The organism is Nocardioides cavernae, assembly GCF_013410035.1.
Classification (GTDB): Bacteria; Actinomycetota; Actinomycetes; order Propionibacteriales; family Nocardioidaceae; genus Nocardioides; species Nocardioides cavernae_A.
The window spans coordinates 226,622-683,219 of sequence record NZ_JACCBW010000002.1; the positions used below are offsets into that span (position 1 = coordinate 226,622).

Sequence of the window (456,598 nt, forward strand, 5' to 3'; positions counted from 1 at the left end):
TCAGCTCATCGACACGTCATGACCGACGGGCAGATTCGTCCTCGTCAGCCGGGAACACCCCCGGACACCACCACCGAAGGAGGCCGTCATGGCCCGCTCCGGAATCCTCTCCGCCCTCGCGCCGGCCGTCCAGGCCCGCCGCGGGGACTCCACCAGCGACGACGGGCGCCGCCGCCGTCGTCGCCGGCGCCGCAACCGCAACCGCAGCCGCTCGCGCTCGCGCACGAACTGAGCGCGCGCACCGTGCACGGACGTCTCGGGCGTGCGCTCCGGCCCACGCCCGAGGCGGACGCACTCGTGGACATCGCCGGGCCGCTGCGCCTCGTCGACATCGGACGCCGGTTCTGGCCACGGCTGCGGCCGCTGCGCGGGTGGCTCCTCCTCGGGCTGCTCCTCATGGTCGCGGCGCCCGCCATCGCGGTCGCCGAGGCGATGCTCTACCAGCGGCTGGTCGACGACGTGCTGGTCCCGGCCGCCTTCGAGCCGCTGCTCGTGCTCGCCCTGCTGTACGTCGGGCTCAACCTGGCCAGCGGCATGGTGTCCGGTGCGGACGACTACCTCGCAACCTACGTCTCGCAGCGCTTCCTCGTGGGGCTGCGCCGAGACGTCTTCGCCCACGTCCTCTCGCTGCCGTCCGCGACCCACGACCGCCGCCGCCTCGGCGACACCCTCACCCGCCTCACCTCCGACGTGGCGGCGGTGGAGCGGTTCATGGTCAGCCAGGTGGGCGAGGGCCTCGGCGCGCTCGTGCGGCTCGTCGTCCTCGTCGGTGCGCTGCTCTGGATGGACTGGGTCCTCGCGCTCGCCTCGCTCGTCGTGGCGCCCCTCTTCTGGTGGGTCTCGACCCGCTTCGCCCGCCTGACCCGCGACGTCTCCCGTGAGCGCCGGCGCCGCGGCGGCTCGCTGGGCAGCGTCACCGAGGAGGCCCTCGCCAACGCCGCACTCGTGCAGTCGTACGGCCGCGAGGACCGAGCCGTCGCCACCTACGACGGCCACAACCGGGCGATCGCCGGCGCCGAGCTCGCGGCCAGCCGGATCCGCGCCCTCTTCCTCCCGCTGGTCGACCTCGCCGAGCTGGTCGGCGTGCTCGTCGTGGTCGGCCTCGGCGTCTGGTCCCTGTCGACCGACCGACTCACGCTCGGCGGGCTGCTCGCCTTCCTCACGCTGCTCATGCAGTGCTTCGGACCGGTCCGCACGCTGGCCGACCTGGTCCCCTCCCTCTACTCGGCCAGCGCGGGGGTCGAGCGCGTCGTCGAGCTCCTGGACGAGCCCGCAGGCGGCGACCGCGAGGGCGCCACGCCCCTGCCCGCCGGGCCCGGGGCACTCTCCGTGCGGGAGGTGGCGTACGCCTATCCCGGGGCACCGCGACCGGCGCTGGCCGGGCTCTCGCTCGAGGTCGCCGCCGGGGAGGTGGTCGCCCTCGTCGGCCCGAGCGGCTCCGGGAAGTCCACCCTCGGCCGGCTGCTGTCGCGCCAGCTCGTCGCGGACGCGGGCGTCGTCGCCATCGACGGCCGCGACGTCGCCGCGCACACCGCCGCCTCGGTGCGCGACGTCGTCACCGTCGTCCACCAGGAGCAGCTGATGATGGACGCCTCCGTCCACGACAACCTGGTCCTCGGCCGGCCCGACGCGAGCCGCGCGGAGGTGCGCGCGGCGGCCCGCGACGCGGGGGCGCACGCGTTCGTCGAGGCCCTGCCGCACGGCTACGACACCCGCATCGGCCAGCGCGGTCGCAGCCTGTCCGGCGGCCAGCGCCAGCGCCTCGCCGTCGCGCGGGCGCTCCTGCGCCCCGGCCGCGTGCTGGTCCTCGACGAACCGACGACCGGTCTCGACGCCGACGCCGCGCGCCGCCTCATGGTCGCCCTGACGAGCGGCCCGCGCGAGCGCACGATCGTGGTCCTCACCCACGACCCGGTGGTGCTCGAGCACGTCGACCGGGTCGTGTCCCTCGACCGCTCCCCGATGGAGGTCGCGGGATGAGCCGGCGCCGTGGGCCCGCCGGCGACCTGCCCGCCGGCTACCGACCGCTCGCCCTGCTGGCCGACGGGCGGCGGCTCGAGACCTGGGACGCATGGGACGAGGCGCGGGGCACCCGCTGCGTCGTCAAGCTGCTGCGCGCCGACCGGCGCGACGACCCGCGCGTGCGCCAGGCGGTCCTGCTCGAGGGGCACCTGGCGACCACCCTCGCCCACCCCCACCTCGTCCGCGGCTACGACGTGCTCGACGACCCGCCGGCCGTCGTCCTCGAGACGCTGCGCGGGGCCACCCTCTCGGCGCTCGTCGACGAGGAGCCGCTCGGGCTCGCCGACGCCGCGGAGCTCGGCTGCCAGCTCGCCTCGGTGCTGGGCTTCCTCCACCGCCACGACTGGCTGCACCTCGACCTCAAGCCCGACAACGTCGTCGTGGACCACGGCAAGGCGGTGCTCCTCGACCTCAGCCTCGCCGGCCGCCCGGGTGCGGGCCGGCCGGGTGCGGGCACCCGCGGCTACCTCGCGCCCGAGCAGGCCACCGGTCGTGGGCTGTCGCCGGCCACCGACGTGTGGGGGCTCGGGATGACGCTGATCGACGCGCTGGCCCGCACCGCGCCGTACGGCGACGAGGCCACGTGGGACAGCCGCCGGCGCTGGCCGCTGGTCCACCGCCGGATGCCGCGCTCGCCCGCGGGGATGGAGGCGGTGCCCGAGCAGGTGCGTGAGGTGCTCGCCGCCTGTGTCAGCCTCGACCCGGCGTCGCGCCCGCTCCTCGCGCAGGTACGCACGGTGCTGGAGCCGCTGCGCTCACCAGCGCCCGCGGTGGACGACGTCGTCCCGACGCTCGCGCCGCGCCGGTGAGCCCTGCGCGCCGGTGTCGGCGAGCCGGTGGCCGACCGTGATCGCGCCGACCGGCGCGTGGTCCTCGGGGACCCCGAACGCCTCCCGGAAGGACGCGACGTGCTCGCCGGGGATGCCGAAGAAGCACGCGCCGAGGCCCTCGTCGACCGCCGTCTGCAGGACGAGCAGCGACGCCATCCCCGCGTCGACCCACCAGTACGGCACCGGCCAGCGGCCCTCCGCCCGGTCGGTCCAGCCCTTGTCCGGCTGGGCGTACCGGTCGAGGTAGGCGCGCTTCGACGTGAGCGGCACGATCACGACCGGCGCGGTCCGCATCCCGTCGAGCCACGCGTTGTGCGTCCCCGGGTCGGCGCCCGTCGACTCCCAGAACCGCGCGACGTCCGCGGGGGTGTCGAGCACCAGGAACGCCCAGCCCTGGGTGAACCCCGCATTGGGTGCGCGCTGCGCGTGCGCGAGCATCCGGTCGACGACGTCCGGGTCCACCGGCGCGTCGGAGTAGCGGCGCACCATCCGGCGGCGCCTGACGACCTCGCGGAACTCCATGCTGTCAGGCTCTCACTCCGCCACCGCGTCTGGGATCCGAGACGTACGACCGCCCCTCCGCGTTGACCGGTCCCGGCGCGACCGGTGGACTGGTCCCATGCCGGACGACTTCGAGCAGATGTGGCGCGACCTCGCACCGGTCGGCCGGTCGGCCTCCTCGGGGGGCTACAACCGCTCGCCGTGGGACTCCGCGGAGGTCGAGCTCCGGGACTGGTTCGTCGAGGCCTGCGCCGTCCGCGGCCTCACGGTCGAGACGGACGGCGTCGGCAACCAGGTCGCCTGGTGGGAGGGTGCGGACCCGCAGGCGCCGGGCGTCCTCACCGGATCGCACCTCGACTCCGTCCTCGAGGGCGGGGCGTACGACGGCCCGCTCGGCGTCCTGTCCGCGCTGGCGGCGCTCGACGTCCTCCGCGCCCGCGGCGTCGAGCCGGCACGCCCGATCGGCATCGGCGTCTTCGTCGAGGAGGAGGGCTCGCGCTTCGGGCGCGCCTGCCTCGGCTCGCGGCTCGCGACCGGTGCGACGACGTGGGACGCCGCGCGCGAGCTCCGCGACCGCGACGGCGTCTTCCTCCCCGACGCGATCGACTCGGCCGGCCTGGACCCCGCCCGGGGCCTGATGGACCTCGGCCGGGTCGGCACCTTCGTCGAGCTCCACGTCGAGCAGGGCCGCGACCTCGTCGACCGCGGGGTCGCCGTCGGGCTGGCGAGCGAGATCTGGCCGCACGGGCGGTGGCGCTTCGACTTCGCCGGGCAGGCCAACCACGCAGGCACGACGCGCATGGAGGACCGCCGCGACCCGATGCTCACCTACGCCATGACCGTGCTCGCGGCCAACAAGCAGGCCCGGCTCGCCACGCAGCGCGCGACGTTCGGTCGGATCGCCGTCGAGCCCAACGGCACCAACGCCGTTCCCTCCCTCGTCACGGCCTGGCTGGACGCGCGCGCGTCGTCCGACGACGCGCTGGCCACCCTCGTCGGCGAGATCGAGCGGCAGGCCGCGGACCGTGCCGGTCGCGACGGCACCACCCTGGCCGTGACGGCCGAGTCGGTGTCGGGCTCGGTGGCCTTCGACGCCGACCTGGCCGCCCGTCTCGCCGGGGTCGGCGACTGGCCGGTCATCGCGACCCAGGCCGGCCACGACGCCGGGATCCTCTCCGGCGCGGGCATCCCCACCGCCATGGTCTTCGTCCGCAACCCCACCGGCGTCTCGCACTCGCCCGAGGAGCACGCCGAGACCGCCGACTGCCTGGCCGGCGTCGAGGCCCTCGCCGACGTGCTGGCCGAGTTGACGGCGGACCCGGCATGACGGCGTACCTCCTCGAGCGCGCCTGGCTCGGCGACCGCTTCGCCGACGACGTCCTCGTCGACGTCGAGCACGGCCGCTTCACCTCGGTCACCCCCGACAGCGACCCCCCGCGCGCCATCCCGGTCCGCGGCCTCGTCGTCCCCGGCCTGGCCAACACCCACAGCCACGCGTTCCACCGCGCCCTGCGCGGTCGCACCCAGCGCGAGCGGGGGACGTTCTGGACCTGGCGCGACCAGATGTACGCCGTCGCCGCCCGCCTCGACCCCGACACCTACCTCGCCCTGGCCCGCGCGACCTACCGCGAGATGGCGGCCGCCGGGATCACGTGCGTGGGGGAGTTCCACTACGTGCACCACCGGCCCGACGGCTCGCCCTACGCCGACCCCAACGAGATGGGCGAGGTGCTCGTCGAGGCGGCCCGGCAGGCCGGTGTCCGGATCACCCTGCTCGACACGCTCTACCTCTCCTCGGGCTTCGGGGTGCCGCCCCAGGGCGCCCAGCTGCGCTACACCGACCACGGCGTCGAGGCGTGGGCAGACCGCGTCGACGCCCTGCCCGCCGCGCCGCACGCCCTCACCGGCATGGCGGTCCACTCCGTCCGCGCGGTGCCGGCGAGCGACCTCGGAGCGGTGGCCGGGCGGCTCGGCGGCCGCCCCTTCCACGTGCACCTGTCCGAGCAGGTCGCCGAGAACACCGCCTGCCTCGAGGCGTACGGCATCACGCCCGCGCGGCTGCTCGCCGACCACGGTCTCCTCGCGCCGACCACCTCGCTCGTGCACGCCACCCACCTCACCGACGACGACATCGACCTGATCGGGGCGGCCCGGGCCCACGCGAGCTTCTGCCCGACCACGGAGCGCGACCTCGGCGACGGCATCGGGCCGAGCCGTCGGCTGCACGACGCGGGCGCGCGACTGACCCTCGGCTCGGACAGCCACGCGGTGATCGACCTGTTCGAGGAGATGCGGGCCGTGGAGCTCGACGAGCGGCTCGCGACCCAGCAGCGCGGGCACTGGTCCGCCGTCGAGCTGCTGACCGCCGCCACCACGGACGGGCACGCATCGCTCGGCTGGGACGACGCGGGTGCCATCGCCGTCGGCCGCCGGGCCGACCTCGTGGTCGTCGACCCGGCGAGCCCACGCACCGCCGGCGCCGGCCGTGACGAGGGCGCGGTGGTGTTCGCCGCGACCGCCGAGGACGTGCAGCGCGTGATGGTCGACGGCCAGTGGGTCGTCGAGGAGGGGCAGCGCTACGACGTCGGGCTCGCGCTCGAGGCAGCCGTCGCCCGCATCTGGGGAGAGGATCCGCGATGACCCACCAGGTCTCGACCGTGATCACCGGCATCGGCGAGCTCGCGACCAACGACCCGGCGCGCACCGAGCAGGGCGGGCTCCTGGGCCTCGTGTCCGACGCGGCCGTCGTGCTCGAGGGCAGCCGGGTGGCCTGGGTGGGAGCGTCGGCGGACGCCCCCGCCGCCGACGTGCAGGTCGATGCGGGTGGTCGCGCCGTGGTCCCCGGCTTCGTCGACTCGCACAGCCACCTCGTCTTCGCCGGCGACCGCTCCGCGGAGTTCGAGGCGCGGATGACCGGCCAGCCCTACACGGCCGGCGGCATCCGCACCACCGTCGCGCGGACCCGCGCCGCCACCGACGAGCAGCTCACCGCGCACGTCGCCCGGCTCGTCGCCGAGATGCGCGCCCAGGGCACCACGACCGTCGAGATCAAGAGCGGCTACGGGCTGTCGGTCCACGACGAGGCGCGCAGCCTCGCGGTGGCACGGCAGTTCACCGACGAGACCACGTTCCTCGGCGCCCACGTCGTCCCCGCAGGCACCGCCCCCGAGGAGTACGTCGACCTCGTCACCGGCCCCATGCTCGCGGCCGCCGCACCGCACGCGCGGTGGATCGACGTGTTCTGCGAGGACGGCGCCTTCGACGTCGACCAGGCGCGCGCCATCCTCGCCGCGGGGTCCGACAGCGGCCTGCGCGGACGGCTCCACGCCAACCAGCTGACGTACGGCGGGGGCGTCCGGCTCGCCTGCGAGCTCGGCCTCGTCGCGGTCGACCACTGCACCTTCCTGTCCGACGACGACGTCGCCGCGCTGGCGTCCAGCGGGACCATCGCCACCCTGCTGCCCGGCGTCGAGTTCTCCACCCGCCAGCCCTACCCCGACGCGCGTCGCCTCCTCGACGCGGGCGTACGCGTGGCGCTGGCCAGCGACTGCAACCCCGGCTCGTGCTTCACCTCGTCGATGGCGCTGTGCATCGCGCTGGCCGTGCGCGAGATGCGGATGAGCCCGGCCGAGGCCCTCCACGCCGCGACCGCCGGGGGCGCGGCGGCCCTGGACCGCGACGACGTCGGGGTGCTCGCGCCCGGCACGTCGGCCGACCTCGTCCTCCTCGACGCACCCTCCTACGTCCACCTCGCCTACCGCCCCGGTGTCCCGCTCGTCGCGGGGGTCTGGCAGGCCGGCCGCCCGGCGCTCGCGGGGTAGTCCAGTGGGAAGTGGCCGTCGGGGCGCGCCCCCGGCAGCCACGTCTCACTGGACTACCCCGAGGGAGCGGGTGCCAGCTACCTCAGACGCCGCCGTACGCCCCACCTCAGGTCATCTGAGGTAGCCCGGCGCGCACAGATAGGGCACGCGCCCGATGCCCGGGCCTACCTCACGGACGGACTCTCTTCCCACGGCGCCGATCGGGGCCGACGAGAAGAGGAGAAGCACATGTTCACCACCGACAACTTCCTGGGAGCCGAGCTCGCCTACCGGCAGGAGCGCATCCGCAAGGACTACGGCCAGCGTCGCTGGACCCGCGTCCGCGCGACCGACACCCAGAAGTGACCCACACCGCGATCGACCCGCCGTTGTCGGATCGGCACGACACAATGTCGTCCGTGCCGGCCCTGCGGACCACCGATCTCATCGGACGCGATGCCGAGCTGGAGCAACTCACCGCCCAGCTCGGCATTCGCACGTCCGGGGACGGCCAGACCGCCCGGGCGATGCTCGTCGCCGGCGACGCGGGGGTCGGCAAGACGCGCGTCCTCCTCGCCCTGCGCGACGTGGCCCTCGAGGCCGGCTGGCAGGTCGTCGCCGGGCACTGCCTCGACCTCGCCGACAGCTCCCTGCCCTACCTCCCCTTCTCCGAGGTGCTCGGCCGGCTGATGAGCGACCGCGCCGACGTCGCCAACCGCGTCCTCGACCAGCACCCCACGCTCGCGCGCCTCCAGCCGGGCCGGCGCATCCGCAGCAGCGAGACCGTGTCGGGCGACCAGGCCCTCGACCGCGGCAACGTCTACGACGCGTTCGGCGACCTCCTCTCCGCCGTCGCCGCGCAGGCGCCGCTGCTCCTCATCGTCGAGGACGCCCACTGGGCCGACGAGTCCACCCGCGACATGCTCAGCTTCCTCTTCTCCCGCCCCGTTCCCGGCGTCTCGCTCGCGGTGTCCTACCGCGCCGACGACCTCCACCGCCGCCACCCGCTGCGTCGGCAGGTCGCGGAGTGGTCCCGGCTGCGCGGCGTCGACCGGCTGCAGCTCGAGCCCCTCGCCGACGAGGCCGTACGCCTCCTCGTCCGCGCGCTGCACCCCTCCACGATGTCCGAGGCGGAGTACGTCTCCATCGTCGACCGGGCCGAGGGCAACCCCTTCTTCATCGAGGAGCTCGTCGGTGCCGCCGGCTCCGGCCAGGTCCCCGGCGAGCTCGCCGACGTGCTGCTGGTGCACCTCGACCGCCTCGACGACACGACCCGTGAGGTCGTCCGGCTCGTCTCGGTCGCCGGCCGCCAGGTGAGCCACGAGCTATTGGCGGCCGTCAGCGACCTCGGCTCCTCCGAGCTCGAGGCGGCGCTGCGCACCGCGGTCGAGTCCCATGTGCTCGTCGCCTCGCGCGGTGGGACGTACGCCTTCCGCCACGCGCTGCTCGGCGAGGCGGTCTACGACGACCGGCTGCCCGGCGAGCGGATGCGGCTGCACGCCGACTTCGTCTCCGCCCTCGGCGAGGGTCGCGCCGTCGGCACCGCAGCCGAGCTCGCCCAGCACGCCCGCCGGGCCGACGACCGGCCCGTCGCCGTGCGGGCCTCCATCGAGGCAGGGGAGGAGGCGCTCGCCGTCGGCGGTCCGGCGGAGGCGGCGACCCACTTCCTCGACGCGCTCGAGCTCATCGACACCGCGCGCGTCCCCGTCGCCGAGATCGACACCGTCGCCCTCGCCCGCCGGTGCGCCGAGGCGCTGGTCGCGTCCGGTCGGGTTCTCAAGGCCGCCAAGGTGCTGCGCGCCCGCCTGGCCGCGCTGCCGGCCGACGCCGCCGCCACCGACCGCGGCCAGCTGCTCACCGCGCTCGCCTCCGCCCTGATGCTCACCGACACCACCGACTCCCCGCGCGAGATCGCCGCCGAGGCCGTGGGCCTGCTGCACAACGCCCCGCCCAAGCTGCTCGTCCGCGCGCTGCTGGTCCAGGCGCAGAGCCTGAACGGGTGGCACGAGGACGAGGCGCGCGCCATCGCCGTGCACGCCCTCGAGCTCGCCGAGCGGCACGACCTCACCGCCCTGGCCGTCGAGCTGCACGCCACGGTGGCCGGGCTCGACCCGGCCGGTGGTTCGAGTGCCAGCGCCGGGTGGCGGGCGGCCGCCGAGCGCGCGCGGCGGGCGGGCCTGATCGAGCCGGAGCTCCGTGCGCTCTACCTCCTCGGCCGGCTGCACCACGACGAGGGCGACCTCGACGGTGCGATCGCGGTCTACCGCGAGGTCCTCGAGCGGAGCGAGACCGGCGGCCTCACCTGGTCGCCCTACCCCGCGGAGGCCCGCCTCCTGATGGCCGTCGCGCTCACCCACCAGGGCCTGCTCGACGAGGCGTGGGAGCTGCTCGACGTCAGCGGCCAGAACCCGCCCATGGTCTACGAGTGGCTCTACTTCGCCCACCAGATGCTCATCACGATCGGCATCCGCGGCCAGCACAAGGAGCACGCCCTCGAGCGGCTGCGCGACTACTGGAGCACCGACGGCCTGACCGCCATCACCGCCGCGACCGCGACGCTGCTGCGCGCCGGCGCCGACCGGGACGCCCGCGCCGCGCTCACCACCTACGCCGAGCTGGTGGAGACCGTCGTCCCGCTGTGGCACGAGTGGTTCCAGGCCCGGCTCCGGCTCTCGACGCTGACGGTCGCCGCCCTCGCGGCGGCCGCGCCACAGCAGTCGGCCGAGGAGCGGGCGTCCCTCGCGGGTGACGTCGAGCGTCTGGTCGCCGACGGCGGTCGCGTCATCGACTTCTACGCCCCCTACGACGACAGCCACGGTCCGGAGTACCGCATGTGGGTCGCCCGCCGCTCAGCCGAGCACCTGCGGTGGCGGTGGTTGGCGCAGGTCGACCCTCCGTCGGCCGACGAGCTGGTGGCGGCCTGGCGGACCGCCGAGGAGACGGCCGTCGCCTACGGGTCCGTGCCGGAGATCGGCCAGGCCCGGGTCCGCCTCGCCGGCGTGCTGCGGGCCGTCGGCGACGCCGCGGGCGCCCGCGAGGTGGGCGACCTCGCCCGCGCGGCCGCCCACGAGCTCCGGTCGCAGGCGCTGCTCGACGAGCTCACCGCACAGGGCGCGGCACCGGGCCCGGCGCCTGCGACCGACACGGTGGCGCTGACGCCGCGCGAGGGCGAGATCCTCGCGCTGGTCGCCGAGGGCCGCTCCAACGGCGAGATCGGCAAGCAGCTCTTCATCAGCACCAAGACGGTGTCGGTGCACGTCTCCAACATCCTCGCCAAGCTCGATGCCGCCTCGCGCACCGAGGCCGCCGCCGTGGCGCGCAGGAGAGGACTGCTGTGACCTTGCTCCTGAGCTCGCTCGTGCCCGCCTGACGTGATGCGTCGACGCGCCCTCCGGCAGGCTGGGGCACCTCGGACACACTGCACCCATGCCTGACTTCCGGTGCTCGCTGGCGAGCCTCGACGACGACGAGCCGATGGCCGGCACCGCGCCGACCGACCCCGAGATCCTCCTGGTCGAGTGCCCGGGTCCGTGGGGTCGCGACGCGCTCGACGACAACCGGCTCCCCGACGCCGTGCGCGGTCACCTGGCCTCGCTCGACCTGAAGGTCCTCCTGCTCCGGAGGTACGACGGCAGCGCCGGTCCCGGGACGCGCGTCCTCCACGCGGGCGCCACCGCCGACGGCTTCGGGGTGCGCGGCACGGTGCTCGACCGGCCGGAGGACCTCCTCGACCTCGACGTCGCCACGCTCCCGGCGTACGACGGCCCCCTCTGGCTGGTGTGCACCAACGGCAAGCGTGACCTGTGCTGCGCCGAGCTGGGCCGCCCCGCCGCGGGGCTCCTAGCCCAGGAGTGGCCGGAGGGCACGTGGGAGACGACCCACCTCGGCGGGCACCGTTTCGCGTCCACCCTCCTCGCCCTCCCCAGCGGTCTCACCCTCGGGCGGCTCGACACCTCGACCGCGCTCGCGGCCTGCCAGGCGGTGGCGCGGGGCGAGGTGCCGCTCGAGCACGCGCGCGGACGGGCCGGCCGGTCCGGGGTCGAGCAGGCCCGCGAGCTGCACGTCCTCTCCGGCGGCGACCCGGCCGACGAGGTCGTCGCCGTGCCGGGCCCGCCGCGCCGCCAGTCGTGCGGTGACGACAAGGTCAAGGCCACGACCCGCTACGAGGTGCGAGCCGGAGGGTGACCACGCCCCCACGGGTGTGGGAGCGTCAGGGTGGACCCAGCAGACTCGATGACGAACCCGGGGCGGACCGTCCGTCGCGGCACCTCTAGGAGGAACCATGACGACGACTCCTGACAGCCCTCTCGGCGACGACGAGATGACCACCGAGGGCGTGGACCCGACCGGTGTCGCGGCCGGCCCGGGCACCGACGCCGACGGTGCTGACGCCGACGGCGCCGACGGCGACTCGACCGACGCCTCGGACGGCGACTCCACCGACGCAGACGGCGCGGACGCCGACGGCAGCGACGGCGACTCGACCGACGCCTCGGACGGCGACTCCACCGACGCCGACGGCACGGACGCGTCCTGAGCGCACTCGACCGGCTCACCGGTGACGCCCAGACCTTCGTCGAGAAGGTCTGGGCGTCGCGCGTGCACGTCCACCGCACCGACCCCGGCTACGGGGCCGAGGTCCTGTCGCTGGCCGACGTCGACCACCTGCTGACCGAGACCGCGATCCGTACGCCCGCCGTGCGCGTGGCCCGCAACGGCTCGGTGCTGCCGGAGTCGTCGTTCACCCGGGGCGGCAGCCTGGCCGGCCGGCCGCTGACCGGCCTGGTGGACCCGGTGAGGCTGATGGGGCTGCTCGACGACGGTGCCACCATCGTGCTCCAGGGGCTGCAGCGCTACTGGTCGCCGGTGGGCGACCTCGTCGCCGAGCTCGAGATGGAGCTCGGCCACCCCTGCCAGGCCAACGCCTACCTCACCCCGCCCGGCGCCCAGGGCTTCGCGGTCCACTCCGACTCCCACGACGTCTTCGTGATGCAGACCCACGGCACCAAGATGTGGGAGGTCCACGGCGAGGGCGGCCCGGGCGACCTGCTGCTCGAGCCGGGGGTGGTGGCCTACCTCCCCACCGGGACCCCCCACGCCGCGCGCGCCCAGGAGTCCGTCTCCCTGCACCTCACGATCGGCATCAACCAGCTCACCTGGCGGAGCCTCGTCAGCCGCGAGGTGGGCCGGCTCCTCGCGGAGGTCCCCGACGAGCACCTGCCGGCGGGCTACCTCGACGACCCGGCCCGGCTCGCCAAGGGTCTCGGCGAGCACCTCGCGTCCCTCGCGGGGCAGGTCGGCCGTCTCGACTCCGCCTCGCTCGCGTCGGCGCAGGCCGAGGGCTTCCTCAGCGGACGACCGCCGCGGATGGCGGGTGCGCTGCTCGACCGCGACGCCCTCACCTCCGGGATCGACGCCGGCACCCGGCTGCGGCGCCGCCGCGGCCACCCCTGCGTCCTGGTCGACGATGGTGACGTGGTGCGGGTGCTGCTCGGCGACCGGGTGCTGCGCGTCCCGGCGCGCGTACGCCCCGCGCTGGAGCACGTCGCGGCCCACCACGAGCTGACGCCGGGCGACCTGCCGTCCCTCGACGAGGGCAGCGCCCTCGTGCTGGCCCGGCGACTGGTCCGGGAGGGACTGCTCGAGGTCGCGCGGTGACCCGGACGTGACGGACTTCAGGTGCGCGGTCGCGAGCCGGGAACGCGGCGACGAGCTCGCCGGCACGGCCTCGACGGTCCGCAGCTACCTCCTCGTGGAGCACCCGGGGCCGTGGGGTGCCGAGGCGCTCCGTGACGCCCGCCTCCCTGACGGCCTCGGCGCGCGGCTCGCCGAGGACGCCCGCCGCCACCGCGTGCGGGTGCTGCTCACGCGACGGCCGGGGCGGCGTACGCCCGGGCAGGGCACGCGGGTCTTCGCCGCGCGGGCGGCGGGCGCGGACTCCTGGCTCGAGACGACGGTGCTCGACCGGATCGACGACGTCACCGGGCTCGACCTCGCTGCGCTGGGCGCCGGCAGGTCCCTCGGCCTCGAGCGCGTCGACGCACCGCTGCTCGCCGTGTGCACCCACGGGCGCCACGACGCCTGCTGCGCCGAGCTCGGCAGGCCCGTCGCGCTCGCCCTGGCGGACGGACCCCACGCCGATGCGGTGTGGGAGGTGTCCCACGTCGGGGGCGACCGCTTCGCCGGCAACCTGGTCGTGCTGCCGCGCGGCCTCTACTACGGGGCGCTCGAGCCGGGGTCCGCCCGGGCGGTCGCCGACGCGACGCACGCGGGGGAGGTCCTGCTCGACCACCTCCGCGGCAGGTCCGACCTGCCGATGGCCGCTCAGGCCGCCGACGTGGCGCTGCGCCGCGAGCACGCCTTGGTCGGCCTCGACGACGTGCAGGCGACGACGGTCCGCAGCGACGGCGAGCTCACCACCACCCGCTTTGAGGTCCGCGGACAGGGACTGCTGGACGTCGTCGTGCGCCGGGTGCCGGGCGAGGGCTCGCACCTGCTGACCTGCTCGGCGCGTCGCGAGGGCGCCGCACCGCGGCACGAGGTGGTCGAGGTGCGGGCCGGCTCCTAGCCCAGACGGTCCTTGAGGTCGGCCGGCTCGAAGTCCTTGTCGGGCGCGGGCTGCCAGGCCACCGTCTCGGCGACGAGCCGGGGGCGGCCCTGCTCGGCCGCCTCGAGGTTGCGCGCCGCGCGGTTGGCCTGGGCCTGCTCACGCTCCGCGACCGCCTCGGCGTCGCGGGCCTCGACCCGGGCGTCGACCAGCTCGCGGTGCAACGCCTGGACCTTGGCGGCCTGCGCCTGGATCTCCTCCGGCGGGGCCTCGGCGATCACGAGCCGCTCGAGGCTGTCGAGCGCCGACTGCTCGCGCCGCTTGAGCGCCTCGACCGTCGAGCGGGCGGCCTCGGCGGCGTCGTTGGCCTGGACGGCCTCCAGCGCCTCCTCGGCGGCCTCGCGGCGCAGCTCGCCGAACGTCACCTGGTTGGCGTTGGCCGCGACGAGCTTCGCCCGGTCCTTGTCGGGGTGGACCCCGGCGTACTCGCCGAGCGCCTTGATCAGCTCCCGGGTGCCGGCCCGCCGTGCGTCACGCAACTCGATCTTGGCCTCGAAGCACGCCTGGTAGGCCTTCCAGTCCGACTCCCACGCGTCGGCCTGCTTCTGCGTGGCGCCCCCGGGGAGGGTCTCGACGGGCGGCCAGATGCGGTTGTCCCGCACCTCGAGGCCCTTGCTCTCCGCGAACGCGCGCAGCTGCTCGAGGCCCTCACGGTGCCGGCGGAGCACGTCGCTGTAGGCGTTGATGGCGCGACCGAGACCGCGCAGGTTGTCGCGGACGCCGGCCGACTCCTCGTGGCGCTTGGCGGCCCGGTCGCGCAGCGTGTCGGCGGCCTCGCCCGCGAAGACGTCCTCCGACAGCGTCGACGTGCGCTCGAAGCCGTCGACGGCGAGCTCGACCTTGGCGGCGAGCCGGCGCACGGAGTCGCCGTAGGCGTCGACCTTGTCGGGCTCGGCCCAGTGGTAGTGGCACCCGATGGGGTCGCCGAACTGGAGCGCGTCCTGCTGGGTCTCGATGCGGTCGACGGCGATGCGGGTCATGGCTTCACCTGGTCGAGCTTGGCGGCGAAGGTGGCGGCCTCGCCGACCATGACGTCGAGCTCGTCGAAGTCGATGATGGAGTCGTCGATCGCGCTCGCGATGGAGCGGCAGCGCTTCGCGACCTGCTCGGCGTCCTCCACGAGGCTGCGCACCCCCTCGACCATGAGGTCGCGCCAGGGGAAGTCGTCGGCGGGGTGGTCGACGTCGCCGAGGGCGGCCTTCAGGTCCTCGCGGGCGGAGTCGAGCTCCTCCTTGGCGCCCCGCAGCGCCCGCTGGTTGATCGCGATCGGCCTCATGGCGACCTCATGCCCCGATGAACGGGGGCGAAACCACAAGTCGTGAAGTTGTGAACGACCGCGTCCCGGAGGTCTGGACCAGCACCTCCGTGGGGGTGGGCGACGGGTCTCGGGGACGGTGTCGCGGCCTCAGCCGGCCGGCGGGCGGTACGCCCGGAGCAGCCGGACCGTCCACGCCACGGTCGCCAGGACGTACGCCCCGACGAGGGCGGGGATGACAGCTCCCGGGAGGTCGGCGCGCCCGGAGGTGCCGACCCACGTCATCAGCACCACGACCGCGAGGAGGAGCGCGCCCGTGAGGGCCGAGAAGCCGTCGAGGTCGTCGTGGAAGCGCACCCGGAACTCGGCCCTGCGCTCGGGTGCGAGCCAGTAGTCCTTCGTCGCCCGCGGCATGTTGAGGAGCGTGCCGTCGCCGCGGGTCGCGGCACGACCCAGCAGCGGGATGCCCGCGAGCACGAGCAGGCCGACGAGCCCCATGCCGACCAGCAGCGAGGTGCGCGAGGACCAGTCGTCGACGCGTCCTGCGGCGTCGAGGTGCGACGGCACTCGCGCGGGCAGCACGGCGGCGGCCCACACCAGCGCCACGGCGTACGCCGTCGACACGGTGACGAGCGCGAGGCGTCCCGGACGCACGGGCTCAGACGTGTCCGCTGAGCTGCGCCAGGCGCAGCTCGAGGCGGTTGAGCAGCTCGGTCGCGGCCTTCTCCGGCATGGCCGAGCGCTTGTCGCCACCCTGTGCGCAGACCGGGAGGACGTCGATGGACAGCTTGGCGCCGCCCGCCAGGGCGCGCAGCTCGTCGAGCTTGTCGCCGAACGGCGAGCCGCTGCCCGGGGAGTAGTAGCGCACGGCCGCGTCCACGTCGTCGGCGAAGAGGTCGGCCTTCGTCACCGCGACGACCAGCCAGGTGGGTCGCTCCCGGCGTACGGCCATGCTGGCGATGCGGTGGGCGGTGATCGCCCAGTCCTCGAGCTCCGCGGCGAGCTGCTCCTCGCGGGTGGCGAGCGCGGCGCCGGTGGTGCCGCCGGTGCGGCGCGGGGTGGCGTACCCGTGGGCGACCACGTGCAGCACGCCGTCGACGGGGTCGTCGTGGAAGACCTCGTCGAGCGCCCCGAGGCGGGTCGCCGCGTTCTCGCCCGGGACCACCCGGAAGCGGTAGCCGCGCAGCCGGGCGGCACGGCGCGTACGCCTCTCCATCACCGCGGAGCCGACCTCCTGGCCGGCCTGCTCGGACGTCTGGGAGCTCGCGCGCCGCGACAGCCGGTCGGCCAGCCGGGTCTTGCCGACACCCGTCATGCCGGTCACCGCGACGGTCGGGTAGCGGTGCCGGAGCAGGCGCGAGGCGCGTTCGGGGGCCTGGGAGAGCGCGGCGAGCGCACCCCCGGCGATGGTCGTGCCGAGGGCTGCCCGGCCGTGCCGCAACGGTGACTGCATGCGCCCATCCTCCCCGACGGCGGGTCGTGTGCCGCGCCGGCCGGTGTCCGGGTTGGCCAGGCCACCACCCATCTTGGACAATGGCGAGGACCCCTGATCCCGCGCGAGAGGCCAGCTCCCACCGACATGGACACCGAGAACCGCCCCGTCCTGACCGGGCTCATCGCCCTGGTCGGCGTCGCCGTGGCCATCGGCCTGCTGGGTGGCCTCGCCGTTCTCGTGGGCGTGAAGGCCACCGGCATCGGTGAGACGACTGCCGCCCGCGACGACAGCGGTGCGTCGGCGACGTTCAACCTGCCGAAGCCCAGCGAGACCAGCAGCGAGAGCGCGACCCTCGACCCGGTCGAGACCACGCCCGGCAGCGAGACGACGAGCGAGGCCCCCGCCGACGGCATCGCGCTGACCACCGCCCAGGAGTCGGTCTCGCCGATGCAGCAGATCACCCTGACCGGCACCTACCGGGGCGGCGAGGGGGCGATCCTGCAGGTGCAGCGCATGGAGAACGAGTCCTGGACCGACTTCCCGGTCACGATGTCGGTGAGCGGCGGCACCTTCTCCACCTACGTGCTGACCGCCCGCACCGGTCCCAACAAGTTCCGCGTGGTCGACACCGACTCCGACGCCGTCTCCAACGAGGTCACGGTGACCGTGGGCTGAGCGCCGCGTCCTGCGAGCGCGTACGCGCGACGTCGACGCGGTGGGTCCAGTAGCCGACCCAGCCGGTCCCGGCCAGCGCGAGGAGCCCCACGACGAGGCACGCGGTCGCGAGCGGGGCGACCGCGGCGACGGCGCTGACCAGCACCGGGCCGCCGGTGTTGCCGATGTCGCCGCACAGCCGCCACGCGCCGAGGAACTGCGAGCGGCCCGCGGTCGGTGCGGCGTCGGCGCCGAGGGTCATCACGATGCCGGCGCCCAGACCGTTCCCGGCCGCGATCAGCGCCATCACCAGCGCGACCGACCACGCGGCGGTGGCCAGCGGCAGGAGCAGGCAGGACACGGCCATCGACGCGACGACGGGCACCGCCACGTGCATCCGGCCGCGGGTGTCCATCAGCCAGCCGCCCGGCCACATCAGGGCGACGTCGAGCGCCGCTGCTCCGGCGAAGATCAACGACGTCGTCGACGCCGACAGGCCGACGTGGTCGGCCCACAGCGGCAGCAGGCTCAGCCGCAACGAACGGCTCATCCCGAGGATCACCACGGCGCTGCCCAGCGTGGCGAGGACGCGCCGGTGGTCCCGGATGACCGTCCAGACGGAGACGTGGCCGGTCACCCGCGCCTCCGCGCGCCGTTGCTCGCCGAGGTCGGGCATCAGCCCCGCGAGCAGGGCCGCCGCGACCGACATCGCGGCACCGAGCCAGAAGACGCTGGAGATCCCGGAGAGCTGGATGATCCCGGCGCCGACCAGCGGCCCGACGAGCACGCCGATCCGGTAGGAGCCGCCGAGGAACGACATCCCTCGCGCCCGGTGGGTCACCGGGACGACGTCGATCATGAACCCCTGCCGGGCGATGAGGAAGAGGGTCCAGCAGGTGCCGCTCAGCAGGACGCCCACCGCGAGGCCGACGACCGAGTCGGTCAGTGCGGCGAAGACCATCGCGCAGGCGTCGAGGAGGCCCGCGGCCACCAGGGCACGCCGCTCCCCGATCCGCGCGATCAGGGCACCCGACGGCAGGCTCGCGACGAGCTGGCCGATGCCGAGGAGCGCGACGATCGCGGCTGCGACGCTGACGTCGGCGCCCAGCTCACGTGCCCGGATCGCGAGCACCGGGAGGATGGCGCCGTGGCCGATCGCGGAGACGATCGAGGGGCCGTACGCCACCAGCGCGATGTCGCGGAAGCGGAACGCGGCGTCCCCCGAGGTGCTCACCCGCACACGCTACGCGCGGTCTCCGGGGCCACCGGGGCCGTACCCCCGTGGTGGATCCGAACCCGGTGGAGACCGTCGCACCGCACCCGTAGGCTCGCCGCGTGGCTCCCGAACTGCGCACGACCGACGCCCCGCTCGCCCCGATCGACCTCCCCGGGGGAGGTGACTGGCTGTCCTGGGTGGCCGAGCGCTGCGAGGCCGAGCTCGCAGAGGCGCAGCGGCAGGTCGGGCTGGTCAAGGCCGGCTCCTCCGACGCCCCGGTCGTCCTCGACGCCTGGAACAGGGCGGAGACCGCGATCGCCAACGCCGAGTCCGTCGCCCTGTGGGCCGAGGTCCACCCCGACGCCGCCGTCCGCGACCGCGCCGACGAGCTGAGCCAGGACGTGCAGAAGTACGTCACCGAGCTGGGCCTCGACCGCGACCTGTTCGCCGCCCTCGACGGCCTCGACCCGGCCGGGCTCGACGACGACGCGCGTCGCGTGCTCGACCACACCCTGCGCGACTTCCGCCGCTCCGGCGTCGACCGCGACGAGGCCACCCGCGACCGGCTGCGCGAGCTCAGCGAGCAGGGGGTGAAGCTGTCGCAGGACTTCGGCCGCCACATCCGCGACGACGTGCGGTCCATCCGCATCGCGCCCGAGCGCCTGGCCGGCCTGCCCGAGGACTACCGCGCCGCCCACCCGGCCGACGACGACGGGCTGGTCACCCTCACCACCGACTACCCCGACCTGGTGCCGTTCGTGACCTTCGGCTCCGACGGCGACGCCCGCCGCGAGCTGTCGCTGGCCGCCAACAACGTCGCCTGGCCCGCCAACGACCAGGTCCTCCAGGACCTCCTGGCCGTGCGCCGCGAGACCGCGGAGCTGCTCGGCTACGACTCGTGGCCCGACTACGACACCGAGGTCAAGATGATCGGCAGCGGCCAGGCCGTCGCCGACTTCATCGACCGTGTCGGCGACGCCGCCAAGGAGCGCGCGGGCGAGGAGGTCGCGGTGCTGCTCGAGCGCAAGCGGGCCGACGTGCCCGACGCCGACGCGGTGATGACCTACGACTCGCGCTACTACGGAGAGCTGGTCCGGCGCGAGCAGTACGACGTCGACGGCCAGGTCGTACGCACCTACTTCCCGTTCGAGCAGGTCCGCCAGGGCCTCCTCGACGTCACCGGCCGGCTCTTCGGGCTGGAGTGGACCCCGGTGCCGGCCGACGAGGCCCGCACCTGGCACGACGAGGTCGCCAGCTACGACGTCGGCCTCGGCGGCACCCGGATCGGCCGGATCCACCTCGACCTCCACCCGCGCGAGGGCAAGTTCAAGCACGCCGCCCAGTTCGACATGGTCAAGGGGATCGCGGGCCGCCAGCTGCCCGAGGGCGTGCTGGTCTGCAACTTCAACCGCGGCCTGATGGAGCACGACGAGGTCGTCACCCTCTTCCACGAGTTCGGGCACCTCGTCCACCACGTCCTCGCCGGGCAGGGCGACTGGGCCCGCTTCTCCGGGGTCGCGACCGAGTGGGACTTCGTCGAGGCGCCCAGCCAGATGCTCGAGGAGTGGGCGTGGGACGCCGACGTGCTCGCCACGTTCGCCCGCAGCGCCGCCGGCGAGACGATCCCGGCCGACCTGGTGGCGGCGATGCGCCGCGCCGACCACTTCGGCAAGGGCCTCTACGCCGTCCAGCAGATGTCGTACGCCGCGCGGTCCTACTGGTTCCACGCCGGCCCGCACGACGACCTCACCGCCTACGGCGACGAGCTGCAGCGTCGCTACTCGGTGTTCCCGCCGCTCGAGGGCGCGCACATGCACTGCGCCTTCGGCCACCTCGACGGCTACTCCTCGGGCTACTACACCTACATGTGGTCGCTCGTCATCGCCAAGGACCTCTTCTCCGCCTTCGACGACGACGACCTCTTCGCCCCCGACGTGGCCCACGCCTACCGCGACAAGGTGCTGGCGATGGGCGGCCGCAAGGACGCCGCCGACCTCGTCGCCGACTTCCTGGGCCGGCCCTACTCCTTCGACAGCTGGGCTGCCTGGCTCGCCGAGTAGTCCGCCCCCTCGTAGGTGGTCGAGTGCCGAGCGAGGCTCGGTGCAGGTGGTCGAGTGCCGAGCGAGGGACGAGCGAGGTGTATCGAGACCCGGCCTCGGGTGTAGGTGGTCGAGTGCCGAGCGAGGGACGAGCGAGGTGTATCGAGACCTGTCCACAGATCGCGCGACGCGCCTGTCCCCGAGCAGGCCCGGTCTGTGACTCTCGACAGGTGACCGCTTACGTCTACATGCTGCGCTGTGCCGACGGCTCGCTCTACGTCGGCAGCCCCCGGTTGCTGGAGGCCCGCGTGCACCAGCACCAGATCGGGATGGGCGCGGACCACACGAGGAACCGCAGACCGGTCGAGCTGGTCTGGCACGAGGAGTACGAGAAGCCGTCCCAGGCGTTCGCCCGCGAGAAGCAGGTCCAGAACTGGAGCCGCGCCAAGAGGCTGGCGCTCATCGCCGGGGATTACGAGGGCCTGCCTGCGCTGGCGAAGAAGGACTTCACCGACAGGTAGGCGGTAGGAGTGGGTCTCGATATGCCGGCTCGCTGGCGCTCGCCGGCTACTCGACCACCTGGGCCAATGTTGGTGGTCGAGTGCCGAGCGAGGGACGAGCGAGGTGTATCGAGACCCACCTGGGGGTCCTCCTACGAGGTGGTGACCGAGGCGTCGTCGAGCACGAAGCTCGTCTGCAGCGACGCGTCCTCGTTCATCAGGAAGCGGACGGTCACGGTCTTCCCGCGGTAGGCCAGCAGGCTGTGGCTGAACTGCGTGTAGGTCGCGCTGGTCCCGACGTTGCTGAAGGTCTTCAGCGTGGTCGCCGTGCCACCGCTGACGACCTGCACCTTCAGGGTGTCGTACGCCGTCGACCCGGACTCGGCGGTGTCGGTGCGGATCCAGTAGCCGAGCGAGGCGGCGGTGGCGTTCGCCGGGATGGTGACCTGCTGCGAGACGTTCTCCGACGACGTGCTCCCGTTGCCGCCGAGCCACGCCTTCCACGTACCCGTGCGTGCCGGGCGGCTGCTGTTGCTGGTGATCGGGCCGGACGTGCCGCCCCAGCCCGTCGCGCCGGACTCGAAACCGGGGTTGGCGAGCAGGTTGGTGCCCGTCGGCGGCAGCGTGGTGCCGAAGTCCTTGTCGGCGTAGAGCCAGACCATGTGGCCGATCATGTCGAGGTTGCGGTCCAGCGCCGTGGTGTTGATGTTGGAGATCGTGTCGCAGGAGCGGTGGTAGCAGGGGTCGAACGCCTGCCCGGCCGTCCCGCCCCACTTCGACGCCTGGGCGGAGGTCTTCGTGGTCTCACCGCCGGAGTACATGCCGGTCGTCGCGATGCCGTAGCTGCGGAACGACGCGTGGTCCGAGCGGCCCTGCACGTCGATGTACTCCCACGGGATGCCCTTGGACGTGTAGTACGCCGTCATCGCGTCGCGCGCCCCGTTGCCCACCGGGTTGTCGTCGTAGACGAAGTAGCCCGGGTTGGGCGAGCCGACCATGTCGTAGTTCATGTAGAGGTCGATGCGGTCCTTGTCGGCCGTCGACAGGTTGCGCATGTAGTGGTTGGAGCCGAGCAGCCCCTGCTCCTCCGCACCCCACCACGCGAACCGCAGGTGGTTCTTCGCGGTGTTCCCGCTCGCCGCCCAGGCGAGCGCGGCCTCGAGGATCGCCGCGGAGCCGGTGCCGTTGTCGTTGATGCCGGGCCCGGCCGAGACGCTGTCGAGGTGGGCACCCGTCATCACCACGTGCTCCGCGTCGCCGCCGGGCCAGTCGGCGACGAGGTTGTACGACGTCCCCGAGGACGTCGAGAACTGCTGGACCTGCGTGGTGTAGCCGGCGGCGTCGAGCTTGGCCTTCACCCAGTCGAGCGAGGCCTTGTAGCCCGGCCTGCCGGTCGCGCGGTTGCCGCCGTTGGCGGTGGCGATCGACTGGAGCTGCTGCAGGTGCGCGGTGACGTTGGTGATGCTGAGGTCCGGCGAGGGCGCCGCGGCGGCGGGCGCGGTGCCGACGGCGACGAGGGCACCCGCGACGAGGGCGCCGGCCGCGACGGCGGACAGGGCGGGCGTACGGAATGAGCGCATGTCTTCTCCCGAGAGGTGGAATGGGTGAGGGGACGGGGCAGCAGAGCCGCCCCGCCCCCTCAGGAGCTGCGTGACGTCAGGAGACGTTCAGCGCGGTGTCGTCGACCACGAAGCTGGTCTGGAGCGAGGAGTCCTCGGTCGACGTGAAGCGGATGGTGACCGTCCGCCCCTTGTACGCCGTCAGGTTGTGCGAGTACTGCGTGTAGGTCGCGTTGGTCCCGACGTTGGTGAACGTGCGCAGCGTCGTGGCGGTCGAGCCGTCCACCACCTGCACCCGCATCCGGTCGTACGCCGTCGAGCCGGACTCGGCGGTGTCGGTGCGGACCCAGTACGACAGCGTCGCCGCCGTCGCGGAGGACGGGATCGTCACGGTCTGGTTGACCGTCTCGGTGCTGGACGAGCCGTTGCCGCCGAGCCAGAGCTTCCACGAACCCGAGCGGGCCGGGCGGCCGGTGTTGTTGGTGATCGGTCCCGCGGTGCCGGTCCAGGTCGTCGCGCCGGACTCGAAGCCGGGGTTGCCGAGGAGGTTGCCGCCGGTCGGCGGCTCGGTCGGCGGCGTGGTGGTGCCACCGCAGGTCGGGTCGGCCGACTGCGCCGGCACGTTGACCGCGTCCCAGGCGTTCTTCACGGCGTTGAACTGGGCGCAGGTGCTGTCCAGGTTCTTCGCCGCGGTGAGCGTCCAGGTGCGGTACTTCGGGTAGTTCGACGACGAGGTCTTCATCAGCATCGCGTTGTAGAGGACCTTGATCGCGGCCTGCTCGCCGATGCCGGTGGTCGAGGTGCCGTCGCACTTGGAGACGCCGCCGCGGGAGAGCAGGTAGAACCAGTGGTCGCCCGGGCCGGCGGCCGCGTGGACCTCGGCGTTGGGGATCGAGCTGGTGTAGCAGGACGGGTCGCCGACGTTGGCCGGGTTGGAGCCGTCACGGATCGGGCCCTGACCGACGAGGTTCACCTCCTCGCCGACGGTGTGGTCCGGGCTGTCGTACGGCGCGGACTGGCCGTCGTAGTACTCGGTCGCCGCGGCCAGCGCGTCGCCGATGAACTCCTGCGTGCCGCCACCCGAGATGCCGCCCGGGGTCTTGTCGTCGACGCCGTGACCGAACTCGTGCGCCACCACGTCCATCGCGGAGATCCAGGCGCCGGCCTGGTTCTTGCCGATCTGGACCTGCGTGCCGTCGTAGTAGGCGTTGATGTCGTTGAGACCGACGCGGATCGGCACCCAGCCGCCCGAGCCGTTCATGCCGTTGCGGCCGAGCCACGACGACATCATCGCCTTCATCTGCTGCGCGGCGTAGAGGGCGTCGACGCAGCCGGTCTCGCGGTTGGTCGCGTTGCCGTTGCCCCACACGTCGTCACTGCCCGTGAAGGTGGTGTTGTTGGCCGCGTCCTGGCAGCGCAGCGTGGTCGCCGTCGGGTCGGTCATGGAGAACGAGCTGCCCGAGCCGCTGGTGGCGATCGGGAGTGGGTTCGGGCCGGAGTAGGCCGCGGTGCCGGAGCCGTGCGCGATCTGCTCGCGGGACTCGAGGACCTGGCCGTTGGTGGCGTCGACCCAGACCTTCTGCCACGAGACCTCGCCGGCGTCGGTGCCGCGCACCTCGACCTCGTACGCCAGCCTGGTGCCGGCGTCGCGGTGCCAGATGACCAGCTCGGGCGCCGAGGCGTCGCTGACCTCGTCGACCTGGCCGCGGGCGACGCTCGCCGCCCGGTCCGCCGCGACCTTCGCGGTCGTGCTGCCGATCTCGACGGGCGCCTCCTGGGCGACCGACGAGCCGACGACCCGGCCGTCCGAGTCGGCGAGGACCACGAAGTCGCCGCCGACGACCCGCAGGCCCTCGTGGGTCCGCTCGTAGGCCATCGAGTAGATGCCGTTGTCGCCGTCGAAGGTGCCGGTGCGGACGAAGCTGTCCGCGGTGGCGCGCTCCAGCGCGTTGCCATGGCCCTTGACCCAGGCGGTGGCCGCCTGCTGGGCCTCGAGACGGGGGTTGCCCGCCGAGGGTGCGGCATCGGCCGGGGTGGCGGTCGGTGCCAGGAAGGACGCAGCGACGGCTGTCGCTGCGACACCGGCCAGTGCGGCCAGTCGAGTTGTCTTCACAAGGGTTTTCCAATCATGCGGTCGGACCCGAGGTGCCCGAGGATGGATTGGGTGACGCGGACCACTGCACAAGTTGGCAATCGCAGGTCGGGCCGTCAATGACGCCTGATCTGCACATTCGTGCAACGCGAGAAGATGAAGGACCGCACCGCAAGATTTGCGGCTCGTCCGATATCCGGCCGGTCAGCGGAATCCGTGGTCGGAAGCCGGATCAGCGACCGAGAACCGCCGGACGGGCCGCGGTGACGTCGGCGATCCGCGCCGCGACGGCCTCGCCGAAGGCTCGGTGCCCGTCCTCGGTGAGGTGCAACCGGTCGGCGAGGTAGTCCAGGGTGAGGTCGCTCGTCGCGACGTACGGCACCCCGTAGAGGCCCGAGAGCAGCTCGAGCTGGGCGTCGACGCGGGGCACCGCGCCGGACCGGGCGGGGGCGTCGGCGGGACCGACGACGACCACCCGCTGGCCGGCGAGGTCGGCCATGAGTGCGCGGAAGCCCCGGTCGATGGCCGCGCCCGGCTGGTCGTAGTCGTTGAGCCCGCCCTCGACGACGACCAGCTGCGGGCGTACGCCCAGGGCCGTCGGAGCTCGGTCGTGGAAGGACACCCGGCCGCACCCACTGGCGCGCTCGCTGAAGCCCGACCCGGAGAAGCCGCGGACGTGCACCTCGCCGGGGAGCGCGGAGGCCCACGAGCGGCTGAGGTCGTCCTGCCCGAGGCCCACCGACCAGGAGTCGCCGAGCACGAGGGTGCGTGGGCCGCTGCCGGTGACGATCGCGTTGCGCTCGCGCGCCTCGAGGCGGTGCTGCTGGCATCGGGTCGGTCCCGCGTCGGCCGTGTCGGCCACCCAGAACGCCAACATGCCCGCCACGAGGGCAGCGAGCAGCGACCACGCGACTGAGGCGCCGACGACCCGGCGCAGGTTCCCCCGATGGAGCACGAGTAGAAGTGTGCGTCCTCCCGGGCGGTCTGTGCACCGGAACGACCCTGAGATTTCCCCGACATCGGGCACTGGTGTCGCTCTGCGTTAACCGGAGGCGGGCGCGGCTGCGGCCGCCCTAGGGTGACGTGCCATGACGACGGACCCCCTCCTCGAGGCGTACGACCAGCAGCTGCGCACCGACGCCGAGATGACCGGCGCCCTCGACGTCGTGCGCCTCGGACCGCTGCACTGCGCGGTCTTCGACCACGGTGGCTTCGTGTCCTACCGCGACCTCGGCGGCGTCGCCGGTCGGGACCTCGACGAGCTGGTCGAGCGCACGATCGCGCACTACCGCGACGCCACCGGGGTCACGTCGTTCGAGTGGAAGTCGCGGGGGCACGACCTGCCGGCGGACCTCGGCGAGCACCTGGCGGCCCACGGTCTCGTCGCCGAGCCGGTGGAGACGGTCATGGTCGGGGAGGCGTCGCTGCTCGCGGCGGACGTGCCCCTCGAGGACACGCCCGCCGGTCCGGTCGTCGTACGCCGCCTCGAGCCCGGCCCCACCGCCGCGGCGGACCTCGAGCGGATGCTCGAGGCCCAGGAGTCCGTCTTCGGCACCGGCCGCGGGCCGTCGGTCGAGTCGTCGCTGCGCGACCTGGAGTCGAACGCCTCGGAGTTCTGGGTCGCCGAGGTCGGCGACCGGGTCGTCTGCGGCGGCCGGCTCACGCCCGTCGAGGGGACCGAGTTCGCCGGGATCTGGGGCGGCTCGACGCTGCCGGACTTCCGCGGCCGCGGCATCTACCGCGCCGTCCTCGCGGCTCGCGCCCGCTCGGCGATCGACCGGGGCATCCGCTACATCCACTCCGACTGCACCGACATGTCGCGCCCGATCCTCGAGCGGTCGGGGCTGCGCGCGGTGACGACGACGACGCCGTACGTCTGGTCGCGCTGAGGGCCGCGGGGCGATTCCCGCGGCCCGTCCGGGCGTGGTCGGCCTGGGCCACGACCGCCGCACGTGCGCGACGCGACCCCGCCGTACGCCTCAGAGCGGCGTGTAGTCGATCTCCAGGAAGTCCGCGACCTCCGGCACCCACCGCTCGGCGACGAACGCCGTGTGGACCGGGTGCTCGTTGTAGCCGTCGTACGCCGCCTGGTCGGCGAACTCCATCGAGAAGCCGAAGGCGAAGTCGTTCTTGGGGCTCGTCTGGCGCAGCTGCTCGAACGCCTCCACGCCGGGGATGTCGGCCAGCGCGCGGGCTGCTGCGAGGAAGTCCGCCTCCTCCGCGGAGCCGGGTGCGTGGTGGAGCCGGAAGGCGACGGTGTGCCGGATCATGCCCCGACCCTAGGCGGACGCAGGTAGCGCGGAAAAACATGTCCGGATCGGGAACATCCACGCCCGTCCTGCGTTGAGCCCCATGACGAGAGTTGAGTGACATCGACTCAAGTGTTTTGAATCCGCCGCAGCAGCGCGGCAGGATGGTTACCAGATCAAGCAGATCCCACACAGGAGGAACACCATGGCTCGAGCGGTCGGCATCGACCTCGGTACGACGAACTCCGTCGTCGCCGTCCTCGAAGGTGGCGAGCCCACCGTCATCGCGAACGCCGAGGGCGCCCGGACCACGCCGTCCGTGGTGGCCTTCACGAAGTCCGGCGAGGTCCTCGTCGGCGAGGTCGCCAAGCGCCAGGCGGTCACCAACGTCGACCGGACCATCCGGTCGGTGAAGCGGCACATGGGCGAGTCGTGGAAGGTCGACATCGACGACAAGTCCTTCACGCCCCAGCAGATCAGCGCGTTCGTGCTGCAGAAGCTCAAGCGCGACGCCGAGGCCTACCTCGGCGAGCCCGTCACCGACGCGGTCATCACCGTCCCGGCGTACTTCTCCGACGCCCAGCGCCAGGCGACCAAGGAGGCCGGCGAGATCGCGGGCCTCAACGTGAGCCGTATCGTCAACGAGCCCACCGCGGCGGCGCTGGCGTACGGCCTCGACAAGGGCGAGGACCAGACGATCCTCGTGTTCGACCTCGGTGGCGGCACCTTCGACGTGTCCCTGCTCGAGATCGGCGAGGGCGTCGTCGAGGTCAAGGCGACCTCCGGCGACAACAACCTCGGTGGCGACGACTGGGACAACCGCGTCGTCGAGTGGATGGTCAAGAAGTTCAGGGACTCCAACGGCGTGGACCTGGCGGCCGACAAGATCGCCAAGCAGCGTCTGCAGGAAGCCGCGGAGAAGGCCAAGATCGAGCTGTCCTCCTCCAGCGAGACCACGATCCACCTGCCCTACATCACGCATGGCGAGTCCGGCCCGCTCCACTTCGAGGAGAAGCTGACCCGAGCTGAGTTCCAGAAGCTCACCGCCGACCTGCTCGAGCGCACCAAGGCGCCGTTCCAGTCGGTCCTCAAGGACGGTGGCGTCGCCGTCGCCAACATCGACCACGTGGTCCTCGTCGGCGGCTCGACCCGCATGCCGGCCGTGACCGAGGTGGTCAAGGAGCTGCTCGGCGGCAAGGAGCCCAACAAGGGCGTCAACCCCGACGAGGTCGTCGCCGTGGGCGCCGCGCTCCAGGCCGGCGTCCTCAAGGGCGAGGTCAAGGACGTGCTGCTCCTCGACGTCACCCCGCTCTCCCTCGGCATCGAGACCAAGGGCGGCGTGATGACGACGCTCATCGAGCGCAACACCACCATCCCCACCAAGCGGTCGGAGATCTTCACCACCGCCGACGACAACCAGCCGTCGGTCGAGATCAAGGTCGCGCAGGGCGAGCGCCAGATGTGGTCGCAGAACCAGTCGCTCGGCAACTTCGAGCTGACCGGCCTGCCGCCGGCCCCGCGCGGCGTGCCGAAGATCGAGGTCACCTTCGACATCGACGCCAACGGCATCGTGCACGTCTCGGCCAAGGACCAGGCGTCCGGTCGCGAGCAGTCGATGACCATCTCCGGTGGCTCGGCGCTCGGCAAGGACGAGATCGACCGCATGGTCAAGGAGGCGGAGCAGTACGCCGAGGAGGACGCCAAGCGGCGCGAGTCCGTCGAGGCCCGCAACCAGGGCGACCAGATCGTCTACACGACCGAGAAGTTCCTCGCCGACAACTCCGACAAGCTCCCCGAGGACGTGAAGACCGAGGTCCAGGCCGACGTCGACGCGCTCAAGGAGATCCTCGCCAAGGAGGACGCCACGTCGGAGGAGATCACCACCGCGGTCGGCAAGCTCAACGAGTCGAGCCAGAAGATGGGTGCCGCGATGTACGCCGCCGCGGAGGCCGACCAGGCCGCCGCGGGCGGTGCCACCGGCGCCACCGGTGAGTCCGACGACGACGTCGTCGACGCCGAGATCGTCGACGAGACCGTCGAGGGTGACAGCACCGACTCGTCCGGCTCGACCTCGGAGGGTGAGACCAAGTGACCGATCGCCCCGACGAGCCCACCACGGGCACCGAGGCGGCAGACCTTCCGGAGGGGGAGCCCGGCGTGGCTCCCTCTCCGGAGGGTTTCGGCGACGCGGCGGGCGAGGCCCCCGCGCAGACCGAGGTCGAGGAGCAGGTCGCCGGTGACGCCGTCGCCGGCGACGACCCCGGCACCGCCGAGGAGCGCCCGGACGAGGTCGACGACCCGTCGGCCATGAGGCAGGCGATCGCCGACCTCACCAACGACCTCCAGCGCCTGCAGGCCGAGTACGCCAACTACCGCAAGCGCGTCGACCGCGACCGCCAGCTGGTCGCCGAGACCGCCGCCTACAAGGCGCTGACGCCGGTCATCGAGGTGCTCGACACCATCGACCGCGCCAAGGAGCACGGCGAGCTGGAGGGCGGCCTCAAGACCGTCGCCGACCAGCTCGAGCGGGTCGTCGCGACCGCTGGGCTCGTACGCTTCGGCGAGCCGGGCGACGCGTTCGACCCGACGCTCCACGAGGCGCTGAGCCACCTCGGTGCCGACGCCGAGGTCGAGGTCACGACCGTCAAGCACGTCGCCAAGGGCGGCTACCGCCTCGGCGACCGCGTCGTACGCGCCGCGCAGGTGCTCGTGGTCGACCCGGCCGACGCCTGACACGCATCCGACACCTGACACGGCCGACGGAGGGGAGGTTCACCCGTGGCTGAGAACGAAAGCTTCCGCAACGACTGGGCGACCAAGGACTTCTACCAGGTCCTCGGCGTCGCGAAGGACGCGAGCGCGGCCGACATCAAGAAGGCCTACCGCAAGCTCGCGCGGGAGAACCACCCCGACTCCAACCCCGGCGACGACGCCAAGCACGAGACGTTCAAGGCCGTCGCCGAGGCGTACGACGTCGTCGGCGACGAGGCCAAGCGCAGCACGTACGACGAGTTCCGTTCGCTGCAGTCGCGCGGCGGATTCGGCCCCGGCATGGGCGGTGGCGGCTTCAGCGGGGGCGGCTTCGGGGGCGGCGGCGGGTTCAACCTCGACGACCTCCTCCGCGAGCGCGGCGGCGCCGGCGGCGGGATCGGCGACATGTTCGGCGACCTCTTCGGCGGCGGTCGCGCGCGCGGCCAGCAGCAGGCGTCGCGACCGCGTCGCGGCGCCGACGTCGAGAGCTCGGCGACCATCGGGTTCACCGACGCGCTCGACGGCGTGACCGTCTCGCTGCGGCTGACCTCCGACGCGGCCTGCCCGACGTGCCAGGGCACGGGCGGCAAGCCGGGCACCCGCCCGCACATCTGCCCCGAGTGCGAGGGGGCCGGCTTCGTGGTGTCCGGCTCGGGCGGCGCGTTCGCGATGCAGGAGACCTGCCCGCGCTGCGGCGGTCGCCAGCTGGTCTACGACGAGGCGTGCCCGACCTGCCACGGCAGCGGCCGCGGCACCTCCGCTCGTACGATCCAGGCCCGCATCCCGGCCGGGGTGAAGGACGGCGCGCGGATCCGCCTCAAGGGCAAGGGTGCCCCCGGTGAGAACGGCGGACCCGCCGGCGACCTGTTCGTGAAGGTCAAGGTGACCCCGCACCGCGTCTTCGGCCGCAAGGACGACAACCTCACCATCGACGTACCCGTCTCCTTCGACGAGGTCGCCCTCGGCGCGGAGATCAAGATCCCGACCCTCGGCGGCGCGCCCGTCACGTTGAAGATCCCCGCCGGCACGCCCAACGGCCGCACCTTCCGCGTCCGCGGCAAGGGAGCCACGAAGCGCGACGGCTCCAAGGGCGACCTGCTCGCCACCGTCGAGGTCCAGGTCCCGGCCTCGCTCGACCAGACCGCGCGCGAGGCCCTCGAGTCCTACCGCGCGGCGACCGCCGGCAAGCCCCTGCGCGTGGGGCTCTTCGAGGCATGAGCGGCTCGTTCGGCGCCCCGTCCCCGGACGCCGCCGTCTATGTCATCTCCGTGGCTGCGGAGCTGACCGGGCTGCACCCGCAGACCCTGCGCGCCTACGAGCGGATGGGGCTGATCCAGCCCGGTCGCACCGGGGGCGGCGGACGCCGCTACTCCCACCGTGACCTCGAGCGGCTGCGCGAGATCGCGGACCTGACCAGCGCCGGCGTCGGGGTCGAGGGCGTACGCCGCATCATGGAGCTCGAGCTGCAGGTCGACGCGCTCCGGGCCCGCAACGAGGAGCTCATGGCCGAGCTCGAGGCCGTACGCCGTGGGCTCGCCGCCCGCGCCGCCGCGGTCCAGCCGGCCAACAAGCTGCCCGTGCTGCACCAGGGCCCCGGACAGTCGGTCGTGGTCTGGCGCCGCCCTCGCTGATCTTGGTCGAGCGGTGCGTGACGCACGTTTCCGACCCGCAGAACATGTCTCACTCACCGCTCGGGTCGCGGAGCGGTGAGTGACGCACGTTTCCCACCCGCAGAACGTGTTTCACTCACCGCTCCCGGGTGCGGGCGTACGCGATGTCGGTCCGACCCCGTAGGTTTCGCCCAGTGATGCAGCGATGAGCAAGATGGACAACCTGCGGGCGATGCGCGAGGCCCGCTACGCCGAGGCGCAGAAGCGCGCAGGGTCCGCACCTGCCCGACCGAAGGCCGCGAAGGCGCCCGTCGCCCCCGCCGCGCCGAAGACGGTCGAGACGCGCGTCGAGGAGGCGACTGGGGACGACCTCTGCGGCCACCGCAACATCAGCGGCCGCTCCTGCACCCGCGAGAAGGGCCACCCGCAGAAGAGCCACCGCTACTCCTGACCAACTGCCTCAGGCGCTGAGCGCCCCCTCGGGCACCCCGCGCGGGTGCGGCGCGGGCTCGTCGCGGAGCTCGGCGACCTGCGCGACGAGCACCGCCATCACCTCGTCGGCCACCCGGCGCACGGTCGCGTCGTCGACCGGCACCCCGGGCGCCGCGACCCCGGCGAGACGACGTACGTCGATCGGCTCGCCGACCGTGACCCGCACGCGCGGGCGCAGCACCGTGTTGCGGAGCAGGCGACCGACGATGCCGGTCCTCCCGACGACCTGCTGGGCGCCGACCAGGGCGACAGGGACGATCGGGGCGCCGGTGCGGAGTGCGAGGCGTACGGCTCCGGTCCTGGAGCGTTCGGGCCAGTGCTGCGGGTCGCGGGTGATCCGGCCCTCGGGGAAGAGGCCGACGGCCTCGCCGGCAGCGAGCGCGGTGGCCGCGGCGTCGAGCGACCCGGCCGCGGCGGACGTCCCGCGCTGCACCGGGATGAAGCCGAGCCGGCGGACGACCGGGCCGACGAGCGCGGAGCGGAAGACGCCACCGGTCGCCATGAGGCGCAGCGACCGGCCGAGGCGACGACCGACGAGGGCGAGCAGGATGCCGTCGGCGAAGCTCGTGTGGTTGGCGACCACGATGACCGGGCCGTCGGGGAGCTCGGCGTCGGGGACGGAGCGCCGGGTGAGCTCCAGGCGGCTGACGGCCGAGACGACCGAGCCGAGGAGTCCTGCGGCGAACGCGTAGAGGAGGGCGGCGCGGAGGCCGGGTCGCTGCCACGTGCTGGGTTCCATGCGGCGAGTCTGGAGCAGCGACGGGGTGCCGCGCCTGAGTACGCGCACGGGCCCGGCCCCGTGGAGGAGCCGGGCCCGTGCGATGAGGGCTGGGTCAGACGGTCAGCTGGGGATCCAGTCCATCTGGTCGGGGTTCGGGCCGGTGCGGCCGTCCTCGCCCTTGTCGAGCCCGCTGATGCGGGACACCTCGTCGTCGGTGAGGGAGAAGTCGAAGATCTCGAAGTTCTCCTTCATCCGCTCCGGGCTCACCGACTTGGGGAAGACGATGCCGCCGCGCTCGACGTGCCAGCGCAGCGTCACCTGGGCGGGCGTCTTGCCCTTCGCGTCGGCGATCTCGGTGATCACCGAGTCCTTGAGCACGCCGCCCTGCGCGATCGGCGACCACGCCTCGGTGGCGACGCCGTGCTGCGCGTTGGCCGCGCGGACAGCCTCGTTGGTGAAGAAGGGGTGCACCTCGACCTGGTTCACCACTGGGACCACGCCGGTCTCGTCGACGATGCGCTGCAGGTGGGCGGGCTGGAAGTTGGACACCCCGACCGATGCGGCGCGGCCGTCCTCGACGAAGGACGCCAGGGTGCGCCAGGTCGAGACGAAGTCGCCGTCGTAGCGGGTGGGCAGCGGCCAGTGGATGAGGAACAGGTCGATCTTGTCGAGCCCGAGGTCGGTGAGCGTCTGTTCGAAGGCGCGCTCGGCCTCGGCGGGCTCGTGGAACCCGTTGTTGAGCTTGGAGGTCACGTAGACCTCGTCGCGGGGGAGCCCGGCGGAGCGGAGCGCCTCGCCGACGCCCTTCTCGTTGCCGTACATCTCCGCGGTGTCGATGTGGCGGTAGCCGACCTCGAGGGCCTTCGTCACCGCCTCCGCGGTCTCGGCCGGGTCGATCTGGAACACGCCGAAGCCGAGCTGCGGGATCGACGTGCCGTCATGGAGCTGGATGCTGGGAACGGTCATGCCAGGCACAGCGCGACACGCCGGACCGACTATTCCGCGCGCCAGTGACCCGGGCGCGAGATCCGGTCCGGAAGGGTGGTCGCGGGGTCGCCCAACGCGGCGTTCGCCTGCGGCTGGGTGAGGAAGAGCGTCGTCGACAGGTCGCACCCGCGTACGTCCGCCCCGCGCAGGTCCGCACCCAGCAGGTCGGCGTCGGCGAGGTCGGCACCCGTGAGGTCGGCGCCCAGCAGCAGCGCGCCGCGGAAGGACCAGCCCCGGTGGTCGCCGGCCAGTCGCGCGCCGGCCAGGTCCGCCCGCGTGCGGTCGACCGCGGCGGGCCAGCGACGGCGTACGCGAGCGCTCGCCACGCCGAGCAGCGCCCCGACCCGCGCGTGCAGGTCGTCGACGTCGGCGAGCAGGAGCGGCTCGGGCCCGGAGGCGGTGAGCTCCTCGATCTCGCTCCGCACCGCCGCGGCGGCCGGGTCCGGGGAACGCCGGGCGACCTCGTCCAGGTGGACCAGCATCTCGTGGAGCTGACGCATCACCGACAGGACGGCGGCCATCTCGGCGAGGTTGTCCTGCTCGCGCCACGACACCCCGCCGTAGGTCACCTGCGAGACCTGCTGGCCGGCGCCGAAGCACTCGAAGACCGTGCACCCGGGCCAGCCGTCCTCACGCAGCGTGGCGTGGATGCCGCAGCCGTCGTCGGCGCGGAGGTGGTGGCACGGGGTCCCGCCCGCCTTGTCGACGCCGAACCCGGCGGAGGCGGAGAAGGGGAGGAGCACGCAGCACAGCCCGAAGCACTGCGAGCAGTCGGAGCTCAGCCCGGAAGTCGCCACGCGCGGATCGTGTCACGCGACGGTGGCGTCGGGGTCGGCGGCCTCAGCCGGCGTACCACCCGTTGGTCAGCGCGAAGGCGTTCATGAAGGCGAGCACGAGGAACGCCACCACGATGACCCGGTTGTCGAAGATGAGCTTGCTCATAGCAGCCACTGTGCCCGGTTGTTCACGGAATCAAACAGCCCGCCGGCAAAACTTCCCCCACGTGGGGGAGCCCTAGGCTGGCGCCCGTGAGTGCGTTGCTGGTGGCCGGGACCACGTCGGACGCCGGCAAGACCATCGTTACCACGGCGCTGTGCCGGGCGTACGCCCGCCGCGGGATCGCGGTCGCGCCGTTCAAGGCGCAGAACATGTCGAACAACTCGATGGTCTGCGCCACCCCAGACGGCCGGGGCGCGGAGATCGGCCGCGCCCAGTGGATCCAAGCGGTCGCCGCCCGCGTCGAGCCCGAGGCCGCGATGAACCCGGTCCTGCTCAAGCCCGGCGGCGACCGGCGCAGCCACGTCGTGGTCATGGGGCGGCCGGGCGGGACGATCGACAGCAAGGACTTCGTCGGCGGGCGCACCCACCTGCGCGACGCCGCCTACGCCGCCTTCGACGACCTGACGGCGCGGCACGAGCTGGTCGTCGTGGAGGGGGCGGGCAGCCCGGCGGAGATCAACCTGCGGGCCGGTGACTACGTCAACATGGGGCTCGCGCAGCACGGCCGGGTGCCGACGGTCGTCGTCGGCGACATCGACCGCGGCGGCGTCTTCGCCGCCCTCTTCGGCACGGTCGCGCTGCTGTCGGCCGCCGACCAGGCGCTGGTCGCAGGCTTCGTGGTCAACAAGTTCCGCGGCGACCTCGACCTGCTGCGACCCGGGCTCGACGAGATCCGCGCGCTGACGGGGAGGGACGTCTACGGCGTGCTGCCCTGGCACCCCGACCTGTGGCTCGACTCCGAGGACGCCCTCGACCTCGCCGGGCGACGGGTGTCCGACGACGAGGCCCGGCTGCGGGTCGCCGTGGTCCGGCTGCCGCGCATCTCCAACTTCACCGACGTCGACGCCCTCGGTATCGAGCCCGGTGTCGACGTCACCTTCGCCTCCGACGCCCGCGGGCTGGCCGGGGCCGACCTGGTCGTGCTCCCCGGCACCCGCGCCACTCTCGAGGACCTGGCCTGGATGAGGGCGCGCGGCCTGGACCGGGCGGTCCTCGACCACGCGGCCGCCGGCCGGCCGGTGCTCGGGATCTGCGGCGGGTTCCAGATGCTCGGCACCCGGATCGCCGACCCGGACGGTGTCGAGGGGGTGGTCGGCGCCGACGAGCCGGGGCTCGGGCTGCTCGACGTCACCACGACCTTCGGCGAGGACAAGGTGCTGCGGCTGCCGACCGGCTCCGCGCTGGGGGCGGACGCCCACGGCTACGAGATCCACCACGGCCGGATCGCCCGGCACGGCGGCGAGGAGTTCCTCGGCGGTGCGCGGACCGGAGCGGTCTTCGGGACGATGTGGCACGGCAGCCTGGAGGGCGACCCCCTGCGCCGGGCGCTGCTCGCCGAGGTCGCTGCGGCGGCCGGGGCGGCGTACGAGCCCTCCGAGGTCAGCTTCGCCGACCTGCGCGAGCGGCGGCTGGACCTGCTCGGCGACCTTGCCGAGGAGCACCTCGACCTCGACGCGCTGCTCGACCTCGCGACGTCCGGCGCACCCGCCGGCCTGCCCGCGCTGGAGCCGGGGGCGTCGCGATGACGGTTCTGCTGCTCGGCGGGACGAGCGAGGCGCGCGAGCTCGCGGTGCTGCTGGACGGGGCCGGGGTCGGCTTTGTGTCATCCCTCGCTGGCCGTGTCGAACGCCCGCGGTTGCCCGTCGGTGAGGTGCGGATCGGCGGCTTCGGCGGTGTCGACGGCTTGCGGTACTGGCTCGTCGAGCACGCGGTCTCCGCGGTCGTCGACGCGACGCACCCCTTCGCCGAGGGGATGTCGGCCAACGCGGTCGCCGCCTGCCGGGCGTCGGGCGTACCCCTCCTCCGGCTCGAGCGCCCCGGCTGGTCCGGCGCACCCGGCGCCGACGGCTGGCACTGGGTGGACTCCCACGCCGAGGCCGCGGACCTCGCGGCGTCGCTCGGCCGACGGCCGTGGCTGACCGTCGGGCGCCAACCCCTCGCGGCCTTCGTCGGTCCGCTGGTCGGCCACCGCGCGCTCGTCCGTGTCGTCGACCCGCCCGAGATCGAGGTCCCGGAGCCGTGGACGGTGGTGCTCGACCGCGGGCCGTACGACCTCGCCGGCGAGCTGCAGGTCGTCGCCGAGGAGGCGGTCGACGTGCTGGTGACCAAGGACTCCGGCGGTCGCTACACCTGGCCCAAGATGGCCGCGGCGGGCCGGCTCGGGGTGCCGGTCGTCGTGGTCCGGCGCCGCGCCGAGGTCGACGGCGTGGAGACCGTCCCCGACGCGACCGCCGCGGTGCGCTGGGTCGTGCAGACCACGGTCGTATCGTGAAGGCATGTCCACCCCGGGTCTGACCCCCACCTCGCCGCTGAAGCTGCAGTACCCGCAGTCGCTCGCGGTCTACGACGACTACGCCAAGGCGCAGAAGACCGTCGACTTCCTCTCCGACGCCGAGTTCCCGGTCGACCAGCTGATGATCGTCGGCACCGACCTCAAGCGGATCGAGCGCGTCACCGGCCGGCTGACGTGGTCGAAGATCGCCGTCGGCGGCATCCTGTCGGGCCTGTGGTTCGGCGTCTTCATCGGGCTGGTGTTCGCGCTCTTCACCGAGGAGGGCGTCTGGCAGGTGCTGCTGAGCACGGCGTTCATCGGCGCGACCTTCGGCCTGGTGTGGGCGCTGATCGGCTATGCGTTCACCCGGGGCCAGCGCGACTTCTCGTCGGTCACCCAGGTGGTGGCGACGAGGTACGAGGTGCTCGTGGAGAACAAGCACGCGGCCAGGGCGCGCGAGGTGCTCGCCGGGCTGCCGGGCGCGCTGCCCGACCCGTTCGCCTGATCCGCCCGGCCGAGTGATGAGGCGCTGGTGCGTAGACGCGCGGACAGAACCTCCCGCTGCGGCGTGCGCTGAGCGTGGCCCGCGGTCCGCCCGACGACCAATGTCCGTGCAGCTACGCGCGGCGGGCGGCCGCCAGCGCCGCGACGGCGACCGCGCCCGCGGAGACGACGTCGGCGAGGCGCACGGCCCGCGCGATGTCGTCCTTCGTCGGCGGCGGACCGTCGCCGAGGCGTACGCGGTCCTCGACGCCGTACGCGTAGTGGTTGCGGCCGCCGAGACATACGCCCAGCGCGCCCGCGAAGGCCGCCTCCACCACGCCGGCGTTGGGACTGGGGTGGTGGCGGGCGTCGCGCGTCCACGCGGCGAGCGCCCGGCGCGGGCTGCCGCCGACGAGCGGAGCGAGGACCGCGGCGAGGACGCCGCTGAGCCGCGCGCCGGGGAGGTTGAGCAGGTCGTCGAAGCGGGCGGAGGCCCAGCCGAAGCGGCCGTAGCGCGCGCCACGGTGCCCGACCATCGCGTCGAGGGTGTTGGCCGCGCGGTAGCCGAGCAGTCCGGGGATCCCGCCCACGGCTCCCCAGACGAGGGGGGCGACGACGGCGTCGGAGGTGTTCTCCGCGACCGACTCGACGGTGGCCCGGCTGACCTCGGACTCGTCGAGGACCGAGGTGTCGCGCCCGACGAGGTGGGTCAGTCGCTGCCGGGCGCCGGGCAGGTCATCGGCGGCGAGGAAGCCGTGGACCGCGGTCGCCTCGCGTCCGAGGGTGGTGCCGCCGAGGACGGTCCACGTCGCGGCGGCGGTGGCGAGGGTGTGGGCGACCGGGTGGTCCCTGGTCGCCCGCTCCAGGACGAGACCGCCCCCCGCGACGGCCCCGCCCAGGAGGGTCAGGTGGAGCAGGCCGCGACGCCGCGAGTCGGCGTACACCTGCTTCTCGAGGGTGGCAGCGAGGCTGCCGAAGAGTGCGACCGGATGGCCGCGTCGGGGGTCGCCGAGGCGACGGTCGGCGAGGTGCCCGAGCACGATGCCCAGTGCCCGGGTCACCCCGGCGTTCACAGTGATGCGGCGAGCTCCCGTCGTGCGCGGACGTCGCTGTGCCGGCGCCACGTGCGGTCGACGAGCGCCACCAGGACGGCGCCGATCACCGCCCACATCGCCAGCAGCGTCAGCAGCGAGGAGACCCGGAAGTCCCACAGGATGCCGGCCGGGAAGTCGCCCAGCTCGTCGATCTTCGGGAAGGCCACCGCGGCGACGACGACCACGAGGGCGTACGCCCCGAGGCCGGCCAGCACGCCCGGCACCCCGCTCCAGCGGCGAGCACCCCAGCGGGCAAGCGCGATCGCGGCGACGGCGCCGGCGACGGAGACCGCGACGAATCCGAAGTAGACGGCCGTTCGGCTGTCGATCGTCTCGCCGGACCCGACGGCGGGCGGCGTGGCGGGGTACTTCAGGAACGGCACGATGCTGAACGACACCGCGCCGATCGCAGCCAGGAGGGCGGTGCTCGCGGCCGGTCGGAGGCTGCCGAGACGACCGAGGCCGAGGGCGGCGAGCAGCCCGGTGAAGCCGCCGAGCACCACGCCGACGGCGAGGGTGCCGGTGGCGAGCCCGACGGTCGACTGGGCGGTGCGGGAGACCGCGGCCTCGTCGCCGTGGGAGTGGCCGGCGGACTCGTCGGAGTCGGCGTGCGTGTGGTCGTGCCCGTCGGAGGCCGGGGCGCTGGCCGCCTCCTCGAGGGCGATGGCCTTGTCGATCTGGGGCTCGCCGACGGTGTACGCCACGACGAACGCGGCGATGCCGGCGAGCAGACCAGCGACGAGGCCGTGGACCAGGAAGGTCCGCGCGCCCATCAGTGGCAGGGGAAGCCGAGCAGGTGCCGGCCGTCGTGGACCCACTCGTGGATCGCCGTGCCCTCGGGGATGGTGATCGCGCCCTGGACCGAGCTGATGAGCACCAGCACGGACAGGGCGAACAGCGCGCCGAGGACGAGCCAAGGAGCGAGCTCCCGGACCGGGATGGCGAGGTCGGACGGTGCGACCGAGCCCGTGGCAGCAGGGGTGGGGATGGCGTGAGCCATGGTTCCTCCTTCGGGATGAAAGCGTCCCGGATTGATGGGGAGTGACTTCCAGTCCGTCGGGTCTGACTTCACGACTCGTTGCTGCTGAGCCGTGTCACAGTAGCGCCACTGTGCCGGATTCCCACCGGCTTCCTCAGGACTGGGTGGACGGAGCGTAGCGCACCCAGGAGGTCGTCGGTCACCGTCGTCCGGCGCGCTGAGATCCGCACCCACTCGTCGTCCAGCCCGGGGAACGTGTCGGCCCTCCGGACGGCGAAACCCAGGCCGCGCAGGGCCTCCCGGGTGCCCGTGCCGGTGCGGGCGAGGACGTACGGCGCGGTGCTGGGGACCGTCTCGATCCCGAGCCCGTCGAGCCCGTCCTGCAGGTGCCGCCGGCGCTGCTCGAGCTCCTCGGCGCGGGCGCGTGCCTCCTCGCGCGCGACGTCGCTGCTGGTCGCGACGAGCGCCGCGATCGCCGGCGCGGAGACCGACCACGGCGTCTGGAGCTCGCGCAGCCCGGCGACGACGTGGGGCTCGGCGAGGACGTAGCCCGCGCGGATTCCGGGGATCGACCAGAGCTTGGTGAGGCTGCGCAGGACGACCAGGCCGGGGACCCGCTCGTCGGCGAGGGTCTCGACGTCGTCGTCGAGGAAGGCTTCGTCGACGACGACCAGCCGGCCGTCCCCCGTGAGGGCCCGCAGGTCGGCGGCCGGGTGGCGGACGCCCGTGGGGTTGGTCGGGTTGCCGACGACGACGAGGTCGGCGTCGTCGGGGACGTCAGCGGGGTCGAGCCGGAAGCCCTGCTCCCGGGTCAGGACGACCTGCGCCGGACTGTGGCCGGCGGTGCGCAGCGCGACCTCGGGCTCGGTGAACTGCGGGTGCACGACGACCGGGTGCCGCCACGGCCGCAGCCGCGCGACGAGGGTGAACGCCTCGGCCGCCCCGGCGGTGGCGAGGACGTCGTCGGGGTGCCGACCGTGCCGGCGCGCGACGACCGTCTCGGCGTCGCGGGCGTCGGGGTAGGCGTCGGCCTCGGTGACCGAGCGGACAAGCTCTCGGTCGAGCCAGCGCGGGCGCGGGCCGTCGAAGACGTTGACGGCGAGGTCGACCAGCCCGGGCGCGGTCTCGCGGTCGCCGTGGTGGCGCAGGTCGGGGCCGCGGTGTCGGCTCGCCGCCTCGACGAAGCGCCGGGCCAGGTGCGGGTGGCCGGCCCAGTGGGTGTGGAGGTACGACGCGTGCAGGCTGCCGGTCGCGACGCCCTCCGCGTGCGGGAGCTCCCACGCGGGCGTGCGGCTCGACGCGACGGTGAGGTGGGTGCGGTGGAACTCGTGCCCGGTGACCCGCTCGCCCTTCGTGGTCAGGAGGTTGTCGGCCGGGGTGGTCGCGGTCCGGTAGGACAGCGTGAGCCGGGGTGCCATCGCAGCGTGGGCGTCGATCGCGCCGACCATCGGGACGGCCGGGCCCTCGGGCCCCTGCACCGACTCGCAGAGGTAGAGCAACCCGGCACACTCCGCCACGGTGGGCAGCCCGCGCGCGATCGCCGTACGGATGTCGCGGCGCAGCCGGTCGTTGGCGCCGAGCTCGGGGGCGTGCATCTCGGGGAACCCGCCGCCGAGGTAGAGCCCGGTCGTGCCCTCCGGCAGGCGGGCGTCGGACAGCGGGTCGATCTCGACGACGTCCGCGCCCGCCGCGCGCAGGAGCTCGACGGTCTCGGCGTAGCGGAAGGTGAAGGCCCGTCCGCCGGCGACAGCGATCGAAGGTGGTCGCCCCAAAGGTGGTCGAGTAGGGCCCCCCGGGCCCGTATCGAGACCCAAGGCGGTCGCCGGATCCCACGCCTCCCCGTCCAGCCCCGGCGCCGCGGACGCGAGTCGTACGACCGCCTCGAGGTTCACCTTCTCCGCGATCTGGTGCGCGAGCCGGTCGAGGGCGCCCGCCGCGTCGTGGCGCTCGGCGGCGGGCACGAGTCCAAGGTGCCGGCTCGGCGCCTCGATGCCGTCGTCGCGTTGGAGGATCCCGAGCACCGGGACCTGGTCGCCGATGGAGCGCAGCACCTCGTCGGCGTGCCGCGGGGAGCCGGCCTTGTTGAGGATGACCCCGACGACGTCGACCGGCGGCTGCGCCCAGGTCATCAGGCCGTGGATGGTGGCGGCGACGGTGCGCGAGGCAGAGGAGATGTCGACGACGAGCACCACGGGCGTACGCGTGAGGGCGGCGACGTGGGCGGACGACGCGAAGCCGTCCCCGCCGATCTGCCCGTCGTAGAGCCCCATCACGCCCTCGACGATCGCGAGGTCGGCGCCGGCGGCGCCGTGGAGGAGGAGGGGTACGAGGCGTTCCTCGCCGACGAGGTGCGGGTCGAGGTTGCGGCCGGGACGGCCGGTGGCGAGCGCGTGGTAACCGGGGTCGATGTAGTCGGGGCCGACCTTGTGGCCGCTCACGGTGTGGCCGGCGCGCGCGAGCGCGGCCATCAGCCCGGTGGCGACGGTGGTCTTGCCGTGGCCGCTGGCGGGGGCGGCGACCATGAGGCGCGGCAGCGCTACCACTCGATGCCCCGCTGGCCCTTCTGGCCGACCTCCATCGGGTGCTTGACCTGGCCCATCTCGGTGACGAGGTTGGCGGCCTCGACCAGCCGCGGGTCGGCGTGGCGACCGGTGATGACGACGTGCTGGCGGCCGGGGCGCTCGACGAGGGTCGTGACGACGTCGTCGACGTCGACCCAGCCCCACTTCATCGGGTAGGTGAACTCGTCGAGGACGTAGAGGTCGTGGCGCTCCTCGGCGAGCGCGCGCTTGATCTCGTGCCAGCCCTCGGCGGCGTCGGCGGCGTGGTCCTCCTCGGTGCCGGCCTTGCGCGACCACGACCAGCCGGACCCCATCTTGTGCCAGGCGACGGGCCCACCCTCGCCGGTCTCCTCGTGCAGCCGGCCGAGGCGCTCGAGCACGGTCTGCTCCCCGATGCGCCACTTGGCGGACTTCACGAACTGGAAGACCCCGATGCTGAAGCCCTGGTTCCACCCGCGCATCGCGAGGCCGAAGGCCGCGGTCGACTTCCCCTTGCCGGGGCCGGTGTGGACCATGATCAGCGGCCGGTTGCGGCGCTGCGCGGTGGTGAGGCCGTCGTCGGGGACGGTGGTCGGGACACCCTTGGGCATCAGGCGCTCCAGCGGTCGTGGTGGATGGCGTCCTCGAGGCTGCGGCCGCGCCGCCAGCCATGGCGGACGAGGTCGGGGACCTGCTGCAACTCCGTGACGGGCCCCAGGCAGAGCCACGCCACGGGGCGTACGCCCTCGGGAAGGCCGACGAGGTCGGCGAGGAACTCCTCGCGGTAGAACGACACCCACCCGACGCCGAGGCCCTCGGCGGTGGCCGCGAGCCAGAGGTTCTGGATGGCGAGGCAGGTGGAGTAGAGCCCGGTGTCGGCGATCGCATGTCGTCCGAGGACGTGCTGGCCGCCGCGGCTCGGGTCGTACGTCACCACGACACCGAGGCCGGACTCGCGGATGCCCTCGACCTTGATCCGCTCGAAGGTCTCCCGGCGCTCACCCTCGAGCTGGGCCGCGAAGGTCTGGCGCTCGGTCTCGACGTGCTCGGCGAACGCGTCGCGCGTGGCGGCGTCGCTCACCAGGACGAAGTCCCACGGCTGTGAGTGCCCGACCGACGGCGCGTGGTGGGCGGCGTCGAGGATCCGCATCAGGACGTCGTGGTCGAGCGGCTCGCCGCTGAACTCGGCGCGTACGTCGCGGCGGCGCGCGATGACGTCGTAGAGGTCGGTGCTCATGCCACGCGCGCCACGGTGGTGAGCGCCTGGGCGCTGATGTCGGCGAGCGGCAGGTGCGTGGCCTGCATGTGCAGCGCGAGCTGGCCGGCCAGCCCCATCCGCATCGGGCCCTGCTCGCAGTCGACGACGATCGCCGTCGTGCCCTGCTCGGCGATCCACTGCGCTGCCTGCCGGCTCCGCGGCACGGCGCCCTCGCCGTGGGTCGCGCGACCGTCGGTGATCACAATGAGCAGCGGGCGTCGTCGCGGGTCGCGGACCTTCTCGACGCGCAGCACCTCGGCTGCCTGCAGGAGTCCCTCGGCGAGAGGGGTACGCCCGCCTGCCGGCAGGTCGGCCAGCCGCTTCGCCGCGATGTCGACCGAGTGGGTCGGCGGCAGCGCGACGTCGGCCCCGCCGGCGCGGAAGGTGACCAGACCGACCTTGTCGCGGCGCTGGTAGGCGTCGAGCAGGAGGCTGAGGATCGCGGTCTTCACCTGCTCCATCCGCTTGCGCGCCGCCATGCTCCCGCTCGCGTCGACGCAGAAGAGGACGAGGTTGGCCTCGCGGCCCTCGCGCCGTGCGGTCCTGAGGTCCTGCTGCTCGAAGCGGATGCGCCCGCCCTCGCGTCCTCGCGCCCGCTGGTGCGGCGCGGCGGCGCGGATGGTCTCGACCAGGTGCAGCCCGCCCGCCCCAGTCGGGTCGTTGCCCGCCCGGCGGCCGTTGGAGGTCAGCGCTCGCGACCGCTTCCCCGACTCGCCCGCGCCCGTGCCGTGGACCTCGAAGCGACGGACCTTGTACGGGTCGGCCAATGAGGCGACCACCGCCTGACCATCCCCCGGTGGTCGAGTAGGGCCCCCCGGGCCCGTATCGAGACCCTCCCCGTCCCCCTCAGGCGATCGACCAGGACCCTCGTCCCCCCCAGATGATCGAGTAGGGCCCCCCGGGCCCGTATCGAGATCCGACTCACCGTCCGGCCCCTCACCGTCCGGCCCATCCCCGTCGGGCTGAGGCCCCGGCGGCTCCGGCTCCGGCTCCGGTTCCTCGTTCCCCAGCACCTGGTCGAGCAGCTCCTCGTCCAACCCCGGCGCATCGAACGGGTTCCGCCGCCGCCGGTGCGGCAGCGCGAGCAGCGCGGCCTGGCGGATGTCGGCCCGCGTGACGGTGGTCCGCCCGTTCCACGCGGCGTGTGCGACAGCCGTACGCGTCGTGACGATGTCGGCGCGCATCCCGTCGACCTCGAAGGCGGCGCAGACCTCGGCGACCTTGGTGAGCACCGCGTCGGTGAGCTCGACCTCGGGCAGCAGCTTGCGCGCCGCAGCGATCCGGTCGGTCAGCGCGCGCTCGGCGTCGGCGTACGACCCCACGAACGCGTGCGGGTCGGCGTCGAACGCGAGCCGGCGGCGTACGACCTCGGCGCGCAGCCGCGGGTCCCGCGGCGCGGCGATCTCGACGGTGAGGCCGAAGCGGTCGAGGAGCTGGGGGCGGAGCTCGCCCTCCTCGGGGTTCATGGTGCCGACGAGCACGAAGCGCGCAGCGTGGGCGACCGAGACGCCGTCGCGCTCGACGGTGGAGCGGCCCATCGCGGCGGCGTCGAGCAGCAGGTCGACGAGGTGGTCGTGGAGGAGGTTGACCTCGTCGACGTAGAGGATGCCGCGGTGCGCGCGGGCGAGGAGGCCGGGCTCGTACTCGGCGACGCCGTCGGCGAGCACCTTCGACAGGTGCAGCGACCCGAGCACGCGGTCCTCGGTGGCGCCGACGGGCAGCTCGACGAGGCGTACGGGTCGCGTCTCGGTCTCCGCGTCGAGCGGCCACGCGTGATCAGGCGCCGGGCCGTCGGGCGACGTGTCGCCGGGGGCGCTGCTGAACCGGTCGCCGGCCACCACCTCGATCGGCGGCAGCACGGAGGCGAGGGCGCGAACGGTCGTGGACTTCGCCGTGCCCTTCTCGCCGCGCACGAGGACGCCGCCGACCTCGGGGGAGATGGTCGTGAGGACCAGGGCGAGGGTCATGTCGTCGCCTGAGTCCTTGGAGGGGACGACGGCGGACAGGGGGTACTGCAGTGGCATGGGGGCTCCCGCTCTCGTTGCCAGCTTCATGGGTGGCGGGAGGCCGGTCTTCGGACTTCTCGGATCGTCACGTTCGACGTCCGGGTCACCGCAGCGGGCCCTGTGCCGGATTCTCACCGGCTTCCCAGATTCTCCCCAGACTTCGGGGCACCTCTCGCCTTCTGCGCGTCACGATAGCGTCTGCGGCCATGTCGTCCACTGGGGTGCCCACCGAGGTCGTCGTCGTCGGGATCGGCGCCGACGGCTTCGCGTCGTTGCCTCCGTCCTCGCAGTCGCTGGTGCTCGAGGCGTCGGTGCTGTGGGGCGGGTCGCGGCACCTCTCGCTGGTGCCTCCCGTCGATGGTCAGGAGCGGGTGCCGTGGCCCTCGCCGCTGGCTGCTTCTCTGCCCGGGCTCCTGTCCGAGTACGCCGGGCGTCCCGTCGTCACGCTCGCGTCGGGGGACCCGTTGGTGTCGGGCATCGCGACGACGCTGCTCGACCTGGGGACGCCGGTACGGGTCGTGCCGGCGGTCTCGTCGGTTTCGCTCGCGCGGGCTCGGATGGGGTGGTCGTCTTCGTCCCACGCCGTGGTGACGGTGGTAGCGCGCTCGGTGTCGACCGTGCTGCGGGAGTGTGCGCCGGGGCGGCGGGTTCTGGTGCTGTCGTCGGACGCGTCGACGCCGACCGAGGTCGCGGCGTTGTTGACCTCCGCGGGCTGGGGCGCGTCGTCCATGACCGTGATGGGGGACCTGGGCTCGTCGTCGGAGTCATCTGTCGCTGGTGTCGCTTCGTCGTGGTCGGTCGAGTCGCCGGCGCTGAACGTCATCGCCGTCGAGGTTGCCGGAAACGGCCTCGCATCTTGGGCGCCGGGACTTTCTGACTCTGCGTTCGAGAACGACGGCCAGCTCACCAAACGCGACCTCCGCGCCTCCGCCCTCGCCCGCCTCATGCCCGCGCCGGGCCAGCTCCTCTGGGACGTCGGCGCCGGGGCCGGCTCGGTCGGCATCGAGTGGATGCGAGCCCACCCCACCTGCCGCACGATTGCCATCGAATCTTCACCGGAGCGGGCGGCTCGGATCGCCCGCAACGCTCACGCCCTCGGCGTCCCCGACCTGCACGTCATCGAGGGTCGCGCGCCGTCCGCCCTCCACGGGCTCGAAGCGCCCGACGCAATCTTCATCGGGGGTGGCGCCACCCGGGAGGGCGTCCTCGAGACTTGCTTGACGTCAATCAAGCCCGGCGGTCGCCTCGTCGTCCACGGCGTCACGCTCGAGACCGAGGCGCTGCTCGCCCAGGCATACGCCGACCACGGCGGCGAGCTGACCCGCATCGGCGTCGAGACTGCCGAGCCGATCGGCACCTTCGCCGGGTGGACGCCGGCGCGGTCGGTGACGCAATGGTCGTGGACGGCGCCGCGCAGCGAGCGACGCCTAGGCTCAGCCCGCTATCCCCACGCCCGAATCGAGGTCCCCGTGCCAGCCACCCGTTCCGCCCGACAACGGAAGGCGAGCGCCGAAGCAGGGTCGCTCGCCGTGGTTCGCATCGACGTCGACCCTGACGACTCTTTCGCCTACAAGATCTCGTGCACCGAGTGTGAGGTCCCTCGGCCGGGGAGCGGGACGCGTGCCTGGAGCACCCGCCGACCAGGGGAGGACAACGGCTACATGGCAGCCATGGATCGGTGGATCCTCCACCTCACGTCCAAGCACCCGGATGCCGAGGCTCCCTGCTTGGCGTACCTGCCCGAGGCTCGCGCCCGTCTGCAGGACCGCCGCGACACACGGGGCTGAGGCGCGCCCGCCCGCCCCAAGACGGATAGCGTCCCGAGGTGGCCAGCACCCGACGCACCAGCACGCGTCGCAAGAGCGCCCCTCGACGTCGGAGCGGCAGCAAACAACCCAGGCCACTCCCCACCGCCGGCCCCGGCGAGCGGATCTGGGTCCTCGACGTCCCCTACGGCACCCAGGTCGAGGGCGCGAGCTGGCACCCGGCCGTCAAGACCCACCTCCACGTCGGCAGAAGGCTCCCCGCGCACCTCGAGCCGTACGCACCCGGCCCGCACACGCTCGGCCGGTTCGTCGAGAACACCCTCAACCCCGACGACCCGACCCCTAACCCTGAGCCCACGGACGCGCTCGAGCCACGACGCATCCAGTTCGAAGCGGCTGACGCGATCGCGGCGCGGGCCGAGGCGGGAGGGCGGCTGTTCCTGCTTGCCGACGAGCCTGGGGTGGGCAAGACGATCTCCGCGGTGCTCGGCGCGACCGCGGTCGGCGACGTGAGAGGTGCCAAGAGAGTGCTGGTCGTGGCCGACCGGCCCGCCGCGATCACCATCGGCCACTGGTGCCGCACGATCACGGCCCTCGGCGACGGCGGGCTGGAGTGGGTCGTCATCACGTGGGACCGGCTGGAGAAGGTCAAGGACCACGCGTGGGACGTGATCATCGCCGACGAGGCACACGCGTTGCGGCGTACGACCACCAAGCGGTGGCAGCTCTGGGCCCGGATCTCCGGGCACGGCAAGCCGCACGACGCGGCGCCGTTCGTCATCGCGACCACGGCGACGCCCGGCCACACGCCGCTCGAGCTGCCCTACCTCGCACCCGCCTATGCGCAGGCCCTCGGCGAGCCTATGAAGGAGTGGACGAGCGCGACGAAGCCGGGCGAGCTGTTCGCCGACGCGCTCGAGCGCCACGGCGTCGGCGTCGAGCGGGGACGCTACGGCGCGACGTGGACCACCGACCCGGCGCGGCGGGCCGCGGACCTCAAGCTCGTACGCGGGTGGCTCGACGAGGAGCGGCCACCGGCGATGCTGCACCGCGCGGCACCCTGGGGGCCGGTGCCGATCTCCGGGATGCCGGTAGCGCTGTCACCGGCGGAGCGGGCGGCGTACGAGGCGGAGTGGGGCGAGTTCTGCCGGGAGATGGACATCGCCCGGCGCGGGCGCAACGTCGCCAAGGGTCGGGCCGCGCTGCTCCGCTTCCGGCAGAAGGCCGGGCTCATCCGCGTCGACTCGACGGTCGCGTGGATCGCCCAGCAGGTCGAGGCGGAGCGCCAGGTGGCGTGCTCGGTCGAGTTCGTCGCGACGGCCGCGGACCCCATCGCCGACCGGCTGCGCGACTCCGGCATCGAGGTCGCCACGATCTACGGCCGCGACCGGTTCGATCCCGAGGCCGAGCGGCTGCGGTTCCAGACCGGGGAGGCGAAGGTGTGCGTCCTCACCACCGTCGCCTCGATCAGCCTGCACGCGGGCGAGACCCTCGCCGACGGGCGTACCGCCAGCACGGAGCCGCGGGTCGGCGTCTTCCACCAGGCGCGCTTCTCCGGCATCGCCGGGCGGCAGGTGACCGGGCGTACGCACCGCGACCACCAGGTCTCGCCGTGGCACATCGCCTACGCCGAGGGCACGGTCGAGGAGCAGGTCGGCAAGGTGATGGTGGAGCGGATCGCGGCCGCGTCCGACACCGTCGGGAGCGACACCACCGGTCTGGCGGACCTCGCCGAGCTCCTCGGGGCCGACTGGCTGCCCGCGGCGAGCCTGACCGACGACGGCGACTGATTCCGTACGTGCGGAGCTACTCGCCGACGGCCGACCAGTCCGCGGTCTCGACCATAGGACCCTCGAGGTCGTCCCAGGCCAGCCGGGCGAGGGCGGGAGAGCTCGGTGAGGATCCGCCCGCGGGTGAGGGCTCGTCGATGTCCGACTCGTCGAGAAACCAGTCCGGCCGGCTGCTGGCGGTGATCTAGCCGCCGATCAGTGTGGTCGAGGGGGTGTGGTGACTGACGGGTTTCGGCGGTCAGCGAGCGTGGGCGCGAGAATTACACATTTGTTCTTATCCCAACGGCGTGGCGCGCTTGACTATCGCTACATACGATCCCTCACGTGCATCATCAGCCCCACTCGTCACAGACGTCCCACAGTGCCCCCGAGACCGGCGCGGCGCTGCCCTTCGTCGTACGCCGAGCCGGGCGTACGGCCGGCCTGCTGACGGCGCTGCTGGCGCTCGTGCTGATCGCGCTGCCGACCACGGCCAGCAGGCTGAACCTGGCCACGTCGACCTACCTGTGCTCGGGCTACGCCGGCTGCCAGGCCTCCGGATACGGCAACTACGGCTACCGCCAGGCGTCGGGGACGCAGTACTGGAAGATGTTCACGGGGCACAACTGCACCAACTACGTCGCCTACCGGCTCGTCCAGTCCGGGATGCCGGACGTACGGCCGTGGACCGGCAGCGGCAACGCGTCGAACTGGGGTGCGGCGATGGCGAGCATCACCGACCAGACCCCGACGGTCGGATCGATCGCCTGGTACAAGTCCAACGTCTCGCCCGCCGGCTCGAACGGCCACGTCGCCTTCGTGGAGCAGGTCGTCTCCGAGACCGAGATCATCGTGTCGGAGGACTACTGGGGCGGGGACTTCCACTGGCGCCGCGTCACCAAGACCGGCGGCGGCTGGCCCTCGGGGTTCATCCACTTCAACGACCGCGTCGTCGCGCCCACGACGGCCCCCGCCATCGTGGGGACGCCGGCCGTCGGCGCACCGCTCGAGGTGGCTGCCGGCGCGTGGACGCCGACGCCCACCAGCGTCACCGTGCGGTGGCTGGCCGACGGCACCGCCATCCCGGGTGCCACCGCCCCCAGCTACGTCCCGACGGCCGCCGAGAAGGGCAAGACCCTCACCGCCGAGGTGACCGCGGAGCTCAGCGGCTACACGGCAGGGCGCGCGACCCTCGCGACCGCTCCCGTCGCCCCCGGACGGTTCCAGGCCGCGGCGCAGCCGGTGATCCAGGGTGTCGCGGAGGTCGGCCAGACGCTCTCCCTCACCCCGTCGTCGTGGTCGCCGCAGCCCGCGAAGGTCAAGACCCAGTGGTACGCCGACGGGACCGCCCTCGACGGCGCGACCGGGGCGTCCCTCGTCCTCACCCGCGACCACATCGGCAAGCGCATCACCGCCCGGAGCATCGCGAGCGCGAGCGGCTACAAGAAGTCGCGGGCCAACGCGACCGCGACCGAACCGGTCCTCGCCAAGCCGATCACGATGACCAGCGCGTCCCGCGTGAAGGGGACGCCCGTGGTGGGCAAGAAGCTCGTCGCCAAGGTCGGCGGCACGAAGCCCGGCGACGCGACGGCGTCGTACGCCTGGTTCCGCGACGGCCAGCGCATCGCCAAGACGACGAAGCCCACGTACACGGTCCGCCGCGCCGACCTCGGCCGCACCCTGTCCGTGCAGATCACCCTGTCCCGCCGCCACTTCCGCGACACCACCGAGACGGTGGCCGTACGCACGACCGCGACGACCACGCCCGAGCTGAAGGTGAGCACCGACGCCTCCCGCAAGCGCGTCGCGGTGGACGTACGCGTGCGCGCCCCCGGAGCGACCAAGCCCGACGGCGCGATGACCGTCACCGTCGGGAAGAGGACGGTCGAGGTCCAGGTCGTCGCCGGGCGGGCCCGCGTCGTCCTCCGCGACCTCAAGCCGGGCAGCAAGCCGGTGGTCGTGCGCTACGCCGGGAACGCCGTCGTGCAGGCCGCGGTCGCGCGCTCGAGCGTGACGGTGCCGTCCCGCAAGGGGTAGGCCTCGGTTTGGGTCTGTGGCGCGTCCTTGTCATGGTGGAGGGGACACATTCGCCATACGGGAGGAGAGCCACATGCTTGCTCTCACCGAGAACGTGACCACGATCGTCAACAAGTTCATCGAGGAAGTGCCGGGGATCTCCGCGATCCGCATCGCGACCGAGCCCGACGGGGAGGCGCTGTCCGTCAGCCCCGCTGAGGCCGCGGCGCCGGACGACATGGTGCTCGAGCAGGACGGTGCCACCGTCTACGTCGACGGGACGGCGTCGGAGTTCCTCTCCGACAAGGTCCTCGACGGCGGCGTGGACGACGAAGGCAACATCCAGTTCGCGCTGGGCCAGCAGGCCTGACGTACTCCTTCAGGAGCCCTGGACTCGCTCTGGGTCCGGGGCTCCGTCATGCTCGGATGCGTCTGGCGCAGCGACAGTGGAGTGAACAGCCCGACCTAGCGGCTCGTCACTCCACCGTCTTTCGAGGGCGGTCTGACTTGTAGAGCCAGGACTCCGCGCCCTCGCGCGCCAGCGCCCAGCCGACGAGGATGACGGCGGCCTGCTTGAGCCTGGCCTCCTCGACCTGGTCGGCGATGTCGGCGAGCGTGCCGCGGAGGACGAGCTCGTCGGGCTGGGTGGCCCGGTGGACCACGACCGCGGGGCAGTCGGCGCCGTAGTCCTCCACGAGAGAGGAGGCCAACGACCGGGTCTTCGTGATCGCGAGGTGCAGGGCCAGGGTCGCGCGCGTCGCGGCGAAGGCGGCCAGCGACTCGGTGGCCGGCATGGCCGTCGAGCGGGCCTGGGTCCTGGTCAGCACGACCGACTGCGCGACGAGCGGGACGGTGAGCTCGCGGCCGATCGCGGCGGCAGCGGCGGCGTACGCGGGGACGCCGGGGCACACGTCCCACGCGACGCCGGCTGCGTCGAGGCGGGCGGTCTGCTCGGCGAGGGCGGAGTAGAGCGACGGGTCGCCGGAGGTGAGGCGTACGACCTCGAGCCCCTCGGCAGCCGCGGACACCATGACGGACGTGATCTGGTCGAGGTCGAGGGCCTGCGTGTCGACCTGGCGCGCGTCGGGGCAGTGGGAGAGGACGTCGGCGTCGAGGTACGTCCCCGGGTAGAGCACGACGTCGGCCCCTGCGAGCAGCGACGCGGCGCGCAGGGTGATCAGGTCGGCGGCGCCCGGGCCGGCGCCGACGAAGTGGACGGTCACTCCTGCTCCACGAAGCGGGGCGTCCACACCTGGCCGGCCGGGGTCACGCGGGTCGACGAGGCGCCGACGATCAGCAGGCACTTCATGTCGACAGTGTCGGCCTCGAGCTCGGCGAGGGTGGTCACGGTCAGCGACTCCTCGGCGCGCCCGACGTCGCGGCCGACCACGACGACGGTGTCGGGGCTGCGGTGCTCGAGGAAGAGCTTCTGCAGGTCCGCGACCTGGGTCGTACGGCTGCGCGAGGCGGGGTTGTAGACCGCGAGCACCAGGTCGGCCTCGACGATCGCGCGCAGGCGCTTCTCGACCACGGACCACGGCTTGAGGCGGTCGCTCAGCGACAGGACCGCGAAGTCCGCGCCGATCGGGGCACCCGCGCGGGCGGCGACGGCCTGGACGGCGCTGACGCCGGGGAGGACCTCGATCTCGACGTCCGGGTAGTCGGCGGCCGCCTCGAACACTGCGCTCGCCATGCCGAAGACGCCCGCGTCGCCGCCGGAGACGACGGCGACCCTCTCGCCCTGTGCGGCCAGGCCGAGGGCGAGGCGGGCGCGGTCGACCTCGACGGTGTTGCCGGACGCGTGGCGCGTCAGGCCCTCGCGCTGGGGGACGCGGTGGACGTAGGGGGCGTAGCCGACGACGTGGTCGACGTCGGCGAGGGCGGCGGTGGCCTCGGGGGTGAGCCAGGAGTCGGGGCCGGGACCGAGGCCGATGACCTGGAGGGGGCGGGGGCTGGGTCTCGATACGCCCGCTCGTTCCTCGCGGGCTACTCGACCACCTTGGAGGGGGGCCTCGCGGGCTACTCGACCACCTTCGGACGACCTGCGGCCTCCGGGGTCCGAGGACAAGCTGTCGCCGGGGACGACGACGAGGGAGAAGTACGGCACCGACGTGGGGTCCACCTCGACCACCGGCATCCAGCGCTCGGCGGGCATCGAGGCGCGCTCGACGTACATCGCGTGCTCGAGGCGGCCGGCCTGGCGCAGGGCGTCGACGACACCGGGGAACGTGCGGCCGAGCTTCATGATGATCGCGCCGTCGGTGTCGGCGAGGCGGCGGGCGAGCTCGGGCACCGGGAGGGTGCCAGGCAGCACGGTGAGCACGTCGGTCTGGCGCACGAGGGGCGAGGCGAGGACGGCGGTGGCGGCGGCGAAGGCGGGCACGCCCGGGACGACCTCGGTCTCGTAGCGCGGTGAGAGCCGGTCGTGGAGGTACATGAACGACCCGTAGAACAGCGGGTCGCCCTCGGCCAGCACGACGACCGTACGGCCGGCGGCGAGGTGGGCCTCGAGCCGCGCCGAGCACGACTCGTAGAACTCGGCCATCGCGCCGGCGTACCCGCCCGGGTGCGCGGTCCTCCCGGTCGTGACGGGGTAGCGCAGCTCCTCCTCGATGGCCGTGGCCGGGATGAGGTCGGCGGCGATGGTGCGCGCGTTGGAGGTCTTGCCGACGCCCGCGTGGTAGGCGATCACGTCGGCCGACTCGATGAGCCGGGCGGCCTTGCGGGTGATCAGCTCCGGGTCGCCGGGGCCGAGCCCGACGCCGTACAGGCGCCCCTGCGCCCCGGTGCTCACTCCTTCTCCTGGGCGAGCGCGTTGAGGGCGGAGGCGGTCATCGCGGAGCCACCGCGGCGGCCGCGGACGGTCAGGAACGGCACCTCGATGGGCGCCTCCTCCAGGGCCTGCTTGGACTCGGCGGCGCCGATGAAGCCGACGGGGCAGCCGACGATCGCGGCCGGGCGCGGCGCGCCGTCGAGCAGCATCTCGAGGAGGTGGAAGAGCGCGGTCGGGGCGTTGCCGATCGCGACGACCGCGCCCTCGAGCCGGTCCTCGAGGAGCGAGAGCGCGGCGGCGGAACGGGTCGTGCCCATCAACATCGCCAGGTCGGGCGTACGCCGGTCGTGCAGGGCGCAGAGCACCTCGTTGTCGCGCGACAGCCGGGCCCGCGTGACGCCCGACGCGACCATGTGGGCGTCGGTGATGATCGGCGCGCCCGCCTCCAGCGCGGTGCGCGCGGACCGGACCAGGTGCGGGTGGATGACCAGGTCCTCGGTCAGGTCGACCTGCCCGGTGCCATGGACCATGCGGACCGCGACGCGCTCGGCGTCGGCCGGGAGGTGGTCGAAGCGGGCCTCGCGGCGGATGGTCGCGAACGACTCGTCGTAGATCGCGGCCCCGTCGGCGACGTAGTCGTAGCGGCGGGTGGGACGCGCAAGCAGGGTCATCACGGCTCCTCGGGGTTCTCGCCCCTGGGTTGCAGGTACGCCGCGCGGACAGTGTCTGGCTCGACCCCTCGCTCGTGCCGAGAGGTCTGACAGTGGCGGAACCGCCCCGGACTCGCACCGGGTTCCTGCGTCGCGTGACGGGGGCAGCCTAGGGCACCGGGACGGCCCGGGGCATGGCGCACGTCGGTGGACCGGCGTACGGTCGGGGAGATGGGTGCGGCCTGGCCACTTTCCGGGGCCAGGCCGCAGTCCTCGATCACCCTGCTCGGGTGGATCCGACCACCCGGAAGTGGTGAGGTCACTCGAAGACGTGTCCCACCGTAGAAGATGTCCCATCCTTGTCCAACCTCCGTCGGGGTGGTCGGTGCCTAGGGTGGCCCATGGACATGATGCGAGGCACCGAGATCGCCGCGGCCAGGCTGACCGACTGGCGCAAGCTCGCGCAGGGACTGCACGCGCGCTACCTCGTCGACGACTTCGCCGCGGGCGTCCGCTTCCTCGCCGCGGTCGGTGAGGCCGGGGACGCGGTCAGGCACCACCCGCGCGTGCGGATGTGGGCCGGCCACGTCGACCTCGAGCTGGTCACCGAGGACGCGATCTACCGCGAGGAGGACGGCACCGAGCACGTCGTCGAGTGGCCGACCCAGCAGGACGTCGACCTCGCGCGCCGGATCACCGAGATCGCCGCCGAGCACGCCCTCGCACCGGACCCGGCCGCCGTCAGCGAGCTGGAGCTCGGCCTCGACACCGCACACGCGGAGCGGATCGCGCCGGTGTGGGCCGCGCTGCTGACCGGCGACGCCGAGTCGCAGGGGCGCGGTACGCCGAGCGACGAGGTCCGTGACGCGACGGCGCGCGTGCCCAACCTGTGGTTCGGCGACGAGCCCAAGGGCGGGCAGCGGTTCCACGTCGAGGTCTACGTCGCCCCGGAGGCCGCCGAGCAGCGCATCGCCGCTGCCGTCGCCGCCGGTGGCGAGGTCGTCCAGGACGGCGACGGGCTGACCGTCATCGTCGACCAGGACGGCAACCGCGGCGTGCTCTGCCACGACGTCTCGACGGTCAGCGAAGACTGACCAGGGACTTCCACGGTGTGACCACCAGCTGCTCCGGCAGCGTGGACGCAACGCCTCGCGCCACGACCCCGCCCTCGACCGCGTGGTGGGTGACGCCGGGCGCGACCTCGCCGTACGCCGGGGGCGCGGACGCCACGAGGGCGCGCGGGTCCGCGGGCTGCCCGGCCGGCGGGACGGGCAGCTCGTCGACGTGCCAGGCCGCGTCGTCGCCGGTGCCGCGGACCTGCTGGAACGCCCGCGCCAGGCCAGTGAGGCGCGCGGCCGCCTCGGCGAGCGGGACGACCGGGCCCCAGTGCGAGGAGCCGATCCGGAGCTGGACCTCGCCGCCGGAGAGCGCGACGAGGCCGAGGTCGCAGGAACGGTCGGCCAGGTCGCCGCGGCCGTCGTCGAGGACGAGCAGGAACCGGCCGGGCAGCTTCGCCAGCGACGGCGTCGCGCAGATGCGTGCGTCGAGCTCGGTGGTCACCGCCCGCAGGTCCGCGCGGCCTCCCACCAGGCCGGTCAGCGGGGAGACCAGGACGTTGCGGACCAGCTCGTGCTCGGGGTGGGGGAGCAGGCCGGTGGCGCGGATCGCCTCGACGACCTCGGTCGGGACGGCGCCGTCGGCCAGCGGGAGCGCGCGCAGCTGGAGGTTGGCGCGCTTGGTGAGGTGGACCCGCCCGTCGCCCCAGGTCTCCGCCACGTCGAGCAGCGCGAGCAGGGACGTACGGGTGAGGTGGCCGCCGGGGACGCGGAGGCGTACGAGCGCGCCGTCCTCGGCCGGCCACGGACGCAGGACACCGGGGCAGAGGTCGCCTCGGGTGCGGTGCATGGGTCGAAGGATGACACGGCGCGTGCCGGCCGGGATCGGGACGGGGTAGCCTCGGCGCACCACTCCGCGTGGGACCCAGGAACCCGGTGCGACCCCGGGGCGGTTCCGCCACTGTGAGGGCCTGCGTGCAGGCCCGCAGCCAGATACTGGCCCACGCGGATCCCATCACCAGGGGCGAGAACCCCGAGGAGGATCCGTGCGTCACGCACCCATCGGCACCACCGTCGTGTCCGCAGCCGCCGTGCTCGTCCTGAGCGGCTGCGCCGGCGCCCCGGAGGCCGACAGGGCCACCGACACCGGCCCCGAGCCGAGCAGCAGCGGGAATGCCGCGTCGCTCTTCCCCGTCGAGGTGACCAGCTGCGGCTTCACCACGACCATCGAGGCGCCGCCCGAGCGCGCCGTCACCCTCAACCAGGGCGCCACCGAGGTCGCGCTCGCGCTCGGCGTCGAGGACCAGATGGCCGGCACGGCCTACCTCGACGACGCCATCCCCGCCAAGTGGGCCGATGCCTACGACGCGGTCGAGGTGCTGTCGAAGGAGTACCCCACCCGCGAGGACCTCCTCGCCGTCCAGCCCGACCTCGTCTACGCGTCCTACGGCAGCGCGTTCGACGGCAAGGTCGCCGGAACCCGGGCCGAGCTCGAGGAGTCCGGCACCTCGTCGTACCTCTCGCCGTTCGGCTGCGAGGAGGCGGCGGACCGTCCGGACCCGACCTTCGAGGCGGTCTGGGACGAGATCGACGCGGTCGCCACCGCCTTCGGCGTCCCGGAGCGCTCCGAGCAGCTCCGCACCGACCAGCAGGCCCTGCTCGACGAGCTCGCGACGAGCGGGGCGGGCGCGGACCTCGACGTCCTGTGGTTCGACTCCGGTGACAAGACCCCGTACGTCGGCGCGGGCGGCGGGGGACCGCAGCTCGTCCTCGACGCCGTCGGCGCGACGAACGTCTTCGCCGACCTCGACGGCGGCTGGGCCGAGGCGAGCTGGGAGAGGGTCGTCGCCGCCGACCCCGACGTGATCGTCCTGGCCGACGCCGGCTGGTCGAGCGCCGAGGACAAGATCGAGCACCTCGAGGGCGACCCCGTCCTGTCGCAGCTCGACGCGGTGCGCGACGGGGCGTACGTGGTCGTCCCGTTCTCCGAGTCCACCCCGGGCGTACGACTCGCGGACGGCGCCGCCTCGGTCTCCGACCAGCTCCAGCAGCTCGCCTCCCGGCAGTGACCCGCACCCTCGGCGGCCTCGGCGCGCTGGCCCTCGGGCTGGCGCTCCTCGCAGCCGCCATGGCGGTGTCGCTGGGCGTCGGCTCGGTGCGCGTCGGCGTGCCGGAGGTGCTCGAGGTCGTCGCGCGTCGGATGCACCTCGGCGTCTGGGACGTGTCCCTGCTCGACGACCAGATCGTGTGGCAGCTGCGGATGCCGCGCGTGCTCGGCGCGGCGGCCGTCGGCGCGGCGCTCGCGCTCTGCGGCGCGGTGCTGCAGTCGCTGACCCGCAACGACCTCGCCGACCCCTACCTCCTCGGCATCTCCGGCGGCGCTGCCGTCGGGGCAGTGACGGTGATCGTGCTCGGGGTGTCGTTCGCCGGGCTCGTCGGCTCGGCGGCGGTCGCGGCGGCCGGCTTCGTGGGTGCGCTCGCCGCGCTGGCGGCCGTGCTCGTGCTCGCCGCCGGACGGTCCGGCACCCTGCCACCCACGCGTACGATCCTGGCGGGCGTCGCCGTCGGCCAGGTGTGCGCGGCGTACACGTCCTTCCTCGTGATCGTCAGCGGTGACGACCAGGCCGCGCGCCGGGTGCTGTCGTGGACGCTCGGCTCGGTGGCCGGGCTCCGGTGGGAGTCGGCGGTGTTCCTCGCCGTCGTCGCGCTCGTGGCGACCGTCGGGATCCTCGGTGTTGCCGACCAGCTCGACGCGTTCGCCTTCGGTGAGGCCGCGGCCCGCTCGCTCGGCGTCGACGTCACCCGGCTGCGGTGGACCCTGCTCGTCGGCACCGCGCTGGTCACCGCCTGCCTGGTCGCCCACGCCGGCCTCATCGGCTTCGTCGGCCTGGTGGTGCCGCACATCGTCCGCCTCGTCACCGGTCCGGGGCACCGGCTCCTGCTGCCGATGTGCGCCGTGGTCGGTGCGATCGTCCTGGTCGCGGCCGACACCATCGCCCGGTCGGTCGTCGACGGCCAGGAGGTCCCGATCGGTGTGGTGACCGGCGTCGTCGGCGCCCCCTTCTTCGCCTGGCTGCTGCGGCGCGGGAGGAACCATGCGTGAGGGCGTACGGCTCGAGGTGCGCGGAGCGACGTGGCGCGCCGCCGGCCGCGACATCGTCGCCGACATCGACCTCGTCTGCGAGCCGGGCACCGTCACCGGCCTCCTCGGGCCCAACGGCTCCGGCAAGACCACGCTGATCAACCTCCTCGCCGGTCAGGCGAGGCCGGCCTCCGGTGGCGTGTGGGTCGGCGCGCGCGACCTGCACGGCCTGCCGTCGCGCGAGCGGGCCCGGCTCGTCGGACTGGTCGAGCAGCAGGCGTCGACCACCCTCGACCTCACCGTCCGCGAGGTCGTCGAGCTCGGCCGGATCCCCCATCGCAGGGGCCGTCTGTCCGTGCTCGACCAGTCGCCCGAGGACACCGCGGTGGTGGACGACGCGCTCCGGTTCGCGGACGTGCTCGAGCTCGCCGACCGCTCGTGGCAGACGCTGTCGGGCGGCGAGCGGCAGCGCACCCAGCTGGCCCGTGCGGTCGCGCAGCGCCCGGCCGTGCTGCTCCTCGACGAGCCGACCAACCACCTCGACCTCGGCCACCAGCTCGACTTCCTCACCCGCGTGCGCGGGCTCGGCCTCACGACCGTCGCCGCGCTGCACGACCTCGAGCTCGCCGCGGCCTACTGCGACCGGGTCGCCGTCCTCGACGCGGGTCGGCTCGTCGCCGCCGGGCCGGTCCACGAGGTGCTGACGTCGGCGCTGATCGCGGACGTGTACGGCGTCGAGGCGACCGTGGAGCCGCATCCGCTCCACGACCGTCCGCACGTCCGCTGGAACGGACCCCGCCAGGAGGTGGGGGCATGAGCGAGCACCACGTGCTGGTCGGGCTCTCCGCGCAGGAGGTGGCCGAGCACGCGCATCTCCTCGCGGCTGCACGCCTGGTCGACGGCACCGTGGCGCACCTCCAGCTCGGGGACCCGTCCCTCTCCGCCGAGCTCACCCGCCTCGCCGACGCGGGAGCGACGAGGATCGCCCTCGCGGGGGTCAGCCTCGGGGCCACCGCGCCCGCCCAGTCGTGGCTGCGCCGGGTGGCCGGCCACTGGTGGCGCGAGCGGGAGGGCGTACGCCCCGAGGTCACCGTCGCCACAGCGGTCCTGCGTGCCGACCTCGCCGCCCTCGACAGCGTCGCGCTGCGGGGGGTGCTCGCCCTCGCCCGAGCGGTGACCGGGACGGAGGCGCCCCTCGTCTCCGCGGCTTGGGAGGACGTGCCCCGCCACGCCCACCAGGTCCTCGTCTGCCGGGGACCCAGGTGCTCCGCGGCCGGCGCCGACCGTACGGCCGTCGCACTGGGCCGGGTCCTCGACGCCCACGGCCTCGGTGACGACGACGTCCTCGTCACGCAGACCGGCTGCCAGTTCCCGTGCAACCACGCGCCCGTCGTCAGCGTGCAGCCCGACGACGTCTGGTACGGCCGCGTCGACGCCGCCGCCGTCGAGCAGATCGCCACCCACCACCTCGTCGCCGGCACCCCCGTCGACGCCCACCGACTCGCCCGCAGCCGCGGGCGGAGCACCCACCCGGAGGACCCGTCATGACCCGGATCGCCCTGCTGTCCACGTCCGACACCGACCTGCTGAGCGCGCGGGCGTCCGGCGCCGACTTCGTGCTGGCGAACCCAGCCCGGCCCGGCCACCAGTCCATGGCCGAGGTGATCGAGGGCTGCGACCTCGTCGTCGGCCGGCTCCTCGGCTCGCCGCAGGACCTCTGCTCCGGCTTCACCCGCGTGGCGTCGACCGGGATGCCCGTCGTCGTGCTCGGCGGCGAGCAGTCGCCGAGCGCCGAGCTGATGGAGCTGTCGTCGGTGCCGATCGGCGTGGCGGCCGAGGCGCACCGCTACCTCGCTGAGGGCGGGCCGGAGAACCTGCGCCAGCTCCACGCCTTCCTCTCCGACACCGTGCTGCTCACCGGGGTGGGGTTCGAGCCGCCGAAGGTGCTGCCGCAGTGGGGGTTCGCGGAGCGCGCCGAGGTCGGTGGTGACCTCCCGCGAGTGGGGGTGCTCTACTACCGCGCGCACGAGGCCAGCGGGAACACCGCCTTCGCGCACGCCCTCGCCGACGCGATCGACGCGACGGGCGCGGCGGTCGGCGTACCGATCTTCGCCGGCTCGCTCCGGTCCGCGCCCGACGAGCTCTACGAGGCGTTCGGCAGCCTCGACGCGCTGGTGGTCACGGTCCTCGCGGCCGGCGGGAGCACGCCCGCGGTTGCCAGCGCCGGCGGTGACGACGAGTCGTGGGACGTCGCACGGATGTCGGCGCTCGACATCCCGATCATCCAGGGCCTGTGCCTCACGAGCAGCCGCGCCGAGTGGGAGGCGTCCGATGACGGGGTGAGCCCGCTCGACTCCGCCACCCAGATCGCGATCCCGGAGTTCGACGGCCGCATCATCACCGCACCGTTCTCCTTCAAGGAGGTCGACGCCGACGGGCTGCCGCACTACGTCGCCGACCCCGAGCGCTGCGCCCGCGTGGCCGGCATCGCGGTCAGGCACGCGCGCCTGCGCCACATCCCCAACGCCGAGAAGAAGCTCGCCCTCGTGCTGTCGGCCTACCCCACCAAGCACGCCCGCATCGGGAACGCGGTCGGGCTCGACACCCCCGTCTCCGCGATCCGGATGCTGCTCAGGTTGAGGGAGGAGGGGTACGACCTGGGGTCGGGCAACGTCGTCGCGGACATCCTCGAGGGTCTCGATACGTCCTCGCTCGTTCCTCGCTCGGACTACTCGACCACCTTGGAGGGCGAGGACCACTCGACCGCCTTGACGAAGGCGGGTGACGCGCTCATCCACGCGCTCATCGCGGCGGGCGGCCAGGACGAGGAGTGGCTGACCAATGCGCAGCTCACCGACGCGCACGTGCGGATCACGCCCGAGCAGTACGCCGCGTGGACCGCCCACCTGCCCCAGCAGCTGCGCGACGACATGGTCGAGGCGTGGGGCGAGGCGCCGGGCTCGCTGTTCGTCAACGACCAGCAAGAGCTCGTCCTGGCGACCGTCCGGGCCGGCAACGTCGTGCTGCTGATCCAGCCGCCGCGCGGCTTCGGGGAGAACCCGATCGCGATCTACCACGACCCCGACCTCGCGCCGACGCACCACTACCTGGCGGCGTACCGCTGGCTGGGCAGTGCCGTCGAGCAGGGGGGCTTCGGCGCCGACGCGGTCATCCACCTCGGCAAGCACGGCTCGCTGGAGTGGCTGCCCGGCAAGAACGCCGCCCTGTCCGGGGAGTGCGGCACCGACGCGGCGCTCGGCGACCTGCCGATGATCTACCCGTTCCTCGTCAACGACCCGGGTGAGGGTGCGCAGGCCAAGCGGCGCGCCCACGCGACGATCGTCGACCACCTGGTCCCGCCGATGGCGCGCGCCGAGTCGTACGGCGACATCGCCCGGCTCGAGCAGCTCCTCGACGAGCACGCCAACATCGCGGCGATGGACCCGGCCAAGCTGCCCGCGATCCGCGGCGAGATCTGGCAGCTCATGCACGCCGCCGAGATGCACCGCGACCTCGGGCTCGAGGAGCAGCCGGACGCGGAGGAGTTCGACGACTTCATCATGCACGTCGACGGCTGGCTCTGCGAGATCAAGGACGCGCAGATCCGCGACGGGCTGCACGTCCTCGGCCAGGCGCCGAGCGGTGAGGCACGGGTCAACCTGGTGCTGGCGATCCTGCGGGCCGCGCAGGTCTTCGGGGGGCAGGCGCAGGCCGTGCCGGGGCTGCGGGCCGCGCTGGGCCTCAAGGAGAACGCGGAGGCGACCTCGGCCGTCGACGCGATCGAGGCGAAGGCCCGCGACCTGGTCGAGCAGATGGACGAGGCGGACTGGGACGTCGCCCGCGCGACGGAGCTCCACGACGACCCGGAGGTCCAGCGGGTGCTGGAGTTCGCGGCCACCCAGGTCGTGCCGCGCCTCGCGCGCACGACCGACGAGCTCGACGCGGTCGTGCACGCCCTCGACGGCGGCTTCATCGCCGCCGGCCCGTCGGGATCGCCGCTGCGCGGGCTCGTCAACGTGCTGCCGACGGGGCGCAACTTCTACACCGTCGACCCGCGCGCCGTCCCGTCCCGGCTGGCCTGGCAGACCGGCTCCGCGATGGCCGAGTCGCTGGTCGCGAAGTACGTCGACGAGACCGGCACCTACCCGCAGTCCGTGGGCCTGTCGGTCTGGGGCACCAGCGCCATGCGCACCAGCGGCGACGACGTCGCCGAGGTGCTCGCGCTGCTGGGCGTACGCCCCGAGTGGGACCCGGCCTCGCGTCGCGTCAACGACCTCACGGTCATCCCGCTCGAGGACCTCGGCCGACCGCGCATCGACGTCACCGTGCGGATCTCCGGCTTCTTCCGCGACGCCTTCCCGCACGTGGTCGCCATGCTCGACGACGCCGTACGCCTGGTGGCGGCGCTCGAGGAGCCCGACGAGCAGAACTACGTCCGGGCCCACGCGCGCGCCGACCTGGCCGAGCACGGCGACGAGCGCCGCTCGACGACGCGGATCTTCGGCTCGAAGCCCGGCTCGTACGGCGCCGGCATCCTCCAGGTCGTCGAGTCCGGCAACTGGCGCGACGACGCCGACCTCGCCGAGGTCTACACGGCGTGGGGCGGCTTCGCCTACGGTCGCGACCTCGACGGCGCACCGGCCGCCGACGACATGCGCACCAACTACCGGCGGATCAAGGTCGCCGCGAAGAACGTCGACACCCGCGAGCACGACATCGCCGACAGCGACGACTACTTCCAGTACCACGGCGGCATGGTCGCCACGGTGCGCGCGCTGACCGGCAGCGACCCCAAGGCCTACGTCGGCGACTCGACGACGCCCGACGCGGTGCGCACGCGGACCCTGCAGGAGGAGACCAACCGCGTCTTCCGGGCCCGCGTGGTCAACCCGCGCTGGATCGGCGCGATGCAGCGCCACGGCTACAAGGGCGCCTTCGAGCTCGCCGCGACCGTCGACTACCTCTTCGGGTTCGACGCCACCGCGGGCGTCGTGCACGACTGGATGTACGAGTCGCTCGCCAAGGAGTACGTCCTCGACGAGACCAACCAGCAGTTCCTGCGGACCTCCAACCCGTGGGCCCTGCGCGGCATCGTCGAGCGGCTGCACGAGGCGGCCGAGCGCGGGCTGTGGGAGGACCCCGACGCCGACGTGATGGCCGCCCTGCAGCAGGTCTACCTCGACGTCGAGGGCGAGCTGGAGGACCGGTGACGACCACCACCGTCCGCATCGTCGGCATCGGCTGCCACCCCGGGCAGCTGACCGGTGAGGCGCGGGAGGCCGTCGCCGGCTGCGACTACGTGATCGCCGCCGACAAGGGCTCGTCCGACGGTGGGGACGACCCGCTGCTCGCGGTGCGCCGGGCGATCTGCGCCGAGCTCGGCGTGGAGCTCGTCGCCGTGCCGGACCCCGAGCGCGACCGGGACCCCGACCTCGACGCGACGGCCTACGACGGCGCGGTCCTCGACTGGCACGACGCGCGCGCCGCGGCGTACGGCTCCGTCCTCGGCGCGCGGCCCGGCACCGTCGGCTTCCTCGTCTGGGGCGACCCGGCGTTCTACGACTCGACGATCCGGGTCGTCGAGCGCCTCGACGTGCCGTACGACGTCCTGCCCGGGGTCTCCGCGCTCTCGCTGCTCGCGGCGCGGCACCGCGTCGTGCTGCACGAGGTCGGCCGGCCGGTGCTCGTGACGACCGGCCGACGGCTCGCCGACGACGTCGCGGCCGGGCACGACAACCTCGTCGTCATGCTCGACGGACGGCTGCAAGCAACGTTGCTTGCAGGCGACTGGGACATCTGGTGGGGAGCCAACCTCGGGAGCCCGCACGAGGAGCTGGTCGCCGGGCGCCTGGGCGACGTGGAGCCGGAGGTCCGAGCCGCCCGCGCCCGGGCGAGGGACGCCGACGGCTGGGTGATGGACACCTACCTGCTGAGGCGGCGGTCAGGTGCCGCATCAGGTGCCGGGACCGGTGTCGGGGGCGGACCGTAGGCTGAGCGCGTGCCACGCCCCGCCAAGGTCGTCGAGATCCCCAAGCCCGACACGTCGCTCGTGCGCCGGGCGCGCCGGATGGACCGCATCCTCGCCGAGACCTATCCCGACGCCAGGGCCGAGCTCGACTTCACCAACCCCTTCGAGTGCCTGGTCGTCACGGTCATCTCCGCGCAGACCACCGACCGGCGGGTCAACGCCGCCAGCCCGGCGCTCTTCGCGGCCTACCCCACGCCCGAGGCGATGGCCGCCGCGCCCCGCGAGCACATGGAGCAGCTGCTCGGCCCGCTCGGGTTCTTCCGGCAGAAGACCGACTCCCTGCTCAAGCTCAGCCAGGCCCTCGTCGACGACTTCCACGGCGAGGTGCCGGCCCGCCTCGACGACCTCGTGAAGCTCCCCGGGGTCGGGCGCAAGACGGCCAACGTCGTTCTCGGCAACGCCTTCGACAAGCCCGGCATCACCGTCGACACCCACTTCGGCCGGCTGGCCCGCCGCTTCGGCTGGACCGAGGAGACCGACCCGGTCAAGGTCGAGCACGCCGTCGGGGCGCTGTTCCCCAAGCGTGACTGGACGATGCTGTCCCACCACCTCATCTGGCACGGCCGCCGCCGCTGCCACGCCAAGAAGCCCGCCTGCGGCGCCTGCCCGATCGCGAAGCTCTGCCCGTCCTTCGGCGCCGGCCCGACCGACCCGATCGAGGCGGAGAAGCTGGTCACCACCCAGGGCCCCGCATGAGGAAGCTCCTCCTCGCGGTGACGCTCGTCGTGATCGTCGCGGTCGGCGCCCTCGCCTGGTCGTCGATGGGCACCGACGGCCGGGTCGACGTACGCCCGCCCGACGTCGACGTCGACACCCCCGCGCTGCGGGAGGCGAAGGCGCGGATCGGGATGGCCGACTGCGAGCCCGGATCCGGTGCCCCGGTCGGCGGCGGGCTGCCCGAGCTGACCCTCCCGTGCCTCGGCGGCGGTCCCGACGTGGACCTGGCGTCGCTGCGCGGGCCGATGGTGATCAACCTGTGGCAGGCGTTCTGCGAGCCGTGCCGCGACGAGATGCCGGCGCTCGAGGCCTTCCACCAGCAGCACGCCGACGAGGTGGCCGTGGTCGGCATCGACTTCAACGACGTCAACCCGACCGGCGCGATGGCGCTCGCCGAGGAGACCGGCGTGACCTACCCGTCGATCGCCGACCCGGGCGGTGACCTGATGGCCGAGGACGCCTTCGCGATCGCCCGCCGCGGCCTGCCGGCCTTCGTCTTCGTCGACGCCGACGGCGAGGTCGTCGGCCAGCACTCCGGCGGCGTCGACTCCGTCCGCGAGGTCGAGGAGCTCGTCGACACCTACCTCGGGATCCGCCTGTGAGCGAGCGCCACCCGGGGGCCGAGGGCCTGCCCGGCTGGCTGCAGCCGGTGGTCGACGCCGCGAGCACGATCACCGTCCGCGAGCTCACCCAGTTCATGGCGCCGGAGGGCAGCGACCCCCGGCGCGGTGCCGTGCTGATGGTCTTCGCCGACCGCGAGGCCGATCGCGAGGCCGGTCCCGGTGCCGACGCCAGCGCGCCCGACGACCTCGCCCACCGCGGCGAGCTGCTGCTGACCGAGCGCAACCACCACATGCGCTCCCACCCCGGGCAGGTGTCCTTCCCGGGCGGGTCGCTCGACCCGGGGGAGACGGCCGAGCAGGCGGCGCTGCGCGAGGCGTACGAGGAGATCGGGCTCCAGCCCGCGGAGGTCCAGGTCTTCGGCGAGCTGCCCGAGCTGTGGCTGCCGCCGAGCAACTTCGCGGTGACGCCCGTCCTGGGCTACTGGCGCGAGCGCGGCGAGGTGCGGATCGAGAGCCCCGAGGAGGTCCACGAGATCCACCACGTCGCGATCGCCGACCTGCTCGACGCGGACAACCGCATCAGCGTGCGCCACCCGAGCGGCTGGACGGGCCCGGGGTTCCTGATCGGGCCCCAGCGCGACGTGATCCTGTGGGGCTTCACCGCCGGCATCATCGCCCGCCTGTTCTCCTACCTGGGCTGGGCGGGCGACTGGGACCGGGCGCGGGTGCGTGACCTGCCGGACCACATGCTGCAAGGTGTCCCCAGGAACACGGACCTGGCACCCGACACCAAGCTCGAGGAGTAGTGCAGTGAACGTCCTCGACTGGTGCCTCGTCGCGCTGGTGGGGATCTATGCCCTCTCGGGCTACTGGCAGGGCTTCATCACCGGCGCCTGCGCCACGGCCGGGCTGCTGCTCGGCGGCCTGGGCGGCATCTGGCTCGCCCCGCTCGCGCTCGGCGACGCCGCGCCGTCGATCTGGGTCTCGCTGGGTGCCCTCTTCATCGTGATCATGTGCGCGTCGCTGGGCCAGGCGGTCCTGCAGTACGCCGGCGCGCGGATCCGCGACCGGATCACGTGGCAGCCGATCCGCGCCGTCGACGCCGTCGGCGGCTCGGCCCTCAGCGCCGTCGCGGTCCTGCTGGTCGCCTGGGCGCTCGGCGTCGCGGTCTCCGGCACCCGGATCGGCGCCGTCACCCCGCTCGTACGCGACTCGACGGTCCTCGCGAAGGTCGACCAGACCCTGCCGGCCGACTCCGGCAAGGTGCTGCAGGCGTTCAACAACGTCGTCGGCACGACGTTCTTCCCCCGCTACCTCGAGCCCTTCGCCCCCGAGCGGATCGTCGCGGTCAAGCCGGGCGACCCGCGGATGCTCACCGACCCCGACGTCGTGGCGGCGCAGGACAGCGTGGTCAAGGTCCGCGGCTCCAACGGCTGCGGGAGCGGTGTCGAGGGGACGGGGTTCTTCTACGCACCCGGCCGGCTGATGACCAACGCGCACGTCGTCGCGGGCGTGACCCGACCGGAGGTCGAGGTGGGCGGCTCGTCGGTCACCGCGTCGGTCGTCCTCTACGACGCCGACCTCGACATCGCGGTGCTCGCGCTGCCCGAGACCGGCACCCCGCACCTCGCGTTCGACACCGAGGCCAAGCCCCGCGACGCGGTCGCCGTGCTCGGCTACCCCGAGGACGGGCCGTACGACGTCGAGTCCGGCCGCATCCGCTCCGAGCAGCGGCTCCGCTCGCCGGACATCTACGGCGACGGCACCGTCATCCGCCAGGTCTACTCGCTCCGGGCGCTGATCCGTCCGGGCAACTCCGGTGGACCGATCGTGACGTCGGGCGGCGACGTGGCCGGGATGGTCTTCGCCGCCTCCGTGAGCGACAAGGACACCGGCTACGCGCTGACCGCCGCCCAGGTCGCGGAGTCCGCGGCGGCCGGCGTCACGAGCCAGGCGCCGGTCGACACCGGCAGCTGCGTGCGGTGATCTAGCCCTTGCCCTTGAGGGCCTGCGGGATCTGCTTGCCCTGCTCGATCGCCCGCTCGGGCGCCTTGACCTTCTTGACCTGCTTGACCCCGACCAGTGCCAGGACGGCCGCGATCAGGACGTAGAGGGCGAAGACGATCAGGAAGGCCCAGTGCAGGTCGAGGCCGCTGCCGTTCCAGTGGATGAAGTAGGCGATCGCCACGGACAGCATGATGATCGCGAGCAGGCCGAGGAACGCGGCGCCCGCGAACAGCCCGATCCCGAGGCCGCCGTGCCTGACGCTGACCTTGATCTCGCTCTTGGCGAGCTGGATCTCCTTGGAGATGAGCGTCGAGATGTCTCGCTGCGCGTCCATGACGAGCTTGCCGAGCGTCGGGTCCGTGTCATTGACGGGTTCGTGAGCCACGTCCGCGACCCTACCAACGCGTCATCGGGGTCCACCTCACCGTCTAGAGTGGTCTGCAGGTGAGCCGGGAAGTCTGGTCGGCCCGCGGCGCGACGCCGCGGTGACCGCTGTCCCGACCCCCGCGAAAGGCGCCGCCCCATGGCCTCGTCCCGCACGCCCCAGGATCCCCGCCCCGACGACGACGTCTGGCGGAGCGGCCCGGTCTACATCGCCAGCGACAAGCCCCTCGCCCGGCTCGTCGCCCGCCCGGTGCGCGAGTTCCTCCGGGTCGAGGCCGCCGGCTCGCTGCTGCTGATGGCGGCGGCGGTCGTCGCGCTCGTGTGGGCCAACAGCCCGTGGGCGTCGTCGTACGACGCGCTCTGGCACGCGCACCTGACGCTGGACGTCGGCCCGCTGCACCTCGACGAGTCGCTCCAGCACTGGGTCAACGACGCCCTGATGGTGGTCTTCTTCTTCGTCGTCGGGCTCGAGATCAAGTACGAGCTGGTCAACGGCGACCTGCGCGACCCCAGGACCGCCGCGCTCCCGATCATCGCCGCGGTCGGCGGGATGCTCGTCCCCGCCGGGATCTACCTAGCCCTGAACCCTCCGGGCAGCGACGGCGGTGGCGGGTGGGGCATCCCGATGGCGACCGACATCGCGTTCGCGGTCGGCGTGCTCGGCGTACTGGGCCGCCGGATCCCGTCGGCGGCCCGGCTGTTCCTGCTGACGCTCGCGATCGTCGACGACATCGGCGCGATCCTGGTGATCGCCGTCTTCTACACCAGCGACCTGTCGCTGGGCTGGCTCGCGATCGCGGTCGGCCTGCTCGTCGCGATGCTCGTGGCGCAGCGGCTGCGCATCTGGGCGGTCGTCCTCTACGTGGTCCTGGGCGTCGGGGTGTGGTTCGCCCTGCTCGAGTCGGGCGTGCACGCCACCCTCGCCGGCGTCGCCATCGGGCTCCTCGCCCCCGCGACGCCGCTCCTGCGCGAGGAGGTCGCGCGCACCCATGCGCGCGACGCGCTCCGTGACAACGTCCTCGACCCCGATGAGCTCGCCAAGCTGCGGTTCCTGCTCAAGGAGTCGGTGTCCGTCGTCGAGCGGCTCCAGGCGACGCTGCACCCGGTCTCGGCGTACGTCGTCCTCCCGGTCTTCGCGCTCGCCAACGCCGGCGTCGAGCTGGGCGCGATCGGCGAGGTGTTCACGGCCCCGGTCGGCCTCGGCATCGTGCTGGGGCTGGTGCTCGGCAAGCCGGTCGGGATCTTCCTGGCCTCCTACGCCGCCGTACGCCTGGGGCTGGGCAGGCTGCCCGAGGACACCACCTGGCCGATGCTCCTCGGGCTCGGCGCGGTCGCCGGCATCGGCTTCACGGTGTCGATCTTCATCGCCGGGCTGTCCTTCCCCGGCAGCGACCTGCTGACCGCGGAGGCGAAGATCGCGATCCTGCTGGCCTCCCTCATCGCCGCCGTCGTCGGGGTCGTCCTGCTGCTGCTCACCACCCGCTCGGCCCCTCCCCGTCGGGGTATCTAGGGACGGAATGGACGTCGATGGGGCTGTTCAGCCACCAGATCGTCCCTAGATACCCCCGGAGAGAAGGGGACAGGAGGGGTCAGTCCTCGGCCGGAGCGGAGGACTCCTTGTCCTTGATCAGGTCCATGACCGTCGAGTCGGCGAGGGTGGTGACGTCGCCGACCTCGCGGTGCTCGGCGACGTCCTTGAGCAGGCGGCGCATGATCTTGCCGGAGCGGGTCTTGGGCAGCTCGGGCACGACCATGATCTGGCGCGGCTTGGCGATCGCGCCGATCTCCTTCGCGACGTGCTTGCGGAGCTCCTCGACGATGTCCTCGCCACCGTCGCCCGCCGAGTCGCGGAGGATGACGAAGGCGCAGACCGCCTGGCCGGTGGTCTCGTCGGCCGCACCGACGACGGCGGCCTCGGCGACCTTGGGGTGCGACACGAGGGCGGACTCGATCTCGGTGGTGGACAGCCGGTGGCCGGACACGTTCATCACGTCGTCGACGCGGCCGAGGAGCCAGATGTCGCCGTCGTCGTCGAGCTTGGCGCCGTCGCCGGCGAAGTAGAGGCCCTCCCAGCGCGACCAGTAGGTGTCCTTGAACCGCTGGTCGTCGCCCCACAGGGTGCGCAGCATCGCGGGCCACGGCTCCTTGAGGACGAGGTAGCCGCCGTTGCCGTTGCCGACCGACCTCGCCTCGTCGTCGACCACGTCGGCGGAGATGCCGGGCAAGGCCTTCATCGCCGAGCCGGGCTTGCCGGCGGTGACGCCGGGCAGCGGGCTGATCATGATCTGGCCGGTCTCGGTCTGCCACCAGGTGTCGACCACGGGGCAGCGGTCGCCGCCGATGACCTCGCGGTACCAGACGTAGGCCTCGGGGTTGATCGGCTCGCCGACCGAGCCGAGCAGGCGCAGCGACGACATGTCGTAGCCGTCGGGGATCTCGCGGCCCTGCTTCATGAAGGTCCGGATCGCGGTCGGCGCGGTGTAGAAGATCGTGACCTTGTAGTCCTGCACGATCTGCCACCAGCGGCCCTTCTCGGGCGTGCCCTCGTACATCACCTGGGTGGCGCCGTTGGCGAGCGGGCCGTAGACCATGTAGCTGTGGCCGGTCACCCAGCCGACGTCGGCGGTGCACCAGTAGACGTCGGTCTCCGGCTTGAGGTCGAAGACCTCCCAGTGCGTGAACGACGTGCCGGTGAGGTAGCCGCCGGTGGTGTGCAGGATGCCCTTGGGCTTGCCGGTGGTGCCGGAGGTGTACATGACGTAGAGCGGGTGCTCCGAGTCGTGCATCTCGGGCTCGTGGTCGGCGGAGGCGCCGTCGACGGCGTCGTGCCACCACACGTCGCGGCTGTCGTCCCAGTCGACGTCCTGGCCCGTACGCCGCACGACGAGGACGTTGCGCACCAGGTCGCCGGTCTTCGCGACTGCCTCGTCCACGGCGGGCTTCAGCGCGGACGCGGCGCCGCGGCGGTAGCCGCCGTCGGAGGTGATGACGACGTGGGCCTCGCAGTCGGTGATGCGCGAGGCGAGGGCGTCGGCGGAGAAGCCGCCGAACACCACGGTGTGGGGGGCGCCGAGACGGGCGCAGGCAAGCATCGCGACGACGACCTCGGGGATCATCGGCATGTAGATCGCGACCCGGTCTCCCTTCTTCACGCCGAGCTCGGTCAGCGCGTTCGCGGCCTTCGAGACCTCGTCCTTGAGCTGGGCGTAGGTGATGTCGCGGGTGTCGTCCTCGGGCTCGCCGACCCAGTGCAGGGCCACCTTGTCGCCGTTGCCGGCGTCGACGTGGCGGTCCACGCAGTTGACCGACGCGTTGAGGGTGCCCCCGACGAACCACTTCGCGAAGGGCGGGTTCGACCAGTCGAGGACCTGGTCCCACTTCTGGCCCCAGTCCAGCCGCTCGGCGGCCTCGGCCCAGAAGGCCTCGCGGTCGGCGTCGGCCCGGTCGTACGCCTCGGCCTTGACGTTGGCGTTCTCCGCGAGGTCCGCGGGCGGCTCGAAGCGACGGTCCTCGGACATCAGGTTGGACAGGGTCTGCTCGGACAAGGCTCTCTCCTCGGAGGTGACGCTGGGGTGCGGGCAGTGCTGCTGGTGCGGTGCTGGTGGGGGGTGGTGACGACCCCCTCGCCGAACCTACTCCGGCTCGGCGAGGGGGTCACCGGGGATCAGTGCTGCGACGCCTCCTCGGCGCCGGCGCCGGTGAGGGCGCGGACCTCGAGCTCGGTGAAGCGGTCCTCGGCAGCCGGCTCACGCGAGGTGACGGTGCCGATCCAGCCGAGCAGGAAGCCGATCGGGATCGAGATGATGCCCGGGTTGTTGAGCGGGAAGATCGACCAGTCGCTGTCCGGGAACAGCGACGTCGGCAGGCCCGACATCACCGGCGAGAAGAACACCAGGCCGACCGCGGCGATGAGGCCGCCGTAGATGCTCCAGGTCGCGCCGCGGGTGTTGAAGCGCTTCCAGAACATGTTGAAGATGATCGACGGCAGGTTGGCCGAGGCCGCCACCGCGAACGCCAGCGCCACGAGGAACGCGATGTTGAGCCGCTGCGCCGGGATGGACAGCGCGATCGCGATCGCGCCGATGACGAAGGCGGCGATCCGGGCGACCTTGACCTCGTCCTTCTCCGTGACCGCCTGGTCCTTCTTGATGACGCCCTTGTAGAGGTCGTGCGCCACCGAGGAGGAGCTGGCCAGGGTGAGCCCGGCGACCACCGCGAGGATCGTCGCGAAGGCGACCGCGGCGATGAGCGCCAGGAGGATGGCGCCACCGGTGGACCCGTCACCACCGCCGACCGCCTCCGCGAGGAGCGGGGAGGCGAGGTTCTGGTTGCCGCCCTCGAGCGGGTCGACGGCGCTGCGGTCGAGCAGGGCCGCGGCACCGAAGCCGAGGACGAGGGTCATCAGGTAGAACGCGCCGATCAGGCCGATCGCCCACAGCACCGACTTCCGCGCGTCCTGCGCGGTCGGGACGGTGTAGAAGCGGATCAGGATGTGGGGCAGGCCGGCGGTGCCGAGCACGAGGGCCAGGCCGAGCGACAGGAAGTCGATCTGCGAGGTCAGCGTGGCGCCGTACTGCAGTCCGGGCTGGAGGAACGCCTCGCCCTTGCCGGAGTTCTCCGCGGCGGTGCCGAGGAGGTCGGAGAGGTTGAAGTTGAACTTCGCCAGCACCAGCAGCACGATCAGCGCCGAGCCGATCATCAGCAGCACGGCCTTGACGATCTGGACGTAGGTCGTGCCCTTCATGCCGCCGACGACGACGTAGAAGATCATCAGGGCGCCGACGCCGATGATGGTGAAGTTCTTGATCGCCTGGCTGTCGACGCCGAGCAGCAGCGCGACGAGCGAGCCCGCGCCGACCATCTGGGCGAGCAGGTAGAAGATCGAGACGACGACGGTCGAGATGGACGCGGCCGTGCGCACCGGGCGCTGGCTCATCCGGAACGCGAGCTGGTCGGCCATCGTGTAGCGGCCGGCGTTGCGCAGCATCTCGGCGACCAGCAGGAGCGCGACGAGCCACGCCACGAGGAAGCCGATGGAGTAGAGGAAGCCGTCGTAGCCGTAGACCGCGATGGCACCCGAGATGCCGAGGAACGAGGCGGCGGACATGTAGTCGCCGCCGATCGCGAGACCGTTCTGGAAGCCGGAGAACGATCGGCCGCCGGAGTAGAAGTCGGCGGCCGTCTTGGTCTGGCGGCTCGCCCAGAAGGTGATGCCCACGGTCGCCGCGACGACGGTGAGGAACAGGAACGTGGTGAGGACCTGGGTGTCCATCAGGCGTCACCCCCTGCGCGGTACTCGGCGTCGAGCTGGCGGGCCAGCGGGTCGAGCTTCTGCGCGGAGTAGCGGGCGTACATCCAGGCGATGCCGAAGGTCGTCACGAACTGCAGCAGGCCGAACACGAGCGCCACGTTGATGTGGCCCACGACCTGCGTCGACATGAAGCCGCCGGCCCAGTTGGAGAGGATGACGTACAGCAGGTACCAGACGAGGAACGCAGCCGTCGCGGGGAACACGAAGCTGCGGTAGCGGCGCCGCAGCTCGTTGAACTCGGACGAGGCGTGCAACCGGTCGTAGATGGGATCGTGGCGTGCGGCCTGGTCGGGCTCTGTCACGGATCGCGTCCTTCCTCTGCGGTGAGGCGTGGCATGGATGGCCACGGGTGTGACCGCCGTCACCGTGACACCGGTCACGTGCGGTGCGGGAGTGGGGCGTGCGCCCGGCTCGGCCGGTGGGCGCCGCTCGTCGCTCAACGGTCGATGTCGTACGACGAGCGGTCGCGCGTGCCCACCTGCGGGTGGCCCGAGACCGCGCCGGGTGGAAGGTCGTTGCGTCGCCCTGCAAGAGTGGCGGGCATGGAGCAGCGAACCCTCGGCAGGACGGATCGGCCGGTCTCGGTCGTCGGGCTCGGCACGTGGCAGCTCGGCGCCGACTGGGGCGAGGTCGGCGAGGACGACGCCCGCGCGGTGCTCGAGGCCTCGGCAGAGGCCGGCGTGACGTTCTACGACACCGCCGACGTCTACGGCGACGGTCGCAGCGAGCAGCTGGTCGGGCGCTTCGTCGCCGACCACGCCGACGCGGGCTTCACGGTCGCCACCAAGATGGGCCGCAGGGCCGAGCAGGTGCCGGCGAGCTACGTCGAGGAGAACTTCCGGGCCTGGCTCGACCGCTCGCGCCGCAACCTCGGCGTAGACACGATCGACCTCGTGCAGCTGCACTGCCCGCCCAGCGAGGTCATCGACGACGACGCGACCTACGACGTGCTCGACCGCCTCGTCGAGGAGCGCGTCATCGCGGCGTACGGCGTCAGCGTCGAGACCGCCGCGCAGGCCCTCAGCGCCATCGCGCGCCCGCACGTCGCCAGCGTCCAGATCATCCTCAACGCCTTCCGGATGAAGCCGCTCGACGAGGTGCTGCCCGCGGCCGCCGAGGCGGGCGTCGGCATCATCGCCCGGGTGCCGCTGGCGTCCGGCCTGCTGTCGGGCAAGTACGGCCTCGACACCGAGTTCGCGGAGGACGACCACCGCAGCTACAACCGCGACGGCAGCGCCTTCGACGTCGGTGAGACCTTCTCGGGCGTCGACTACGCCACCGGTGTGGACGCCGCGCAGGAGTTCGCCCGGCTCGTCGCCGACAGCGGTCTCGACGTCACCCCGGCTCAGGCGGCCATCGCGTGGGTGGCCCAGCAGCCCGGTGTCACCACGGTGATCCCCGGCGCGCGCAACACCGACCAGGCTCGCTCCAACGCGGCCGCCGGTGAGGTCGGTCCGCTGCCCGAGCCGCTCCTCGACGCCGTCGCCGACCTCTACGACCGACGCATCCGCGAGCAGGTGCACGGACGCTGGTGACGCGCCCGCGATGAACGGCTCGCGCTGACGCAGGGCGTACGACGCGTACCCTCCCGACCATGACGGAGCGCAGGCGGCCGCCCACGATGGCAGACGTCGCCGCCCGTGCCGGGGTCTCGCACCAGACGGTGTCGCGGGTGCTCAACGACATGCCCGGCGTGCGTGCCGCGACCGCCGAGCGGGTGCAGCAGGCCATCGACGAGCTCGGCTACCGGCGCAACCTGTCGGCCCGTCTGCTGGCCTCGACGCGCTCGCGCACCATCGGTGTTGCGACGTGGGGCAACAGCCAGTTCGGCCCGCAGCAGGTGCTCCTCGCGCTCGACGACGCCGCGCGCCAGTCGGGCTACCGCCTGGTGACGACGACCCTGCGCACGATGACCGAGCAGGGCACCCGCGCGGCCGTGGAGGAGCTGCTCGAGCAGGGCGTCGAGGCGGTCGTGCTCGTCATCCCGCACGAGACGGTGCTGCGCTTCGCGACCGAGGTCGACCTCGGCCTGCCGACGCTCGTCGTCGAGGGGGACCTCTCGCGTACGCCCCTCACCGCCGGCGTCGACAACGTCGAGGGCGCCGCCATCGCCACCCGGCACCTGCTCGAGCTCGGCCACACCACGGTGTGCCACGTGGCCGGCCCGCCCGGGTGGAGCGAGGCCCGGGCCCGCGTCGAGGGCTGGCGCATGGAGCTCGAGGCCCAGGGCCGCCCCGTCCCGCCCCTGCGCTGGGGCGGCGACTGGAGCCCGCGCAGCGGGTACGAGGCCGGCCGCAGCCTGGCCCGCGACCCCGAGGTCACGGCCGTGTTCTGCGCCAACGACCAGATGGCGATGGGGGTCATCGCGGCCCTGCGCGACGCCGGCCGCACGGTGCCGGACGACGTGTCCGTCGTCGGCTTCGACGACCTCCCCGAGTCGGCCTACATCGATCCTCCACTGACCAGCGTCCGGCAGGACTTCGACGAGCTCGGCCGCCGCGCGATGGGCCTCGTCGAGCGGGTGCTGGCGGGGGAGCCGCGGCCGTCCGCGGACCTGGTGCCGACCACCCTGGTCGTACGCCGCTCGACCGCTGCGCCGCGCTGATGCGGCCCGGCTGAGGGGGCCGTCCGGGCCGTCCACTTCCCCACATGAGCGGCCACATGGTCGCTCATGTGGGGGCATGCCGGGGTCCAGGCGACCACATCGGGGTCCCAGTGGCGCTTGCGTCGCCCCCGACCGGCGAGCGGACCGAACGGCGTACGCACCGCGCGTGGCAGGCGTACGGCCGGGGCGGGGCGGCTCGTTCGGTCCGTCGGCCGGTCGGAACACCGCAGGCCGGCGGTCGGCCGCCGTGCCGAGCACCTGCGGATTGGATCGTTCACATGACCGGCCCTTGACTTCGCTGGATGTGAGCGCTCACACTCCTGCATTGTGAACGCTCACATATGACGGGCGTCACAGAGAGGATCGACATGGCAGCGCAGCCCCGACTCGTGGTCGGCGTGGACTTCGGCACGTTGTCCGGCCGGGCCGTGGTGGTGCGGGTCGAGGACGGTGCCGAGCTCGGGGCCGCGACGCACGACTACGAGCACGCGGTCCTCGAGCGGACGTTGCCCGACGGCACCGCCCTCGGACCCGACTGGGCGCTGCAGGTGCCGGCCGACTACGTCAGCGTCCTGCGCCACGCCGTGCCCGCCGCCGTCGCGGCCGCCGGCGTCGACCCGGCCGACGTCGTCGCGATCGCGACCGACTTCACCGCCTGCACGATGGTCCCGACCGACGCCGACGGCACGCCCCTCAACGAGCTGCCCGGCCTCGACGGCGAGCCGCACGCCTACACCAAGCTCTGGAAGCACCACGCCGCGCAGCCGCAGGCCGACCGGATCAACGAGCTCGCCGCCAAGCGGGGCGAGGCGTGGCTGAGCAGGTACGGCGGGCTGATCTCCTCGGAGTGGGAGTTCGCCAAGGCGCTGCAGGTGCTCGAGGAGAGCCCGGAGGTCTACGACCGGATGGCCCACTGGGTGGAGGCCGCCGACTGGATCGTCTGGCAGCTCTGCGGCACCTACGTCCGCAACGCCTGCTCGGCCGGCTACAAGGGGATCCTGCAGGACGGCACCTACCCCACCCGGGAGTTCCTCACCGAGCTCAACCCCGACTTCGCGGACTTCGTCGGCGACAAGATCGACCGCCCCATCGGCGCCCTGGGCACCGAGGCGGGCCGGCTGACGGCAGAGGCCGCCGGGTGGACCGGCCTCCCGGAGAACATCGTCGTGGCCGTCGGCAACGTCGACGCCCACGTCACCGCGCCGGCCGCGCAGGCGACCGCCCCCGGCCAGCTCCTCGCCATCATGGGCACCTCGACGTGCCACATCATGAACGGCGAGGTCCTGCGCGAGGTCCCCGGCATGTGCGGCGTCGTCGACGGCGGCGTCACGCCCGGCCTGTGGGGCTACGAGGCCGGCCAGTCGGGCGTCGGCGACATCTTCAACTGGTTCGTCACCACGCAGGTCCCCGCGTCCTACGTAGCCGAGGCGGAGGCCCGCGGCCTGTCGGTCCACGAGCTCCTGACCGAGAAGGCCGCCGCGCAGCCGGTCGGCGCGCACGGGCTCGTGGCCCTCGACTGGCACTCGGGCAACCGCTCGGTCCTGGTCGACCACGAGCTCACCGGCCTGGTCCTGGGCCAGACGCTGGCGACGACGCCCGAGGACGTCTACCGCGCGCTGGTCGAGGCCACCGCCTTCGGCGCCCGCACGATCGTGGAGGCGTTCAACGACGCCGGCGTGCCGGTCGAGGAGTTCGTCGTCGCCGGCGGGCTGATGAAGAACCCCATGCTCATGCAGGTCTACGCCGACGTCCTCGACCTGCCGCTCTCCACCGTCCGCTCCGCCCAGGGGCCGGCGCTCGGCTCGGCGATCCACGCGGCCGTCGCGGCGGGGGAGTACGCCGACATCCACGCCGCGTCGCAGGCGATGGGCCGCGTCGACCGGGCCGTCGTCACCCCGATCCCCGAGAACGTCCGCGCCTACGACGCGCTCTACGCCGAGTACACGCAGCTCCACGACCACTTCGGTCGCGGCGGCAACGACGTGATGCGGCGGCTCAAGGCGATCCGCCGTCGCGCACTGGAGGGCAGCCGCTCATGACCGCGATCCGCGACGACGTACGCGCCGAGGTCCGCCGCCTGCAGGCCGAGGTGGCGCAGCTGCACGCCGAGCTCACCCGCTACGGCCTGGTGATCTGGACGGCCGGCAACGTGAGCGCGCGCGTGCCCGGCGCCGACCTCTTCGTCATCAAGCCGTCCGGGGTGTCCTACGACGACCTCACCCCCGACGCGATCGTGGTCTGCGACCTCGACGGCGGGCTCGTCGAGGGCGACCGCGCCCCCAGCAGCGACACCGCGGCGCACGCCTACGTCTACCGCCACCTGCCCGAGGTCGGTGGGGTCGTGCACACCCATTCGACGTACGCCACCGCGTGGGCCGCGCGCGGCGAGCCGATCCCGTGCGTGCTGACGATGGCCGCCGACGAGTTCGGTGGCGAGGTGCCGATCGGGCCCTTCGCGCTGATCGGTGACGACTCGATCGGGCAGGGCATCGTCGAGACGCTGGCCCGCAGCCGCTCGAAGGCGGTCCTCATGCAGAACCACGGCCCGTTCACCGTCGGCACGGACGCCCGGTCCGCGGTCAAGGCCGCGGTGATGGTCGAGGACGTCGCGCGCACCGTCCACGTCGCCCGGCAGCTCGGGGAGCCGCTGCCGATCGCGCAGCACCACGTCGACTCCCTCCACGACCGCTACCAGAACGTCTACGGCCGGACCGGCCCGCAGGCCCGGACCGCCACCCAGGGGGCACCTCGATGACGCAGCAGATCTGGTTCCTCACCGGGAGCCAGCACCTCTACGGACCCGAGGTCCTCGACCAGGTGACCGACCACAGCCGGGTCATCGCCGACGCCCTGGCGGCATCGGACGACGTGCCGGTCGAGGTCGTCCCCAAGCCGGTGCTGACCGAGACCGACGCGATCCGCCGCGCGCTGCTCGACGCGACGGCCGACGACGACTGCATCGGCGTCATCGCGTGGATGCACACCTTCAGCCCCGCCAAGATGTGGGTCACCGGTCTCGACGCGCTGCGCAAGCCGCTGCTGCACCTGCACACGCAGGCGCACCAGGAGCTGCCGTGGGCGACGATCGACATGGACTTCATGAACCTCCACCAGGCCGCTCACGGCGATCGCGAGTTCGCCTCGGTGCAGACCCGCATGGGCGTCTCTCGCAAGACGGTCACCGGCCACGTCGACGACCCGGACACCGCCCGCCGCATCGGCTCGTGGGCTCGCGCGGCCAGGGCGGCCGCCGCGATGCGCGGGATGCGGCTGGCCCGCTTCGGCGACAACATGCGCAACGTCGCCGTCACCGAGGGCGACAAGGTGGAGGCCGAGCGCCGCTTCGGGGTCTCGGTCAACACCTGGGGCGTCAACGACCTCGTCGCCGTCGTCGACCAGGTCGCCGACGCGGAGGTCGACACCCTCGTCGAGGAGTACGCCGACCTCTACGACGTCGCGCCCGAGCTGCGCGCCGGGGGCGAGCGCCACGACTCGCTGCGCTACGGCGCACGCATCGAGCTCGGCATGCGGTCCTTCCTCACCGACGGCGGCTTCACCGCCTTCACCACCAACTTCGAGGACCTCGGCGGACTGCGCCAGCTGCCCGGCCTCGCCGTGCAGCGCCTGATGGCGGACGGCTACGGCTTCGGCGGCGAGGGCGACTGGAAGACCAGCGTCGTGCTGCGCACCCTCAAGGTGATGGCCGAGGGACTGCCCGGTGGCACGTCCTTCATGGAGGACTACACCTACCACCTGGTCCCCGGCGAGGAGAAGATCCTCGGCGCCCACATGCTCGAGGTCTGCCCCAGCATCGCCGTGGGGCGGCCCAGCCTGGAGATCCACCCGCTCGGCATCGGCGGCCGGGAGGACCCGGTACGCCTGGTGTTCGACGCGACGCCCGGCGACGGGGTCGTCCTGGGCCTGGCCGACCTCGGCGACCGGTTCCGGTTCGTCGCCAACGAGGTGGAGGTCGTCGCGCCCGACGCGCCGCTGCCCCACCTCCCGGTCGCCCGCGCGGTGTGGCGACCGGCCCCCGACCTCAGGACGTCGACGGAGGCCTGGCTGACCGCGGGCGGTCCGCACCACACGGTGCTGTCCACCGCCCTCGGCCCGGAGCACCTCGACGACCTGGCAGAGATCACCGGCACCGAGCTGGTGCTGGTCGACGCCGACACCACCATGCGCGGGCTCCTGAAGGAGCTGCGGTGGAACGCGGCGTACCACCGGTTGGCGCAGGGCTTCTGATGGAGTCGCGCGGCCTCGAGGCCGGGACGGACCCGGCCTCACGCACAGTGGAATGGAGAAGGTGCATGCGCAAGCTACTCACCACCCTCGTTGCCGGCGGCCTTGCGCTGTCCCTTGCCGCGTGCGGTGGGGACGACGACTCGGCGTCGGGCGGCAGCGACGGCGGCGGCAAGGGCACGATCGGCGTCGCGATGCCGACCAAGTCGTCGGAGCGCTGGATCGCCGACGGCAACAACATCAAGGAGCAGCTCGAGGCTGCCGGCTACGACGTCGACCTCCAGTACGCCGAGGACGACATCCCGACGCAGGTCTCGCAGGTCGAGAACATGATCACCAAGGGCGTCGACACCCTCGTGATCGCGGCGATCGACGGCACGGCGCTCGGTGAGGTCCTCTCCACGGCGGAGAGCCAGGACATCGACATCATCTCCTACGACCGGCTCATCCGGGACTCGGACGCGGTCGACTACTACACGACCTTCGACAACTTCCAGGTCGGCGTGCTGCAGGCCGAGTCGCTGGTGACGGGCCTCGAGGAGCGCGGCAAGCCGCCGTACAACGTCGAGCTGTTCGCGGGCTCGCCCGACGACAACAACGCGACCTTCTTCTGGGACGGCGCCATGTCGATCCTGCAGCCCATGATCGACTCCGGCGACATCGTCGTGCCCTCCGGCCAGACGGAGTTCGACCAGGCGGCGATCCTGCGCTGGGACCCGGCGACGGCCCAGAAGCGCATGGAGGACATCCTCACCAAGACCTACTCCTCCGAGACCGTCGAGGGCGTCCTGTCGCCCTACGACGGGCTGTCGCTCGGCATCATCGCCGCGCTCCAGGGCAACGGCTACGGCGGCGGGGGCAAGGACCTCCCGGTCGTCACCGGCCAGGACGCCGAGGTCCAGTCGGTGAAGTCGATCCTCGCCGACGAGCAGTACTCCACGATCTTCAAGGACACCCGTGAGCTCGCCGAGGTGACCGTCGACATGATCGTGGCGCTCGGCAACGGCGACGAGCCGGAGGTCAACGACACCGAGACCTACGACAACGGCGTGAAGGTCGTGCCGTCCTACCTCCTCGACCCCGTCGTGGTCTACAAGGACGACGTCCAGTCGGTGCTCGTGGACTCGGGCTACTACACCGAGGACGAGCTGAAGTGACCCTGCACCACTGAGCACCGCGGGCGGGCCCGGCGACCCCGGGCCCGCCCCCGGCACCACCCCGGCACACCCCGACACACCCCGACACACCCCGACACACCCCGAGTACCCCCAGGAAGGTCCTCATGGCCCCACCGATCCTCGAGATGCGCGGCATCACCAAGAGGTTCCCCGGCGTGCTCGCGCTCTCCGACGTCACCCTGAGCGTGGAGCGCGGTGCGATCCATGCGATCTGCGGCGAGAACGGCGCCGGCAAGTCGACGCTGATGAAGGTGCTGAGCGGCGTCTACCCGTACGGCTCCTACGACGGCGAGATCGTCTTCGAGGGCCAGCCGGTGGCGTTCTCGAACATCCGCGAGAGCGAGGCCGCGGGGGTGGTGATCATCCACCAGGAGCTCGCCCTCATCCCCGAGCTCTCGATCGCGGAGAACATCTTCCTCGGCAACGAGACGTCGAAGCGGGGCGTGATCAGCTGGGACGAGGCCAACCACCGTGCCATCGAGCTGATGGCCCGCGTCGGCCTGCGGGAGAACCCGCTGACCGCGGTCAAGCACCTCGGCATCGGCAAGCAGCAGCTCGTCGAGATCGCCAAGGCGCTCAGCAAGGAGGTGCGGCTCCTGATCCTCGACGAGCCGACGGCCGCGCTCAACGACGACGACTCCTCGCACCTGCTCGACCTGCTCAAGGGCCTGCAGGGCAAGGGCATCACCTCGATCATGATCAGCCACAAGCTCAACGAGATCGAGCGCGTCGCCGACGCCATCACGATCATCCGCGACGGGCGCACGATCGAGACCCTCGACGTCGGCTCCGGCGACGTCGACGAGGACCGCATCATCCGCGGAATGGTCGGCCGCGACCTCGAGCACCGCTTCCCCGAGCACGAGCCGTCCATCGGCGACGTGCTGTTCGAGATCAGCGACTGGACCGTCATGCACCCCCAGGACCACGGCCGCGTCGTCATCCGCGACGCCGGGCTGTCCGTACGACGGGGGGAGATCGTCGGCATCGCAGGGCTGATGGGTGCCGGGCGCACCGAGCTGGCGCGCAGCATCTTCGGGCGCTCGTACGGCAGCCGGACCCAGGGCACGATGCGCCTCGACGGTCGGGAGGTGCAGCTCACCTCGGTCACGGCTGCGATCAAGGCCGGCATCGCGTACGTCAGCGAGGACCGCAAGGGCCTCGGCCTCAACCTGCTCGACGACATCAAGACCTCCGTCTCGGCGGCCGCCCTCGACAAGCTGCGTCGCGGGCTCACGGTCGACGAGCGCGAGGAGGTCGTGGTGGCCGAGCGCTACCGCCGCAGCTTCAACATCAAGGCGCCGACGGTGACCGCCGGCGTCGGCAAGCTCTCGGGCGGCAACCAGCAGAAGGTGGTGCTGTCCAAGTGGATGTACACCGAGCCCCGGCTGCTGATCCTCGACGAGCCCACGCGCGGCATCGACGTCGGCGCGAAGTTCGAGATCTACGGGATCATCCAGTCGCTCGCGCGCGAGGGCAAGGGCGTCCTGGTGATCTCGTCCGAGCTCCCGGAGCTGCTCGGGCTCTGCGACCGGATCTACACGCTCGCCGAGGGCGTGATCACCCACGAGTTCGACCGTGAGGAAGCGACCCAGGAGTCCCTCATGCGCCACATGACCACGGACGCCCGGTAGGAGAACCGATGAGCACGTTGACCCACATCCTGCGCGGCAACATCCGCCAGTACGGCATGATCATCGCCCTCGCGGCGATCGTGCTGCTGTTCCAGTTCCTGACCGAGGGCGTGCTGCTCAAGCCGCTCAACGTCTCCAACCTGGTCGTCCAGAACGCCCAGATCCTGATCCTCGCGATCGGGATGGTGATCGTGATCGTGGCCCGCCACATCGACCTTTCGGTCGGCTCGGTGGCGGCGTTCGTCGGCGCGGCCGGCGCGATCATGATGACCAGGTACGACGTCCCGTGGTTCCTCGCGGTGCTGCTCTGCCTGGCGCTCGGGGCGCTGATCGGCGCCTGGCACGGCTTCTGGGTGGCGTACGTCGGGATCCCCGCGTTCATCGTCACCCTCGCGAGCATGCTGCTGTTCCGCGGCCTGACACTGGTCGTGCTGGACGGCGCGACCGTCGGGGGCCTGCCGGAGAACTTCAAGAAGATGGGCAACGGGTTCCTGCCCGAGGTCGGCCCCGACACCGACCTGCACAACCTCACGATGCTCATGGGCATCGCCGGCGTCGCGATCATGGTGTTCCTCGACCTCCGCAGGCGAGCGGCTGCCAAGCGCTACAACTTCGAGGTCCTGCCGTTCCCGCTCTTCGCGCTCAAGCACGTCGTGCTCGGCGCGGTGATCATCCAGTTCACCTACCTGATCGCCGATGCGCGCGGCCTCCCGATCGTCGGGCTGATCCTCTTCGCGCTCATCGCGATCTACACGTTCGTCATGTCGCGCACCGTCCTCGGCCGGCACGTGTACGCCATCGGCGGCAACGTGGACGCCGCGACCATGTCGGGCGTCAACACCCGGCGCGTGGACTTCCTCGTGATGACCAACATGGGCCTGCTCGCGGGTCTCGCCGGTCTCGTGACGACGGCTCGCCTGACCGCCGCCAACCCCAAGGCCGGCGTCAACTTCGAGCTCGACGCGATCGCCGCCTCGTTCATCGGCGGCGCTGCCGTGACCGGCGGGGTCGGCACCGTGATCGGCGCGATCATCGGCGGCCTGGTGATGGGCGTGCTCAACAACGGGATGTCTCTGATGGGCGTCTCGATCGACTGGCAGCAGGCGATCAAGGGCCTGGTGCTGCTGGCCGCCGTCGCGTTCGACGTCTGGAACAAGAAGCGCACCAGCGCCAGTGGTGGCGCCGGCGCCGAGCAGACGGAGACGACGCCACCGCCACCGGACGAGCTGGTCGAGGAGATCGAGCAGCGCGAGGCCGCGGACGTCGGTCCACCGGGGAGCAGCGGGGCGCGCTGACCGCACCCGAGGCGGAACCCGGGCCTTGACCTCAGGTGCACCTCACCCCGGAGGATCGGTCCATGACCGACGCACCGCCCCTCGTCCAGGAGCTCCGGATCAGCCTCACGGTGGCGGACTTCGACGCAGCCGTAGGCCTCTACCGCGACGCGCTGGGGCTGCCCGAGGTGGCCGACTGGAGCAGCGACGCCGGCCGCGTGCTGCTCCTGGACGCCGGGCGCGCGACGCTCGAGCTCTTCGACGAGCGGCAGGCGGCGATGGTGGACGACCTCGAGGTCGGGCGGCGGGTGTCGGGGAGCGTGCGCCTCGCGCTGCAGGTGCCCGACGCCGAGGCCGCCGCCGGAGCGCTCGTCGCCGCCGGTGCCACCGCGGTGGCACCGGCGGTCGTCACGCCGTGGGGCGACCGCAACGCCCGGGTCGCGGCGCCGGACGGGATGCAGCTGACCCTCTTCACGCTGGGCGAGGAGTCCTGATCATCCACATCGTCGGGTCGGGCAGCGGGCCGAAGCCAAAGCCGGAGTAGACCTGGTGCGCGTCCCTCGTCGCCAGCAGGGTGCGGGGGATGCCCAGCTCGTCGAGCGCGTCGATGACCGCCGCCACCAGGCGCGTGCCCAGGCCACGGCCGCGGTGCGGGCGGTCGACGTACACGTCGCAGAGCCAGGCGAAGTTCGCATGGTCCGTCACGACGCGGGCGTACGCCACCTGCCGCCCGTCGGCGTCGAAGGCGCCGAAGTTGAGCGAGTGCTCCGCTGCGGTGGCGACGGCCTCGCGGCTGCGGCCGAGCGACCAGTACGCGTCGGTGCTCAGCCAGTGGTGGACGAGGTCGAGGTCCATGTCGGCGAGGTCGGTGCGGAGGTCGTGGTCGCTCATGCGGACGATCCTCTCCGGGTCGGGTGCGGTCGGCGCAGGGAGTCCGGCAGCAGCCGGGCGCCCGCACCGTCCTCCGCGTGCACGTCGTCGGGGTTGGAGAAGGCGCACGAGCGGAGGCTCAGGCACCCGCAGCCGATGCAGCCGTCGAGGCCGACCTTGAGCCGCTGGAGCGCGGCGATCTGCTCGTCGAGGCGACGGCCCCAGTGCCTGGAGATCCGGTGCCAGTCGGCCTTGGTGGGGGTGCGGTTGCCGGGAAGCCGGCCCAGCTCGTCGCGGATCTCCTCGATGGAGAGCCCGACGTTGGACGCGGCACGGATGAAGGCCAGGCGCCGCAGCACGCTGCGCTCGAAGCGCCGCTGCCCGCCGCCGGAACGGTGGGCGTCGATGAGGCCCTCGGCCTCGTAGTAGCGGATCGCCGACGCGGCGAAGCCGCTGCGACTGGTGATCTCACCCATCGGCAGCAGGTCCCTGGCATCCATCCCGTCACACCTCTTGAACTCAAGTTCACTTGAACTTGAACCATGATGCCATGACGACGAACACGAAGGAACGGGTGGCGCTGGTCACCGGGGGATCGGCCGGTCTGGGGCGCGCGCTCTGCACCGAGCTCGCGCGTCAGGGCTGGCGGGTGGTGACCGACGGGCGGAGCGAGGAGAAGTTCACGGAGGCCGACCTGCCGGACGGGGTGACGGCCCTGGTCGGGGACCTCACCGACGCCGAGCACCGGGCGACGCTGCTCGCCGAGGTCGACGGACTGGGACGGCTCGACCTCCTGGTCCACAACGCCAGCACGCTCGGACCGCTCCCGATGCGTCCGCTGGCCGAGGTGGAGGTCGCGGACCTCGCCCACGTCTGGCGGACCAACGTCGGCGGGCCGCTCGTCCTGACGGCAGCGCTGCTGCCGAGGCTTCGCGCGTCCGACGGTGTGCTGCTCTCCATCAGCTCCGACGCCGCCGTCCAGCACTACGAGGGCTGGGGCCTGTACGGCGCGAGCAAGGCGGGGCTCGACCACGTGACGCTGACGTACGCCGCCGAGACCGGCGTCCGGGCGTACGCCGTCGACCCCGGGGACATGCGCACCGCGATGCACCAGGACGCCTCCCCGGGCGAGGACATCTCGGACCGCCCGCTGCCCGAGACCGTCGTCCCGCACCTGCTGGCACTGCTCGACGCGCGGCCGGAGTCGGGCCGCTACCGGGCGGAGGACTTCCGATGACGCTGCTCCACGAGACCCCGCGCACCCACTTCGAGGCGTCGTCCTTCGCCCCGCAGCCCGCGGAGCACCGCGGCCTCGCGCGCGACGAGGTGCGGCTGCTCGTCGCGACGCCCGACGGGTTGTCGCACGGACGCTTCCGGGACCTGCCCGACCACCTCCGCGCCGGCGACGTCCTGGTCGTGAACACCTCGGCGACCGTCGCCGCACAGGTCGACGCCGAGGTCCGCTCCGGAGCCGCCGCAGGGCCGGCCGTGCTCCACGTCGCACACCGGCTCGACGACGCCGAGGTGGTCGTCGAGCTCCGTACCGCGCCCGACGCCGCCCGCGCCGTGCTCGACGCGAGCCCCGGCGACGAGGTGCGGGTGGGGGACGTACGCCTGGTGCTCCGGTCGCCGTGGCCCGGTGACGCGTCCTCCCCGACGGGGACGGGCAACCGGCTGTGGCGCGCCGCCGTGCGTGGCGACCTCGACCGGCAGCTCGCGTGGAACGGGCGGCCGATCGCGTACGGCTACCTCGACCGCCGCTACCCGCTGGCCGACTACCAGACGGTCTTCGGGATCCGCCCCGGCAGCGCCGAGATGGCGTCGGCCGGGCGGCCGTTCACCGAGGCGCTCGTGACCCGGCTGGTCACCTCGGGCGTGCAGGTGGCTCCCGTGACGCTGCACACCGGCGTCTCCTCGCAGGAGGCGGGCGAGGCGCCCGGGCCGGAGTGGTTCGAGGTGCCCCCGTCGAGCGCGCGGACCATCAACCAGGCGCGCGAGGACGGCGGGCGGGTGGTCGCGGTCGGCACGACGGCGACCCGCGCGGTCGAGTCGTCGGTGCTCGGCCGGCACGTCGTGGCGAGCCGGGGATGGACCTCACGGGTGGTCACGCCCGCCCACCCGCCGCGCGTCGTCGACGGCCTGGTCACCGGCTGGCACGACCCGATGGCCTCGCACCTCCTGCTGGTCGAGGCCGTGGCCGGGGAGCACCTGACGCAGGCGGCGTACGACGCGGCCGTCGCAGGGGACTACCTCTGGCACGAGTTCGGCGACTCCGCCCTCCTGCTGCGACGCTGAGCGGTCATCGCCCCCGTGGGGAGGATGTGCGTCGGGCCGCAGCGGTGCAGTCTCTGCGCGTGGACCCGACGGACCGGCGCGCGCAGGCGCGCACCCTCGCCCTCACCTGGCTCGCCCTCGTGCTGGCGGTCCTCGCCGTCGGCTGGCTGATCACCGGACCCCTGGCGTCCGTCGTCGAGCCGCGCGACGACGCGTTCGAACGGTGGCTGGCCGCGCGCCGGACCCCCGCCCTCGACACCGCGGCCGCGATCGGCAGCGGCATCGCCGACACGATCATCGGGGTCGGGATCGCCACGGTCCTCGCGCTGGCGACGGCCCGGTGGACGCGGTCGTGGCGCCCGGTCGTCCACGCCGCCGTCCTGGTCGGTGGCTACCTCGCGCTCTACGTCGTGGTGACCCACCTCGTCACCCGCGACCGTCCGCCGGTGGAGATCCTCGACCCCGGCCTCGTCCCGGACCACAGCTTCCCCTCCGGGCACGTCGCGACCTCGATCGTGGTCTACGGCGGCATCGCGCTCTGGGTGGCCGCGGTCGTCCCGCGGTGGCGTCGCTGGACCTGGCCGCTCCTCCTCGCCCCTCTGGTCGTCGTCCCGTCCCGGCTCTACCAGGGCGCCCACCACCCGACCGACGTGATGAGCAGCCTCGTCTTCGCGACGGTGTGGCTCGTAGTGGTGTCCCGGGTGCTCCTCGCCGAGGACCGGCCTGTCATGGTGGAGCGATGAGCACACCCATCGTCGTCGTGACCGGAGCCAACGGACTCGTGGGCAGCCACGTCGTGTCCGCGCTCAGCGACCGGGGGGCGACGGTGCGCGCGGTCGTACGCCGCGCCGGCGCCGCTCCCGACCTCCCCGGTGTCGAGGAGCACGTCGGTGACTTCGCCGACCCCGCCTTCGCGGGGACGGTGGTGGCCGGTGCCGACGCCGTCGTCACGACGGTCCACCCGCTCGGCAGCGGTCGCGAGGACCAGCGTCGGGTGGGGCTCGACGGCACGGTGACGATCGCGGAGGCCTCGGTCACGGCCGGCGTGCCGCTGCTCGTGCACGTCTCGACGGCCGGCGTCTACGACCGGAGCCCGGAGGTCGGCGACGTCACCGAGGCCGGTGCCCTGGTGCCCGACGACTCGTCCGCCTACGGCGTGGTCAAGCGTGACGTCGACGCCGCGCTGGAGCGGATCAGCGGCATCACCCGGGTCCTGCTGCGCCCGCCCGCGATCCTCGGCGCCGGGGACTCCTCGGTCTGGAACACCGTGCGGCCGGCGCAGGTGCGCGACGACGAGTCCGAGCGGCACGCCAACCCCGACCAGAGCTTCGCGTGGGTCCACGTCAGCGACCTCGCGAGCCTCGCCGCGGACCTGGCCACCGGCCGGATGGCCCCCGCGGACGACGTCGCGCGCGGACCGCTGGCCGGCGGGTGCACCCCCGTCAACGTCGCAGCCGGACCGGCGACCCAGCGCGACTACCTCGGCGCCCTCGGCGAGGCCCTCGGGTTCGAGCCGACGTGGGACGACGGGCCCGCGTGGACCGGCCGGATCGTCGCCGACCGCGCCGCCGGGTGGGGCTGGACACCCCGCGTCGGCCTCGATGCCGCGCTCGACGAGCTGCGCGCCGGCCTGCGCTGACCCCGTGGCCGCAGGTCCCGCACTGAGCGCCGGGCGCCTCGGCGCCTGGCTGGTCAAGGCACGCGGCGACGAGGCCGAGACCCAGCAGCACCTGCGCACCGGTCTCGTGCACGTGGCTTCGCGTTGCGTACGCCCGAGCTACCGCACCGGGCTCGTGGCGGCGGGTCAGCCGGTGCTGCTGTGGATCAGCGGGCGGGTGCCCGGTCTCCCGGCCGGGATCCACGCCCGCGGGCGGACGACGGGCCGCGTCGTCGACGACCTCATGCCGGTGGACCTGGTCCCCCTGGCCGCACCGGTGGTGCGCACCGCGCTCGTCGAGCACCCCGTGCTCTGCGGCCTCGAGGTGCTGCGCATGCCCGCCGGCAGCAACCCGTCGTACGTGACGACGGAGCAGCTCGCCGCCCTGCAGGACCTGAGCGAGGAGCTGCGCGACTGAGGGACGGGACTCCCGGCGTGCACAATGGTCGTCCATCTCGGAGAGGGGGAGCCGTGCGGCTCATCAGGACGGCAGGGGCACTCGTCGCAGCGCTGGTGATGGCGGGCGGGCTCGCGGCGCCGGTCGCGGCGGCGCCGCTGCAGATCGAGTGGGTCGACGACTCGCAGGCGGGTCAGGTCCCGCAGCAGCTCGTGGTCGATCCCGCCACGGGGGACGCCCTCGCGCTCGCGGGGGCGTACAGCGGGTCGGAGGTGCTGCGCCGCCTCGACGCCGACACCGGCGCGGTCGAGTGGACCGTGCCCGTGCCCGGGATGACCCACTTCGCCGCCGACCCGTCCACGGGCCAGGTCGTCCTCGTCGGCTCGCGGGACGCCGGGCAGTTCCTGACGTTCGTCTCCGCCGACGGGTCGGTCGTGGGGCCGCTCGCCACGACGGTGACGGCGAAGGTGATGAGGCTCGCCGTGGACGCGGGCACGGGCCAGGTGTGCACCCTCGGCCAGGAGCGACGCCGCTCAGCGACGCCCAACGCCTGGGTCACCGCGTGCTGGACCTCCGCGGGCCAGCCCGTCTTCGCCGACACCTGGCAGCCGCCGGCCGGCAGCACGGTGCCGAACGCGCTCGCGATCGACCCGAGCAGCCACCGCGTCTACACCGCGGGCACGTCGCGTCCCAAGGCCGGGCGGCACAAGAAGCAGGAGACCCTCGTGCTCATCGCCCACGACGCGTCGGGGGCCCAGCGGTGGAAGCGGGTGCAGCGGGGCGTGTTCGCCCCGGGCTGGTTCGACATGGCCGTCGACCCGCAGCGGGGACGCATCCACCTCGTCAACCAGCCGTCGCTCATCCAGTCGCCGATGGAGCTCTACTCCTTCGACGCCCGGGGCACGCTCCGGTTCACGCGCAGCTGGGAGGACCTGGGCAGCGTCTACACGACCGACGTGGGGGTGACGCCGGAGGGTGATGTGCTCGTCGTTGGCGGGGGCGCGGCGACGGCAACGCTGCGCGCGTACGCCCCGTCCGGGCGCGTGCGGAGCAAGGCGGTCGTGCGGATCGCGCGGGACCGCCGTGAGAACTACCTGCAGGAGATCGCGATCGATCCCCGCCGCGGGCTCGCCCACCTGCTGGCCGGCGGTGGTGACACGCCGATCAGGGTGGCGTCGTTCACGTTCCGCGGGAAGAAGCGCTCCGACGTCGTCGTCGACCGGCGCCACGCCATCTTCGGCGAGATCGCCGTCGATCCCGCCGTGGGCCGGGTCTACACCTCCGTCGCGCTCGTCGACGATCCCGCGCAGCGGATCACCGCGCTGAGCCGATGACGTCCCGCCTCCTCGCACTGACGGTCCTCGCCGCCGACCCCGCGGGCGCGGACCGGTTCTGGCGCGCCCTCCTCGGCCCCGACCCCGCGCCGTTCGACCTCGTCTTCGTCCCGTCCGAGGAACCCGTGCGCCTGCCCGCCCAGATCCACCTCCACCTGAGCAGCAACGGCGCCACCCAGGCCGAGACCGTCGCCCGGGCGCTCGCGCTCGGCGCACGCCGCCTCGACGTCGGGCAGCTGCCGGACGAGGACCACGTCGTGCTGGCCGACCCGGAGGGCAACGCCTTCTGCGTGATCCCGGAGGGCAACAGGTGGTTGGCGGGCACGCCCTTCCTCGGCGAGCTCGCGTGCGACGGGACGCGGGAGGTCGGGGTGTTCTGGAGCGAGGCGCTGGGGCGGCCGCTGGTCCACGACGAGGACGGCGAGACCGCGATCCGCCTCGACGACGGGCCGATCATCGCGTGGGGCGGGCCGCCGCTCGACGAGCGGCGCGGGCGCAACCGGATGCACGTCATGCTCGCCGCCGACGACCTCGAGACCGAGGTCGCCCGCCTGGCCGGTCTCGGTGCCACGATCGTCGCTCGGACCGCGCGGGAGGTCGAGATGGCCGACCCGGACGGCAACGAGTTCCGGGTCCGCGGCTGAGGTCGGCTCCCGCCTACCGCTGCAGCTCCACGGCCTCCGGCGTGTGCAACCGCACCATGAAACGTCCCGCGTGCGCCGGCACCGAGGCCCGGGTCAGCCGCGACACGACGACCATCGTCAGGATCGAGGCCGGCACCGACCAGGCCGCGGGCTGGCCCAGCAGCGCCGACTCCCACCCCTCGTCGGGCGACGCGGCGAGCGTCCACGCCACGGCGAAGCCCGACCCCAGCCCGCCGACGAGCAGCCCGGCGACCGCTCCGGCCGGCGTCAGGCCGCGCCACCAGATGCCGAGCATCAGCAGCGGCGCGAACGTCGAGGCGGTGACGGCGAAGGCGAGACCGACCGTCCGCGCCACCGCGACGTCCTGGGCGGGGAGCGACAGGAGCAGGGGCACCACGACCGCGATGACGGCTGCCACCCGGAAGGCCGCGACCCCACCGAGGCGCCGGGTCCCGAAGCGCCGCCCGGTCACGTCCTGCGACAGCACGCCCGCGACCGCGATGGTCAGGCCGGAGCTCGTCGACAGGAACGCGGCGAACGCACCCGCCGTCACGAGGCCGGTCAGGAACGAGCCCGCGACGCCGCCGACCATCAACGACGGCAGCTCCAGCACGAGGACGTCGGACCTCCCGGCCGCAAGGTCCGGGGCATAGATCCGGCCCAGCGCGCCGTACACCGGCGGCAGCACGTAGAAGATGCCCAGCAGCCCGAGCACGGCGAGGGTCGTGCGCCGGGCGGCCCGGCCGTCGGGGTTGGTGTAGAACCGCACCACCACGTGCGGCAGGCCCATCGTGCCGAGGAACGTCGCGACGATGAGGGAGTACGTCGTGTAGAGCCCGACACCGCCGCCCGGCGACGCCAGCGGGACCGACCACGAGGCGGGCGCTGCGGCGGTCGGGTCGGCCGAGCCGTCGGCCATCCAGACGGCGAGCAGCACGAAGACCGGGACCAGCAGCGCGGTGAGCTTGAGCCAGTACTGGAAGGCCTGCACGAAGGTGATCGACCGCATCCCGCCGGGGCTCACCGACGCGAGCACGACCAGCGCGACGACGAGCGAGCCGGCCCACGGCGGCGCGTCGATGGTGGCCCGCAGCGTCACGCCCGCGCCCTGGAACTGTGGCAGCAGGTAGAGCCAGCCGATGCCGACGACCAGCACCGAGCAGAGCTTGCGGACCCCGCGCGAGCCCAGCCGCGCCTCGGCGAAGTCCGGCAGCGTGTACGCCCCCGATCGGCGCAGCGGCGCGGCGACGAGCACCAGCAGGACGAGGTAGCCCGCGGTCCAGCCGACGGGGTACCAGAGCATCTCCGCGCCGAAGGTCAGCAGCAGCCCGGCCACGCCGAGGAAGGACGCGGCCGAGAGGTACTCGCCGCCGATCGCGCTGGCGTTGAGGCGCGGCGCGACGGTGCGCGAGGCGACGAGGAAGTCGCTGGTCGTGCGGGAGATGCGCAGGCCCCACGTGCCGATCGCCAGCGTCGCGAGGGAGACCAGGACGACGGCGACGACGCCCGGCACGACAGAGGTGCTCACTCGTCCACCGATCCCACGAGATCGGCGAAGTCGCGCTCGTTGTGCTCGGCCCGCCGCACGTAGATCCAGCCGAGGAGCACCAGCCAGGGATAGGTCAGGACGCCGAGCAGCAGCCACGCCACCGGCACCGGGCCGACCCGGACGTCCCCGAGGCCGGGAAAGACGTGGAACAGCAGCGGGAGCAGGCCGACGGTGAGCGCCAGCGCGGCCAGCACCCGCAGCGCGAGGGACAGCTGCTCGCGCAGCAGGGACCGCATGAACACCTCGCCCAGCGCGGTCTCCGCGTCGATCTCGCGCGTGCCCGCGGCGCGTACGTCCTGGGCGCGCCGCCGCGGCGGGCCGGTCACCCGGACCCGGGCGCTCGGCTCGCTCACGGCTCGCGCCGGGTGAGGACCGAGCGCAGCTCGCGGGTGTGCCGTCGGCTCACCGGCAGCTCGGTGCCGCCGACCACGACGCTGACCCGGCCGCCCTCGCTGCGCACCTCGTCGACGTGGGGGAGCGCCACAAGCACCGAGCGGTGGATCCGCACGAAGCCGGCCGGCGCCCACTGCTCGGCGAGGGAGGAGAGCGGGGTGCGCACCAGGTGGGACCCGTCGGCGGTGTGCAGGCGGGCGTAGTCGCCCTGCGCCTCGACGTGGGTGATCTCCGAGCGGTTGATGAAGCGGGTGACGCCGCCACGCTCGACCGGGATCTGCACGTCGCCCGACGGGGCCGGGCCGCCCGCCTCCACCACGCGGCGCACGGCCTCGGCCAGCCGCTCCTCGCGGACCGGCTTGAGGACGTAGTCGACCGCGCGCAGCTCGAAGGCCGCGACCGCGTGCTCCTCGTGCGCGGTCACGAAGACGATCGGCGGCGGCTGCTTGAAGCGGGACAGCACCTGCGCGAGGTCGAGGCCGGTGAGGCCGGGCATCTGGATGTCGAGGAACACCGCGTCGACCTCCTCGGCCTGCAGCACCCGCAGCGCGTCGGTGGCGGAGTCGGTGCCGACGACCTCGCCGATGCGCGGGTCGCGGCCGAGCAGGAACGTCAGCTCGTCGAGGGCCGGACGCTCGTCGTCGATGACGAGCACCCTGAGCTGCGTGCTCATCTCGGGGTCCCCGTTCGGACCGCAGCGGAGCGAGGATTCGAGCGGGGTGATCTCATACCTGGACCCCCGGGGCGAACTTCGGCACCCGGACGATCACCTTCGTGCCGGCCCCGGGTGCGGTCTCGACGACCAGACCGTAGTCGTCGCCGTAGGCGTTGCGCAGCCGCGCGTCCACGTTGCCCAGGCCGACGGAGTCCATCGACGCGTCACCCGCCAGTGCCCGGCGTACGCGCTCGGGGTCCTCGCCGGTCCCGTCGTCCTCGACTTCCAGCACGCACTCCTGGTCGAGGTCACGGGCGGTGATCGAGAGCCGTCCGACGCCGTCGGGCTTGTCGGCGCTGGCCTCGAGCCCGTGGCGCACGGCGTTCTCGACGAGGGGCTGGATGCACAGGAACGGCACCGCGACGGGCAGCACCTCCGGCGCCACCTGCAGCGTCACCTGCAACCGGTCGCCGAAGCGGGCCTGCTCCAGCAGCAGGTAGCGCTCGACGGAGCGCAGCTCCTCGGCGAGGGTCGTGTACTCCCCGTGGCGGCGGAAGGAGTAGCGGGTGAAGTCGGCGAACTCGAGCAGCAGCTCGCGGGCGCGGTCGGGGTCGGTACGCACGAAGCTGGCGATGGCGCCGAGCGAGTTGTAGATGAAGTGCGGGCTGATCTGCGCCCGCAGCGCGCGCACCTCCGCCTCCATCAGCCGGGTCCGCGACAGGTCGAGCTCGGCGAGCTCGAGCTGCCCGCTGACCCACGACGCCACCTCGTCGGCGGCGCGGACCAGCCCGCCGGTGGTGTGGGGCGCGCCGACGACGAGCGCGCCCACGAGGGTGTCCTCGACCACGAGCGGGCTGACGATCGCCTGCCGCACCTGGCACCCGCCGTCGTCGCACAGCAGGGTCCGCTCGTCGACGATCATCGTGCGTCCGGTCTCCGCGACCTGGCCGATCGTGGCGGCGAGCTGGCTGCGGTGGTGCCCGCCGAGGCCGTCCCAGGCCAGCAGCCCGCTGGCGTCGCCGAGGCCGGCGGCGGGCGTGCCGAGCAGGGCACGCAGGTGGCCGACCGACTTCTCGGCGCTCGTCGTGGTCAGGCCCTCGCGCAGCGCCGGGCTCGCCAGCGAGGCGTTGTGCAGCGCGCGGAACGCGGCGCGGTCGGCCTCACCGCCGAGGGACGTACGCCGCCACCGCCATGCCATGCGGGGAGGGTAGCCGCGATCAGCGCTCGCAGCGGCGCTCGACCTCCGCGCCGCACCGATCGCGGCCCTTGCCCCCGTCGGCCCTGTCGCGACCGCGGCCGCCGTAGACCCGGTCGTTGCCGTTGCCGCCGCGGAGGGTGTCGTGGCCGTCGTTGCCCAGGACGACGTCGGCTCCGCGGGTGCCGGTCACCACGTCCTTGCCGGGGCCGCCGGCGATCCGGGCCGACTCCGTGCAGTCGAGGTCGGGCTCGAAGACCGAGTCGTAGGTGCGTCGGATCGTGTCGGCCCCGCCGCGGCCCTTGACCACGGCGCGGCACGCGGTGAACCCCAGGCGGTTGCTTCCCTCGCCGCCGCGCAGGAGCAGCCGTCGCGCGACCAGCTCGGCGTCCTCGAACTCGGGGGTCGAGACGTAGAAGGGGGTGGTCTCGACGATCATCCGGCGGCGCTTGAGGTCGAGCTCGAGCTCGTCGCCCGGAGCGGTGACGGCCAGCAGGTCGCGACCGTCGCCACCGCGGATCCGGCTGCCCGGCACCGGCGAGACCCCCGTCCGGTAGGTGTCGTCGCCCTTCCCCAGGTGGATGTCGGCGAAGGCGGGCGCGTCGGTGCGGTCCACCACGAGCTCGTCGGCGTCGGAGCCGACGAAGGTCAGCGGTCGCTGCTCGCGGGAGTACTCCAACCAGAACTCCTCCAGCCCGCTCCACGTCGCCCGCGGCTGGCCGTCGGAGGTCAGCCGGCCCGCGACGTTGTCGATGACGGCGGCACCGGGACCGGTGAGGATGGACAGGCCGTCCGAGCCCCCGCCGCCGGAGAAGACGTCCGGCGTGCTCGACGCGGGGTCGGGGTACGCCACGCTCACCCGGTCGTCCTGACTGCTGCCGACGAAGGTGTCGGCGCCGGTGCCGAGGGTGGCGAGGATCGCGTTGGCGGAGTTGGTGCTGTCGATCGTGTCGTCGCCCGGGCCCGCGTCCACCGGTGCGGGCGTCGTGGGCGGGAAGCCGGTCTCGCCGTTCAGGCAGATCACGTCGTCGCCGCCGAGGGCGTCCACGGACATGGCCCCGTCGGAGACGATGACGTCCGGGCCCTCGGTGCCCACGATGTGCGTGCCGGGTGTGCCGATGATGGTGGCGGGCAGGCCCTGGCAGGTCACGGCTGCGGCGGTGGCAGCGACGGTGGAGGTCGTAGTCGGGGCGAGCAGGCCGAGGCCCAGCGCGGCTGCGGCGGTCAGGGTCGTCGTACGACGCATGCGTCCCCCCGGAGGATGGTCAGCGGAAGTCGATGAGCAGCATGTCGGTGTCGGTGCCGTCGCTCACGACCGGTCCCTCGTGGGACGGCTCGTCCGGGTCGGACGTTGTGGGCTCGTCGCGATCGGTGACGACGGCGCGGTAGCACCGGGTCACGTAGGGGACCTGCATGCCGTCCATGCCACGGCCGTACTCGTCGTAGAACGCGAGCACGTCGGCCAGGTGCTGCTCGCGCTCGTCGGCGTCCATCAGGGCGAAGCTCGACCGCGAGCGCGCCATGTCGAGGATCGACTCCCGGTCGATCTCCTGCCAGTGCTTGAAGCTCGCTTCCTCCATGAAGCCGAAGAGGTCGCTGTGCACCAGCGCCTCGGCCGAGGAGGTGTCGAGGTCCTGGCGGCCGAGGATCGCGCCCATCCGCCGCACCCACGGGATCCGCTCGTCGCGACTGTTCCAGACCAGCGCGACGTGGCCGCCGGGCTTGAGCACCCGGGCGATCTCGGGGAGCGCGCGCTCGTGGTCGAACCAGTGGAAGGCCTGCGCCACCACCACGACGTCGACCGAGCGGTCGTTGGCGGGGATCTCCTCGGCGGTCGCGACCTTCGCGCTGACCTCGGGCACGTGCTCGCGCAGCACCGCCAGCATCGCCTCGTCGGGCTCGGTGGCGAAGACGGCGTGGCCCTGGTCGACCAGCTCGCGGGTGAGCTTCCCGGTCCCGGCGGCGAGCTCGAGGACCACCTTCGCCTCGCCCCCGGCCAGCCACGCCGCGGCGTCGGCGGGATAGCCCGGCCGGCCACGGTCGTACGCCTCCGCGACGGCGCCGAAGGACCGCGCCCGGTCGACGGTGGCGGGGGTCTCGGGGAGTTCGTCGCTCATCGCGCTCACCGTATCCCGCCGCCGTGCGCGGCCCTAGGCTGCACGCGTGAGCTCGTTCGCACGCCTCGACGCGACGCCCGTGCAGCGGACCGTCGCGCGTCTGGAGGAGCGGATCGCGGCTCGCTTCCCCGAGCGCGGGCTGCGTCGCGTCGCGGGCGAGCTGGGTGTGCTGACCGCCGACGTCGCCGAGGGTGCGAGCGCGATCCGGGACCGGGTGCGGTGGGTACGCCTGGCGTCCCGGGCCGCCGCGGCGCTGGTGCTCGCCGCCACGGTCGTGGTCTTCGTGCTGGCCTCCCGCGACGCCGTCCACGCCGGGCCGGACCGGTCCTTCGAGTGGGTGCCGCTCATCGAGTCCGCCATCAACGACCTCGTCTTCGCGGGGCTGGCGCTGTGGTTCCTGTACGCCCTCCCGCAGCGCGTCGAGCGCGGGCGGCTGCTCGACCTGCTGCACCGGCTCCGGTCCCTCGCCCACATCGTCGACATGCACCAGCTCACCAAGGATCCCGAGCGGCTGCGGCCGGACTTCGTCGAGACGTCGGCGTCGGTCGAGCTCGACCTCGGTCGCGCCGAGATGGAGCACTACCTCGACTACTGCTCCGAGCTGCTGTCGCTCATCGGCAAGGTCGCCGCGCTGTGCGCCGAGGAGTCGCGTGACGCGCTCGTGCTGACGACCGTCAGCGACCTCGAGACCCTGACGACCGGGATGTCGCGCAAGATCTGGCAGAAGATCTCGCTGCTGCCCCTCGCCGACTGACGCACGCTCCGGCGCGGCTACCGTCCTCCCCATGACCGACCCGCTCGCCTGGCTCACCGACCTCGAGGGGGTCCGCTCGGCCTACGCCGGCACCCGCGACGGGATCGACGTGATGCTGCGCGACCGCGGCCTGCGGCGCACCACCCCCGAGCTGACCGCCGAGTCGCTGCTGCGCGGTGCCCACGCGAGCGCGGTGCTCGAGGGGTCGGCGTCCACGCTCGAGGACGTCCGCGACGGGCGGGGAGACGAGATCGCCGCCGACGCCGTACGCCTGTCGGCCTCGATGCTCGCCCTCGCGCCCCTGCTGAAGACCGCGCCGCTCCAGGCGGTCGCGCGGCTGCACACGGTCGTCGCCTCCTCCGCGCTGCCCGCCGACCAGCTCGGCCGCCCGCGCGACGCGGCGTCCGCCGACCGGCTCCGGGGGGTCGCCGAGCTGCTGCTGTCCGGCACGGAGGCTCCCGCGCTGCTGGTCGCCGCGGTCGCCCACGCCGACGTCGCGACCGCGGCGCCCTTCGCCTCGCACAACGGCATCGTCGCCCGCGCGCTCGAGCGGCTGGTGCTGGTCTCGCGCGGCGTCGACGCCAAGTCGCTCGTCGTGCCCGAGGCCGGGCACCTCGCCCAGCGCGCGGCGTACGAGTCCAACCTCCGCGCCTACAGCGACGGCGGGCCGCGCGGCGTGCAGGCGTGGGCGCTCTACGGCGCCGAGGCGTTCGCGGCGGGGGCCGAGGCGTCGCCGCTGCGGGGGTAGTCCAGTGAGCAGTGGCTGCCCGCCCGGGTAGTCCAGTGAGCAATGGTCGCCTTCGCGGCCGAACGGCAGCCAGTTCCCACTGGACTACCCCGACGCCGCCACGGACGGCGACCGCCCGGGCCCCGCGGTCGCCCTCGGACGTGCGAGCGGCACCCGTTCACGTGGACCGGGTGCCGCCGCTGACACGTGATGCCTGGGCTACCAAGCGTGCTCTTCTCAATCGCTGCCTCGGGCAGATCCCGATCGGCCAGCACCCCATCGGATGGGTGGATCGCCGCGTGGGTACCCGGATCACGTGCTGTCTCTTGAGTTGCTGATTCAGTCCTACCCCTGCTGGGCGGCACCTTCAAGGCTTGACTTTGCCCGGCGTCGGTGGGCCTCGCTCAGGCGCCGCTGATCCGCTTGCGGCGGTTGGCCCACATGACGCTCCCGGCGGCGACCGCGCCACCGACGGCCAGCGCCGCGAGGGTCGGCCGGGCGGGCGGCAGCGGGATGTGGCGGCGCAGCGCGACCGGGCGCACGAAGCTCAGCACCGGCCAGTCGTGCGCCGTCGCGATGCGTCGCAGCTCGCGGTCCGGGTTGACCGCGAAGGGGTGCCCGACGACCTCGAGCATGTGGGAGTCGGTGACGGAGTCGCTGTAGGCGTAGCACTCCGCGAGGTCGTAGCCGACGGTCTCGGCCAGGCCCTCGATCGCGCGGGCCTTCTCCTCGGCGTAGGCGTAGTAGTCGATGTTGCCGGTGTACCTCCCGTCGACGATCTCCATGCGCGTCGCGATCACGCGGTCGGCGCCGAGCAGCTCGCCGATGGGCTCGACCACCTCGGCGCCCGACGCCGAGACGATGACGATGTCGCGACCGGCGAGCCGGTGCTCCTCGATGAGGCTGACCGCCTCGTCGTAGACCAGCGGCTCGACGATGTTGTTGAGGGTCTCGTGGACGATGTCGCGGACCGTCGCGACGTCCCAGCCGGCGCACAGCTGCGACATGAACTCGCGCATCTTGTCCATCTGGTCGTGGTCGGCACCGCCGGTGAAGAAGACGAACTGGGCGTACGCCGAGCGCAGCATCGCGCGCCGCGAGATCAGCCCGCCCGCCTGGAACTCGCGGCTGAAGGCCAGCGTGCTCGACTTGGCGATGATCGTCTTGTCGAGGTCGAAGAAGGCCGCGGTCGGGCGGGTCATGCGGCCATCGTAGGGGCCACCCGGCAGCGATTTCGGGCCTTCGGGCGTCCACAGGCAGCCCATCGGGGTGGTCGTCCACAGGTCCGGTCGCGTGCGGGTGGCCGGCGTCGGTGGTCCGGCCGAGGATGTTCCGATGCCCGTCCTCCTGGTCACCCGGTCCCCGTCCGTCCACGACGCAGTCGTGCCCCTCTGTGCGGCGGCGGGGGTCGGGGGTGTGCGCCGATCCGGCACTCTCCCTCGCGACGTGGCGTGACGCCGATCTCGTCCTCGTCGGCGCCGACCTCGCGGGCGCGCTCACGGACCTGGGCCCACCGCGGCGGGCCGGGGTGCACGTGGTGGGTGCGCCGACGGGAGACGAGGCGTTCCGCCACGCGCTCGGCCTCGGCGCGATCTCGGTGGTGGAGCTCCCCGAGGGCGCGGGCTGGCTCTCCGACGTCCTCGCCGACGTCGGCGAGCGCGCCTCGCCGGGACGGCTCGTCGGTGTCATCGGCGGGTCGGGGGGTGCCGGGGCGACCACGCTGGCCTGCGCGCTGGCCCAGTGGCACGCGACTCGTGGCGCCACGCTGCTCGTCGACGCCGACCCGCTCGGTCCCGGGCTCGACCGGCTGCTCGGCATGGAGGAGGTGCCGGGCGTGCGGTGGGAGGCGCTGGTCGAGACTGCCGGCCGGCTCGGCGCGCGCTCGCTGCGCGAGGGCGTGCCCCGACGGCACGGGCTCGGTGTGCTCACCTGGGCGGCGCTGCGCCGGCGGCTCGACCTCGCGACCGCGCGCCGGGTGCTGCCCGCGGCGATCCGCGGACACGACCTGGTGGTCCTCGACCTGCCCCGCCAGGCCGACTCCCTCGGTGAGCTGGTCGACCGGTGCGACGACCTGCTCGTGGTCACGCCGACGACCGTCCCCGGCCTCGCCGCGACGGCGCGGATGGTCGCCGGCCTCGGCCGCGAGGGACGGACCGGCCTCGTCGTGCGGCCGGGCGCACTCAGCGACGCCGACGCCGCCCGCGTCACCGGTCTGCCCGTGGTGGCGGCGGTCGGCGACCAGCGCGGCCTGGCGGCGTCGGTGGACCGCGGCCTGGGGCCTCTCACCGGCCGAGGTCCGCTCGCCCGCGCCGCCCGCGACCTGCTGGCGGCAGCATGAGCATCCCCGTCCCCGCCGTCGCCCCGGTTGCGGGTCCCGCCGCGGTCCCACCCGCCGTCCTCGACGACGTACGCCGCCGGCTGGCCGGCTCGACCGGCGACCTGACCCCGCACCGGGTGGCCGAGGCGCTCCGTGCGTCCGGCGCCCCCGTCGGTGATGCGACGGTCCTGGCGGTGCACGACCTGCTCCGCAGCGACGTCCTGGGAGCAGGCCCGCTCGAGGAGCTGCTGCGGCTGCCCGGTGTCACGGACGTCCTCGTCAACGGCCCCGACGAGGTCTGGCTCGACCGCGGCGCCGGGCTCGAGCGGGCCCGGGTCTCCTTCCCCGACGACGCCGCCGTCCGCAGGCTCGCGCAGCGGCTCGCCGCATCCGCCGGGCGGCGGCTCGACGACGCGACACCGCACGCCGACGTACGCCTGCCCGACGGCACCCGCTTCCACGCCGTCCTGTCGCCGGTGGCGCGCTCCGGCACGGTGCTGTCCCTGCGCATCCCGCGCGGACGGGTCTGGACGCTCCCCGAGCTGGTGAGTGCCGGCGCGGTGCCGCCCGACGGCGCCTTCCTCCTGGAGGAGGTCGTCGACGCCCGCTGTGCGTTCCTCATCAGCGGTGGCACCGGCACCGGCAAGACGTCGGTCCTGTCGGCGCTGCTCTCCCTCGTGGATCCCGGCGAGCGCATCGTCCTCGTCGAGGACGCCAGCGAGCTCAGGCCCGAGCACCCCCACGTGGTCGGCCTGGAGGGACGCCCGGCCAACATCGAGGGTGCCGGTGAGATCTCGCTGCAGACCCTCGTGCGGCAGGCGCTGCGGATGCGGCCTGACCGGCTCGTCGTCGGCGAGGTGCGCGGGGCCGAGGTGGTCGACCTGCTCGCGGCCCTCAACACCGGGCACGGCGGCGGGTGCGGCACCCTCCACGCCAACTCCGCCGCCGACGTCCCCGCCCGTGTCGAGGCGCTGGCCCTCGCGGCCGGCCTGCCGCGCGAGGCGGCGCACAGCCAGCTCGCGTCGGCGGTCGACGTCGTCATCCACCTGGGGCGCGGCCGCGACGGGCGGCGGCGGGTGCTCGAGCTCGGGGTCCCCGATCGTGACGCGTCCGGGCTGGTCGTGCTCCGGACGGCCGTGACGTTCGAGGTCGACCGGGTGGTGCGCGGGCCGGCGGCGGGTGCCCTTGCCCGCCGGCTCGGGTCGGTGGGCTGGTGACGGCGCTGCTGGCCGCCGTCCTGGTGGCCGCGGCCGCGGGGCTGGTGCTGCCCCCGGGGCCGACGACTCCTCGGCCCCCCGGGGCGGAGGCGGCGTCGACGTCTCGCCGTCACCGCCTCCGCCTACCGGTGCTGGCCCGCCGCGGCCGGGCGGCCGCCGACCAGGTCGCCGTGCTGGAGGTGTGCGACCTGCTCGCCGCCGACCTGAGCGCGGGTCGGCCACCCGGTGCCGCCCTCGCCTCCGCGGCGGAGCGGTGGCCGCCGCTCGACCCGGTGGTGGAGGCCCTGCGGCTGGGGGCGGACGTGCCAGAGGCGTTCCGGCGCCTCGCCCACGAGAGGCCCGGTGCCGCCGACCTGCGCTGGGTCGCGGGCGCCTGGCAGGTGGCCCAGGACTCCGGCCACGGCCTCTCCGCGGCGCTCGAGCGGACCTCCGCGGGGCTGCGCGCGCGTCGGCGCACCCGTCGCCTCGTCGACTCCGAGCTCGCCTCGGCCCGCGCGACGGCGCGGCTGGTGGCATGCCTGCCGGTGGCCGTGCTGCTGATGGGGTCGGGTACGGGCTCCGACCCGTGGGCCTTCCTGCTCGGCACCCCGGTCGGCTGGGCGTGCCTGGGCGCCGGACTCGCCCTGCTCGCCCTCGGCCTCTGGTGGATCGAGCGCCTCGCCGACGCCGCGGCGGCGACGCTGTGACCTGGCTCGCCGTGCTGTGCGCCACGGCGGCGGTGCTGCTCGCGCTCCCGTCGTCGGTCCCGCGGCCCTCCCGGACCCCCGTGTGGGGTGGCTCCGGGCTGGCCCCGCTGGCGGCGGCCGGGGTCGGGATAGGTGCCTGGCTCCTCGTCGGCGGGGTTGTCGGGATCGTCGCCGGCGTCGCAGCGGCCTGGGGTGCGCGCCGGGTGCTCTCTCGAGCGGAGACGCCTACGGCCCGACACGAACGCGAGGAGGTCGAGCGCACCCTGCCCCACCTCGTGGAGCTGTTCGCCGCGACGCTCCGCGCGGGCGCCGAACCGGTCGCCGGCCTCGCACGGGTGTGCCAGGCCCTCCCCGGTCCGGCGGCCGACCGGCTGCTGCCGGTCGTGCAGCGCGCGCACTGGGGCGCCGGCGGGGTCGAGGCGTGGTCCGCCGTGGAGGGGGACGACGCACTGGCGCCGCTGGCACGCGCGATGGTGCGCTCCCACGTATCCGGCGCGTCCGTGGTCCAGTCCGTCGAGCGCCTGGCCGACGAGCTCGCCCGAGAGTCGATGGCCCGCGCCGAGGACGCCGCGCGGAAGGTCGGCGTGTCCGCCGCCGTGCCCCTCGGGACCTGCCTGCTCCCGGCCTTCATGCTGCTCGGCGTCGTCCCGACCGTGGCCTCCCTGTTCGGGAGCGTCAGTCCCTGAGGTCAGCTGCCGGCATGGCGCATCCGGCGCTCCAGCGGCGCGTCGTCGGGCCAACCCTCCGGGACGCCCAGGTCGGTGAAGCCGGCCTTCTCGTACGCACGGATCGCAGCGGGGTTGTCGTCACGCACCATGAGGTGGGTGTCCCGTCCGAGCGCGCCCGCCCACGCCACCACCCGGGCGACGAGGCGCCCCGTGAGGCCGGTGCCGCGGTGACTCGGTGCCACCCACATCGAGATCAGCTCGACCCCGTCCTCGGACAGGGCGCCGCTGACGACGCCGACGGTGCCCGCGTCACTGCGCGCGAGGAACGTGCACGGCACGTCGGTGAGGCGCTGGCGCCACCGGTCCTCGGTCGCCTCCACCCAGTCGGCGTGCCTGGCCCCGAACGCCCCCGGCGCATCCGCCAGCGAGGCGAGGCGCACCTCCCGGAACTCGCGCCACTCGTCCGGTCCCACCTGCACGATCTCGACGTCGACCACGACAGGAGGGTAGGCGTCCCCGGTCTCGTTCGCGCACCGATTTCCGTCCACAGGCGCGCTCGTCGCAGCGTGCTCCACAGCCGTCCGACCGGCCTCGTGCAGATGTCCTCCGACGCCCGGAGGGTGGACCCACTCGGGGTTCATCGGGAGCTCCGCGACGACAGGGGAAAGACGATGGAGCGTCACGATCGGACGATCGACGAGGCCGGCATCACGACCGCGGAGTACGCCGTGGGCACCGCCGCGGGTGCCGGTTTCGCCGGGCTGCTCTACACGCTGCTCACCGGTGCGTTCGGCGACCAGCTGCTCGAGCGGCTGTTCAAGCACGTCATGGGACTGCTGGGCATCTGATGGTGCGGCGGGCTCGAGGGGAGGCCGGCGCGGCGACCGCTGAGCTCGCGCTGGGCATCCCGCTCCTCGTGGCGCTGACGGCCGGCCTGGTCTGGATGCTGGCCGTCGGTGCGGCCCAGGTGCGGGTGATCGACGCGTCGCGCGAAGCCGCCCGCGTGGTGGCGCGAGGTGACGACGTGGCAGCCGCCGAGGCGGTCGCGCTGCGCATCGCCCCGGACGGCGCGCGGGTCCGTGTCGCGCTCGGGGACGCCCAGGTGGTGGTCACGACCTCGGCGCGGGTCAGGGGGCCGGGCGGCCTCCTCGGTGCGCTGCCCGGAGTGACGGTCACCTCGGACGCGGTCGCCACCGTCGAGGACTCGTGAGCCGCCGCGACGACGGCGCCGCGACGGTCCTCGTGGTGGCGATGGCGGGCGTGCTGATGTTCGTCATGGCGGGGCTCGCCGCGGCCGGCGGACTGGTCACGGCGCAGCGCCGCGCCCAGGCCGCAGCCGACCTCGCGGCCCTCGGCGGCGCAGCAGACCTCGACCTGGCCTGCACGCAGGCCGGCCTGGTGGCGGCCGCCAACGCCGCGGTCCTCGACGCGTGCGAGGTCGTGGACCGCGACGTCCGCGTCGTCGTGTCGGTCCCCGGTCCGGACGTGCCGTGGACCGAGGTGCGGGTGAGCGCCGAGGCGCGGGCCGGGCCGGCGTACTGACGGGGTCGTCCGGGCGGTTGGCGTACGCCTGCCGTGGGGGTGGCGGCAGATCGCGCCTCAGGAAGCCCCGTGGCTGCGATGTGCCGCCACCACCGGCGGCCAGCCGTCAGACGGTGTCGCGCTGCTCGGGGTCGTCGTCGCGGCGCTCGGCCTCAACGCGCTCGAGCTTCTGGTTCAGCTCGGTGAGCTCCTTGCGCTCGCGACGGTGGGCGAGGCTGCGCCGGGTTCCCCACTTGAGGATCGCGAAGCCCCAGAGGATCGCGGCCCCGGCGCCGACGCCCACGAGGAACGACTGCAGCGTCGTGACCTCGAAGCCGAGGAGCTCGCCGCCCGTGCCGGGCTCGCTGACGAACAGAGCAGAGAGGACGGCGATCGCGCCGAGGATCATGAGGCCCAGTCCGAGGATCACCATGCGGCCGAATCTAGCCCTCTTCGTGGCCCCGTGGCGCACCCGCAAGCAGGGCGTCGAGCAAAGTGATCGCGCCGGCCTTGTCGAGCGGGTTGTTCTGGTTGCCGCACTTGGGCGACTGGATGCACGACGGGCAGCCGCTCGCGCACTCGCAGCTGGCGATGGCCTCCCGGGTGGCCGACAGCCAGGCGACCGCGGTCCGGAACCCGCGCTCGGAGAAGCCGGCACCGCCGGGGTGGCCGTCGTAGACGAAGACCGTGAGCACTCCGGTGTCGGCGTGCCGGGCCGTCGAGACCCCGCCGATGTCCCACCGGTCGCAGGTCGCGAAGAGAGGAAGGAGTCCGATCGAGCAGTGCTCGGCGGCGTGCGCGGCACCGGGCACGTCGAGGGTCGCCAGCCCGGCCTCGGCGACGACGTCGTCGGGCACGGTCCACCAGACGGCGCTCGTGCGGAGGGTGCGCTCGGGCAGGTCGAGGGGTTCCTCCGACAGCACCTCGCCGCCCGGCTGGCGTCGCTTGAGGAAGGACAGCACCTGGTGCGAGACGTCCACCTCGCCGAGCGCGAGCTCGCAGCCGCCCCACGAGCGGCGTTCGCGGGTCTCGACGATGCTGATGTCGGTGACCTCGCGCGCGGTCGTGCTGTAGGCCGGCTCGTCGCGGCGCATGGTCGCGACGTGGTGCTCGAGGTCGAGGTCCTCGACCAGCCACGCCTCGCCCTGGTGGACGTACACCGCGCCGGGGTGCGCCTGGTTGTGCGCGCCACCCACGTCGACCGTGCCGACCACCCGCCCGGTGCCGGCCTCGACGAGCTGCACCGGGGACCCGCCGGCGGAGCGGATGTCGGCCAGGTCCGCGGCACGCGACCGGTCGGTCCAGAACCAGCCGCGCGGTCGCCGCCGCAGCAGGCCGAGCTCGGTGAGCTGGTCGACGACCGCGCGCGCCGTCGGCCCGAAGAGCGGCAGGTCGGCCTCGGTGAGCGGCGACTCCTGGGCCGCGGCGGCGAGATGGGGTCCCATCACGTGGGGGTTCGACGGGTCGAAGACCGACGCCTCGACGGGCGCCCCGATGAGCATCGAGGGGTGCGTGACGAGGTAGGTGTCGAGCGGGTCGTCCTTGGCGACGAGCACGCCGAGCGCGTCCTGCGCACCGCGCCCCGCGCGGCCGACCTGTTGCCAGAACGCCGCGCGCGTCCCGGGGAAGCCGGCGATCAGCACCGCGTCCAGGCCGCTGATGTCGATGCCGAGCTCGAGGGCGTTCGTCGCGGCCAGGCCGACGAGGTCGCCGCGCCGCAGGGCCGCCTCGAGGGCGCGCCGCTCCTCGGGGAGGTAGCCCCCGCGGTAGGCAGCGATGCGGTCGGGCAGCGACGGGTCGACCTCGGCGAGCAGGTCGGCGGCCGTCAGCGCCACCTGCTCGGCCCCGCGCCGGGACCGGATGAACGCCAGCGTCCGGACGTCCTCGGCGACGAGGTCCGCCAGCAGGTCCGCGACCTCCGACGACGCGGCACGTCGCACGGGGGCGCCGTTCTCGCCGGCGTGGGAGGTGAAGGGTGGCTCCCACAGCAGCAGCGACACCCGTCCCCGCGGCGAGTCGTCGCGGGTCAGGGCCACCACGTCGAGGCCGGTCAGGCGGGCGGCTGTGACCTCCGGCTCGGCCACGGTCGCCGAGGCCAGGACGAACGTGGGGTGGGCGCCGTACATCGCGCAGACCCGGCGCAGCCGGCGCAGGACGTGCGCGACGTGCGCGCCGAAGACGCCGCGGTAGTGGTGGCACTCGTCGACCACGACGTACGCCAGCGAGCCGAGGAAGCGCGACCACCGGTGGTGCGACGGCAGCAGCGAGCGGTGGAGCATGTCGGGGTTGGTGAGGACGTACTCCCCGAAGTCGCGCGTCCAGTCGCGCTCCTCGCGCGAGCTGTCGCCGTCGTGGGCCGCGAAGCGGACGTCGACGCCGAGCGAGGACAGGCCGGCGAGCTGGTCGTGGGCGAGCGCCTTCGTCGGCGCGAGGTAGAGCACGGAGGCGCCCCGCTCGTTGCGCGTCCCCCGTGCTGCGCGGATCGCGGAGAGGGCGGGCACCTGGTAGGCGAGCGACTTCCCCGACGCCGTCCCGGTCGCGACGATCACGTGGTCGCCGGCGTGCGCGGCGTCGGCGGCCACGACCTGGTGCCGCCACGGACGGGCGACCCCCTGCGCGGCGTACGCCCCGCGGACGTCGTCGGGCACCCAGGCCGGCCAGTCCTCGTGCACGGCCTCGCGGGCGGGCAGCACCTCGAGGTGCTGGAGCCGGTCCTCGCGCCCCGGAACGCCGGTCAGGCGACGGATCAACGCCTCGACCGGTGGCATCACGTGGGGGCGGGGCTGGTTCACCCGGCGAGTCTGGCAAACGCCACCGACGCCGGCGCAGGCGGTGAACTGTTGGGGACTCCTGCGAAACGTGGTGCTTCGTGGTTTGATACCACCCGAACGAACAAGGGGCACACGGGTGTGCCCGCAACAGCTGTCCGAAGCAATTCGGGGGACCGGGGAGCAGCCGTGGATCTGACCCTTGCGACACGCGAGGTCGACGGGCGCGCCATCGTGGCCGTCGGTGGAGAGATCGACGTCTACACCGCACCCAAGCTGCGCGACTGCATCACCGAGCTCGTCGGTGCCGGCACCTACGACATCATCGTCGACCTCGAGGCCGTCGAGTTCCTCGACTCCACGGGCCTCGGCGTCCTCGTCGGTGGCCTCAAGAAGGTCCGCGCCCACGACGGCTCGCTCGACCTGGTCTGCACCCAGGAGCGCCTGCTCAAGATCTTCCGCATCACCGGTCTGGCGAAGGTGTTCGTGATCCACGACTCCGTCAGCCTCGCCCCCGGCGCCTGAGCGCCGCCCGGTCCCTCGCGGAGGCCTGGTCCACCACCCCTCGGGACGTGTCCCGGGGGGTTTTGCACGTTCCATCCCGATACCCCGGTGTGGTGTGGGTCACCCTGCCCCGTGATCTGGGTCACGTCTGCGTAGACTCCGGCGCGTTCACGGATAGTTATCAGTCCTAGGAGGACGCGCATGACGGGGATCCTGCCCGCAGTCGTGAAGCCGGAGCTCGAAGGCGGAAATCTCGTCCTGGTCGTCATTGTCGCCCTGATCGCGCTCGGCGCGCTCGGGATGGCAGCGATGTTCCGGTCGCAGGTGCTCGCCGCCGGTGAGGGCACCGACAACATGAGGACCATCGCCCAGGCCGTCCAGGAAGGCGCCAACGCCTACCTGCAGCGGCAGTTCCGCACTCTCGGGATCTTCGCCGCGGTGGCGTTCGTGGTCCTGTTCGCACTGCCCGCAGACGACGTCGCCGTCCGCATCGGTCGTTCGATCTTCTTCCTGGTCGGCGCCGGCTTCTCCGCCGCGATCGGCTACCTCGGCATGAGCCTGGCCGTGCGCGCCAACCTGCGCGTCGCGGCGGCCGCCGAAACCGAGGGCCGTGATCCCGCCATGACGATCGGCTTCCGCACCGGCGCCTTCGTCGGCATGGCGACCGTCGGCCTCGGCCTGCTCGGCGCCAGCGTCGTCGTGCTGCTGTTCAAGGACGAGGCCCCGCACGTGCTCGAGGGCTTCGGCTTCGGCGCCGCGCTGCTCGCCATGTTCATGCGCGTCGGCGGCGGCATCTTCACCAAGGCCGCCGACGTCGGCGCCGACCTCGTCGGCAAGGTCGAGCAGAACATCCCCGAGGACGACCCGCGCAACGCCGCCACCATCGCGGACAACGTGGGCGACAACGTGGGCGACTGCGCCGGCATGGCCGCCGACCTCTTCGAGTCGTACGCCGTCACGCTGGTCGCCGCGCTCATCCTCGGCGCGGCCGCCTTCGGCAACGAGGGCCTCGTGTTCCCGCTGCTGATCCCCGCGATCGGCGCGCTGACGGCCGTCCTGGGCATCTACATCACCAAGCCGCGGGCCGGCGAGAGCGGCCTGACCACCATCAACCGCGCCTTCTACATCTCGGCCGCCGTCGGCGCCGTCGCGTCGGTGCTGCTGTCCTACATCTACCTCCCGGGCTCCTTCTCGGAGTTCAGCAACGTCACCGGCCTCGACATGGCCACCGCCGAGGGCGACCCGCGCCTGATCGCCTCGCTCGCCGTCGTCATCGGCATCGTGATGGCCGCCGGAATCCTGGCCCTGACCGGCTACTACACCGGCACGGAGTACCGCCCGGTCAAGGACGTCGCCTCGACCTCGATCACCGGTCCGGCGACCGTGATCCTCTCCGGCCTCTCGGTCGGCTTCGAGTCGGCCGTCTACACCACGCTGGTCATCGGTGCGGCCGTGTTCGGCGGCTTCCTGCTCGGCGGCGTGACGCTCACGGTGTCGCTCTTCGCCGTCGCGCTCGCCGGTTGCGGCCTGCTCACCACGGTCGGCGTCATCGTGGCCATGGACACCTTCGGTCCGGTCTCCGACAACGCCCAGGGCATCGCCGAGATGTCCGGCGACGTCAGCGAGAACGGTGCGCAGATCCTCACCGAGCTCGACGCGGTGGGCAACACGACCAAGGCGATCACCAAGGGCATCGCGATCGCCACGGCGGTGCTCGCGGCCACCGCGCTGTTCGGCTCGTACGCCACCTCGGTGGCCGAGGCCTACCTCGAGTCCAACGCCTCGGACGCGCTCGACTTCACCGTCTTCAACCCCGGCGTCCTCGTCGGCGTGCTGCTCGGCGCGGCCGTGGTGTTCCTCTTCTCGGGCCTCGCCATCAACGCGGTCGCCCGCGCAGCCGGTGCGGTCGTGATGGAGGTGCGCCGCCAGTTCCGCGACATCCCCGGGATCATGGAGGGCACCGGTCGTCCGGAGTACGGCAAGGTCGTCGACATCGTCACCCGCGACTCGCTCCGCGAGCTGATCACCCCGGGCATCCTGGCCGTGATGGCCCCGATCGCCGTCGGCTTCGGCCTCGGCGTGACCGCCCTGGCGGGCTTCCTCGCCGGTGCGATCGGTGCCGGCACCCTGATGGCCGTCTTCCTGGCCAACGCCGGTGGTGCCTGGGACAACGCCAAGAAGCTCGTCGAGGACGGCAACCACGGCGGCAAGGGCTCGTCGGCGCACGAGGCCACGATCATCGGCGACACCGTCGGCGACCCGTTCAAGGACACCGCCGGCCCGGCCATCAACCCGCTGATCAAGGTGATGAACCTGGTCTCGCTGCTCATCGCCAGCGCGATCGTCTCGATGAGCGTGGGTGAGGACCAGAACGACACGCTCCGCGTCCTCATCGCCCTCGTGGCCGTCGCGATCATCGTGGTCGCGGTGGTCGTGTCGAAGCGACGCGAGGTCGTCATCTCCGACGAGGCCCCGGCGGCGCCCGTCGTCTGACACCCCGCGCGCACGCCGTCATGGCGGCTGGTTGCTCCGGCAACCGGCCGCCATGACGCATTCCGGGGGCGGGCCGGTCGCGACCTCAGGCGCGCGAGCCCGGCCGCCACCAGTTGCGCTCGCCGAGCAGCGTCATCGCGGCGGGCAGCAGCAGGCCGCGCACGACGGTGACGTCGAGGACGATCGCGACGGTCATGCCGACGCCGACCTCCTTGACCGCGACCAGCTCGCCGGCCGCGAAGCCCAGGAACACGACCGAGATGGCGAGCGCCGCCAGGGTCACGACCGGGCCGGACGCGGTGACGCCGGCGAGGACCGCGCGGTCGTTGTCCTGGCGGGTCCCGTGGCCGCCGGCGGAGTCCCACTCCTCCTTGATCCGCGCGACGAGGAAGAGGTGGTAGTCCATGGACAGGCCGAAGGCGAACATGAAGAGCAGCAGCGGTGTCGTCAGGTCGAGGCTTCCCGTCGCGGTGCCGCCCAGCAGCGGCCCGCCCCAGCCGTGCTGGAAGACGAGCGTCACCACGCCGAGCATCGCGAGCAGCGAGAGCACGTTGAGCAGCAGGGTCTTGGCCGCGACGACCGGCGCCCGGGTGAGCCGCAGGAGCAGCAGTCCGCAGACGAGGAGGACGGCGAGGACGGCGAGGGGTGTACGCCCGGCGAGCGCCGCCCGGGAGTCGACCAGCTCGGCGGCCGGCCCGCCGACCTGCACGTCGTAGCCGTCGGCGAGGTCGCGCACGTCCGCCACGACGCGCTGCGCCGCCGGACCGCTGGTGGTGCCGCGCGGCATGACCGTGAAGCGGCTCCAGCCGTCCGGGAGGCCGTCGCGCACGTAGACGTCCTCGACGTCGGGCAGGTCCAGCAGCTGGTCCTGCAAGGAGGCCAGGCGCGGGTCGCCGGGGGACAGGTCGACGAGGACGTCGGCCGGGGCGGTCGCGATGTCGGGGTAGTCGCGCTCGACGACCTCGACGACCGTCCGGGCCTCGCTCCCCGGCGGGAGGGAGCGTGCGTCCGAGGCGCCGAGCCGGAGCCCGAGGAGCGGCGAGGCGAGGGCGAGCAGCACCGCCGTCGTGCCGACCAGGACCGGCCACGGTCGCGCCTGCGCGAGCCCGGCCAGGCGCACCAGGAGCGACCGCTCGGGAGCACGGGCCGGGCGGCCCCACGCGCCGCGCGCCACGTCCGGCACGCGGCGGTGCGCCACGGCCAGCAGCGCGGGGGTGAGGGACAGTCCGGCGACGGTCACGACGGCGACGGCGACGAGCCCGCCCACGGCCAGGCCGGTGAGGAGCGGGTCGCCGATGAGCAGGAGGGCGGCGACCGACGAGCCGACGGTGAGCCCGGAGACGAGCACCGTGCGTCCGGCCGTGGCGAGCGTACGACTGAGCACCGCCGCGAGGTCGGGGTCGGCGCCCGCCGCTGCGCGTTCCTCGCGGAAGCGTGCGAGGACGAGCAGGCTGTAGTCGACGCACAGCCCGAGACCGAGCACGGTGACGACGTTGACGGCGAAGTCGCTCACGGGGGTCAGCGCCGCGACGCCCGTCAGAGCGAGCAGTGAGGCCGCGACCGCGGACAGGGCGGTCGCGACGGGGAGCACGCCCGCCACGACGCTGCCGAGCGCGACGGCGAGCAGCACGAGCAGGACGACGAGTGCAGCGCCCTCGCCGCGTGCGGCGTCCTGCACGGCCTGGTCGGTGAAGGTGCGCTCGGCGAGGAGGTCGCCACCCACGCTGACGTCGGGGAACGGTGTGGTGCGCAGCAGGTCCGCGACCTCGTCGGCGAGCGCCAGCGCGTCGTCGTCGCCGAGGCCGGGGTCCAGCTCGACCTCCACCACCGCACTGCTGCGGTCCTCGGCGACGAGCTCGTAGGCACCCGTCGTCCAGGGGTCCCGGACGTCGACGACGCCGGGCAGCTCCCGGACCGCGAACAGCACCCCGCTGGCGGCGTCGCTGGTCTCGGCGGACACGGGGTCGGCCCCGGAGAGGACGGCCACGACCTGCTCGCGCTCGGCGTCGAGCTCCTCGAGCCGCTGCCCGACCTCCGTCGACTCCGCTCCGGGACGGGCGCCGACGTCCTCGGCCCGGTCGAACACGGACCCGCCGAGGACGCCCCCGGCCACCACGACCACGGTCCACACGGCCAGCACGACGGCTCGACGCCGGTGGACCCAGCGGCCCCATCGCTCCAGCACCCGGCGACTGTAGCCAAGCGGAGGCGTCCGTGGCCCGCGTTCCAGAACCGGCCGCCGGAGGCGTCAGCGCTGGTCGAAGTGCGGCCGGGTGAGCTCCTCGGCCAGCCCGCCCAACGCCGTGCGGTCGTCGGTGTCGCCCGCGTGCGGGCCCTGCAGCCACTGGGCGAAGGACCAGATCTCGGAGAGCCGCCACTCGAGGTCGAACAGCCGCACCACCTGCGGGTCTTGAGCGACGTCGCGGCCCTCGTGCACGAGCGTCGCGAGGTCGCGCTCGCGGGGCGCGAGGAGCAACGACTCCCAGTCGACCAGCCACGTCCGCCCGCGCGCCAGCCACTGGTTGCGCACGTGCGGCTCGCCGTGCGTGACGACGTACGTCGCCGGGTCCGACAGGTCGACCAGGCGCGCGTGCTCGCGGGCCCAGGCCCCGACCTGCGTCAGGTGGTCGACGACGAGCTCGCGGGCGGCCCGGCCGAGGGGCGCGTCCCACGGCTGCTGGAGCAGGTTGCGCAGCAGGTGCGTGAGGTCGGACGGGATCTCGGTCGTCCACGTCCGTGCGCCGGCCGGCGCGGGGGCCGAGTGGAGCTCGGCGAGCATGCCCGGGAGCTCGGGCACCGACTCCTCGGGGCGGCTGCCCTCGAGCCAGCGCGTCACGCTGGCCGTACGTCGGCCGACCGCCACGGTGAAGCTCCCGTCGTCGCTCGGCACGGACGGCCACACGAAGTCCAGGCCCAGCGCGGCCGCCGACCCGTACGCCGCCTCGAGCGACGCCTGCGTGTGGCGCGGCAGGTCCGGGTCGAGGGTGAGGAAGAGCGTCGGCGTCCCCGACACGTCGACCCGCCAGTGGTGCGCGCCCCACCCGACCGCGAGGTGCTCGACGGCGTCGGCACGCGGCTCCCAGTGCCTCCGCGCGAGGTCCAGCACCTCGTCGTCGCTCACGTCGGCGGGTCGCTCCAGCACCCGGCCATGGTGGCACCCGGGTCCGCGAGGGGTCTGGGAGGCTGGGCCCATGCCGTCCGACCTCGACTTCGCCGGTCCCCTCCGCGACGCCCTGCGCGCCGCCGACTTCACCTACGACCGGGTCGCCGACGCGATCGGCGACGAGGCACACCGTGCGCTCGGGCGCAACGAGACGCTGCCGGCGCTGAGGCGTACGACCTCGGGCGGGCCGCTCGACACGCTCGTGCGGCTCTTCCTGCTCCAGACGCCCGTGCCGCGCGACGCCGCCGACCGCGCACTGCCGGGCCTGGTCGACCGGCTGTGCAACGCCGGGCTGCTCGAGCAGAGCGTCAGCGAGGTCGGTGCGCGGACCGACTGCCGGCCGTACGCCGTGGACGAGCAGGACCTGTGGATCGTCTCGGACCTCACCCCGGGCCTCGACGGCGCGCCCGTCGCGGTCGGCCCCGACCACGTGCTCGGGATCTCCAGCGCCTCGACCAGCCTCGCCCAGCTCACGATGCGCGAGCAGGCCGGCCGCTCGCTCGACCTCGGCACCGGCTGCGGCGTGCAGGCGCTGCACCTCGCGGCACACTCCGGCTCGGTCGTCGCGACCGACGTCAACGCCCGTGCGTTGTGGATGACGCGCCTCAACGCGACGCTCAACGGCGTCGACGTCGACGTGCGCGACGGGTCGTTCTTCGAGCCGGTCGCGGGGGAGCGGTTCGACCTGATCGCGACCAACCCGCCCTTCGTGATCTCGCCGGCGACGGGCGAGCGGCTGGTCTACCGCGACTCCGGACTGCCCGGCGACCGCGTCGTGGAGCACATCGTGCGCACCGGCCCCGACCACCTCGCCGCGGGCGGCTGGCTGCAGGTGCTGGCCAACTGGGCCGTCACCGACCGGCCGTGGGACGAGCGGATCGGCTCGTGGCTGCGTGAGGACTGCGACGCGCTCGTCGTGCAGCGCGAGACCCTCGACCCCGCCGCCTACGTCGAGCTCTGGCTCAAGGACAGCGGCCACCACGGCGGCCCCGACTACGCCCACCGCTACGACACCTGGCTGTCGTGGCTGGAGGAGTCGGGCATCGAGGGTGTCGGGTTCGGCTGGATCAACGTCCGCCTGCGCGACGGCAGCGGTGCAGGCAGCGGCACGCACGAGCTGCTCGAGTGGCCGTACGACGTCGAGCAGCCCATCGGGCCCGCCATCGGCGCGTGGGGTGACGCGGCCCGCGACCTGCACGACCTGTCCGACGACGCACTGCTGGCCACGACCCTGCGCGCCCGCGACGACGTGCAGCAGGAGACCGTCGGCCGTCCGGGCGCGGAGGACCCCGAGGCGATCGTCCTGCGCCAGCAGCGGGGCTTCCGCCGCGCCCGCACCGCCGACACGGTGGAGGCCGCGCTCGTCGGCGCCAGCGACGGCGACCTGACGGTCGGCCGCCTGCTCGGGGCCCTCGGGGCGCTGCTCGAGCGGGACGAGGCAGACCTGCGCGCGACGTACCTCCCCGTCGTCCGCGACCTGGTGGCGGAGGGCTTCCTGCAGCTGTCCTGAGGTCGGTCGTCGGAGCGTGGCCCTCGTGGACCGTGTGGGAGGTCTCCGACACCTGCTGACCACCGCTGGGGGTGGGGAGACCGCGCCGCACTTGTGTCGAGGGGTGAGCAGAAGTCGGCGGATCGTTGACGTGATCCCCGTCACCTGCCTACGTTGCTGGGGCTCCTCCATGCCTCGGGAAGACCAGGAGAACCCCCATGACACACCCCCTCCGCACAGGGCTCGCGGCCGCTGCCGGCGCCGCCCTCTGCCTGCCCCTGCTCGCCACGCTGCCCCTCGCGTCCGCACACGAGGGCCACGGCGACGCCCCCGCGCCACCGCCCTCGCGGCAGTTCCAGAAGGTCACGCTCAACGACCGTCCCGGTGAGCCGGTCGACCTCGCCGTGCTGCCCGACGGCGACGTCCTGCACACCACGCGCGCCGGCGTGATCTGGCACAACGACGCCGAGACCGGCGTCAACAGCATCGCCGGCAGGATCCCGGTCTACCTCCACGACGAGGAGGGCCTGCAGAGCATCGCGCTCGACCCGAAGTTCGACGGCAAGAAGAACAACTGGATCTATCTCTACTACTCGCCGCCGCTCGAGACGCCCGCCGACGACCCGGCGACGGCTTCCATCAACGAGGGCGACGCGCCGGAGACCGGCACCAAGGCGGACTTCGACGTGTTCGCGGGACACCTGACGCTGTCGCGCTTCCGCTTCAAGGACGGCCAGGTCAAGCTCGGGACCGAGCAGGAGATCCTCGACGTCCCCGTCGACCGCGGCATCTGCTGCCACGTCGGCGGCGACATCGTCTTCGACTCCAAGGGCAACCTGATCATGTCGACCGGCGACGACTCCAACCCGTTCCAGTCCGACGGCTTCGTCCCCCTCGACGAGCGGGCCGACCGCAACCCGGCGTTCGACGCCCAGCGCACCGCGGCCAACACCAACGACCTGCGCGGCAAGATCCTGCGCATCACGCCGAAGGCCGGCGGCGGCTACACGATCCCCAAGGGCAACCTCTTCAAGCCGGGCACCAAGAAGACGCGCCCGGAGATCTACTCCATGGGCTGGCGCAACCCGTTCCGCATCGAGATCGACCCCGACACCGACGCGCTCTGGGTCGCCGACTACTCGCCCGACGCCAAGAAGGCCAAGTCGAGCCGCGGCCCGGCCGGTCACGGCAAGTGGGCCGTGGTCGACGAGCCCGGCAACTACGGCTGGCCCTACTGCGCGACCGCGCGCCTGCCGTACAAGGACTACAACTTCGCCACGGACAAGAGCGGCAAGAAGTTCGACTGCGCCAAGCCGACCAACACCTCCGTGCACAACACCGGCAAGCGCAAGCTCCCGCCGGTGACGCAGCCCGAGGTCTGGTACACCTACGGCAAGTCCAACCGCTTCCCCGGCCTCGGCAAGGGTGGCATCGGCCCGATGGCCGGCCCCGCCTACCAGTACGACGCCAAGGTCGCCCGCGGCAAGAACTCCGTCGCCTGGCCCGAGCGCTACGACAACACCCCGCTGTTCTACGAGTGGACCCGTGACTACATCAAGGGCTTCCACGTCGACGGCACCAAGGTCGGCATCGAGGCGATCGTGCCGGGCATCGTCACCGACAACCCGATCGACATGGAGTTCGGCCCCGACGGTGCGCTCTACGTGCTCGAGTACGGCGACGGCTACTTCGCGGAGAACCCCGACGCGCAGCTCTCGCGCATCGACTTCGTCGGCAAGCGCGGCAACCGCAGCCCGATCCCGAAGATCGAGGCCGAGCCGACGGCCGGGCGCTCCCCGCTCACGGTGAGCTTCTCGAGCGACGGCACCAAGGATCCCGACGGCGACAAGAAGCTGCGCTACGCCTGGGACTTCGACGGTGACGGCAAGGTCGACAGCCGACAGGCGTCGGGCAGCTTCACCTACACGACCGACGGCAGCTACCGCGCCTCGCTGCGGGTGACCGACAAGGGTGGCCGCTCGGCCTCCGCCGACGTCGACGTCATCGTCGGCAACCAGGCGCCGGAGCTCGAGTTCGTGACGCCCGTCGCGGACCAGACGTTCCGCTTCGGCGACACGGTCGCCTACGAGGTCAAGGTCACCGACGACGACCCGGTCGACTGCAGCCGCGTGACGGTCACCTACGTGCTCGGCCACGACACCCACGGCCACCCGCAGTCGACCGCGACCGGGTGCAAGGGCTCCCTGGTCACCACGGTGCCGGGCGGTCACGACCCGGCCACCGACGACCTGGCCGCCGTCTTCGTCGCCGAGTACACCGACACCGGCTCGCAGCCGGGCCTCAGCGGTTCGGCCGAGGTTGTCCTGCAGCCGGCCGGCTGACCCCGACCACCCCGCATCCCCCCCGAGAAAGAAGGACACACATGTGTTTCGGATACGACGGCGACGCCGCGCTGCGTGAGTCGCTCGAGAAGAAGGGCGCCAGCCGCCGCAACCTGCTGCGCGGTGCCGCTGCCGGAGCCGCGGGCGTCGCGACCCTCGGCGCGGTCGCCCCGGCGAGCGCCCACCCCGGCAAGGGCCACGGCCCCCACGGCGGTCACGGCGGTCGCAAGGGCGAGGTCGACCAGAAGCTGATCAGCATCCAGCTCTACACGCTGCGCTCGGCGATGACGACCAACGCCAGCGTCCTGCAGCAGCTCGACCAGCTCGCGAAGTTCGGCTACTCCCGCGTGGAGCGGGCCGGGCTCTACCCCGACGCAGGTCTGGACACCGCCGCCAAGCTCAAGGCCGAGCTCGACAAGCGCGGCATCTGGGCCTCGTCGAGCCACGACGGCATCAGCCCGGACGCCGGAGCGCTCCAGAAGAAGCTCGACGACGCCAACACCTTCCGGCAGAAGTACATCGTCGTGCCCTACCTCAACTCCGACAAGCTGAGCGACTGGCAGCTGTGGGCCGAGCAGATGAACAAGGAGGCGGCGGCCGCCAAGCGTCGTGGCCTGAAGTACGGCTACCACAACCACGCGCACGAGTTCACGATCGACCTCGGCGGCGGCACGACCCCGTGGGACGTCCTCACCAGCGAGCTGGACCGTCGCCTGGTGCACCTCGAGGTCGACCTCTACTGGGCCTACACCGGTGGCGTGAACACCGGCGCGGCCGACCCGCTGGCGTTCGCCAACGAGGTCATCCGCACGGCGCCGCAGGAGGTCCGCCAGTACCACGTCAAGGACCGTCACGGAGCCGACGCCGCTGCGCTCTACGCCCAGCAGCCCGGTGACATGGCCGACCTGGGGCTCGGGGTGATCGACTTCCCGGCCATCTTCAAGAAGCACCAGGCCGAGGAGTACATCGTCGAGAACGACACCCCGGACTTCAAGCCGGCGGCGACCGCGAACACCGGGTTCCGCTACCTCCAGGGACTGGAGTTCTGACCCGTCACCACGCCTGACCGGCTCGGGCCCCATGTCCTCGCGACGTGGGGCCCGAGCCGTACTCCCAGCCGTCCCCCCGGCCGCGCTCCGGAACGGGGAGGGGTGGCGATCTCGGGATGTGGCGCTACCGTTGCCGCGCTGAGCAACTCAGCAGCAACAACATGAGGGAGCAACTAGCGTGGCAAAGCTCGTGATCGTCGAGTCCCCTGCCAAGGCCCGCACCATCGGCGGATACCTGGGCAAGGACTACGTCGTCGAGTCCTCCATCGGTCACATCCGTGACCTGCCCAACAACGCCGCGGACACCCCGGCCAAGATCAAGGACAAGCCGTGGGGCCGGCTCGCCGTCGACGTGGACAACGGCTTCGAGCCCTACTACGTCGTGCCGCGGGACAAGAAGAGCCACATCGCCAAGCTGAAGAAGCTGGTCAAGGAGTCCGACGCCCTCTACCTCGCCACCGACGAGGACCGCGAGGGGGAGGCCATCGCCTGGCACCTGCTCGACGAGCTCAAGCCGCCGAAGGGCCTGCCGGTCCACCGGATGGTCTTCCACGAGATCACCAAGCCGGCGATCCTCGCCGCGGTCGACAACCCGCGCCAGATCAACGACGACCTCGTCGAGGCCCAGGAGGCGCGCCGCATCCTCGACCGCCTCTACGGCTACGAGGTCTCCCCGGTCCTGTGGAAGAAGGTCATGTCCGGCCTGTCCGCGGGCCGCGTGCAGTCGGTCGCCACCCGCCTGGTCGTCGACCGCGAGCGCGAGCGGATGAAGTTCCGCGTCGCCTCCTACTGGGACCTCGACGCCACCTTCGACGCCGGCACCGGTCACGACCCGCGGATGTTCCCCGCCAAGCTCTACGCGGTCGACGACGTCCGCGTCGCCCGCGGCTCCGACTTCGACAACACCGGCGAGCTGAAGGGCAGAGGCGAGCGCGTCCACCTGAGCCGCGCCGACGCGGAGGCCCTGGCGGCCGGGCTCGGGGACACGGCGTACGACGTCCGCTCGGTCGAGTCCAAGCCCTACCGCCGCTCGCCGTACGCCCCCTTCCGCACCACGACGCTGCAGCAGGAGGCGAGCCGCAAGCTCGGGATGAGCGCGAGCGTGACGATGTCGGTCGCGCAGCGGCTCTACGAGAACGGCTTCATCACCTACATGCGTACGGACTCCACGACGTTGTCCGACGCCGCCGTGGGCGCGGCTCGCGACCAGGTGCGTGAGCTCTACGGCGCGGAGTACCTCCCCGACTCCCCGCGCACCTACGCCTCGAAGGTGAAGAACGCCCAGGAGGCGCACGAGGCGATCCGCCCGGCCGGCGACACCTTCCGCACGCCGGCGCAGACCGGCCTGTCCGGCGAGCAGTTCCGCCTCTACGAGCTGATCTGGATGCGCACGGTCGCCTCGCAGATGAAGGACGCGGTCGGCAACTCCGTGACGATCCGCATCGGCGGTGCCGCGTCGGACGGCCGTGACGTGGTGTTCAGCGCGAGTGGTCGCACGATCACCTTCCACGGCTTCCTCAAGGCCTACGTCGAGGACATCGACGACTCCTCCAAGCGCAAGGACGACGCCGAGACGCGGCTCCCCAACCTGGTGCAGGGCGCCGCGGTGTCGGCGGCGACCCTCACGCCGGAGGGCCACGAGACCAAGCCTCCGGCGCGCTACACCGAGGCGACGCTGATCAAGGAGCTCGAGGAACGCGAGATCGGCCGGCCGTCGACCTACGCCTCGATCATCGGCACGATCCTCAACCGCGGCTACGTCTACAAGAAGGGCACCGCGCTGGTGCCGGCCTGGCTGGCGTTCTCCGTCGTGCGACTGCTCGAGGAGCACTTCCCGCGGCAGGTGTCCTACGAGTTCACCGCCTCGATGGAGGACGTCCTCGACGACATCGCGGGCGGACGGCGTGACCGCGTCTCCGAGCTGGGCGAGTTCTACTACGGCTCCGGCGACGTCGTCGGTCTCAAGACGCTGGTCACCGAGCTCGGCGACATCGACGCCAAGGAGATGGCGACCTTCCCCGTCGGCGAGGGCATCGACCTGCGCGTGGGTCGCTACGGGCCCTACGTCGAGGGCCCGCCGCCGGAGGGCGGCGACGGGGCGCCGGTCCGGGCCAACGTGCCCGATGACCTGCCGCCCGACGAGCTCACGGTCGCCAAGGCCAAGGAGCTGCTGGCCAACCCCGCCGGCGAGGAGCAGGTGATCGGCAACCACCCCGACACCGGCCTGCAGATCGTCGCGAAGAACGGCCGCTTCGGGCCCTACGTCACCGAGCTGCTGCCCGAGGACGCGCCCAAGTCGGCCAAGCCGCGCACCGGCTCGCTCTTCACGTCGATGACCCTCGACACCGTCAGCCTCGAGCAGGCGGTGAAGCTGCTCGACCTGCCGCGGATCGTCGGCACCGACGACGACGGCACGGAGATCACCGCGCAGAACGGCCGCTACGGGCCGTACCTCAAGAAGGGCACCGACTCGCGCTCGCTCACGAGCGAGGACCAGATCTTCGACATCACGCTCGACCAGGCCAAGGCGATCTACGCCCAGCCCAAGCAGCGCGGCCGCGGCGCGGCCACCCCGCCGCTCAAGGAGCTCGGCAACGACCCCGTCTCCGGCCAGCCGGTCATCGTGAAGGCCGGTCGCTTCGGCGAGTACGTCACCGACGGCGAGTACAACGCGACGCTGCGCAAGGACGACACGGTGGAGTCGATCACGCTCGAGCGCGCGGCGGAGCTGCTCGCCGAGCGTCGTGAGCGGGGACCCGCGAAGAAGGCGGCCAAGAAGACGGCGAAGAAGGCGCCGGCCAAGAAGGCGACCGCCAAGAAGACGGCCGCCAAGAAGACGGCGAAGAAGGCCCCGGCCAAGAAGGCCGCCGAGAAGTCCTGACGCGTTGGTGGAGCCGGCTGCCGGTCCTAGCGGCCGCTGGCTCCACTGTCGTCGGATGCGCCGGTCAGGAGTCGGTGGTCGCGACCGCCTGCTTGGCGTCGCGGAGCTCGAGGACCGCGCCGACGACCCAGGCGATACCGCCGAACAGGGTCAGGTAGAGGCCGACGGCGGCAGCGCCGTTCATGTCGAGGAGCCCGATGAGGGCAACCAGGACCCCCAGGACGAGTGACACGACCAGGCTGGCCTTCTCCGGCACGGTGACCTTCTCGAGCATGCCGAGACGGACAGCCAGCGCGGCCGCTCCCAGCAGGGCCATGACGAGCGTGAGCACCCCGTCTCCCCGGATGCCGGACACGCTGATCCCGAAGATGGACACCCAGGGGAGGAATGCCGCAAGGGCGACGACGACGATGGAGATGCCCGTGACGCGCTGCGCCGTGGTCAGACGTGAGAAGTCCATGCGGCAGACGCTATCCGCGGGCAGTGTCGTGCGTGGTGGCTTCGGCTGACTCAGTCCCTTCTCCGCTGTTTGAAGCGGCCCCGTGCCGGGCAGGTGGAGAGCATGGTGTGACGCGTGACCATGGGGGGATCGCGCCACCGCGGATGGAAGTGACGCCGATGGATCGCGCCCGTACTGCCCTGCTCACCGCGCTCGCCCTCGTGGTGAGCCCGCTCCTCGTGCTCACCGGCACCGCTCCCGCGCAGGCGGCGGTCAGCGTGTTCCCGGTCCCGACGAGCAGCGCCGGGCTCGGCCGGATCACCACCGCGCCCGACGGCAGCATGTGGTTCCTGATGGGCGACGCCAACAAGGTCGGTCGCATCACCACCAGCGGCGCCATCCAGGAGTTCGCGCTGCCGCCGACCGACTCGTCGGTCGACGGGCCCGCCAAGGGCCTGGACGTGGGTCCGGACGGATCGGTGTGGGTGACGACCGACCACGGGAGCAACCTGACGCGGCTGTCCAGCGCCGGTCAGGTGCTCAACGACTGGACCTTCCCCAACTACGACGGGTGCGTCAGCACGTGTCCCTACGGCGGCGAGGTGCGCGTCGACCCGTCGGGGACGGCCTGGGTCACGATGAACTACGGCAGCTCGTTCATCGTCAAGGTCACCCCGACCGGCGGGCTGACCGCCTCCGACAACTCGCCCGAGTGCGACGACGTCCTCGGTGAGGCGGCCGACGGGACCATGTGGTGCCAGGGCGGCTCCGCCGAGGGGCAGGACACGATCACCCGGGTCAACGCCGACGCCGCCGGGGGCACGACCTACCCGCTGCCGAGCGACGCGACCTACCCGATGGGCCTCGCCGCCGGCCCCGTCGGCTCGATCTGGTTCACCCGCAGCAGCACCGACGGCTCGCTGACGAGCCCGTCGCGGGGTTCGATCGGCTACCTCGACGCGGGCTCCGGCGCCACGAAGATCTGGCAGACCGGGTCGCGCTCGGCCCCGCGGGACCTGGTGATGGGGCCGGACCGCCAGATGTGGTTCACCAACCGCGGCGCCGCCCCCGGCATCGGGCACATCAGCGCTGACGGCCGTGGCGCGATCAGCTCGGTGGGGAGCTACGAGCCGACCTCGCTGACCTTCGGGCCCGACGGCGCCATCTGGTTCACCGACGAGAAGAACAACTCGATCGTCCGGGTCACCACCGACCAGCTGGGCAGCACCAACGTCGACCTCGGTGACGGCGTCACGATGCTCCCCTCCGACATCCCGCCCGTGCCCACCAAGGCCGCCCCCGTCGGCAAGCTGCTCAAGTCCAAGGGCGTCACCAGGATCGAGGGCGGCGTGCTGCCGGTCAGGCTGAAGTGCCCGAGGTCCACCGCCGCCACGCAGGGCTGCGCCGGCACCCTGCGGGTCGAGCTCGCGAGCGGCAAGAAGGCGATCGCCAAGCCGCGGCGCTACAGCGCGATCCCCGGCGGCGCGGGCAAGGTGACGGTCTCGATCTTCAAGAAGGACCTCCGCAAGCTCCGTCCGGGCAAGGTCGTCAAGCTGCGGGTGGAGCTCCTCAAGGCGGGCTCGAAGAAGGTGAAGGCCAAGCGGATCATCAAGGTCCGCCGCGCCTGAGCGTCCCACCCCGCCCGTAGGGTGTGCGACGTGGACGCAGGAGTGTTTTCGGAGCGCGGGCTGTTCGTCTGCTTCGAGGGCGGCGAGGGGGCAGGCAAGTCCACCCAGTCGCGACTGCTGCACGACTGGCTCGTCGAGCACGGCGCGACGGTGCTGCTCACCTTCGAGCCCGGCGACACCCCGGTCGGCAAGGAGCTGCGCCGGATCGTGCTCGACCCGGCCACCGGTGAGCTGTCCGACCGCACCGAGGCGCTCCTCTACGCCGCGGACAAGGCCGAGCACGTCGACCACGTCGTGCTGCCCGCCCTCGCGCGCGGTGAGGTGGTCATCACCGACCGCTACGTCGACTCGACCCTGGCCTACCAGGGGGCCGGTCGCACGCTCGACGTCGCCGAGGTCGAGGCCGTCGCCCGCTGGGCCACGCGCGACCTCCGCCCGCACCTGACCGTGGTGCTCGACCTCGAGCCCGAGACCGGCCTCGACCGCTTCACCGAGCGCGACCGCATCGAGGGGCAGTCGCTCGAGTTCCACCAGCGGGTGCGCCAGGGCTTCCTCGCCCTCGCCGCCGCCGATGCCGACCACTACCTCGTCCTCGACGCCCGCGAGCCGATCGAGGAGATCGCCGCAGCGATCCGCGCCCGCGTCGAGCCCCTGCTGGCGGCGGCTCGATGACCACCACCTCTGCCGCCGCCTCCACACGGTCGGTCTGGGACGGCCTCGTCGGCCAGCGGCCCACCATCGAGGTCCTCCAGCAGGCCGCCGCCGGCCACGGCATGACCCACGCCTGGCTGTTCACCGGGCCGCCGGGCTCGGGGCGCTCCAACGTCGCGCGCGCCTTCGCCTCCGCGCTGCAGTGCGAGCGGCGTACGGGCTGCGGCGCGTGCGAGGCCTGCCGGCTCGGCACGAGCGGCTCGCACCCCGACATCACCTGGGTGAGGTCCGAGACGTCCGTGCTCTACGTCAACGACATGCGCGACCTCGTCCAGTCGGCGGCGAAGTTCCCCGCGATCGGCCGCTGGCAGGTCGTCGTCATCGAGGACGCCGACCGTCTCGGCACCCCGGAGAACCCCCGCACCGGCAACGCGCTCCTCAAGGCCATCGAGGAGCCCACGCCCAGGACGGTGTGGCTGCTGTGCGCGCCGACCGTGCAGGACGTCCTGCCGACGATCAACTCGCGCTGTCGCACGCTGACGCTCGCCACGCCCGGCACCGAGGACGTCGCCGCCTTCCTGACCCGCAACGACGGCGTCTCGGAGACCGTGGCGAGCTTCGCGGCCCGCGCGAGCCAGGGCCACATCGGCCGGGCCCGCGCGCTGGCGCTCGACGAGGAGACGCGTACGCGCCGGCGCGAGGTGATCAGCATCCCCGCCCGGCTGACGTCCCTGGGCTCGTGCATGACGGCCGCCACCAACCTCGCCGAGCTCGCCAAGGAGGAGACCGAGGCGATCACGGCCGAGGCCGAGAGGCGCGAGCTCGACGAGCTGCAGGCGATCTTCGGCAGCGAGCGCAAGGACACCACCAGCCGGGCCTACCGCGCCGCGCTCAAGGGCCTGGAGGACCTGCAGAAGAAGAAGGCCAAGCGTCGCGTCCTCGACGTCATCGACCGTGCCCTGATGGACCTCGTGTCGGTCTACCGCGACGCCATCGCGGTGTCCGTGGGGGCGCCCGGGATGCTCGTCAACGAGGAGCTGCGCGGCGACGTCGCCGTCGTCGCGAGGGCGACCACCCCCGAGGAGCTGCTCCGGATGATCGACGCCGTCTTCACCGCCCGCGAGCAGATGCTGGAGTTCAACGTGCCGCCCCAGCTCGCGCTCGAGTCGATGACGGTCGCGCTGCGGCTGCCCGGGGGCCGCTGATGCGCAAGGCCCTCGCGCTCGTCGCCGTCTTCGCGCTCGCGCTGACCGCCTTCGTGGCGGTCGGCCTGGCCCTCCTGGAGCAGTCCTCGGACACCCCGCGCGCCGAGCCCACCCCGTCACCGACGACCCCGCCGCCGCCGTCGGTCACCCGGGCGCCCGACGCCGGCCTCACCGAGGCCTACGCCCAGCGCATCGACTGGCAGCCCTGCGAGGCGGACGAGGACCAGGACTGCGGCTTCCTCACCGTGCCCGTGGACTACAGCGAGCCGGAGGGCGAGACCATCGACCTGGCGCTGCTCCGGGTCCCGGCGAGCGGCGCCCGCGTCGGCTCGCTCGTGGTCAACCCCGGTGGTCCCGGGGCGCCCGGGACCTCGTACGCCTCCCTCAGCCGGCAGGTGTTCCGCGAACCCCTGCTGCAGGGCTACGACATCGTCGGCTTCGACCCCCGCGGCACCGGCCGGTCCGCGCCGGTCGACTGCCTCAGCGACGCCGAGCTCGACGACTACCTCGCCACCGACCCGAGCCCGGACACCCCCGCCGAGGTCGAGGACTACGAGTCCGGCGTGCTGTCCTTCGGCGAGAAGTGCGTCGTCAACTCGGGCCCCGTCGTGGGGCACGTGACCACGATCGAGGCCGCCCGTGACATGGACGTGCTGCGCTCGGCGCTCGGCGAGGAGCAGCTGGCCTACTTCGGCGCCTCCTACGGCACCAAGCTCGGTGCGACCTACGCCGAGCTCTTCCCCGACAAGGTCGGACGGTTCGTCCTCGACGGCGCGGTCGACGTCTCGATCAGCTCCGAGCAGCTCGGTCTCGAGCAGGCCGCGGGCTTCGAGACCGCGCTGCGCGCCTACGTCCAGAACTGCCTGGACTCCACCGACAACTGCTTCCTCGGCGACAGCGTCGACGAGGGCCTCGCCACGATCCGCGGTCTCCTCGACGACATCGACGAGCAGCCCCTGCCGGCCGGCGACCGTGAGCTCACCGTCGGCAACGCCTTCTACGGGATCATCACGCCGCTCTACAACCGCGACTACTGGTTCCTGCTCAGCACGGCGCTGGCGTCCGCCCTCGACGGCAAGGGCTCGGCGCTGATGAACCTCGCCGACGCCTACGCCTCGCGCAACCCCGACGGCAGCTATGCCGACAACTCTGTCGAGGCCAACTACGCCATCAACTGCCTCGACGACCCGGGCTCGGCGTCGTTCGACGAGGTCCCGTCGACCTACGCCGACTACGAGGAGGCCTCGCCGACGTTCGGCCGGGTGTTCGCGTGGAGCGCGACCGGGTGTCGCGGCATCGACGTCACGTCGAGCGAGGCCCCGCTGACGATCGAGGGCGCGGGTGCGGCGCCGATCCTGGTGCTGGGCACGACCCGTGACCCGGCGACGCCCTTCGAGTGGGCCGAGGCCCTCGCCGCCCAGCTCGACTCAGGGGTCCTGGTCGAGCGGGACGGCGACGGGCACACGGCCTACAACGCCGGCAACGCGTGCATCGACGAGGTCGTCGAGGACTACCTCCTCGCCGGCGACGTGCCGGCGGACGGCACGTCCTGCTGATCAGCCCTCGAGGGCCGCGTCGAGCGTGATCTCGACCCCGGTGAGCGCCTTGCTGACCGGGCAACCGGCCTTGGCCTTCTCGGCCGCGTCCTTGAAGCCCGCCTCGTCGAGGCCGTCGACCTCGCCGCGGACGGTCAGCAGGATGCCGGTCAGCTTGAAGCCGCCCGCGTCCTCGTCCGGGCCGAGGGTGACGTCGGCCTTGACCTCGAGCGCCTGCGGCGTGCCGCCGGCCTCGGCGATCAGGGCGGAGAACTGCATGGCGTAGCAGGCGGAGTGCGCCGCGGCGATGAGCTCCTCGGGGCTGGTCGTGCCGTCAGCGTCGTCGGCTGCGCGCTTGGGGAACGAGACGTCGTACGTCCCGACGCCCGAGCTGGTGAGCTCGACCTGGCCGGAGCCGTCCTGGAGTCCGCCGTTCCAGGCGGTGCGGGCGGAGCGAGTGGGCATCGTGTCTCCTCGGGTGTGTGGGTGTGACTGTCCTCCGAGCCAACCACAGGCTCCCTGATTTCAGTCCCGGCCAGCGCGCTCCGTATACTCGCCCGCGGTCCTCCGAGCGCTGCTCGGGGCCACGCCGCCTTAGCTCAGTCGGTAGAGCGAGTCACTCGTAATGACTAGGTCGTCGGTTCGATTCCGACAGGCGGCTCCGACTCCCCCGGGGACCCGAGACCCCGGGGGAGTCTCTGCGTCCGGGGGTCGGCTGTCGGTGCCGACTGGTAGACGTCGTGGGGTGAGTGACACAGCCCTGCCGTTGTTCGGCGAGGACGAGGGCACCGGCCGGGTCGGTGTCGACGACGGCTTCGCGACGGCCCACCGCTTCGCGCTCGACGCGCACTCCTGGGTCGAGCACGTGCCGGGCTGGTTGAGCGGCGCCGAGACCCTCTTCGAGGAGCTCCTCGCGGCGAGCGGCTGGGAGCAGCGCCGGCGATGGATGTACGGCGAGCACACGATCGAGCCACGCCTCACCGCCGAGCACCACGACCTGACGACCGCGCCACCGGCGCTGCAGGAGGCGGCGAGGGCGCTGACTGCGCACTACGGCGTGAGCTACGACCGCCTGTGGCTCAACCACTACCGCGACCACCGCGACAGCACGGGGTGGCACGGCGACGGCGCCTCGACGCGCAGGCGCGAGTGCATCGTCCCGGTGCTGAGCCTGGGCGCCTCGCGCCGTTTCCTCGTCCGGCCCACCGAGGGTGGGTCGAGCTCGACGTTCCGCCCACTGGCCGGTGACCTGGTCGTCATGGGTGGTCGTTGCCAGACGGACTGGCGGCACTGCGTGCCCAAGGAGACGTCGCCGACCGGCCCGCGGATCAGCGTGAACTTCGCCGCCTCGAGCCAGGCCCTGCCCGGCTGACCGGCTCACCCGGGTGGGGCGACCGTCGCCTCGCCCTCCGGGTCACCATCACGACGCGGAACGCCACGAAGCGCACCAGGCCGGTGCCGAGGTTGGCCGCGACGAGCACCGCCACCTCCTGCTGCCGTGTGGGCGCCTCGACCGTGGTCTCGAGCAGCCACAGGGAGCCGGCGGTCACGGCGAGGCTGAACCCGAGCAGCACGAGCCCGAGGGTCTGGTGGGTCACGGTGCCCTCGGACCCGCGGACGCGGAACGTGACCCGGCGGTGCGCGTAGGTGCCGACGATGGTCGACACGACGAGCGCGATCGCGTTGGCCGGCTGGGCGCTGAGCTCGATGCGGAGGAGGACGTACAGCAGGCCGTAGAGGACGTTGAGCGCCCCGCCGACGCACGCGAAGACGACCAGCTGGAGGAGGATGGTCCGCCAGCGCATGTGCCGACCCTACCCACCCGCCGTGGGGTGGCCGCGCCGGGACGGGTGTTGCGCATCGGGCAACGCGGAGCGTCGAGCGCAACAGCCTCTTGCCGGACCGGGCGTCGCGGACGCATCATCAGGGTGCCGCGACAACGGCGTCGGCGGCGGAGGGATCGCGATGACCATCAGCGTGTTCGACCTGTTCAAGGTCGGGATCGGTCCGTCCAGCTCCCACACGGTCGGGCCGATGAAGGCCGCGCACCTCTTCGCCGACGGGCTGCGCGCCGACGGCCTGCTCGACGACGTGGCCCGGGTGCACGTCGAGCTCTTCGGCTCCCTGGGAGCCACCGGGCACGGGCACGGCAGCGTGAAGGCGGTGGTCCTCGGGCTCGCGGGGGAGCAGCCGCACCTCGTCGACCCGGTCGCCGCCGACCCGATGGTCCAGGCGGTGCGCGACGGCGGCCGGCTCGAGCTGGCCGGCACCCGCACGATCGCCTTCGACGCCGACGAGGACGTCGTCATGCACCGGCGCAAGCGCCTGGAGTTCCACACCAACGGCATGGTCTTCCAGGCCCTGGACGCCGCGGGCGCCGAGCTGCGGCGCCGGGAGTACTACTCCGTCGGCGGCGGGTTCGTGCTCGACGAGGACGACCTCGGCAACCCGGTGGTCAAGGCCGACGACACCCCGGTGCCCTACCCCTTCACGACCGCCGACGAGCTGCTCGCCACCACCCGGGCGACCGGGCTGCGGATCAGCGACGTGATGCTCGCCAACGAGCTCGTGCGCCGCCCCGAGGACGAGGTCCGCCGCGAGCTGCTGGCCACCTGGCAGGTCATGCGGGAGTGCGTCGACCGGGGCAGCCGGACGCCCGGTGTGCTGCCGGGGGGCCTGAAGGTACGCCGCCGCGCGGCCGACCTGCGCGCGCGGCTCGAGGTCGAGTGGGCAGCCGGCGCCGCCGACCCGCTGGGCGCCATGGAGTGGGTGACGCTCTACGCCCTCGCCGTCAACGAGGAGAACGCCGCGGGCGGGCGCATCGTGACGGCGCCGACCAACGGCGCCGCCGGGATCGTGCCCGCGGTGCTCCTCTACTACCACCACTTCGTCCCCGGCGCCGACGAGGACGGCGTCGTCCGGTTCCTCCTCACCGCAGCCGCGATCGGGCTGCTCTTCAAGGAGAACGCCTCGATCTCGGGCGCCGAGGTCGGCTGCCAGGGCGAGGTCGGCTCCGCGTGCTCGATGGCAGCAGGCGGACTGGCCGAGGTCCTCGGCGGCACCCCCGAGCAGGTCGAGAACGCCGCCGAGATCGGCATCGAGCACAACCTGGGCCTCACCTGCGATCCCGTCGGCGGCCTCGTGCAGATCCCCTGCATCGAGCGCAACGCGGTCGCCTCGATCAAGGCCATCACCGCGGCGCGGATGGCGGTGCGCGGCGACGGGTCCCACCACGTCTCGCTCGACAAGGCGATCAAGACGATGCGGGACACCGGGCGCGACATGAAGGACAAGTACAAGGAGACGGCTCGCGGCGGCCTCGCGCTGAACGTCGTGGAGTGCTGAGCACCGATGCGCGTTGTGGCTGTCGCGTGGACGTCCGTTGTGGTAGCCGTGCTCGCCCGCTTCGTAGGCTCGACGACGTGCATGTGCTGGTGGTGGAGGACGACGGCGACTACGCGACCGCGCTCGCCCAGCTGTTCTCCGCGGCCGGGTTCGAGACGGAGTCCGTCGCGGACGGTGCGAGCGCGCTCACGCACGTCGACCGGGTCGAGACGCACCTGGTCATCCTCGACCTGATCCTCCCCGACCAGGACGGTCTCGACGTCTGCAGCGCGCTCCGCTCCCGCGGCTTCGAGGGCGGCATCGTGATCATGTCGGGACGGGGCGAGGAGCTCGACCTCGTCTCGGGCCTCGACGCCGGCGCCGACGACTACCTCGTCAAGCCGTGCTCGATCGCCGAGCTGCAGTCGCGCGTACGGTCGGTGCTGCGCCGCATCCACCGCACCTACGTCCCCACCGCGGAGGGGCCGCTGCGCGGCTCCCGGCTCGAGGTGGTCGACCACCACATCGCGTTCGGCGGCACCGAGATCGCCACCCGCGGCCGCGAGTTCGACGTGCTGGCGCTGCTGATCGAGGCACGCGGGCGCGTCGTGCTCCGCGAGACCCTGATGGACGAGGTGTGGGGTCCGGACTGGAACGGCTCGCAGATGGTGCTGCCCAGCGCCGTGGGCCGGATCCGCAGCCGGCTCGAGGCCGCCGGGGCGACCGAGCAGGTCGAGAACGTCCGCGGCGTCGGCTTCCGCCTCTCGCCCGCCTGAGCTCGCGCAGCGGACCCCGAGGGCGGCCCGGGCGCCCGCTTGCCTGACCGCCCGGGCCTCGGCGTCACTGCACTCGCGATTACGGCGACACCGTTCACGGCAGGTACCCGGATGCCGGGGTCGCATTCACGCGCCTCACCGGGAGGTAGGCCCGTGTCGGAGGTGCATGGCAGAGTTGTCGCGGGAGCATGACCGTCAGGGAGCAGAGGAACCATCAGTTGGCCGGCAATCGCACCACCACGACCCACTTCGCCCAGCTGGCCCGCGCGATGGGCGCCGCCGGGGCGGACGAGGACCGGCTGATGCTGGCGGTCGAGGCCGCCCTCGACCTCGTCGACGGCTGCACGCAGGCCGGGATCACCATCAACCGTGAGGGCGACTGCCAGACGCTCGCCGCGACGAGCGACGTGATGTCGTCGGTCAACAGCTGGCAGAACGAGCTCGCCCAGGGGCCGTGCCACGAGCCCGACCGCACCGAGGAGATCGTCGTCATCAGCGACCTCGCCCGCGACGAGCGCTGGCAGACATGGGGGCGGCGGGTCCACGACGAGCACGGGCTGCGTTCGACGATCTCGCTGCTCGTCTACTCCACCAAGGGCACCTACGGCACCCTGAGCCTGTACGCCGACCGCCCCGGCGCGTTCGACGGTGACGACCTCGCCACCGCCCAGGCCATCGCCGGCCACCTCGCGGTCTCGCTGGCCGCGAGCCGCGAGATCGACGGACTCCAGCTGGCCCTGTCGAGCCGCACGGTCATCGGGCAGGCCGAGGGCATCATCATGGAGCGGCTCTCGCTCGACGCCGACCAGGCGCTGGCCTACCTCAAGCGGGTCTCGTCGCAGACCAACCGCAAGCTCGTCGCGCTCGCGCTGAGCATCGTGGAGACCCGGGAGCTCCCCGAGGCCTGACGGTGCGGCTCAGCCGCCCAGCCGGTTGAGCACCGTCGTCATGTCGTCCTCGGTGTCGCTCCCGATCTTCTCGAAGACGATCTTCATGACGGGGTCGGCGATCTTCTTCGCCCCCTTGAGCTCGATCACCGCTTCGTAGGTGATCCGGCTGCCACCGGGCTGGTCGGGGCTCGGGACGACGGTCATCGTGTCGGTCGACGTGGCGGACTCGTTGCGCCCGACCAGCACGATCGTGTCGTCGGTGAGCTGCTCCAGGGTGTAGGTCAGCTCGGTGCTGACCCCGGCGATCTTCGAGACGTTGTGCCAGGTCGAGCCCACCTGCACCGGCCCGGAGTCGTTGCGGGTGCAGGACTCGGTGCCCGGGTCCCACTCCTCGGCGTGGCTGAAGTCCTTCAGGTAGTCCACCACGACGGCGGGCGCGGGACGGACGTCGAACGTGCGGCTCACTGTGGTCATGCCACGAACCTAGGCACGCCCCCGCCGCCACAGATCGCCCGAAGGGGTGCGGCGGCTGTGGCACATTGACGTCATGCCGTCCGAGTCGCCCGACCTCGCCCGCCTCCCGCACCTCGACGCGCACCTCGAGCGCTGCCTCGAGCTCGCCGAGCAGGCGCTCGACGCCGGCGACTCCCCGTTCGGGTCCGTCCTCGCCGACGCCTCCGGCGCCGTGCTGCGGACGGCGGTGAACCAGGAGCGCTCCCGCTCCGACGCGACCGCCCACCCCGAGCTCGAGCTCGCCCGGTGGGCCGCGGCGCACGTCCCGGCCGACGAGCGCGCGTCCTGCGTGGTCTACACCTCGGGCGAGCACTGCCCGATGTGCGCGGCCGGCCATGCATGGGTCGGGCTCGGCCCGATCGTCTACGCCGGATCGTCCGCGCAGCTGTCGCAGTGGCGCTCGGAGTGGGGCCTGCCCGCCTCGCCGGTCGCCCCCCTGCCGATCACCGAGGTGGCGCCGGGCGTACGCGTCCACGGTCCGGTCGCGCCGTACGACCAGCGGGTCCGCGCGCTGCACGAGCGCGGGCTCGGCGCCGGCTGACCTCAGCCGCCGAGGGTGCGCAGGTGCCGGCTGGCACCGGCGTACGTCTCCAGGAGGTCGGACGCGCGGCCGGCCTCGCGTGCATCGGCCCAGCGGTCGAGGGCGACGCGCACGGCCAGCCCGCTGGCCTCGATGGCAAGTCGCGGACCGAGGTCGTCGTCGAGCCCGAGCGCCGAGGTCACCCGGGCGACGAGGTCGTCCAACCGCCGGGCGTCGAGGGTCGCCGCCGCCTGGCGGAGGGCGGGCTCGGCGAGCATGAGGCGGCGGACCCGGAGCATCAGCCGGCCCGCCTCGCTCCGGCCGTCGTCGAACGCGGTGAGCACCTCGCGCCACACCTCCTCGAGCTGGTCGAGCAGCGGGCGTCCGGGCCCGATCTCGGCGAGCATCCGCTCCACGCGCTCGTCGAGCGCCACGTGCGGGACCAGGGCGGCCGCCTCCTTGGTGGCGAAGTAGCGGAAGAAGGTGCGAGGGGAGATCCCGGCCGCGCGGGCGATGTCGTCGACCGTCGTCCGGTCGACGCCCTGCCGCTCGAAGAGGTCGAGCGCGGCGTCGGCGATCTCGCGCTCGGTCTGGCGGCGACGGCGTTCGCGGAGGGCGGGCTCGGACACAGGGCTCAGCATAGGGAACAACGGCGCTCACCGCCTTGTTGGCAGTCACTGACACAATTCGACGACCGCCGAACGAGACGACAGGAACCACCGCGCAGTGACGACGACCGCCCCTCCCCTGACCAGCGACCTCGACGGGTCCCGCACCGGAGGCCACGGACGACTGGTGGCGCTCCTCGTCGCCTCGGCCTTCGTGGTGATCCTCAACGAGACGATCATGAGCGTCGCGCTGCCCGACCTGATGCGCGAGTTCGCGGTCGAGGCGACGACGGCGCAGTGGCTGACCACCGCGTTCCTCCTCACCATGGCCGTCGTCATCCCGGTCACCGGCTGGCTGCTCACCCGCTTCCCGCTGCGGGCGGTCTTCGTCGCGGCGATGGCCTCGTTCAGCCTCGGCACGCTCGTGGCGGCGACGGCGCCGGTCTTCCCGCTGCTCGTCACCGGCCGCGTCGTGCAGGCCGTCGGCACGGCGCTGATGATGCCGCTGCTGATCACCACCATCCTCAACGTCGTCGACGAGGACCGCCGCGGACAGATGATGGGCACGATCTCCATCGTCATCTCGGTGGCGCCGGCGATCGGCCCGACCGTGTCCGGCCTCGTGCTCGACCAGCTGTCGTGGCGGTGGATGTTCTGGATCGTGCTGCCGATCGCGCTCCTGTCCCTCGCCCTCGGCTCGGCCTGGGTGCGCAACGTGACCGAGCCCCGCGACGTGCCCGTCGACGTGGTCTCCGTCGTGCTGTCGGCGCTGGCCTTCGGCGGGCTGATCTACGGCCTCAGCAGCATCGGCGAGAGCGCGTCGGGTCACACCCCGGTCCCGGTCTGGGTGCCGCTCGTGCTCGGCGCGCTGGCCCTCGTCGCGTTCGTCACCCGCCAGCTCCGGCTCGGCGACCGGGCCCTGCTCGACCTGCGCGCGTTCCGCGTGCGCACCTTCACCGTCGCGGTGCTGCTGGTCGGCGTCAGCATGATGGCGCTCTTCGGCACCCTCATCCTGCTGCCGCTCTACCTCCAGAACGTCCTCGGCCTCTCCGTCCTCAACACCGGCCTCCTGCTCCTGCCCGGCGGTCTCACCATGGGCCTGCTCGCGCCCGTCGTCGGTCGCGTGTTCGACCGGGTCGGCCCGCGCCCCCTCGTCGCGCCCGGGGCCGCGATCGTCAGCGCCGCGCTGTGGGGCATGACGACGTACGACGTCGGCACGGGCCAGGCCACCGTCGTCGGGCTGCACGTGCTGATGAGCGTCGGGCTGGCGCTGATGTTCACCCCGCTGATGACCTCGGCGCTGGGCTCGCTGCCGCCGCTGCTCTACTCCCACGGCAGCGCGATCGTCTCCACGCTCCAGCAGGTCGCCGGTGCTGCCGGCACCGCGCTGTTCGTCACCGTCATGACGCGGGTGAGCGTCGCCCGCTCCGAGGACGGCGTCGCCCTCGTCGACGCGACCGCGGCCGGCATCCACGCCGCGCTCATGTACGGCGGCGCGATCTCCGCGGTCGCCGTGCTCGTCGCCCTGCTCGTACGCCGTCCCGTGGCAGCGCCTGCGCCCACGACCTGACCCTGCGAGGCTGTGCCCATGCCGGACACCGTCTTCACCCACGCCCGCATCTTCGACGGCTTCCGCTACCTCGGCGAGGTGGGTGACGTGCTCGTGCGCGACGGCCGGGTGGTGTCGCTCGGCGGGTCGGACCGCACGCCCGGCGCGGAGGTCGTCGACTGCGGCGGCACGCTGCTGCTCCCGGGCTTCACCGACGCCCACGTCCACCCGGTGCAGGGCGGGCTCGAGCGGCTGACCTGCGACCTGAGCGACCTACCGATCGACCGCGCGGCCTACCTCGCGCACGTGGGTGCGTACGCCGCGGCGCACCCGGACCTCGCCTGGGTGCAGGGCGGCGGCTGGGCGATGGCGGCGTTCCCCGGCGGCCTCCCGACCGCGGCCGACCTCGACACCGTCGTCGTGGACCGGCCCGCCGCACTGGTCAACCGCGACCACCACGGCATGTGGGTCAACACCCGGGCGCTGGCCGCCGCCGGGATCACCCGCGACACCCCGGACCCGGCCGACGGGCGGATCGAGCGCGACCCGGCGGGGGAGCCGACCGGCGTGCTGCACGAGGGTGCGATGGACCTGGTGCTGTCGGTGATGCCGGTGGCGGGCCCCGACGAGCTGTACGCCGGCCTGCTCGAGGGACAGCGCCACCTGCTCTCGATGGGCGTCACCGGCTGGCAGGACGCGATCGTCGGGGCGTACGCCGGGATGCAGGACACCGGTCCGACCTACCGTCGCGCCGCCGAGAACGGCGACCTCGTCGCGTCCGTCGTCGGCGCGCTGTGGTGGGAGCGCGAGCGCGGGCTGGAGCAGCTGCCCGAGCTCGTCGAGAAGCGCGAGGCCTACTCCCACGGGCGGTTCCGGGCCACGTCGGTCAAGATCATGCAGGACGGCGTCGCCGAGAACGGGACCGCGGCGCTCGTCGAGCCCTACCTCGACCGGTGCGGCCACGCGACGTCGAACTCGGGTCTCTCCTTCGTCTCCCCGGCCGTCCTGCCGGACATCGTCGCGGCCCTCGACGCGGAGGGCTTCCAGGTCCACTTCCACGGCCTCGGGGACCGGGGCGTGCGCGAGGCGCTCGACGCGCTCGTCGGCACCGAGCCGCTGCGCCGGCACCAGGTGGCGCACCTCCAGCTGGTCCATCCCGACGACGTGCCGCGCTTCGCCGAGCTCCAGGTCGTGGCCAACATCCAGGCGCTCTGGGCCTGCTACGACGAGCAGATGGTCGACCTCACCATCCCGTTCCTCGGCGAGGAGCGGGCCGCGCGGCAGTACCCCTTCGGCGACCTGCGCCGCGCCGGCGCCCGCCTGGTCGCCGGCAGCGACTGGCCCGTCAGCACCCCGAACCCCCTCGAGGCGGTCCACGTCGCGGTGCACCGGATGGCGTACGGGGAGCCCGGGCCTGCCGGGAGCGAGCCGTTCCTCCCCGATCAGGCGCTGTCGCTGGAGGTGGCCCTCGCGGCGTACACCTCCGGGTCCGCCTGGGTGTGCCACCGCGACGACGCGGGGATGGTCAAGCCGGGCGCCGTCGCGGACCTCGTGCTGCTGGACCGCGACCCCTTCGACGAGCCGGACGGGATCGGGGCGGCGCGGGTGGAGCGGGTATGGATCGACGGGACCGGGATCCTCTGACCCGCAGCCTCACTGCACGAAGCGGAAGAGCGGGCTCGTCGGCTCCACCAGCTCCACCCGGAGCGCGGAGTCGGCCATGCGACGCATCAGCGGCGCGTAGTCCTCACGCCGCTGGAGCTCGACGCCGACGAGGGCGGGGCCGGTCTCGCGGTTGGAGCGCTTGACGTACTCGAAGAGGGTGATGTCGTCGTCGGGGCCGAGCACCTCGTCGAGGAAGCGCCGCAGGGCGCCCGGCTCCTGGGGGAAGTCGACGAGGAAGTAGTGCTTGAGGCCCTCGTGGACCAGCGCCCGCTCGACCACCTCGGCATAGCGGCTGACGTCGTTGTTGCCGCCCGACAGCACGCACACGACGGTCGAGCCGGGGGCCAGGCCGAGCGGTGCGGAGAGGCGCAGCGCGGCCGGGGCGAGGGCGCCTGCGGGCTCGGCGATGATCCCGTCGGACTGGTAGAGGTCGAGCATCTCGACGCAGACGAGCCCCTCGGGCACGGCGAGCATCGTGGGCCGGCCGCGGTCGGCGGCGGCGTACGTCTCGCTGCCGACCCGCCGCACGGCGGCACCGTCGATGAAGCCGTCGAGGTCGGGCAGGTCGACGGGACCGCCGGCGTCGAGCGCCGCGGCCATCGAGGCCGCGCCGGCCGGCTCGGCGGCGAGCACGCGGGTGCCGGGGGACCGCTCGGCCAGGAGGGCGAGCACGCCGGCGAGCAGCCCGCCGCCGCCGACGGGGACGACGATCGCGTCCGGAGTCGCCGGCAGCTGGTCGAGCACCTCCGCCGCGACGGTGCCCTGCCCGGCGATGGTGCGCACGTCGTCGAAGGCCGGGACCGGGGTGGCGCCGCTGGAGAGGGCGTACGCGTGGGACAGGGCGGCCGCGTCGTCGTAGGTGTCGCCGTCGACGACGACGTCGACGAACTGCCCGCCCAGCGCGGCGATCCGCTCGCGCTTCTGCCGCGGCGTCGTGCGGGGCAGGTGGATGCGGGCGCGGACGCCGGTGCGCGAGCAGGCGAAGGCGACGCCCTGCGCGTGGTTGCCGGCGCTCGCGCAGGTGACGCCGGCGGACCGCTCCGCCTTTGAGAGCTGCACGACGAGGTTGTAGGCGCCGCGGGCCTTGTAGGAGCGGACGTCCTGGAGGTCCTCGCGCTTGAGCCAGACGTCGAGCCCGGTGAGCGCGGACAGCCGCGGCGAGCGGTGCAGGGGCGTACGCCCCACGACGCCCTCGAGGCGACCTGCGGCCGCCTCCACGTCCTGCGCGGTCACTGACATGGGACCCAGCCTGTCAGTTCGTGCGGAGAGCCTCGACCACGGCCCGCACCGCGGGCGACTCGGCCATCGACGCGCGGTGCACGACCGTGATCTCGCGCGACGGCACGGGCCGGTGGGCGGCGACGGCCACGACGTCGGGGGGCAGTGCGGAGCGTCCGAGCCGGGGGACGAGGGCGATCCCGAGGCCGGCGCCGACGAGGGCGAGATGGGAGTCGAACTCCATCGCCACGTGGGCGATGCGCGGCGCGCGTCCCGTGCCGTCGTACATCCGCAGCAGCCACTGCCGGCAGATCGACCCCTCGGGAGTGGCCACCCACGGCTCGTCGACGAGGTCGCGGGGCGAGACCCGCGTACGCCCGGCGAGGCGGTGGCCCCGCGGCACGACCACGTCCGCGACGTCGCGGGCGATGGTCACGCTGACGAGGTGGTCGGGGAGGTGGAGCGGCACGTCGCCCCACTGGTGCACGATGCCGAGGTCCTGCTGCCCGGCTGCCACCAGGTCGACGGTGTCCCACGGCTCGCGCTCGGTCAGCGTCAGCGAGAGCTCCGGGTGCTGGTCGAGGAGGTCGCGCACGGCCCCGGCGACCAGGCCGCGCATCGCGGTGGAGAACGCCGCCACGCGGAGCCGGCCGGTGACCCGGGCGGCGTCGCGCTGGAGCCCCGACTCGATCTCCTCGAGCTCGGTCAGCAGCCGGGCACCGTCGTCGACCAGGCGCCTCCCGTGCGCGGTGAGCATCACCCCGCGGCCCACCCGCTCGAGGAGCGCGACGCCGGTCTGCTTCTCCAGGCGCTTGACCTGCTGCGACACCGCGCTCGGGGTGAAGCCGAGGGAGTCGGCCGCGCCGACCACGCTTCCGCAGGTGTCGACGGCCCGCAGGCTGGTGAGGGCGGCGAGGTCGATCATGAAGCGATGCTACGCGATGAGGTATAAAAGGATTCGCTGGTGCTTCATGGTTCTCCAGTCGCAGACTGGGCGGGTGAACCTGCGCGACTCCCTCCTCGCTGCCCTCGTCGCCACGATCTGGGGCTTCAACTTCGTGGTCATCGACTGGGGCATGGACGACGTGCCCCCGCTGCTCTTCGTGGCCATCCGGTTCACCGCGGTCGTCCTGCCGGCCATCCTCCTCGTCCCGCGCCCCGACGCGCCGTGGCGGACCATCGCCGCGATCGGGGTGTTCATGTCGCTGGGGCAGTTCGCCTTCCTCTACCTCGCGATGGCCGCCGGCATGCCGCCCGGCCTGGCGGCCCTGGTGCTGCAGGCGCAGGTGGTCTTCACGATCGTCATCGCGGCCGGGGCGCTGCGCGAGGTCCCGACCCCCGTGCAGGTCGGTGGCGTCGTCATCGGCACGGCCGGGCTGGTCGTGGTCGGGCTGGGACGGGGCGGCCATGTCCCGCTGGCCGCCCTGGTGCTGTGCCTGGCGGGCGCACTGTCGTGGGGCGTCGGCAACGTCGTGGCCCGCGCGGCCAGGGTGCCGGGCGGCCTGTCGCTGACGGTGTGGTCGGCCCTCGTCGTCCCCGTACCGCTCCTGGTGCTGTCGCTCGTCGTCGACGGTCCCGGCGCGGTGACGGCCGCGCTGTCCGGCTTCTCCTGGCAGGCGGCGGTGTCGACCCTCTACACCGCCGGGCTCGCCTCGCTCGTCGGCTACGGCATCTTCAACGGCCTGCTCGTGCGCTGGCCGTCGAGCGCGGTCGTCCCGTGGGTGCTGCTCGCCCCCGTCGTCGCGATGGCCTCGGCGTGGGCCCTGCTCGGCCAGCGCCCCAACGCCGCCGAGCTGGGTGGCGGTGCGTTGCTGCTCGCGGGCGTGCTCGTGGCGCTGCGGCCGGCCCGGACCGCCACACGTGTCCGCGAAGCTGCCCTCGAACCGGTCCCGGAGAGGCAACGTGTCGGACACGTGTCCGGGGTCGGGCGCTAGCGTCAGGCGCATGACCTCTCGCCTCGCCGCGGTCCTGTGGGACATGGACGGCACCCTCATCGACAGCGAGCCGATCTGGATCGCGCAGCAGTTCGTCCTGGCCGAGCGGCACGGCGGCTCCTGGTCGCAGGAGCAGGGACTGGCACTCGTGGGGTCCGACATGCACGACACCGCGGTCGCGATGCAGGCGGCGGGGGTCGACCTCGAGGAGACCGAGCTCGTGGCGACGCTGGAGCGGGCGGTGATCGACTCCCTGCGCGACGACGTGCCGTGGCGTCCCGGGGCACGGGAGCTGATGGCCGCGCTGCACGCGGAGGGCGTCCCGCAGGCCATCGCCACGACCTCGTCCCACGAGATGGCCGCACTCGTCGCCGCGGCCGCGCCCGCGGGCTCGATCGGCGTGGTCGTCGGGGCGGAGGACGTGACGCGGACCAAGCCCTCGCCCGAGCCGTACCTCCGCGCGGCGGAGCTCCTGGGGGTGGCGGCCACCGACTGCGTGGCGGTGGAGGACTCGGCCAACGGCCTGCGGTCGGCCGTCGCGTCCGGCACGGCAGCCCTCGCGGTGCCCAACGACGCGGCGCTGCCGGAGGACGGCGACTTCACGACGTGGCCGACGCTCGCCGGCCGCACGGTCGACGACCTCCGCGCACTGCTGGGCTGAGCCGCGCGACGAGGCGGCCGGGACCAGCGGCCAGCCCCGCGGCACCTCAGGCGGAGGTGCGCGACCACCGCCGCTTCCTAGCGTCGGAGCGTGGACAAGATCGCCAACACCCTCCTCCTCGCGGTGACCCTCGTCGCCTCCGGCGTCGCCGCCTTCGCCTGCGACGTGCCCGGCGGCGGGGACGGGATCCTGCGACCGGCGGGGGAGCGTACGCCGGTGCAGGAGGCGGCCCGTCAGCTCGGCGAGGGGCTGCACGACAACGCCGCCATCGAGCGGCTCGACCCCGACCTCTTCGACGCGGTGCTCCGCGCCGCAGACGACGCGGAGGCCGACGGGGTGGACCTCCGCATCACCAGCGGGTGGCGGAGCAGGGCCCACCAGGAGCGGCTCTACGAAGAGGCCCTGGTGACGTACGGCAGCGCGGAGGAGGCGAGCCGGTGGGTCGCCTCCCCGGAGTCCTCGGCCCACGTCACCGGGGACGCGGTGGACATCGGCCCCACCGACGGCGCGATCTGGATGGGCCAGCACGGCGCGGCGTACGGCCTGTGCCAGACGTTCGCCAACGAGATCTGGCACTTCGAGCTGATGACCACCCCCGGTGGCCGGTGCCCACGGATGCTGCCGGACGGCAGCGCGGAGCGCTGAGGCGCGGGCGACGGCTAGCCTCGACGGCATGGCCCCCCGCATCGCGACGAACACCTCCGTCGGGCTCGACGAGCTGCTCGACTTCGTACGCCCGCGCCACCGCATGCTGCTGATCACGCGTCGCGCGGACGGCACCCCGCAGGCCTCGCCGGTGACGGGCGGCGTCGACGACGGTGGTCGCATCGTCGTCGCGACCTACCCCCAGCGCGCCAAGACGCGGAACGCCCGCCGGCGCCCCGAGGTCTCGGTCGTGGTGCTCTCCGACGAGTGGGACGACGCCTGGGTGCAGGTCGACGGCGACTGCGAGGTGCTCGACGCGACCGAGGGCGAGGAGGTGCTGGACGGCTTCGTGGAGTACTTCCGCACCATCGCCGGCGAGCACCCCGACTGGGACGAGTACCGCAGCGCGATGGTCGAGCAGGGCAAGTCCCTGCTGCGGATCACCCCGACCCGCTGGGGGACCGTGTCGACCGGCGGCTTCCCGCCGGAGGTCGCCGAGCGCGCCTGAGGGTTTCGGGCCGGCTGTCACGATGACTGGCATGCCGACCACCACGAAGGAGCCCGCCTGGGGGACGGCGGCCCTGCTCACCGGCGGCTTCGTGCTGGTGCTGTGGGTCCTGGAGGTCGTCGACGCGGCGACCGGCAACCCGCTCGACTCCTACGGCGTTCGGCCGCGGACCGAGGACGGCCTCGTCGGCATCCTGCTCGCCCCGGTCCTGCACTTCGGCTTCGACCACCTCGTCAGCAACACCGTCCCGGTGCTGGTCCTCGGCTTCCTCACCCTGATGACGGGGGTCGCGCGCGGGCTCGCAGCGACCGCGATCATCTGGGTCGTCGGGGGCCTCGGGGTGTGGCTTTTCGCCCAGCCCGGCAGCGTCCACGCCGGCGCCTCGATCCTGATCTTCGGATGGATCGTCTTCCTGGTCGTCCGCGGCTTCCTCAACCGCAACACCCTCGAGATCCTCATCGGCGTGGCGGTGTTCCTCCTCTACAGCAGCGTGCTGCTCGGAGTCCTCCCCGGCCAGCCCGGCGTCTCGTGGCAGGGGCACCTCTTCGGCGCGCTCGGCGGCTTCCTCGCCGCCCGGACGCTCACCACGCGGCGCGGTGAGGCGAGTGTCACGTACTGATCGGTAACGAACGCCGGACGCGGGCGAGGCCGACCTCCTAGCGTGCCGGGCATGCGCGCACTCGCCCTGCTCCTGGTCCTCCTGCCCACCCTCGCTGCCTGCTCCGGTGCGGACGGTCCGGAGGAGGGCGCCGGCAGCGCCGAGCAGGTCGCGCAGGCCCGCGACGAGGCCACCGCCGAGTGGCGCGCCGCGGTCGAGGCCGAGCTCGGGACGACGACGTACGACTTCGACGCGCTCCAGCAGGACGCGGCCGTCGACTGCATGCGTACGTCGGTGGCGGACTGGACCGTCGAGCTCGCCCTCAGCGGCGACACCTCCACCTCGGGGCTGACCCGCGTCGGGCTCGAGCACGCGTGCGACGACGTCGTGGCGGCCTTCGACGAGGCAGTGGCCGCCGTGGAGGGCGCCGCCGACCCCCTCGACCTCGTGTGCGACCCGGGGGTCGAGCTGTCCGCGGCGACCGCGCCCACCGCCGAGCTGGCCTGCGCCAACCGCTAGCCGGATCGCCGGTCGGACGCCGGCTGCGGGTCGGGGATCGTGTCGGGGAGGTCGCGGACCGGCATCACGACGACGTCGTGCACCTTCCAGTCCAGGCCGCGCAGCACGTCGACCGCCTCCTCGAGCTGCTCGAGGGACGGCGGGCGGCCCGTCGCCGACCGTACGAACGCCTCCACGTGGAAGACGTGGCCCTGGTCGCGCACGCGGCTGCGACTGTCGCGCACCCACGGCAGCCGGCCGAGCGCGACGTCGACCTCGCGCGTCAGCGGGTGGGGGTGCTCGTCGTCGTAGGTCCGGGCGCGCTGGTCCATCAGGGCGGTCGAGGCGTAGTGCAGGTTCCTCCAGCCGTCCCGCACGATCGACAGCGAGATCAGCAGGGCCGCGCCGGAGTCGGCCCACCACCAGCCGATGCCGATGCCGACGACGCCGGCGATGGTGCCGGCGGCGGTCATCCAGTCGGCCTTCTGCATGTCGGCGTCGGCGAAGAGCACCTTGTCGTGCAGCTCCTCGGCGAGCGGCAGCTTCATCCGGCCGAGGACGATCGGACCGATGCCGGTGTAGACCATGGCGGCGACCATCAGCCAGCCGGCCCAGAACGTGTGGCCCAGCAGGTGGACCGTCCCGATCGGCGGGTGCTCGGCGCGCAGCAGGCTGGTCGCGGAGTCCTCGATGAGGAGCAGGCCGACGGCGAGCAGGGCGACCGCGGCGGTCAGGTGGCCGATGCCGGTCGAGCGGTGGAAGCCGTAGGGGTGGTCCGCGGTGGGGCGCCGCCGGCCGGCACGCACGGCCACCAGGAAGGCGATCGGCGGCACGAGCGCGAGGCTGTCCTCGACCCACGCGGTCTTCATGGCCTGCGAGCTGCCGGCGGTCGCGAAGACCACGGCGACGCAGGTGAGCATGTAGGCGATGGTCACGACCTCGAGCCGCTTCGCGCGGCGCAGGGCGCGCGCCTGCGGGGCCGGCAGCTCGACGTGGCCGAACCGGTGGCGCGAGCCTCCCGACGGCTCGCCCGGCTCGCCCGGCTCGCCCGGCTCGCCCGGCGCGCCCGGCTCGCCCGGCGTGCTCACGCGCCACCGCCGTGGGCGTCGAGCCAGCGCTCGAGCTCGGACTGCAGGGCGTTCTCGCCCATCGGCACCATCATCACGTGCGTGGAGGTGTACGCCCGGGTGAGGCCGACCTCGTCCACCCAGGCGTTGTCCTCGGTGAAGCCGCCGACGGCGACGTCGATCTCGCCCTCGTCGAGCATCCGCACGAGCTCCTCCTCGCCCGCGACCGTCCACTCCACCTCGGCGCCGAGGTCGTCGGCGAAGCGCGTGACGAGCTCGGGCTCCCGACCGCCGGGGTCGCCGCCGTCGAGGTCGACCCACCCGGCCCGCGGGGACGCGCCGGCGCGCAGCACCCCCTCGGTCCGCACGTGGTCGAGCGTGCCGTCCGGGTCGGTGGGGATCGACAGCCCGCAGCCGCCCAGCAGCAGTGCTGCCAGGACGATCGAGACCTGCCGGACCGCGTGCACGCCTACTCCTCGGACCGCCGCACCAGCGGGCGCGTGGCCGGCCCCTCGAGCACCTCGCCGTCGGCGGCGAAGCGGGACCCGTGCAGCGGACAGTCCCACGTCTCCTCGGCGTCGTTCCACTTCAGCAGCCCGCCCAGGTGGGTGCAGATCCCGACGACACCGCAGGAGCGAGCCGGCGCGGGACCGCTGCTGCCGGGCAGCCGCTCGCGCACCGTGCGCGCCGCGCCGGCCGCGAGCGCAGCACCGACGCCGAGGTTGATCCGGGCGATCTCGCCCGCGTTCGACGGCGTCGTGCTCCGCCCGGCCAGCACCTGCGCCCACGACGGCGCCTCCCCGAGGATGTCGGCGGAGATGGTCCGGGCGGCGACCACGGCGTTGGTCATGCCCCACTTCTCGTAGCCGGTGGCGACGTGGATCCGCTCGCTCCCGCGGGTGACGGGTCCGACGTAGGGCACCCCGTCGGGGCTGCTGTAGTCCTGCGCCGACCAGTGATGGGTCTCGCTCGTCCCCGGGTAGTGCTCGGCGGTCCAGGACCGGAGCGCGTCGAGGTGTGCGAGGTGGGAGTCCGTACGCCCGACGACGTGGCCCGCGCCGCCCACGACGAGGGCCCCACCCGGAGCGTCGCGCACGGAGCGCGCGTCCGACCCGGCCGATAGGTACATCCCGTCCATCGGCTCGGCGCCCTCCAGGGCGAGCACGTAGGACCGTTGCGGCTCGAGGCGGGCGAAGTGCAGCCCGCGGTCGAGGATCGGCGTGCCCGTCGCGAGCACCAGCCGGTCGGCGGTCAGCTCCCGGCCGTCCTCGAGCCGCACCGTGGGCCGTCCGCCCTTGGACACCGAGCGGACCCGGTGGCCCTGGTGGAGGGTGCCGCCGTGCTCGCGCAGCTGCGCGGCGAGCGCGCCCAGCACGTCCATCGCGTCGAGCTGTGCCTGGTCCGCCAGGGTCGTCGCGGCGACGTGGGGGAACGGCACGTCGAGCCGGTCGCGCCACACCACCGGCAGGCCGAGGGAGTCCGCCGCCCGGTGCTCCTGCTCGACCGACGACAGCTCGCCGTCGTCTGCGGCGTACGTCACCGCGGTCCGGCGCTGGTAGGGGACGCCGTGGTCGTCGCAGAAGCGCAGGAGCCACTCCATGCCCTCGCGGTTGGCGTCGACGTAGGCCGCGGCGACCTCCTCGGACTGGTGGCGCCGGATGCGGGACAGGTGCGTGCCCTGCAGCAGCGACACCTTGCCGGTCGTGCGCCCGGTGGTGACCGCGCCGACCCGGCGGGCCTCCACGCAGGCCACCCGCTGGCCCGCGCGGGCCAGCAGCAGCGCGGTCGTCAGCCCCGTCAGGCCGGCGCCGACGACGAGCGCGTCGAGGTGCTCGTCCTCGCCCGGCAGGGGCTCGTCGACGACCGGCACGGCGCGGTCGATCCACAGCGAGGTCATGCGGTGTCCTCCTCGGCGTCGGCGTCGGCGTCCGCGTCGGCCTCGGCTCGGGCCGTCGGCTCGTCGGGCCGGTTCACCGGGTCGGTGTCGAGGTGGGTCTGGGGGTCGTCGTGGGGCCCGTCCGTGCCGGTGCGCTGGCTCATCTCTCGTCTCCTTCGTCGGGGGAGCAGGACAGCGACCCGTACCCAGGCACGGCGGTGTGCAGTCGGGGGTGCATGCATCTGCCCCGCAGGGGTACAGCGACTGCACGCCGGGATCGCTCAGCGCCTCCCGGCGGGCAAGCCGCGGGACCCGCCGGTCCTCTCCTCCCGTACGCCGTGCGAGGTGGGTCCGGCGGGTTCCGCACCATCACGTCGGCTCCCACCTCCTCCTCGGCTCGCAGGTGCCGGCCGAGCTCGCGGACCTCGGGGTGGGCGGGGCGCCTACCCCGCCGGCCGACCCACGTCGCGGGTTCGGCCGGGGTTCAGTCCGACCGCAGCGGCGCGCCCTCGAGGCTGTCGAGCAGGTCGCGCGGGCCGTCGTACACCCGGGTGGCGCCCGCGGCCGTCAGGCGCTCGGTGTCGATGCCGCCGCTGCGCAGGCCGAGGGCCGTCGCGCCCGCCGCCCGCGCCGCCAGCGCGTCCCAGGTGGCGTCACCCAGCACGACGGCCGCACCGCCTCCGGCCCGCTCGACGGCGAGCTGCACGGAGTCCGGGGCGGGCTTGCTCGCCGTGTCGTCCGAGCCCGTGACGACCGCCGTGAGGTGCCGGCGCACGTCGACGAGGTCGAGCAGGTCGTCCACGAGGTCGGCCTCCGACGAGCTGGCCAGGACGAGCCGGTGACCGTGCGCGGCGAGCGCCTCGACCAGCTCGGAGGCCCCGTCGAGCCCGCAGACCGAGCGCAGGGCGCTCCGGAAGTAGTCGTCGTGCAGCTTGCGCACGTCGTCGCCGACGGCCGCCTCGGCGGGGTCGCCCGCGACGTGGGAGACCAGCCGGTCCCCGCCCATCCCGATCGCCTCGTGGATGCGCGTCGCGCTGACGTGGAGTCCGACGTCGTGGAAGGCGGCGTGCCAGGCGGAGACGTGCTCGTAGACCGAGTCGACGAGGGTCCCGTCCAGGTCGAGCACGACGACGGGTCGCGTGGAGTGATCAGCAGGCATGGGAGGACGTACCCCGGCCCGGAGGGCGGCATGCGCGGGCCCGATCGCCCCGGCGGGTGTGGTGTGGTGCCGTCCGCAGGAGCACCATCGAGGAGCAGGACGCCGTGCTGTCGAGGGGATTGACGTGGAGCTGCTGCCGCAGAGCCGGGAGGCGCTGGACGAGTACGTCACACCGTCGATCGACGACGTCGAGGTGCTCCTGCGCGTGATCGAGGGCTGGGCCGTGCGTGCCGTGCCCGACTGCGTCGCGCTGAGCGTGACCCTCCTCGACGAGGACCTCACCTTCACCCTCGTCGACCATGAGGCCACGCGGCGGGCCGCGGACCGCGACACCTCCGAGGACGGGGCCGAGGCGGGCGGGGACGTCTACGCGCTCGACGAGCGCGGCTGGGCCGAGATGGCGCGCGAGCGGGCGTTCGCCGGCATCGCCAGCACCGTCTCGCTCCCCGTGGTCGAGCACGGTCGCGCCGTGCTCAACATCGACCTCTACGCCTCCACCGCGTCCGCCTTCCACGACCGGATCGAGGGCCTCGTGGAGGCGCTGGGCGCCTGGCAGGCCGGCGCGGTCACCAACGCCGACCTCGGCTTCGAGACGCTGCGTCGCGCGGAGGAGGCGCCCGAGCGGCTCCGCGAGCAGCGCCTCGTCGACGTCGCCGTCGGCCTCGTCGCCGCGCGGATGGCCGTCACGACGGAGGAGGCCGCGGTGATGCTGCGCGACGCCGCCGCGAGGGCCGGGGTCTCGGAGACGCAGGCCGCGAGCGTGGCACAGGCGCTGCTCGCGTGAGCTAGCGTCACCGGACGTGCATGCGCCTCGCCCATCGGGGTACCTGAGGCCATGGAACGACCGACTGCCCCGGGCCCGCGCCGCCACGTCAAGGTGGCCATCCTCGACGAGAGCGAGCTCGTCATGCACGGCCTGCGCGCGATGCTGGAGCCGCACGCCGCGGTGATCTCGCTCGTGCACCACCGCGCGGACGGCCCCGCCCCCCTGTGCGACCTCACGCTCTACGAACCCCACAGCCGCACGGCAGGCGTACGCCCGGCGCCGCAGCGCTTCCCGACGCGCATGGTCGCGTTCGGGTGGGACTGCAGCCCCGAGGCGGTCTCGACCGAGATGGCGCGCGGGGCCGCCGGCTTCGTGAGCAAGTGGCTGCCGAGTCGCCGCCTCATCTGGAACCTCCTCCAGGTCGCCGAGGGCCGTCGCGTCGTCGACGACTGGACGCCGCACGCCGAGGCCCAGCAGGCCGCCGCGTCGAAGTGGCCGCTGACCCAGCGCGAGACGGAGGTCCTCTCGATGATCGCTGCGGGCAAGGCCAACCGGGAGATCGCCGAGGACACCAACCTCAGCATCAACTCGGTCAAGTCCTACATCCGTGGCGCCTACTCCAAGATCGAGGTCTCGTCCCGCTCGCAGGCCGTCCTCTGGGCGATCCAGCACGGGCTGCTGATGCCGAGCGACGTCCAGACGACCCCGCCGCCGCGCGTCCACGCCCCGCGCACCTCCTACACGGCCCACGCCGCGCACGCGTGACCCGCTTCGGCTACTTCCTCTCCTGCGAGGAGTACGCACCCGACCAGCTCCTCGAGCAGGCGCGGCTGGCGGAGCGGGCCGGCTTCGACAGCCTCTGGATCAGCGACCACTTCCACCCGTGGACGAGCGCGCAGGGCCAGTCGCCGTTCGTCTGGTCGATGATCGGGGCGATCGCGCAGGTCTGCGACCTGCCGGTCACGACGGCCGTGACCTGCCCCACCGTGCGTACGCACCCGGCGATCGTGGCCCAGGCGGCCGCGACGTCCGCGGTGCTGCTCGGCGAGGGCCGCTTCACGCTCGGCGTCGGCACCGGTGAGGCGCTCAACGAGCACGTCCTCGGGGATGCGTGGCCGCGCACCGACATCCGGCTGGAGATGCTCGAGGAGGCCGTCGAGGTGATCCGCCGGCTGTGGACCGGGGAGGTCGTCTCGCACGACGGCCGCCACTACACCGTCGACACGGCTCGCATCTACACGCGGCCGGACGAGCCGCCGCCGATCTACATGAGCGCCTTCGGGCCCAAGGCCCTCGACGTGGCCTGCCGGATCGCCGACGGGTTCATCACGACGTCTCCCGACGCCACGTCGGTCGAGACGTTCCGCGAAGCCAAGGGTCCGCAGGCGCCGACGCAGGCGGGCTTCAAGGTGGCCTGGGGCCCGACGCGCGACGAGGCCATCGACGAGGCGTACGCCCGCTGGCCCAACGCGGGGGTCCCCGGGGAGCTCAGCCAGGTGCTGCCCAACCCGCAGCACTTCGAGCAGGCGGCCGAGCTGGTGACGCGGGAGAAGTTCGCCGAGGACGGTGCGTTCGGCCCCGAGGTCGCCGCGCACGTCGAGGCGTACTCCCCGTTCGTCGAGGCGGGCTTCGACGAGGTCTACGTCGCCAACATGGGCCCGCACTACGCCGACATGATCGCCGCCTACGGCTCCGACGTCCTGCCGGAGCTGCGCGGACGCTAGTCGTGCTCCGGGTGCCCCTCGACGGATGCGGGGCGCGCCTCGTGCCCCTCGCGACCCCGGGTCCGCCGCAGCTCCTTCATCTCCGCCTCGAAGACGTGGCGCTGCCCGTCCACGAGCTCGTCGAGCGCGCGCTGGTGCAGGCCCTTGGCCCGCGCGTAGAAGCCGTCGTCGAACGCCTCCACCATCTGGAACGACCACATGCCCGGGAGCGGGTTCTGCCCGAGCGCGTCCTGGTCGAGCGCGTCCGCGAGGTCGTCGTGACCGGCGTCGCGGATCATCTCGGTCGCCTCCTCGAGCGTGGTCTCGGCGCTGCCCATCAGCCGGTGGAAGGCGAAGAGGTGGCCGCGGGCGTCCTCGACGTGGTCGATCGCGGCGGACAGCTTGCCCAGCGCCTCCACGGTCGCATCGGTGACGCCGTCGGGACGCCGGTGCTCGGGGGACGGGTGGTCGGCCTGCGGGTCGGTCATGCTCCGAGCCTCACAGGACGCGGAGCGGCCGCACCACATGCGAACGGGCGGGTCGCCCTCCCGGTCACGTCGTCGCCGGGTCGGCCGGGTCGGCCGGGTCGGCCGGCAGCGACTCGAGGGCGGCGACGAGCTCGGTGAGGGCGAGCCTCGTCGCCGCCTCGACGACCTCCGCGGGACCTCCCGGCAGCCGGACGTGCGTGGAACGGGTGCGACCGGGCAGCGCCACCGCCAGGTGGACGGTGCCGGGCGGGCAGTCCTCCCGCGGGCCGGGACCGCCGACCCCGGTGATCCCGACGGCGACGTCCGCGCCGAGCAGGCGGCGTACGCCGACCGCCATGCGTCGCGCGCAGCTCGCGGTGATGACCGGGCCGCGGTCGACGCCGAGCACGTCGAACTTGACGTCCTCCACGTAGGCGACGACGGCCCCGCGGTACCACGACGCCGCGTCCTCGCCGCGACCCAGGAGTGCGGAGATCCGCCCCGCGGTCAGCGACTCCGCGACCGCGATGCGCACCCCGCGGGACCGGGCGAGGTCGGCCACGCGGTCGACGGCCTCGATGTCGCTGTGCCCCTCGGACGGTTCGGGGATCGCCATGTCGCACCTCCTGTGCGCGCTGCAGTTCCCACCCCGCAAGGCGGTCATGCGCCGCACGTGCGTATGCGCTCGCCGCGCCCGGGGCACTGCCCGGGCATGACTTCGCACGACCTGTCAGGACCCGGGCTGGCCGTCGTCACCGGCGCCTCGACCGGCATCGGCCGCGCCTTCGCGAGCCTGCTCGCGGGGGAGGGGTACGACCTGGTGCTCGCCGCCGACGAGCCCGAGGTGCACGCGGTCGCCGACAACCTCGAGTCGACCGGACGGACGGTGACGGCCGTCGAGGTGGACCTCGCCGCCCGTGACGGCGTCGAGCGGCTCCACGAGGTCGTGGCGAGCCAGCCGAGCCCGGTGAGCGTCGGCATCCTCAACGCCGGCATCGGCGTGCACGGCCGCTTCGACCAGGCCGGTCTCGACGAGCAGCTGCGGCTGGTCGACCTCAACGTCCGCTCGACCGTGCACCTCAGCATCCTGCTGGCGCGCGACATGGTCGCGCAGCAGGAGGGTCGCCTGCTGCTCGTCTCGTCGATCGCCGGCAAGGGCCCGGGGCCCGGCCACGCGGCGTACGCCGCCTCGAAGGCGTTCGTGCACTCCTTCGCCGAAGCGATCCGCCACGAGCTGGCGGACACCGGCGTGAGCGTGACGTCGCTGCAGCCCGGCCCGACCGACACCGACTTCTTCGACCGCGCCGACATGGGCGCGACCCGGGTCGCGCAGGGACCGAAGGACACCCCCGAGGAGGTCGCCAACGACGGGTGGCGGGCGCTCCTCGCCGGCAAGGACCACGTCGTCGCCGGCTCCGTACGCAACACCGTCCAGGCAGCGGGCGCCCACGTGGTGCCCGACCCGGTCGCGGCCAAGGCCGCGGCCCGACAGACCGAGGAGGTCTCCGAACGATGAAGGCAGTCACCTGGCAGGGCCGGCAGGACATGCAGGTAACCAGCGTCCCCGACGCGACGATCGAGGAGCGCACGGACGTCGTCATCGAGGTGACGTCGACCGGGTTGTGCGGCTCCGACCTGCACCTCTACGACCCGCTGACGCCGTTCATGACCGAGGGCGACATCGTCGGCCACGAGCCGATGGGCATCGTGCGTGACGTCGGCTCCGCCGTGACGACCCTCAAGGCGGGCGACCGCGTGGTCGTGCCGTTCAACATCAGCTGCGGGACGTGCTGGATGTGCACCCGCGGGCTCTACAGCCAGTGCGAGACCACGCAGAACACCGACACCGGCACCGGTGCCAGCCTCTTCGGCTACAGCAAGCTCTACGGCCAGGTCCCCGGAGGGCAGGCCGAGCTGCTGCGGGTGCCGTTCGCCGACACGCTGCCCATCAAGGTGCCGGACGGCCCGCCGGACGACCGGTTCCTGTTCCTCTCCGACGTGCTGCCGACCGCGTGGCAGGCCGTGGAGTACGCCGACGTCGAGGACGGCGGCACGCTCCTGGTGGTCGGCGCCGGACCCATCGGCGACATGGCCGCCCGCATCGGGCTGCACCGCGGGCTGAGGGTCATCGTGGTCGACTCCGTGCGCGAGCGGCTGGCGCGGGTCCACGGCCGCGGTGCCGAGACGATCGACCACTCGCAGGTCGACGGCATCGGCGACCGGGTCCGCGAGCTCACCGACGGCCGCGGCGCCGACGCGGTGATCGACGCCGTCGGCATGGAGGCCCACGGGTCGCCGGTCGCCGAGACCGCGCAGAAGGCGCTCGCCCTGCTCCCCAAGAAGGTGCAGGAGAAGGTCATGCTCACCATGGGCTCCGACCGCCTCGCCGCGCTGATGAGCGCGATCGACGCCGTGCGCCGCGGCGGGACGATCAGCATCTCGGGCGTCTACGGCGCCCCGACCGACCCGCTGCCGATGTTCCAGCTGTTCGACAAGCAGGTCCAGATCCGGATGGGCCAGGCCAACGTGCACCGCTGGAGCGACGACATCCTCCGTCTGCTCGAGCAGGACGAGGACGTGCTGGGCGTCGAGTCGTTCGCGACGCACCACCTGCCGCTGGACGACGCACCCGAGGCCTACCGCAAGTTCCGCGACAAGGAGGACGGCATGGTCAAGGTGGTGTTCCGGCCGTGAGGGTGCCCAAGCCGCGCGGGGCGCTCAGCCAGTGGCTGGGCGCCCGGCTCACCGGTACGGGCACCGCGGGGACCGCGCCCGCCGCCGACTCCCCCGAGGACGAGGCCATCGCGCTGTGGACCCTGCACGAGCTGTCGTACCGCGGCTTCGAGGACGCGGACGACCGTGCCGAGTGGGACCCTGAGGTCCTGCACGTGCGGCACGGGCTCGAGGTGGCGCTGGAGGACCGGCTGCGGCAGCGCTGGGCGGACGCCGCACCGGCCGACCTGCCGGCGGAGGTCCCGGCGGCGCTGGCCGCGCTGGTCGATGCCGACGACGGGCCCTCGCTGGCGACGTACGTCCGGCGCGAGGCCGACCGCGACCAGGTGCTCGAGCTGCTGCGCCAGCGCTCGGTCTACCACCTCAAGGAGTCCGACCCGTCGGCCTTCGTGGTGCCGCGCCTGCCCGTGCGGGCCAAGGCCGCGCTCATGGAGCTGCAGTACGACGAGTACGGCGACGGCGACCCCAACCGGCTGCACGCCCACCTGTTCGCCCGCGGCCTCGAGGCCGTCGGGCTGCGGCCCGAGTACGGCGCCTACGTCGACGACGCGATCACCGAGAACCTCGAGATGAACAACGCGGGCTCGCTCTTCGGCCTCCACCGCCGGCTCCGGGGCGCGGCGATGGGCCACCTCGCCGCCTTCGAGATGACCAGCTCGATCCCCTCGCGCAAGATGGTGCAGGGCCTCGAGCGGCTCGAGATGGGCGGCCCGATGGCGGCCTACTACGACGAGCACGTCGAGGCCGACGCCATCCACGAGCAGCTCGCCGCGCACGACATCTGCGGCACCCTCGCCGAGGACGAGCCCGATCAGGCGGCCGACATCCTCTTCGGCGCGTGGACCTGCCTCGACGTGGAGGCGCGCTTCGCGACCGCGGTGCTGAGGTCGTGGGGGGTCTCCCCGCAGTGAGGGACCGCGACTTCGACCACCCCGAGGTGGTGCTCTGCAAGGACGGGCCGATGCTGCTGCGCGGCGCCACGTCCGTCCAGGACGCCGACGGCACCGTCCACCCGGTCCAGCGCCCCGTCGTGGCGCTGTGCCGCTGCGAGAAGTCCAGCCGGCTGCCGTGGTGCGACGGGACGCACAAGGTGATCCCGAAGGCCTGACCACGTAGACGCGCGGACACAACTGCGGTCGCCGCGTGTGTCGGACGCTTGCGGGCGCCGCGCGAGACGACTTCTGTCCGCGCGTCTACGGCCTGTGGATGGTGCGAGCGGCGACCTGGCCCTGCCGCCCATGCTGGGGGCGTGGACGTCGTCACTGTCATCGAGCGCTTGGGCGGTCTCGCCTCACGGGCCGACCTGATCCGCGCGACGTCGCGCGCCGACGTCGACCGGGCGCTCCGCGCCGGCGCCGTCGTGAGCGTCGGGCACGGCCGCTACGCGACGCCCGGGAGCGACCAGGCCGCTGTCCTCGCGTTCCGGCTCAACGGCCACCTCAGCCTCACCAGCGCCGCGGTGCACCACGGCTGGGAGGTGAAGACGGTCCCGGACGTGCCGCACGTGGCCTTCCCGCGCAAGCGCAACGTGGCGCAGCTCGGACGGCGGCAGGTGGTGGTCCATCGCGCCGACCTCGGTCCTGACGACACCTCGGGGATCGCGACGAGCCGCGACGTCACCCTGCTGCACTGCCTGCGCTCGCTCCCCGACGACGAGGCCCTCACGATCGCGGACTCTGCGCTGCGACACGGTGAGATCGCCACCCTGCGCCGCGTCCTGGCGAGCGTCCGGGGAGCCGGCAGCGCGAAGGTGCGCCGGATCGGGCTCGCTGCGGACGCGCGGGCCGCGAACCCGTTCGAGTCCGTGACGAGGGCGATCTGCCTGCAGGTGCCCGGACTCCACGTGGTGCCGCAGGTGGTGCTGTCGACGGACCACTACTGGGCGCGCCCGGACCTGGTCGACCGCGAGCTGCGCATCGTGGTCGAGTGCGAGTCGTGGGAGTGGCACGGCGACCGGAAGGGCTTCGTCAAGGACGTCCGGCGCTACACGTTGCTGACGGCCGACGGGTGGACGGTGCTCCGCTTCACGTGGGACGACGTCATGCTGCGCCCGGCGTGGGTGCGCGCGGTGCTCGCTCAGGTCGTCGCACGAGCAGTGGGAGACGCGCGGACAGAAGTCGCCGACGCCTGGCCGGCCGCCGCCTGAGCGGAGGTCGCGACACGACTTCTGTCCGCGCGTCTACGCGCGGTCGATCCGGGCCAGCACGCCGCGGACGTGCTGGCGTACCTCCACCATCGCGAGCCGTCCCTCGGCGACGCACGGCTCCTCGCGCAGCAGGTCGGTCTGCGCGCGGGTGCCGACCTGGAGCACGGCGGACCCGCCGGGCGCGAGGTGCCGGTCGATGACCTCGAGGCAGGCACGGGCGACGTCGAGCCCGTCGTCGCCCCCGTCGATCGCGGTCAGCGGGTCCTGGGGGTAGCGGGTGGTCTGCTCGCGCGGCACCCACGGCGGGTCGGCGATCACCACAGGGAACCGCTCGTCGTCGGCGAGGGCCTCCTCGAGCCGGGACTCGCGGACCTCGACGCGCTCGGCCAGGCCGTTGGCGACGGCGTTGACGCGGGCGTAGTCGCAGGCGACGGGGCTGGCGTCCACGCACACGAGCCTGCGGCCGTTGGCCGCGACGGCGAGCAGGCCGATGTGCCCCGCCCCCGCGCAGAGCTCCAGCACCGTCCCGCCGGGCGTGGTCGCCATCAGGTCGGCCGCCCACGCCGACTGCGCGGCGGTCCACTCGCGCGGGCGGAGCACGCGGTCGTCGAAGGCGATGTCCAGGGACCCCGGTGCGGGCCCGAACTCGATGTGCTCGGTCATGTGCGGCGGAGCCTCCTCGTGCGCTGCTGCCAGATCGCGGCGCGGGCGGCGTTGGCGCCGGCCGACCCGTGGACGCCGCCGCCGGGGTGCGCGGAGGCGGAGGCGAGGAACAGGCCGGGTACGCCCGTCGCCGCGCGGCCACGCATGGCGGGCACCGGCCGGAAGACGAGCTCCTGGTGGAGCTGGGACGTGCCGCCGTTGACGGCACCGCCGATGAGGTTGGCGTTGCGCGCCTCGAGCTCGTGCGGCCCCAGCACCCGCCGCTCGAGGACGAGGGAGCCGAACCCCGGCGCGCGCTCCTCGATCCGCGCCTGCATCCGGTCCGCGAACCGCTCGGTGTCGTCACGGTCCCACGCACCCGTGACCTCGCCCGCCGCGTCGGCCCTGGTCATCCCCGGCTGCGGCACGTGGGTGTAGGCCCAGAACGACTCGGTGCCCGCTGGGGAGCGGGTCGGGTCGCTGGTCGTCATCTGACCGGTCAGCAGGAACGGCCGGTCCGGCACGACACCGGACGACACCTGCGAGAGGGTCTGCGTCATCTGCTCGACCGAGTCCGCGACGTGCACCGTCCCCGGCGCGAGGTCGGGCCGGTTGGTCCACGGCACCGGACCGGAGAGCGCCCAGTCCACCTTCACCGTGCCCGGGTCGAGCTCGAAGTCGCGCATCCCGCGCACCACCCGCGCGGGCAGGTGCTCCTGGGCGACGAGCCGGCCGAACAGGTGCGCCGCCGAGACGTCGGCCAGCACCGTGCCCGAGGCGTACGCCCGACCGTCGCGGGTGCGTACGCCCTGCACGCGGCCGTGGTGGACCTGGACCTCGGTGACCTCGGCGTCCGTCACGACCTCGACGCCGCGCGAGCGGCAGCGCGCCACCAGCGCGTCGGTCAGCGACTGGGCCCCGCCGCGCGGGACGGGGAAGCCGACGGTCTGGCCGAGCATCGTCATCAGGACGCCGAAGACGCCGGACCCCGGTGAAGCGAGGGGGAAGTCGGCGTGCCCGGCGTTGCCGGACAGGAGCAGGCCCCCGGCCTCGCCCGAGAAGAGCTCACGCCCGAGGGACGCGACCGGGGTGGCGAGGCGGCGGACCGTGTCGAGGCCGCCCGCCCTGGCGAGCGCAGGCAGGAGCCGGGCGCCCGCGCGCACCGGGGGGAACGGCGTGGTCAGCCCGTCGACCAACGACGGCCCGATCCGGTCCCACGTCGCGCACAGGTCGAGCCACGCGTCGCCGTCACCGGGGCGCAGCGCGTCGAGCCCGGCCGCGGTCGCCGCGCGGTCGCGGTGCAGCACGGCCCACTGGCCGTCGCCGAAGGGGTGACCGAGGACGGCGGGCGCGTGCTCCCACACCAGGCCGTGGTCCTCGAGCCGCAGCGACGCGATCGCGCTCGACGCCACGGCGAGCGGGTAGAAGGCGCTGAAGGTGTCGTGCACGAAGTCCGGGTGCACCTCGCGGTCGCTGCGCACCGCGCCGCCGGGGGTGGCCTGGGCCTCGAGGACCGCGACCTCCCACCCGGCGTCGGCGAGGACGTTGGCCGCGACGAGCCCGTTGGGCCCGGCGCCGACCACGACGGCGGAGTGGGTCACCTGACCCTGCCCTCCACCACGTAGGCGAGGCGCCGCAGCGCCTCGACGTTGCGCAGGTGCAGCTGGGCGTCGCGCAGCGGCTTCGGCACCAGCGTGCCCGGCCCCGCCGTGGCGTCCTCCACGATGGTGACGGTCGTCGTCGTGGTGCTCTCCGGCTCCAGTGAGATCTCGACGTGCGCCTGGCCGGCGGGCCACCCTCGCGCGAGCAGCAGGATCCGCGCGGACTCCTCGACCTCGAGCACCTCGGTGGTGTCGTCGATGAGCAGCGGCCACGAGCCGACGCTGTGGTGCAGGCGCGATCCCACGGCCGGCCAGGTCTCGTCGACGTCGCGCATCCGCGACGCGCCGACGACGAAGAGCGGGTAGAGCCAGCCGTCGGCCAGCACCTCCCAGACCTGCTCGGGCGTCGCGTCGATCGTTCGGCTGGTCGTGCTCATGGGGTCGTCCCCTCCTGGGTCGTCCGGGTGGTTCGGGTGCTCCGGGTGCTCCGGGTGTTCCGCGTGCTCCGGGTGGTCCTGACCCAGTTCCCACCTACCCGCTCGACCAGTCGTGCGCGCTCGAGGTCCTCCAGCCACCCCTGCATCGGCCACTCGCCCCAGCGCTCGTGGAAGAGCCGACCGTTGCGCAGGATGTCGTCGACGTGCTCGACGGGCGGGCTGCTGACCGGGTGGTGCTGGTGGTACGCCCGGGCGGCGCCGACCCAGCCGAGCCCGACGCCGTGGACGACGGCGCTGCGGGCGAAGTCGGTGTCCTCGCCGCCGTAGCCGGTGTAGTCCTCGCAGAACCCGCCCACCCGGGCCCACGCGGCCGGGGAGACCGCGAAGGACAGCGACCAGAAGAGGTCGGGGTCGAGGTCGTCGAGCAGCCGGCCGGGAGCGAGGTCGGGCCGGGCCGGGTGCGGGTCGTCCCAGGCGGCGAGGTCTGCCGGGTCGGCGGGATACCCCTCGGGCGGGGGCGGCGGCAGGTAGGTCACGGGGCCCGACCAGATCCACTGCGGGCGGGCCGCGACCACGTCGGCGTACGCCTCGACGAGCCCGGCCCCCGGCAGGCAGTCCACGTCGAGCAGGACCACGACGTCGGCGCCGGCGTCCAGGACGGTGCGTACGCCGAGGTTGCGCGCCATGGCGAGCGGCAGGCGCCCCTCCCGCCCAGGCCCGACGTGCACGACGCGGCGGCGCAGGCCGCCCTCCTCGCGCTCGACGATGGCGTCGTCGTCCATCGCCACGACGAGGTAGTCGTCAGGCACCCGCGTGCCACCGGCCAGGGTGCGGTGCTGGCCGGCGAGGTGGTCGTGGCGGCCGTGGGCGATCGTCACGACGGCGACCCGGGTCACGACCGGCACCTCGTCCGGTCGCGCACGTCGAGCACCACCCGGGCGAAGCGCTCGGCCGCATCGCCGTCGCACCAGGCGGTCCACCGCTGCGGGTCGAGCGACGCCGCCCGGCTGAGCACGTACGGCCACTCGTCGGCGTCGGGCCAGGTGCGGCACACGACCGCCGGCCAGTCCTGCTCGAGCACGGCGGCGGTGGTCCGCTGCTCCTGGTGCGGCCGCTCCTGGGGGAGGACCACGGCGGGCCGGCGCGCTGCGGCGGTCTCGGCCAGCGCGTTCTGGCCCGCGTGGGTGACGACGACGTCGGCGGCGGCGAGCACCACCGACGGGTCGTCCACCCAGGTCTCCGGTCCCGCGCCGAGCACGTCCCACTCCCACCCGGGCGTCGACGCGAGGGCCGCCCGTACGGAGGCGGGGGCGACGTCGTGGCCTCCCGTGCCGAGCATGAGGACGACCTTGCGCGCAGCACCGGTCGGTGTCGCGTCGGGGACGTCACGGACCGGGTGGCGCGAGAGCGCGCCGACGCACACGAGCCGCTCGCGCAGCTCCGGCGGGAGGCCGGGTGCCATGCCGTCGGCCTCCGCGGGCCAGAAGCCGACGAGGGCCTCGGCGACACCGAGCCCGAGACGGTGGGGCTCGTCGTCGCGCCGCCCGGGCAGCACGACGCCGATGACCGGGACGCCGTGGAGCCGCACCAGCAGGCTGACCTCGACCGACACGTCGACGACCACGAGGTCGGGCCGGGCCGAGGCGAGCCACGCGGAGATCGCGGACGTGCGCTCGCGGAGGCCGTCGTGGTGCAGCGGTGCCCAGTGCAGGTGGTCGTGGGCGGTCCGGTCGGGCGCGCGACCGCCGTCGTCGCGGGCGAGCCGGACCCAGTCGCCGGGCCAGCCGCGCGGTGCCTCGAGGCTGGACAGCCCGGTGACCCGGATGCCCTCGCGCGCCAGGCGCTCGGCGAGCACCTGGGCCCGGTGGCGGTGGCCGCTGCCGACGTGGTGGACGTAGTAGCCGACGGACCCCCGAGCGGGTGGCGTCACGCGGCGTCCACCCGCTGTGCGAGCTCGCCGTAGAGACCGAGGTAGCGATCGACCATCGCGTCGGCGCCGCAGGTGGCCACGGCGTACGCCCGCACGTCACCGCGGTCGAGGGCGGCCGCCTCGCGGATCGCGACGGCGAGCGCCTCCACGTCGTCCGGTGCCACCAGCACCCCGGCGCGGGGCGAGACCACCTGGACGAGGCCGCCACGGGCGAAGCCCGCCACCGGGGTGCCGCTCGCCATCGCCTCCGCGGCGACCAGGCCGTACGGCTCGTCCCACACCGGCGTCACGACGGCCACCGAGGCCGACCTCAGGAGCGCGGACAGGTCGGGGCCGGACAGGTGGCCGACGTGCCGGGCGTCGGGCCCGAGGCGCGGGGCGACCTCGCGGGCGAAGTAGTCCTCGTCCTGGACGGGACCGGCCAGCAGGAGGTCCACCCCGGCGCGGCGGCAGGCGTCGATCGCGAGGTGCGGGGCCTTCTCGGGGACGATGCGCCCGGTCCACACGGCGGGGCCGCCGCCGTCCCCGGCGGGCCAGCGCCTCAGGTCGAGGCCGTTGAGCACGACGTCGCTGTCGACCGCGTGGCGCCACGCGTCGGCCGTCCACTGGCTCACCGCGACGAAGCGGGGCGGGCGGGGGCACAGGGCCAGGGCGGACTCGATCAGCGGCAGCGGCGGTGTGTGCAGCGTCGTGAGCACGGGCACGTCGAGCGCCGGCGCCATCGCCACCGGCAGGTGGTGGAGGCTGTTGTTGTGCACCACGTCGTAGTCCTCGGCGCCGGTGCGCGCGAGGGAGAGCATGAGGTCGAGGTAGGCGTGGTGCTCGGCCAGCCACCCCGCGTTGGGCGCGAACTTGTCGGCCATCGCGGCGGCGCTCACCTCCACGGACGCCAGCGGCAGCACGCGCGCGGGCAGCGACGTGTCGGACCCCGGACCGGCGAAGAGGGTGACGTCGTGCCCGCGCTCGGCCAGGCCGCGCACCATCGTGTGGGTCATCGACTCCAGGCCGCCTGCGAAGGGTTCCCGGATGGGGTAGCTGCTCGAGGCGATGAGGCAGATCCTCACCGCACCGCCCTCACGAGCATCTCGTAGAGGCGGTCGTGCGCGCTCGCCAGTGCCGCGCGTTCGCGGCGCCGGTCCTCGACGGTGGGAGGCGGGGCCACGCGACCGGCGTACGCCTCGCGCACCGCCGCGGCCAGGCTCTCCGCGTCGAGGTGCTGCTCGTCGTGGCCGTAGGACAGCACCGTCGCCTGGTCGGCGAAGTAGCCGCACGACGGAGCGATGACCGCGGTCCCGAGGTCGCGGCACGCCTCCAGCCAGCCGCTGTGGGTGCCGAAGCGGTAGGGCAGCACCGACACGTCGAGCGACGCGAGGTAGGCCCACAGCGCGTCGTCGTCGAGGAAGTCGTGGATGCGCAGGTCGATCTCGCCGCGAGCGGCGTGCTCGTGGAGCGCCTCGGACAGCGCGGCGTCGTAGCGCGCCCCGTCGGGGAGCAGCACGTCACGGTGGCCGTTGACCTGCAGGACCGCGTGGGGCAGCTCGCGCAGGGCGTCGACGAGCACGGGCACGAGGGGGTGCGGGTGCATGCCCGCACGCAGGCTCTTCACGTGCAGCCCGACGCGGAACTGCTGGGCGCGCGGGCCGCTGCGGCGCACCCCGCGCATCGCGGCGGCGCGTCGCATCACGTCGAACGGCACCACGTGGGGGTGCGGCAGGACGATGGCCTCGCGACCCCACCGGGACCGGATCTCGTCGGCCGCGCCCCGGGTCAGGGTGATGAGGGCGTCGGCCGCGGGTACCAGCACGTCGAGCTGGCGGTCGTGGAGCTCGCGCTCGGCGTGGTGGGGGTTGCGCAGGTCGTGGACCGTGAACACCAGCGGCTTGCCGCGCCGGCGCAGGTCGTCCACGAGGGCCTGGAGGTCCTCGGGGCTGCGGGCGTCGAAGCCGAAGTGCAGGTGGAACACGTCGAAGTCGTTCGTCGCGGCCCATCCCGGGTCGAGCATCACCGGGGGCCACCAGCGCTGCGTCTGCGCGGCGCCCTCGGGGGTCGGGTCGGGGAGGCGGTGGGGCCCGGAGCCGTCCTCGGGCGCGAGGTGACGGACGTACACGTGTCCCGAGGGGACGGACGCCACCACCAGTCGGCGAGAACGGGCGCGCGGCACCGCCGGTGCGGGCGCGCCAGTCGTCACGTGAGTGGTCACGCGCCCATGTACCCCCGCCCGACGTCCACATGCGCGCCGATCACTCCCTCCCATCCCATGGGCGGTGCCGCGTTGAGACGCGAGCCGTGAGCGGGATAACTTTTGCCTCGACTCCAGAACACGGGTCGCAGGTGCAAGTCCACAAGGATCCTCATTGTCGTCCCATGACTCCTTGGCCGTGTTCGCGGCGCTCGCTGCCAAGCTGCAGCAGGAGCCTGACGAGGCCATCACGTCACTCGCGATCGTCAGCCGGATGCGCGAGCTCGTCCCCGAGGCCGAGCAGGTCAGCCTCACCGTCAGCACGTCGCGCGGCCACAGGACCCTCGCGAGCAGCGGTCCGTCGGCGAGTGAGGCCGACGCGCTGCAGTACGCCCTGGGCGAGGGACCGTGCCTCGAGGTCGCGGGCACCGGCGGCTGGCTGCGCAGCGGTGACGTGGGCGCCGACGGGCGGTACCCCGTCTGGGGGCCGAGGGCCTCGGAGCTCGGGATCGGCTCGGTGCTGGCCGTCGCGGTCACCGACCGCGACGACCCCCTGGGCGCGCTGAGCCTCTACAGCAGCAGGACCGGTGCGTTCGCCGACCGCGACGTCGTCGACACCGCGATCGTCTACGCCGTGCACGCGACCACCGCGCTGTCCTCGGCCCGCCACGCCAGCACGCTGCAGACGGCGGTCAGCTCGAGGCACGTGATCGGGATGGCGCAGGGCATCGCGATGGAGCGCTACGGCATCGACCAGCACCAGAGCTTCGAGCTGCTGCGGAGGCTGTCGTCGACCGCCAACGTCAAGCTGCGCGACGTGGCGCAGCAGATCGTGGAGACGCGCACGATCCCGCACGACCGGTCGGACGAGTCGGACGCCGGTGCGGAGGAGTGGACCGCGGACCCGGCAGGGGACTAGGCCGGCAGGCCGCCCGTCTCGAGGACGTGCTCGGAGACGAGCCCGATCTTGGTGCGGCGGCTGCGGGCCGCGGTCCGCAGGGCGTTGAACGCCGCGACGGCGTCCACCGACTGCTTGGCCATGAGGTAGCCGACCGCCCGCTCGATCACGACGCGGTAGTCGAGGGCGTACTGCAGCTGCTTGGCGAGCTCGCCGGCGGTGTGGGCCTGGAGGGCGGCGCCGAGCGTCGTCGCGACCACCTCGGCGTAGCGACCGAGAGCCGCGACCTCGCTCTCGTCCCAGTCGTGCTGCCCCTCCTTGTAGACGTCGAGCGTGCCGACCGGAACGCCGCCGAGCACGACGGGTGTCCCGAGGACCGCGCGGACGGGGAGGTGCGCCATCGCCGCCGCGAGGACCGGCCACCGCTCGGTCTCGGCGGTGACGTCGCTCGTGGTGACCACCCGCGCCTTCACGAAGGCCTCGGTGCACGGGCCCTCGCCGGCCTCGGCCTCGGTCCGCTCGAGCAACCGGCCCGGCCCGTCGCTGGCCGCGGCGTAGACGAGCATGTCCTGCTCGTCGGCGAGCAGCACGCCGGCCCCGTCGACGTCGAAGAGGTCGACGCACGCCTGCACGACCAGCTCGAGCGCCGTGGTGATGCTCCCGTCGTCGGCCCCGGGGTGGGAGAGCCTGCGCAGGCTGTCGGCGAGGGCCGCGTCGTCGATGCTCACGACACGGGATCCTCTCGCGTCCCCGGCGCCGAGGGCCAGCCCGACGCGGGGAGCTGCGCCTCGAACCTGGCCAGCTCGGCGAGGTCGTCGGGGTCGGCGGTGCCGTCGTGGGTCACGACGAGCACCCGCGCGACCGTACGGATCTTGGTGTTGCTGTCCTGCGAGATGCGCAGCATGGTGCGCCACGCCTGGGCGGTGCTGAGGCCGAAGCGTGCGGACAGCAGCCCGACGGCCATGCCGATGTCGCGCTGCGACTGCATGGCCTCACGGAGCTGCGCGACCTCGTCGCGGAGGTCCTCGGGGCGGGGCCGCGGCCCACCCGGAGACAGGGGTGTCCCAGACATCGTCACCTTTCGCATGACGCAGTCCGCGGACACAGGGCGGAACGGTTCGAGTTGCCGGGTCAGCGTACTGGGACGGACCGACAACCCTCCTCAGGGGTGGGATGCGCGCGTGTGGGCTACAGTCGAGATGACTCAAGCCACCGGGTCGTCGCCCTCCTCACCCAGGAGGTTGCTGTGCCCCAGCCACGTGCGCGGCGCGGTTCGTCCGATCCCTTCGACTTCGAGGGCGTCGGTGACGAGGCGCGCCACTGGTTGGACACCGCCTACGGCGCCAACCTCGGCCTGGGCGGGTCCATGGGGACCGTCCGGCACCGCCGGCTCGACAAGGGCGGAGCGGCGTTCGACCACCTCCGCATCGACTCGCCCATCACCTTCTCCGCCGAGCCCATGCCCGCCATCGTCGTCGTCGACGTGATCGGCGGGGAGATCGAGTACAGCCGGGACCGCCGCACGGACCAGGGCCGGGCCGGTGACACGGTCCTCGCCTCGGGCTGGGGGCAGGCGTTCACCGGCGGCGGCAACGGCTACGAGGTGCGCAACACCAGCATCTCGGTGGACGTCCTGGCCGAGTCGATCCGCGAGATCGACCCCGACATGTCGGAGTCCGACCTGGTCTTCCGCAGCTACGTGCCCGTCTCGCCCGCCGCTGGAGCCCGTTGGCGGGCGACGGTCGACGAGCTGGCGGCGAGCTTCCCCGACATCGGCACGATCGCGCACGGCGAGGCCTCGCGGCTGCTGGGGCACACCCTGCTGCGGACCTTCGCCAACAACGTGGTGGGGGACGCCGCGGGACCGCGTGACCACCGCGACCGGAACGACGCCAGCCAGTCCACGCTCCGGCGCGCGCAGGCCGTCATCGAGGAGCGCTGCCACGACGACCTGTCGCTGGCCGACCTCGCGCAGGCGTGCGGCGTCTCGCCGCGGGCGCTGCAGTACGCCTTCCGCCACCACCTCGACTGCACCCCCCTCGCCTACCTCAAGCAGGTACGCCTCGACCTCGCCCACCAGGCGCTGAGCGACGGGTCGGGCACCAGCGTGAGCGACGTCGCAGCACGGCTCGGCTTCTTCAACCCCGGGCGCTTCGCGGCGGACTACCGGCACGTTTTTCAGGAGAACCCGGGACAGACGTTGACCCGCTCCACCTCCTGACGGGTGGGCCGCGGTTCGTTCTGCGGCTGTCGCACTGGTCTGGACCGTGCGATGGTGGAGGTACATGTTGCTGGAGACCACGGCACGCATGCACCCCGTACCAGAGGAAGCGAGCACGTGGTCACCATGTCGATCGCCCCTGTCATTCCTGTCCTGTCCTCGTCCGCCCCGTCCCTCGAGGGCGACGCGCGGGCCCGTCGTACGGACGACATCGTCCACGACATGCGCGACGCCCGTGGCGGACGCGACGCGGACGACCTCGTCCGCCAGCTCATCGAGACCAACGCCGGGGTCGCCCGGTCCATGGCCGGTCGCTACCGCAACCGCGGCGTCGACCTCGACGACCTCGAGCAGGTGGCCCTGCTCGGCCTGACCAAGGCCGCTCAGCGCTTCGACCCCGACGCCGGCCACGACTTCCTGTCGTTCGCCGTGCCGACGGTGCGCGGAGAGCTCCGTCGCCACTTCCGCGACCGCGGCTGGATGGTGCGCCCGCCCCGCAGGGTCCAGGACCTGCAGGCGCGCATCGCCCAGGCCGAGGAGGCGCTGGAGCGCCGGCTGGGCCGTTCCGCGCGACCCAGCGAGGTGGCCGAGCAGCTCGGCGTGGAGGTCGCCGACGTGGTCGAGGCCCTCGCCGCAGACGGGTGCTTCACCCCGACCTCGCTCGACGCGACCGTCGCCGACGGCACCTCTGCGCTGGGTGACCTGCTGGGCACGGAGGACCGCTCCTTCGACCAGGCCGAGGCGCGGGTCGCACTCGCACCGGTCGTCCGGGCCCTGTCGCGGCGGGACCGGCGCATCGTCGGGCTCCGCTTCTACGACGAGCAGACGCAGCAGGAGATCGCCGACGTGGTGGGCCTGACCCAGGCCCAGGTCTCGCGGGTCCTGACCCGGGTCCTCGCAGAGATGCGCACCGGACTCGGCACGCCGCCGGCCGCCTGAGCCCGCAGGACCTCAGGAGTCGAAGCCGAGCCCGGCCCGGTCGAGCGCCCGGAGGAAGCCGTTGCGCCGTCCCTCGCGGTGGTCGGCGCGGTCGAGCGACCAGCGGGTGAGGTTGATCCCGACCGTTGCGAGCGGCTCGGGCGGGAACGGCAGCGGACGCTCGTGGACCATCCGGAGCCGGGTCCTCGGGGTGGGCGTACCGGCGAGCAGGTCGAGCACCACCTCGCCGGCGAACCGGGTCGCCCCGACCCCGAGCCCCGTGAAGCCGGCCGCGTGGGCGACCCGGCCGCCGTGCGTCGTGCCGTAGAAGGCGGCGAACCGGGTGGAGGTGTCGATGGCGCCTGCCCAGCGGTGGCTGAACCGGATGCCCTCGAGCTGCGGGAACGTCGCGAGGAAGTGCGAGGCGAGCCGGGCGTGGACCTCGGGATCGTCCTCGTGGCGCACGTGCATGCGACCGCCTGCGGGGTAGACGGCGTCGTACCCGCCCCACAGGATCCGGTCGTCGGCCGTGCGCCGCGAGTAGTGGAACTGGTTGGCGAGGTCGCCGAGCCCCTGGCGTCCGACCCACCCGACGGACGCCAGCTGGTCAGCCGAGAGCGGCTCGGTCATCAGCACGTGGTCGTAGACCGGCACGGTCATCAGCCGGTGGCGCCGGACCAGCGAGGGGAACACGCTCGTCGCCAGCACGACCTGTGCGGACGTGACGCGGGCCCGGTCGGTCGCGACCTCGACGCCGGACCCGCTGCGGCGCAGCCCCACCACCCGGGAGTGCTCGTGGACCTCGACCCCGAGCCCGGCCGCCGCGCGGGCGAGGCCCAGGGCGAGCCGGGCGGGGTGGACGAGCGCGGTGTGGTCGCTGAGCGATCCGCCGAGGAAGAGCGGGCTGTCGACCAACGCGCGGGTCTCCGCGGCGTCGAGGACGGTGCCCTCCAGCCAGGCGAGCTGGTGCTCCTCCACCGCGACGGCCAGCTGGCCGGTGCGCTCCCACTGGCAGTCGAGGCCGAGGTCGCGCACGTCGGCCTCGAAGGCGTCGAGATTCTCCTCGCCCAGCGCCTCGAGCAGGTCGTACTCCTCGGGCCAGCGCGAGCGCCCGTTGTCCTCGCCGTGGGTCAGCGACGCCTCGCAGAAGCCGCCGTTGCGTCCGGACGCTGCCCAGCCGACGGTCTGCGCCTCGAGCAGCACCACCCGGCGACCGGGGTCGCGGCGCTTGGCGTGGACGGCCGTCCACAGCCCCAGGTAGCCGCCGCCCACGATCGTGAGGTCGGCGCGGGTGGAGGCCGTCAGGGGCGCGTACGCCGTGGTGGCTCCGACGTCGTCGAGCCAGAAGACGCGCTGCTCGCTGCCCGCCAGCGACTCCTGGACGAGCCGCGGGTCGGGCGCGTGCCGCTCGTACGCCGTCCGGTGAGTCGTCACGACGCCGTCAGCCGGCCGCCGCGGTCAGCGCGTCGTCGAGGATCGCCAGGCCCTCGCGCGCCTCGTCGTCCGTGGTGGTCAGGGGTGGCACCACGTGGATCCGGTTGAAGTTGCTGAACGGCAGCATCCCGCGCTCCTGGCAGCCCTTCACGACCGCCGCCATCTCCGGGCTCGACCCGCCGTAGGGCGCGAGCGGCTCGCGGGTGGACCGGTCGCTGACGAGCTCGACGGCCCAGAAGGCACCGGTGCCGCGCACCTCGCCGATCCAGTCGTGCTTCTCGGCGAGGGCCTGCATGCCGGGACCGATGACCTCGGCGCCGAGCCGGTCGGACCGCCCGACCAGGTCGTCGTCCTCCATCGTCCGGATCGTCGCCACCGCGGCGGCGCAGGCGAGCGGGTGCCCGGAGTACGTCAGCCCGCCGGGGTAGGCGCGGTGCGCGAAGGTGGCGTGGATCGCGTCGCTGATGGCGACGCCGCCAAGCGGCACGTAACCGCTGTTGACGCCCTTGGCGAAGGTCAGCAGGTCAGGCACGCAGGGCTCGTCGAGGACGTCGCCGTGCTCGATCGCGAACCACCGCCCCGACCGGCCGAACCCGGACATGACCTCGTCGGCGATCATCACGATGCCGTGGCGGTCGCAGATCTCGCGGACGCCGGCGAGGTAGCCCGGCGGCGGGACCATGATCCCGGCCGTGCCGGGGATCGCCTCGAGGACGATCGCCGCGATGGTGCCGGGGCCCTCGAGGGCGACGACCTGCTCGAGGTGCTCGAGGGCGCGCTGGCACTCCTCGGCCTCGGTCGTGGCGTGGAAGGCGCTGCGGTAGAGGAACGGACCGAAGAAGTGGACCGTGCCGGTCGAGGCGTGGTCGCTGGCCCACCGGCGGGGGTCGCCGGTCATGTTCACCGCGAGGTGCGTGCCGCCGTGGTAGCTGCGGTAGGTCGTCAGCACCTTGTGGCGCCCGGTGTGCAGGCGCGCCATCCGCACGGCGTGCTCGTTGGCGTCGGCGCCACCGTTGGTGAAGAAGACGTGGTCGAGGTCGCCGGGGGTGTGCTCGGCGATGAGCCTGGCGGCCTCGGAGCGGGTGCCGTTCGCGAAGGCGGGAGCGACGGTGCACAGCGTCGCGGCCTGCTCCTGGATCGCGGCGACGATCCGCGGGTGCTGGTGCCCGAGGTTGGTGAAGACCAGCTGGGAGGTGAAGTCGAGGTAGCGCCTGCCCGCACCGTCCCAGACGTGGCTGCCCTCGGCGCGGCTGATCACCATGGGGCTGATCTCGGCCTGCGCGGACCAGGAGTGGAAGACGTGGGCGCGGTCGAGCTCGTACGCCCGGGCGGCGTCGTGGGTGGTCGCGAGGTCGGAGGTCATCGCGTCGGAGGCCATCACGTCAGTCATTGCGCGGGAACCCCAGCTCGAGGCCGCCCTCGGGGCGGTTGGCCGGGTCGATCCACCGGGTGGTGACGACCTTGCCGCGGGTGAAGAAGTGGACGCCCTCGGTGCCGTGGGCGTGGGTGTCGCCGAAGAGCGAGCGCTTCCAGCCGCCGAAGGAGTAGTAGGCCACCGGGACCGGGACCGGCACGTTGACGCCGATCATGCCGACCTCGACGTCGGCCTCGAAGCGACGTGCGGCCCCGCCGTCGTTGGTGAAGACCGCGGTGCCGTTGCCGTACTGGTTGGCGTTGACGAGCGCGACCGCCTCCTCGTAGGTCCTCACCCGCACGACCGACAGGACGGGGCCGAAGATCTCCTCGGTGTAGATGTCCATGTCGGGCGTGACGTCGTCGAAGAGCGTGGGGCCGAGCCAGAAGCCCTCCTCACCGCCGCGGGCCGCGACGTCGCGGCCGTCGACCACGAGCTTGGCGCCGGCGGCCTCCCCGGAGTCGATGAACGAGCTGACCTTGTCGCGATGGGCCTTCGTGACCAGGGGCCCCATGTCGGCCTCCTTGCCCGACGCGTCCTGGTCCGTCGCGGCGCGGCCGCCGTCGCCGATGAGCAGGGTCCGGGTGCGGTCGGCGATGCGGGCGACCAGCTCGTCGCCGACGGGGTCGACGGCGACGAGCACGCTGATCGCCATGCACCGCTCGCCCGCGCTGCCGTACCCCGCGTTGACGGCCGCGTCGGCCGCCAGGTCGAGGTCGGCGTCGGGCAGCGCCACCATGTGGTTCTTGGCGCCGCCGAGCGCCTGGACGCGCTTGCCGTGCCGACTGGCGGTCTCGTAGACGTACTCCGCGATGGGAGTGGAGCCGACGAAGCTGATCGCCTGGACGTCGGGGCTGGTGAGGAGCGCGTCGACCGCGACCTTGTCCCCGTGCAGGACGTTGAAGACGCCGTCGGGCAGGCCCGCCTCCTGCCACAGCGCGGCCAGCCAGTTGGCGGCGCTCGGGTCCTTCTCGCTCGGCTTGAGGACGACGGCGTTGCCCGCGGCGATCGCGACGGGGAAGAACCACATCGGGACCATCGCCGGGAAGTTGAACGGGCTGATGATCCCGACGACGCCCAGCGGCACCCGCTTGGAGTGCACGTCGATGCCGGTCGAGGCCTCCTCGCTGTGCCCGCCCTTGAGCAGGTGCGACATGCCGCAGGCGAACTCGACGACCTCGAGGCCCCTGGCGATCTCGCCCATGGCGTCGGAGTGCACCTTGCCGTGCTCGGAGGTGATGATCGCGGCGAGCTCGTCCTTGCGCGCGTTGAGCAGCTCGCGGAAGGAGAAGAGGACCTGGGTACGCCGGGCGAGCGAGGTGGTGCCCCAGCCGCGGGCGGCGCGGGACGCGGAGGCGATCACGGCGGCCGCGTCGGCCTCGCTGGCGAGTGCGACCCGCCCGGTCACCTGTCCCGTGGCGGGGTTGGTCACGTCGGCCCAGCCCGTCGGGGAGCCGGTGAGGAGGGCGCCGTCGGCCCAGTGCACGATGTCGCGCTCGTCGGGGGTCGTCATGCGCCCATCCTCCGCGCTCGCCCTCGCCGACGCAGGTGTCGGATCGTAGGCTTTGCCCCGCCGGATCCGACAAAGCGTCGCTAGGCTGCGGACGTGGCGGAGACCGGCGTGACGCTCGGGGAGGCGCTGGCCCTGCCCGCGTTCCGCCGGGCCGCGCCCACGGTCGCGGCCGGTGGCGCCGGGACCGGACGGGCGATCCGCTGGGTGCACGCCACCGAGCGGGTCGACGTCGGCCAGCTCCTGCGTGCCGGCGACCTGCTCCTGACGATGGGCACGGGCCTGCCCGCGGACGACGACGCGGCCGGTCTGGCCGCCTTCGTCGACGCGCTGGCCGACGTCGGCAGCGCGGGCGTGGTCGTCGAGCTCGGCCGCAGGTGGGGGTCCGTGCTGCCCCAGCCCCTCGTGGACGCCTGCGAGCGGCACGACCTCCCGCTGGTGGTCCTCGGCCGGGAGACGCGGTTCGCCACCCTGGCCCAGGAGATCGGGGAACGGGTCGTGGACCAGCAGCTCGCCGAGCTGCGCGAGGCGCAGCGCGTGCACGACACCTTCACCGAGCTCAGCTTCGACCAGGCCGGACCGGTCGAGATCCTCCGCGCCGTGCAGCGTCTCGCCGACGGGCCGGTGGTGGTGGAGAACGCCCAGCACCGGCCGCTCGACTACTTCGCCGGCCCCGACGACAGCGGCGGCTTCCTCGACGGCTGGCCCGCCCGGTCGCGACAGGTCGAGGTCGCCGGACGCACGGGCTGGGACGCCGCCAACGGCTGGCTGGTGACCCGTCTCGGCACGGCCGACCGGGTGTGGGGCCGGCTGGTGATCGGCTCGCCCGACGCGCCGTCGCAGCGCCTCGTGGCCGTCGCGGAGCGAGCGGCCGCCGCGCTCGCCCTGCACCGCCTGCACGACCGGGACCGCGGCACCCTCATGCGACGCACGCACCTCGAGCTGCTCTCCGGCCTGGTCGAGGACCCCGGCTCGGCGGACGTGCAGCGTCGGTGCGAGCTGGCGGGCTTCCCGGTGCGACGGCGTACGTTCGTCGGGCTCGTCGTGCGGCCCCGGATCGGCACCTCGGCGACGGCGGACCTCGACGAGGTGGCGGCGACCGTCGTGCGTGCCGCGCACGGGCTGCGGCTCCCCGCCCTCGTCTGCGAGGTCGAGCGGGACCTGCAGGTGCTGGTCTCCACGGTCCCGTCCGCAGACGCCGAGGACCTCGTCGACCGGCTGGCGGCCCGGGTCCTGCCGCACCACGACGTCGTCGTGGCGGCCGGCGGCGCCGCGACCGAGCGCGCCGGGGTGGCCCGCTCGCTCGCCGAGGCCGGCCAGGTCGTCGACGCCGCCCCGCGGGTGCGCCGCGACACCGACCCCGACGTCCACCGCCTCGCCGACCTCCACCTGCGCGGGCTGCTGGCGCTGCTCGGGGACGACGAGCGGATCCGGCTGTTCGTGGAGCGCGAGCTGGGCCCGCTCGAGCGCCACGACCGGGCCGACGGGTCTCGCACCGACCTCCTCGCCGCGCTGCGGGCGCTGCTGCTGCACCCGGCCAGCAAGACCGAGGCCGCCGCCAGCCTCCACCTGTCGCGGGCGGCGTTCTACGACCGGCTGTCGCGGATCCAGGCCGTCCTGGACGCCGACCTCGACGACCCCGACGTCCGCGTCTCCCTGCACGTGGCGCTCGTCGCCCGCGAGATGGCCGGCGAACTGTCCGACGGCCCGCCGAAGTGACGACAGAACGTCGGCCGGCTGGGCCGCACGCGCTGGGACGATGCTGGGCATGAACCGCGTGCTCGACGTCGCCGCCACCGTGCCGACCGCCCCGCTCGACCCCGGCACGGTCGTCGACGGTGCCCCGGAGGCGGGGTCGCGCGCCCTCGCCGCCGTCGCCGGGGTCGAGGTCGGCGTGTGGGAGATGACGCCCGGCACCGCCACCGACGTCGAGGTCGACGAGGTGTTCGTCGTGCTGTCCGGGTCGGCGACGGTCTCGTTCGACGACGGCGAGCACGTCGACCTCGGCCCCGGCAGCGTCGTACGCCTGCGTGCCGGCGAGGCCACCACGTGGGTCGTGCACGAGACCATCCGCAAGATCTACGTCGCCTGAGAGGCTTCCGAGATGACCACGCAGTCAGACCAGACGATCCGCAACTTCATCGACGGTGAGCTGGTCGAGTCCGCCGCCACCGAGTTCATCGAGCTCGTCGACCCCGTGACCGGTGAGCCCGACGGCCGCTCGCCGATCTCCACCCACGACGAGGTCGACCGGGCGTACGCCGCCGCGGAGCGGGCCTCGGCGTCGTGGAAGCGGCTGACCCCGGGCGCCCGCCAGGCGTACCTCCTCGACCTCGCCGCCGCCGTCGCCGCGCGCCGCGACGAGATCAGCCAGGTGCAGGCGCGCGACACCGGCCAGCCGGTGCGCTACATCGCGAGCGAGGAGGTCGACCAGGGTGTCGACCAGCTCCGCTTCTTCGCCGGCGCGGCCCGGCTGCTGGAGGGCAAGTCGTCGGGGGAGTACCTCGAGGGCCACACCTCCGCGATCCGCCGCGAGCCGATCGGCGTCGTCGGCCAGGTCACGCCGTGGAACTACCCGTTCGCCATGGCGATCTGGAAGATCGCCCCCGCCCTCGCGGCCGGCAACACCGTCGTGCTCAAGCCGAGCGACACCACCCCGCGCTCGACGGTGCTGCTCGCCGAGATCGCCGGCGAGGTCCTGCCGCCCGGCGTGCTCAACGTCGTCAACGGCGACGCCTCCACCGGCCGCTACCTCGTCGAGCACCCGACGCCCGGGCTGGTCGCGATCACCGGCTCGGTGCGCGCGGGCACCGAGGTCGCGCTGTCGGCCGCGAAGTCGCTCAAGCGGGTGCACCTCGAGCTCGGCGGCAAGGCGCCCGTGGTCGTGATGCCCGACGCCGACCTGCCCCGAGCCGCCGAGATGATCGCCGCGGCGGCCTACTTCAACGCCGGCCAGGACTGCACCGCCGCCACGCGCGTCATCGCCCACAGCAGCGTCCACGACGAGCTCGTCGAGCTGCTCGTGAAGGCGGCCGAGGCCACGCCGCCCGGGCCGCCGTCGGACGACTCCGCGGAGTACGGGCCGCTCAACAACGCCGGCCACCTCGCGAAGGTCGAGGCGTTCCTCACCGACCTGCCCGCGCACGCCACGGTCCGTACGGGCGGCGCCCGGCACGGTGAGCAGGGGTTCTTCTTCCAGCCGACCGTCGTCACGGGCGTACGCCAGGACGACCGCATCGTGCAGGAGGAGGTCTTCGGACCGGTGCTCACCGTGCAGTCCTTCGACGAGGAGCCCGACGCCGTCGCGATGGCCAACGGCGTGCCGTACGGCCTCGCCGCCAGCGTGTGGACCCGCGACGTCGGCATCGCCGACCGGCTCACCCGCGAGCTCGACTTCGGCTGCGTGTGGGTCAACACGCACATCCCCTTCGTCTCCGAGATGCCGCACGGCGGATTCGGGGCCTCGGGCTACGGCAAGGACCTCTCGGGCTACGGGTTCGACGACTACACGCGCATCAAGCATGTGATGACCGCGCACTACTGACCCGTCGAGCGGTGCGTGAGACATGTTCTGCGGCTCGGGAACCTGCGTCACTCACCGCCCGGGGCGGACGTCCACCGTGAGCGGTGCGTGGGACACGTTCTGCGGCTCGCGAACGTGCCTCACTCACCGCTCGGGGCTCGGACGTCGTGCACGTGCATCAGGTCGGCGAGCAGCCGGTAGTAGCCGACGAGCGCGACCAGCTCGGTGAGGGCGGCGGCCCCGAGCACGTCGACCAGGACGTCGTGGTCCCGGTCGTCCAGCACCGGGCGGCCGGCGAGCAGCCGGCGGCAGAGGTCGTACGCCGCGTGCTCGGCGCGGTCGGTCGAGGTGAAGCGTTCCTCGGCGAGGGCCTCGAGCTCGTCGTCGGTGAGCCCGACGGAACGGCCGACCTGCTCGTGGGCGTACCGCTCGAACGCACTGTCGGTGGCGGCGGCGACGCAGAGGATCGCGATCTCGCGCACGCGGTCGGTGAGGCCGGTCCGGTAGCGCAGGGCGGCCCCGAGCTCCTGCAGCGGGCCGCCGACGGCGGGGTGGTGCAGCATGATGCCGAACGGCCCGGTCAGCGAGCCGTCGTCGTGCTCGAGGGCGAACAGGCGCGGGCCGCGGGCGCGGGGTCCGCCGACGATGCGCTCGCGCAGGTCGCGCTGCGCGGGGTCGAGGCCGGACGGGAGGAGTCGGGGCAGCCGCACGTGTGTCGTACCTCCGTCGGTCGGGACCTCGTCAGGCGCGGCGGGCGCCGCCGCGGGGAGTCGATCCTCGCTCGGCGAGCTTGCGCTTGGCCACCGGCAGGCCGACGAGGGTCAGGACCTTCCAGAACAGCCAGCCGAGGACGGCGAAGAGGTTGCGCTTGGTATGGGCCACGGATCACTCCAGTCGGTCGGTGGGTGGAGACGGGTCGGGGCCTCCCCGGGAGGAGGCCCCGACCCGGTCATGCGGGACGGATCACTTCTTGAAGGCATCCTTGACGTTCTCGCCGGCCTGCTTCACGTCGGCGGCGGCCTGGTCCTTCTTGCCCTCGGCCTTGAGCTTGTCGTTGTCCGTCGCGTCGCCCACGACCTCCTTCGCCTTGCCGGCGATGTCCTGAGCGGCGTTCTTGGCCTTGTCGGCGATACCCATGGTGATGCTCCTTCCCGTGTGGATTTCCTGACGTTGTGGTCAGACACGGGTTGGTCGTGCGGTCGCGCCGGATCGTCACGCCATTTCTCGCAGGTGTGAGGCAGGTCTCATCCACGACCCATCAGGCATGCTGGCCCCATGCGCTTCACCGAGCACGAGCTGACCGTCGCCGTGACCGTTGCCGCGAAGGTCGTCGCCGGCGGCAGGATCGGGAAGAAGGCCAAGGGGGAGGCCGCCTGGGAGGCGATGTCCAAGCTCGAGCGCTACCACCTGCTCGACGCCGTCGGGGGCCAGGTGCTGCCGGTCCTGCTCGCCCTGCCCGACATCGAGGTCGAGGCCGGCACCCGGCCCACGTTCACCGACGAGCAGATCGCCGCGGCCGTCGAGCAGACGCTCGGCGAGACGGGGGTGGGCAGGCTGCGGCAGAAGGTCGCGGTGGCCGCGCGCGTCACCCTCGTGCGTACGGCCCTCGCCCAGCTCCCCGTGCGGCAGGACCCGGACGCGCTCGTCGTGCCGGACTCGCTCGAGGACCTGTGAGCCACTCCTCAGGTCGCGGGCCGCGGCACGGACCCTGAGGACCGCGCTCAGGAACGGTGCGTACCGTCGAGGGTGATGACTTCCACGATCCGCACCCGTACTGCCCTCGCCTCCCTCGCGGCGGCCGCCCTCCTCGCCCTCTCCGCCTGCGGCGGAGGTTCGGGCTCCGACGGCTCCGATGCGGGGGACGACGCGTCCTCGAGCGCCTCCCCGTCGGCCGACGCCAGCGGCGGCCCGAGCCTCGACGGCATCCCCGACGTCGTCGCCGAGGTGAACGGCGAGGAGGTCACGCGCGACGAGTTCGTCCCGATCTACCAGGCCGGCTTCAAGGCCGCGGAGTCGCAGGCGCAGATGACCGGCGAGGAGCCCGACGAGGACGCGCTGCGCAAGCAGGCGCTCGACGACCTCGTCGACACCGAGCTCCTCTCGCAGGAGGCGGACTCGCGCGGCATCGAGGTCAGCGACGAGGACGTCGACGCCGAGCTCACCGAGCTCGCCGAGCAGAACGGCATGAAGACCTCCGACGAGCTGCTCGAGGCCGTGGCGGCCCAGGGCCTCGACGAGGAGCAGGCCCGCGACCAGGTCGAGACCCAGGTGATGGTCGAGCAGCTCGTGGCCGACGAGAACGGCCCCATCGAGCCGACCGACAAGGAGCTGCGCGCGATCTACGACCAGGCCAAGGCGCAGCAGGCCCAGTCCGGCCAGGAGGGCCAGGACTTCCCGCCGTTCGCCGAGGTCCGCGACCAGATCGTCGACCAGGCCGTCGCCGAGGAGACCGGCAAGGTCGCCCAGGCGATGCTCGAGAAGCTGAAGGCCGACGCGGACATCACGCTCAACCTCTGAGGCTCAGCTCGGCGAGGAAGGCCCCGACCACCTGCTGGAGCTCGGCCGGGCGCTCGACGGCCGGTGCGTGACCGCACCGGCCAAGGACGTGGAGCCGCACGTCGGCGAGGAGCGGCAGGAGCGGCAGCGCCGACTCCGCCAGCGGGGTGACCGGGTCGTCGGCACCGTGCACCAGGAGGACGGGCGCCCGGATGCCGGCGAGCCGGTCGGGGTCCAGGGTCAGGTCCTCGACCCATCGCTCTCGCGGCGGCGGGAAGAGGTGGGCGAACGCCTCCGCGCCCTGCTGCATCGCCTCGGCGCGAGCCGCCACGGCGCGGTCGGTGACGAGGGCGCGGTCGAGGAACAGCCGGCCGAGCATGTCGCGCGCGCCCGCAGGCGTGGGCGGCGCCGCCCAGAGGGCGTCGAGGTCGGGGGACAGGGGGGCGCCCGGTGCGCCCATAGTGCCGATCGCGACGACGTGGGTGACCCGGTCGGGCATGGCCGCGGCGAGGGCGAGCGCGACCGCGCCGCCCATCGAGTGCCCCACCACGGCGTACGACGTGTGCCCGAGGGCGTCCATCAGCGCACCCGCCTGCGCGGTCCAGGTGGCGAGCCCTCCGCGGCTGCCGTCCGGCAGTGGGGTGCGGCCGAAGCCGGCCTGGTCGGGCGCCACGCAGCGGTGCGCGTCCTGCAGCGCCTCCATCGTGACGGACCAGGCCCCGGCACCAGTGGTGCCGGGGCCTGAGCCGTGGAGGAGGAGGACCGCAGGACCGGCGCCGGCCTCGTGGACGTGGACCTGCGAACGGACCCCGCCGACGTCGAGGTCGACGATCCGGCTCACGCCGGACCGGCGCCGACGGACTTGTCGAAGACCTCCATCATGGCCCGGCCGAACCACGGCATGTCGGGCCAGCCGCGGCACGAGACCAGGTTGCCGTCGACGACGTCGGGGGCGTCGACGACGGTGGCGCCGGCGTTCTCCATGTCGCCGGTGATGGGCGGGAAGCACGCGGTGCTCCGGCCCTTGAGCAGGCCGTAGACGGCCGGGACCTGCGCGCCGTGGCACACGAGCGCGATGGGCAGGTCGCGGGCGAAGAAGTGCTCGGTGATGCGGCGGACGTCCGCGTCCGTGCGGATCCACTCGGGGGCGCGCCCGCCGGGGATGATGAGGGCGTCGTACTTCTCGACGTCGACCTCGGCCCAGGTGAGGTCCACGGGCAGCTTGCGCCCGTTCTTCTCGACGTAGGCGTCGCTGTTGGGGTCGAACTCGTGGATCACGAGCTGGATGTCGCGCATCGAGAGCGACGCCACGTCGACGTCCCAGCCGCCCTCCCGCACGCGGTAGTAGGGGTACATGGTGTCGAGCTCTTCGGCGGCATCGCCGGTCATGAGCAGTGCTCTGGGCACGAGAGGTCTCCTTGCTCGGGCGTGGAAGGCATTCGTTTCCGAGAAATCAGATCGGATCTGATTTGGTCGGTGACCAGCATCACCTGAGGGTGGGGACGTCGTCAAGACCCTCGTCCGCGTCGTCCTCCGCGGTCTCGACCACGGTCTCGTCGAAGAGTCGGCGGAACCGGTCGCGCGAGAGCAGGATGTGGTGGCGCATCGCGTACGCGGCGGCGTCCGGGTCGCGCCCGGCGATCGCCTCGAGCACGTCGGCGTGCTCGCCCATCGCGAGGAACGTGACCTCGGAGTGGTAGAGCAGGCGGAACAGGTGCACGTGGGTGTGCAGGCGCGCGAGCGCCTCGCGCACCACCTGGTTGCCGGCCGCGTCGGCGACCAGGTCGTGGAAGGCCGCGTCGCGGAGACCGAAGGCGCCGTAGGAGGGGTGGTGACCCTCGTCCTGGGCCAGGGCAATCATCTCCTCCTGCAGCTTGCGCAGGTGGCTGACCTGCGACGACGTGGCGCGCTCCGCCGCTCGACGCGCGGCTGCGGGCTCCAGGAGCAGGCGGATCTCGACCATGTCCTCGAAGCGTTCGCGCGTGATCTGCGGCGGGATCCGGTAGCCGGCGTGGGGGATCCGGATGACGAGCCCGTCGGCCTCCATCCGGTTGAGCGCGTCGCGGATCGGCGTCTGCGAGACCCGCATCTCGCGAGCCAGCGCGTCGATCGTGACCCGCGAGCCGGGCTCGATGGCGAGCGACATCAGCTGGTCGAGGAGCGTGTCGTAGACCTCGTCGGCCATCCGGCCGCGGCGGCGGTCCACCCGCAGGCCTGCCTGCTCGCTCGTGTGCTCCACGTGGACATCTCCTTCTCGCGACACCGGACCAGACCTGTTGACACGGTCCGGCTTCGTGCTCCATGCTCTCGCATCAATCGGATCGTATATGAAACGGCACGTCCTCGAAACTGCCGCCAGTGAGGGTCCGCACCACACTCCCACGACATCGGAGCCCACATGAGCATGCTCGGCGTCCTGCGCGGTCCGCGCCAGGTCCTCTTCGGGGCCGGACAGCGCCACGCGCTCGGCACGGTGGTCGCATCCCTGGGCTCGCGAGCACTGGTCTGCACCGACGCGCGCTTCGGCGCCACCCCCGAGTACGCCCACCTCGTCGGTCTCCTCGAGCAGGCCGGCGTCACCGTCACCGCCTTCACCGAGGTCGAGCCGGACGTGCCCGTCCACCAGGTGGTGGAGGCCGCCGCGCTCGCCGCCGACGCGCGGCCCGACGTCATCGTCGGCATGGGCGGCGGGAGCTGCCTCGACCTGGCCAAGTCCGTGGCGGTGCTGCTGACCCACGGCGGTGCCCCGGCCGACTACTACGGCGAGCTGCGCGTCCCCGGTCCTGTCCTCCCCGTCGTCGCGCTGCCGACCACGGCCGGCACCGGCTCGGAGGTGACCCCGGTGGCCGTGCTCACCGACCCGGAGCGGGTGAGCAAGGTGGGCATCTCGAGCCCCCACCTGATCCCGCACACCGCGCTGTGCGACCCCGAGCTCACCCTCGGCTGCCCGCCGGCGCTCACCGCCAGCGCGGGTGCCGACGCGCTCTCGCACGCCATCGAGTCGTTCACCGCCGTCCGGCGGGAGGTGACCACCGGCCTGGCCAGCGAGCGGGTCTTCGTCGGCAAGAACGAGCTCACCGACGTCTACGCGCTGCTCGGCATCCGGCTCATCGCCGGCAGCCTCCAGCGTGCCTGGTCCGAGCCCGACGACGTGCCCGCCCGCGAGGCGATGATGCTGGGTGCCACGGCGGGCGGCTTCGCCCTCGGCACCGCCGGCACCGCGGCCGCGCACGCCATCCAGTATCCCGTCGGTGCCCTCACCCACACCCCGCACGGGATCGGGGTCGGGCTGCTGCTGCCCTACGTCATGGAGTTCAACCGTCCCACCCGGATCACCGAGCTCGCGGCGGTGGCGGTCGCGATGGGCGCGCCGGCCACCGGCAGCCCCGAGGACCTCGCCGACGAGGCGATCGACCGCGTGGCCGCCCTGCTCGGCGCCGTCGGGATCCCCGCCACCCTGGCCGAGCTCGGCCTGCCCGAGGACCGGCTGCGCTGGACCGCCGAGCAGGCCGCCGGTGCCGAGCGCCTGGTCGCCAACAACCCGCGACCCCTCGACGTCGACGCGCTCGAGCGCATCGTGCGCGCAGCCTGGTCCGGTGACCGTTCCTCCCTGCGCGACGCCCCGGTCGCTGCTGACCTGACCCCTGCCGGAGGTGTGCGATGACCCTCGTCGACGACGTCCTGCGTCCCGTGGCCGACACGGTCGACGTGCCCACCGACCTGCTCGTGGGCGGTGCCTGGCGTGCCGCGTCCGGCGGTCGCCGTCTCGAGGTCCGCGACCCCGCGACGGACGCCGTGCTCGCGACCGTGGCGGACGCCGACGTCGAGGACGCCACCGCGGCCGTGGACGCCGCCGCCGCGTCGGCCGCCGACTGGGCGGCCACCTCGCCACGGCACCGCGCCGACCTCCTGATGCGGGCCTTCGACCTGATGCGCGCGCGCAGCGAGGAGCTGGCGCTGCTCATCTCGCTGGAGAACGGCAAGTCGCTCGCCGACGCCCGGGGCGAGGTCGCGTACGCCGCCGAGTTCTTCCGCTGGTACGCCGAGGAGGGCGTACGCCTGCGCGGGCAGCTGGGCCAGTCGCCCGGCGGGGCCAACCGGCTGCTCGTCACCTACCTGCCCGTCGGCGTCAGCGTGCTCGTCACCCCCTGGAACTTCCCGGCCGCCATGGCGACCCGCAAGATCGCGCCCGCGCTGGCCGCGGGCTGCACCGCGGTCCTCAAGCCGGCCGCCGAGACGCCTCTGACGGCGCTCGCCGTCGCCGCGATCCTGCGGGAGGTGGGCCTCCCGGACGGCGTCCTCAACGTCGTGACGACCTCCCGCCCCGGTCCGGTCGTCGAGGCGATGCTGACGCACCGCAGCACCCGGATGGTCTCCTTCACCGGGTCGACCGAGGTCGGGCGGGTGCTGCTGCGCACCGCCGCCGACAAGGTCCTGAAGTGCGCGATGGAGCTCGGCGGCAACGCCCCCTTCGTGGTGCTGGAGGACGCCGACGTCGAGGACGCGCTCGAGGGCGCGATGGTCGCCAAGATGCGCAACGGCGGGCAGGCGTGCACGGCCGCCAACCGCTTCTTCGTGCACGACGCGGTCCACGACGAGTTCGTCGCCGGCCTGGTCGAGCGGATGGGCGCCCTGCGGCTCGGCGCGGGCCCCGACCCCGACACCCAGGTCGGCCCGCTGGTCAACGAGCAGGCGGTGGACAAGGTCGACAGCCTGGTCCGCGACGCCGTCGAGCGCGGCGCCCGCGTGCTGCTGGGCGGCAGCCCGGGCGGCGGACCGGGCTGCTTCTACCCCCCGACCGTCCTGGTCGACGTCCCCCACGACGCCCGCGTGCTCCACGAGGAGGTCTTCGGACCCGTGGCGCCCGTCGTCCGCTTCGACTCCGAGGACGAGGTGATGGAGCGCGTCAACGACACCGACCTCGGGCTCGTCAGCTACCTCTACACCCGCGACGTCGGTCGCGGCCTGCGCCTGGCCGAGCGGCTGGAGAGCGGGATGGTCGGCCTGAACCGCGGGCTGGTCTCCGACCCCGCCGCCCCCTTCGGCGGCACCAAGCAGAGCGGGCTCGGCCGCGAGGGCAGCACCGAGGGACTCCTCGAGTTCATGGAGGCCCAGTACGTCGCCACGTCGTGGTGACGACGTCACCACCCACCTGACCGTCCACCCCACCCGAACGACACCCCCACCACCGAGCAGGAAGCAGGAGACAGATGCGGTACCTACAGCGAGCGGGACGAACGTCCCTCCCCGGCAGGCGCGTCCGCCTGGCCACGGCGGCCGTCGTGACGTCCATGGTCCTCGCCGCCTGCGGTGGCGGGGACGGCGACGGCGGCGGTGGCGGCGGCGGTGGCGGCGAGGCCGGTGGCCCCGCGGCACCCGCCACGGTCCCCGAGCTCACCGACGACCCGGTGACCCTCAGCTTCGTGTGGTTCGAGTGGCCGCCGGCGCAGGCGCTGGAGGACTTCGCCAACGCGGAGTACACCAAGGAGCGGCCCAACGTGACCATCGAGGTCAACACGGTGCCCAACGCCAACTGGCACGACGCGATGTTCACCCAGTTCGCCGCGCGTCAGACCGACTTCGACATCGCGATCCTGGACTCGCAGCACATCGGCGAGGCCGTCACCAACGGCAACATCCTCGACATCACCGACTTCGTCAACGAGAACATCGAGGTCGACGCCTACGACCCCTACCTGCTCGCGGCGTACGGCCAGTACCCCCAGGCGGAGACCGGTCAGCGCGACGAGGACGCCAGCCTCTACGGCCTGCCGCTCCTCGGCGACACCTGGACGATGATCTACCGCAAGGACCTGATCGGCGACGAGCCGCCGCAGACCTGGGACGAGATGATCGACGCCGCCCAGACGTGCCAGGACGAGAACCCCGGTGTCAGCGGCCTGGCGTTCCACCAGGCCAACGGCTCCGACGCCGCGGCGGTCACCTACAACACCGTCAACGGTGTCTACGGCGGCAACCTGTGGAACTCCCAGGACAAGCAGATCGAGGGCGTCATCAACGACGAGGCGGGCCAGAAGGCCATGGACGTCCTCGTCAACGAGATGAAGCCGCTCACCGCCAAGGGCTCGGGCAACTGGTTCATCGACGAGGTCAACGCCGCGGTCGCCCAGGGCAAGGCCTGCATCGCGTTCCAGTGGATCGCCGCCGCCGGCGGGCTGGTCGACCCCGAGCAGTCGACGCTCGGCGCGACGGAGGACGAGATCCTCGACAAGCTCGGCTTCGCGACCCTGCCGACCCAGGAGTCCGACGTCGTGCCGCTCGGCGGGATGGGCATGCACATCTCTGCCTACGCCCCCGACGAGCGCATGGCCGAGGCGCTCAACTTCATGAAGTGGTTCGAGCAGGAGGACATCCAGAAGAAGTGGGCCGCGGCGGGCGGCGTTCCGGCGCGCACCGACGCCATCCAGTCGCCGGAGTTCCTCGAGGCCGGGCCGTTCAACCAGGTCTACGCCGACTCGGTGGCCCGGATGCGTGACATGTGGAACGTCCCGGAGTACGCCAAGCTCATCGACATCGAGAACACCAACGTGAACGCGGCGCTCAACGGCGCCAAGGACCCGGAGGAGGCGCTCGACGACATCGCCGCGGAGCAGCAGGGCGTGCTCGACTCCGCAGGCGGCGGCGGGCTGTGAGCTGACCCGATGGCCACCACGATCGACTCCCCGGTGCAGGAGGCCAGTGCGGTGCCTCCTGCGCCGGGGGGTTCCCCCCGCCTGAGCGACCGCGGCCTGGCCGTGGCGTTCATCTCCCCGGCGTTGCTGCTGCTGCTCGGCATGTCGGTGTTCCCGCTGCTGTGGGCGCTCTACCTGTCCTTCACCGACTACTCGGCCACGCGCGACGTGCCCGCGAACTTCATCGGGCTCAGGAACTACACCGACATCCTCACCTCCGACCAGGTCCGCATCCGGGCCCTGACGACCCTGCTGTACGTCGTCGGTGCGGTCGCGCTCCAGACCGTGCTCGGCTTCGCGATCGCCTTCCTGATCTCGCGGCGCACGCGAGGTCGCGGGGCACTGACCACCCTGTTCCTGGTGCCGATGATGCTCTCGCCCGTCGTGGTCGGCCTGTTCTGGAAGTTCATGCTGGACGCACAGTTCGGCGTCATCAACTCGATGCTCGGCTCGCTCGGCTTCGGGCAGGTGGAGTGGCTCACCCGGCAGCGGACGGCGCTGTTCTCGCTGATCGTCGTCGACACCTGGCAGTGGACGCCGTTCATCATGCTCATCGCGCTCGCCGGGCTCACCGCGGTCCCGAACTACCTCTACGAGGCCGCGTCCATCGACCGCGCCTCGGAGTGGTTCCGCTTCCGGCACATCACGCTGCCGATGGTGTGGCCGCTGCTGCTCATCGCCGTCATGTTCCGGGCCATCGAGGCCTTCCGGCTGTTCGACCTCGTCTACATCCTCACCAGCGGAGGCCCAGGGGTCTCCACGGAGACGCTGTCGTTCCACGTCTACAAGGTCGCGTTCCTCGGCTTCAGCACCGGGACCGCGTCGGCCTACGGGATCCTCATGGTTCTCGTGGTCATCGTCCTGGCGCAGTTCTACCTGCGCTACCTCAACAAGCTCAAGGAGGGCTGATGGCCATCTCCATCGACGAGGCGGTGCCCGCCCCGGTCACGGACGACGCGCCCACCGCGCGCCGCCGCGGCGGCACCGCCCGCCGGGTGATCGAGGTGCTGCTGCTCGTCATCATCGCGGTGGCCATGCTGTTCCCGGTCCTGTGGATGCTCGAGACCTCCATCAAGGAGAACCGTGACGTCTACGCGGTGCCGGCGAAGTTCTTCAACTTCGACTTCACCCTCGACCACTACAAGGACGTCTTCGTCGCGCAGGGCGGAGGGCGGTCCGACCTGTCGGGCTCGTTCCTCAACTCGGTGATCGTCGCCGGCGCCTCGACCGTGCTCGCCACGGTGCTCGGCGTGCCGGCCGCGTGGGCGTACTCCCGCTTCACCCTGAAGGCCAAGAAGGACCAGCTGTTCTTCATCCTGTCGACCCGCTTCATGCCGCCCGTGGTCGTGGTGATCCCGATCTTCCTGATGTACCGCGAGCTGGGCCTCATCGACAGCAAGCTCGGCCTCGTCCTCATCTACGCCGCCTTCAACGTGCCCTTCACGATCTGGATGATGAAGGGGTTCGTCGACGAGGTGCCGGCGGAGTACGAGGACGCGGCGATGCTCGACGGCTACACCCGCCTCCAGGCGTTCAGGAAGTTCACCCTGCCCCTGCTGGTGCCGGGGATCGCCGCCACGGCGGTCTTCGCCCTCATCTTCTCCTGGAACGAGTTCGTGTTCGCCATCTTCCTCACCTCCAGCCAGGAGGTCCGCACGGCGCCTCCCGCCATCGCCGGGCTCATCGGCGGCACGACCGTGGACTGGGGCCTCGTCGCCGCGTCCGCGGTGGTCTTCGCCCTCCCCGTCCTCGTCTTCGCCTACCTGGTCCGCAAGCACCTCGTCGCCGGCGTGACCCTCGGGGCGGTGCGTCGCTGATGGCCGGGATCGAGGTCACCTCGCTGCACAAGCGCTACCCCGACGGGACCGTCGCCGTCGAGCATGTCGACCTGTCCATCGGGGACGGGGAGCTGTTCGTGATGCTCGGCCCGTCCGGGTGCGGGAAGACCACCACGCTGCGAGCGATGGCGGGCCTGGAGCGCCAGACCTCCGGCGACATCCGGATCGGGACCACGCTGGTCAACGACCTGGCGCCGGCCGAGCGCGACATCGCGATGGTCTTCCAGTTCTACGCCCTCTACCCGCACCTGCGGACCCGGGACAACCTCGCCTTCCCGCTGCGGGCCGAGGGCCTGCCGGAGAAGGAGGTCCGCGAGCGGGTCGCCGAGGCGTCCCGGATGATGCAGCTCGACCCGCTGCTCGACCGGCGCCCGCACCGGCTCTCCGGCGGCGAGCAGCAGCGCGTCGCGCTGGCGCGGGCGCTGGTGCGCCGGCCGCGCGCGTTCCTCATGGACGAGCCGCTGACCAACCTCGACGCCGAGCTGCGCGCCGACACGCGCACCGAGATCAAGCACCTGCAGGCGGAGCTCGGCACGACGATGGTCTACGTCACCCACGACCAGGTCGAGGCGATGTCGCTCGGGCACCGCATCGCGATCCTCAACAAGGGCCGCGTCGAGCAGGTCGGGACACCGCTCGAGGTGTACGACCGGCCGGCCAGCCTCTTCTGCGCCTCCTTCATCGGCTCCCCGCCGATGAACCTCATCCCGGTCGAGCTCGCCGAGCACGGCCTGCGCGGGGCGGGCGGGCTGGTCCTGGCGCCCCCGCCGGGCCTCCCGCGCGACCGAGCGCTCGTCGCGGGCGTACGCCCCGAGGCGCTCGAGGTGACCGCGCCCGGCGCGGACGCCACGGTCCCCGCCCGCGTGGTCTCCGCGGAGGCGCTCGGCGACGAGATCATCTACGTCGTCGACCACGGCGGTGCCACGGACGTCCGGGTGCGGATGCCACCCACCGCCCGCTTCGAGACCGACGCCCACGTCGGGCTCCGCCACTCCGGTGCCACGCCACCGGTCTACGACACGACCACGGAAGAGCTGGTGGCCTGATGGGAACGGTGCAGGCGCGCGGGTTGCGCAAGGCGTTCGGTGACGTCCAGGCGCTCGACGGCGTGGACCTCGACGTGCCCGACGGCTCGTTCTTCGTGGTCCTCGGCCCGTCAGGCGCGGGCAAGACGACGACCCTGCGCGCGATCGCGGGCCTCGAACAGCTCGACGAGGGGTCGGTGCACCTCGATGGCCGCGACGCGACGGCGGACACGCCGGCCGCGCGCGACCTGGCGATGGTGTTCCAGAGCTACGCGCTCTACCCGCGGCGCACGGCGTACGAGAACATCGCCTCGCCGCTGCGCGCCCGCAAGGCGTCCGCGGACGAGATCTCGACCGCCGTCGCGGAGGTGTCGTCGCTGCTGCACATCGAACGACTCCTGCAGCGTCGCCCGGCCCAGATGTCGGGCGGCGAGCAGCAGCGCGTCGCGCTGGCGCGTGCGCTCGTGCGGCGCCCGCGTGCGTTCCTCATGGACGAGCCGCTGACCAACCTCGACCTCAAGCTCCGCGTCGAGATGCGCACGGAGCTGACCCGCATCCACCGCAGCCTCGGCGGGACCTTCGTCTACGTCACCAACGACCAGGTGGAGGCGCTGTCGATGGCGGACCAGGTCGCGGTGCTGCGCGAGGGCAGGGTGCAGCAGGTCGGCACGCCGACGGACGTCTACGAGCGACCGGCCAACCAGTGGGTCGCCGGCTTCGTCGGCAGCCCGCGGATCAGCCTCCTGGCCTGCCGCGCCGAGGGCGACCGGCTCGTCGGCGAGCAGGGCTGGTCGCTGCCGCGGCCGCGCTGGACCACGGCGGAGGACGGCAGGCCGCTGCTCCTCGGCCTGCGCGCGGAGGACGTCTCGGTCGAGACCCGCGGCACGGCCGCGCTCCCGGGCGAGGTCTACGGCCTCGAGCCGCTCGGGGACCGCACGGTCGTTGACGTCAAGGTCGGCTCCGAGATGCTGAAGGTCAAGGCCCGCCCGACCGTGGCGGGCGTGCCCGGCGAACGGGTCGAGGTCGCCGTCGACCTGGACCGGGCGCACATCTTCGACGCCGACACCGGTCTCGCGCTGTCCACCGCGGGCCGCTAGCAGGGACCCGGCGCCGGCGCCCCCGATCAGCTCCCGATCAGCTCCGCGACGGCGGCGGCCAGCTCGGTGCGGTTGAAGGGCTTCGGCAGGAAGTGCGGGTGCTGGCGGCCGACGTCGAGGTCGCCCGACATCAGCAGCACGCGGGCCGAGGGGCGCAGGGCGCGCAGCTGCACGGCCACCTCGAGCCCGGTCATGCGCGGCATGTGGTGGTCGAGCAGGATCAGGTCGAACTCGTCCTCGGTCGCCCTGGCCAGGGCCTCGGCCCCGTTGCCGGCGGTCGCCACGTCGTGGCCCGCGCGCTCCAGCACGTATGCGATGAAGTCACGGATGTCCTCGTCGTCGTCGGAGACGAGGAAGCGGTTCGACATGGTCCGAGTCTCCTCCACGGGGCGCCCGGATGGACAGCAGACCGGTGAAAACGTCGTCGGATCGTGAGGCTCGGGGCCGCGCATTTGTACGCTTGCGCGCATGACCTCGCCCCTCACCCCCGGGGCACCACTCCGGCCGGCGGTCGCAGGGGCGTTCGCCCTGGCGTACGTCGCCCTCACGGTGCTCGGCCGGCTCACGGTCGTCGAGGGCAGGACGGTCAGCCTGATCTTCCCGGCGGCGGGCGTCGCGACGCTGTGGTACCTCGCCGAGGCGCGGGGGCTGGAGTGGCGGGTGCTGCTGCCGCTCGGTGCCGCGCACGCGCTCGGTCTCCGGCTCACCGACGCGACGCCGCTGCTCATGCTCTTCGGCTCGCTGTCGATCATCGTGCAGACCCTGGTGCTGGGCGTCCTGATGCGCCGGTGGTGCCCCACCGTCCTGGGCGCGGGTGGGACGGGCAGCCTGCGCGAGCCCCGCGTCCTCCTGGTCGGCACGGCGGCCACCGCCGCCGGCTGCTCGGTGGGCGCCGCCATCGGGACGGTCGGTGTCGCACTGAGCTCGGGCGACGCGGACGTCTGGACCGCCATCGCGTGGTACGCCCGCCACGTCGCCGGCATCGTCGCCGTCGGCGGGGTCGGACACCTCGCGTGGGAGTGGCGCACCCAGCCCATCCCGGCCCGCACCCACGGCGGGTCGCGCACCGAGCTCGTCGTCCTGTGGGTGGTGTCGCTGGTGACCACCGCGATCATCTTCGTCCAGCCCCTGCCGCTGGAGTTCCTCGTCGTCACCCTCAGCGTCTGGGCGGCGTCCCGGTTCCGCTCGTTCCCGGCCGCCGTGCTCTGCCTCGCCATCGGCATCATCGGGCTGATCCTCACGCTGCGCGGCTTCGGGGCGTTCGCCGACCTCACCGACCCGCTGGTGGGCGCCCTGGTGAGCCAGGTGTTCGTCGTGACCGTGCTGATGGTGGGCCTCGCGGTGGGCGCCCTGGGTGACCGGATCGACGAGCTCTACCACGACGCCCGGCGCTCGCAGGAGTACGCCGCCGAGCAGGCACACCTGCTCGCCGAGATGACGGAGAGCATGGGGGAGGGGCTCGTCGTCCTCGACGGCCACGGTCGCGTGGACCGCAGCAACGCGGCGAGCCGGCGCCTCGCCCACCGGGTCAGCCTCGGTGCGCCCGACGACGAGGCGCTCGCCCGCCTCGTCGACCTCGTCCTGCATCCCGCGGCCCACAACACCGGGTCGGCGCGCGCCGAGCTCGGCGTGGGTGACGTCGTCATCCCGCTGGACAGCAGCGAGGAGATCGTCCTCGCGGTGACCCGGACCGCGCTGGACGGCGGCGGTGCGGACGGCGACCCGCACGTCCTGCTCGTGCTGCGTGAGGTGACCGACCACCGGTCCGGCCTGCGTCCGATGGCGTCCTTCGCCTCGACCGCCGCGCACGACCTGCGCGGCCCGCTCACGGCCGTACGCTCGTGGCTGTCGCTGGCCGTCGAGGACGTCGACCCGCACTCGGCCGCACTCGTCCCGCTGCGCCGTGCGGAGCGGGCCTCCGAGCAGATGGGCGACCTGATCGGCGACCTGCTCACCCACGCCCTCGCCGAGTCGGGCGAGCTCGTCGTCGCGGACGTGCCGCTCGGCGGGGAGGGCGGCGTCCTCGCCCAGACCGCCGACCTGCTCGGGCCCGACGACCGGCTCGAGGCCCCCGGCGACCTGCCGGTCGTCCGGGCCGACCCCGTCGCCATGCGCCAGCTCTTCGGTAACCTCGTCGGCAACGCGGTGAAGTACGCCCGGCCGGGCCAGCCCGCGCACGTCCAGGTCCGCGCGCAGCGCAAGGGATCCCGTGTGGTCGTCGAGATCCAGGACGACGGGGTGGGCGTGGAGGAGGAGGAGCGCTCGCTGATCTTCCAGCGCTTCCACCGCAGCGGGGCCGTACGCGCCCACTTCCGCGGCACCGGCATGGGACTGTCGATCTGCCAGACCATCGTCACCCGGCACGGCGGCACCATCGAGTGCCTCGCCGTGCCGCCGGGCACCGGGTCGGTGTTCCGCTTCGACCTGCCCGCGGCCGACTAGCTCACTCGACGGTCCGGGGGTTGTCAGGCTCTCGCTGAGGTTGTCGGCCTGTGCAACGCCTGACAACGTCAGTGATCCCCGGTCAGCCGGGGATCACTGACGAGGCCCCCCGCGCGGCTCCGGCGCCCGGGCGACAGGCTCAGACGTTGCGGCGGTACTGCCCGCCCACCTCGAAGAAGGCCTCGGTCACCTGCTGGAGGGAGCACACCCGCGCGGCGTCCATCAGGACCGCGAAGACGTTCTCCCCGGACACCGCGGCGTCCTTGAGCCGCGACAGCGCCTGCTGGGCCTCGGCGCCGTGCTCGGCCTGGAAGGCCCGCACCCGGGCGAGCTGCGACTCCTTCTCGGTCTCCGTCGCCCTCGCCAGCTCGATCTCCTGCGGCTGGGCGTCGCCGGCCGTCTCCTTGAGGAAGGTGTTCACGCCGATGATCGGCAGCGAGCCGTCGTGCTTGCGGTGCTCGTAGAGCATCGACTCGTCCTGGATCCGGCCCCGCTGGTAGCCGGTCTCCATCGCGCCGAGGACGCCGCCGCGCTCGTTGATCCGGTCGAACTCGTCGAGCACGGCCGCCTCGACCAGGTCGGTGAGGTCGTCGATGACGTACGAGCCCTGGAGGGGGTTCTCGTTCATCGCCAGGCCCCACTCGCGGTTGATGATCAGCTGGATCGCCAGCGCGCGGCGCACCGACTCCTCGGTGGGGGTGGTGACGGCCTCGTCGTAGGCGTTGGTGTGGAGGCTGTTGGCATTGTCGTAGATCGCGATGAGCGCCTGGAGCGTGGTGCGGATGTCGTTGAAGTCCATCTCCTGCGCGTGCAGCGATCGGCCGCTCGTCTGGACGTGGTACTTCAGCTTCTGCGAGCGCTCGGAGGCGCCGTACTTCTCCTTCATCGTGACCGCCCAGATCCGGCGGGCCACGCGACCCAGGACGCTGTACTCCGGGTCCATGCCGTTGGAGAAGAAGAAGGACAGGTTGGGCGCGAAGTCGTCGATGTCCATGCCGCGCGCGAGGTAGGCCTCGACGTAGGTGAAGCCGTTGGCGAGGGTGAACGCGAGCTGGCTGATGGGGTTCGCCCCGGCCTCGGCGATGTGGTAGCCGGAGATCGAGACCGAGTAGAAGTTGCGGACCTGGTGCTGGATGAACCACTCCTGGATGTCCGCCATCATGCGCAGGCTGAACTCGGTGGAGAACAGGCAGGTGTTCTGGCCCTGGTCCTCCTTGAGGATGTCGGCCTGCACGGTGCCGCGGACGTTGGCGAGGGCGTACGCCGCGAGCTGCTCGCGCTCCTCGTCGCCCGGCTCGCGCCCCTCCCGCTCGCGGAAGGCGTCGACCTGCTGGTCGATGGCGGTGTTGAGGAAGAAGGCCAGCACGGTCGGGGCGGGACCGTTGATCGTCATGCTGACGCTGGTCGTCGGCGCGACGAGGTCGAAGCCGCCGTAGAGCACCTTCATGTCGTCGAGCGTCGCCACGCTGACGCCCGAGGTGCCGACCTTGCCGTAGACGTCGGGGCGCGGGTCGGGGTCGCGGCCGTAGAGGGTCACGGAGTCGAACGCGGTCGACAGGCGAGTGGCGTCGTTGCCGTCGGAGAGGATCTTGAAGCGGCGGTTGGTGCGCGCGGGGTCGCCCTCGCCGGCGAACATGCGCGCCGGGTCCTCGTTGTCGCGCTTGAACGGGAAGACGCCGGCGGTGAAGGGGAAGTAGCCGGGGAGGTTCTCGTTGCGCCAGAAGCGGACGAGCTCGCCGTGGTCGGTGAAGCGCGGCAGCGAGACCCGGGGGATCTTGTTGCCGCTGAGGGACTCCCGGGTCAGCCTGGTCGTGATCTCGCGGTCGCGCACCTTCACGGTCTGCTCGTCGCCGGAGTAGGACTCGACCACGGCCGGCCAGGCGGCGATCTGGTCGGCGACCTCGTGCGGCACGTCCTTGCGGGCCGCCTCGAGCAGGGCCTCGACCCCGGCGGTCGGGTCCTCGAGCTCCGCGGCGACCGCCTCGATCCGCTGCAGCCGGGTCGCCGCGGCGACCAGCTCGGACGTACGCGCGTGGTAGCCGCGCACGGTCTCGGTGATCTCGCTGAGATAGCGCACCCGGTCGGCGGGGACGACCTGACGGATGCCGGAGGAGTGGCGTACGTCGACGTGCGGCAGCGTCCCCTCGGTGACGGGCAGTCCCGCCCCGGCGAGCTCGGCGCGCAGGTGCTGGTAGAGGGCGGTGACGCCGTCGTCGTTGAAGGTCGCGGCGCTGGTGCCGAAGACGGGCATGTCCTCGGGACGCTTGCCGAAGGCCTCGCGGTTGCGGACGAGCTGGCGACCGACGTCGCGCAGCGCGTCCTTGGCGCCGCGGCGCTCGAACTTGTTGATTGCGACGCTGTCGGCGAAGTCGAGCATGTCGATCTTCTCCAGCTGCGAGGCGGCGCCGAACTCCGGCGTCATCACGTAGAGCGAGTGGTCGACGAGGGGCACGATGCCGGCGTCACCCTGGCCGATGCCGGGCGTCTCGATGATCACCAGGTCGTGGCCGGCGGCCTTCATCACGTCGATCACGTCCGGGAGGTGGTCGGGCACCTCGTGCGCGCCGCGGGTGGCCAGCGAGCGGAAGAAGACGCGGTCTCCGTCCAGGGAGTTCGCGCGGATCCGGTCGCCGAGCAGCGCGCCGCCACCCTTGCGGCGGGTCGGGTCGACGGCGATCACGGCGATCTTGAGCTTGTCCTGCTGGTCGGTGCGGAAGCGGCGCACGACCTCGTCGGTGAGCGACGACTTGCCGGAGCCGCCGGTGCCGGTGATGCCGAGGACGGGCACCACCCGCCGCTTCGCCGCGGCCCGCAGCTCGGCGAGCGTCGCCTCGTCGAGGCGGCCCTCCTCCGCGCCGGTGATGGCGCGGGCGACGGCGAACCGGTCACCGGTGAGGACCTGCTCGGCCGTGACGGCCCGGTCGGCCCACAGGTCGATGTCGCAGTCGGCGACGACGGAGTTGATCATCCCGACCAGGCCCATCTTCTGCCCGTCCTCGGGGGAGAAGATCGTGACGCCGGACTCGCGCAGCCGGGTGATCTCGGACGGCACGATGACGCCGCCGCCACCGCCCACGACGCGCACGTGGCCCGCGCCGGCCGCCCGCAGCGACTCCACGAGGTACTCGAAGTACTCGACGTGGCCGCCCTGGTAGGACGAGACCGCGACGCCCTGCACGTCCTCCTCCAGCGCGGCGTCGACGACCTCCTGCACGGAGCGGTTGTGACCCAGGTGGATGACCTCGCAGCCCTGGCTCATGAAGATCCGCCGCATGATGTTGATCGACGCGTCATGGCCGTCGAAGAGCGCGGACGCCGTGACGAGGCGGATGGGGTGCGTGGGGGTGTGCAGGTCGGCCATGAGCCGATAGTAGGACATCCTACTAATTACTCGCGAGTCATGTCTGGAGTCACCGGATATCCGGGGACCGCCGGGGTTGCAGGTGGAGATCTCGACCTCGAAGCACGGAACCCGGGTGCGAACCCCGGCGTACGCCTCACGCGTCGCCGAGCCCCGCCCGCAGGCCGGTGAGCCGCTCGGTCAGGTCGATCACCTGCGGCCCCGGCAGCCCGGGCGCCTCGAAGACCTCGCCGTTGAGGGCGGCCGTCGCCTCCTCGACCGCCTCGCGGCCGGCGTCGGTGAGCACCGCGCGGACGACCCGCTTGTCCTCGTCGCTGCGCACCCGCTCGACGTAGCCCTGCGCCACCAGCCGGTCCACCGCGCTGGTCACGCTGGTGGGGTGCACCTGCAGGAGCGAGCCGAGCCGCGACATGGGCATCGCGGCCTCGCGGGTGAACGACAGCAGCCGCAGCACCTCGTAGCGCGCGAACGTCAGCCCGCGCGGTCGCAGCACGCCGTCGATGCGCTCCATGAGCAGCTGCTGCGCGCGTACGAGCGAGGTCACCATCGCCATCCCGTCGGCCGCGTCGCCCCAGCCGTGGGCGACCCACTGCCGGTGGGCCTCGCTGATCGGGTCGCGCGTCATGGGAGTGGAGGCTATCGAGACAGGCCGGTGAGGAGTGCGTGCGCCTCGACCATCGCCGGGCCGTACCAGGTCAGCAGCCGCCCCGACACGAGCCGCGTCGGGGTCGCCAGGGCCTCCGGGCCGTCGTCGGCGGTGAAGACGTAGGGCTCGTCCGGCAGCAGCACGACGTCCGCCCCGGCCGCGTCGATCGCGTCGGGCGTGACCGTGGGGTAGCGCCCGTCGCCGTCCGCGAGCACGTTGCTCAGCCCCGCCCGGGCGAGCAGGTCGTCGGTGTAGGTGGGCGAGCCGACGACCATCCACGGGTCGCGCCAGATCGGCACCGCGACCCGGAGGCGGGGCACGGCAGGTGTCGACCAGAGGTCGCGCGCCTCCACCAGCCAGGGCGGGTCGGCCAGGCCGAGCGCCGTGCCGAAGAGCCGCGACATCGAGTCCAGGGCCTGCTCGACGGTCTCGATCCGGGTGACCCAGACGTTGACGCCGGCGTCGCGGAGCCGGCGTACGTCCAGCTCCCGGTTCTCCTCCTGGTTGGCCACGACGAGGTCCGGCGCCAGGGCGTGGACGGCGGCGAGGTCGGGGTTCTTGGTGCCCCGCACCCGGTCCACGGCCAGGTCCGCGGGGTGGGTGCACCAGTCCGTGGCGCCGACGAGGCGCTCGGGTGCGGACGTCGCCAGCGCCTCGGTCAGGGACGGCACGAGGGACACGACCCGGCGGCCCGGTCCGGTGAGGGGTACGTCGGCGCCCAGGTCGTCGGTCGGCATGCCCGCGACCCTAGGGCCTCACCCCACCCGGGCCGGGACCTTCCCCGCGGCCCCGTCCTCGCCCTTCTCCTCGTCCTCGCCGGCCGGGGCCCCGGCAGCGGGCGCCGAGGCGCGCCGCGGGAGCGCGACCCCCACCAGCACGCCGAGGAGCAGCACCAGGGCGGACCGGATCCACTGGAAGCCGCCGGGACCGGCCGTGCCCTGCCCGACGTCCACGGCGAACCTGCCCGACGAGATCGGCCGGCCACCCGCTCGGAACTCCACGTCGAGCGTGTACGCCCCGGCCACCGGGTAGGCCACGTCGAGCTTCGACTCGTTGGTCGCCAGCATCGGCACGACCTGCTCCTCGAGCAGGTCCGAGCCGCGCAGCGTGGTCGACCGGTCCTTGTCGCGCGCGTGGACCTCGACGGCGACCTCGTCGTAGGGGATGGGCGCGCCCAGCAGGTCGTAGAGGCGCAGGTTGTGCTCGATGTCGAGGCCCGACACGGGGGCGTGGGTGTTGAAGGTGAGGAGCAGCAGGTTGGACCCGTCGACGTACTTCATGTCGTACGACCCACCGTGGGCCTGCACGGGCCCCACGCCCGCCCCGGCGAGCAGGAGCGTCCCGAGGACCACTGCCACCCGGCGCAGCAGGGCGCCCGTCCCGCGGCTCATCCCGGCCCTCATCCTGGTCCTCATCACTGGGGCGCATTCATGTCGGAGGTGATCTCGGCGGCCGTGAGCACCCGGTCGTAGATCCTCACCTCGTCGATCTGTCCGGCGAACCACTCGCCCCAGACCGCGTTGCCGCCGATCTTCAACGGGCCGGAGGACTGCGGCACCGGGACGTTGACCGCCTTGTCGGTCCGCAGCACGCCGTTGACGTAGAGCCTCAGCCGGCTGCCGTTGTAGGTCGCCGCGACGTGCGACCAGGTGCTGGTCGGCAGCGCCGCGCTGCCGACCGACGACGTGTCCTGCACCCACGCCGACGGCCGGTTGGTCGAGGACGCGGAGTAGAGGGCGTACGCCAGCGAGGTCGGCGTCTCCTTCATCAGGATCGTGCGGTAGCCCGAGCTGGCCGTGGGTCTGACCCAGGCCTCCAGCGTCATCGACGAGCCGAGGTCGAGGCTGGCCGAGTCCGGGACGGTCACGTGGTCGTTGGCGCCGTCGAAGGTGAGCGCGCCGCCGTACTTGCCCGCGGTCGTCCACGAGGGCCCGACCACCGTTGCGGCGTTGCCGCGACCGGACCCGTCGGCGAGCGTCGTGCCGCCGGCCTCGTTGAAGGCGTACGCCGCGACGAGGCCGCTCGACGGTGGCGACGAGGTGTTGGTGACGGTCACGGCGACCGCAGAGGACGCGGTGCTGTTCCCCGCCGCGTCGCGGGCGACCGCGCGGATGGAGTGGCTGCCGTTGGGGACGCCGGTCGAGGCCCACGGGACCGAGTAGGGGGCCGTCGTGTCCTCGACGCCGACGGCCGTCCCGTCGACCTCGAAGCGGACCCCGGCGACGCCCACGTCGTCGCCGGCCGTGGCGGTGAGGGTGACGCTGCCCGAGACCGACGCACCCGCGGCGGGCGCGGTCATCGAGACCGTCGGCGCGGTGGTGTCGCCGACGGGGGCTCCGTTGCGCAGCTGGACGATCTTGGCCATCGACGGCACGCCGTTGGAGTCGACGGCGAAGACCATGTAGTAGTTCGCCGGGGCGATGTTGGCGTTCGCCGGGGTGTCCACGGTGAGCGTGCTGCCGTCGCGGGTGAAGGACAGGTCGACGAAGCGCTGGTTCCAGTCGGCGGTGTGGGTCACCGACGCGAGGCTCACGAGGCTCACCTTCGCGATGTCGGCGGCCTGCGGGGTCACCAGCTCCATCGTCGAGCCGATCGTCGCCTGTCCCGGTAGGGACGTGATGGTCGGCCGCGGACCCTTGAACAGGTAGCCGGGGGAGTACCACTGCATGTTGAGCTGGTCGGGCGACGGCGCGAGCCGCCCACCGCCGGCCGACAGCACGCGTCCGTCCGGCATGAGCATGGAGACCGAGTGGTACATGCGCGGGCGGGCCGGGGAGGCGAGCTGCTTCCACGTGTTCGTCGTCGGGCTCCACTGCTCGGCGGTGAGGGTCCCGTGGGGGCTGAAGTCGTTGACCTCCGTCGAGCCGCCGATCACCATCGCCTCGCCCGTCGGCAGCATCGTCACGTTGTGGAACGACCGCGCCGCCGCCATGTCGGGCACGGCGCTCCACACCGGTGAGCCGCTCGTCATGTCGAGGATGCGGGCCTTCCTCACCGAGGGTGCCGGGTTGCTCGGGTCGTAGACGTCGAGGTCGGTCGCTCCGCCGGTGATGAGGAACTTGCCGGGTGCGAAGGAGGTCCAGGCGCCGAACGGCACCTGGGTCGTGCCGAGGTTCGCCCATGCGTTGGTGCGCGGGTCGAAGGTCATCACCGCGCCGTGCTCGGCCGAGATGGCCAGCACCTTGCCGTTGGGCAGCACCGCGGTCTGCGGGTACTGCTCCTCGTGCATCTCGGGCGTGCTGATCGGGACCGTGCTCACCCGGCCGGTGGCGGGGTCGTACACCTCGGGTGTGTCGGCGAAGCTGTACGGCGTCTTCATCCCGCTCAGCGTCAGCATCCGGCCGTCGGGGAGCTGGGTGACGCTGGGGTACCACCGGGCGTACTGCATGTCGGGCTTGCGCGACCACGAGCGGGTGTCGGGGTCGAAGGAGTAGACGTCCTTGATGCCGACCTGGCCACCGTCGTGTCCGCCCATCACCACGAGGTTGCCGTTGGCGTCCGTGGCCTGCCCGGCGCAGAAGAGCCCGGCGCCGACCGGCACGTCCGTGAACACGTTGGTGGTCGGGTTCCACAGCTTCGCGCGGGAGGTCGGCACCTCCCAGGCGTCCCACATCAGGACCTCGCCCGTCTTGAGCAGCGAGGCGTGCACGGCCACCAGGGGCCAGCTGGTCACCGGCCCCCACTCGCCGACGCTCGCCCGGGGATCGGAGTTCGCGACGGTGACGTCCACGGCCGTGGACGTCGTCGAGTTCACCGAGTCCCGCGCGCGTGCGGTCAGCCGGTGCGCGCCGTTGGTGGCGGTCGTCGTGTCCCAGCTCACGGCGTACGGCGCCGTCGTGTCCTCGCTGCCCAGAGGGTTCCCGTCGAGGAGGAGCTGGACCCCCGCCACGCCCACCTCGTCCGCAGCCTGCGCGGTGACCTGCACGGTCCCGGTCAGGCTCGCCCCCTGGGTGGGGGCGGTCACGGACACGGTCGGCGCCACGGTGTCGGGTGCGGTGGTGGTGAACGACACCGAGCCGCCGCTGCCGGGGACCTCGACGTGGCTGCCGTCGGCCACCAGGGCGACCACTGTGTGCTGGCCGCCGGGCACGCCCGTGAAGGTCCAGGACTGGTCGCCGTCGGCGTCGAAGTCCATCTTGGTCCCGCCGTCGTCGAGGCGCAGGTGCACGTGCTTGCCGTCGCCCGCGGCCCACGCGCCCACCTTCCTGTAGCGCACGGTCACCGTCGTGCCGGCGACCGTGCTCCCGGGGTCGGGCGAGACGGTGCGGACCGCCGCGGAGTTGGCGGTGCGCACGTCGACGGGAGCGCTCGTCGCGGTGAGCCCCGCCGTGTCGGTGGCGACCGCCGTGAGCCGGCGCTGTCCGTCGATCAGCCCCGCGGTGTCCCACGTCGTCGTCCACGGCGCCTGCGTGTCCGGCGCGCCGAGGTCCTGCCCGTCGAGCTTGAACTGCACGGCCGCGACCCCGCTGTCGTCGCTCGCGGTGGCGGTCAGCGTGACCGTCCCGCTGACGTCGCCGGCCGCGGGGGAGGTCAGTGCGACGGTCGGTGGCGTGACGTCGCTCGCGAAGGTGGCGTGCATCGAGAAGGTGACGGCCTGGGAGCTGAAGGCGCCGAAGGTCGACGGCCACGTGCCGTACGCCTGCCCCGCCGTCCGCCACCCGCTCGTCCCGCCGTTGGCGTAGCGCAGGTTGTTGACGCTCGCGCTGCTCCCGTTGGTGTTGAACGCGAGGTAGTAGGTCGTGCTCGGCGCGAGGGTGGCCGAGACCGGGACGGTGTTCCACGAGTTCGCGACGAGGGTCCCGGTGCCGCTCGTCGCGACCAGCGCGCCGGGCGCGGAGCCGTTCGCGGCGTAGATCGCCATCTGGAAGCTGCGCCGCGACACCGATGCGTCCACCGCGCCGACGTTGACGGACAGGGAGACGACCCTGCCGCCCTCGTTCGTGGTGACCCGCGTGACGTTGGCGGTGTTGGAGTTGTCCGAGTCCGTCAGGGAGCCGGCCGTGGTGGCGCCGAGCGAGGTGGTGAACGTGCGGTCCGCCGAGGTGGTGAGGTCGCCCGAGGCGTCACGGCTGCGCACCTGGAAGTGGTAGGTGCGGTTGGCCGTGAGGCCCGTGAGGTTGACGGTGTGGCTCGTCGTGGGCGTCGCGTTCAGCGTGCTCGTGCTGCCGTACGCCGTCGTCGTGCCCCAGGCGACCTGGGTGTCCGAGGCGATGTCGGTGCTCCACGCGATCGTCGCGGTGGTCGCGCCGGGCGCGGCGACGCGGACGTCGGAGATCGCCGGCGCGCTCGCACGCGCGGTGCCGGTGGCCAGCGGCACCAGGAGGACCGCGGTCGTGACGAGGAGAGCGGAGACGACGCTGGTGCGGCGACGGCGCGCGCGCACGGTTCTGGTGCCCATCTCGCGATGCTGGCCCCCGCCGCAGGGACGCGCATCGCCAATTGTGGGGCAGCGCCGCAGCCCCGCCGCAGGGGTGGGCGCCGCACGTCCGCGTGGCGGGCCCGGCCCCGTGCTGTGGTGGAGTTGGCCCATGAGCAGGCACGCCCGGTCACGTGGCCTCCCCATCGACGGTGCGGAGCGTCCCACCGCCGATGGCTGGACGTTCCCCGCGCACGACCCGGCCACCGGCGAGACCCTCTGGGACGTCCCGGACGGCGGGGTGCCGGACGCGCACGCCGCGGTCGCCGCCGCCCGCCGGGCGTTCGACGGGACGCAGTGGAGCACCGACGACGCGCTGCGCACCGAGGCGGTGCTGCGCTTCCAGGCCGCCGTCGCCGAGCGGTGCGACGACCTGGCCGCGCTCATGGCCGCCGAGACCGGCGTACCCGTCGCGCTGCGTGCCCAGCACCTCGACGCACCCGTCGCCGCGATGCGCGACGACAGGCAGCAGGAGCCGGGCGTCACCGCCGTCATCACGCCTGCCACCTCGCCGCTGGCCGTCGCCGTCGAGGAGGTCGGTCGGGTCCTGCTGGCGGGCGGCACCGTCGTGCTCAAGCCGGCCGTCGAGGCGGCCGGCGCCGCCCTCGAGCTCGGCCGCATCGGCCTCGACATCCTGCCCCGCGGCGTGCTCAACGTGCTCACGACCCGTGACGTCGACGTGGCCATCGCGCTCACCCTCGACGACCGGGTCGACGAGGTGTCCTTCCGCGGGTCCGCCGTCGCCGGCGAGCGGGTCCGGGCCGTCGCCGGACGCACCGGCAAGCGGCTGCGGCTCGACACCGGCGGCGCGGGCACCGTCCGCGCGACGGACGAGGACCTCCCCGTCGTCGTGGCGGCCGCCGCCCGCACCGTCGCCGCCAACGCCGGACAGGCCTGTCGGCTCCCGGCCAGCGTCGTCGTCCCGGCGGACCGCCACGACGAGGCGGTGCGCGTGGCCGTGGAGACGATGTCGGAGGTCGTCCCGGGCGACCCGAGGGACCCGGCGACCCTCTGCGGACCGTTGCGGTCCGCCGTGGCCCGCGACCGCGTGCGCCGCTACGTCGACCTCGCCCGCACCGAGGGCGGTGTCGTCGAGCTCGGCGGTGACGCGCCGGACCGGGACGGCTGGTGGTTCGCGCCGACCGTGATCGGCGGCCTGTCGCCGCGGTCGCGGCTCGTGCGCGAGGAGGTCCTCGGCCCGGTGCTCATGGTCGTGGCGGACGACCAGCCGGACGTGCCATCGGCACGTGCATGATCCCGTCCTCGTCGAACTCCGGTCCCGTCACCGCGAACCCGAACCCCTCGTAGAACCCGGCCAGGCCGGTCTGCGCGTCGAGCCGCACCTCCCGCTCGCCGCAGAGCGTCATCGCCTCGTCCATGAGACGGGCCGCGAGGCCGCGTCCGCGGGCCTCGGCGGCCACCACCACGCGACCGATCCGCGCTCGGTCGCCGTCGTCGAGGACCCGCAGCGTGCCGATCACGCGAGGGTCCGGGTCGTCCTCGAGGAGCACGAGGTGGCGCGTCGCCGGCTCGAGGTCGCGCCCGTCGAGGTCCGGGTAGGGGCACTCCTGCTCCACCACGAACACGGTCTGCCGCAACCGCCACACGTCGTACGCCGTGCGCGCGGGCAGCTCGTCGAAGGAGGCCGTCAGGATCCTCATCGCGCGGCCCCGCCCACGAGCGCCACGACCTGCCGGAAGGCGCGGGCCGCCTCGGGGACGAACGGCAGCAGGCCGTAGACGTGGATCAGGTCGGGCTCCTCCACGGCCGTGAGGTCCCACCCGGCGTCGGCGGCGCGGCGCACGAGCAGGCGGCAGCCGGGGTGCAGGAGGTCGCGCGTGCCGTAGAGCATGATCGCCGGCGGCAGCCCGGCGAGGTCGGCGAGCGCGGGGGAGACCTCCGGACGGCCGAGGTCCTCGGGCGCGCCGGCCCACCACCCGGCGTACGCCCGGAGCTTGCCGATGAACAGCCACGGGTCGATCGCGTCGACGGCGTCGGTCTCGGGGGTCGAGGTCGTCAGGTCCACCCACGGCGCGTGCAGCGCGAGGTGCGTCGGCGGCGCGAGGCCGCGCTCGCGCGCGGAGACGGCGAGGGCGAGCGCGAGCCCACCCCCGGCGGAGTCGCCGGCCAGGACGGCACCGCCCGGCTCGCCCGCCCAGCGCGCGAGGTCGCCGACGAGGGCGTCGTGGGAGTCCCGCCACGTGTGCTCCGGGGCCAGGGGGTAGTCCGGCAGCACCACGCGGGCCCCGATGGCGTCGGCCAGCCGGGTCGCGTAGCGGACGTGGAACGGGTCGATCGGCGCCATGTAGCCGCCGCCGTGGACGTAGTAGAGGGTGCGGTGCGCCGGCCGGTGGCGGGGCGTGAGGACGTACGAGGGGAAGCCGAGGTCGGTCACCGACACGTCCCACCGCTTCGCGAACCCGGGGACCGCGCGGGTGGGCAGCGACCGGTCCAGGCTCCGGTGCCACTGCTCGACCCGGGCACGCTCGGCGGGCTCGCTGTCGAGGTCGCGCGACCGGCGGAGCCGGGGGACGAGGAAGGCGAGGGTCTCGTGGCGGCGGCTCGGCATGAGCGCAGCGTAGGCGGCGCGGGGCCGGACGGATCGATCCCGTCCGACCCCGCCACCCGGGTCGCAGCTCAGGCAGCCCGGAAGGGTGCCTGCTTCTTCACGACGCGGACGTTGCCGGCCTTGTCGGTCGCGGTCGCCTTCACGACGACGAAGACCGCGCCGTTCTTGCGCTTGACCTTCGTGACCGAGACGGTGCAGTCGGCCAGGCCCGAGCGCGGGTCCGACGCCTTGCAGCGCGGCTTCGGCATGGAGGAGTACGACCTCCGGCCGTCGAAGCCCCTGATCCGTGCCTGCGGCTTGCCCTTGTCGATGAACAGGGTGGTGCTCACCGAGGCGGTGTCGCCGTCGGCCGTGGTCACCCCTGCCCGGAAGACGACCTTGCCCTGCTGGGCCCGGGGCACCTGGCGCGGCGCGGGGCAGGCGCCGACGAGCGGGCTGCCGTTGCCGTTGCAGGTGTAGGTGATGGTCACCGCGTCGCGGTACCAGCCGTGCTCGCTGACCGGGGTCGGGCTGGACACCGCTGCCGTGATCGTCGGCTGGCCCAGGTTGACCTTGACGGGGCGCGCCGCCGGGGTGGCGTCGGTGTTGCCCGCGGCGTCGGTCGCCCGCACCTCGAACGTCCACGTGCCGTCCGTCAGGCCGGTGAAGGCCTTCGACGTGCCGTCGCACGGCTGCCAGGCAGCCGACGTGGCGGCGGAGATGCGGCACTCGAAGGTCGCGGGCGTCTCGCTCGACGCGAAGCCGAAGCTCGCCGCGCCCGTGCCGATCGTGGCAGCGGGACCGCTGGTCACGGTCGTCTCCGGGGCCACCGTGTCGACCGTGAAGTCGAACGACGCGGGGTCGGACTCGTTGCCGGCGCTGTCGACGGCGACGACGGCGAAGTGGTAGTCACCGTCGGTGAGCGGCTCGGAGGTGAAGCCGTCCGCCGCGCACGTCACGGGGGTGGCGTGCTGGGCACCCACGGGCACCACGGCGCACATGAAGTGGTCGAGGTCGGTCGACGGGTCCGCCGCGTAGCCGAAGAAGGGCGTGGCGTCGTTGCCGAGCGCCTTCGGGGTGGCGGTGAGGGTGACCGACGACTTCTCGGTGTCGACGGTGAAGGCGTACGACGTGGGCTCGCCCTCGTTGCCCGCCACGTCGGTCGCGCGGACCTGGAAGGTCCAGTCGCCGTCGGTGACGTCCAGCTCGTCGCCGGACGCGCACTCGTGCCACGGCGAGCCCTCGCCGTCGGTGCGGTCGAGGGTGCACTCGAAGAAGTCGACGTCGTCGGCCGAGGTCCACGCGACGGCCGGGCTGGTGACGTTGCCACGGGCGGCCGGCTTCTCGGTGAGCTCGACCACGGGTGCGTCGGTGTCGATCGTGAAGTCGTAGGACACTGCTTCACCCTCGTTGCCGAGGTCGTCGTGACCCTTGACCTGGAAGCGCCAGTCGCCGTCGCCGAGGTTCGTGATCTCCTCACCGGAGGTGCAGTCCCACCAGGGGGACGGCTCAGCGCTCGGGGTGCGGTCGAGGTGGCAGGAGTACGCCTCGTCGTCCACGTCCGCGTCGGGCGAGGACCACGTGAAGAAGGGCACGTTGTCGTTGGTCAGTGACGACGGGGTCTCGTCGAGCTTCACGACGGGGCCGGTGGTGTCGACCTCGAAGGTCGCGGTCGCGGGGCTGGCGTCGGTGCCGCCGTAGGTGTCGACCGCGCGCACCTCGAAGACGTACGACCCGTCGGCGAGGTCGTCGTAGGACGTCCCCTCGTCGTCGCACGTCGCGAAGTCGCCCGCGGTGGCGCCGGTCTCGTGGAGGCGGCACTCGAAGCGGAGGTGGTCGGCAGAGCCCGTCCTGTCGTAGGTGAAGGCGGGCCCGGTGCCGCTGCTCCGGTCGGCCGGCTTCGCCTCGATGGTGGTGTCGGGGGCGGGCGTGTCGAGGCGCTGGCCGTTGCGGAAGCGGTAGACGTAGCGACCCAGCACGTCGGACTCGCGCGAGCGGTGGATGGCTCCGGTCGCGGTGTTGGCGTCGTCGAGGAGGCCCCCGTAGCCACTGCCGGCGATGAAGTCCTGGCTCTGCTGCCAGGTGTTGGCGTCGCGATAGGTGCTGTAACCGATGTAGGCGTACGCCGTCGCGGGCTGGTGGACGGTGTCGACGTTGATCACCACGTCGTAGTCGCCCGGCTGGAGGTCCGAGCGGTCGACGATGAGCGCCTGCGACGACGCGTGGAAGGTCCCGGCGGCGTTGGTGAGGTCGAGCCAGTTCATGCAGAGGGCCGCGTGCCCCTCCCACATGGTCTGGCCGTAGGTCGTCGCCGAGTAGCTGTCGCCGCCCGTGTCGTCCCACGAGTAGATCGGGTAGATGTTGAGGCTCGCCTGGTCGCCGTAGGCGGAGACGATGCCGTGGTTGTGGACGTTGACGGTGCCGACCGACCCTCCGTGGACGTTCAGGGGCGCGCTCAGCTGGACGCCCTGGTACGTGTAGGACCCGCCCGGCATGGAGTTCTCCGTGCACCCCGGCAGGTCGACGATGGCGCCGGGCGCGGGGTCGTCGGCCGCCGAGGCGGCGGACGGCATGAGCGCGACGGCGCCCGCGACGGAGAAGACGGTGGCCGTGGCGACGCGCACGAGACGCGTCCACGGCCGCTGAGGCATGGACATGCGGACCCTTCCGAGGGGTTGGCGAGGCGCGTCCCCCACGGGCGCGCCCGCCCATCAGACACCAGCCCGGCGGGCGGCACCGGGGAACCGGGAGAGCCGTGCCGAAGATGGCCCGATCGGGCCATGGCCACCGGCCGGTCGGTCACCTCCTCCCGGGGCGCTGGCCGTCCGGCGCTAGGGTGGGACCACCACGACAGGGGAGCACGTGCAGGCGTGCTGAGAGTGCGGAGAAGCCGCAGACCCTCCGAACCTGATCCGGTTAGCACCGGCGCAAGGGAGTCCAGAAGATGAAGCACGTACGCGTCCGCGCTGCCCTCACGGCGACGACCTCCGTCCTGCTGCTCAGCAGCTGCAGCCTGGTGGGCGGTGGTGGGTCGACCGCCACCGAGTCGTCGCCGTCGCGCGACGTCCCGGGTGAGACGTCCACGGGGGGCGGCACGGTCGTCCTCACCACGCACGAGTCCTTCCACCTGCCCAAGAAGCTGGTCCGGGCGTTCGAGGCGGAGACGGGCTACACCCTCGAGGTCCGCGCCGCCGGCGACGCGGGCACGCTCGCGACCAAGCTCAGCCTCACGGCCGACAACCCGATCGCGGACGCCGCCTTCGGTGTCGACAACACCTTCGCCTCGCGACCGCTGGACGAGGGCGCCTTCGCGGAGGTGAGCACCACGGCGACGCCGCCGGAGGAGTACGCCCTCGCCGAGGGCGGCGACCGGCTGGTGCCCGTCGACTCGGCCAGCGTGTGCGTCAACGTCGACACGGCCTGGTTCGACGCGGAGGGGCTCGAGCCGCCGCAGACCCTCGAGGACCTCACCGACCCGGCCTACGCCGACCTGATGGTGACGCCGGGCGCCTCGACGAGCAGCCCCGGAATGGCCTTCTTCCTCGCCACCGTCGCGGCCTTCGGCGACGACTGGCAGGACTACTGGACCGACCTGCTCGGCAACGGCGCCAAGGTCGTCGACGGCTGGGAGGACGCCTACTACGGCGACTTCACCGCCGGCTCCGACTCCGGCACCCGGCCGATCGTCGTGTCCTACGACTCCTCGCCCGCCTTCACCGTCAGCGGCGGGGAGTCGACCACCGCGGCGTTGCTCGACACCTGCTTCCGGCAGGTCGAGTACGCCGGCGTCCTCGAGGGCGCCGACAACCCCGAGGGTGCCGCTGCGCTCGTCGACTGGATGCTCGGCGACGAGGTGCAGAGCGCCCTGCCCGAGTCGATGTACGTCTTCCCGGTCATGCCCGGCGCGACCATCCCGGACGACTGGGCGGAGTTCGCGCCGCAGCCCACCGACCCGTGGGAGGTCTCGCCGGAGGAGATCGCGCAGAACCGCGAGCAGTGGCTGACCGAGTGGACGGACGTCGTCTCGCGGTGAGCCCCGCATGAGGCGCATCGCGGGTCTCCTCCTCCTCGCCGCGGGGCCGGTCCTGGTGCTGGGCGTCCTCTTCGTCCTGCCGGTGACCGGCATGGTCGCCGAGGGCTTCCTGGTCGACGGCCGCCTCGCGCCGGGTGCGGTCCTCGACGTGCTCGCCCGGCCGCGGGTGCACCGGGTGGCGTGGTTCACCGTGTGGACCTCGAGCGTCGCCACGCTGCTCGCCGTCGTGCTGGGCCTGCCCGCGGCGTACGCCCTCCACCGGCTCGCGCTGCCGGGGCGTACGGCCGTGCGCGCGGCGCTGCTGGTGCCGTTCGTGCTGCCCACCGTGGTCGTCGGCGTCGCCTTCCGCCAGCTGCTGGGGGAGGGCGGGCCGCTCGGCTCCCTCGGCCTCGACGGGACGCCCGTGGCGATCATCTGCGGGCTCGTCTTCTTCAACGTCGCCGTCGTGGTGCGCACCGTCGGCGCCGCCTGGGAGTCGCTCGACCCGCGGCCCGGCCAGGCCGCCGCCGCGCTCGGCGCCTCGCCGTGGCAGGTGCTCCGCACGGTGACGCTGCCGGCGCTGCGGCCCGCGATCGTCGGGTCGGCGAGCATCGTCTTCCTCTTCTGCGCGACCGCGTTCGGCATCGTGCTCACCCTCGGCGGCGTGCGCTACTCGAGCGTGGAGACCGAGATCTACCTGCTCACCACCACCATCTTCGACCTGCAGGCGGCGGCGGCCCTGTCCGTGCTGCAGATCGTCGTCGTGGTCGGGCTCCTCGCCCTCGCCGCGCGCCTGCGGGCGACCCCCGACCCGACGGCGCAGCGGGTCGTGGCGCCGGTGCGGGCCGTACGCCGCTCCGACGCGGCCGTCGTCGCCGCCACCCTGCTGGTGCTCGGCGCGATGCTGCTGCCGATCCTCACCCTCGTGCTCGGCTCCCTCTCGGTCGGCGACGGCTGGGGTCTCGCGAACTACCGCGCGCTCACCACCGCCGGGGACGACCAGGCGCTGCTCGTGCCGGTCACGACGGCGCTGCTGACCAGCCTGCGCACCGCCGTCGACGCCACCTGGATGGCGCTCCTCGTGGGTGTCGTCGTGTCGGTCATCGTGACCCGCCGCTCGCACTCGGTCGCCGAGCGGCGGGTGCGCTCGACGCTCGACGGCTTCTTCATGCTGCCGCTCGGCGTCAGCGCGGTGACCCTCGGCTTCGGCTTCCTCATCACCCTCGACCAGCCGCCGCTCGACCTGCGCGACTCCCCGCTGCTCGTGCCGATGGCGCAGGCGCTGGTCGCGCTGCCGCTCGTGGTGCGGACCCTGACTCCGGTGCTGGGCAGCATCGACGACCGCCAGCGCCAGGCCGCCGCCTCCCTCGGGGCCTCCGCCTGGCGGACCCTGCTGACGGTGGACCTGCCCGTCGCGTGGAAGCCGGTGCTGGCCGCCAGCGGCTTCGCGTTCGCCGCCTCGCTGGGGGAGTTCGGTGCCACGTCCTTCCTCGCCCGCGACGACAGCCCCACGCTCCCCGTGGTGATCTTCCGGTTGATCGGGCACCCGGGTGAGATGAACTACGGCATGGCCCTCGCCGCGTCCGTCGTCCTCGCGGTCGCCACCGCCGTCGTGGTGCTCGCCGTCGAGCGGCTCCGCGTGCCCGGACTGGGAGCCTTCTGATGACCCTCGCCCTCACCGACGTCACCGTGCGCTACGGCGACACCGCCGCGGTCGACGACGTGTCCCTCGAGCTCGAGCCCGGTCAGGTGCTCGCCGTCCTGGGGCCGTCGGGATGCGGCAAGTCGACCCTGCTCCGCGCGGTCGCCGGGCTCGAGCCGCTCTCCGCCGGCGCGATCGCCTGGGACGGCGCGGACCTGGCGGGCGTACCCACGCACAAGCGCGGCTTCGCGCTGATGTTCCAGGACGGCCAGCTCTTCGGGCACCTGAGCGTCGCGCGCAACGTGGCGTACGCCCTCCGCATCCGCCGCACCCCGTCGGCCCGCGTCGCCGCCCGGGTCCGCGAGCTGCTCGCGCTGGTCGGGCTGAGGGGCTACGGCGACCGGCTGCCCGGCACCCTGTCCGGCGGCGAGCGACAGCGGGTGGCGCTCGCGCGAGCCCTCGCGGTCGAGCCGCGGCTGATCCTGCTGGACGAGCCGCTCTCGGCCCTCGACGCCACGCTGCGCGAGCGCCTCGCGGGGGACCTCCGCAGCATCCTCCACGACGCCGGCACCACCGCGCTGCTCGTGACCCACGACCACGAGGAGGCATTCGCCCTCGCCGACCGGCTCGCCGTGATGCGGGCCGGACGCGTCGTGCAGGCGGGCGCGATCGACGAGGTGTGGCGCGAGCCCGTCGACGAGGACACCGCGCTCTTCCTCGGGTACGCCCGCGTGCTGCGCGAGGACGCCGCGGCGCGGGTGCTGTCCGCGGCGGGGCTGCCCCCGGCGTACGCCGTCGCGCTGCGCCGCTCGGCGCTCGTCGTCGACCCGGCCGGTGCCGTGCGCGCCACCGTCGAGTCCGCGCGGGTGACACCGGAGCAGGTCCGTCTCGTGGTCGTGGCGGACGGCATCGGGGAGGTCGACGCGGTCGCGCCGCTCGGCAGCCGGTTGTCGCCCGGGGACGCGGTGGCGCTGCACGTCGACGTGACGCGTCTCGCGGTGCTGCCGATCACGGCGGAGGGTTGACGGCTCCCTAGACTGACGCCCGTGCACAGACCGGCCTATGCCCTCCTCGTGGGAACCGCCGCCATCATGGGCGTCCTCGCGGTGACGGCCGCGATCACGCTGGACCGCCGGCTGGTCGACCCGGAGGGCTTCCTCGGCCCGGCCTGGCTGCGCCTCCCGCTGCTGGTGCTCGGCGCCTTCCTGCTCGACCTGCTGCCGCGGACGCTGTGGGGGTCGCGGATGAAGCCGGCCCTCATGCCGGCCATCGTCAAGGAGCGGATCCGCACCCACTGGGACCGTGAGCGCATCATCCTCGTGGTGCTCGGACTGGTGAGCTTCTACATCACCTACGTCTGCTACCGGAACCTCAAGTCGTTCCTCCCCTTCATCATGGGCGAGGACAAGTACGACCGCGAGCTGCACCTCATCGACCGTGCGCTGATGTTCGGCCACGAGCCCGCGACGATCCTGCACACGATCTTCGGCACCGGCTTCTCCGCGCACATCCTGTCCACGATCTACCTGTGGTTCCTGCCGCTGGTGCCGCTGGCGCTCGCCGCATGGCTGGTGTGGTCGCGCAACATCACCTTCGGCTACTGGTTCGCCACCTCGCAGTGCCTGGCCTGGTCGCTCGGCACGGCGTCCTACTACGCACTCCCCACCCTCGGTCCCGGCTTCCAGTACTCCTACCTCTACGCAGACCTCCCCAACACGGGGTCGAGCGAGCTGATGGAGGCCTTGTTCTACGGACGCAAGGGAGTGATCCGCGACGGCGCCGAGGGAGCGGTGCAGTCCGTGGCGGGCTTCGCCTCCCTCCACGTCGCGATCACGCTGCTGGTCGCGCTGATGGTGCAGTACACCCTGCGCAACAAGATCCTTCGCATCGTCTTCTGGGTGAACTTCGCGATCACCGTCGTCGCGACCCTCTACTTCGGCTGGCACTACATCGCCGACGACCTCGCCGGCGTCGTGATCGCGCTCTTCTCCTTCTGGCTCGGTGGGTTGGCGAGCGGGCAGAAGTTCGACCGGCACGGGTTGGCCTCGCACCCGACCTCCACCACGAGCCAGGTCCCCGTCGACGCCGAGTGACGGGCGGGCGTACGCCGCCCCTCCTCCTCCCGCGCCCCCTCCCGCACCCACTCCCGCGGTGCCCCCGGATGAGGCTGGAGTCACCGGATATCCGGTGACCGCCGGCGTTCCAGGTCGAGATCCGTACGCATAACCCCGGATCTCGGGTGCAGAGCACCCCTCAGCTGGCCACCGCTCCCCGCGCCGCGAGCACCTTGCGGATGCGGGCCGCGAGCAGCTCGGGGCGGGCGAGATCGGCCCAGGTGACCCGGATGCAGGTCCATCCCGTGAGCAGGCAGACCAGCTCCTCGCGCTTCTTCTCGCGCATCACGAAGTCGGCGAGCGACTCGCCCTCCCGGCGGTGCTTCTCGTACTTCACGCGACCGTCGAACTCGACGAAGACCCCCACCTCGGGCCAAGCGAAGTCGAGGTACGCCACAAGGGTCCCGTGCTCGTCGAACACCTCGTGCTGGGGCTCGGGGCGAGGCAGCCCCTGCCGATGGACCAGGTAGCTGAAGCGGTCCTCGCCGACCGACTCCAGTCGACCGTCCGCCAGGTGCACGACGATGTTCGCCGTCAGCTTCCCGGGCCAGCAGGCGTGCTCCTGCATCTCGGCCTCGAAGTCCGTCACCGTCATCTCACCCGCGTGCAGGAGCCGGTTGACGGCGACGAGTCCGGCTTCGACCCCCACGACCGTGGTGAGCTCGAACGCCGACCTCGCGGCGGTGCTGATGCGCACCCCGTTGAGCTCCTCCACGTCAGCCGGACGGAGCAGACCACGGTGCGGGACCCAGTCGTCCTGACGCCGTCCGGCCCTCTCGGGAGCGCCTCGCGTCGTGTGGACGACAGCGATCGGGACTCCCCACAGCGGGACACCTCGTTCGACCAACGAGGAGGTGTGGGTGAGCACCGTCTCCTCGTGCGCACGGGCGAGGACGGCCCTCGCGCGGAGCCGGTGACGGTCCTCGGGGGTGCAGGACTCCCACACGTCACGCGTCACGTAGGCGCCGTACCTCACCCGGTGGAGCGCGCCCACGCGCACGAGGCAGTCGATCTGGGTGTCGCTCATCCCGTCGGCGAGCAGGTCGCGGCGCAGGCGTACGAGGCCGGCAAGGTCGCGAGCCGGCGGGAGGGGTCGGGGTGGTCGGTGCATGCGCTGTGCGTGCCCGCGCCCGGGCACCTCCACGCCCACGATCTTCAAACTGTGGACAACGAGGACATCGAGCTGTGCACCCGAGATCCGTGCTTCGAGGTATGGATCCGTACCTCGAAGCACGGCGGTCACCGGATATCCGGGGACCGCCCTAAGAACTACATCGCTGTAGTTTGCAAGTCGACACGCCGCGCAACGATGAAAAGGTTGAGGAAAGTGTTCCCTGTGTGACGAAAGTTTACTAGCGTGCCTCGAGTTGCCCGTGCGATGGGGAAGTCGCACGGGCCCGAGACCACCAGGGGGAACCCCCGTGCCCTTCGCCTCACCGACGGACCCGACGCCGGGCGTACGCCGTCCTGCCGCGCGCCGGACGACCGCACGCTGCGTGGGTGCCACCGTGCTGGTGGCCGGGCTCGCGCTCGGCGGCGGCCATGGAGTGGCGTTCGCCGACGACGACCCGGTGCCGAGCCAGGCGGACGTCGCGGCGGCGGAGGAGCGGGCCGCGGACAAGGGTCGTGACGTGGCCGCGGTGCTGGCGGACCTGATCCGTGCCAACCTCTCCCTGGAGACAGCCGGCGACCGCGCGGCCCAGGCCGCCGAGGCGTGGAACGGCGCCCGCTGGCGAGCACAAGTGGCGCGCAGGGACGCCCGCGAGGCGGAGGCGGCGGCCGCAACCGCGCGCGAGGACGTCGAACGGCAGCGCGAGCTCTATGCCGCGACCGTGGTCCAGTCATACGAGGACGCCACCCAGGTGCAGGGCCTCTCGGCGATCGTCGAGGCCGACGGCGTGGAGGCCCTCCTCGACCGAGCGGTCACGATGGGCAACACCTCCGACGCCCTCGACGACCAGTACGACTCCTTCATCGCCTCGTCCGCCGTCGCCGACGTCACCGCGAGCACGGCCTCCCAGGCATCCGATCGGGCCGCAGCCGCGGAGGCGGAAGCCGAGCAGGCACGCGACGCCGCCGCAGCAGCCGAGGCCGACGCCAGCGCGCACGCGCAGGAGATCGCGGCGACCAGGACCGACCTCGTCGCCGAGCTCGCCGCGCTCGAGGGCACCAGCGTCCGGCTCGCCGAGAAGCGCCACTCCGCGCTCGAGCGGGCCGCGGCCGAGGCGGCGGCCGCAGCGGCGCAGGCGGAGGCGGAGGCGCAGCAGCAGGAGCAGCAGGAGCCGACGCCCACTCCCACCGCGGAGCCGACGCCGACCGCCGCCCCGACCCCCACCCCCACCCCGACGCCCACCCCGACCCCCACCCCGACCCCCACTCCGACTCCCACGCCGATCGCCACCCCGACCCCGACGCCCACCCCGACCCCAACCCCGACCCCGGCGCCGACGCTCACCCCGACGCCGGTCCCGCCGACGACTCCGCCGATCGCGCCGCCGAGCCCGTCCTCGGGTGCGGACGCGGCCGTCGCCTTCGCCGCCGCCCAGATCGGTGAGCCGTACGAGTGGGGCGCCGCAGGCCCGAACGCCTGGGACTGCTCCGGCCTGACCTCCGTCGCGTGGGCCCAGGCTGGCAAGGCGCTGCCGCACTACTCGGTCGCGCAGTACACTCAGTCCACGCCGGTCACCCCGAGCCAGCTCGCCCCCGGGGACCTTGTGTTCTGGGGCTCGTCGAGCAGCCCGAGCTCGATCTACCATGTCGCGCTCTACGTCGGAGACGGCCAGGTCATCCACGCCCCGCGCACGGGGCGGCCGGTCACGCAGGAGTCGATGTACGCCTGGCGGGCGCCGGACTTCTACGCCCGCCCCTGACGCTGCTGTGCACCCGGGTTGCGTGCTTACAGGTAGAGATCTCTACCGATAACCACGGCGGTCACCGGATATCCGGTGACTCCAGAGCCAAAAGGCGCCCTCAGCGCACCTTCCGCCCGAACCGCGCCGCCAGCTCGGCGGGGTCGAGGTCGCCGTCGAGCACGAGCCGGGTCGGCCAGGCCGACGTGTCGATCCCCGACAGCTCCTCGAACAGCGCGAGGTCCTTGGCGTACACCTCGGCCACCCGCGCGAGGTCGTCGCCGGTCGGCGCGGTGCCGGGCACCTGCTCGGCCCCGGCGTGCCAGTTCCGGAGCGGCGGCACGCGCTCGAACCGCGGCAGGTCGAGGAAGTCCGTCGTGCGGTGCACCGTCTGCTCGAAGTCGCCCAGCATCGCGCGCAGCTCCAGCAGCAGCCACTGGCCGCGGTCGAAGAGCTCGAAGCCGCGCTGCAGCTGCTCGCCGTAGAACCCGCGGGCGAGCCCGGTCATGTGCCGCCACCGCATGGTGCGCACCTCGGCGGGGTCGGGCACGGAGTCCGGCAGCGATGTGTGCGGCCACTCGGTGAGGAAGTCCGGCCAGTCGGGCCAGGCGAGGTTGCGCGAGCGGAGCATCACCCAGTGCGAGAACAACCGCTCCAGCGGGTCGCGGAACACCGCGACGAGCGGCATGTCCGGGTTGTAGGCCCGCATCCGCTCGAGGGCGTGCGGCCAGTAGAGGTAGGTGGGCGAGGCGTCACCGAGCAGCCGGTGCACGGGCGCCCGGCGGGGCGCGGTGTAGTCACGTGCGTAGTCCGGGGCCGTCCAGTCGACGGTCTCGTCGTCGAAGTAGTGGCGCTCCTTGTCCGGCGCCTGGCACACCAGCCGGTGCTGGTTCAGCGTGACCGCGAGCGTCGACGTACCGCCCTTCTGCACGCCCACGACGGCGAAGTTGTAGGGCATCACCCCCGGAGGGGTGGCATCGGACACGTTCATCGCGGTGAACCTACCGGGATGGCTACCGTGAGGGCCATGTCAGCGGACCAGGCCGCGTCGATCGCGGACGAGATGCCCACGGTGGAGCCGGAGGCGCCGGCGGTCGAGACCGTGACCGACGATGCGCCGCACGCGGACCAGTCCGGCTACCGCCAGCCCGAGGTCGACGTCGACGCGATGCGCGCCCTGCTCGACGGCCGCTACCGCGAGGTCCGCGACCTCGTCCGGACCAACCTCGCCGAGCACGCCCAGGTCCTGCTCGACCAGGAGCAGATGGGCACCGCCGACTTCCGCGAGCGGGTCAAGGACGTCGTCGTCATGATGGCGGGCACCGGGCAGACCGGCATGGGCTTCCCCGAGGAGTACGGCGGGGGCGGCGACATCGGTGCCTCGATCGCGGCCTTCGAGACGCTGGCCTACGGCGACCTCTCGGTGCTGGTCAAGGTCGGCGTGCAGTTCGGCCTCTTCGGCGGCGCGATCCTCCAGCTCGGCACGAAGCCGCACCACGACGCCCACCTCGCCGACCTCGTCAGCGGCCGCACGATGGGCTGCTTCGCGATGACCGAGAGCGGGCACGGCTCCAACGTGCAGGCGCTCGGCACGGTCGCGACCTACGACGTGGCGGCGCAGGAGTTCGTCATCACCACGCCCGACGACACCAGCCGCAAGGACTACATCGGCAACGCCGCCGCCCACGCCGAGCTCGCGGTGGTCTTCGCCCAGCTCGAGATCGGTGAGGGCGAGGAGGTGCAGCGCCACGGCGTGCACGCCTTCGTCGTGCCGATCCGCGACGGCGGCCGCGTGCTCGGCGGCGTACGCATCGAGGACTGCGGGCCCAAGATGGGCCTCAACGGCGTGGACAACGGCCGCATCTGGTTCGACGGCGTGCGGGTACCGCGCACCGCGCTGCTCAACCAGTTCGCCGAGGTGACCCCCGAGGGCCGCTACCTCTCGCCGATCGACAACCCCAACAAGCGCTTCTTCACCATGCTCGGCACCCTCGTCCAGGGGCGCGTGTGCGTCGGCGGTGCCGGGATCAACGCCGCGAAGGTCGCCCTGACCATCGCGACGAGGTACGCCGTGCGCCGCCGCCAGTTCGAGGCCACCTCGCCCGACGAGGAGCAGGTGCTCCTCGACTACGGCATGCACCAGCGCCGGCTGCTGCCGCTCCTGGCGCGGACGTACGCCCTCCACTTCGCGCAGGAGGTGGTGGCCGGGCAGCTGCACGACGTCTTCTCCGGCCCCGGGCCGGTCGAGGAGGGCAGCGACGAGCACGCCCGCCGGATGCTGGAGTCGCGCGCGGCCGGTACGAAGGCGCTCGGCACCTGGCACGCGACCCGCACCATCCAGGAGTGCCGCGAGGCCTGCGGCGGCGCGGGCTACCTCAGCGAGAACCGCTTCGCCGCGCTCAAGGCCGACACCGACGTCTTCACCACCTTCGAGGGCGACAACCACGTCCTGCTCCAGCTGGTCGCCAAGGGCCTGCTCACCGACTACGCCGGCGAGTTCGAGGAGATGGACCAGCTCGGCATGGCGCGCTTCGTCGCCGGCCTCGCGGTCGACACCGTCGTCGAGCGCACCGCGGTCCACAAGCTCGTCCAGTCGGTGCGCGACCTCCTGCCGGGCGGCGACACCTGGGACCAGGAGGCGGGCCTGCTCGACCCCAACTACCAGCTCGCCATGCTGCGCTTCCGCGAGGAGCACATGATCGGCGGCGTCGCGCGCCGCCTCAAGCGCGGCATCGACCAGGGGGCCGACCCCGGCGCCGTCTTCTCCCGCGTCCAGGACCACGTCATCGCCGCCGCACGCGCGCACACCGAGCGGCTGGTGCTCGAGGCGTTCGTCGCCAGGACCGCCGCCCTCCCGGACGGCGACCTCAAGGTCGCGCTCAACCTGCTGTGCGACCTCCACGCGCTGAGCACGATCGAGGCCGACCGGGCCTGGTTCATGGAGCACGGCCGCCTCTCCAGCGCCCGTTCCAAGGCGATCAGCCGCGAGGTCAACGCGCTGTGCCGCAAGGTGCGCCCGCTCGCCGTGGACCTGGTCGACGCGTTCGGCGTGCCCGACGAGGTCCTGCGCAGCCCCGAGCTGCTCGGGTGGCCCATCGGCTCCGGGCACTGACGTGAGGGTCCCCGGGTTCGGCGGGTGGAGCGAGGACCCGCTGTGGTCCTACATCTACCCGTGGCTCGTCGGGCACGAACGCCTCGGGTGGGCGGCTTGGCGCCTGGGCACCGGCAGTGACCTCTCGCTGCTGCGCGACGCCGCCGTCGAGATCGGCCACCTGTCGCCCGGGTCGCGCGTCCTCGACGTCCCGACCGGGTCCGGTGTCGCCCTGCAGGGCCTGCGTCCGGGCCAGGGCGTCGACTACGTCGCCGCCGACATCTCGGCCACGATGCTCGGCCGGGCGGAGGCCGCAGCACGCGAGCGCCGCCTCGACGACCAGGTGACGACCGTCGTGGCCGACGTCGGCGACCTCCCGTTCGGCGACGGGTCCTTCGACCTGGTCGTCACCTTCACGGGCCTGCACTGCTTCCCCGACCCACGCCTGGCGCTGCGGGAGATGGTCCGGGTCCTGCGGCCCGGGGGCGCGATCACGGGCAGCGCGCTCTTCACCGACGCCGGCGCCCGGTGGGAGCCCCTGCGCCGGGTCGGCACCCGGGCCGGCGTCCTCGGGCCGATGTGCACCTCGGTCGAGGCCGCCGCCTGGCTCGAGGAGTCCGGGTGCACCGACGTCGAGCTCGCCCTGCACGGCGCGCTCGGCTACTTCCGCGCGACCCGGCGCGCGCACGAGGAGGACGCATGACCTTCGGCGGACTGCCCACCCGCTGGGAGCCCGACGGCACGAGCCGGGGCACGGCGATCGTCGCGCCGGGTCGGGCGTACCCACCCAGCATGCCGCTCCTCGAGCTCGCCCGCCGGGCCCTGCTCCAGCACGGCTTCGCGGTCCAGCAGATCTGGTGGGACTCGACCACCCGCGGCGACGAGGACCCCGGGACGTGGGTACGCCGTCACGTGGCCGACGCCTACGCCGACGAGCAGCGTCGAGCCGGGGGAGCCGACCGCGTCCTCCTCGTCGGCAAGTCGCTCGGCACGCGCGCCGCAGCGTACGCCGCCGAGCGCGGCCTCGACGCGATCTGGTTCACCCCGCTGCTGACCGAGCCGGAGGAGGCGGATGCGATCGCCGCGAACGCCGGCCGGCAGCTCCTCGTGGGCGGGCTGCGGGACCAGCTGTGGGACGCGGACGTCGCGCGCCGGCTCGCCGAGGGCGGCTGCGACGTGTGCGAGGTGGCCGACGCCGACCACGCGATGGCGACGCCCGACGCCGTCCGCACGGCCGAGATCCAGCTCGAGGTCGCGCGCGCGGTCGGGGCGTTCCTCGCGGCGCTGTAGCGGCGGTCGGGCGCGTTCGCGCTGGGCGAAACGACAACCGGAACATGCCTCCGGTTGTCGCACGTTGAGAGCGGCATGACGCAGAACCTGTCCCTTCCCGTGGTGTTCCTCCACGACACGGTCGTGCTCCCCGGCATGGTCGTGCCCATCGAGCTCGACGACTCCGCCCGCGCCGCCATCGACGCGGCCCGCCTCGCGCAGGACCCCGGCACCGACGGGCCCGCCCGGGTCCTCGTCGCCCCCCGCCTCGAGGACCGGTACGCCACGCACGGCGTCGTCGCGGTCGTCGACAAGGTCGGCCGCTTCGCCGGTGGCAAGCCCGCCGCCGTGCTGCGCGCCGAGCGCCGGGTGGCCATCGGCGCCGGCGTCTCCGGACCCGGCGCGGCGCTCTGGGTCGAGGCCGAGCCCGTGCCCGCCACCCCGGTCACCGACGACGTGCGCGAGCTCGCCGAGCAGTACCGCGCGCTCGTGGTCGCGATCCTCGAGCGCCGGGAGGCGTGGCAGGTGATCGAGAACGTCCGCCGGATCACCGAGCCCGACGCGCTCGCGGACACCTCCGGCTACGCGCCGTACCTCTCCGACGACCAGAAGCGCCAGGTGCTCGAGACGCCCGACGTGGGCGACCGCCTGCGCCTGCTCCTGGAGTGGACGGCGGCCTACGACACCGAGGACGAGGTCACCGACAAGATCAGCCAGGACGTCCGCGAGGGCCTGGAGAAGAGCCAGCGCGAGTTCGTGCTCCGCCAGCAGCTCGCCGCGATCCGCAAGGAGCTCGGCGAGGGCGAGCCCGAGGGCTCGGAGGACTACCGCGAGCGCGTCGAGGCCGCCGACCTGCCCGAGCACGTCCGCGAGGCCGCGCTGCGCGAGGTCGGCAAGCTCGAGCGCGCCAGCGACCAGGCCCCCGAGGCGGGCTACATCCGCACCTGGCTCGACACGGTCCTCGAGCTGCCGTGGCACGTGCGCACGAAGGACTCCACCGACGTCGCGGCCGCCCGCGCGGTGCTCGACGCCGACCACCACGGCCTCGGCGAGGTCAAGGAGCGCATCACCGAGTACCTCGCCGTGCGCGCCCGTCGCGCCGAGCGCGGCCTGGAGGTCGTCGGCGGCCGCGGCTCGGGCGCGGTCATCCTGCTCGCCGGCCCTCCCGGCGTCGGCAAGACCTCGCTGGGCGAGTCCGTCGCGCGCACCCTCGGCCGGAAGTTCGTCCGCGTCGCCCTCGGCGGAGTCCGCGACGAGGCCGAGATCCGCGGCCACCGCCGGACGTACGTCGGGGCGCTGCCCGGCCGCATCGTGCGCGCGATGAAGGAGGCCGGGTCGATGAACCCGGTCGTCCTGCTGGACGAGGTCGACAAGGTCGGCGCGGACTACCGCGGTGACCCCGCCGCGGCCCTGCTCGAGGTGCTGGACCCAGCGCAGAACCACACCTTCCGCGACCACTACCTCGAGCTCGACCTCGACCTGTCCGACGTGCTGTTCGTGGCGACCGCCAACGTCGTCGAGCAGATCCCGTCGGCGCTGCTCGACCGGATGGAGCTCGTCACGATCGACGGCTACACCGAGGACGACAAGGTCGCCATCGCCCGCGACTTCCTCGTGCCGCGTCAGCTGGAGCGGGCGGCGCTCGGTGCCGACGAGGTGACCGTCTCCGACGACGCGCTCGGCGAGCTGGCCGCCAACTACACGCGGGAGGCGGGCGTACGCCAGCTCGAGCGGTTGCTGGCCAAGGCGTTCCGCAAGGCGGCGACCCGGCTCGCGACCGGCGACGTGGACCGCGTCGACATCGACCGGGACGGCCTCAAGGACCTGGTCGGTCGGCCTCGGTTCACCCCCGACAGCCACGAGCGGACCGACGTCCCCGGCGTCGCGACCGGGCTCGCGGTGACCGGTCTCGGCGGCGACGTGCTCTACGTCGAGACCTCGGTCTCCGACGGCACGGCCGGACTCACCGTCACCGGCCAGCTCGGCGACGTGATGAAGGAGTCGGCGTCGATCGCGCTGTCGTGGGTGCGGGCGCACGCCGACGAGCTCGGGCTCGACCCGGCCTCGTTCGACAAGGCGATCCACGTCCACTTCCCGGCCGGTGCCATCCCCAAGGACGGCCCGTCCGCCGGTGTCACGATGGTGACCGCGCTCGTCTCGCTGCTCACCGGGCGGCCCGTGCGCTCGGACGTCGGCATGACCGGCGAGGTGACCCTGTCGGGTCGCGTGCTGCCGATCGGTGGCGTCAAGCAGAAGCTGCTCGCTGCCCAGCGAGCGGGCCTGACGACGGTCTTCGTCCCCGAGCGCAACCGCGCGGACCTCGACGACGTCCCCGCCGAGCTGCTCAGCGCGCTCGACGTGCGACCGGTGGGCCGGGTGACCGACATCCTGGCCGAGGCCCTCGAGGCGGCGGCCGGGGCGCACAGCACCGCTGCCTGAACCCCTCGGCCCTGTAACGCCGGGTTACCTGCACTACCCACCCTGATGCATCGGGGTGGATAGATGCACCAACCCGGCGTTACAGCGCTGGGGGCCCGCGACGATCAGGCGTCCTCGCCCAGGCTGTCGTCGGCGAGGTTGGCCACGTCGTCGCCGTGCCCCTCGGTCTTGAAGCGCTCGAAGGAGGCGCGGACCTCGGCCTCGGCCTCGGTGCGGCCGACCCAGTCGGCGCCCTCGACGGACTTGCCGGGCTCGAGGTCCTTGTAGACCTCGAAGAAGTGCTGGATCTCCAGGCGGTCGTACTTCGAGACGTGGTTGATGTCGCGCAGGTGCTCCAGGCGCGGGTCGTGGCTCGGGACGCACAGGACCTTGTCGTCACCGCCGGCCTCGTCGGTCATCCGGAACATGCCGATCGCGCGGCACTCGATGAGGCAGCCCGGGAAGGTCGGCGACTGGAGGATCACGAGCGCGTCGAGCGGGTCACCGTCCTGGCCGAGGGTGTTCTCGATGTAGCCGTAGTCGGCCGGGTAGGCGGTCGAGGTGAAGAGCATCCGGTCGAGGCGGATGCGTCCGGTCTCGTGGTCGACCTCGTACTTGTTGCGCTCGCCCTTGGGGATCTCCACCAGCACGTCGAAGCTCAGCACGTCTTCCTCCACACTCTCGGCACGTCGTCGGGCCGCTCTCGTGCGCCCGGCGGAAGCCCAGCGCAAGGTCCTCGGGGCAGTGTCGCGCACAATGACCCCGATGCGCGAAGCGAGACGGATGAAAATCGAGGGACGTGAGGTACGCCACTCGCGGCGGCCCGCCCTGCGGCACTGGCTGCCGACGCTGCTCGTCCTCGCGCTCCTCGCGACGGGCCTCGGGGCCTACCGCTTCGAGTGGGGCCAGCGCTACCTGCCATGGCTGGCCGCCGACCCGGCCACCGAGCCCGAGCAGGTGCTGCCGCCCGCCGGGCTCGACCTTCCCGAGTGGTCCGCTCCCGCGGGCGACGCCGTCGCCCTCGACACCACGCGCGCGATCTCCCCCGACAAGGTCGCCGCAGCCGTCGCGGAGGACCTCGCCGACCCCGACCTCGGGCGCCACGTGGTCGGCGCCGTCGCCTCGCTCACCCCCGGCGAGCCGGTGTGGACGTCGGGCGACGGCCGCTACCTGCCGGCCTCGACCACCAAGCTGCTGACCCTCGGCGCGGCGCTCCAGGTCCTCGGCCCGGAGCGCACGTTCACCACCTCGGTCGTGCGCGGCGACGGCCCGCGGGAGGTCGTCCTGGTGGGTGGGGGAGACCCGTTCCTGGCGAGCTGGGCGCCGAGCGTCGCCGAGGCGGAGTCCACCTACCCCGCCCGTGCCGACGTCGCGACGCTCGCGCTGGCCACGGCCGACGCGCTGGGCGGCGGGGGCCGCGTCCGGGTGCGCTTCGACGACTCCCTGTTCACCGGGCCCACCGACAACCCGGCGTGGCGCAGCGACTACGTCCCCGACGACGTCGTCGCCCCCATCACGGCACTCATGGTCGACAGCGGTGACGAGCCCGACAGCGACCTCAAGCAGGACGACCCGTCCCTCACCGCCGCCCGGGCCTTCGCCGACGCCCTGTCGGCCGCCGGGATGGACGTCGTGGGCCGGCCCCGGCGCGTCGACCCACGCCCCGACGCCGAGCAGCTGGCGGCCGTCGAGAGCGCCCCGCTCGCCGACATCGCCGAGCGGATCCTCGACGTCAGCGACAACGAGGGTGCCGAGGTCGTCGCACACCAGGTCGGCCTCGCCACGTCGGGCGAGGGGTCGTTCGAGGCCGGCGCCGCCGGCGTCCTCGGTGCGCTCTCCGGGCTCGGCATCGACGTCACGGGCGACGAGCTCCACGACGGCTCCGGCCTGTCGCGACGCAACCGCGTCTCCACCGCCACGCTGATCGCCCTGCTCCAGCGCGCGGCCGGACCCGACGGCGACGCCCTGCGCAGCCTCCTCACCGGGATGCCCGTCGCCGGGTTCACCGGGTCGCTGACCTATCGCTTCGCCGAGGGCCCTCCTGTCGCCCGCGGCCTCGTGCGCGCCAAGACCGGCACCCTCACCGGCGTCCACGCGCTCGCCGGCGTCGCGGTCGGGCGCGACGGCGAGCCGATGGCGTTCGTCTTCGGGGCCGACAAGTCCCCTCCGGAGGAGAGGTACGACGCGCAGGAGGCGCTCGACCGCGCCGCCGCCGCGCTCGCCGCCTGCCGCTGCTCGGCCCCGTAGGTGGTCGAGCAGGCCCGTCACACGCCGGGAGCTCATTCTTCGCTCCCGGCTAGTGTCGGGACCATGAACCTCGTGGACTGGGACTTCGCCGTCACCGTGGGCGCGCGGGTCGCCGGCCCCGGGCCCGAGGTGTCACCCGAGGAGGCGGCCGCGGCGGTCCTCGAGCTGCGCGAGGGCGCCGACCGGTCGACCCCGCTGGTCTCCGACTTCACCGGGCTGCGCACCGAGGCCGGCACGGCCCCCGTCCTGGTGGTCGACCGACGGGGCTGGCTGCGGGCCAACGCCGACGGGTTCTCCACGATCCTCAAGCCCGTCGTCGACAAGCTGGTCGAGAAGAAGGGGCCGCCGTCGGCGTTCGCCGAGGCGATCGGCACCCGCGTCACCGGCGCGGAGGTCGGGCTGATGCTCGGCTTCCTCAGCAGCAAGGTGCTCGGCCAGTTCGACCCGTTCCACGACCCGCACGGCCGTCTCCTGCTGGTCGCCCCCAACATCGTCCACGTCGAGCGCGAGATCGGCGCCGACCCGACGGACTTCCGGCTCTGGGTCTGCCTGCACGAGGAGACGCACCGGGTGCAGTTCACCGCCAACCCGTGGCTCGGCCCCCACCTGCTCGCCCAGATGCACCAGGTCGCCGACACCCTCGAGCCCAGCGCGCTCCTCGACAGCCTGCGCCGTGGCGCCGACGCGATCCGCAGCGGCGAGGGCAGCGTGCTCGACCTCGTCTCGACCCCGGAGCAGAAGGAGGTCCTCGACCGGGTCACCGGCATCATGTCGCTGCTCGAGGGCCACGCCGACGTCGTGATGGACGGCGTCGGCCCGACCGTCATCCCCTCGGTCGCCCAGATCCGCAAGAAGTTCAACCAGCGCCGCAAGGGCGTCGGGTCGCTGGACAAGCTCCTGCGCCGGCTGCTCGGCCTCGACGCCAAGATGGCGCAGTACCGCGACGGTGCCGTCTTCGTGCGCCGCGTCGTCGACAAGGTCGGGATGGACGACTTCAACGCCGTGTGGAGTGGACCGGAGACCCTCCCGACCAAGGCCGAGATCGCCGACCCCGACGCCTGGGTCGCCCGGGTGCTGTGACGCTGCACCCCTCGGTGGCCGCGGTCCGGGTGCCGGTACGGGGGACGCTGTCCGGGCTCGCCCCCGGTGACGTCGTGGCCGTCGCGTGCAGCGGCGGTGCCGACTCGCTCGCCCTCGCCGCGGCCGCCGTCTTCGAGGGCCACAAGCTCGGCCTGCGCGTCGTGGGGGTCACCGTCGACCACGGCCTGCAGCCCGGCTCGGCCGAGCAGGCCGACCGGGTCGTCGCCCAGCTGTCGTCGCTCGGTGTCGACGAAACGCTCACCGCGCGCGTGGCCGTCGACGTCGCGTCCGGGCTGGGCCCGGAGGCGGCGGCGCGCGAGGCGAGGTACGCCGTCCTCGAGCAGGTCGCCGCGCACCTCGGCGCCCGACGGGTCCTGCTCGGCCACACGCTCGACGACCAGGCCGAGACCGTCCTCCTCGGCCTCACCCGCGGGTCCGGCGGCCGGTCGCTGCAGGGGATGCGCCCGGCCTTCGACGTCTTCGCCCGCCCCCTGCTCGGCGTACGCCGCGTCGACACCCTCACCGCCTGCCGGGTCGAGGGCCTCGAGCCGTGGGACGACCCACACAACCACGACCCCGGCTACACCCGCGTACGCGTGCGCGAGCGCGTGCTGCCCGTGCTGGAGGACGAGCTCGGGCCGGGGATCGCCGAGGCGCTCGCCCGGACGGCGGCCCAGCTCCGCGACGACACCGCCCTGCTCGACGAGCTCGCCGCCGACGCCCTCGCCGAGGCCCGGCGCGACGGCGGGCTGGACGCGGCCTGGCTGGCCGCCGTGCCCCCCGCCCTGCGCCACCGCGTCCTGCGCCTCGCCGCGCTCGCGGCCGGGGCGCCGCCGTCCGAGCTGACCCGCGAGCACGTGCTGGCCGTCGACGGGCTGGTCGTCGACTGGCGGGGGCAGAAGTGGATCGACCTGCCCGGCCCGCTGCGCGCCCTGCGCCGCGACGGGTTGCTGGTGGTCGAGGCTCCCTGAGGCTCTCGCCGCGACCCGGGAGGATGACGGGGTTGCGATGGGGCGCAGCGGGGTACCTCGACCCGTGTAGCCACCCACGACGGCGGGAGGAGGTCGGTGATGGGCATGGTCCTGGTCGTCGACGACGACGACGACATCCGCGACATCGTCGCCCTGGTGGTGCGCCGCCGCGGGTTCGAGGTGCACAGCTCGGCCGACCCCGTCGCAGCGCTCGACGTCGCCGCCGAGCGCGGCTTCACCGCCGCGGTGCTCGACTGGAGCATGCCCGAGATGAACGGGGGCGAGCTGTGCGCGCGCCTGCGTGACCTGCCTGGGCTCGAGCAGGCGCCGATCGTCATCCTCACCGCGTACGCCGACGCCGAGACACGCGCCCAGGCGTACGCCGCCGGGGCCACCCGCTTCGTCACCAAGCCCTTCTCGCTGACCGACCTCGGGGACCTCCTGGTCGGCCTCGTCGGGGCCGTGCCGGCAGAGGACGGACCGGCTGCGCCAACTTCCTGACCAACTGTCAAGATTCGCCTAGCATCGACGCCGTGACGACCACGGGACGGGCCGAGCTGTCCGTGGGCGCTCTCACGGTGGCCGCCGTCGCGGCCTACGTCTGGGGGCACGACCCGCTCCTCGACAACCTCCTCTACCTCGGGGTGCTGCTGGGCGCGGGCGCGCTGGCGTGGGCGGGCGCCGTCAGGCGCCCCGCGGTGGACCGGCCCTTCGCGTACCTCGTGGCGGGCGGGCTCCTCCTCAACGCGCTCGGCGACCTCGCGTGGGAGCTGCTCAGCTGGCAGGGCGCGGACACCGACGTCTCGGTCGCCGACCCGTTGTGGTTCGCCAGCTACGTCGCCCTCAGCAGTGCCGTGTGGCTGGTGCTCCGACGCGTCGAGGTGGGCCGCCAGGCGCGCGTGCTGGCGCTCGACACCCTCATGCTCGTCGTCGTCAGCGTGCTCGTGACGTGGAACGTCGCGATCCACCCGATCGTCGACGACCAGGAGGTGGCCGCCGCGGTCCGGGTCGTCTGGGCGTCGTACCCGGTGGCGGACGCCGTCCTCCTCGGCCTCGTCGCACGCGTGCTGATGAGCACGGGGGCCCGCGCGCACCTGTCGTTGTCGTTCCCCGTCGGAGTCGGGCTGTGGCTCGCCGCGGACATCGCCTTCCTCGTCTCGGGGAGCGGCGACTCGACGTCGGCGATGGACGCGGCCTGGATGCTCGCGCCGGTGCTGCTGGCACGCAGCGCCTGGCGCGACCCGGCACCCGTCGCCGACGACGGTCCTGCGCCGTCGGAGCGTCGGATGGTGCAGACCGGCTTCGCGATCCTCCCGCTGCTGGTGCCCCCGGTGCTGACGCTCTTCGTCGACTCACGCGACGAGCTCGACCACGCCGCGTTGCTGGTCGTGGGCGCCGCGGCCCTGACGGTCCTCGCGCTCGTGCGGACGACGTGGCTCGTGCGCTCGGAGCGCCGCGCCCACCGCGACCTGGAGCTCGCGCTGGACGCGGCCCTCGCCGCGTCCCGCGCGAAGTCGATGTTCCTCGCGACCATGAGCCACGAGATCCGCACGCCGCTGACCACCGTCCTGGGGACCGCCGAGCTGCTCGAGGACACGGCGCTCGACGGGGAGCAGCAGCACCTCGTCCGCCGGATGCGGCGCTCCGGCGACCACCTCGCGTCACTGGTCGCCGACATCCTCGACTTCTCGAGGATCGAGTCCGGTGAGGTCACCCTCGTGGCCGCCCGCTTCGACCTGGTCGACCTCGTGGCCGAGCTCGCGGACGTCTACGCGCTGCGCGCGGCGGACGCGGGCATCCGGTTCGAGCACCACCTGCACCCCGGCCTGCCCGACACCCTCGTCGGGGACCGGACCCGGGTGGCACAGGTCCTGCGCAACCTCCTCGACAACGCCGTCAAGTTCACGCCCGACGGCGGGGTCCGCCTCGACGTACGTCCCGCGCCCGACGGCGTTGAGCTCGCGATCGCCGACACGGGCATCGGGATCGGCCAGGACGACCTGGCGGTCGTGTTCGACTCGTTCCGCCAGATCGACGGGTCCAGCACGCGCACCTACGGCGGCAGCGGCCTCGGGCTGGCGATCTGCAGGCAGCTGGTGGCGTTGATGGGAGGCACGCTCGACGTGACCAGCCGGCTGGGGGAGGGGAGCACGTTCGTGGTGCGTCTGCCCCTGGTGGTCGCCGGCACCGACCACGCCACCGTGCCCGGCCGCACCCCGGTGCTGGCCGGGGCGTCCGGCGCGCGTCGTACGCCCTAGGCTGGAGACATGGACACGTCCCACGTGGAGCACGACCTGGTCAACGTCCTCTTCACCGAGGCGCAGATCCAGCAGCGACTGGGGGAGATGGCGCTGCAGATCACCGAGGACTACGAGGGCAAGGACCTGCTGGTGGTCGGCGTCCTGCGCGGCGCGGTCATGGTGATGGCGGACCTGTCGCGCGCGATGCCGCGGCACCTGGAGATGGACTGGATGGCCGTCAGCTCCTACGGCTCGGGGACGAAGTCGTCCGGCGTCGTGCGGATCCTCAAGGACCTCGACACCGACATCAGCGGGCGCGACGTGCTCATCGTCGACGAGATCATCGACACCGGCCTGACGCTGAGCTGGCTGGTCAACAACCTGTCGAGCCGCAACCCCGCGAGCGTCGAGATCGCCACCCTGCTGCGCAAGCCCGAGGCGCTGTCGATGCCGGTCGAGCCCAAGTACGTCGGGTGGGACATCCCCAACGAGTTCGTGGTCGGGTACGGCCTGGACTACCGCGAGCAGTACCGCAACCTGCGCGACATCGGGACCCTCGCGCCGCACGTCTACAGCTGATCCGGAGCCGGGCCGGAGCCGGTCGGGCTCGCACCGGACCGCCCCGCTTCACCCCGCCTGAAAGAATGAGCCTCCCGGTGACGTGTAGCGTCGCCTCCTCAACTCCTAACCGGTGAAAGTTGCCTGTGAAGCGCATATTCAAGGGTCCCTGGCTGTGGATCGTCCTCTCCGCCTTCGCGGTGCTCCTGGCGATCCAGTTCCTCGCACCCAGTGACGGCTACGACGAGGTCGAGACCTCGACCATGACGAAGTACATCTCGTCCGGCAACGTCGAGAAGATCGAGTTCGACGGCGTCGACTTCGAGATCCGCGCCACCCTCGACAAGGGCGTGCGCGACAGCGGCGACAAGGTCGTCGCGACCTACGTCGCCGGCGACGAGGAGAGGTTGCTCGCCGCGGTCCAGGAGCAGTACGACGACGGCACGATCGAGTCCTACAAGGCCGAGACCCCGAGCCCCAGCTTCCTCGGCTCCCTGCTCGCCACCCTGCTGCCCTTCGCGCTGATCATCCTGCTGTTCATCTTCCTGATGAACCAGGCGCAGGGCGGCGGCGGCCGCGGCGTCATGCAGTTCGCCAAGTCCAAGGCCAAGCTGATCACCAAGGACATGCCGAAGACGACCTTCGGCGACGTCGCGGGCGCGGAGGAGGCCATCGAGGAGCTCGGCGAGATCAAGGAGTTCCTCACCGACCCGGCCAAATTCCAGGCCGTCGGCGCCAAGATCCCCAAGGGCGTGCTGCTCTACGGTCCGCCCGGCACGGGCAAGACCCTGCTCGCACGCGCCGTCGCGGGCGAGGCGGGCGTGCCCTTCTACTCCATCTCGGGCTCCGACTTCGTGGAGATGTTCGTCGGCGTCGGCGCGAGCCGCGTGCGCGACCTGTTCGAGCAGGCCAAGGAGAACGCCCCCGCGATCGTCTTCATCGACGAGATCGACGCCGTCGGTCGCCACCGCGGCGCCGGCATGGGCGGCGGCCACGACGAGCGCGAGCAGACCCTCAACCAGCTGCTCGTCGAGATGGACGGCTTCGACGTCCGCGGCGGGGTCATCCTCATCGCCGCGACCAACCGCCCCGACGTGCTCGACCCCGCGCTGCTGCGACCGGGTCGCTTCGACCGCCAGATCCAGGTCGACGCCCCCGACCTCAACGGCCGTCACAAGATCCTGCAGGTCCACTCGCGCGGCAAGCCGATCGCCCAGGACATCGACCTGATGAGCATCGCGCGGCGTACGCCCGGCTTCACCGGCGCCGACCTGGCCAACGTGCTCAACGAGGCGGCGCTGCTCACCGCGCGCGGCAACGCCAAGATGATCACCGACGCCTCGCTCGACGAGGCCATCGACCGCGTCATCGCAGGCCCGCAGCGACGCACCCGCCTGATGAGCGAGCGCGAGAAGCTGATCACCGCCTACCACGAGGGCGGCCACGCCCTGGTCGCCGCGGCGCTGCCGGGCACCGACCCGGTGCACAAGGTGACGATCCTGCCGCGCGGTCGCGCGCTGGGCTACACGATGGTGCTGCCGGACCGCGACAAGTACTCCCAGTCCCGCAGCGAGATGCTCGACTCCCTCGCCTACATGCTCGGCGGCATGGCGGCGGAGGCGCTGATCTTCCACGACGTCACCTCCGGCGCCGGCAACGACATCGAGAAGGCGACCGGCCTCGCGCGGGCGATGGTCACCCAGTACGGCATGACCGAGCGCCTCGGCGCGGTCAAGCTCGGCGACAGCAACTCCGAGCCGTTCCTGGGCCGCGACATGGGCCACACGCGCAACTACTCCGAGGAGACCGCCGCCGCGGTCGACGAGGAGGTCAAGGCGCTGCTCGGCCGCGCGCACCAGGAGGCCTTCGAGATCCTCGAGACAAACCGCGACGTCCTCGACTCGCTGGTCCTCGCGCTCCTCGACAAGGAGACCCTCGACAAGGCGGAGATCGCCGAGATCTTCGAGGCGCTCACCCGGCGCCCCGCCCGTCCCGCGTGGACCGGGTCGCCCGAGCGGGTCCCGTCGTCGATCCCACCGGTGGACATCCCGCAGGAGATCCGTGACCGCGCCAAGGCCGACGCAGCCCCCGACGAGGCCGGGGCCGGCGTCATCCTGACCCCTCCGGGTGCGGGCGGCGACGTCCACGGCGCGCCCGAGGTCGGTCCCGACACCCCGGCCCCACCGCGCCCGGACGCACCGTGACCGACCCGATCACCACCCCGGCGGTGGCACCCGAGGACGTGCCGGCCTTCGACCACGCCCGCGCCGAGGCGGCCGTGCGCGAGCTGCTCGCCGCCATCGGCGAGGACCCCGACCGCGAGGGCCTGCGCGAGACGCCGGCGCGGGTCGCGCGGGCGTACGCCGAGCTGACGCAGGGCCTGCGGCAGACCGCGGCCGACGTGCTGACCACGACGTTCGACCTCGGCCACGACGAGATGGTGCTCGTGCGCGACATCGAGCTCTGGTCGATGTGCGAGCACCACCTGGTGCCGTTCACCGGCGTCGCCCACGTCGGCTACATCCCGGCCGACACCGGCAAGATCACGGGGCTGTCCAAGCTCGCGCGGCTGGTCGACGTCTATGCCAAGCGCCCGCAGGTGCAGGAGCGGCTCACCACCCAGGTCGCCGACTCGCTCATGGAGATCCTCGAGGCGCGCGGCGTCATCGTGGTGGTCGAGGCCGAGCACCTCTGCATGACCATGCGCGGCGTCCGCAAGGCCGGCGCCCGCACCATCACCTCGGCCGTGCGCGGCTCGTTCCTCAAGAACCAGGCCACCCGCGCCGAGGCGATGGCGCTCATCCACTCGGGCACCAGGTGAGCGGGGAGTCCCTCCTCCACGTGCCCCGGGTGATGGGGATCGTCAACGTCACGCCCGACTCCTTCTCCGACGGCGGCCGGTGGGACACCACCGAGACCGCCGTCGCCCACGGGCGCGAGCTGCTCGACCAGGGTGCCGACCTGCTCGACATCGGCGGCGAGTCGACCCGCCCCGGCGCGACCCGGCCGCTGGTCGCCGAGGAGCTCGACCGGGTCGTCCCGGTGATCCGCGAGCTCGCCGCCGCCGGCGCGGTCGTCTCCGTCGACACCATGCGGGCCCAGGTCGCCGAGGCCGCGATCGCCGCGGGCGCGACGGTCGTCAACGACGTCTCCGGCGGGCTGGCCGACCCGCGCATCCTCGACGTCGTGGCCGCCGGCGACGTCGGCTACGTGGCGATGCACTGGCGCGCCCACGCCGACCGGATGCGCGACTTCACCGACTACGCGCCGGACGGGGTCGTCGCGACCGTGCGCCGCGAGCTGGGCGAGCGTCTCGACGCGGCCGTCGCGGCCGGGATCGACCGGGAGCGGATCGTCCTGGACCCCGGGCTCGGCTTCGCCAAGGAGCCCCGCCACAACTGGGAGCTGCTGGGCGGCCTCGACGTCATGCGCGAGCTGGGCCGCCCGCTGCTGGTCGGCGCCAGCCGCAAGTCGTTCCTCGGCAGCCTGCTCGCCCGCGACGGCCGGCCGCGCGGCGTCGACGGCCGGGAGCACGCCCACGCCGCGCTGGTCGCGCTGCTCGCCCGCGAGCGGGTCGACTACCTGCGCGTGCACGACGTACGCGCCACGCGCGACGCCCTCGCGGTCGTCGCGGCCATGACCGAGCCGGAGGAGGGGCCATGACCGACGAGCTGTCCGTGCGGGGCATCGAGTGCTTCGCGCACCACGGGGTCTTCGACTTCGAGAGGCGTGAGGGCCAGGTGTTCGTCGTGGACCTCGTGCTCGGCATCGACACCCGCCCGGCGGCGGCGTCGGACGACCTCGAGGACACCGTCAACTACGGCTCGCTCACGACGGACGTGAAGGCCGCCGTGGAGCGCGATCCGGTCGACCTGATAGAAACCGTCGCGCAACGCATCGCGGACGTGTGCCTGTGGGACAGTCGTGTTGAATGGGCGAGAGTCACGCTGCACAAACCTGATGCACCCATCGACGCGACGTACTCGGACGTCGCGCTGACGATCACCAGAACGCGAGGCAACGCTGATGACTGAGACTCCCAACCCGCACATCGTGGACGCCGACTCCCTCACCGGGGAGATGCACCCGATCCGACGGGTCGTCCTCGCGCTGGGCTCCAACGTCGGCGAGCGGCTCGCGTCGCTGCAGGGCGCGGTCGACGCGCTGGCCGACACCCCCGACTTCTTCGTCACGGGCGTCTCGCCGGTCTACGAGACCGAGCCGGTCGACGCCCCCGCGGACTCGGGCCCCTACCTCAACGCCGTCCTCCTCGCCGACACCACGCTCCCGGCGGCACGGCTGATGGAGCGCGCGCTCGCGGTCGAGGACGCCTTCGAGCGCGAGCGCAGCGAGGTCCGCAACGCGCCCCGCACCCTCGACGTCGACCTGATCGTGGTCGGCGACCGCCGGTCCAACGAGGACTTCCTGCGGCTGCCCCACCCGCGCGCCCACGAGCGTGCGTTCGTGCTCCAGCCGTGGCACGACCTCGAGCCCGACGCCGTCTTCCCCGACCGCGGGCCGATCGCCGACCTGCTCGCCGCCACCGACTCGTCCGGGGTGAAGAAGCGCGACGACATCGCGCTCGAGGTCGAGTGAGGGGTCGGGTGGCCCGAGCGTGAGCCAGCCCGCCGACGACGACCCGCCGGAGCCACGGGGTCGCCTGCACCCCACGTCGCCCCGCGCGATCACCGCCTGTCTCGTGGCGGGCCTCGCCGTCGGCTGGGCCATCCACCCGTTGGGTGAGGCCGTCACCGGGCGCCCGCCGCTGGTCTCCTGGGTGCAGGCGCTCGCGCTGGTCCTGGTCGCCGCGATCATGGCGTTCCTCGCCTGGAGCACCTGGCAGACCGTGCACGTGCGCCGGGAGCGGCTCGAGCCGCAGCAGGCCGTGAACCGCCTCGTGCTGGCCCGCGCGTGCATGCTGGCCGGGGCGTTCGTCTCCGCCGGCTACGTCGGATACGCCGTGAGCTGGCTCGGCGACGCGTCGCAGCACGCCGACCGCTGGGTCGTGCGAGCCGTGGTCGCGGCCGCCGGCGCGGCCGGGGTGACGCTGGCCTCCCTCGCGCTGGAGCGTGCGTGTCGCGCGGACGGGGGCCGTCCGCAGCCCTAGGCTGGCGCCATGCCTTCCCAGCAGCCCCAGCAGTCACAGGCGTCGCGGACGCCCGCTCGTCGCCGCCAGCGCAGCACGCGCCTGGTCGTCGCCGTCGCGCTCCTCGTCGTCGGCGCGGCCCTCGTGGCCGGCGCCCTGGCCTCCGCCTCCACCGTGCTGACCGCTGTCGCTGCCGTCGTGGCCGTCCTCGCCGGCGCGGCCGCGACCCGCATCACCCACTCCGAGCTCGCGCAGGCGCGTCGCGACGCCGCGCGCGACCGTGCCGTGCAGGCCCAGGAGTACCGCGCCCTGACGGAGCGCCGTACGTCCGAGAACGCCGCCTTCGCCGCCGACATGCGGCGCCGCATCGCCGAGCGCGAGGACGCCATCGGCGTGCTGGAGCAGGCGCTGTCGAGCGCGCAGAAGAACGCCGCCGAGCAGGGCATCAAGCGGGCCCAGGAGAGCCGTCGCGCCGACGCCGCCGAGCGCGGCCGCGACCTCGCGGAGCAGGGTCGCGACGAGGCCGAGTCGCGCGCCGCCGAGGCGATCGTCCTGGTCGCCGAGCTCGAGGCCGAGATCGACGTCGTGCGGGCCGAGCTCGACTCCCTGCGCGCCGCCGCCGCACGTCGCGACCACCGCAGCGCCTGAGGTCCCCAGCGCCGCCCCGCCGCACGATGCGGAAGGATGGCCGCTCGTGACCTCCGAGGACAACCGGTTCGAGAGCGACCCCGACGACGCCCTTCCCGAGGATCCCGGGCTGCCCGACGGCTGGGTCGTCGAGGCCCCCGACGGCGCCGACGACGCCACGGTCGCTCGCCTGACCGAGCTGCTGCGCGGCCATGAGCGGGCCGGTCGCGGCTGGGCCGGCTCGAGTGCCGAGGCGGTGCTCGTCGAGGTGTCCGAGCGCGGCCTCGCCACGCGCGAGAACCTCGTCGTCCGCGACCCCGACGGGCGGGTCCAGGCATGGGGCAGCGTGCACGACCGCGCAGAGGGCCGGATGCTCCTCGTCCACGTCGTCGACCGCGCGATCGACGAGCGGATCGCCGACCGGTGCAGCGACGTGCTGTTCGCGTGGGCCGAGGCACAGGCGCGTGCGGTGGGTGCCGCGCGCGGGCTCGCCGAGCAGCAGATCGACACCGGGGCCTTCGCCGACGACGAGCGGCAGCACGGCTGGCTCGAGGACGCAGGCTTCCGGCGCGTACGCACGTGGTGGCAGATGAGCCGCTCCGTCGAGGCCGACGAGGCCGAGCTCGTCCCCGACCCGGCGCGCTGGGAGCGGCGGGGCGTCGTCTTCCGCCGCGTCGAGCGCGACGGCGGCCCGGACTCGGGCGGGATGCCCGTGGAGGCCGACCTGCGCGCCGTGCACGACGTGCTCGAGGGCGCGTTCACCGACCACTTCAACTCGGCCGAGGAGACCTTCCAGGAGTTCATCCACCGGCTCCGGGAGGATCCCGGCCACCGGTGGGACCATTGGTGGATCGCGGAGATCGTCGACGGCGACGGTGGTGTTCCCGAGCCCGCCGGCGCCCTCGTCGGCACCGTCAGCGAGTCCGCCACCGGACCGGACGGCTCCTACGTCTCCTACCTCGGCGTCCTCGAGTCCGCCCGCGGCCGCGGGGTCGCGACCGGCCTGCTCCGCACGATCATCGCCGACGCCGCCGCGCGCGGTCGGGACCGCGTCGGGCTGGAGGTCGACGCCGACTCACCGACCGGCGCCGACGGCCTCTACACCTCGATGGGCTGGGGGACGAAGTACGTCACCGAGTCCTGGCACAAGGACGTGACGGTCCGCTAGCGCAGCGACTCGCGCAGCGCCCTGTGCACCCCCGCCGGGGTCAGCACGCCGAGGAAGGTCGGCCCACGGCGTACGCCGACCATCGGCTTGTCGTCGCGCAGCATCGCGGCCAGCGCGTCCTCGAGCGAGGAGTCGATGTCGATCGCGGATCCGAGGTCGCCGGTGGACACGCCGTCGAGCGGCTCGAGGTGCTCCTCGCGCAGCCGGGTGACGGTCAGCGTGCGCAGGCCGCCGGCGCCGACGAAGTCGGCCACCTGCTCGTCCGCGGGGTGCGCGAGCAGCTCGCCCGGGGTGGCGTACTGCGACAGGCGCCCGCCCCCGGCGAAGACCGCGACGCGGTCGCCCATCCGGATCGCCTCGTCGATGTCGTGGGTCACGAGCACCACGGTCTTGCCGAGCTCGGCCTGGAGCCGGCGGAACTCGTCCTGCAGCCGGTGCCGGACCACCGGGTCGACGGCGCCGAAGGGCTCGTCCATCAGCAGCACGGGCGGGTTGGCGGCGAGCGCCCGGGCGACGCCGACGCGCTGGCGCTGACCGCCGGAGAGCTCGTGCGGGTAGCGCCGGGCGTACTGGGCGGGGTCCAGGCCCACCGTGTCGAGCAGCTCGTGGGCCCGCTCCCGGGCGGTCGCCTTCGACTCGCCGTAGAGCAGCGGTACGGTCATGACGTTCTGCTCGATGCGCTGGTGGGGGAACAGGCCGATCTGCTGGATGACGTAGCCGATGCCGCGGCGCAGCTCGACGGGGTCGGCGTCGGTGACGTCCTGGCCGTCGAGCCAGATGCGGCCGGTGGTCGGCTCGATGAGCCGGTTGATCATCTTGAGCGTCGTGGACTTGCCGCAGCCGGACGGCCCGACGAGGCACACCATCTCGCCCCGCGCGACGTCGAGGTCGAGCTCGTGGACGGCCACCGTCCCGTCCGGGTAGGTCTTTCCCACGCCCTCGAGCCGGATCATCGACTCGGCCCCCGACTCGCCGCTGCGTGTAGCGTCCATGCGGTGACCATACTGGGGGCGGCCGCCGAGCCGAGCTGCTACAGCCGGCTGGTCAACGACTGGATCTGCCCGGCCTACGTCACCGATCGCCAGCAGGAGATCGTGGACGCGACCGTCCAGCACGTCGGCATCACCGTCGTGTCGGTGGTGCTGGGCCTTCTCATCGCGTTCCCGCTCGCGCTGCTGGCACGGCGGCTGCCGCGGCTCGAGGCGACGATCCTGGCCATCACGACCGGCATCTACACGGTCCCGTCGCTGGCGCTCTTCCCGCTCCTCGTCCCGTTCACCGGCCTGTCCGCCACGACGGTGGTGATCGGGCTCGCGCTCTACGCCCTCACGATCCTGGTGCGCAGCCTGCTCGAGGGCCTGCGCTCGGTGCCCGACGACGTCCGCGAGTCCGCGACCGGCCTGGGGTACGGCAGAGGAGCGCTGCTGATGAAGATCGAGCTGCCCCTCGCCCTGCCCGTCGTGATGGCGGGCCTGCGGGTGGCGACGGTCTCGACGGTCGCGCTCACGACGGTCGGCTCGCTGGTGGCGTACGGCGGGCTCGGCAACCTCATCAAGGACGGCGTGCTGACCAACTTCCGCGCCGAGCTCTTCACAGCCTCGCTCCTCTGCGTGGTCCTGGCCTTCGTGCTGGACGCCCTGCTCGTGCTCGCCCAACGACTGCTCACGCCGTGGACGAGGGGAGTGCGGGCATGAACACCCCACGCTGTTCTTCGCCTCCCCCGCTCCGCTCCTCCGACGAACAACACCGCGGGGGCCCCGAATGAGGGTCTTCGGCGACATGTGGCGCTACCTCTCCGACGGCGCCAACTGGACCGGCGGGGACGGCATCGCCGCGCTGCTGGGCCAGCAGCTCCTGCTCACGCTGACGGCGCTGCTGATGGCGATGGTCGTCGGCCTGCCGATCGCGCTGTGGCTCGGCCACCTCGGCCGCGGCGGCTTCCTTGCCATCAACATCTCCAACGTCGGCCGGGCGATCCCGACCTTCGCGCTGCTCGCGCTGCTCGTCGTGGCGCCGTGGCCGGGCACCGACCAGCTCGGGCCCTACGGCCGCGCCGGCCTCGCGACGCTGATCGCGCTCACGCTCTTCGCGCTGCCCCCGATCATCACGAACTCCTACGTCGCGATGCGCGAGGTCGCGCCCGAGGTCCGCGAGGCGGCGCGCGGCATGGGCATGACGGGCGCGCAGCGCTTCTGGCAGGTCGAGCTGCCGCTCGGGCTGCCGCTCGTCGTGTCGGGCCTGCGGCTCGCGCTCGTGCAGGTGTGGGCGACCGCGACGATCGCCGCGCTGGTCGCCGGGCCGGGGCTGGGCCAGATCATCACCGACGGCTTCTTCCGCTCCAACTACGGCAAGGGCATCGCGGGCGCGCTCGTCGTCGCCGCAGTCGCACTCGTCCTCGAGCTGCTCGCCGCGCTGGCGCAGCGCGCGGTCGACCCGACCCGCCGCGGCACACCTACGGGTGGTCACACGGACGCACTGTCGGTGACCGGGGCTACGCTCGACGAGCCCGCCGAACCCGTCGGCTGACGACGCACATCCGGACACGCGCAGCCCCGGCTGCGGGACACAGAAGGAACACCATGCACATCGCTCGCTCGCTGGCCGCGGTCCTCGCCGCCGGCGCCCTCGCCCTCACGGGCTGTGCCGGCGACGACCTCGCCGACGACACCAACGCCTCCGACGACAGCAGCTCGTCCGGGGCCGACAAGGGCTCGCTCACCATCGCGGGCCAGAACTTCCCCGAGGCCACGCTCGTCGCCTCGATGTACGAGCAGCTCCTCGAGGACGCCGGCTACACGGTCGAGACCAAGCTGGTCGACTCGCGCGACGCCTACATGCCGACCTTCCCCGGCGACGTCGACATCGTCCCGGAGTACGTCGGCGGCATCGTCAACTTCCTCAACACCCAGGCCAACGGCGACTCGGCGAAGCCCTTCGAGGCCGGCGACGGCCAGCAGCTCGCCGACGACGGCGCCGACCTGCTCGAGGAGGCCGGCATCGAGCTCCTCGACATCTCCCCGGCGACCGACACCAACGCCTTCTTCGTCACTCAGGACTACTCCGAGTCCGAGGGCGTCACGACGCTCTCCGACATGGAGGGCAAGAGCGTCGTCCTGGCCGCCGCCCCCGACTGCGAGGGCCGCCTCGACTGCGAGGGCGGGCTGTCCGACGAGTACGGCATCGACGTCACCAAGGTCCTCGAGCTCGGCTACGCCTCCGACCAGACCTACCAGTCGGTGATCGACGGTGAGTCCCAGCTCGGTGAGACCTCGACGACTGACGGCACGCTCGAGTCCCAGGGCCTCGTGGTCCTCGAGGACGACAAGCAGATCCAGCCCGCGCAGAACCTCGTGCCCGCCGTGTCGGCCGAGTTCCTCGCCGAGCACCCGGACGTCGCCGACATCCTCAACCCGCTGATGGCGGCCCTCACCACGGAGAACCTCACCGAGATGAACGGTCAGATGGCCGTCGACCGGGCCAAGCCGGAGGACGTCGCCAACGAGTTCCTCACCGCCGAGGGCCTCGTCGGCTAGTCGTACGCCGACCCGCTCCACCACGCGACACCGCGAGCCCCGGACCGCCTGCTGGCCGTCCGGGGCTCGTCGCCGTCCGGACCCTGCCGCTTCACCATGGGATGTCGACGAATGGGCACTTCCCCACGTCAACTGACCGAGGGGAGTGCCGGTTGCCCGGCATCCCATGGTGGAGCGTCAGCGCGGACTCGTCACACCTCGTGGTCCCGCAGCGCGAGGGCCGCGGGATCCACGGTGGTCTCGTCGACCACCGCGTGCGGCACCGACAGCCGCCACGCCCCGGTCGCGACGTCCTGCGCCCGGGGCGCCGGTCCGTCCAGGCCTTGCGCCCACTCCATCAGCGCAGTGACCTCGGCACGGCGGTCCTGCGCCACGAGCCACCCGGCGAGCCGGTGCACCGGCGGCAGCCCGCTGTGCACGAGCGTGCGCCGTCCCCAGAGCTCCAGCACGCCGGAGCGCAGCAGCCGCCACCACTCGGGCGTGCAGCCGGGCACGAGCAGGAAGTAGCGCCAGAGGTCGCCCGCCAGGACGCGGTCCACGAAGACGGACTCGACCTCGGGCGACCCGTGCGCACGCACCGAGGCGAGCGACATCCGCTTGGTCTCCCAGCGGTCCGCCAGGTCCTGCACCGAGGACGCCCGGGTCTGGGTGATCGACCCCTCCCGGATGCGCCAGCGGTAGACCACCTCGTCCAGCACGTCGAACGAGCCGTCGAGGTAGGACCGCGTCGTCGTGGGCTGGTCCTCGTACCTCACGCCCTCGGGCCAGGCCAGGCCCGCCGCGTCCCAGAACGACCGCCGCCACACCTTGTTCCAGGCGAACACGTCGCCCAGGATCTCGGGACGGTCCTCGACCCGGGCCCCGCGCAGCGGCCGGTGCAGCCGGCGCATCCAGGGCGGCTCGACCATCCCGTCCGCCTCCCAGCGCACGATCGACCCGGTCGCGAAGTCGGAGCCCGAGTCGCGCAGCGCGCCGAGCAGGTCGGCGTACGCCGTCGCGGGCAGCACGTCGTCGGAGTCGAGGAACGCCAGGAAGTCGCCCCGCACGTGCTGCACCCCGAGGTTGCGGGCGGCGCCGAGGCCGCCGTTGACGGAGTGCACCACGCTGATCCGGTTGTCCCGGCGGGCCCACCCGTCGGCGATGTCGCCGGTGCGGTCGGTGCTGCCGTCGTCGACGATCACCGCCTCCCAGCGGGTGTGCGTCTGGGCCAGCAGCGACCGGACGCAGTCGTCGAGGTAGTCCTCCACCCCCCAGGCGGGGATCACCACGCCGAGGAGGGGAGCCCGGGAGAACAGCCGCATACCGGCGGACCCTAGGACATTCGGGGGCGCGCGTCCGCGCCGGTAGGCTGCCCGCCGTGACCGAGCAGCCCAGAGCGATCGACGAGATGAACCCCGACGGAGTGCCGCGCAAGGTCCTCTTCGTCGCCGGGGCCGGGCGCAGCGGCACGAGCACGCTCGCCGGGATCGTGTCCAAGCTCGGCATGCACGTGCCGCTCCCCGAGGTGCCGCCGGACGACTCCAACCCGCGCGGGTTCAGCGAGCCGCAGTGGGTCGTCGACGTGCACGACGAGTGGCTGAAGGAGGCGCTGGTCCAGGTCAGCGACAGCCGACCCGGCGCCTGGTTCGAGACCGGCCGCATCTGCAGCCGCGAGCCCGCCCGGATCCGGGTGAGCGAGTGGCTCGAGCCGCACTTCGCCGAACACCCCGAGCTGGTCGTCAAGGACCCGCGGCTGAGCTGGTTCCTCGGCCTGTGGCGGGTCGCCGCGATCCGCACCGGCGCGACCCCCGTCTTCGCCACGATGCTGCGCCCGCCGGCCGAGGTCGTCGGGTCGAAGCAGAAGTACTACGCCAACAAGCTCGGCTCGGCCCACCTCGCCGCGAGCTGGGTCAACATGCTGCTCCACACCGAGCGCGCCACCCGGCCGGCGGAGGGCGACGGCGGCCGCGTGTTCGTCCGCTACGAGGACCTGCTCACCGACTGGGTGCGGACCACCACCGCCCTCGGGCACGCCCTCGACCTCCAGACGATCATCCACACGCGCAGCGACCAGATCCGCGAGGTGCACCGCTTCATCGACCCCAACCTGAGGCGGGTCACCTCGACGCTCGACGACCTCGCGCTGCCCGCGCGGCTGCACGACCTCACCGCCGAGACGTGGGAGCAGCTCAACAAGCTGGCCGACGAGGGCGGCGACACCCCCGACGCCCACGCGACGTTCGACCAGCTCCGCGAGGCGTACGTCGACCTCTACGAGGAGGCCGAGGCGATCAGCCGCTCGACGGCCGAGCACGCCCGCCACCAGGCCCGCCGCCGGGCGCTGGCGGAGGCCGAGGCCGCGGAGCCGACCCGCTCGCTCGCGGACCGGGTGCCCCACGACGTGCGTGCCGCCATCCCCCCGTCGGTGCGCCGAGGCGTACGCCGGGCGCTGGGGCGCGAGCGCGACGCGACCGGGGGCGATCGGTGACGATCCCGATCGGCTCGGGCCACGGGCTCACCAACGTCGAGGGGCACGCGGACTTCGACATCGTGTGGCCGTGGAACCAGCCCGGCGGGCTGCGCCGCGGTGCGACCGCGGTGCTCCGGGTCAAGAACGAGGCGCCCGGGCTGCGGTTCGTGCTGCCACCCCTGCTGCGCGCGTGCGACCACGTCCTGCTCGTGGACAACGGGTCCGACGACGGCACCGGCGAGGAGGCGCTTCGCGTGGCCGCCGAGCACGGCCTCTCCGACCGCTTCACGCTCGAGGAGTACCCGTTCGAGGTCGCCCGCGCCGGCGCCGAGCACCTCGCCGTCAACGAGCGCTCCGTGCACTCGCTCGCCTACTTCTACAACTGGTGCTTCTCCCACGTCCGGACCCGCTACTCGTGGAAGTGGGACGGCGACATGGTCCTCACGACCGAGGGCGAGGTGTCGATGGCCGACCTGTCCTGGCAGGTCGGGATGGCGGAGGCCGTGATCCGGTTCCCCCGGCACGGGCTCTACATCGAGTCCGACCGCCTGGCCTACCTCGACCTGGGGCTGCGCAACATCGAGGAGTGGGGCTTCCCCATGAGCCCCGACTACGTCTACACCAAGGCGCCGGAGTGGGAGATCCGCACGACTCCCGAGCGCATCGAGATGTTCGCCCTGCCGCAGGGCCTGTGCGTCGAGCTCAAGTGGCTCGACGGCGACGAGTTCGCCCACTGGACCAACCCCGAGTCCTTCGCGACCTCGATCCGCAACCGCCGCAAGCGCCGCGAGTGGCTGGTCTGGAACGCCCTCCACGACGGTGAGGTGCCCGAGGGCGTGGTGCGGATCGAGTCGCCGGACGGCGTGCACGTCGTCGACCACGTCACCCACACCTGGCTGCCCCGGGCGCCGCGGCCGTTCGTGGTCGACGACCCGGACCACGCGAAGCTCCACCTGCGCGCCTGAGGGCCGCTCCGTGAGGCGGTTCACACGGTCCGCGGGCATACCGGTGTGGTGCCGGGCCGTTCCACCGGTCTATGGTCGTCGTGGCTTAAATGACGTTTGTCGATCAACTTGGTTTGATTAGCGACGGCGGCCGAGCGGGGGGTCAGCGACGCGCGTCCTCCCGCGCCCCAGACGAGGTACGACGAAAGGCACCACCGTGTCCGAGAACCACCCGCAGATCGCGCCGCCCACCTCGCGGCGTACTCCCCTCCTGATCGGCCTGGCGGTGCTGGTCGTCCTGGCCGTCGTCGGCGGGATCGCCTGGTCGCGCGGCGGCGACGACGCGACCGCGGCGGCTGGTGAGAAGAACGAGAAGGTCGTCCTGGGCACCGTCGGCGCGAGCGACTCCTACTGGCAGGTGCTGGTGGACGCGGCCGCCGACGAGGGCATCGACCTCGAGGTGAAGGACTTCTCGGACTACACCCAGCCCAACCCGGCCCTCAGCGAGGGCGAGCTGGACGTGAACCAGTTCCAGCACATCGTCTACCTCGCCGAGTACAACGTCGCCAACGACGACGACATCGTCCCGCTGGGCTCCACCGCGATCTACCCGCTCGGCCTCTACTCGACCAAGCACGAGTCCGTCGACGAGATCGAGGACGGCGAGACCGTCGTCGTGCCCGACGACGACAGCAACCAGGCCCGTGCGCTGCTCATCCTCCAGTCGGCCGGCCTGATCACGCTCGACGACGGCGGCAGCATCTACTCCACGCTCGCCGACATCGACGAGGACGCCTCGCGGGTGCAGGTCAAGGCGATCAAGGCCGACCTCACGCCCACCTCGCTGCCCGACGTGGCCGCGGCCGTGATCAACAACGACTTCGTGGAGAAGGCGGGGCTGTCCTTCGAGGACGCTCTCGCGACCGACGACGTCGAGGACCCCAACGCGCTGCCGTACGTCAACATCTTCGCCGTGCGTGCGGAGGACCGCGACGACCCGACGCTGCTCAAGCTCGTCGAGGTCTACCAGGAGACGCAGGCGGTGCTCGACGGCGTGCAGGACGTCGCCGGCGGCACGGCCGAGCTGGTGAAGGTCCCGCAGGACGAGCTGCAGGCCTCGCTCGACGAGGTCGAGGCCGACACCGCCGCCCGGCAGTGACGCGCGCGAGCTGAGGGAGGAGCCCACGGTGCCACTCGTCGAGATGACCGACGTCCGCAAGACGTTCCCCGCCGCCACCCGCGGCGGGCAGGACGTCGAGGCGATCCGCGGCGTCGACCTCACGGTCGAGGCCGGCGAGATCGTCGGCGTCGTGGGCTACTCCGGGGCCGGGAAGTCCACGCTGGTGCGCCTCATCAACGCGCTCGAGACCACCACGTCGGGCAGCGTGCGCATCGGCGGCCGGGAGATCACCACCCTCAAGGAGCGCGAGCTGCGCGAGGTCCGGCTGGGGATCGGGATGATCTTCCAGCAGTTCAACCTGTTCCGCTCGCGCACCGTCTGGGGCAACATCGCCTACCCGCTCGAGGTGGCCGGCGTCGCGAAGGACGAGCGCAACCGGCGGATCTCGGACCTGCTCCACTTCGTCGGTCTCGCCGACAAGGCGCACAGCCACGTCGAGCAGCTGTCCGGTGGGCAGAAGCAGCGCGTGGGCATCGCCCGGGCGCTCGCCACCAACCCCAGCCTGCTGCTGGCCGACGAGTCGACCAGCGCGCTCGACCCGGAGACCACCCAGGAGGTCCTCGCGCTGCTGCGACGGGTCAACCGGGAGCTCGGCATCACCATCATCGTGATCACCCACGAGATGGACGTCGTGCGCAGCCTCGCCCAGCGGGTCGTGGTGATGGAGGCCGGCCGGATCGTCGAGGAGGGCCCCGTCCTGCAGGTGCTCTCCGATCCGCAGCAGCCCGTCACCCGGCGCTTCGTCGCGACGATCGTCGACGACGAGCCCGACCCGGAGGCGCTGGCGGCCCTGCACTCCCGGCACGCCGGCACGTTCGTCAAGCTCGCCTTCCGCGGCGACGACGTCCGCCAGAGCGACGTCTTCGCCGAGCTGCTGCGCCACGGCGTGACCTTCGAGCTCGTCTACGGCGGGATCGAGGAGGTCCAGGGCGAGACCTTCGGCAACCTGACCCTCGCCCTCGACGGCGACCCCGACGCGGTCCGTACGGCGGTGGCGGCCGTGCGCGACCTCGTCCCGACGACGGAGCTGGCCCGATGAGCGACTCCCACATCGGCCAGCTCTGGCCGCTCTTCTGGCAGGCGGCGTGGGAGACGACGTACATCGTCGCCATCACGCTCACCCTCGGCGGCCTGCTCGGGCTGCTGCTCGGGCTCGGCCTTTACGTCACCCGCCGCGGCGGCCTCTACGCCAGCCGTCCGGTCAACGCGGTGCTCAACGTGCTCGTCAACTTCTTCCGGCCGATCCCGTTCGTCATCTTCATCGCGGCCGTGCAGCCCTTCGCACGGGTGGTCGTCGGGACCGGGATCGGCAACCCGGCGATCATCTTCGCGCTCACCCTCGCCGCGATGTTCGGGATCAGCCGCATCGTCGAGCAGAACCTCGTCACGGTCGACCCCGGTGTCATCGAGGCCGCCCGGTCCGTGGGTGCGAGCCGCGCGCGGATCGTGCGGACCGTGGTCCTGCCCGAGGCGCTGGGCCCCCTCGTGCTCGGCTACACCTTCGCGTTCGTCGCGCTCGTCGACATGACCGCCGTCGCGGGCGTGGTCGGCGGCGGCGGGCTGGGCAACTTCGCCCTGCAGTACGGCTTCCGCCAGTTCGACACCGTCGTGACCTGGACCGCGGTCATCGTGATCGTCGCGCTGGTGCAGGTCGTCCAGCTCGCGGGCAACGTCACCGCCCGGAGGGTCCTGCGCCGCTGAGTGGCGTGCGTCACGCCGCCGTCAGGTTCCACCGCGGAATCCGCGGGCGTACGCTCGATGTTGATCGCAGTAGATCGGTACCCGCGAGGGACTGAAACGAAGAGGTCGACATGAGCAAGCACCGCATCGGTGTCATCGGCGCAGGCCGCGTGGGAGCCGTCCTGGCCTCCGCGCTCCGCTCCGCGGGTCACGAGGTCGTCGCCGCCGCCGGCGAGTCCGACGCCTCCCGCCGCCGGATCGACGCGCTCCTGCCGGGCGTGCCGGCCGCGAAGCCGACCGACGTGGCCCGCGCCAGCGACGTGCTCCTGCTGACGGTCCCCGACGACATGCTCTCCAACGTCGTCACGATGCTCGCCGCGAGCGGCGCGATCCGCGAGGGCCAGGTCGTCGTGCACACCAGCGGCCGCCACGGTCTCGCCGTGCTGGAGCCCGCCCGCGCCGTCGGCGCCCTCACGATCGCGATGCACCCGGCGATGACCTTCACCGGCACCGAGGTCGACCTCCCGCGCCTGTCCGGCTGCGTCTTCGGCGTCACGGCCGACGCGGCCGACCGCGAGCTCACCGAGTCCCTCGTCGCCGACCTCGGCGGCCGCCCGATGTGGGTGCCCGAGGACCGCCGCACGCTCTACCACGCGGGTCTCGCCCACGGTGCCAACCACCTCGTCACCCTCGTCGCGGAGGCGATGGAGATCCTCTCCGCCGCAGGTGCCGAGGACCCGGCCGCGACGCTGCGCCCGCTGTTGACCGCCGCGCTCGACAACGCGCTCGAGGACGGCGACGCCGCGCTCACCGGGCCGATCGTCCGCGGCGACGTCGAGACCGTCCGCGCCCACGTCACCGATCTCGTCGCCACCGCGCCGCAGACGCTGCCCTCCTACCTCGCGATGGCGCACGCGACGCTCGACCGCGCGGTGACCGACGGCCGCCTGCTGCCGATCCGCGCCGCCGCGATGCTCCGCGTCCTCGTGGCAGCGGAGTCCACCCTGCCGCAGTCGCCCGCGCAGCACGGCGTCGAGCCTCGATGACCTCGACCCCCGTCCTCGCGAGCACCCGCGAGGAGCTCGCCGGCCTGCTCGCCGACGCCCGCCGGTCCGGCGAGAAGGTGGCCTTCGTGCCGACGATGGGCGCGCTCCACGACGGTCACGCCAGCCTCATGCGCGCCGCGCGCGCGGTCACCAGCGGCCCGCTCGTGGTGAGCATCTTCGTCAACCCGATGCAGTTCGGCGCAGGAGAGGACCTCGACCGCTACCCGCGCACCCTCGACGCCGACCTCGCGGTCTGCGCGTCCGAGGGCGTGGACGTCGTCTTCGCCCCGAGCGTGGAGGAGATGTATCCCGGCGGCTTCAGCCACGAGTCCGTGCACGACGGCGTCACCGTGGCGCCGGGCGCGATCGCCGGCATCCTTGACGGCGCGTCCCGGCCCGGTCACTTCGACGGCGTGCTGACGGTGGTCGCGAAGCTCTTCGGCCTGGTCCGTCCCGACGTCGCGGTGTTCGGCCAGAAGGACTACCAGCAGCTCGTGCTCGTCCGCCGCATGGTCCGCGACCTGTGCCTCGGCATCGACGTCGTCGGTGCCGAGACCGTCCGCGAGCCCGACGGCCTCGCGCTGTCGAGCCGCAACCGCTACCTCGATCCCGAGGGCCGGCGGGCCGCGGTGGCCCTCAGCCGGGCGCTGCGGGCGGCGCAGGGGCGCGCGGCGTACGGCGTACCTGCCGCGCGCTGGGCCGCGATGGCCGTCCTCAAGGCGGAGGCGGGACTCGAGCTCGACTACCTCGCGCTCACCTCGCCCGACCTCGGCGAGCCTCCGGAGACCGGCGAGGGCCGGATCCTGGTGGCGGCCCGCGTCGGCACCACGCGCCTGATCGACAACATGGCGATCACGTTCGACCGCATCGCACCGGATGCGGACCAGGCGGGGACCGCGACCGCGGCCTCGACCACCACCTGAAGGGAGCGGCCACCATGCTGCGCACGATGATGACGTCCAAGATCCACCGCGCCACGGTCACCCAGGCCGACCTGCACTACGTCGGGTCGGTGACCGTCGACGAGGACCTCCTCGACGCCGCCGACCTGCTGCCCGGCGAGCTCGTCCACATCGTCGACGTCACGAACGGGGCGCGCCTCGAGACCTACACGATCGCCGGCGAGCGGGGTTCGGGCGTGATCGGCATCAACGGTGCCGCCGCCCGTCTCGTGCACCCCGGCGACACGGTGATCCTCATCGGCTACGGCCAGATGGAGACCGCCGAGGCGCGGGAGCACCAGCCGCACGTCGTCTTCGTCGACGCCGAGAACAAGGTGATGGGCACCGGCTTCGACCCGGCCGAGACGTTCGGCGCCCAGACGCTGTCCCGGGGCGACCTCGTCACTCGATAGCCTGCCGGGATGACAGACCACCGGCCGGTCCCGGGTCGCCTCCGCGCACCCGCACCCGGTTGGACCACCCGCGCCGACGTCGTCGTGGTCGGGTCCGGCATCGCCGGCCTCACCGCGGCACTCCGCATCCACGCGGCTGATCCCTCGCTCCACCTCCTCGTCGTCACCAAGGACGTGCTCGCCGCCGGCTCCACGCAGTGGGCCCAGGGCGGGATCGCGGCCGCGCTCGGCCCGGGCGACACCCCCGAGCAGCACGAGCACGACACCCTCGTCGCGGGGGCGGGGGCCTGCGACGTCGAGGCCGTCCGCGTCCTCGTCACCGAGGGGCCCGACGCGGTGCGCGAGCTGATCGCCCTCGGCACCCAGTTCGACCACCACCCGGACGGCGAGCTGTCGCTGACCCGCGAGGGCGGCCACCACCGCGACCGGATCGCCCACGCCGGGGGAGACGCGACGGGCGCGGAGATCCAGCGCGCCCTGATCGCCGCGGTGGAGCGGGCGCCGGAGATCGAGGTCATCCAGCACGCCCTCGCCGTCGACCTGCTCCGCTCCGCCGACGGCGGCGTCGCCGGCCTGACCCTCCACGTGCTCGGCGAGGGCCAGCACGACGGCGTGGGCGCAGTGCACTGCCGGGCGGTCGTGCTCGCCTCGGGCGGGCTCGGGCAGGTGTTCAGCCAGTCCACCAACCCGAGCGTCTCGACCGGCGACGGGATGGCGGTGGCCCTGCGCGCCGGCGCCCGGCTGCGCGACCTGGAGTTCGTCCAGTTCCACCCGACGGTCATGTGGCTCGGCCCCGAGTCGCAGGGCCAGCAGCCGCTCATCTCCGAGGCCGTGCGCGGCGAGGGCGCGTACCTCGTCGACGTCGACGGCCGGCGCTTCATGCAGGGCGAGCACGAGCTCGCCGACCTGGCGCCGCGCGACGTCGTCGCCAAGGCGATCACGCGGCGGATGCTGGAGACCGGAGAGCCGCACATGTGGCTCGACGCCCGTCACCTGGGCGCGGAGTTCTGGGAGCGCCGGTTCCCGACGATCCTGCGCGTGTGCCGTGAGCACGGCGTCGACCCGGTGACCGAGCTGATCCCGGTCGCGCCCGCCCAGCACTACGCCTCGGGCGGGGTCGCCACCGACCTGTGGGGCCGTACGACCGTGCCCGGCCTCTACGCCACCGGCGAGGTCGCCTGCTCCGGGGTCCACGGCGCCAACCGGCTCGCGTCCAACTCGCTCCTGGAGGGCCTCGTGTTCTCCCGCCGCATCGCCGACGTGCTCCCCGGCGAGCTGCGCGACTGGGCCGACCCGGCTGCCGACGAGCGCCCGGAGGGCCTCGTGTCCGGTGACCGGCGACGCGCGATGCAGGACGTCATGACCACACGGGTGGGCGTGCTCCGCCATGCCGACGGCCTGGCCGAGGCACTGCGCTTCCTCGGCTCGCTCGACCCCGGCGAGGACGAGGCCGGGCCCGCCGCCTGGGAGACCACCAACCTCCTCACGATCAGCACCGCTCTCGCCGAGGCGGCCGCGCTGCGCACCGAGACGCGCGGCTCGCACTGGCGCGAGGACCACCCCGACCGCGACGAGACCCGCGCGGGGCACGTCGACTCCTGGTTCGACGCCGGTCGGATCGCTGCGGAGTGGACGTACGCCCCCTCGACCGACCCGAGCGCCCGGCCCGCCCCCACCGAGGTCCCCGCATGACGCGCCTCTCCGACGTCCCCGCCGACCTGCTCGACGAGCTGCGCGCCGCCGAGCTCGACCCCGAGCTCGTGTGGGCGAAGCTCGCCGAGGCGCTGCGGGAGGACCTGCCGGACCTCGACCTCGACGACCCGACCAGCTCCTCGACGATCCCCGCCGACGCCCGGGGGGAGGCCGTGCTCGGGGCGCGGGAGCCGGGCGTGGTGGCAGGCCTCGGCATCGCCGCCGTCACCTTCTTCATGGTCGGTGCCGACGCGACCGTCACCGACCGCGTGCCCGACGGCACCCGGGTCGGCGCGGGCGACGTGGTCATGCGCGTCGAGGGCCTGACCCAGCGGATGCTCGTCGCCGAGCGCACCGCGCTCAACCTCGCCTCCCACCTGTCCGGCATCGCCACCGCGACCTCGCACTGGGTCGACGCCCTCGCCGGCTCCCCGACGCGCGTGCTCGACACCCGCAAGACCCTGCCCGGCCTGCGCGCCCTGCAGAAGTACGCCGTGCGCTGCGGTGGCGGGGTCAACCACCGGACGTCGCTCCAGGACATGGCGATGGTGAAGGACAACCACGTCATCGCGGCCGGGGGAGTGGTCCCCGCGCTCGCTGCGATCCGCGGTCGCGTCCCGGGGCTGCCGGTGGAGGTCGAGGTCACCACTCTCGACCAGCTCGAGGAGCTGCTGGCGCTCCCCGAGCCGCCCGAGCGGGTCCTGCTCGACAACATGACCGACGAGCTGATGGCCGAGGCCGTACGCCGCACCGACGGGCGCGTGCCGCTCGAGGCCAGCGGCGGCATCACCCTCGAGCGCGCGGCCCGCATCGGCGCGACCGGCGTGGACTTCGTCTCGGTCGGCGCGCTGACCCACTCCGTCCGCGTCCTCGACCTCGGCATGGACCTGGTGGACCGATGACCCTGCTCGCGGTGGACATCCGCAACACCCACACGACGCTCGGCCTGCTCGACGACGAGGAGGTCACCGCCCACTGGCGGGTCAGCTCGCTGGAGGGCCGCACCGCGGACGAGTGGTCCGTGCTGCTGCGCGGCCTCCTCGCCGAGCGGGTCGACGAGGTCGCCGGCGTCGTCGTGTCCGCCACCGTCCCCGCAGTGCTGCACGAGTGGCGCGCGATGCTCGAGTCCCACTTCGGCGACGTCACTGCCATCGTGGTCGAGCCGGGTGTCCGCACCGGCATCCCGGTGCTGATGGACAACCCTCGCGAGGTCGGCACCGACCGGATCGTGAACTCGCTCGCGGCCGCGACCCTCCACGGCGGCCCGGCGATCGTCGTCGACCTCGGCACCGCCACGACCTTCGACGTCGTCAACGGCAGGGGCCAGTACGTCGGTGGCGCCATCTCGCCCGGCATCGAGACGTCCCTCGACGCCCTCGGGCGCCGCGGCGCCCAGCTCCGCAAGGTCGAGCTCGCCCGGCCCCGCTCGGTGATCGCGAAGAACACCGTCGAGGCCCTGCAGAGCGGGTTGGTGTTCGGCGTCGCCGCCCAGGTCGAGGGCATGGTGGCGCGGATGATCGCCGAGCTCGGGCTGCCCGTCGAGGACGTCACCGTGATCTCCACCGGACACCTCGCGCCGCTCCTCGTGGACGACTGCGCGTGCTTCACCGTGCATTCCCCGTGGTTGACGCTGCAAGGACTGCGGCTCGTTTTCGAGCGCAATTCCTGAATTGCGCCGTCAGGGCTTTCCTGACCCTTTTGTGCAATGGTCCGAGTGCTGCGAGACTGCAATTCGTCAATAGCCCCGTTGGCAGCTCGTGAATAGCAAAGGAAAAGACCATGGCGCAAAAGGTGAACATCGTCCTGGTGGACGACCTCGACGGCACCGAGGCCACGGAGACCGTCACGTTCGGCCTCGACGGCACGAGCTACGAGATCGACCTCAACGACGCGAACGCCGCCGCCCTGCGCGAGGCGCTGAGCGGCTACGTGGGCCACGCCCGCAAGGTGACGGGTGGCGGGCGCCGCAGCGGTCGCCGGTCGAGCGGCGGGTCCTCGTCCTCCAACACCAAGGACGTCCGCGAGTGGGCCAAGGAGCAGGGCATGGAGGTCTCCGAGCGCGGCCGGATCTCGGCCGACGTGCAGCAGGCCTACGACGCCGCCCACTGACGTACGCACGGCCGGCACGTCCCACCACGCACCGGCGCCCCGGACCCGACGCACGGGTCCGGGGCGTTCGCTGTGAGCGGACGGGCTCGATGATGCGGAGGGAACACGTAGGCTGATCTCGGGCGTTGAGCCCAGTGTCCGCAACCCGGCCGCCTGCGTCGGACCCGCGGACCACGCAGACGTAGAGGAGCGCACATGTTCGAGCGGTTCACCGACCGAGCCCGGCGAGTTGTCGTGCTGGCCCAGGAAGAGGCCCGCATGCTCTCCCACAACTACATCGGGACCGAGCACATCCTGCTCGGCCTCATCCACGAGGGCGAGGGCGTCGCAGCCAAGGCCCTCGAGTCCCTCGACATCTCCCTGGAGGCCGTGCGCGCCCAGGTCGAGGAGATCATCGGCCAGGGCCAGCAGGCGCCCTCGGGCCACATCCCGTTCACCCCGCGCGCCAAGAAGGTGCTGGAGCTCTCGCTGCGCGAGGCGCTCCAGCTCGGCCACTCCTACATCGGCACCGAGCACATCCTGCTCGGCCTGATCCGGGAGGGCGAGGGCGTCGCGGCCCAGGTCCTGCAGAAGCTCGGCGCCGACCTCAACCGGGTCCGCCAGCAGGTCATCCAGCTGCTCAGCGGCTTCCAGGGCAAGGAGTCGGCCGCCGCCGGCGCCCAGACCTCGGGCTCCGGCGGTGAGGCTCCGTCGAGCTCGCTGGTCCTCGACCAGTTCGGGCAGAACCTCACCCAGGCCGCCCGCGAGGGCAAGCTCGACCCGGTCATCGGTCGCGAGCAGGAGATCGAGCGCGTGATGCAGATCCTGTCGCGCCGCACGAAGAACAACCCCGTCCTCATCGGCGAGCCCGGCGTCGGCAAGACCACGATCGTGGCCGGCCTTGCCCAGGACATCGTCAAGGGCAACGTGCCCGAGACGCTGAAGGACAAGCAGATCTACACGCTCGACCTCGGCGCCCTGGTCGCCGGCTCGCGCTACCGCGGTGACTTCGAGGAGCGCCTCAAGAAGGTGCTCAAGGAGATCCGCACCCGCGGCGACATCGTGCTGTTCATCGACGAGATCCACACCCTCGTCGGTGCCGGCGCGGCCGAGGGCGCGATCGACGCCGCCAGCATCCTCAAGCCGATGCTGGCCCGGGGCGAGCTGCAGACCATCGGTGCCACGACGCTCGACGAGTACCGCAAGTACCTCGAGAAGGACGCCGCGCTCGAGCGCCGCTTCCAGCCGATCCAGGTGCAGGAGCCCTCGATCGCGCACACGATCGAGATGCTCAAGGGCCTGCGTGACCGCTACGAGGCCCACCACCGCGTGACGATCACCGACGAGGCGCTCGTGTCCGCCGCGACGCTGGCCGACCGCTACATCTCCGACCGGTTCCTGCCGGACAAGGCCATCGACCTCATCGACGAGGCCGGTTCGCGGCTGCGCATCCGCCGGATGACCGCTCCGCCGGACCTGCGCGAGTACGACGACAAGATCGGCGACGTGCGCCAGCGCAAGGAGGCCGCGATCGACGGGCAGGACTTCGAGGCCGCGGCCCGCCTGCGCGACGAGGAGAAGCAGCTCTCCGCGCGCCGTGCCGAGCGCGAGAAGCAGTGGCGCGCCGGCGACCTCGACGAGATCGCCGAGGTCGACGAGGAGCTGATCGCCGAGGTCCTGGCCGTCGCCACGGGCATCCCGATCGTCAAGCTCTCCGAGGAGGAGTCGACCCGGCTGCTCAAGATGGAGGACGAGCTCCACAAGCGCGTCATCGGCCAGGAGGAGGCCGTCAAGGCGCTCTCCCGCGCCATCCGGCGTACGCGTGCGGGCCTCAAGGACCCGAAGCGTCCCGGCGGGTCGTTCATCTTCGCCGGCCCCTCGGGCGTCGGCAAGACGTGGCTCTCCAAGACGCTCGCCGAGTTCCTCTTCGGCGACGAGGACGCGCTGATCCAGCTCGACATGTCGGAATTCTCCGAGAAGCACACGGTCTCGCGCCTGTTCGGCTCGCCCCCCGGCTACGTCGGCTACGAGGAGGGCGGCCAGCTCACCGAGAAGGTGCGCCGCAAGCCGTTCTCCGTCGTGCTCTTCGACGAGGTCGAGAAGGCCCACCCCGACATCTTCAACAGCCTGTTGCAGATCCTCGAGGAGGGTCGCCTGACGGACTCGCAGGGTCGCGTCGTCGACTTCAAGAACACCGTCATCATCATGACCACCAACCTCGGCACCCGCGACATCTCCAAGAGCGTCAACCTGGGCTTCGCCCAGACCGGCGACGCCGCGGGCTCCTACGAGCGGATGAAGACCAAGGTGTCGGAGGAGCTCAAGCAGCACTTCCGCCCCGAGTTCCTCAACCGTGTCGACGAGATCGTGGTCTTCCCGCCGCTGTCGCGCGAGCAGATCATCGCGATGGTCGACAACATGGTCGCGGCGGTCGAGCTCCGGCTCAAGGACCGCGACATGTCGCTGGAGCTCACGCAGCCTGCCAAGGACCTGCTGGCCGAGCGCGGCTTCGACCCGGTCCTCGGTGCCCGTCCGCTGCGCCGCACGGTGCAGCGCGAGATCGAGGACGTGCTCGCCGAGAAGATGCTGTTCGGCGAGGTCGGCCCGGGGCAGATCATCCTGGTCGACGTGGAGGGCGAGGGTCCGGGGGCGAAGTTCACCTTCCAGGGCCAGAAGAACTCCCGGGTCCCCGACCTGCCGCCGTTCGAGACCGCCGACCTGGCGATCGAGCCGCAGCGCGACGACGAGGGCAACCTCGAAGGTCCGGACGACTCCGAGGGTCCGGTCGACATCCCGCGCGACCCGGCCTGACGGCCGGCTGAGTCACCCGCCTCACCCAGGTCACCCCGGGAGCGCCCAGCGCCCCGGGGTGATCTGCGTCAGGAGGCCGTCGGTCACGAGTGCGGCGAGGCATCGCTCCCGCTGCTCGGCGTCGGGCCACGTGGCCTCCACCTGCGCGGCACCGACGGAGTCGGCCTCCCGGGCCAGGGCCATGATCCGGCCGCGGCACTGCCGGTCGGTGCCGGCCCAGGCCTGCCCGCGACGGGGCGGGCCGTCGTACGCCGGGTAGCCGGTGCCGCGCCACACGCAGAGTCCTGCCACCGGGCAGGCGTCGCACGCGGGCTGTCGGGCCGTGCAGACCAGCGCGCCGAGCTCCATCGTGGCCACGGCCCACGTGGCGGCGGTCGCGGGGTCGTCCGGCAGCAGCGCGGTGGCGACGTCGCGCTCGGCTCGGGTGACTGCCTGGGCGGGGAACTCGGTGCCCGACACGACGCGGGCCAGCACCCGGCGGACGTTGGTGTCGAGCACGACGTGGCGCCGACCGAACGCGAAGCTCGCGATCGCCGCCGCGGTGTAGTCGCCGACGCCGGGCAGCGCGATCAGGTCGTCGTACGCCGCCGGCACCTCGCCGTCGTGCCGCTCGACGATGGCGGTGGCAGCGGCGTGCAGCCGCAGGGCGCGGCGGGGGTAGCCGAGCCGGCCCCACATGCGTACGGCCTCGCCGGTCGTGTCGGCGGCGAGGGACGCCGGCGTGGGCCAGCGCTCCAGCCACGCCGCGTGGACGGGCAGCACCCGCGCGACCGGCGTCTGCTGGAGCATGAGCTCGCTGACCATCACCGACCACGGGGTGGCCGAGGTCCCGCGCCAGGGCAGGTCGCGCGCGTGCACGTCGTACCACGCGAGCACGGCCTCGTGCAGGGCGCGGGTGTCGGGGGCGTCCATCGCGGCGATCGTAGGTGAGCCGGTGTGCCTCCGCCGCGCGGGGCCGCTCGCTGCCTACCCTGTCGACATGCCGCCGACCGTACGACCTCGAGGGCCGTTGCCGGCGCGGGTCTACTGGATCCGCCGGCTGATCGTGCTCGGTGTCCCGCTGGTGCTCGTCGTGGTGATCGCCCGCCTGCTCGGCGGCTCCTCCGACGGCAAGGACGCCGCCTCCGGGACCGCGACCCAGGCCGGCGCCACCACCTCGTCGTCCCCCGCGCCCACCGCCGGCCCGACAGCCGCCACCGGGACGGGCAAGGGCAAGAAGGGCAACAAGGGGCAGGACGTCCCGCCCGAGGAGACCACCCCGCCCGAGCCGGTCCTCGCCGAGCCGAGCGGGCCGTGCCTCGCGTCCGACATCGTCGCGACCCCGGCCATCGTCTCCGCTCCCGGCGGCGCGGACATCCCGATCACGCTCAACCTCCGCACGATCGCGACCGAGGCGTGTACCTGGCAGGCCTCGGCGCAGACGATGACCGTCACCATCACCTCCGGCGACGACTACATCTGGAGCAGCCGCGAGTGCCCCGCCTCCATCCCGGCCCAGGACGTCGTGGTCCGCCAGGGCGTCGACGTCCCGGTCGTGGTGACCTGGTCGGCCCGGCGGTCCGACGAGGGCTGCACCAAGTGGACCGACTGGGCGCGGGTGGGCTTCTATCACGTCGAGGCGGCCGCGCTCGGTGGCGAGGGGACCGACGTGCAGTTCGAGCTCGTCGCCCCGCAGCCCGGCGTGATCACGAAGACCGCCGAGCCGGAGAAGCAGGGCGGCAAGAACGGCCAGAAGAACCGTCAGGACGACACCACCCACACGCCCGGCGAGGACGGCGAGGGGAACTCCGCGGGCTGAGCTCCTCGGGGCGATCGACGGTCGCGCGGTTCCGGGGGCGGTGAGTGAGGCGCCTTCTGCGCCCTCGGAATGTGGGTCACGCACCGCCGTCAGGGGGCGCGCACGTGCGGCGGTTGTGGCCCTTCGCTCCGCCTCCGCCGGGGTATCTAGGGACGTAGTGGTCGTCCTGGGCCTCCTCGGACGTACATTTCGTCCCTAGATAGCCCGGGCGTACGAGGGGCAGGTCCGCAGACACGTGTGGCGGTTGTGGCCCCGCGCCCGGCCGTACGGGGGCAGCTTCGCGGACACGTGCGGCGGTTGTGGCCGCGGGCTCGGCCGTACGGGGGCGGTTTCGCGGACACGTGTGGCGGTTGTGGCCCCGGGCTCGGCCGTACGGCGGCAGTTCCGCGGACACGTGTGGCGGTTGTGGCCCCGGGCTCGGCCGTACGGGGGCAGTTTCGCGGACACGTGTGGCGGTTGTGGCCGCGGGCTCGGCCGTACGGGGGCAGTTTCGCGGACACGTGTGGCGGTTGTGGCCGCGGGCTCGGCCGTACGGGGGCAGTTTCGCGGACACGTGTGGGTTGTGGCCGCGGGCCGGGCCGTACGGGGGCTCGCGCGCCCTCTTCGTCGGGTTATCTGGGGACGTTGTGGTCGTCCTAGGCCCCCTGGGACGTACATATCGTCCCTAGATATCCCTCGAGAGCGGGCGGACGGGTCAGTCCTCGGCCGGGCGGGGGCCAGTACGCGGACACGTGTGGCGGTTGTGGCCCCGGGATGGGCGTACGGGGGGCAGCTTCGCGGACACGTGTGGCGGTCGTGGCCCTGGCCCGAGGCGACCTGGTACAGGCGATCTCGACGCGCACGTCGCGGCTTCGTTCCTCTGCCGCGGTGCCTGCTCGATCTGGCCTCGCAACGCCGCGAGCTCAGTCGTCGCTCGCGACCGGTCGTCTCAAATGTAGCGCTCGGTGATGCTCGACTCCGCGAGCCGGGACAGGCCCTCGCGGACGCTGCGGGCGCGGAGCTCGCCGACGCCCTCGACGGCCTGGAGGTCGTCGATGCCGGCGGAGAGCAGCTGCTGGAGGCCGCCGAAGTGGTCGACGAGGCGGTCGACGACGGCGGCGGGGAGGCGGGGGACCTTGGCGAGCAGGCGGTAGCCGCGCGGCGCGACGGCGGCATCGAGGTGCTCGGCCCCGCCGAGGCCGATCGCTCTGGCAACGGCGGCGGGGTCCACCAGCTCGGTCGGGGAGAGGGCCTCGAGCTCGGCGAGGTGGGACTCGGGGCTGGCGAGCCGGCGCCGGCCGCCGGGGAGGTAGTCGCGCACGACGAGCTCGCGCTCGGCGTCGACTCCGGTGACGAGCTCCTCGAGCTGCAGGGAGAGCAGGCGGCCGTCGGTGCCGAGCTCAAGGACGTAGTCCTCGATCTCGCGGGCGATCCGGATGACCATCTCGAGGCGCTGGGCCACGACCGCGACGTCGCGGACGGTGACGAGGTCCTCGATCTCCAGGGCGGAGAGCGTGGCGGAGACCTCGTCGAGGCGGAGCTTGTAGCGCTCGAGCGTGGCGAGGGCCTGGTTGGCGCGGGAGAGGATCTTGCCCGAGTCCTCGAGGACGTGGCGGATGTCGCCGACGTAGGCCGCGATGATCTGCATGGACTGCGACACCGAGATCACGGGGTGCCCGGTCTGCTTCGCGACCCGCTCGGCGGTGCGGTGCCGCGTGCCGGTCTCCTCGGACGGGATCGTGTGGTCGGGCATCAGGTGGACCGCGGCGCGGTGGATCCGGGTGATGTCCTTGTCGATGACGATCGCGCCGTCCATCTTGGCCAGCTCGCGCAGCCCGGTGGCGGTGAAGGGGACGTCGAGGGTGAAGCCGCCGGTCGAGATCGAGTCGACCGTCTTGTCCTGGCCAAGCACGATCAGGGCACCGGTGCGGCCGCGCAGGATCCGCTCGAGGCCGTCGCGCAGCGGGGTGCCCGGGGCGATGGAGGCAAGGGTGGCACGCAGCCGGAGCTGCTCGTCGATGCGCTCTGCCACCGGTCCTCCACGTACGGGTCACTGGACGCCCCCGTGCGCCCCGCTGAAGTGTAGGGGTGGAGCGCGCCCCCTCGTCGATTCCGTTGTGAAGCCGTGACCTGCCCGTCCGGCCGGGCTCAGAGCGGAGGTGTGAGCTCCAGGGTGAGCAGGGCGCCGAGCACGTCGTCGACCTCGACCACCCGCAGCCCGTCGACCGTCCGCCGCGAGGGGATGCCGCGCTCGCTGGGCAGCGCCCGGCCACGTGGCACCACGGCCACCTTGAAGCCGAGCCGGGCGGCCTCGGCGACACGTTGCGGGAGGTCGCGGACCCGGCGCAGCTCACCGGCCAGGCCGATCTCGCCGATCGCGACGGCCCCCCGCGGCGGCGGAACCCCGAGGTGGCTGCTCGCGACGGCGACGGCGAGGGCGAGGTCGGCCGCGGGGTCGTGGAGCTTGGCGCCGCCGACGGTCGCGACGAAGGTGTCGCTGCCGGCGATCCGCAGGCGGGCGTGTCGCTGGAGGACGGCGAGGACCATGTCGACGCGGGACGACTCGACCCCCGACACGGTGCGGCGCGGTCGCTCGAGCGGCGACGGCGTCAGCAGCGCCTGGACCTCCGCGAGCAGCGGCCGGCGGCCCTCCATCGTGACCGCGACGCACGTGCCGGAGACGTCCTGGGTGTGGTGCTCGACGAAGAGACCCGTCGGGTCGGTCACGGCCTGGATGCCCTCGGAGGAGAGGTCGAAGCAGCCGACCTCGTCGACCGGGCCGTAGCGGTTCTTCATGGCGCGGACCATCCGGAAGCGCGAGTTGCGGTCGCCCTCGAAGTGGAGCACCACGTCGACGAGGTGCTCGAGCACCCGCGGGCCGGCGATCGATCCGTCCTTGGTGACGTGACCGACGATCATCGTCGTGATGTTGCGGGTCTTGGCGACGCGGATGAGCGCGGCGGCGACCTCCTTCACCTGGGTCACGCCCCCGGGGACGCCGTCGATGCCCGACGCACCGATCGTCTGGATCGAGTCGACCACCAGCAGGGTGGGGCGCACCTCCTCGATGTGGGTCAGCACCGCCCCGAGGTCGGTCTCCGCCGCGAGGAACAGCTCGTCGTGGACACCCCCCGTGCGGTCGGCCCGCAGCCGCACCTGCGCCGCGGACTCCTCGCCGGTGACGTAGAGGGTGCGCTGCCGGGTGCGCGCGGTCTGGGCGGCGACCTCCAGCAGCAGGGTGCTCTTGCCGACGCCGGGCTCACCGGCGAGCAGGATCGCCGCACCCGGGACGAGGCCACCGCCGAGCACCCGGTCGAGCTCGGGCACGCCGCTCGTGCGCGCCACGGACTCGGTGATGGCCACCTGGCCGATGGGGACCGCCGGCGTCGAGACCGGCCCGGCCGCGGCGCGCAGCGTCGGCGCGCCCGCCTCGGCGACGGAGCCCCAGGCCTGGCACTCCCCGCAGCGGCCCACCCACTTCGCGGTCTCCCAGCCGCACTCGGAGCAGCGGTAGGAGGTGCGCTGGCGGGCGGCCTTGGTCGACATGGGCGCCACGCTAGGCGAGCCCACCGACACCGGCGCGGACGCTCACCGCGACAGCAGCGCCGCGATCTCGTCGTACCCGCGCGCCCGCGCGTGCTGCAGGGCGGTGACCCCGTCGCGGTCGGGCAGGTCGGGGTCGGCTCCGTGGGCGAGCAGGATCCCGACGACGCGCTGCCAGCGCTCGGTCCCCTCACCGAGGACGACGGCCTCGAGCAGAGCGGTCCAGCCCAGGTCGTTGACGTGGTCGACGTCGACGTCGGTGTGCTGCAGCGCCCAGCGGACGTAGGCGACGTGCCCGCGCTCCGACGCGGGGATGATCGACACCCCGCCGTAGCGGTTGCGCAGCGTGACGTCCGGGTCGAGGGGCAGCAGCAGCTGCCCCATCGCCACCGAGCCGGTCACCCCGGTCACCAGCCACGGCGAGTCCTGCTGGACGTCGACCGCATCAGGGTCCGCACCGAGACGGGCGAGCAGCGCGGCCACCTCCAACCGGTCGTCGATGACGGCGAGGAGCAGGGGCGTACGCCGGCGCTCGTCGCGCACGTCCACGCGCGCGCCCGCCCGCAGGGCCAGCGCCGCGGCGTCCGGGTCACCGGCGGAGGCGGCGCGCAGCAGGGCGGCGCGGGGATCGGCGACCGGCTCGTCGGCGCGCGCGAGGAGCGCGGCGACGCGGTCGTGCCCGAGCTCGCGTGCGAGGTCCTCGGCGGTCCGGCCCTGCGCATCGGTCGCCGCGGCGTCCGCGCCGCGGGCGAGCAGCACCCGGACCTCGGTGGGCGACGGCGTTGCCCCGCCGACGGCGACGTGCAGTGGCGTGGGCGCGGACGGCGGGTCGGACGGCGGGTCGGACGGCGGGCCGGTGGCCGGGTCGGGGCTCACGTCGGGCACGGTCGAGGTCCCGTCAGAGGAAAGGGTGCGGGCCGCGGGGTCGGACCCGTCCGACGAGCACGCGGTGAGCACCGCGAGGCAGCACAGCAGGCCGGCGAGGCGGAGCGGGGACGGGTGCGGCACGGCCCGATCCTCCCAGCCCGGACCAACGGCCCGGTCCGGACCGCCTTTCCACAGGTGGGCGCGAAAACCTGTGGATGGAGCGCCGGACCTGTGGAGGAACGGCCGCCCGGCTGGGGAGTGAGCACCCCCTCCGGTGGACGGCGCGGTGGAGGGAGGAAACGCTTCCACACCCCCTTGCGCAGGCCCCGCAGGACCGCGTAGAACTTCTCCCACGCCGACCGTCACAGGGAGGCGGGGCGACTCGGAGACGAGGATCCTTGACGGACAGGTGGGCCCCGGCCGACCCGTCCGCCGCGACTGGGTGACGCAGGAGCGGGGATCATCGGCGACGGGACGTCGACCGGAGGTCGTCACACGATCCGGTCAGCCGAGGGCCCTCGCGACTCATACTCGCGAGGGCCCTCTCCGCGTTCACCGGGCGTTCACCTCCGTGCCCGCGCGTCGTCAGGCTTATGCTGACGCCACTTGGATCGATCAAGGGGGCGGGATGGCTCGCAGCGAGCAGCGGAACGGCAACCACCTGCCGGTCACGCCGCCGACCCTTGCCGACGTGGCCGAGCGCGCCGGGGTCTCACGCCAGACCGTCTCCAACGCGGTCAACAACCCCGACCTCCTGCGGCCGGACACCCTCGAGCGGGTGCGCCAGACGATCGCCGAGCTCGGCTACTCGCCCAACCGCGCCGCCCGCAACCTCCGGACCCGCACCTCCCAGCTCATCGGGCTGCGCTTCGCGCCCGCGCAGGAGGGCACCGCCAACGCGGCGATGGACCGCTTCGTGCACTCGCTGGTCGAGGCGAGCGAGGTCGCCGGCTACCACGTCCTGCTCTTCCCGGGCGACGACGAGGACCCGGTCGGCGGCTACGACAACCTGCTCCGCTCGACGGCGGTGGACGCGTTCGTCGTCACCGACACCTACCTCGGCAACCCGCAGGCCGCCTGGCTGAGCCAGCAGCGCGCCCCGTTCGTGGCGTTCGGCCGGCCGTGGGACGACGACGAGGCGCGCCACGTCTGGGTGGACGTCGACGGCGCCGCCGGCATCGCGCTGGCGACCCAGCACCTCATCGACCGCGGGCACACCCGGATCGCCTGGATCGGCTGGCGCAAGGACTCCCCGATCGGCGAGGACCGCCGCTCCGGCTGGCTGCGCACCATGCACGCCAACGGCCTCTCCACGACCGGCCTCGCCTCGCGCGTCGAGGACGTCGTGCACAGTGGCGCCGAGGCGGCCGCGGTGCTCCTCGACGAGTCCACGCCCACGGCGTTCGTGTGCGCGTCCGACACCCTGGCGATGGGCGTGCTGCACACGCTCTGGATCCGCCAGCTCGCGCCGGGTCGTGACATCGCGGTGGTCGGCTTCGACGACTCGCAGGTGGCGCAGGTGTTCCCGGTGGGCCTGACGTCGGTGCGCCAGCCGCTCGAGGACGTGGCGGTCGAGGTCGTCAAGGCCCTGCGCGCGCTGCTCACGCACCAGCCGGTGGAGGAGCGGGGCGTCCTCCTCGAGCCCACGCTCGCGATCCGCGAGTCCAGCTGACCCGACCGGACGCCGCGGTCAGTAGTGCCGGAACCAGAGGTTGACCGCGTAGTCGACCTCGGTGCCGGTGTGATCGGCGAGCGCGGCCTCGGCGGCCTCCGGCGGCAGCTCGATCCGGACGACGGCCTCGAGGTCCTCGCGGGAGGCGAACGACCAGCCCATCTCGATCGGCCGGCGACGCCAGCCGTGCAGCGACCAGAAGCGCTCCACCGCGACCGGGTCGACCTCGGGGAAGCCGTGCCGGAACCACCTGCCGAAGGTCGAGCGGGTGGGGTCGTTGTCGATCACGAACGCCGTCCCCCCGCGACGCACGACGCGGTCGAGCTCGCGCAGCCCGGGCTCGGAGCCCGGTCCGAAGAAGTACGCCCAGCGCGCGTGCGCCACGTCGACCGAGGCGTCCGGGAGGGGGATTGCCTGCGCCCCGCCCTCGAGCACGGAGACGTGGGGCAGGGACCGCGTACGGCGTCGGGCGAGGGCCACGAGCGGCGGGTGCGGCTCCACGCCGACCACCCGCGCCGCCGTACGCGCCCACAGCGGCAGGTGGAAACCGCTGCCGCACCCGACGTCGAGGACGGTGCGCCCGGCCCAGTCACCGATCTCGCGCATCGCCGTCGCGATCCGGTCGTGCGGGTCGGCGGCGCGGTTCTCCAGCTCGTAGAGCTCGGGGGTGTTCCAGATGTTGGGGGAGGGCCGAGCCCTCAAATCCGCACGAGCCCGTTGGGCGTCTGGAGCTGGACGGCGACGATGCCGGGGGTGCCGTTGGGGGCGACCCACTCGACCTTGACGTCCTCGAGCGGGGCCTCCACGGTCTCGCCGAGCCATTCGCTCACCCGCTGCGGGTCGCCGGCGATCTCCAGGCAGGCCAGCGAGAAGTCGCCGGTGGCGCCCACGCTCGGGTGCAGCTCGGAGGGCGAGTGCCACTGCACGAAGAACGGCAGCTGCGGGTCGGAGAGCAGGCCGTTGACGCCGATCTGCTGCCACAGCAGCTCGGTGCCGTCGGGGCGGTGGCGGTTGCCCTTGACGGCCTCGCGGCCCAGGCGGGACTCGATGGGCGCGATGTCGGCGACGGAGACGACCCAGCCCATCCAGCCGCCACCGAGCGCGGACCGGGCGCGGACGGCCTGGCCGAACGGCGCCTTGTCGCTCGCGGGGTGGTCGAGCACCTCGACGATCTCCATGTAGATGTCGCCGGCGAGCGGCAGGGTCATGTTGCGGGTGCCGAAGCGCGGGTGGATGCCCCCGTCGACGAAGTCCGTGCCGAGCAGCCCCCCGATGCGCTGGGCGGTGCTGGCGAGTCCATCAGGTCCGGCGGCGAAGCTGACGTGGTCCAGGCGCATGCAGAGATTCTGGGTCAGTTCGCCGCGGGGCTTGACACCGGGGTCCGGTTTCTTGACGTCAAGAGGCGCTGGACAACCGCAGGATGAGGTCGCGGACGTCGGTCGCCGCCACGGATCCGTCGACGGCGCCCGGCGTGCTGCACACCAGCATCGGCCCGGCGTCCGGGTCCTTCGGCAACCGGCCGTGGGTGCCGCGGACCGGGGACGGGTCGAGCGGCACGACCTTCATCGCATACCTCAGACCGGCCATCTTCCGCGCGAGGGTGAGGCCCGCCTTGAGCTTCACCGCCCGGTCCTCGGGGTCGAAGAAGAGCTCGGCGGGGTCGTAGCCGGGCTTGCGGTGGATCTCGACGCCCTTCGCGAAGTCGGGCGCCCGCGCGTCGTCGAGCCAGTAGTAGTAGGTGAACCACGCCGTCTCGTCGGCGACGAGCACGAGGTCGCCGGAGCGCTCGTGGTCGAGGCCGTACGCCTGCTGGGCCTCGCGGTCGAGCACCTCGTCGACGCCCGGGAGGTCGGCGCACAGGCTGCGGACCTTCTCGAGGTCGGCCGGGTCGTCGACGTAGACGTGCGCGACCTGGTGGTCCGCCACGGCGAACGCGCGCGAGGCCCAGGGGTCGAGGTACTCCATGCCGTCCTGGGTGTAGACCTCGAGCAGCCCGGCGCGGCGCAGCATCCGGTTGACGTCGACGGGCTGGTCGGCGGCGGTGATGCCGTACTCCGAGAGCACGAGGACCGTCACGCCGGCGCGCTCGGCGTCGTCGAGCAGCGGCGCGAGCGCGGCGTCGACGTCGCGGGCGGCCTGCCGGGCCTCCGGGGCGTCGGGGCCGAAGCGCTGGAGGTCGTAGTCGAGGTGCGGGACGTAGCAGAGGGTGAGGTCGCTGCGCGGCATCAGCCGGCGGGTGGCGGCGATGATCCACTCGCTGGAGGTGATCGCGGCCGTCGGGCCCCAGTAGGTGAAGAGCGGGAACTCGCCGAGCTCGCCGACCAGCTCGTCGTGGAGCTCGACGGGCCGGGTGTAGCAGTCGGGGGCCTTCTTGCCGTCGGCGTAGTAGATCGGCCGCGGCGTGACGATGTAGTCGGTGGTCATGCCCATCGCGTACCACCAGCAGACGTTGGCGACGGTGTAGTCGGGGCGCTCGCGGCGGATCGTCTCCCAGACCTTCTCGCCCTCGACGAGCTTGTTGTGCTGGCGCCAGAGGAACACCTCCCCGAGCTCGCGGAAGTACCACCCGTTGCCGACGGCGCCGTGGCCCGACGGCGGCAGGCCGGTGAGGAACGTCGACTGCACCGAGCAGGTCACCGCCGGCAGGATCGGCTCGAGGGTGGCCTGCGAGCCCTTCTCCGCCAGCGCGCGCAGCCGGGGCATGTGGGTGAGCAGGTCGGGCGTGAGGCCGACGAGGTCGACGACGAGGAGCTTGGGGTGGGCCACGGGGATCCTGTCCGTTCTGTTCCGAGAGGGGGAGCGGGGGTCAGTCGAGGGCGGTGAGGCCGAGCCCGACGAGCTCGTCGCGGACCCAGGCGAGCTCCGCGGCGAGCCCGGCGGCGAGGGCGTCGTCGTCCTCGGGGGCGCCGGAGGGGAGCACGGACCACGTGTAGGTCTCCACCTCGAGGTGGTCGGTGCGGGCGGTGTCCCCGCCGAGCAGGGCCGACAGTGAGGCCCGCAGGTCGTCGCGGCTGTTGCGCAGCGGCGGCGCGGGGTCGGCGTGCACGGGGACGTGGAAGTGGACCCGCCACGGCGACCGGTCGTCGAGCGGCCGTCGGCCCCCGAGGGCGTCGGGGAGGTCGTCACGGGCGGCGAGGCGGCTGCCGACGCGCTGGCGCACCTGGTGCAGGAACCTGTCCTCGCTGTACGCCGTCAGCGCGGCGCGTGCGTCCGCGTCGGCCGGGTCGTCGACGACGAGCGCGGCGGCGGGCTGCACCTTGACCACGTCGAGGCCGGCGGCGTCGAGGCCGGCGAGGGCGTCGGTGGCGTCCTCGAAGCCGACTGCGAGGTGGCACAGGTCGAGGCACACGCCGATGCGCTCGCGGTCGGCGGAGTCGAGCCGCTCGACGGCCTCGGCGATCGTCTCGATCACGCAGCCGGGCTCGGGCTCGAACGCGACGCGGATCCTCCGCCCCGTGTCGGCCTCGATCTCGGCCAGCCCCGCGGCGAGGGTCTTGAGGTGCAGCTCGGCGTGCGACTGGCGGTCCGCCAGCCACGGCGCGCGCCAGGCCAGCGGGAGCGTCGAGATGCTGCCGCGCTCGGCGTCCTCGGGCATCAGGGCGGCGAGGACCCGGGCGACGTCGAGGGTGTAGTCCAGGCGAGCCTGCTCGGCCCACGTGGGGTGGTAGACGCGCTTCTTGACGACCTCGTCCTGGAAGGCGGCGTAGGGGAAGGCGTTGAGGGTGACCATCTCCACCCCGTGGGCGTCGATGGCGTCGCGGAGCCGCGCGACCTCGTCGAGGTCGGAGGCGAGCCGGCGGGCGGCGGCAGCGGGCAGCCACATGCCCAGCCCGACGCGGTCGGTGCCGAGGTGCTGGCGCAGGCGGTCGCCGTAGGTCCCCACCTGGGCGATGAGGCCGTCGACGTCCTCGGCGGGCAGCACGTTGGTGCCGTAGCCGAGGTGGACGACGGTGCCGTCGGGGTGTCGCAGGCGCATCGGTCAGTCCCGCGAGCCGCGCAGGATCGAGTTGCCCTCGAAGGTCGCGGCGGCGTCCGTCGGGCTCGACGTGTCCTCGCCGTCCACGGAGTCCGGCAGGAGCAGGCGCCCGCTCTGCCCGAAGAACTCGACCGGATTGCGCCAGAGCACGCGGTCGACGTCGTCCTCGGTGAAGCCGGCCGCGAGCATCGCCGCGCCGGTCTTCGCGGTCTTGAGCGGGTCGCTGCGGCCCCAGTCGGCCGCGGAGTTCACGAGCACGCGGTCGAGGCCGCGGCGCTGCAGGATGGCGACCATCCGGTGCTCGTCCATCTTGGTGTCGGGGTAGATCGAGAAGCCCATCCAGCAGCCGGCCTCGTCGACCTGGTCGACGGTGACCTCGTTGAGGTGGTCGACGACGACCATGCCGGGTGCCAGGCCGGAGTCGGCGACCAGCTCGAGCGTACGGCGGGTGCCCTGCTCCTTGTCGCGGTGCGGCGTGTGCACCATCGCGGGCAGCCCGAACTCCACGGCGAGCTCGAGCTGGCGGACGAACGCCTTCTCCTCCTCGACGGTCATCGAGTCGAAGCCGACCTCGCCGACCGCGACCACGCCGTCCTTGGCGAGGTAGCGCGGCAGCACGTCGAGCACCTCGGCGCAGCGGGGGTCGTTGGCCTCCTTGGGGTTCAGCGCGATCGTGCAGTGGTGCGCGATGCCGAACTGCGCCGCCCGGAACCGCTCCCAGCCCACGAGGGCGTCGAAGTAGTCGGTGAAGGACCCGACGCTCGTGCGCGGCTGGCCGAGCCAGAACGCCGGCTCCACCAGGGCGCGCACACCCGCGGCGTGCATCGCCTCGTAGTCGTCGGTGGTGCGCGAGGTCATGTGGATGTGGGGGTCGAAGATGCGCATCGTCAGTCCTTCGGGTCGGCGGCGGCGCAGGCGTCGAGCACGGCCTGCACGTCGGGGGGTACGTCGCGGCCGGCCGCCTCGCGCTCGCGGCGGTAGCGCTGCACCATCTCGGCGAGCTCCTGGTCGGCGCGCTCCGCGAGGCCGGTGACGGCGGAGACGGGGACGCCGGTGAACAGGCACTTGAGCACGCCCTGGCGCCACGCGTCGGCGTCGAGACGGTCGCTGTGGGGGCCCATCGCGGCGCCGACGAGCCGGGTGTCGTTGGTCCGCAGGGCGTCGAGCAGCAGGTCGGTGCCGTCGAGCTGCCCCGCCTCGGCGTGCTCGATGCCGTTGAGGGCGTGCAGCACCGCGCGCTTCTCGTCGCTGTCGCCGTAGCGGTAGACCTGGCGCAGCTCGTCGAGCAGGGCGTCGGGCTCGACGCGTCGGGCGACGAGCGAGACCAGGTCGACGCGTACGGCGTCCTCGAGGAGCACGTCGTCGCGGCCGGGCAGGGGGCCACGTCCGGTCGTGCGGGCGCTGGCCGGGAACACCCGGCCGAGCCGGCTCGGGTCGTCGGCGACCTCGGTGCGGATGGCCTGCCACCGCTCGCGGGCGCCCTCGTCGAGGGCGGCCTCGATGTCACTGTGGTCGGCCAGCGGCGCGACGACGACCGTCATGCGGTTCCTTCCGGGCCGGGGTCCGCGATGCGGTCGAGCGAGGCCCGCAGCGCCGTGATCTGGCGGGCCGCGACCGTGGGGGCGGCGTGGGCGTGGCGGGGGAGCTCGACGCTGGCCAGCCCGGAGAACCCGGTGGCCGTCAGCGCGCGCAGGACCGCGTCGAGGTCGAGCGTGCCCTGGCCCAGCTCGAGGTGCTCGTGGACGTCGCGGACCATGTCGTCGACCTGGACGTTGCCGATCAGGTCGCCCGCGATCGCGATCGACGCCTGGGGGCTGCGCGGCTCGTTGCACACGAGGTGCCCGAGGTCGAGGGTGAGGCGCAGGTGGTCGGGCTCGCCGAGCCGGCGCCGCAGCTCGAGGGCCTCGTCGACGGTGTCGACGTGCATGCCGGGCTCGGGCTCGAAGCAGACGGTGACGTCGAGCTCCTGCGCGAGGTCGAGCACGGGGCCGAGACCGTCGGTGAGCCGGCGCCAGCCCTCGTCGGAGGAGACCCCCTCGGGGAGCACGCCGGACCAGCAGGACATCGCCTCCGCGCCGAGGTCGGCGGCGATGCGCACGGCGCGGGTGAGGAGCTGGATGCGCGGCTGCCGGTCGCCGTCGCTGACCAGCGTCGGTTCGTGCTTGCGCCACGGGTCGAGGACGAAGCGGGAGCCGGTCTCGACGACCACCGCGAGGCCGTGGTCGGCGAGGGACTTCGCAGCGCGGCTGGTCTGGGCGACCGCGTCGTCGGCGAACGGGTCGAGGTGCGGCTGGTCGAGGGTCAGCGCGACCCCGTCGTAGCCGAGCCCGGCGATCACCGCGCAGGCGTCGGGGAAGCGGTGCCCGGAGAAGCCGTTGCTGCCGTAGCCGAGCCGGAGGCCACCCGTGCGCCCGGTCACGTCGGGCTCCAGCGCTTCGACAGGGCGCGGTAGGCCGGGCCGGCGCCGACGACGGCCGCGGCGGCACCCAGCCTGCCGCGGCGGGCGAGCCAGGCGCCCTGCAGCAGCGAGAAGCCGCCGATGCCGGTGCGGGTGGCCGTACGCGCGGCGTCCGCCGTCGGGTCGAGCGCGGCGCGCGCCTGGGCGCGGCCCACGACGAGGGCGTACGCCCCGGACAGGCCGACGCCGGCGAGCCGGGCGGCGCGGCCGGCCTGCGGGTCGTGGAAGGCGGCGTGGGCCGTCGCGGCCGCGACGGCGACGGTCCCGGCGGTGACCGCTGCGGCGACCTCGGGACGGGTGCCGTGCACCTCGCCGCGGCTGAGCCAGGTCAGCCCGGCGGTGTGGGCGGTCATCGCGAGCGCGGGCTGCCACGCCGCGGCGGGCGAGGCGTGCGCACCGAGGAGGACGTCGAGCCCGCGCGTCGAGGCCATCGCGAGCGGGCCGATCGGCGCGTCCTTGGCGGCGGCGTCGTAGGCGAGGACCATCAGGGCGAGCGGGGCGGAGACGGCCAGCGCCGAGCGACCGCCGAGCAGGGCGGCGATGCCGAGCCCCGCGGCACCGAGGCCGGCGGCGACGCCGAGGGCGGCTCCGGGACTGATCCGACCGGACGGGATGGGCCGCTCGGGCCGCTCGACGGCGTCGACCTCGCGGTCGCACCAGTCGTTGAGGGCCATGCCCGACCAGTAGAGGCAGGCGGAGGCCAGCGGCATCGCCCACCCGCGACCGCCCGCGCCGGACGCGACCGTGTGGGCGGCACCGGACCAGGCGTCACCGGGGATCGAGAAGGCGGCCGGGGCGCGGGTCAGCTCGACCAGGTCGGCGACCTTCACGAGGACACCCGCTCGGCACAGGCGTGCGACCAGGCCACGAGGTCGTCCCACTGGGTCGCGAGGCGGTGCTCCGCGGAGCCGATCGGCGACTTGAAGAAGAAGCCGAGCGCGCCCAGGGGGCCGCGCTCGCCGGCGGCGACGGCCCGCGCGGTGAGCCGGGCGAGGTCGAGGACGAGCGGCGCCGCGAGGGCGGAGTCGCAGCCCTCCCACGTGAACTGCATGGTCATCCGGGTGCCGAGGAAGCCGTCGAAGCGGACGTGGTCCCAGGCGGTCTTCCAGTCGCCGAGGTCCTCGACGTAGTCGATGTGCATCGGGCCGGGGACCTCGTGGCCGAGGATCGACTCGAGCCCGGAGCGCTTGGTCCCGGTCTTGCTCGACCGGGCGGCCGGGTCGGACAGCGTCGAGCCGTCGCCGCCGCCGAGCAGGTTGATCGACGTCCACGAGCGCACGGCGAGGGCGCGGGTGGCGAACATGGGCGCGAGCGCGGACTTCACCAGCGTCTCGCCGGTCTTGCCGTCGCTGCCGGCGTAGGGCAGCCCGCGCTCGTCGGCGAGCTCGCGCAGGGCGGGGACGTCGATGCCCGGGCTCGGGGTGAAGGCGACGTAGGGCGCGCCCGCGAGCAGCGCCGCGCACGCGTAGGTCGAGCTGGGGGAGAGCGGGGCGCGGCCGGCGTCCCACGCCGCCTCGAGTGCGGCCCAGGTCGCGGCGTCCTCGCCGGCGTCGTGGGGCGGCTCGGTGCTCGAGACGTCGATGACGACCACCCGGTCGACGGCGGCGGCGAACTCGCGGACGTCGGCGGCCAGCCGCTCGACGTCGGCGCGCTGGTCGGGCGAGTCCCCGGTGCGTACGCCGCTGCGCAGCCGTGCCTCGGTGGCCTCGAGGTCCGCGCCCACCTGGTGCACGAGCACGCCGGGGACGACGCCGCCCGCGACGAGCCGCTCGGCCTGCTTGGCGAGCGGCGTGGTGTCGACGTCGTGCCCGCCGACGACGATGTCGGACCACGCGGCCAGTCCGCGGGCGTCGAGGTCGGGGTGCGCGGTGACGCAGCCGGTCTCGTCGGTCAGCCGGGCCGCGAGGGCGTGGAGACCGATCGTCGCCGTCGTCGCGAGCGAGCCGCGCGCGCCGACGAACCAGATGCCGAGCGTGCCGCCCGAGACGTCGCTGGGGCTGGCGGAGCCGGGGTGGTCGGGGGAGTCGTGGAGTGAGGGGGGTGCCACCGGTCGACCGTAATGCACGTCACACCGACTTTCAACGACGGGTCCCGGCCTTTTGACTGAGGAACGCTCAAAAGTGCGGGTCAGCGGGATGCAGCGCGAGCGCAGAACGGGATCGTATATGATCCGTGCAGTGTCGTGCCAGCGCGGAATACCCTTCCGCACCCATCAGCTCCACCAGCTCGGCCTCGTGCGTGACGTAGACCGGCTCGAGCGCGACGTGCGCCTCGGTGTTGCCCGAGCAGTACCAGTCGAGGTCGTGACCGCCCGGCCCCCAGCCGCGCCGGTCGTACTCGCCGATCGAGACCTCGGTGTAGGACGTGCCGTCCTGACGCTCGACGGCGCGGTACTGGCGCCTGATCGGCAGCTGCCAGCACACGTCGGGCTTGGTCTCCAGCGGGTTGCGCCCCTGCCGCAGCGCGAGCCCGTGCAGCGCGCAGCCGGCGCCCCCGCCCAGGGGTGACTCGAAGTCGGTGCGGTTGTGGAACACGCAGGCCTGCTGGTCGTCGACCACGACGGCCAAGGTCTTGCGCTCACCGTCGTCGTCGGTCTCGATCCAATCGGACGTGCGGACCGTACGCCCGGGGTGGAGCTGCCAGTCGTCGGGCGTGAGCTGGGCGACGAACCCCGCCACGCGCCTCTCGTCGTCGGTGTCGGCGAAGTGGGCGCCGAGGGTGCAGCACCCGACGTCCGGCGCATCGGCGTAGATGCCCTGGCAGCCCTGGCCGAAGATGCACCGGTAGCTCGACGTCAGCCAGGTCAGGTCGCACCGGAACACCTGGTCGTCGTCGGAGGGATCGGCGAACTCGACGTACGCGCGGGGGAAGACCAGGTCGACTTCGGGCACACCACGAGCCTAGTAGCGTGGCGGGCATGCGCCTGGGCGTCCTCGACATCGGCTCCAACACCGGCCACCTGCTGGTGGTGGACGCGCACGGTGGCGCCGCCCCCCTCCCCGCCTCCTCGCACAAGCAGCCCCTGCGCCTGGCCGAGCACCTCGACGACGACGGTGCGGTGACCGGGAAGGGCATCGAGGCCCTCACGGACTTCTGCGCCTCCGCGACCGAGATAGCCGAGGACAAGGGGTGCGAGGAGATGCTGGGGTTCGCGACCTCGGCGGTCCGCGACGCGGTCAACTCCGACGAGGTGCTCGACCACGTCGAGAAGCACAGCGGGGTGCGCCTGGAGGTGCTCTCCGGTGAGGACGAGGCCCGCCTGACCTTCCTGGCCGTACGCCGCTGGCTCGGCTGGTCGGCCGGGCGGCTGGCCGTCTTCGACATCGGCGGCGGCTCGCTGGAGATCGCGGGCGGCACCGACGAGGCGCCCGACGTGGCGTGGTCGCTGCCGCTCGGAGCCGCCCGGATGGCGAAGTCGTGGTTCGGCGGGGGGCGCCCGTCCGACGACGACGTCAAGGAGTTGCGCAAGCAGGTCCGCGCCGAGATCGCCCGCGACGCGGGGCACCTCCTGCGCCCCGGCGTGCCCGACAAGGCGGCGGCGACCTCCAAGACCTTCCGCTCGCTGGCCCGCATCTGCGGGGCCGCGCCGAGCGGCGAGGGCCCGCTCGTGCGCCGGGTGCTCGAGCTGGAGACCCTCTCGGGCTGGATCCCGAAGCTGATGGAGCTCACCGACGAGGAGCTCGCCGACCTGCCCGGCGTCTCCCCCAGCCGTACGCACCAGATCGTGCCCGGCGCGCTCGTCGCCGAGGCCTGCATGGACATCTTCGACCTCGCCGAGCTCGAGATCTGCCCGTGGGCGCTGCGCGAGGGCGTGATCCTCGAGCGCCTCGACCAGATCTCCGTCGTGACGAGGTCGCGCTGACGATGGTCACGCCGCTGATCGGCCTCTCCACCGCCTCGGTCTACCCCGAGTCCACCGCGCACGCCTTCGGGTGGGCCGCGCAGCTCGGCTACGACGCCGTCGAGGTGATGGTGGGCATCGACTCGCTCAGCCAGCAGGTCGACGCGGTGCAGAAGCTCAGCGAGCACCACCAGGTCCCGATCTGCGCGGTCCACGCACCCTGCCTGCTCTTCACGCAGCGGGTGTGGGGCACCGACCCGTGGGTCAAGCTCGAGAAGTCCGCCGAGATGGCGCAGGCCGTCGGCGCCGACGTCGTGGTCGTGCACCCGCCCTTCCGCTGGCAGAAGGACTACGCCGCCGGTTTCGTCGAGGGCATCGCGTCCCTCGAGGCGCGCACCGGGATCGCGTTCGCCGTCGAGAACATGTACCCCTGGCGGGCTTCCTCGCGCCGCGGCATGGAGATGTACCTCCCCGGCTGGGACCCCAGCTCGGAGGACTACGCCCACACCACGATCGACCTCTCGCACGCCGCCATCGCCCGGTCCGACGTGATCGAGATGGCCGAGCGGATGGGTGACCACCTGCGCCACGTCCACCTCACCGACGGCACCGGGTCCGCCAAGGACGAGCACCTCGTCCCGGGGCGCGGCGTGATGAAGGCCCAGGCGTTCCTCGAGCACCTCGCCGGCACGGGCTTCTCCGGCCACGTCGTGCTCGAGATCAACACCCGCCGCGCCGCCGACCGCGCCGAGCGGGAGGGCGACCTGGCCGAGTCGCTCGCCTTCGCCCGGGAGCACCTCGGAGTGACCACCCCGTGACCGCCCGCGCGTCCCGCGGTCGTCGACCGGGCGCGCCCGACACCCGCGCGGAGGTGCTCGCGGCCGCGCGGGCGTCGTTCGCCGAGAAGGGCTTCCGGGGCACGACGATCCGCGCCGTCGCCGCCTCGGCCGGGGTGGACCCCGCGCTCGTCCACCACTACTTCGGCACCAAGGACGACCTCTTCGTCGCCGCACTGCAGATCCCGGTCGACCCCCGCGAGGTGCTCGCGCCCGTCGTGGCCGCCGGACCCGACGGCGCGGGCGAGCGGCTGCTGCGGACGTTCCTCGGCGTGTGGGACGACCCCGAGGTCCAGCCCGCGCTGGTCGCGCTGGTGCGCTCGATCATGTCCGACGACACCGGCGCCCTGGTGCGCGACGCCTTCATCCCCGTCGTGATCGGGCCGGCGCTCGCCTCCCTCGTCGCCGACCGGCCCGAGGCGCGCGTCCCGCTCGTCGTCAGCCAGGTGGTGGGACTGATCGTCACCCGCTACGTCGTCGCGATCCCGCCGATGGTGGCGATGCCGGCCGAGGAGGTCGTCGCCCGGATCGGCCCGGTCCTCCAGCACTACCTCACCGACGACCTGCCCTAGCCGGACGACCCTGCGCCGCCCGAGCGGTGCGTGAGGCATGTCCCCGCCACCCGGAACGTGCCCCACGCACCGCTGAACGGGGTTGACGCGGCCTGTCCGTCGTCGCACAATTCAACACATGATGAAAAACGTCGTGGAGGTACGCGACCTCGTCGTGGTGCGCGGGGCGTACGAGGTGCTGCCCGGCATCTCGCTGGACGTCCCGCCGGGGGTGACGGGGCTGCTGGGTCCGAGCGGGTGCGGCAAGACCACCCTGATGCGCTGCCTGGTGGGGGCGCAGCAGGTGCGCTCGGGGACCGTCGAGGTGCTGGGCGAGCCGGCCGGCAGCAGGCCGCTGCGGACCCGCGTCGGCTACGTCACGCAGGCGGCGAGCGTGTACGACGACCTGACCGTGGCGGAGAACCTCGCGTTCTTCGCCCGCGTGCTCGGCGTCGACCGCGCGGCCGTCGAGGAGGCGGTCGACGCCGTCGGGCTCGGCGGACACCGCGACCAGGTCGTCGGCCGGCTCTCCGGCGGGCAGCGCAGCCGCGCGAGCCTCGCGGTCGCGCTGCTCGGCACGCCGGACCTCCTCGTCCTCGACGAGCCGACCGTCGGTCTCGACCCGGTGCTGCGCCGCGACCTCTGGGGGCTGTTCCACCGGATCGCCGACGCCGGCGCGGCCGTGCTGGTGTCGAGCCACGTCATGGACGAGGCCGAGCGCTGCCACCGGCTGCTCCTCATGCGCGAGGGCCGGATCATCGCCGACGGTTCGCCCGACGAGGTCCGCGCCCGCACCGGGGCCGCCGACGTCGAGCAGGCCTTCCTCACCCTCGTGGAGGGCGCGGCATGATCTCACCCCGCGACCTTCTTCTCCTCCGCTCCGCTCCCCCGAACAACCCCGCGGGGACCCCGAGATGACCCCCCGCACCACCCTCGCCGTCGCCGGCCGGGTGCTCACCCAGGTGCGCCGGGACCACCGCACGCTGGCGATGCTGCTGGTCGTCCCGTGCGCGCTCATCAGCCTGCTCTGGTGGATGTTCGAGGACCTGCCGGGTGACCTGTTCGACCGCTTCGGACCCGGCCTGCTCGCGATGTTCCCCTTCATCGTGATGTTCCTCGTGACGAGCGTGACGACGCTGCGCGAGAGATCGTCGGGGACTCTCGAGCGGCTGCTCACGATGCCGATGGGCAAGCTCGACTTCCTGCTCGGCTACGCCCTCGCGTTCGGCCTGCTGGCCGCGGTGCAGGCAGCGCTCGCCGTCGGGGTCAGCGTCGGCCTGCTCGGGCTCGAGGTGGCGGGCTCGGTGTGGCTGCTCGGCGTGGTCGCCGTGGTGGACGCCGTCCTCGGCACGGCGCTCGGCCTCCTCGTCAGCGCCTTCGCCACCACGGAGTTCCAGGCCGTCCAGTTCATGCCGGCCTTCGTGCTGCCGCAGGTCCTGCTGTGCGGGCTGTTCGTGCCGCGCACCTCGATGCCCGGGGTGCTGGAGGCGATCAGCGACGCGCTGCCGCTGTCGTACGCCGTCGACGCGATGCAGGAGCTGGTCGGCGCCGCCGACACCGCGGTGATCTGGCGCGACGTCGTGGTCGTCGGCCTGTTCGCCCTCGCGGCGCTCGGCCTCGGGGCGGCGACGCTCAGGCGCCGGACGCCCTGACCGGTGCGGACCCGACGCGGCTGAACAGCCAGGCGCCGACCGCGAACAGCCCGGCGTACATCCCGGTCAGCATCACCACGTCGGCGATGGAGGCGGCCACCTCGTCCGTCGCGACCATCCCGACCGCCACGGCACCTGCGACGACGGTGGTGACCGCAGCCGCGCCGAGGGCGAGCACCATCCCGCGGGGACGGAAGCGGGTCAGCACCGCGACGAGCAGCCCCACGGCGGGGCCCGCCAGGTAGATCGCGTCACGGTCCCCGTCGCCGACGATGCCGAGGGCTCCGATGCCGAGGACGAGGAAGAGGACGGTGCCGACGGAGACGGCGAGCGCGAGGGCGTAACGGGTGGTCGGGGTCATGCCGCCGACGCTAGGCCCGCGGGCCGTCGGATGGGGTGGAGGAGGTGTGGAGGTCCGGTGAAGGTGGGGGTGGAGGTCCGGGCGTCCGGTCGGCGTAGCCTTCACGCCATGTCGTTGCTCCGCCAGCCGATCCTCCTCCTCGCCCGCAGCCAGGGCGTCAAGAAGCTCGTCTCCACGATGCCCGTCTCCAGCGGCATCGTGACCAGCTACGTCCCCGGCGAGACCACCGCGGACGCCGTGGGCGCGACCCGCGGGCTCGTCGACGACGGCCTGCGCGTGACCCTCGACTACCTCGGCGAGGACACCACCGACGCCGCGCAGGCGGAGTCCACCGTGGCGGCCTACAAGGAGGTGCTCGCCGACCTCGCCGCCCAGGGCCTCGCCCCGCACGCGGAGGTATCGGTCAAGCTCAGCGCGATCGGCCAGTTCCTCCCCGACAACGGCCACAAGGTCGCGCTCGAGAACGCCCGCGACATCTGCCGCGCGGCCCGCAACGCCGGCACCACGGTGACCCTCGACATGGAGGACCACACCACCACCGACTCGACGCTGGCGATCCTGCGCGAGCTGCGCAAGGACTTCCCCGAGACCGGCGCCGTGCTGCAGGCGATGCTGCACCGCACCGAGGCCGACTGCCGCGCGCTGGCCTACGAGGGCTCGCGCGTGCGCCTGTGCAAGGGCGCCTACATGGAGCCCGAGCAGGTCGCCTTCCAGGACCGGCTCGACATCGACAAGTCCTACGTGCGCTGCCTCAAGGTGCTGCTCGCCGGCCAGGGCTACCCGATGATCGCCACCCACGACCCGCGCATGGTCCAGATCGCGTCCTCGCTCGCCAGCCGCTTCGGCCGACAGCCCGGGACCTACGAGTTCCAGATGCTCTACGGCATCCGTCCCGAGGAGCAGAAGCGCCTGGCCGCCGCCGGCGAGACGATGCGCGTCTACATCCCCTACGGCACCGAGTGGTACGGCTACCTGATGCGCCGCCTGGCCGAGAAGCCGCAGAACCTCGCGTTCTTCGCCCGCTCGCTGATCAGCAAGAGCTGACGCCCTCGGCCCGCAGTAGGTTGGGCGCATGAGCACAGCGATCATCGGCGCCGGCGTGATGGGGGAGACCCTGCTGTCGGGGCTCGTCCGCGCCGGCCGCCGCGTCGACCAGCTGATGGTCGGCGAGAAGCGGTCCGAGCGGGCGACGGAGCTCGAGGAGCGCTACGGCGTGGCGGTCGTCTCCAACCGCGAGGCGGCTGCCCGGGCCGACACCGTCGCCCTCGTCGTCAAGCCGCAGGACATGGGCGACGTCCTCGACGAGATCGCGCCGGACCTGCGCGCCGGCCAGCTCCTCGTCTCGCTCGCCGCCGGCATCACGACGGGCTTCATCGAGTCGCGCGTGCCCGACGGCGTCGCGGTCGTCCGCGTCATGCCCAACACCCCGGCCCTCGTCGACGAGGGCATGGCCGCGATCTCACCCGGCTCCCACTGCGACGAGGCGCACCTGACCGAGGTCGAGTCGCTGATGGCCTCCACCGGCAAGGTCCTGCGGATCCCCGAGAAGCAGATGGACGCCGTCACCGCGATCTCCGGCTCCGGGCCGGCCTACATCTTCTTCGTCGTCGAGTCGATGATCGAGGCGGGCGTGCACCTGGGCCTGCCGCGCGCCACCTCGACCGACCTCGTGGTGCAGACGCTCGTCGGGTCGGCCGCGATGCTCCGCGAGACCGGCACCCACCCCGTCGTGCTGCGCGAGCAGGTCACCTCGCCGAGCGGCACCACCGCCTCCGCCCTCCGCGAGCTCGAGGTGCACCGGGTCCGCGCCGCCTTCCTCGCCGCCATGGAGGCCGCCCGCAACCGCTCCCGCGAGCTGGCCGAAGGTTCCTGACGCGCGCCGACAACCCCGACCGGTGGGCCGGAGTTCTGGTGGGTGTGACGAGAGACGGAACCCCGTGATCGCCCGGGCCGACCAGGCAGCGTTCGACGCGTTCGTCCGACGTTCCTCGGACAGGCTGGTGCGCACGGCGTACCTCCTGACGGGGGACCGCGGGCACGCGGAGGACATGGTGCAGACCGCACTCCTGCGCACCGCGCGCAGGTGGTCGAGCGCGCGGCGCGAGCCAGAGGCGTACGCCCGACGCGTCGTGGTCAACCTCGCCAAGGACCGCTGGCGCGCGCTGCGCCGTCGGCCGGACGAGGCACCGCTGGAGCACGACGTGCCGATCCCCGTCCGGGACGGGGTGGCCGACCGGGACCAGCTCCTGCGCGCCGCGCGGCAGCTGCCGGCCGGCCAGCGGGCGGTCCTGGTGCTGCGCTACTTCGACGACCTCAGCGTCGCCGACACCGCCGCCGCCCTCGGGTGCTCGACGGGCACCGTCAAGTCACAGACCGCGCGGGCCCTGGAGCGACTCCGGACCGCACTGACAACCGAGAGGGAGATGACCCGTGCTGACCGATGAGGACCTGACCCGACAGCTGCGCGACGCGTTCCGCGGCGACGCGGGCGACATGACGTACGACCGCGCCGCGCCGCGCCCGCGCACCCGACCGGCCTGGGCGCGTCCCGGCCTGGTCGCGCTGCCGACGGTCGGTGCCGTCGCGGCCGCGGTGCTCGTGCTCGGGTCGGTCGACGACCCGACGCCGCCCGCCCCGCGGGACGTGACGACCGCCGCGCCCTCGACGGGCGGCTCGACGGGCGGCTCGACGGGCAGCTCGACGGCCGCTCCGACGGCGGGCGAGACCGACGCCGCGGACCCCGGGACCGAGGAGATCGAGCTGGCCGGGATGACCTTCACCGTCCGGCAGCAGGCGGGCGACACCTCGATGGGGCTGCTCGCGGAGTACCCGCTCGACGAGCTCCCCGCGTGGGCGGAGCCCGTCGAGCTCGAGAGCGGGGCGTCGGCCAAGGTGTGGGTGGGCGTGGACCCCCAGACCGGGCGCGCCTCCATGGTCGTCGAGTCGCCCGTCCGGTGGGGCGGCAGGCTGACCGGCCTCGCCTCGCCGGACCTGTCGCTGGAGCAGATGACCGAGGTCGCGAGGAGCGGCCGGCTGTCCTGATGCTGCCGTAGGCGATCGGGGAGCACCGGCCTGCCCGGCGCAGGCCGCGGCTCCCCGGTCTCAGGCGCCGCGCAGCTGTCGTACGACCCCGAGCGCGTCGTCGACCAGCCCGCGCACCAGCGGGAGCCGGGTCAGCCGCGCGGCCCGGTCGACCAACGGCACGATCCCGGCGATCAGGGTCCGTGTCCGCTGCTGGCCCTCGCTGTCGTCGTGGACCCAGAACAGGACGACGCCCATGTGCAGCAGCCACAGCAGCTCGGGCAGCTCCGCGCGCAGAGCCGGGGTGATCTTGAGGTCGGACCCCTCGACGACGCGGCGGAACAGCTCCGTGCTCGCCTCGCGCGCCGGCGTCGATCGCTCGGAGAAGGGCGAGAGCGGCGAGCGCGGGTCGGCGGCGTTGCGGAAGAACTGCCCGCCGAAGTCGTGGAACGGTGCGGCGACGTCGAGGAAGGCGTCCATCACCGCGCGCAGCCGGTCGGCGAAGACGGTGGTGTCGTACGCCGTCCCGGCCCGCTCCGCGTGCTCGACCTGGAGCTGGTCGTAGAACGCCTGGACGAGCTCCTCCTTGCCGGAGAAGTAGTAGTAGGCGCTCCCCAGGGAGACCCCCGCCTCGTCGGCGATCGCGCGCATCGTGGTGGCGTCGTAGCCACCGGAGCGGAACAGCGACATCGCGGCGTCGACGATGCCGGCGCGGGTCTGCTCCGCCTTGCTCGTACGCCCGGCCGGCCGCTTCTCGCTCACGCGCGCCACCCTAGGAGACGCCGTCACGGCGAGCAGCACGCGTCGGTGCACGTGCCGGCCCGTGGTCGAGCCTCGGGAACCGCTGCCGTGCGGCGTCCGAGCCGGCCGGCACCAGGTCGAGCGGCACCAGCACCGGCTGCCGGGCGAGCCAGCCGCTGAAGGTGCGGCACAGGGGGCAGCCGTCGTCGTAGAGGACGGTGAGCCGCACCGCCTCAGCCCCCGTAGGCGGGCTGCTCGGCGGGACCGAGGTCGTACTGCGGGCGCAGCGGGGGCGTGCGCAGTCCCTCCATCCGGACCCGGCGGCGGATCGCGTTGAAGACGTAGACGTTGGTGAAGTGGACGAGGCCGAGCACGACCATGACGACCCCGACCTTGAGGCTGACCACCTCCATCAGGCTCGGCAGGTCCACCACGAGCTCCCCGGTGCGGAGGTAGAGCAGGACGAAGCCGACGTTGAGCAGGTAGAAGCCGACGACCAGCAGCGTGTTGATCGCGTCGGCGAGCTCGGCGTTGTCGTCGAAGACGTCCTCGAGGAAGACGCGTCCGTTGCTCGACAGGGTGCGTGCGACCCAGACGGTGAGCGGCACGGTGACGGCGAGGTAGGTGAGGTACGAGGCGGCGGTCCAGTCCACGGCGAACTCCTTTGAACGTGTTCAAAACGGAATGGCGTCACCGTAACGCCTTTCTTGAACATGTTCAACTTCGTCCGCCGGTCGGACCGCGCGGCGGGCGGGAGTAACGTCCGGCACATGGAGTGCGCCGGTCCGACGTCTGTCGTCTTCGACCAGACGCTCTGCGAGTACGACTTCGGCCCGACGCACCCGATGTCCCCGGTGCGCGTCGACCTGACGATGCGACTGGCCGACGAGCTCGGGGTGCTGGACGGCATCAAGAGGGTCGACGCCCCCGTAGCGACGGACGCGCAGATCCTCACCGTGCACGAGCAGGGGCTCGTCGACGCCGTCACCGAGGCCGGGGCGACCCCGGGCTACGAGAACTCCTCGCGGGGGCTCGGCACCGAGGACGACCCCGTGTTCGCCGACATGCACCGCGCGAGCGCGCACGTGGTCGGCGCGACCCTCGAGGCGTTCCGCCAGGTGTGGAGCGGCGAGTCGCTGCACTCGGTCAACATCGCGGGGGGCCTGCACCACGCCATGCCCGACCGCGCCAGCGGCTTCTGCATCTACAACGACGTCGCCGTGGGCATCCGCCAGCTCCTCGCGGACGGCGCCGAGCGGGTCGCCTACGTCGACATCGACGTGCACCACGGCGACGGGGTGGAGAAGGTCTTCTGGGACGACCCGCGCGTGCTGACCGTCTCCCTGCACGAGACGGGCCAGATGCTCTTCCCCGGCACGGGCTTCCCGACCGACACCGGCGGCCCGGGTGCCGAGGGCACCGCCGTCAACGTGGCGCTGCCGCCCGGTACGTCCGACGCCGGCTGGCTGCGCGCGTTCCACGCCGTCGTGCCGCCGGTGCTGCGCGAGTTCCGCCCGCAGGTGCTCGTCACCCAGCACGGCTGCGACTCCCACATGAACGACCCGCTCGCGCACATGATGCTCAGCATCGACGGCCAGCGGGCCGCCTACCTCGCCCTGCACGACCTCGCCCACGAGGTCGCCGACGGTCGCTGGGTCGTCACCGGCGGGGGTGGCTACTCGGTCGTCGACGTCGTCCCTCGCGCGTGGGCGCACCTGCTCTCGATCGCTGCGGGCGCCCCGCTCGACCCGTCGCTGCCGACCCCGCCTGCCTGGCGGGCGTACGTCGAGGAGGTGCTCGGCGCCACCGCCCCGCACCGGATGACCGACGGCCGCACCCCGGCGTACCGCGACTGGTCGGCGGGCTACGACCCGGAGGCCTGGCTGGACCGCGCGATCAACGCGACGCGGACCGAGGTGTTCCCCCTCCACGGCCTGGACCCATTGCCGTGAGGTAAAGAATCAACCCGACACGCCGCCAGTCCCACAAGTTTCTCTGTGATTCCTCTTCCCCATGCGTCACACGAGCCCTAATCTCTTCGAGAGCGGCACGCCTGTGACGCCGGCGGGGAAGCCGGCGCCGTCGCCGCGCAGAAGGATCGGTGCACACCATGGCTGAGAACACCTCTGGAAACGTACATGGCGACATGTCCGAGGCGCAGTTCCTGACCATTGCCGAGGTCGCGTCCAAGATGCGCGTCTCGAAGATGACGGTCTACCGGCTCGTCCACGGCGGCGAGCTGCCCGCGGTCCGCGTCGGCCGTTCGTTCCGGGTCACCGAGGACGACGTCAACGAGTACCTGCGCAAGAGCTTCTACAACGCCGGCTGACCTCACGGGAGGCGATTCGGGGCTGCGCGCACCCTCCCAGTAGGGTGAGCGGGTCCGACCGACGAGCGTCGGTCGCAACGAAAGGTCTGATCCGTGGGTTCTGTCATCAAGAAGCGGCGCAAGCGCATGGCCAAGAAGAAGCACCGCAAGCTCCTCAAGAAGACGCGCGTGCAGCGCCGCAAGCTCGGCAAGTAACACCCCTCGACTCATGGGACGGGTCGTGCTGGTCACCGGGATCTCCCGGGACATAGGACGACGCTTCGCGCGCGCCGCGGCCGCCGACCCGTCCGTCGAGCGAGTGATCGGGGTCGACGTCGTCCCTCCGCGGGGCGACATCGGTGACGTGTCCTTCGTCCGCGCCGACATCCGCAACCCCGTCATCGCGAAGGTCCTGGCCAAGGAGGACGTCGACACCGTCGTCCACATGAGCGTGATCGCCACGCCCGGCTCGGCCGGCGGTCGCGGGACGATGAAGGAGCTCAACGTCATCGGCTCCATGCAGCTCCTCGCTGCGTGCCAGAAGTCGACGACCGTCGAGCGGCTGGTCGTGAAGTCGACCACCACCGTCTACGGCTCGAGCCCGCGCGACCCCGCGATGTTCACCGAGGACATGGGGCCCAAACGCCTGCCCTCCTCGGGCTACGCCAAGGACGTCTACGAGATCGAGGGCTACGTCCGCGGCTTCGCGCGCCGCCGCCCCGACGTCTCCGTGACGATGGTCCGCGCGGCCAACGTCATCGGCCCTCACGTCTCGAGCCCCCTCACCAACTACTTCCGGCTGCCCGTGGTGCCCCGGGTGCTCGGCTTCGACCCGCGCCTGCAGTTCCTGCACGAGGACGACCTCATGGGCGTGCTGCGGCACGCGGCGACCCGCGACGTCCACGGGACCTTCAACGTGGCCGGCGACGGGATCATGACGCTCAGCCAGGCCGTACGCCGTCTCGGCCGGCCGTCGGTGGCGCTCCCCGGCTTCGCCGTCGGTCGCCTCGGCGCCACGATGCGCCAGGCCCGCATCTCCGACTTCTCCCCCGAGCAGCTGGGGTTCCTGACCTACGGTCGAGGGGTGGACACCACCCGGATGCGCACCGTCCTCGGCTTCGAACCGCGGTTCACCACGGCGGAGGCCTTCGCGGACTTCTGCCGCGAGCTCGCGCCCGCCCCGGAAGGAGCCGCTCGTGCCTGAGGAAGCCCGGCGCAGCTCCGGCGAGGACGCCGTCGTGATCCCGATCGGGACCGGGGGTCGCCCCGGCCGCGGCACCGGCAGCGCGCGTCCCTCCGCGGCCGCGCGCAACCTGGCCTGCGCGAAGAAGGCCGCCCCGAGGACGAGACCGGCCGCGCCTCGCGTCGAGCGGACCACGGAGCGGACCGCCGAGCGGACCCCCGACCCGGACGGCATCCCGGTCGGCGAGTGGCTCGCCGCCCTCCAGGGTGCGGCACACGAGGTGTTCGGTCCCGACTGGGAGCGCCGGCTCGCCGAGCTGTTGGCGTTCGTGCGTCGCCGCCTCGAGGGCCACTACGAGGTCGACGACTACGGCTTCGACCGCGAGCTCACCGAGCGGTTCTTCATGGCTGCACTGCGTCCGATCGCGCAGAAGTGGTTCCGCCTCGAGGTCCGCGGGCTGGAGAACATCCCGGCCGACGGCGGCGCCCTCGTCGTGTCCAACCACTCCGGCACCGTGCCGCTCGACGGCCTGATGACGATGCTGACCGTGCACGACCACACCGGTCGCTTCCTGCGACCGCTCGGCGCCGACCTGGTGTTCCGCATGCCCGTGGTCAGCTCCCTCGCCCGCAAGAGCGGCGCCACCCTCGCCTGCGTCGAGGACGCCGAGCGGATGCTGTCCGGCGGCGACCTGGTCGGCGTGTGGCCTGAAGGCTTCAAGGGCATCGGCAAGCCGTTCAGCGAGCGCTACAAGCTGCAGCGCTTCGGCCGCGGCGGGTTCGTCTCCGCGGCGTTGCGCACCGGCGTCCCGATCATCCCGCTCTCCGTGGTGGGGGCCGAGGAGATCTACCCGCTCGTGGGCAACGTGCCGTCGCTGGCGCGGCTGCTGGGCGTCCCCTACATCCCCATCACGCCGTTCTTCCCCTGGCTGGGACCGCTCGGCATGGTGCCGCTCCCGTCGAAGTGGATCCTCGAGTTCGGCGAGCCGATCCGCACCGACGCCTACGACGCCGCCGAGGCCGAGGACCCCATGCTCGTCTTCAACGTCACCGACCAGGTGCGCGAGACGATCCAGCACACGCTCTTCGACCTGCTCCGCGAGCGCGACGGGGTCTTCAGCTAGACGGTCGCGTCAGCGGCCGGTGCCCGGCAGCAGGCCGCCGGTCGCGTTGCCGAGCAGCCCACCCGTGGCGCCGTCGAGGGTGCCGGTCACCTCGCCGATGAGGCCGCCGGTGGCGTTGTCGACGCCGGACGTGAGCCCGCCGAGGGCTCCGCCCGTGACGCCGTTGAGCTGGCTCGCGAGGTCACTGGTGGTGTTGGTGACGGTGGTGACGGTGTCGTCGAGCCCCTTGGTGATGTCCTGCGTCACGTCCTGGGTGACGTCCTTGACCGGCGAGGTGGGGCTCGGCTTCACGGGCTGGGTCGGGGTCGGCGTCGGGCTCGGGGCCTGGTTCTGCGTCGGCGCGAGCGAGCTCGGGGTGGGCAGGCCCGGCGTCGGGTTCTTGGTGGGCAGGACCTGCTCGGGGGCCAGCGCCTGGGGCACGGTGATGCCGGTGAGGTCCTGACCGGAGATCGGGGCGCCCTCGAGCTGGACCCCGTCGACGTCGAGGCCGCTCATCAGGTCCTGGGGCGCGCTCGTCAGGAGGAAGTCCGGCACGACCGTGATCCCCCCCGCGCAGGACACGCAGACGCTGCTCACCTCCTGGTCGAGGTCGCTCAACGTGAGGCCGGCGGCGACGAGCTGCTCACGCGCGCTCTCGGGCACCTGGCCCTGCAGCTCGTCGAGGCGCTCCATGCTCCGGGCGGTGAAGTCGCGCGCCGCCTGGGCCTCGCGGTCGGAGCCACCCGACTCGTAGGAGTCGATGAGGCTGCGCACCCCGTCGGTGGACTGCTGCGTGAAGGAGTCGAGCGTGTCGGGGATCAGCTCCTCGCGTCCGGCCACCTCGCCGGCGGCGAGCTCCTCGAGCTCGGTGAGGCGGGTGTCGGCCTGCGCGAGGAGCGTACGGCCGCGGGCGGCGTCGTCGGGGGCGAGGCGGACCTCGGCCGACTCGATGCCGCGCTTGACGCCGTAGAGGGACTCGCCGGGAAGGGCGGTCTGGGAGGCCACGGCCATCGTGGCGGCCGTGCCGACGAGGGCCGCGCCACCGAGGAGCGCGCCGAGGCGTCGGTTGCGCGAGCGGGAGGTGGCCGGGAGTGCGAGGCGCTGCGGCGCGGCGGGTTGGCTGACCAGGACGGTGTCGGCCTCGGCCATCAGGCGCTCGCGCAGCGACGAGGTGAACTCCGCCCGCGGGGCGACGTCGGGCAGGGCGCGGAGGTCGGAGACGACCTCGAGCAGCGCGGCGAACTGCGCCGCGTCACGCTCGGTGAGGGGTGCGTCGGGGCCTCGGGAGAGGAGCGCCTCGAACTCGTCGGCACGGCGGCGTGCCGAGAAGGGGGGTGTCATCGCGCTGGTCCTGTCTCACTGCTGGTGGATCCTCCCACGCAGATGAACGAAGAAGACCGGGCAGGAGTTACGGCTGCGCGCAGATCGGACGTCATCAGTCCCTCAACCCCTCCGGCAGCAGCTTGGCCAGGTTGCGCACGCCCCGCAGCTGGAGCTGCTTGACCGCTCCGTCGGAACGGTTGAGGGCCAGCGCCGTCTCCGCGATGGAGAGCCCCTGCAGGAACCGCATGATCAGGCACTCGCGCTGCTCGGTCGGCAGCTCGGTGAGCGCCTTGAGGAGCGCCTCGTTGGTGAGCCCGGCGATGACCGCGCCCTCCGGACCCTCGGTGGCGTCGTCGTGCGGCGTCATGTCCTCGGTGGTCATCTCGAGGCGGGTGCGGCCGGCCTTGAAGTGGTCGGTGGTGAGGTTGCGCGCGATGGTCATCAGCCAGGCGCCGAAGTCCTTGCCCTGCCACCGGAAGCTGTTCATGCTCCGCAGCGCCCGGAAGAACGTCTCCGAGGTCAGGTCCTCGGCGAGCGTCTGGGAACGGGTGCGGTAGTAGAGGAATCGGTAGACCGAGGCCTGGTAGTGGTCGTAGAGGAGCCCGAAGGCCTCCTTGTCGCCCGACCGGGCGAGCTCGACGAGCGCGATCAGCCGCTCGCGCTCGGCCTCGTCGACCTCCGAGGACGCCGCCTGCCCCTCGTCGCCCACCGGGCCCGAGCCGTGGGACCCGCCGGGGACGGCCGAGTCGGGGGTCGCGGTCCCGGCCATGAGCACGTGGCCGGCTGCGAGCGGCACGGGCCGGACGGACAGGACCGCGAGGACGGCACGCCGCAGCGCGTCCATGCCTTCGTCGAAGGCACTCCCCAGGTCGTCCGTTGACCGCATCGGTTTCCCTCCCCGTGTGCAGCGATCATCCACGATAGGGGCCCGTGCGCGCCTTGTGAACCCGGGAGTAACTTCCCGAGACGGCCTCAGGCGCCGCGGCCGCGCCCGCGCAGGCTCACCCCGGCGGCGACGGCACCCGTGACGGCCCCGGCGACGGCGGCTCCGACGACCCCGGCGCGCGCGGCCTTGCGCCCGGTGCGGTAGTCGCGGACCCGCCAGCCGTGCGCGCGGGCGTACGCACGCAGCCGGGCGTCCGGGTTGATCGCGCACGGGTCGCCGACGAGCGAGAGCATGGGGAGGTCGTTGCTCGAGTCGGAGTACGCCGAGCAGCGGGCGAGGTCGAGCTCCTCACGGGCGGCGAGGGCCTTGACCGCCTCGGCCTTGGCCGGGCCGTGCAGCAGGTCCCCGACGAGCCGTCCGGTGTAGACGCCGTCGACGTGCTCGGCGACCGTGCCCATCGCGCCGGTGAGGCCGAGCCGGCGAGCGATCACGCTCGCGATCTCGACGGGCGCCGCCGTGACCAGCCAGACCCGCTGCCCCTCGTCGAGGTGGAGCTGGGCGAGCGCGCGGGTGCCGGGCCAGATCCGGTGGGCCATGGCCTCGTCGAAGATCTCCTCGGTGAGCTCCTCGAGCTCGGTCGTGGTGTGCCCCGCGATGAACGACAGCGCCGAGTTGCGGGCGTCGGCGACGTGCTCGGGGTCCTCGACGCCGACGACGCGGAAGTAGGCCTGCTTCCAGGCGGCCGACGCGATCTCGCGGGTGGTGAAGAACTCGCGGCGGTGCAGCCCGCGCGCGAGGTGGAAGATGCTCGCGCCCTGCATGATCGTGTTGTCGACGTCGAAGAAGGCCGCGGCACCCGGGTCGCTGGGGGTCCGCAGCTCGTGCTCGACCTCGGCCGACGCGGCCGCAGCCTCTCCCGCGAGGGTTGAGCGCTGCTGCAGGTTCAGGCGGCGTGGACGCTCGGGCGGGGTCACCGCCACAGGGTAGCGGCGGGCGGGCTGTGGAAGGATCGCCCGCATGCCGCGCACCGACATCTCCGCGTTGGTGGCCGAGGCTGCCGCGGACGTGCCCGACCGGCAGGCCCTCGTCGAGAGCGGCGGTCGCACCCTGACGTGGCTGCGGCTCGAGGACGAGGTGGCCCGCATCGCGACCGGCCTCGGCGCCCACGGCGTCCGCGCCGGGCAGCGGGTGATGCTCGTCCTCGGCAACCGCATCGAGTTCGTCACCACCTACCTCGGCGTGCTCCGGGCGCAGGTCGTCGCCGTGCCGGTGAACCCGCGCTCGACGTCCGGGGAGCTCGCCCGGATGATCGCGGACTCCGGCACCCGCCTGGTGGTCACCGACGAGACCGCCGTCGAGGTCGTACGCGCGGCGCTGGCCGAGCTGACCGAGCTGGCCGACCTCGCCGCGCCGACCGTCGTGGTCACGGGCACCGAGCCGGGGCCGGGCGAGGTCCCGCTCGACGCGCTGCGCGCCGAGGGCGTACGCCCAGTGCCGCCGCTGCCGGACGCCGAGAAGCTCGCCGCCCTCCTCTACACGAGCGGCACCTCGGGCCGCCCCCGCGCCGCGATGCTCAGCCACCGGGCGCTGCTGGCCAACATCGAGCAGGTCGCGGCGGTCGAGCCGCCGATGATGCACGGCGACGACGTGGTGCTCGGTGTGCTGCCGCTGTTCCACGTCTACGGCCTCAACGCCGTCCTGGGCGGCGTGCTCCGCCACCGTGCGCGACTGCTGCTGGTCGAGCACTACGACCCCCAGGCGGTCCTCGACCTCATCGACGACGAGGCGTGCAGCGTCGTGCCCATCGCGCCGCCCGTCTTCGCGCACTGGCTGCCCGACGAGCACCTGCGCGAACGGCTCGGCCCGGTCCGGCTCGTGCTGTCCGGCTCGGCGCCGCTCGAGCCCGAGGTCATCGAGCGCTTCACCGAGATCACCGAGATCCCGGTCCACCAGGGCTACGGGCTGACCGAGGCGGCGCCCGTCGTCACGAGCACGCTGTGCAGCCACGAGCCGCGGGTCGGCTCCGTCGGTGCCGCGCTGCCGGGCATCGAGCTGCGCCTCGTCGACGAGACGTGGGGACAGCTCGAGGGGGAGGACCCCGGCCGGATCCAGGTGCGCGGGGACAACCTGTTCTCCGGCTACTGGCCCGACGGCGCGGACGGACCCGACGCCGACGGCTGGTACGCCACCGGAGACGTCGGCTTCCTCGACGCGAGCGGCGACCTCTTCCTCGTCGACCGGGTCAAGGAGCTCGTGATCGTCAGCGGCTTCAACGTCTACCCCACCGAGGTCGAGGACGTGATCCGGGAGGTCGACGGGGTCGCCGAGGCGGCCGTCATCGGCGTGCCCGACGCGGAGACCGGCGAGGCCGTGGTGGCCTACGTCGTCGCGTCGCGACCGGTCACCCACCTCGAGGAGGCGGTGCGGGCCCACGCGATCGTCCGGCTGGCGCGCTTCAAGCAGCCGTCGCGGATCGTGGTCGTCGACGAGCTGCCCCTGACCGTGACCGGCAAGGTGCAGAAGGGACGCCTGCGCGGCCTCGAGAGACGGCGTACGCAGGGGTTGCTCGAATGAGGCCTTCGTGAGCGCCCGCGTCACCTTCTACACGCGTCCCGGCTGCCACCTGTGCGACGAGGCCCGGACCGTGGTGGCCGCGGTGTGCGCCGACCTCGGCGAGTCCTTCGAAGAGGTCGACATCACCACCGACGGTGACCTCGAGGACCGCTTCGGCGAGGAGGTGCCCGTGACCTTCGTCGACGGCCGTCAGCACGACTTCTGGCGGGTCGACGAGACCCGGTTGCGGAAGGCTCTCGGCGCCTGAGCTGTTGGGACCGGTGTGAGGCTCTCCCTGCTCGACCGCTCCCGGACGCGTGCCGGCTCCACCGACGCCGAGGCGCTCGAGGCGACGGTCGCCCGGGCGGTGCACGCCGAGCAGGCCGGCTACGACAGGTTCTGGGTCGCCGAGCACCACGCCGTCCCGGGCATCGCGTCCGGCACACCGGCCGTGCTGCTCGCCGCGATCGGGGCGCGCACCTGCCGCATCCGCATCGGGTCGGGTGGCGTGATGCTGCCGCTGCACCAGCCGCTCGTGGTGGCCGAGCAGTTCCTGGTCCTCGACGCGCTGCACCCCGGACGGGTCGACCTTGGGCTCGGGCGCTCGCTCGGCTTCACCCCGCCCGTACGCCGCGCGCTGCGGCGCGACCACGAGGACGCCGACACCTTCGAGGACGACCTCGTCGAGCTGCGCGGATACCTCGACGGGACCGCGGACATCACCGCCCGCCCCGCCACGACTGGTGCGGTGCCGATGCACGTGCTCGCCACCGGCCGCGGGCTCGAGGTCGCCGCCCGGTTGGGCCTCCCGGTCGTGGTGGGCGGCCCGATCCTCGACTCACCCGACCTGGTGCCCGCGCTCACGGCGTACCGCCGCGACTTCCTCCCCCACGCCGGCAGCGCCTCGCGCGTGACGGTCTCGCTCGACGTGCTGGTGGCGGACGACGACGCGACCGCACGCGAGCTCGCCCTCCCCGAGGCGTGGGCGATGGCCCGCTCGCGACAGACCGGCGAGTTCCCGCCGCTCGAGCCGGTGCGCGACATCCGGTCGGCGCCGTGGCCGGACCAGGTGCGCCGGCGGGTCGAGGCGTCGCTCGAGCGGACCGCCGCGGGTCGCCCCGAGGTCGTACGCCGCCGGCTCGAGGCGCTCGCCGAGCGGACGGGTGCCGAGGAGGTGCTCGCCAGCTCGTCGACCTTCGACCGCGACGCGCTGATCGCCTCGGACCGGATGCTGCGCGACCTGATCTGACGCCGGGCCCGACACCGGTGTCGGCGGCGGGTGCTGGGATGGACCGATGATCGAGGTCGTCGTCGGGGCGCTGCTGCGCGAGGGCCGCGTGCTGCTCGGCCACCGCAGGCCCGACAAGCACGCGTTCCCCGACACCTGGGACCTGCCCGGCGGGGTGGTCGAGCCCGGCGAGTCGCTGCGCGCCGCCCTCGCCCGCGAGCTGCGCGAGGAGCTCGACGTGTCCGTCGACGCGACGACGGTGACCCTGCTGTGCCGGGCGGACCTCGGGACCGCGCAGCTCAGCGCGTGGCTCGTGCCGGACTGGGTGGGGGAGGCGCGTAACGCGGCTCCGGAGGAGCACGACGACCTGCGCTGGTGCGGGCTCGACGACCTGCCACCGCTCGCCCACCCCGACGTACGGGCGGCGGTGGTGCGGGTGCTGGGCGGCGGGTGAGCGTGGTGCCGGCCCGGCACGTCCCAAAGAAGGATGTGACGTGCCCGGCCCACGGGCGAGGCTCGTGGACGTCGTTGCTCGCCCCTCTGCGAAGGAGCCACCATCGCCACCGTCACCGACCACGACTCCTACATCGCTGCCGCGTCCGAGTCGTTCCGCCCCGTCCTCCACCGCATCCGCAGTCTCGTGCGCGAGGCACTCCCCGAGGCGGAGGAGATGACGGCCTACGACATGCCGGGTTTCCGGGTCGGGGGCACGGTCGTGGCGAGCTACGCGGCCTTCAGCAAGCACGTCGGCCTGTACGTCCTCGCTCCCGCCATCGCCGATCACCACGACGAGATCGCGGCGGCCGGGCTGAGGTCGAGCAAGACCGGCATCACCTTCCCACCGAGCAAGCCGGTGCCGGACGACCTCGTCACTCGCCTCGCACGAGCGTCGGGGCGTCACGCCGGCTCCTGAGCCTGGCCCGGCGGGAGGAGCCGAGAGCAGGCCGCAGCGTGCAGGATGGCGTCATGAGGCCGTGGTGGTGGTGGGCGGCGGGGGCATCGGGCTTCCTCGTCATGTCCGCTGCCAGCGTCTGGGCGCCGATGCAGCCAGAGCTGTTCCCCACCGGGGCCGCCTGCCAGATCGCGCCGTGCGGAACGCTCGAGGACCCGGACCGATGGCGAGCGGCGTGGTTCCTCTGGCTGGTCGGCGCACTCGTCGCGGCGGTCGCCTCCGCCTTCGTGCTGGCTCCGAGGCGGCCGGGTCGACGCGACGTCGTGCTGCTCGTGGCGTCTGCGGGGCTGGTCGTCCTCCCGCTGGCGCTGGCGAGCGTCGTCCTGTCGGTCCTCACCTCGGTGCAGGGCGTGGCGACCGCTGCCGCGCTGGTCCCTCTCGCCGGGCTCGCGGTGCTGGGTTCGTGGGCGCGTGGGGAGAGCGCATCACGCAGGGACACCAGCCGATCGACCTCGGGCGCCAGTCCTTCGGCCTAGTCTCCACTGCGTGGAGCACGACGCCCGGACGCCGACCGGTTGGCACGACGCCAGCCAGGCGAACGAGACCGAGCCCGGCGCAGCCGGCCTGGGTGTGGTCGGCCTCGTCATCGGGATCGTCAGCGCTGTTCTCGCACTGACCGTCTACCTCACCCTGCTCGCCGTCGTCGGAGCCGTGATTGCGCTCGTGCTGGGAATGCTGGCTCTGGGCGATGAACGGAGCCGGCTCGCCGGAATCAGCGCGATCGTGGCGGGGGCCGGCGCCCTCGTCTGCGCGACGGTCGTCCTCATGTCGTTGGGATGACCGCCAGCCGCGGCCCGCGTGGCCGCAACGGGACGGGGTCGGCACGTCCGATCGGCGCGTTGCGTGCCTGTGGCCCCGCCATCGTGGTGACTGGCGGGGTGTGGGGCGGGGTCATCGTCGGCGGGGTTGCGGGACGTCGGGCGGTGGTCCGGCGTCGATCGGCTGGGTTCCGGTGGGGTCGCGTCGGAAGCGGTGGCCGTGGGGTGAGGTCCACTCGTACGCCCCCGGCTCGGGCGTCTCGTAGTGCCAGGAGCTGTGGGTCTTGAGCCTGTGGTGGGTCCGGCACAGCGGCGCGAGGTTCGTGGTGCTCGTGGGTCCGCCGGCGTCGAACGGGATGACGTGGTCGAGGTCGCAGCGGCGGGCGGATCTTGTGCACCACGGGAACATGCAGGTGCGGTCGCGGAGGATGACGGCCTCGCGGATGCGGGTGGTGGGTTCGTAGGCCGGGGTGGAGAGCTCGGCGTTCAGGTCGATCACCGGTCGGATGGTGACCTTGGTGTGGGAGTCGGTGCACCAGTCCTTGACGTGGTCGAGCAGGACCAGGCGCTGGCCCTCTTCGAGGCGGCCGGTGGCGTCGAGGATTGGGCCGTCCGGGGTCGGGGTGGCGTTGAAGTGGGTGTGGAGGACGACCTCGCGGGCGACTGGGAGGTCGGGTCTCGATACGCCCGCTCGTTCCTCACGGGCTACTCGACCGCCTTCGTGTACCGCCTCGCGGGCTGCTCGACCACCTTCATCAGTGGCGCGGGCTGCTCGACCACCTTGGGCGAACAGGTCGAGTGCGGTCTGGGTGCGGGCGAGGTCGCCGAGGGCGGCGGAGCGGCGGACGTCGAGTGAGGCGTCCGATCCGAGGGCCTCCATCGTGGCGGCACCGTGGGTGAGTGCGCGGTCGAGGTCGAGGGCGTCGGCAATGTCGAGCTCAGCCTCGAACCGCATCGTCCCGGCGTAGTGCACGTCCTCGCCGTGCAGAGTGGCGTGGCGGGGGTCGACGTGCTGCCACCCGTCCTCCGGATCAGCAGACGGGTCCGCCTCGGCGAGGTCGTACCGCTGGATGGCTTCCGCGACGAGCCGGTCCAGCTGCGCTGGCCCGATCCGTCCGGCCACCGCGGCGACCTGGGTGTCGACGAAGGCCGCGGCCTCCATCGTGAGTGCGGGTGAGGAGTGGATCGTCGTCTCCGCGACCGACCGGGCCCGCCAGGCAGGCACTGATCCGGACTGGACTGCGGCATGGAGTCGGGGGAGGCGGTGGCGCAGCTCGAGCGCGTGCCCGACGAGACGCTTCGCCGACGGGGTCGAGACCCCGAGCACCGCACCGAGCTCCGCGACGCAGAACTCCGCCACCAGAGGCGTACCCGGACCCGCGATGGGCTCCTCGTGCTCACACCCCGGCACGGCGAAGGTGGCCACGGAGTGGATCGACTCCGGCGGGTGCAGGTCAGCCCACCGGGCGGCGACGTCCAGCAGGTCGGCCGCGGCACGATCCTCGGCCGCCTTGCGGGACCGAGCGAGCGCGAGCAGGCCGGCAGCGGAGAGGTCGTCGTCGACCTCCGCTGCGTCCCGTTCGAGCACCTCGATCATGTGTTCGATTATATGTGAATAGTCTGACAGCCGCCCGTGGTGGAGCGTCAAGATCGGCCTGGGTTCCGACCGGGCCGCTGGGCGCCCTGCTCAACCACCGGATGGCGGGCGCGTTACGCCCTCGCCAGACCCCATCCACATGGGCCCACGGGGGCTCCGTTACGCCCTCCGAGCCCCCGGATGCAAGTCGGGAGACCCCCGCTTCGGGTGGGTCTTCTCACATGTGCTAGCCCGCCCTCCCGACGTTTTGTTCTCCCGTTCACAAACTCCTACAGTGGCGGAGTCCACGCGAGGTTCGCGGGACTGGAAAGAAGCAGCTGTGACCGCACGGACCCCCGACTCTGCCCGGGACATTCCCGAGGCAACTGTCGCTCGGCTTCCCGTGTACCTGCGTGCCCTGACGAGCCTCGCCGACGACGGCACGACCACCTGCTCCAGCGAGGAGCTCGCCGCGTCCGCCGGCGTCAACAGCGCCAAGCTGCGCAAGGACCTCTCCTACCTCGGCAGCTACGGCACCCGCGGTGTCGGCTACGACGTGGAGTACCTCCGCTACCAGATCGCCCGCGAGATCGGCGTGACCCAGGACTGGCCCGTGGTCATCGTCGGCATCGGGAACCTCGGCCACGCGCTCGCCAACTACTCCGGGTTCCGCAGCCGCGGCTTCCGGGTGGTCGCGCTGCTCGACGCCGATCGGGACCGTACGGGCGAGACCGTCGCCGGCCTCGACGTGCGCGCCTTCGAGGACCTCGAGTCGATCGTCGCGGACAACGACGTGTCCATCGGCGTGATCGCCACCCCGGCGGTCGCCGCGCAGTCGGTCGCGGACCGGATGGTCGCCGCCGGCATCACCAGCATCCTCAACTTCGCGCCCACGGTCCTGTCGGTCCCCGACGGGGTCGACGTCAGGAAGGTGGACCTCTCCATCGAGCTGCAGATCCTCGCCTACCACGAGCAGCGCAAGTCCGTGAGCTCGGAGGTGGTCTCGTGAGCGTCCTCGTCGTGGGCATCTCCCACAAGTCCGCACCGGTCGAGCTCCTCGAGAAGCTCGCCCTCGACGCCGAGGGCACGACCAAGCTCGTCGCCGACGTGATGGGCGGCGACCACGTCTCCGAGGCCACGGCGATCGTCACCTGCAACCGCCTCGAGGTCTACGCCGAGGTCGACCGCTTCCACGGCAGCGTCGAGGACGTGTCCGGCCTCCTCGTCGCGCGCGCCGAGCAGTCCACCGAGGCGCTGCTCCCGCACCTCTACGTCCACTACGACGAGGGCGCGGTCTCGCACCTCTTCCAGGTGGCGGCCGGACTCGACTCGATGGTCGTGGGCGAGGGCCAGATCCTCGGCCAGACCCGCGAGGCCCTGCGGATCGGCCAGGAGCACGGCACGGTCGGCCCCGCCCTCAACACGCTCTTCCAGCAGGCCCTCCGCGTCGGCAAGCGCGCCCACGCCGAGACCGACATCGACCGGGCCGCACCCTCGCTGGTGACGGCGGCCCTCGAGCGGAGCACGGTCGACGTCGCAGGCGCCCGCGCCCTGGTCGTCGGCGCCGGCGCGATGGCGTCCCTCGCCGTCGCCCACCTGTCGCGCAACGGTGCAGGCAGCATCGCCGTGCTGAACCGCACGCAGGCCCGCGCCCAGCGGCTCGCCGACGAGTACGCCGCCACGTCCCTGCCGCTGCCGGACCTGCGCGAGCAGCTGGCCTCGGCCGACATCGTGATCTCCTGCACCGGCGCGCCCGAGCCGCTCGTACGCCTCGCGGACGTCGCCGCGGCCCGCATCGGTACCGACCGGCCGCTGACCGTCATCGACCTCGCCCTGCCGCACGACGTGGAGCCCTCGCTCGCCGACCTGCCCGGCGTCGAGCTGATCAACCTCGCCGGGCTCGCCGACGAGCTGCGCGGCCTCGAGGCCACCGCCGGTGTCGACGACGTCCGCAGCATCGTCGGCCAGGAGATCACCGCGTTCCTCGCCGTGCGCCGGCAGGCCAGCGTCACGCCGACCGTGGTCGCGCTCCGCTCGATGGCGACCGCCGTGGTCGACGCCGAGATGGAGCGGCTCGCCGCGCGGCTGCCCGGCCTCGACGACGCCACCCGCGCCGAGGTGCTGCACACGGTGCGGCGGGTCGCCGACAAGCTCCTCCACGAGCCCACCGTCCGGGTCAAGGAGCTCGCCGACGCCGAGCCGGCCGTCTCCTACACCGCGGCGCTGGCCGAGCTGTTCCGGCTCGACCCCGACGCCGTCGACGCGATCTCGCGCGCCGAGCGCGCGGAAGGGGGCCCGTCATGAGCGGCGCCCTCCGCCTCGGCACCCGCGCCTCCGCGCTCGCCACGACCCAGTCGGGCCACGTCGCCGACCTCGTGCGCGAGCGCCTGGGCCGCGACGTCGAGCTCGTCGAGATCGCCACCGAGGGCGACGTCAACCGCACCGCCGCGCTCGCCCAGCTCGGCGGCACCGGGGTCTTCGTCAGCGCGCTGCGCGACGCCCTCCTCGAGGGTCGGGTCGACCTCGCGGTGCACTCCCTCAAGGACATCCCCACCACGCCCGCCGACGGCATCACGCTCGCCGCGGTGCCGGTGCGCGAGGACCCGCGCGACGTCGTGGTGGCCCGCGACGGGCTGACCCTCGGCGAGCTGCCCGTCGGCAGCCGGCTCGGCACCGGCTCGCCCCGCCGGGTCAGCCAGCTGGCCGCGCTCGGCCTCGGCCTCGAGCTCCAGGGCATCCGCGGCAACGTGGGCACGCGCATCCGCAAGGTCCGCGACGGCGAGGTCGACGCGGTCGTCCTGGCCCGCGCCGGCCTGGCCCGGCTGGGCCGCCTCGACGAGGTCACCGAGGTCCTCGACCCGCTCCAGATGCTCCCGGCCCCGGGCCAGGGCGCGCTCGCGGTCGAGTGCCGATCGGCGGACACCGGGCTCGTCGCCGAGCTCGCGCGGCTCGACGACGCCGCCACCCGCGCAGCCGTCACCGCGGAGCGCGCCGTCCTGTCCACCCTCGAGGCCGGCTGCTCGGCCCCGCTGGGTGCGCTCGCCGAGGTCGTCGAGGGCGAGGACGGCGAGGAGCTGTGGCTGCGCGCCGTCGCCCTGTCCGAGGACGGCGGCCTCTCCGTACGGATGAGCGCCACCGGCCCGGTCGCCGAGGCCCGAGAGCTCGGAACACGTCTCGCGAGCGACATGCTCGCCGAGGGAGCAGCAGACCTGATGACGGCATCACCCAGCAGGGACCACCAGTGAGGAAGCAGCACGCATGACGCGAGTACAGACCCCGCACGCCAGCACCGCGACCCCCACCCCGAGCCAGGGCTGGGTGTCGTTCGTCGGCAGCGGTCCCGGGGACCCGGGCCTGCTGACGGTGCGCGCCGTGGAGCTCCTCGAGGCCGCCGAGGTCGTCGTGACCGAGGCGCCCGAGCACATCGACCTGGTCCGGACCGTCCTCGGCCTCGTCGAGGGCCCCGACGGGCTCGAGGGTGGCCCGGAGATCGTCGACGGAGGCTTCGGCGAGGACGGTCAGCCCCTGACGCACGCCGCTCGGGCGAAGGTCGTGGTCCGCCACGGCAAGAAGCAGCGCGTGGTGCGCCTGATGACCGGCGACCCCTTCCTCTACGCCTCCGGCCCCGAGGAGGCGCAGGCCTGCGTGAAGGCCGGCGTCGGCTTCGAGGTCGTCCCCGGCGTCTCCTCGGTGAGCGCGGTCCCGGCCTACGCCGGCATCCCGCTGACCACCAAGCGTCACAAGGAGATGGCCGTCGTCACCTGCGGTGACAAGGTCGACTGGAGCGCGTACGCCGACGACCGCACGCTCGTCCTCCTCTCCGGCGTCGGCAGCATCGGCGAGACCGCCGCGGCGCTCGTCGAGGCGGGCCGCTCGCCCGAGACGCCCGTCGCGATCACCCGCGTCGGCACGACGACCGAGCAGCAGACCCTGACCTCCACGCTCGCCACCGTGGCCGCCGACGTCCGCGCCGCGCGGATCGCGCCTCCGGCGATCATCGTCATCGGCGAGGTCGTCGACCTGCGCCAGACGTTGTCGTGGTTCGAGACCAAGCCGCTGTTCGGCTGGCGCGCGCTGGTGCCCCGCACCAAGGAGCAGGCCGGTTCGCTGTCGCGCCGGCTCCGCGAGTACGGCGCCGTGCCCGAGGAGGTGCCGACCATCTCGGTCGAGCCGCCGCGCAACCCGCTCCAGATGGACAAGGCCGTCCGCGGCCTCGTCGAGGGCCGCTACGAGTGGATCGCCTTCACCTCGGTCAACGCCGTCAAGGCGGTCCGCGAGAAGTTCGAGGAGTACGGCCTCGACGCGCGTGCCTTCTCCGGCCTGAAGATCGCCGCCGTGGGCGACAAGACCGCCCAGGCGATCGCTGCCTGGGGCCTGCGCGCCGACCTGGTGCCGTCGGGCGAGCAGTCGGCCGCCGGCCTGCTCGAGGACTGGCCGCCGTACGACGAGGTGCTCGACCCGATCAACCGGGTGTTCCTGCCCCGCGCCGACATCGCGACCGAGAACCTCGTCGCCGGTCTCATCGACCTCGGCTGGGAGTGCGACGACGTGACGGCCTACCGCACGGTGCGGGCCACGCCCCCGCCGGCGCCGGTGCGCGACGCGATCAAGACGGGGAAGTTCGACGCGGTCGTCTTCACCTCGTCCTCGACCGTGCGCAACCTGGTCGGCATCGCCGGCAAGCCGCACCCTTCGACGATCATCGCCGTGATCGGCCCGCAGACCGCCAAGACCGCCGAGGAGCACGGCCTCCGGGTCGACGTGCTGGCCCCCACGCCCGACGTGGAGGTCCTCGTCGATGCCCTGGCCGACTTCGGTGCCGCCCGCCGCGCGGCCATGCTCGAGGCCGGCGAGCCGGTCACCCGCCCGAGCGAGCGCACCGCGTCGGGGCGTCGCAAGGCCCGCGCCAAGTAGTCCGCCCGCACCAGCTCACCGCCGCTGGGGAAGGATGGAGCCGTGACCGAGGAGATCAACGTCCAGGGCCCGCTCGTCCGACCCCGGCGGCTGCGGCGCACGCCCGCGCTGCGCCGGATGGTCGCCGAGACGCAGGTGCGTCCCAGCTCGCTGGTGCTGCCCGTCTTCGTCCGCGAGGGCATCGACGAGCCGCGCGCGATCTCGTCCATGCCGGGCGTGCTGCAGCACTCGCGCGACTCGTTGAAGAAGGCCGTCCTCGAGGCGGCCGAGCTCGGCCTGGGCGGCGTGATGCTCTTCGGCATCCCCGAGCACAAGGACGCCACCGGGTCGGGCGGCATCGACCCCGGCGGCGTGCTCAACCTCGCGATCACCGACGTGGTCGCCGAGGTGGGGGACCAGCTGACCGTGATGTCGGACCTGTGCCTCGACGAGTTCACCAACCACGGCCACTGCGGGATCCTCACGCCGGACGGGGAGGTCGACAACGACCTCACGCTGGCGGCGTACGCCCAGATGGCCCTCGCGCAGGCCGCCGCCGGCGTCGACATGGTCGGGCCCAGCGGCATGATGGACGGCCAGGTCGGCGTGGTGCGCCAGGCGCTGGACGCGGCCAACCACAGCCACGTCTCGATCATGGCCTACTCCGCGAAGTACGCCTCCGCCTTCTTCGGTCCCTTCCGCGAGGCGGTCGACTCCTCGCTCGTCGGTGACCGCCGGACCTACCAGCAGGATCCCGCCAACGCCGTCGAGGGCGTGCGCGAAGTCCTGCTCGACGTCGCCGAGGGCGCCGACATCGTCATGGTGAAGCCCGCCCTGGCCTACCTCGACGTGATCCGCCGGGTCCGCGACGCCGTCGACATCCCGGTCGCGGCCTACAACGTCTCCGGCGAGTACGCCATGCTCGAGGCCGCCGCCGCCAACGGCTGGATCGACCGCGAGGCCGCGATCCTCGAGACGCTCACCTCGATCACCCGCGCCGGCTCCGACGTCGTCCTGACCTACTGGGCCTCGGAGGCCGCGCGGCTGCTCGCGCGCTGAGGGCGTACGCACCGCAGCCGCGCACGTGCGGCGGACGTGGCCCCGGGATCGACTGGTCGGGGGCCACATCGCGGACACGTGCGGCGGACGTTGCCCCTTGGGCCGGGGCCGCGATGAACGTCCACGCTCACGGGTGGAAGTCCATCGTGCCGCCCGTGGGAGCGCGTACGGCGCCCGACCCGCCTACGGCGTCAGCAGGCCGGTGACGCACGACTGCAGCGCCGCGCTCTGGCTGGGCGAGAGGGCCAGCATCCCGAGCACCCCGCTCACGACACCGTTGAGCCCGAGCTGGGTGAGGCACTGGGTGGTGGCCTGCGCCTCGGTCAGCAGGGTCGGGACCACGGTCGGCAGACCGGTGGTCGGCAGCAGCGTCGGGAGCGACGTCGGCACCACGGTCGGGGTCTGGGTCGGCGTCTGCGTCGGGGTCGGGTTCTTCGTGGGCGACGGGGTCGGGGTCGGCGTCGGGTTCCTGGTCGGGGTGGGGCTCTGGGTCGGGGTGGGGTTCTTCGTCGGCGACGGGTCCTTGGTCGGTGAGGGGTCGTCGTCGCCCTTGACCACCGTGCCGCTGTTGCCGTCCTTGCCGTCGCCACCCCTGCTGCCGTTGCCGGTCACCGAGGTGGTCGGGTCGGGGGAGAACGTGACGCTGCTCGGCGTGGAGGTGGGCACCGCCGTGAAGTCACCGTCGAGGTAGGCCTGCATCACCTGCAGCACGAGGTCGACGTAGTCGTTGGAGTGGTTGTAGCGGTAGACGGCGGCGCGCTGTCCCTTCTCCCCGGACAGGTCGTCGTCGCCGGAGCAGAGGTAGACGGCGGTGGCGAGCGCGGCGTCGTCGACGTCCTGCGGGTTGCGGGTGCCGTCGCTGTCGCCGTCGACGCCGACGACCGCCCACGTCGAGGGGATGAACTGCATGGGGCCGACCGCGCGGTCGTGACGGGTGTCGTTGTCGTACTGGCCGGCGTCGGTGTCGGCGATGTCCTGGGTGTTGTTCCTGCCGTTGAGCGCGATGCCGTAGATGCCCGGCTGCGCCACGCCCTGGTCGTCGAGGGTGTTGCCACCGGACCGGCCGTGGTCGGACTCGACGCGGCCGATGGCGGCGATGAGCTCCCACGGGACGTTGCAGCCCTCGTCGGCCTTGTTGATGACGGCCTCCGCACGCTGGTACGCCGAGAGCGCGGCCTGCGGGATGTCGCTGGCAGAGCCCGGGGTGAGGGCCGCGGTGCGGGTCACCGCTTCACCGATGCTGGCGGGCGCCTCGATCGCGGCGGCGGGGAGGACGGTGCCGTCGGGCAGCGTCTGCGACCCGTCGGGGTCGGCGCTCGCGGACCCGACACCACCGGCGAGGCTCGCCGTCCACGCGGCGGAGAGGACCGCCAACGGGATGATGGCGGTCGCGCGGTGCAGTCGGCCGGAACTCGACATGTCGTGCTCTCCCCTCGGACGTCGTGGTGCCATGGTGCCCTGTCGGGACCCATCCACACCTCGACAACGATGGTTTCGCGACCCAAGTTACGCGGGAGTCACCGTGTGGGCCAGTGCACAGGGGCCGGAGCACCCGGGACGCCGGTTGGGCACGCCTTGCGGCCCTGCGTGACAATGGCGAGGTGACCTCCGCGACCACCCCCTCCACGACCGCGGCCAGCGAGGCCTGGTTCGAACGGGCCCGGGCCGTGACGCCGGGAGGGGTCAACTCGCCCGTCCGTGCGTTCAACGCCGTCGGCGGCACCCCACGCTTCATCACCTCGGCCTCCGGTGCCTGGCTGACCGACGCCGACGGCAACGACTACGTCGACCTCATCTGCTCGTGGGGCCCGATGCTGCTCGGCCACGCCCACCCCGACGTGCAGGCGGCGGTCGCCGGCGCGGTCGCCCGCGGCACCTCCTACGGCACGCCCACCGAGCCCGAGGTCGAGCTCGCCGAGGAGATCGTGGCCCGCACCCCCGTCGAGCGGGTCCGCCTCGTCTCCTCGGGCACCGAGGCCACGATGTCCGCGATCCGCCTCGCCCGCGGCGCCACCGGTCGCGACCTCGTCGTGAAGTTCGCCGGCTGCTACCACGGTCACGTCGACCCGCTCCTCGCCGAGGCCGGGTCGGGCGTCGCGACGCTCGCCGTCCCCGGGACCAGCGGCGTACCCGCGACCGCGGCCGCAGAGACGCTCGTGCTGCCCTACAACGACCGCGGGGCCGTGTCCGCGGCGTTCGAGGCGCACGGCACCCGGATCGCGTGCCTCATCACCGAGGCCACCCCCGGCAACATGGGCATCGTCCCGCCCGCCCCCGGCTTCAACGCCTTCCTCGCCGAGACCTGCCGGGCCCACGGCGCACTGTTCATCAGCGACGAGGTGATGACCGGGTTCCGCGCGACCGCGCAGGGCGGCTGGGGCCTCGACGGCGCCATCGAGGGCTGGACCCCCGACCTGATGACCTTCGGCAAGGTGATGGGCGGCGGGTTCCCGGCCGCCGCCTTCGGCGGGCGGGCCGACCTGATGTCCCATCTCGCTCCCGAGGGACCGGTCTACCAGGCCGGCACGCTCTCGGGGAACCCGGTCGCCACCACCGCCGGCCTGGCCACGTTGCGCCTGGCGACGCCCGCGGTGTACGACCAGCTCGAGGCCACCGCGCTCACCATCCGCTCCGCCGTCACCGAGCACCTCCAGGCCGCGGGCGTGCCCCACGTCGTGCAGGTCGCCGGGACGATGTTCTCGGTGTTCTTCCGCGACGGCGCCGTCCGCGACTTCAGCGAGGCCGGCCAGCAGGACACGGGGGCGTACGCCGCGTTCTTCCACTCCATGCTCGACCAGGGCGTCTACCTGCCCCCGTCGGCGTACGAGGCGTGGTTCGTCTCGGCGGCGCACGACGACCGGGCCGTCCAGACGATCATCGACGCGCTGCCCGCGGCAGCGTTCGCGGCAGCGACCGCAGGGGGCTACTGAGATGGGCGTCCAGACGATCGTGCACCTGCTGCGGCACGGAGAGGTGCACAACCCCGGCGGCGTCCTCTACGGCCGGATGGACGGCTTCCACCTCTCCGACCTCGGCAACCGCATGGCCCGCCGCATCGCGGACTCGATCGGTGACCGCGACATCGTGCACCTGCGCACCTCTCCGCTCGAGCGGGCGCAGGAGACCCTCGCGCCCCTCGCGTCCGTCCTCGGGATCACCCCCGAGATCGATCCGCGGGTGATCGAGTCCGGCAACAAGTTCCAGGGCGTCAACTTCGGGAGCGGGGCGCTGACGTTCCTCAAGCGCCCCGACCTCCTGCGCCACATGTACAACCCGATGAAGCCGTCGTGGGGCGAGCCCTACGACGAGATCGCGGGCCGGATGGTCGCCGCGCTGCACGACGCGCGCGCCGCCGCGGAGGGCCACGAGGCCGTCGTGGTGTCCCACCAGCTGCCCATCTGGACGACCCGCCTGTTCCTGGAGAAGCGCAGCTACCTCCACCACCCCAGGAGCCGTCAGTGCACCCTGTGCTCGCTGACCAGCGTCGTCTTCGACGACGACCGGGTGGTCCAGGTCCGCTACTCCGAGCCCGCCGGCGACCTCATCCCCGTCGGTGACCGCTCCGCTCCGTTCTCGGCCGGTGGCGCCCCGCGGGAGGAGCGGCCCTGAAGCTCGCCCGCCTGCTCCTCGCTGCCGCCTGCCTGCTCACGCTGGTGGGCTGCTCGAGCCTGTCCGGGACCGGCGACAAGGGCTACATCACCGGGACCGGTGTCCCCACCGAGGTGAAGGCCGTCGACCGCGGCGACCCGGTGGAGCTGGCCGGCGAGGACCTCGACGGAGAGGAGATCGACCTGGCGGACCTGCGCGGCAAGCCGGTGGTCGTCAACGTCTGGGCGTCGTGGTGCCCGCCGTGCATCAGCGAGCAGCCCGACCTCAACGAGGCGGCGGCCGAGCTGGGCGACGACGTCGAGTTCGTCGGCCTCAACATCCGCGACGCGTCGACCGACGACGCCAAGGCGTTCGTCCGCGACCTCGAGGTGCCCTACGGCTCGATCTACTCCGCCGACGGGGCCGCGCTGCTGCCGTTCGCCGGCACGCTGACGCCGCGCTCGATCCCGAGCACGGTCGTGCTCGACGGCGAGGGGCGCATCGCCGCGTCGGTCAACGGCCGGATCCCGACCACCCAGACGCTGGTGTCGATGGTCGAGGCGGTGCTCGGTGAGTGACTGGTTCCAGGAGACCGCGCTCTCCGGGTCGATGGTCCTCGCGCTGCCGGTGGCGCTCGCGGCCGGCCTGATCTCGTTCTTCAGCCCCTGCGTCATCCCGCTGCTGCCGGGCTACCTGTCCTACGCCACCGGGATCTCGGGCGGCGACCTCGACCAGGCGCGCCGCAGCCGGATGGTGCTCGGGGCGACGCTGTTCGTCCTCGGCTTCTCCGTGGTGTTCGTGCTGCTCGGCAGCCTGACCGGAGCCGCCGGGGCGTGGTTGTTCACCCACACCCGGCAGCTCAACCTCGTGCTCGGCATCATCACGATCCTGCTCGGCATCGCGTTCCTCGGCGCGTTCGGCTTCCTCCAGCGCGACTGGCGCATCCACAAGGTGCCCGCCGTCGGGCTCGCCGCGGCTCCGCTGCTCGGCTTCCTCTTCGGGGTCGGCTGGACACCCTGCGTGGGCCCGACCCTCGCCGCGATCAACGTGCTGTCGGTCAACGAGGCGACGGCCGGCCGCGGCGCGCTGCTGTCCGCGGTCTTCGCCCTCGGCCTCGGGCTGCCGTTCATCGCGGCCGCGCTGGCGTACCGCCGCATGCTCGGCGCCTTCGCCGTCATCCGTCGCCACCAGGCGCTCGTCGTACGCCTCGGCGGGGCGATGATGATCGTGGTCGGCCTGCTGCTCGTCACCGGCTGGTGGGACCGCATCGTGCAGTGGCTGCAGCTGCAGGTCGTCCAGGGATTCACGGTGCCGGTGTGACCGACCTCCAGCCCGACCTGCAGCGCGACCTGGGGAAGCGCCCGTCCGACGACCGCCAGGCCACGCCCCTCCCCAACGACCTCACGGCGCGCGAGCTCGGTCGCTGGACGTGGCGGCAGCTGACCTCCATGCGCACCGCGCTCGTGCTGCTCCTGCTGCTGGCGCTCGCCGCGATCCCGGGGTCGGTGATCCCGCAGGAGAACATCGACTCGCTGGCGGTCTCGCAGTGGCGCGACGACCACCCGCGGCTGGCGCCGATCTGGGACCGGCTCGACCTCTTCTCGGTCTACGGCTCGGTGTGGTTCTCCGCGATCTACATCCTGCTGATGGTCTCGCTGGTCGGCTGCATCATCCCGCGCCTGTTCGTGTACGCCCGCGCGCTGCGGGCACGTCCGCCGAGGGCGCCCCGCCACCTGACCCGGCTGCCGGAGAGCACGTCGTACACCACCGACGTGGCCCCCGAGGTCGTGCTCACCCGCGCCGACGACGTGCTGCGCACGAAGCGGTTCCGCGTCGCCGCGGGGGACGACTCGGTCGACGCGGAGCGCGGCTACCTCCGCGAGGCGGGCAACCTGGTCTTCCACCTCGCCGTCATCGTCGTGCTCGTCGGCGTCGCCGCCGGCAGCCTGTTCGGCTACAAGGGCGGCGTCATCATGCTCAACGGCGAGGACTACGGCTTCTCCAACAACCTCACCCAGTACGACGACTTCGCGCCCGGGTCGCTGTTCGACCCCGACGTGATGGAGCCCTTCTCCTTCAGCATCACCGACTTCGAGGTCGACTGGCTGACCGAGGGCGACCGGGCCGGGATGGCGCGCGAGTTCGTCGCCAAGCTGGCCTACGAGACCGAGCCGGGTGGGGAGACGAAGACCTACGACCTCAAGGTCAACCACCCGCTCACCATCGGCGGCACCGACATCTTCCTCATCGGCCACGGCTACGCGCCCGTCATCACGATCCGCGACGGCGAGGGCAACGTCACCAAGAGCGGGCCGGTGGTGTTCCTGCCGATCAACGGCCAGACGTTCGAGTCCTTCGGGGTGGTCAAGGCGCCGTTCGCGAAGCCCGGGCAGATCGGCCTCGAGGGCACCTTCTACCCGACCTTCGCCATGGGCCGCGACGCCGACGGCAACCTCACGATGCCGGCGTCGCTCTTCGGCGAGGCGCTCGACCCGCTGGTCTCGCTGAGCCTGTGGACCGGCGACATCGGGGTCGACGACGGCAGCGCCCAGTCGGTCTACGTCCTCGACAAGGCCGAGGCCACCCAGGTGGTGAAGGACGACGGGCAGCCGTTCCGGATGGACCTGCGGCCCGGTGAGAGCGTCACGCTGCCCGACGGCCTCGGCACGGTGACCTTCGACGGTCTCCAGCGGTGGAACAAGATCCAGATCAGCCGCAGCCCCGGCTCGCTGGTCGCCCTCGGCGGCGTCGTCGTCGCCCTCATCGGCCTGCTCGGCTCCCTCTTCGTACGCCCGCGACGGATGTGGGTGCGTGCGCGTCGGCAGGACGACGGCACCACGCTCGTCGAGGTCGCCCGCCTCGACCGGTCGTCCGGCGGTGACCCGGAGGACGGCGCGGCGGAGCTCGAGGCGGTCGTGGCCGCCTTGCAGGAAGACACGGACACCCGGACGGACAGCAACAGGAAGGACGAGTCGTGAGCGACAAATGGTGGGAGGTGTTCAGCTACGAGGCCGTCATCGGCGCCGCGGTGCTCTACTTCCTCGCGATGCTGGCCTACTTCTTCGAGCTGGCGAGCCTGCGCACGGCGAGCCGGACGAGCGAGCTCGCGACGGTCGGCGCCTCCGCCGGAGTCCCCGGCGGTGCGGGCGCGGCCGACGGCGACGTCGACGTCGAGGGTCCGAGCCGCCGCAGCGAGGTGGCGGGGCGTCTGGGGCTCGTGCTGACGGCCTTCGCGGTCGTGGTCCACCTCGTCGCGCTCGTCGCGCGCGGGCTGGCCGCCGATCCCGACCGGGTGCCGTGGGGCAACATGTACGAGTTCACGATCTCCGGGACGTTCGTGGTCGCGCTGATCTTCGTGCTCGCGACGTTCCGCATCGACATCGAGTGGCTCGGCCCGCTCGTCACGACCTTCGTCGTGGCGGCGCTGATGGCCGCGTTCCTCGCCCTCGACGACGCCGTCCTCCCGCTCCCGGACGCCCTGAACTCACCGTGGCTGGTGATCCACGTCGTCTCGGCGGTGATCTCGACGGGCGCCTTCACCATCGGCGCACTGCTCTCGGTCCTCTACCTCGTCAAGGCCCGCTCGGCGAACCCCACCGGCTACCTCGCCCGCATCCCCGACCTCAAGGTCCTCGACCGCCTGTCCTACCGGATGCACGCCTTCGGCTTCCCGGTGTGGACCTTCGCCGTCCTCATCACCGGGCCGATCTGGGCGCACCAGGCGTGGGGCGCCTACTGGAACTGGGACCCCAAGGAGGTGTGGGCCTTCATCACCTGGGTGGTCTACGCCGCCTACCTGCACGCCCGCGCGACGGCGGGCTGGCGCGGGCGCAACGCGGCGCTGCTCGCCCTGGTCGGTGCCGCGACGCTGTGGTTCAACTTCATCGGCATCAACTTCTTCAGCTCCTCCAGCCAGCACTCCTACGCGGAGGGTGCCGCGCAGGAGCGCTCAGTCGTCCTCCGGCTTGCGGGGCCGGTCGAGACCGCTCAGGAAGTCGGGGTCGTCGTCGGGGCCGATGACGCGCGGGCGTGACGACGAACCCCCGTCGAGGCGCCGCAGCGTGAGCTTGACCAGGAGCCACACGACGAAGGCGATCGCAGCCACGACGAGCAGGACCTTCAGCATTCCTCCAATGTAGTAGGGCGGGCCTAGGCTGGAGCCGTGAAGGAGTTCGTCGTCTACACCGTCATGCGGATCGTGCTGTTCCTGGCGTCGTTCGGCATCGTCGTGGGCATCATGGCGCTGGCCTTCGACGGTCGCTACAACCTGTTCTGGTCGGTCGTCCTCGCGTTCCTGATCTCCGGCATCGCGTCCTACTTCGTGCTCAACCGCCAGCGCGAGGCCTTCGCGCAGCGCGTCGAGTCGCGCGCCGCGAAGGCGTCCGCGGCCTTCGAGGAGCGCAAGGCGCGCGAGGACCGCGACTAGCGCTCAGAAGCCGGTGAGGCTGTACGGCGGGTCGGCCAGGTCGGCCATCGCCGCGAACCGGCGTACGTCCTCGTCGTCGCCCTGGACGCGGCCCGCGCGGCGCAGGTGGGACACCGGCACGGCGCTGAGGTGGAGCGAGCCGAGCGTCTCCGCGCTGACCCGCACCTGCGGCGCGCGGTCGGTCGGCCCGACCGTCGCGACGCCGTCGGCGGTGGTCACCTCGAACGTCCCGTCGGCGTGCCCCTGCGCGTCGTCGACCGCGAGCACGACGGTGCCGTCCGCCGCCCACGGGCGCGCCTCGAGGGCGCGAGGGACGTCGAGGACGCGCAGCCACAGGAAGTGGCGGTTGGCGGTGAGCTTGAGCCGGTCGGGGTCGACCAGCGCCCACCGCAGCGGGTCGTCGGGGTGGGCGAGGTTGAACGAGACCGTCCGCACGCGGTCGGTGTGCGCCAGGAACGACCACAGCCCGAGCTGGGCGGCGGTGGTGAGCGCGATCATCTCGCTCACCTTGAGCGTGTAGTCCTCCGCCCAGGCGTACAGCACGAACCCGTCGACGACGCCGTCGGCGCCGAGGTGCACGGCACCGCGCAGCTTGTCGTTGGTGCCGCGGCCGTCGAAGTCGTAGGCGCCGGTGTGGATGTCCTCGTACTGCGCCGGCCACTCGACCGACCCGCGCTGACGCGCGTGGAAGGTGTCGAAGACGCGCTTCACGTGGGGCCAGGCGTCGGCCGGCTCGACGAGCTCGACGCGGCCGTCGTCGTCGTACGGGCGCAGCGCGAACCCGGGGGTGGTGTCGAGCTCCACGGTCTGGTTGAAGGTCGCCGGGCCGAAGCCCCAGCGGCCGTAGATCGTCGCCTCCGACGCGGTCAGCGCGGCCATCGGCACGCCCTGCGCGACCGCGTCGGCGAGGTCGTCCTCGACCAGTCGGCGCAGCAGCCCGCGCCGGCGGTGGGTGGCACTGGTGGTGACGTCGGTGATCATCCGCAGCGGCAGCAGCCCACGCCCGGCGTTGAGGGTCTTGTCGAGGCTGGCGTAGGTCGCGACGGGCATGGGGCCGGCGCCGAACTCGCCCTCGGGGAGCCACGCGCCGCGGACGACCACGCGGTCGGCGCGGTAGTGGGAGACCCAGCGGTCGACGAGCCCGTCGTCGGGACGCGGGTCACGGAAGCCGCGCAGGACGGCTCCGACCCACCCGCGACGGCGGGCGGCCGCAGCGTCGGACTCGTCGGAGAGGTCGAGGATCGCGAAGTCGTAGTCCACGCGGTCACGCTAGTGAGCGCGGCTCGTGCCGCACCACGGGTTATCCGAGCACGAGCAGTGGCGCGGCGACCAGCACCGACCAGATGAGCTCCGCGGCGCCGGTGGCCGCGAGCACGGGGACCAGGGCGGGCCCGGCGGCCCCCTGCAGGACCGAACGCGCCGGCGGTACGGCGCGGGCCAGGAAGCCGAGCCCGACCAGCGCCCACCACGTGGTGGCCGCGCCGACGGCGACGACCGCCGCCGCGGCGACCAGCACGAGGAAGGCGTAGAGGTAGCGGGTGCGCTCGTCGCCGAGGCGTACGGCGAGGGTCCGCTTGCCGGCGACGGTGTCTGTCGGGATGTCGCGCAGGTTGTTGGCCACCAGGATCGCGCAGGCGAGCGAGCCGATGCCGACGCCCGCGTAGAGGGCGGCCCACTCCCACGTGCCGGTCTGCACGTAGGTCGTGCCGATCACGGCGACGAGGCCGAAGAAGACGAAGACCATCACCTCGCCGAGCCCGAGGTAGCCGTAGGGCTTCTCGCCGCCGGTGTAGAACCAGGCGGCGACGACGCACACGAGGCCGACGGCGACCAGCCACCAGGCGGTGGTCGCCGCGAGGACGAGGCCGGCGACCCCGGCCACGCCGAACGCCGCGAACGCGGCCGCCCTGACCGCCCCGGGCGTCGCGCGGCCCGAGCCGACGAGGCGCATCGGGCCGACGCGGTCGGCGTCGGTGCCGCGGATGCCGTCGGAGTAGTCGTTGGCGTAGTTCACGCCCACCTGGAGGGCGAGGCTGACGACCAGCGCGAGCAGCGCCTTCCACCACACGGCCTGGTCGGCGTACGCCGCGACGCCGGTGCCGGCCAGCACGGGGGCGACCGCGGCGGGGAGGGTGCGGGGCCGGGCGCCGGCCAGCCAGTCAGCGGTGGAGGTCACCGGTGGATTCTGGCAGTGGCGCGTCCGGGTCGAGCATCGAGGGCGGTCCGGCCGCTGCCGCCTCCTCCGGCTCCGGGGCGCCGGCCCGGGCGTCCGCGAGGACGTCGGCGGGCACGTGCTGCTCGAGGTAGCGACGCCCGGCGTGTGCCGCGACGTGGAGCCCGGCCGCCCCGGCGGTGACGATGGCGGCGATCGTGAGCCAGCCGAAGGCGCCCCACTCCATCGCGAGGAAGCCGTAGACCGCCGGTGCCCAGAACCTCCCCAGGGTGCCGCCGAGCTCCGAGACGCCCTGGTAGTCGCCGCGGCGCCGCGGGTCCATCAGCTCCGCCTCGAGGGTCCACCCCGATGCCGACAGGAAGAGCTCGGCCCAGGTGAGGACGACGTGGCCGAGGAAGAACAGCACGATGGTGATCCAGCCGACCGTCTCGTGCGTGGCCAGCGTGATCAGGCAGGTGAGGACGAAGAAGAGGGTGGACAGCCGCACCGCCCGCAGCGCCGTGCTGATGTCACGGATGCCGCGCGAGGCCAGCCGCGGCAGCACGATGCACATGACGGTGTTGGTGCCGAAGAGGATCGCGACGAGCACCTTGGGCGCGTCGGTCTCGGTCACCAGCCAGACCGGGATCACGGTGTGCAGCAGCACCTGGTTCGTCCACATGACCCCGGTGAACGTGGTCACCGCGATCCAGGCGCGGTTGCGGATCGCGGGGATGCCCTCGGGCTTGGCGCGCGGCTCGCTGCTGCGGATGTCGTGGCTGGCGTCGGGCAACCGGAGGATGGCTGCGCTGTTGGCCATGAACAGCACCGCGCTCAGGACCGGCGCCCAGCGGAGCACGTCGGTGCCGAAGGCGATGGCACCCGCGCCGAGGAACGCGCCGACGCTGAAGCCGACGTTGAGCGCGGAGTACATGTAGGCCCGGGACTCGACCCGCTCCGCCGCCGGCAGGACGTCGATGACGTAGGCGCCGTGGGCCGTCCCGCCGAGCGTGCCCGCGACCTCCATGACCACCGCCAGCGCGACGTACTCGGGGAAGCTGTCGATGAACGGCCACGCCAGGAACAGCGCGCCCTGCAGGATCGCACTCAGCGACCACATGCGCTTGGGGCCGAACCGGTCGACCAGCTTGCCCATGGGGACCGCGACCACGAAGCTCGCGATCGCGGCGATCGTGAGGCCGATGCCGACCTGGCCCAGCGACAGCCCGACCACGAGGGTGAAGAACACCGCCGAACCGGCCAGGAACGTGCCGTCGCCAGAAGCGAAGATCAGGGACTGCAGCGAGAGCCGACCTGCCAGGACGGACGGGGGAGTGGCGTAGTTCTTGAGGGCGGTGAGCATCGCCGACCATCCTCCCCCGCCGGACCGACCCTCGTCCTGTCATTAACGGGTGACCCTGCTCTCGGGCACTGCTCCTTGCCACGACCGCCGCACGTGTCCGAGATACGGCCCTCGGAACGGTCGGGCGGGGGCCACGACCGCCGCACGTGTCCGAGATGTGGCCCTCGGATCGGTCGGGCGGGAGCCAGAACCGCCGCACGTGTCCGAGATGTGGCCCTCGGATCGGTCGGGCGGGGGCCAGAACCGCCGCACGTGTCCGAGATGTGGCCCCCGCTGGGCCTAGAGCGAGATGACCACGCCCGCGATCGCGGCGTTGGCCAGGTTCGCGAGGGCGCCGGCGAGGAGCGCGCGCAGGCCGAGCTGCGCCACGACGCCGCGCCGCTCGGGCAGGAGGGAGCCGAGGGTGCCGATCTGGATCGCGATGGAGCTGAAGTTGGCGAAGCCGGCGAGCGCGAAGGTGACGACCGCGACGGTGACGGGGGACAGGCCGTCGACCTCGGGGCCGAAGCTGGCGAAGGCGACGAACTCGTTGAGCACGGTCTTCTCGCCGATCCACGAGCCCGCCTGGACGGCCTCGGACCACGGCACCCCGAGCAGCCAGGCGAGGGGCGCGAGGACCCAGCCGAGGATGCCCTCGAAGCTCAGGTCGTCCACCCCGACCCACGAGCCCACGGCGGCGAGGATGCCGTCGGCGAGGGCGATGAGGGCGATGAACGCGATCAGCAGGCCGCCGACGGTCACGGCGATCTTCCCCCCGGCCAGCGCACCGCGGCCGATGGCGTCGATGACGTTGGAGGAGTCCTCGTCGCGGACGGAACGCACGTCGACCTCGTCCTCGGCGTCCACCGGCGTCGCACCCTCGAGCTCGTCGTCCTCGGGGGTCGAGTCCGGCCACATGACCTTGGCCATCAGCAGCGAGGCGGGGGCGTTCATCACGGTCGCGGCGAGGAGGTACTCCAGCGGCGCCCCGAGCAGCGAGTAGCCGACCAGCGTGGAGCCGGCAGCGGCCGCGAAGCCGGCCGTCATGATCGTGAAGAGCTGTCCGCGGCGCAGCGACCTCAGGTAGGGCGCGATCATCAGCGGCGCCTCGCTCTGGCCGAGGAAGATGACGGTCGCGCCGTACATCGACTCGACCTTGCTGATCCCGAGGAGCCGGGACAGGGCCCCGCCCAGCAGCCAGGTGGCCCACTGCACCACGCGCAGGTAGTAGAGCAGCCCGATCAGCGCGCCGAGGAAGATGATCACCGGGAGCACCTGGAGCGCGAAGATGGTCGAGTCCTCGTCGCCCACCTCCAGCAGCGGGCCGAACACGAACGCGGTGCCCTCGTCGGCGTACCCGATCAGCGTGGCCACGCGGTCCGACACCCACTCGAGCGCGGCCTTGCCGGGGCCCCAGCGCAGCACGAGGGCGGCGAAGCCGACCTGCAGCGCGAGTGCGACACCGACCGTGCGCCACGAGATGCCGCGCCGGTGCCTGGACAGCGCCACGGCGACGAGCAGGAGCAGGGCCAGGCCGAGGATCCCGCGCAGGTCGGCCATCACGCCCCCGGCACGACCCGCATGTCGCGGTCGGCGCCGCCGTCGAGCGCTCGCAGCGCCTCGGCGTACGCCTCGCTGTCGTGGGCCGCCACGGCCGCCTCGACCGACGGGAACTCGATGACGACGGTGCGGGTCGCCTCGCCCTTCTCGAAGGTCGCCTCGGGCATGCCGCGCACGAGGAACCTGCCCCCGGCGGCGGTCAGCGCGGGTCCGGCGATCGCGGCGTACGCGGCCACCTTCTCGGGGTCGTGGACGGCCTTGTAGGTGGTGATCCAGTACGCGGTCATGACGCCGAGACTACGACGCGGACCGGGCGGCCATCGCGCTCGTCGTGCCGGAGCGTCTACGGTTCGTCCCGTGAGCTTCCTGCGGCCCTCCGACGAGCCCGCGGTGGCGGTCCGGCAGCTCGCAGGGTGGCTCGAGGGCACCGACCCCGACCCCCTGCTGATCGAGACCTCCGGATCCACCGGGGTGCCCAAGGGCGTCGTGCTCCCGCGTCGTGCCGTCCTCGCGAGCGTCGAGGCCTCGGCCCGGCGGCTCGGCGCGACCGGGCGGTGGCTCCTCACGCTCCCCTCGTCCTACGTGGCGGGCGTGCAGGTCGTCGTCCGGTCCCTGATCGCCGGTCACGAGCCGGTCGTCGTCGAGGGCCTCGACATCGCCCGCGCCGTCGCCGCGGACCGCACCGGCACCCCGACCTTCGTCTCCCTCGTCCCGACCCAGCTGCACCGGATCATGGCCGACCCCGACCAGCTCGCGGCCCTCGCCCGCTGCCACACCGTCCTCGTGGGCGGCGCCGGCCTCGACGCCGGCCTGCGCGAGCGCGCGCAGGCCCACGGCGTCCACGTCGTCGCCACCTACGGGTCGTCGGAGACCGCGGGCGGCTGCGTGTACGACGGGCTGCCACTGGACGGCGTCGCCGTCACGCTGGGCGCCGCCGGCCGGATCCGCATCGCCGGGCCCACGCTGTTCAGCCACTACGCCGGCGACCCGGGGCTCACCGCCGAGACGGTCGTCGACGGCTGGTTCCTCACCTCCGACGCCGGGCGCTTCGACGCCGACGGCCGCCTGCAGGTCCTCGGCCGGGTCGACGACGTCGTCATCAGCGGGGGAGTGAAGATCCCGCTGCCCGTCGTCGCCGCGCGGCTGCGCGAGCACCTCCTCGTCCAGGACGCGGAGGTCTTCGGGGTCCCGGACCCCGAGTGGGGCCAGCGGCTCGTCGCGGTCGTGGTCGGCGGTGCGCGCGACGCCGAGCTGCGCGACTGGGTCAGCCTGGTCCACCCGCGCTCGTGGGCGCCGCGCGAGTTCCGCCGGGTCGACCGCCTCCCCCTGCTGCCCAACGGCAAGGTCGACCGGAGGGCGATCCAGGCGTCCCTCTAGGCATCGGGCAATGGGGATCGGGCAGGCTTCGCACCATGCACGTCTTCTCGATCCCGCTGCGCACGAGGTTCCGCGGCATCACGGTCCGCGAGGGCGTCCTGCTGCGCGGCGGCGCGGGCTGGGGCGAGTGGTCGCCGTTCCTGGAGTACGACGACGCCGTCTCGACGCCGTGGCTGGCCTGCGCGCACGAGGCGGCCGACATCGGCTGGCCCGAGCCGCTGCGCGACCGCGTGCCGGTCAACGTCACGGTCCCCGCGACCGACCCCGAGCACGCGCACGCGATCGTGACCGCCGGGGGCTGCCGTACGGCCAAGGTCAAGGTGGCCGAGCGCGGCCAGGTGCTGGCCGACGACGTCGCCCGCGTCGAGGCCGTGCGGGACGCGCTCGGCCCGGACGGCCTCGTGCGGGTCGACGCCAACGGGGCCTGGGACGTGGACGAGGCGGTGCGCGCGATCGCCGCGATCGACCGGGCGGCCGGCGGGCTGGAGTACGTCGAGCAGCCCGTCATGGACGTCGAGGACCTCGCCGTCGTCCGGCGCCGCGTGGACGTCCCGATCGCCGCGGACGAGTCGATCAGGCGGGCCGAGGACCCCTACCGGGTGCGCGACCTCGAGGCCGCCGACGTGGCGGTGCTCAAGGTGCAGCCGCTGGGGGGCGTACGCGCGTGCCTGCGCATCGCGGAGGACATCGGCCTGCCGGTGGTGGTCTCCAGCGCCGTCGAGTCGAGCGTCGGGATCGCCGCGGGCGTCGCGCTCGCGGCGGCGCTCCCCGAGCTGCACCACGCCTGCGGCCTGGCCACGGTCCAGCTGCTCGCCGACGACGTCGCCGCGTCGCCGCTGCTGCCGGTCGACGGGATGCTGCCCGTCGGTGCGGTGGAGGTGGACGCGGCCGCCCTCGAGCGGCTCGCGGCCCCGGCCGACCGCGCGGCGCACTGGCGCGACCGGCTCGCGTCCGTAGGGCAGGATCGGACCTCGTGACGAACCCCTCCACCACGCTCGCCCGCACCGCTGTCACCGCGCTCCGCGGGGCGGGCGTGCGCGAGGTGGTGGTCGCGCCGGGCTCGCGCAACGCGCCGCTGTCCTTCGCGTTGTACGACGCGGCGCGCGCCGGTGGCGTACGCCTCCACACGCGCATGGACGAGCGCACGGCGGGCTTCCTGGCGCTCGGCATGGCCAAGGTCGGCAACCGCGCCGTCGCTGTCACGTGCACCTCGGGCACCGCGGTGGCGAACCTGTTCCCCGCGGTGGTCGAGGCGGCGCACTCCGGGGTGCCGCTGGTCGTGGTGACCGCCGACCGACCGGCCCGGCTGCGTGGCACGGGCGCCAACCAGACCACCGACCAGGTGGGGATCTTCGGCCGCTTCGCCCCCACCATGGACGTCGCCTCGCCCGACCTCGACGCCCTGCTGGAGTTCCTCCGGCAGCACCCGCCGCGCCCGCTGCACCTCAACGTGCAGCTCGACGAGCCGCTGCTCCCCGACGACGGGGGCTGGGACGGGGGAGAGGTGCCGACGTGGGCCGTGCCCGCCGTCGGTGCGCCGATGGAGCGGCTGGTGCTCGATCCCGGCCCGCGCACCGTGGTGGTCGCCGGCGACGACGCCGGACCGCCGGCCCGGGTGCTCGCCGAGCAGGCGGGCTGGCCGCTGCTGGCCGAGCCGTCGAGCGGCTGTCGCACGGGCGACAGCGTGGTGCGCACCTACCGGCTGCTGCTCGACGGCGAGCTGGGCCGGCAGGTCGAGCGTGTCGTCGTCCAGGGCCACCCGACCCTGTCGCGGCCCGTGTCCCGGCTGCTCGGTCGCGCCGACGTCGAGGTGGTCTCGGTGCGTCCCCGGGGGATGTGGCCCGACCGGCCGTTCCCCGTGGCGCACGAGGTCGACCAGGTCGGCGTGTCCGGCCCGGACGACCCGTGGTGGGCCGCAGCGTGGCGCGAGGCCGACGCCGCGACCTCGCGCGAGCTCGACCGGCTGCTGCGGGCCGAGCCCGACCTGACGCCGTACGAGGTGGCGGGCGCGGTGAGCCGGGCGGTGCCGCGCCGCGGGCTGCTCGTGGTGGGCGCCTCCAACCCCATCCGCGACCTCGACCTGATGGTCGCCCGCTACGAGGTCGGTGGGCGCCGCAAGGTGATCGCCAACCGCGGGCTGGCCGGCATCGACGGCACCACCAGCACGGCCATCGGGGCCGCGCTGGGCAGGCCGCAGTCGTCGCGGGCGATCGCGCTGATGGGCGACGTGACGTTCCTGCACGACACCACGGGGCTCTTCCTCGGACCGCGCGAGGCGCGCCCGGACCTCACCATCGTCGTGGTCAACGACGACGGCGGGTCGATCTTCGCCACCCTCGAGCAGGGGTCGCCCGAGCACGCCGAACGCTTCGACACCCTCTTCGGCACGCCCCACGGGGTCGACGTCGCGAGCCTGTGCGCCGCCGCCCGGGTCCCGCACCTCCGGGTCACGAGCCTGCCCGAGCTCGAGCAGGCCCTGACAACGCCGAACGGCGGCCTCGAGGTGATCGAGGCCGCCGTCCGGAGGGACAACCGGCGCGAGCTGGACGCTCGCATCCGGGCACTGGTCTGAATCAGGAGACCGGGGTCTCCCAGACCTTCACCCAGTCGACGTCCATGCTCTGCGGGAGCTTGGAGTCCTTCATCTCCAGGGCCTCGTAGTCCGAGGCGAGCATGCTGAGGATGAGGTACTGCTGGGCCTTCGAGACGCGGGCCGAGGTGCGCCAGCTCTCCTTGCCGTCGATGTACATCGTGATGGACTTGGGCGTCCACTGCACCGAGAAGACGTGGTAGTTCTTCGACCAGCCGTCGCGCTTGTTCTTGAGGAACGACTTCGAGTCCTTGATCCACGAGCCGGTCTTGATGAGGCGCTTGCCCTTGTACCAGTGGATGAAGCTCGTCAGGCCGCCCTGCGGGTGCTTGTCGCCGAAGTACTCGATGACGTCGATCTCGTGGCCGTCGCTGCCCGGCTTGTTCTCACCGATGGGCTGCATCCAGAAGCTGGCGTGCTGGCCGCGCGACTTCTGCATCTTGATGCGGGCCGCGGCGACGCCGTAGCGGAAGCTGAACGCGTGCGAGGTGCCGACGTGGCCGTTGAGGCGGTAGGCGATCTTCTTCTTCGACTTGCGCGAGGTCGCGGTGCACTTGCCGCTGCGCGACTTGTCCTTGATGACGCTCAGGCGCAGGACGCCGCCGCCGACCTTGGCGGCCTCGGGCGAGCCCTTGGAGCACAGGCGCTTGCTCTGCGGCTCGTAGTCCTGGCCGCGGTGCGCCCAGACCGGGTCGAGCGTGGTGCCGGAGAACTCGTCGGTGAAGGTGGGGGTCAGCCACTTGGCGGTGTCGACCGACGAGCTCGAGGTCTTCTTCAGACCCTTGAAGCTCATCGCCGTCACGCGGTAGGTGAGGGGCTGGCCGGCCTGGGACACGTTGGCGCGGAAGTGGACGCGGCCCTTCTTGTCCTGCTTGGCGGTGCCCACCTTCTTCCACTTCGAGCCCTGCTGCAGCTCGAGGACGACCTTGCGGCCGACCTTGACCGGCTTGATGGTGGCGTTGACGACGCCCTTGGCCGCGGTCGAGCTGGCGGGGCGCTTGCCCTGCTGGCTGATCTGCGGCAGGACCTCGAGCGAGATCTTCTGCTTCGCCTTCTTGGTCAGGGCCTGGGACTTCGCGGCAACGGACGAGGGGTCCGTGGCCGAGCCGGTCTCGGTCGTCAGGAGCAGGGACGCGGGCAGGAGCAGCGCGGCGACGCTGCCTGCGAGCACGCGGCGTGCAGAAGACATGGGAACTCTCTTCGTCTCGGGTGCGATTGGTGTTTCCCCCTGGGCACTCCACCCGTCGGAGGCCGGACCACCATAACTGCGCGGTCCCACCGAACCCGATTCGACAGGCCTAGGCTGCCTGTCATGCGCATCACCAAGTTCGGGCACGCGTGCGTCCGCATCCAGGGCGACGGCGGCGGTGTCGTCGTCCTCGACCCGGGCAGCTTCAGCGAGGCGGAGGCGCTCGACGGCGCCGACGCGGTCCTCATCACCCACGAGCACGCCGACCACGTCCACCCCGACCACCTGCGCACCTGCGACGCCCCGATCTGGACGATCGCCGCGGTCGAGCGGATGCTGCGCGCCGAGGCGCCGGACGTGGCCGAGCGGGTCACGGTCGTACGCCCGGGCGACCGGCTCGACGTCGCGGGGACGGCCGTCGAGGTGGTCGGCGAGAAGCACGCCGTGATCCACCCCGACTACGACCGCTTCGACAACTCCGGCTACCTGCTGGAGTCCGGGGGGTCGAGCGTCTACCACCCGGGCGACGCGCTGACCGCGCCCCCGCGTGCGGTCGACGTGCTGCTGGCACCGGTGAGCGCCCCCTGGCTCAAGGTGTCCGAGGCCGTCGACTTCGTGCGCGAGGTGGGCGCCCCGACCTCGCTGGGCATCCACGACCGGGTCTACAGCGAGATCGGCGTGACGATGGTGGCCCGCCACATGGAGAACCTGCTGCCGCCGGGCCAGGCCTTCGAGCTCCGCGACCCGGGCAGCGACCTCTAGCAGCGACGTCCAGCAGCGACGTACGGGTCAGCCGGCGCCCAGCGCGTCGCGGACCGGCACGAACTTGGCCTGCGACTCGGCCAGCTCGGCCTCCGGGTCGGAGCTGGCGACGATGCCGCAGCCGGCGAAGAGGCGTACGCCGCCCTCGATGAGCATGGCCGAGCGCAGGGCGATGCCCCACTCGCCGTCACCGGAGGCGTCCATCCACCCGACGGGGCCGGCGTAGCGGTCGCGCGGCATCCCCTCGACCTCCGCGATGAGTCGCGTGGCGGCGGAGGTCGGCGTACCGCCCACGGCGGCCGACGGGTGGAGCGACTCGGCCAGCTGCAGCGACGTGGCCACGTCGTGCACGACGCCGTTGACGTCGGTGGCGAGGTGCATGACGTTGGGCAGGTGGAGGACGAACGGCGCCTCGGGGACGTTCATCGAGGAGCAGTGCGGCTCCAGCGCGTCCGCGACCGAGCGCACGGCGTACTCGTGCTCCTCGAGGTCCTTCGAGGACCGGGCGAGGGTCGCGGCGAGCGCGAGGTCGCGCTCGTCGTCGCCCGTGCGGCGGATCGTGCCGGCCAGCACGCGCGAGGTGACCAGGCCGCGCTCGCGGCGCACCAGCATCTCGGGGGTCGCGCCGAAGAGGCCGTCGACGTGGAAGGTCCAGCACATCTCGTACTGGGCGGCGAGCCGCTGCAGTGGCCACCGCACGTCGATCGGCTCGTCGGTGGTGGCGATGAGGTCGCGCGCGAGGACGACCTTCTCCAGCTCGCCCGACGAGATCCTGCCGACGGCCTCGGCGACGACCGACATCCACTCCTCGCCGTTGCGGGCGCCGTCGGAGAAGACCAGGCCGACCGGCGGGACCGGCGCCGGCTCCGGGGTCAGGGTGGGGGCCTCCACGGACACGGTCGTGACCCAGGTGCGGTCACCGCGCCGGCCGACGACGACCTGCGGGACCACGAGCACGGAGTCGCCGGGCTCGTCGGCGAACGCGAAGGCGCCGAAGCAGACCAGGCCGGTCCCGGGCTCGCCGACGTGGTCCTCGACCTCGGCGCGGGCGACCGTCTCCGACCACCACTTCACCGCGTCGCTGAACCGGGTGTGCCCCGACGTCTCGAGGCGGGCGGCGACGCCCCAGCCGACCAGTCCCTCGCCGCGACGCAGCCAGCTCACCGGCTCCTGCTGGGGCAGCAGGTCGAGGAGCGGGAGGTCTGCCAGGTCCACGGGGACCGTGCGCACGATCAGCGGCGCGGGGGTCGTCACGAGGGGGGAGCCTACGCCGGGGCGCGGAACGGGCGGGCGAGAGATCGGGCAAACGGCGAACAAGCGGGGTCGTCGTCGCCTACCTTGCGCAGGTACCCGATGCACGGAGGAGCCCGCACGTGCCTGTCCACGACTCACCTCTCGCCCGGCTGGAGCGCCACGCGCGCAACCGCGCGCTCGAGGTCGCGGTGATGGAGCTGCGCGACCGGACGTGGTCGTCGCTCACGTGGAACGAGCTCTACCGACGCGTCATCGACGGCGCCGCCGGCATGATCGAGGCCGGGGTCGCCCCGGGGTCGGTCGTGGTGCTCCGCGTGCCCACCGGCATCCGGCAGGTCGAGCTCGAGCTCGCCACCCGCGTCGCCGGGGCCGTGCCGCTGCTCCTGCCCGAGCACCTGGACCCGGCCGAGGTCGGCCGGCTGCTGGACGAGGTCGAGGTGCGCCTCGTGGTGGTCGACCACGAGAGCCGGCTGGCGCTGCTGCGCCACGCGGCGCTCGCCGACGCCCAGCTCTTCGAGTGCGACGACCGGTCGTGGGAGCGGCTGCGAGGGATGGGGCTCGACCGGCGCAAGCGCCAGCCCGACCTGCTCGGGTGGGTGGCGGACGCACGCGCCGGGTCCGCGACGGGCGCCGTGCTCGGCCTCCCGCGCGAGAAGAGCCAGGCGTGGCTCTTCCGGCCGGAGTCCTCCGGCACCCTGGCCGACCTGACCGCTGACGACGTCGTCGTGCTCACCGGCGAGGCCGCCGACCGGTTCACCACCGTCGTGCGCGACGCCCACCTGTCGTCGGGCTGCACACTCGCATGGGTGGAGGCGCCCGACCTGCTCGCGGCGGCCCTGTCACACGTGGCGCCGACCCACGTCCTGCTCGACCACGTGGCCGCGCGGGCGCTGGAGGACCTCCTCGAGCACGCCACGCTCGACGGCAACCCGTGGCACGAGACCCCGCGCGAGGTGCTCGAGGCCATGTCGGCGCAGGTCGCCGGCGCGAGGCTGACGTCGAGGACGAAGAAGCTCGCCGCCGACGTCGCGGCGCTCGCGCCCTGGTGGGGCGGACGGATCCGCGTCCTGTCGCTCGACGCCCGGGTCAACCGGACCATCAGCGGGCTCGCGACCACCCTGGGCTTCCGCATCGGGCGCATCGCCCACCACCCCGCGGTCCGGCTCGACCCGGCCGCCGAGCACGCGCTCCTGGCCGTGCCGCAGGCGCCCGCGGTGGAGGTGTCGTCGGACGTGCTGCCCAGGCGTGGCCGCGGCGAGCTCGACGCCGCCTTCTCGCTGGCCTGACGCGCACCGGGTCCCTCCGCCGCGTCGTCTCAGCCCGTGGACACCACGTCCACGAGCCTCGTACAGCGACGCAACAGTCAGGTAAAACCCCCTCGCGCCCCACCCGCCCCCGGCACAGTCGTGACCGAGTCATTCACTCGTCAACGACCCTGGGGGATCCGTCCGATGCCACTCGTGCCGCAGGCACGCGCGTCCGCGCTGCCGTCCGGTCTGGCGCCCGAGCTGCCGCCGTCTCCGTGGCGGCTCCTGCGCGGGCTGGCCGAGTCGCGTCCCCACGACGTCGCGTACGTCGTCGGGCAGGACGCCCGCACGTGGGCGGAGGTCGCCCGGACGGTCGAGCGGGCTGCCGCCGGCCTGGTGCGCAGCGGGCTGCGCGCCGACCAGGTCGTGGTGTCGCTGCTCCCGTCGGCCCACCCCCGGCCCGAGCTGGAGACGGCCCTGCGGGCGATCGGCGCCGTCGTGGTGCACCTGGCCCCGGGCCTGACGGGTGAGGCCCTGTCCGAGGCCCTGGCCGACGTGGACGTGCGCCTGGTGCTCACGCCCGACGAGGCCGAGCTCGACCGGCTCGCCGGCCTCACGTTCCGCTCCGCCGAGATGTTCGCCGTCGACGCCGGGTGGGACCGCCTCCTGGCCCTCGGTGAGGAGCGGCTCCGGATGGACCCCGACGCCGTGTCGCGCGCCGACCGCGGCGTGGAGCCGGACGGCACGTCGGCGCGCGTCCTGGCCGCGGACGCGTCCGTCGGCCGCGTCCCGCACCACGTGCGCCCCGACCTGCCCGCCACGGAGGCCACCGTGGTCGTCGGCGACCACGGCGACCCGCTGGTCCGCGCGACCCTGGACGCCCACCTGACGTCCGGGGGCACGCTCGTGCACCTGCCCACGCCCGACGGTCTCGCCGGCGTGCTCGCGGCCGTACGCCCCGCATGCCTCGTGCTCGCCCACGGCCCGGCGGCCCAGCTCCCCGGGCTGGCCCCGAGCGTGCCCGCCGCCCGTCGGCTGCGTCCGGGACGACCGCGCACCAACGATGTCCTCCGGTCGTGGTCGGGCGGTCGCCTCGCCACCGTCGTGGTGGACCGGCCCGCTCCCGGCCTGCGGGACCTGCTCGGCGGCCTCGAGGTGTCGGTGGAGCTGCTGCCCGTAGAGCTCCTGCCCGCCGACCTGCCCGTCCCGCCACCCGTGGTCCTCGGCGACGTCGCCGACCTGCCCCGCCGGTCGCGTCGCGACCCGAGCCGCGACTTCCTGCTCGACAACGACCGGGCGCCGGCCCCGGTCGCACCCGACGAGTCGGCCTTCGTGCTGCCGTCCCTCCCACTCTTCGGCGGTGAGTCGTTCCTCGACAAGCTGCTGATCGCCCAGGCCACCCAGGCCGGGGCGTGACAACCGGGCCAGCGCCCACCCACCAGCCTCCGGGAATCCTCCCGGTCGCCACCGCGTCACCTCCAGTGGAGGCGACCGAGCCGCAAAGGAACCAGACATGACCAACGTGGACGTGATCCTCAAGGACGCCGTCAACATCGACGGGGCCGTCGCCGCCCTGCTCGTGGACTACCAGTCGGGCATGGCCCTCGGCCAGGCCGGTGACGCCACCGTCCTCAACCTCGACGTCGCGGCCGCCGGCAACACCGACGTCGTCCGCGCCAAGATGCGCACGATGGAGAGCCTCGGCCTCAACGACAAGATCGAGGACATCCTCATCACCCTGGGCTCGGCCTACCACCTGATCAACCTGCCCGAGGACCACCCGGGCCTGTTCATCTACCTGGTGCTCGACAAGAGCCGCGCCAACCTGGCGATGGCCCGCCACAAGCTGGCCTCGCTCGCCAAGCAGCTCGAGATCTGATCCCCGTCGGCGTGCCGCACTGCCCGTGCCCCCGTCGCGGGCAGCGCGGAGGCCGGCCCGGGAGCCGCACTCACGAGCGGTAGACGATGACCTTGTCGCCGAGACGGACCTGGTCGAAGAGCCAGGCGACGGCGTCGCGGTCGCGGACGTTGACGCACCCGTGCGAGGCCCCGGCATAGCCGTTGGCCGCGAAGTCGGGGGAGTAGTGCACGGCCTGCCCGCCGGAGAAGAACATCGCGAAGGGCATCGGGGTGTCGTAGAGGCTCGAGACGTGGTCGCGCGACTTGCGGAACACGGCGAAGGCGCCCTCGCGGGTCGGCAGCTCGTCCGAGCCGAACCGCACCTCGACGGTCCTGCGGACCACGCCGTCGACGACCCACCGCAGGGAGCGCGACGTCTTGTCGACGCACATCGCCCGACCGGTGGTGCAGCGCGGGTCGAGCCGCGGCCCGGTCGCCACGATGTTGAACAGCTCGGCCTTCGTGGGCTGCCGGGTCACGTCCTTGAGGCGGGTGAGGGTACGGCGGTCGACCTGCCCGGTGACCGGGATCCTGCGCCTGGCCTGGAACCGCTCCACCGCCGTCACCGTGGTGCGGTCGAAGCGGCCGGTGACCTTCGCGTCGTACCACCGCACCTGCTTGAGCCGGGCCTGCACCTGGCGTACCCACATCCCGCGGTCGCCGCGCTGCAGCAGCGGCCGACCGGGCGTGTAGACGTTGTGCAACGCCTCCGAGGTGGGCTCGGTCGTGAGGCTGACCAGCTTGAGCCAGGTGCGCTCGTCGACGACGCCGCCCGTGTCCCAGCCGCGTCGCCGCTGGAAGGTCGTGACGCCCGCGCGGGTCTCCTCGTCGTAGCGGTTGGTGACGATCTCGGAGTGGAGCCCGAGCTGGTGCAGGCGGCTCTGCAGCTCGCGCACCCGCCAGCCCGTGTCGCCGGGGTGGATGGGTGAGAACCCGGCACGGTGCGTCGCCCCGGTCGCGGCGGCGCCGTCCACGACGGCCAGGACGGTGGACGAGCAGAGCAGGACGAGCAGGAGTGCGGTGATGCGGCGTGACATGGATCCCCCGGTGACGACGTGGTCGGACGAGTGTAGGGACGCACGGCGCGCCCCCCAGGTTGCACCCGACCCGTGAGAGCCGCCTACGCTCGGCGCGTGGCCCGCGCTGACCTGGACAAGCAACCCTCCGACGTACGTCGCATGTTCGACACCGTGGCCAGGCGCTACGACCTCACCAACGACCTCATGACCGCCGGCATCCAGCGCAGCTGGCGGCGCTCGATGGTCGAGGCCGTCGCTCCCCGCCCCGGCGACCTCGTGCTCGACCTCGCCGCCGGCACCGGCTGCTCGAGCGAGCCGTTCTCCGACCGCGGGGCCACCGCCGTGCCGTGCGACTTCTCCGTCGGCATGCTCCGGCAGGGCAAGAAGGACCGGCCGGCCCTGCCGTTCGTGGCCGGCGACGGCACCCGGCTGCCGTTCCTCGACGACACCTTCGACGCGGTCACGATCTCCTACGGCCTGCGCAACTTCGTCGACCCGGTCGCGGGGCTCAGGGAGATGCTCCGCGTCACGCGCCCCGGGGGCCGCCTGGTGGTCTGCGAGTTCAGCCGTCCGACCAACGGCGCCCTGCGCACGGTCTACCTCGACGGCTTCATGCGCGCCCTCCCGGCCATCGCGTCGGTGACCGCCAGCGCCGCCGACGCCTACGTCTACCTCGCCGAGTCGATCCGCGCGTGGCCCGACCAGGAGGGCCTCGCGGCCATGCTCATCGACGCCGGCTGGCGCGAGCCCGAGTGGCGCAACCTCACCGGCGGCATCGTCGCCCTGCACCGCGCCACCGCCTGAGGCGAGGGGCAATTACGGCACGCCGTTCTTGCCTAAATCCGCAGGTCAGGACGCCGTCCGCCTACCCAGGGGTGGCCTGCCCCCCGACGTGACGCACGCGACACCGGAGTCCTAGACTGTGGTCCGCGCCACTCGTGAAGCCATTCACAAGGTCACGTTCTCCGTGGCCGGCGCAGGTCCACCGGAAGGGAAGCGATGGAGCTCTACACGCCGATCCTCGCGCTGGCACTCCTCGCGACGGGCTTCGCGGTCTTCTCCGTGATCATGAGCGCCGTCGTGGGTCCCAAGCGCTACAATCGGGCCAAGCTCGACTCCTACGAGTGCGGCATCGAGCCGACCCCGCAGCCCGTCGGCGGCGGCCGCTTCCCGGTCAAGTACTTCATCACCGCGATGCTCTTCATCGTCTTCGACATCGAGATCATCTTCCTCTACCCGTGGGCCGTCCACTTCGACCAGATGGCCCTGTTCGGCCTCGTCGAGATGGTCCTCTTCATCGCGACTGTGTTCGTGGCGTACGCCTATGTGTGGCGCCGCGGCGGATTGGACTGGGACTGATGGGACTCGAGGAGAAGCTGCCGTCCGGCGTGCTGCTGACCACGGTCGAGGGCGTCGCCGGCTACATGCGCAAGGCGTCCTTCTGGCCCGCCACGTTCGGCCTGGCCTGCTGCGCCATCGAGATGATGACCAGCGGTGGCCCGAAGTACGACCTCGGCCGCTTCGGCATGGAGGTGTTCCGCGCCAGCCCGCGCCAGGCCGACCTGATGATCGTGGCCGGCCGGGTCAGCCAGAAGATGGCCCCGGTCCTGCGCCAGATCTACGACCAGATGCCCGAGCCCAAGTGGGTGCTGGCGATGGGCGTCTGCGCCTCGTCCGGCGGGATGTTCAACAACTACGCCGTCGTGCAGGGCGTCGACCACGTCGTGCCCGTCGACATGTACCTCCCGGGCTGCCCGCCGCGCCCGGAGATGCTGATCGACGCGATCCTCAAGCTGCACGACCAGGTCCAGCAGACCAAGCTCGGCGCGCACCGCGCCAGCGAGATCGAGGAGCTCGAGACGGCCGCGCTGCGCGCCCTCCCGACCTCGGACATGAAGGGCCTCCTGAGGTGACCGACAAGCCAGACGAGAAGGCGGCCGGACAGGCCAAGGACGAGTCGGACGACAAGACCGACTCGAACGAGTCCGCCCGGCCCGCCGAGGAGCGCAACCTCGAGGCGGCCAGGTCCGCGACCGGCACCGGCAGCGGTGTCGAGCAGCCGGCCCCCGACCAGTCCCCGGAGAACGTCCCCGCGCCGACCGGCGAGGTCCGCTCGGTGGGCGAGCGCCACGGCATGTTCGGCGTCAAGGGCTCCGGCGACACCTCCGGCTACGGCGGCCTCGTCAGCGCCAAGGTGTTCCCGGCGCCGTCGCAGAAGCCGTACGGCGGCTGGTTCGACGAGGTGTCGGACGCCCTCGAGGCGCGCCTGCGCGCGACGGATCTCACCGCCGCGATCGAGAGCGTCGTGGTGCACCGCGGCGAGATCACCTTCCACGTCCGCCGCGAGGACCTCGCGTTCGTGGCGCAGATGCTGCGCGACGACGAGGCGCTGCGCTTCGAGTTCTGCTCGGGCGTGAGCGGGGTGCACTACCCCGAGGACACCGGGCGCGAGCTGCACGCGGTCTACCACCTGACGTCGATGACCCACAACCGGCTGATCCGCCTCGAGGTGACCGCGCCGGACAGCGACCCGCACGTGCCGAGCCTGGTGAGCATCTACCCGACGCTCGACTGGCACGAGCGCGAGACCTACGACATGTTCGGGCTGATCTTCGACGGTCATCCCGCTCTGACCCGGGTGCTCATGCCGGACGACTGGCCGGGCCACCCGCAGCGCAAGGACTACCCGCTCGGCGGCATCCCCGTCGAGTACAAGGGCGGGTCCATCCCTCCGCCGGACCAGCGCAGGAGCTACAACTGATGACGACCGAGCAGGACTTCTACGCAGCGCCCGGCGACACGAGCCAGGGCCGCGTCTTCACCGTCACCGGTCAGGACTGGGACTCGATCACGCAGAGCATCGGCGAGTCCGCCGAGGAGCGCGTCGTGGTCAACATGGGACCCCAGCACCCCTCGACGCACGGCGTGCTCCGCCTGATCCTCGAGCTGGAGGGCGAGACCGTCACCGAGGCCCGGTGCGGCATCGGCTACCTCCACACCGGCATCGAGAAGAACATGGAGTACCGCTCCTGGGTGCAGGGCACCACGTTCTGCACCCGGATGGACTACCTCTCCCCGTTCTACAACGAGATGGCCTACGTCCTGGGCGTCGAGCGCCTGCTCGACATCGAGGACGACATCCCGGAGAAGGCGGAGGTGATGCGCGTCCTGCTGATGGAGCTCAACCGCATCTCCTCGCACCTCGTCTGCATCGCCACCGGCGGCATGGAGATCGGCGCCCTCACGGTGATGACGATCGGCTTCCGCGAGCGCGAGCTCGTGCTCGACCTGTTCGAGCTGATCACCGGCCTGCGGATGAACCACGCCTTCATCCGCCCCGGCGGCGTCGCACAGGACCTGCCGCCCGGTGCCCTCGACGAGATCCGCGACTTCATCGCCCTGATGAAGAAGCGCCTTCCCGAGTACGCCGCGCTCTGCAACGCCAACCCGATCTTCAAGGGTCGCCTCGTGGACGTCGGCCACCTCGACCTCGCCGGCTGCATGGCGCTCGGGCTGACCGGCCCCGTGCTCCGCTCGACCGGCTACGCGTGGGACCTCCGCAAGACCCAGCCCTACAGCGGCTACGAGGACTACGACTTCGAGGTCCAGACCTGGGACACCTGCGACTCCTACGGCCGCTTCCGGATCCGCCTCAACGAGATGTGGGAGTCGCTCAAGATCGTCGAGCAGGCGGCCGACCGGCTCGCCGGTCTCGAGGGTGCACCGGTGATGGTGGGCGACAAGAAGATCGCCTGGCCCAGCCAGCTCGCCATCGGCAGCGACGGCATGGGCAACAGCCTCGACCACATCCGCCACATCATGGGCGAGTCGATGGAGGCGCTGATCCACCACTTCAAGCTGGTCACCGAGGGCTTCCGGGTCCCGGCCGGCCAGGCCTACGTCCCGATCGAGTCGCCGCGCGGCGAGCTCGGCGCGCACGTCGTCTCCGACGGCGGCACGCGACCGTTCCGCGCCCACTTCCGCGACCCGTCGTTCACCAACCTGCAGGCCACCAGCGTGATGAGCGAGGGCGGCATGGTCTCCGACGTCATCGTCGCCATCGCCTCCATCGACCCCGTGATGGGAGGGGTCGACCGATGACCCTCGAGCAGAAGACCTGGGACGAGCTGCGCGAGATCGCGGCCCGCTACCCCGAGCCCCGCTCCGGGCTGCTCCCGATGCTGCACCTGGTCCAGTCGGTCGAGGGCCGCGTCACCCCCGAGGGGATCGAGGCGTGCGCCGAGGTGCTCGGCATCAGCGCGGCCGAGGTCAACGGCGTGGCGACCTTCTACACGATGTACAAGCGCAAGCCGGTCGGCGACTACCACGTCGGCGTCTGCACCAACACGCTGTGCGCGGTCATGGGCGGCGACCTCATCTTCGAGCGGCTCAAGGAGCACCTCGACGTCGGCAACGACGAGACGACCGAGGACGGCACGATCACCCTCGAGCACCTCGAGTGCAACGCGGCCTGCGACTACGCCCCGGTGATGATGGTCAACTGGGAGTTCATGGACAACCAGACCCCCGAGTCCGCCGTCCAGGTCGTCGACGACCTGCGCGCCGGCACCGAGGTCCACTCCACGCGCGGACCGCGCATCTGCACGTGGCGGGAGGCCGAGCGCGTCCTCGCCGGCTTCCCCGACGACCGCGCCGACGAGGGCCCGACCGCGGGGCCCGCCTCGTTGGCGGGACTCAGGATCGCCCGCGAGAACGGTTGGACGGCCCCGTCCGACGCGCCGGCAGGCACGCCGGCTGAGAAGGGGGAGAGCAAGTGACCGACACCCTGACCCCGGTCCTCACCGACAACTGGGACGCCGAGCGCGCCTGGACCCTCGCCGCCTACGAGGAGCGCGGGGGGTACGCCGCGCTCGACAAGGCGTTCGCGATGACGCCGGACGACGTGATCGACGCCGTCAAGGAGTCGGGCCTCCGCGGTCGCGGTGGCGCCGGCTTCCCGACCGGCATGAAGTGGGGCTTCATCCCGCAGGACAACCCGAAGCCGAAGTACCTCGTCGTCAACGCCGACGAGTCCGAGCCGGGCACCTGCAAGGACATCCCGCTGATGATGGCGAGCCCGCACACGCTGGTCGAGGGCGTCATCCTCAGCTCCTACGCGATCCGCGCCCACACCGCGTTCATCTACGTCCGCGGCGAGGTCCTCCACGTGATCCGACGCCTGCAGCGCGCGGTCCAGGAGGCCTACCTGGCCGGGCACCTCGGCACCAACATCCACGGCTCCGGCTACGACCTGGACCTCATCGTCCACGCCGGTGCGGGGGCGTACATCTGCGGCGAGGAGACGGCGCTGCTCGAGGGCCTCGAGGGTCGTCGCGGCCAGCCCCGGCTGCGCCCGCCGTTCCCGGCGGTCGCCGGCCTCTACGCCAGCCCGACGGTCATCAACAACGTCGAGTCGATCGCGTCGGTGCCGAGCATCATCGCCAACGGCCCGTCGTGGTTCGCCCAGATGGGCACGGAGAAGTCCCAGGGCTTCGGCATCTTCAGCCTCTCCGGCCACGTCGCCAACCCCGGCCAGTACGAGGCGCCCCTCGGCATCACCCTGCGCCAGCTCATCGACCTCGCCGGCGGGATGCGCGAGGGCCACGAGCTGAAGTTCTGGACCCCGGGCGGCTCGAGCACCCCGCTGCTGACTCCCGAGCACCTCGACGTCCCGCTGGACTTCGAGTCCGTCGGCGCCGCGGGCTCGATGCTCGGCACGCGCGCGCTGCAGCTCTTCGACGAGACCACCTGCGTGGTCCGCGCGGTGCTGCGGTGGACCGAGTTCTACAAGCACGAGTCCTGCGGCAAGTGCACGCCCTGCCGCGAGGGCACGTGGTGGCTGACGCAGACGCTGGCCAGGCTGGAGAAGGGGCAGGGCAGCGAGTCCGACCTCGACCTGCTGCTCGACCAGTGCGACAACATCCTGGGCCGCTCGTTCTGCGCGCTCGGCGACGGGGCCACCAGCCCCATCTCGAGCTCGATCCAGCACTTCCGTGACGAGTACCTCGCGCACCTGACCCACGGCGGCTGCCCGTTCGACCCCGTCGCCTCCACCGCCTTCGCACCTGCTGGAGCCACTGCATGACCGCCACCGACAAGGCGCCCGAGAAGGTCGACGTCGACCTGGTCACCCTGACCATCGACGGCGTCCAGGTCAGCGTTCCCAAGGACACCCTGGTCATCCGGGCCGCGGAGCAGGTGGGCGTGCAGATCCCGCGGTTCTGCGACCACCCGTTGCTCGACCCGGTCGGCGCGTGCCGCCAGTGCCTGGTCGACATCCCCGATGCCGGCAACGGTCGCGGGTTCCCCAAGCCGCAGGCCTCCTGCACGCTGCCGGTCGCCGAGGGCATGGTCGTCAACACCCAGGCGACCAGCGAGGTGGCCGACAAGGCCCAGCAGGGCGTGATGGAGTTCCTGCTGATCAACCACCCGCTCGACTGCCCGGTCTGCGACAAGGGGGGCGAGTGCCCCCTGCAGAACCAGGCGATGAGCAACGGTCGCGGCGAGAGCCGGTTCGCCGAGTCCGGCGGCGTCAAGCGCACCTTCCCCAAGCCGATCAACATCTCCGCCCAGGTCCTGCTCGACCGCGAGCGGTGCGTGCTCTGCGCGCGCTGCACGCGCTTCTCCGAGCAGATCGCCGGCGACCCCTTCATCGCCCTCGCCGAGCGCGGTGCGCTCCAGCAGGTCGCGATCTACGAGCGCGAGCCCTACGAGAGCTACTTCTCCGGCAACGCCATCCAGATCTGCCCGGTCGGCGCGCTCACCTCGGCCGACTACCGCTTCCGCTCGCGCCCGTTCGACCTGGTCTCCACCCCCTCGGTCGCCGAGCACGACGCCTGCGGTGCGGCGATCCGTGTCGACCACCGTCGCGGCAAGGTCATGCGCCGCCTCGCCGGCAACGACGCCGCGGTCAACGAGGAGTGGATCAGCGACAAGGACCGCTTCGCCTTCCGCTACGCCCAGGTCGAGGACCGGATCACCTACCCGCAGGTCCGCGAGGACGGCGAGCTCCGACCGGCGTCCTGGCCCGAGGCCTTCGCCGTCGCCGCCCGCGGGCTGCGCGAGGCCGGTGCGAGCGCCGTCCTCACGGGCGGTCGGCTGACGGCCGAGGACGCCTACGCCTACGCCAAGTTCGCCCGGGTCGCGCTGCAGACCAACGACGTCGACTTCCGCGCCCGCCCGCACACGGGCGAGGAGGCGAGCTTCCTGGCCGCCCAGGTCGCGCTGTCGGGCGGCGTCACCTACTCCGACCTCGAGGCCGCTCCGGTGGTCGTGCTCCTGGGTCTCGAGCCCGAGGACGAGGCGGCCACGATCTTCCTGCGCCTGCGCAAGGCCGCCAAGCGCGGTCGTACGCAGGTCGTGTCCGTCGCGCCCTTCACCTCGCGCGGCCTGGCCAAGATGAAGGGCCGGCTCGTCCCGGCGGCCCCCGGCGCCGAGGTCCAGGCGATCGAGTCGCTCAAGGACGCCGCGCACGGTGTGACCAAGGACGCGATCGTCCTGGTGGGCGAGCGTCTCGCGCAGACCCACGGCGCCCTCAGCGCGGCCGTCGCCCTCGCGGCCTCCACCGGTGCCCGCCTGGCGTGGGTGCCGCGTCGCGCCGGCGACCGCGGCGCGGTCGAGGCGGGCGCGCTGCCCAACCTGCTGCCCGGTGGACGCCCCGTCACCGAGGCCGCGGCGCGCGTCGACCTGGCTGCCGCGTGGGGCGTCGCGACGCTGCCCACCAAGGTCGGTCGCGACGGCAACGCGATCGTCGCCGCGCTCGCCAAGGGTGACCTCGGCGGCGTCGTGGTCGGGGGCGTCGACCCCGACGACACGAGCGACCCCGCGGCCTTCCGGGCCGCCCTCGACGCCGCCGGCTTCGTGGTCAGCCTCGAGCTGCGCGAGACCGACGTGACCCGCGTCGCCGACGTGGTGCTGCCGGTCGCCCCGGTGACCGACAAGGCCGGCACGTTCGTGACGTGGGACGCCCGTGCCCGGGAGTTCGACGCCGTCTTCAGCAACCCCTCGTCGCTGCCCGACCTCCGGGTCCTCGCCGGCATCGCCGACGAGCTCGCGGGCCTGGGGCAGGGGAGCCCGCTCGGCTTCCGCACGGTGTCCGACGTGCGGGCCGAGATGCAGTCGCTCGGCCCCTGGGACGGAGCCCGCCCGGCGCTCGACGCCGGCAAGGCGCCCAAGCCGGCGAAGGCACCGCGCAAGGGTGAGACGCCCTTCGTGCTGGCCACCTGGAAGCAGCTGGTCGACCTCGGCTCGATGCAGGACGGGGAGGCGCACCTGCGTGCCACCGCCCGCACCCCCGTCGTACGCCTGAGCCGCGCGTCCTACGAGTCCGTGTTCGGCATGCTCGACGCCGCCACCGGTGACGAGCGCGCCACCGTCACCGGGGACCGCGGCAGCATCACGCTGCCGGTCGTGGTCGCCGACCTGCCCGACGGCGTGGTCTGGGTCCCGGCCCGGTCCACCGGCCGGGGCGTCCTCGCCGAGCTCGCCTCACCCGGCAGCGCGGTCACCGTGAAGGGAGCCACCTCGTGACGTCTCTCGCCCCCCTGGCGGCGGACCTGCCCGACCCGGGCCTGGCCGCCTTCGGCCAGGACCCCTGGTGGGTGATCCTGCTCAAGGCCGTCCTCATCTTCGTCGTCCTGGTGCTGCTCACGCTGTTCAACATCTGGTTCGAGCGCCGCGTCGTCGCCCGGATGCAGCACCGCGTCGGGCCCAACGTGCACGGTCCCTTCGGCCTGCTCCAGTCGCTCGCCGACGGCGTGAAGCTGGCGCTCAAGGAGGACATCATCCCCAAGGCGGCCGACAAGGTCGTCTTCCTGCTGGCACCCGTGATCGCGACCGTGCCGGCCTTCGTCACGTGGGCGGTCATCCCGCTCGGCCCCGAGGTCAACTTCTTCGGGCACAGGACGCCGCTGCAGCTCACCGACATGCCGGTCGCCGTGCTGTTCATGCTCGCCATCGCCTCGATCGGCATCTACGGCATCGTCCTCGGCGGCTGGTCCTCCGGGTCCACCTACTCGCTGCTCGGCGGACTGCGCTCGAGCGCGCAGATGATCTCCTACGAGGTCGCGATGGGCCTCGCGCTCGTCGCGGTGTTCCTCTACGCCGGCTCGATGTCGACCTCGGAGATCGTGGCCGCCCAGGACCGCCTCTGGTTCGGCCTGATCCTGCTGCCGTCCTTCGTCATCTACGTCATCTCGATGGTCGGCGAGACCAACCGCGCCCCCTTCGACCTCCCGGAGGCCGAGGGCGAGCTGGTCGGCGGGTTCCACACCGAGTACTCCAGCCTCAAGTTCGCGCTGTTCTTCCTCGCCGAGTACATCAACCTCGCCACCGTCTCGGCGATCGCGACGACCCTGTTCCTGGGCGGCTGGGCCGCCCCGTGGGGCATCGAGAACGTCTGGGAGGGCGCCAACAGCGGCTACTGGCCCCTGCTCTGGTTCTTCGGCAAGGTCTTCTGCTTCATCTTCCTGTTCGTCTGGCTGCGCGGCTCGCTGCCCCGCATGCGCTACGACCAGTTCATGGCGCTCGGCTGGAAGGTCCTCATCCCGGTCTCCCTGGCCTGGATCGTGGCCGTCGCGACGATCCGCGTCATCTCGCTCGAGGGCAACATCAACCGCACCTACCTCGTGGCCGCCATCGCCGTCCTGCTCGTCCTCACCGTCGCGCTGATGTTCGTGGGGGACAAGGGCGAGGCGGTGGACGAGGACGTCCCGGCGGCGGGCGACGAGCCGCACGACGCCTTCGCCGGCGGGTTCCCCGTCCCGCCGATGCCGGCGGGAGGTGCCGTACGCGGTGCCGCCGCGCCGCTGACGTTCGCCCACACGCCGGGGGGACGCACCACCGTCACCGCTGATGCGGAGGAGAGCCATGAGTGAGTCGCCCCAGTCCCAGCAGGGGTCCAAGGGCATCAAGGAGTCCTTCTGGGACCCGATCGCCGGGTTCGGCGTCACCTTCCGGACGATGTTCAAGAAGGTCGTCACCGAGCAGTACCCGTTCGAGAAGCTCCCCACGGCACCGCGCTTCCACGGCCGCCACCAGCTCAACCGCTGGCCCGACGGCCTCGAGAAGTGCATCGGCTGCGAGCTGTGCGCGTGGGCATGCCCGGCCGACGCGATCTACGTCGAGGGTGCCTCCAACAGCGACGTCCCCGACGCCGACGGCAACAGCCAGCGCTTCAGCCCCGGCGAGCGCTACGGCCGCGTCTACCAGATCAACTACCTGCGCTGCATCCTGTGCGGCCTGTGCATCGAGGCGTGCCCGACCCGCGCGCTGACGATGACCAACGAGTACGAGCTGGCCGACAACAACCGGGCCGACCTCATCTACGAGAAGTCCGACCTGCTCGCCCCGCTCCTGCCGGGCATGGAGCAGCCGCCGCACCCGATGCGCCTGGGTGAGGACGAGGGCGACTACTACAGGGGGACCACCCGATGACCTTCTGGATCCTCGCCCCGATCATGGTGGTCGCCGCGCTCGGCATCCTGTTCGTCCGCAAGGCCGTGCACGCCGCGCTCCTGCTGGCGGTCGTGATGATCAGCCTGGCGTTCCTCTACGCCGTGCTGGACGCGCCGTTCCTCTTCGCCGTCCAGATCATCGTCTACACCGGCGCCATCCTCATGCTGTTCCTGTTCGTGATGATGCTCATCGGCGTCGACGCGACCGACTCGGTGGTGGAGACGATCCGCGGCCAGCGCGCGATGGCGGTCGTCCTCGGGCTGCTGTTCGGCACCACGCTGGTCCTCGGCGTCAGCCAGGTCACGCTCGGCACCGTGGTGGGCCTCGACGAGGCCAACGCGGGCGGCAACGTGCCGGCCATCGCCAACATCCTGTTCTCGCGCTACGTCTTCGCCTTCGAGGCCACGAGCGCGCTGCTCATCACCGCCGCGCTCGGCGCGATGGTGCTCGCGCACCGCGAGCGGCTCACGCCCAAGGCCACGCAGGCCGACCTCGCCGCCCAGCGCATCCGCGACTTCGCCGAGCACGGCAAGCACCCCGGACCGCTGCCCTCGCCGGGCGTGTACGCCCGCCACAACGCGGTCGACACCCCGGCCCTGCTGCCCGACGGGACCGCCGCCGAGTCGTCGGTCTCGCGGGTGCTCGCGGCCCGTGGCACGGTGCGCTCCGCGCCGGCCATGGCCGACGACATCGACGACGTGCGCCGCCAGATCGCAGGCTTCGAGGCCCAGGACCCGACCACCGACCCGGCCGCGATGCCGGAGACGTCGGGCAAGGCCGGCGCGCCCGCGCACACGACCGAGGACGTGCGGAAGGACGTGGACCAGTGACCCAGTACGTCGTGCTCTCCGCGATTCTCTTCACGATCGGCTGCGTGGGTGTCCTCACCCGTCGCAACGCCATCGTCGTGTTCATGTGCGTCGAGCTCATGCTCAACGCCTGCAACCTGGCGTTCGTCGCGTTCGCCCGCCAGCACGGCAACCTCGACGGCCAGATCACCGCGTTCTTCGTGATGGTGGTGGCCGCGGCCGAGGTCGTGATCGGGCTCGCGATCATCATGACCATCTTCCGCACCCGACGCTCGGCCTCGGTCGACGACGCCAGCCTGCTGAAGTACTGAGGGAGCGCTCGTGAACCTGTTGTCCCACTCAGTCCTGCTGCCGCTGGCGGAGGGCGGTGCCTCCCACGCCCCGGTGGTCGCCCCCGACACCGCCGCGGGCGGCGTGTTCGACCTGCTGTGGCTGGTCATCGGGCTGCCGCTGCTCGGCGCCTTCCTGCTGCTCGGCGTCGCGCCGTTCCTGCGCGGCTCGCTCAAGGCCTCCGTCGACAAGCACGGCCACCTGCTCGGCACGGCCACCGCGGTCCTGTCGTTCGTGCTCAGCCTCGTGCTCTTCCTCTCGCTGCTCGGCCGTGACGCGGAGGAGCGCCAGGTCGGCCAGCACCTCTGGACCTGGTTCGAGACCGGCTCGCTCAGGGTCGGCATGGACCTGCTGTACGACCCGCTGGCCGCGCTGTTCCTGCTGCTGATCACCGGCGTCGGGTCGCTGATCCACGTCTACGCGATCGGCTACATGGAGCACGACCCCCGCCGTCGCCGCTTCTTCGGCTACCTCAACCTCTTCGTCGCGGCGATGCTCACGTTGATCCTCTCGGCGAACTTCGTCGGCCTCTTCCTCGGCTGGGAGGGCGTCGGCCTCGCGTCGTACCTCCTCATCGGCTTCTGGCAGCACAAGCCGTCGGCGGCCGCCGCGGCCAAGAAGGCCTTCGTCATCAACCGTGTCGGTGACATCGGCCTCTCGCTGGCGATCGCGCTGATGTTCGCCACGTTCGGCACCACCGACTTCGGCGGTGTGAGCGAGCTCGCGGGGGAGGCCGACCAGGCCACCCTCAACGCCCTCGGCCTGCTGCTGCTGCTCGGCGCGTGCGGCAAGTCGGCCCAGGTGCCGTTGCAGGCCTGGCTGCTCGACGCGATGGAGGGCCCCACCCCGGTGTCGGCCCTGATCCACGCGGCGACCATGGTCACGGCCGGCGTCTACCTGGTGGTGCGGTCGAACTTCATCTACGAGCTCACGCCCGTCGCGCAGACCGCGGTCGTCGTCGTGGCCACGGTGACGCTGCTGTGGGGTGCGGTCCTCGGCTGCGCCAAGGACGACATCAAGAAGGCGCTCGCCGGGTCGACGATGAGCCAGATCGGCTACATGATGCTGGCCGCCGGCCTCGGCCCTGTGGGCTACCCGTTCGCGATCTTCCACCTGCTGACGCACGGGTTCTTCAAGGCCAACATGTTCCTCGGCGCCGGTTCGGTCATGCACGGCATGAACGACGACGTCGACATGCGCCACTACGGCGCGCTCAACAAGGCCATGCCCGTCACCTTCATCACCTTCGCGATGGGCTACCTCGCCATCATCGGGTTCCCGGGCTTCTCGGGCTTCTGGTCGAAGGACAAGATCATCGAGTCGGCGCTCGCCGACAACCTGCTGGTCGGTCTGCTCGCCCTGCTGGGCGCCGGCATCACGGCGTTCTACATGACCCGCCTGATGCTGATGACCTTCTTCACCAGCAAGCGCTGGGAGGCCGACGTGCACCCGCACGAGTCGCCCAAGGTGATGACGGTCCCGCTGATCGTCCTCGCGGCGCTCTCGGTCCTCGGCGGCGTGCTGCTGCTCGGCGACTGGATCGTCACCTGGCTCGAGCCCGTGACCGGCCACGCCGAGCACCACGAGCCGCCGCTGCCGGCGATCGTGATCACCCTGATCATCACCGCCGTCGTCGCCCTCGGCGTCGCTGCGGCCTGGTTCCTGGTCGGCAAGCGTGAGGTCCCGCGCGAGGCCCCGCAGGACGTCTCCTTCGCCACCCGGGCGGCGCGCGCCGACCTCTACGGCGACGCCATCAACGACGCGGTGGTCGTACGCCCCGGTGTCGGCCTCGTCGGCGGACTCACCGCCTTCGACCGCGGCGGCGTCGACGGGACGGTGATGGGGGGTGCGGCGGCCCTCGGCGGCATCTCGACCCTGCTCCGTCGCGTCCAGAACGGCTTCGTCCGCTCCTACGCCCTGTCCCTCCTCGGTGGCGCCCTGCTGGTCGTCCTCGCTCTCCTGGCGGTGAACCTCGGATGATGCTGACTGTCCTGATCCTGATGCCGCTCGTCGGCGCCCTCGTGGTGGCGGTGGTGCCCCGCGCCCAGGTGCGGCCGGTGGGGCTCGCGTTCGCGCTGGCCACCCTCGCCCTCGGTCTGCTCATCGCCAGCCGCTACGACGCCTCGGCCGGCATGCAGTTCGAGGAGACCCACACGTGGATCGAGGCGCTGGGCGTGCACTACGCGCTCGGCGTCGACGGGCTCGGCCTCCTGATGGTGCTGCTCACCGTCGCCATCGTCCCCCCGGTCCTGCTCGCCTCCTGGAAGGAGAGCGACGCTCCCGGGGGTCGCGGCTCGCGCTCCTACTTCGCGTGGGTGCTCGGCCTGGAGGCGACCTCGCTGGCCGTCTACACGGCCACCGACGTGCTGCTCTTCTACATCGTCTTCGAGGCCACGCTCATCCCGGCGTACTTCCTCATCGGCGGCTTCGGTCGCGAGGGCCGCGGCCGGGCAGCGACGAAGTTCCTCGTCTACCAGCTCGCCGGCGGTCTGATCCTGCTCGCGTCGGTGGTCGGCCTGTACGTCGTCTCCGCCAACGCGGGCAACCCGAGCTTCCTGGTCAGCGACCTCGCCGCGCTCGACATCGACGAGACCACGCAGCGCTGGCTGTTCGTCGGCTTCTTCGCGGCCTTCGCGATCAAGGCCCCGATCTTCCCGGTGCACACGTGGCTGGCGGACACCAGCGAGAAGGCGACGCCGAGCACCTCGGTGCTGCTCGTGTGCGTGCTCGACAAGATCGGCACCTTCGGCATGCTCCGGTTCTGCCTGGGCCTGCTGCCGGACGCCTCGCAGTGGGCGACTCCGGTGGTCGTGGTGCTGGCCCTGATCTCGATCGTCTACGGCGCCTTCATCGCGATCGGCCAGGACGACATCCTCCGACTCATCGGTCTCACGTCGCTGTCGCACTTCGGCTTCATCGTGCTGGGCATCTTCGTGTTCAACCCGACCGGTGGCACCGGCGCGATCCTCTACATGGTCAACCACGGCATCGCGACCGCGCTGATGTTCCTGGTCGCGGGGTTCCTCATCAACCGGACCGGCACGACGTCGATCAGCGCGATGGGCGGCGTCGAGAAGCACGCGCCGATCCTGGCCGGGTCGTTCCTCGTCGCCGGCCTGGCCGCGTGCGGCCTGCCGGGCCTGTCCCCGTTCGTGTCCGAGATGATGGTGATCATCGCCGCCTTCGACCACCACTGGCTCGTGGGGGCGGTCGCGGTGCTGGCCATCGTGCTCGCCGCGATCTACGCGCTGTGGACCTACCAGCGCACGATGACCGGCCCCGACCGGGCCGGCATGCTCGCGGTACCCGACCTGGACCGTCGTGAGGTCGGCATCGTGGCGCCGCTGGTGCTGGCGCTCGTGCTGTTCGGCTTCTTCCCGATGCCGCTCCTCGACGTCATCAACCCCTACGTGCAGGACTCGCTCGCCAGTGCGGGCATCGTCCAGGAGGGTGGTCTCCGATGACCGACTTCGTGAAGCCCACCATCGACTACTTCGAGCTCTGGCCGCTGCTCGTCGTCTTCGGCGTCGCCTGCCTCGGAGTCGTCGTGGAGGCGTTCCTGCCGCGCACGGTCCGCTACACCGCCCAGGTGGTGCTGGCGCTCGCCGGCCTCGTCCTCGCCCTCGTCGGCGTGGTGCTGGTCGCGCAGGACGTGAAGACCTACGAGGACGGCGCGGCGCGCGGGGTCCTCGCGGTCGGCGGCACGATCGCCATCGACGGTCCGAGCCTGTTCATCTGGGGCCTCGTCCTCGCCCTCGCGATCGCCGGCGTGCTGCTCTTCGCCGAGCGCCACCTCGACGGCGGCGTCTCGGCCTTCGCCGGCCAGGCCGCGGCGGTGCCGGGCACCGACGCCGAGACCGCGGCGATCGCGGCCAACCGCGAGCACACCGAGGTCTACCCGCTGATGATGTTCGCGGTGTTCGGGATGATGCTCTTCCCGGCCGCCAACGACCTGCTCACGATGTTCGTCGGCCTCGAGGTGCTCTCGCTCCCGCTCTACCTGCTGAGCGGACTGGCCCGGCGGCGTCGCCTGCTGAGCCAGGAGGCCGCGCTCAAGTACTTCCTGCTCGGCGCCTTCTCCTCCGGCTTCTTCCTCTACGGCGCTGCGCTGATCTACGGCTACGCCGGCTCGATGGACTTCGCAGCCATCAACGAGGCGGTCCGCAACGACGTCGGCAGCTCCAGCCTGCTGCTCATCGGCACCGGCCTGCTGTCGGTCGGCCTGCTGTTCAAGGTCGGCGCCGTGCCGTTCCAGGCGTGGACGCCCGACGTCTACCAGGGGGCGCCCACCCCGGTCGTCGCCTTCATGGCGGCCGGCACGAAGGTCGCCGCGTTCGGGGCGATGCTGCGCCTGTTCTACGTCGCCCTCGGTGCCGACCGCTGGTCGTGGCAGCCGATGCTGTGGATCATCGCCATCCTGTCGATGTTCGTCGGCGCGGTCCTGGCCATCACGCAGGACGACATCAAGCGGCTGCTGGCGTACTCCTCGGTCGCCCACACCGGCTTCATCCTCGTCGGCGTGCTCGGGCTGCAGGCCGCGGGTGACCTCGCGGCCGACGAGATCACCTCGCTGCAGGCCGTGCTCTTCTACCTCGCGACCTACGCGTTCGCGACCATCGGTGCCTTCGCGGTGGTCAGCCTCGTGCGCGACGGCGGTGGGGAGACCACCGCGCTCGAGCGGTGGGCGGGGCTCGGCAAGGAGTCGCCGGTCGTCGCCGCGGTCTTCGCGTTCTTCCTGCTGGCACTCGCGGGCATCCCGCTCACGGCCGGCTTCGTGGGCAAGCTCGCGGTGTTCTCCGTGGCGCTGGCCGCGGGCGCGTGGCCCGTGGTGGTCGCGGCCATCATGGCCAGCATCATCGCGGTGTTCCTCTACGTCCGGGTCATCAAGGTCATGTACTTCGACGAGCCCGTCGGCGACGGACCGAGCGTGGCGTACCCGTCGGTGCTGACCGCGACGACCATCGCCGTCGGAGCCGCGATCACCCTCGTCCTGGGCATCCTCCCGGGCCCGGTGCTCGACCTGGCAGCCGTTGCGGGAGAATTCATCAGGTGACCGACTCGCCCCTTGCCATGCCCGTCGTCGACGCCGCTCTCGAGCAGCGGCTCGTCGACCGGATGGCGCGCATCGAGGTGATGCTCGCCGAGCACTGCAAGGGGCGCGCGCAGTTCGTCTCCGAGGCCGCGACGCACCTGATGATGGCCGGCGGCAAGCGGTTCCGGCCGCTGCTCGTCCTCCTCGCCGCGGAGGCCGGGCCCGACCCGGACGCCGCCGAGGTGGAGACCGCCGCGTGCGTCGTCGAGCTCACCCACGTCGCCTCGCTCTACCACGACGACGTCATGGACGAGGCCGACCTGCGTCGCGGGGCCGCCACGGGCAACGCCCGTTGGGGCAACAACGTCGCCATCCTGACCGGCGACTTCCTCTTCGGCCGCTCCTCCGAGCTGACCGCCGACCTCGGGCCCGAGGCCGTGCTGATCCAGGCGCGCACCTTCACCCGCCTCGTCGAGGGCCAGATCATGGAGACCGTCCCGCCCGGGCCGGGGGAGGACCCGCTCGCGCACTACCTCGACGTCGTCGCCGGCAAGACCGGCTCGCTGATCGCCACCTCGGCCCGCTACGGCGCGATGTTCAGCGGTGCCCGCCCCGAGGTGGTCGAGGCGCTGAGCACCTACGGCGAGATCGTCGGCTCCGCCTTCCAGCTCACCGACGACATCCTCGACATCGCCTCCGAGTCCGACGCCTCCGGCAAGACGCCGGGCACCGACCTGCGCGAGGGCGTACCCACCCTCCCGGTCCTCATGGCCCAGGCGTCGACCGACCCGGGCGACGCCCGCCTGCTGTCCCTCCTCGGGCGCCCGCTCACCGACGACGCCGAGCACGCCGAGGCACTCGAGCTGATGCGCCGGCACCCGGCCATGGACCAGGCCCGCGACCACGTCCTCGCCGAGGCGGCGCGCGCCAAGAAGCTGCTCGAGGCCCTCGACCCGGGCCCGGTGCGCACGGCGCTGGAGTCGTTCGCCGACATCGTCGCCACCCGCACCTCCTGACGCCCGACTGCGTCCCGGCAGTGTCCGGTCACTGCCGTTCCTCGCACTTCGCTGGCCGTATCGGTCCGTAGACGTCGACCATCCGTCCACCGGTAGATCAGCGCACCATCAGCGGCAGGCTCGACATCCGGCTCGAAGCGCGCACGTGCTGCGGTCCTTGCCCTCGACCGTGGTTGCGACGGGCCGCATCCGCCGCACGTGCGCGCGGGTGGCACGGGCGCCCCGCGCCGGCGGTTCGGATGATGGGCGCGCCGGTCGATCGCGCCCCGTACACGTGTCCGCGTTCTGGCCCCTCATGTGACGGAGCAAGGGCGCCGTCGCGGACACGTGTCCGATGTGGCGTCCGTGGACGGCCCACGCGGCGCACAGGCTTCGGCGGTCCTGACGGCCCACGATGGTTGTGGCCGGTGCCGACACGTCACGGACGTGCCTGTGGCCCCGCCGTCGTTGACTGGCGGGGTGTGGGGCGGGCTCATCGTCGGCGGGGTCGTGGGACGTCAGGCGGGTCGTCGCCTCTGATCGCCCTCGTGCCGGTGTGGTCGCGTCGGAACCGGTGGCCGTGGGGGCTCGTCCAGTCGTACGTCCCGGGTGCGGTGGTCTCGTAGTGCCAGGAGCTGTGGGTCTTGAGGCGGTGGTGGGTGCGGCACAGCGGGGCGAGGTTCGACGTGGAGGTGGGTCCGCCGGCGTCGAAGGGGACGACGTGGTCGAGGTCGCAGCGGCGGGCGGACCGGGTGCACCACGGGAACACGCAGGTCTGGTCGCGGAGGATCACGGCCTCGCGGATCCGGGTGGTGGGTTCGTAGGCCGGGGTGGAGAGCTCGGTGTTGAGGTCGATGACCGGGCGGATGGTGACCTTGGTCCGGGTGTCGGCGCACCAGTCCTTGACGTGGTCGAGCAGGATGAGGCGCTGGCCTTCGTCGAGGCGGCCGGTGGCGTCGAGGACGGGGCCGTCCGGGGTCGGGCTGGCGTTGAAGTGGGCGTGGAGGACGACCTTGCGGGCGGGCGGGAGGTCGGGTCTCGATACGCCCGCTCGTTCCTCACGGGCTACTCGACCACCTTCTGGTGGGAGGTGGGGTCTCGATACGCCCGCTCGTTCCTCGCGGGCTACTCGACCGACTTCTGGTGGGAGGTGGGGTCTCGATACGCCCGCTCGTTCCTCGCGGGCTACTCGACCGCCTTCTGGTGGGAGGTGGGGTCTCGATACGCCCGCTCGTTCCTCGCGGGCTACTCGACCGCCTTCTGGTGGGAGGTGGGGTCTCGATGCGCCCGCTCGTTCCTCGCTGGCTACTCGACCACCTTCAGGGAAGGCGAGGTCAAGGGCGGTCTGGGTGCGGGCGAGGTCTCCGAGCGCGGCGGAGCGGCGGACGTCGAGGGACGCCTCCGAGCCGAGGGCCTTCAACGTCGCGGCGCCATGAGCCAGTGCCCGGTCCAGGTCGAGGGCGTCGGCAATGTCGAGCTCAGCCTCGAACCGCATCGTCCCGGCGTAGTGCACGTCCTCGTTGTGGAGGGTGGCGTGGCGGGGGTCGACGTGCTGCCACCCGTCCTCCGGATCAGCAGACGGGTCCGCCTCGGCGAGGTCGTACCGCTTGATCGCCTCGGCCACGAGCCGGTCCAGCTGCGCGGGCCCGACGCGTCCCGCGACGGCAGCGACCTGCGCGTCGACGAAGGCTGCGGCCTCGACCGTCAGCGCGGGTGAGGAGTGGATCGTCGTCTCGGCGACCGACCGGGCCCGCCACGCCGGCACGGCACCCGACTGCATCGCTGCGTGCAGGCGGGGGAGGCGGTGGCGCAGCTCGAGCGCGTGCCCGACGAGACGCTTCGCCGCGGTCGTCGAGATCCCGAGCACCGCACCGAGCTCCGCGATGCAGAACTCAGCCACGAGGGGCGTACCGGGGCCGGCGATGGGTTCCTCGTGCTCGCACCCCGGGACGGTGAACGACGCGGCGGTGTGGATCGACTCCGGCGGGTGGAGGTCAGCCCACCGCGCGGCGAGGTCGAGCTGCCGGGCGGCGGCAGCGTTCTCGGCGTGACGCGCGGTGCGGATCGAGGCGAGCAGGCCTGCAGCGGAGAGGTCGTCGTCGACTTCCGCCGCGTCCCGTTCGAGCGTCTCGATCATGTGTTCGATTATATGCGAGCGATCCGACAGTCGCCCGTGGCGGAGCGTCAAGATCGGCCTGGGTTTCGACACGGGCGCCCTGCTCGACCAGCGGCCGGCTGCCGAGCGTACGAGGCGATCGGGCTCGCGGAGCGGGAGCCGACCTAGGCAGCGCAGCTCGCCTGCGCGACGAGCCGGAGCTGGCGGCGCCGGTGGTTGACCGCCTCGACGGTGAACATCGCCAGCGCGACCCACACGAGCGCGAAGCCGATCCAGCGGCTGGCCGGCATCGCCTCCTTGAAGACGAGCAGGCCGAGGGCGAACTGGATGGTCGGTGCGAGGTACTGCAGCAGTCCGAGCGAGACCATCGAGACCCGGATCGCGGCCGCGCTGAAGAGCAGCAGCGGGACCGCTGTGATGATCCCCGTGGTGGTGAACAGCAGGGCGTGCCCGACGCCGTGGCTGGCGAAGTTGGAGGCGCCGGTGCCCACGAGGAAGAAGACGTACGCCGCGGCGAGCGGGGCCATCACGATGGTCTCCAGGGTGATGCTCTCCACCGCGCCCACGCCGGCCTGCTTCTTCAGCAGGCCATAGGTGCCGAAGCTGAAGGCCAGGACGAGGGCGATCCAGGGCGGCCGCCCGTAGTCGATGGTGAGGACGGCGACGGCGACGAAGGCGACGGCCATCGCCGCCCACTGCAGCCGGCGCAGCTGCTCGCCGAGGATCAGCACCCCCATCAGCACCGTGACGAGGGGGTTGATGAAGTAACCGAGCGACGTCTCGACGACACGTCCGTTGTTGACGCCCCAGATGTAGGCGCCCCAGTTGATGGAGACGACGACCGCGGCGCCGCTGATCAGGAGCACCCGGCGGCGGTCGCGCAGGAGGTCGCGGAACTGGCCGACCCGCCGCCACACCACCACGATCAGCAGCATCGTGACGAGTGACCACACGATGCGGTGGGCGAGGAGCTCGATCGCGCCGGCGGGCTCCAGGACGGTCCAGTAGAGCGGGAAGACGCCCCACAGCGTGTAGGCGCTCGCGCCGAGGATCAGTCCGCGACGGCTATCTGGCACTCGGGGAGTCTAGGGCCAGCCCGTCGCCTACGATGGTGCGGTCTCGGGTGCGGGTACACCTCGAGACGTCAGCAGTCACCATCTTCCGAGGGGGAAACACCATGCGGACCTTCCGCGCCGTCCTGGCGGCCATCGTCGCCGCACTGCTCGTCGCCGGCATGCTCAGCTCGAGCGCCACCGCAGGCTCCGCGCCGAAGCGGATCATCGAGGAGGTCCCGCCGCGCGACCACCAGGTCTCCTACAACGCCTTCCGCCTGAAGGGCACCGTCTCGGAGCCGCAGGCCGACGGCACGCTGCTGCCGTACGCCAAGCAGAAGGTGAAGATCCTCAAGAAGAAGTGCGGCTCGTGCAAGTGGAAGGTCGTCAAGAAGGTCAAGACCAACGACGCCGGCGTCTTCAAGACGCGCATCTACGCGCCCGAGAAGGGCCGCTGGAAGTGGCGCTCGAAGGTCGACCGCTCCAACGGCTTCGGCAACACCAAGGGCGAGGTCTGGACCCTCTACTTCCGCTGACCCACCCCGCGTGACCCCGCCTGGACGATCAGATGATCGTCCAGGTGTCGCCACCGCCGATCAGCGCCGCCAGTCGAGCGGCGCGGTCGGCGGTGTCGTCGTTCTCGGGGATGCTGAGGGCCACCTGCTCGCGCGCCTGGTCGTCGTAGGTCGGTCGCTCGACCTGGCGGAAGATGCCGATCGGCGAGGTGTTGAGGTAGCCCGCGTCGGTGAGGCGCGAGATCGCGAACGCCATCGTCGGGTCCGGGTTGTGCGCGTCGTGGACGACGATGTCCGCGGCGTCCACCTCGGCCGTGGCGACGACCGTGACCCCACCCGTCGCCTGGTCCCGGACCAGCGCCCTGGACCCGCGGCCGTCCTCGGACGGTGCGCCGAAGGTCACGGGCTCGCCGTGCACCAGCGGGATGATCGCGTCGGCCTTGGTGTCGGGCGACTTGATCGCGTCGAAGGCGCCGTCGTTGAAGATCGGGCAGTTCTGGTAGATCTCGACGAGCGAGGTGCCGCGGTGGGCGGCCGCCGCGGCGAGGACCTGGGTGAGGTGCTTGCGGTCGGAGTCGATGGTGCGCGCGACGAACGACGCCTCGGCGCCGAGCGCGAGCGAGACGGGGTTGAACGGGTGGTCCAGCGAGCCCATCGGGGTCGACTTGGTGACCTTGCCGGTCTCGGAGGTGGGGGAGTACTGGCCCTTGGTGAGCCCGTAGATCCGGTTGTTGAACAGCAGGATCGTCATGTTGACGTTGCGGCGCAGCGCGTGGATGAGGTGGTTGCCGCCGATCGAGAGGGCGTCGCCGTCACCGGTGACCACCCAGACCGACAGGTCCTCGCGCGCGGTCGCGATGCCGGTCGCGATCGACGGCGCGCGTCCGTGGATGGAGTGCATGCCGTAGGTGTCGAGGTAGTACGGGAAGCGCGACGAGCAGCCGATGCCGGAGACGAAGACGATGTTCTCGCGGCGCAGGCCGAGGTCGGGCAGGAAGGACTGCACGGCCTTGAGCACGGCGTAGTCGCCGCACCCGGGGCACCAGCGGACCTCCTGGTCGGAGGTGAAGTCCTTGCCGGTCTGCGGACCGTCGGCCGCGGCGTCGTGGGCCGGCACCAGCTCGGTGCCCGAGCGCAGGCCCGGCAGGCCGAGGTCGGTGAGGGGTGAGGTGCTCATCAGATGTGCTCCTTCTGGGTGGGCTCGCCCCAGACGCCGAGCTCGACGTCGATGCCCTCGGCCTGGCCGACCAGCTCGCCGATCGCGTGGGCGAGCTCGGTGGCCTTGAGGGGGAGACCGCGTACGTGGTTGTAGCCGACCGCGTCGACGAGGTATTTCGCGCGCAGCAGCAGGGAGAGCTGCCCGAGGTTCATCTCGGGCACGAGGACCTTGTCGTAGCCCTTGAGGACCTCGCCGAGGTTGCTCGGGAAAGGGTTGAGGTGGCGCAGGTGGGCCTGGGCGACGTGGTAGCCGGCCTTGCGGACCCGGCGCACGCCCGCGCCGATGGGGCCGTAGGTCGAGCCCCAGCCCAGGACGAGCACCTTGGCCTCGCCGGACGGGTCGTCGACCTCCACGAGCGGGATCGAGTCGGCGATCCGGTCGACCTTGGCCTGGCGGGTGCGGACCATGAAGTCGTGGTTGGCCGGGTCGTAGGAGATGTTGCCGTGCCCGTCGCCCTTCTCGAGGCCGCCGATGCGGTGCTCGAGGCCGGGGGTGCCGGGGATCGCCCACGGCCGGGCGAGCGTCTGCTCGTCGCGGAGGTAGGGCCAGAACTCGGCGTCCTCGCCCGAGCCGTGGTTCTTCTCGGTGGCGAAGTCGGGGTCGATGACCGGCAGCTCGTCGACGGTCGGGACCCGCCAGGGCTCGGAGCCATTGGCGAGGTAGCCGTCGGACAGCAGCAGGACGGGCGTGCGGTAGGTGACGGCGATCCGGGTCGCCTCGACCGCCGCGGCGAAGCAGTCGCCGGGGGACTGGGGCGCGATGACCGGCACCGGCGCCTCGCCGTTGCGGCCGAACATCGCCTGTAGCAGGTCGGCCTGCTCGGTCTTGGTCGGCAGCCCGGTCGACGGGCCGCCGCGCTGGACGTCGACGACGACGAGCGGGAGCTCGGTCATCACGGCGAGGCCGATGGCCTCGGACTTCAGCGCCACACCCGGGCCCGAGGTCGAGGTGACCCCGAGGTGCCCGGCGTACGACGCGCCGATCGCGGCACCCACGCCGGCGATCTCGTCCTCGGCCTGGAACGTCGTGACGCCGAACGACTTGTGCTTGCTCAGCTCGTGGAGGATGTCGGAGGCCGGGGTGATCGGGTAGGTGCCGAGGAAGACGGGAAGGCCCGACTGGACGCCGCCGGCGACGAGGCCGTACGCCAGCGCGAGGTTGCCGGTGATGTTGCGGTAGGTGCCGGGCGGCAGGACCGCGGGCTTGATCTCGTACTGCACCGCGAACGCCTCGGTGGTCTCGCCGAAGTTCCAGCCGGCCTTGAACGCCGTGATGTTGGCGTCGCGGATGTCGGGCACCTTGGCGAAGCGCTTGGCCAGGAAGGTCGTCGTCGGGTCGGTCGGGCGGCCGTACATCCACGACAGCAGTCCGAGGGCGAACATGTTCTTCGCGCGCGAGGCGTCCTTGCGCGAGAGCCCGAACTCCTTCACCGACTCCACCGTCATGCCGGTGAGGTCGACGGTGTGGACGGCGTACTCCGCGAGGGCGTCGCCCTCGAGCGGGTTGTCCTTGTAGCCGGCCTTGGTGAGGTTGCGTGCGGTGAAGTCGTGGGTGTCGACGATGATCGTCGCGCCCTTGTGGAGGTCGCCGAGGTTGGCGCGCAGCGCTGCGGGGTTCATCGCGACCAGCACGTCGGGGGCGTCACCCGCGGTGAGGATGTCGTGGTCGGCGAAGTGCACCTGGAACGACGAGACCCCGGGGAGCGTGCCCTGGGGGGCCCGGATCTCGGCCGGGAAGTTGGGCAGGGTGACCAGGTCGTTGCCGAAGGCCGCCGTCTCCTGGGTGAACCTGTCGCCCGTGAGCTGCATGCCGTCGCCGGAGTCGCCGGCGAACCGGATGATCACTCGGTCGAGCTGCTTGACCTCTTTCTGGGGTGCTACCACAAGCGTTGACTCTATCCGCCGATCCCTCGCCGTCCGGCGCTGCCTTGCCCTGTGGGACGGCCCTCGGGCGCACCGCGTGACGGACCTCACGTCCACCGGGTCCGGGGTCGACCGGGCGCTCAACCGTAGCGACGTTCCACGATGCGAGACGCTCGGCCGACGCGTTCCCGGCTGGGTGCGCAGAGGTGACGTCGCGGGTGACCTGCCCTTTTGTTAGTTCACCGTACGAACCACGCGACGGTAGTTAGTAAAGAGATCTAACGAACCCCTTGTGACGTGGCTCACGCCCTCCCTAGGTTCGGAGCAACGGGCGCACCGCGCCCCCATCCACTCGGGAGGATCCATGTTGTCCACGCACGTCCCCAGGCCGGGGCTCCGACGAACCGTCGGCCTGCTGGCCACGACCGCGCTGACCGCGGTGCTGCTGCCCTTCGCGATGGCCGGACCGGCCTCGACCCAGGCGCCCGCGCCTGCGGCTGCCGCCGCCTGCTCCGACCCGGCCTGGAGCTCGTCGGCGGTCTACACCGCCGGCAACCTCGTCACGCACGGTGGCCACACCTGGCGGGCGAAGTGGTGGACGCAGGGCGAGACCCCCGGCACCACGGGGGAGTGGGGCGTGTGGGCCGACCAGGGCGCGTGCGGCGGCACCACCGACCCGACCGACCCGACGGACCCGACCGACCCGCCCGACCCGACGGACCCGACCGACCCGCCCGACCCGACGCAGCCCCCGGACCCGGCCGGCAAGAAGGTGATCGGCTACTTCACCAACTGGGGGACCTACGCCCGCAACTTCCACGCCAAGGACCTCGACACCTCGGGCTCGGCCGACAAGCTGACCCACATCCTCTACGCCTTCGGCAACGTGCAGAACGGCCGGTGCACCATCGGTGACTCCTACGCCGACCACGAGAAGGCCTACACCGCCGCCCAGAGCGTCGACGGCGTCGCCGACACCTGGGACCAGCAGCTGCGCGGCAACTTCAACCAGCTCCGCAAGCTCAAGGCCAAGCACCCGCACCTCAAGATCCTGTGGTCGTTCGGCGGCTGGACCTGGTCCGGCGGCTTCGGCCAGGCGGCGCAGAACCCGGCGGCCTTCGCCTCGTCGTGCCACGACCTGGTCGAGGACCCGCGATGGGCGGACGTCTTCGACGGCATCGACATCGACTGGGAGTACCCCAACGCCTGCGGCCTGTCGTGCGACTCCAGCGGCACGCAGGCGTTCCCCCGACTGATGCAGGCCTTGCGCAGCGAGTTCGGCAGCGACCTCGTCACCGCCGCCATCACGGCGGACGGCACCAGCGGCGGCAAGATCGAGGCGGGCGGCTACGGCGACGCCGCGCAGTACGTCGACTGGTACATGCCGATGACCTACGACTACTTCGGCGCCTTCGCCGCCCAGGGACCGACCGCCCCGCACTCGCCGCTGACCTCCTATCCCGGCATCCCCACGCAGGGCTTCGACTCGAGCACCGCGATCGCCAAGCTGCGCTCCCTGGGCATCCCCACCTCCAAGCTGCTGCTCGGCATCGGCTTCTACGGCCGCGGCTGGTCGGGCGTCAGCCAGGACGCGCCGGGCGGCTCGGCCACCGGTCCCGCGCCCGGGACGTACGAGCAGGGCATCGAGGACTACGAGGTGCTCAAGCAGCGCTGCCCCGCGACCGGCACGGTCGGCGGCACGGCGTACGCGAAGTGCGGTGACCAGTGGTGGAGCTACGACACGCCGCAGACGATCACGTCGAAGATGGCCTACGCCAAGGAGCAGGGACTGGCCGGCGCCTTCTTCTGGGAGCTGTCCGGCGACACCTCGAACGGCGAGCTGATCACCGCCGTGAGCAACGGGCTCGGCTGACCCGGCCCACCGCAGCTGCGCCGCTCGGGACGGCGTACGACGGGCCGGAGGTGCACGGCGCCTCCGGCCCGTTCAGCGCGCCCGCACAGCGTGGGGAGGGGTGCGTGAGCCACGACACGCGCCCATGGATCGGTCAATGTCATCGGCGTCAATAAAGTCATGTATGTTTCTCGACATTGCTCACCGATCAAGAAAGTCGAGTACCCCCCATGCAGATCCGTTCACGTGCCGCTCTCGCGGCAGCTCTGGTAGGAGCGCTGGCCCTGTCCGCCTGCGCGCCTGGCGCCTCCGGGGGCGACAGCGACGACGACGCCAAGACCATCCACATCGTCGGCTTCGCCGTCCCTGAGGCGGCCAACAAGAACATCGCCTCCGAGTTCGTCAAGACGCCCGAGGGCGAGGGCGTCGAGTTCCAGACCTCCTACGGACCGTCCGGCGACCAGAGCCGCGCGGTCGCCGCCGGCCTCAAGGCCGACTACGTCCACTTCTCCGTCCCGACCGACGTGACCCGACTGGTCGACGAGGGTCTCGTGGACGAGGGCTGGGACCAGGGCGAGAACAAGGGTGTCGTGTCCCGCTCGGTGGTCGTGTTCGGCGTCCGCGACGGCAACCCCAAGAACATCAAGACGTGGGCCGACCTGGTGAAGCCCGGCGTCGAGATCGTCACCCCCAACCCGGCCTCGTCCGGCGCGGCCCGCTGGAACGCGCTCGCCGCCTACGGCCAGGTCATCAGCGACGGTGGCACCGACAAGGAGGCCACCGAGTACGTCGACAAGTTCTTCAAGAACGTCGTCTCCCTCCCGGGCAGCGGCCGTGACGCCACCACCGCGTTCCTCGGCGGCACGGGCGACGTGCTGATGGCGTACGAGAACGAGGCCATCCTCGCCGCGCAGAACGACGAGGGCTTCGAGTACGTCCTGCCGGACACCACGCTGCTGATCGAGAACGCCGGCGCCGTCCTCAAGGACGCTTCCGAGCCCTCGCAGGCCTGGCTCGACTTCGTCCTCGGCGACGAGGGCCAGAAGCAGTTCGCCCTGACCGGCTTCCGCCCGATCCGCGACGACGTCGACTACGGCGGCACCGTCGAGGGCGCTGCCGACCCGAGCAACCCCTTCCCCGAGGTGAAGACGCTGCTCACGGTCGACAACGACTTCGGCGGCTGGGACGAGGTGTCGACGAAGTTCTTCGACGAGGAGAACGGCATCATCTTCGCCGCCATCCTCGGTGCCGGTCTCTCCCTCGAGTGATCGACCTGCATGACCTCCACTGAGATTGCCGCGGTCCGACCGGCGAGGACTCCTCGCCGGTCGGGCCCGCGGTCCACGTTGACGCGTTCGTCGGGGCTCGGGCTCGGCATCGCCATGATCTGGTTCAGCGCGCTGGTCCTGATCCCCCTGATGGCCGTGGTCGTCACGGCCATCGACGGCGGCTGGGACGTCTTCTGGTCGACCGTCACCAACGGCCAGACGGCCGCCGCCATCAAGCTCACCGTGTTCACCGCCCTCGGCGTCACCGTCGTGAACGTCTTCATGGGCACCCTCATCGCCTGGGTGCTGGTGCGCGACAGGTTCTGGGGCAAGTCGGTGCTCGAGGTGATGATCGACATCCCGTTCGCGCTGCCGACGATCGTCGCCGGCCTGGTGCTGCTCTCGCTCTACGGCAACGACAGCCCCGTCGGCATCGACATCGCCAACCAGCGGCCGGCGGTCTTCCTGGCCTTCCTCTTCGTCACGCTGCCGTTCGTGGTCCGCATGGTCCAGCCGGTGCTCGAGGAGCTCGACCGCGACGTCGAGGAGGCGGCGGCCTCGCTCGGCGCGAGCCGTTTCACGACGTTCCGCCGGATCGTCCTTCCGAGCCTGGCCCCGGCCATCACCGCCGGAGCGGCCCTGTCCTTCGCCCGCGGCGTCAGCGAGTACGGCTCGCTCGTGCTGCTCTCGGGCAACCTCCCCTTCAAGACCGAGGTCACCTCCGTGCGCATCCTCAGCAGCATCGAGAACGACAACGTCCCGGCGGCGGCCGCCGTCGCCACGGTGCTGCTGGTCATCTCGCTCGCGGTCATCGTGCTCCTCAACGTCATCCAGAGGCGGGTGGCTGCACGTGGCTGACACCCTGGTCCACGCGGACGCCGCGCCGGCACCGGTCGAGGAGCGACGCCGTCCACCGCGCGTCCGCAAGACCCCCACCACCTACGTCCTGCGCCTGGTCGCGGCGGCGTACCTGTTCTTCCTCGTCGCCTGGCCGGTCTCGCTGGTCGTCACCAACACCTTCGACGACGGCTTCTCCTCGATCCAGGCGCTCTTCGAGGACCCCGACATGGTCGTCGCGCTGCAGCTCAGTGCGTACGTCGCGGTGTGGTCGGTGGTCATCAACACGCTGTTCGGCGTGGGCATCTCCCTGCTGCTGGTGCGCAAGGAGTTCCCCGGCAAGCGGGTGCTCAACGCCCTGCTCGACATCCCGCTGTCGGTCTCGCCCATCGTCGTGGGCCTCGCGCTCGTGCTGGTCTACGGCGGCCGCAACGGCTGGTTCGGGCCGTTCCTCCTGGACCTGGGCTTCCAGGTCATCTTCTCGACACCCGGCATCATCATGGCGACCACCTTCGTGGCGCTGCCACTGATGATCCGCGAGATCGTGCCCGTGCTCGAGGAGATCGGCATCGAGCAGGAGCAGGCCGCGGAGAGCCTGGGCGCCAACGGGCTCCAGCGCTTCTGGCGGATCACGCTGCCGTCGATCAAGTGGGGCATCGTCTACGGCGTCGTGCTGACCCTCGCCCGCTCGCTCGGCGAGTTCGGCGCGGTCAAGGTCGTCTCAGGCAACGTCCTGGGACAGACGCGCACGGCCACGCTCGCCGTCGAGGAGAAGTACCTCAACTTCGACCAGCAGGGCGCCTACGCGACCGCCTTCCTGCTCGCGATGGTGTCCGTCGCCTGCATCGTCGTCGTCGCCATCATCCGACCCAAGAACCACGCCTGACCGGCACCTGTGAAAGGGCAGTACCCATGAGCATCGAAGTGAAGGGCCTGAACAAGAAGTTCGGCGACTTCGTGGCGCTGGACGACGTCAACGTGACGATCCCGACCGGCCAGCTGACCGCCCTCCTCGGGCCCAGCGGCGGCGGCAAGTCCACCCTGCTGCGGATCATCGCCGGCCTGGAGAAGGCCGACACCGGGTCGGTCACCATCGAGGGCAACGAGGCGACCCACCTGCCGGCCCAGAAGCGCAACGTCGGCTTCGTGTTCCAGCACTACGCGGTCTTCAAGCACATGACCGTCGCCAAGAACGTCGCCTTCGGCCTCGAGATCCGCAAGCGTCCCAAGGACGAGATCGAGCACCGCGTGCAGGAGCTGCTCAAGCTCGTGCACCTCTCGCAGTTCTCCCACCGGCTGCCGTCGCAGCTCTCCGGCGGCCAGCGCCAGCGCATGGCGCTCGCCCGGGCGCTGGCCGTCGAGCCGTCGGTGCTGCTGCTCGACGAGCCGTTCGGCGCGCTCGACGCCAAGGTCCGCAAGGAGCTGCGCGACTGGCTGCGCCGGCTGCACGACGACGTGCACGTCACGACCGTCTTCGTGACCCACGACCAGGAGGAGGCCCTCGAGGTCGCCGACGAGATCGTGGTCATCAACGAGGGCCGCGTCGAGCAGGTCGGCACCCCCGACCAGCTCTACGACGAGCCTGCCAACGACTTCGTGATGTCGTTCCTCGGCGAGGTGACCCACCTCGGCGGCGTCTCGCTGCGACCGCACGACATCGAGCTCGAGACGAGCCCGATGCTCGCGGGAGCGGTCGAGGGCACCGTCTCGCGCCTCGTACGGATCGGGTTCGAGGTACGCCTGCACGTCCTGACCGTGGACGGCGACGAGGTGTCGGTGGTGGTCACCCGGGCCCACGCGCGCTCGCTCCAGCTCCAGGAGGGCAGCACGGTGTGGCTGACGCCGGCAGCCGGCGCGACGGTGGTGCCGCGGATGGCGACGGCCGTCTGACGTCCCTCCCTGGGGAGGGTGTGGCCGGCGTTGTGCCCACGCGGCGCGACGCCGGCCACTAGCGTTCTCTCGTGGACACGACGACCCGGGACGCACTGTGGTCGGCGGTGGAGGCCTTCGACACCGAGGCCGCCGAGGTCGCCATCGCCAGGCTCCTGTGGGACGTGCCCCTCTCCGGGGCGGTCGTCGGCGTCGTGCTGCCGTTCCTCGAGGAGGTCGGGGACCGCTGGGAGGCGGGCACCCTGTCGGTCGCCCACGAGCACTTCGTGAGCGAGATGCTGCGCCGCAAGCTCACCGCGCTCGCCGCCGCGCCGCCGCGCCCGGTCCTCGAGGACGCCGCCCTCGCGGCACCCGTCGTCCTGCTGGCCTGCCCGCCCGGGGAACGGCACGACATGGTGCTGCTCTGCGTCGCGCTGATGCTGCGCGAGCGCGGCGTGCGCGCGCGGTTCCTGGGCGCCGACACCCCGATGCCCGCGATCCTCGCGGCCACCCGCGCCAGCGGGGCCGACGCTGTCGTGCTCGCCGCCACCCGTCCGACCATGTTCACCGCGAACGCATCCGCCCTGCGTCGGCTCGCCGCCGACGTGCCGGTGTACGTCGCCGGCCGCGGGGCCGACGACGACACCGTCGCCGAGATCGGGGCCCGGTCGCTGCCGGCCGACCCGAGCCGCGCCGTCGTCGTGCTGGTCGGCGCCCTCGCGGAGCTCAGCGGTAGTTGGTGAACTGCACCGCGAAGTCGTAGTCCTGCGACTTCACCAGCTGCTGGACGGCCTGGAGGTCGTCGCGCTTCTTGGACGAGACCCGCAGCTCCTCGCCCTGCACCTGCGCCTTGACGCCCTTGGGGCCCTCGTCGCGGATCAGCTTGGAGATCTTCTTGGCGTCCTCGGAGGTGATGCCCTCCTTGAGCGTGATGTCGATCTTGGAGACCTGTCCGGACTGGCGCGGCTCGGACGCGTCGAGGATCTTCAGGCTCTGGTCGCGCTTGATGAGCTTGTCCTGGAAGACGCTGAGCACGGCGCTCGCCCGGTCGTCGGCGGACGCGGTGATCTCGATCGCCTTCTCGCCCTTCCACTCGATGCTGGCGCCGGTGCCCTTGAAGTCGAAGCGCGTGGCGATCTCGCGGGCCGCTTGGCTGAGCGCGTTGTCGACCTCCTGGCGGTCCAGCTTGCTCACGATGTCGAAGCTCGAGTCGGCCATGGTTGTTGCCTCTCCTTGGGGGGCTCGGGGGGCTCCTGCAGCGTGCCCCGGCGATTCGTGGTGACGTGCGTGCCTTGCTATTGTTCCGCACGGCCCGGCAGGTTGCCCGAGCGGCCAAAGGGAGCTGACTGTAAATCAGCCGGCATTGCCTACAGAGGTTCGAATCCTCTACCTGCCACTGGACGTCGTCCAGTCGCGAGACCCCCGTCGACAGGCGGGGGTCTCGTGCATTTGACTCACCCCATGAGCGCCGAGACCTTCCCCAACGACGCGTGGCTCGACGCCGAGTGCCGCCGCCTGATCGAGTTCGGCCGGCACGTCGTGCACCCGCTCGGTGGGGCCGCGTGGCTCGACGACCGGGGTACGCCCGACCTCGCGCGTCCGGTGCACACCTGGATCACCAGCCGGATGGTGCACGTGCACGGGCTGGGCGCGCTGCTCGGCGTCGAGGGAGCGGCCGAGGTCGCGGAGGGAACGCTCGCAGGGCTGCGCACGACGCTGCGCGACGACGAGCACGGAGGCTGGTTCGAGGCGGTCGGCCGCGACGGCGTGGCGACCTCGGCCGTGAAGTCCTGCTACGCCCACGCCTTCGTGATGCTCGCCGGGTCCACCGGCGTGGTGGCGGGCGTCCCCGGCGCGGAGGACGTCCTCGCCGACGCGACGCGGGTCTTCGAGCGCCACTTCTGGGACGAGGACCGCGGCCGGGTCGTCGACGAGTGGGACCGTGGCTGGTCCGAGCCCGCGCCCTACCGCGGGCTCAACTCCACGATGCACTCCCTGGAGGCGATGCTCGCCGTCGGCGACGTCACGGGTGACCCGGTCTGGCACCAGCGCGCGGCCCGGCTGGCCGGCCTCGTCGTCGACCTCGCCGGCGCCCACGACGGGCGGCTGCCCGAGCACTTCGGCCCGGACTGGTCGGTGGACCTCGAGCTCAACCGCGACCGGCCCGACGACCCGTTCAAGCCCTACGGCGCGACCGTCGGGCACGGCCTGGAGTGGTCACGCCTGCTGCTCCACCTCGAGGCGACCCTGGGCGGGGCGGCTCCCGCGGGGCTGCTGGAGACGTCGCGGCTGCTCTTCGAGCGGGCCGTCGCGGACGGTTGGCACGTCGACGGGTCGCCCGGCTTCGTCTACACCACCGACTGGTCGGGTCGCCCGGTCGTGCGTGCCCGCATGCACTGGGTCGCCGCCGAGGCCATCGCGGCTGCCGCCGCGCTGCACCGGCGGACCGGCGAGGAGGGGTACGCGCAGTGCCACGGCAGCTGGTGGGCGTACGCCGCCGAGCACCTCCTCGACCTCGAGCAGGGCTCGTGGCACCACGAGCTCGATCCGGACAACCGCCCGCACGCGAGCGTCTGGCCGGGCAAGCCGGACCTCTACCACGCGGTGCAGGCGACCCTCCTCCCACGCCTTCCGCTCACCCCGAGCCTCGCCAGCGCGGTGGCGGTGTCGGACGCGCTGCGCTCACCGGCATGATGGGGGCATGACGGACGCGCAGCCCCGGGTGCTCGTCGTCGGCGAGGCGCTCGTCGACGTCGTCCCCGACCGTGACGGCACCCCGCGCGACCTGCCCGGGGGCAGCCCGGCCAACGTCGCCATCGCACTCGGCCGCCTGGGCCGCGACGTACGCCTGGTGACCCTGCTGGGAGACGACGACCGCGGCGCGCTGGTCCGCGCGTGGCTCGAGGCGAGCGGCGTGGCCGTGCTCGCCCAGCGGACCGGCAGCGGGCGTACGTCCAGCGCCGTCGTCACCCTCGACGACGCGGGCGCGGCGTCCTACGCCTTCGACCTCGACTGGGACCTGCCGGCCGTCCCGGACGAGGAGTGCGACGTCCTGCACGTCGGCTCGATCGCGACGGTCCTCGAGCCGGGCGCCGACGCCGTGCTGCAGGCCTTCCGGACGCACCGCGGCCGGGCGCTGCTCTCGCTCGACCCCAACGCGCGCCCGGCGATCACGCCCGACCGCGCCGGCCCGGTCGCCCGCGTCGAGGAGCTCGTCGGCCTGGCCGACGTGGTCAAGGTCAGCGACGAGGACCTCCACTGGCTGCACCCCGACGACGACCCGGTCGCCACCGCGACCCGATGGGCCGGCCGCGGCCCCGGCCTCGTCGTGGTGACCCGCGGCGCCGACGGCGCGGTCGCCGTGCGCCCCGACGGCACGGTCCTCGAGGTGCCGGGCGTGCCGGTGGCCGTGGCCGACACGGTCGGCGCCGGCGACACGTTCAGCGGCGTGCTCGTCGACGCGCTGCTCGGCCTCGGCGTCGGCGGTGCCGGGGCCGGCGACGCCCTGCGCGCGCTGAGCGACCGCGACGTCCTCGACGCCGTCTCCACCGCCGCGATCGGCGCCGCCATCAACGTCTCCCGCCCGGGCGCCGACCCGCCGACGCGCGCCGAGCTGCGCGCCGCGCTGGGCGGTCCCGCGGCGGGCGCGGAGTGACGACGCAGCAGATCCACGACATCGGCAGGCGGCGCGCCTGGGTCATCTGGCTGGTCGCCCTCGCGGTCTACGTCCTCGCGGTCTTCCACCGCAGCTCGCTCGGGGTCGCGGGCATCATCGCGTCGGAGCGCTTCGACATCAGCGCGACGAGCCTGGCGACGTTCACCGTCCTGCAGCTGGTGGTGTACGCCGGGATGCAGGTCCCGGTCGGCGTGCTGCTCGACCGCTACGGCTCGCGCGCCATGCTGCTCGTCGGGCTCGTCCTGATGACGGCCGGCCAGCTCGGCTTCGCCTTCTCCTCGTCCTTCGCCGGCGCGGTCGCGGCGCGCGCGGTGGTCGGTGCCGGCGACGCGATGGTGTTCGTGAGCGTCATCCGACTGGTGACGGTGTGGTTCCTCGTCCGGCAGGCGCCGATGGTCACCCAGGTCACCGGGCTCGCCGGGCAGCTCGGGGCGATCGCGGCGGCCGGCCCGCTGTCGTACCTCCTCCACGCGCTCGGCTGGACCCGCGCCTTCGCACTGACCTCCAGCGTCGGGATCGTGCTGCTGGTCGGCGTGCTCGCCTTCGTCAAGGACTCGCCCTACCGCACCGACGACGTGGTAGCGATCAAGCTGCGCGCGCTCGCGCAGTCGGTGCGGACCGTGTGGGGCAACCCGGGGACCCGGCTGGGCATGTGGTCGCACTTCGTGTCGCAGTTCTCGGCCACGGTGTTCGCGCTGCTGTGGGGCTACCCGTTCCTCGTGCAGGGACTGGGGTGGTCGTCCGGCGCCGCCAGCACGCTGCTGATGGCGATGACCGCGTGGACGGTCGTGAGCGGGCTGGTCACCGCCCGGCTCGTCGCCCGGCTGCCCTACTACCGCTCGTGGATCGTGGTCGGCATCGTCGTCGCGATGGTCGTCCCGTGGACGGCGGTGCTGCTGTGGCCGGGTGCCGCACCCACCTGGCTCGTCGTGGTGATGGCGTTCGCGACCGCGAGCGGCGGCCCGGCGGCGATGGTCGGCTTCGACCTCGCGCGCTCCTTCACCCCGCCGCACGAGACCGGACGGGCCAACGGGCTCGTCAACGTCGGCGGCTTCACCGCCTCGCTGCTGACCATGGCGCTCATCGGGGTCGTGCTCGACCTGTCCGCGTCGGGCGGGATGGAGTCGTACACGCTCGGCGACTTCAAGCTCGCGCTGTCGGTGCAGTACGCCTTCTGGGCGTTGGGGATCGTCCAGACGCTCCGCTACCGCCGCCGCGGGCTGGCGCACCTGGCCCGGATGCACCCGGGGTCGGTCGAGCAGATGCGGGCGGGCCAGCCGTTCGTGCACCCGGGCATCGGGACCGAGGGCGTCTGAGCCAGCCCCCGACGTGCGGGAGGGCCCCGACGCGCAGTGCGTCGGGGCCCTCCGTCGTACGACGTGCGCCGGGCGTCAGCCCTTGATGCGCAGCCTCGCGTCGTCCGAGCTCCTCTTGTAGTTGTCGGTGCCGAGGTAGGTCACCTTCACCGTGTACTTGCCGGGCTTCCAGGTGGCCTTGAACGTCACCACGGCACGGCCCTTGCTGAGCCTGACGGTGTCGATCTTCTTGCCGTCCACCTTGACCCGGACCTCACCGCGAGGCGTACCGGCGCGCGACTTCACGACCGTGACGACCTTGACCTGCTCGCCACGCTCCACCGTGACGGGCTTGACCTTCACCTTGGTGCGGGTCTGGTCCTTCTCGTCCGGCGCCGGCGGGTTCGGCGGGTTGGGCGGGGTCGGCGTGGTCGCGTTCTTCTCGCACACCTGGACCTTCACGTTGTCGACGTACCAGCCATCGACGCCGTTGCAGCCGTCACGCCCCATGTCGAAGCGGAACTTCACCGACGCCCCGGCCGGGGCGATCGCGGCGAGATCGATGATCGAGGTGCCCCACGACCCGTTGATCTCGCCACCATCGGTGCCGGTGAACGCCACCTCTCCGCCCATCGGGTTGGTGTTGTCCTCCTCGGCGGTGGCCAGGACCGCACCCGGGCCGTTGAAGACGTAGGCGGAGGCGGGGATCACGGTGAACGGACCACCGTTGACGCTCGCCTTGACGTTGGCACCGTCGTACTCCGCCTCCGTCGCCACGTAGTGGTCGAACGTGAGTCGGGGCGAGGTGCCCGCCGGGACCGTGACGCTCGGGCTGATGAGGCCGTTGCGTCCGGAGATGTCCTCGGCGTCGGCCAGGCAGCTGCCCGTCGTCGGGTCGGCCCCGAAGGCGACGCCGCCGGCGTGACCACCGGGCGCGGACGTGGTGGGCACCCAGTCGATGCCGGTGGCGCCCTCGTCGGCGTAGACGACGTCCTCGTCCTGGGTCCAGCCCGCGAGGCCGTCCTCGAAGTCCTCGCTCCAGGTCACCTTGCTGGTGAACCCGGTGCCGCAGAGCGAGGGGGTGTTCTTGGCGAGCAACGGACCGAAGTTGCACTGGACCGGGTCCTTGGCCAGCTCGACCGCCTGCGAGGCCTTGTCCACCGCGGCGCAGTCGGCCGTGGTGATCGGGTCGGCGAGCTCAGGCGTCGCCTGGCTGCCGCCGGTCGCGCTCTGGCCGAGCGTCACCTCGTTGATGTCCTCGCCCACCAAGTCGGTGCACGACGACGCGAGCGCGTCGGCGAGGTCGGCGAAGTCGGACGAGGGCGTGAGGTACTCGAGCTGGGCCTGCCAGAAGATGTTGGCCGCCTTGTCGAGGCCGATCGCGGGGACCGTCACGCCGTTGTAGGTGCTGCCGTCGACCAGCAGGGCGTAGGCGTGGTTCACCACGCCGGAGTTGGTGTGCACGCCGCCCGCGTCGGTCGTGTCGCAGTAGTACTCCTCGTCCGAGACCTTGCCCGGGTCGCCGTAGCAGTTCGGGTTCCACATGTCGCGGATGGCGCCGCCGAAGGCCGGGTCGGCCTCGCCGGAGAGCCAGCGGTAGGACTCGTCGGTGTTGGTCGTCGACGCGCTGATGCGGGCCGTGCTCGTGCCGGCGGTCTTGAAGCGGGTGCCGGAGTCACCGTCCACCTGCAGCGCCGGGATGGTGAAGGTCGCACCGGGCATGTCCCACGGGGCGAACTCCGGGTCGCCGCCGAAGATGATGCCCTCGGCGCCCGCGGTGATGGCGTTGCCGGCGACGGCCTCGTAGTAGGCAGCGAGGCTGTCCTCGCCGCAACCGGTGTTGAGGTTCTCGTCGACGAACACCCAGTTGCCGTCGATCGCCGCGGCGTTGGAGAAGGGCGAGCAGCCGTCGGTGGGGACGTCGTCGACCTCGGGGTCCTCGGCGTCGAGGCCCACCACGACCTGCGGCGTCAGCACCTCGCTGGTGAAGGTCGGGCCGCCGGAGGCGGGGACCGCCTCGCACGGACCGGCGACGTTGGCCGGAGCGGTGATCTCGACGGAGATCAGCGGCGGGGACTGGACCGAGCAATCACCCTCGATGCGCTTGGTGTCGGGGGTCTCGTTGTAGCGGTCGTTGAGCATGTCGACCGTCTCGCCCCAGATGTCGGAGTAGGCCTCGTTCATCGCGCCGGACTGCCACTGGTAGATCAGGCCCGAGGTGTACTCGGTGTAGGCGTGACCCCACTCGTGGGCGACGGTGTCGTCGGAGCTGACGCCCGAGCAGTAGTTGGTGCTGACGCCGTTCCAGTTGGCGTTGGGGCACCTGATGGCCGGGTCGTTGTTGACCGTGACCATCTTCGCGCCCTGACCGTCGTAGCTGTCGCGGCCGAAGGTGTTCATGAACATCCAGTAGGTCTCACCGGCCCCGGCCACCTCGGCAGCCTGGTCCTCGTCGAGACCACCGGGGAAGGCGTCGCCCTCCTTCCAGACCAGGTTGGCCGGTGCCAGCTTGCTCTCGTAGAGCTCGCGGCTGAGGTTGTGCGCGATCATCGACCAGCGGTTGATCTTCTTGCCGGTGCGGGCGTCGAGGATGACGGTCTCGCGCACGTCGCTGCGGTTGCTCACCTCGACGACCCAGGCGAGGACGGCGTCGCCCTCGACGCCGCGGGTGGTGCCCATCCGGTAGACCATGAGGTCGTTGGCGACGGCCTCGAGGCCCTTGGCCGAACCGGGGGTGCGCTTGTCGGACGGTGAGGCGCCGACCAGGCGTACGGCGCGCGCGGCGGCGTCCGCCTTGCTCACCCGCGGGGTGGTGTCGAGGTCCAGGCCGGGGACCGCGAAGCCGTTGACGGCGGTCAGGTCGCCCTGGCGGTCGACGTGCGCGCGCAGCTCACCGGCGAACACCGGGACGCCGCGGTAGCTCTGGGCGTACTCCACGGTCCAGCCGCCGCGGGCCTCGCGGACCTCGGTCTGGCGCAGCTCGCCGCGTCGCGCGCCGAAGGCGGTGGCGTACTCGTCGAGGTAGGCGCCGGCCTTGGCCGCGGCCTGCGTCGCGGTGCGGGCGTCGACGGAGGGGAGGAGGTCACCGCTCGCGGTGCGGGCGAAGCCGACGCGTCCGGTGGCGCGCTCCTCCGTGATGCGGATGGTGCCGCGCGCGTCGTCCTTCATGCGCTGGACGATCGAGGGCTCCGCGGACGGAGCGTTGGGCGCTGCGAGCGCCGACGTGGCGGGCAGGGCCGCGAGGCCCGCCCCGATGAGTGCAAGGCCCAGTCCTTGCCTGAGATGCTTCACGATGCTGCAGACCTCCAGACAGAGGGCGCCTCGGACGCCGATGCGCCGAGATCATCCGCGCGCAATGTAGTCCGAACTACCTGCTGTGGGGGAGGGGTGCAGCGACAAGATCTCAGCCGACGCGCCGGTACTTGCGGTGCATCGTCTGTCGTGTCACCCCCAGAAGGGTGCCGATCTCGGCCCAGCTGAAGCCGGAGTGGCGCGCTCGTCGCACCGCCACCTCCTCGCGTCGGGTCAGCTCGCGCTTGGCCTCCCGCACGGCGGCCAGCTCGTGCAGCACGCCGCCGTCGTCGTCGGTGTCTTTCGAGGTCCTCATGGGTGTCAGCATATGCTGACAGCGCAAGGCCTCAGCCGATCTCGCCGTCCCCGTCGGGGTCCAGGTCCCCGGTGGGGTCCTCCGCGGTCGGGTCCTCGAGCAGCTCGCCGCCGACGGGGTGGCCCTGCCACGACACCATCTCCCAGCCGGACTCCATGTCGCCGTCGAGCACGATCAGCGCGGTGTTGTGGAGCGGCTGCGTCGCGGGCGGGGCGTCGGGGTGCGGCGTCATGCGGGTCGACACCCACGTACGCACGGCGGCGCCGTGGCTGACGATCAGCGCGGCGTCGTGGCCGGCGTCGACGATGCGGCGCACGGCCGCGTCGTAGCGGGCGAGGAACTCCTCGCCGGTCTCGCCGCCGGGCATCCGGTGAGCGAGGTCGCCCTCGAGCCAGGTGGCGACGGCCCCGATGTAGCCGGCGACCGAGTCGTGGTCGGACTTCATCTCGAAGTCGCCCGCGTCGATCTCCTCGAGCCCGTCGAGCTGGACCGGGGCGAGCCCCCGGGCCTCCGCGGTGGGCGCCGCGGTCTGGTGGGTACGCACGCGGCTGGAGACGTAGATCGCGTCGAGGTGGTGGTCGGCGATGGCCCTCGCGGCGGCCGCCGCCTGGGCCCGCCCGAGGTCGGTGAGGTCGAGGCCGGGGTGCGCGGTGTCGAGCTCGCCGGAGACGTTGGCGTGGGTCTGGCCGTGGCGCATGAGGAGGAGTCGCAAGGGTGGTCCCGGGTTCAGGTGTTGAAGGGCGAGGTCTTGCTCGAGGCGAGGGCCATGGCCTCCTCGAGGGGGACACCCTCGAGCGCCTCGGCGATCTCGGAGCCGACGTGGGTGACCTCGGTCCCGCGCTCCAGCGGGACGAGGGTGTGCACGAGCCGGTCGTCGTAGGCGTGCACCATCGTGAACGCCTGGCCGGTGTCGACGCCCGACACGAAGCGGTCGACGGGCGCCGGGTCGCTGGTGTAGCAGCTCGCCGACGTCACCGACACGGGCACCCCGGCGAAGGTGGACCAGGTCGAGAGGTGGAGGTGGCCGGCGAGGATCCCGCGCACGTCGGTGCCCGTGATGACGTCGGCCAGCGCCTGCTGGTCGTGCAGCTCGATGAGCTCGGCGGCGCGCAGCATCGGCAGCGGGAGGGGCGGGTGGTGCATGGCGAGCAGGGTGCCGTGCTCGGCCGGCGTCGCGAGCACGTCCGCCAGCCACGCGAGCTGGGCCGGTTCCAGCTCCCCGTGGTGGTGGCCCGGCACGCTGGTGTCGAGCGCGACGATCCGCAGGCCGTCCACGTCGTGCACGCGGTCCTGGAAGCCGGCGTCGTCGGAGTCGAAGAGGCCCCGCGCGAAGGGCGCCCGCTCGTCGTGGTTGCCCATCGTCCACACGACGACGGCACCCATCCCGGCGGCGAACGGCTCGACGATGGACCGCACCAGGGCGTACGCCTCGGGGTCCGCCCGGTCGGCGATGTCCCCGGTGAAGACGAGCGCCTGCGGTGCCGGGCGTACGGCCGCGAGCCGGTCGAGGGCCGCGCGCAGGTTGGCGACGTTGTCCACCGCGCCGAAGTGCAGGGTGTCGTCGCCGAGCAGGTGCGGGTCACTCAGGTGGGCGACGGCGTGGCTGGGTGGGGCGTACTGGCCGAGCTGCTTCACGCGGGCCAGCCTAGGGCCCCCGGGAAGCGTCGGGCCGGTGCCGGCGGGACGTCAGCGGGCGGGCAGGATGCGCCCGGTGACCTCGCCCAGCGAGATGCGCCCGCCTCCGGTGCCCGGGGCGGAGTAGCGCAGGGTCACCTCGTCGCCGTCCTCGAGGAACGTGCGCTCGCGACCACCCGCGACGAACGGCTCCGTGCCGCCCCAGCTGAGCTCGAGGAAGGACCCGCGCTGCCCGGGCTCCGCGCCGGAGACCGTGCCGGAGCCCCACAGGTCGCCGGTGCGCACGCCGGCGCCGTTGACGGTGGTGTGGGCCAGCATCTGGGCGGGCGACCAGTACATCGTGCGGTAGGGCGGTCGGGCCACGACCTCGCCGTCGAGCAGCACCTCGACCTCGATGTCGAGCCCGGCGGGACCCTCGACCCGGAGGTAGTCCAGCACCTCCGGATCCTGTCCGGGCAGGTCCGTCCACGCCGCGTCGAGGGCGGCCAGGGGCGTGACCCAGGCGCTGATCGACGTGGCGAAGGACTTGCCGAGGAACGGCCCGAGGGGGACGTACTCCCAAGCCTGGATGTCGCGCGCGGACCAGTCGTTGAGGCCGACGACGCCGAAGGTGTGCCGCGCGAAGTCGGCGGTCGCGACGCGCTCGCCCATGGCGGACGGGGCGCCGACGACGAAGCCGAGCTCGGCCTCGATGTCGAGTCGCCGGGAGGGACCGAAGGTCGGGAGGTCCTCCGTCGGCGCCTTGCGCTGGCCACTCGGGCGTACGACGTCGGTGCCGGTGACGACCACGGTGCCGGAGCGCCCGTGGTAGCCGACGGGGAGGTGCTTCCAGTTGGGCAGGAGCGGCTCCTGGTCGGGGCGGAAGATCCGCCCGACGTTGGAGGCGTGGTGCTCGGAGGCGTAGAAGTCGACGTAGTCGCCGACGGTGAAGGGCATCAGCATCCGGACCGAGTCGACCGGCGAGAGGGCCGGCTCGACGAGGTCGCGCTCGGTCTCGTCGGTGAGCAGCCCGGTGATCCAGGCGCGCGTCGACTCCCACACGGTCGGGCCGGCCGCCATGAAGGGGTTCAGCGTCGGCTGGTCGTAGAGGGCGTGGGTGTCCACCATGTCGGCGGCCGCCACGATGCTGAGGTCGAGCACGAAGTCGCCGATGCGCACCGCGACGCGCGGGTGCTCGCCGGAGCGCGCGAACACGCCGTAGGGCAGGTGGTCGACGTCGAACCCGGAGCCGGCGGCTCCCTCGACCCAGGTCTGGAGTGGCGTCGGGAGTGTCATGGCGTGTCCACCGCTTCCGTGGTGAGTCCGAGGGAGACGAGGTCGTCGAGGGGCTCGGTCACCGAGCACGAGCCGAACGAGGTGAACCACCTGCGTGCCGCCGACACGTCCGTCGCGGCCAGGGCGGCGCCGTCACGCTGCTCGAGCACGGCGGTCGCGTCGGCGACGCCGGCGCCGTCCCACAGGGCCTGCGTCGCGGCCATCACGTTGAGGAAGCCGTGCGCGCCGCCGCCCTCCGGGTCGTGGCGCACGGCCCGGTGCAGCCCGGCGGTCGCCTTGAAGCGCATCTCGCGGTCGAGCGCCGCGTCGATCCACCCCGCGACGGTCGCCGCGTCGGGGATGAGGTCGTGGTCGACGTGACCGAGCCGGAGCTTGAGCCGGTGGTCGCACGCCGCGACCTCGTCGGCCGCGGCCAGCCACGACGCGGTCGGCGGGCCGGGGACCTCGACGTAGACCGGGACCTCGATGCCGGCGTCGCGGGCGGCCGCGTCGATCCGGCGGACGTTGCCGACCGGGTCGTCGACGTCGCGCACGGCGACCTCCAGCGCGGCGATCGACAGCCCGAGCCGGTCGGCGAGGCCGAACGGCCCGGCCAGCTGGCCGGCGCCCCCGGTCAGGACCACGGACAGCGGGGCGTCGAACCCGCGCACCAGCGGCAGGTCGGTGTCGCGCAGGACGAAGCTGCCCACCAGGTCGGCGTGCCACTCCCGGGTGCGCGCGGCGTACGCGGCGGTCGCCTCGGGCAGCGGAGCGTCGCCGGGCGGGAAGATCGCGGCGTCGTCGACGAGGCCGCGCCACTGCTCAGGCCAGCGACGCGACCGCGGGTCGAGATCGAGGGATGTGTCGGGGGAGGCCACGGGTCTACTCTAGCCACCAGATAGCGGACACTTCCGTCCGATAGTCGGATGATGGGAACCTCGTCATGGCCTACTACCGAGCCCTCGGTCGGCTGCCCCGGCAGCGCCACACCCAGCTGCGCGACGACGACGGACACCTGTTCCGCGAGGAGCTCATGGGCGAGGAGGGCTTCTCCTCCGACTCCTCGCTGCTCTACCGCCGCGGTGTGCCGAGCGCGATCACCGACAGCCAGGTGTGGGAGCTGCCCGACCAGTCGCGTACGCCCAACCACCCGCTGAAGCCGCGCCACCTCAGGCTCCACGACCTCGACACCGGGGCCTGCCCGGTGGAGGGGCGCCGGCTCGTGCTCGGCAACAACGACGTCCGGATCGCCTACGTCGTCACCGGCACGGACCCCTCCCCGCTCTACCGCAACGCCATCGGCGACGAGTGCGTCTTCGTCGAGACGGGCAGCGGCGTGGTCGAGACGGTGTTCGGCGTCGTGCCCTACCGCGCCGGCGACTACGTCGTCGTCCCGCGCGCCACCGACCACCGCTGGGTGCCGGCCGAGGCGTCGCGGCTCTACGCCATCGAGGCCAACAGCCACATCCACCCGCCCAAGCGCTACCTCTCGAAGTACGGCCAGCTGCTCGAGCACGCGCCCTACTGCGAGCGCGACCTGCACGGCCCGGACGAGACCTTCGAGGTCGAGGGGACCGACGTCGAGGTGCTGGTCAAGCACCGGACGTCCGCCGGGATCGTCGGCACCCGGCTGACGTACGCCACGCACCCGTTCGACGTGGTCGGCTGGGATGGCTGCCTCTACCCCTACACCTTCAACATCGAGGACTACATGCCGATCACGGGCAAGGTCCACCAGCCGCCGCCGGTGCACCAGGTGTTCGAGGGCTGGAATTTCGTGGTCTGCAACTTCCTGCCGCGCAAGGTCGACTACCACGAGCTCGCGATCCCGGTGCCCTACTACCACTCCAACGTCGACTCCGACGAGGTCATGTTCTACGTCGGCGGCGACTACGAGGCGCGCAAGGGCTCGGGCATCGGCATCGGCTCGATCAGCCTGCACCCCGGCGGGCACGCCCACGGGCCGCAGCCCAGCGCGATCGAGGCCAGCCTCGGCGTGCAGTACTTCGAGGAGTCCGCGGTCATGGTCGACACGTTCGCCCCGCTCGAGCTCGGCGAGGGCGGGCGTGCGGTCGAGGACCCGGCGTACGCCTGGACCTGGGCCGGCCGCGGGCCTGCCGCCTCCGGCGGGTCCACCGACGACGGCGGGCCGGCGGTCTACAGCAACAGCTGAGAGCGGGACACTCCTTCGGGTGGTCCGTAGCGTGGTCGCATGACCGCCTCCGACCGGGCCTCCGACCGTCCGTGCGTGTTCCTGCTCTTCGGCGCGCGAGGTGACCTCGCCGCGCGCAAGCTCTTCCCCGGGCTCTACCGGCTGTCCGCCGCGGGGCGGCTCCCGCAGGACTGGGCCGTCATCGGCAGCGGCCGCCACTCGCCGGGCTCCGACGACGACTTCCGCGCGGAGGTGCTCGACGGGCTCCGCGACAGCGTCGACGACCTCGACGACGACGTCGCGCGCGACCTGCTCGACCGGCTGTCGTTCGTGACCTCCGACGCCGAGGACGGCGTGGACCTCGCCGCCCGCGTGCGCGAGGTCGAGGAGGGCCTGGGCGGCGACGTGCTGCGCGTGGTCTACCTCTCGGTGCCGCCGACGGCGATGTCGGGGATGGTGGGGATGCTCGGTCGCGAGGGGCTCGACGAGCGCGCCCGGCTCGTGATCGAGAAGCCGTTCGGTCTCGACCTGGAGTCCTTCGGCGAGCTCGACCGGGACGTGCACGAGGTCTTCGACGAGGAGCAGGTCTTCCGCATCGACCACTTCCTCGGCAAGGAGGCGGTGCAGAACCTCCTCGCCCTGCGCTTCGCCAACGCGCTCTTCGAGCCCGCGTGGGACCGGAACAGCATCGCCTCGGTGCAGGTCGACGTGCCCGAGACGCTGGCGATGGAGGGCCGCGGCTCCTTCTACGAGTCGACCGGCGCGCTGCGCGACATGGTCTCCACCCACCTGTTCCAGATCCTCGGCGCCGTCGCGATCGAGGACCCGGGGGAGTGGTCCGCCGACGCCGTCCGGCGGGCCCGCGCCGCCGTGTTCGAGGACGTACGCCCCCTCGACCCCGCGCGGGTCGTCCTGGGCCAGTACGACGGCTACCGCGACGAGGAGGACGTCGACGAGGACTCGACGGTCGAGACCTTCGTGGCCCTCGAGGCCTGGGTGGACAACGACCGGTGGCGCGACGTCCCGTTCCACCTGCGCACCGGCAAGGCGATGGCCGAGACCCGGCGCACGGTCACCCTGCGCTTCCGCGAGCCGGAGTCGGCCGTGTTCGGCGACCACCTCGCCCCCGACGAGCTCGTCCTCGAGCTGACCGACGAGGCGCAGGTGCGCGTCGACCTGCTCGGCAAGCGCCCCGGCCCCGAGATGGAGCTCGCCCCGGCCACGATGCACCTCGACCTCGCCGAGGAGCTCCCCGACGCCGAGCCCCTCGAGGCCTACGAGCGCCTCCTGCTCGACGTGCTCGAGGGCGACCACACGCTCTTCGCCCACGCCGACGAGACCCGCCGGCTGTGGGAGGTGTGCCAGCCGGTCCTCGACGACCGGCCCGAGCCCGAACCGTACGACTCCGGCTCCTGGGGCCCCGCGGCGGCCCTCGACCTGCCCGAGGGCGGCTGGCGGCTGGGTCGGCACGGGCAGTGACGGGCACGCCCGACCAGCTCGCGATCGCCGACCACGGGCTGGTCGGCGACCTGCGCACCGCAGCCCTCGTCGGCACCGACGGCACGATCGACTGGTTCTGCCCGGGGCGCTTCGACGCGCCCAGCGTCTTCGCCGCGATCCTCGACCCCGGCGCCGGGTCGTGGCGGATCGGCCCGGACGACCCCGACGCGCGCAGCCAGCAGTACTACCACCCCGAGACCAACATCCTCGTCACCCGCTTCATGACCGAGGAGGGCGTCGTCGAGGTGCAGGACTTCATGCCCGTGCTGCGCGCCCACGACCCCGACCACCGCCAGCGGCTGGTGCGTCGGGTCGTCGGCCTGCGCGGGTCGGTCGACCTGACGATGACGATGGCGCCGCGTCCCGACTACGGCCTGACCCAGCCCGACCTCAGCCGCTCCGACGACGTCGTCCGCTTCGCCGACGGCGACGTGCACCTGGCGCTCTCCAGCACCGTCGCGCTGGACGTGGACGACTGCTCGGCGAGCGCCACCGTCGGCCTCACCACCGGCGAGACCGCGCTGTTCGTCCTCGAGGTCCTCGCCCCGGGCGAGGACGCCCGCGGCTGCACCGAGGCCGACGTGGACGAGCTGTTCGACGCGACCGCCGCCTTCTGGCGCGGCTGGCTGTCGCAGAGCACCTACACCGGCCGGTGGCGCGAGTGGGTCGACCGGTCGGCGCTCACCCTCAAGCTGCTGTGCCACGAGCCGAGCGGCGGCATCGTCGCCTCCCCGACGACGAGCCTCCCCGAGAGCATCGGCGGGTCACGCAACTGGGACTACCGCTACGTGTGGGTGCGCGACGCCGCGTTCAGCGTGTACGCCCTGCTGCGGCTCGGCTTCACCGACGAGGCGGGCGCGTTCGTCCGCTTCCTGTCCGAGCGCCTGGGTGAGGCCGCCGAGGAGGGCCGGGACCGGGGGGACGACGACCTGGGGCCGCTGCGGGTGCTCTACGACCTCGACGGCGGCATCCCGCACGAGCGCGAGCTCGACCACCTGGCGGGGCACCGGGACTCGCGGCCCGTCCGGGTCGGCAACGGCGCGGTCGACCAGCTCCAGCTCGACGTCTACGGCGAGCTCATCGACTCGGTCTACCTCTTCGACAAGCACGGGCGGGGCATCAGCCACGACGCGTGGAGCGACCTGCAGCGGGTGGTCTCGTGGCTCATGCAGAACTGGGAGCGCCCCGACGCCGGCATGTGGGAGATCCGCAGCGAGCCGCGGACCCACACCACGTCGCTGGTGATGAGCTGGGTCGCGGTCGAGCGGACGATGCGCATCGCGCGTCGCCGCGGCCTGCCCGGCGACCTCACCGAGCTCGCGGCCGTGCGCGACGCGATCTACGAGCGGGTCATGACCGAGTGCTGGAACGACGAGCTCGGCAGCTTCACCGCCTTCCCCGGGGGTGACGTGCTCGACGCCGCGACGCTGCTCATGCCGATGGTCAAGATGGTCGCGCCCGACGACCCGCGCTTCCTCGGCACCCTCGCCCGCGTCGAGGAGCGGCTGGTGTCCGACAGCCTCGTGCTGCGCTACGACCCGGAGCACTTCGGTGACGGGGTGTCGGCGGCGGACGGCTCCGACGAGAGCCTCGTCGAGGAGGGCACCTTCTCGCTCTGCTCGTTCTGGTACGTCGAGGCCCTCACCCGGGCCGGCCGGCTCGACGACGCCCGGCTCGCGCTGGAGAAGATGTTCACCTACGCCAACCACCTCGGGCAGTACGCCGAGCAGGTCGGCCTCAACGGCGAGCAGCTCGGCAACTTCCCCCAGGGGTTCACCCACCTGAGCCTGATCAGCGCCGTGATCAACCTGGACCGTAGCCTCGACGCATGACCGGTGCCGCGCCCGTCACGGCGGCCTCCCGGACCGTCGTGCTGATCCCGCTCGCGCTGGCCCTGCTGTCGATGATCGGGCCCTTCAGCATCGACACGCCCTTCCCGGCGTTCCCGCAGATGGGCGAGGCCCTCGACGTCTCCTCGGGCGAGCTCCAGCTCGTCGTCACCGCCTACATGCTGGCGTTCGCGGCGATGAGCGTCTTCCACGGCCCGCTCTCGGACGCCGTGGGGAGGCGACCGGTGATCGTGTGGTCCCTGCTCGCGTACGCCGTCGCCTCCGTCGCCTGCGCGTTCGCCCCGACCCTCGAGTGGCTGCTGGTGGGCCGGGTCGTGCAGGGGCTGGCGGCGGGCGGCTCGACCATCGTCAGCCGGACGATCATCCGCGACCTCTTCGACGGCCGCGAGGCCCAGCGGATGATGAGCCAGGTCTCGGTGATCTTCGGCCTCGCGCCCGCCGTCGCGCCCGTCCTGGGCGGCCTGCTCATCCAGGTGGGCCCGTGGGAGACCGTCTTCTGGTTCATGGCGGCGCTCGCGCTCGCCCTGGTCGTCATGACGCTCACCCTGCTGCCCGAGAGCCACCCGCCCGAGCGGCGCGTGCCGCTGCGCGTCGGGGAGATCGTCGGCGGCCTGGCCACGGTGGTGCGGGTGCCCGCGTTCCACCGGATGGCGTGGGCCGGCACGCTCGTCTTCGGTGCCCAGTTCCTCTACATCGGCGGCGCGTCGATCTTCGTCGTCGACCTGCTCGGCGAGGGCGAGCTCGACTTCTGGAAGCTCTTCGTCCCCATGATCGGCGCGATGGTCGTGGGGTCGTTGGTCAGCGGTCGCCTCGGCCGACTCGTCACCAGCTCACGGCTGGTCTCGATCGGGTACGCCGTCAGCACCGCCGGCGCGCTCCTCGGCGTGGCCGTCGCGCTGACCCCCGCCGGCGAGGTGCTCCCCTGGGGCGCGCTCGGCATCTCGCTCGTCGCCTTCGGCAACGGCCTGGCCTACCCCAACATCCAGCTGCTGATGCTCGACCTCGTCCCGACCCGCCGGGGTGCGGTGATGTCCGCGGGGTCGTTCGTCACGCTGGTGTTCAACGCCGTCAGCGCCGCCGTCCTCGCGCCGTACGCCGGCCGGTCGGTCCTCGGCTTCGCCGTGGCCGCCGCCGTGTGCGTCCTGCTCGGCTGGGGGTTCTGGCGCTGGCACCAGCACGCCGGGCGTCGCGAGGTCGCCGCCGCTGCGCTGTAGGTCTGGCAGGGGTCGGTCCGTTGGGGTGGCGGCAGGTCGCTCGGCCCGGCCGCGACCGCAAACCCTCGACCCGCCCCGCAGCCCCCTACGACGTCCAGGCCCGCCAGAGCCCGGCGTACTCCCCGTCGCGCTCGAGCAGCTCGTCGTGGCTGCCCAGCTCCACGATCTCGCCGTCGATGACGACGGCGATCCGGTCGGCGTCGTGCGCGGTGTGCAGGCGGTGTGCGATCGCGACGACGGTGCGGCCCTCGAGGAGGTTGTTCATCGACCCCTCGAGCGTGCGCGCGGTGCGCGGGTCGATGAGCGAGGTCGCCTCGTCGAGCACGAGGGTGTGCGGGTCGGCGATGATCAGCCGGGCGAGCGCGACCTGCTGGGCCTGGGCGGGCGTGAGGGACGTACGCCCCGAGCCGATCACGGTGTCGAGCCCGTCGGGCAGGCGCTCGACCCAGGCCAGCGCGCCCACCGCGCGCAGCGCCTCGCGGACCGCGTCGTCGGAGGAGTCCTCGCGCGCGAGCACGACGTTGTCGCGGATCGTGCCGATGAAGACGTGGTGCTCCTGGGTGACCAGCGCGACCTCGGTGCGCAGCACCTCCAGCGGCAGGTCGACGAGCTCGACCCCGCCGACGCGGGCGGAGCCGGTGCGCGGCCGGTTGATGCCCGAGAGGAGCCGCCCGAGGGTCGACTTGCCCGACCCGCTCGGCCCGACGACCGCGAGGCGCTCGCCCGTGCGCAGGCGCAGGTCCACGCCGTGCAGCACGTCGTGGCCCTCGCGGTAGGCGAAGCGGAGGTCCTCGCCGACGAGCTCGACGCCGTCGGGCAGCACGTCGCGGGCCTCGCGGTCCGGCGGCACCTCCGCGATGCCGAGCAGGCGGCTGGTCGACGCGGCGCCGACCTGGAGCCGGTCGACCTCGCCGATGACCGCGTCCAGGGGCTCGCTCAGGGCGACGACGTAGAGCATCGCCGCGGTGATCTGGCCCAGGTCGACCCAGCCCTGGCTGTAGCCGTAGGCGCCGACGAGCAGCGTCACCACCTGCGGCACCTGGAAGGCCCCGTTGAGCGCCGCGAAGAGGACGTTGCGCAGCGTCATGCCGTAGCGCTCGGCCTGCGCCGAGACCTCGATGTCGTCGCCGCCCGCGCGCACGCGGTCCCCGGACAACCCGAGCGCCTCGACGGTGCGGGCACCCTCGACGGTCTCGGTGAGGGTCGTGTTGATGCGCGAGTAGGTCGCACCCTCGGTGATGTACGCCTTGGGCGCGCGCCGCAGGTAGGTGCGGACCGCGGGGGTGCAGAGCCCGAACACCACCAGCGCGGGCAGCGCGAGGACCAGCGAGTTCAGCATCATCGCCACGACGGACAGCACGACGGTGAGCAGCGAGATCAGCAGCCGCGGCACCCCCCACTGCACGGAGCGGGCCATCGTGCCGACGTCGCGGGTCACCCGGGTGACGAGGTCGCCGGTGCTGGCGCCCTCGACCCGACCGACGGGGAGCCGCAGGATCGTCTCGACGACGTACTCCCGCGCGGACGCGAGCAGGTCCTGCCCGAAGTGCGTGGACGTCCGCTGGGCGCCGAAGGTGAAGACCGCCTGCAGGGCGACGACGCCGATGACCGCGAGAGCGACGCCGTTGAGGTCGGCCACCGCGGCGTCGCTCGACTCGACCCGGTTGACGAGCTCGCCGAGCAGGCGCGGGACCACGAGCGCGGCGGCCGCGGCCAGCGCGTTGAGGGCGACCAGCAGGGCGAAGGAGCGCTTCTTGCGCCGGATCAGGTCGCCGAAGAACGCGAGGACCTCGCGGTTGCCCGACACCGGCCAGCCGCGCACCGGGTTGCGCGAAGCGGCGTAGACGTCCTCGGCGCGCTGCCGGCGCAGGTCGTGGCGCTGCCACAGCGCGCGGTTGCGCTCGCGGACGCCGGCGTGCTCAGGAGGGCGCAGCGCGTCGGGGATCACGGGCGGGTCGCCGGAGCGGTCGCGCCAGGTGTCGGCGGAGGTGGCCAGCAGGTCGGTGGTCACCGCAGCGCCTCCTCGGTCTCGGGGTCGTCGTCGAGGGCCCGCGCGACCACGTGGCGGTAGTCGTCGTCGGCGGCGAGCAGGTCGGCGTGGTCACCCTCCGCGACGACCGTGCCGTCGTGCAGCAGGACGACGTGGTCGGCGTGGTGCAGCCAGAGCGGGGAGACTGTGGTCACGACGGTCGTACGCCCCCGGCGGGTCTCGGCGACGCGTGCCGCGATCCGCGCCTCGGTGTGCGCGTCGACCGCCGAGGTGGGCTCGACCAGCACGAGCACGGGAGGGTCGGCGGCGACCGCCCGGGCGAGGACGACCCGCTGGCGCTGCCCGCCGGACAGGCCGCGGCCGCGTTCGTCGAGCTGGCCCTGCCATCCCTCCGGCAGTGCGTCGTAGACGTCCTCCGCGTTGGCGACCCGCAGCGCGTGCTCGGCCTGCTCGCGCGAGAGCCGGCCGTGGGGGTCGACGGCGTCCTGGAGCGTGCCGGCGAAGAGCTGGCTGCCGGTGTCGCTGACCAGCACCTGCCGCCGCACCTCGCGGAGGTCGGCGCGGGCGAGGTCGACGCCACCGAGGGTGACGCCCCAGTCGCGACCGGCCCGCTCCTCGTCGAGCGCCGCCAAGCGTGCACGTTCCTCGGCCCGGGCGGCCCTGGCCCGGCGGGCGGCGCGGCCCTTGGCCTCGTCGTCGTCGAGCGGCACGGGCTCGGTGTCGGCCGGGAGGTAGCGACCGAGGCGGTCGGCGACGGCCGCGCTCTGCTCGGGGACGGCGCTGACGACGACCGTGAGGATGCCCGGGCGCACGGTGAGCCCGCTGGCCTCGTCGTGCAGGGCGCCCGAGCCGTCGAGGGCGACGGGTGCGACCGGCGGGCGCCACGGCGGGCGCTGCTCGAAGATCGCGATCGCCTTGCGCGCGCTCACCAGCGAGCGGACGCCCTTCTGTGCGAGCTCGAAGAAGGTCCTGATCGGGCCGACCATGAACAGGCCGTACCCGAGGAACGTGATGAGCTCGCCGACCGTGAGGTCCCCCGACTCCACCTGCCGGGTCCCGAGCCACACGAGCGCGACGAGGAAGATGCCCGACAGCAGCACCCCGACCGCCTCGACGACGGCCTGCCAGATGCCGGCGGCGACACCGGCCTGCTTGGCCGACTGCGACTGGCGGGCGTAGTTGGCGCCGAAGGTCTGCTCCCCGCCGATGCCGCGCAGGATCCGGAGGCCGGCCACGATGTCGGTGGCCATCGAGGTGAGGTCGGACGTGCGCGAGCGCTCCACCTGCTGGCGGGCGTGCAGCGGCCGGAGCAGCGGCAGGGCCGCGCCGAGCAGGACGGGCGCGGCGACCAGCGTCAGCAGGCCGAGCTGCCACGACATCGTCAGCACGATGAAGGCCACCGTGAGGTACGAGACCAGCTGGCCGGCGGCGCGGGCCACGATCTCGGTGAGCGCCCCGAACTCGTCGGAGTCGCTCGACGCGACGCTCAGCACCTCGCCGGTGGGGGAGCGGCGGGGCAGGACGTGCCCCATCTGCGCCACCTTGCGGGTCACCATCTCCAGCGTCCCGTAGAGGCTGACGAGCCAGCTGCGGACCACGAGCGTGTGCGACACGATGCCGAACACGGAACCGATCAGCACGACGAGCAGCAGCAGCGCCGCCCAGCCGAGCAGGGCGGTGGTCGAGCCGCCGACGATGCCCTGGTCGACGGCGCGGCCGAAGATCCACGGGCCGAGCGTCTGCGGCAGGAACCACAGGCCGTAGCAGAGCGACGAGAGCGCGATCAGCGCCTTCTGCTGGCCCAGGACCCATCGCAGGAACGCCGCGGGCGACCGGGTGTCGGGATCCGGTGAGGGTGCGTCGTCGCTGCCGGTGAAGAACGTCGCGATCCGGGGAGGGAAGTCCTGCATGTCGTCGACGACCCTAAGCGGCGGTGCCCCACGGGCACGACTCGATAACGGGGCTCAGGCCGCACCGTGGGCCGGGTAGTCGGTGTAACCCTCGGCGTCGCCGCCGTAGAACGACTCCGGGCGCGGCGGGTTGAGCGGCAGGTCCTCGGCGAGCCGCCGCGGGAGGTCGGGGTTGGCGATGAACGCCCGACCGAACGCGGCGGCGTCGATGAACCCGGCGTCGAGCAGTCGCTCCGCCTTCGCGCGGTCGTAGCTCCCGGCGCCGACGATCGGGCCGGGGTGGGCCTCGCGCAGCGCCTGCCGGTAGTCGTCGTCGAGCACCGGGCCCCCGGCCCAGTCCGGCTCGGAGAGGTGGAGGAACGCGAGGTCGCGCCGGCCCAGCTCGCGGGCGACGTGCAGCCCGGCCTCGGCGCCCTCGGGGTCGGTGGTGCCGTTGAAGGAGCCGATCGGCGAGATCCGGATCCCGACCCGGTCCGAGGACCACGCGCCGATCACCGCGTCGGTGACCTCGAGCATCAGCCGGGCGCGGTTCTCCAGCGAGCCGCCGTACTCGTCGGTGCGCAGGTTGCTGTCCGCCGCGAGGAACTGGTGCAGCAGGTAGCCGTGCGCGCCGTGGATCTCGACGAGGTCGAAGCCCGCCTCGCGGGCGTTGGTGGTCGCGCGCCGGAAGTCCTCGAGCAGCCGGGGGACCTCGTCGAGGCGCAGCGGCCGGGGCACCGGGCAGTCGACGCGGGTCGGCCGGCCGTCCTCACCGCGCACGGTCGTCCGGTTGCGGTACGGCCCGTCGCTCGCCGACACGGGCAGCGCGCCGTCGTGCAGCGACTCGTGGGAGACGCGACCGACGTGCCACAGCTGGGCCGCGATGAGGCCGCCGGCGTCGTGCACGGCGTCGGTGATGCGACGCCACCCGGCGACCTGCTCGTCGCTGTGGATGCCGGGGGTGTCCATGTAGCCCTTGCCCTCCGGGCTGACCTGGGTCCCCTCGGAGACCAGCAGGCCGGCACTGGCGCGCTGCACGTAGTAGTCACGCATCAGGTCGTTGGGCACGTCGCCGGGGACGCTCGCCCGCATCCGCGTCAACGGGGCCATGAACGCACGGTTCTGCGTACGCACCGCGCCGAGGGTCAGGGGGTCGAAGAGGGAGGGCACGACGGGCCGCAACGGGGCGTGTGGGGCCGCTATTCCCACCTCTCTCGCCCCACCCCCGGCCGACAGGGCATCCGGAGGGACGGTGCGGCGTGACCGAGCGCGAGGCAGGATGGTCGTGTGACCTTCCTCTCCCAGCTGCGCGACGTGCCCGACCGCCTCCGCAAGGAGTCCCGCCAGGTGCCCACCGGCGACATCGACGAGACGGAGGTCGAGGTCGACTCGTCCGCCCACGCCGCCGCCGGTGCCACGGCCGTCGCCGTCGCGATGCGCCGCGCCCTCGGGCAGATGGGCGTACGCCGCACCGCCTCGACGCTGCTGCGGCTCAACCAGGTCGACGGGTTCGACTGCCAGGGCTGTGCGTGGCCCGACCCCGCTCCGGGGCACCGCCACGCCGCCGAGTTCTGCGAGAACGGCGCCAAGGCCGTCGCCGAGGAGGCGACCAAGGAGCTGCTCGACCGCGAGTTCTTCGCGACCCACTCGGTCGAGGACCTCGCCGGCCGCACGGAGTTCTGGCTCGGCAAGCAGGGCCGGATCACCGAGCCGATGGTGCTGCGTCCGGGCGCGACGCACTACACGCCGATCTCCTGGGACGACGCCTTCGCGACGATCGCGGGCCACCTCAACCGGCTCGACGACCCCGACCAGGCCACCTTCTACACCTCGGGGAAGACCTCCAACGAGGCGGCGTTCGTCTACCAGCTCTTCGTGCGGGCCTTCGGCACCAACAACCTCCCCGACTGCTCCAACATGTGCCACGAGTCGTCCGGCTCGGCGCTCGTCGACACCATCGGCATCGGCAAGGGCTCGGTCAGTCTCGAGGACATCCACCAGGCCAAGCTGATCGTCGTCGTCGGGCAGAACCCCGGCACCAACCACCCGCGGATGCTGTCCGCGCTGGAGGAGGCGAAGTCGCGGGGTGCCCGCATCATCGCGATCAACCCGCTGCAGGAGGCGGGTCTCGTCCGGTTCAAGAACCCCCAGAACGCCAAGGGCCTGACCGTCGGCACCGCGCTCGCCGACCTCCACCTCCCGATCCGCCTCAACGGCGACCTCGCCTTCTTCCAGGCCGTCGGCTCGCTGCTCGTGGAGTGGGACGCCCTCGACCACGACTTCCTCGAGCGCTACGCGACCGGGTACGCCGACTACGCCGCGCACGTCGCCGACCTCGACTGGGGCAAGGTCGAGGCCTCGACGGGGCTGACGCGGGAGCAGATCACCGAGGCCGCGCGGATGTTCGCCGACTCGCCTGCGACCATCACCTGCTGGGCGATGGGCATCACCCAGCACCACAACGCGGTCGGCACGATCAAGGAGATCGTCAACGTCGCCCTGCTGCAGGGCAACATCGGCAAGCCGGGCGCCGGCGTGTGCCCCGTGCGCGGGCACTCCAACGTCCAGGGCGACCGCACGATGGGCATCTGGGAGCGGCTGCCCGACCACTTCCTCGACGCGATCCGCGACGAGTTCGGCTTCGAGCCGCCCCGCGAGCACGGCCTCGACACCGTCGGCTCGATCCGCGCCCTGCGCGACGGCAAGATCCGGGTCTTCTTCGGCATGGGCGGCAACTTCGTCGGCGCGGCGCCGGACACCGAGGCGACCGAGGCGGCGATGCGCAACGCGGCCCTCACCGTCCACGTCTCCACCAAGCTCAACCGCTCGCACGTCGTGCACGGCGGCGAGGCGCTGATCCTCCCGGCCCTCGGCCGCAGCGAGAAGGACCTGACCGGCGGCCGCGTCCAGCGCGTCACGGTCGAGGACTCGATGTCGGCCGTGCACGCCTCGCACGGTCCGCTCGAGCCCGCCTCGGAGCACCTGCGCTCCGAGGTCGGCATCGTCTGCTCCCTCGCGATCGCCACGCTCGGCGAGGACTCGACGATCCCGTGGGCGGCGTTCCGCGAGGACTACGGCGAGATCCGACGACGGATCGCACGGGTCGTGCCCGGCTGTGCGGCGTACGACGAGAAGGTCCACGAGCCCGGCGGCTTCGTGCTGCCGCACCCTCCCCGCGACAACCGCGTCTTCGAGACGCCGAGCGGGCGGGCGGTGCTGACGTGCACCCCGGTCGACGTGCTCGACGTGCCGCGCGGGCGGTACCTGCTGCAGACGATGCGCTCGCACGACCAGTTCAACACCACGATCTACGGCCTCGACGACCGCTACCGCGGCGTCAAGGGCGGGCGCCGCGTGCTCTTCGTCAACCCCGACGACCTGCGCGACTCCGGCTTCGAGGAGGGCGACCTCGTCGACATCGTCAGCGAGTGGAAGGACGGGGTCGAGCGGACCGCGCGGTCCTTCCGGCTCGTGGGCTACGACCAGCCGCGCGGCTGCGTCGCGGCCTACTACCCCGAGGCCAACGCGCTCGTCCCGCTCGACTCGACGGCCGAGAAGAGCAACCAGCCGGTCTACAAGTCCGTCGTCGTCCGACTCGACCGGCCCGGCGCCGCGGACGGGACGTCGGAGGCGGGGGAGCGCGGCTCGCACGGGTCGCCGGACCAGGGGTCGGGGTCGCTCCGCGACGACGAGCCGCACCACCTCAGCTGAGGCCGGGCTGACGCGTGGTGCGGACCCCGACCAAAGTCGTTCCCTGGGCGGACACGTCCACGCCGGCTCACCCGTACGGGTAGCGTGGCCGTCGATGTCCGCGCAGATCGACGTGCTCACCTCGCGCGAGGTGCCTCTGGGGGGTCCTCGCGCCATGCGCGTACGCCGCACGCTCCCGCAGCGGCACCGCTCGCTCATCGGCGCCTGGTGCTTCGTGGACCACTACGGCCCCGACGAGGTGGAGGACACCGGCGGCATGGTGGTCGCCCCCCACCCGCACACCGGGCTGCAGACCGCGAGCTGGCTCTTCGAGGGCGAGATCGAGCACCGGGACTCCGCGGGCAACCACGCGATCGTGCGCGCCGGCGAGCTCAACCTGATGACCGCCGGCCACGGCATCTCGCACTCGGAGGTCTCGACGGACGGCACGTCCGTGCTCCACGGCGCCCAGCTGTGGATCGCGCTGCCCGACGGCACCCGTGACACCGCACCCGGCTTCGAGCACTTCGCGCCGCAGCCGGTGCGGGGGCCCGGCTGGGAGGCCCGGGTCTTCCTCGGCTCCCTCCTCGGCGCCCGGTCCCCTGTCACGACCCACACGCCGCTGCTCGGCGTCGAGCTGATGCTGGCCACCGGCAGGACCCTCGAGGTCGAGGTCGACGAGACCTTCGAGCACGGGGTCCTGCTCGACGTCGGCGTCATCGAGATCGAGGGCACCGAGCTCAAGCCCAGCGACCTCGCCTACGCCGCCCCGGGGAGCCGGACGCTCACGATCACCGCCCACGAGGAGGCCCGGCTGCTCCTGCTGGGCGGCCCGCCGTTCGGCGAGGCGATCGTCATGTGGTGGAACTTCATCGGCCGCACCCACGAGGAGATCGTCGGCTTCCGCGAGGAGTGGCAGGCCCAGCTCCACGACAAGCGCCAGGTCGACGGCCGGTTCGGCGTGGTCGACATCGACATGGACTCCATCCCGGCGCCCGAGATGCCCAACGTGCGGCTCAAGCTCCGGCACTGACCTCCCCCACGCGGGGTACGCGGCCACCGCGGATCCCGCCCTAGAGTCGCGGGCATGGGGGACGTCCCGCACGCGCGCCGGCTCGCCGACGCGCTGGGGGCGTTCGCCAGCAACGCCCGCAACCCGGCGCTGCGCCGCGCACAGCTGAGCTTCCTCGGCGCCTGGACGGCCGAGTGGGCCTTCACGGTCGCGCTCGGCATCGTCGCCTACCGCGACGGTGGCGCCGCGGGGGTGGGCCTGGTCGGCCTGCTGCGGATGCTCCCGTCGGCAGTCTGCGCGCCGCTGCTGTCGCCGCTGGCGGACCGGGGCCGTCGCGAGCGGGTGCTGGTGGTGGTCTCGACGGTCCGCGGCCTCGCCACGGCCGCTGCCGCGGTGGTCGCCGCCACGGGTGCCCCCACGTCGCTCGTCTACGGGCTGGCCGTCGTCTCGACGGTGGCGGCGACCCTCTTCCGGCCCGCGCACTCGGCGCTGCTGCCGTCGCTGTGCCGGACGGGCCACGAGCTCGCGAGCGCCAACGTCGTGCGTGGCATGCTCGACTCGCTCGCCACGCTCGTCGGGCCCCTGCTGGCTGCGGTGCTGCTCGCCGTCGCGGACGTGGACCTGGTGCTCGCGACAGCTGCGACCGCCTCCTTCTGGTCCGCGGCGCTGCTCGTGCGGCTGCGCTACGACGCCCCGCCGCGTCCCGCCGCGCGGCGCCCGCACCTGGCCCGCGAGGTGGTCGAGGGTCTGCGTGCCGTCGCCAGCGACCGCGACGTGGCGCTCGTGCTCGGCCTCGCGGCGGCCCAGTCCCTCACCCGCGGCGCGCTCACGGTGTTCTCGGTGCTCGTCTCGATCGAGCTGCTCGACCGCGGCGAGGCCGGCGCCGGCACCCTGATGACCGCGGTGGGAGTCGGTGCCGTGCTCGGCTCGCTGGGAGCCTCGCTCCTGGTCGGCACGCGACGGCTCGCCGCGTGGTTCGCGCTCGGCGTCACCCTCTGGGGGCTCCCGCTGGTCCTGGTCGGCCTGGTCCCGTACGACGCGGCCGCGCTCGCGGCGATGGCGTTCATCGGCACGGGCAACGCCCTCATCGACGTCGCGGGGTTCACGCTCCTCGGCCGACTGGCCCCCGACCACGTCCTGGCGCGGGTGTTCGGCGTGCTGGAGAGCATCGTCGCCGTCGCCATCGGGGTGGGCGCCGCGACGACCTCGTGGCTGGTCGGCACCTGGGGCCTGCGGCCGGCGCTCGTGGTCGTCGGCCTGGTCTGCCCCGTGCTCGCGGCGCTGTCGTGGGTGCGGCTGCGGGCCCTGGACGGCGCCGTGGGGCGACACGACGAGGTCGTCGACCTGCTCCGGCAGGTGCCCATGCTGCGGCCCCTGCCGCTGCCGACCATCGAGCAGCTCGCACGCCACCTCGGCACCCTCGACCTCGCGGCGGGCGCACAGGTGTTCGCGCAGGGCGACGTGGGGGACCGCTACTACGTCGTCGAGTCGGGTGCCGCCGACGTCGTCGGGGACGGCCGCGTCGTCGCGACCCTCGGTCCCGGCGAGGGGTTCGGTGAGATCGCGCTCCTGCGTGCGGCGCCCCGCAGCGCCACCGTGCGCGCCCGCACCGGCGTACGGCTCCGCACGCTCGACGCCCACCACTTCCTGACCGCCGTCGTCGGCTGGACGCCCAGCGCCCGGGAGGCCGCGACGGGCATGGAGCGACTGCTCGAGCGGTGGGACCCAGAACGGCCGGCCGCCCCCAATTCCGGTGACGGCGGCCTCCCGCACCACTGAGGATGAGCCGGGGATCTGCGACGGTGAGCCATGGGATCGACACGGGGGCTCCTGCTCATCGCCGACATCGGCGGCTACACCGACTACATGAGCAGCCACCGGATGAGCCTGGCCCACGCCGAGGTCAACACCGGGCGCCTGCTCGAGCGCATCATCGACGCCGCCCCGGGCCTCGAGCTCGTCGAGATCGAGGGTGACGCCGCCTTCCTCTACCGACCGGTCGGGTCGAGCTCGACGCGCGACCTCGCCGCGGAGGTGCTGACGCTGGCCGGGGCGATGCACCGCGCCTTCCACGTCGAGCGCGAGTACGTCGCGACCAACCTGTGCCCGTGCAAGGGCTGCAAGGAGGCCGCGAACCTCACCCTGAAGTTCGTCGCCCACGTGGGCGACGTCGCCACCCAGACCATCCGCGACCGGCTCAAGCTCGTCGGGATCGACGTGATCGTCGTCCACCGGCTCCTCAAGAACACCGTCCCGCTCCGGGAGTACGTCCTGCTCACGGAGGACCTCTTCGGCGACGGGAGCGACGCCCCTGCGCAGGCGGCGGGTTCCGTGCGCCCCGAGCTGGAGGGGGTGGGGGAGGTGCGCGCCCACTACGTCGACGTCACGTCGCTCGGAGGAGCGGGCGAGCCGCACCCGCGCCCGACCTGGCGCGGACGCCTCGGGCGTACGGCGTACGCGGCGGGTGCCGGACTGCCCTACATGCTCGGCCGGCGAGGTCGGGGGCGCGCCGTCGCGACCGGCTGACGGTCGGTGCCGGGTGCCGGGTGCCGGGTGCCGGGTGCCGGGTGCCGGGTGCCGGGTGCCGGGTGCCGGGTGCCGGGTGCCGGGTGTCGGGTGTCGGTGGCGTGCGCGAGGATGCGGCCATGACCGCAGGCACCCCCGCGATCGTCGGCGACGACGGCGTCGCGCGCTGCCCGTGGGGCGCCGGCGACCCGGTCAACAGGGCGTACCACGACAGCGAGTGGGGCATGCGGGTCTCGGGTGAGGCGGCGCACCTCGAGCGGCTGACCCTGGAGGCGTTCCAGTCCGGGCTGTCGTGGCTGACCATCCTCAACAAGCGCGAGCACTTCCGCCGTGCCTTCGCGGGCTTCGACGCCGACGTCGTCGCCGCCTACGACGAGGGCGACCTCGAGCGGCTCATGGCCGACGCCGGCATCGTCCGCAACCGGCGCAAGGTGGAGGCCGCCGTCGCCAACGCGCGGGCGACGGTCGCCCTGCGCGCGGAGGGCGGCCTCGAGGCGTTCATCTGGTCGTTCCGACCCGAGCCGGGTCCGGCCCCCGTGACGACCGGCGAGGTGCCGACCACCTCGCCGGAGTCGGTCGCGCTGTCCAAGGCGCTCAAGAAGGCCGGCTTCGCCCACGTCGGTCCCACCACGATGTACGCGCTGATGGAGGCCATCGGGCTGGTGGACGACCACCTCGAGGGCTGCCACCGCCGCGGCTGCGCGGGCTAGGGGCAGGGCTCAGGGGCAGGCTCAGGCGGGCTTGCGCCAGACCGAGACGTGGCTCTCGCTGTCGCCGGTGAAGGGCGCGCCGTGCCAGTCCGCGACCCGCCGCTCGAGCCCCATGCCGGCGAGCTGCGCCATCAGGTCGCACTCGGCCGGCCAGATGTAGCGGAAGTTGCTGGCCCCGTAGGTCACGGTGCCGTCGTCGTGGCGGTGGTAGTGGTGCGACGTGCCCTGCTGCGTCGCCAAGTCGAAGGTGTCGAAGCCGACGTGGCCGCTGCCGACGTGGAACGGCACCGCCGTCTGGCCCGGCGGCAGGCGCCGGATCCCGGGCACCCAGAGCTCGACGACGAAGCGGCCGCCCGGGACGAGGTGCCGCGCCGCGTTGCGGAAGGTGGCGACCTGCTCGGCCTGCGTACGCACGTTGCCGATGCTGTTCCACACGACGTAGACCAGGTCGAACTCGCCGTCGACGTGTGCGGTCGCCATGTCGCCGACGACCACGGGCAGGTCGGGCCGCTTGCGGTGCAGGGCGTCCGTCATCGGCTGCGACAGCTCGATGCCGGCGACCCGCACACCGCGCTCGACCAGCGGGATCGCCACCCGTCCGGTGCCGATAGCGAGCTCGAGGGCAGCGCCGCCACCTGCGAGGTCGGCCAGGAGGTCCACGGCCGGGTCCAGCACCTCGGGGGCGAACATGTGCGCCGAGCCCTCGTCGTACCCCGCGGCGGTGTCGGCGTCCCAGTAGTCGCTGCTCGTCATGACGACCACGCTGCCTCACCCGGGGCAGTGGGGCCAGCGAATTGCCCCCTGCCGCCGGCGCCGTGCAGTCCGTAGGCTGCCGCGTCATGGATCGCGTGCACGCCTTCACCGACGACGCCCTCGCCGACCTCGACGCCACCGGGCTCGTCGCCGCGCTCCGCTCCGGGCAGGTCTCGGTGCCGGAGGTGGTCGAGGCCGCGATCGCGCGCACCGAGCGGGTCGACGCGCGACTCGGTGCGGTGGCGTACGCCGCCTACGACCGTGCGCGGGAGGAGGCCCGGCACCCGCGCCCCGGCTGGTTCGCCGGCGTGCCGACCTTCGTCAAGGACAACGTGGACGTCGCCGGGATGCCGACGCAGCACGGAGCCGACGCGTTCACCGCGGCGCCGCAGCCCGCCGACGGCGACTTCGCCCGGATGTACCTCGCGACCGGCCTGGTCCCGCTCGGCAAGACGCAACTCTCGGAGTTCGGCTTCTCCGGCGCCGCCGACCACGTACGCCTCGGGCCGGTGCGCTCGCCGTGGAACCCCGACCACTACGCCGGCGCCTCGTCGGCCGGCTCGGCCGCCCTCGTGGCCGCCGGGGCGGTCCCGATCGCCCACGCCAACGACGGCGGCGGCTCGATCCGCATCCCGGCCGCCGTCAACGGGCTCGTGGGCCTCAAGCCGACCCGCGGACGGCTGGCGCAGGACCGGATGATGCGGGACATGCCCGTGCGGATCGTGTCCGACGGCGTGCTGACCCGCAGCGTGCGCGACACCGCCGCGTTCTACCGCGAGGCCGAGAAGGTCTGGCGCAACCCGCTGCTCGCGCCGGTCGGCGACATCACCCGGCCCGGCCGGGCCCGGCTCAGGGTCGCCGTGGTGACCACGGGCATCGGTCGCGCGTGCAGCCCGGAGGTGCGCGAGCTGACCCTCGCCACGGCGGCGCTGCTCGAGTCCCTCGGCCACCACGTCGAGGAGGTCGACAACCCGGTCCCCGACAGCTTCCCCGAGCACTTCGTCCGCTTCTGGTCCATGCTCGCCTACGTCATCGCCCGCCGGGGCGCGAAGGACTTCGGACCGACGTGGGACCCCGCCAAGCTCGACAACCTCACCCTGGGCCTGGCCCGGCACGCGGCCCGCAACCTGCACAAGCAGCCGTGGTCCATCGCCGTCCTGCGCCGCTCCCAGCGGCTCGCCGCCCGGCACCGGCAGCAGTACGACATCACGCTCACGCCGACGCTCGCGACCGAGACGCCCCTGGTGGGGCACCTGCGCCCGGACCAGGACTACGACGAGATCATGCGCCGGCTGATGGACTGGGTGGCCTTCACGCCGCTGCAGAACGCGACGGGCGAGCCGGCCGTCTCGCTGCCGCTCGCGACCACCGCCGCGGGGCTCCCGCAGGGCATGATGCTGGGTGCCGGCGCGGGCCGCGAGGCACGCCTGCTCGCGCTGTCGTACGAGCTCGAGGAAGCGGTCGGCTGGCCCCGGATCCAAGGCGCCCCGCAGGCGTCCTGACGGGCCTCGCGAGGGTCGGTCGGGGCTCCACCCGGAGCCGATTTCTCATCGTGGCGGGCCGTGTGTATCGTTCTCCGTCGTTGCCCCTTTAGCTCAGTCGGCAGAGCGTCTCCATGGTAAGGAGAAGGTCTACGGTTCGATTCCGTAAAGGGGCTCTGGGTCGGACCTCCCTCCGGGGGCGTCTGTCCTCCGCGGCGGGGTAGCTCAGGTGGTTAGAGCACACGGCTCATAATCGTGGTGTCGCGGGTTCGAGTCCCGCCCCCGCTACCACCAAGTCCGGCAGCCTCCGCACCACCCGCAACGAAAAGGTTCTTCCCAATGGCCAGCAAGTCTTCTGACGTTCGCCCCAAGATCACGCTCGCGTGCACCGAGTGCAAGGAGCGCAACTACATCACGAAGAAGAACCGTCGCAACGACCCCGACCGGATCGAGCTGAAGAAGTTCTGCCCGCGCGAGCGTCGCCACACGGTGCACCGCGAGACCCGCTGACGTCCTTCGTCGTCGCACCCGACCCGTCCGAGCACTCGGACGGGTTGTCGTGTTTGTGGGCCGGTCTCGACACGTCCGGTCGCCCGGCTAGTGTCGTGACATGCCCGTCGACCCTTCGCTGGTGGGGCGAGAGTTCCCCGCGCCGGCGCCCCTGACCGTCACCCCCGACCGGGTCAGCGCGTTCGCCGCCGCCGTCGGCCACCCGGGCGACGCCGTCCCGCCGACGTTCCCGATCGTCCTCGCCTTCGACGCCATGCAGGCCTTCCTCGACGCCGAGGCGATCGACCTGCACCGCATCGTCCACGGCGAGCAGCGCTTCGCGTACGTCCGTCCCCTCGCCGTCGGCGACGAGCTCACCGCGACGCTCACCGTCACCGGCCTGCGCCAGATCGGCGGCGCCGACATCATCGCCACCACGAGCGAGATCACCGACGCCGACGGCGCGGTCGTCTGCACCGGCAAGGCCACCCTCGTCCACTCCGCCGGAGGTGCGGCATGACCACCACCCTCCGGGCCGGCGACGTCCTCGACGCGCGGAGCTTCACCGTCACCCGCGCCGACCTCGTCGCGTACGCCCACGCGAGCGGCGACCACAACCCGATCCACCAGGACGAGGACGTCGCCCGCAGCGTCGGCCTCCCCGGCGTGATCGCCCACGGGATGTACACCCTCGCCCTCGTCGGCCGCGCCGTCGCCGAGTGGACCGACGGCGCCGAGGTCGTCGACCTGGGCGCGAAGTTCACCAGCCCGGTCGTCGTGCCCGCGGAGGGCGGCGCGGAGGTCGTGGTCGCCGGCACGGTGAAGTCGGTGGCGGACGGCCTGGCCACCCTCGCCCTGGAGGTCACCTGCGAGGGCCAGAAGGTCCTCGGGATGCCCAGGGCGGTCGTGCGTGCCTGACCCGGCGCTGCGCGACCACACCACCCTGCGGCTCGGCGGTCCGGCCGGCCGCTGGGTCGAGGCCACGACCGAGGAGGAGCTCGTCGCCGCGGTCGGTGAGGCCGACGCCGCCGGCGAGCCGCTGCTGGTCCTGGGCGGCGGGTCCAACCTCGTGGTCGCCGACGAGGGGTTCGCCGGCACGGTCGTCCACGTCGCCACGCGCGGCATCGCCACCGACGTCGACGACTCGGGGGACCCGTCCTGCTCCGGCGCGACCGTGACGGTCGCCGCGGGGGAGTCGTGGGACGGCCTGGTGGACCACGCCGTCGCCCGCGGCTGGGCCGGCATCGAGGCGCTCTCCGGGATCCCCGGTTCGGTCGGGGCCACCCCCATCCAGAACGTCGGCGCCTACGGGCAGGAGGTCTCGCAGACCATCGCCCGGGTCCGCGTGTGGGACCGGGTGCTGCGCGGGGTGCGGAGCTTCGCGGCCGACGAGTGCCGCTTCGGCTACCGGGCGAGCCGCTTCAAGTCCGACCCGGGACGGCACGTCGTCCTCGACGTCACCTTCCAGTTCCGGATGGCCAGCCTCGCGGCCCCCGTGCGCTACGCCGAGCTCGCCCGCACCCTCGGCGTCGCCGAGGGCCAGCGGGCCCCGATGGCGGACGTGCGCGAGGCCGTCCTCGCCCTGCGTCGCGGCAAGGGCATGGTCCTCGACGACGCCGACCACGACACGTGGAGCGCCGGCTCGTTCTTCACCAACCCGTTCCTCACCCCCGAGCAGGCCGTGGCCCTGCCCGACGACGCGCCGCGCTGGGAGCAGCCCGACGGCACGGTCAAGTCCAGCGCGGCCTGGCTCATCGAGCACGCCGGGTTCGGCAAGGGGTACGCCAGCCCGACCGCGGGGGAGCGGGTCCGGCTGTCGACCAAGCACACCCTGGCCCTGACCAACCGCGGCGGCGCGACCACCGAGGAGCTGCTCGCCCTCGCCCGCGAGGTCCGCGAGGGCGTGCGCGAGCGGTTCGGCGTCACGCTCGTCAACGAGCCCGTGACGGTCGGCTGCGCCCTCTGACCACGGTCGGACCTAACCCGCCAGCCAGGCGGCGATGTCGCGGCGCGCGGTCGTGACGACGTCCGACGGCGCCCGGGACGCCTCGAACGACATCTCCGCCAGCCGGGCCAGGGTCGCGTCGTCGAGCTCGTGCGCGGCGCGCATCGTGGCGTACTGGCCGGCGAGCCGCGAGCCGAAGAGGAGCGGGTCGTCGGCGCCGAGGGCCACCGTCGCGCCCGCCGCGAGGAGCTGCGGCAGCGGCACCGACGTGAGGTCGGAGTAGACGCCGAGCGAGACGTTGGACGTCGGGCACACCTCGAGCGCGACCCCGGCCGACACGATCCGGTCGAGCAGCGCGGGGTCCTCGACGCTGCGCACGCCGTGGCCGAGGCGCTGCGCGCCGAGGCTGTCGAGGCACTGCCGGACGTGGTCGGGGCCGCGCAGCTCGCCGCCGTGCGGCACGAGCAGGAGGTCGGCGCGCTCCGCGATGCGGAACGCCCCCTCGAAGTCCTCCGTGCGGCCCCGGCGCTCGTCGTTGGACAGCCCGAAGCCGACCACGCCCCGACCGGCGTACTGCGCGGCGAGGCGGGCGAGGGTGCGCGCGTCGAGCGGGTGCCGGGTGCGGTTGGCGGCGACGACGACCGCGATCCCGAGGCCGGTGCGCTCGGACGCGTCGCGCACGCAGTCGAGGACCAGGTCGGTGAAGGCGGTGATGCCGCCGAAGCGGGCGGCGTACCCGCTGGGGTCGACCTGGATCTCCAGCCAGCGGCCACCGTCGCGGACGTCGTCCTCGGCCGCCTCGAGGACCAGGCGGCGCACGTCGTCGGGCGTACGCAGCACCGAGCGCGCCACGTCGTAGAGCCGCTGGAAGCGGAACCAGCCCTTCTCGTCGGCCGCGCTCAGCTGCGGCGGCCAGTCCTCGACGAGCGAGTCCGGGAGCGCGACGCCGTCCCGCTCGGCCAGCTCGAGCAGGGTGGCGTGGCGCATCGACCCGGTGAAGTGCAGGTGGAGGTGTGCCTTGGGCAGGCGGGACACGTCCCGGCGGCGCTCGCCCCCACCTGTCCCCGCTGCCGTCATGCGACGCATCGTAGGCAGGTGGGGCGGCCTCGGTTCGACGCGGGTGGGACCGGCCCCGTATGCTTCCCGATTGGTGGTTTCGCCACATGCTTCGGCATGCCCCCGACGCGGGGATGAAGCCACCGGAGGGCACTAGCTCAACTGGCAGAGCATCGGTCTCCAAAACCGAAGGTTGGGGGTTCAAGTCCCTCGTGCCCTGCGAGGAACACTGCACAGCAACAACGAGAAGGTGGATGACGTGGCTGACGGCAACGCGGTTCAGGACCGGCGCGACTCGCGCGGCGACGACCGTGGGCGCACCAGCCCCGCCACGTTCCTGCGTCAGGTGGTGGCCGAGCTCCGCAAGGTGGTGTGGCCCACCCAGCAGCAGCTGATCACCTACTTCTTCGTCGTGCTGGTCTTCGTCATCACGGTGATGCTGCTGGTCTCGGTGCTGGACCTGGCGTTCGGCAAGCTGGTCTTCGAGATCTTCACCGGCAGCAACACCCAGTGACGACGGGGCAGTGATCCCCGCCCCCCAGCAACGATCAACGGAGTGAGACGTGTCTGACAACCATGACGTGGACCAGGTCGACGAGCAGGTCGACCAGGTCGAGTCCATCGACGAGGCGACCCCGGAGGACGCCGAGGTGGACGCCGTCGAGGACACCGACGACGTGACCGGCGAGCCGTCCGACGAGCCCGGCGACGAGGTGGACGACACCAGCGACTCCGCTGCGGACGTCGACTCGGACGCGGACGTCGACCCGGACGAGGACTCGGACCCGGCTGCCGCCGAGGAGTCGGACCCGCTCGAGGCCTTCCGCCGCGAGCTGTGGGCCAAGCCGGGCGACTGGTTCGTGGTGCACACCTACTCCGGCATGGAGAAGCGGGTCAAGCACAACCTCGAGAACCGCATCATCTCGCTCAACATGGAGGACTACATCCACGAGATCGTGGTCCCCACCGAGGAGGTCGCGGAGATCAAGAACGGCCAGCGCAAGATGGTCACGCGCACCGTCCTCCCCGGCTACGTCCTGGTCCGCATGGACCTCACCGACGAGTCCTGGTCCGCCGTGCGCCACACGCCGTCGGTCACCGGCTTCGTGGGCCACAGCCACCAGCCCGTGCCGCTGAGCATGAGCGAGGTCGAGGACATGCTCGCGCCGGCCGTCGTGGCCGTCGCCGAGGCCGAGGCCGCCGCCTCGGGCGAGAAGGGCTCCTCCACCACGCCGCGCAAGCCGGTCGAGGTCGCCGACTTCGACGTCTCCGACTCGGTCATGGTGGTCGACGGCCCGTTCGCCACGCTCCACGCGACGATCACCGAGATCAACGCCGAGTCGCAGCGCGTGAAGGCCCTCGTCGAGATCTTCGGCCGCGAGACCCCGGTCGAGCTCTCCTTCAGCCAGATCCAGAAGGTCTGACGATTTCGTCGGTGCCGTCCCGCGGCCCGACACTGCAGTAGCAACAACCCGTGGCAGGGGGCAGGTGCCCTCGTCATGACCACACGAGAGAAAGAAGAAGGCAATGCCTCCCAAGAAGAAGATCGCCGCACTCGTCAAGGTGCAGCTGCAGGCCGGCTCGGCCACCCCGGCCCCGCCGGTCGGTACGGCGCTCGGTCCGCACGGCGTCAACATCATGGACTTCTGCAAGGCCTACAACGCCCAGACCGAGTCCATGCGCGGCAACGTGATCCCCGTCGAGATCACCATCTACGAGGACCGCACGTTCGACTTCATCACCAAGACCCCGCCGGCCGCCGAGCTCATCAAGAAGGCCGCCGGCCTCTCCAAGGGCTCGGGCGTCCCGCACAAGGACAAGGTCGGCAAGCTGACCAAGGACCAGATCCGCGAGATCGCGTCCACCAAGCTGCCCGACCTCAACGCCAACGACATCGACGCGGCCATGAAGATCGTCGAGGGCACTGCGCGCTCGATGGGCGTCACGACCGACTGACTACGTGGGAGAGCCGCGCTGGCTCGCTAACCACATCCTTCGCACCAGAGAAACGAGAAGACCATGCAGCGCAGCAAGACCTACCGCGCGGCGGCTGAGGCGTTCGACAAGGACGAGCTCTACGCCCCGCTGGCCGCCATCAAGATCGCCAAGGGTGGCTCCAAGAAGAAGTTCGACGAGACCGTCGACGTCGTCATGCGCCTGGGTGTCGACCCGCGCAAGGCCGACCAGATGGTCCGCGGCACCGTCAACCTCCCGCACGGCACCGGCAAGACCGCCCGCGTCCTGGTGTTCGCGAACGCGGACAAGGCCGAGGCCGCCCGCGAGGCCGGCGCCGAGTTCGTCGGTGGCGACGAGCTGATCGAGAAGGTCGCCGGCGGCTGGCTCGACTTCGACGCCGTCGTCGCGACGCCCGACATGATGGGCAAGGTCGGCCGCCTCGGCCGCGTCCTCGGCCCGCGCTCGCTCATGCCGAACCCGAAGACCGGCACGGTGACCCCCGACGTCGCCAAGGCCGTCACGGACATCAAGGGCGGCAAGATCGAGTTCCGCGTCGACCGCCACGCCAACCTGCACTTCATCATCGGCAAGGCGTCCTTCTCCGAGGCCCAGCTCGCGGAGAACTACGCGGCCGCCCTCGACGAGGTGCTGCGTCTCAAGCCGGCCAGCTCCAAGGGCCGCTATATCAAGAAGGTCACCGTCTCCACGACGATGGGCCCCGGCATCCAGGTCGACCCCAACCGCACGAAGAACGTCGCGGAAGAGGACGAGGCCGTCCAGGCCTGATCCGGCCTGACGGGGCCTGATCGCCCCCGAGCCACGAACGGCCCGGCCCCCCTCGGGGTGCCGGGTCGTTCTGCGTCGGTCGCCGTTTCGGTGTGGAAGCATCGGGTAGGAAGTGGTGGCAGGCCCGTACGACGAACCTTGACGAACCCCGAACCCACAGCCTCTCCAGGAGACACACCATGCGCGTCACCCCTCTCGCCCGCCGCCTCGGCTCCGCCGCCCTGGTGCTGACCCTGGGCGCCGGCCTCGCCGCGTGCAGCAGCGACGACTCCGGGTCCGGCGGGTCGACCTCGGCGACCGACGAGAGCACCGACGCTGCCGACGACTCCACCGACGCCAGCACCGACGACGGCAGCGAGGCGACGTCGGAGGAGACCGACGCCCCGGCCGAGGCGTCCCTGGCCGAGCTCTCGACCGACGACTTCTACCCGTCGGTGATGGACGCCCTGCGCGACGCGGAGACGTTCGCCTTCTCGACGACGTCGGGCGCCTCCGGGCAGTCGCAGGTCATGTCCGGGGAGGCGCGGTTCAGCGACGCCGGCGTGGAGATGAAGGCCTCGAGCACCGGCGCCCAGGCGATGGACATGATCCTGATCGACAAGGCGATGTACATGAAGTCGCCCGATCTCGGCACGGGCGACAAGTGGCTCAAGATCGACCTGAGCGACCCCAACTCGCTCTTCGGCATGATCGGCAAGGCCACCGACCCGGAGGTCATGTTCAAGGCGATGGAGGCCCCGAAGAAGCTCGAGCTGGTCGGCTCGGAGGAGGTCGACGGGGTCGAGACGAACCACTACCGGATCACCCTCGACCCGTCGCAGTACCTCAAGGCGATGGAGTTCCCCGCCGCGATGGCCGAGATGCTCCCCAAGGAGCTCGTGACCGAGATGTGGGTCGACGCCGACAACCTGCCGCGCAAGTTCGCGCAGACGATGGAGCTTCCCGGCACCGGCGGTGGCGCGGGCACGTCGTCGACGACCGAGGGCACCTACTCCGACTTCGGCCTCGACGTCGACATCCAGGCGCCCCCGGCGAGCGAGGTCACCGAGCAGCCCGGCATGTGAGGCTCGCGCCTCAGTCGCGGAAGACCCGCTCGTCGATCAGCTGCTCCTTGACCTCGGTGCCCTCGGCCTCGAAGCGGCCCTGGTCGAAGCGGGTCCGGAACTGCAGGGTCGCGCCGTCGCGACCGAAGCGGTTCTTCTCGACCGTGAGGACGGCGTAGTCGCGGAACCGCTCGGCGTTGCCGAGGTCGTAGGTCAGGTGGTGGCGCGCGACGATGTCGAACTTGTTGTTGAGCACCAGCACCACGTCGGCCTCGTACGCCAGCGCGCTGGACCCGCGCAGGTCGTTGGCGCGCATCCGCTTGCCCGAGCGCAGCGCCTCCTTGTCGGCGGCCGCGATGGCGAGCACCGGTGCGCCGATGTCGATGGCGAGGTCCTTGAGCCCCTCGACGATCTCGGTCGTCCTGGCCATCTCGTCCTCGTGGCCGGACTTCACCTTCTGCAGGTAGTCGACGACGACCAGCGGCACGGTGCCGGTCAGCTCGCGTACGGCGGTGATGGCCGCCTCGATCGCGGACAGGTCGGTGCGGGTGCCGGTGGAGCGGTGGACGAAGAGCTGCTCGGAGTAGTGCGCCACCCGGGCGAGCGCGTCGACGCCGGACGGGACGGACTCCAGGCGGTGCTCGAGCGAGCTGACCCAGAGGTCATCGAAGATCGAGCGGATGCTGGTGATCCGCACCTGGTCGGACTCGTCGAGCTCGCCGGCCTCGAGGGCGATGAGCTTCTGGGTCAGGTCCTCGGCGTCGTGCTCGTAGGAGAAGTAGAGGACCGGGCGCCCGGTCGCGGCGTTGTTGCGCGCGACCTGCAGGGCGAAGGTCGACTTGCCGAGACCCTGCGGGCCCGCGAGCAGGATGAGCGACCCGGCGCGCATGCCGCCGCCGATGATCGGGTCCAGGCCGGCGAACCCGGTCTTCCAGACGCGTCCGGCCGCGTTGCGTCCGGTGAGCATGCGTTCGTCGCTGCGGGCCAGGGAGGCGCCGACGGTCATGAGCTGGTGGTCCACGCGGACATTGCACCAGTGACGGGGGGTCCGGCGGGCGGGATTGCCTGGTTTCGCCCCCGCCGCCCGCGAGCGGCCGGCGCCGATTTGTCCGGTCCACCGGTCGCGGCGTACTGTTCCATCTCGAAACCAGAGACCGCAGGTTGTCATGGGCTCCACGTCCATGACCGAAGGTCCGCAGCAGCGGGCGGCCGGCGCAGGTGACAGAGCAGCGGCCTCGGCCGCATCCACGCCCTGAGCCTGTGCTCAGGGCGTTCCTCGTCTGTGGGCCGGACGCCGGTGGTCAACCCCGGAAGGAGACCCATGGCGCGGCCAGAAAAGACTGCCGCCGTCGCAGAGATCGTTGACTCGTTCAACGACTCCGCCGGCGCTGTGCTGACCGAGTACCGCGGGCTCACCGTGAAGCAGCTGCAGGACCTGCGGCGAGCCCTCGGCGAGAACGCCAACTACGCCGTGGTCAAGAACACGCTGGCCAAGATCGCCGCCACCGAGGTGGGCATCGAAGGCTTCGACGACCTGCTGACCGGCCCCACCGCCATCGCCTTCATCAATGGAGACGTGGTCGAGGCCGCCAAGGGTCTGCGTGACTTTGCCAAGGCCAACCCCGCCCTTGTCATCAAGGGTGGAGTCCTGGACGGCAAGCCGCTCGACGCTGCAGAGGTGGCCAAGCTGGCCGACCTCGAGTCGCGCGAGGTGCTGATGGGCAAGCTGGCGGGCGCGATGCTCGCGAGCCTCTCCCAGGCCGTCTACCTGCTCAACGCGCCGATCGCCCAGGCCGCCCGTCTCGCGGGTGCGCTGCAGGCCAAGGCCGAGCAGGACCCCTCGATCCTCGCAGGTGGTGCCGGTACGCCGGCTGCTCCGGCTGCCGAGGACGCCCCTGTCGACGAGGCCCCCGCGGCCGAGGAGACCGAGGCGACCGACGAGGCTGCCGAGCCGGCCGCCGAGTCCACCGACGCCTGACCAGGCCGACGTACACCACCTACAGAACACATCGGGCGAGCGTGTCGCTCCGCGCCACGCTGCCGCCCACTGACGAAAGGTTTGCCATCATGGCGAAGCTCAGCACCGACGAGCTCCTTGACGCCTTCAAGGAGATGACCCTGATCGAGCTCTCCGAGTTCGTGAAGCAGTTCGAGGACACCTTCGGCGTGACCGCCGCTGCCCCCGTCGCCGTGGCCGCCGCCCCGGCCGCCGGTGGTGCCGCTGGTGGCGACGCCGCCGCCGCCGAGGAGAAGGACGACTTCGAGGTCGTCCTCGAGGCCGCCGGCGACAAGAAGATCAACGTCATCAAGGAGGTGCGCGCCCTGACCTCCCTCGGTCTGAAGGAGGCCAAGGACCTCGTCGAGGCCGCCCCCAAGACGATCCTCGAGAACGTCGACAAGGCCGCTGCGGACAAGGCGAAGGAGGCCCTCGAGGCCGCCGGCGCCACCGTCACCGTCAAGTGACACCCGCTGGCCCTGGGCCAGCACCGCTGCACCGCAGCATCCGTCGAAGGGCGGTCACCCCGTGGGTGGCCGCCCTTCGTCATGCCCGGGGCTCGTCGTCGAGCAACCCGGACCGGTGGGCGTACGCGATCGCGCGGGGCCGGTCGCGCAGCCCCAGCTTGTCGAGCACCCGGCCCAGGTGCGTCTTGACCGTGGTCTCGCCGAGGTAGAGCTCGGCCGCGATCTCGGCGTTGGACAGTCCGAGGCCCACCAGTCGCAGCACGTCGGTCTCGCGGGGCGTGAGCATGTCGAGCGCGGGCGCCGGTGTCCGGGACGGCGACCGTCCGATGCGGGCGATGACGCCGGGCACGACGCTCGGGTCGATCACGCCCTGGCCCGCGGACGCCCGCCGCACGGCGTCGAGCATCTCCTCCGGCGGCGAGCTCTTGAGCAGGAACCCCGCGACCCCGCGGCGCAGCGCCTCGTCCACGACGGTGTCCTCGTCGAAGGTCGTCAGGATGACCACCCGCGTCCCCGGGACCTGCGCGAGGACCTCGCGGGCCGCGTCGAGCCCGTTGAGCCGGGGCATCCGCACGTCCATCAGGACGACATCGGGGCGCTGGTCGCGTGCGACCCGGACGGCGTCCTCGCCGTCGACCGCCTCGCCGACCACCTCGAGGTCGGCCTCCCCGTCGATGAGGAGCCTGAGTCCCGCGCGGACCATGGCCTCGTCGTCCGCGACGACGACCCGCAGCACCTCGCCGGTCACGGTGCCACCACGGGCCCGGTCGGGAGCGTGGCGACCAGGCGGTGCCCGCCGCCGGGCACGGCCCCCGCGTCGAGGGCGCCGCCGAGGACGGCGACCCGCTCGCGCAGGCCCGCGAGCCCGTGCCCGCCGACGCCGGCCCCCGAGTCCGACCGGGTGCCGCCGGCCGCGTTCTCCACCGTGACCTCGACCTCCTGGTCGCCGACCCGGACGCGGACCTGCACGGGGGCGCCGGAGGCGTGCCGGAGCGCGTTGGTCAGCCCCTCCTGCGCGATCCGGTAGGCCGACATCCCGACCGCGCGAGGCACGCCGTCGGCGTCCCCGGTGACCTCGAGGGTCACGGTGGCGCCGGCGCGGCGTACCTCCTCGACGAGCGCGGGCAGCAGCTCGAGCGAGGGGAGCGGAGCAAGCGCGGCCGACTCGCCCCGGCGCACGATGCCGACGATGCGGCGCAGCTCGTCGACGGCCTGACGGCCCAGCCCCTCGGCCCGCAGGAGCGTCTCCTCCTCGACCGAGCCGGCGACCTGGCGTCGGCGTACGACACCGACCTGCAACGTCATCACGCTGACGGTGTGCGCCACCGCGTCGTGCAGCTCGCGCGAGATCCGGGTGCGCTCCTCCGCGACGGCGACCTCCGCCTGCTTCTCACGCTCGGCGCGGAGCTCGGCGGCCAGCGCCCGCAGCTCGGCGGAGCGCGCGTGCTCGCGGTGGAGCAGGAAGCCGACCGCCCACGCCGGGGCGAGGATGAGGGCGAAGAAGACGAACTCCCAGACCGACTCGCCCTCCACCACGATGACCAGGGGCGGGACGGTGGCGGCCACGGCGTACGCCAGCAGCCCCGCGAGGCGCGGGAGGCGGTAGGCGGCGTTGCCGACCAGGAGGACGTACGCGATGAGCTGGGCCCCGCCGACGCGGGGGAGCCCGGTCGTGCTGAGCGCCTGGGCGCCGACCATGGTCGCGCTGAGGAGGAGCACCGCGCCGAGCGGGTACCAGCGGGACGCGGCGACGGCGAGGCCGGTGACGAGCGCGCCGGCGACGGCGACCGGGGTCAACGCGGCGCCCCGTCCGCCGTAGCCCGCCTCGAACAGCGCGGCCAGCGCGACCACGACGCCCACGATCGCGTGGGCGGACGCGGTGCGGGAGGCGGTGCTGTCCATGGCGTCACTGTAGGGACGTCCCGACCCCGGCGGGGTCGTCCCCGCGGACGACCCGAGCGTCCTCCCGGCGGAGGACCGTCCGGGCCCGACGGACGTCCCGCCGGCCCGGGGCATCGGACCGCGGAGCCGATCCGCCGCGGGGCCGACCCGTCGTTGACTTCGAGTCGTCAGCACCACACCACCACATCGAAGGAACCACCATGACGACCTCGACCACTCCGGTCACCACCACCCACGCCGCGACCGACTCCCCGGCAGCGGACCGTGGCTCCGCACCCGGCCTCCTCGCCGGCCTGGGCGGCGTGGCCCTCGCGGCCTCGTCGGTCCTCTTCGTCGCCGGCGCCGCCACGAGCCCGCCGCAGGACGACGCGAGCGCCGGCGCCTACATCGAGTCCCTTGGTGAGGACCCGTTCCTCACGGGACTCTCGGCGAACCTCTTCCACTACTCCTGGGTGCTCGCCGCATTCGGGGCTATCGCGGCCATCGGCCTGGTCCGCGGGCGGCGGGGTCGCGCGCTCACCGTCGTCGGCGGGCTGGCGGCGGCCTTCGGGTCCATCCAGTTCACCGGGCTGCTCTACAGCGACTGGGTCCTGCCGGCCCTCGACCACCAGCTGAGCGCCGGGACCGCGGTCTCGGTCTTCGAGGAGGTCACCGGGGCGCCGTCGGTGGCGATCTGGCTGCTGTCGGCCAAGGTCTTCGGCCTCCTCGGCTTCCCGCTGCTCTACGCCGGGCTGGCCCGGGCGGGCGTGATCGCGTGGTGGCTGGTGCCCCTCTCGCTGCTGCCGATGGTCGCGTTCGGGGTGGTCGGCGGACTGCTCGGCGTCGCGCTGGCCGTCGCCTGCTACGCCCCGTCGTACGTCGTGGGGTGGCGGCTGGTGCAGCGGTCGCGCATCGCGGCCTGACGAAGCGTCGCGGAGGTCTGTTCGCGCGGTGGCGAAGGCACTAGAGTCGTGCCCACCTGATGCGCATCACGAAATGAGTTGCCCCATGCGCAACAAACAGACCTCCGCCACGCTCGCGCGTCTGCTGGAGAACGCCCGCTACGAGGTGCTGCCCACGGCGAGCACCGAGGACAAGGTCCTGGCCCACGTGCCACGTGACGTCACGATCACCGTGACAGCGTCGCCGACCAAGGGCCTCGACGCCACGCTCGACCTCGCCGAGCGCCTCGCCGGGCACGGCTACGACGTCGTGCCCCACCTCGCAGCCCGCATGGTCACCGGCCGGGCCGAGCTCGAGGAGATCACGCAGCGGCTGCGCGGCAAGGGCGTCACCAGCGTCTTCGTGCCCGGCGGCGACGCGGAGGCCGCCGGTGACTACCCCGACGCCCTCGCGCTCCTCGAGGACCTCAAGGAGCTGGGCTCGCCGTTCGCCCACGTCGGCATCACCGGCTACCCCGAGTCGCACCCGACGATCCACGACGACCTCACCGTGCAGTCGATGTGGGACAAGCGGCGCTACGCCACCCACATCGTCAGCAACCTGACCTTCGACCCGGCCGTGGTCCGCGACTGGGTGCGCCGGCTGAGGGCGCGCGGGGTCCAGATGCCGTTGCTGCTCGGCATGCCCGGCCCGGTCGAGCGTACGAAGCTGCTCGGCATGGCCACCAAGATCGGGGTCGGCGAGTCGACGAAGTTCCTCGCCAAGAACAAGGGCCTCTTCGCGCGCCTCGCGGCGCCGGGCGGCTTCACCGGCGAGAGCTTCCTCGAGAAGTGCGCGCCCGCGCTGGGGGAGCCCGGCGCCCTCGTCGAGGGGCTGCACGTCTTCACGTTCAACCAGATCGGCGAGACCGAGGCCTGGCGCACCGACATGCTCGCCCGCCTGCGGGGTATCTAGGGACGAAACGGGGGTCGTACGGCGTCCCGGACGGCCATGTCGTCCCTAGATACCCCGAGCTCGGTCCGGGTCCCTCGATACCCGGACGAGGTCGGCGAGCGCGCGCTCGAGGCCGTGGTCGCCGGTCCCGACGACCGTCAGCGGGAGGCCGATGGTGGCCGCGGCCTCCTCGGCCAGGACGCGCAGCTCGTCGTCGGGCTCCTGCGCGAGCCAGACGACCCGGGTGTAGTTGCCGAAGTAGGTGTCGCGCAGCTCCGGGTAGCGGTCGAGCCCCATCTCCTGCACCACGGTGCGGGCGAACGACCGCACGAGGAAGTCGGTGAGGAGGTAGGTCCCCGGCTGCTCGTCGAAGAACGTCTCGAGGCGCGACGGGCCGGCGTACACGTCGTAGCAGTGCAGCCCCGGCAGCCGCTCGACGCCCAGGTCGCGGCACACGTCGTCGAGCGCGCCGTAGGTGCCGCAGTCGGCGTAGCCGACCACGACCCGGTCGTACGACTCCGCGAGCCGGCCGGCGAGGGCGCGGACCTCGCCCGCGATCCGGTCGGGGTGGTTGTGCAGCAGCGGCGGCAGCGGGTGCACGTCGACGGGCCAGGCCCGGCGCGCGACGACCGCGGCCGAGGGCTGGGCGATCGCGCCGCACGCGATCAGGGCGACGCGTCCCTCATGCCTTGAAGGAGAGCTGGTCGACGAAGGCCTCGTTGAAGTCGGGTCGGTCGGAGAGCTCGACATAGGTCACCTCCTCCAGCAGCGCGAGCGCCCCGGCGCGCTCGCGCACGGAGAGCAGCGCCATCTTCGCGCCCTCGCCGGCGACGTTGCCCGCCGCGACGATGCGCAGCACCGGCAGCTTCGGGACCAGGCCGATGCGTACGGCGGAGGCGGGGGAGAGGTAGCTGCCGAAGGACCCCGCGAGCAGCACCTGCTGCACGTCGCGGTGCTCGAGGCCGAGCTCCTCGAGCAGCAGGGACCAGCCGGTGGAGATCGCGGCCTTGGCGAACTGGAGCTCACGCACGTCGCGCTGGGAGAGGTAGACGCACTCGGCGGGCTCCGCGTCCGGCGTGGGCCGGTGGAGCACGAAGACCCGCTCCTCGCCGACCATCGCGAGCCGGTCGGCGAGCGCCGGCGCGACCTCCTTGGCCGCCTCCTCGGTGACCAGGCGCCCGGTCGCGTCGAGCATCCCGACGCGGACGAGCTCGGCGACGGCATCGACCAGACCGGAGCCGCACAGGCCCTTGGGCTCGACGTCGCCGATCACGCCGAGCGTCACCGCGGGTGCGTCGCCGGAGGCGGTGGCGTCGACCTTGATCACCTCGATGGCGCCGTCGGCGGCGCGCATGCCGCAGCGGATGGCGCCGCCCTCGAACGCGGGACCTGCCGGCGCTGCGGTGGACAGGATCTTCTCGCCGTCGCTCAGCACGATCTCGCAGTTGGTGCCGACGTCGATGAAGAGCCGGGTCCGCTTGTCGCGGTCCATGCCGGTCGCGAGCATGCCGGCGACGATGTCTCCGCCGACGTAGGCGCCGAGCGCGGGGAAGAAGAAGGCGCGCGCCCGCGGGTGGAGGCTCAGCCCGATCTCGGAGGCGAGGACGGACGGCGGCTGCGCGGCCGACATGACGAAGGGGGCCACGCCCAGCGGCTCCGGGTCGATGCCGAGCGCCAGCGCGGTCATCGTGGCGTTGCCGGCGACGGCGACCTCGTAGACGTGCTGGGGGTCGACGCCGCCCTCCCGGCACACCTGCGCGGCGAGCTGTGCGAGCGTGGCGGCGGCGGCCTGCTGCAGCCGGCCGAGAGCCTGGTCGTCCATCATCGTCGCGCTGATCCGCGTGATGACGTCACCGCCGAACGGCTGCTGGGCGTTGAGCATGGAGGTGACGGCCACCGGGGTCCCGGTGCCGACGTCGAGCAGGGTCCCGACGACCGTGGTGGTGCCGAGGTCGAAGGCGATGGCGTAGCGCGCGCCCGTGGTGTCGCCGGGCTCGACGTCGATGAGGTCCTCGTCGACGATGACGGCGGTCACCTTGAAGTCCGACTGGCGCAGCACCGAGGAGAGCCGCCGCAGGACGTGGACGTCGGCCTTCAGCTCGAGGTCGTCGATGGCGTCGGTGAGCCGCACCAGGTCCGTGCGCTGGTCGGACAGCGTGGCCTCGGCGAGCTCGACGTAGCGCTTCTGCAGCGCCGGGCGCAGGATCACCTGCCGGCCGATGCCGACGGTCGCCGCCTTCGGTCGCGTGGTCAGCGGCGGCACCTCGACGGCGAGGTCGCGGGTGGCGTTGACGAGACAGCCGAGCCGCCAGCCGTCGCCGAGCTGCGCGTCGGTGAACGTACGCCGGTCGTGGCGGGTGACGGGCACGTCCGCCTGGGGGCTGATGCGCACCTTGCACTTGTGGCAGGTGCCGTGGCCGCCGCAGGTCGAGTCGATCGCGATGCCGTTCCACGAGGCCGCGTCGAAGACCGTGACGCCCGGCGGGACGCGTACGCCCCGCTCGGCGGGAGGGAGCTCAGCGCCGTCCTCGGCCCTGCCGTGCACGGTGAACGACAGGTCGACGCGGCCGGTGCCGTCGTGGGGGACCGGCTCGGCACCGGGACGCTCGATCAGCCCCTCACGGGCGACGTCTGCGAGGGAGAAGTCGGGTCCCTCGGGAGGGGTGCTCATGGTGCGTCGGCCGCCGCCTGCTTCGCGCGGTGGGCCGAGATCCAGGCCATGCCCCAGTCGTCGTGGCCGAGGAACACGTCGGCGGCCTTGACCGCCTCGACGATCTTGGGCGTACGCGCGTCCATGATCGCGCTGGTCAGGCCGGAGGTCATGGCCATCGGCAGCCAGGCGGCGTTGAGGGTGTGGCGGTCGGGCATGCCGAAGCTGACGTTGGAGGCGCCGCAGGTCATGTTGACGCCGAAGTCGTCGCGGATGCGGCGCATCACCTCGAAGGTCACCAACGAGGTGCTGGTGTCCGCGCCGATCGGCATGGCCAGCGGGTCGATGACGATGTCGGCCTGCGCGATGCCGTACTCCTGGGTCGCGACGCGGACGATCTTGCCGGTGAGCTCGACGCGCTTGTCGGCCTCCATCGGGATCTCGTCGTGGTCGTTGGGCAGCGCGATGATGGCGGCGTCGTACTTCTTCACCAGCGGGAGGATCAGCTCGAGCCGGTCGTCCTCGGCGGTCACGGAGTTGACCAGCGCACGGCCCCGGTAGGCCGACAGCCCGGCCTCGAGCGCCTCGACGACCGAGGAGTCGATGCAGATCGGCAGGTCGGTGAGCTCCTGGACCATGGTGATCGCCTTGGCGAGCAGCTCGGGCTCGTCGGTCAGCGGCACGCCCATGTTGACGTCGAGGACGTCGGCGCCGCCCTCCACCTGGGCCTTCACGTCGCGCTCGATCGCGGACAGGTCACCCTCGCGCAGCTGCTCCTGGAAGATGCGTCGGCCCGTGGGGTTGATCCGCTCGCCGATGAGGCAGAACGGCCGGTCGTGGCCGATGACGACCTCGCGGGTCGCCGACCGCAGCACGGTCTGGAGCGGCTCGGCGCTCATGCGGGGACCTTCGATCGCTTCGCGTCGAGCAGCGCCTTGGCGCGCTTGACGGTCTGGGAGGCGTCGGCCGCGTAGCCGTCGGCGCCGACCGCGTCGGCGTACTCCTGGGTGACGGGGGCCCCGCCGACCATCACGATGACGTCGTTGCGCATCCCGGCCTTCTCGAGGGCGTTCATGTTGGCCTTGAACATCGGCATCGTCGTGGTGAGGAAGGCCGAGAAGCCGACGATGTCGGGCTGGTGCAGGTCGATCGCCTCGATGAACTTCTCGGGGGCGACCTGGACGCCGAGGTCGATGACCTCGAAGCCGGCGCCCTCCAGCATGATGTTGACGAGGTTCTTGCCGATGTCGTGGACGTCGCCCTTGACCGTGCCCATGAGGAACTTGCCGACGGTCTCCACGCCGGTCTCGGCGAGCAACGGGCGCAGCCGCTCCATGGCACCGGCCATCGCGCGACCGGCGATGAGCATCTCGGGGACGAAGAAGTCACCGCGCTCGAACCGTGCGCCGACCTCCTCGAGGGAGGGGATGAGGGCGTCGAAGAGCAGGGTCTGGGGCTCCATGTCGAGGTCGAGGCCCTCGTTGGTCAGCTCCAGGACGCGGGGAGCATTGCCCGTCAGCGTCTCGTCGTAGAGGGCTTGCAGGATCTCCTCGGGTGTCATGCGACGACCTCCTGGGCTCGGGAGAGGTGGGGAGCGGGACCGCGCAGCAGGGCTGACAGCGCGGCGGCATGGTCCAGGAGGCTGCGGCCGAGCTCGTCGACCCGCTCCTCCAGGCGCGGTGTGGGGCCACTGACCCCGAGGGCGGCGACGACGTCGCCGCGCGGTCCGTGCACGGGCACGGCGACGCCGGACAGCCCGATCTCGAGCTCGTCGGTCGTCACGGCCCAGCCACGCTCGCGGGTGCGGGCGCTCTCGCGTCGCAGCGCGGCGGCGTCGGCCAGCGTGGCGGGGGTGAGCCGCTCGAGCGGGCCGTCGGCCACGTGGAGCACGTGCCAGGCGTGGAGGACCTTGCCGAGCGCCGACACGTGCGCCGGCACCTCGACGTCGGTCCAGTCGCGCGTGCCGAGGAGGTAGGTCGAGTCGACCTGGGCGACCTGCACGACGCGGTCGCCGCGGGCCACGCTGAGGTGCACGGTCTCGCCCGTGGCCTCGCCGATCGCGTCCATCGCCGGCCGGGCGAGGCGGACCAGGTCGTCCCACGGGTCGTGGCGCGCGGCGTACAGCCAGAAGAGGCGGCCCGCGACGTAGGAGCCCGCGGCGTCGCGCTCGAGCAGGCCGGAGCGCTCGAGCGAGGAGAGCATCCGCGACGTCGTCGACTTGGCCAGCCCGCTCGCGTCCTGGATGTCGGCGAAGGTCAGCGGCTCGTCGGCGTGCACGACCGTCGCGACCAGGTCCGCGGCGCGGTCGAGCGCCCGGGTGCCGGTGGCGGATTCGGTCACGGCGCGGGCCTTCCCAAGGGGTTCCATGATGTGGAACGGTAGTTCCACATCATGAGGCTAGAAGCCGTCGTCTGCCGAGGTCAAGGGAGGACCCGTGTTCCGCAACACGATGCCGCGCTACGAGGTGCTGTCCGAGGACGCCATGGCCACCCTGGACGGGGGTTGGCGGCGACTGATGTCAGAGGTCGGCGTGGAGTTCATGGACGAGCGCGCGCTCGACCTGTTCCGCAAGGCGGGGCAGAAGGTCGAGGGCAACGCGGTGTTCCTCGACCCAGACTTCGTGCTCGAGCAGGTGGCCAAGGCGCCGGCCGAGTTCGACCTCCAGGCGCGCAACCCGGACAACAACGTGCACATCGGCGGCGACGCGATGGCGTTCAGCGCGGTCTACGGCCCGCCGTTCGTCCGCGAGGGTGACGTGCGCCGCGACGGGACGATGGACGACTTCCGCAACTTCGCCCGCCTCGCGCAGGGCTTCTCCGTGCTCGACTCCGCCGGCGGCGTCGTCACCGAGCCCAACGACGCGCCGCTCGACAGCCGGCACCTCGACATGACCTACGCGCTGCAGACGCTGACCGACAAGGTCTACATGGGCAACGTCGTGTCCGGCGTCAACGCCGCCGACACCATCGCGATGACCGAGATCCTCTTCGGCTCGCGCGAGGCGATCGAGGAGACGCCGGCGCTGATCTCGCTGATCAACTGCAACAGCCCGCTGCGCTGGGACGACCGGATGCTCGAGGCGCAGTTCGAGTACACCTCGGCCAACCAGCCGGTGGTCCTCACACCGTTCATCATGATGGGCGCGATGTCGCCCGTGACGATCCCCGCCGCCCTGGTCCAGCAGATCACCGAGGCCCTGTCCGGCATCGCGCTCTCCCAGCTGATCCGCCCCGGCGCCCCGGTCGTCTTCGGCTCGTTCCTCACCAACATCGACATGCAGTCGGGCTCGCCGACCTTCGGCACGCCGGAGTCCGGCATCGGCCTGCTCTGCACCGGCCAGATCGCCCGGCACTTCAACCTGCCCTTCCGCACCGGCGGCGGGCTGACCTCCTCGCAGGTCCCCGACGCGCAGGCCGGCTACGAGGCCCTGATGACCCTCATGCCGACGTTCCTCGCCGGAGCCAACTGGGTGATGCACTCCGCCGGGTGGCTGGAGGGTGGCCTGGTCGCGGGCTTCGAGAAGTTCGTCATCGACGCGCAGCTCGTCGAGATGCTCCAGCACGAGTTCACCCCGATGGAGATCGACGAGGCCTCGCTCGCCTTCGACGCCCACCAGGAGGTTGGCCACGGCGGCCACTTCCTCGGCGCGATGCACACGATGGAGCGCTTCCGCACCTGCTTCTACCGGCCCTTCCTCAACTCCAGCGACAACTACGAGCGCTGGATGCGCAACGGTGCCAAGGACACGGCCACCCGCGCCGGGGAGATCTACAAGAAGAGGCTCGAGGAGTACGAGGCCCCACCGATCGACGACGCGATCCGCGAGGAGCTCGAGGCCTACGTCACCCGGCGTCGCGCCGAGCTCGGCGACTGACGCCGGCGCCCTCAGCTCAGTCCGAGGATCGTCCCGTCCTCGAGCAGGTCGATGCGGCCGGCCGACGGCTCCTTCGGCAGGCCGGGCATGGTCATCATGTCGCCGCACACCACGACGACGAAGCCGGCCCCGGCGGACAGGCGTACCTCCCGGACGTGGAGCTCGTGGCCCGACGGTGCGCCCAGCGAGGCGGGGTCGGTCGAGAAGGAGTACTGGGTCTTCGCGACGCAGACGGGCAGCCCGCCGTAGCCGTCGGACTCGATGCGCTGCAGCCTGCGGCGGGCCTTCGCGTCCCAGGTGACCTGCCCGGCGCCGTAGAGCCGCGTCGCGATCGCCTCGACCTTCTCGGTGAGCGAGTGCTCGTCGGGGTAGGTGAACGAGAACTCGAGCGACGACTCCTCGTCAAGGGTCGCGAGCACGCCCCGGGCGAGGTCCTGCGCGCCGGCACCGCCGTCGGCGAAGTGGGTGGCGGGGACGGCTCGTACGCCCTCGGCGGCCACGAGCTCGACCACCTTCCCCACCTCGGCGTCGGTGTCGGTGGGGAACCGGTTGACCGCGACGACGGCCGGGATGCCGTAGACGTCGCGGATGTTGGCCAGGTGGCGCCGAAGGTTGGACATGCCCGCCTCGACGGCGGCGACGTCCTCGGTGCCGAGGTCGGCCAGCGCGACGCCGCCGTGGTACTTCAGGGCCCGCACGGTCGCAACGACGACCGCGACGTCGGGGCGCATCCCGGACTTGCGGCACCTGATGTCGACGAACTTCTCGGCGCCGAGGTCGGCACCGAAGCCGGCCTCGGTGACCACGATGTCCGCGAGGCGGAGGCCGGCGCGGGTCGCCATCACCGAGCTGCACCCGTGGGCGATGTTGGCGAACGGACCCCCGTGCACGAACGCGGGCGCGCCCTCGAGGGTCTGCACGAGGTTGGGGGCGAGGGCGTCGCGCAGCAGCGCGGACATGGCCCCCTCGGCGCCGAGCTCGCGGGCGGTGACGGGCACCATCGCCGGGGTGTAGCCGACGACGATGTCCCCGATGCGCTTCTTGAGGTCGGCCCACGACTCGGTGAGGCAGAAGATCGCCATCAGCTCCGAGGCCACGACGATGTCGAAGCCGTCCTCGCGGGGGTAGCCGTTGGCGTGGCCGCCGAGCGCCACGTTGACCTGTCGCAGGGCGCGGTCGTTCATGTCCAGCACGCGCTTCCACGTGATGCTGCGGACGTCGATGCCGAGGGCGTTGCCGTGGTGGATGTGGTTGTCGATGAGCGCGGCGAGCAGGTTGTTGGCCGCGGCGATCGCCGCGAAGTCGCCGGTGAAGTGGAGGTTGATGTCGGTCATCGGGACGACCTGGCTCCAGCCGCCGCCCGCGGCACCGCCCTTCATGCCGAACACCGGCCCCATCGACGGCTCCCGCAGGCACGCGATCGTGCGGTGGCCCAGCCCGTGCAGCGCGTCGGTGAGCCCGACGGTGGTGGTCGTCTTGCCCTCCCCGGGCGGGGTGGGTGACAGCGCGGTCACCAGCACGAGCCGCCCCGTCGGCCGGTCGGCGAGCGAGGCGAGGTAGCCCAGGTCGACCTTGGCCTTGTAGTGGCCGTAGGGGACCAGGCTCTCCTCCGGGATGCCCAGGGTCTGCTCGGCGACCTCACGGATGGGACGCAGCGTGGCCGCGTTGGCGATCTCGATGTCGGACAGCACTGCTGGACCTCCGCGGTGGATGGGGTGGGTGGGTGTGGCGGCTACCGGAAGACGACGGTGCGGTCCCCGTTGAGCAGCACGCGCGACTGCGAGTGCCAGCGCACGGCACGGGACAGCACCTGGGCCTCGACGTCGCGGCCGGCGGCGACGAGCTGCTCCTGGTCGTAGGAGTGGTCCACGCGCAGCACGTCCTGCTCGATGATCGGCCCCTCGTCGAGGTCGGCGGTGACGTAGTGGGCGGTCGCGCCGACCAGCTTGACCCCGCGGTCGAAGGCCTGGTGGTAGGGCCGCGCGCCCTTGAAGCTCGGCAGGAACGAGTGATGGATGTTGATCGCGCGCCCCGACAGCTGACGGCACAGGTCGTCGGACAGGACCTGCATGTAGCGCGCCAGCACGACGAGGTCGGCCCCGGTCTCGTCGACGACCTCCATCAGCCTCTTCTCCGCGTCGGCCTTGGTGTCGGGGGTCACGGGGACGTGGAGGAAGTCGATGCCGTAGGAGCGCACCAGCGGCTCGGCGTCGCGGTGGTTGGACACCACGACCGGGATCTCCACCTGCAGGGCGCCGGTGCTCGCCCGGAACAGCAGGTCGTTGAGGCAGTGGAGGTGCCTGGAGACCATGATGAGGGTGCGGTACGGCGCAGCGGCCGCCCACAGCTCGTACTCCATGCCGAACAGCCGGGCGACCGGCTCGAAGGCCGTCCGCAGCGTCGGTGCGTCGGTGGCCCGGTCGGTCGTGAAACCGATCCGCATGAAGAACCGGTCGGTCAGCCGGTCGCCGAACTGCTGGCTCTCCACGATGTTGCCGCCGTGCTCGACGAGGTAGCCCGTCACGGCGTGCACGATGCCCGGGCGGTCCGGGCAGGAGAGGATCAGGACGTAGTCACCCACAGAGGCTCCCTCATAGATGCGCGCAAGTGTTGCGCTTGACGAAACAGAGTTTGCGATACGCAACAGCCTGTGCGCTAGTGTCGCGCCATGCGCAACGCAGCCGAGGCCGGTGCCGGCGGCGCTGGTGTCCAGTCCGTCGACCGTGCGCTGAGCATTCTCGAGGTCCTCGCGCGCACCGGCGAGGCCGGGGTCACCGAGATCTCCGGCGAGCTCGGCGTGCACAAGAGCACGGCCTTCCGGTTGATGGCGACGCTGGAATCCCACCGGCTGGTCGAGCAGACCGGCGACCGCGGGCGCTACCGCCTCGGCGTCGGCATCCTGCGCCTGGCTGGCGCCACCACCGCGCGGCTCGACCTCGTGCAGGAGGCGCGCCCGATCTCGCGGCAGCTGGCCGCCGACACCGGGGAGACCGTCAACATCGCGGTGCTGTCCGACGGGTCGGCGCTCTACCTCGACCAGGTGGCCGGCTCCTCCGCGCTGCAGTCGCACAACTGGGTCGGCCAGCACATCCCGCTGCACGCGACCAGCAACGGCAAGGTGCTGCTGAGCGGCCTCGACGACGACGACCTCGAGGCGGCGCTCGGCGCCCTGCCGACGTACACCTCACGCACCATCACCACGCTGTCGCAGCTGCGCGACGAGCTCGACCGGGTGCGGGACCAGGGCTACGCCGTCGCGGTCGACGAGCTCGAGGTCGGCCTGACGGCCGTGGCGGCACCGGTGCGCAACGCCCACGGTGACGTGGTGGCCTCGATGAGCGTCTCCGGCCCGTCGTTCCGGCTCGGTGACGACCGGGTCGACGAGGTCGTCGCCCAGACGGTCGAGGCGGCCGCCGAGGTGTCCCACCGCCTGGGCTGGGGGCACCGCTAGACCTGGCGCGTGCCTTGACGCCCGCGCCGCTCGCCCAGCATCGTTCGACCCGAGGAGAGGGAGGCCCCCGTGCCCGACCTGTACATCGACGGCAGCTGGGAGTCCGCGCGCGCCGGTGGCCGTCGCGAGATCCGCTGCCCGGCCGACGGCACGCTCGTCGCGGAGGTCGACGAGGCCGACGCCGAGGACACGTCCCGCGCGATCGCGGCCGCGCACCGCGCGTTCCACGACGGCGAGTGGCCCGGCTGGTCCAACCGGGCGCGCGGCGACCTGCTGCTGCGGGTCGCCGACCTGCTCGAGCGCGACAAGGCCGACGTGGCGCGCGCGGAGTCCCTCGACACCGGCAAGCGGCTCGTCGAGGGCGAGTACGACGTCGACGACGTCGTCTCGGTGTTCCGCCACTTCGGCCACGTCGCCGACGACGACGGCGGTCGCGTGGTCGACACCGGCAACCCGGCCGTGGTCAGCCGGGTCGTCCACGAGCCGGTCGGCGTGTGCGGCCTCATCGCCCCCTGGAACTACCCGCTCCTGCAGACCGCGTGGAAGGTCGCCCCCTGCCTGGCGGCCGGCAACACCTTCGTCCTCAAGCCGAGCGAGCTCACCCCGCACACCGCGATCCACCTGGTCCGGCTGCTCGAGGAGGCGGGCCTGCCCGCCGGCGTCGCCAACCTCGTCCTCGGCGAGGGGCCGGCGGCCGGCGCCCCGCTCGCGGAGGACCCCCGCGTCGACCTCGTCTCGTTCACCGGGAGCCTGGCGGTCGGCAAGCAGCTGATGGCCGCGGCGAGCGGCACCGTCAAGAAGGTCGCCCTCGAGCTCGGCGGCAAGAACCCCAACATCGTGTTCGCCGACGCCGACTACGACACGGCGCTCGACTTCGCCCTCACCGCCGTCTTCCTGCACTCGGGCCAGGTCTGCTCCGCCGGCGCCCGGCTGGTCGTCGAGGAGTCGATCCACGACCGCTTCGTCGACGACCTGGTGGCGCGCGCGAAGGAGATCAGGCTCGGGGGGCCGTTCGACGAGTCGGCGGAGTCCGGGCCGCTCACCAGCGCCGCCCACCGCGACAAGGTCGAGGCCTACGTCGCCGCCGGCATTGCCGAGGGAGCCGTCCTGCGCTGCGGCGGCGCTCGTCCCGACGACCCCGCCCTGGCCGACGGCTTCTACTACCTGCCGACCGTGCTCGACGGCTGCACCAGCGACATGAGCGTCACCCAGGACGAGTCCTTCGGCCCGGTGCTGACGGTCGAGACCTTCCGCGACGAGGACGAGGCCGTCCGCATCGCCAACGACAGCATCTACGGCCTCGCCGGTGCCGTGTGGACCCAGGACGCCGGCCGGGGCCAGCGCGTCGCGGCCCGCCTGCGGATGGGCACCGTGTGGATCAACGACTACCACCCCTACGTCGCGCAGGCCGAGTGGGGCGGCTACAAGCAGTCCGGCATCGGGCGGGAGCTGGGCCGGGCCGGGCTGGAGGAGTACCGCGAGACCAAGCACGTGTGGCACAACATCGCCCCGGAGCCGCAGCGCTGGTTCGGGGGGCAGGGCTGATGGGCCGCCGCTCCTACGACTACGTCATCGTCGGCGGCGGCTCGGCGGGGTCCGCGCTCGCCAACCGGCTCTCGGCCGACCCGTCGACGACGGTGCTCGTGCTCGAGGCCGGTCGCACCGACCGCTTCGACCCGCTCATCCACGCGCCCGCAGCGCTGCCGTTCCCCATCGGCAACCCGCTCTACGACTGGAGGTACGAGACCGAGCCGGAGCCCGCCATGGGTGGCCGCCGGGTCTACCACGCCCGCGGCAAGGTGCTCGGCGGGTCGTCGTCGATCAACGGCATGATCTTCCAGCGGGGCAACCCGATGGACTACGAGCGGTGGGCCGCCGACCCCGGCATGGAGACCTGGGACTACCGGCACTGCCTGCCCTACTTCAAGCGCATGGAGTCGCTGATCCTCCCCGACGGCATGGTCGGCGCCGACGCGTGGCGCGGCGGCTCCGGCCCGCTGAAGCTCGAGCGCAGCCCGGCGACCAACCCACTCTTCAGCGCGTTCTTCGAGGCCGCGACGCAGGCCGGCTACCCCCTGACCGACGACGTCAACGGCTACCGTCAGGAGGGGTTCGGCCGCTTCGACCGCAACATCGTCAAGGGCGTGCGGATGTCCGCCGCGCGGGCGTACCTCCACCCGGTCATGGGCCGCAAGAACCTGACGGTCGAGACCTTCGCGCACGCGACCAGGGTCCGGTTCGAGGGCAGGCGCGCCGTCGGCGTGGACTACCTCCGGGCCGGCCGCAGACACGAGTACGCCGCGGCCGGCGAGGTCGTGCTGTGCGGGGGCGCGATCAACTCGCCGCAGCTGCTGCAGCTCTCCGGCATCGGCAACCCCGAGCACCTCGAGCCGCTGGGCATCGAGATGGTGCACGACCTGCCCGGCGTGGGGGAGAACCTCCAGGACCACCTCGAGGTCTACATCCAGTACGCCTCGCTGCAGCCGGTGTCGATCGTCGAGGGCCTCAAGTGGCGCAACCGCCCGCTGGTCGGTCTCGAGTGGCTGCTGAAGCGCACCGGGACCGCGGCGTCCAACCACTTCGAGGGCGGCGGGTTCTGCCGGTCCAACGAGGACGTGGACTGGCCCAACCTGATGTTCCACTTCCTGCCCATCGCGATCCGCTACGACGGATCCGCACCGGCCGGGCAGGACAAGTACGCCCACGGCTACCAGGTGCACATCGGCCCGATGTACGCCGACACCCGCGGCTGGGTGCGGATCGCGTCGAGCGACCCGCGCCAGAAGCCGAAGATGCTCTTCAACTACCTCTCCACGCCCAACGACCGTCGCGAGTGGGTCGAGGCGGTCCGGGTCGCCCGCAGCATCCTCAACCAGCCGGCGTTCGCGCCGTTCAACGGCGGCGAGCTCTCGCCGGGACCCTCCGTCGAGAGCGACGAGGAGATCCTGGACTGGGTGCGCGAGGACGCCGAGACCGCCTTGCACCCGTCGTGCACCGCCAAGATGGGCACCGACGACATGGCGGTGACCGACCCGCGCTCGCTGGTGGTCCACGGCACGGAGGGACTGCGCGTCGTGGACGCGAGCGTCTTCCCCTACGTCACCAACGGCAACATCTACGCCCCGGTGATGATGGTCGCGGAGAAGGCCGCCGACCTGATCCTCGGCAACACCCCCCTCGAGCCCGCCGACGTGCCCTACTACCGGCACCGTGACGACTCGCCGCTCCACCCACCCGGAGACCCGCGCAACGCCAGCTGAGACGACCCGCCCGAGCCCTGCCCAGACCCCGCAGACCGGAGGCCACCGTGACCGCCCAGACCGACGCGCCCGCCCCGCCCGACCCGCTGACGTCGGGGACGCCCGGACCGAAGGTCAGGTGGCCGGTCTTCGTCACCTCGTTCGTCGGCGTCTGCGTCGTGACCCTCTGGGCGATCGTCGCCCCCACCAGCGCCGAGTCGGTCATCGGCGACCTGGTCACCCGCATCGGGACGGGGTTCGGCTGGTTCTACGTCGCGCTGGCGACGGTGATCGTGGGCTTCGTGGTCTTCCTCGGCTGCTCCCGCTTCGGCAGCATCCGGCTCGGTCCCGACCACGCACGTCCGGAGTTCTCCACCTTCGCCTGGGCGAGCATGCTCTTCGCCGCCGGCATCGGCACCGACGTGATGTTCTACTCGGTCATCGAGCCGGTGTCGCACTACACCGCGCCCCCGGTCGGCGAGCCCGGCACGGTCGAGGCGGCCCGTGACGCCACCGTGTGGACGCTCTTCCACTACGGGGTGACCGGGTGGGCGATGTACGCCCTGATGGGTCTCGCGCTCGCCTACTTCTCCTACCGCAAGGGACTCCCGCTCGCCGTCCGCTCGGCCCTGCACCCCGTCTTCGGCAGGCGCGTCGAGGGGGCGCTCGGGCACGCCGTCGACACCGCCGCCGTGCTCGGCACGATCTTCGGCGTCGCCACCAGCCTGGGCATCGGCGTGGTGTTCCTCAACGTGGGGCTCAACGTCATCTTCGGCGTCCCGGTCGGGACCGCGACGCAGGCGGCGCTGGCGATCGTCGCGGTGACCGTGGCGGCCGTGTCGGCGACCTCGGGCGTCGACCGGGGGATCCGGTTCCTCTCCCAGCTCAACGTCCTGCTCGCCCTCGGCCTGGCCGGCTGGGTGCTGGTGACCGGGAAGACCGCGTTCCTGCTCAACGCCGTCGTGATGAACGTGGGCGACTTCGCCCGCTCGTTCCCGGCGAAGACCCTGGAGACCTTCGCCTTCACCGACACCCAGGACTGGATGCAGCTCTGGACGCTGTTCTTCTGGGCCTGGTGGGTGGCGTGGGCGTCGTTCGTCGGCCAGTTCCTGGCGCGCATCTCCCGCGGGCGCACCATCCGCCAGTTCGTGCTGGGCACGATGGTCATCCCGTTCAGCTACATCGTCATGTGGATCTCGATCTTCGGCAACGCGGCGATCGACAAGGTCCGCAACGGCGACGACAGCGGGTTCGCGGACCGCGCGGTCGACTTCACCGGCGTGGGCTTCTACGAGCTGCTCCAGGACTACCCGCTCGCCGACGTGGTCATCTTCGTCGCGTTCCTCGTCGGGCTGCTGTTCTACATCACCTCGGCGGACTCCGCCGCGCTCGTCATGGGCAACCTGTGCTCGGAGCTGCAGGACGTGCAGCAGGACTGCGCCGCGTGGCTGCGCATCTCCTGGGCCAGCGCCACCGGGCTGCTCACCGTCGCCATGCTGGCCGTCGGCGGCATCGCCACGCTGCAGTACGCCACGATCATCATGGGGCTGCCGTTCGCCTTCGTGCTCGTGCTCGTGATGTGGGGCCTGTTCCGCTCGCTGCGCGACGAGGGCCGCAAGGCCGACGCGGGCGTACGCGGCATCGCCCCGCTCCTGTCGGCGCGCACGGGCTCGGGCGCGGACAACCGCAAGGCGTGGAAGGCCCGGCTGGCGAGGGCGACCAACTTCGTCGACGACGAGTCGGCCGCCGCCTACCTCGCCTCGACCATCGAGCCCGCCCTGAGCGAGGTCGCGGGCGAGCTGACGTCGATGGGGGTGCCGGCCGGGGTGAGGCGCGGCGGCGCCGTCGGCGCCGAGGTGGCGCCCTTCGTCGAGCTGGTCACCGAGGTCGGCGACGAGCCCTTCGTCTACCGCGTCGTCGTGCGCCGCTCTCCGGTCCCGACCTACGGCGGGCGGATGATCGGCAATCGCGACCAGTACGCCCGCCTCGAGGTCCACCTCGCCGAGGGCGGTCAGGACCACGACGTCATGGGCTACACGGCCGACCAGGTCATCCACGACTGTCTGGACCAGTACGAGCGCCACCTCGAGTTCCTCCGCTCCGGCTGAGCCCGCGGGGCCGGGGCGCGGCCGTCCCGGGTCACCGGGAGGTCACGGTGTGACCACGGCCTATTGACGAGCCGATGACACCGACGCATTCTTCGCATGTCCGGCTGGTTGCGCTCCGAGCATCCGGTTGCGACATGCGCAACAAAGGAGCACGCATGACCGCAGCCCTCTCCGTGGACAGCCTCTGGAAGATCTTCGGCCCGCGCTCGGACAAGATCATCGGCACGCCGGACGCCGAGCTGTCCCGCGCCGATCTCAAGGCCAAGACCGGCAACGTGGTCGGCGTCAAGGACGTCTCCTTCGAGGTCGCGCCCGGCGAGGTGTTCGTCGTGATGGGGCTCTCCGGATCGGGCAAGTCGACCCTCGTCCGGTTGCTCACGCGGCTGATCGAGCCGACCGCGGGCTCGGTCACCCTCGGCGGCGTGGACATCACGAACGCGTCGGAGGCCGACCTGCGCGAGGTGAGGCGCCAGAAGGTCTCGATGGTGTTCCAGCACTTCGGGCTGCTCCCGCACCGGCAGGTGATCGACAACGTCGCCTACGGCCTCGAGGTGCGCGGGATCGCGAAGAAGGAGCGTCGGGCGAAGGCCGGCGAGATCGTCGACCTGGTCGGGCTCTCCGGCTACGAGAAGTCCTACCCCGACCAGCTCTCCGGCGGCATGCAGCAGCGGGTGGGCCTGGCCCGCGCGTTGGCCGGCGACCCGGAGATGCTGCTCTTCGACGAGCCCTTCTCGGCGCTCGACCCGCTGATCCGCCGTGACATGCAGAACGAGGTCATCCGGCTGCACCGCGAGCTCGGCAAGACGATGGTCTTCATCACCCACGACCTCGCCGAGGCACTCAAGCTCGGCGACCGCATCATGATCCTGCGCGACGGCGCGATCGTGCAGATCGGCACGCCCGACGAGGTCGTCGCCCGGCCCGCCGACGACTACGTCAAGGACTTCGTGTCCGAGGTGCCCAAGGCCCACGTCCTCACGCTGAAGTGGGTGATGCGCGAGCCCCGCGACGGCGAGGCGATGGACGGCCCCACGCTGCCGGTCACCACGGTCGTACGCCAGGCCGCGCGCGCCGCGATCGCCTCGGACGCACCGATCCGCGTCGTCGACGGCGACACCCTCGTCGGTGTCGTCGACGAGGAGGACATCATGCGGGTCGTCGTGGCCGAGGAAGAGGGATGACAGCGACCGCGCCGGCACCTCCCCGGCGCGTGGAGCCCGACGCCGCGCCGCCGGTGGTCGAGGACTCCGGCATCAGCCGCTGGGTGCCCGCCGCCGCCGTGGTGGTGCTGTGGGTCGTCGTGTGGGCGTTCACCCGGGGCACCGACACCCTCGACCTGCCGAGCCTGTCGCGCACCGACCTGCACGACCGCCTGACGGAGATCCAGAACGGGCTCCTCGAGGGCCGGTCCACCAACCCGGTCATGCAGTTCACCAACGCGATCGCCGACGCCTTCCGCGGCACCGTCGACTGGCTGCAGAGGCTCCTGTCCAAGCCCGCCTTCCCGCGCCCCGTGCCGGAGATCGGCTGGCTCGGGGTCACCGCCCTGGCGACCTACGTCGGCCTCGTCGTGGCGAGCTGGCGCATCGCGGTCCTCGTGCTCGCGTCGTTCCTCTCCTTCGGCGTCCTCGGCTACTGGGACCAGTCGATGGACACGCTCATCATCGTGCTGATCTCGGTGCTCCTCGCCGTCGTGATCGGGATGCCGCTGGCGGTGTGGATCGGCACCAACGCCCGCGCCAACGCCGTGGTCACCGTCTTCCTCGACCTGATGCAGACGATGCCGACGTTCGTCTACCTGCTGCCGATCGTGCTCTTCTTCGGCATCGGCACCAGCGCCGCCGTGGTCGCGACCCTGATCTACGCGCTCCCGCCGATCATCCGCATCGCCGGGTTCGGGATCCGCGAGGTCCCGGCGACCACGATCGAGGCCACCGACTCCGCGGGCCAGACCTACTGGCAGCGGCTGCTCAAGGTGCAGCTGCCGATGGCTCGCAAGACGATCATCGTCGGTCTCAACCAGACCACCCTGGCCGCGCTGTCGATGGCCACCCTCGCCTCCTTCGTCGACGGCCCGGGCCTCGGCAAGCCGGTGCTCCAGGGCCTGCGCGTCAACGACGTCGGCACCGCCTTCGTCCCGGGGGCGCTGATCGTGGTGATGGCCGTGATGCTCGACCGCACCACCACGGCGGCCAGCGAGCGCTCCGAGCGTGTCGCGCGCGGCGGCGGCCACCGCAACCCGCGGCTGCGGCGCGTCGTGGTGGCCGGGGGAGCGGTGGTCGCGCTCGTCGCGGTCTACCTCTCCCGCACCTACGTCAGCCTGGCCGAGTTCCCGACGTACTCGATCGGCCGCACCATCAGCAGCGGGGTCAGCGACGTCGTCGACGCGATCAAGGACACCTTCGGCGGCGTCACCGGCGGCCTCAAGGACGGGGTGACGGAGGGGCTGCTCAACCCGGTCCAGTCGGTGCTCGCCGACTCCCCGTGGTACGTCTCGTTCGTCGCGATCGCCGCCCTCGCGCTGGTGTTCGGGGGCGTGCGCGCCCTGGTCATCACGGTCGTGTGCCTGCTCGGCGTGCTGTGGCTCGACCTGTGGAACGACGCGATGGTCACGCTCAACATGACGCTCGTCGCGACCGTGCTCGTGATGGCCCTCGCGCTGGTCTTCGGCGTCTGGATGGCGCGGGACAGGCGCGTCGACCTCGGCATCCGTCCGCTGCTCGACGCCGGGCAGACCATCCCGCCCTTCGTCTACCTCATCCCCGTGCTGGCGCTGTTCGGCCCGGGCCGCTTCACCGCGATCGTCGCCGGCATCGTGTACGCCGCACCCGCCGCGATCAAGCTGGTGGCCGACGGCGTCAAAGGGGTCTCTCCCACGACCATCGAGGCCGGACGCTCGACCGGTCAGACGACGTGGCAGGAGATCACCAAGGTCCAGCTGCCGATGGCGAAGGGCTCCCTCGTCCTGGCCACCAACCAGGGCCTGCTCTACGTGCTCTCGATGACCGTCATCGGCGGCCTGGTCGGCGCCGGGGCGCTCGGCTTCGACGTCGTGTACGGCTTCTCCCGCAGCGAGGCGTGGGGCAAGGGCGCGGCCGCCGGGCTCACCATCGTGCTGATCGGCGTGATGCTCGACCGGATCACCCGCGCCGCCAGCGACGTGCGCCGCGACGACGGACCCGGCACCCGGCGTGCCTTCAGCCTCCGGCTGCCGATCGGCCCGCCGGGCAACTGACCCACCACCTCGCACCAGCAACGAAGAGGAGACGCACTATGCGCACCACCCGAAGCCGAGGCGCCCGTCTGGGAGTCCTCGCCACAGCCGCCGTGATGGTGCTCTCCGCCTGCGGCGGCGGCTCCATCGACGAGCAGACCCAGGCCAACGAGGAGCAGGCCGCCGAGGGCGGCGGCGAGTGCGGCGACCTCAACATGGCCGTGAACCCGTGGGTCGGCTACGAGGCCAGCGCCTACGTCGTCGGCACCGTCGCCCAGGAGCAGCTGGGCTGCACGGTCAACTACAAGGAGCTCAAGGAGGACGTCTCCTGGCAGGGCTTCGGCACCGGGGAGGTGGACGTCGTGATCGAGGACTGGGGCCACCCCGACCTCGAGAAGAAGTTCTTCGCCGAGGAGGGCGACGGCTCCGCCGAGGACTTCGGCCCTCAGGGCAACGTCGGCATCATCGGCTGGTTCGTCCCGCCGTGGCTCGCCGAGGAGCACCCGGACATCCTCGACTGGGAGAACCTCAACCAGTACGCCTCGGAGTTCGAGACCTCGGAGTCGGGCGGCAAGGGCCAGTTCCTCGGCGCCGACCCGTCGTACGTCCAGTTCGACGAGGCGATCGTGTCCAACCTCGACCTGGACTTCCAGGTCGTGTTCTCCGGCTCGGAGGCCGCCAGCATCGAGGCGTTCCGCAAGGCCGAGGAGAACAAGGAGTGGGTCATCGGCTACTGGTACGAGCCGCAGTACTTCAACGCCGAGGTGGCGATGCAGCGCGTCTCGCTGCCGCCCTACGAGGAGGGGTGCCAGGACGACCCGCAGGACGTCGCGTGCGACTACCCCGAGACCGAGCTGAAGAAGATCGTCGGCACGGAGTGGGCGGCCTCGGACTCCACGGCGGTCGACCTGGTCAGGAACTTCACCTGGACCAACGAGGACCAGAACGTCGTGGCCGGCTACATCGCCGCCGACGGCATGTCACCCGAGGACGCCGCCGCGAAGTGGATCGAGGAGAACCAGGACAAGGTCGACGCCTGGCTGGGGTAGCAGGCTGCGCCGACCGGGCGCCCGGCCAGCCTTGACAGGCGGCCGGGGCCCGGTCAGGGTACGTGTGTTGCAGGTCACGCACTAGGTTGCGCATCGCGCAACCGGATGGGTAGGCGTCATGGCCATCAAGGAACCGGTCGCACAGGTCCCGCCGGCGGAGTCGGGCCGACGGGACTTCCCGCTGGACAAGGTGACCTTCGGTGTCGCCGCCGGGCTCGCGATCGCCTTCCTCGCCTGGGGCGCGTTGGACTCCACCGGCATGACGGAGACCACCGGGAAGGTCCTCGGCAAGCTGACCGAGCTGTTCGGCTGGCTGTTCATCCTGGTCAGCGCGACCTTCCTGCTGTTCTCCGCCTACCTCGCCGTCACCCGCTACGGCAACATCCGGCTCGGGCCCGACGACAGCGAGCCCGAGTTCTCCACGTTCTCCTGGGTCTCGATGATGTTCGCCACCGGCATGGGCATCGGCCTGATGTTCTGGGGCGTCGCCGAGCCGCTGACCTACCTCACCGCCGAGAGCGCCGCGAGCACGCCGCCGGGCCGCGGCGACCCGAACACGCCGGACAGCGCCCGTGTTGCGATGGAGTACGCCTTCTTCCACTGGGGCTTCCACCCCTGGTCGATGTACGCCGTCATCGGCCTCGCGATCGGCTACTTCGCCTACCGCAAGGGCACGGGCAACCTGGTCTCCGGCGCCTTCGGCCCACTGCTCAAGGGGCGCGAGAAGCAGGGTCCCGGCAAGGCCATCGACATCATCGCGATCTTCGCGACGCTCTTCGGCTCGGCGACCTCGCTCGGCCTCGGTGCCCTGCAGATCACCGGTGGCCTCGACGACGTCTTCGGCAGCGGCCGCTCCAAGTGGCTCACGGTCGCGGTCATCGCGGTGCTGACGCTCTGCTTCGTCCTGTCAGCGGTGTCCGGGGTCGAGAAGGGCGTCCAGCTCCTCTCCAACGCCAACGCGGTCGCCGCGGTGCTGCTGGTGTTCTTCCTCTTCGTGGTCGGGCCGACGGTGTTCATCCTGAGCACCTTCACCGAGTCCCTCGGCGGCTACCTCACGCACCTGCCGACCATGGCGTTCCGCACCGGGGCCTTCGGCGACAGCGAGTTCCTCAGCGCCTGGACGATCTTCTACTGGGCGTGGTGGATCTCGTGGACCCCGTTCGTGGGCATGTTCATCGCGCGCATCTCCAAGGGCCGCACGATCCGCCAGTTCGTCATCTACGTGATCCTGGTGCCGAGCCTGGTGTCGTTCGTCTGGTTCTCGATCCTCGCCGGCTCCGCCTTCGACCTCCAGCTCTCCGGTGCCAAGGACCTGGGCAAGGTGCTCGCCGACGAGGGCACGGAGAGCGCCCTCTTCGCGACCCTGCGTGAGTACCCCCTCGCGACCGTCACGGTGGTGCTGGCCGTCTTCCTCGTGGCGATCTTCTTCATCACCGGTGCCGACTCGGCCTCGATCGTGATGGGCATGCTGAGCCAGAACGGCAAGGAGGAGCCGATGCGCTGGCTGGTCGTGTTCTGGGGTGTCGCCCAGGGCGCGGTGGCCGCGGTGCTGCTCTTCTCCGGCGGGCTCGGCGCGCTGCAGACGCTCGTGATCATCGTGGCGGGACCGTTCATGCTGGTCATCTGCGCGATGTGCGTGTCCCTGATGAAGGCGCTGCGGGCGGAGCCCTACGAGTCGACCCTGCCCCCGCGCGTACGCCGTGCCGTCCTGCACGCGCAGCAGTACGACGCGATGGAGCACCACACCGTGGCCCTCGCGGCGCTCGGCGCGGAGCCCGAGGAGGTCACCGGGCAGCCCCTCGACGAGAGGGACGACACCCGCCCCCCGACCTGACCCAACCGCTCGTCCCGTCGACGCCCCCGACTGCTTGACAGCGGTCGGGGGCGTCGACGTACATTTTGTCTGTCGCACATAGCGCAACAAGTTGCGTGATACGCAACTCCATTCTTCGTCCCAGGAGACTGCCATGGCAGAGGTCCCCGCGACCGCCGACGTCGTCGTGATCGGAGCCGGCATCGTCGGCAACAGCCTCGTCCACCACCTGACCCGCCTCGGGTGGAAGAACGTCGTCCAGATCGACAAGGGCCCGCTGCCCAACCCGGGCGGCTCGACCGGCCACGCGTCCAACTTCATCTTCACCGTCGACCACTCCCGCGAGATCACCGACATCACGCTGGACTCGGTCGCGCAGTACAAGGAGATGGGCGTCTTCACCGAGTCCGGCGGGTTCGAGATCGCCCGCACCGAGGAGCGGATGGAGGAGCTGCGGCGCCGGATGTCGAGCGCCAAGGCGTGGGGCATCGAGGCCGAGCTGGTCAGCCCCGCGTTCGTGAAGGAGAAGGTCCCCTTCATCGAGGAGGACCAGTTCATCGGCGCCTTCTGGACCCCCGGTGTCGGCGTCGTCGACTCGCTGCGCGCCGGCACGATCATGCGCGAGCGCGGCCTGGAGACGGGCGAGCTCACCGTCGTGCCGACGGTGGAGGTCGTCGGCCTCGACACCGAGGAGGGGCCGCACGGACGCCGTCGCATCACGCGCGTACGCACGACCGGCGGTGACATCGAGGCGAAGGTCGTGGTGATCGCGGCCGGCGTGTGGAGCCCCAAGCTGGGCGACATGGCCGGCATCTCCATCCCGCTGACCCCGGCGGTGCACCAGATGATCAGCGTCGGCCCCTGCCCGCAGCTGGCCGAGAAGGAGGGCGAGATCTCCTTCCCGATCGTGCGCGACATGGACACCTTCTGCTACGAGCGCCAGCACGGCGCCGACATGGAGGTCGGCTCCTACGCCCACCGCGCGATCCTCCACGAGCCCGAGGACATCCCCTCGATCGAGCAGGCCAAGCTCTCCCCGACGGAGATGCCGTTCACCGAGGACGACTTCGACCCGCAGCTCGAGCAGGCCTACGAGCTGATGCCGGAGCTCCTGGGTGCCGAGGGTGCGGAGATCCGCTACGCCATCAACGGCCTCCTCTCGCTGACCTGCGACGGCAACCCGATCCTCGGCGAGAGCGAGGTCGCCGGTCTCTGGACGGCGTCGGCCGTCTGGATCAAGGAGGGGCCGGGCGTGGGTCGCGCGGTCGCCGAGTGGATGACCCACGGCCACTCCGAGATCGACCTGCACCACAGCGACATCGCGCGCTTCCACCCGCACCAGAAGCGCCGCGAGCACACCCGGCTGCGGACGACGGAGTCGTTCATCAAGACCTACGGCATCGTCCACCCCGCCGAGCAGTACGAGTCCGACCGCGACCAGCGGCTCTCCCCGATGCACGACTCGCAGGCCAAGCTCGGCGCGGTCTTCTTCGAGACCGCCGGGTGGGAGCGCCCCTTCTGGTACGAGTCCAACGCCGACCTGCTGGAGGTCTACGGCGACGCCGTCATGCCCCGCGAGCACGAGTGGGACGCGCGCTGGTGGAGCCCGATCATCAACGCCGAGCACCTGCGGATGCGGGAGTCCGGCGCGGTGATCGACCTGTCGGCGTTCTGCATCTTCGACATCACCGGACCGGGGGCGCTCGACACCGTGCAGCGCACCTGCGTCGCCCAGTGCGACGTCGCGGTCGGCAAGGTCATCTACACCCCGGTGCTCGACGCGAAGGGCGGCTTCCGGTCCGACCTCACCGTGATGCGGCTGGGCGACGACCACTTCCGCGTGGTCACCGGCGGCGCCCACGGCATGGCCGACCGCGCCTGGTTCGCCGGCCAGCTCCCCGACGACGAGGCCACCACCCTGACCGACCTCACCGACGACGTGTCGACCATCGGCATCTGGGGGCCCCGGGCCCGTGAGGTCGTCGCCGGCCTCACCTCCGACGACGTCTCGGACGCGGGCTTCGGCTTCCTCACCTGCCGTGAGATCGACCTCGGCGGGACGACCGTCCTCGCCTCGCGCATCTCCTACGTCGGCGAGCTGGGCTGGGAGCTCTACGTCCCGATGGGCTCGGCCGCCCAGGTGTGGGAGACGCTCCTCGAGGCCGGCGCCCCGCACGGCGTACGCCCCGCGGGCATCGGCGTCTACGGCACGACGGGCCGCATCGAGAAGGGCTACCGCGCCTACGGCGCCGAGCTCGACGGCGAGCGCAGCATCGTCGAGGCCGGCATGCAGCGGCCCAAGGTCAAGGCCGCCGACTTCGTCGGCAAGGAGGCCTACCTCGCGCAGCGCGAGGCGTCCCCGCAGGCGGTGCTCTGCACCCTGACCGTCGACGACCACACCTCCGCGTCCGGGACGAAGCGCTACATGCTCGGCGGCGAGCCGATCCTCACCCGCGACGGCGGCATCCTGACCGACGGCCACGGCCACCACCCGTACGTCACCAGCGCCGGCTCCGCGCCCTCGCTCGGCAAGCACGTGCTGCTCGCCTACCTCCCGCCCGAGGAGGCCGTGATCGGCAACGAGCTCGCCGTGTCCTACATGGAGGAGCTCTATCCCGTGACGGTCGGCTCGATCGACGCCACGCCCCTGCTCGACTCGACCAACGAGCGCCTGCGATGACCAACCCGCTGATCTGCATCAAGCGCGTCGTCGACGCGTCCAGCGAGGTCGTCCTGACCGAGGACGCCCAGGGCGTCGACGGCCGCTACGCCGGGTTCACCACGAGTGCCCACGAGGAGTGCGCCGTCGAGATCGGGGTCCAGGTCGCGTCCGCCACGGGCGGGACCGCGTCCGTGGTGACGCTGGGCGACGCCGACGCCGTCGAGCAGCTGCGGTCCGCCCTCGCCGTCGGCTGCACCGCCGCCACGCACGTCGTCGCCGACCCGCAGACGTTCGGCCCGGCCGACGTCGCCCGCGAGCTGGCTGCCGTCGTCCGCGACCACGAGCAGGCGGGCACGCCGCACGACCTCGTCCTCCTGGGGAACGACGCCGCCGACAGCGGCGACTTCCAGGTGGGCATCCGGCTCGCCTACGAGCTGGGCTGGCCGGTGGTCAACGGGGTCAGCAAGGTCAGCGTCGCCGACGGCGAGGTCACCGCGAGCGGTGACGGCCCCGACGGGCACGAGACCTACCGGCTGCCGTTGCCCGCGGTCGTGACCGTCCTCGAGGGCGGTGTGGAGCCGCGCTACCCGACCGTCCCGGGCCGGATGAAGGCCAAGAAGGTCGAGATCGAGGAGCGTACGCCCGTCTCCGACCCCGCGGGCCCGTCCCGCGTACGCCTCGTCCTCCCGCCGCCGTCGCCCTCGAGCGTCCAGGTGCTGGGGGAGGGCGCGGCCGCCGCGCCGGCGGTGGTCGACCTGCTCGAGGAGCTGGGGGTGCTGGCCCGATGATCGTCGTGCTCGTCGAGGTGTCGCCCGCCGGCGAGGCCGTCGAGACCTCCCGCGAGGCGCTGACCATGGCCCGCGAGCTGTCCGCCGCGGGGGGCGGTGTCCCGATCGACGCCGTCGTCGTGGGCGAGCCCGCCGAGGGGCTGGTCCCGGCGCTCGCCTCCTACGGCGTGCGCCGCGTGCACGCCCTCACCGGCGGGGCGTACGACGCGTTCGCCGGCGCCGCGTGGGCCGCAGGCCTCCTCCACGTCCGCGAGAGGTCCGGCGCCGTCGTCGTGATGGCGGCCGGCACGTCGCGCGGCAACGAGGTGCTCGCCCACGTCGCGGCGCGCAGCGGTGTGCCGATGGCTGCCAACGTGCTGAGCTTCGGCGGCCTGTCGCCGTTCACCGTCACCCGCCAGGTCGTCGGCGGTGCCGCGCTCGAGGAGATGCAGCTCGGCCAGCGCCCCGCCGTCTTCACCGTCGCCGGGCACGCCGTGCAGGCAGCGCCCGCCGACGCCCCCGGCGCCGGTGAGCTCGTCGTCGAGACGCCCGACGTGGCGCCCGCCGACCTCGTCGCCCGCGTGGTGTCCACCGACGAGCCGGAGCCCGACCTGTCGGGCACGCTCAAGTCCGCGAAGGTCGTCGTCGGCGCGGGTCGCGGGGCCGGGTCGGCCGACGGGTTCGCCGAGATCCTCGAGCTCACCGACCTGCTCGGGGCGTCGCTCGGCGTCTCGCGCGTGGTCACGTCCCTGGGCTGGCGACCGCACCACGAGCAGGTCGGCCAGACCGGGAGCCGGATCTCGCCCGACCTCTACATCCCGTGCGGCATCAGCGGTGCGATCCAGCACTGGGCCGGGTGCAGCAGCGCCAAGGCGATCCTGGCCATCAACACCGACCCCGACGCCCCGATGGTCACCAAGGCGACCCACGCGGTCATCGGCGACCTCCACGAGGTGATCCCCGCGGTCAACGAGGAGATCCGGCGGCGCCGAGCCGGCTGAGCTCGCCGTCTGCCGCCGAGCGGTGCCTGAGCCACGTTCTGACCGCGCGGAACGTGGCTCACGCACCGCTCCACCCTGCGATCGGGGCAGTCCTGCCTGCCCTCGGCGCCCGCCCGCGCAGGCCGGTGACGAGCGTCGCACGCCCGCCGTAACCTCCCGCACCCTCCCGCGTTGGACTACCCAGGAGTAGCCGCACCAGGAGCAACCGGGGGAGGGAAGGGGTACCGCGCGCATGGGCGTCGAGATCCAGGTCAACGACCTCAGCAAGTCCTTCGGCAAGCAGCTCATCTGGGGCGACGTGACGCTGACGGTCCCGGCCGGCGAGATCTGCGTGATGCTCGGCCCCTCCGGCACCGGCAAGTCGGTGTTCCTCAAGACCCTCATCGGGCTGCTCAAGCCCGACAAGGGCTCGATCGTCATCGAGGGCACCGACATCGCGAGCTGCTCGGAGCGCGAGCTCTACGAGATCCGCAAGCTCTTCGGCGTGCTGTTCCAGGACGGCGCGATGTTCGGGTCGATGAACCTCTACGACAACGTCGCGTTCCCCCTGCGCGAGCACACGCGGAAGTCCGAGTCCGAGGTCCGCGACATCGTCATGGAGAAGATGGACCTCGTCGGCCTGCTCGGCGCCGAGGACAAGCTCCCCGGGGAGATCTCGGGCGGGATGCGCAAGCGCGCCGGGCTGGCGCGCGCGCTCGTGCTCGACCCCGAGATCGTCCTGTTCGACGAGCCGGACTCCGGCCTCGACCCGGTCCGCACGGCGTTCCTCAACCAGCTGATCGTCGACCTCAACGCCCAGATCGACGCCACCTTCCTCATCGTCACCCACGACATCAACACCGCCCGGACGGTGCCCGACAACATCGGGCTGCTCTACCACCGCCACCTCGCGATGTTCGGCCCGCGCGAGCAGCTGCTCAGCTCCGAGGAGCCGGTCGTGCGCCAGTTCCTCAACGCGCAGCGGGTCGGTCCCATCGGCATGTCGGAGGAGAAGGACGCCGACGAGCTCGCGGCGGAGGCCGGCCAGGAGCTGCCGCCCCTGCCGCCCATCCCGCTGCAGCTCGACCCGTCCAACGGAGTCCCGCGACGCAGCCAGCGACCCGCGGGGGAGTGGTGCCGCGAGAACGGTGTCACCCCGCCGCCCGGGTCCTTCGAGTCCAGCAACGCCGGCCTCGCACCGGGAGCCTGACGTCCCGTGGCCACGTCCATGACCTCGCGCGCCCTCGCGCCCATCGGCACCGCCGGCAACCTCTTCGCCTTCGCGCTCGACGTCGGCCGCGGCCTGTTCCGGCGCCCGTTCCAGCTGCGGGAGTTCATCCAGCAGGCGTGGTTCATCGCGTCCGTCACCATCGTCCCGACCGCCCTCGTCGCCATCCCGTTCGGCGCCGTCATCGCGTTGCAGGTCGGCGGACTGATCAAGCAGTTCGGCGCCCAGTCGTTCACGGGCTCGGCGTCGGTCCTCGCGGTGATCCAGCAGGCGGCCCCGATCGGCACGGCGCTGCTGATCGCCGGCGCCGGGGGGTCGGCGATCGCGGCGGACCTCGGTGCCCGCAAGATCCGCGAGGAGCTCGACGCGATGATGGTGCTCGGCATCGACCCCATCCAGCGCCTCGTCGTGCCGCGCGTGCTCGCCTGCATGCTCGTGGCGTTCTTCCTCAACGGCATGGTCAGCGTCGTCGGGGTCGCCGGCGGCTACGTCTTCAACGTGGTCCTCCAGGACGGCACCCCGGGCGCCTACCTCGCCAGCTTCACCGCGCTCGCCCAGCTGCCGGACCTCTGGGTGGGACTGGTCAAGGCGCTCGTCTTCGGCCTCATCGCCGCGATCGTCGCGTCCTACAAGGGCATGAACGCCGAGGGCGGCCCCAAGGGCGTCGGCGACGCGGTCAACGAGTCCGTCGTCATCACGTTCCTGCTGCTCTTCGTGGCCAACTTCGTCCTGAGCATGATCTACCTGCAGGTCGTGCCCCCGAAGGGCGGATGAAGCGATGCCGCTGAAGGACGTGTACGCCAAGCCGCTCGCCTCCCTGGACGACCTGGGGGCGCAGCTGGCGTTCCACCTCGCGGTCCTGCGCGCGGTCCCGCGCTCGATCGCCCGCTACCCCCGCGAGATCATGCGGATCCTGGCCGAGGTCACACTGGGGTCGGGGGCGCTGGCGGTCATCGGCGGCACCGTCGGCGTCATCATCGGCATGACCTTCTTCACCGGCGCCCAGGTCGGCCTGTCCGGCTACGCCGCGCTCGACCAGCTCGGCACGGCCGCGTTCTCCGGCTTCGTCTCCGCCTACTTCAACACCCGCGAGATCGCCCCGCTGGTCGCGGGCATCGCCCTCGCGGCCACCGTCGGCTGCGGCTTCACCGCGCAGCTCGGCGCGATGCGCATCTCCGAGGAGGTCGACGCGCTCGAGGTGATGGCGATCCCGTCGATGCCGTTCCTCGTCGCGACCCGCGTCGTCGGCGGCCTGATCGCCATCATCCCGCTGTACGTCGTCGGGCTGCTGTCGTCGTACTTCGCGAGCCGGCTCGTGGTCACGCAGGTCTACGGCCAGTCGGCGGGCACCTACGACCACTACTTCAACGCCTTCCTGCCGCCGGGCGACGTGCTGTGGTCGTTCGGCAAGGTCCTCGTCTTCGCCGTCACCGTGATCCTCATCCACTGCTACCACGGCTACACCGCGTCGGGCGGCCCCGCCGGCGTCGGCGTCGCGGTCGGTCGCGCCGTGCGCACCAGCATCGTGGCCATCAACGTGCTCGACCTGCTCATGTCGATGGCGATCTGGGGCGCCTCGACCACCGTCAGGCTGGCGGGGTGACGAGCCGATGAGGACCAAGACCCTGGGCGTGGTGTTCCTCGCCCTGATCCTGGGCGCGGTGTGGGCGACCCACGGCGTCTTCACGCAGAAGTTCAGCAGCTACGACGAGGTCACCGTCCACGCGTCGCGGATCGGGCTGCAGCTGCCGCACCGCGCCGACGTGAAGATCAAGGGCGTCATCGTCGGCGAGGTGCTCGACTACGAGCCCACGACCGAGGGCGCCGACATCACGCTCGGCCTCTACGAGGACCGTACGGCCGACATCCCGCGCGACGTCACCGCCTCGATCCTGCCCAAGACCCTCTTCGGCGAGAAGTTCGTGTCCCTCGACGTGCCCGCCGGTGGCTCGTCGGCCCGGCCGATCGCCGACGGCGACGTCATCGCGCGCACCGACCTCTCGATCGAGGTCGAGCAGGTCCTCAGCGACCTCTACCCGCTGCTGCGCGCCGTGCAGCCGGCCGACCTCAACACCACGCTGAACGCCGTCGCCACGGCGCTCGAGGGCCGCGGTGAGCAGGTCGGCGAGACCATCGAGACCCTCGACGGCTACCTGACGCGCCTCAACCCCGAGCTGCCCGCGCTCGTCGAGGACCTCCGGCTCACCGCGAAGGTCTCCGACACGTACGCCGACGTGCTGCCCGAGGTCGCCACCATCCTGCGCAAAACGATCGTCACCACCTCGACGCTGGAGGACCGCGAGGAGAAGCTGAAGGCGTTGTTCGTCGACGTGTCCGAGCTCGCTGCGGTGGCCGAGCGCTTCACCCGCGCCAACGGCGACAACCTGGTCCGGCTCGGCGACCTCGCCGCCGCACAGCTCGAGGTGTTCGCCCGGTACGCCCCGGGCTACCCGTGCCTGCTCGGCGGCATCGTCGGCGCCGGCAACCGCCAGGCCGAGGCGTTCCGCGGGTTCACCCTGCACATCGTGCTGGAGACCATCCCCAACCAGCCGCGCGGCTACACCGCGGCGGACGCGCCCGTCTACGGCGACAAGCGCGGCTACTACTGCGGCCGCCTGCCGAACCCGCCGTGGTCGCAGAGCAACCCGGTCGACCACCAGCCGGACTTCGTCGACGGCATCGACGAGCCCACCGGCAAGGGCACCAGCCGGGTCGGCCCCGGCTGGTCCGGGACCGCCGCCGGGTTCGCCGGCGGCCGCGACGAGTCTGCCCTCCTCAAGGGCCTGCTCGCGCCGGGCCTCGGCGTCAGCGCCGACGACGTCCCCGACCTCGGCGTGCTGCTGGTCGGCCCCATGGCCCGCGGGGCGGAGGTGTCGCTGCGATGAGCAGGATCCTCGACGCACGCACGTCCCTCGACCTGGTCAAGCTCCTGGTCTTCGTCCTCGTCACCTCGCTCGCCACCGGCGTCCTCGTGGTGACGATCGGCAACCTCGGCTTCGGCGACTCGCGGCAGTACAAGGCCGAGTTCACCGACGCGACGGGCGTCAACAAGGGCGACGACATCCGGGTCGCCGGGGTCCGCGTGGGGACGGTGAGCGACGTCGAGGTCGTCGACCGGACCCACGCGCTCGTGACCTTCAGCGTCGACACCGGCACCTCCGTCAACGGCGGCACCAACGCCTCGATCCGCTACCGCAACCTCGTCGGTCAGCGCTACATCTCGCTCACCCAGGAGGTCGGCGACACCGCCCGGCTGCGCGAGGGGGCCACGATCCCCCTGTCGCGGACCCGTCCGGCGCTCGACCTGACGGTGCTGTTCAACGGCTTCAAGCCGCTGTTCCAGGCGCTGTCGCCCGAGGACGTCAACCAGCTCTCGTACGAGCTCGTCCAGGTCTTCCAGGGCGAGGGCGGCACGCTCGAGGGCCTGCTCGCCCACACCGCCTCGGTCACCTCCACCCTCGCCGACCGCGACCAGGTCATCGGCGAGCTCATCGACAACCTCTCCCTCGTCCTCGACCACGTCGCCGACCGCGACGAGCAGCTCACCCGGCTGATCACGTCGTTCCGCACGCTCGTCGGCGGGCTGAAGAAGGACCGCAACGCGATCCTCGGCTCGCTCGAGGAGGTGTCCGCGCTCTCGGTGGAGACCGCGTCGCTGGTCGACGGCATCCGCGAGCCCTTCGTGAAGGACATCAAGGAGCTGCGGGCCGTCGCCGAGAACGTCGACCGCAACAAGGCCGAGCTCGACCGCGCGCTCCAGGTGCTGCCGATCAAGCTGGAGAAGATCGGCCGTACGGCCATCTACGGCTCCTTCTTCAACTTCTACCTGTGCGAGTTCCAGGGCCGGGTCAACCTGCCGCGCGACGTCTCGATCCCGGTGACGTACGAGACCGGCTCCGACAGGTGTGATCTGACATGACTCCCTTCCGCGAGCGCAACCCCGTCGTCGTCGGCGCCGTCAGCCTCGTCGTCCTGGCCGTGCTGCTCGTCGCCGCCCTGCGTGCCGACGACCTGCCGGTGATCGGCGGCGGCGACACCTACCACGCCATGTTCACCGAGGCCGGCGGGCTGAAGGTCGACGACGAGGTCCGCATCGCCGGCGTCCGGGTCGGCAAGGTCGACGGGATCGAGCTGGCGGGCGACGAGGTGCGGGTCAGCTTCACCGTCGACGACCGCGCCGACTTCGGCAGCGGGACCCGGGCCGCGATCAAGGTGAAGACCATCCTCGGCTCGATGTTCCTCGCCCTCGAGCCCGCCGGCGGCGGCCAGCTCGCCGAGGGCGCCACCATCCCGGCCCGGCGGACGTCCTCGCCCTTCGACGTGGTCGAGGCGTTCGAGGGCCTGGCATCGACGTCGGAGAAGATCGACACCGACCAGCTCGCCGAGTCGCTCACCACCCTCGCCGACCTGACCCGCAACACCCCGGAGGAGTTCCGCGGCGCGCTCGACGGGCTGAGCCGCCTGTCGTCCAACATCGCGGCCAAGGACGAGCAGCTCAACACCCTCCTGGTCAACCTCGAGCGCGTGTCCACGGTGCTCGACGAGCGCGACGAGGACATCATCGCGCTCATGGAGGACGGTGACGTCCTCTTCCGCGCCCTCGTCGCCCGGCGCGACGCCGTGCACGAGCTGCTGGTCTCGACCACCCGGCTCTCGCGCGAGCTGACGACGCTGATCCGCCAGTCCCGCGACGACCTCGCGCCGGCGCTCGCGCACCTCGAGAGCGTCATCGCGGTGCTCAACAAGAATGAGGACAACCTCGACAGCAGCCTGCGGCTGATGGCGCCGTTCTACCGCGTCTTCGCCAACACGCTGGGCACCGGCCCGTGGTTCGACACGTGGATCTCCAACTTCCCGCCCGTCCCGCAGGTGGGCTGAGACATGGACCTCCTCAGGCGCACCCTCGTCCCCGCCACCGTGCTGGCGTTCGTCGTCGCGGCGGCCGTCAGCGTGCTCGGCGGCGACACCGGCAAGACGGTCGTCGCGCACTTCCCACGGGCCATCTCGGTCTACGAGGGCAGCGACGTCCGGGTGCTGGGCGTGCCTGTCGGAACCGTCACCCGCGTCGAGCCGACGGGCACCGACGTGACGGTCACCATGACCTACGACGACGAGGTCACGCTGCCCGCGAACGCCAGGGCCGTCATCATCGCGCCGTCGCTCGTGGGCAACCGCTACGTCCAGCTCACCCCGGCGTACTCCGGGAAGGGCGACGTGCTCGCCGACGGTGCCGAGCTCGGCGTCGACGAGACGTCGGCGCCCCTCGAGCTCGACCAGATCTACGACAGCCTCGACCGGCTCAACGTCGCCCTCGGCCCTCGCGGCGCGAACCGCTCGGGTGCGCTGTCGGACCTGCTCGCCGTCACGGCCGACAACTTCGACGGCCAGGGCGGGCGCTTCCGCCAGACCGTCACCGACGTCTCCCGGCTCAGCTCGACCCTCGCGGGCAGCTCCGACGAGCTGTTCGGCTCGGTCGAGGCCCTGGAGGGCTTCATGTCCACCCTCGCCGAGAACGACCAGACCGTCCGCCAGTTCAACCAGTCCCTCGCCGACGTCTCGACGATGCTCGACGGTGAGAAGGAGGAGCTGGTCGCCGCGACGGAGAACCTCTCCGTGGCCCTGACGGCGGTCAAGGAGTTCGTGCAGGAGAACAAGGACTCCCTCAGTCGCAACATCACCGGCCTCAACCGCGTGGCCAAGGTGCTCGTACGCCAGCGCGCGGCCCTCGACGAGATCCTGCACGTCGCTCCGGGGGCCCTCAACAACCTCGCGATGACCTACAACCCGCAGGCAGGGACGCTGGACGTGCGCAGCAACTTCGGCGAGTCGATCAACCAGCTCGAGCTCGACCCCGCCGCCTTCCTGTGCGGTTTCGTCGGCCAGGTCGAGCGCTCGGGCCAGCTCTGCGACCAGATCACACGACTGCTCGACCGTCCCCGCGCGGGCGCGCTCGGCTCGCGGGCCACACTGCCCGCCCGCGAGGTCTTCGACCCGACCCTGGGTGGCCTGGTGGCACCCCCACCCCAGGAGGTGTCGAGGTGAAGCGCCTGCACTGCCTCGTCCTCGGCGTGCTCGCCGCGATGTTCCTCTCCGCGTGCGACGCCAGCGTCTACTCCCTGCCGCTGCCCGGCGGGCCCGACGTGGGGGAGCGCCCGATGACGGTGAAGGTGGAGTTCGGCGACGTGCTCGACCTGGTCCCGCAGTCGACGGTCAAGGTCAACGACGTGAGCGTCGGCAAGGTGACCGACATCGACCTTCAGGGCTACCAGGCGCTCGTGACGATGCAGGTGCGGCGCGACGTCGACCTGCCCGACAACGCGCTCGCCGAGCTGCGCCAGACCAGCCTGCTCGGGGAGAAGTTCGTCGAGCTGAGTGCTCCCGAGCAGGGCGCGAGCGCCAACCCGCTCGGGGACGGCGACACCATCCCGATCGACCGCGCCGGCCGCAACCCCGAGGTCGAGGAGGTGCTCGGCGCGCTGAGCCTCCTGCTCAACGGCGGCGGCGTCGCCCAGCTGAGGACCATCACCCAGGAGCTGAACCTCGCGCTCGAGGGCCGCGAGGACTCGGCGCGGTCGGTGCTGCGCAACCTGCGCACCTTCACCGGCCAGCTCGACGAGAACAAGGCGGACATCGTCGAGGCCATCGAGAAGCTCAACCGGCTGGCGATCGAGGCCGAGAAGCAGCTGCCCACCATCGACCAGGCCCTCGACGAGCTGCCCAGTGCGCTCGAGTCGATCGACCGGCAGCGCGACGACCTCGTACGGATGCTGGCGGCGCTCGACGACCTGTCCGCGGTGGCCGTCGACGTGATCGTGCGGTCCAAGGGCGCGACGATCACCTCCCTGGAGCGGCTCGACCCCGTCCTCAGCCAGCTCGCCGCGTCCGGCGACGACTTCGTCAACGCCTTCCACGTGTTCCTCACCTACCCGTTCGTCGACGAGGTCGTCGGGCGGGACCCGCAGGTCGCGCGGAACCTGCACATGGGTGACTACACGAACCTGTCGATCACCCTCGACGTCGACCTGACGGCCCTGCCGACGACCATCCCGACGACCCTGCCCACCGAGGCGTGCATCCCGCTGAGCGCGCTGCCCCAGGACGGCCCGCTGCCCGACACCAGCCGGCTGTGCCAGGACGCGCTCGACGCGATCAACCAGTGCCTCGAGGGCCTGCGTCGCGGCGACGTCACGGCGTGCGTCGGCCTGCCCGGCTCCGTCATCAGCGTGGTCTGCCAGCAGTTCCCCGTCCCGGGCCTGTGCGGCGGCTCCGGGACCCCGACGCTGCCGCTGCCCACGCCCACGCTGCCCACCCTCCCGATCCCGTCCCTGCCGACGATCTCGATCCCCGGCCTGCCCCGCGCCGCGGCGTACCCCTCGGCGAGACCACCGGGTCCGCCCGACCCGGCGAAGGGAGCGACGATGGGCCAGCTCAGCGAGATGTACGACCCGGCGCTGGTGTCGCTGCTCGTTCCCGGGATGGTGGTGGAGCGATGATCACCCGTCGTACACGCGTCCAGCTGCTCGTCTTCGCGCTCATCACCCTCGTCGGCGTGAGCTTCGTCGGCGCCCGGTACGCGCGCCTCGACCGGCTCGTCAGCGACCAGGCCTACACGGTCGTCGCGCACTTCGCCGAGTCCGGCGGCGCCTTCGCCGGCGCCGAGGTGTCCTACCGGGGGGTCCGCGTCGGCGAGGTGCGCGAGCTCGTGCTCACCGACGACGGGGTCGATCTGGTCCTCGACATCGACGACGAGCACGAGGACATCCCCGCCGACGCGGACGCCGTCGTCGGCAACCGCTCGGCGGTGGGCGAGCAGTACGTCGAGCTCCAGCCTCGCAGCGACGACGGGCCCTACCTCCGCGAGGGCTCCGAGATCGCCCGCGACCGCACCGCGGTCCCGATCCGCACCGACACGCTGCTCACCCACCTCGACGAGACCGTCCGCAGCGTCGACCAGGACGACCTGCGCACGGTCACCTCCGAGCTCGGGACGGCGTTCGAGGGCGCCGGCGGCGACCTCCAGACGATCCTCGACAGCAGCAACGAGCTCATCACCGCCGCCGACCAGAACTTCGACGTCACCGTCGACCTGATCCGCGACGCCAACACCGTGCTCGACGGGCAGGTCGACTCCGAGAGCGCCTTCCGGCGGTTCGCCCGCGACCTGTCGTCGTTCACCACGACGGTGGCGGACCACGACGCGGACCTGCGCGCCCTCATCGAGGACGGCTCGCTCGGCGCGGACGAGCTGCGGGTCTTCCTCGAGCAGAACGAGGTCGAGCTGGGCGACCTGATCAACAACCTGGTCACCACGGGCGAGGTCGTGGTCACGCACCTCGACGGCATCGAGCAGCTGCTCGTCATCTACCCCTACGTCGTGGAGGGCGGCTTCACGGTCGTCTCGAAGTCGCCCGGCACCGGCCTCTACGACGCGCACTTCGGCCTCGTCCTGACGATGGACCCGAAGGTCTGCCTCCAGGGCTACGAGGGCACCGACCGGCGGTCGCCGCTCGACGGCAGCACCGTGCCGATGGACGAGGACGCGGGCTGCACCGCACCCGCGTCGCAGACCAACGCCCGCGGCGCCCAGAACATCCAGTCGCCGCGCGCCGCCACGGGGTGGGGGCAGGCAGACCTCGCGTACGACCCCGAGACCGGCGTCCTCGCCACGGACCCGGACGAGATCCAGCGCCTCCTCGGTCGGTCTGCGCCGGCGCCGCGCACCCTCGGCGACGACAGCTGGAAGTGGCTCTACCTCCAGCCGCTGCTCGCAGGGGGCGTGACGTCGCCGACGACCGGTCGTTGAACCAGCAGGCCCCGTGAGGGAGGGGCCGCGACGCTCCCAGGGAGGGGACACCGTGCCTGTCATGACCGAACGAGCCCCCGCCGGGCAGGCTGCTCGCGCCGCGGCGCGGACCGGTACGCCAGCGCGAGCGCCGCGGTGGCGCGCGCTCCTGGCCGCCGTGCTCGGCCTCGTCGTGGTCGCCTGCGTCGCGCTGCTCGTCTGGTCGACGCTCGGTGGCCGGGCCTCGGCCGAGGGGGGCCTCGAGCTGCCCGCCGAGCGCGAGGAGGCGATGAGCCTGACCGACCAGTTCGTCAAGCGGCTCGGCACCTACAGCCCCGACATGATCGACGACGCGGGGCAGATGCCGGCCTACCGCGAGCAGGTGCGCGAGGTGATCACGCCGACGTTCGCCGCCGACTTCGACAAGGAGGTCGCGACCGCCGAGCAGCTCGTCGCCCAGGGGGGCATCACCCGCACCGCCGACGTGTTCGCCACCGCCGTGTCGTCGATCGACGACGACTCGGCCCGGGTGCTCGTCGCCGGCGCCTTCAGCGACAGCTACCGCCAGGGCGAGGGGGCCGAGGCGCGGACCGTCGACCAGGAGCCGCTGCCGTTCCGCTTCGCCGTCGACCTCGTGCGGATCGAGGGGGAGTGGCTCGTCGACGACTTCACCCCCGTGAGCGCACCCGAGCAGCCCGGGGGCGACACCCAGGGCGACACCCAGGGCGACACCCAGGGCGACACCCAGGGCGACGAGGGGAGTGCGCCGTGAGCGACGCACCCACCTGGTACGACCTGCTCGACGTGCCGCGCGACGCCTCGCACCCGCAGGTGCGGGCGGCGTGGAAGGCCCAGATCGCCGACCTCGACCCCGCGGACCGGCGCTTCGACGCCCTCAACCGGGCAGCCCGGGTGCTGCTCGACCCGGCCGCGCGTGCGGCGTACGACGCCGGCCTGCCTGACCCCGAGGGTCCCGGGACGGACCCGGAGCCCGACCCGGCCCCGGAGCCCGTCGAGGCGGGCGGGCGACCCACGCCCGCCGGAACGCGCGGGGTGCCCGGCTGGCTCCTCGCCGGCCTCGGCGTCCTGGCCGCGGGCCTCGTCGCGGCGACCGCGTGGACGTGGACGACCGGCGCCGCCGGGGCCGGGGCCGGGGAGTCGCCGGCGCGGGCCGCGCAGGTGGCGGCCGAGCGCGCGGTGGTGCCCGTCCTCTCCTACGACTACGAGCACCTCGAGGCCGACCAGCAGGCCGCGCAGGCCCTGATGACGGGGAGGTACCGCGCCGAGTACGACAAGCTCTTCGCCGTGCTGGAGGAGAACGCCCCCGGGACGAGGACCCGCGTGAGCGCCTCGGTGGTCGCGTCGGGGATCGTGCGGGCGAGCGAGGACCGGGTGCAGGTGCTCGTCTTCGTGGACCGTCCGACGACCAACAAGCTCAGCGCCGAGCCGGTGGTCTACAAGGACCAGGTGACGGTCTCGATGCAGCGGGTCGACGGGGAGTGGCTGGTCGACGACCTCGTCACCTCCCCCGCGCAGGGCTAGCCCCGGGCCGGCCCCGGAGGTAGCCCGTCGGGGCGGTATCGGCGCGTTCTGCTTGACCGGTGGGGCTGCGGCGTTCATAGTCATGGCCAACGCGTGGAGCTCTCCTCCGGAGAATCGATCCCGCGTTTGAAGCGCGTCCTCACATGCGCTATCGTGGCTCCTTGCGCCTGCCCTCAGATGCCCGACGCCTTCCGGACGGCTGTTGCGGTGGTCGGCCGGCGCCGAGATCACTTGATCATTTGTGAGGACAACTCTTGGCCGCGCGCAGCTCCGCTGGTAACCACCGTCGCACCTCTTTCGCAAAGATCACCGAACCTCTCGAGGTTCCCCCCCTCATCTCGCTCCAGACGAGCAGCTTTGACTGGCTCGTCGGTGGAGAGCGCTGGGAGGAGGAGGTGGCAGCCCGTCGGGCCGCCGGTGAGGACGTCTCCGAGAAGACCGGTCTGCAGGAGATCTTCGAGGAGATCTCCCCGATCGAGGACTTCTCCGAGACGATGATGCTCTCCTTCGACAACCCCGTCTTCCTGGACGAGAAGTACACCGAGGAGGAGTGCAAGGAGAAGGACTTCACCTACTCCCGCCCGCTCTACGTCTCGGCCGAGTTCATGAACCACGAGACCGGTGAGATCAAGGGCCAGACGGTCTTCATGGGCGACTTCCCCATGATGACCCGCAAGGGCACCTTCATCATCAACGGCACCGAGCGCGTCGTCGTGTCGCAGCTCGTCCGCTCGCCGGGCGTCTACTTCGAGTCGAGCCCGGACAAGACGTCCGACAAGGACATCTTCACCGCCAAGCTGATCCCGAGCCGCGGCGCCTGGCTCGAGTTCGAGATCGACAAGCGCGACCTCGTCGGCGTGCGCCTGGACCGCAAGCGCAAGCAGAACGTCACCGTCCTGCTCAAGGCGCTCGGCTGGACCACCGACCAGATCCGCGAGGAGTTCGGTCAGTACGAGTCCATGATGCTGACCCTCGAGAAGGACAGCGTCCGCTACGAGGTCGTCCACGAGGAGCTGCAGAAGAAGGCGCGGGGCGAGGCCCCGACCGCCGAGCAGGTCAACGACGAGGTCACCCGCCTCGCGCTGCTCGACATCTACCGCAAGCTGCGCCCGGGCGAGCCGCCGACGGCCGAGGCCGCGCAGACGCTGCTCAACAACTACTACTTCAACCCCAAGCGCTACGACCTGGCGAAGGTCGGCCGCTACAAGATCAACAAGAAGCTCGGCCTCCACGAGGCGTTCGACCAGCAGACGCTGACCATCGACGACGTCGTGGCCGCCATCCGCTACGTCGTGCAGCTGCACGCCGCGGGTGTCCAGGTCGAGGCTCCTGACCTGGTCGACGCTGCCGGCAACGTCGTCGAGGGCCCCGACGGTGCGCCCGTCAAGGTCCAGGCCGATGACATCGACCACTTCGGCAACCGCCGCATGCGCACGGTCGGCGAGCTCATCCAGAACCAGCTCCGCACGGGCCTGGCCCGCATGGAGCGCGTGGTCCGCGAGCGGATGACGACCCAGGACGTCGAGGCCATCACGCCGCAGTCCCTGATCAACATCCGTCCCGTGGTCGCGGCGCTGAAGGAGTTCTTCGGCACCTCGCAGCTCTCGCAGTTCATGGACCAGACCAACCCGATCGCCGGCCTGACACACAAGCGTCGCCTCTCGGCGCTCGGTCCCGGTGGTCTGTCCCGTGACCGCGCGGGCATGGAGGTCCGTGACGTCCACCCGTCGCACTACGGCCGCATGTGCCCCATCGAGACCCCTGAAGGCCCCAACATCGGCCTGATCGGCTCGCTGGCCTCCTACGGTCGGATCAACCCGTTCGGCTTCGTCGAGACCCCCTACCGCCGCGTGGTCAAGGGTGTCGTCACCGACGAGATCGACTACCTGACCGCCGACGACGAGGACCGCTACGTCATCGCGCAGGCCAACGCGCCGCTCGACGCGAAGATGAAGTTCGTCGAGGAGCGCGTCCTGGTCCGCCAGAAGAACGGCGAGGTCGACGCGATCCTGGCCGAAGAGGTCGACTACATGGACGTCTCGCCGCGCCAGATGGTGTCGGTCGCGACGGCCCTGATCCCGTTCCTCGAGCACGACGACGCCAACCGCGCGCTCATGGGCGCCAACATGCAGCGTCAGGCCGTCCCGCTGATCACCAGCGACAGCCCGCTCGTCGGCACCGGCATGGAGTACCGCGCCGCCGTCGACGCCGGTGACGTGGTCGTCGCCGACAACGCGGGCGTGGTGAAGGAGGTGTCCGCCGACGCCATCGAGACGATGAACGACGACGGCACCTACCAGACCTACAAGCTGGCCAAGTTCCGTCGCTCCAACCAGGGCACCTGCATCAACCAGCGTCCGCTGGTCAAGGCCGGTGACCGCCTCGAGGTCGGCACGCCGATCGCCGACGGTCCCTGCACCGACGACGCCGAGATGGCGCTGGGCACCAACCTGCTCGTCGCCTTCATGCCGTGGCAGGGCCACAACTACGAGGATGCGATCATCCTCAGCCAGCGCCTGGTGCAGGAGGACATCCTCACCTCGATCCACATCGAGGAGCACGAGGTCGACGCCCGTGACACCAAGCTCGGCCCCGAGGAGATCACGCGGGACATCCCCAACGTCTCCGAGGAGGGCCTGGCCGACCTCGACGAGCGCGGCATCATCCGCATCGGCGCCGAGGTCACCACCGGTGACATCCTCGTCGGCAAGGTCACGCCCAAGGGCGAGACCGAGCTGACCCCCGAGGAGCGCCTGCTCCGCGCGATCTTCGGCGAGAAGGCGCGCGAGGTGCGCGACACCTCGATGAAGGTGCCCCACGGTGAGTCCGGCACGGTCATCGGCGTGCGCGTCTTCGACCGCGAGGACGGCGACGACCTGCCCCCGGGCGTCAACCAGCTCGTCCGCGTCTACGTCGCCCAGAAGCGCAAGATCTCGGTGGGCGACAAGCTCGCCGGTCGCCACGGCAACAAGGGCGTCATCGCCAAGATCCTGCCGATCGAGGACATGCCGTTCATGGAGGACGGCACCCCGGTCGACGTCGTGCTCAACCCGCTGGGTGTGCCGCGTCGTATGAACATCGGCCAGATCCTCGAGCTGCACCTCGGCTGGCTCGCCAAGCAGGGCTGGGACCTCAACCTCTCCGGCGAGCAGGGCGAGTCGGACTGGAAGAAGCGCCTCATCGCCATCGGCGCCGACAAGGCCGACCCCGACACCAAGGTCGCGACCCCGGTGTTCGACGGTGCCCGCGAGGACGAGATCACCGGCCTGCTCGGCTCCACGCTGCCCAACCGCGACGGTGAGCGCATGGTCAAGGAGGACGGCAAGGCCAACCTCTTCGACGGTCGCTCGGGTGAGCCGTTCCCGGAGCCGGTGGCGGTCGGCTACATGTACATCCTCAAGCTGCACCACCTCGTCGACGACAAGATCCACGCTCGCTCGACCGGCCCCTACTCGATGATCACGCAGCAGCCGCTGGGCGGAAAGGCCCAGTTCGGTGGCCAGCGGTTCGGCGAGATGGAGGTCTGGGCGATGGAGGCCTACGGCGCCGCGTACGCCCTCCAGGAGCTGCTGACGATCAAGTCCGACGACGTGCCGGGCCGCGTGAAGGTCTACGAGGCCATCGTCAAGGGCGAGAACATCCCCGACTCCGGCATCCCCGAGTCGTTCAAGGTGCTCGTCAAGGAGATGCAGTCCCTCTGCCTCAACGTGGAGGTCCTGTCGCAGGACGGTTCGCAGATCGAGCTCAAGGACGCCGAGGAAGACGTCTTCCGCGCGGCCGAGGAGCTCGGCATCGACCTGTCCCGCCGCGAGCCCAGCTCCGTCGAAGAAGTCTGAGCGAGCAGGTGCGCCGGCCCCGGCCGGCGCACCTCCCTCAGTCCCCAGCTCACCTTTCCACGTACTAACGAAGGACATCAGCCACCGTGCTCGACGTGAACTTCTTCGACCAGCTTCAGATCGGCCTGGCCACCGCGGACGACATCCGCACGTGGAGCCACGGCGAGGTCAAGAAGCCGGAGACCATCAACTACCGCACGCTCAAGCCCGAGCGTGACGGCCTCTTCTGCGAGAAGATCTTCGGTCCCACCCGGGACTGGGAGTGCTACTGCGGCAAGTACAAGCGCGTGCGCTTCAAGGGCATCATCTGTGAGCGCTGCGGCGTCGAGGTGACCCGCTCCAAGGTGCGTCGCGAGCGCATGGGCCACATCGAGCTCGCCGCCCCCGTGACCCACATCTGGTACTTCAAGGGCGTCCCGTCGCGCCTGGGCTACCTGCTGGACCTGGCGCCGAAGGACCTCGAGAAGGTCATCTACTTCGCCGCCTACATGATCACCTCGGTCGACGAGGACGCCCGTCACCGCGACCAGGAGTCGTTGGAGAACAAGGTCGGCCTCGAGCGCGAGCGTCTCGAGAAGCGTCGCGACACCTCCGTGGAGGATCGCGCCAAGAAGCTCGAGGAGGACCTCGCCACCCTCGAGGCCGAGGGTGCCAAGGCCGACGCCAAGCGCAAGGTGCGCGACGGTGCCGACCGCGAGATGAACCAGCTCCGCGACCGTGCGAACCGTGAGATCGCACGCCTCGAGGAGGTCTGGGACACCTTCAAGAACCTCAAGGTCCAGGACCTGCTCGGCGACGAGTTGCTCTACCGCGAGATGAAGACCTGGTTCGGCAAGTACTTCGAGGGCCACATGGGCGCCACGGCGATCCAGAAGCGCCTCCAGGACTTCGACATCGAGGCCGAGGTCGAGTCGCTGCGCGACACGATCGCCAACGGCAAGGGCCAGCGCAAGGTCCGCGCCCTCAAGCGCCTCAAGGTCGTCGACGCGTTCCGCAAGACCGGCAACCAGCCCATCGGCATGGTGCTCGACGCCGTCCCGGTGATCCCGCCGGACCTGCGCCCGATGGTCCAGCTCGACGGTGGCCGCTTCGCCACCTCCGACCTCAACGACCTCTACCGCCGCGTCATCAACCGCAACAACCGCCTCAAGCGACTGCTCGACCTCGGTGCCCCCGAGATCATCGTCAACAACGAGAAGCGGATGCTGCAGGAGGCCGTCGACAGCCTTTTCGACAACGGCCGTCGTGGTCGTCCCGTCACCGGCCCGGGCAACCGGCCGCTGAAGTCGCTGTCCGACATGCTCAAGGGCAAGCAGGGTCGCTTCCGCCAGAACCTCCTCGGCAAGCGCGTGGACTACTCGGGCCGTTCGGTCATCGTCTCGGGCCCGCAGCTCAAGCTGCACCAGTGCGGTCTGCCCAAGCAGATGGCGCTCGAGCTGTTCAAGCCGTTCGTGATGAAGCGCCTCGTCGACCTGTCGCACGCACAGAACATCAAGTCCGCCAAGCGGATGGTCGAGCGCGCCCGCCCGGTCGTGTGGGACGTCCTCGAAGAGGTCATCACCGAGCACCCCGTGCTGCTCAACCGCGCGCCCACCCTGCACCGCCTCGGCATCCAGGCCTTCGAGCCGCAGCTGATCGAGGGCAAGGCCATCCAGATCCACCCGCTCGTGTGCGGCGCGTTCAACGCCGACTTCGACGGTGACCAGATGGCCGTCCACCTCCCGCTGTCCGCGGAGGCGCAGGCCGAGGCCCGCATCCTGATGCTGTCGACCAACAACATCCTCAAGCCGTCGGACGGCCGTCCGGTGACCATGCCCTCGCAGGACATGATCATCGGCCTGTTCTGGCTCACCTCCGACCGCGACGGTGAGCCCGGCGAGGGTCGCGTGTTCTCCAGCCCGGCCGAGGCGATCATGGCCTTCGACCGTCGCGAGATCACGCTGCAGAGCAAGATCAGCATCCGCCTCACCGACGTGGTGCCGCCGCTCGACCTCGAGCTCGGCGCCGACTGGGAGGACCGGACCGCGATCCAGCTCGAGACCACCCTCGGCCGCGTGCACTTCAACGACACGCTCCCGGCGGACTACCCGTTCGTCAACGAGGAGGTCGGCAAGAAGCGCCTCGGCGCGATCGTCAACGACCTGGCCGAGCGCTACACCAAGGTGCAGGTCGCGGCCTCGCTCGACGCCCTCAAGGACGCCGGCTTCCACTGGGCCACGCGCTCGGGTGTGACCGTCTCGATCGACGACGTCACCACCCCCGACAGCAAGGCCGAGATCCTGGGCCGCTACGAGGCGCAGGCCGAGAAGGTCCAGAAGAACTACGAGCGCGGTGTGATGACCGACGACGAGCGTCGTCAGGAGCTCATCGAGCTGTGGACCCAGGCTGCTGCCGAGGTCGGTCGTGCGATGGAGGCCAACTTCGACCGCAAGAACCCGATCTACATGATGGTCGACTCGGGTGCCTCCGGGAACATGAACCAGATCCGGCAGGTCGCGGCCATGCGTGGTCTGGTGGCCAACCCGAAGGGCGAGATCATCCCGCGCCCGATCAAGGCGAACTTCCGCGAGGGCCTCACCGTCCTCGAGTACTTCATCGCCACCCACGGTGCCCGCAAGGGCCTGGCCGACACCGCTCTGCGCACCGCCGACTCGGGCTACCTCACCCGTCGTCTGGTGGACGTCTCGCAGGACGTCATCATCCGTGAGGACGACTGCGGCACCGAGCGCGGCCTGCCCAAGCGGATCGACGACGAGCACGTGGAGACCTCGGCGTACGCCCGGGCCTCCGCCGTCGAGATCACCCACCCGGAGACCGGCGAGGTCCTCGCCGCCGCCGGCGAGGACCTGGGAGACGTCAAGATCGGTGAGCTCGTCGCCGCCGGCGTCACCGAGGTCAAGGTCCGCTCGGTCCTGACCTGCGACGCCCGCACCGGCACCTGCGCCAAGTGCTACGGCCGCTCGCTGGCCACCGGCAAGCTGGTCGACATCGGTGAGGCGGTCGGCATCATCGCCGCCCAGTCCATCGGTGAGCCCGGCACGCAGCTGACCATGCGCACGTTCCACACCGGCGGTGTGGCCTCCGCGGACGACATCACGCAGGGTCTGCCCCGTGTGGTCGAGCTCTTCGAGGCCCGCTCGCCCAAGGGTCGTACGCCGATCTCGGAGTCCTCGGGTCGCGTGAAGATCGAGGAGACCGACAAGGCGCGCGTCGTCGTTGTCACCCCCGACGACGGCTCCGAGGTCCAGGAGATCCCGGTGTCGAAGCGCTCGCGCCTCAACGTCGAGGACGGCGACCACATCGAGGTGGGTCACCACATCACCTCCGGTACGCCTGACCCGCAGGACGTCCTGCGCATCCTCGGTGTCCGCAAGGCCCAGGAGCACCTCGTGGACGAGGTCCAGGAGGTCTACCGGTCGCAGGGCGTGGCGATCCACGACAAGCACATCGAGATCATCGTGCGGCAGATGCTGCGCCGCGTGACGGTCATCGAGTCCGGTGACACCAACCTGCTCCCGTCCGACCTGGTCGACCGGGTGCGGTTCGAGGAGGAGAACCGTCGCGTGGTCTCCGAGGGCGGCAAGCCGGCCTCGGGCCGCCCGGTCCTCATGGGCATCACGAAGGCCTCGCTCGCGACGGAGTCGTGGCTCTCGGCGGCCTCCTTCCAGGAGACCACCCGGGTCCTCACCGACGCCGCGATCAACGGCCGCTCCGACAGCCTCCGTGGCCTGAAGGAGAACGTGATCATCGGCAAGCTCATCCCGGCCGGCACCGGCCTGGAGCGTTACCGCAACATCCGCGTGGAGCCGACCGAGGAGGCGCGTGCCGCGGCCTACTCGGTCACCGGCTACGACTCCTACGACTACGACTTCGGTCCGTCGTCGCAGGCCGTCGCGCTGGACGACTTCGACTTTGGTTCCTACCAGAACTGAGCGAAGCGAAGCTCTGGTGATGCGGAACCAGATCGAGTAGCACCAACGCCCGCCCTCGCTCGCGAGGGCGGGCGTTGTGCGTACCGAGATCGACCCGTGTGCATACGAGCCCCAGCGCGCGAGCCCCAGCCTGCAGGCCGTCTCCTTGGGCCGCCACCTCGCACGACGCACACTGGATCCATGGTCCGATCCGTGTGGCACCGCTCGATGCTGGCGATGCTCGGCCTCTGTGCCGTCGCGCTGGTGGCCTCCCTGCACCTGTCGACCGGGGCGAGCACCGCGTCGACCAGCACCGCACCGGCCGGCACGTCGCGGGCCGCGTCCGCGGTCCCGGAGTGCACGAACGCCGACCTGCACGCCGACTACCGCCCGCGCGGCGCGGGGGCGGGGCACCGCTACGGGGTGGTCCGGCTGCGCAACACGAGCGACCGGACGTGCGTCGTGCAGGGCTACGGCGGCCTGTCCTACGTGGGGGGTGGTGACGGGACGCAGGTCGGCGCGGCCGCCGACCGCGAGCCGGGTCGGGCGGGACGGGTGCTGCTGGAGCCCGGCGAGCGTGCCCTGAGCCGCGTGGACGAGACCGTCGCGGAGAACTACCCGCGCGGCGCGTGCCGCCCCGCCCCCGTCGACGGGTTCCGCGTCTACGTGCCCGACTCCACCCGCTCCCAGCTCGTGCCGCACGCCACGACCGGGTGCCGCAGCACGTCGGTGCACCTGGTGTCGCACCGCCCGTTCCGCGGCTGACGCGGTCGCGGGGACGGCGGTGTCGCGGCTGCTGGGGCGGCGGGGGAGAATTCCCGCGTGACGATCCCCACCTCGACCGACGTGCTCGTCGTCGGTGCCGGCCCCGCCGGGTCGGCCGCGGCCGCCTGGGCCGCCCGTGCCGGCCTCGACGTCGTGCTCGCCGATGCGGCGACCTTCCCGCGGGACAAGACCTGCGGTGACGGACTGACCCCCCGCGCGATCGGTGAGATGCAGCGGCTCGGGCTCGAGGACTGGCTGCGCGCGCACACCGTCAACCAGGGCCTGCGGGCCCACGGGTTCGATCAGACGCTGCTCCTGCCCTGGCCGGGGGGCTCGCTGCCGGACTGGGGCTCGGCCGTCGCCCGCACCGAGCTCGACGACCACCTGCGCACCGTCGCGATCAAGAGCGGTGCGACCGCGCTCGACGGCGCCCGGGCGGTGGGCGTGCGCCGCGAGGGCGAGCGCGTCGCGGCGGTCGCCTTCCGCGGTCTCGACGCCGCGCGGCCCGGCGAGGAGGTCGAGATCGCCTGCCGCTGGCTCGTCGTCGCCGACGGCGTGCGCTCGCCGCTGGGCAAGGTGCTGGGCCGGGAGTGGCACCGCGACACGGTGTACGCCGTCGCCGGCCGCTCCTACGTCGACTCCGAGATGTCGGACGACCCGTGGATCAGCTCCCACCTCGAGCTGCGCGACGAGCAGGGCGAGCTGGTGTCGGGCTACGGCTGGATCTTCCCGCTGGGCAACGGCACGGTGAACCTCGGCGCCGGCACGCTGGCCACCAGCCGGCGTCCCGCCGAGGTGGCTATCAAGCCGCTGATGCAGACCTACGCCGACGCCATCGGGGGCGACTTCGGCCTCTCGGGGGAGCTCCGCATGCCGACGTCGGCGCTGCTGCCCATGGGGGGCGCGGTGAGCAACGTCGCGGGCCCCAACTGGGCCCTGATCGGCGACGCCGCGGCCTGCGTGAACCCGCTCAACGGCGAGGGCATCGACTACGGGCTCGAGACGGGCCGGTTCGTCGCCGAGCACATCGCGTCCGGCGCGGGGCTCGGCGAGGCCTGGCGCAGCACCCTCGTCGAGCACTACGGCGAGTCGTTCTCGATCGCGCGCAGGCTGGCGGGCATCGCCACGCAGCCGAAGGTCGTCGCGGCCCTCGGTCCCGCCGGGATGCGCTCGGACTGGCTCATGACGCTGGCCCTGCGCTGGATGGGCAACCTGGTCGACGACGCCGACCGCGACCGTGCGGCCCGGGTGTGGCGGTGGGCGGGTCGCCGGTCGATGGCCCGCGACGCGAGGCCGCCCTTCAGCTGACGGGGCCCCGCGGCCCTCAGGCCGACCTGGGGGTCGAGCTCGAGGCGTCGTCCTTCGGCCGGCGGGCGTCGCGTCGACCCTCCAGCCAGCCGAGGGGGTTGGTGAACGGCTCCAGCACCCGGCGTACGGGTGGGGTGGCCAGGACCAGCGCGAGGACGATCGCGCCGAGGACGGTGACGACCAGACCGGTCCACGGGTGCGCGGCGGTGAAGTCCGGCCAGCCGGCCGCCTTCACGGTCTTGATGACGAACCCGTGGAAGAGGTAGACGACCATCGTCGCCGTGCCCATCGTGGTGAACCACCCGAGGTTGCGACGCGGCACGAGCGACATCGCCGAGAAGGCGCCGAGGAGACCCACGGCCATCACGGTGAGCCGCGTCTGGAAGACGATCTCGTTGTCGATCGGGATCTCGGAGTAGCCGGTGTCGTACCAGAGCAGGGCCGTCTCGGCCCAGGCGTCGGTGTAGGCGGCCATCACGCCGATGCCGACGAGCATCGGCACGGCCGCGACCCGCACCCACACGTCGTCGAGGTGCTTGAGGTGGCGCGGCTTGAGGTGCAGGCCGAGCACGAAGAAGGGCAGCAGGCCGAGGAAGCGCGGGATCATCAGCGCGTCGGTGTCCCACAGGCCGCCGGCGAGGCTGACGATCACCGAGAGCGGCAGGAAGAGCCAGTGGCTCTTGAGGATCGGCGTGATGAGGCGCCACATCAGCAGGACGATGAGGTACCACATCGTCCAGTGCGGCTCGATCCACAGCGGGTACTCGACGGCCTCGCCCACGACCTCGCGGCGGTAGTAGAACAGGGCGGGCTCGAAGAGCAGGTAGGGGATCGCGAGGGTGTAGACCAGGCTCTTCATCCGGCGGCGGTCCCACTCGAACGACTTCGACAGGTAGCCGCTCACGAAGACGAACGCCGGGATGTGCCAGAGATAGATGAAGTCGTAGACCCAGTGGCTGCCCGCCGTCTCCTCGACGAGGCCGATCGCGTGCCCGACGACGACGAGCGTGACCAGGACCATCTTGACGTTGTCGAGCCACGGATCTCTGGACGCGGGGGACACGGCGCTCACCGTACTTCACTAGGTTGGGGGCATGGGCTCCCTTCCGAGACGGCAGCGCGTGGCAGCGTACGCCGTCATCCTCCGCGAGCGCGGCGGGCGGGTCGAGATCCTGCTGAGCCGGCTCGCGCCGCGGATCTCGCGCAGCGAGCTGTGGACCCTTCCTGGGGGTGGGGTCGACCACGGCGAGGACCCGCGCGACGCCCTCATCCGCGAGGTGCACGAGGAGGCCGGCCTGCACGCCGCGGTGGGTGACCGGGCCCGCGTCTACAGCGCCCACATGCCGCGCACCCCGCGCGACGGGCAGCTCGTCGACGCCCACGCGATCCGCCTCGTCTACGAGGGATGGGTCGCGCCCGACTCCCCGGCGCCGCGGGTCCTCGAGGTGGACGGGTCCACGGTCGAGGCGGCGTGGCGCCCCGTCGCGGACGTCGAGTCCGGGGCAGTGCCGGTCTCCTCGGTGGTGCTGGAGGCGCTCGCCGACCACCAGCCGTTCCGCAAGCAGCGGGTGGCGGCGTACGCCCTCGTGACCCGGCGCCGCGACGGCGTCGACGAGGTGCTGCTGACCCGGCTGTCGCCGACCGCCGCGCACCCGGGACGGTGGACGCTGCCGGGTGGCGGCGTCGACCACGGCGAGCACCCGGCCGTCGCGCTGGCCCGCGAGGTGGAGGAGGAGTGCGGGCTCGCGTGCGAGGTCGGCGCCCTCCTCGGGGTGCACGACACCCACTTCTCCGGCACGGCACCCTCCGGACGACTCGAGGACTACCACGGCGTGCACCTGGTCCATGCGGCCGTCGTCGCCGACGGCGAGCCGTCCGTGGTCGAGCAGGACGGCACCACCGACGCCGTGGCGTGGGTCCCGGTCGCCGACGTCGCCTCGGGCGACGTCCCCGTCCTCGATCTGGTCGTCCACGCCCTGGGGGTGCTCCGTGCTTGAGTCCGTGTTCACCTACGCCGCGCCGGGGCTCAAGTTCGGGCGCGGCGCCAGCGACGAGATCGGCTGGGACGTCCAGCAGCTGTGCCGGGGCGAGGCCCGGCGGGTGCTGCTCGTCACCGACCCGGGCGTCGCGGCGACCGGTCAGCCCGACCGGGTCGCCGACGGCATCCGCTCCCGCGGGCTCGAGGTCGTCGTGTTCGCCCGGTCCCGGGTCGAGCCCACCGACGCCTCGCTGGAGGAGGCCATCGCCTTCGCCCGCGACGCCGGGCCCTTCGACGCGGTCGTCGCCGTCGGCGGGGGCTCGTCCATCGACACCGCGAAGGCGGTCGACCTGCTCCTCACCAACGAGGGCGGGCTGATGGACTACGTCAACGCGCCCGTGGGCGGTGGCCGTACGCCCGAGCGGCCGCTGCTGCCCCTGGTGGCCGTGCCCACGACCACCGGCACCGGCGCCGAGTCGACCACCATCTGCGTCCTCGACGTGCTGGCGCTCAAGGTGAAGACCGGCATCTCGCACGCACGGCTCCGTCCCACGCTCGCCGTGGTCGACCCCGACCTGACGATGACGCAGCCGGCCATGGTCACCGCCTCGGCGGGCATGGACATCCTGTGCCACGCCCTCGAGAGCTGGACCGCCCGGTGGTTCGCCGACTTCGACGCCAAGCAGCCCGAGCAGCGCGTCCCCTACTGCGGGGCCAACCCGATCGCCGACATGTGGGCGGAGAAGTCGCTCTCCCTGCTCGCCGGGTCGTTCCGCCGGGCCGTGCACGACGGGTCGGACGCCGAGGCGCGCGAGCAGATGGCACTGGCCGCGACCTTCGCCGGCCTCGGCTTCGGCAACGCCGGGGTTCACGTGCCGCACGCCTGCGCGTACCCGATCGCCGGTCGGGTGCGGGACTACCGGCCGGCCGGCTACCCCGACGACGAGCCGATCGTCCCGCACGGGATGGCCGTCGTGATGACCGCGCCCGCGGCGTTCGCGTTCCTCCACGACGCCGCGCCCGAGCGCCACCGTCGCGCCGCCGAGCTGCTCGGCGGCACGGGCGAGCCGCTGCCGACGGTCCTGCGCCGGCTGATGCGCGACGTGGGGCTGCCCAGCGGCCTGGCCGAGCTCGGCTTCGGCGCGGGCGACGTCGACGACCTCGTCGAGGGTGCGCTCAAGCAGCAGCGGCTGCTCGCGACCGCCCCGGTCGACGTCACGGAGGACGACCTCGCGACCGTGTTCCGGGGGTCGCTCGAGCACTGGTGACGAGTCAGCCGGCGAGCAGCTCCCGGTTGGCCTCGATCCAGGCGACCTCGGCGCGCCGCTCCCTCTCCACGCTGCCCTCGGCGACCCACGTCCTCTGCGGCTCCTGCCCCTGGTCGGCGAGGAAGCGGGCGTGCTCGCTGGTGTAGCGGATGCGCTCGACGACGGCGTCGACGACGTCGACGTGCGCTGCCATGCCGTACGAATCGAGGAACGCCCCGGCGCGTGCACGCCGGTCGGGCACCTGCGGGAAGTGGTGCCACTCGATCGCCGCCCGGTCGTCCCGGAACGGCGCGAACCAGTGGAGCGCGTACGCCACGTCGCTGAGCCTCGGCGCGGGGTGCAGGAAGTCCCAGTCGATGAGCGCCACGGCCTCGCCTTCCCGCCACACGAAGTTCCACGGACCGGGGTCACCGTGGGCGAACACCTCGGTGCGTCCGGTGGGGGGCGCGGCGAAGATCGCGTCGTCGGGCGGCACCCAGTCCGCCGACGCGTCGTGGATGCGCCGCAGCAGGCGCGCCGCCGAGCGCAGCCCCCGCTCGTCGTGCTGGTGCTTCCACCCGTCCCCGCCGCTCTCGCCCTCGATGAACCGGAGCGTCTCGGTGCCGCCCGCCAACGAGAGCGGCTCAGGGACGCATGCGAGACCCTGGTCCCGGAGGTGACGCAGGAATGCGTGCACGGTCGAGGTGTGCGCTCCCGCCGGGCGGGTCACCGTCACGTCGGTCAGCTCGATCCGGCGGAACTGCTCGTTGACCTCCGCCGCCCTGTTCAGCACCTCGTCGTCGGCCACGGGGCCACCCTCACACGGGCGCCGCGTCGGTGACGAAGGGGTTTTGTCGAGCAACCATGGGTGTCGAGATCGGCGAGCACTCGTCGATCCGCGGGCGCCTGAACAAGCGTCCACTTGGAACGCGGCGTCGAGGGCGTCGAGAACCCGCGACGACCCCGACCGTCGTAGGACCTGAATGTCCGGATCTGCCGCGATCAGCTTCACCGGATCTGCCGAGATCCGGTTGCTCGTGATCCGCGTCATCGCGGCGGGCGCGTCCGCTTGCCTGCTTTGCAGGCTCTAGAGTCAATTCATGCCGGCTGCGCCACACATAGCCCGACTGCGCGCCAAGGTGGGGAAGGACCTGCTCCTGCTTCCCTCCGTTGCGGTCCTGCCCGTAGACGACGATCGCGTCCTGCTAGTCCGCCAGACTGACTTCGGGACGTACGGCACCATCGGTGGCGCGGTAGACGAGGACGAGGCACCTGAGGACGCAGCGCGTCGTGAGGCTCGGGAGGAAATCGGGGCCGACGTCGAACTCACTGGCCTTGTCGGCGCCATCGGCGGCCCGCAATTCCGCGTCACCTACCCCAACGGCGACCAGTGCGCCTACGTCAGCATCATCTACAGCGCGCGCCTCGCTCCCGAAGCGACCGTGTCACCCGACGGCGACGAGGTCGACCAGGTGCGCTGGTTCGCACGCGGCGAACTCGACCAGCCCATCATCGGCGACTTTGCCAGGAGCACGTTCGCAGCCCTCGGCTGGATCTAGCTCGTAGCCAACGTTGTCGCCTTGAAGGAGCGTCGACCGTGACGCCCGGATCTGCTGCGATCAGCGCGATCCTGACATGCCTGTGTCCCCGCCGGGTGACGCTGCGGCGGGGTGCGAGGCGGGGTCATCGTCGGCGGGGTCGCGGGATGCCGGGCGGCTCGTCGTCGATCGGCTGGGTTCCGGTGGGGTCGCGTCGGAAGCGGTGGCCGTGGGGTGAGGTCCAGTCGTATGTCCCGGGTGCGGTGGTGTCGTAGTGCCAGGAGCTGTGGGTCTTGAGGCGGTGGTGGGTGCGGCACAGGGGTGCAAGGTTCGAGGTGGAGGTGGGTCCGCCGGCGTCGAATGGGACGACGTGGTCGAGGTCGCAGCGGCGGGCGGATCGGGTGCACCACGGGAACACGCACGTCTTGTCGCGCAGGATGACGGCTTCGCGGATGCGGGTGGTGGGTTCGTAGGCCGGAGTGGTGAGTTCGGCGTTCAGGTCGATGACCGGGCGGATGGTGACCTTGGTCCGGGTGTCGGTGCACCAGTCCTTGACTTCGTCGAGCAGGACCAGGCGCTGGCCTTCCTCGAGGCGACCGGTCTGGTCGAGGATCGGGCCGGCCGGGGTCGGGCTGGCGTTGAAGTGGGCGTGGAGGACGACCTCGCGGGCATGCGGGAGGTCGGGTCTCGATACGCCCGCTCGTCCCTCGCGGGCTACTCGACCACCTTCATCAGTGGCGCAGGCTGCTCGACCACCTAGGGCGAACAGGTCGAGGGCGGTCTGGGTGCGGGCGAGGTCGCCGAGGGCGGCGGAGCGGCGGACGGCGAGGGACGCCTCCGACCCGAGGGCCTTCATCGTCGCGGCACCGTGGGCCAGTGCCCGGTCCAGGTCGAGAGCGTCGGCAATGTTGAGCTCGGCCTCGAACCGCATCGTGCCGGCGTAGTGGACGTCCTCGGAGTTGAGGGTGGCGTGGCGGGGGTCGACGTGGTGCCACCCGTCCTCCGGGTCGTCGGTCGGGTCGGCGTCGGCGAGGTCGTACCGCTTGATCGCCTCGGCCACGAGCCGGTCGAGCTGGGCGGGCCCGACGCGTCCCGCGACGGCGGCGACCTGGGTGTCGACGAAGGCTGCGGCCTCGACCGTCAACGGAGGTGAGGAGTGGATCGTGGTCTCCGCGACTGACCGCGCCCGCCACGCCGGTACCGACCCGGACTGGACTCCGGCATGGAGTCGCGGGAGGCGGTGGCGCAGCTCGAGGGCGTGCCCTACGAGTCGCTTCGCGGCCGTGGTGGACATCCCGAGCACCGCACCGAGCTCCGCGATGCAGAACTCCGCCACGAGCGGCGTACCCGGACCCGCGATGGGCTCTTCGTGCTCACACCCCGGCACGGAGAACGACGCCGCGGAGTGGATCGACTCCGGCGGGTGGAGGTCGGCCCACCGGGCGGCCAGGTCGAGCTGACGTGCGGCTTCGGCGTTCTCGGCCTGTCGCGAGGTGCGGATCGAGGCGAGCAGGTCGGCGGCGGTGAGGGCATCCGCCTGATCGCGTCCCGAGCTTGCCAGCGCTTCGATCATGTGTTCGATTCTAGACGGTTCCTCCGACAGCGTGGCGGTCGTCAACAGGGTGGTTTCGCGGCTCGCTTCGACCCCGTGGAGCACGGGGAGAACATGAGGTGGGTCTCGATACGCCCGCTCGTTCCTCGCGGGACACTCGACCAGCGGCGATGGTCGAGGTGTCGATACGCCCGCTCGCTTCTCGCGACCACGCGGCCAGCGGTGGGGTCGGTCACTCGACCACCGGGTGCGCGGGCACGCCCGCCTAGGATGGAGCCATGAACCCTCGCCACCGCCGTCTCGTGATCCCGGTGGCGCTGGGGGCCCTGATCCTCGTCGTCGTGCTCGCCGCGGTCCTGTGAGCTCGGCCGAGACCGACCTGCTCCGCACGGCCGTCCTGGACGCCGACGGGCTCGTGCGCGCGCTCGCGTCCGGGCGCCGCAAGGGACAGCCGGTCCCGGTGGTCGAGGGCCGCGAGGTGCGTCGGGTGGAGATCCGGGTCGTGGACCTCCGGGCAGGGCGCCACCTGCAGGTCGTGTCGTACGACGCGACCCAGGCGCACACGGCTAACCACCCGCTGGGCGAGGCGGCGGAGCGGGCCGTCGACGCGCTGCTGGCCCAGCCGTTCGCCAACTGGCACGTCGACACGACCACGGCGACCCACCAGGTGCGCGTGACGAAGAAGGGCACGCCCCTGGTCCACACGTCCGCGCGCTCCGAGGCGGTCGAGGTGTCGCGTGAGCACGACCGCGCCAAGGACCGGTTGCTCGCCGAGGACGACCCGGTGCTCGTCGCGCTGGGGATCAGCGACGCGCAGGGGCGCGTGAAGCCCACCCGGCAGGCCAAGTACCGCCAGGTCGAGGAGTTCCTGCGGCTCCTCGACGCCAGCCTCGACGAGGCGATGGCGCAGGGGCGGGTCCGGACCCCCACCGCGGAGGACCCGCTGCGGGTCGTCGACCTCGGCTGCGGCAACGCCTACCTCACCTTCGCCGCGCACGCCCACCTGAGCCGACGGCTGCCGGTCCGGATGACCGGCGTCGACGTCAAGCAGCAGTCGGCCGACCACAACTCGCAGGTGGCCGCCGGCCTCGGCATCGACGCTGATTTCGTCGTCGGTTCGATCGCCGACGCGCGGCTCGAGCGCGCCCCGGACGTCGTGCTGGCCCTGCACGCCTGCGACACCGCCACCGACGACGCCCTGCACCGGGCGCTCGACTGGGAGGCGTCGCTCGTCCTCGCCGCGCCCTGCTGCCACCACGACATCGCCGCGCAGCTGCGCACCGTCGACGTCCCCGAGCCCTACGCGATGATCACCCGCCACGGCATCCTGCGCGAGCGCTTCGCCGACACCCTCACCGACGCCCTGCGGGCCTCGCTGCTGCGTCGCGGGGGCTACCGCGTCGACGTCGTGGAGTTCGTCGAGAGCGCGCACACCCCGCGCAACACGCTGCTCCGCGCCGTCCGCACGGGCGCGCCCGGGGCCGACGCGGCGCACGAGTACGACGCGCTGCTGCAGACGTGGGGCGTACGCCCGCGGCTGGGCGAGCTGCTCGAGCGGTGAGCCGTCCCGAGGGTCAGCCGGTGAAGAGCGCCGAGGCCTTCACCAGCGTCTGCCACAGGCCGTAGAGCAGCGGCACGCCGACCAGCAGCCAGGCGAGCGCGACGACGACGGGGCTCGTCGTGGTCGGGGTCGAGGCGTTGGGCGGGGTGGTGTCGTCGGCGCTCATCGAGTGGCCTCCTGCCGGTTGCTGGAGCGTTGCTCGTGGTCGGCGTGGGCGTCGGTGTCGAAGTGCGACTCCGCGACCGGCCTGATCATCAGGTTGGCGACGAAGCCGACGGCGAGGACCCCCACCATCGTCAGGAGGGCGGGCCGGTAGTCGGCTGCGACGAGGTTGCCCGGCTCGCCCACGCTGTCGAGGATGCCGTTGACGATCAGCGGTCCCGCGACGCCGGCGGCGGCCCAGGCGGTGAGCAGCCGGCCGTGGATCGCACCCACCTCGAGGGTCCCGAACAGGTCCTTGAGGTAGGCGGGCACCGTCGCGAAGCCGCCGCCGTAGTAGGAGATGATGACCGCCGCCAGGGCCACGAAGACGGCCGTGCTCGAGCTGCCGAAGAGCGCGAGCAGCAGGTAGAGGACGAGACCGACGCCGAGATACATGATGTAGGTCGGCTTGCGGCCGATGCGGTCGGAGAGGCTGGACCACACGAAGCGGCCCAGCATGTTGGCCAGCGACAGCACGCCGACGAAGCCGCCGGCGGCCGCGGCCGAGACCGAGCTGTCGCCGTTCTCGCGGAAGAAGTCCTGGATCATCGGGGCGGCCTGCTCGAGGATGCCGATGCCGGCGGTGACGTTGCAGAACAGCACGACCCAGAGGAACCAGAACTGCGGGGTGCGGATGGCCTGGGAGGCGCGCACGAGGGCGCCGTTGGTGCCGGGGGAGTGCTCGGCGGTGGCGTCGTCACCGTGCCCGGGCGGCACCCGCACGAGCGTGGCGCCGATGAGCATGAAGATCGTGTAGACGATGCCGAGCGTGAGGAACGTGCGGGCGAGCGCCGAGCCCGAGGCGACCGCCCCCGGCTCGGTGGAGACGAAGTCGCCGTCGAAGAACGCCATCAGCGCGTTGGAGAGCGGCGAGGCGATGAGCGCGCCGCCGCCGAAGCCCATGATCGCCATGCCGGTCGCCAGTCCGGGGCGGTCGGGGAACCACTTGATCAGCGTCGACACGGGCGAGATGTAGCCGATGCCGAGACCGATGCCGCCGATCACGCCGTAGCCGAGGTAGAGCAGCCAGAGCTGGCTGCTGGCGATGCCGGCCGAGCCGATGAGGAATCCGGTGCCCCAGCACGCGGCCGCCGCCACCATGGCCTTGCGCGGACCCGACCGCTCCACCCACGTGCCCAGCACGGCGGCGGACAGGCCGAGCATGACGATCGAGAGCGAGAACACCCAGCCGATCGCCGTGAGGCTGGTGTCGAAGCTCTCCACGAGGGAGTTCTTGAAGACCGAGAAGGCATACACCTGCCCGATGGACAGGTGGACCGCGAGCGCGGCGGGCGGGATCAGCCACCTGCTGTACCCCGGACCAGCCACGATCGCCTGCTTGTCGAGACGCGACATCCTCATCCCCTTCCCGAGACCTCCGCCACGGTACGAAACGGGTGGTTGATCTGTCACCCACCCGACGGGTGGCCCCTGCTCGCTACCGTGGCGGTGTGCGTGGACGACGGCTGGGGGTGGGTGCCCTCGTCGCGCTGCCCTTCCTGCTCGGTGCCGCGGCGGGCTCGCCGGGTCCCGAGGGCGCCCCGGCGTTCCGCTTCGCCGACCCCGCGATCGTGGAGTCGAGCGGTCTGGCCGTGGTCGACGGGCTCGTGGTGACCGTCAACGACTCGGGCGACTCCGGGCGGGTGTTCGCGGTGGACCCCGGCACCGGACGCACGGTCGGGGTGACGTCCTGGCCCGAGGACCCGGTCGACGTCGAGGCCCTCGCCCCCGCCGGTCCCGGCCACGTCTGGGTCGGCGACATCGGTGACAACAGGCGGGTCCGCGACTCGGTCGAGGTGCTGCGGGTGCCGGTGGGCCGCGGCGACCGCTCCGTCGCGCCGGAGGCGTACGAGCTCGTCTACCCCGACGGCCCCCGCGACGCCGAGGCGCTGGTCCGCCACCCGCTGACCGGCCGGCTCTTCGTCGTCACCAAGGGCGTCTTCTCCGGCACGGTGTACGCCGCCCCGCCGCGGCTGCTCCCCGACCGGCCGAACCGGCTCACCGAGGTCGGCGGCGCCCCCGGCCTCGTCACCGACGCGACCTTCCTCCCCGGGGGTGGCGGCGTCGTGCTGCGCACCTACTCGACCGCCCACCTGGTGGCGTTCCCGAGCTGGCAGCCCGAGGAGGCGTGGGACCTCCCCGACCAGGACCAGGGCGAGGGTGTCGCGCCCACCCGCCGCCACCTCCTGGCCAGCACCGAGGGCGCGCGGTCCGAGGTGCTGGAGGTCGCGCTCCCGGCCCGGGCGCGGCAGGTCGACCTGGGCGCACCGGCGTGGACCGCTCTGCGGTGGCTCGCGACGGCGCTCGCCCAGCCGCTGACCTAGGTGGTCGAGTGCCAGCGAGGGTACGAGCGGGTGTATCGAGACCCGCCTCAGCCCAGCGCCGCGTCCAGCGCCGCCTGCACGTGCAGGGTGGTGCAGGGGAAGACCGGCAGCTCGACGTCGGCCTGCTTGACCAGCAGCTCGAGCTCGGTGCAGCCGAGCAGCACGCCGCCGGCGCCGGCGTCCCACAGCTCCTCGATGATCTCCACGACGCGGCTGCGGGTGCGGGGGAGCACGACGCCGTGGACGAGCTCCTCGTAGATCGCGTCGTTGAGGAAGTCGTGGTGCGCAGCCGCGGGGACCAGCACCTCGAGGCCGTGGCTGCGGAGGCGGTCGACGAAGAACGACTCCGACATCGCGACCTTCGTGCCGATCAGCCCGACGGTCTCGACCCCGGACGCCTTCACGGCCTCCGCGACGACGTCGGCGAGGTGCAGGACGGGGATGTCCACGGCCTCCTCGACCTGGCCCGCCACCTTGTGGAAGGTCGTGGTGCACAGGAGCAGGAAGTCCGCACCGGCGCGCTCGGCGCCGCGGGCGGCGTCGGCCAGCAGGACGCCGACCTGGTCCCAGCGCTCGTCGTCCTCGAGGTGGGTGACCTCCGCGAAGTCGACCGTCGTCAGCGCCAGCCTCGGCGACGACAGGCCGCCGAGACGCTCCCGCATCCCGAGGTTGAGGTCGCGGTAGTAGACCGCGCTGCTCTCCCAGCTCATGCCGCCCACGAGTCCGATCGTCTTCACGCGCGGCAGTCTGCCACCTAGGACGTCCGGTGGACCTTGTGTGCCGCTGCTTGGGCGCGGGGCTTGATCACGAGCTCGTCGATGTCGACGTGGGACGGTCGGGTGGCGACCCAGGAGATGGCGTCTGCGACGTCCTCGGCGAGCAGCGGCGCCTCCACCCCGGCGTACACCGCGTCGGCCTTCTCCTGGTCGCCGCCGAAGCGCACCAGGGAGAACTCGTCGGTGCGCACCATCCCCGGCGCGACCTCGCTGATCCGGATCGGCTCGCCGTTGAGCTCGAGGCGCAGCGTCTCGCTGACGACCTTCACGCCGTGCTTGGCTGCGGTGTAGCCGCCCCCGCCCTCGTACGCCCAGCGGCCGGCCGTCGAGCCGACGTTGACGATGACCGCGTCGCCGCTGGCGCGGAGCGCGGGCAGCAGGGCACGGGTGACCCGCACCAGGCCGAGCACGTTGACGTCGTACATCCAGCGCCAGCCGTCGAGGTCGGCGCTGTCGACCCGGTCGACGCCGACCGCGCCACCCGCGTTGTTCACCAGCACGTGGCACACGGGGACGGCAGCCGCCAGGGTGTCCACCGAGTCCTGGTCGGTGATGTCGCAGGTGACGGCGAGGCCGCCGATCTCGGCCGCCAGCTCCTCGATCCGGTCGGTGCGGCGGGCGGCACACACCACGCGGAAACCCTGGGCGGCGAGGGCGCGTGCCGTCGCGGCACCGATGCCGCTCGAGGCGCCGGTGACGACGGCGGTACGGGTCTGGGTGCTGTCATCGCTCATGCGGCCATCCTGCCAATATGTCCCCGTGATCATCGCGGCGGCTGACGGCTCGGCACTCGGCAACCCCGGTCCCGCGGGGTGGGCGTGGTACGTCGACGACGACTGCTGGGCCTCCGGCGGGTGGCCGCGCGGCACCAACAACATGGGCGAGCTGATGGCGGTCCTCGACCTCCTCCAGCAGACCGCGCACGTCGACGACGAGCTCCACGTCTTCTGCGACAGCAAGTACGTCATCGACTCGGTCACCAAGTGGATGGCGGGCTGGAAGCGCAAGGGCTGGAAGAAGAGCGACGGCAAGCCCGTGCTCAACGTCGAGCTGATGAAGGCGCTCGACGCCGCGATGGAGGGTCGCCGCGACCGGGTTCGCTTCGAGTGGGTCAAGGGCCACGCCGGCCACAAGCTCAACGAGGCCGCCGACCGGCGCGCCAACGCGGCCGCGTCCGCCTACCAGCGCGGCGTGGAGCCCGATGCAGGCCCCGGGTTCGCGGGCAGTAGCACCGCCCACCCCGACGCGGCGGTCGGCCAGGTCGAGGAGGAGCCCGACCTCTTCAGCGACCTCGACGACGCGGCACCCACCCCCGAGGAGCACGTCGTCGCGCTCGAGCGGTCGCTGCTCACCGACGGAGTGCGCTCCGACCGCGCCGCCGTCGCGGCGCTGCTCCACCCCGACTGGCAGGAGGTGGGACGCTCGGGCCGGCTGTGGACGCGCGACGACGTC

At 72.5% G+C, this 456,598-nt stretch carries 428 protein-coding genes, 5 tRNA genes and 4 riboswitches (1 of these 437 only partly in view); of the genes, 280 read left to right on the plus strand and 153 right to left on the minus strand.

The genetic code is table 11. The features are described 5' to 3' along the window. The first annotated feature begins 88 nt into the window (after positions 1–88). From F4692_RS08620 to F4692_RS08630, 3 genes are read left to right on the plus strand one after another with little or no spacing between them, the layout of a single operon-like run. On the plus strand, positions 89–232 hold the full coding sequence (locus F4692_RS08620) for a hypothetical protein (RefSeq protein WP_179619277.1): 144 nt from the start codon (positions 89–91) through the stop codon (positions 230–232). An 11-nt stretch (positions 233–243) separates the two neighbouring features. After that, positions 244–1,980: an ABC transporter ATP-binding protein gene (locus tag F4692_RS08625; protein WP_179619278.1), complete on the plus strand. Its 1,737-nt coding sequence runs from the start codon at positions 244–246 to the stop codon at positions 1,978–1,980. Then, on the plus strand, positions 1,977–2,831 hold the full coding sequence (locus F4692_RS08630; protein WP_179619279.1) for a serine/threonine-protein kinase: 855 nt from the start codon (positions 1,977–1,979) through the stop codon (positions 2,829–2,831). The genes F4692_RS08625 and F4692_RS08630 overlap by 4 nt, the downstream gene beginning before the upstream one ends. Here the strand turns inward: F4692_RS08630 and F4692_RS08635 are convergent. Further along, positions 2,778–3,374, minus strand: a complete 597-nt coding sequence (locus tag F4692_RS08635) for a nitroreductase family protein (protein WP_179619280.1) — start codon at positions 3,372–3,374, stop codon at positions 2,778–2,780. The two genes, F4692_RS08630 and F4692_RS08635, sit on opposite strands and share 54 nt — an antisense overlap. 97 nt (positions 3,375–3,471) lie before the next feature. On the opposite strand from F4692_RS08635, the gene F4692_RS08640 reads away from it, so the two are divergent. From F4692_RS08640 to F4692_RS21770, 8 genes are all read left to right on the plus strand, one after another. After that, the gene (locus F4692_RS08640; RefSeq protein ID WP_218858369.1) at positions 3,472–4,680 is read left to right on the plus strand and encodes an allantoate amidohydrolase; all 1,209 of its coding nucleotides are present in this window, start codon (positions 3,472–3,474) and stop codon (positions 4,678–4,680) included. Further along, a complete protein-coding gene (locus tag F4692_RS08645; protein ID WP_179619281.1) occupies positions 4,677–5,993 on the plus strand; it encodes a formimidoylglutamate deiminase in 1,317 nt (438 codons plus the stop codon). Before F4692_RS08640 ends, F4692_RS08645 begins: the two co-directional genes overlap by 4 nt. Continuing rightward, positions 5,990–7,174, plus strand: a complete 1,185-nt coding sequence (gene hutI, locus F4692_RS08650; RefSeq protein WP_179619282.1) for an imidazolonepropionase — start codon at positions 5,990–5,992, stop codon at positions 7,172–7,174. The genes F4692_RS08645 and hutI overlap by 4 nt, the downstream gene beginning before the upstream one ends. A 398-nt stretch (positions 7,175–7,572) precedes the next feature. Beyond that, positions 7,573–10,491, plus strand: a complete 2,919-nt coding sequence (locus F4692_RS08655) for a helix-turn-helix transcriptional regulator (RefSeq protein WP_179619283.1) — start codon at positions 7,573–7,575, stop codon at positions 10,489–10,491. Between the two features lie 88 nt (positions 10,492–10,579). After that, positions 10,580–11,338, plus strand: coding sequence for a sucrase ferredoxin (locus tag F4692_RS08660; protein ID WP_179619284.1), 759 nt, complete (start codon positions 10,580–10,582; stop codon positions 11,336–11,338). A gap of 97 nt (positions 11,339–11,435) precedes the next feature. Beyond that, a complete protein-coding gene (locus F4692_RS08665; protein WP_179619285.1) occupies positions 11,436–11,690 on the plus strand; it encodes a hypothetical protein in 255 nt (84 codons plus the stop codon). Positions 11,691–11,752: 62 nt separating this feature from the next. Further along, positions 11,753–12,811, plus strand: coding sequence for a JmjC domain-containing protein (locus F4692_RS08670; RefSeq protein WP_308645221.1), 1,059 nt, complete (start codon positions 11,753–11,755; stop codon positions 12,809–12,811). Between the two features lie 7 nt (positions 12,812–12,818). Then, complete coding sequence (locus F4692_RS21770; protein WP_179619286.1) at positions 12,819–13,721, plus strand: sucrase ferredoxin; 903 nt, start codon at positions 12,819–12,821, stop codon at positions 13,719–13,721. On the opposite strand, the gene F4692_RS08680 is transcribed toward F4692_RS21770, so the two are convergent. The 4 genes from F4692_RS08680 to F4692_RS08695 all read right to left on the minus strand — a co-directional run bounded on the left by F4692_RS08680 (position 13,718) and on the right by F4692_RS08695 (position 16,468). Beyond that, positions 13,718–14,740 carry a hypothetical protein gene (locus tag F4692_RS08680; RefSeq protein ID WP_179619287.1) on the minus strand — a complete coding sequence of 341 codons (1,023 nt, stop codon included), beginning with the start codon at positions 14,738–14,740 and terminating at the stop codon, positions 13,718–13,720. The two genes, F4692_RS21770 and F4692_RS08680, sit on opposite strands and share 4 nt — an antisense overlap. Beyond that, complete coding sequence (locus tag F4692_RS08685) at positions 14,737–15,036, minus strand: hypothetical protein (protein ID WP_179619288.1); 300 nt, start codon at positions 15,034–15,036, stop codon at positions 14,737–14,739. Before F4692_RS08685 ends, F4692_RS08680 begins: the two co-directional genes overlap by 4 nt. A gap of 129 nt (positions 15,037–15,165) precedes the next feature. Then, entirely contained in the window at positions 15,166–15,669 is a 504-nt protein-coding gene (locus F4692_RS08690; RefSeq protein ID WP_179619289.1) for a DUF1648 domain-containing protein, read from the minus strand. A gap of 4 nt (positions 15,670–15,673) precedes the next feature. After that, a complete protein-coding gene (locus F4692_RS08695; protein WP_179619290.1) occupies positions 15,674–16,468 on the minus strand; it encodes a nucleoside/nucleotide kinase family protein in 795 nt (264 codons plus the stop codon). Positions 16,469–16,594: 126 nt separating this feature from the next. Here F4692_RS08695 and F4692_RS08700 point away from each other — a divergent pair, with 126 nt between their 5' ends. After that, positions 16,595–17,125 carry a hypothetical protein gene (locus F4692_RS08700; RefSeq protein WP_179619291.1) on the plus strand — a complete coding sequence of 177 codons (531 nt, stop codon included), beginning with the start codon at positions 16,595–16,597 and terminating at the stop codon, positions 17,123–17,125. On the opposite strand, the gene F4692_RS08705 is transcribed toward F4692_RS08700, so the two are convergent. After that, positions 17,106–18,338, minus strand: a complete 1,233-nt coding sequence (locus tag F4692_RS08705) for an MFS transporter (RefSeq protein WP_179619292.1) — start codon at positions 18,336–18,338, stop codon at positions 17,106–17,108. The genes F4692_RS08700 and F4692_RS08705 overlap by 20 nt on opposite strands. A 101-nt stretch (positions 18,339–18,439) precedes the next feature. Between F4692_RS08705 and F4692_RS08710 the strand changes: the two genes are divergently transcribed. After that, positions 18,440–20,380, plus strand: a complete 1,941-nt coding sequence (locus F4692_RS08710) for a M3 family metallopeptidase (protein ID WP_308645222.1) — start codon at positions 18,440–18,442, stop codon at positions 20,378–20,380. A 209-nt stretch (positions 20,381–20,589) separates the two neighbouring features. After that, positions 20,590–20,880, plus strand: a complete 291-nt coding sequence (locus F4692_RS08715) for a GIY-YIG nuclease family protein (protein WP_308645223.1) — start codon at positions 20,590–20,592, stop codon at positions 20,878–20,880. A gap of 131 nt (positions 20,881–21,011) precedes the next feature. Here F4692_RS08715 and F4692_RS08720 read toward each other — a convergent pair whose 3' ends face one another. From F4692_RS08720 to F4692_RS08730, 3 genes are all read right to left on the minus strand, one after another. Continuing rightward, the gene (locus F4692_RS08720) at positions 21,012–22,439 is read right to left on the minus strand and encodes a M28 family metallopeptidase (protein ID WP_179619293.1); all 1,428 of its coding nucleotides are present in this window, start codon (positions 22,437–22,439) and stop codon (positions 21,012–21,014) included. 76 nt (positions 22,440–22,515) lie between these two features. Continuing rightward, a complete protein-coding gene (locus F4692_RS08725; protein ID WP_218858370.1) occupies positions 22,516–24,531 on the minus strand; it encodes a M4 family metallopeptidase in 2,016 nt (671 codons plus the stop codon). 211 nt (positions 24,532–24,742) lie between these two features. Next, positions 24,743–25,465 (minus strand): SGNH/GDSL hydrolase family protein, encoded by a 723-nt coding sequence (locus F4692_RS08730; RefSeq protein ID WP_179619294.1) that lies wholly within the window; start codon positions 25,463–25,465, stop codon positions 24,743–24,745. 133 nt (positions 25,466–25,598) lie between these two features. Here F4692_RS08730 and F4692_RS08735 point away from each other — a divergent pair, with 133 nt between their 5' ends. Continuing rightward, on the plus strand, positions 25,599–26,399 hold the full coding sequence (locus tag F4692_RS08735; protein ID WP_179619295.1) for a GNAT family N-acetyltransferase: 801 nt from the start codon (positions 25,599–25,601) through the stop codon (positions 26,397–26,399). A 90-nt stretch (positions 26,400–26,489) separates the two neighbouring features. Here the strand turns inward: F4692_RS08735 and F4692_RS08740 are convergent, their stop codons facing one another. Further along, the gene (locus F4692_RS08740; protein ID WP_179619296.1) at positions 26,490–26,780 is read right to left on the minus strand and encodes a Dabb family protein; all 291 of its coding nucleotides are present in this window, start codon (positions 26,778–26,780) and stop codon (positions 26,490–26,492) included. Between the two features lie 184 nt (positions 26,781–26,964). Here F4692_RS08740 and dnaK point away from each other — a divergent pair, with 184 nt between their 5' ends. From dnaK to F4692_RS08765, 5 genes are all read left to right on the plus strand, one after another. Beyond that, the gene (gene dnaK / locus F4692_RS08745) at positions 26,965–28,851 is read left to right on the plus strand and encodes a molecular chaperone DnaK (protein WP_179619297.1); all 1,887 of its coding nucleotides are present in this window, start codon (positions 26,965–26,967) and stop codon (positions 28,849–28,851) included. Then, positions 28,848–29,492 (plus strand): nucleotide exchange factor GrpE, encoded by a 645-nt coding sequence (gene grpE / locus F4692_RS08750; RefSeq protein ID WP_308645224.1) that lies wholly within the window; start codon positions 28,848–28,850, stop codon positions 29,490–29,492. The genes dnaK and grpE overlap by 4 nt, the downstream gene beginning before the upstream one ends. A 45-nt stretch (positions 29,493–29,537) precedes the next feature. Next, a complete protein-coding gene (gene dnaJ, locus F4692_RS08755; RefSeq protein WP_179619298.1) occupies positions 29,538–30,728 on the plus strand; it encodes a molecular chaperone DnaJ in 1,191 nt (396 codons plus the stop codon). Then, positions 30,725–31,141 carry a heat shock protein transcriptional repressor HspR gene (locus F4692_RS08760; protein ID WP_179619299.1) on the plus strand — a complete coding sequence of 139 codons (417 nt, stop codon included), beginning with the start codon at positions 30,725–30,727 and terminating at the stop codon, positions 31,139–31,141. Before dnaJ ends, F4692_RS08760 begins: the two co-directional genes overlap by 4 nt. Positions 31,142–31,325: 184 nt before the next feature. After that, a complete protein-coding gene (locus F4692_RS08765; RefSeq protein WP_179619300.1) occupies positions 31,326–31,571 on the plus strand; it encodes a hypothetical protein in 246 nt (81 codons plus the stop codon). 9 nt (positions 31,572–31,580) lie between these two features. On the opposite strand, the gene F4692_RS08770 is transcribed toward F4692_RS08765, so the two are convergent. The 3 genes from F4692_RS08770 to F4692_RS08780 all read right to left on the minus strand — a co-directional run bounded on the left by F4692_RS08770 (position 31,581) and on the right by F4692_RS08780 (position 34,117). Then, entirely contained in the window at positions 31,581–32,351 is a 771-nt protein-coding gene (locus tag F4692_RS08770) for a lysophospholipid acyltransferase family protein (protein ID WP_179619301.1), read from the minus strand. Between the two features lie 102 nt (positions 32,352–32,453). Continuing rightward, the gene (locus F4692_RS08775) at positions 32,454–33,299 is read right to left on the minus strand and encodes an aldo/keto reductase (protein ID WP_179619302.1); all 846 of its coding nucleotides are present in this window, start codon (positions 33,297–33,299) and stop codon (positions 32,454–32,456) included. A gap of 29 nt (positions 33,300–33,328) precedes the next feature. Beyond that, positions 33,329–34,117: a pentapeptide repeat-containing protein gene (locus F4692_RS08780; protein ID WP_179619303.1), complete on the minus strand. Its 789-nt coding sequence runs from the start codon at positions 34,115–34,117 to the stop codon at positions 33,329–33,331. Between the two features lie 231 nt (positions 34,118–34,348). On the opposite strand from F4692_RS08780, the gene F4692_RS08785 reads away from it, so the two are divergent. The 3 genes from F4692_RS08785 to F4692_RS08795 are packed head-to-tail and all read left to right on the plus strand — an operon-like array spanning position 34,349 to position 37,096. Next, positions 34,349–35,845, plus strand: a complete 1,497-nt coding sequence (locus tag F4692_RS08785; protein ID WP_179619304.1) for a cobyric acid synthase — start codon at positions 34,349–34,351, stop codon at positions 35,843–35,845. Beyond that, positions 35,842–36,591 carry a cobalt-precorrin-6A reductase gene (locus F4692_RS08790; RefSeq protein ID WP_179619305.1) on the plus strand — a complete coding sequence of 250 codons (750 nt, stop codon included), beginning with the start codon at positions 35,842–35,844 and terminating at the stop codon, positions 36,589–36,591. Before F4692_RS08785 ends, F4692_RS08790 begins: the two co-directional genes overlap by 4 nt. 4 nt (positions 36,592–36,595) lie before the next feature. Next, the gene (locus F4692_RS08795; RefSeq protein ID WP_179619306.1) at positions 36,596–37,096 is read left to right on the plus strand and encodes a YflT domain-containing protein; all 501 of its coding nucleotides are present in this window, start codon (positions 36,596–36,598) and stop codon (positions 37,094–37,096) included. Between the two features lie 112 nt (positions 37,097–37,208). On the opposite strand, the gene F4692_RS08800 is transcribed toward F4692_RS08795, so the two are convergent. The 7 genes from F4692_RS08800 to F4692_RS08830 all read right to left on the minus strand — a co-directional run bounded on the left by F4692_RS08800 (position 37,209) and on the right by F4692_RS08830 (position 44,969). Beyond that, a complete protein-coding gene (locus F4692_RS08800; RefSeq protein WP_308645225.1) occupies positions 37,209–38,135 on the minus strand; it encodes a cobalamin biosynthesis protein in 927 nt (308 codons plus the stop codon). 8 nt (positions 38,136–38,143) lie between these two features. Then, positions 38,144–38,941 carry a CbtA family protein gene (locus F4692_RS08805; protein WP_179619308.1) on the minus strand — a complete coding sequence of 266 codons (798 nt, stop codon included), beginning with the start codon at positions 38,939–38,941 and terminating at the stop codon, positions 38,144–38,146. After that, the gene (locus tag F4692_RS08810) at positions 38,941–39,168 is read right to left on the minus strand and encodes a CbtB domain-containing protein (RefSeq protein WP_179619309.1); all 228 of its coding nucleotides are present in this window, start codon (positions 39,166–39,168) and stop codon (positions 38,941–38,943) included. Before F4692_RS08810 ends, F4692_RS08805 begins: the two co-directional genes overlap by 1 nt. Positions 39,169–39,236: 68 nt before the next feature. Then, complete coding sequence (locus tag F4692_RS08815) at positions 39,237–41,669, minus strand: bifunctional hydrogenobyrinic acid a,c-diamide synthase/histidinol phosphate aminotransferase CobBC (protein ID WP_179620416.1); 2,433 nt, start codon at positions 41,667–41,669, stop codon at positions 39,237–39,239. 14 nt (positions 41,670–41,683) lie between these two features. Further along, positions 41,684–42,298, minus strand: a complete 615-nt coding sequence (cobO, locus tag F4692_RS08820) for a cob(I)yrinic acid a,c-diamide adenosyltransferase (RefSeq protein WP_179619310.1) — start codon at positions 42,296–42,298, stop codon at positions 41,684–41,686. Further along, positions 42,298–42,924, minus strand: coding sequence for a 5,6-dimethylbenzimidazole synthase (bluB, locus tag F4692_RS08825; RefSeq protein WP_179619311.1), 627 nt, complete (start codon positions 42,922–42,924; stop codon positions 42,298–42,300). The genes cobO and bluB overlap by 1 nt, the downstream gene beginning before the upstream one ends. Further along, a complete protein-coding gene (locus F4692_RS08830; protein WP_179619312.1) occupies positions 42,921–44,969 on the minus strand; it encodes a magnesium chelatase subunit D family protein in 2,049 nt (682 codons plus the stop codon). The genes bluB and F4692_RS08830 overlap by 4 nt, the downstream gene beginning before the upstream one ends. A 24-nt stretch (positions 44,970–44,993) precedes the next feature. Beyond that, a riboswitch (cobalamin riboswitch) is annotated at positions 44,994–45,139 on the minus strand. Positions 45,140–45,157: 18 nt separating this feature from the next. Between F4692_RS08830 and cbiE the strand changes: the two genes are divergently transcribed. The 4 genes from cbiE to F4692_RS08850 all read left to right on the plus strand — a co-directional run bounded on the left by cbiE (position 45,158) and on the right by F4692_RS08850 (position 50,872). After that, entirely contained in the window at positions 45,158–46,738 is a 1,581-nt protein-coding gene (cbiE, locus tag F4692_RS08835) for a precorrin-6y C5,15-methyltransferase (decarboxylating) subunit CbiE (protein ID WP_179619313.1), read from the plus strand. Between the two features lie 38 nt (positions 46,739–46,776). Continuing rightward, positions 46,777–48,507, plus strand: coding sequence for a DEAD/DEAH box helicase (locus tag F4692_RS08840; protein ID WP_179619314.1), 1,731 nt, complete (start codon positions 46,777–46,779; stop codon positions 48,505–48,507). Positions 48,508–48,831: 324 nt separating this feature from the next. Beyond that, positions 48,832–50,523 carry a CHAP domain-containing protein gene (locus tag F4692_RS08845; RefSeq protein ID WP_179619315.1) on the plus strand — a complete coding sequence of 564 codons (1,692 nt, stop codon included), beginning with the start codon at positions 48,832–48,834 and terminating at the stop codon, positions 50,521–50,523. A 73-nt stretch (positions 50,524–50,596) separates the two neighbouring features. After that, a complete protein-coding gene (locus tag F4692_RS08850; RefSeq protein ID WP_179619316.1) occupies positions 50,597–50,872 on the plus strand; it encodes a Fe-S cluster assembly protein HesB in 276 nt (91 codons plus the stop codon). A gap of 106 nt (positions 50,873–50,978) precedes the next feature. Here the strand turns inward: F4692_RS08850 and F4692_RS08855 are convergent, their stop codons facing one another. Genes F4692_RS08855 through F4692_RS08865 form a run of 3 tightly spaced genes read right to left on the minus strand, consistent with a single transcriptional unit; the run spans position 50,979 to position 53,946 of the window. Next, positions 50,979–51,725 carry a cobalt-precorrin-4/precorrin-4 C(11)-methyltransferase gene (locus tag F4692_RS08855; protein WP_308645226.1) on the minus strand — a complete coding sequence of 249 codons (747 nt, stop codon included), beginning with the start codon at positions 51,723–51,725 and terminating at the stop codon, positions 50,979–50,981. Next, positions 51,722–53,296, minus strand: coding sequence for a precorrin-2 C(20)-methyltransferase (locus F4692_RS08860; protein ID WP_179619318.1), 1,575 nt, complete (start codon positions 53,294–53,296; stop codon positions 51,722–51,724). The genes F4692_RS08855 and F4692_RS08860 overlap by 4 nt, the downstream gene beginning before the upstream one ends. Continuing rightward, positions 53,293–53,946, minus strand: a complete 654-nt coding sequence (locus F4692_RS08865) for a precorrin-8X methylmutase (RefSeq protein WP_179619319.1) — start codon at positions 53,944–53,946, stop codon at positions 53,293–53,295. Before F4692_RS08865 ends, F4692_RS08860 begins: the two co-directional genes overlap by 4 nt. A 49-nt stretch (positions 53,947–53,995) precedes the next feature. Then, a riboswitch (cobalamin riboswitch) is annotated at positions 53,996–54,074 on the minus strand. Positions 54,075–54,326: 252 nt separating this feature from the next. Between F4692_RS08865 and F4692_RS08870 the strand changes: the two genes are divergently transcribed. Further along, complete coding sequence (locus tag F4692_RS08870; protein WP_179619320.1) at positions 54,327–55,019, plus strand: 4a-hydroxytetrahydrobiopterin dehydratase; 693 nt, start codon at positions 54,327–54,329, stop codon at positions 55,017–55,019. Here F4692_RS08870 and F4692_RS08875 read toward each other — a convergent pair. Next, positions 55,006–55,830 (minus strand): nitrite reductase, encoded by an 825-nt coding sequence (locus F4692_RS08875; RefSeq protein ID WP_179619321.1) that lies wholly within the window; start codon positions 55,828–55,830, stop codon positions 55,006–55,008. The genes F4692_RS08870 and F4692_RS08875 overlap by 14 nt on opposite strands. Positions 55,831–55,865: 35 nt before the next feature. Next, a riboswitch (cobalamin riboswitch) is annotated at positions 55,866–55,999 on the plus strand. 27 nt (positions 56,000–56,026) lie between these two features. Here F4692_RS08875 and F4692_RS08880 point away from each other — a divergent pair. The 10 genes from F4692_RS08880 (at position 56,027) to F4692_RS08925 (ending at position 67,356) form a co-directional block, all read left to right on the plus strand. Continuing rightward, complete coding sequence (locus tag F4692_RS08880; RefSeq protein ID WP_179619322.1) at positions 56,027–57,049, plus strand: ABC transporter substrate-binding protein; 1,023 nt, start codon at positions 56,027–56,029, stop codon at positions 57,047–57,049. Then, complete coding sequence (locus F4692_RS08885) at positions 57,046–58,083, plus strand: FecCD family ABC transporter permease (RefSeq protein ID WP_308645227.1); 1,038 nt, start codon at positions 57,046–57,048, stop codon at positions 58,081–58,083. The genes F4692_RS08880 and F4692_RS08885 overlap by 4 nt, the downstream gene beginning before the upstream one ends. Then, on the plus strand, positions 58,076–58,879 hold the full coding sequence (locus F4692_RS08890) for an ABC transporter ATP-binding protein (RefSeq protein ID WP_179619323.1): 804 nt from the start codon (positions 58,076–58,078) through the stop codon (positions 58,877–58,879). The genes F4692_RS08885 and F4692_RS08890 overlap by 8 nt, the downstream gene beginning before the upstream one ends. Further along, the gene (locus F4692_RS08895) at positions 58,876–59,610 is read left to right on the plus strand and encodes a (2Fe-2S) ferredoxin domain-containing protein (RefSeq protein ID WP_179619324.1); all 735 of its coding nucleotides are present in this window, start codon (positions 58,876–58,878) and stop codon (positions 59,608–59,610) included. Before F4692_RS08890 ends, F4692_RS08895 begins: the two co-directional genes overlap by 4 nt. After that, entirely contained in the window at positions 59,607–63,272 is a 3,666-nt protein-coding gene (gene cobN, locus F4692_RS08900) for a cobaltochelatase subunit CobN (protein ID WP_179619325.1), read from the plus strand. The genes F4692_RS08895 and cobN overlap by 4 nt, the downstream gene beginning before the upstream one ends. Then, positions 63,269–64,051, plus strand: coding sequence for a precorrin-6A synthase (deacetylating) (gene cobF / locus F4692_RS08905; protein WP_179619326.1), 783 nt, complete (start codon positions 63,269–63,271; stop codon positions 64,049–64,051). The genes cobN and cobF overlap by 4 nt, the downstream gene beginning before the upstream one ends. A gap of 78 nt (positions 64,052–64,129) precedes the next feature. After that, positions 64,130–64,786: an endonuclease III gene (nth, locus tag F4692_RS08910; RefSeq protein WP_179620418.1), complete on the plus strand. Its 657-nt coding sequence runs from the start codon at positions 64,130–64,132 to the stop codon at positions 64,784–64,786. After that, entirely contained in the window at positions 64,783–65,409 is a 627-nt protein-coding gene (locus F4692_RS08915) for a TlpA family protein disulfide reductase (RefSeq protein WP_179619327.1), read from the plus strand. The genes nth and F4692_RS08915 overlap by 4 nt, the downstream gene beginning before the upstream one ends. Next, the gene (locus F4692_RS08920; protein WP_308645228.1) at positions 65,406–66,176 is read left to right on the plus strand and encodes an NUDIX hydrolase; all 771 of its coding nucleotides are present in this window, start codon (positions 65,406–65,408) and stop codon (positions 66,174–66,176) included. The genes F4692_RS08915 and F4692_RS08920 overlap by 4 nt, the downstream gene beginning before the upstream one ends. Positions 66,177–66,180: 4 nt before the next feature. Then, a complete protein-coding gene (locus F4692_RS08925; RefSeq protein ID WP_179619328.1) occupies positions 66,181–67,356 on the plus strand; it encodes a MarP family serine protease in 1,176 nt (391 codons plus the stop codon). Between the two features lies 1 nt (position 67,357). Here F4692_RS08925 and F4692_RS08930 read toward each other — a convergent pair whose 3' ends face one another. After that, positions 67,358–67,762 carry a phage holin family protein gene (locus tag F4692_RS08930; protein ID WP_308645229.1) on the minus strand — a complete coding sequence of 135 codons (405 nt, stop codon included), beginning with the start codon at positions 67,760–67,762 and terminating at the stop codon, positions 67,358–67,360. A 138-nt stretch (positions 67,763–67,900) separates the two neighbouring features. Between F4692_RS08930 and nhaA the strand changes: the two genes are divergently transcribed. Beyond that, on the plus strand, positions 67,901–69,271 hold the full coding sequence (gene nhaA, locus F4692_RS08935; RefSeq protein ID WP_179619329.1) for a Na+/H+ antiporter NhaA: 1,371 nt from the start codon (positions 67,901–67,903) through the stop codon (positions 69,269–69,271). Positions 69,272–69,350: 79 nt separating this feature from the next. Here the strand turns inward: nhaA and acs are convergent, their stop codons facing one another. From acs to F4692_RS08950, 3 genes are all read right to left on the minus strand, one after another. Continuing rightward, positions 69,351–71,279 carry an acetate--CoA ligase gene (acs, locus tag F4692_RS08940; protein ID WP_218858465.1) on the minus strand — a complete coding sequence of 643 codons (1,929 nt, stop codon included), beginning with the start codon at positions 71,277–71,279 and terminating at the stop codon, positions 69,351–69,353. Between the two features lie 146 nt (positions 71,280–71,425). Continuing rightward, complete coding sequence (locus F4692_RS08945) at positions 71,426–73,033, minus strand: solute symporter family protein (protein ID WP_179619331.1); 1,608 nt, start codon at positions 73,031–73,033, stop codon at positions 71,426–71,428. Beyond that, positions 73,033–73,374, minus strand: a complete 342-nt coding sequence (locus tag F4692_RS08950; protein ID WP_179619332.1) for a DUF485 domain-containing protein — start codon at positions 73,372–73,374, stop codon at positions 73,033–73,035. The genes F4692_RS08945 and F4692_RS08950 overlap by 1 nt, the downstream gene beginning before the upstream one ends. Before the next feature lie 240 nt (positions 73,375–73,614). Here F4692_RS08950 and F4692_RS08955 point away from each other — a divergent pair, with 240 nt between their 5' ends. The 9 genes from F4692_RS08955 to F4692_RS08995 all read left to right on the plus strand — a co-directional run bounded on the left by F4692_RS08955 (position 73,615) and on the right by F4692_RS08995 (position 84,499). Next, entirely contained in the window at positions 73,615–74,607 is a 993-nt protein-coding gene (locus F4692_RS08955; RefSeq protein WP_179619333.1) for an aldo/keto reductase, read from the plus strand. Between the two features lie 59 nt (positions 74,608–74,666). Further along, positions 74,667–75,677, plus strand: a complete 1,011-nt coding sequence (locus F4692_RS08960) for a LacI family DNA-binding transcriptional regulator (protein ID WP_179619334.1) — start codon at positions 74,667–74,669, stop codon at positions 75,675–75,677. Between the two features lie 368 nt (positions 75,678–76,045). Beyond that, on the plus strand, positions 76,046–77,716 hold the full coding sequence (araB, locus tag F4692_RS08965; protein WP_179619335.1) for a ribulokinase: 1,671 nt from the start codon (positions 76,046–76,048) through the stop codon (positions 77,714–77,716). Then, positions 77,713–78,432, plus strand: a complete 720-nt coding sequence (locus F4692_RS08970; RefSeq protein WP_179619336.1) for an L-ribulose-5-phosphate 4-epimerase — start codon at positions 77,713–77,715, stop codon at positions 78,430–78,432. The genes araB and F4692_RS08970 overlap by 4 nt, the downstream gene beginning before the upstream one ends. Then, a complete protein-coding gene (gene araA, locus F4692_RS08975) occupies positions 78,429–79,922 on the plus strand; it encodes an L-arabinose isomerase (protein ID WP_179619337.1) in 1,494 nt (497 codons plus the stop codon). Before F4692_RS08970 ends, araA begins: the two co-directional genes overlap by 4 nt. Positions 79,923–79,987: 65 nt before the next feature. Next, positions 79,988–81,076, plus strand: a complete 1,089-nt coding sequence (gene chvE / locus F4692_RS08980; protein ID WP_179619338.1) for a multiple monosaccharide ABC transporter substrate-binding protein — start codon at positions 79,988–79,990, stop codon at positions 81,074–81,076. A gap of 125 nt (positions 81,077–81,201) precedes the next feature. Next, the gene (gene mmsA, locus F4692_RS08985; RefSeq protein ID WP_179619339.1) at positions 81,202–82,731 is read left to right on the plus strand and encodes a multiple monosaccharide ABC transporter ATP-binding protein; all 1,530 of its coding nucleotides are present in this window, start codon (positions 81,202–81,204) and stop codon (positions 82,729–82,731) included. Positions 82,732–82,739: 8 nt separating this feature from the next. Then, a complete protein-coding gene (mmsB, locus tag F4692_RS08990) occupies positions 82,740–84,026 on the plus strand; it encodes a multiple monosaccharide ABC transporter permease (protein WP_179619340.1) in 1,287 nt (428 codons plus the stop codon). A gap of 62 nt (positions 84,027–84,088) precedes the next feature. Beyond that, complete coding sequence (locus F4692_RS08995; RefSeq protein ID WP_179619341.1) at positions 84,089–84,499, plus strand: VOC family protein; 411 nt, start codon at positions 84,089–84,091, stop codon at positions 84,497–84,499. Here the strand turns inward: F4692_RS08995 and F4692_RS09000 are convergent. Continuing rightward, positions 84,477–84,896, minus strand: a complete 420-nt coding sequence (locus tag F4692_RS09000) for a GNAT family N-acetyltransferase (protein ID WP_179619342.1) — start codon at positions 84,894–84,896, stop codon at positions 84,477–84,479. The two genes, F4692_RS08995 and F4692_RS09000, sit on opposite strands and share 23 nt — an antisense overlap. Next, positions 84,893–85,375, minus strand: coding sequence for a redox-sensitive transcriptional activator SoxR (gene soxR, locus F4692_RS09005; RefSeq protein WP_179619343.1), 483 nt, complete (start codon positions 85,373–85,375; stop codon positions 84,893–84,895). The genes F4692_RS09000 and soxR overlap by 4 nt, the downstream gene beginning before the upstream one ends. 50 nt (positions 85,376–85,425) lie before the next feature. Here soxR and F4692_RS09010 point away from each other — a divergent pair, with 50 nt between their 5' ends. The 7 genes from F4692_RS09010 to F4692_RS09040 are packed head-to-tail and all read left to right on the plus strand — an operon-like array spanning position 85,426 to position 91,181. Beyond that, the gene (locus F4692_RS09010) at positions 85,426–86,112 is read left to right on the plus strand and encodes an SDR family oxidoreductase (protein ID WP_179619344.1); all 687 of its coding nucleotides are present in this window, start codon (positions 85,426–85,428) and stop codon (positions 86,110–86,112) included. Next, the gene (locus tag F4692_RS09015) at positions 86,109–87,170 is read left to right on the plus strand and encodes an S-adenosylmethionine:tRNA ribosyltransferase-isomerase (RefSeq protein ID WP_179619345.1); all 1,062 of its coding nucleotides are present in this window, start codon (positions 86,109–86,111) and stop codon (positions 87,168–87,170) included. Before F4692_RS09010 ends, F4692_RS09015 begins: the two co-directional genes overlap by 4 nt. Before the next feature lie 59 nt (positions 87,171–87,229). Further along, positions 87,230–87,892, plus strand: a complete 663-nt coding sequence (locus tag F4692_RS21775) for a phosphatase PAP2 family protein (RefSeq protein ID WP_179619346.1) — start codon at positions 87,230–87,232, stop codon at positions 87,890–87,892. Continuing rightward, entirely contained in the window at positions 87,889–88,788 is a 900-nt protein-coding gene (locus F4692_RS09025; RefSeq protein ID WP_179619347.1) for an NAD-dependent epimerase/dehydratase family protein, read from the plus strand. The genes F4692_RS21775 and F4692_RS09025 overlap by 4 nt, the downstream gene beginning before the upstream one ends. 4 nt (positions 88,789–88,792) lie before the next feature. Then, positions 88,793–89,224: a hypothetical protein gene (locus F4692_RS09030; protein WP_179619348.1), complete on the plus strand. Its 432-nt coding sequence runs from the start codon at positions 88,793–88,795 to the stop codon at positions 89,222–89,224. Between the two features lie 53 nt (positions 89,225–89,277). After that, entirely contained in the window at positions 89,278–90,537 is a 1,260-nt protein-coding gene (locus F4692_RS09035) for a hypothetical protein (RefSeq protein WP_179619349.1), read from the plus strand. Then, positions 90,534–91,181 (plus strand): VOC family protein, encoded by a 648-nt coding sequence (locus tag F4692_RS09040; protein WP_179619350.1) that lies wholly within the window; start codon positions 90,534–90,536, stop codon positions 91,179–91,181. The genes F4692_RS09035 and F4692_RS09040 overlap by 4 nt, the downstream gene beginning before the upstream one ends. A gap of 13 nt (positions 91,182–91,194) precedes the next feature. Here the strand turns inward: F4692_RS09040 and F4692_RS09045 are convergent, their stop codons facing one another. Genes F4692_RS09045 through F4692_RS09070 form a run of 6 tightly spaced genes read right to left on the minus strand, consistent with a single transcriptional unit; the run spans position 91,195 to position 97,090 of the window. Then, positions 91,195–92,709 (minus strand): sodium/solute symporter, encoded by a 1,515-nt coding sequence (locus tag F4692_RS09045; protein ID WP_179619351.1) that lies wholly within the window; start codon positions 92,707–92,709, stop codon positions 91,195–91,197. Then, positions 92,706–93,083: a hypothetical protein gene (locus F4692_RS09050; RefSeq protein ID WP_179619352.1), complete on the minus strand. Its 378-nt coding sequence runs from the start codon at positions 93,081–93,083 to the stop codon at positions 92,706–92,708. Before F4692_RS09050 ends, F4692_RS09045 begins: the two co-directional genes overlap by 4 nt. After that, complete coding sequence (locus F4692_RS09055) at positions 93,080–93,796, minus strand: LytR/AlgR family response regulator transcription factor (protein WP_179619353.1); 717 nt, start codon at positions 93,794–93,796, stop codon at positions 93,080–93,082. Before F4692_RS09055 ends, F4692_RS09050 begins: the two co-directional genes overlap by 4 nt. Before the next feature lie 52 nt (positions 93,797–93,848). Further along, positions 93,849–94,976 carry a sensor histidine kinase gene (locus tag F4692_RS09060; protein WP_179619354.1) on the minus strand — a complete coding sequence of 376 codons (1,128 nt, stop codon included), beginning with the start codon at positions 94,974–94,976 and terminating at the stop codon, positions 93,849–93,851. A 19-nt stretch (positions 94,977–94,995) separates the two neighbouring features. After that, positions 94,996–96,219 (minus strand): calcium-binding protein, encoded by a 1,224-nt coding sequence (locus F4692_RS09065; protein ID WP_179619355.1) that lies wholly within the window; start codon positions 96,217–96,219, stop codon positions 94,996–94,998. Positions 96,220–96,238: 19 nt separating this feature from the next. Next, positions 96,239–97,090, minus strand: coding sequence for a class I SAM-dependent methyltransferase (locus F4692_RS09070; protein ID WP_179619356.1), 852 nt, complete (start codon positions 97,088–97,090; stop codon positions 96,239–96,241). Between the two features lie 46 nt (positions 97,091–97,136). On the opposite strand from F4692_RS09070, the gene F4692_RS09075 reads away from it, so the two are divergent. After that, positions 97,137–97,844, plus strand: coding sequence for a hypothetical protein (locus F4692_RS09075; protein ID WP_179619357.1), 708 nt, complete (start codon positions 97,137–97,139; stop codon positions 97,842–97,844). A 31-nt stretch (positions 97,845–97,875) separates the two neighbouring features. After that, entirely contained in the window at positions 97,876–98,592 is a 717-nt protein-coding gene (locus F4692_RS09080; protein ID WP_179619358.1) for a Fic family protein, read from the plus strand. A gap of 383 nt (positions 98,593–98,975) precedes the next feature. Here the strand turns inward: F4692_RS09080 and F4692_RS09085 are convergent, their stop codons facing one another. After that, entirely contained in the window at positions 98,976–99,773 is a 798-nt protein-coding gene (locus F4692_RS09085) for an HAD family hydrolase (RefSeq protein ID WP_179619359.1), read from the minus strand. Positions 99,774–99,985: 212 nt separating this feature from the next. Here F4692_RS09085 and ssd point away from each other — a divergent pair, with 212 nt between their 5' ends. Genes ssd through F4692_RS21780 form a run of 4 tightly spaced genes read left to right on the plus strand, consistent with a single transcriptional unit; the run spans position 99,986 to position 103,477 of the window. Next, positions 99,986–100,909, plus strand: coding sequence for a septum site-determining protein Ssd (gene ssd / locus F4692_RS09090; protein ID WP_179619360.1), 924 nt, complete (start codon positions 99,986–99,988; stop codon positions 100,907–100,909). Next, positions 100,906–102,105 carry a TadA family conjugal transfer-associated ATPase gene (locus F4692_RS09095; RefSeq protein ID WP_179619361.1) on the plus strand — a complete coding sequence of 400 codons (1,200 nt, stop codon included), beginning with the start codon at positions 100,906–100,908 and terminating at the stop codon, positions 102,103–102,105. Before ssd ends, F4692_RS09095 begins: the two co-directional genes overlap by 4 nt. Next, entirely contained in the window at positions 102,102–102,791 is a 690-nt protein-coding gene (locus F4692_RS09100; protein WP_179619362.1) for a type II secretion system F family protein, read from the plus strand. Before F4692_RS09095 ends, F4692_RS09100 begins: the two co-directional genes overlap by 4 nt. Beyond that, the gene (locus tag F4692_RS21780; protein ID WP_179619363.1) at positions 102,788–103,477 is read left to right on the plus strand and encodes a type II secretion system F family protein; all 690 of its coding nucleotides are present in this window, start codon (positions 102,788–102,790) and stop codon (positions 103,475–103,477) included. Before F4692_RS09100 ends, F4692_RS21780 begins: the two co-directional genes overlap by 4 nt. Positions 103,478–103,479: 2 nt before the next feature. Here the strand turns inward: F4692_RS21780 and F4692_RS09110 are convergent, their stop codons facing one another. Then, complete coding sequence (locus F4692_RS09110; RefSeq protein WP_179619364.1) at positions 103,480–103,956, minus strand: GNAT family N-acetyltransferase; 477 nt, start codon at positions 103,954–103,956, stop codon at positions 103,480–103,482. 174 nt (positions 103,957–104,130) lie between these two features. Between F4692_RS09110 and F4692_RS09115 the strand changes: the two genes are divergently transcribed. Genes F4692_RS09115 through F4692_RS09125 form a run of 3 tightly spaced genes read left to right on the plus strand, consistent with a single transcriptional unit; the run spans position 104,131 to position 105,001 of the window. After that, complete coding sequence (locus F4692_RS09115; protein ID WP_179619365.1) at positions 104,131–104,307, plus strand: DUF4244 domain-containing protein; 177 nt, start codon at positions 104,131–104,133, stop codon at positions 104,305–104,307. Continuing rightward, positions 104,307–104,669 (plus strand): TadE family type IV pilus minor pilin, encoded by a 363-nt coding sequence (locus tag F4692_RS09120; protein ID WP_179619366.1) that lies wholly within the window; start codon positions 104,307–104,309, stop codon positions 104,667–104,669. Before F4692_RS09115 ends, F4692_RS09120 begins: the two co-directional genes overlap by 1 nt. Next, positions 104,666–105,001: an Rv3654c family TadE-like protein gene (locus tag F4692_RS09125; protein ID WP_179619367.1), complete on the plus strand. Its 336-nt coding sequence runs from the start codon at positions 104,666–104,668 to the stop codon at positions 104,999–105,001. The genes F4692_RS09120 and F4692_RS09125 overlap by 4 nt, the downstream gene beginning before the upstream one ends. A 106-nt stretch (positions 105,002–105,107) precedes the next feature. On the opposite strand, the gene F4692_RS09130 is transcribed toward F4692_RS09125, so the two are convergent. Beyond that, positions 105,108–105,413: a hypothetical protein gene (locus F4692_RS09130; RefSeq protein ID WP_179619368.1), complete on the minus strand. Its 306-nt coding sequence runs from the start codon at positions 105,411–105,413 to the stop codon at positions 105,108–105,110. A gap of 10 nt (positions 105,414–105,423) precedes the next feature. Continuing rightward, a complete protein-coding gene (locus F4692_RS09135) occupies positions 105,424–107,748 on the minus strand; it encodes a DEAD/DEAH box helicase (RefSeq protein ID WP_179620421.1) in 2,325 nt (774 codons plus the stop codon). A 189-nt stretch (positions 107,749–107,937) separates the two neighbouring features. On the opposite strand from F4692_RS09135, the gene F4692_RS09140 reads away from it, so the two are divergent. Both F4692_RS09140 and F4692_RS09145 read left to right on the plus strand, forming a co-directional pair. After that, complete coding sequence (locus tag F4692_RS09140) at positions 107,938–108,273, plus strand: anti-sigma factor antagonist (protein WP_179619369.1); 336 nt, start codon at positions 107,938–107,940, stop codon at positions 108,271–108,273. 180 nt (positions 108,274–108,453) lie between these two features. Further along, positions 108,454–110,745 (plus strand): sodium-translocating pyrophosphatase, encoded by a 2,292-nt coding sequence (locus tag F4692_RS09145; protein WP_179619370.1) that lies wholly within the window; start codon positions 108,454–108,456, stop codon positions 110,743–110,745. An 85-nt stretch (positions 110,746–110,830) separates the two neighbouring features. Here the strand turns inward: F4692_RS09145 and F4692_RS09150 are convergent, their stop codons facing one another. Continuing rightward, complete coding sequence (locus F4692_RS09150; RefSeq protein WP_179619371.1) at positions 110,831–112,930, minus strand: MMPL family transporter; 2,100 nt, start codon at positions 112,928–112,930, stop codon at positions 110,831–110,833. Between the two features lie 63 nt (positions 112,931–112,993). Further along, positions 112,994–113,887, minus strand: coding sequence for an aminoglycoside phosphotransferase (locus F4692_RS09155; protein ID WP_179619372.1), 894 nt, complete (start codon positions 113,885–113,887; stop codon positions 112,994–112,996). A 49-nt stretch (positions 113,888–113,936) separates the two neighbouring features. Here F4692_RS09155 and F4692_RS09160 point away from each other — a divergent pair, with 49 nt between their 5' ends. The 4 genes from F4692_RS09160 to topA all read left to right on the plus strand — a co-directional run bounded on the left by F4692_RS09160 (position 113,937) and on the right by topA (position 121,669). After that, entirely contained in the window at positions 113,937–115,418 is a 1,482-nt protein-coding gene (locus F4692_RS09160; protein WP_179619373.1) for a DUF7059 domain-containing protein, read from the plus strand. 197 nt (positions 115,419–115,615) lie between these two features. Next, positions 115,616–117,739, plus strand: coding sequence for a PQQ-dependent sugar dehydrogenase (locus tag F4692_RS09165; RefSeq protein ID WP_179619374.1), 2,124 nt, complete (start codon positions 115,616–115,618; stop codon positions 117,737–117,739). A 41-nt stretch (positions 117,740–117,780) separates the two neighbouring features. Continuing rightward, a complete protein-coding gene (locus F4692_RS09170; protein ID WP_179619375.1) occupies positions 117,781–118,788 on the plus strand; it encodes a sugar phosphate isomerase/epimerase family protein in 1,008 nt (335 codons plus the stop codon). Between the two features lie 178 nt (positions 118,789–118,966). Beyond that, on the plus strand, positions 118,967–121,669 hold the full coding sequence (topA, locus tag F4692_RS09175; protein WP_179619376.1) for a type I DNA topoisomerase: 2,703 nt from the start codon (positions 118,967–118,969) through the stop codon (positions 121,667–121,669). 64 nt (positions 121,670–121,733) lie between these two features. On the opposite strand, the gene F4692_RS09180 is transcribed toward topA, so the two are convergent. Continuing rightward, complete coding sequence (locus F4692_RS09180) at positions 121,734–122,129, minus strand: hypothetical protein (RefSeq protein ID WP_179619377.1); 396 nt, start codon at positions 122,127–122,129, stop codon at positions 121,734–121,736. 158 nt (positions 122,130–122,287) lie between these two features. On the opposite strand from F4692_RS09180, the gene F4692_RS09185 reads away from it, so the two are divergent. From F4692_RS09185 to F4692_RS09200, 4 genes are read left to right on the plus strand one after another with little or no spacing between them, the layout of a single operon-like run. Next, on the plus strand, positions 122,288–123,736 hold the full coding sequence (locus F4692_RS09185) for a Vgb family protein (RefSeq protein ID WP_179619378.1): 1,449 nt from the start codon (positions 122,288–122,290) through the stop codon (positions 123,734–123,736). 30 nt (positions 123,737–123,766) lie between these two features. Next, positions 123,767–124,408 (plus strand): dTMP kinase, encoded by a 642-nt coding sequence (gene tmk / locus F4692_RS09190; protein WP_179619379.1) that lies wholly within the window; start codon positions 123,767–123,769, stop codon positions 124,406–124,408. Next, positions 124,405–125,592: a DNA polymerase III subunit delta' gene (locus F4692_RS09195; protein ID WP_179619380.1), complete on the plus strand. Its 1,188-nt coding sequence runs from the start codon at positions 124,405–124,407 to the stop codon at positions 125,590–125,592. The genes tmk and F4692_RS09195 overlap by 4 nt, the downstream gene beginning before the upstream one ends. Continuing rightward, positions 125,592–127,148: an alpha/beta hydrolase gene (locus F4692_RS09200; protein ID WP_179619381.1), complete on the plus strand. Its 1,557-nt coding sequence runs from the start codon at positions 125,592–125,594 to the stop codon at positions 127,146–127,148. The genes F4692_RS09195 and F4692_RS09200 overlap by 1 nt, the downstream gene beginning before the upstream one ends. Here the strand turns inward: F4692_RS09200 and F4692_RS09205 are convergent, their stop codons facing one another. Then, positions 127,149–127,592, minus strand: coding sequence for an OsmC family protein (locus F4692_RS09205; protein ID WP_179619382.1), 444 nt, complete (start codon positions 127,590–127,592; stop codon positions 127,149–127,151). Positions 127,593–127,715: 123 nt separating this feature from the next. On the opposite strand from F4692_RS09205, the gene F4692_RS09210 reads away from it, so the two are divergent. After that, positions 127,716–127,788: transfer RNA gene (locus tag F4692_RS09210), tRNA-Thr, on the plus strand. A gap of 84 nt (positions 127,789–127,872) precedes the next feature. Continuing rightward, on the plus strand, positions 127,873–128,499 hold the full coding sequence (locus F4692_RS09215; protein WP_179619383.1) for an alpha-ketoglutarate-dependent dioxygenase AlkB: 627 nt from the start codon (positions 127,873–127,875) through the stop codon (positions 128,497–128,499). Here F4692_RS09215 and F4692_RS09220 read toward each other — a convergent pair. Further along, positions 128,456–128,932 (minus strand): GtrA family protein, encoded by a 477-nt coding sequence (locus tag F4692_RS09220; RefSeq protein WP_179619384.1) that lies wholly within the window; start codon positions 128,930–128,932, stop codon positions 128,456–128,458. The genes F4692_RS09215 and F4692_RS09220 overlap by 44 nt on opposite strands. A 154-nt stretch (positions 128,933–129,086) precedes the next feature. Between F4692_RS09220 and F4692_RS09225 the strand changes: the two genes are divergently transcribed. The 3 genes from F4692_RS09225 (at position 129,087) to F4692_RS09235 (ending at position 132,135) form a co-directional block, all read left to right on the plus strand. Continuing rightward, the gene (locus F4692_RS09225; protein ID WP_475118564.1) at positions 129,087–130,472 is read left to right on the plus strand and encodes an L-serine ammonia-lyase; all 1,386 of its coding nucleotides are present in this window, start codon (positions 129,087–129,089) and stop codon (positions 130,470–130,472) included. Positions 130,473–130,549: 77 nt separating this feature from the next. Continuing rightward, positions 130,550–131,227 (plus strand): response regulator transcription factor, encoded by a 678-nt coding sequence (locus tag F4692_RS09230; protein WP_308645231.1) that lies wholly within the window; start codon positions 130,550–130,552, stop codon positions 131,225–131,227. A gap of 218 nt (positions 131,228–131,445) precedes the next feature. Next, complete coding sequence (locus F4692_RS09235; protein WP_179619386.1) at positions 131,446–132,135, plus strand: GAF and ANTAR domain-containing protein; 690 nt, start codon at positions 131,446–131,448, stop codon at positions 132,133–132,135. Positions 132,136–132,144: 9 nt separating this feature from the next. On the opposite strand, the gene F4692_RS09240 is transcribed toward F4692_RS09235, so the two are convergent. Beyond that, a complete protein-coding gene (locus F4692_RS09240; RefSeq protein WP_179619387.1) occupies positions 132,145–132,591 on the minus strand; it encodes an SRPBCC family protein in 447 nt (148 codons plus the stop codon). 73 nt (positions 132,592–132,664) lie between these two features. Here F4692_RS09240 and F4692_RS09245 point away from each other — a divergent pair, with 73 nt between their 5' ends. Beyond that, a complete protein-coding gene (locus tag F4692_RS09245) occupies positions 132,665–133,171 on the plus strand; it encodes a nucleoside deaminase (protein ID WP_179619388.1) in 507 nt (168 codons plus the stop codon). A gap of 2 nt (positions 133,172–133,173) precedes the next feature. Here the strand turns inward: F4692_RS09245 and F4692_RS20700 are convergent, their stop codons facing one another. After that, positions 133,174–133,779: a TetR family transcriptional regulator gene (locus F4692_RS20700; RefSeq protein ID WP_218858371.1), complete on the minus strand. Its 606-nt coding sequence runs from the start codon at positions 133,777–133,779 to the stop codon at positions 133,174–133,176. Positions 133,780–133,876: 97 nt separating this feature from the next. On the opposite strand from F4692_RS20700, the gene F4692_RS09255 reads away from it, so the two are divergent. Beyond that, positions 133,877–135,328, plus strand: a complete 1,452-nt coding sequence (locus tag F4692_RS09255) for a DHA2 family efflux MFS transporter permease subunit (protein WP_179619389.1) — start codon at positions 133,877–133,879, stop codon at positions 135,326–135,328. 18 nt (positions 135,329–135,346) lie between these two features. Further along, positions 135,347–136,951, plus strand: coding sequence for an amidohydrolase (locus F4692_RS09260; protein ID WP_179619390.1), 1,605 nt, complete (start codon positions 135,347–135,349; stop codon positions 136,949–136,951). 9 nt (positions 136,952–136,960) lie between these two features. Here the strand turns inward: F4692_RS09260 and ilvA are convergent, their stop codons facing one another. Continuing rightward, positions 136,961–138,211: a threonine ammonia-lyase IlvA gene (ilvA, locus tag F4692_RS09265; RefSeq protein WP_179619391.1), complete on the minus strand. Its 1,251-nt coding sequence runs from the start codon at positions 138,209–138,211 to the stop codon at positions 136,961–136,963. Between the two features lie 13 nt (positions 138,212–138,224). Beyond that, complete coding sequence (locus tag F4692_RS09270) at positions 138,225–139,115, minus strand: LysR family transcriptional regulator (RefSeq protein WP_179619392.1); 891 nt, start codon at positions 139,113–139,115, stop codon at positions 138,225–138,227. A gap of 73 nt (positions 139,116–139,188) precedes the next feature. On the opposite strand from F4692_RS09270, the gene F4692_RS09275 reads away from it, so the two are divergent. From F4692_RS09275 to F4692_RS09300, 6 genes are all read left to right on the plus strand, one after another. Beyond that, positions 139,189–140,124, plus strand: a complete 936-nt coding sequence (locus F4692_RS09275; protein WP_179619393.1) for an EamA family transporter — start codon at positions 139,189–139,191, stop codon at positions 140,122–140,124. Between the two features lie 10 nt (positions 140,125–140,134). After that, positions 140,135–140,785, plus strand: a complete 651-nt coding sequence (locus F4692_RS09280) for an HAD family hydrolase (protein ID WP_179619394.1) — start codon at positions 140,135–140,137, stop codon at positions 140,783–140,785. A 90-nt stretch (positions 140,786–140,875) separates the two neighbouring features. Then, positions 140,876–141,430, plus strand: coding sequence for a M15 family metallopeptidase (locus F4692_RS09285; RefSeq protein ID WP_218858373.1), 555 nt, complete (start codon positions 140,876–140,878; stop codon positions 141,428–141,430). Between the two features lie 28 nt (positions 141,431–141,458). After that, entirely contained in the window at positions 141,459–141,938 is a 480-nt protein-coding gene (locus F4692_RS09290; protein ID WP_179619395.1) for a PPOX class F420-dependent oxidoreductase, read from the plus strand. A 31-nt stretch (positions 141,939–141,969) separates the two neighbouring features. Further along, positions 141,970–142,557: a rhomboid family intramembrane serine protease gene (locus tag F4692_RS09295; protein WP_218858374.1), complete on the plus strand. Its 588-nt coding sequence runs from the start codon at positions 141,970–141,972 to the stop codon at positions 142,555–142,557. Positions 142,558–142,608: 51 nt separating this feature from the next. After that, positions 142,609–143,055, plus strand: a complete 447-nt coding sequence (locus F4692_RS09300) for a hypothetical protein (protein WP_179619397.1) — start codon at positions 142,609–142,611, stop codon at positions 143,053–143,055. Here F4692_RS09300 and F4692_RS09305 read toward each other — a convergent pair. The 5 genes from F4692_RS09305 to F4692_RS09325 all read right to left on the minus strand — a co-directional run bounded on the left by F4692_RS09305 (position 143,052) and on the right by F4692_RS09325 (position 147,136). After that, positions 143,052–144,122 (minus strand): cation efflux transmembrane domain-containing protein, encoded by a 1,071-nt coding sequence (locus F4692_RS09305; RefSeq protein ID WP_218858375.1) that lies wholly within the window; start codon positions 144,120–144,122, stop codon positions 143,052–143,054. The two genes, F4692_RS09300 and F4692_RS09305, sit on opposite strands and share 4 nt — an antisense overlap. Further along, positions 144,119–144,568: a transporter substrate-binding domain-containing protein gene (locus F4692_RS09310; RefSeq protein ID WP_179619398.1), complete on the minus strand. Its 450-nt coding sequence runs from the start codon at positions 144,566–144,568 to the stop codon at positions 144,119–144,121. The genes F4692_RS09305 and F4692_RS09310 overlap by 4 nt, the downstream gene beginning before the upstream one ends. A gap of 2 nt (positions 144,569–144,570) precedes the next feature. Beyond that, positions 144,571–145,998, minus strand: a complete 1,428-nt coding sequence (locus tag F4692_RS09315) for an FAD-dependent oxidoreductase (RefSeq protein ID WP_179619399.1) — start codon at positions 145,996–145,998, stop codon at positions 144,571–144,573. Continuing rightward, positions 145,995–146,141, minus strand: a complete 147-nt coding sequence (locus F4692_RS09320; RefSeq protein WP_179619400.1) for a hypothetical protein — start codon at positions 146,139–146,141, stop codon at positions 145,995–145,997. Before F4692_RS09320 ends, F4692_RS09315 begins: the two co-directional genes overlap by 4 nt. Before the next feature lie 320 nt (positions 146,142–146,461). Beyond that, entirely contained in the window at positions 146,462–147,136 is a 675-nt protein-coding gene (locus tag F4692_RS09325; RefSeq protein WP_179619401.1) for an HAD family hydrolase, read from the minus strand. Positions 147,137–147,260: 124 nt separating this feature from the next. Between F4692_RS09325 and F4692_RS09330 the strand changes: the two genes are divergently transcribed. From F4692_RS09330 to F4692_RS09340, 3 genes are read left to right on the plus strand one after another with little or no spacing between them, the layout of a single operon-like run. Further along, positions 147,261–147,920: a hypothetical protein gene (locus tag F4692_RS09330; protein WP_179619402.1), complete on the plus strand. Its 660-nt coding sequence runs from the start codon at positions 147,261–147,263 to the stop codon at positions 147,918–147,920. A gap of 51 nt (positions 147,921–147,971) precedes the next feature. After that, positions 147,972–148,667 carry a helix-turn-helix transcriptional regulator gene (locus F4692_RS09335; protein WP_179619403.1) on the plus strand — a complete coding sequence of 232 codons (696 nt, stop codon included), beginning with the start codon at positions 147,972–147,974 and terminating at the stop codon, positions 148,665–148,667. Beyond that, positions 148,664–149,626: a TIGR03557 family F420-dependent LLM class oxidoreductase gene (locus F4692_RS09340; protein WP_179619404.1), complete on the plus strand. Its 963-nt coding sequence runs from the start codon at positions 148,664–148,666 to the stop codon at positions 149,624–149,626. Before F4692_RS09335 ends, F4692_RS09340 begins: the two co-directional genes overlap by 4 nt. On the opposite strand, the gene F4692_RS09345 is transcribed toward F4692_RS09340, so the two are convergent. Then, on the minus strand, positions 149,623–150,093 hold the full coding sequence (locus F4692_RS09345) for a hypothetical protein (RefSeq protein WP_179619405.1): 471 nt from the start codon (positions 150,091–150,093) through the stop codon (positions 149,623–149,625). The genes F4692_RS09340 and F4692_RS09345 overlap by 4 nt on opposite strands. Positions 150,094–150,157: 64 nt before the next feature. Beyond that, the gene (locus F4692_RS09350; protein WP_179619406.1) at positions 150,158–150,688 is read right to left on the minus strand and encodes a CinA family protein; all 531 of its coding nucleotides are present in this window, start codon (positions 150,686–150,688) and stop codon (positions 150,158–150,160) included. A 96-nt stretch (positions 150,689–150,784) separates the two neighbouring features. On the opposite strand from F4692_RS09350, the gene F4692_RS09355 reads away from it, so the two are divergent. The 5 genes from F4692_RS09355 (at position 150,785) to F4692_RS09375 (ending at position 154,951) form a co-directional block, all read left to right on the plus strand. Continuing rightward, on the plus strand, positions 150,785–151,588 hold the full coding sequence (locus tag F4692_RS09355) for an SDR family NAD(P)-dependent oxidoreductase (protein ID WP_179619407.1): 804 nt from the start codon (positions 150,785–150,787) through the stop codon (positions 151,586–151,588). Then, positions 151,585–152,766 carry a zinc-dependent alcohol dehydrogenase gene (locus tag F4692_RS09360; RefSeq protein WP_179619408.1) on the plus strand — a complete coding sequence of 394 codons (1,182 nt, stop codon included), beginning with the start codon at positions 151,585–151,587 and terminating at the stop codon, positions 152,764–152,766. Before F4692_RS09355 ends, F4692_RS09360 begins: the two co-directional genes overlap by 4 nt. Continuing rightward, a complete protein-coding gene (locus F4692_RS09365) occupies positions 152,763–153,716 on the plus strand; it encodes an iron-containing redox enzyme family protein (protein WP_179619409.1) in 954 nt (317 codons plus the stop codon). The genes F4692_RS09360 and F4692_RS09365 overlap by 4 nt, the downstream gene beginning before the upstream one ends. Next, complete coding sequence (locus tag F4692_RS09370) at positions 153,713–153,913, plus strand: CDGSH iron-sulfur domain-containing protein (protein ID WP_308645232.1); 201 nt, start codon at positions 153,713–153,715, stop codon at positions 153,911–153,913. Before F4692_RS09365 ends, F4692_RS09370 begins: the two co-directional genes overlap by 4 nt. A 141-nt stretch (positions 153,914–154,054) precedes the next feature. Continuing rightward, a complete protein-coding gene (locus tag F4692_RS09375) occupies positions 154,055–154,951 on the plus strand; it encodes a DUF559 domain-containing protein (RefSeq protein ID WP_179619410.1) in 897 nt (298 codons plus the stop codon). Positions 154,952–154,984: 33 nt separating this feature from the next. Here the strand turns inward: F4692_RS09375 and F4692_RS09380 are convergent, their stop codons facing one another. Genes F4692_RS09380 through F4692_RS09410 form a run of 7 tightly spaced genes read right to left on the minus strand, consistent with a single transcriptional unit; the run spans position 154,985 to position 161,668 of the window. Next, positions 154,985–155,614: a methyltransferase gene (locus F4692_RS09380; RefSeq protein ID WP_179619411.1), complete on the minus strand. Its 630-nt coding sequence runs from the start codon at positions 155,612–155,614 to the stop codon at positions 154,985–154,987. Beyond that, positions 155,611–157,194 carry a phytoene desaturase family protein gene (locus F4692_RS09385; RefSeq protein ID WP_179619412.1) on the minus strand — a complete coding sequence of 528 codons (1,584 nt, stop codon included), beginning with the start codon at positions 157,192–157,194 and terminating at the stop codon, positions 155,611–155,613. The genes F4692_RS09380 and F4692_RS09385 overlap by 4 nt, the downstream gene beginning before the upstream one ends. Beyond that, a complete protein-coding gene (locus F4692_RS09390; protein ID WP_179619413.1) occupies positions 157,191–157,631 on the minus strand; it encodes an SRPBCC family protein in 441 nt (146 codons plus the stop codon). Before F4692_RS09390 ends, F4692_RS09385 begins: the two co-directional genes overlap by 4 nt. After that, positions 157,628–158,527 (minus strand): glycosyltransferase family 2 protein, encoded by a 900-nt coding sequence (locus tag F4692_RS09395; RefSeq protein WP_218858376.1) that lies wholly within the window; start codon positions 158,525–158,527, stop codon positions 157,628–157,630. Before F4692_RS09395 ends, F4692_RS09390 begins: the two co-directional genes overlap by 4 nt. Continuing rightward, positions 158,524–159,561 carry a glycosyltransferase gene (locus F4692_RS21785; protein ID WP_179619415.1) on the minus strand — a complete coding sequence of 346 codons (1,038 nt, stop codon included), beginning with the start codon at positions 159,559–159,561 and terminating at the stop codon, positions 158,524–158,526. Before F4692_RS21785 ends, F4692_RS09395 begins: the two co-directional genes overlap by 4 nt. After that, the gene (locus F4692_RS09405; protein WP_218858377.1) at positions 159,558–160,625 is read right to left on the minus strand and encodes a glycosyltransferase; all 1,068 of its coding nucleotides are present in this window, start codon (positions 160,623–160,625) and stop codon (positions 159,558–159,560) included. The genes F4692_RS21785 and F4692_RS09405 overlap by 4 nt, the downstream gene beginning before the upstream one ends. After that, a complete protein-coding gene (locus F4692_RS09410; protein WP_308645233.1) occupies positions 160,622–161,668 on the minus strand; it encodes a glycosyltransferase in 1,047 nt (348 codons plus the stop codon). The genes F4692_RS09405 and F4692_RS09410 overlap by 4 nt, the downstream gene beginning before the upstream one ends. Positions 161,669–161,939: 271 nt before the next feature. Here F4692_RS09410 and F4692_RS09415 point away from each other — a divergent pair, with 271 nt between their 5' ends. After that, the gene (locus F4692_RS09415) at positions 161,940–162,659 is read left to right on the plus strand and encodes a GAF and ANTAR domain-containing protein (RefSeq protein WP_308645318.1); all 720 of its coding nucleotides are present in this window, start codon (positions 161,940–161,942) and stop codon (positions 162,657–162,659) included. Here the strand turns inward: F4692_RS09415 and F4692_RS09420 are convergent. Together F4692_RS09420 and F4692_RS09425 are read right to left on the minus strand one after the other, a co-directional pair. Next, a complete protein-coding gene (locus F4692_RS09420) occupies positions 162,656–163,366 on the minus strand; it encodes a GAF and ANTAR domain-containing protein (protein ID WP_179619418.1) in 711 nt (236 codons plus the stop codon). The genes F4692_RS09415 and F4692_RS09420 overlap by 4 nt on opposite strands. Beyond that, positions 163,363–163,710, minus strand: a complete 348-nt coding sequence (locus F4692_RS09425; RefSeq protein ID WP_179619419.1) for an ANTAR domain-containing protein — start codon at positions 163,708–163,710, stop codon at positions 163,363–163,365. Before F4692_RS09425 ends, F4692_RS09420 begins: the two co-directional genes overlap by 4 nt. A 174-nt stretch (positions 163,711–163,884) precedes the next feature. Between F4692_RS09425 and F4692_RS21790 the strand changes: the two genes are divergently transcribed. Then, positions 163,885–164,859: an AraC family transcriptional regulator gene (locus F4692_RS21790; RefSeq protein WP_179619420.1), complete on the plus strand. Its 975-nt coding sequence runs from the start codon at positions 163,885–163,887 to the stop codon at positions 164,857–164,859. 126 nt (positions 164,860–164,985) lie between these two features. Further along, on the plus strand, positions 164,986–165,798 hold the full coding sequence (locus F4692_RS09435) for a sigma-70 family RNA polymerase sigma factor (protein ID WP_179619421.1): 813 nt from the start codon (positions 164,986–164,988) through the stop codon (positions 165,796–165,798). 12 nt (positions 165,799–165,810) lie between these two features. On the opposite strand, the gene F4692_RS09440 is transcribed toward F4692_RS09435, so the two are convergent. The 3 genes from F4692_RS09440 to F4692_RS09450 are packed head-to-tail and all read right to left on the minus strand — an operon-like array spanning position 165,811 to position 170,138. Then, the gene (locus tag F4692_RS09440; protein WP_179619422.1) at positions 165,811–167,211 is read right to left on the minus strand and encodes an NAD(P)/FAD-dependent oxidoreductase; all 1,401 of its coding nucleotides are present in this window, start codon (positions 167,209–167,211) and stop codon (positions 165,811–165,813) included. Between the two features lie 7 nt (positions 167,212–167,218). Beyond that, positions 167,219–168,601: an aspartate aminotransferase family protein gene (locus F4692_RS09445; protein WP_179619423.1), complete on the minus strand. Its 1,383-nt coding sequence runs from the start codon at positions 168,599–168,601 to the stop codon at positions 167,219–167,221. After that, positions 168,594–170,138: a CoA-acylating methylmalonate-semialdehyde dehydrogenase gene (locus tag F4692_RS09450; protein ID WP_179619424.1), complete on the minus strand. Its 1,545-nt coding sequence runs from the start codon at positions 170,136–170,138 to the stop codon at positions 168,594–168,596. The genes F4692_RS09445 and F4692_RS09450 overlap by 8 nt, the downstream gene beginning before the upstream one ends. Before the next feature lie 93 nt (positions 170,139–170,231). Here F4692_RS09450 and F4692_RS09455 point away from each other — a divergent pair, with 93 nt between their 5' ends. The 3 genes from F4692_RS09455 to F4692_RS09465 are packed head-to-tail and all read left to right on the plus strand — an operon-like array spanning position 170,232 to position 173,679. Next, positions 170,232–171,854 (plus strand): PucR family transcriptional regulator, encoded by a 1,623-nt coding sequence (locus tag F4692_RS09455; RefSeq protein ID WP_179619425.1) that lies wholly within the window; start codon positions 170,232–170,234, stop codon positions 171,852–171,854. 49 nt (positions 171,855–171,903) lie between these two features. Next, a complete protein-coding gene (locus F4692_RS09460) occupies positions 171,904–172,227 on the plus strand; it encodes a cupin domain-containing protein (protein ID WP_218858378.1) in 324 nt (107 codons plus the stop codon). Positions 172,228–172,239: 12 nt separating this feature from the next. Beyond that, complete coding sequence (locus F4692_RS09465; protein ID WP_179619427.1) at positions 172,240–173,679, plus strand: aminobutyraldehyde dehydrogenase; 1,440 nt, start codon at positions 172,240–172,242, stop codon at positions 173,677–173,679. 119 nt (positions 173,680–173,798) lie between these two features. Here F4692_RS09465 and F4692_RS09470 read toward each other — a convergent pair whose 3' ends face one another. The 3 genes from F4692_RS09470 to F4692_RS09480 form a co-directional block, all read right to left on the minus strand. Beyond that, complete coding sequence (locus tag F4692_RS09470) at positions 173,799–174,368, minus strand: carboxymuconolactone decarboxylase family protein (protein WP_179619428.1); 570 nt, start codon at positions 174,366–174,368, stop codon at positions 173,799–173,801. A gap of 31 nt (positions 174,369–174,399) precedes the next feature. Beyond that, positions 174,400–174,540: a hypothetical protein gene (locus F4692_RS09475; protein ID WP_179619429.1), complete on the minus strand. Its 141-nt coding sequence runs from the start codon at positions 174,538–174,540 to the stop codon at positions 174,400–174,402. A gap of 81 nt (positions 174,541–174,621) precedes the next feature. Beyond that, positions 174,622–174,795 (minus strand): CsbD family protein, encoded by a 174-nt coding sequence (locus tag F4692_RS09480; protein WP_179619430.1) that lies wholly within the window; start codon positions 174,793–174,795, stop codon positions 174,622–174,624. Between the two features lie 138 nt (positions 174,796–174,933). Here F4692_RS09480 and F4692_RS09485 point away from each other — a divergent pair, with 138 nt between their 5' ends. Then, complete coding sequence (locus F4692_RS09485) at positions 174,934–175,332, plus strand: hypothetical protein (RefSeq protein ID WP_179619431.1); 399 nt, start codon at positions 174,934–174,936, stop codon at positions 175,330–175,332. Between the two features lie 75 nt (positions 175,333–175,407). Beyond that, a complete protein-coding gene (locus tag F4692_RS09490; RefSeq protein ID WP_179619432.1) occupies positions 175,408–176,175 on the plus strand; it encodes a SurA N-terminal domain-containing protein in 768 nt (255 codons plus the stop codon). Here F4692_RS09490 and F4692_RS09495 read toward each other — a convergent pair. The 3 genes from F4692_RS09495 to F4692_RS09505 form a co-directional block, all read right to left on the minus strand. Continuing rightward, a complete protein-coding gene (locus F4692_RS09495; protein WP_218858379.1) occupies positions 176,165–176,995 on the minus strand; it encodes an alpha/beta fold hydrolase in 831 nt (276 codons plus the stop codon). The two genes, F4692_RS09490 and F4692_RS09495, sit on opposite strands and share 11 nt — an antisense overlap. Continuing rightward, positions 176,992–177,561: a DJ-1/PfpI family protein gene (locus F4692_RS09500; RefSeq protein ID WP_179619433.1), complete on the minus strand. Its 570-nt coding sequence runs from the start codon at positions 177,559–177,561 to the stop codon at positions 176,992–176,994. Before F4692_RS09500 ends, F4692_RS09495 begins: the two co-directional genes overlap by 4 nt. Before the next feature lie 79 nt (positions 177,562–177,640). Then, entirely contained in the window at positions 177,641–178,393 is a 753-nt protein-coding gene (locus F4692_RS09505) for a GntR family transcriptional regulator (RefSeq protein ID WP_218858380.1), read from the minus strand. Positions 178,394–178,552: 159 nt separating this feature from the next. On the opposite strand from F4692_RS09505, the gene F4692_RS09510 reads away from it, so the two are divergent. The 7 genes from F4692_RS09510 (at position 178,553) to F4692_RS09540 (ending at position 186,806) form a co-directional block, all read left to right on the plus strand. Beyond that, complete coding sequence (locus F4692_RS09510; RefSeq protein WP_179619434.1) at positions 178,553–179,818, plus strand: iron-containing alcohol dehydrogenase; 1,266 nt, start codon at positions 178,553–178,555, stop codon at positions 179,816–179,818. Next, complete coding sequence (locus F4692_RS09515; protein WP_179619435.1) at positions 179,815–181,290, plus strand: NAD-dependent succinate-semialdehyde dehydrogenase; 1,476 nt, start codon at positions 179,815–179,817, stop codon at positions 181,288–181,290. The genes F4692_RS09510 and F4692_RS09515 overlap by 4 nt, the downstream gene beginning before the upstream one ends. Before the next feature lie 155 nt (positions 181,291–181,445). Continuing rightward, positions 181,446–182,807, plus strand: coding sequence for an extracellular solute-binding protein (locus F4692_RS09520; RefSeq protein WP_257029826.1), 1,362 nt, complete (start codon positions 181,446–181,448; stop codon positions 182,805–182,807). Positions 182,808–182,816: 9 nt separating this feature from the next. After that, entirely contained in the window at positions 182,817–183,755 is a 939-nt protein-coding gene (locus F4692_RS09525) for a carbohydrate ABC transporter permease (protein WP_179619437.1), read from the plus strand. Further along, complete coding sequence (locus F4692_RS09530) at positions 183,755–184,663, plus strand: carbohydrate ABC transporter permease (protein ID WP_179619438.1); 909 nt, start codon at positions 183,755–183,757, stop codon at positions 184,661–184,663. The genes F4692_RS09525 and F4692_RS09530 overlap by 1 nt, the downstream gene beginning before the upstream one ends. Continuing rightward, entirely contained in the window at positions 184,663–185,730 is a 1,068-nt protein-coding gene (locus F4692_RS09535; RefSeq protein WP_179619439.1) for an ABC transporter ATP-binding protein, read from the plus strand. The genes F4692_RS09530 and F4692_RS09535 overlap by 1 nt, the downstream gene beginning before the upstream one ends. After that, a complete protein-coding gene (locus F4692_RS09540; RefSeq protein WP_179619440.1) occupies positions 185,730–186,806 on the plus strand; it encodes an ABC transporter ATP-binding protein in 1,077 nt (358 codons plus the stop codon). The genes F4692_RS09535 and F4692_RS09540 overlap by 1 nt, the downstream gene beginning before the upstream one ends. Positions 186,807–186,832: 26 nt before the next feature. Here the strand turns inward: F4692_RS09540 and F4692_RS09545 are convergent, their stop codons facing one another. Beyond that, positions 186,833–187,174, minus strand: coding sequence for a response regulator (locus tag F4692_RS09545; RefSeq protein ID WP_179619441.1), 342 nt, complete (start codon positions 187,172–187,174; stop codon positions 186,833–186,835). A 100-nt stretch (positions 187,175–187,274) separates the two neighbouring features. Here F4692_RS09545 and F4692_RS09550 point away from each other — a divergent pair, with 100 nt between their 5' ends. Next, positions 187,275–189,248, plus strand: a complete 1,974-nt coding sequence (locus tag F4692_RS09550) for an ATP-binding protein (protein WP_179619442.1) — start codon at positions 187,275–187,277, stop codon at positions 189,246–189,248. 139 nt (positions 189,249–189,387) lie between these two features. Here F4692_RS09550 and icmF read toward each other — a convergent pair whose 3' ends face one another. The 5 genes from icmF to F4692_RS09575 all read right to left on the minus strand — a co-directional run bounded on the left by icmF (position 189,388) and on the right by F4692_RS09575 (position 198,653). Further along, a complete protein-coding gene (icmF, locus tag F4692_RS09555) occupies positions 189,388–192,609 on the minus strand; it encodes a fused isobutyryl-CoA mutase/GTPase IcmF (RefSeq protein ID WP_179619443.1) in 3,222 nt (1,073 codons plus the stop codon). Positions 192,610–192,745: 136 nt separating this feature from the next. Then, a complete protein-coding gene (locus F4692_RS09560) occupies positions 192,746–193,234 on the minus strand; it encodes a MarR family winged helix-turn-helix transcriptional regulator (protein ID WP_179619444.1) in 489 nt (162 codons plus the stop codon). An 11-nt stretch (positions 193,235–193,245) separates the two neighbouring features. Then, positions 193,246–193,992, minus strand: coding sequence for a helical backbone metal receptor (locus F4692_RS09565; protein ID WP_179619445.1), 747 nt, complete (start codon positions 193,990–193,992; stop codon positions 193,246–193,248). A gap of 18 nt (positions 193,993–194,010) precedes the next feature. Further along, complete coding sequence (locus F4692_RS09570; RefSeq protein ID WP_179619446.1) at positions 194,011–194,646, minus strand: hypothetical protein; 636 nt, start codon at positions 194,644–194,646, stop codon at positions 194,011–194,013. Positions 194,647–194,669: 23 nt separating this feature from the next. Continuing rightward, positions 194,670–198,653 (minus strand): Ig-like domain-containing protein, encoded by a 3,984-nt coding sequence (locus F4692_RS09575; RefSeq protein WP_179619447.1) that lies wholly within the window; start codon positions 198,651–198,653, stop codon positions 194,670–194,672. Positions 198,654–198,783: 130 nt separating this feature from the next. Here F4692_RS09575 and F4692_RS09580 point away from each other — a divergent pair, with 130 nt between their 5' ends. Then, complete coding sequence (locus F4692_RS09580; RefSeq protein ID WP_179619448.1) at positions 198,784–199,926, plus strand: aldehyde dehydrogenase family protein; 1,143 nt, start codon at positions 198,784–198,786, stop codon at positions 199,924–199,926. Here the strand turns inward: F4692_RS09580 and F4692_RS09585 are convergent. The 3 genes from F4692_RS09585 to F4692_RS09595 form a co-directional block, all read right to left on the minus strand. After that, positions 199,877–200,332, minus strand: a complete 456-nt coding sequence (locus F4692_RS09585; protein WP_179619449.1) for a GNAT family N-acetyltransferase — start codon at positions 200,330–200,332, stop codon at positions 199,877–199,879. The genes F4692_RS09580 and F4692_RS09585 overlap by 50 nt on opposite strands. Beyond that, entirely contained in the window at positions 200,329–201,240 is a 912-nt protein-coding gene (locus F4692_RS09590) for an alpha/beta hydrolase (protein WP_179619450.1), read from the minus strand. Before F4692_RS09590 ends, F4692_RS09585 begins: the two co-directional genes overlap by 4 nt. Before the next feature lie 68 nt (positions 201,241–201,308). Then, positions 201,309–203,876: an Ig-like domain-containing protein gene (locus tag F4692_RS09595; RefSeq protein ID WP_179619451.1), complete on the minus strand. Its 2,568-nt coding sequence runs from the start codon at positions 203,874–203,876 to the stop codon at positions 201,309–201,311. Positions 203,877–204,061: 185 nt separating this feature from the next. After that, a riboswitch (TPP riboswitch) is annotated at positions 204,062–204,171 on the plus strand. On the opposite strand from F4692_RS09595, the gene F4692_RS09600 reads away from it, so the two are divergent. The 4 genes from F4692_RS09600 (at position 204,164) to F4692_RS09615 (ending at position 208,966) form a co-directional block, all read left to right on the plus strand. Beyond that, complete coding sequence (locus tag F4692_RS09600; protein WP_179619452.1) at positions 204,164–205,252, plus strand: thiamine ABC transporter substrate-binding protein; 1,089 nt, start codon at positions 204,164–204,166, stop codon at positions 205,250–205,252. It overlaps the preceding riboswitch by 8 nt. Positions 205,253–205,259: 7 nt before the next feature. Then, complete coding sequence (locus F4692_RS09605; protein WP_179619453.1) at positions 205,260–206,894, plus strand: ABC transporter permease; 1,635 nt, start codon at positions 205,260–205,262, stop codon at positions 206,892–206,894. After that, positions 206,894–207,898, plus strand: a complete 1,005-nt coding sequence (locus F4692_RS09610; RefSeq protein WP_179619454.1) for an ABC transporter ATP-binding protein — start codon at positions 206,894–206,896, stop codon at positions 207,896–207,898. Before F4692_RS09605 ends, F4692_RS09610 begins: the two co-directional genes overlap by 1 nt. A 21-nt stretch (positions 207,899–207,919) precedes the next feature. Further along, a complete protein-coding gene (locus tag F4692_RS09615) occupies positions 207,920–208,966 on the plus strand; it encodes a phosphatase PAP2 family protein (protein WP_308645234.1) in 1,047 nt (348 codons plus the stop codon). A gap of 160 nt (positions 208,967–209,126) precedes the next feature. On the opposite strand, the gene F4692_RS09620 is transcribed toward F4692_RS09615, so the two are convergent. Then, positions 209,127–210,098 carry a hypothetical protein gene (locus F4692_RS09620; protein WP_179619455.1) on the minus strand — a complete coding sequence of 324 codons (972 nt, stop codon included), beginning with the start codon at positions 210,096–210,098 and terminating at the stop codon, positions 209,127–209,129. Between the two features lie 310 nt (positions 210,099–210,408). Between F4692_RS09620 and F4692_RS09625 the strand changes: the two genes are divergently transcribed. Continuing rightward, a complete protein-coding gene (locus tag F4692_RS09625; RefSeq protein WP_179619456.1) occupies positions 210,409–211,857 on the plus strand; it encodes a C40 family peptidase in 1,449 nt (482 codons plus the stop codon). A gap of 100 nt (positions 211,858–211,957) precedes the next feature. Here the strand turns inward: F4692_RS09625 and F4692_RS09630 are convergent, their stop codons facing one another. Continuing rightward, positions 211,958–212,827 carry a sulfotransferase domain-containing protein gene (locus F4692_RS09630; RefSeq protein ID WP_179619457.1) on the minus strand — a complete coding sequence of 290 codons (870 nt, stop codon included), beginning with the start codon at positions 212,825–212,827 and terminating at the stop codon, positions 211,958–211,960. A gap of 36 nt (positions 212,828–212,863) precedes the next feature. On the opposite strand from F4692_RS09630, the gene F4692_RS09635 reads away from it, so the two are divergent. The 4 genes from F4692_RS09635 to lon all read left to right on the plus strand — a co-directional run bounded on the left by F4692_RS09635 (position 212,864) and on the right by lon (position 218,635). Next, on the plus strand, positions 212,864–214,948 hold the full coding sequence (locus F4692_RS09635) for an acyl-CoA dehydrogenase family protein (RefSeq protein WP_306457372.1): 2,085 nt from the start codon (positions 212,864–212,866) through the stop codon (positions 214,946–214,948). A 1-nt stretch (position 214,949) separates the two neighbouring features. Next, positions 214,950–215,630 carry a class I SAM-dependent methyltransferase gene (locus F4692_RS09640; RefSeq protein WP_179619458.1) on the plus strand — a complete coding sequence of 227 codons (681 nt, stop codon included), beginning with the start codon at positions 214,950–214,952 and terminating at the stop codon, positions 215,628–215,630. After that, positions 215,627–216,217, plus strand: a complete 591-nt coding sequence (locus F4692_RS09645; protein WP_179619459.1) for an alpha/beta hydrolase — start codon at positions 215,627–215,629, stop codon at positions 216,215–216,217. Before F4692_RS09640 ends, F4692_RS09645 begins: the two co-directional genes overlap by 4 nt. 75 nt (positions 216,218–216,292) lie before the next feature. After that, complete coding sequence (lon, locus tag F4692_RS09650; RefSeq protein WP_179619460.1) at positions 216,293–218,635, plus strand: endopeptidase La; 2,343 nt, start codon at positions 216,293–216,295, stop codon at positions 218,633–218,635. A gap of 104 nt (positions 218,636–218,739) precedes the next feature. Here the strand turns inward: lon and F4692_RS09655 are convergent, their stop codons facing one another. Beyond that, on the minus strand, positions 218,740–219,276 hold the full coding sequence (locus F4692_RS09655) for an inorganic diphosphatase (protein ID WP_179620431.1): 537 nt from the start codon (positions 219,274–219,276) through the stop codon (positions 218,740–218,742). 103 nt (positions 219,277–219,379) lie between these two features. On the opposite strand from F4692_RS09655, the gene dacB reads away from it, so the two are divergent. From dacB to F4692_RS21800, 14 genes are all read left to right on the plus strand, one after another. Further along, positions 219,380–220,861, plus strand: a complete 1,482-nt coding sequence (gene dacB, locus F4692_RS21555; protein WP_179619461.1) for a D-alanyl-D-alanine carboxypeptidase/D-alanyl-D-alanine endopeptidase — start codon at positions 219,380–219,382, stop codon at positions 220,859–220,861. A 63-nt stretch (positions 220,862–220,924) separates the two neighbouring features. Next, positions 220,925–221,941 carry a zinc-dependent metalloprotease gene (locus F4692_RS09665; RefSeq protein ID WP_179619462.1) on the plus strand — a complete coding sequence of 339 codons (1,017 nt, stop codon included), beginning with the start codon at positions 220,925–220,927 and terminating at the stop codon, positions 221,939–221,941. Further along, positions 221,938–222,912 carry a tRNA lysidine(34) synthetase TilS gene (tilS, locus tag F4692_RS09670; RefSeq protein WP_179619463.1) on the plus strand — a complete coding sequence of 325 codons (975 nt, stop codon included), beginning with the start codon at positions 221,938–221,940 and terminating at the stop codon, positions 222,910–222,912. Before F4692_RS09665 ends, tilS begins: the two co-directional genes overlap by 4 nt. A 99-nt stretch (positions 222,913–223,011) precedes the next feature. After that, positions 223,012–223,413 (plus strand): response regulator, encoded by a 402-nt coding sequence (locus tag F4692_RS09675; protein ID WP_179619464.1) that lies wholly within the window; start codon positions 223,012–223,014, stop codon positions 223,411–223,413. Positions 223,414–223,445: 32 nt separating this feature from the next. Then, a complete protein-coding gene (locus F4692_RS21795; RefSeq protein WP_179619465.1) occupies positions 223,446–225,170 on the plus strand; it encodes a sensor histidine kinase in 1,725 nt (574 codons plus the stop codon). A 9-nt stretch (positions 225,171–225,179) separates the two neighbouring features. Further along, complete coding sequence (gene hpt / locus F4692_RS09685; protein ID WP_179619466.1) at positions 225,180–225,731, plus strand: hypoxanthine phosphoribosyltransferase; 552 nt, start codon at positions 225,180–225,182, stop codon at positions 225,729–225,731. A gap of 125 nt (positions 225,732–225,856) precedes the next feature. Next, complete coding sequence (ftsH, locus tag F4692_RS09690; protein WP_308645235.1) at positions 225,857–227,914, plus strand: ATP-dependent zinc metalloprotease FtsH; 2,058 nt, start codon at positions 225,857–225,859, stop codon at positions 227,912–227,914. Beyond that, positions 227,911–228,531, plus strand: a complete 621-nt coding sequence (gene folE / locus F4692_RS09695) for a GTP cyclohydrolase I FolE (protein WP_475117390.1) — start codon at positions 227,911–227,913, stop codon at positions 228,529–228,531. The genes ftsH and folE overlap by 4 nt, the downstream gene beginning before the upstream one ends. Before the next feature lie 32 nt (positions 228,532–228,563). Further along, complete coding sequence (folP, locus tag F4692_RS09700) at positions 228,564–229,373, plus strand: dihydropteroate synthase (protein WP_179620433.1); 810 nt, start codon at positions 228,564–228,566, stop codon at positions 229,371–229,373. Then, entirely contained in the window at positions 229,370–229,744 is a 375-nt protein-coding gene (folB, locus tag F4692_RS09705; protein WP_179619468.1) for a dihydroneopterin aldolase, read from the plus strand. Before folP ends, folB begins: the two co-directional genes overlap by 4 nt. Beyond that, positions 229,737–230,306 (plus strand): 2-amino-4-hydroxy-6-hydroxymethyldihydropteridine diphosphokinase, encoded by a 570-nt coding sequence (folK, locus tag F4692_RS09710; protein ID WP_179619469.1) that lies wholly within the window; start codon positions 229,737–229,739, stop codon positions 230,304–230,306. Before folB ends, folK begins: the two co-directional genes overlap by 8 nt. A gap of 19 nt (positions 230,307–230,325) precedes the next feature. Further along, the gene (locus F4692_RS09715) at positions 230,326–230,817 is read left to right on the plus strand and encodes a DUF3180 domain-containing protein (RefSeq protein WP_179619470.1); all 492 of its coding nucleotides are present in this window, start codon (positions 230,326–230,328) and stop codon (positions 230,815–230,817) included. A gap of 9 nt (positions 230,818–230,826) precedes the next feature. Then, the gene (locus F4692_RS09720; RefSeq protein ID WP_179619471.1) at positions 230,827–231,444 is read left to right on the plus strand and encodes a hypothetical protein; all 618 of its coding nucleotides are present in this window, start codon (positions 230,827–230,829) and stop codon (positions 231,442–231,444) included. A gap of 46 nt (positions 231,445–231,490) precedes the next feature. Further along, a complete protein-coding gene (locus tag F4692_RS21800; protein ID WP_218858382.1) occupies positions 231,491–232,591 on the plus strand; it encodes a GNAT family N-acetyltransferase in 1,101 nt (366 codons plus the stop codon). Here the strand turns inward: F4692_RS21800 and F4692_RS09730 are convergent. Beyond that, entirely contained in the window at positions 232,588–233,583 is a 996-nt protein-coding gene (locus F4692_RS09730) for an ABC transporter ATP-binding protein (RefSeq protein ID WP_179619472.1), read from the minus strand. The genes F4692_RS21800 and F4692_RS09730 overlap by 4 nt on opposite strands. A gap of 3 nt (positions 233,584–233,586) precedes the next feature. Here F4692_RS09730 and F4692_RS09735 point away from each other — a divergent pair, with 3 nt between their 5' ends. From F4692_RS09735 to F4692_RS09745, 3 genes are all read left to right on the plus strand, one after another. Beyond that, the gene (locus F4692_RS09735; RefSeq protein ID WP_179619473.1) at positions 233,587–234,285 is read left to right on the plus strand and encodes an ABC transporter permease; all 699 of its coding nucleotides are present in this window, start codon (positions 233,587–233,589) and stop codon (positions 234,283–234,285) included. 67 nt (positions 234,286–234,352) lie between these two features. Next, positions 234,353–235,117, plus strand: a complete 765-nt coding sequence (locus tag F4692_RS09740) for an ABC transporter permease (RefSeq protein WP_179619474.1) — start codon at positions 234,353–234,355, stop codon at positions 235,115–235,117. 53 nt (positions 235,118–235,170) lie between these two features. Continuing rightward, positions 235,171–236,124: an ABC transporter substrate-binding protein gene (locus F4692_RS09745; RefSeq protein ID WP_179619475.1), complete on the plus strand. Its 954-nt coding sequence runs from the start codon at positions 235,171–235,173 to the stop codon at positions 236,122–236,124. 191 nt (positions 236,125–236,315) lie between these two features. On the opposite strand, the gene F4692_RS09750 is transcribed toward F4692_RS09745, so the two are convergent. Then, complete coding sequence (locus tag F4692_RS09750; protein ID WP_179619476.1) at positions 236,316–237,425, minus strand: glycosyltransferase family 2 protein; 1,110 nt, start codon at positions 237,423–237,425, stop codon at positions 236,316–236,318. Between the two features lie 56 nt (positions 237,426–237,481). On the opposite strand from F4692_RS09750, the gene F4692_RS09755 reads away from it, so the two are divergent. The 13 genes from F4692_RS09755 to F4692_RS09815 all read left to right on the plus strand — a co-directional run bounded on the left by F4692_RS09755 (position 237,482) and on the right by F4692_RS09815 (position 251,368). After that, positions 237,482–238,591, plus strand: coding sequence for a sulfotransferase family protein (locus F4692_RS09755; RefSeq protein ID WP_308645236.1), 1,110 nt, complete (start codon positions 237,482–237,484; stop codon positions 238,589–238,591). Next, positions 238,588–239,538 carry a glycosyltransferase family 2 protein gene (locus tag F4692_RS09760; protein ID WP_179619477.1) on the plus strand — a complete coding sequence of 317 codons (951 nt, stop codon included), beginning with the start codon at positions 238,588–238,590 and terminating at the stop codon, positions 239,536–239,538. The genes F4692_RS09755 and F4692_RS09760 overlap by 4 nt, the downstream gene beginning before the upstream one ends. Before the next feature lie 196 nt (positions 239,539–239,734). Further along, positions 239,735–240,676 carry a MetQ/NlpA family ABC transporter substrate-binding protein gene (locus F4692_RS09765; RefSeq protein ID WP_308645237.1) on the plus strand — a complete coding sequence of 314 codons (942 nt, stop codon included), beginning with the start codon at positions 239,735–239,737 and terminating at the stop codon, positions 240,674–240,676. Positions 240,677–240,704: 28 nt separating this feature from the next. After that, positions 240,705–241,736 (plus strand): methionine ABC transporter ATP-binding protein, encoded by a 1,032-nt coding sequence (locus F4692_RS09770; protein WP_308645238.1) that lies wholly within the window; start codon positions 240,705–240,707, stop codon positions 241,734–241,736. Further along, complete coding sequence (locus F4692_RS09775; RefSeq protein ID WP_179619478.1) at positions 241,733–242,398, plus strand: methionine ABC transporter permease; 666 nt, start codon at positions 241,733–241,735, stop codon at positions 242,396–242,398. The genes F4692_RS09770 and F4692_RS09775 overlap by 4 nt, the downstream gene beginning before the upstream one ends. A gap of 110 nt (positions 242,399–242,508) precedes the next feature. Continuing rightward, positions 242,509–243,423, plus strand: coding sequence for a Rossmann-like and DUF2520 domain-containing protein (locus tag F4692_RS09780; protein ID WP_179619479.1), 915 nt, complete (start codon positions 242,509–242,511; stop codon positions 243,421–243,423). Next, on the plus strand, positions 243,420–244,346 hold the full coding sequence (gene panC, locus F4692_RS09785) for a pantoate--beta-alanine ligase (protein ID WP_179619480.1): 927 nt from the start codon (positions 243,420–243,422) through the stop codon (positions 244,344–244,346). Before F4692_RS09780 ends, panC begins: the two co-directional genes overlap by 4 nt. A 14-nt stretch (positions 244,347–244,360) precedes the next feature. Next, complete coding sequence (panD, locus tag F4692_RS09790) at positions 244,361–244,777, plus strand: aspartate 1-decarboxylase (RefSeq protein WP_179619481.1); 417 nt, start codon at positions 244,361–244,363, stop codon at positions 244,775–244,777. Positions 244,778–244,786: 9 nt separating this feature from the next. Then, positions 244,787–246,469 (plus strand): L-aspartate oxidase, encoded by a 1,683-nt coding sequence (locus F4692_RS09795; protein ID WP_179619482.1) that lies wholly within the window; start codon positions 244,787–244,789, stop codon positions 246,467–246,469. Then, positions 246,466–247,371 carry a carboxylating nicotinate-nucleotide diphosphorylase gene (gene nadC / locus F4692_RS09800; protein ID WP_179619483.1) on the plus strand — a complete coding sequence of 302 codons (906 nt, stop codon included), beginning with the start codon at positions 246,466–246,468 and terminating at the stop codon, positions 247,369–247,371. The genes F4692_RS09795 and nadC overlap by 4 nt, the downstream gene beginning before the upstream one ends. After that, a complete protein-coding gene (locus F4692_RS09805; RefSeq protein ID WP_179619484.1) occupies positions 247,368–248,138 on the plus strand; it encodes a type III pantothenate kinase in 771 nt (256 codons plus the stop codon). Before nadC ends, F4692_RS09805 begins: the two co-directional genes overlap by 4 nt. Positions 248,139–248,248: 110 nt before the next feature. After that, a complete protein-coding gene (locus F4692_RS09810) occupies positions 248,249–248,578 on the plus strand; it encodes a histone-like nucleoid-structuring protein Lsr2 (RefSeq protein ID WP_179619485.1) in 330 nt (109 codons plus the stop codon). A gap of 195 nt (positions 248,579–248,773) precedes the next feature. Continuing rightward, positions 248,774–251,368 carry an ATP-dependent Clp protease ATP-binding subunit gene (locus tag F4692_RS09815; protein ID WP_179619486.1) on the plus strand — a complete coding sequence of 865 codons (2,595 nt, stop codon included), beginning with the start codon at positions 248,774–248,776 and terminating at the stop codon, positions 251,366–251,368. A 30-nt stretch (positions 251,369–251,398) separates the two neighbouring features. Here F4692_RS09815 and F4692_RS09820 read toward each other — a convergent pair whose 3' ends face one another. Continuing rightward, positions 251,399–252,280, minus strand: coding sequence for an HhH-GPD family protein (locus tag F4692_RS09820; RefSeq protein WP_179619487.1), 882 nt, complete (start codon positions 252,278–252,280; stop codon positions 251,399–251,401). A gap of 67 nt (positions 252,281–252,347) precedes the next feature. Between F4692_RS09820 and F4692_RS09825 the strand changes: the two genes are divergently transcribed. Beyond that, positions 252,348–253,166 (plus strand): hypothetical protein, encoded by an 819-nt coding sequence (locus F4692_RS09825; protein ID WP_179619488.1) that lies wholly within the window; start codon positions 252,348–252,350, stop codon positions 253,164–253,166. 928 nt (positions 253,167–254,094) lie between these two features. Here F4692_RS09825 and disA read toward each other — a convergent pair. The 3 genes from disA to F4692_RS20705 form a co-directional block, all read right to left on the minus strand. Further along, positions 254,095–255,177 carry a DNA integrity scanning diadenylate cyclase DisA gene (gene disA / locus F4692_RS09830; RefSeq protein ID WP_308645239.1) on the minus strand — a complete coding sequence of 361 codons (1,083 nt, stop codon included), beginning with the start codon at positions 255,175–255,177 and terminating at the stop codon, positions 254,095–254,097. A gap of 116 nt (positions 255,178–255,293) precedes the next feature. After that, a complete protein-coding gene (gene radA, locus F4692_RS09835; RefSeq protein WP_179619489.1) occupies positions 255,294–256,691 on the minus strand; it encodes a DNA repair protein RadA in 1,398 nt (465 codons plus the stop codon). Between the two features lie 42 nt (positions 256,692–256,733). Next, the gene (locus tag F4692_RS20705; protein WP_218858383.1) at positions 256,734–257,696 is read right to left on the minus strand and encodes an ankyrin repeat domain-containing protein; all 963 of its coding nucleotides are present in this window, start codon (positions 257,694–257,696) and stop codon (positions 256,734–256,736) included. Positions 257,697–258,183: 487 nt separating this feature from the next. On the opposite strand from F4692_RS20705, the gene F4692_RS09845 reads away from it, so the two are divergent. Beyond that, complete coding sequence (locus F4692_RS09845; RefSeq protein WP_179619490.1) at positions 258,184–259,227, plus strand: LacI family DNA-binding transcriptional regulator; 1,044 nt, start codon at positions 258,184–258,186, stop codon at positions 259,225–259,227. Positions 259,228–259,245: 18 nt separating this feature from the next. Here the strand turns inward: F4692_RS09845 and F4692_RS09850 are convergent, their stop codons facing one another. The 10 genes from F4692_RS09850 to F4692_RS09895 all read right to left on the minus strand — a co-directional run bounded on the left by F4692_RS09850 (position 259,246) and on the right by F4692_RS09895 (position 268,552). Then, a complete protein-coding gene (locus F4692_RS09850; protein ID WP_257029741.1) occupies positions 259,246–259,929 on the minus strand; it encodes a class I SAM-dependent methyltransferase in 684 nt (227 codons plus the stop codon). Further along, a complete protein-coding gene (locus F4692_RS21160) occupies positions 259,926–260,564 on the minus strand; it encodes a VOC family protein (RefSeq protein ID WP_257029742.1) in 639 nt (212 codons plus the stop codon). Before F4692_RS21160 ends, F4692_RS09850 begins: the two co-directional genes overlap by 4 nt. 58 nt (positions 260,565–260,622) lie before the next feature. Then, positions 260,623–261,993, minus strand: a complete 1,371-nt coding sequence (locus tag F4692_RS09860; protein WP_308645240.1) for an alkaline phosphatase family protein — start codon at positions 261,991–261,993, stop codon at positions 260,623–260,625. A gap of 40 nt (positions 261,994–262,033) precedes the next feature. Further along, positions 262,034–263,203, minus strand: a complete 1,170-nt coding sequence (eboE, locus tag F4692_RS09865; RefSeq protein ID WP_179619492.1) for a metabolite traffic protein EboE — start codon at positions 263,201–263,203, stop codon at positions 262,034–262,036. A 3-nt stretch (positions 263,204–263,206) separates the two neighbouring features. Beyond that, complete coding sequence (locus tag F4692_RS09870) at positions 263,207–264,088, minus strand: TatD family hydrolase (RefSeq protein ID WP_179619493.1); 882 nt, start codon at positions 264,086–264,088, stop codon at positions 263,207–263,209. 2 nt (positions 264,089–264,090) lie between these two features. After that, positions 264,091–264,744 carry an EboA domain-containing protein gene (locus tag F4692_RS09875; protein WP_179619494.1) on the minus strand — a complete coding sequence of 218 codons (654 nt, stop codon included), beginning with the start codon at positions 264,742–264,744 and terminating at the stop codon, positions 264,091–264,093. After that, on the minus strand, positions 264,741–265,622 hold the full coding sequence (locus F4692_RS09880; protein ID WP_179619495.1) for a sugar phosphate isomerase/epimerase family protein: 882 nt from the start codon (positions 265,620–265,622) through the stop codon (positions 264,741–264,743). The genes F4692_RS09875 and F4692_RS09880 overlap by 4 nt, the downstream gene beginning before the upstream one ends. After that, a complete protein-coding gene (locus tag F4692_RS09885) occupies positions 265,619–266,491 on the minus strand; it encodes an SCO3242 family prenyltransferase (RefSeq protein WP_179619496.1) in 873 nt (290 codons plus the stop codon). The genes F4692_RS09880 and F4692_RS09885 overlap by 4 nt, the downstream gene beginning before the upstream one ends. Next, entirely contained in the window at positions 266,488–267,708 is a 1,221-nt protein-coding gene (locus tag F4692_RS09890) for an inositol-3-phosphate synthase (RefSeq protein WP_179619497.1), read from the minus strand. Before F4692_RS09890 ends, F4692_RS09885 begins: the two co-directional genes overlap by 4 nt. A 67-nt stretch (positions 267,709–267,775) precedes the next feature. Next, positions 267,776–268,552, minus strand: a complete 777-nt coding sequence (locus tag F4692_RS09895) for a DUF3109 family protein (protein ID WP_179619498.1) — start codon at positions 268,550–268,552, stop codon at positions 267,776–267,778. A 26-nt stretch (positions 268,553–268,578) separates the two neighbouring features. Here F4692_RS09895 and F4692_RS09900 point away from each other — a divergent pair, with 26 nt between their 5' ends. The 5 genes from F4692_RS09900 to F4692_RS09920 all read left to right on the plus strand — a co-directional run bounded on the left by F4692_RS09900 (position 268,579) and on the right by F4692_RS09920 (position 272,541). Beyond that, complete coding sequence (locus F4692_RS09900; RefSeq protein ID WP_179619499.1) at positions 268,579–269,523, plus strand: Ppx/GppA family phosphatase; 945 nt, start codon at positions 268,579–268,581, stop codon at positions 269,521–269,523. A gap of 2 nt (positions 269,524–269,525) precedes the next feature. Then, on the plus strand, positions 269,526–270,320 hold the full coding sequence (locus F4692_RS09905) for a sugar phosphate isomerase/epimerase family protein (protein ID WP_179619500.1): 795 nt from the start codon (positions 269,526–269,528) through the stop codon (positions 270,318–270,320). Then, entirely contained in the window at positions 270,317–270,910 is a 594-nt protein-coding gene (locus tag F4692_RS09910; protein WP_179619501.1) for a TetR/AcrR family transcriptional regulator, read from the plus strand. Before F4692_RS09905 ends, F4692_RS09910 begins: the two co-directional genes overlap by 4 nt. A gap of 118 nt (positions 270,911–271,028) precedes the next feature. Further along, complete coding sequence (locus F4692_RS09915) at positions 271,029–271,739, plus strand: ABC transporter ATP-binding protein (RefSeq protein ID WP_179619502.1); 711 nt, start codon at positions 271,029–271,031, stop codon at positions 271,737–271,739. Positions 271,740–271,803: 64 nt separating this feature from the next. Then, complete coding sequence (locus F4692_RS09920) at positions 271,804–272,541, plus strand: ABC transporter permease (protein ID WP_179619503.1); 738 nt, start codon at positions 271,804–271,806, stop codon at positions 272,539–272,541. Here F4692_RS09920 and F4692_RS09925 read toward each other — a convergent pair. Beyond that, positions 272,522–272,902: a hypothetical protein gene (locus F4692_RS09925; RefSeq protein WP_179619504.1), complete on the minus strand. Its 381-nt coding sequence runs from the start codon at positions 272,900–272,902 to the stop codon at positions 272,522–272,524. The genes F4692_RS09920 and F4692_RS09925 overlap by 20 nt on opposite strands. 108 nt (positions 272,903–273,010) lie before the next feature. On the opposite strand from F4692_RS09925, the gene F4692_RS09930 reads away from it, so the two are divergent. The 4 genes from F4692_RS09930 to F4692_RS09945 all read left to right on the plus strand — a co-directional run bounded on the left by F4692_RS09930 (position 273,011) and on the right by F4692_RS09945 (position 275,944). After that, positions 273,011–273,946, plus strand: a complete 936-nt coding sequence (locus F4692_RS09930) for a proline dehydrogenase family protein (protein WP_218858384.1) — start codon at positions 273,011–273,013, stop codon at positions 273,944–273,946. A gap of 28 nt (positions 273,947–273,974) precedes the next feature. Next, positions 273,975–274,775: a pyrroline-5-carboxylate reductase gene (gene proC / locus F4692_RS09935; protein ID WP_179619505.1), complete on the plus strand. Its 801-nt coding sequence runs from the start codon at positions 273,975–273,977 to the stop codon at positions 274,773–274,775. A gap of 64 nt (positions 274,776–274,839) precedes the next feature. Further along, positions 274,840–275,346 carry a SigE family RNA polymerase sigma factor gene (locus F4692_RS09940; protein WP_308645241.1) on the plus strand — a complete coding sequence of 169 codons (507 nt, stop codon included), beginning with the start codon at positions 274,840–274,842 and terminating at the stop codon, positions 275,344–275,346. Then, on the plus strand, positions 275,333–275,944 hold the full coding sequence (locus F4692_RS09945; protein ID WP_179619506.1) for a hypothetical protein: 612 nt from the start codon (positions 275,333–275,335) through the stop codon (positions 275,942–275,944). The genes F4692_RS09940 and F4692_RS09945 overlap by 14 nt, the downstream gene beginning before the upstream one ends. A 60-nt stretch (positions 275,945–276,004) precedes the next feature. On the opposite strand, the gene F4692_RS21805 is transcribed toward F4692_RS09945, so the two are convergent. Genes F4692_RS21805 through F4692_RS21815 form a run of 3 tightly spaced genes read right to left on the minus strand, consistent with a single transcriptional unit; the run spans position 276,005 to position 277,317 of the window. Next, positions 276,005–276,685, minus strand: coding sequence for a TetR/AcrR family transcriptional regulator (locus tag F4692_RS21805; protein ID WP_308645242.1), 681 nt, complete (start codon positions 276,683–276,685; stop codon positions 276,005–276,007). 10 nt (positions 276,686–276,695) lie between these two features. After that, positions 276,696–276,893, minus strand: a complete 198-nt coding sequence (locus tag F4692_RS21810; RefSeq protein WP_218858385.1) for a DUF393 domain-containing protein — start codon at positions 276,891–276,893, stop codon at positions 276,696–276,698. Positions 276,894–276,897: 4 nt separating this feature from the next. Continuing rightward, positions 276,898–277,317 (minus strand): hypothetical protein, encoded by a 420-nt coding sequence (locus F4692_RS21815; RefSeq protein WP_179619507.1) that lies wholly within the window; start codon positions 277,315–277,317, stop codon positions 276,898–276,900. Between the two features lie 117 nt (positions 277,318–277,434). Between F4692_RS21815 and F4692_RS09965 the strand changes: the two genes are divergently transcribed. From F4692_RS09965 to F4692_RS09985, 5 genes are all read left to right on the plus strand, one after another. Then, the gene (locus F4692_RS09965; protein ID WP_179619508.1) at positions 277,435–278,616 is read left to right on the plus strand and encodes an acetoin utilization protein AcuC; all 1,182 of its coding nucleotides are present in this window, start codon (positions 277,435–277,437) and stop codon (positions 278,614–278,616) included. Between the two features lie 158 nt (positions 278,617–278,774). Next, on the plus strand, positions 278,775–278,993 hold the full coding sequence (locus F4692_RS09970; protein WP_179619509.1) for a helix-turn-helix domain-containing protein: 219 nt from the start codon (positions 278,775–278,777) through the stop codon (positions 278,991–278,993). Between the two features lie 93 nt (positions 278,994–279,086). Beyond that, the gene (locus tag F4692_RS09975) at positions 279,087–279,188 is read left to right on the plus strand and encodes a 30S ribosomal protein bS22 (RefSeq protein WP_008356322.1); all 102 of its coding nucleotides are present in this window, start codon (positions 279,087–279,089) and stop codon (positions 279,186–279,188) included. 13 nt (positions 279,189–279,201) lie between these two features. Then, positions 279,202–280,176 carry an NAD-dependent epimerase/dehydratase family protein gene (locus F4692_RS09980; protein WP_179619510.1) on the plus strand — a complete coding sequence of 325 codons (975 nt, stop codon included), beginning with the start codon at positions 279,202–279,204 and terminating at the stop codon, positions 280,174–280,176. Continuing rightward, a complete protein-coding gene (locus F4692_RS09985) occupies positions 280,169–281,278 on the plus strand; it encodes a lysophospholipid acyltransferase family protein (RefSeq protein WP_179619511.1) in 1,110 nt (369 codons plus the stop codon). The genes F4692_RS09980 and F4692_RS09985 overlap by 8 nt, the downstream gene beginning before the upstream one ends. Positions 281,279–281,287: 9 nt before the next feature. Here the strand turns inward: F4692_RS09985 and F4692_RS09990 are convergent, their stop codons facing one another. From F4692_RS09990 to F4692_RS10000, 3 genes are all read right to left on the minus strand, one after another. After that, positions 281,288–282,598 (minus strand): DUF5667 domain-containing protein, encoded by a 1,311-nt coding sequence (locus tag F4692_RS09990; RefSeq protein ID WP_179619512.1) that lies wholly within the window; start codon positions 282,596–282,598, stop codon positions 281,288–281,290. A 94-nt stretch (positions 282,599–282,692) separates the two neighbouring features. Beyond that, entirely contained in the window at positions 282,693–283,466 is a 774-nt protein-coding gene (locus tag F4692_RS09995; RefSeq protein WP_179619513.1) for a sigma-70 family RNA polymerase sigma factor, read from the minus strand. Positions 283,467–283,552: 86 nt separating this feature from the next. Beyond that, positions 283,553–284,440 (minus strand): HAD family hydrolase, encoded by an 888-nt coding sequence (locus F4692_RS10000; RefSeq protein WP_308645243.1) that lies wholly within the window; start codon positions 284,438–284,440, stop codon positions 283,553–283,555. 43 nt (positions 284,441–284,483) lie between these two features. Here F4692_RS10000 and F4692_RS10005 point away from each other — a divergent pair, with 43 nt between their 5' ends. The 7 genes from F4692_RS10005 (at position 284,484) to F4692_RS10035 (ending at position 288,979) form a co-directional block, all read left to right on the plus strand. Continuing rightward, the gene (locus F4692_RS10005; RefSeq protein ID WP_179619515.1) at positions 284,484–286,040 is read left to right on the plus strand and encodes a class I adenylate-forming enzyme family protein; all 1,557 of its coding nucleotides are present in this window, start codon (positions 284,484–284,486) and stop codon (positions 286,038–286,040) included. Positions 286,041–286,047: 7 nt separating this feature from the next. Then, positions 286,048–286,287, plus strand: a complete 240-nt coding sequence (locus F4692_RS10010; protein ID WP_179619516.1) for a glutaredoxin family protein — start codon at positions 286,048–286,050, stop codon at positions 286,285–286,287. A gap of 15 nt (positions 286,288–286,302) precedes the next feature. Further along, positions 286,303–287,268, plus strand: coding sequence for an MsnO8 family LLM class oxidoreductase (locus tag F4692_RS10015; protein WP_179619517.1), 966 nt, complete (start codon positions 286,303–286,305; stop codon positions 287,266–287,268). 46 nt (positions 287,269–287,314) lie between these two features. Continuing rightward, a complete protein-coding gene (locus F4692_RS10020) occupies positions 287,315–287,701 on the plus strand; it encodes an NUDIX domain-containing protein (RefSeq protein WP_179619518.1) in 387 nt (128 codons plus the stop codon). 132 nt (positions 287,702–287,833) lie between these two features. Next, on the plus strand, positions 287,834–288,160 hold the full coding sequence (locus F4692_RS10025) for an iron chaperone (RefSeq protein ID WP_308645320.1): 327 nt from the start codon (positions 287,834–287,836) through the stop codon (positions 288,158–288,160). Positions 288,161–288,213: 53 nt separating this feature from the next. Next, positions 288,214–288,675, plus strand: a complete 462-nt coding sequence (locus F4692_RS10030) for a hypothetical protein (protein ID WP_179619519.1) — start codon at positions 288,214–288,216, stop codon at positions 288,673–288,675. A gap of 10 nt (positions 288,676–288,685) precedes the next feature. Beyond that, complete coding sequence (locus F4692_RS10035; RefSeq protein WP_179619520.1) at positions 288,686–288,979, plus strand: hypothetical protein; 294 nt, start codon at positions 288,686–288,688, stop codon at positions 288,977–288,979. A gap of 111 nt (positions 288,980–289,090) precedes the next feature. Here F4692_RS10035 and F4692_RS10040 read toward each other — a convergent pair whose 3' ends face one another. Beyond that, positions 289,091–290,554, minus strand: a complete 1,464-nt coding sequence (locus tag F4692_RS10040; RefSeq protein ID WP_179619521.1) for an HNH endonuclease signature motif containing protein — start codon at positions 290,552–290,554, stop codon at positions 289,091–289,093. Positions 290,555–290,873: 319 nt separating this feature from the next. Here F4692_RS10040 and F4692_RS10045 point away from each other — a divergent pair, with 319 nt between their 5' ends. Genes F4692_RS10045 through hemB form a run of 5 tightly spaced genes read left to right on the plus strand, consistent with a single transcriptional unit; the run spans position 290,874 to position 296,485 of the window. Next, on the plus strand, positions 290,874–291,542 hold the full coding sequence (locus F4692_RS10045) for a redox-sensing transcriptional repressor Rex (RefSeq protein ID WP_179619522.1): 669 nt from the start codon (positions 290,874–290,876) through the stop codon (positions 291,540–291,542). Then, positions 291,539–292,837, plus strand: a complete 1,299-nt coding sequence (locus F4692_RS10050) for a glutamyl-tRNA reductase (RefSeq protein WP_179619523.1) — start codon at positions 291,539–291,541, stop codon at positions 292,835–292,837. The genes F4692_RS10045 and F4692_RS10050 overlap by 4 nt, the downstream gene beginning before the upstream one ends. Then, positions 292,834–293,778, plus strand: a complete 945-nt coding sequence (gene hemC, locus F4692_RS10055; protein WP_179619524.1) for a hydroxymethylbilane synthase — start codon at positions 292,834–292,836, stop codon at positions 293,776–293,778. Before F4692_RS10050 ends, hemC begins: the two co-directional genes overlap by 4 nt. Positions 293,779–293,791: 13 nt before the next feature. Further along, on the plus strand, positions 293,792–295,447 hold the full coding sequence (locus F4692_RS10060) for a bifunctional uroporphyrinogen-III C-methyltransferase/uroporphyrinogen-III synthase (protein ID WP_179619525.1): 1,656 nt from the start codon (positions 293,792–293,794) through the stop codon (positions 295,445–295,447). A gap of 42 nt (positions 295,448–295,489) precedes the next feature. Further along, positions 295,490–296,485 (plus strand): porphobilinogen synthase, encoded by a 996-nt coding sequence (hemB, locus tag F4692_RS10065; protein WP_308645244.1) that lies wholly within the window; start codon positions 295,490–295,492, stop codon positions 296,483–296,485. Positions 296,486–296,668: 183 nt separating this feature from the next. Here hemB and F4692_RS21560 read toward each other — a convergent pair whose 3' ends face one another. Beyond that, positions 296,669–297,904: a lytic transglycosylase domain-containing protein gene (locus tag F4692_RS21560; RefSeq protein WP_179619526.1), complete on the minus strand. Its 1,236-nt coding sequence runs from the start codon at positions 297,902–297,904 to the stop codon at positions 296,669–296,671. 182 nt (positions 297,905–298,086) lie between these two features. Between F4692_RS21560 and hemL the strand changes: the two genes are divergently transcribed. Genes hemL through ccsB form a run of 6 tightly spaced genes read left to right on the plus strand, consistent with a single transcriptional unit; the run spans position 298,087 to position 304,106 of the window. Continuing rightward, positions 298,087–299,415: a glutamate-1-semialdehyde 2,1-aminomutase gene (gene hemL, locus F4692_RS10075; protein WP_179619527.1), complete on the plus strand. Its 1,329-nt coding sequence runs from the start codon at positions 298,087–298,089 to the stop codon at positions 299,413–299,415. 1 nt (position 299,416) lies between these two features. Beyond that, a complete protein-coding gene (locus F4692_RS10080; RefSeq protein WP_179619528.1) occupies positions 299,417–300,094 on the plus strand; it encodes a histidine phosphatase family protein in 678 nt (225 codons plus the stop codon). Positions 300,095–300,138: 44 nt separating this feature from the next. Beyond that, positions 300,139–300,651, plus strand: a complete 513-nt coding sequence (locus F4692_RS10085) for a TlpA family protein disulfide reductase (protein ID WP_308645245.1) — start codon at positions 300,139–300,141, stop codon at positions 300,649–300,651. Then, entirely contained in the window at positions 300,644–301,393 is a 750-nt protein-coding gene (locus F4692_RS10090) for a cytochrome c biogenesis CcdA family protein (protein ID WP_308645246.1), read from the plus strand. The genes F4692_RS10085 and F4692_RS10090 overlap by 8 nt, the downstream gene beginning before the upstream one ends. After that, positions 301,390–303,051: a cytochrome c biogenesis protein ResB gene (resB, locus tag F4692_RS10095; RefSeq protein WP_308645247.1), complete on the plus strand. Its 1,662-nt coding sequence runs from the start codon at positions 301,390–301,392 to the stop codon at positions 303,049–303,051. The genes F4692_RS10090 and resB overlap by 4 nt, the downstream gene beginning before the upstream one ends. After that, on the plus strand, positions 303,048–304,106 hold the full coding sequence (ccsB, locus tag F4692_RS10100) for a c-type cytochrome biogenesis protein CcsB (protein WP_179619529.1): 1,059 nt from the start codon (positions 303,048–303,050) through the stop codon (positions 304,104–304,106). Before resB ends, ccsB begins: the two co-directional genes overlap by 4 nt. Here ccsB and F4692_RS10105 read toward each other — a convergent pair. Next, the gene (locus tag F4692_RS10105; protein WP_179619530.1) at positions 304,023–304,199 is read right to left on the minus strand and encodes a hypothetical protein; all 177 of its coding nucleotides are present in this window, start codon (positions 304,197–304,199) and stop codon (positions 304,023–304,025) included. The genes ccsB and F4692_RS10105 overlap by 84 nt on opposite strands. 36 nt (positions 304,200–304,235) lie before the next feature. Here F4692_RS10105 and F4692_RS10110 point away from each other — a divergent pair, with 36 nt between their 5' ends. Then, on the plus strand, positions 304,236–304,499 hold the full coding sequence (locus tag F4692_RS10110) for a DUF4229 domain-containing protein (RefSeq protein ID WP_179619531.1): 264 nt from the start codon (positions 304,236–304,238) through the stop codon (positions 304,497–304,499). 3 nt (positions 304,500–304,502) lie between these two features. Here F4692_RS10110 and F4692_RS10115 read toward each other — a convergent pair whose 3' ends face one another. The 5 genes from F4692_RS10115 to F4692_RS10135 form a co-directional block, all read right to left on the minus strand. After that, complete coding sequence (locus tag F4692_RS10115) at positions 304,503–305,759, minus strand: GNAT family N-acetyltransferase (RefSeq protein ID WP_179619532.1); 1,257 nt, start codon at positions 305,757–305,759, stop codon at positions 304,503–304,505. A gap of 40 nt (positions 305,760–305,799) precedes the next feature. Further along, the gene (locus tag F4692_RS10120; RefSeq protein WP_179619533.1) at positions 305,800–306,675 is read right to left on the minus strand and encodes a 1,4-dihydroxy-2-naphthoate polyprenyltransferase; all 876 of its coding nucleotides are present in this window, start codon (positions 306,673–306,675) and stop codon (positions 305,800–305,802) included. After that, complete coding sequence (locus F4692_RS10125; protein WP_179619534.1) at positions 306,659–308,014, minus strand: MFS transporter; 1,356 nt, start codon at positions 308,012–308,014, stop codon at positions 306,659–306,661. The genes F4692_RS10120 and F4692_RS10125 overlap by 17 nt, the downstream gene beginning before the upstream one ends. Before the next feature lie 279 nt (positions 308,015–308,293). After that, positions 308,294–309,553: a NupC/NupG family nucleoside CNT transporter gene (locus F4692_RS10130; protein ID WP_179619535.1), complete on the minus strand. Its 1,260-nt coding sequence runs from the start codon at positions 309,551–309,553 to the stop codon at positions 308,294–308,296. Further along, positions 309,553–309,840 (minus strand): DUF1330 domain-containing protein, encoded by a 288-nt coding sequence (locus tag F4692_RS10135; RefSeq protein WP_179619536.1) that lies wholly within the window; start codon positions 309,838–309,840, stop codon positions 309,553–309,555. The genes F4692_RS10130 and F4692_RS10135 overlap by 1 nt, the downstream gene beginning before the upstream one ends. 70 nt (positions 309,841–309,910) lie before the next feature. Here F4692_RS10135 and F4692_RS10140 point away from each other — a divergent pair, with 70 nt between their 5' ends. Genes F4692_RS10140 through menD form a run of 3 tightly spaced genes read left to right on the plus strand, consistent with a single transcriptional unit; the run spans position 309,911 to position 313,502 of the window. Further along, a complete protein-coding gene (locus tag F4692_RS10140; RefSeq protein WP_308645248.1) occupies positions 309,911–310,930 on the plus strand; it encodes an AMP-binding protein in 1,020 nt (339 codons plus the stop codon). A 35-nt stretch (positions 310,931–310,965) separates the two neighbouring features. Then, entirely contained in the window at positions 310,966–311,907 is a 942-nt protein-coding gene (locus tag F4692_RS10145) for an o-succinylbenzoate synthase (protein WP_179619538.1), read from the plus strand. Further along, entirely contained in the window at positions 311,904–313,502 is a 1,599-nt protein-coding gene (menD, locus tag F4692_RS10150; RefSeq protein ID WP_179619539.1) for a 2-succinyl-5-enolpyruvyl-6-hydroxy-3-cyclohexene-1-carboxylic-acid synthase, read from the plus strand. Before F4692_RS10145 ends, menD begins: the two co-directional genes overlap by 4 nt. A 1-nt stretch (position 313,503) precedes the next feature. On the opposite strand, the gene F4692_RS10155 is transcribed toward menD, so the two are convergent. Beyond that, on the minus strand, positions 313,504–314,709 hold the full coding sequence (locus F4692_RS10155) for a glycoside hydrolase family 16 protein (RefSeq protein WP_179619540.1): 1,206 nt from the start codon (positions 314,707–314,709) through the stop codon (positions 313,504–313,506). 123 nt (positions 314,710–314,832) lie between these two features. On the opposite strand from F4692_RS10155, the gene F4692_RS10160 reads away from it, so the two are divergent. Then, positions 314,833–315,471, plus strand: coding sequence for an MBL fold metallo-hydrolase (locus tag F4692_RS10160; RefSeq protein WP_179619541.1), 639 nt, complete (start codon positions 314,833–314,835; stop codon positions 315,469–315,471). A 27-nt stretch (positions 315,472–315,498) separates the two neighbouring features. Here the strand turns inward: F4692_RS10160 and F4692_RS10165 are convergent, their stop codons facing one another. Beyond that, positions 315,499–316,725: an isochorismate synthase gene (locus F4692_RS10165; RefSeq protein ID WP_179619542.1), complete on the minus strand. Its 1,227-nt coding sequence runs from the start codon at positions 316,723–316,725 to the stop codon at positions 315,499–315,501. A gap of 119 nt (positions 316,726–316,844) precedes the next feature. Between F4692_RS10165 and F4692_RS10170 the strand changes: the two genes are divergently transcribed. From F4692_RS10170 to F4692_RS10180, 3 genes are all read left to right on the plus strand, one after another. Then, positions 316,845–318,011, plus strand: a complete 1,167-nt coding sequence (locus F4692_RS10170; protein WP_179619543.1) for an AMP-binding protein — start codon at positions 316,845–316,847, stop codon at positions 318,009–318,011. Positions 318,012–318,176: 165 nt separating this feature from the next. Then, positions 318,177–319,388 (plus strand): AMP-binding protein, encoded by a 1,212-nt coding sequence (locus F4692_RS10175; protein WP_179619544.1) that lies wholly within the window; start codon positions 318,177–318,179, stop codon positions 319,386–319,388. Positions 319,389–319,485: 97 nt separating this feature from the next. Further along, positions 319,486–319,851 (plus strand): hypothetical protein, encoded by a 366-nt coding sequence (locus tag F4692_RS10180; protein WP_179619545.1) that lies wholly within the window; start codon positions 319,486–319,488, stop codon positions 319,849–319,851. A 70-nt stretch (positions 319,852–319,921) separates the two neighbouring features. Here the strand turns inward: F4692_RS10180 and F4692_RS10185 are convergent, their stop codons facing one another. Continuing rightward, the gene (locus tag F4692_RS10185; protein WP_179619546.1) at positions 319,922–320,908 is read right to left on the minus strand and encodes a L,D-transpeptidase family protein; all 987 of its coding nucleotides are present in this window, start codon (positions 320,906–320,908) and stop codon (positions 319,922–319,924) included. 96 nt (positions 320,909–321,004) lie between these two features. Here F4692_RS10185 and F4692_RS10190 point away from each other — a divergent pair, with 96 nt between their 5' ends. From F4692_RS10190 to F4692_RS10265, 16 genes are all read left to right on the plus strand, one after another. Continuing rightward, on the plus strand, positions 321,005–321,694 hold the full coding sequence (locus tag F4692_RS10190; RefSeq protein ID WP_179619547.1) for a demethylmenaquinone methyltransferase: 690 nt from the start codon (positions 321,005–321,007) through the stop codon (positions 321,692–321,694). Positions 321,695–321,889: 195 nt separating this feature from the next. Next, positions 321,890–322,249: an NADH-quinone oxidoreductase subunit A gene (locus F4692_RS10195; protein WP_179619548.1), complete on the plus strand. Its 360-nt coding sequence runs from the start codon at positions 321,890–321,892 to the stop codon at positions 322,247–322,249. Further along, positions 322,249–322,803: a NuoB/complex I 20 kDa subunit family protein gene (locus F4692_RS10200; protein ID WP_179619549.1), complete on the plus strand. Its 555-nt coding sequence runs from the start codon at positions 322,249–322,251 to the stop codon at positions 322,801–322,803. Before F4692_RS10195 ends, F4692_RS10200 begins: the two co-directional genes overlap by 1 nt. Further along, positions 322,800–323,651, plus strand: coding sequence for an NADH-quinone oxidoreductase subunit C (locus tag F4692_RS10205; RefSeq protein ID WP_179619550.1), 852 nt, complete (start codon positions 322,800–322,802; stop codon positions 323,649–323,651). Before F4692_RS10200 ends, F4692_RS10205 begins: the two co-directional genes overlap by 4 nt. Further along, positions 323,651–324,991, plus strand: coding sequence for an NADH-quinone oxidoreductase subunit D (locus F4692_RS10210; RefSeq protein WP_179619551.1), 1,341 nt, complete (start codon positions 323,651–323,653; stop codon positions 324,989–324,991). The genes F4692_RS10205 and F4692_RS10210 overlap by 1 nt, the downstream gene beginning before the upstream one ends. Then, positions 324,988–325,668: an NADH-quinone oxidoreductase subunit NuoE gene (gene nuoE / locus F4692_RS10215; RefSeq protein WP_179619552.1), complete on the plus strand. Its 681-nt coding sequence runs from the start codon at positions 324,988–324,990 to the stop codon at positions 325,666–325,668. The genes F4692_RS10210 and nuoE overlap by 4 nt, the downstream gene beginning before the upstream one ends. After that, positions 325,665–326,975, plus strand: coding sequence for an NADH-quinone oxidoreductase subunit NuoF (gene nuoF, locus F4692_RS10220; RefSeq protein ID WP_179619553.1), 1,311 nt, complete (start codon positions 325,665–325,667; stop codon positions 326,973–326,975). The genes nuoE and nuoF overlap by 4 nt, the downstream gene beginning before the upstream one ends. After that, positions 326,972–329,419, plus strand: coding sequence for an NADH-quinone oxidoreductase subunit G (locus F4692_RS10225; protein WP_179619554.1), 2,448 nt, complete (start codon positions 326,972–326,974; stop codon positions 329,417–329,419). Before nuoF ends, F4692_RS10225 begins: the two co-directional genes overlap by 4 nt. 41 nt (positions 329,420–329,460) lie before the next feature. Beyond that, positions 329,461–330,765, plus strand: a complete 1,305-nt coding sequence (gene nuoH / locus F4692_RS10230) for an NADH-quinone oxidoreductase subunit NuoH (RefSeq protein ID WP_374757299.1) — start codon at positions 329,461–329,463, stop codon at positions 330,763–330,765. Beyond that, positions 330,758–331,324 carry an NADH-quinone oxidoreductase subunit NuoI gene (gene nuoI, locus F4692_RS10235; RefSeq protein ID WP_179619555.1) on the plus strand — a complete coding sequence of 189 codons (567 nt, stop codon included), beginning with the start codon at positions 330,758–330,760 and terminating at the stop codon, positions 331,322–331,324. Before nuoH ends, nuoI begins: the two co-directional genes overlap by 8 nt. Continuing rightward, a complete protein-coding gene (locus tag F4692_RS10240) occupies positions 331,321–332,175 on the plus strand; it encodes an NADH-quinone oxidoreductase subunit J (RefSeq protein ID WP_179619556.1) in 855 nt (284 codons plus the stop codon). Before nuoI ends, F4692_RS10240 begins: the two co-directional genes overlap by 4 nt. Further along, the gene (gene nuoK / locus F4692_RS10245) at positions 332,172–332,465 is read left to right on the plus strand and encodes an NADH-quinone oxidoreductase subunit NuoK (protein ID WP_056907095.1); all 294 of its coding nucleotides are present in this window, start codon (positions 332,172–332,174) and stop codon (positions 332,463–332,465) included. The genes F4692_RS10240 and nuoK overlap by 4 nt, the downstream gene beginning before the upstream one ends. A gap of 73 nt (positions 332,466–332,538) precedes the next feature. Continuing rightward, positions 332,539–334,464, plus strand: a complete 1,926-nt coding sequence (gene nuoL, locus F4692_RS10250; RefSeq protein WP_308645321.1) for an NADH-quinone oxidoreductase subunit L — start codon at positions 332,539–332,541, stop codon at positions 334,462–334,464. Beyond that, complete coding sequence (locus tag F4692_RS10255) at positions 334,464–335,948, plus strand: NADH-quinone oxidoreductase subunit M (protein WP_179619557.1); 1,485 nt, start codon at positions 334,464–334,466, stop codon at positions 335,946–335,948. Before nuoL ends, F4692_RS10255 begins: the two co-directional genes overlap by 1 nt. Further along, positions 335,945–337,537, plus strand: a complete 1,593-nt coding sequence (nuoN, locus tag F4692_RS10260) for an NADH-quinone oxidoreductase subunit NuoN (RefSeq protein ID WP_179619558.1) — start codon at positions 335,945–335,947, stop codon at positions 337,535–337,537. The genes F4692_RS10255 and nuoN overlap by 4 nt, the downstream gene beginning before the upstream one ends. 17 nt (positions 337,538–337,554) lie before the next feature. Beyond that, entirely contained in the window at positions 337,555–338,532 is a 978-nt protein-coding gene (locus F4692_RS10265) for a polyprenyl synthetase family protein (RefSeq protein WP_179620451.1), read from the plus strand. 472 nt (positions 338,533–339,004) lie between these two features. Here the strand turns inward: F4692_RS10265 and F4692_RS10270 are convergent, their stop codons facing one another. Next, positions 339,005–340,648: an HNH endonuclease signature motif containing protein gene (locus F4692_RS10270; RefSeq protein ID WP_257029743.1), complete on the minus strand. Its 1,644-nt coding sequence runs from the start codon at positions 340,646–340,648 to the stop codon at positions 339,005–339,007. A 143-nt stretch (positions 340,649–340,791) separates the two neighbouring features. Then, on the minus strand, positions 340,792–341,703 hold the full coding sequence (gene rarD / locus F4692_RS10275; RefSeq protein WP_179619559.1) for an EamA family transporter RarD: 912 nt from the start codon (positions 341,701–341,703) through the stop codon (positions 340,792–340,794). 101 nt (positions 341,704–341,804) lie between these two features. On the opposite strand from rarD, the gene F4692_RS10280 reads away from it, so the two are divergent. Continuing rightward, positions 341,805–342,215 (plus strand): hypothetical protein, encoded by a 411-nt coding sequence (locus F4692_RS10280; protein WP_179619560.1) that lies wholly within the window; start codon positions 341,805–341,807, stop codon positions 342,213–342,215. 28 nt (positions 342,216–342,243) lie between these two features. Here F4692_RS10280 and F4692_RS10285 read toward each other — a convergent pair whose 3' ends face one another. Together F4692_RS10285 and F4692_RS10290 are read right to left on the minus strand one after the other, a co-directional pair. Continuing rightward, positions 342,244–343,371, minus strand: coding sequence for a 2-oxoacid:ferredoxin oxidoreductase subunit beta (locus F4692_RS10285; protein WP_179619561.1), 1,128 nt, complete (start codon positions 343,369–343,371; stop codon positions 342,244–342,246). Further along, on the minus strand, positions 343,371–345,386 hold the full coding sequence (locus F4692_RS10290) for a 2-oxoacid:acceptor oxidoreductase subunit alpha (protein WP_374757296.1): 2,016 nt from the start codon (positions 345,384–345,386) through the stop codon (positions 343,371–343,373). Before F4692_RS10290 ends, F4692_RS10285 begins: the two co-directional genes overlap by 1 nt. A gap of 253 nt (positions 345,387–345,639) precedes the next feature. Here F4692_RS10290 and F4692_RS10295 point away from each other — a divergent pair, with 253 nt between their 5' ends. The 6 genes from F4692_RS10295 (at position 345,640) to F4692_RS10320 (ending at position 351,844) form a co-directional block, all read left to right on the plus strand. Then, positions 345,640–347,148, plus strand: a complete 1,509-nt coding sequence (locus F4692_RS10295) for a glycosyl hydrolase family 18 protein (protein ID WP_179619563.1) — start codon at positions 345,640–345,642, stop codon at positions 347,146–347,148. Between the two features lie 209 nt (positions 347,149–347,357). Then, positions 347,358–348,395 (plus strand): sulfate ABC transporter substrate-binding protein, encoded by a 1,038-nt coding sequence (locus tag F4692_RS10300; RefSeq protein ID WP_179619564.1) that lies wholly within the window; start codon positions 347,358–347,360, stop codon positions 348,393–348,395. Between the two features lie 78 nt (positions 348,396–348,473). Next, a complete protein-coding gene (gene cysT, locus F4692_RS10305; protein ID WP_257029744.1) occupies positions 348,474–349,253 on the plus strand; it encodes a sulfate ABC transporter permease subunit CysT in 780 nt (259 codons plus the stop codon). After that, positions 349,246–350,118, plus strand: a complete 873-nt coding sequence (locus F4692_RS10310) for a sulfate ABC transporter permease (protein WP_179619566.1) — start codon at positions 349,246–349,248, stop codon at positions 350,116–350,118. Before cysT ends, F4692_RS10310 begins: the two co-directional genes overlap by 8 nt. A gap of 26 nt (positions 350,119–350,144) precedes the next feature. Then, entirely contained in the window at positions 350,145–351,122 is a 978-nt protein-coding gene (locus tag F4692_RS10315) for a sulfate/molybdate ABC transporter ATP-binding protein (protein ID WP_179619567.1), read from the plus strand. A 71-nt stretch (positions 351,123–351,193) separates the two neighbouring features. After that, the gene (locus F4692_RS10320; RefSeq protein WP_179619568.1) at positions 351,194–351,844 is read left to right on the plus strand and encodes a cobalamin B12-binding domain-containing protein; all 651 of its coding nucleotides are present in this window, start codon (positions 351,194–351,196) and stop codon (positions 351,842–351,844) included. Here F4692_RS10320 and F4692_RS10325 read toward each other — a convergent pair. Next, entirely contained in the window at positions 351,828–352,319 is a 492-nt protein-coding gene (locus tag F4692_RS10325; RefSeq protein WP_179619569.1) for a YajQ family cyclic di-GMP-binding protein, read from the minus strand. The two genes, F4692_RS10320 and F4692_RS10325, sit on opposite strands and share 17 nt — an antisense overlap. A 96-nt stretch (positions 352,320–352,415) precedes the next feature. Here F4692_RS10325 and F4692_RS10330 point away from each other — a divergent pair. The 4 genes from F4692_RS10330 to F4692_RS10345 all read left to right on the plus strand — a co-directional run bounded on the left by F4692_RS10330 (position 352,416) and on the right by F4692_RS10345 (position 356,093). Next, positions 352,416–352,497: transfer RNA gene (locus F4692_RS10330), tRNA-Tyr, on the plus strand. 65 nt (positions 352,498–352,562) lie between these two features. Next, a complete protein-coding gene (locus tag F4692_RS10335; RefSeq protein WP_179619570.1) occupies positions 352,563–353,795 on the plus strand; it encodes an AGE family epimerase/isomerase in 1,233 nt (410 codons plus the stop codon). 7 nt (positions 353,796–353,802) lie between these two features. Beyond that, complete coding sequence (locus F4692_RS10340; protein WP_179619571.1) at positions 353,803–354,756, plus strand: carbohydrate kinase family protein; 954 nt, start codon at positions 353,803–353,805, stop codon at positions 354,754–354,756. Then, on the plus strand, positions 354,753–356,093 hold the full coding sequence (locus F4692_RS10345) for an MFS transporter (RefSeq protein ID WP_179619572.1): 1,341 nt from the start codon (positions 354,753–354,755) through the stop codon (positions 356,091–356,093). The genes F4692_RS10340 and F4692_RS10345 overlap by 4 nt, the downstream gene beginning before the upstream one ends. A 75-nt stretch (positions 356,094–356,168) precedes the next feature. Here F4692_RS10345 and F4692_RS21565 read toward each other — a convergent pair whose 3' ends face one another. The 6 genes from F4692_RS21565 to F4692_RS10375 all read right to left on the minus strand — a co-directional run bounded on the left by F4692_RS21565 (position 356,169) and on the right by F4692_RS10375 (position 363,446). Further along, positions 356,169–359,363, minus strand: coding sequence for a M4 family metallopeptidase (locus tag F4692_RS21565; RefSeq protein ID WP_179619573.1), 3,195 nt, complete (start codon positions 359,361–359,363; stop codon positions 356,169–356,171). 112 nt (positions 359,364–359,475) lie between these two features. Next, positions 359,476–359,679: a sigma factor-like helix-turn-helix DNA-binding protein gene (locus tag F4692_RS10355; protein ID WP_179619574.1), complete on the minus strand. Its 204-nt coding sequence runs from the start codon at positions 359,677–359,679 to the stop codon at positions 359,476–359,478. 31 nt (positions 359,680–359,710) lie between these two features. Beyond that, on the minus strand, positions 359,711–360,391 hold the full coding sequence (locus F4692_RS10360; RefSeq protein ID WP_179619575.1) for a histidine phosphatase family protein: 681 nt from the start codon (positions 360,389–360,391) through the stop codon (positions 359,711–359,713). Between the two features lie 14 nt (positions 360,392–360,405). Next, the gene (locus F4692_RS10365) at positions 360,406–361,314 is read right to left on the minus strand and encodes a metallophosphoesterase (RefSeq protein ID WP_179619576.1); all 909 of its coding nucleotides are present in this window, start codon (positions 361,312–361,314) and stop codon (positions 360,406–360,408) included. A gap of 51 nt (positions 361,315–361,365) precedes the next feature. Further along, positions 361,366–362,589: a fumarylacetoacetase gene (gene fahA, locus F4692_RS10370; RefSeq protein ID WP_179619577.1), complete on the minus strand. Its 1,224-nt coding sequence runs from the start codon at positions 362,587–362,589 to the stop codon at positions 361,366–361,368. Continuing rightward, positions 362,586–363,446 (minus strand): hypothetical protein, encoded by an 861-nt coding sequence (locus tag F4692_RS10375; protein WP_179619578.1) that lies wholly within the window; start codon positions 363,444–363,446, stop codon positions 362,586–362,588. Before F4692_RS10375 ends, fahA begins: the two co-directional genes overlap by 4 nt. A 65-nt stretch (positions 363,447–363,511) precedes the next feature. Here F4692_RS10375 and F4692_RS10380 point away from each other — a divergent pair, with 65 nt between their 5' ends. From F4692_RS10380 to F4692_RS10395, 4 genes are read left to right on the plus strand one after another with little or no spacing between them, the layout of a single operon-like run. Continuing rightward, positions 363,512–364,741, plus strand: a complete 1,230-nt coding sequence (locus tag F4692_RS10380) for a homogentisate 1,2-dioxygenase (protein WP_179619579.1) — start codon at positions 363,512–363,514, stop codon at positions 364,739–364,741. A 39-nt stretch (positions 364,742–364,780) separates the two neighbouring features. Beyond that, the gene (zwf, locus tag F4692_RS10385) at positions 364,781–366,199 is read left to right on the plus strand and encodes a glucose-6-phosphate dehydrogenase (protein WP_179619580.1); all 1,419 of its coding nucleotides are present in this window, start codon (positions 364,781–364,783) and stop codon (positions 366,197–366,199) included. Then, positions 366,196–368,052, plus strand: coding sequence for a glycoside hydrolase family 15 protein (locus F4692_RS10390; RefSeq protein ID WP_218858389.1), 1,857 nt, complete (start codon positions 366,196–366,198; stop codon positions 368,050–368,052). Before zwf ends, F4692_RS10390 begins: the two co-directional genes overlap by 4 nt. Next, on the plus strand, positions 368,049–369,284 hold the full coding sequence (locus F4692_RS10395; RefSeq protein WP_179619581.1) for a multidrug effflux MFS transporter: 1,236 nt from the start codon (positions 368,049–368,051) through the stop codon (positions 369,282–369,284). Before F4692_RS10390 ends, F4692_RS10395 begins: the two co-directional genes overlap by 4 nt. 85 nt (positions 369,285–369,369) lie before the next feature. Here F4692_RS10395 and F4692_RS10400 read toward each other — a convergent pair whose 3' ends face one another. From F4692_RS10400 to nemA, 3 genes are read right to left on the minus strand one after another with little or no spacing between them, the layout of a single operon-like run. Continuing rightward, entirely contained in the window at positions 369,370–371,295 is a 1,926-nt protein-coding gene (locus tag F4692_RS10400) for an ABC transporter ATP-binding protein (RefSeq protein WP_308645252.1), read from the minus strand. Beyond that, positions 371,292–373,184, minus strand: coding sequence for an ABC transporter ATP-binding protein (locus tag F4692_RS10405; RefSeq protein WP_179619582.1), 1,893 nt, complete (start codon positions 373,182–373,184; stop codon positions 371,292–371,294). Before F4692_RS10405 ends, F4692_RS10400 begins: the two co-directional genes overlap by 4 nt. 54 nt (positions 373,185–373,238) lie before the next feature. After that, on the minus strand, positions 373,239–374,333 hold the full coding sequence (nemA, locus tag F4692_RS10410; protein ID WP_179619583.1) for an N-ethylmaleimide reductase: 1,095 nt from the start codon (positions 374,331–374,333) through the stop codon (positions 373,239–373,241). Between the two features lie 117 nt (positions 374,334–374,450). Between nemA and F4692_RS10415 the strand changes: the two genes are divergently transcribed. The 5 genes from F4692_RS10415 (at position 374,451) to F4692_RS10435 (ending at position 381,101) form a co-directional block, all read left to right on the plus strand. Beyond that, on the plus strand, positions 374,451–376,874 hold the full coding sequence (locus F4692_RS10415; protein WP_308645253.1) for an FdhF/YdeP family oxidoreductase: 2,424 nt from the start codon (positions 374,451–374,453) through the stop codon (positions 376,872–376,874). 94 nt (positions 376,875–376,968) lie between these two features. Continuing rightward, positions 376,969–377,886 (plus strand): pirin family protein, encoded by a 918-nt coding sequence (locus F4692_RS10420; protein WP_179619584.1) that lies wholly within the window; start codon positions 376,969–376,971, stop codon positions 377,884–377,886. A 54-nt stretch (positions 377,887–377,940) separates the two neighbouring features. Beyond that, a complete protein-coding gene (locus F4692_RS10425; RefSeq protein WP_179619585.1) occupies positions 377,941–379,644 on the plus strand; it encodes an MFS transporter in 1,704 nt (567 codons plus the stop codon). Positions 379,645–379,674: 30 nt separating this feature from the next. Then, positions 379,675–380,391 (plus strand): DUF2652 domain-containing protein, encoded by a 717-nt coding sequence (locus F4692_RS10430; protein WP_179619586.1) that lies wholly within the window; start codon positions 379,675–379,677, stop codon positions 380,389–380,391. A 119-nt stretch (positions 380,392–380,510) separates the two neighbouring features. After that, positions 380,511–381,101, plus strand: coding sequence for a DNA-3-methyladenine glycosylase I (locus F4692_RS10435; RefSeq protein WP_179619587.1), 591 nt, complete (start codon positions 380,511–380,513; stop codon positions 381,099–381,101). A 21-nt stretch (positions 381,102–381,122) separates the two neighbouring features. Here F4692_RS10435 and F4692_RS10440 read toward each other — a convergent pair whose 3' ends face one another. Further along, positions 381,123–381,854, minus strand: a complete 732-nt coding sequence (locus F4692_RS10440) for a class I SAM-dependent DNA methyltransferase (RefSeq protein ID WP_179619588.1) — start codon at positions 381,852–381,854, stop codon at positions 381,123–381,125. A gap of 86 nt (positions 381,855–381,940) precedes the next feature. Here F4692_RS10440 and F4692_RS10445 point away from each other — a divergent pair, with 86 nt between their 5' ends. From F4692_RS10445 to F4692_RS10475, 7 genes are all read left to right on the plus strand, one after another. Continuing rightward, entirely contained in the window at positions 381,941–383,356 is a 1,416-nt protein-coding gene (locus F4692_RS10445; protein WP_179619589.1) for an amidase, read from the plus strand. 82 nt (positions 383,357–383,438) lie between these two features. Continuing rightward, positions 383,439–383,511 (plus strand) — tRNA-Thr (locus F4692_RS10450). A gap of 38 nt (positions 383,512–383,549) precedes the next feature. Then, positions 383,550–383,626, plus strand: a tRNA-Met gene (locus F4692_RS10455). Positions 383,627–383,674: 48 nt separating this feature from the next. Beyond that, the gene (rpmG, locus tag F4692_RS10460; protein WP_179619590.1) at positions 383,675–383,845 is read left to right on the plus strand and encodes a 50S ribosomal protein L33; all 171 of its coding nucleotides are present in this window, start codon (positions 383,675–383,677) and stop codon (positions 383,843–383,845) included. Between the two features lie 100 nt (positions 383,846–383,945). Next, positions 383,946–384,344, plus strand: coding sequence for an FAS1-like dehydratase domain-containing protein (locus tag F4692_RS10465; protein ID WP_179619591.1), 399 nt, complete (start codon positions 383,946–383,948; stop codon positions 384,342–384,344). Further along, positions 384,341–384,742 carry a MaoC/PaaZ C-terminal domain-containing protein gene (locus tag F4692_RS10470; RefSeq protein ID WP_179619592.1) on the plus strand — a complete coding sequence of 134 codons (402 nt, stop codon included), beginning with the start codon at positions 384,341–384,343 and terminating at the stop codon, positions 384,740–384,742. The genes F4692_RS10465 and F4692_RS10470 overlap by 4 nt, the downstream gene beginning before the upstream one ends. Continuing rightward, a complete protein-coding gene (locus F4692_RS10475) occupies positions 384,735–385,790 on the plus strand; it encodes a UDP-N-acetylmuramate dehydrogenase (RefSeq protein ID WP_179619593.1) in 1,056 nt (351 codons plus the stop codon). The genes F4692_RS10470 and F4692_RS10475 overlap by 8 nt, the downstream gene beginning before the upstream one ends. Positions 385,791–385,802: 12 nt before the next feature. Here the strand turns inward: F4692_RS10475 and F4692_RS10480 are convergent, their stop codons facing one another. Beyond that, positions 385,803–386,846, minus strand: a complete 1,044-nt coding sequence (locus F4692_RS10480; protein WP_179619594.1) for an adenosine deaminase — start codon at positions 386,844–386,846, stop codon at positions 385,803–385,805. Between the two features lie 126 nt (positions 386,847–386,972). Here F4692_RS10480 and F4692_RS10485 point away from each other — a divergent pair. The 6 genes from F4692_RS10485 to F4692_RS10510 all read left to right on the plus strand — a co-directional run bounded on the left by F4692_RS10485 (position 386,973) and on the right by F4692_RS10510 (position 390,631). Then, positions 386,973–387,045, plus strand: a tRNA-Trp gene (locus F4692_RS10485). A gap of 39 nt (positions 387,046–387,084) precedes the next feature. Then, entirely contained in the window at positions 387,085–387,339 is a 255-nt protein-coding gene (secE, locus tag F4692_RS21195) for a preprotein translocase subunit SecE (protein ID WP_179619595.1), read from the plus strand. A gap of 49 nt (positions 387,340–387,388) precedes the next feature. Continuing rightward, positions 387,389–388,249 (plus strand): transcription termination/antitermination protein NusG, encoded by an 861-nt coding sequence (gene nusG / locus F4692_RS10495; RefSeq protein WP_308645254.1) that lies wholly within the window; start codon positions 387,389–387,391, stop codon positions 388,247–388,249. Between the two features lie 103 nt (positions 388,250–388,352). Beyond that, a complete protein-coding gene (rplK, locus tag F4692_RS10500; RefSeq protein WP_179619596.1) occupies positions 388,353–388,781 on the plus strand; it encodes a 50S ribosomal protein L11 in 429 nt (142 codons plus the stop codon). A gap of 63 nt (positions 388,782–388,844) precedes the next feature. Continuing rightward, the gene (gene rplA, locus F4692_RS10505) at positions 388,845–389,567 is read left to right on the plus strand and encodes a 50S ribosomal protein L1 (RefSeq protein ID WP_179619597.1); all 723 of its coding nucleotides are present in this window, start codon (positions 388,845–388,847) and stop codon (positions 389,565–389,567) included. Positions 389,568–389,746: 179 nt separating this feature from the next. Beyond that, entirely contained in the window at positions 389,747–390,631 is an 885-nt protein-coding gene (locus tag F4692_RS10510; protein ID WP_179619598.1) for an SCO4651 family lipoprotein, read from the plus strand. A gap of 10 nt (positions 390,632–390,641) precedes the next feature. On the opposite strand, the gene F4692_RS10515 is transcribed toward F4692_RS10510, so the two are convergent. Beyond that, a complete protein-coding gene (locus F4692_RS10515) occupies positions 390,642–391,631 on the minus strand; it encodes a DnaB-like helicase C-terminal domain-containing protein (RefSeq protein ID WP_179619599.1) in 990 nt (329 codons plus the stop codon). A gap of 300 nt (positions 391,632–391,931) precedes the next feature. On the opposite strand from F4692_RS10515, the gene rplJ reads away from it, so the two are divergent. Both rplJ and rplL read left to right on the plus strand, forming a co-directional pair. After that, positions 391,932–392,588, plus strand: a complete 657-nt coding sequence (gene rplJ / locus F4692_RS10520; RefSeq protein ID WP_179619600.1) for a 50S ribosomal protein L10 — start codon at positions 391,932–391,934, stop codon at positions 392,586–392,588. Positions 392,589–392,677: 89 nt separating this feature from the next. Continuing rightward, positions 392,678–393,073: a 50S ribosomal protein L7/L12 gene (rplL, locus tag F4692_RS10525; protein WP_179619601.1), complete on the plus strand. Its 396-nt coding sequence runs from the start codon at positions 392,678–392,680 to the stop codon at positions 393,071–393,073. 79 nt (positions 393,074–393,152) lie between these two features. Here rplL and F4692_RS10530 read toward each other — a convergent pair whose 3' ends face one another. Both F4692_RS10530 and F4692_RS10535 read right to left on the minus strand, forming a co-directional pair. Further along, complete coding sequence (locus F4692_RS10530; protein WP_308645255.1) at positions 393,153–393,821, minus strand: response regulator transcription factor; 669 nt, start codon at positions 393,819–393,821, stop codon at positions 393,153–393,155. Next, positions 393,818–394,975, minus strand: a complete 1,158-nt coding sequence (locus F4692_RS10535) for a sensor histidine kinase (RefSeq protein WP_179619602.1) — start codon at positions 394,973–394,975, stop codon at positions 393,818–393,820. The genes F4692_RS10530 and F4692_RS10535 overlap by 4 nt, the downstream gene beginning before the upstream one ends. 200 nt (positions 394,976–395,175) lie before the next feature. Here F4692_RS10535 and F4692_RS10540 point away from each other — a divergent pair, with 200 nt between their 5' ends. Beyond that, positions 395,176–395,877 (plus strand): hypothetical protein, encoded by a 702-nt coding sequence (locus F4692_RS10540; RefSeq protein WP_179619603.1) that lies wholly within the window; start codon positions 395,176–395,178, stop codon positions 395,875–395,877. An 85-nt stretch (positions 395,878–395,962) separates the two neighbouring features. Next, on the plus strand, positions 395,963–396,811 hold the full coding sequence (locus F4692_RS10545) for a methylenetetrahydrofolate reductase (protein WP_179619604.1): 849 nt from the start codon (positions 395,963–395,965) through the stop codon (positions 396,809–396,811). 45 nt (positions 396,812–396,856) lie between these two features. On the opposite strand, the gene F4692_RS10550 is transcribed toward F4692_RS10545, so the two are convergent. The 5 genes from F4692_RS10550 to F4692_RS10570 all read right to left on the minus strand — a co-directional run bounded on the left by F4692_RS10550 (position 396,857) and on the right by F4692_RS10570 (position 401,780). Then, a complete protein-coding gene (locus F4692_RS10550; RefSeq protein ID WP_218858391.1) occupies positions 396,857–397,390 on the minus strand; it encodes a DUF1638 domain-containing protein in 534 nt (177 codons plus the stop codon). An 82-nt stretch (positions 397,391–397,472) separates the two neighbouring features. Continuing rightward, complete coding sequence (locus tag F4692_RS10555; protein WP_179619606.1) at positions 397,473–399,461, minus strand: ASKHA domain-containing protein; 1,989 nt, start codon at positions 399,459–399,461, stop codon at positions 397,473–397,475. Next, positions 399,458–400,339: a dihydropteroate synthase gene (locus tag F4692_RS10560; RefSeq protein WP_179619607.1), complete on the minus strand. Its 882-nt coding sequence runs from the start codon at positions 400,337–400,339 to the stop codon at positions 399,458–399,460. The genes F4692_RS10555 and F4692_RS10560 overlap by 4 nt, the downstream gene beginning before the upstream one ends. Beyond that, positions 400,336–401,001: a corrinoid protein gene (locus F4692_RS10565; RefSeq protein WP_179619608.1), complete on the minus strand. Its 666-nt coding sequence runs from the start codon at positions 400,999–401,001 to the stop codon at positions 400,336–400,338. Before F4692_RS10565 ends, F4692_RS10560 begins: the two co-directional genes overlap by 4 nt. Continuing rightward, positions 400,998–401,780: an IclR family transcriptional regulator gene (locus F4692_RS10570; RefSeq protein ID WP_179619609.1), complete on the minus strand. Its 783-nt coding sequence runs from the start codon at positions 401,778–401,780 to the stop codon at positions 400,998–401,000. Before F4692_RS10570 ends, F4692_RS10565 begins: the two co-directional genes overlap by 4 nt. A 94-nt stretch (positions 401,781–401,874) precedes the next feature. Here F4692_RS10570 and F4692_RS10575 point away from each other — a divergent pair, with 94 nt between their 5' ends. Then, positions 401,875–403,314, plus strand: a complete 1,440-nt coding sequence (locus F4692_RS10575; RefSeq protein ID WP_179619610.1) for a trimethylamine methyltransferase family protein — start codon at positions 401,875–401,877, stop codon at positions 403,312–403,314. A gap of 11 nt (positions 403,315–403,325) precedes the next feature. On the opposite strand, the gene F4692_RS10580 is transcribed toward F4692_RS10575, so the two are convergent. Together F4692_RS10580 and purU are read right to left on the minus strand one after the other, a co-directional pair. Further along, positions 403,326–405,005 carry a formate--tetrahydrofolate ligase gene (locus F4692_RS10580; RefSeq protein ID WP_179619611.1) on the minus strand — a complete coding sequence of 560 codons (1,680 nt, stop codon included), beginning with the start codon at positions 405,003–405,005 and terminating at the stop codon, positions 403,326–403,328. 41 nt (positions 405,006–405,046) lie between these two features. Further along, positions 405,047–405,895: a formyltetrahydrofolate deformylase gene (purU, locus tag F4692_RS10585; protein WP_308645256.1), complete on the minus strand. Its 849-nt coding sequence runs from the start codon at positions 405,893–405,895 to the stop codon at positions 405,047–405,049. 87 nt (positions 405,896–405,982) lie between these two features. Between purU and F4692_RS10590 the strand changes: the two genes are divergently transcribed. From F4692_RS10590 to F4692_RS10715, 26 genes are all read left to right on the plus strand, one after another. Then, a complete protein-coding gene (locus F4692_RS10590) occupies positions 405,983–406,765 on the plus strand; it encodes an IclR family transcriptional regulator (RefSeq protein WP_179619612.1) in 783 nt (260 codons plus the stop codon). A 69-nt stretch (positions 406,766–406,834) separates the two neighbouring features. Beyond that, the gene (locus F4692_RS10595) at positions 406,835–408,310 is read left to right on the plus strand and encodes an aldehyde dehydrogenase family protein (RefSeq protein WP_179619613.1); all 1,476 of its coding nucleotides are present in this window, start codon (positions 406,835–406,837) and stop codon (positions 408,308–408,310) included. Further along, a complete protein-coding gene (gene betA / locus F4692_RS10600; protein WP_179619614.1) occupies positions 408,310–410,025 on the plus strand; it encodes a choline dehydrogenase in 1,716 nt (571 codons plus the stop codon). Before F4692_RS10595 ends, betA begins: the two co-directional genes overlap by 1 nt. Before the next feature lie 47 nt (positions 410,026–410,072). After that, positions 410,073–412,112: a choline BCCT transporter BetT gene (gene betT / locus F4692_RS10605; protein WP_179619615.1), complete on the plus strand. Its 2,040-nt coding sequence runs from the start codon at positions 410,073–410,075 to the stop codon at positions 412,110–412,112. Positions 412,113–412,267: 155 nt separating this feature from the next. After that, the gene (locus F4692_RS10610; RefSeq protein WP_257029746.1) at positions 412,268–413,293 is read left to right on the plus strand and encodes a quaternary amine ABC transporter ATP-binding protein; all 1,026 of its coding nucleotides are present in this window, start codon (positions 412,268–412,270) and stop codon (positions 413,291–413,293) included. Continuing rightward, complete coding sequence (locus F4692_RS10615) at positions 413,290–415,347, plus strand: ABC transporter permease (RefSeq protein WP_179619617.1); 2,058 nt, start codon at positions 413,290–413,292, stop codon at positions 415,345–415,347. Before F4692_RS10610 ends, F4692_RS10615 begins: the two co-directional genes overlap by 4 nt. A 38-nt stretch (positions 415,348–415,385) precedes the next feature. Further along, on the plus strand, positions 415,386–416,375 hold the full coding sequence (locus F4692_RS10620) for an ABC transporter substrate-binding protein (RefSeq protein WP_179619618.1): 990 nt from the start codon (positions 415,386–415,388) through the stop codon (positions 416,373–416,375). Positions 416,376–416,493: 118 nt separating this feature from the next. Continuing rightward, entirely contained in the window at positions 416,494–418,209 is a 1,716-nt protein-coding gene (locus F4692_RS10625) for a BCCT family transporter (protein WP_179619619.1), read from the plus strand. A 133-nt stretch (positions 418,210–418,342) separates the two neighbouring features. Then, positions 418,343–420,868, plus strand: a complete 2,526-nt coding sequence (locus tag F4692_RS10630; RefSeq protein ID WP_179619620.1) for a GcvT family protein — start codon at positions 418,343–418,345, stop codon at positions 420,866–420,868. After that, a complete protein-coding gene (locus F4692_RS10635) occupies positions 420,865–421,638 on the plus strand; it encodes an electron transfer flavoprotein subunit beta/FixA family protein (protein WP_179619621.1) in 774 nt (257 codons plus the stop codon). The genes F4692_RS10630 and F4692_RS10635 overlap by 4 nt, the downstream gene beginning before the upstream one ends. Then, positions 421,635–422,618 carry an electron transfer flavoprotein subunit alpha/FixB family protein gene (locus F4692_RS10640; RefSeq protein ID WP_179619622.1) on the plus strand — a complete coding sequence of 328 codons (984 nt, stop codon included), beginning with the start codon at positions 421,635–421,637 and terminating at the stop codon, positions 422,616–422,618. The genes F4692_RS10635 and F4692_RS10640 overlap by 4 nt, the downstream gene beginning before the upstream one ends. Before the next feature lie 232 nt (positions 422,619–422,850). Further along, entirely contained in the window at positions 422,851–423,807 is a 957-nt protein-coding gene (locus tag F4692_RS10645; protein ID WP_179619623.1) for an ABC transporter ATP-binding protein, read from the plus strand. An 18-nt stretch (positions 423,808–423,825) separates the two neighbouring features. Further along, positions 423,826–424,599 carry an MlaE family ABC transporter permease gene (locus tag F4692_RS10650; RefSeq protein ID WP_179620459.1) on the plus strand — a complete coding sequence of 258 codons (774 nt, stop codon included), beginning with the start codon at positions 423,826–423,828 and terminating at the stop codon, positions 424,597–424,599. A 4-nt stretch (positions 424,600–424,603) separates the two neighbouring features. After that, positions 424,604–425,428, plus strand: a complete 825-nt coding sequence (locus tag F4692_RS10655; protein ID WP_179619624.1) for an MlaE family ABC transporter permease — start codon at positions 424,604–424,606, stop codon at positions 425,426–425,428. Positions 425,429–425,435: 7 nt separating this feature from the next. Next, the gene (locus tag F4692_RS10660) at positions 425,436–426,710 is read left to right on the plus strand and encodes an MCE family protein (RefSeq protein WP_179619625.1); all 1,275 of its coding nucleotides are present in this window, start codon (positions 425,436–425,438) and stop codon (positions 426,708–426,710) included. Next, complete coding sequence (locus tag F4692_RS10665; protein WP_179619626.1) at positions 426,707–427,744, plus strand: MCE family protein; 1,038 nt, start codon at positions 426,707–426,709, stop codon at positions 427,742–427,744. The genes F4692_RS10660 and F4692_RS10665 overlap by 4 nt, the downstream gene beginning before the upstream one ends. Then, positions 427,741–428,703, plus strand: a complete 963-nt coding sequence (locus F4692_RS10670; protein WP_179619627.1) for an MCE family protein — start codon at positions 427,741–427,743, stop codon at positions 428,701–428,703. Before F4692_RS10665 ends, F4692_RS10670 begins: the two co-directional genes overlap by 4 nt. A gap of 3 nt (positions 428,704–428,706) precedes the next feature. Next, positions 428,707–429,867: an MCE family protein gene (locus F4692_RS10675; RefSeq protein WP_179619628.1), complete on the plus strand. Its 1,161-nt coding sequence runs from the start codon at positions 428,707–428,709 to the stop codon at positions 429,865–429,867. After that, positions 429,864–431,318 carry an MCE family protein gene (locus tag F4692_RS10680; protein ID WP_179619629.1) on the plus strand — a complete coding sequence of 485 codons (1,455 nt, stop codon included), beginning with the start codon at positions 429,864–429,866 and terminating at the stop codon, positions 431,316–431,318. Before F4692_RS10675 ends, F4692_RS10680 begins: the two co-directional genes overlap by 4 nt. Further along, the gene (locus F4692_RS10685) at positions 431,315–432,628 is read left to right on the plus strand and encodes an MCE family protein (RefSeq protein ID WP_179619630.1); all 1,314 of its coding nucleotides are present in this window, start codon (positions 431,315–431,317) and stop codon (positions 432,626–432,628) included. The genes F4692_RS10680 and F4692_RS10685 overlap by 4 nt, the downstream gene beginning before the upstream one ends. A gap of 61 nt (positions 432,629–432,689) precedes the next feature. Continuing rightward, positions 432,690–433,379 carry a hypothetical protein gene (locus F4692_RS10690; protein WP_179619631.1) on the plus strand — a complete coding sequence of 230 codons (690 nt, stop codon included), beginning with the start codon at positions 432,690–432,692 and terminating at the stop codon, positions 433,377–433,379. Beyond that, positions 433,376–434,149, plus strand: a complete 774-nt coding sequence (locus F4692_RS10695; protein ID WP_179619632.1) for a J domain-containing protein — start codon at positions 433,376–433,378, stop codon at positions 434,147–434,149. Before F4692_RS10690 ends, F4692_RS10695 begins: the two co-directional genes overlap by 4 nt. 254 nt (positions 434,150–434,403) lie before the next feature. After that, positions 434,404–437,985: a DNA-directed RNA polymerase subunit beta gene (gene rpoB, locus F4692_RS10700; RefSeq protein WP_179619633.1), complete on the plus strand. Its 3,582-nt coding sequence runs from the start codon at positions 434,404–434,406 to the stop codon at positions 437,983–437,985. An 86-nt stretch (positions 437,986–438,071) separates the two neighbouring features. After that, on the plus strand, positions 438,072–441,917 hold the full coding sequence (locus F4692_RS10705) for a DNA-directed RNA polymerase subunit beta' (RefSeq protein WP_179619634.1): 3,846 nt from the start codon (positions 438,072–438,074) through the stop codon (positions 441,915–441,917). 180 nt (positions 441,918–442,097) lie between these two features. Then, positions 442,098–442,661: a DUF4232 domain-containing protein gene (locus tag F4692_RS10710; protein ID WP_179619635.1), complete on the plus strand. Its 564-nt coding sequence runs from the start codon at positions 442,098–442,100 to the stop codon at positions 442,659–442,661. A 57-nt stretch (positions 442,662–442,718) separates the two neighbouring features. Then, on the plus strand, positions 442,719–443,969 hold the full coding sequence (locus F4692_RS10715) for a geranylgeranyl reductase family protein (protein WP_179619636.1): 1,251 nt from the start codon (positions 442,719–442,721) through the stop codon (positions 443,967–443,969). 16 nt (positions 443,970–443,985) lie between these two features. Here the strand turns inward: F4692_RS10715 and F4692_RS10720 are convergent, their stop codons facing one another. Beyond that, positions 443,986–445,032, minus strand: coding sequence for an acyltransferase family protein (locus F4692_RS10720; protein WP_179619637.1), 1,047 nt, complete (start codon positions 445,030–445,032; stop codon positions 443,986–443,988). Positions 445,033–445,090: 58 nt separating this feature from the next. Here F4692_RS10720 and F4692_RS10725 point away from each other — a divergent pair, with 58 nt between their 5' ends. Both F4692_RS10725 and F4692_RS10730 read left to right on the plus strand, forming a co-directional pair. After that, positions 445,091–445,966: an NUDIX domain-containing protein gene (locus F4692_RS10725; RefSeq protein ID WP_179619638.1), complete on the plus strand. Its 876-nt coding sequence runs from the start codon at positions 445,091–445,093 to the stop codon at positions 445,964–445,966. Further along, complete coding sequence (locus F4692_RS10730; RefSeq protein ID WP_179619083.1) at positions 445,959–447,215, plus strand: hydroxyacid-oxoacid transhydrogenase; 1,257 nt, start codon at positions 445,959–445,961, stop codon at positions 447,213–447,215. Before F4692_RS10725 ends, F4692_RS10730 begins: the two co-directional genes overlap by 8 nt. Positions 447,216–447,219: 4 nt before the next feature. Here the strand turns inward: F4692_RS10730 and F4692_RS10735 are convergent, their stop codons facing one another. Next, positions 447,220–448,002 carry an aminoglycoside phosphotransferase family protein gene (locus F4692_RS10735; RefSeq protein WP_218858393.1) on the minus strand — a complete coding sequence of 261 codons (783 nt, stop codon included), beginning with the start codon at positions 448,000–448,002 and terminating at the stop codon, positions 447,220–447,222. A 292-nt stretch (positions 448,003–448,294) separates the two neighbouring features. Between F4692_RS10735 and F4692_RS10740 the strand changes: the two genes are divergently transcribed. Next, on the plus strand, positions 448,295–448,753 hold the full coding sequence (locus tag F4692_RS10740; RefSeq protein WP_179619640.1) for an NUDIX domain-containing protein: 459 nt from the start codon (positions 448,295–448,297) through the stop codon (positions 448,751–448,753). 124 nt (positions 448,754–448,877) lie between these two features. Here the strand turns inward: F4692_RS10740 and F4692_RS10745 are convergent, their stop codons facing one another. Continuing rightward, a complete protein-coding gene (locus tag F4692_RS10745; protein ID WP_179619641.1) occupies positions 448,878–450,305 on the minus strand; it encodes an HNH endonuclease signature motif containing protein in 1,428 nt (475 codons plus the stop codon). Positions 450,306–450,642: 337 nt separating this feature from the next. Between F4692_RS10745 and F4692_RS10750 the strand changes: the two genes are divergently transcribed. Continuing rightward, entirely contained in the window at positions 450,643–451,845 is a 1,203-nt protein-coding gene (locus F4692_RS10750) for a class I SAM-dependent methyltransferase (RefSeq protein ID WP_179619642.1), read from the plus strand. A gap of 13 nt (positions 451,846–451,858) precedes the next feature. Here the strand turns inward: F4692_RS10750 and F4692_RS10755 are convergent, their stop codons facing one another. Together F4692_RS10755 and F4692_RS10760 are read right to left on the minus strand one after the other, a co-directional pair. Further along, on the minus strand, positions 451,859–452,011 hold the full coding sequence (locus tag F4692_RS10755; RefSeq protein WP_179619643.1) for an MFS transporter small subunit: 153 nt from the start codon (positions 452,009–452,011) through the stop codon (positions 451,859–451,861). Beyond that, on the minus strand, positions 452,008–453,402 hold the full coding sequence (locus tag F4692_RS10760; RefSeq protein ID WP_257029747.1) for an OFA family MFS transporter: 1,395 nt from the start codon (positions 453,400–453,402) through the stop codon (positions 452,008–452,010). Before F4692_RS10760 ends, F4692_RS10755 begins: the two co-directional genes overlap by 4 nt. A 95-nt stretch (positions 453,403–453,497) precedes the next feature. On the opposite strand from F4692_RS10760, the gene F4692_RS10765 reads away from it, so the two are divergent. Continuing rightward, positions 453,498–454,370, plus strand: coding sequence for an esterase-like activity of phytase family protein (locus F4692_RS10765; protein WP_179619645.1), 873 nt, complete (start codon positions 453,498–453,500; stop codon positions 454,368–454,370). Between the two features lie 47 nt (positions 454,371–454,417). Here F4692_RS10765 and F4692_RS10770 read toward each other — a convergent pair whose 3' ends face one another. After that, complete coding sequence (locus F4692_RS10770; protein WP_179619646.1) at positions 454,418–455,107, minus strand: aspartate/glutamate racemase family protein; 690 nt, start codon at positions 455,105–455,107, stop codon at positions 454,418–454,420. A gap of 17 nt (positions 455,108–455,124) precedes the next feature. Continuing rightward, positions 455,125–455,880 carry an SDR family NAD(P)-dependent oxidoreductase gene (locus tag F4692_RS10775; protein ID WP_179619647.1) on the minus strand — a complete coding sequence of 252 codons (756 nt, stop codon included), beginning with the start codon at positions 455,878–455,880 and terminating at the stop codon, positions 455,125–455,127. A 25-nt stretch (positions 455,881–455,905) separates the two neighbouring features. Between F4692_RS10775 and F4692_RS10780 the strand changes: the two genes are divergently transcribed. Further along, positions 455,906–456,598, plus strand: the 5' portion of a protein-coding gene (locus F4692_RS10780; protein ID WP_308645257.1) for an RNase H family protein. 189 nt of this gene lie beyond the right edge of the window; the window shows 693 of its 882 coding nt (coding positions 1–693); its start codon is at positions 455,906–455,908; its stop codon lies off the right edge, out of view.

What these genes read in the sequence shown, in the direction of transcription:
- F4692_RS09320 (WP_179619400.1), bottom strand. Translation starts at nt 146,141, where the DNA reads ATGAGCCAGCGCACCGGCACGGACGGGCCCCACGACGACCCCCAGACC.
- F4692_RS09130 (WP_179619368.1), bottom strand. Translation starts at nt 105,413, where the DNA reads ATGGTGATCCTCGGACTGGGCCTCATGATCCTCGGCGCGATCGCCGTC.
- chvE (WP_179619338.1), top strand. Translation starts at nt 79,988, where the DNA reads ATGCGCAAGCTACTCACCACCCTCGTTGCCGGCGGCCTTGCGCTGTCC.
- F4692_RS08795 (WP_179619306.1), top strand. Translation starts at nt 36,596, where the DNA reads ATGTCCACCCCGGGTCTGACCCCCACCTCGCCGCTGAAGCTGCAGTAC.
- F4692_RS10675 (WP_179619628.1), top strand. Translation starts at nt 428,707, where the DNA reads ATGGACCTCCTCAGGCGCACCCTCGTCCCCGCCACCGTGCTGGCGTTC.
- F4692_RS10685 (WP_179619630.1), top strand. Translation starts at nt 431,315, where the DNA reads ATGATCACCCGTCGTACACGCGTCCAGCTGCTCGTCTTCGCGCTCATC.
- F4692_RS08810 (WP_179619309.1), bottom strand. Translation starts at nt 39,168, where the DNA reads ATGGCTCACGCCATCCCCACCCCTGCTGCCACGGGCTCGGTCGCACCG.
- F4692_RS10640 (WP_179619622.1), top strand. Translation starts at nt 421,635, where the DNA reads ATGATCGTCGTGCTCGTCGAGGTGTCGCCCGCCGGCGAGGCCGTCGAG.
- F4692_RS10285 (WP_179619561.1), bottom strand. Translation starts at nt 343,371, where the DNA reads ATGAGCACCTCACCCCTCACCGACCTCGGCCTGCCGGGCCTGCGCTCG.
- F4692_RS09315 (WP_179619399.1), bottom strand. Translation starts at nt 145,998, where the DNA reads ATGACCTCGCTGTGGATCGACCGCGCCGTGCCGGTCGTCGACGAGCCC.
- F4692_RS08875 (WP_179619321.1), bottom strand. Translation starts at nt 55,830, where the DNA reads ATGCACCGCACCCGAGGCGACCTCTGCCCCGGTGTCCTGCGTCCGTGG.
- panD (WP_179619481.1), top strand. Translation starts at nt 244,361, where the DNA reads ATGCTGCGCACGATGATGACGTCCAAGATCCACCGCGCCACGGTCACC.
- F4692_RS10430 (WP_179619586.1), top strand. Translation starts at nt 379,675, where the DNA reads ATGGGATCGACACGGGGGCTCCTGCTCATCGCCGACATCGGCGGCTAC.
- F4692_RS10470 (WP_179619592.1), top strand. Translation starts at nt 384,341, where the DNA reads ATGACCACCACCCTCCGGGCCGGCGACGTCCTCGACGCGCGGAGCTTC.
- F4692_RS10355 (WP_179619574.1), bottom strand. Translation starts at nt 359,679, where the DNA reads ATGAGGACCTCGAAAGACACCGACGACGACGGCGGCGTGCTGCACGAG.
- F4692_RS09810 (WP_179619485.1), top strand. Translation starts at nt 248,249, where the DNA reads ATGGCGCAAAAGGTGAACATCGTCCTGGTGGACGACCTCGACGGCACC.
- nth (WP_179620418.1), top strand. Translation starts at nt 64,130, where the DNA reads ATGGACCGCATCCTCGCCGAGACCTATCCCGACGCCAGGGCCGAGCTC.
- F4692_RS09620 (WP_179619455.1), bottom strand. Translation starts at nt 210,098, where the DNA reads ATGCACCGACCACCCCGACCCCTCCCGCCGGCTCGCGACCTTGCCGGC.
- F4692_RS08770 (WP_179619301.1), bottom strand. Translation starts at nt 32,351, where the DNA reads ATGGAACCCAGCACGTGGCAGCGACCCGGCCTCCGCGCCGCCCTCCTC.
- F4692_RS09550 (WP_179619442.1), top strand. Translation starts at nt 187,275, where the DNA reads ATGACCTCGCCCCTCACCCCCGGGGCACCACTCCGGCCGGCGGTCGCA.
- F4692_RS08685 (WP_179619288.1), bottom strand. Translation starts at nt 15,036, where the DNA reads ATGAGGCCGATCGCGATCAACCAGCGGGCGCTGCGGGGCGCCAAGGAG.
- F4692_RS09580 (WP_179619448.1), top strand. Translation starts at nt 198,784, where the DNA reads ATGAGCAGGCACGCCCGGTCACGTGGCCTCCCCATCGACGGTGCGGAG.
- F4692_RS10745 (WP_179619641.1), bottom strand. Translation starts at nt 450,305, where the DNA reads ATGATCGAAGCGCTGGCAAGCTCGGGACGCGATCAGGCGGATGCCCTC.
- rplK (WP_179619596.1), top strand. Translation starts at nt 388,353, where the DNA reads ATGCCTCCCAAGAAGAAGATCGCCGCACTCGTCAAGGTGCAGCTGCAG.
- F4692_RS10625 (WP_179619619.1), top strand. Translation starts at nt 416,494, where the DNA reads ATGGCCATCAAGGAACCGGTCGCACAGGTCCCGCCGGCGGAGTCGGGC.
- F4692_RS09460 (WP_218858378.1), top strand. Translation starts at nt 171,904, where the DNA reads ATGAACCGCGTGCTCGACGTCGCCGCCACCGTGCCGACCGCCCCGCTC.
- F4692_RS10200 (WP_179619549.1), top strand. Translation starts at nt 322,249, where the DNA reads ATGGGACTCGAGGAGAAGCTGCCGTCCGGCGTGCTGCTGACCACGGTC.
- F4692_RS10105 (WP_179619530.1), bottom strand. Translation starts at nt 304,199, where the DNA reads ATGCTGAAGGTCCTGCTCGTCGTGGCTGCGATCGCCTTCGTCGTGTGG.
- cobO (WP_179619310.1), bottom strand. Translation starts at nt 42,298, where the DNA reads ATGCCCAAGGGTGTCCCGACCACCGTCCCCGACGACGGCCTCACCACC.
- F4692_RS09905 (WP_179619500.1), top strand. Translation starts at nt 269,526, where the DNA reads ATGGTCACGCCGCTGATCGGCCTCTCCACCGCCTCGGTCTACCCCGAG.
- F4692_RS10440 (WP_179619588.1), bottom strand. Translation starts at nt 381,854, where the DNA reads ATGACGAGCAGCGACTACTGGGACGCCGACACCGCCGCGGGGTACGAC.
- F4692_RS10005 (WP_179619515.1), top strand. Translation starts at nt 284,484, where the DNA reads ATGCCGCGCACCGACATCTCCGCGTTGGTGGCCGAGGCTGCCGCGGAC.
- F4692_RS09040 (WP_179619350.1), top strand. Translation starts at nt 90,534, where the DNA reads ATGACGTCCCGCCTCCTCGCACTGACGGTCCTCGCCGCCGACCCCGCG.
- F4692_RS09900 (WP_179619499.1), top strand. Translation starts at nt 268,579, where the DNA reads ATGCGCCTGGGCGTCCTCGACATCGGCTCCAACACCGGCCACCTGCTG.
- F4692_RS10660 (WP_179619625.1), top strand. Translation starts at nt 425,436, where the DNA reads ATGAGGACCAAGACCCTGGGCGTGGTGTTCCTCGCCCTGATCCTGGGC.
- F4692_RS09780 (WP_179619479.1), top strand. Translation starts at nt 242,509, where the DNA reads ATGAGCAAGCACCGCATCGGTGTCATCGGCGCAGGCCGCGTGGGAGCC.
- F4692_RS08760 (WP_179619299.1), top strand. Translation starts at nt 30,725, where the DNA reads ATGAGCGGCTCGTTCGGCGCCCCGTCCCCGGACGCCGCCGTCTATGTC.
- folB (WP_179619468.1), top strand. Translation starts at nt 229,370, where the DNA reads ATGACCGACGAGCTGTCCGTGCGGGGCATCGAGTGCTTCGCGCACCAC.
- F4692_RS10560 (WP_179619607.1), bottom strand. Translation starts at nt 400,339, where the DNA reads ATGAGCGCCGAGCCGCTCCAGACCGTGCTGCGGTCGGCGACCCGCGAG.
- F4692_RS09560 (WP_179619444.1), bottom strand. Translation starts at nt 193,234, where the DNA reads ATGACGCGCGACCCGATCAGCGAGGCCCACCGGCAGTGGGTCGCCCAC.
- araB (WP_179619335.1), top strand. Translation starts at nt 76,046, where the DNA reads ATGGCAGCGCAGCCCCGACTCGTGGTCGGCGTGGACTTCGGCACGTTG.
- F4692_RS08790 (WP_179619305.1), top strand. Translation starts at nt 35,842, where the DNA reads ATGACGGTTCTGCTGCTCGGCGGGACGAGCGAGGCGCGCGAGCTCGCG.
- F4692_RS10155 (WP_179619540.1), bottom strand. Translation starts at nt 314,709, where the DNA reads ATGTCTTCTGCACGCCGCGTGCTCGCAGGCAGCGTCGCCGCGCTGCTC.
- F4692_RS09645 (WP_179619459.1), top strand. Translation starts at nt 215,627, where the DNA reads ATGACCTTCGGCGGACTGCCCACCCGCTGGGAGCCCGACGGCACGAGC.
- F4692_RS10435 (WP_179619587.1), top strand. Translation starts at nt 380,511, where the DNA reads ATGACCGCAGGCACCCCCGCGATCGTCGGCGACGACGGCGTCGCGCGC.
- F4692_RS10270 (WP_257029743.1), bottom strand. Translation starts at nt 340,648, where the DNA reads ATGATCGAGACGCTCGAACGGGACGCGGCGGAAGTCGACGACGACCTC.
- F4692_RS09545 (WP_179619441.1), bottom strand. Translation starts at nt 187,174, where the DNA reads ATGTCGAACCGCTTCCTCGTCTCCGACGACGACGAGGACATCCGTGAC.
- hpt (WP_179619466.1), top strand. Translation starts at nt 225,180, where the DNA reads ATGGACACGTCCCACGTGGAGCACGACCTGGTCAACGTCCTCTTCACC.
- F4692_RS09595 (WP_179619451.1), bottom strand. Translation starts at nt 203,876, where the DNA reads ATGTCCATGCCTCAGCGGCCGTGGACGCGTCTCGTGCGCGTCGCCACG.
- mmsA (WP_179619339.1), top strand. Translation starts at nt 81,202, where the DNA reads ATGGCCCCACCGATCCTCGAGATGCGCGGCATCACCAAGAGGTTCCCC.
- F4692_RS09195 (WP_179619380.1), top strand. Translation starts at nt 124,405, where the DNA reads ATGACCACCACCTCTGCCGCCGCCTCCACACGGTCGGTCTGGGACGGC.
- F4692_RS10340 (WP_179619571.1), top strand. Translation starts at nt 353,803, where the DNA reads ATGACGGACGCGCAGCCCCGGGTGCTCGTCGTCGGCGAGGCGCTCGTC.
- F4692_RS10670 (WP_179619627.1), top strand. Translation starts at nt 427,741, where the DNA reads ATGACTCCCTTCCGCGAGCGCAACCCCGTCGTCGTCGGCGCCGTCAGC.
- F4692_RS08960 (WP_179619334.1), top strand. Translation starts at nt 74,667, where the DNA reads ATGACGGAGCGCAGGCGGCCGCCCACGATGGCAGACGTCGCCGCCCGT.
- F4692_RS09730 (WP_179619472.1), bottom strand. Translation starts at nt 233,583, where the DNA reads ATGGACGCTACACGCAGCGGCGAGTCGGGGGCCGAGTCGATGATCCGG.
- mmsB (WP_179619340.1), top strand. Translation starts at nt 82,740, where the DNA reads ATGAGCACGTTGACCCACATCCTGCGCGGCAACATCCGCCAGTACGGC.
- F4692_RS09995 (WP_179619513.1), bottom strand. Translation starts at nt 283,466, where the DNA reads ATGCGGTCAACGGACGACCTGGGGAGTGCCTTCGACGAAGGCATGGAC.
- F4692_RS09740 (WP_179619474.1), top strand. Translation starts at nt 234,353, where the DNA reads ATGAGGGTCTTCGGCGACATGTGGCGCTACCTCTCCGACGGCGCCAAC.
- F4692_RS10030 (WP_179619519.1), top strand. Translation starts at nt 288,214, where the DNA reads ATGAGGCCGTGGTGGTGGTGGGCGGCGGGGGCATCGGGCTTCCTCGTC.
- F4692_RS10300 (WP_179619564.1), top strand. Translation starts at nt 347,358, where the DNA reads ATGCAGATCCGTTCACGTGCCGCTCTCGCGGCAGCTCTGGTAGGAGCG.
- F4692_RS09535 (WP_179619439.1), top strand. Translation starts at nt 184,663, where the DNA reads ATGGCCGGGATCGAGGTCACCTCGCTGCACAAGCGCTACCCCGACGGG.
- F4692_RS10380 (WP_179619579.1), top strand. Translation starts at nt 363,512, where the DNA reads ATGGCCTACTACCGAGCCCTCGGTCGGCTGCCCCGGCAGCGCCACACC.
- F4692_RS21560 (WP_179619526.1), bottom strand. Translation starts at nt 297,904, where the DNA reads ATGTCGAGTTCCGGCCGACTGCACCGCGCGACCGCCATCATCCCGTTG.
- F4692_RS08970 (WP_179619336.1), top strand. Translation starts at nt 77,713, where the DNA reads ATGACCGCGATCCGCGACGACGTACGCGCCGAGGTCCGCCGCCTGCAG.
- F4692_RS08775 (WP_179619302.1), bottom strand. Translation starts at nt 33,299, where the DNA reads ATGACCGTTCCCAGCATCCAGCTCCATGACGGCACGTCGATCCCGCAG.
- F4692_RS09815 (WP_179619486.1), top strand. Translation starts at nt 248,774, where the DNA reads ATGTTCGAGCGGTTCACCGACCGAGCCCGGCGAGTTGTCGTGCTGGCC.
- F4692_RS09530 (WP_179619438.1), top strand. Translation starts at nt 183,755, where the DNA reads ATGGCCATCTCCATCGACGAGGCGGTGCCCGCCCCGGTCACGGACGAC.
- F4692_RS08645 (WP_179619281.1), top strand. Translation starts at nt 4,677, where the DNA reads ATGACGGCGTACCTCCTCGAGCGCGCCTGGCTCGGCGACCGCTTCGCC.
- F4692_RS09425 (WP_179619419.1), bottom strand. Translation starts at nt 163,710, where the DNA reads ATGTCTGGGACACCCCTGTCTCCGGGTGGGCCGCGGCCCCGCCCCGAG.
- F4692_RS09970 (WP_179619509.1), top strand. Translation starts at nt 278,775, where the DNA reads ATGGCTGAGAACACCTCTGGAAACGTACATGGCGACATGTCCGAGGCG.
- F4692_RS09605 (WP_179619453.1), top strand. Translation starts at nt 205,260, where the DNA reads ATGAGGCGCATCGCGGGTCTCCTCCTCCTCGCCGCGGGGCCGGTCCTG.
- nadC (WP_179619483.1), top strand. Translation starts at nt 246,466, where the DNA reads ATGACGCGCCTCTCCGACGTCCCCGCCGACCTGCTCGACGAGCTGCGC.
- F4692_RS09080 (WP_179619358.1), top strand. Translation starts at nt 97,876, where the DNA reads ATGACCGACCCGCTCGCCTGGCTCACCGACCTCGAGGGGGTCCGCTCG.
- F4692_RS08640 (WP_218858369.1), top strand. Translation starts at nt 3,472, where the DNA reads ATGCCGGACGACTTCGAGCAGATGTGGCGCGACCTCGCACCGGTCGGC.
- F4692_RS09335 (WP_179619403.1), top strand. Translation starts at nt 147,972, where the DNA reads ATGGAACGACCGACTGCCCCGGGCCCGCGCCGCCACGTCAAGGTGGCC.
- F4692_RS10755 (WP_179619643.1), bottom strand. Translation starts at nt 452,011, where the DNA reads ATGAGCGCCGACGACACCACCCCGCCCAACGCCTCGACCCCGACCACG.
- F4692_RS09570 (WP_179619446.1), bottom strand. Translation starts at nt 194,646, where the DNA reads ATGAGCCGCGGGACGGGCGCCCTGCTGCGCCGGGTGGCAGTGGTCCTC.
- nuoE (WP_179619552.1), top strand. Translation starts at nt 324,988, where the DNA reads ATGACCCTCGAGCAGAAGACCTGGGACGAGCTGCGCGAGATCGCGGCC.
- panC (WP_179619480.1), top strand. Translation starts at nt 243,420, where the DNA reads ATGACCTCGACCCCCGTCCTCGCGAGCACCCGCGAGGAGCTCGCCGGC.
- F4692_RS09750 (WP_179619476.1), bottom strand. Translation starts at nt 237,425, where the DNA reads ATGCGGCTGTTCTCCCGGGCTCCCCTCCTCGGCGTGGTGATCCCCGCC.
- proC (WP_179619505.1), top strand. Translation starts at nt 273,975, where the DNA reads ATGAGCACAGCGATCATCGGCGCCGGCGTGATGGGGGAGACCCTGCTG.
- F4692_RS10555 (WP_179619606.1), bottom strand. Translation starts at nt 399,461, where the DNA reads ATGAGCACCCCTCCCGAGGGACCCGACTTCTCCCTCGCAGACGTCGCC.
- F4692_RS09845 (WP_179619490.1), top strand. Translation starts at nt 258,184, where the DNA reads ATGGCTCGCAGCGAGCAGCGGAACGGCAACCACCTGCCGGTCACGCCG.
- F4692_RS09200 (WP_179619381.1), top strand. Translation starts at nt 125,592, where the DNA reads ATGCGCAAGGCCCTCGCGCTCGTCGCCGTCTTCGCGCTCGCGCTGACC.
- F4692_RS09360 (WP_179619408.1), top strand. Translation starts at nt 151,585, where the DNA reads ATGAAGGCAGTCACCTGGCAGGGCCGGCAGGACATGCAGGTAACCAGC.
- dnaK (WP_179619297.1), top strand. Translation starts at nt 26,965, where the DNA reads ATGGCTCGAGCGGTCGGCATCGACCTCGGTACGACGAACTCCGTCGTC.
- F4692_RS09000 (WP_179619342.1), bottom strand. Translation starts at nt 84,896, where the DNA reads ATGAGCGACCACGACCTCCGCACCGACCTCGCCGACATGGACCTCGAC.
- F4692_RS10040 (WP_179619521.1), bottom strand. Translation starts at nt 290,554, where the DNA reads ATGATCGAGGTGCTCGAACGGGACGCAGCGGAGGTCGACGACGACCTC.
- F4692_RS10615 (WP_179619617.1), top strand. Translation starts at nt 413,290, where the DNA reads ATGACAGCGACCGCGCCGGCACCTCCCCGGCGCGTGGAGCCCGACGCC.
- F4692_RS09185 (WP_179619378.1), top strand. Translation starts at nt 122,288, where the DNA reads ATGGATCGCGCCCGTACTGCCCTGCTCACCGCGCTCGCCCTCGTGGTG.
- F4692_RS09930 (WP_218858384.1), top strand. Translation starts at nt 273,011, where the DNA reads ATGTCGTTGCTCCGCCAGCCGATCCTCCTCCTCGCCCGCAGCCAGGGC.
- acs (WP_218858465.1), bottom strand. Translation starts at nt 71,279, where the DNA reads ATGTCCGAGGACCGTCGCTTCGAGCCGCCCGCGGACCTCGCGGAGAAC.
- F4692_RS09720 (WP_179619471.1), top strand. Translation starts at nt 230,827, where the DNA reads ATGCCTTCCCAGCAGCCCCAGCAGTCACAGGCGTCGCGGACGCCCGCT.
- F4692_RS09135 (WP_179620421.1), bottom strand. Translation starts at nt 107,748, where the DNA reads ATGCCACCGGTCGAGGCGTTGATCCGTCGCCTGACCGGCGTTCCGGGG.
- nuoN (WP_179619558.1), top strand. Translation starts at nt 335,945, where the DNA reads ATGACCGACTTCGTGAAGCCCACCATCGACTACTTCGAGCTCTGGCCG.
- F4692_RS10740 (WP_179619640.1), top strand. Translation starts at nt 448,295, where the DNA reads ATGCCGGCTGCGCCACACATAGCCCGACTGCGCGCCAAGGTGGGGAAG.
- F4692_RS10635 (WP_179619621.1), top strand. Translation starts at nt 420,865, where the DNA reads ATGACCAACCCGCTGATCTGCATCAAGCGCGTCGTCGACGCGTCCAGC.
- F4692_RS10480 (WP_179619594.1), bottom strand. Translation starts at nt 386,846, where the DNA reads ATGACGGCAGCGGGGACAGGTGGGGGCGAGCGCCGCCGGGACGTGTCC.
- F4692_RS10180 (WP_179619545.1), top strand. Translation starts at nt 319,486, where the DNA reads ATGACCAACGTGGACGTGATCCTCAAGGACGCCGTCAACATCGACGGG.
- eboE (WP_179619492.1), bottom strand. Translation starts at nt 263,203, where the DNA reads ATGCGCCTGCGACACCCCGACGGCACCGTCGTCCACCTCGGCTACGGC.
- F4692_RS09390 (WP_179619413.1), bottom strand. Translation starts at nt 157,631, where the DNA reads ATGAGCACGACCAGCCGAACGATCGACGCGACGCCCGAGCAGGTCTGG.
- F4692_RS10420 (WP_179619584.1), top strand. Translation starts at nt 376,969, where the DNA reads ATGTCCGCGCAGATCGACGTGCTCACCTCGCGCGAGGTGCCTCTGGGG.
- F4692_RS10195 (WP_179619548.1), top strand. Translation starts at nt 321,890, where the DNA reads ATGGAGCTCTACACGCCGATCCTCGCGCTGGCACTCCTCGCGACGGGC.
- F4692_RS10130 (WP_179619535.1), bottom strand. Translation starts at nt 309,553, where the DNA reads ATGGCCGACCTGCGCGGGATCCTCGGCCTGGCCCTGCTCCTGCTCGTC.
- ilvA (WP_179619391.1), bottom strand. Translation starts at nt 138,211, where the DNA reads ATGTCAGTGACCGCGCAGGACGTGGAGGCGGCCGCAGGTCGCCTCGAG.
- bluB (WP_179619311.1), bottom strand. Translation starts at nt 42,924, where the DNA reads ATGAGCACCGACCTCTACGACGTCATCGCGCGCCGCCGCGACGTACGC.
- F4692_RS09240 (WP_179619387.1), bottom strand. Translation starts at nt 132,591, where the DNA reads ATGACCACAGTGAGCCGCACGTTCGACGTCCGTCCCGCGCCCGCCGTC.
- F4692_RS10080 (WP_179619528.1), top strand. Translation starts at nt 299,417, where the DNA reads ATGGGCGTCCAGACGATCGTGCACCTGCTGCGGCACGGAGAGGTGCAC.
- folP (WP_179620433.1), top strand. Translation starts at nt 228,564, where the DNA reads ATGGGGATCGTCAACGTCACGCCCGACTCCTTCTCCGACGGCGGCCGG.
- F4692_RS09060 (WP_179619354.1), bottom strand. Translation starts at nt 94,976, where the DNA reads ATGGCATGGCGGTGGCGGCGTACGTCCCTCGGCGGTGAGGCCGACCGC.
- F4692_RS10535 (WP_179619602.1), bottom strand. Translation starts at nt 394,975, where the DNA reads ATGGACAGCACCGCCTCCCGCACCGCGTCCGCCCACGCGATCGTGGGC.
- cbiE (WP_179619313.1), top strand. Translation starts at nt 45,158, where the DNA reads ATGTCGTCCACTGGGGTGCCCACCGAGGTCGTCGTCGTCGGGATCGGC.
- F4692_RS08660 (WP_179619284.1), top strand. Translation starts at nt 10,580, where the DNA reads ATGCCTGACTTCCGGTGCTCGCTGGCGAGCCTCGACGACGACGAGCCG.
- F4692_RS08895 (WP_179619324.1), top strand. Translation starts at nt 58,876, where the DNA reads ATGAGCGAGCACCACGTGCTGGTCGGGCTCTCCGCGCAGGAGGTGGCC.
- F4692_RS09480 (WP_179619430.1), bottom strand. Translation starts at nt 174,795, where the DNA reads ATGGGTATCGCCGACAAGGCCAAGAACGCCGCTCAGGACATCGCCGGC.
- folK (WP_179619469.1), top strand. Translation starts at nt 229,737, where the DNA reads ATGACTGAGACTCCCAACCCGCACATCGTGGACGCCGACTCCCTCACC.
- F4692_RS10465 (WP_179619591.1), top strand. Translation starts at nt 383,946, where the DNA reads ATGCCCGTCGACCCTTCGCTGGTGGGGCGAGAGTTCCCCGCGCCGGCG.
- F4692_RS09565 (WP_179619445.1), bottom strand. Translation starts at nt 193,992, where the DNA reads ATGCCGACCGACGACCTGGGCGCCGACGTACCCCTCACCGGACCGGGC.
- F4692_RS09665 (WP_179619462.1), top strand. Translation starts at nt 220,925, where the DNA reads ATGAACCTCGTGGACTGGGACTTCGCCGTCACCGTGGGCGCGCGGGTC.
- F4692_RS10690 (WP_179619631.1), top strand. Translation starts at nt 432,690, where the DNA reads ATGACCGAACGAGCCCCCGCCGGGCAGGCTGCTCGCGCCGCGGCGCGG.
- nhaA (WP_179619329.1), top strand. Translation starts at nt 67,901, where the DNA reads ATGGCCTCGTCCCGCACGCCCCAGGATCCCCGCCCCGACGACGACGTC.
- rplA (WP_179619597.1), top strand. Translation starts at nt 388,845, where the DNA reads ATGCAGCGCAGCAAGACCTACCGCGCGGCGGCTGAGGCGTTCGACAAG.
- F4692_RS09345 (WP_179619405.1), bottom strand. Translation starts at nt 150,093, where the DNA reads ATGACCGACCCGCAGGCCGACCACCCGTCCCCCGAGCACCGGCGTCCC.
- F4692_RS10160 (WP_179619541.1), top strand. Translation starts at nt 314,833, where the DNA reads ATGCGCATCACCAAGTTCGGGCACGCGTGCGTCCGCATCCAGGGCGAC.
- F4692_RS09280 (WP_179619394.1), top strand. Translation starts at nt 140,135, where the DNA reads ATGACCTCTCGCCTCGCCGCGGTCCTGTGGGACATGGACGGCACCCTC.
- F4692_RS09120 (WP_179619366.1), top strand. Translation starts at nt 104,307, where the DNA reads ATGGTGCGGCGGGCTCGAGGGGAGGCCGGCGCGGCGACCGCTGAGCTC.
- F4692_RS10630 (WP_179619620.1), top strand. Translation starts at nt 418,343, where the DNA reads ATGGCAGAGGTCCCCGCGACCGCCGACGTCGTCGTGATCGGAGCCGGC.
- F4692_RS09380 (WP_179619411.1), bottom strand. Translation starts at nt 155,614, where the DNA reads ATGACCGAGCACATCGAGTTCGGGCCCGCACCGGGGTCCCTGGACATC.
- F4692_RS09085 (WP_179619359.1), bottom strand. Translation starts at nt 99,773, where the DNA reads ATGACCCGCCCGACCGCGGCCTTCTTCGACCTCGACAAGACGATCATC.
- F4692_RS08665 (WP_179619285.1), top strand. Translation starts at nt 11,436, where the DNA reads ATGACGACGACTCCTGACAGCCCTCTCGGCGACGACGAGATGACCACC.
- F4692_RS09025 (WP_179619347.1), top strand. Translation starts at nt 87,889, where the DNA reads ATGAGCACACCCATCGTCGTCGTGACCGGAGCCAACGGACTCGTGGGC.
- F4692_RS08815 (WP_179620416.1), bottom strand. Translation starts at nt 41,669, where the DNA reads ATGGTCGCCGCCCCCGCCAGCGGCCACGGCAAGACCACCGTCGCCACC.
- F4692_RS09065 (WP_179619355.1), bottom strand. Translation starts at nt 96,219, where the DNA reads ATGCGTCGTACGACGACCCTGACCGCCGCAGCCGCGCTGGGCCTCGGC.
- F4692_RS09745 (WP_179619475.1), top strand. Translation starts at nt 235,171, where the DNA reads ATGCACATCGCTCGCTCGCTGGCCGCGGTCCTCGCCGCCGGCGCCCTC.
- F4692_RS09435 (WP_179619421.1), top strand. Translation starts at nt 164,986, where the DNA reads ATGTCGATCGCCCCTGTCATTCCTGTCCTGTCCTCGTCCGCCCCGTCC.
- F4692_RS09115 (WP_179619365.1), top strand. Translation starts at nt 104,131, where the DNA reads ATGGAGCGTCACGATCGGACGATCGACGAGGCCGGCATCACGACCGCG.
- F4692_RS09270 (WP_179619392.1), bottom strand. Translation starts at nt 139,115, where the DNA reads ATGATCGACCTCGCCGCCCTCACCAGCCTGCGGGCCGTCGACACCTGC.
- F4692_RS09630 (WP_179619457.1), bottom strand. Translation starts at nt 212,827, where the DNA reads ATGAACGTGTCCGATGCCACCCCTCCGGGGGTGATGCCCTACAACTTC.
- F4692_RS09290 (WP_179619395.1), top strand. Translation starts at nt 141,459, where the DNA reads ATGGCCCCCCGCATCGCGACGAACACCTCCGTCGGGCTCGACGAGCTG.
- F4692_RS21160 (WP_257029742.1), bottom strand. Translation starts at nt 260,564, where the DNA reads ATGCGCCTGGACCACGTCAGCTTCGCCGCCGGACCTGATGGACTCGCC.
- F4692_RS09920 (WP_179619503.1), top strand. Translation starts at nt 271,804, where the DNA reads ATGACCCCCCGCACCACCCTCGCCGTCGCCGGCCGGGTGCTCACCCAG.
- F4692_RS09870 (WP_179619493.1), bottom strand. Translation starts at nt 264,088, where the DNA reads ATGCGCATCTTCGACCCCCACATCCACATGACCTCGCGCACCACCGAC.
- F4692_RS10655 (WP_179619624.1), top strand. Translation starts at nt 424,604, where the DNA reads ATGCCGCTGAAGGACGTGTACGCCAAGCCGCTCGCCTCCCTGGACGAC.
- F4692_RS09600 (WP_179619452.1), top strand. Translation starts at nt 204,164, where the DNA reads ATGAAGCACGTACGCGTCCGCGCTGCCCTCACGGCGACGACCTCCGTC.
- F4692_RS10125 (WP_179619534.1), bottom strand. Translation starts at nt 308,014, where the DNA reads ATGCTCACCGCCCTCAAGAACTACGCCACTCCCCCGTCCGTCCTGGCA.
- F4692_RS09820 (WP_179619487.1), bottom strand. Translation starts at nt 252,280, where the DNA reads ATGGACGCCCCCGACACCCGCGCCCTGCACGAGGCCGTGCTCGCGTGG.
- F4692_RS10295 (WP_179619563.1), top strand. Translation starts at nt 345,640, where the DNA reads ATGTTGTCCACGCACGTCCCCAGGCCGGGGCTCCGACGAACCGTCGGC.
- F4692_RS09990 (WP_179619512.1), bottom strand. Translation starts at nt 282,598, where the DNA reads ATGACACCCCCCTTCTCGGCACGCCGCCGTGCCGACGAGTTCGAGGCG.
- icmF (WP_179619443.1), bottom strand. Translation starts at nt 192,609, where the DNA reads ATGGCCGACCTGCACACCCCCACGCACCCCATCCGCCTCGTCACGGCG.
- F4692_RS08870 (WP_179619320.1), top strand. Translation starts at nt 54,327, where the DNA reads ATGGACATGATGCGAGGCACCGAGATCGCCGCGGCCAGGCTGACCGAC.
- F4692_RS10060 (WP_179619525.1), top strand. Translation starts at nt 293,792, where the DNA reads ATGACGCGAGTACAGACCCCGCACGCCAGCACCGCGACCCCCACCCCG.
- F4692_RS08695 (WP_179619290.1), bottom strand. Translation starts at nt 16,468, where the DNA reads ATGCAGTCACCGTTGCGGCACGGCCGGGCAGCCCTCGGCACGACCATC.
- F4692_RS08740 (WP_179619296.1), bottom strand. Translation starts at nt 26,780, where the DNA reads ATGATCCGGCACACCGTCGCCTTCCGGCTCCACCACGCACCCGGCTCC.
- F4692_RS09610 (WP_179619454.1), top strand. Translation starts at nt 206,894, where the DNA reads ATGACCCTCGCCCTCACCGACGTCACCGTGCGCTACGGCGACACCGCC.
- F4692_RS08630 (WP_179619279.1), top strand. Translation starts at nt 1,977, where the DNA reads ATGAGCCGGCGCCGTGGGCCCGCCGGCGACCTGCCCGCCGGCTACCGA.
- F4692_RS09520 (WP_257029826.1), top strand. Translation starts at nt 181,446, where the DNA reads ATGGTCCTCGCCGCCTGCGGTGGCGGGGACGGCGACGGCGGCGGTGGC.
- rplJ (WP_179619600.1), top strand. Translation starts at nt 391,932, where the DNA reads ATGGCGCGGCCAGAAAAGACTGCCGCCGTCGCAGAGATCGTTGACTCG.
- F4692_RS10335 (WP_179619570.1), top strand. Translation starts at nt 352,563, where the DNA reads ATGAGCGCCGAGACCTTCCCCAACGACGCGTGGCTCGACGCCGAGTGC.
- F4692_RS09160 (WP_179619373.1), top strand. Translation starts at nt 113,937, where the DNA reads ATGCCGTCCGACCTCGACTTCGCCGGTCCCCTCCGCGACGCCCTGCGC.
- rpmG (WP_179619590.1), top strand. Translation starts at nt 383,675, where the DNA reads ATGGCCAGCAAGTCTTCTGACGTTCGCCCCAAGATCACGCTCGCGTGC.
- F4692_RS09220 (WP_179619384.1), bottom strand. Translation starts at nt 128,932, where the DNA reads ATGCGCTGGCGGACCATCCTCCTCCAGCTGGTCGTCTTCGCGTGCGTC.
- F4692_RS09145 (WP_179619370.1), top strand. Translation starts at nt 108,454, where the DNA reads ATGACGGGGATCCTGCCCGCAGTCGTGAAGCCGGAGCTCGAAGGCGGA.
- F4692_RS09180 (WP_179619377.1), bottom strand. Translation starts at nt 122,129, where the DNA reads ATGGACTTCTCACGTCTGACCACGGCGCAGCGCGTCACGGGCATCTCC.
- F4692_RS08720 (WP_179619293.1), bottom strand. Translation starts at nt 22,439, where the DNA reads ATGCGCTCATTCCGTACGCCCGCCCTGTCCGCCGTCGCGGCCGGCGCC.
- F4692_RS09300 (WP_179619397.1), top strand. Translation starts at nt 142,609, where the DNA reads ATGCGCGCACTCGCCCTGCTCCTGGTCCTCCTGCCCACCCTCGCTGCC.
- F4692_RS10175 (WP_179619544.1), top strand. Translation starts at nt 318,177, where the DNA reads ATGCCACTCGTGCCGCAGGCACGCGCGTCCGCGCTGCCGTCCGGTCTG.
- rplL (WP_179619601.1), top strand. Translation starts at nt 392,678, where the DNA reads ATGGCGAAGCTCAGCACCGACGAGCTCCTTGACGCCTTCAAGGAGATG.
- F4692_RS09825 (WP_179619488.1), top strand. Translation starts at nt 252,348, where the DNA reads ATGCCGCCGACCGTACGACCTCGAGGGCCGTTGCCGGCGCGGGTCTAC.
- nuoI (WP_179619555.1), top strand. Translation starts at nt 330,758, where the DNA reads ATGAGTGAGTCGCCCCAGTCCCAGCAGGGGTCCAAGGGCATCAAGGAG.
- F4692_RS10210 (WP_179619551.1), top strand. Translation starts at nt 323,651, where the DNA reads ATGACGACCGAGCAGGACTTCTACGCAGCGCCCGGCGACACGAGCCAG.
- F4692_RS09805 (WP_179619484.1), top strand. Translation starts at nt 247,368, where the DNA reads ATGACCCTGCTCGCGGTGGACATCCGCAACACCCACACGACGCTCGGC.
- F4692_RS09245 (WP_179619388.1), top strand. Translation starts at nt 132,665, where the DNA reads ATGCCGTCCGAGTCGCCCGACCTCGCCCGCCTCCCGCACCTCGACGCG.
- F4692_RS09915 (WP_179619502.1), top strand. Translation starts at nt 271,029, where the DNA reads ATGATGAAAAACGTCGTGGAGGTACGCGACCTCGTCGTGGTGCGCGGG.
- F4692_RS10020 (WP_179619518.1), top strand. Translation starts at nt 287,315, where the DNA reads ATGATCGAGGTCGTCGTCGGGGCGCTGCTGCGCGAGGGCCGCGTGCTG.
- F4692_RS09170 (WP_179619375.1), top strand. Translation starts at nt 117,781, where the DNA reads ATGTGTTTCGGATACGACGGCGACGCCGCGCTGCGTGAGTCGCTCGAG.
- F4692_RS08915 (WP_179619327.1), top strand. Translation starts at nt 64,783, where the DNA reads ATGAGGAAGCTCCTCCTCGCGGTGACGCTCGTCGTGATCGTCGCGGTC.
- F4692_RS10185 (WP_179619546.1), bottom strand. Translation starts at nt 320,908, where the DNA reads ATGTCACGCCGCATCACCGCACTCCTGCTCGTCCTGCTCTGCTCGTCC.
- dacB (WP_179619461.1), top strand. Translation starts at nt 219,380, where the DNA reads ATGCGCGAAGCGAGACGGATGAAAATCGAGGGACGTGAGGTACGCCAC.
- F4692_RS08635 (WP_179619280.1), bottom strand. Translation starts at nt 3,374, where the DNA reads ATGGAGTTCCGCGAGGTCGTCAGGCGCCGCCGGATGGTGCGCCGCTAC.
- F4692_RS10645 (WP_179619623.1), top strand. Translation starts at nt 422,851, where the DNA reads ATGGGCGTCGAGATCCAGGTCAACGACCTCAGCAAGTCCTTCGGCAAG.
- F4692_RS09010 (WP_179619344.1), top strand. Translation starts at nt 85,426, where the DNA reads ATGACGACGAACACGAAGGAACGGGTGGCGCTGGTCACCGGGGGATCG.
- F4692_RS09590 (WP_179619450.1), bottom strand. Translation starts at nt 201,240, where the DNA reads ATGCCGAGCCGCCGCCACGAGACCCTCGCCTTCCTCGTCCCCCGGCTC.
- F4692_RS08945 (WP_179619331.1), bottom strand. Translation starts at nt 73,033, where the DNA reads ATGGACACCCAGGTCCTCACCACGTTCCTGTTCCTCACCGTCGTCGCG.
- F4692_RS08805 (WP_179619308.1), bottom strand. Translation starts at nt 38,941, where the DNA reads ATGGGCGCGCGGACCTTCCTGGTCCACGGCCTCGTCGCTGGTCTGCTC.
- betA (WP_179619614.1), top strand. Translation starts at nt 408,310, where the DNA reads ATGGGCCGCCGCTCCTACGACTACGTCATCGTCGGCGGCGGCTCGGCG.
- F4692_RS09325 (WP_179619401.1), bottom strand. Translation starts at nt 147,136, where the DNA reads ATGCCTGCTGATCACTCCACGCGACCCGTCGTCGTGCTCGACCTGGAC.
- F4692_RS08700 (WP_179619291.1), top strand. Translation starts at nt 16,595, where the DNA reads ATGGACACCGAGAACCGCCCCGTCCTGACCGGGCTCATCGCCCTGGTC.
- araA (WP_179619337.1), top strand. Translation starts at nt 78,429, where the DNA reads ATGACGCAGCAGATCTGGTTCCTCACCGGGAGCCAGCACCTCTACGGA.
- F4692_RS08850 (WP_179619316.1), top strand. Translation starts at nt 50,597, where the DNA reads ATGCTTGCTCTCACCGAGAACGTGACCACGATCGTCAACAAGTTCATC.
- F4692_RS09775 (WP_179619478.1), top strand. Translation starts at nt 241,733, where the DNA reads ATGAGCGACTCCCACATCGGCCAGCTCTGGCCGCTCTTCTGGCAGGCG.
- F4692_RS09965 (WP_179619508.1), top strand. Translation starts at nt 277,435, where the DNA reads ATGGAGTGCGCCGGTCCGACGTCTGTCGTCTTCGACCAGACGCTCTGC.
- F4692_RS09445 (WP_179619423.1), bottom strand. Translation starts at nt 168,601, where the DNA reads ATGACTGACGTGATGGCCTCCGACGCGATGACCTCCGACCTCGCGACC.
- F4692_RS09795 (WP_179619482.1), top strand. Translation starts at nt 244,787, where the DNA reads ATGACAGACCACCGGCCGGTCCCGGGTCGCCTCCGCGCACCCGCACCC.
- F4692_RS09925 (WP_179619504.1), bottom strand. Translation starts at nt 272,902, where the DNA reads ATGACCCCGACCACCCGTTACGCCCTCGCGCTCGCCGTCTCCGTCGGC.
- F4692_RS10565 (WP_179619608.1), bottom strand. Translation starts at nt 401,001, where the DNA reads ATGACACCCGAGGAGATCCTGCAAGCCCTCTACGACGAGACGCTGACG.
- F4692_RS09295 (WP_218858374.1), top strand. Translation starts at nt 141,970, where the DNA reads ATGCCGACCACCACGAAGGAGCCCGCCTGGGGGACGGCGGCCCTGCTC.
- F4692_RS10710 (WP_179619635.1), top strand. Translation starts at nt 442,098, where the DNA reads ATGGTCCGATCCGTGTGGCACCGCTCGATGCTGGCGATGCTCGGCCTC.
- F4692_RS08620 (WP_179619277.1), top strand. Translation starts at nt 89, where the DNA reads ATGGCCCGCTCCGGAATCCTCTCCGCCCTCGCGCCGGCCGTCCAGGCC.
- F4692_RS09260 (WP_179619390.1), top strand. Translation starts at nt 135,347, where the DNA reads ATGCCGGACACCGTCTTCACCCACGCCCGCATCTTCGACGGCTTCCGC.
- F4692_RS10395 (WP_179619581.1), top strand. Translation starts at nt 368,049, where the DNA reads ATGACCGGTGCCGCGCCCGTCACGGCGGCCTCCCGGACCGTCGTGCTG.
- F4692_RS10650 (WP_179620459.1), top strand. Translation starts at nt 423,826, where the DNA reads ATGACCTCGCGCGCCCTCGCGCCCATCGGCACCGCCGGCAACCTCTTC.
- F4692_RS10610 (WP_257029746.1), top strand. Translation starts at nt 412,268, where the DNA reads ATGACCGCAGCCCTCTCCGTGGACAGCCTCTGGAAGATCTTCGGCCCG.
- F4692_RS09585 (WP_179619449.1), bottom strand. Translation starts at nt 200,332, where the DNA reads ATGAGGATCCTGACGGCCTCCTTCGACGAGCTGCCCGCGCGCACGGCG.
- F4692_RS08765 (WP_179619300.1), top strand. Translation starts at nt 31,326, where the DNA reads ATGAGCAAGATGGACAACCTGCGGGCGATGCGCGAGGCCCGCTACGCC.
- F4692_RS09055 (WP_179619353.1), bottom strand. Translation starts at nt 93,796, where the DNA reads ATGAGCACGCAGCTCAGGGTGCTCGTCATCGACGACGAGCGTCCGGCC.
- F4692_RS08830 (WP_179619312.1), bottom strand. Translation starts at nt 44,969, where the DNA reads ATGCCACTGCAGTACCCCCTGTCCGCCGTCGTCCCCTCCAAGGACTCA.
- F4692_RS10255 (WP_179619557.1), top strand. Translation starts at nt 334,464, where the DNA reads ATGCTGACTGTCCTGATCCTGATGCCGCTCGTCGGCGCCCTCGTGGTG.
- hutI (WP_179619282.1), top strand. Translation starts at nt 5,990, where the DNA reads ATGACCCACCAGGTCTCGACCGTGATCACCGGCATCGGCGAGCTCGCG.
- cobN (WP_179619325.1), top strand. Translation starts at nt 59,607, where the DNA reads ATGACCCGGATCGCCCTGCTGTCCACGTCCGACACCGACCTGCTGAGC.
- F4692_RS10280 (WP_179619560.1), top strand. Translation starts at nt 341,805, where the DNA reads ATGCGGACCTTCCGCGCCGTCCTGGCGGCCATCGTCGCCGCACTGCTC.
- F4692_RS10325 (WP_179619569.1), bottom strand. Translation starts at nt 352,319, where the DNA reads ATGGCCGACTCGAGCTTCGACATCGTGAGCAAGCTGGACCGCCAGGAG.
- F4692_RS09465 (WP_179619427.1), top strand. Translation starts at nt 172,240, where the DNA reads ATGACCACGCAGTCAGACCAGACGATCCGCAACTTCATCGACGGTGAG.
- F4692_RS09510 (WP_179619434.1), top strand. Translation starts at nt 178,553, where the DNA reads ATGAGCATGCTCGGCGTCCTGCGCGGTCCGCGCCAGGTCCTCTTCGGG.
- F4692_RS09355 (WP_179619407.1), top strand. Translation starts at nt 150,785, where the DNA reads ATGACTTCGCACGACCTGTCAGGACCCGGGCTGGCCGTCGTCACCGGC.
- soxR (WP_179619343.1), bottom strand. Translation starts at nt 85,375, where the DNA reads ATGGATGCCAGGGACCTGCTGCCGATGGGTGAGATCACCAGTCGCAGC.
- F4692_RS10510 (WP_179619598.1), top strand. Translation starts at nt 389,747, where the DNA reads ATGCGCGTCACCCCTCTCGCCCGCCGCCTCGGCTCCGCCGCCCTGGTG.
- lon (WP_179619460.1), top strand. Translation starts at nt 216,293, where the DNA reads ATGACGCAGAACCTGTCCCTTCCCGTGGTGTTCCTCCACGACACGGTC.
- F4692_RS10145 (WP_179619538.1), top strand. Translation starts at nt 310,966, where the DNA reads ATGCACGTCTTCTCGATCCCGCTGCGCACGAGGTTCCGCGGCATCACG.
- zwf (WP_179619580.1), top strand. Translation starts at nt 364,781, where the DNA reads ATGACCGCCTCCGACCGGGCCTCCGACCGTCCGTGCGTGTTCCTGCTC.
- F4692_RS10665 (WP_179619626.1), top strand. Translation starts at nt 426,707, where the DNA reads ATGAGCAGGATCCTCGACGCACGCACGTCCCTCGACCTGGTCAAGCTC.
- F4692_RS09490 (WP_179619432.1), top strand. Translation starts at nt 175,408, where the DNA reads ATGACTTCCACGATCCGCACCCGTACTGCCCTCGCCTCCCTCGCGGCG.
- F4692_RS10620 (WP_179619618.1), top strand. Translation starts at nt 415,386, where the DNA reads ATGCGCACCACCCGAAGCCGAGGCGCCCGTCTGGGAGTCCTCGCCACA.
- F4692_RS09485 (WP_179619431.1), top strand. Translation starts at nt 174,934, where the DNA reads ATGCGCTTCACCGAGCACGAGCTGACCGTCGCCGTGACCGTTGCCGCG.
- F4692_RS08955 (WP_179619333.1), top strand. Translation starts at nt 73,615, where the DNA reads ATGGAGCAGCGAACCCTCGGCAGGACGGATCGGCCGGTCTCGGTCGTC.
- F4692_RS09165 (WP_179619374.1), top strand. Translation starts at nt 115,616, where the DNA reads ATGACACACCCCCTCCGCACAGGGCTCGCGGCCGCTGCCGGCGCCGCC.
- F4692_RS09540 (WP_179619440.1), top strand. Translation starts at nt 185,730, where the DNA reads ATGGGAACGGTGCAGGCGCGCGGGTTGCGCAAGGCGTTCGGTGACGTC.
- fahA (WP_179619577.1), bottom strand. Translation starts at nt 362,589, where the DNA reads ATGACACTCCCGACGCCACTCCAGACCTGGGTCGAGGGAGCCGCCGGC.
- F4692_RS09070 (WP_179619356.1), bottom strand. Translation starts at nt 97,090, where the DNA reads ATGAGCGACGAACTCCCCGAGACCCCCGCCACCGTCGACCGGGCGCGG.
- F4692_RS10775 (WP_179619647.1), bottom strand. Translation starts at nt 455,880, where the DNA reads ATGAGCGATGACAGCACCCAGACCCGTACCGCCGTCGTCACCGGCGCC.
- radA (WP_179619489.1), bottom strand. Translation starts at nt 256,691, where the DNA reads ATGTCGACCAAGGCCGCCCGCCAGCGCACCTCCTACCGCTGCTCCGAG.
- F4692_RS09205 (WP_179619382.1), bottom strand. Translation starts at nt 127,592, where the DNA reads ATGCCCACTCGCTCCGCCCGCACCGCCTGGAACGGCGGACTCCAGGAC.
- F4692_RS09095 (WP_179619361.1), top strand. Translation starts at nt 100,906, where the DNA reads ATGAGCATCCCCGTCCCCGCCGTCGCCCCGGTTGCGGGTCCCGCCGCG.
- F4692_RS10590 (WP_179619612.1), top strand. Translation starts at nt 405,983, where the DNA reads ATGCGCAACGCAGCCGAGGCCGGTGCCGGCGGCGCTGGTGTCCAGTCC.
- F4692_RS10240 (WP_179619556.1), top strand. Translation starts at nt 331,321, where the DNA reads ATGACCTTCTGGATCCTCGCCCCGATCATGGTGGTCGCCGCGCTCGGC.
- F4692_RS09575 (WP_179619447.1), bottom strand. Translation starts at nt 198,653, where the DNA reads ATGGGCACCAGAACCGTGCGCGCGCGCCGTCGCCGCACCAGCGTCGTC.
- F4692_RS09350 (WP_179619406.1), bottom strand. Translation starts at nt 150,688, where the DNA reads ATGGCGATCCCCGAACCGTCCGAGGGGCACAGCGACATCGAGGCCGTC.
- F4692_RS09450 (WP_179619424.1), bottom strand. Translation starts at nt 170,138, where the DNA reads ATGACGACCCCCGACGAGCGCGACATCGTGCACTGGGCCGACGGCGCC.
- F4692_RS10545 (WP_179619604.1), top strand. Translation starts at nt 395,963, where the DNA reads ATGCGCAACAAACAGACCTCCGCCACGCTCGCGCGTCTGCTGGAGAAC.
- F4692_RS10135 (WP_179619536.1), bottom strand. Translation starts at nt 309,840, where the DNA reads ATGACCGCGTACTGGATCACCACCTACAAGGCCGTCCACGACCCCGAG.
- F4692_RS09635 (WP_306457372.1), top strand. Translation starts at nt 212,864, where the DNA reads ATGTCAGCGGACCAGGCCGCGTCGATCGCGGACGAGATGCCCACGGTG.
- F4692_RS08865 (WP_179619319.1), bottom strand. Translation starts at nt 53,946, where the DNA reads ATGACCCTGCTTGCGCGTCCCACCCGCCGCTACGACTACGTCGCCGAC.
- F4692_RS08680 (WP_179619287.1), bottom strand. Translation starts at nt 14,740, where the DNA reads ATGACCCGCATCGCCGTCGACCGCATCGAGACCCAGCAGGACGCGCTC.
- hemC (WP_179619524.1), top strand. Translation starts at nt 292,834, where the DNA reads ATGAGCGGCGCCCTCCGCCTCGGCACCCGCGCCTCCGCGCTCGCCACG.
- F4692_RS09675 (WP_179619464.1), top strand. Translation starts at nt 223,012, where the DNA reads ATGGGCATGGTCCTGGTCGTCGACGACGACGACGACATCCGCGACATC.
- F4692_RS09875 (WP_179619494.1), bottom strand. Translation starts at nt 264,744, where the DNA reads ATGACGGTCGTCGTCGCGCCGCTGGCCGACCACAGTGACATCGAGGCC.
- F4692_RS09515 (WP_179619435.1), top strand. Translation starts at nt 179,815, where the DNA reads ATGACCCTCGTCGACGACGTCCTGCGTCCCGTGGCCGACACGGTCGAC.
- F4692_RS10540 (WP_179619603.1), top strand. Translation starts at nt 395,176, where the DNA reads ATGACGACCTCGACCACTCCGGTCACCACCACCCACGCCGCGACCGAC.
- F4692_RS08735 (WP_179619295.1), top strand. Translation starts at nt 25,599, where the DNA reads ATGACGACGGACCCCCTCCTCGAGGCGTACGACCAGCAGCTGCGCACC.
- F4692_RS10405 (WP_179619582.1), bottom strand. Translation starts at nt 373,184, where the DNA reads ATGCAGGACTTCCCTCCCCGGATCGCGACGTTCTTCACCGGCAGCGAC.
- F4692_RS09525 (WP_179619437.1), top strand. Translation starts at nt 182,817, where the DNA reads ATGGCCACCACGATCGACTCCCCGGTGCAGGAGGCCAGTGCGGTGCCT.
- F4692_RS10315 (WP_179619567.1), top strand. Translation starts at nt 350,145, where the DNA reads ATGAGCATCGAAGTGAAGGGCCTGAACAAGAAGTTCGGCGACTTCGTG.
- F4692_RS08890 (WP_179619323.1), top strand. Translation starts at nt 58,076, where the DNA reads ATGCGTGAGGGCGTACGGCTCGAGGTGCGCGGAGCGACGTGGCGCGCC.
- F4692_RS10265 (WP_179620451.1), top strand. Translation starts at nt 337,555, where the DNA reads ATGCCCGTCGTCGACGCCGCTCTCGAGCAGCGGCTCGTCGACCGGATG.
- F4692_RS10225 (WP_179619554.1), top strand. Translation starts at nt 326,972, where the DNA reads ATGACCGCCACCGACAAGGCGCCCGAGAAGGTCGACGTCGACCTGGTC.
- F4692_RS09980 (WP_179619510.1), top strand. Translation starts at nt 279,202, where the DNA reads ATGGGACGGGTCGTGCTGGTCACCGGGATCTCCCGGGACATAGGACGA.
- F4692_RS10425 (WP_179619585.1), top strand. Translation starts at nt 377,941, where the DNA reads ATGGGGGACGTCCCGCACGCGCGCCGGCTCGCCGACGCGCTGGGGGCG.
- F4692_RS09015 (WP_179619345.1), top strand. Translation starts at nt 86,109, where the DNA reads ATGACGCTGCTCCACGAGACCCCGCGCACCCACTTCGAGGCGTCGTCC.
- F4692_RS10445 (WP_179619589.1), top strand. Translation starts at nt 381,941, where the DNA reads ATGGATCGCGTGCACGCCTTCACCGACGACGCCCTCGCCGACCTCGAC.
- F4692_RS08995 (WP_179619341.1), top strand. Translation starts at nt 84,089, where the DNA reads ATGACCGACGCACCGCCCCTCGTCCAGGAGCTCCGGATCAGCCTCACG.
- F4692_RS10760 (WP_257029747.1), bottom strand. Translation starts at nt 453,402, where the DNA reads ATGTCGCGTCTCGACAAGCAGGCGATCGTGGCTGGTCCGGGGTACAGC.